The 339,501-nt window shown below is 65.5% G+C and carries 292 protein-coding genes, 5 tRNA genes, 23 pseudogenes and 1 riboswitch (1 of these 321 cut by a window edge); of the genes and pseudogenes, 222 read left to right on the top strand and 98 right to left on the bottom strand.

The features are described 5' to 3' along the window. The 8 genes and pseudogenes from infB to truB form a co-directional block, all read left to right on the top strand. Positions 1-2,019: translation initiation factor IF-2 (gene infB, locus W823_RS46885; protein ID WP_023959758.1), on the top strand; the 2,019-nt coding region annotated here is incomplete at its 5' end. 88 nt (positions 2,020-2,107) lie between these two features. After that, positions 2,108-2,401: a DUF503 domain-containing protein gene (locus tag W823_RS46880; protein WP_023959756.1), complete on the top strand. Its 294-nt coding sequence runs from the start codon at positions 2,108-2,110 to the stop codon at positions 2,399-2,401. Between the two features lie 76 nt (positions 2,402-2,477). Then, positions 2,478-2,966 carry a 30S ribosome-binding factor RbfA gene (gene rbfA, locus W823_RS46875; RefSeq protein WP_023959754.1) on the top strand — a complete coding sequence of 163 codons (489 nt, stop codon included), beginning with the start codon at positions 2,478-2,480 and terminating at the stop codon, positions 2,964-2,966. Continuing rightward, a pseudogene (locus W823_RS58925) lies at positions 2,963-3,936 on the top strand (bifunctional oligoribonuclease/PAP phosphatase NrnA). Before rbfA ends, W823_RS58925 begins: the two are co-directional and overlap by 4 nt. After that, positions 3,933-5,366, top strand: a complete 1,434-nt coding sequence (locus W823_RS46865) for an MATE family efflux transporter (protein WP_023959752.1) — start codon at positions 3,933-3,935, stop codon at positions 5,364-5,366. Before W823_RS58925 ends, W823_RS46865 begins: the two are co-directional and overlap by 4 nt. A 53-nt stretch (positions 5,367-5,419) precedes the next feature. Further along, positions 5,420-6,412, top strand: coding sequence for a metallophosphoesterase (locus W823_RS46860; protein ID WP_023959750.1), 993 nt, complete (start codon positions 5,420-5,422; stop codon positions 6,410-6,412). Further along, positions 6,409-7,062, top strand: a complete 654-nt coding sequence (locus W823_RS46855) for a 4'-phosphopantetheinyl transferase (protein ID WP_023959749.1) — start codon at positions 6,409-6,411, stop codon at positions 7,060-7,062. The genes W823_RS46860 and W823_RS46855 overlap by 4 nt, the downstream gene beginning before the upstream one ends. A 10-nt stretch (positions 7,063-7,072) precedes the next feature. Next, positions 7,073-7,996, top strand: a complete 924-nt coding sequence (truB, locus tag W823_RS46850; protein WP_023959747.1) for a tRNA pseudouridine(55) synthase TruB — start codon at positions 7,073-7,075, stop codon at positions 7,994-7,996. A gap of 33 nt (positions 7,997-8,029) precedes the next feature. Here truB and W823_RS46845 read toward each other — a convergent pair. Continuing rightward, positions 8,030-8,691, bottom strand: a pseudogene (locus W823_RS46845) (metal-dependent transcriptional regulator). 158 nt (positions 8,692-8,849) lie between these two features. On the opposite strand from W823_RS46845, the gene W823_RS46840 reads away from it, so the two are divergent. From W823_RS46840 to W823_RS46820, 5 genes are all read left to right on the top strand, one after another. Continuing rightward, positions 8,850-9,827 carry a bifunctional riboflavin kinase/FAD synthetase gene (locus W823_RS46840; protein WP_081729808.1) on the top strand — a complete coding sequence of 326 codons (978 nt, stop codon included), beginning with the start codon at positions 8,850-8,852 and terminating at the stop codon, positions 9,825-9,827. Between the two features lie 182 nt (positions 9,828-10,009). Further along, positions 10,010-10,279: a 30S ribosomal protein S15 gene (rpsO, locus tag W823_RS46835; RefSeq protein ID WP_023959738.1), complete on the top strand. Its 270-nt coding sequence runs from the start codon at positions 10,010-10,012 to the stop codon at positions 10,277-10,279. A gap of 366 nt (positions 10,280-10,645) precedes the next feature. After that, positions 10,646-12,928, top strand: a complete 2,283-nt coding sequence (locus W823_RS46830) for a polyribonucleotide nucleotidyltransferase (protein ID WP_023959736.1) — start codon at positions 10,646-10,648, stop codon at positions 12,926-12,928. 14 nt (positions 12,929-12,942) lie between these two features. Continuing rightward, positions 12,943-14,265 (top strand): pitrilysin family protein, encoded by a 1,323-nt coding sequence (locus W823_RS46825; protein ID WP_051406567.1) that lies wholly within the window; start codon positions 12,943-12,945, stop codon positions 14,263-14,265. A 28-nt stretch (positions 14,266-14,293) separates the two neighbouring features. Next, positions 14,294-16,147 carry a putative nucleotidyltransferase substrate binding domain-containing protein gene (locus tag W823_RS46820; protein ID WP_023959733.1) on the top strand — a complete coding sequence of 618 codons (1,854 nt, stop codon included), beginning with the start codon at positions 14,294-14,296 and terminating at the stop codon, positions 16,145-16,147. Here W823_RS46820 and ald read toward each other — a convergent pair. After that, entirely contained in the window at positions 16,108-17,262 is a 1,155-nt protein-coding gene (gene ald, locus W823_RS46815; protein WP_023959731.1) for an alanine dehydrogenase, read from the bottom strand. The genes W823_RS46820 and ald overlap by 40 nt on opposite strands. Positions 17,263-17,386: 124 nt before the next feature. Here ald and W823_RS46810 point away from each other — a divergent pair, with 124 nt between their 5' ends. Then, complete coding sequence (locus W823_RS46810; RefSeq protein ID WP_051406566.1) at positions 17,387-17,875, top strand: Lrp/AsnC family transcriptional regulator; 489 nt, start codon at positions 17,387-17,389, stop codon at positions 17,873-17,875. Here W823_RS46810 and W823_RS46805 read toward each other — a convergent pair. Together W823_RS46805 and W823_RS46800 are read right to left on the bottom strand one after the other, a co-directional pair. After that, positions 17,831-19,075, bottom strand: coding sequence for an NAD(P)/FAD-dependent oxidoreductase (locus tag W823_RS46805; protein WP_023959729.1), 1,245 nt, complete (start codon positions 19,073-19,075; stop codon positions 17,831-17,833). The two genes, W823_RS46810 and W823_RS46805, sit on opposite strands and share 45 nt — an antisense overlap. Next, the gene (locus W823_RS46800) at positions 19,072-19,422 is read right to left on the bottom strand and encodes a bifunctional 3-phenylpropionate/cinnamic acid dioxygenase ferredoxin subunit (RefSeq protein WP_051406579.1); all 351 of its coding nucleotides are present in this window, start codon (positions 19,420-19,422) and stop codon (positions 19,072-19,074) included. The genes W823_RS46805 and W823_RS46800 overlap by 4 nt, the downstream gene beginning before the upstream one ends. Positions 19,423-19,582: 160 nt before the next feature. On the opposite strand from W823_RS46800, the gene W823_RS46795 reads away from it, so the two are divergent. The 19 genes and pseudogenes from W823_RS46795 to W823_RS46705 all read left to right on the top strand — a co-directional run bounded on the left by W823_RS46795 (position 19,583) and on the right by W823_RS46705 (position 43,062). After that, complete coding sequence (locus tag W823_RS46795) at positions 19,583-20,362, top strand: IclR family transcriptional regulator (protein ID WP_023959727.1); 780 nt, start codon at positions 19,583-19,585, stop codon at positions 20,360-20,362. A gap of 131 nt (positions 20,363-20,493) precedes the next feature. After that, positions 20,494-22,962 (top strand): FAD-dependent oxidoreductase, encoded by a 2,469-nt coding sequence (locus W823_RS46790; protein ID WP_031332617.1) that lies wholly within the window; start codon positions 20,494-20,496, stop codon positions 22,960-22,962. A 50-nt stretch (positions 22,963-23,012) separates the two neighbouring features. Then, positions 23,013-24,108: pseudogene (solA, locus tag W823_RS46785) on the top strand (N-methyl-L-tryptophan oxidase). Beyond that, positions 24,105-25,286 (top strand): aromatic ring-hydroxylating dioxygenase subunit alpha, encoded by a 1,182-nt coding sequence (locus W823_RS46780; protein WP_023959724.1) that lies wholly within the window; start codon positions 24,105-24,107, stop codon positions 25,284-25,286. The pseudogene solA and the gene W823_RS46780 overlap by 4 nt, the downstream one beginning before the upstream one ends. A gap of 59 nt (positions 25,287-25,345) precedes the next feature. Continuing rightward, positions 25,346-26,824: an aldehyde dehydrogenase family protein gene (locus W823_RS46775; protein WP_023959722.1), complete on the top strand. Its 1,479-nt coding sequence runs from the start codon at positions 25,346-25,348 to the stop codon at positions 26,822-26,824. 96 nt (positions 26,825-26,920) lie between these two features. Further along, positions 26,921-28,406, top strand: a pseudogene (locus W823_RS46770) (APC family permease). 6 nt (positions 28,407-28,412) lie between these two features. After that, entirely contained in the window at positions 28,413-29,963 is a 1,551-nt protein-coding gene (locus W823_RS46765) for a GMC family oxidoreductase (RefSeq protein WP_023959720.1), read from the top strand. Between the two features lie 58 nt (positions 29,964-30,021). Further along, complete coding sequence (dapB, locus tag W823_RS46760; protein ID WP_023959718.1) at positions 30,022-30,774, top strand: 4-hydroxy-tetrahydrodipicolinate reductase; 753 nt, start codon at positions 30,022-30,024, stop codon at positions 30,772-30,774. 9 nt (positions 30,775-30,783) lie between these two features. Further along, the gene (locus W823_RS46755; RefSeq protein WP_023959716.1) at positions 30,784-31,278 is read left to right on the top strand and encodes a hypothetical protein; all 495 of its coding nucleotides are present in this window, start codon (positions 30,784-30,786) and stop codon (positions 31,276-31,278) included. Continuing rightward, complete coding sequence (locus W823_RS46750) at positions 31,271-31,726, top strand: flavodoxin family protein (RefSeq protein ID WP_031332615.1); 456 nt, start codon at positions 31,271-31,273, stop codon at positions 31,724-31,726. The genes W823_RS46755 and W823_RS46750 overlap by 8 nt, the downstream gene beginning before the upstream one ends. Before the next feature lie 96 nt (positions 31,727-31,822). Continuing rightward, the gene (locus tag W823_RS46745; RefSeq protein WP_023959712.1) at positions 31,823-32,635 is read left to right on the top strand and encodes a thymidylate synthase; all 813 of its coding nucleotides are present in this window, start codon (positions 31,823-31,825) and stop codon (positions 32,633-32,635) included. A 7-nt stretch (positions 32,636-32,642) separates the two neighbouring features. Then, positions 32,643-33,143: a dihydrofolate reductase gene (locus W823_RS46740; RefSeq protein WP_023959710.1), complete on the top strand. Its 501-nt coding sequence runs from the start codon at positions 32,643-32,645 to the stop codon at positions 33,141-33,143. Then, positions 33,140-34,384 carry a winged helix-turn-helix domain-containing protein gene (locus W823_RS46735; RefSeq protein WP_023959708.1) on the top strand — a complete coding sequence of 415 codons (1,245 nt, stop codon included), beginning with the start codon at positions 33,140-33,142 and terminating at the stop codon, positions 34,382-34,384. Before W823_RS46740 ends, W823_RS46735 begins: the two co-directional genes overlap by 4 nt. A gap of 79 nt (positions 34,385-34,463) precedes the next feature. Beyond that, on the top strand, positions 34,464-35,216 hold the full coding sequence (thyX, locus tag W823_RS46730; protein WP_023959706.1) for an FAD-dependent thymidylate synthase: 753 nt from the start codon (positions 34,464-34,466) through the stop codon (positions 35,214-35,216). A gap of 80 nt (positions 35,217-35,296) precedes the next feature. Beyond that, a complete protein-coding gene (gene dapA, locus W823_RS46725) occupies positions 35,297-36,202 on the top strand; it encodes a 4-hydroxy-tetrahydrodipicolinate synthase (RefSeq protein WP_023959704.1) in 906 nt (301 codons plus the stop codon). Beyond that, the gene (locus tag W823_RS46720; protein WP_023959702.1) at positions 36,199-38,211 is read left to right on the top strand and encodes a ribonuclease J; all 2,013 of its coding nucleotides are present in this window, start codon (positions 36,199-36,201) and stop codon (positions 38,209-38,211) included. Before dapA ends, W823_RS46720 begins: the two co-directional genes overlap by 4 nt. A 27-nt stretch (positions 38,212-38,238) precedes the next feature. Continuing rightward, positions 38,239-38,859 carry a TIGR03085 family metal-binding protein gene (locus W823_RS46715; RefSeq protein ID WP_023959700.1) on the top strand — a complete coding sequence of 207 codons (621 nt, stop codon included), beginning with the start codon at positions 38,239-38,241 and terminating at the stop codon, positions 38,857-38,859. A 79-nt stretch (positions 38,860-38,938) separates the two neighbouring features. After that, positions 38,939-41,758: a DNA translocase FtsK gene (locus tag W823_RS46710; protein ID WP_023959698.1), complete on the top strand. Its 2,820-nt coding sequence runs from the start codon at positions 38,939-38,941 to the stop codon at positions 41,756-41,758. A 282-nt stretch (positions 41,759-42,040) separates the two neighbouring features. After that, positions 42,041-43,062, top strand: a pseudogene (locus tag W823_RS46705) (TerC family protein). Here W823_RS46705 and W823_RS46700 read toward each other — a convergent pair. Together W823_RS46700 and W823_RS46695 are read right to left on the bottom strand one after the other, a co-directional pair. Continuing rightward, positions 43,034-43,318: a YciI family protein gene (locus W823_RS46700; protein WP_023959696.1), complete on the bottom strand. Its 285-nt coding sequence runs from the start codon at positions 43,316-43,318 to the stop codon at positions 43,034-43,036. The pseudogene W823_RS46705 and the gene W823_RS46700 sit on opposite strands and share 29 nt — an antisense overlap. An 11-nt stretch (positions 43,319-43,329) precedes the next feature. Continuing rightward, positions 43,330-43,914: an amino-acid N-acetyltransferase gene (locus tag W823_RS46695; RefSeq protein ID WP_023959694.1), complete on the bottom strand. Its 585-nt coding sequence runs from the start codon at positions 43,912-43,914 to the stop codon at positions 43,330-43,332. 147 nt (positions 43,915-44,061) lie between these two features. Between W823_RS46695 and pgsA (W823_RS46690) the strand changes: the two genes are divergently transcribed. The 8 genes from pgsA (W823_RS46690) to W823_RS0129735 all read left to right on the top strand — a co-directional run bounded on the left by pgsA (W823_RS46690) (position 44,062) and on the right by W823_RS0129735 (position 49,825). Next, positions 44,062-44,724, top strand: coding sequence for a CDP-diacylglycerol--glycerol-3-phosphate 3-phosphatidyltransferase (gene pgsA, locus W823_RS46690; protein ID WP_031332612.1), 663 nt, complete (start codon positions 44,062-44,064; stop codon positions 44,722-44,724). A 272-nt stretch (positions 44,725-44,996) separates the two neighbouring features. Next, positions 44,997-45,326 (top strand): helix-turn-helix domain-containing protein, encoded by a 330-nt coding sequence (locus W823_RS46685; RefSeq protein WP_023959688.1) that lies wholly within the window; start codon positions 44,997-44,999, stop codon positions 45,324-45,326. Positions 45,327-45,410: 84 nt separating this feature from the next. Then, positions 45,411-46,214: a phage shock protein PspA gene (gene pspA, locus W823_RS46680; protein WP_023959686.1), complete on the top strand. Its 804-nt coding sequence runs from the start codon at positions 45,411-45,413 to the stop codon at positions 46,212-46,214. A 112-nt stretch (positions 46,215-46,326) separates the two neighbouring features. Continuing rightward, positions 46,327-46,500 (top strand): hypothetical protein, encoded by a 174-nt coding sequence (locus tag W823_RS58455; protein ID WP_023959684.1) that lies wholly within the window; start codon positions 46,327-46,329, stop codon positions 46,498-46,500. A gap of 21 nt (positions 46,501-46,521) precedes the next feature. Continuing rightward, positions 46,522-47,685 carry a glycosyltransferase gene (locus tag W823_RS46675; RefSeq protein ID WP_023959682.1) on the top strand — a complete coding sequence of 388 codons (1,164 nt, stop codon included), beginning with the start codon at positions 46,522-46,524 and terminating at the stop codon, positions 47,683-47,685. Between the two features lie 22 nt (positions 47,686-47,707). Further along, positions 47,708-47,902, top strand: a complete 195-nt coding sequence (locus W823_RS46670) for a DUF3046 domain-containing protein (RefSeq protein WP_023959680.1) — start codon at positions 47,708-47,710, stop codon at positions 47,900-47,902. 239 nt (positions 47,903-48,141) lie between these two features. Continuing rightward, positions 48,142-49,182 carry a recombinase RecA gene (recA, locus tag W823_RS46665; RefSeq protein ID WP_030163447.1) on the top strand — a complete coding sequence of 347 codons (1,041 nt, stop codon included), beginning with the start codon at positions 48,142-48,144 and terminating at the stop codon, positions 49,180-49,182. A 13-nt stretch (positions 49,183-49,195) separates the two neighbouring features. Further along, positions 49,196-49,825 carry a regulatory protein RecX gene (locus W823_RS0129735; RefSeq protein WP_023959677.1) on the top strand — a complete coding sequence of 210 codons (630 nt, stop codon included), beginning with the start codon at positions 49,196-49,198 and terminating at the stop codon, positions 49,823-49,825. A gap of 3 nt (positions 49,826-49,828) precedes the next feature. Here the strand turns inward: W823_RS0129735 and W823_RS0129730 are convergent, their stop codons facing one another. From W823_RS0129730 to W823_RS46655, 4 genes are read right to left on the bottom strand one after another with little or no spacing between them, the layout of a single operon-like run. Then, positions 49,829-50,695 (bottom strand): amino acid ABC transporter permease, encoded by an 867-nt coding sequence (locus W823_RS0129730; RefSeq protein ID WP_031332610.1) that lies wholly within the window; start codon positions 50,693-50,695, stop codon positions 49,829-49,831. Next, on the bottom strand, positions 50,692-51,375 hold the full coding sequence (locus tag W823_RS0129725) for an amino acid ABC transporter permease (RefSeq protein WP_031332608.1): 684 nt from the start codon (positions 51,373-51,375) through the stop codon (positions 50,692-50,694). Before W823_RS0129725 ends, W823_RS0129730 begins: the two co-directional genes overlap by 4 nt. Continuing rightward, positions 51,372-52,385, bottom strand: coding sequence for a glutamate ABC transporter substrate-binding protein (locus W823_RS46660; RefSeq protein ID WP_023959673.1), 1,014 nt, complete (start codon positions 52,383-52,385; stop codon positions 51,372-51,374). Before W823_RS46660 ends, W823_RS0129725 begins: the two co-directional genes overlap by 4 nt. Before the next feature lie 26 nt (positions 52,386-52,411). Further along, positions 52,412-53,140, bottom strand: coding sequence for an amino acid ABC transporter ATP-binding protein (locus W823_RS46655; RefSeq protein ID WP_023959672.1), 729 nt, complete (start codon positions 53,138-53,140; stop codon positions 52,412-52,414). Between the two features lie 215 nt (positions 53,141-53,355). On the opposite strand from W823_RS46655, the gene miaB reads away from it, so the two are divergent. Both miaB and W823_RS46645 read left to right on the top strand, forming a co-directional pair. Next, positions 53,356-54,879, top strand: a complete 1,524-nt coding sequence (gene miaB / locus W823_RS46650; RefSeq protein WP_023959671.1) for a tRNA (N6-isopentenyl adenosine(37)-C2)-methylthiotransferase MiaB — start codon at positions 53,356-53,358, stop codon at positions 54,877-54,879. Further along, on the top strand, positions 54,879-55,514 hold the full coding sequence (locus W823_RS46645) for a hypothetical protein (RefSeq protein ID WP_031332606.1): 636 nt from the start codon (positions 54,879-54,881) through the stop codon (positions 55,512-55,514). The genes miaB and W823_RS46645 overlap by 1 nt, the downstream gene beginning before the upstream one ends. 55 nt (positions 55,515-55,569) lie before the next feature. Here W823_RS46645 and W823_RS46640 read toward each other — a convergent pair whose 3' ends face one another. Continuing rightward, entirely contained in the window at positions 55,570-56,799 is a 1,230-nt protein-coding gene (locus tag W823_RS46640) for a DUF349 domain-containing protein (protein WP_023959669.1), read from the bottom strand. 341 nt (positions 56,800-57,140) lie between these two features. Between W823_RS46640 and W823_RS46635 the strand changes: the two genes are divergently transcribed. The 5 genes and pseudogenes from W823_RS46635 to W823_RS46615 all read left to right on the top strand — a co-directional run bounded on the left by W823_RS46635 (position 57,141) and on the right by W823_RS46615 (position 62,387). Continuing rightward, complete coding sequence (locus W823_RS46635) at positions 57,141-57,851, top strand: hypothetical protein (RefSeq protein WP_031332602.1); 711 nt, start codon at positions 57,141-57,143, stop codon at positions 57,849-57,851. Then, positions 57,848-58,759: a tRNA (adenosine(37)-N6)-dimethylallyltransferase MiaA gene (gene miaA, locus W823_RS46630; protein WP_031332600.1), complete on the top strand. Its 912-nt coding sequence runs from the start codon at positions 57,848-57,850 to the stop codon at positions 58,757-58,759. Before W823_RS46635 ends, miaA begins: the two co-directional genes overlap by 4 nt. Before the next feature lie 27 nt (positions 58,760-58,786). Beyond that, positions 58,787-59,676 (top strand): annotated as a pseudogene (dapF, locus tag W823_RS46625) (diaminopimelate epimerase). A gap of 45 nt (positions 59,677-59,721) precedes the next feature. Next, complete coding sequence (gene hflX / locus W823_RS46620; RefSeq protein WP_023959666.1) at positions 59,722-61,158, top strand: GTPase HflX; 1,437 nt, start codon at positions 59,722-59,724, stop codon at positions 61,156-61,158. 86 nt (positions 61,159-61,244) lie between these two features. Then, entirely contained in the window at positions 61,245-62,387 is a 1,143-nt protein-coding gene (locus tag W823_RS46615) for an acyl-CoA dehydrogenase family protein (protein ID WP_023959665.1), read from the top strand. A gap of 105 nt (positions 62,388-62,492) precedes the next feature. Here the strand turns inward: W823_RS46615 and lexA are convergent, their stop codons facing one another. Further along, on the bottom strand, positions 62,493-63,212 hold the full coding sequence (lexA, locus tag W823_RS46610; RefSeq protein ID WP_023959664.1) for a transcriptional repressor LexA: 720 nt from the start codon (positions 63,210-63,212) through the stop codon (positions 62,493-62,495). A 222-nt stretch (positions 63,213-63,434) separates the two neighbouring features. Between lexA and W823_RS56680 the strand changes: the two genes are divergently transcribed. Beyond that, positions 63,435-63,956 carry a LysM peptidoglycan-binding domain-containing protein gene (locus W823_RS56680; protein ID WP_023959663.1) on the top strand — a complete coding sequence of 174 codons (522 nt, stop codon included), beginning with the start codon at positions 63,435-63,437 and terminating at the stop codon, positions 63,954-63,956. A 95-nt stretch (positions 63,957-64,051) separates the two neighbouring features. Next, positions 64,052-64,501, top strand: coding sequence for a transcriptional regulator NrdR (gene nrdR / locus W823_RS46605; RefSeq protein ID WP_023959662.1), 450 nt, complete (start codon positions 64,052-64,054; stop codon positions 64,499-64,501). 30 nt (positions 64,502-64,531) lie between these two features. Here nrdR and hrpA read toward each other — a convergent pair. Beyond that, positions 64,532-68,379 (bottom strand): annotated as a pseudogene (hrpA, locus tag W823_RS46600) (ATP-dependent RNA helicase HrpA). A gap of 143 nt (positions 68,380-68,522) precedes the next feature. Here hrpA and W823_RS46595 point away from each other — a divergent pair. Then, the gene (locus W823_RS46595; protein WP_023959661.1) at positions 68,523-69,761 is read left to right on the top strand and encodes an aspartate aminotransferase family protein; all 1,239 of its coding nucleotides are present in this window, start codon (positions 68,523-68,525) and stop codon (positions 69,759-69,761) included. A 90-nt stretch (positions 69,762-69,851) separates the two neighbouring features. Here W823_RS46595 and W823_RS46590 read toward each other — a convergent pair whose 3' ends face one another. Together W823_RS46590 and W823_RS46585 are read right to left on the bottom strand one after the other, a co-directional pair. Next, complete coding sequence (locus W823_RS46590) at positions 69,852-70,382, bottom strand: alkyl hydroperoxide reductase (protein ID WP_023959660.1); 531 nt, start codon at positions 70,380-70,382, stop codon at positions 69,852-69,854. 26 nt (positions 70,383-70,408) lie between these two features. Then, positions 70,409-70,996, bottom strand: coding sequence for a peroxiredoxin (locus tag W823_RS46585; RefSeq protein WP_023959659.1), 588 nt, complete (start codon positions 70,994-70,996; stop codon positions 70,409-70,411). A 135-nt stretch (positions 70,997-71,131) separates the two neighbouring features. Here W823_RS46585 and W823_RS46580 point away from each other — a divergent pair, with 135 nt between their 5' ends. Beyond that, the gene (locus W823_RS46580; protein WP_023959658.1) at positions 71,132-72,064 is read left to right on the top strand and encodes a hydrogen peroxide-inducible genes activator; all 933 of its coding nucleotides are present in this window, start codon (positions 71,132-71,134) and stop codon (positions 72,062-72,064) included. A 24-nt stretch (positions 72,065-72,088) separates the two neighbouring features. Here W823_RS46580 and W823_RS46575 read toward each other — a convergent pair whose 3' ends face one another. From W823_RS46575 to W823_RS46560, 4 genes and pseudogenes are all read right to left on the bottom strand, one after another. Further along, positions 72,089-72,544 (bottom strand): MarR family winged helix-turn-helix transcriptional regulator, encoded by a 456-nt coding sequence (locus W823_RS46575; RefSeq protein ID WP_023959657.1) that lies wholly within the window; start codon positions 72,542-72,544, stop codon positions 72,089-72,091. After that, positions 72,541-73,155, bottom strand: a pseudogene (locus W823_RS46570) (DJ-1/PfpI family protein); the annotation flags it as partial. The gene W823_RS46575 and the pseudogene W823_RS46570, both read right to left, overlap by 4 nt. A gap of 66 nt (positions 73,156-73,221) precedes the next feature. Continuing rightward, positions 73,222-75,726 carry an RNA helicase gene (locus tag W823_RS46565; protein ID WP_023959655.1) on the bottom strand — a complete coding sequence of 835 codons (2,505 nt, stop codon included), beginning with the start codon at positions 75,724-75,726 and terminating at the stop codon, positions 73,222-73,224. A 27-nt stretch (positions 75,727-75,753) separates the two neighbouring features. Beyond that, positions 75,754-76,731, bottom strand: a complete 978-nt coding sequence (locus W823_RS46560; RefSeq protein ID WP_023959654.1) for a proteasome assembly chaperone family protein — start codon at positions 76,729-76,731, stop codon at positions 75,754-75,756. Positions 76,732-76,990: 259 nt separating this feature from the next. On the opposite strand from W823_RS46560, the pseudogene W823_RS46555 reads away from it, so the two are divergent. Both W823_RS46555 and W823_RS46550 read left to right on the top strand, forming a co-directional pair. Next, positions 76,991-78,078: pseudogene (locus W823_RS46555) on the top strand (S-(hydroxymethyl)mycothiol dehydrogenase). Next, positions 78,075-78,701: an MBL fold metallo-hydrolase gene (locus W823_RS46550; protein WP_023959653.1), complete on the top strand. Its 627-nt coding sequence runs from the start codon at positions 78,075-78,077 to the stop codon at positions 78,699-78,701. Before W823_RS46555 ends, W823_RS46550 begins: the two are co-directional and overlap by 4 nt. A gap of 12 nt (positions 78,702-78,713) precedes the next feature. On the opposite strand, the gene W823_RS46545 is transcribed toward W823_RS46550, so the two are convergent. The 3 genes from W823_RS46545 to W823_RS46535 are packed head-to-tail and all read right to left on the bottom strand — an operon-like array spanning position 78,714 to position 81,638. Beyond that, on the bottom strand, positions 78,714-79,190 hold the full coding sequence (locus tag W823_RS46545; RefSeq protein ID WP_023959652.1) for a hypothetical protein: 477 nt from the start codon (positions 79,188-79,190) through the stop codon (positions 78,714-78,716). Between the two features lie 22 nt (positions 79,191-79,212). Beyond that, positions 79,213-80,487 carry a hypothetical protein gene (locus W823_RS46540; RefSeq protein ID WP_023959650.1) on the bottom strand — a complete coding sequence of 425 codons (1,275 nt, stop codon included), beginning with the start codon at positions 80,485-80,487 and terminating at the stop codon, positions 79,213-79,215. Positions 80,488-80,489: 2 nt separating this feature from the next. Beyond that, the gene (locus W823_RS46535) at positions 80,490-81,638 is read right to left on the bottom strand and encodes an SPFH domain-containing protein (RefSeq protein ID WP_023959648.1); all 1,149 of its coding nucleotides are present in this window, start codon (positions 81,636-81,638) and stop codon (positions 80,490-80,492) included. Positions 81,639-81,806: 168 nt separating this feature from the next. Between W823_RS46535 and W823_RS46530 the strand changes: the two genes are divergently transcribed. Together W823_RS46530 and W823_RS56675 are read left to right on the top strand one after the other, a co-directional pair. After that, positions 81,807-82,508, top strand: coding sequence for a hypothetical protein (locus W823_RS46530; RefSeq protein WP_152538093.1), 702 nt, complete (start codon positions 81,807-81,809; stop codon positions 82,506-82,508). 96 nt (positions 82,509-82,604) lie between these two features. Next, positions 82,605-83,903 (top strand): DUF4192 domain-containing protein, encoded by a 1,299-nt coding sequence (locus W823_RS56675; RefSeq protein ID WP_023959642.1) that lies wholly within the window; start codon positions 82,605-82,607, stop codon positions 83,901-83,903. Positions 83,904-83,912: 9 nt separating this feature from the next. On the opposite strand, the gene galE is transcribed toward W823_RS56675, so the two are convergent. Continuing rightward, entirely contained in the window at positions 83,913-84,905 is a 993-nt protein-coding gene (gene galE, locus W823_RS46525) for a UDP-glucose 4-epimerase GalE (protein ID WP_023959640.1), read from the bottom strand. A 10-nt stretch (positions 84,906-84,915) separates the two neighbouring features. Beyond that, on the bottom strand, positions 84,916-85,599 hold the full coding sequence (locus W823_RS46520) for a metal-dependent transcriptional regulator (RefSeq protein ID WP_030163376.1): 684 nt from the start codon (positions 85,597-85,599) through the stop codon (positions 84,916-84,918). A 153-nt stretch (positions 85,600-85,752) separates the two neighbouring features. On the opposite strand from W823_RS46520, the gene W823_RS46515 reads away from it, so the two are divergent. Both W823_RS46515 and W823_RS46510 read left to right on the top strand, forming a co-directional pair. Beyond that, a complete protein-coding gene (locus W823_RS46515; protein WP_023959636.1) occupies positions 85,753-87,033 on the top strand; it encodes an acetoin utilization protein AcuC in 1,281 nt (426 codons plus the stop codon). After that, entirely contained in the window at positions 86,939-89,707 is a 2,769-nt protein-coding gene (locus W823_RS46510) for a GNAT family N-acetyltransferase (protein WP_369792633.1), read from the top strand. The genes W823_RS46515 and W823_RS46510 overlap by 95 nt, the downstream gene beginning before the upstream one ends. 78 nt (positions 89,708-89,785) lie before the next feature. On the opposite strand, the gene W823_RS46505 is transcribed toward W823_RS46510, so the two are convergent. From W823_RS46505 to W823_RS46495, 3 genes are all read right to left on the bottom strand, one after another. After that, complete coding sequence (locus tag W823_RS46505; RefSeq protein ID WP_051406577.1) at positions 89,786-90,754, bottom strand: sigma-70 family RNA polymerase sigma factor; 969 nt, start codon at positions 90,752-90,754, stop codon at positions 89,786-89,788. Positions 90,755-90,914: 160 nt separating this feature from the next. Beyond that, entirely contained in the window at positions 90,915-92,417 is a 1,503-nt protein-coding gene (locus W823_RS46500) for a methyltransferase (protein WP_023959630.1), read from the bottom strand. Further along, the gene (locus tag W823_RS46495; RefSeq protein ID WP_081729804.1) at positions 92,414-92,797 is read right to left on the bottom strand and encodes a DUF3099 domain-containing protein; all 384 of its coding nucleotides are present in this window, start codon (positions 92,795-92,797) and stop codon (positions 92,414-92,416) included. The genes W823_RS46500 and W823_RS46495 overlap by 4 nt, the downstream gene beginning before the upstream one ends. A 65-nt stretch (positions 92,798-92,862) precedes the next feature. Between W823_RS46495 and W823_RS46490 the strand changes: the two are divergent. Beyond that, positions 92,863-93,095: pseudogene (locus W823_RS46490) on the top strand (DUF3039 domain-containing protein). Here the strand turns inward: W823_RS46490 and W823_RS46485 are convergent. Further along, a complete protein-coding gene (locus W823_RS46485) occupies positions 93,096-94,241 on the bottom strand; it encodes a YihY/virulence factor BrkB family protein (protein ID WP_023959626.1) in 1,146 nt (381 codons plus the stop codon). It lies immediately after the preceding pseudogene. Positions 94,242-94,448: 207 nt separating this feature from the next. Between W823_RS46485 and W823_RS46480 the strand changes: the two genes are divergently transcribed. Next, complete coding sequence (locus W823_RS46480; protein WP_031332583.1) at positions 94,449-96,179, top strand: DEAD/DEAH box helicase; 1,731 nt, start codon at positions 94,449-94,451, stop codon at positions 96,177-96,179. A 96-nt stretch (positions 96,180-96,275) separates the two neighbouring features. Here the strand turns inward: W823_RS46480 and W823_RS0129685 are convergent, their stop codons facing one another. Continuing rightward, positions 96,276-96,482 carry a hypothetical protein gene (locus W823_RS0129685; RefSeq protein ID WP_030163359.1) on the bottom strand — a complete coding sequence of 69 codons (207 nt, stop codon included), beginning with the start codon at positions 96,480-96,482 and terminating at the stop codon, positions 96,276-96,278. Positions 96,483-96,736: 254 nt separating this feature from the next. Between W823_RS0129685 and W823_RS46475 the strand changes: the two genes are divergently transcribed. Beyond that, on the top strand, positions 96,737-97,696 hold the full coding sequence (locus tag W823_RS46475) for a DMT family transporter (protein WP_023959622.1): 960 nt from the start codon (positions 96,737-96,739) through the stop codon (positions 97,694-97,696). Positions 97,697-97,714: 18 nt separating this feature from the next. Then, complete coding sequence (locus W823_RS46470; protein WP_023959620.1) at positions 97,715-98,068, top strand: DUF952 domain-containing protein; 354 nt, start codon at positions 97,715-97,717, stop codon at positions 98,066-98,068. A gap of 18 nt (positions 98,069-98,086) precedes the next feature. On the opposite strand, the gene W823_RS46465 is transcribed toward W823_RS46470, so the two are convergent. Both W823_RS46465 and W823_RS46460 read right to left on the bottom strand, forming a co-directional pair. After that, the gene (locus tag W823_RS46465) at positions 98,087-98,764 is read right to left on the bottom strand and encodes a response regulator transcription factor (protein ID WP_023959618.1); all 678 of its coding nucleotides are present in this window, start codon (positions 98,762-98,764) and stop codon (positions 98,087-98,089) included. After that, positions 98,761-99,969 (bottom strand): sensor histidine kinase, encoded by a 1,209-nt coding sequence (locus tag W823_RS46460; protein WP_023959616.1) that lies wholly within the window; start codon positions 99,967-99,969, stop codon positions 98,761-98,763. The genes W823_RS46465 and W823_RS46460 overlap by 4 nt, the downstream gene beginning before the upstream one ends. 127 nt (positions 99,970-100,096) lie before the next feature. On the opposite strand from W823_RS46460, the gene W823_RS46455 reads away from it, so the two are divergent. Continuing rightward, on the top strand, positions 100,097-100,639 hold the full coding sequence (locus tag W823_RS46455) for a hypothetical protein (protein ID WP_023959614.1): 543 nt from the start codon (positions 100,097-100,099) through the stop codon (positions 100,637-100,639). Here W823_RS46455 and W823_RS46450 read toward each other — a convergent pair whose 3' ends face one another. Next, positions 100,640-101,701, bottom strand: a complete 1,062-nt coding sequence (locus tag W823_RS46450; RefSeq protein ID WP_023959612.1) for a DUF5685 family protein — start codon at positions 101,699-101,701, stop codon at positions 100,640-100,642. A 127-nt stretch (positions 101,702-101,828) separates the two neighbouring features. Here W823_RS46450 and W823_RS46445 point away from each other — a divergent pair, with 127 nt between their 5' ends. Continuing rightward, positions 101,829-102,698, top strand: a complete 870-nt coding sequence (locus tag W823_RS46445) for an alpha/beta hydrolase (protein WP_023959610.1) — start codon at positions 101,829-101,831, stop codon at positions 102,696-102,698. Here W823_RS46445 and W823_RS46440 read toward each other — a convergent pair. Continuing rightward, positions 102,695-104,092 carry an RNA polymerase sigma factor gene (locus W823_RS46440; RefSeq protein ID WP_023959608.1) on the bottom strand — a complete coding sequence of 466 codons (1,398 nt, stop codon included), beginning with the start codon at positions 104,090-104,092 and terminating at the stop codon, positions 102,695-102,697. The genes W823_RS46445 and W823_RS46440 overlap by 4 nt on opposite strands. A gap of 143 nt (positions 104,093-104,235) precedes the next feature. Further along, entirely contained in the window at positions 104,236-105,030 is a 795-nt protein-coding gene (ppgK, locus tag W823_RS46435) for a polyphosphate--glucose phosphotransferase (protein ID WP_023959606.1), read from the bottom strand. Between the two features lie 163 nt (positions 105,031-105,193). Between ppgK and W823_RS46430 the strand changes: the two are divergent. Next, a pseudogene (locus W823_RS46430) lies at positions 105,194-106,053 on the top strand (inositol monophosphatase family protein). Positions 106,054-106,088: 35 nt separating this feature from the next. On the opposite strand, the gene cei reads toward W823_RS46430, so the two are convergent. Then, positions 106,089-106,769 (bottom strand): envelope integrity protein Cei, encoded by a 681-nt coding sequence (gene cei / locus W823_RS46425; RefSeq protein ID WP_023959604.1) that lies wholly within the window; start codon positions 106,767-106,769, stop codon positions 106,089-106,091. Positions 106,770-107,187: 418 nt separating this feature from the next. On the opposite strand from cei, the gene W823_RS46420 reads away from it, so the two are divergent. Beyond that, positions 107,188-107,487 carry a DUF4193 domain-containing protein gene (locus W823_RS46420; RefSeq protein ID WP_030163338.1) on the top strand — a complete coding sequence of 100 codons (300 nt, stop codon included), beginning with the start codon at positions 107,188-107,190 and terminating at the stop codon, positions 107,485-107,487. A 57-nt stretch (positions 107,488-107,544) separates the two neighbouring features. Here W823_RS46420 and W823_RS46415 read toward each other — a convergent pair whose 3' ends face one another. Further along, positions 107,545-108,081, bottom strand: a complete 537-nt coding sequence (locus W823_RS46415; protein ID WP_235189574.1) for a DUF3093 domain-containing protein — start codon at positions 108,079-108,081, stop codon at positions 107,545-107,547. Positions 108,082-108,103: 22 nt separating this feature from the next. Between W823_RS46415 and dut the strand changes: the two genes are divergently transcribed. Continuing rightward, positions 108,104-108,607 (top strand): dUTP diphosphatase, encoded by a 504-nt coding sequence (gene dut, locus W823_RS46410; protein ID WP_023959598.1) that lies wholly within the window; start codon positions 108,104-108,106, stop codon positions 108,605-108,607. Between the two features lie 3 nt (positions 108,608-108,610). Continuing rightward, the gene (locus W823_RS46405) at positions 108,611-109,447 is read left to right on the top strand and encodes a DUF3710 domain-containing protein (protein WP_023959596.1); all 837 of its coding nucleotides are present in this window, start codon (positions 108,611-108,613) and stop codon (positions 109,445-109,447) included. On the opposite strand, the gene W823_RS46400 is transcribed toward W823_RS46405, so the two are convergent. After that, entirely contained in the window at positions 109,444-110,172 is a 729-nt protein-coding gene (locus W823_RS46400; protein ID WP_031332581.1) for an alpha/beta fold hydrolase, read from the bottom strand. The two genes, W823_RS46405 and W823_RS46400, sit on opposite strands and share 4 nt — an antisense overlap. Before the next feature lie 110 nt (positions 110,173-110,282). Between W823_RS46400 and W823_RS46395 the strand changes: the two genes are divergently transcribed. Beyond that, on the top strand, positions 110,283-110,654 hold the full coding sequence (locus W823_RS46395; protein ID WP_023959592.1) for an OB-fold nucleic acid binding domain-containing protein: 372 nt from the start codon (positions 110,283-110,285) through the stop codon (positions 110,652-110,654). A 109-nt stretch (positions 110,655-110,763) separates the two neighbouring features. Further along, on the top strand, positions 110,764-111,474 hold the full coding sequence (locus W823_RS0129675) for a DUF3159 domain-containing protein (protein ID WP_152538096.1): 711 nt from the start codon (positions 110,764-110,766) through the stop codon (positions 111,472-111,474). Here W823_RS0129675 and W823_RS46390 read toward each other — a convergent pair. Then, complete coding sequence (locus W823_RS46390; RefSeq protein WP_023959588.1) at positions 111,446-112,120, bottom strand: TrkA family potassium uptake protein; 675 nt, start codon at positions 112,118-112,120, stop codon at positions 111,446-111,448. The genes W823_RS0129675 and W823_RS46390 overlap by 29 nt on opposite strands. A 65-nt stretch (positions 112,121-112,185) precedes the next feature. Next, positions 112,186-112,854, bottom strand: coding sequence for a TrkA family potassium uptake protein (locus tag W823_RS46385; RefSeq protein ID WP_023959586.1), 669 nt, complete (start codon positions 112,852-112,854; stop codon positions 112,186-112,188). Positions 112,855-112,984: 130 nt separating this feature from the next. Here W823_RS46385 and W823_RS46380 point away from each other — a divergent pair, with 130 nt between their 5' ends. The 3 genes from W823_RS46380 (at position 112,985) to dxs (ending at position 118,468) form a co-directional block, all read left to right on the top strand. Beyond that, entirely contained in the window at positions 112,985-115,012 is a 2,028-nt protein-coding gene (locus W823_RS46380) for an APC family permease (RefSeq protein ID WP_031332579.1), read from the top strand. After that, positions 115,009-116,397 carry a class I SAM-dependent RNA methyltransferase gene (locus W823_RS46375; RefSeq protein WP_023959582.1) on the top strand — a complete coding sequence of 463 codons (1,389 nt, stop codon included), beginning with the start codon at positions 115,009-115,011 and terminating at the stop codon, positions 116,395-116,397. Before W823_RS46380 ends, W823_RS46375 begins: the two co-directional genes overlap by 4 nt. Positions 116,398-116,485: 88 nt before the next feature. Then, a complete protein-coding gene (dxs, locus tag W823_RS46370; protein ID WP_023959580.1) occupies positions 116,486-118,468 on the top strand; it encodes a 1-deoxy-D-xylulose-5-phosphate synthase in 1,983 nt (660 codons plus the stop codon). Between the two features lie 11 nt (positions 118,469-118,479). On the opposite strand, the gene W823_RS46365 is transcribed toward dxs, so the two are convergent. Beyond that, positions 118,480-119,829 (bottom strand): ribonuclease D, encoded by a 1,350-nt coding sequence (locus W823_RS46365; protein ID WP_023959578.1) that lies wholly within the window; start codon positions 119,827-119,829, stop codon positions 118,480-118,482. Between the two features lie 12 nt (positions 119,830-119,841). Further along, positions 119,842-120,431 (bottom strand): annotated as a pseudogene (locus W823_RS46360) (DUF3000 domain-containing protein). A 98-nt stretch (positions 120,432-120,529) separates the two neighbouring features. Between W823_RS46360 and hemE the strand changes: the two are divergent. The 3 genes and pseudogenes from hemE to hemQ all read left to right on the top strand — a co-directional run bounded on the left by hemE (position 120,530) and on the right by hemQ (position 123,709). Then, positions 120,530-121,596 (top strand): annotated as a pseudogene (gene hemE / locus W823_RS46355) (uroporphyrinogen decarboxylase). Further along, positions 121,593-122,978, top strand: a complete 1,386-nt coding sequence (hemG, locus tag W823_RS46350; protein ID WP_023959576.1) for a protoporphyrinogen oxidase — start codon at positions 121,593-121,595, stop codon at positions 122,976-122,978. The pseudogene hemE and the gene hemG overlap by 4 nt, the downstream one beginning before the upstream one ends. Positions 122,979-123,013: 35 nt before the next feature. After that, a complete protein-coding gene (gene hemQ, locus W823_RS46345) occupies positions 123,014-123,709 on the top strand; it encodes a hydrogen peroxide-dependent heme synthase (RefSeq protein ID WP_023959574.1) in 696 nt (231 codons plus the stop codon). 66 nt (positions 123,710-123,775) lie between these two features. Here the strand turns inward: hemQ and W823_RS46340 are convergent, their stop codons facing one another. The 3 genes from W823_RS46340 to W823_RS46330 all read right to left on the bottom strand — a co-directional run bounded on the left by W823_RS46340 (position 123,776) and on the right by W823_RS46330 (position 127,595). Next, positions 123,776-124,999: a glycosyltransferase family 87 protein gene (locus tag W823_RS46340; protein WP_023959571.1), complete on the bottom strand. Its 1,224-nt coding sequence runs from the start codon at positions 124,997-124,999 to the stop codon at positions 123,776-123,778. A gap of 179 nt (positions 125,000-125,178) precedes the next feature. Continuing rightward, complete coding sequence (locus W823_RS46335) at positions 125,179-126,837, bottom strand: alpha/beta hydrolase (protein ID WP_023959569.1); 1,659 nt, start codon at positions 126,835-126,837, stop codon at positions 125,179-125,181. Continuing rightward, positions 126,837-127,595, bottom strand: coding sequence for a dihydrofolate reductase family protein (locus W823_RS46330; protein ID WP_023959567.1), 759 nt, complete (start codon positions 127,593-127,595; stop codon positions 126,837-126,839). The genes W823_RS46335 and W823_RS46330 overlap by 1 nt, the downstream gene beginning before the upstream one ends. Positions 127,596-127,629: 34 nt before the next feature. Here W823_RS46330 and zapE point away from each other — a divergent pair, with 34 nt between their 5' ends. Then, the gene (gene zapE, locus W823_RS46325) at positions 127,630-128,643 is read left to right on the top strand and encodes a cell division protein ZapE (protein WP_023959565.1); all 1,014 of its coding nucleotides are present in this window, start codon (positions 127,630-127,632) and stop codon (positions 128,641-128,643) included. Positions 128,644-128,652: 9 nt separating this feature from the next. Here zapE and W823_RS46320 read toward each other — a convergent pair whose 3' ends face one another. The 5 genes from W823_RS46320 to W823_RS46300 all read right to left on the bottom strand — a co-directional run bounded on the left by W823_RS46320 (position 128,653) and on the right by W823_RS46300 (position 129,847). Beyond that, positions 128,653-129,231, bottom strand: coding sequence for a GNAT family N-acetyltransferase (locus tag W823_RS46320; RefSeq protein ID WP_023959563.1), 579 nt, complete (start codon positions 129,229-129,231; stop codon positions 128,653-128,655). A gap of 44 nt (positions 129,232-129,275) precedes the next feature. Next, positions 129,276-129,485 (bottom strand): hypothetical protein, encoded by a 210-nt coding sequence (locus tag W823_RS46315; protein ID WP_023959561.1) that lies wholly within the window; start codon positions 129,483-129,485, stop codon positions 129,276-129,278. A 90-nt stretch (positions 129,486-129,575) separates the two neighbouring features. After that, positions 129,576-129,650: transfer RNA gene (locus tag W823_RS46310), tRNA-Val, on the bottom strand. Between the two features lie 28 nt (positions 129,651-129,678). Beyond that, positions 129,679-129,752, bottom strand: a tRNA-Cys gene (locus W823_RS46305). Positions 129,753-129,774: 22 nt separating this feature from the next. Beyond that, positions 129,775-129,847, bottom strand: a tRNA-Gly gene (locus W823_RS46300). Positions 129,848-130,070: 223 nt separating this feature from the next. Between W823_RS46300 and W823_RS46295 the strand changes: the two genes are divergently transcribed. The 25 genes and pseudogenes from W823_RS46295 (at position 130,071) to W823_RS46175 (ending at position 154,335) form a co-directional block, all read left to right on the top strand. Beyond that, positions 130,071-130,142 (top strand) — tRNA-Val (locus W823_RS46295). Between the two features lie 122 nt (positions 130,143-130,264). Further along, positions 130,265-130,711, top strand: a complete 447-nt coding sequence (locus W823_RS46290; RefSeq protein ID WP_023959559.1) for a TIGR02611 family protein — start codon at positions 130,265-130,267, stop codon at positions 130,709-130,711. Between the two features lie 122 nt (positions 130,712-130,833). Beyond that, positions 130,834-132,906 carry a threonine--tRNA ligase gene (gene thrS, locus W823_RS46285; protein WP_023959557.1) on the top strand — a complete coding sequence of 691 codons (2,073 nt, stop codon included), beginning with the start codon at positions 130,834-130,836 and terminating at the stop codon, positions 132,904-132,906. After that, on the top strand, positions 132,903-133,496 hold the full coding sequence (locus tag W823_RS46280) for an HIT domain-containing protein (protein WP_023959555.1): 594 nt from the start codon (positions 132,903-132,905) through the stop codon (positions 133,494-133,496). Before thrS ends, W823_RS46280 begins: the two co-directional genes overlap by 4 nt. Positions 133,497-133,518: 22 nt before the next feature. Next, the gene (pgsA, locus tag W823_RS46275; RefSeq protein WP_023959553.1) at positions 133,519-134,193 is read left to right on the top strand and encodes a phosphatidylinositol phosphate synthase; all 675 of its coding nucleotides are present in this window, start codon (positions 133,519-133,521) and stop codon (positions 134,191-134,193) included. Further along, positions 134,190-135,143: a phosphatidylinositol mannoside acyltransferase gene (locus W823_RS46270; RefSeq protein WP_023959551.1), complete on the top strand. Its 954-nt coding sequence runs from the start codon at positions 134,190-134,192 to the stop codon at positions 135,141-135,143. The genes pgsA (W823_RS46275) and W823_RS46270 overlap by 4 nt, the downstream gene beginning before the upstream one ends. Then, complete coding sequence (locus W823_RS46265; protein ID WP_023959549.1) at positions 135,140-136,264, top strand: glycosyltransferase family 4 protein; 1,125 nt, start codon at positions 135,140-135,142, stop codon at positions 136,262-136,264. The genes W823_RS46270 and W823_RS46265 overlap by 4 nt, the downstream gene beginning before the upstream one ends. A gap of 19 nt (positions 136,265-136,283) precedes the next feature. Beyond that, positions 136,284-136,772: pseudogene (locus W823_RS46260) on the top strand (exopolyphosphatase); the annotation flags it as partial. A gap of 121 nt (positions 136,773-136,893) precedes the next feature. Further along, positions 136,894-137,820 (top strand): pyridoxal 5'-phosphate synthase lyase subunit PdxS, encoded by a 927-nt coding sequence (gene pdxS / locus W823_RS46255; RefSeq protein ID WP_030163259.1) that lies wholly within the window; start codon positions 136,894-136,896, stop codon positions 137,818-137,820. A 32-nt stretch (positions 137,821-137,852) separates the two neighbouring features. Beyond that, positions 137,853-138,872: an RDD family protein gene (locus tag W823_RS46250; RefSeq protein ID WP_023959543.1), complete on the top strand. Its 1,020-nt coding sequence runs from the start codon at positions 137,853-137,855 to the stop codon at positions 138,870-138,872. After that, positions 138,869-139,822, top strand: coding sequence for a PP2C family serine/threonine-protein phosphatase (locus W823_RS46245; RefSeq protein ID WP_023959541.1), 954 nt, complete (start codon positions 138,869-138,871; stop codon positions 139,820-139,822). Before W823_RS46250 ends, W823_RS46245 begins: the two co-directional genes overlap by 4 nt. A gap of 7 nt (positions 139,823-139,829) precedes the next feature. Further along, a complete protein-coding gene (locus tag W823_RS46240) occupies positions 139,830-140,600 on the top strand; it encodes a hypothetical protein (protein ID WP_023959539.1) in 771 nt (256 codons plus the stop codon). A 213-nt stretch (positions 140,601-140,813) separates the two neighbouring features. Then, complete coding sequence (locus W823_RS46235) at positions 140,814-141,293, top strand: response regulator transcription factor (protein ID WP_023959537.1); 480 nt, start codon at positions 140,814-140,816, stop codon at positions 141,291-141,293. 75 nt (positions 141,294-141,368) lie between these two features. Next, positions 141,369-142,220 carry an acyl-CoA thioesterase II gene (tesB, locus tag W823_RS46230; RefSeq protein ID WP_023959535.1) on the top strand — a complete coding sequence of 284 codons (852 nt, stop codon included), beginning with the start codon at positions 141,369-141,371 and terminating at the stop codon, positions 142,218-142,220. Further along, positions 142,217-142,834, top strand: a complete 618-nt coding sequence (gene pdxT / locus W823_RS46225; protein ID WP_031332570.1) for a pyridoxal 5'-phosphate synthase glutaminase subunit PdxT — start codon at positions 142,217-142,219, stop codon at positions 142,832-142,834. Before tesB ends, pdxT begins: the two co-directional genes overlap by 4 nt. A gap of 88 nt (positions 142,835-142,922) precedes the next feature. Then, on the top strand, positions 142,923-143,678 hold the full coding sequence (locus W823_RS46220) for a YebC/PmpR family DNA-binding transcriptional regulator (protein ID WP_023959531.1): 756 nt from the start codon (positions 142,923-142,925) through the stop codon (positions 143,676-143,678). 109 nt (positions 143,679-143,787) lie between these two features. Further along, positions 143,788-144,357: a crossover junction endodeoxyribonuclease RuvC gene (gene ruvC, locus W823_RS46215; protein ID WP_023959529.1), complete on the top strand. Its 570-nt coding sequence runs from the start codon at positions 143,788-143,790 to the stop codon at positions 144,355-144,357. After that, entirely contained in the window at positions 144,354-144,950 is a 597-nt protein-coding gene (gene ruvA, locus W823_RS46210; RefSeq protein WP_023959527.1) for a Holliday junction branch migration protein RuvA, read from the top strand. Before ruvC ends, ruvA begins: the two co-directional genes overlap by 4 nt. After that, positions 144,947-146,103, top strand: a pseudogene (gene ruvB, locus W823_RS46205) (Holliday junction branch migration DNA helicase RuvB). Before ruvA ends, ruvB begins: the two are co-directional and overlap by 4 nt. A 121-nt stretch (positions 146,104-146,224) precedes the next feature. Continuing rightward, entirely contained in the window at positions 146,225-146,638 is a 414-nt protein-coding gene (gene yajC / locus W823_RS46200) for a preprotein translocase subunit YajC (RefSeq protein WP_023959525.1), read from the top strand. A 165-nt stretch (positions 146,639-146,803) separates the two neighbouring features. Next, on the top strand, positions 146,804-148,345 hold the full coding sequence (gene secD, locus W823_RS46195; protein ID WP_023959523.1) for a protein translocase subunit SecD: 1,542 nt from the start codon (positions 146,804-146,806) through the stop codon (positions 148,343-148,345). After that, complete coding sequence (secF, locus tag W823_RS46190) at positions 148,338-149,525, top strand: protein translocase subunit SecF (protein ID WP_023959521.1); 1,188 nt, start codon at positions 148,338-148,340, stop codon at positions 149,523-149,525. The genes secD and secF overlap by 8 nt, the downstream gene beginning before the upstream one ends. An 11-nt stretch (positions 149,526-149,536) precedes the next feature. Further along, complete coding sequence (locus tag W823_RS46185; protein WP_031332568.1) at positions 149,537-151,246, top strand: ABC transporter substrate-binding protein; 1,710 nt, start codon at positions 149,537-149,539, stop codon at positions 151,244-151,246. 80 nt (positions 151,247-151,326) lie between these two features. Then, the gene (locus tag W823_RS46180) at positions 151,327-151,905 is read left to right on the top strand and encodes an adenine phosphoribosyltransferase (RefSeq protein ID WP_023959517.1); all 579 of its coding nucleotides are present in this window, start codon (positions 151,327-151,329) and stop codon (positions 151,903-151,905) included. A gap of 66 nt (positions 151,906-151,971) precedes the next feature. Beyond that, positions 151,972-154,335 (top strand): bifunctional (p)ppGpp synthetase/guanosine-3',5'-bis(diphosphate) 3'-pyrophosphohydrolase, encoded by a 2,364-nt coding sequence (locus tag W823_RS46175; RefSeq protein WP_023959516.1) that lies wholly within the window; start codon positions 151,972-151,974, stop codon positions 154,333-154,335. A gap of 45 nt (positions 154,336-154,380) precedes the next feature. Here W823_RS46175 and W823_RS46170 read toward each other — a convergent pair whose 3' ends face one another. Further along, positions 154,381-155,331, bottom strand: a complete 951-nt coding sequence (locus W823_RS46170) for a peptidylprolyl isomerase (RefSeq protein WP_023959514.1) — start codon at positions 155,329-155,331, stop codon at positions 154,381-154,383. Between the two features lie 200 nt (positions 155,332-155,531). Between W823_RS46170 and W823_RS46165 the strand changes: the two genes are divergently transcribed. The 3 genes from W823_RS46165 to W823_RS46155 are packed head-to-tail and all read left to right on the top strand — an operon-like array spanning position 155,532 to position 157,704. Continuing rightward, positions 155,532-156,257 (top strand): MBL fold metallo-hydrolase, encoded by a 726-nt coding sequence (locus W823_RS46165; RefSeq protein ID WP_030163211.1) that lies wholly within the window; start codon positions 155,532-155,534, stop codon positions 156,255-156,257. Then, positions 156,254-157,528 carry a histidine--tRNA ligase gene (hisS, locus tag W823_RS46160; RefSeq protein ID WP_023959510.1) on the top strand — a complete coding sequence of 425 codons (1,275 nt, stop codon included), beginning with the start codon at positions 156,254-156,256 and terminating at the stop codon, positions 157,526-157,528. Before W823_RS46165 ends, hisS begins: the two co-directional genes overlap by 4 nt. After that, positions 157,525-157,704 carry a hypothetical protein gene (locus tag W823_RS46155; RefSeq protein ID WP_023959508.1) on the top strand — a complete coding sequence of 60 codons (180 nt, stop codon included), beginning with the start codon at positions 157,525-157,527 and terminating at the stop codon, positions 157,702-157,704. The genes hisS and W823_RS46155 overlap by 4 nt, the downstream gene beginning before the upstream one ends. A gap of 285 nt (positions 157,705-157,989) precedes the next feature. On the opposite strand, the gene W823_RS46150 is transcribed toward W823_RS46155, so the two are convergent. Both W823_RS46150 and W823_RS0129650 read right to left on the bottom strand, forming a co-directional pair. Next, on the bottom strand, positions 157,990-159,651 hold the full coding sequence (locus W823_RS46150; protein WP_023959506.1) for a DUF885 domain-containing protein: 1,662 nt from the start codon (positions 159,649-159,651) through the stop codon (positions 157,990-157,992). Continuing rightward, positions 159,621-160,481: a neutral zinc metallopeptidase gene (locus W823_RS0129650; protein ID WP_031332566.1), complete on the bottom strand. Its 861-nt coding sequence runs from the start codon at positions 160,479-160,481 to the stop codon at positions 159,621-159,623. Before W823_RS0129650 ends, W823_RS46150 begins: the two co-directional genes overlap by 31 nt. A gap of 116 nt (positions 160,482-160,597) precedes the next feature. Here W823_RS0129650 and aspS point away from each other — a divergent pair, with 116 nt between their 5' ends. The 8 genes from aspS to ruvX all read left to right on the top strand — a co-directional run bounded on the left by aspS (position 160,598) and on the right by ruvX (position 173,045). Then, positions 160,598-162,406 carry an aspartate--tRNA ligase gene (gene aspS / locus W823_RS0129645; RefSeq protein ID WP_031332564.1) on the top strand — a complete coding sequence of 603 codons (1,809 nt, stop codon included), beginning with the start codon at positions 160,598-160,600 and terminating at the stop codon, positions 162,404-162,406. Positions 162,407-162,419: 13 nt separating this feature from the next. After that, on the top strand, positions 162,420-163,382 hold the full coding sequence (locus tag W823_RS46145; RefSeq protein WP_023959504.1) for a DUF389 domain-containing protein: 963 nt from the start codon (positions 162,420-162,422) through the stop codon (positions 163,380-163,382). Between the two features lie 96 nt (positions 163,383-163,478). Continuing rightward, positions 163,479-166,238, top strand: a complete 2,760-nt coding sequence (locus W823_RS46140) for a circularly permuted type 2 ATP-grasp protein (protein WP_023959502.1) — start codon at positions 163,479-163,481, stop codon at positions 166,236-166,238. 77 nt (positions 166,239-166,315) lie between these two features. Then, positions 166,316-167,176 carry a transglutaminase family protein gene (locus W823_RS46135; protein WP_031332563.1) on the top strand — a complete coding sequence of 287 codons (861 nt, stop codon included), beginning with the start codon at positions 166,316-166,318 and terminating at the stop codon, positions 167,174-167,176. A gap of 53 nt (positions 167,177-167,229) precedes the next feature. After that, entirely contained in the window at positions 167,230-168,381 is a 1,152-nt protein-coding gene (locus tag W823_RS46130) for a hypothetical protein (protein ID WP_023959498.1), read from the top strand. Positions 168,382-168,418: 37 nt separating this feature from the next. Then, positions 168,419-169,819 carry a replication-associated recombination protein A gene (locus W823_RS46125; RefSeq protein WP_023959496.1) on the top strand — a complete coding sequence of 467 codons (1,401 nt, stop codon included), beginning with the start codon at positions 168,419-168,421 and terminating at the stop codon, positions 169,817-169,819. Between the two features lie 86 nt (positions 169,820-169,905). Further along, a complete protein-coding gene (gene alaS, locus W823_RS46120) occupies positions 169,906-172,572 on the top strand; it encodes an alanine--tRNA ligase (RefSeq protein ID WP_023959494.1) in 2,667 nt (888 codons plus the stop codon). Continuing rightward, positions 172,569-173,045: a Holliday junction resolvase RuvX gene (gene ruvX / locus W823_RS46115; protein WP_023959491.1), complete on the top strand. Its 477-nt coding sequence runs from the start codon at positions 172,569-172,571 to the stop codon at positions 173,043-173,045. The genes alaS and ruvX overlap by 4 nt, the downstream gene beginning before the upstream one ends. Here ruvX and W823_RS57815 read toward each other — a convergent pair. After that, the gene (locus W823_RS57815) at positions 173,027-173,215 is read right to left on the bottom strand and encodes a hypothetical protein (RefSeq protein ID WP_152538091.1); all 189 of its coding nucleotides are present in this window, start codon (positions 173,213-173,215) and stop codon (positions 173,027-173,029) included. The genes ruvX and W823_RS57815 overlap by 19 nt on opposite strands. A gap of 243 nt (positions 173,216-173,458) precedes the next feature. Here W823_RS57815 and mltG point away from each other — a divergent pair, with 243 nt between their 5' ends. The 6 genes from mltG to aroB are packed head-to-tail and all read left to right on the top strand — an operon-like array spanning position 173,459 to position 178,941. Next, on the top strand, positions 173,459-174,805 hold the full coding sequence (mltG, locus tag W823_RS46110) for an endolytic transglycosylase MltG (protein WP_051406561.1): 1,347 nt from the start codon (positions 173,459-173,461) through the stop codon (positions 174,803-174,805). Between the two features lie 28 nt (positions 174,806-174,833). Further along, a complete protein-coding gene (locus tag W823_RS46105) occupies positions 174,834-175,613 on the top strand; it encodes a shikimate dehydrogenase (RefSeq protein WP_369792631.1) in 780 nt (259 codons plus the stop codon). A 57-nt stretch (positions 175,614-175,670) separates the two neighbouring features. Further along, on the top strand, positions 175,671-176,084 hold the full coding sequence (locus W823_RS46100; RefSeq protein WP_152538089.1) for an A24 family peptidase: 414 nt from the start codon (positions 175,671-175,673) through the stop codon (positions 176,082-176,084). A gap of 18 nt (positions 176,085-176,102) precedes the next feature. Beyond that, positions 176,103-177,311 carry a chorismate synthase gene (gene aroC / locus W823_RS46095; RefSeq protein WP_023959483.1) on the top strand — a complete coding sequence of 403 codons (1,209 nt, stop codon included), beginning with the start codon at positions 176,103-176,105 and terminating at the stop codon, positions 177,309-177,311. 32 nt (positions 177,312-177,343) lie between these two features. Continuing rightward, a complete protein-coding gene (locus tag W823_RS46090; RefSeq protein ID WP_081729814.1) occupies positions 177,344-177,829 on the top strand; it encodes a shikimate kinase in 486 nt (161 codons plus the stop codon). Next, on the top strand, positions 177,826-178,941 hold the full coding sequence (aroB, locus tag W823_RS46085; RefSeq protein ID WP_023959479.1) for a 3-dehydroquinate synthase: 1,116 nt from the start codon (positions 177,826-177,828) through the stop codon (positions 178,939-178,941). The genes W823_RS46090 and aroB overlap by 4 nt, the downstream gene beginning before the upstream one ends. Positions 178,942-179,008: 67 nt before the next feature. On the opposite strand, the gene W823_RS46080 is transcribed toward aroB, so the two are convergent. Continuing rightward, a complete protein-coding gene (locus tag W823_RS46080) occupies positions 179,009-179,545 on the bottom strand; it encodes a B-4DMT family transporter (protein ID WP_031332559.1) in 537 nt (178 codons plus the stop codon). Positions 179,546-179,678: 133 nt separating this feature from the next. Here W823_RS46080 and W823_RS46075 point away from each other — a divergent pair, with 133 nt between their 5' ends. The 10 genes from W823_RS46075 to pyrF all read left to right on the top strand — a co-directional run bounded on the left by W823_RS46075 (position 179,679) and on the right by pyrF (position 190,780). Further along, the gene (locus W823_RS46075; RefSeq protein ID WP_023959475.1) at positions 179,679-180,830 is read left to right on the top strand and encodes a Xaa-Pro peptidase family protein; all 1,152 of its coding nucleotides are present in this window, start codon (positions 179,679-179,681) and stop codon (positions 180,828-180,830) included. Between the two features lie 69 nt (positions 180,831-180,899). Beyond that, complete coding sequence (gene efp / locus W823_RS46070; protein WP_023959473.1) at positions 180,900-181,463, top strand: elongation factor P; 564 nt, start codon at positions 180,900-180,902, stop codon at positions 181,461-181,463. Beyond that, complete coding sequence (gene nusB, locus W823_RS46065) at positions 181,460-181,936, top strand: transcription antitermination factor NusB (protein ID WP_023959471.1); 477 nt, start codon at positions 181,460-181,462, stop codon at positions 181,934-181,936. Before efp ends, nusB begins: the two co-directional genes overlap by 4 nt. 155 nt (positions 181,937-182,091) lie before the next feature. Beyond that, positions 182,092-182,670, top strand: a complete 579-nt coding sequence (pyrR, locus tag W823_RS46060; RefSeq protein ID WP_023959469.1) for a bifunctional pyr operon transcriptional regulator/uracil phosphoribosyltransferase PyrR — start codon at positions 182,092-182,094, stop codon at positions 182,668-182,670. Further along, a complete protein-coding gene (locus W823_RS46055; protein WP_023959467.1) occupies positions 182,670-183,614 on the top strand; it encodes an aspartate carbamoyltransferase catalytic subunit in 945 nt (314 codons plus the stop codon). The genes pyrR and W823_RS46055 overlap by 1 nt, the downstream gene beginning before the upstream one ends. Next, positions 183,611-184,912, top strand: a complete 1,302-nt coding sequence (locus W823_RS46050) for a dihydroorotase (RefSeq protein WP_023959465.1) — start codon at positions 183,611-183,613, stop codon at positions 184,910-184,912. Before W823_RS46055 ends, W823_RS46050 begins: the two co-directional genes overlap by 4 nt. Next, positions 184,909-185,412: a hypothetical protein gene (locus W823_RS46045; protein ID WP_023959463.1), complete on the top strand. Its 504-nt coding sequence runs from the start codon at positions 184,909-184,911 to the stop codon at positions 185,410-185,412. Before W823_RS46050 ends, W823_RS46045 begins: the two co-directional genes overlap by 4 nt. After that, positions 185,409-186,584, top strand: coding sequence for a glutamine-hydrolyzing carbamoyl-phosphate synthase small subunit (gene carA / locus W823_RS46040; RefSeq protein WP_023959461.1), 1,176 nt, complete (start codon positions 185,409-185,411; stop codon positions 186,582-186,584). Before W823_RS46045 ends, carA begins: the two co-directional genes overlap by 4 nt. Then, positions 186,584-189,919: a carbamoyl-phosphate synthase large subunit gene (gene carB / locus W823_RS46035; protein ID WP_023959459.1), complete on the top strand. Its 3,336-nt coding sequence runs from the start codon at positions 186,584-186,586 to the stop codon at positions 189,917-189,919. Before carA ends, carB begins: the two co-directional genes overlap by 1 nt. Next, positions 189,920-190,780 (top strand): orotidine-5'-phosphate decarboxylase, encoded by an 861-nt coding sequence (gene pyrF, locus W823_RS46030; RefSeq protein WP_023959457.1) that lies wholly within the window; start codon positions 189,920-189,922, stop codon positions 190,778-190,780. Here pyrF and W823_RS46025 read toward each other — a convergent pair. After that, positions 190,777-191,970 (bottom strand): alpha/beta hydrolase, encoded by a 1,194-nt coding sequence (locus W823_RS46025; protein ID WP_023959455.1) that lies wholly within the window; start codon positions 191,968-191,970, stop codon positions 190,777-190,779. The genes pyrF and W823_RS46025 overlap by 4 nt on opposite strands. A gap of 496 nt (positions 191,971-192,466) precedes the next feature. On the opposite strand from W823_RS46025, the gene mihF reads away from it, so the two are divergent. From mihF to ppc, 23 genes and pseudogenes are all read left to right on the top strand, one after another. After that, a complete protein-coding gene (mihF, locus tag W823_RS46020; protein ID WP_023959453.1) occupies positions 192,467-192,784 on the top strand; it encodes an integration host factor, actinobacterial type in 318 nt (105 codons plus the stop codon). 10 nt (positions 192,785-192,794) lie between these two features. Next, a complete protein-coding gene (gene gmk, locus W823_RS46015; protein WP_031332553.1) occupies positions 192,795-193,385 on the top strand; it encodes a guanylate kinase in 591 nt (196 codons plus the stop codon). Next, on the top strand, positions 193,378-193,695 hold the full coding sequence (rpoZ, locus tag W823_RS46010; RefSeq protein WP_369792635.1) for a DNA-directed RNA polymerase subunit omega: 318 nt from the start codon (positions 193,378-193,380) through the stop codon (positions 193,693-193,695). Before gmk ends, rpoZ begins: the two co-directional genes overlap by 8 nt. 32 nt (positions 193,696-193,727) lie before the next feature. Further along, positions 193,728-195,005: a bifunctional phosphopantothenoylcysteine decarboxylase/phosphopantothenate--cysteine ligase CoaBC gene (coaBC, locus tag W823_RS46005; protein ID WP_023959447.1), complete on the top strand. Its 1,278-nt coding sequence runs from the start codon at positions 193,728-193,730 to the stop codon at positions 195,003-195,005. 85 nt (positions 195,006-195,090) lie between these two features. Beyond that, complete coding sequence (gene metK / locus W823_RS46000; protein ID WP_023959445.1) at positions 195,091-196,299, top strand: methionine adenosyltransferase; 1,209 nt, start codon at positions 195,091-195,093, stop codon at positions 196,297-196,299. Positions 196,300-196,349: 50 nt separating this feature from the next. After that, on the top strand, positions 196,350-198,332 hold the full coding sequence (locus tag W823_RS45995) for a primosomal protein N' (protein ID WP_031332552.1): 1,983 nt from the start codon (positions 196,350-196,352) through the stop codon (positions 198,330-198,332). A gap of 69 nt (positions 198,333-198,401) precedes the next feature. After that, the gene (fmt, locus tag W823_RS45990) at positions 198,402-199,337 is read left to right on the top strand and encodes a methionyl-tRNA formyltransferase (protein WP_023959441.1); all 936 of its coding nucleotides are present in this window, start codon (positions 198,402-198,404) and stop codon (positions 199,335-199,337) included. Then, positions 199,334-200,701, top strand: a complete 1,368-nt coding sequence (locus W823_RS45985) for an RsmB/NOP family class I SAM-dependent RNA methyltransferase (protein ID WP_023959439.1) — start codon at positions 199,334-199,336, stop codon at positions 200,699-200,701. The genes fmt and W823_RS45985 overlap by 4 nt, the downstream gene beginning before the upstream one ends. Positions 200,702-200,792: 91 nt before the next feature. After that, positions 200,793-201,461: a ribulose-phosphate 3-epimerase gene (gene rpe, locus W823_RS45980; RefSeq protein WP_023959437.1), complete on the top strand. Its 669-nt coding sequence runs from the start codon at positions 200,793-200,795 to the stop codon at positions 201,459-201,461. Between the two features lie 41 nt (positions 201,462-201,502). Continuing rightward, a complete protein-coding gene (gene ribD / locus W823_RS45975; protein WP_369792634.1) occupies positions 201,503-202,489 on the top strand; it encodes a bifunctional diaminohydroxyphosphoribosylaminopyrimidine deaminase/5-amino-6-(5-phosphoribosylamino)uracil reductase RibD in 987 nt (328 codons plus the stop codon). A 62-nt stretch (positions 202,490-202,551) separates the two neighbouring features. Then, positions 202,552-202,710, top strand: a riboswitch (FMN riboswitch). Between the two features lie 69 nt (positions 202,711-202,779). Continuing rightward, positions 202,780-203,382: a riboflavin synthase gene (locus W823_RS45970; RefSeq protein ID WP_023959433.1), complete on the top strand. Its 603-nt coding sequence runs from the start codon at positions 202,780-202,782 to the stop codon at positions 203,380-203,382. Continuing rightward, positions 203,379-204,692, top strand: coding sequence for a bifunctional 3,4-dihydroxy-2-butanone-4-phosphate synthase/GTP cyclohydrolase II (locus W823_RS45965; protein ID WP_023959431.1), 1,314 nt, complete (start codon positions 203,379-203,381; stop codon positions 204,690-204,692). Before W823_RS45970 ends, W823_RS45965 begins: the two co-directional genes overlap by 4 nt. Next, positions 204,689-205,186: a 6,7-dimethyl-8-ribityllumazine synthase gene (gene ribH, locus W823_RS45960; protein WP_023959429.1), complete on the top strand. Its 498-nt coding sequence runs from the start codon at positions 204,689-204,691 to the stop codon at positions 205,184-205,186. The genes W823_RS45965 and ribH overlap by 4 nt, the downstream gene beginning before the upstream one ends. 14 nt (positions 205,187-205,200) lie before the next feature. Then, entirely contained in the window at positions 205,201-205,680 is a 480-nt protein-coding gene (locus W823_RS45955; protein WP_235189572.1) for a PH domain-containing protein, read from the top strand. Between the two features lie 77 nt (positions 205,681-205,757). Continuing rightward, complete coding sequence (uvrC, locus tag W823_RS45950) at positions 205,758-207,815, top strand: excinuclease ABC subunit UvrC (protein WP_023959425.1); 2,058 nt, start codon at positions 205,758-205,760, stop codon at positions 207,813-207,815. Beyond that, positions 207,803-208,726: an RNase adapter RapZ gene (gene rapZ, locus W823_RS45945; RefSeq protein ID WP_051406560.1), complete on the top strand. Its 924-nt coding sequence runs from the start codon at positions 207,803-207,805 to the stop codon at positions 208,724-208,726. The genes uvrC and rapZ overlap by 13 nt, the downstream gene beginning before the upstream one ends. Then, a complete protein-coding gene (gene yvcK / locus W823_RS45940; RefSeq protein ID WP_023959421.1) occupies positions 208,723-209,775 on the top strand; it encodes a uridine diphosphate-N-acetylglucosamine-binding protein YvcK in 1,053 nt (350 codons plus the stop codon). The genes rapZ and yvcK overlap by 4 nt, the downstream gene beginning before the upstream one ends. Continuing rightward, positions 209,766-210,749: a DNA-binding protein WhiA gene (gene whiA, locus W823_RS45935; protein ID WP_023959419.1), complete on the top strand. Its 984-nt coding sequence runs from the start codon at positions 209,766-209,768 to the stop codon at positions 210,747-210,749. The genes yvcK and whiA overlap by 10 nt, the downstream gene beginning before the upstream one ends. 147 nt (positions 210,750-210,896) lie before the next feature. Continuing rightward, on the top strand, positions 210,897-211,916 hold the full coding sequence (gap, locus tag W823_RS45930) for a type I glyceraldehyde-3-phosphate dehydrogenase (RefSeq protein ID WP_023959417.1): 1,020 nt from the start codon (positions 210,897-210,899) through the stop codon (positions 211,914-211,916). A 118-nt stretch (positions 211,917-212,034) separates the two neighbouring features. Further along, positions 212,035-213,170 (top strand): annotated as a pseudogene (gene pgk / locus W823_RS45925) (phosphoglycerate kinase). Position 213,171: 1 nt separating this feature from the next. Next, a complete protein-coding gene (gene tpiA, locus W823_RS45920) occupies positions 213,172-213,960 on the top strand; it encodes a triose-phosphate isomerase (RefSeq protein ID WP_023959415.1) in 789 nt (262 codons plus the stop codon). A gap of 136 nt (positions 213,961-214,096) precedes the next feature. Continuing rightward, on the top strand, positions 214,097-214,330 hold the full coding sequence (secG, locus tag W823_RS45915) for a preprotein translocase subunit SecG (RefSeq protein ID WP_023959413.1): 234 nt from the start codon (positions 214,097-214,099) through the stop codon (positions 214,328-214,330). Between the two features lie 63 nt (positions 214,331-214,393). Further along, a pseudogene (ppc, locus tag W823_RS45910) lies at positions 214,394-217,197 on the top strand (phosphoenolpyruvate carboxylase). A gap of 36 nt (positions 217,198-217,233) precedes the next feature. On the opposite strand, the gene W823_RS45905 reads toward ppc, so the two are convergent. Together W823_RS45905 and W823_RS45900 are read right to left on the bottom strand one after the other, a co-directional pair. Then, positions 217,234-218,379, bottom strand: a complete 1,146-nt coding sequence (locus W823_RS45905) for an RNA polymerase sigma factor (RefSeq protein ID WP_023959411.1) — start codon at positions 218,377-218,379, stop codon at positions 217,234-217,236. Positions 218,380-218,385: 6 nt separating this feature from the next. After that, the gene (locus W823_RS45900) at positions 218,386-218,793 is read right to left on the bottom strand and encodes a YciI family protein (protein ID WP_030163110.1); all 408 of its coding nucleotides are present in this window, start codon (positions 218,791-218,793) and stop codon (positions 218,386-218,388) included. A gap of 166 nt (positions 218,794-218,959) precedes the next feature. Between W823_RS45900 and W823_RS45895 the strand changes: the two genes are divergently transcribed. Next, entirely contained in the window at positions 218,960-220,231 is a 1,272-nt protein-coding gene (locus tag W823_RS45895) for an oxygenase MpaB family protein (RefSeq protein ID WP_023959407.1), read from the top strand. Here W823_RS45895 and pgl read toward each other — a convergent pair whose 3' ends face one another. From pgl to tkt, 5 genes are all read right to left on the bottom strand, one after another. Continuing rightward, complete coding sequence (gene pgl / locus W823_RS45890; protein ID WP_023959405.1) at positions 220,232-220,978, bottom strand: 6-phosphogluconolactonase; 747 nt, start codon at positions 220,976-220,978, stop codon at positions 220,232-220,234. Further along, entirely contained in the window at positions 220,975-221,898 is a 924-nt protein-coding gene (locus W823_RS45885; RefSeq protein ID WP_023959403.1) for a glucose-6-phosphate dehydrogenase assembly protein OpcA, read from the bottom strand. The genes pgl and W823_RS45885 overlap by 4 nt, the downstream gene beginning before the upstream one ends. 79 nt (positions 221,899-221,977) lie before the next feature. Then, positions 221,978-223,519: a glucose-6-phosphate dehydrogenase gene (gene zwf / locus W823_RS45880; protein WP_023959401.1), complete on the bottom strand. Its 1,542-nt coding sequence runs from the start codon at positions 223,517-223,519 to the stop codon at positions 221,978-221,980. Positions 223,520-223,523: 4 nt separating this feature from the next. Continuing rightward, positions 223,524-224,648, bottom strand: coding sequence for a transaldolase (gene tal, locus W823_RS45875; RefSeq protein ID WP_023959399.1), 1,125 nt, complete (start codon positions 224,646-224,648; stop codon positions 223,524-223,526). A 30-nt stretch (positions 224,649-224,678) separates the two neighbouring features. Next, the gene (tkt, locus tag W823_RS45870) at positions 224,679-226,766 is read right to left on the bottom strand and encodes a transketolase (RefSeq protein ID WP_023959397.1); all 2,088 of its coding nucleotides are present in this window, start codon (positions 226,764-226,766) and stop codon (positions 224,679-224,681) included. Positions 226,767-227,070: 304 nt separating this feature from the next. Between tkt and W823_RS45865 the strand changes: the two genes are divergently transcribed. Both W823_RS45865 and W823_RS56670 read left to right on the top strand, forming a co-directional pair. Then, positions 227,071-227,991 (top strand): heme o synthase, encoded by a 921-nt coding sequence (locus W823_RS45865; protein ID WP_023959395.1) that lies wholly within the window; start codon positions 227,071-227,073, stop codon positions 227,989-227,991. Between the two features lie 46 nt (positions 227,992-228,037). Continuing rightward, positions 228,038-229,237, top strand: a complete 1,200-nt coding sequence (locus W823_RS56670) for a proline-rich domain-containing protein (RefSeq protein WP_023959392.1) — start codon at positions 228,038-228,040, stop codon at positions 229,235-229,237. 12 nt (positions 229,238-229,249) lie between these two features. On the opposite strand, the gene W823_RS45855 is transcribed toward W823_RS56670, so the two are convergent. Next, positions 229,250-230,224, bottom strand: coding sequence for a quinone oxidoreductase (locus tag W823_RS45855; RefSeq protein ID WP_023959390.1), 975 nt, complete (start codon positions 230,222-230,224; stop codon positions 229,250-229,252). Between the two features lie 73 nt (positions 230,225-230,297). Between W823_RS45855 and W823_RS45850 the strand changes: the two genes are divergently transcribed. After that, positions 230,298-230,591 (top strand): hypothetical protein, encoded by a 294-nt coding sequence (locus W823_RS45850; protein ID WP_023959388.1) that lies wholly within the window; start codon positions 230,298-230,300, stop codon positions 230,589-230,591. A 28-nt stretch (positions 230,592-230,619) separates the two neighbouring features. Here W823_RS45850 and W823_RS45845 read toward each other — a convergent pair whose 3' ends face one another. From W823_RS45845 to mptB, 4 genes are all read right to left on the bottom strand, one after another. Next, a complete protein-coding gene (locus W823_RS45845) occupies positions 230,620-231,603 on the bottom strand; it encodes a heme A synthase (RefSeq protein ID WP_023959386.1) in 984 nt (327 codons plus the stop codon). 51 nt (positions 231,604-231,654) lie between these two features. Next, the gene (locus W823_RS45840; protein WP_023959384.1) at positions 231,655-232,434 is read right to left on the bottom strand and encodes an ABC transporter permease; all 780 of its coding nucleotides are present in this window, start codon (positions 232,432-232,434) and stop codon (positions 231,655-231,657) included. Further along, positions 232,431-233,396, bottom strand: a complete 966-nt coding sequence (locus W823_RS45835) for an ABC transporter ATP-binding protein (protein ID WP_023959382.1) — start codon at positions 233,394-233,396, stop codon at positions 232,431-232,433. Before W823_RS45835 ends, W823_RS45840 begins: the two co-directional genes overlap by 4 nt. A gap of 69 nt (positions 233,397-233,465) precedes the next feature. Then, on the bottom strand, positions 233,466-235,247 hold the full coding sequence (gene mptB, locus W823_RS45830) for a polyprenol phosphomannose-dependent alpha 1,6 mannosyltransferase MptB (protein ID WP_051406573.1): 1,782 nt from the start codon (positions 235,245-235,247) through the stop codon (positions 233,466-233,468). A gap of 225 nt (positions 235,248-235,472) precedes the next feature. On the opposite strand from mptB, the gene W823_RS45825 reads away from it, so the two are divergent. From W823_RS45825 to W823_RS45780, 10 genes are read left to right on the top strand one after another with little or no spacing between them, the layout of a single operon-like run. After that, positions 235,473-236,279 (top strand): metalloregulator ArsR/SmtB family transcription factor, encoded by an 807-nt coding sequence (locus tag W823_RS45825; RefSeq protein ID WP_023959378.1) that lies wholly within the window; start codon positions 235,473-235,475, stop codon positions 236,277-236,279. After that, positions 236,276-237,733, top strand: coding sequence for a Fe-S cluster assembly protein SufB (sufB, locus tag W823_RS45820; protein ID WP_023959376.1), 1,458 nt, complete (start codon positions 236,276-236,278; stop codon positions 237,731-237,733). Before W823_RS45825 ends, sufB begins: the two co-directional genes overlap by 4 nt. Next, a complete protein-coding gene (gene sufD, locus W823_RS45815) occupies positions 237,730-238,920 on the top strand; it encodes a Fe-S cluster assembly protein SufD (RefSeq protein WP_023959374.1) in 1,191 nt (396 codons plus the stop codon). The genes sufB and sufD overlap by 4 nt, the downstream gene beginning before the upstream one ends. A 56-nt stretch (positions 238,921-238,976) precedes the next feature. Beyond that, positions 238,977-239,747 (top strand): Fe-S cluster assembly ATPase SufC, encoded by a 771-nt coding sequence (gene sufC, locus W823_RS45810; RefSeq protein WP_023959372.1) that lies wholly within the window; start codon positions 238,977-238,979, stop codon positions 239,745-239,747. 25 nt (positions 239,748-239,772) lie between these two features. Beyond that, the gene (locus W823_RS45805) at positions 239,773-241,074 is read left to right on the top strand and encodes a SufS family cysteine desulfurase (RefSeq protein ID WP_023959370.1); all 1,302 of its coding nucleotides are present in this window, start codon (positions 239,773-239,775) and stop codon (positions 241,072-241,074) included. Next, on the top strand, positions 241,074-241,562 hold the full coding sequence (gene sufU, locus W823_RS45800) for a Fe-S cluster assembly sulfur transfer protein SufU (RefSeq protein ID WP_023959368.1): 489 nt from the start codon (positions 241,074-241,076) through the stop codon (positions 241,560-241,562). Before W823_RS45805 ends, sufU begins: the two co-directional genes overlap by 1 nt. Further along, on the top strand, positions 241,559-241,930 hold the full coding sequence (locus W823_RS45795; RefSeq protein ID WP_023959366.1) for a metal-sulfur cluster assembly factor: 372 nt from the start codon (positions 241,559-241,561) through the stop codon (positions 241,928-241,930). The genes sufU and W823_RS45795 overlap by 4 nt, the downstream gene beginning before the upstream one ends. 13 nt (positions 241,931-241,943) lie before the next feature. Beyond that, positions 241,944-242,342, top strand: coding sequence for a DUF1992 domain-containing protein (locus W823_RS45790; protein WP_023959364.1), 399 nt, complete (start codon positions 241,944-241,946; stop codon positions 242,340-242,342). A 60-nt stretch (positions 242,343-242,402) separates the two neighbouring features. Next, positions 242,403-243,764 carry a 3' terminal RNA ribose 2'-O-methyltransferase Hen1 gene (locus W823_RS45785; RefSeq protein ID WP_031332547.1) on the top strand — a complete coding sequence of 454 codons (1,362 nt, stop codon included), beginning with the start codon at positions 242,403-242,405 and terminating at the stop codon, positions 243,762-243,764. Next, complete coding sequence (locus W823_RS45780) at positions 243,761-246,313, top strand: polynucleotide kinase-phosphatase (RefSeq protein WP_023959359.1); 2,553 nt, start codon at positions 243,761-243,763, stop codon at positions 246,311-246,313. The genes W823_RS45785 and W823_RS45780 overlap by 4 nt, the downstream gene beginning before the upstream one ends. Positions 246,314-246,315: 2 nt before the next feature. On the opposite strand, the gene W823_RS45775 is transcribed toward W823_RS45780, so the two are convergent. Further along, the gene (locus tag W823_RS45775) at positions 246,316-246,777 is read right to left on the bottom strand and encodes a hypothetical protein (protein WP_023959357.1); all 462 of its coding nucleotides are present in this window, start codon (positions 246,775-246,777) and stop codon (positions 246,316-246,318) included. Further along, a complete protein-coding gene (locus tag W823_RS45770; protein ID WP_023959355.1) occupies positions 246,755-247,402 on the bottom strand; it encodes an RNA polymerase sigma factor in 648 nt (215 codons plus the stop codon). The genes W823_RS45775 and W823_RS45770 overlap by 23 nt, the downstream gene beginning before the upstream one ends. A 117-nt stretch (positions 247,403-247,519) precedes the next feature. Between W823_RS45770 and W823_RS45765 the strand changes: the two genes are divergently transcribed. The 5 genes from W823_RS45765 to W823_RS45750 are packed head-to-tail and all read left to right on the top strand — an operon-like array spanning position 247,520 to position 250,087. Continuing rightward, complete coding sequence (locus W823_RS45765; protein ID WP_023959353.1) at positions 247,520-248,008, top strand: Asp23/Gls24 family envelope stress response protein; 489 nt, start codon at positions 247,520-247,522, stop codon at positions 248,006-248,008. Beyond that, complete coding sequence (locus W823_RS45760) at positions 248,005-248,352, top strand: hypothetical protein (RefSeq protein WP_023959351.1); 348 nt, start codon at positions 248,005-248,007, stop codon at positions 248,350-248,352. Before W823_RS45765 ends, W823_RS45760 begins: the two co-directional genes overlap by 4 nt. Then, positions 248,349-248,528 carry a DUF2273 domain-containing protein gene (locus tag W823_RS45755; protein WP_023959349.1) on the top strand — a complete coding sequence of 60 codons (180 nt, stop codon included), beginning with the start codon at positions 248,349-248,351 and terminating at the stop codon, positions 248,526-248,528. Before W823_RS45760 ends, W823_RS45755 begins: the two co-directional genes overlap by 4 nt. Beyond that, positions 248,521-249,552: a DUF6286 domain-containing Asp23/Gls24 family envelope stress response protein gene (locus W823_RS56665; protein ID WP_023959347.1), complete on the top strand. Its 1,032-nt coding sequence runs from the start codon at positions 248,521-248,523 to the stop codon at positions 249,550-249,552. Before W823_RS45755 ends, W823_RS56665 begins: the two co-directional genes overlap by 8 nt. After that, the gene (locus tag W823_RS45750; protein ID WP_023959345.1) at positions 249,527-250,087 is read left to right on the top strand and encodes a hypothetical protein; all 561 of its coding nucleotides are present in this window, start codon (positions 249,527-249,529) and stop codon (positions 250,085-250,087) included. The genes W823_RS56665 and W823_RS45750 overlap by 26 nt, the downstream gene beginning before the upstream one ends. Positions 250,088-250,112: 25 nt before the next feature. On the opposite strand, the gene W823_RS45745 is transcribed toward W823_RS45750, so the two are convergent. Continuing rightward, positions 250,113-251,267 (bottom strand): lycopene cyclase family protein, encoded by a 1,155-nt coding sequence (locus W823_RS45745; protein ID WP_023959341.1) that lies wholly within the window; start codon positions 251,265-251,267, stop codon positions 250,113-250,115. A gap of 37 nt (positions 251,268-251,304) precedes the next feature. Here W823_RS45745 and W823_RS45740 point away from each other — a divergent pair. Next, positions 251,305-252,935, top strand: a pseudogene (locus W823_RS45740) (ABC-F family ATP-binding cassette domain-containing protein). An 81-nt stretch (positions 252,936-253,016) separates the two neighbouring features. On the opposite strand, the pseudogene W823_RS45735 reads toward W823_RS45740, so the two are convergent. The 3 genes and pseudogenes from W823_RS45735 to acnA all read right to left on the bottom strand — a co-directional run bounded on the left by W823_RS45735 (position 253,017) and on the right by acnA (position 258,157). After that, positions 253,017-254,545: pseudogene (locus W823_RS45735) on the bottom strand (AMP-binding protein). A 200-nt stretch (positions 254,546-254,745) separates the two neighbouring features. Continuing rightward, the gene (locus W823_RS45730; RefSeq protein WP_023959339.1) at positions 254,746-255,312 is read right to left on the bottom strand and encodes a TetR/AcrR family transcriptional regulator; all 567 of its coding nucleotides are present in this window, start codon (positions 255,310-255,312) and stop codon (positions 254,746-254,748) included. Positions 255,313-255,328: 16 nt separating this feature from the next. Beyond that, positions 255,329-258,157 (bottom strand): aconitate hydratase AcnA, encoded by a 2,829-nt coding sequence (gene acnA, locus W823_RS45725; RefSeq protein WP_023959337.1) that lies wholly within the window; start codon positions 258,155-258,157, stop codon positions 255,329-255,331. Between the two features lie 291 nt (positions 258,158-258,448). Between acnA and W823_RS45720 the strand changes: the two genes are divergently transcribed. From W823_RS45720 to W823_RS45685, 8 genes are all read left to right on the top strand, one after another. Further along, positions 258,449-259,021: a DUF6676 family protein gene (locus W823_RS45720; protein ID WP_023959335.1), complete on the top strand. Its 573-nt coding sequence runs from the start codon at positions 258,449-258,451 to the stop codon at positions 259,019-259,021. A 341-nt stretch (positions 259,022-259,362) separates the two neighbouring features. Next, entirely contained in the window at positions 259,363-260,775 is a 1,413-nt protein-coding gene (locus W823_RS45715) for an NlpC/P60 family protein (RefSeq protein ID WP_023959333.1), read from the top strand. A 42-nt stretch (positions 260,776-260,817) separates the two neighbouring features. After that, positions 260,818-262,077 (top strand): AAA family ATPase, encoded by a 1,260-nt coding sequence (locus W823_RS45710; RefSeq protein WP_369792629.1) that lies wholly within the window; start codon positions 260,818-260,820, stop codon positions 262,075-262,077. Beyond that, positions 262,067-263,008, top strand: coding sequence for a DUF58 domain-containing protein (locus W823_RS45705; RefSeq protein ID WP_023959329.1), 942 nt, complete (start codon positions 262,067-262,069; stop codon positions 263,006-263,008). Before W823_RS45710 ends, W823_RS45705 begins: the two co-directional genes overlap by 11 nt. Continuing rightward, entirely contained in the window at positions 263,005-263,985 is a 981-nt protein-coding gene (locus W823_RS45700) for a VWA domain-containing protein (protein WP_023959327.1), read from the top strand. The genes W823_RS45705 and W823_RS45700 overlap by 4 nt, the downstream gene beginning before the upstream one ends. 48 nt (positions 263,986-264,033) lie before the next feature. Further along, a complete protein-coding gene (gene fabG1 / locus W823_RS45695) occupies positions 264,034-264,759 on the top strand; it encodes a 3-oxoacyl-ACP reductase FabG1 (protein ID WP_023959325.1) in 726 nt (241 codons plus the stop codon). A 44-nt stretch (positions 264,760-264,803) separates the two neighbouring features. Next, a complete protein-coding gene (inhA, locus tag W823_RS45690; protein WP_023959324.1) occupies positions 264,804-265,628 on the top strand; it encodes an NADH-dependent enoyl-ACP reductase InhA in 825 nt (274 codons plus the stop codon). A gap of 8 nt (positions 265,629-265,636) precedes the next feature. Continuing rightward, a complete protein-coding gene (locus tag W823_RS45685; protein ID WP_023959321.1) occupies positions 265,637-266,677 on the top strand; it encodes a ferrochelatase in 1,041 nt (346 codons plus the stop codon). Between the two features lie 2 nt (positions 266,678-266,679). Here W823_RS45685 and W823_RS45680 read toward each other — a convergent pair whose 3' ends face one another. Continuing rightward, positions 266,680-267,507 (bottom strand): hypothetical protein, encoded by an 828-nt coding sequence (locus tag W823_RS45680; RefSeq protein WP_023959319.1) that lies wholly within the window; start codon positions 267,505-267,507, stop codon positions 266,680-266,682. Between the two features lie 118 nt (positions 267,508-267,625). On the opposite strand from W823_RS45680, the gene W823_RS45675 reads away from it, so the two are divergent. The 3 genes from W823_RS45675 to W823_RS45665 are packed head-to-tail and all read left to right on the top strand — an operon-like array spanning position 267,626 to position 270,159. Continuing rightward, positions 267,626-268,483 (top strand): DUF3097 domain-containing protein, encoded by an 858-nt coding sequence (locus W823_RS45675; RefSeq protein ID WP_031332540.1) that lies wholly within the window; start codon positions 267,626-267,628, stop codon positions 268,481-268,483. Between the two features lie 39 nt (positions 268,484-268,522). Continuing rightward, positions 268,523-268,951, top strand: coding sequence for an NfeD family protein (locus tag W823_RS45670; RefSeq protein ID WP_023959315.1), 429 nt, complete (start codon positions 268,523-268,525; stop codon positions 268,949-268,951). Further along, positions 268,948-270,159, top strand: coding sequence for an SPFH domain-containing protein (locus W823_RS45665; RefSeq protein ID WP_023959313.1), 1,212 nt, complete (start codon positions 268,948-268,950; stop codon positions 270,157-270,159). Before W823_RS45670 ends, W823_RS45665 begins: the two co-directional genes overlap by 4 nt. Before the next feature lie 9 nt (positions 270,160-270,168). Here the strand turns inward: W823_RS45665 and W823_RS45660 are convergent, their stop codons facing one another. From W823_RS45660 to W823_RS59660, 3 genes are all read right to left on the bottom strand, one after another. Then, the gene (locus W823_RS45660) at positions 270,169-270,741 is read right to left on the bottom strand and encodes a hypothetical protein (protein WP_023959311.1); all 573 of its coding nucleotides are present in this window, start codon (positions 270,739-270,741) and stop codon (positions 270,169-270,171) included. Beyond that, entirely contained in the window at positions 270,738-271,319 is a 582-nt protein-coding gene (locus W823_RS45655; protein WP_023959309.1) for a hypothetical protein, read from the bottom strand. Before W823_RS45655 ends, W823_RS45660 begins: the two co-directional genes overlap by 4 nt. A gap of 141 nt (positions 271,320-271,460) precedes the next feature. Next, positions 271,461-271,889 carry a TVP38/TMEM64 family protein gene (locus tag W823_RS59660; RefSeq protein ID WP_369792628.1) on the bottom strand — a complete coding sequence of 143 codons (429 nt, stop codon included), beginning with the start codon at positions 271,887-271,889 and terminating at the stop codon, positions 271,461-271,463. A 460-nt stretch (positions 271,890-272,349) separates the two neighbouring features. Between W823_RS59660 and W823_RS45645 the strand changes: the two genes are divergently transcribed. Genes W823_RS45645 through meaB form a run of 3 tightly spaced genes read left to right on the top strand, consistent with a single transcriptional unit; the run spans position 272,350 to position 277,511 of the window. Then, positions 272,350-274,233 carry a methylmalonyl-CoA mutase subunit beta gene (locus W823_RS45645; RefSeq protein WP_023959307.1) on the top strand — a complete coding sequence of 628 codons (1,884 nt, stop codon included), beginning with the start codon at positions 272,350-272,352 and terminating at the stop codon, positions 274,231-274,233. Between the two features lies 1 nt (position 274,234). Beyond that, the gene (scpA, locus tag W823_RS45640) at positions 274,235-276,511 is read left to right on the top strand and encodes a methylmalonyl-CoA mutase (RefSeq protein ID WP_023959305.1); all 2,277 of its coding nucleotides are present in this window, start codon (positions 274,235-274,237) and stop codon (positions 276,509-276,511) included. A gap of 13 nt (positions 276,512-276,524) precedes the next feature. After that, on the top strand, positions 276,525-277,511 hold the full coding sequence (gene meaB, locus W823_RS45635) for a methylmalonyl Co-A mutase-associated GTPase MeaB (RefSeq protein WP_031332539.1): 987 nt from the start codon (positions 276,525-276,527) through the stop codon (positions 277,509-277,511). Here the strand turns inward: meaB and W823_RS45630 are convergent. Next, positions 277,508-278,548 (bottom strand): nucleoside hydrolase, encoded by a 1,041-nt coding sequence (locus W823_RS45630; protein ID WP_023959301.1) that lies wholly within the window; start codon positions 278,546-278,548, stop codon positions 277,508-277,510. The genes meaB and W823_RS45630 overlap by 4 nt on opposite strands. A gap of 113 nt (positions 278,549-278,661) precedes the next feature. On the opposite strand from W823_RS45630, the pseudogene W823_RS45625 reads away from it, so the two are divergent. Next, positions 278,662-279,668, top strand: a pseudogene (locus W823_RS45625) (oxygenase MpaB family protein). Here W823_RS45625 and W823_RS45620 read toward each other — a convergent pair. From W823_RS45620 to W823_RS45605, 4 genes are all read right to left on the bottom strand, one after another. Next, positions 279,659-280,066, bottom strand: a complete 408-nt coding sequence (locus W823_RS45620; RefSeq protein WP_038253602.1) for a DinB family protein — start codon at positions 280,064-280,066, stop codon at positions 279,659-279,661. The pseudogene W823_RS45625 and the gene W823_RS45620 overlap by 10 nt on opposite strands. Positions 280,067-280,140: 74 nt before the next feature. After that, positions 280,141-281,568 carry an SDR family oxidoreductase gene (locus W823_RS45615; protein ID WP_023959297.1) on the bottom strand — a complete coding sequence of 476 codons (1,428 nt, stop codon included), beginning with the start codon at positions 281,566-281,568 and terminating at the stop codon, positions 280,141-280,143. 75 nt (positions 281,569-281,643) lie between these two features. Further along, positions 281,644-282,210 (bottom strand): hypothetical protein, encoded by a 567-nt coding sequence (locus W823_RS45610; protein ID WP_200866389.1) that lies wholly within the window; start codon positions 282,208-282,210, stop codon positions 281,644-281,646. Positions 282,211-282,298: 88 nt separating this feature from the next. After that, positions 282,299-282,384 (bottom strand) — tRNA-Leu (locus W823_RS45605). Between the two features lie 137 nt (positions 282,385-282,521). Here W823_RS45605 and W823_RS45600 point away from each other — a divergent pair. The 3 genes and pseudogenes from W823_RS45600 to W823_RS45590 all read left to right on the top strand — a co-directional run bounded on the left by W823_RS45600 (position 282,522) and on the right by W823_RS45590 (position 285,345). Beyond that, positions 282,522-283,346: an MBL fold metallo-hydrolase gene (locus tag W823_RS45600; RefSeq protein WP_023959293.1), complete on the top strand. Its 825-nt coding sequence runs from the start codon at positions 282,522-282,524 to the stop codon at positions 283,344-283,346. Positions 283,347-283,411: 65 nt separating this feature from the next. Next, positions 283,412-284,754 (top strand): annotated as a pseudogene (locus W823_RS45595) (M20/M25/M40 family metallo-hydrolase). A 48-nt stretch (positions 284,755-284,802) separates the two neighbouring features. Further along, positions 284,803-285,345: a YbhB/YbcL family Raf kinase inhibitor-like protein gene (locus tag W823_RS45590; RefSeq protein ID WP_023959291.1), complete on the top strand. Its 543-nt coding sequence runs from the start codon at positions 284,803-284,805 to the stop codon at positions 285,343-285,345. Here the strand turns inward: W823_RS45590 and W823_RS45585 are convergent. The 3 genes from W823_RS45585 to W823_RS45575 are packed head-to-tail and all read right to left on the bottom strand — an operon-like array spanning position 285,342 to position 287,749. Continuing rightward, positions 285,342-286,427, bottom strand: coding sequence for a quinone-dependent dihydroorotate dehydrogenase (locus W823_RS45585; RefSeq protein ID WP_031332536.1), 1,086 nt, complete (start codon positions 286,425-286,427; stop codon positions 285,342-285,344). The two genes, W823_RS45590 and W823_RS45585, sit on opposite strands and share 4 nt — an antisense overlap. 20 nt (positions 286,428-286,447) lie before the next feature. Then, positions 286,448-286,663: a DUF5703 family protein gene (locus W823_RS45580; RefSeq protein WP_051406572.1), complete on the bottom strand. Its 216-nt coding sequence runs from the start codon at positions 286,661-286,663 to the stop codon at positions 286,448-286,450. A 54-nt stretch (positions 286,664-286,717) separates the two neighbouring features. Further along, positions 286,718-287,749, bottom strand: a complete 1,032-nt coding sequence (locus W823_RS45575) for a YncE family protein (protein ID WP_235189571.1) — start codon at positions 287,747-287,749, stop codon at positions 286,718-286,720. Positions 287,750-287,840: 91 nt separating this feature from the next. Here W823_RS45575 and W823_RS45570 point away from each other — a divergent pair, with 91 nt between their 5' ends. The 6 genes from W823_RS45570 to W823_RS45545 all read left to right on the top strand — a co-directional run bounded on the left by W823_RS45570 (position 287,841) and on the right by W823_RS45545 (position 292,793). After that, positions 287,841-288,683, top strand: a complete 843-nt coding sequence (locus W823_RS45570; protein WP_031332534.1) for an undecaprenyl-diphosphate phosphatase — start codon at positions 287,841-287,843, stop codon at positions 288,681-288,683. Positions 288,684-288,764: 81 nt separating this feature from the next. Next, entirely contained in the window at positions 288,765-289,484 is a 720-nt protein-coding gene (locus W823_RS45565; protein ID WP_023959278.1) for a histidine phosphatase family protein, read from the top strand. A 95-nt stretch (positions 289,485-289,579) separates the two neighbouring features. Next, complete coding sequence (locus tag W823_RS45560) at positions 289,580-290,245, top strand: DUF3090 domain-containing protein (protein WP_023959276.1); 666 nt, start codon at positions 289,580-289,582, stop codon at positions 290,243-290,245. 6 nt (positions 290,246-290,251) lie between these two features. After that, on the top strand, positions 290,252-291,082 hold the full coding sequence (locus tag W823_RS45555) for an SCO1664 family protein (RefSeq protein ID WP_023959274.1): 831 nt from the start codon (positions 290,252-290,254) through the stop codon (positions 291,080-291,082). A gap of 87 nt (positions 291,083-291,169) precedes the next feature. Beyond that, positions 291,170-292,462, top strand: coding sequence for a cysteine--1-D-myo-inosityl 2-amino-2-deoxy-alpha-D-glucopyranoside ligase (mshC, locus tag W823_RS45550; RefSeq protein WP_023959272.1), 1,293 nt, complete (start codon positions 291,170-291,172; stop codon positions 292,460-292,462). Between the two features lie 22 nt (positions 292,463-292,484). Continuing rightward, the gene (locus W823_RS45545; RefSeq protein WP_023959270.1) at positions 292,485-292,793 is read left to right on the top strand and encodes a hypothetical protein; all 309 of its coding nucleotides are present in this window, start codon (positions 292,485-292,487) and stop codon (positions 292,791-292,793) included. A 101-nt stretch (positions 292,794-292,894) separates the two neighbouring features. Here the strand turns inward: W823_RS45545 and W823_RS45540 are convergent, their stop codons facing one another. The 4 genes from W823_RS45540 to W823_RS45525 form a co-directional block, all read right to left on the bottom strand. Beyond that, entirely contained in the window at positions 292,895-293,212 is a 318-nt protein-coding gene (locus tag W823_RS45540; protein WP_031332532.1) for a Rieske (2Fe-2S) protein, read from the bottom strand. Next, on the bottom strand, positions 293,209-295,683 hold the full coding sequence (gene nirB / locus W823_RS45535; RefSeq protein WP_023959266.1) for a nitrite reductase large subunit NirB: 2,475 nt from the start codon (positions 295,681-295,683) through the stop codon (positions 293,209-293,211). The genes W823_RS45540 and nirB overlap by 4 nt, the downstream gene beginning before the upstream one ends. After that, positions 295,683-296,030 (bottom strand): hypothetical protein, encoded by a 348-nt coding sequence (locus W823_RS45530; protein ID WP_023959264.1) that lies wholly within the window; start codon positions 296,028-296,030, stop codon positions 295,683-295,685. Before W823_RS45530 ends, nirB begins: the two co-directional genes overlap by 1 nt. Before the next feature lie 114 nt (positions 296,031-296,144). Beyond that, positions 296,145-297,026, bottom strand: coding sequence for a PAC2 family protein (locus tag W823_RS45525; protein WP_023959262.1), 882 nt, complete (start codon positions 297,024-297,026; stop codon positions 296,145-296,147). A 51-nt stretch (positions 297,027-297,077) separates the two neighbouring features. On the opposite strand from W823_RS45525, the gene metH reads away from it, so the two are divergent. From metH to hisG, 5 genes are all read left to right on the top strand, one after another. After that, positions 297,078-300,656, top strand: a complete 3,579-nt coding sequence (metH, locus tag W823_RS45520) for a methionine synthase (protein ID WP_023959258.1) — start codon at positions 297,078-297,080, stop codon at positions 300,654-300,656. Positions 300,657-300,742: 86 nt separating this feature from the next. Beyond that, on the top strand, positions 300,743-301,954 hold the full coding sequence (locus W823_RS45515; RefSeq protein ID WP_023959256.1) for an acyl-CoA dehydrogenase family protein: 1,212 nt from the start codon (positions 300,743-300,745) through the stop codon (positions 301,952-301,954). 49 nt (positions 301,955-302,003) lie between these two features. Then, positions 302,004-302,696, top strand: a complete 693-nt coding sequence (locus tag W823_RS45510; RefSeq protein ID WP_255326213.1) for an HAD family phosphatase — start codon at positions 302,004-302,006, stop codon at positions 302,694-302,696. Next, positions 302,680-302,943 carry a phosphoribosyl-ATP diphosphatase gene (locus W823_RS45505; protein ID WP_030162968.1) on the top strand — a complete coding sequence of 88 codons (264 nt, stop codon included), beginning with the start codon at positions 302,680-302,682 and terminating at the stop codon, positions 302,941-302,943. The genes W823_RS45510 and W823_RS45505 overlap by 17 nt, the downstream gene beginning before the upstream one ends. Before the next feature lie 52 nt (positions 302,944-302,995). Continuing rightward, on the top strand, positions 302,996-303,841 hold the full coding sequence (gene hisG, locus W823_RS45500) for an ATP phosphoribosyltransferase (protein ID WP_023959250.1): 846 nt from the start codon (positions 302,996-302,998) through the stop codon (positions 303,839-303,841). Between the two features lie 8 nt (positions 303,842-303,849). On the opposite strand, the gene W823_RS45495 is transcribed toward hisG, so the two are convergent. Both W823_RS45495 and W823_RS45490 read right to left on the bottom strand, forming a co-directional pair. After that, complete coding sequence (locus W823_RS45495; RefSeq protein WP_235189570.1) at positions 303,850-304,683, bottom strand: thioesterase family protein; 834 nt, start codon at positions 304,681-304,683, stop codon at positions 303,850-303,852. A gap of 18 nt (positions 304,684-304,701) precedes the next feature. Beyond that, complete coding sequence (locus W823_RS45490; protein WP_023959246.1) at positions 304,702-305,643, bottom strand: RecB family exonuclease; 942 nt, start codon at positions 305,641-305,643, stop codon at positions 304,702-304,704. Between the two features lie 108 nt (positions 305,644-305,751). On the opposite strand from W823_RS45490, the gene W823_RS45485 reads away from it, so the two are divergent. The 3 genes from W823_RS45485 to W823_RS45475 all read left to right on the top strand — a co-directional run bounded on the left by W823_RS45485 (position 305,752) and on the right by W823_RS45475 (position 311,152). After that, a complete protein-coding gene (locus tag W823_RS45485) occupies positions 305,752-306,582 on the top strand; it encodes a tRNA (adenine-N1)-methyltransferase (protein WP_023959244.1) in 831 nt (276 codons plus the stop codon). 178 nt (positions 306,583-306,760) lie between these two features. Then, positions 306,761-308,545 (top strand): proteasome ATPase, encoded by a 1,785-nt coding sequence (arc, locus tag W823_RS45480; RefSeq protein ID WP_023959242.1) that lies wholly within the window; start codon positions 306,761-306,763, stop codon positions 308,543-308,545. A gap of 138 nt (positions 308,546-308,683) precedes the next feature. After that, on the top strand, positions 308,684-311,152 hold the full coding sequence (locus W823_RS45475) for an FHA domain-containing protein (protein WP_023959240.1): 2,469 nt from the start codon (positions 308,684-308,686) through the stop codon (positions 311,150-311,152). A 36-nt stretch (positions 311,153-311,188) separates the two neighbouring features. On the opposite strand, the pseudogene glgP reads toward W823_RS45475, so the two are convergent. Continuing rightward, a pseudogene (gene glgP, locus W823_RS45470) lies at positions 311,189-313,775 on the bottom strand (alpha-glucan family phosphorylase). 135 nt (positions 313,776-313,910) lie between these two features. Here glgP and dop point away from each other — a divergent pair. From dop to W823_RS58450, 11 genes and pseudogenes are all read left to right on the top strand, one after another. Beyond that, positions 313,911-315,409 (top strand): annotated as a pseudogene (dop, locus tag W823_RS45465) (depupylase/deamidase Dop). A gap of 100 nt (positions 315,410-315,509) precedes the next feature. Further along, positions 315,510-315,704, top strand: coding sequence for a ubiquitin-like protein Pup (locus W823_RS45460; RefSeq protein WP_023959236.1), 195 nt, complete (start codon positions 315,510-315,512; stop codon positions 315,702-315,704). Continuing rightward, positions 315,701-316,519, top strand: a complete 819-nt coding sequence (prcB, locus tag W823_RS45455; protein WP_023959234.1) for a proteasome subunit beta — start codon at positions 315,701-315,703, stop codon at positions 316,517-316,519. Before W823_RS45460 ends, prcB begins: the two co-directional genes overlap by 4 nt. Further along, positions 316,516-317,328, top strand: coding sequence for a proteasome subunit alpha (prcA, locus tag W823_RS45450; protein WP_023959232.1), 813 nt, complete (start codon positions 316,516-316,518; stop codon positions 317,326-317,328). The genes prcB and prcA overlap by 4 nt, the downstream gene beginning before the upstream one ends. Before the next feature lie 40 nt (positions 317,329-317,368). Then, on the top strand, positions 317,369-318,727 hold the full coding sequence (gene pafA / locus W823_RS45445; protein WP_081729813.1) for a Pup--protein ligase: 1,359 nt from the start codon (positions 317,369-317,371) through the stop codon (positions 318,725-318,727). Positions 318,728-318,751: 24 nt separating this feature from the next. Further along, positions 318,752-319,747, top strand: coding sequence for a YafY family protein (locus W823_RS45440; RefSeq protein ID WP_023959228.1), 996 nt, complete (start codon positions 318,752-318,754; stop codon positions 319,745-319,747). Continuing rightward, the gene (locus W823_RS45435) at positions 319,744-320,709 is read left to right on the top strand and encodes a YafY family protein (RefSeq protein ID WP_023959226.1); all 966 of its coding nucleotides are present in this window, start codon (positions 319,744-319,746) and stop codon (positions 320,707-320,709) included. The genes W823_RS45440 and W823_RS45435 overlap by 4 nt, the downstream gene beginning before the upstream one ends. 89 nt (positions 320,710-320,798) lie before the next feature. After that, entirely contained in the window at positions 320,799-321,065 is a 267-nt protein-coding gene (gene tatA / locus W823_RS45430) for a Sec-independent protein translocase subunit TatA (protein WP_023959224.1), read from the top strand. 117 nt (positions 321,066-321,182) lie between these two features. Further along, positions 321,183-322,154: a twin-arginine translocase subunit TatC gene (gene tatC / locus W823_RS45425; RefSeq protein ID WP_023959222.1), complete on the top strand. Its 972-nt coding sequence runs from the start codon at positions 321,183-321,185 to the stop codon at positions 322,152-322,154. Further along, the gene (locus tag W823_RS45420) at positions 322,141-324,933 is read left to right on the top strand and encodes an RNA helicase (RefSeq protein ID WP_023959220.1); all 2,793 of its coding nucleotides are present in this window, start codon (positions 322,141-322,143) and stop codon (positions 324,931-324,933) included. The genes tatC and W823_RS45420 overlap by 14 nt, the downstream gene beginning before the upstream one ends. Positions 324,934-325,068: 135 nt before the next feature. Further along, entirely contained in the window at positions 325,069-325,782 is a 714-nt protein-coding gene (locus tag W823_RS58450) for a DUF4333 domain-containing protein (protein ID WP_031332529.1), read from the top strand. Between the two features lie 30 nt (positions 325,783-325,812). On the opposite strand, the gene W823_RS45410 is transcribed toward W823_RS58450, so the two are convergent. Together W823_RS45410 and W823_RS45405 are read right to left on the bottom strand one after the other, a co-directional pair. Beyond that, positions 325,813-326,745, bottom strand: a complete 933-nt coding sequence (locus W823_RS45410; RefSeq protein ID WP_031332528.1) for a 5'-3' exonuclease — start codon at positions 326,743-326,745, stop codon at positions 325,813-325,815. Between the two features lie 111 nt (positions 326,746-326,856). Further along, on the bottom strand, positions 326,857-327,903 hold the full coding sequence (locus W823_RS45405; protein WP_023959214.1) for an alpha/beta fold hydrolase: 1,047 nt from the start codon (positions 327,901-327,903) through the stop codon (positions 326,857-326,859). Positions 327,904-327,996: 93 nt separating this feature from the next. Between W823_RS45405 and W823_RS45400 the strand changes: the two genes are divergently transcribed. Next, on the top strand, positions 327,997-329,115 hold the full coding sequence (locus W823_RS45400; RefSeq protein ID WP_023959212.1) for a Xaa-Pro peptidase family protein: 1,119 nt from the start codon (positions 327,997-327,999) through the stop codon (positions 329,113-329,115). Positions 329,116-329,516: 401 nt separating this feature from the next. Further along, a complete protein-coding gene (locus tag W823_RS0129560; protein WP_081729796.1) occupies positions 329,517-331,085 on the top strand; it encodes an HNH endonuclease signature motif containing protein in 1,569 nt (522 codons plus the stop codon). Positions 331,086-331,116: 31 nt separating this feature from the next. Here W823_RS0129560 and W823_RS0129555 read toward each other — a convergent pair whose 3' ends face one another. After that, a complete protein-coding gene (locus W823_RS0129555) occupies positions 331,117-331,527 on the bottom strand; it encodes a PPOX class F420-dependent oxidoreductase (RefSeq protein WP_031332526.1) in 411 nt (136 codons plus the stop codon). A 114-nt stretch (positions 331,528-331,641) separates the two neighbouring features. Here W823_RS0129555 and W823_RS45395 point away from each other — a divergent pair, with 114 nt between their 5' ends. Genes W823_RS45395 through W823_RS45375 form a run of 5 tightly spaced genes read left to right on the top strand, consistent with a single transcriptional unit; the run spans position 331,642 to position 337,145 of the window. Further along, positions 331,642-333,621, top strand: coding sequence for a TerD family protein (locus W823_RS45395; RefSeq protein WP_023959210.1), 1,980 nt, complete (start codon positions 331,642-331,644; stop codon positions 333,619-333,621). A gap of 38 nt (positions 333,622-333,659) precedes the next feature. Further along, positions 333,660-334,418, top strand: coding sequence for an SDR family NAD(P)-dependent oxidoreductase (locus W823_RS45390; RefSeq protein WP_031332524.1), 759 nt, complete (start codon positions 333,660-333,662; stop codon positions 334,416-334,418). Beyond that, positions 334,415-335,626, top strand: coding sequence for a bifunctional cobalt-precorrin-7 (C(5))-methyltransferase/cobalt-precorrin-6B (C(15))-methyltransferase (locus tag W823_RS45385; RefSeq protein ID WP_023959207.1), 1,212 nt, complete (start codon positions 334,415-334,417; stop codon positions 335,624-335,626). The genes W823_RS45390 and W823_RS45385 overlap by 4 nt, the downstream gene beginning before the upstream one ends. After that, positions 335,623-336,390 (top strand): precorrin-4 C(11)-methyltransferase, encoded by a 768-nt coding sequence (gene cobM / locus W823_RS45380; RefSeq protein WP_023959206.1) that lies wholly within the window; start codon positions 335,623-335,625, stop codon positions 336,388-336,390. The genes W823_RS45385 and cobM overlap by 4 nt, the downstream gene beginning before the upstream one ends. Continuing rightward, positions 336,387-337,145, top strand: coding sequence for a cobalt-precorrin-6A reductase (locus W823_RS45375; protein ID WP_023959204.1), 759 nt, complete (start codon positions 336,387-336,389; stop codon positions 337,143-337,145). The genes cobM and W823_RS45375 overlap by 4 nt, the downstream gene beginning before the upstream one ends. On the opposite strand, the gene W823_RS45370 is transcribed toward W823_RS45375, so the two are convergent. The 3 genes in view from W823_RS45370 to cobG are tightly spaced (at most 25 nt apart) and all read right to left on the bottom strand, a layout consistent with a single transcriptional unit that may run on beyond the window. After that, entirely contained in the window at positions 337,127-338,626 is a 1,500-nt protein-coding gene (locus tag W823_RS45370) for a precorrin-2 C(20)-methyltransferase (RefSeq protein ID WP_023959202.1), read from the bottom strand. The two genes, W823_RS45375 and W823_RS45370, sit on opposite strands and share 19 nt — an antisense overlap. 1 nt (position 338,627) lies before the next feature. After that, positions 338,628-339,251, bottom strand: a complete 624-nt coding sequence (locus W823_RS45365; RefSeq protein ID WP_031332523.1) for a precorrin-8X methylmutase — start codon at positions 339,249-339,251, stop codon at positions 338,628-338,630. Between the two features lie 25 nt (positions 339,252-339,276). Then, positions 339,277-339,501: the 3' end of a precorrin-3B synthase gene (gene cobG, locus W823_RS45360; RefSeq protein WP_031332522.1), read on the bottom strand. Its footprint extends 900 nt past the window's final position; only the last 225 of its 1,125 coding nucleotides appear in the window; its start codon lies beyond the right edge, outside the window; its stop codon occupies positions 339,277-339,279.

The raw sequence follows: 339,501 nt of genomic DNA, 5'->3' as shown, positions 1-339,501 counted from the left end.
CCCGGCGGCGGTGGCGGCGGAGCCCCGACAGGTGCTCCCGGTGGTCCTCCCGGTGGGTTCCGCGGACGCCCAGGTGGTGGCGGTCGTGGACGAGGTGGCGGCGCAGCCGGTGCCTTCGGTCGCCCCGGCGGTGCAGTCCGTCGTGGTCGCAAGTCGAAGCGGGCGAAACGCGCCGAGTACGAGAGCATGCAGGCTCCCGCAGTCGGCGGCGTGCGGTTGCCACGTGGCAACGGCGAGACCATTCGCCTTGCTCGCGGTGCATCGCTGTCCGACTTCGCCGACAAGATCGACGCGAACCCGGCAGCACTGGTGCAGGCGCTCTTCAATCTCGGTGAGATGGTCACGGCCACCGAATCGGTGAACGACGAGACGCTCGAGCTGCTCGGCGGCGAGATGAACTACGTCGTGCAGGTCGTCAGTCCTGAAGACGAAGATCGCGAGCTGCTCGACTCCTTCGACCTCACCTACGGCGAAGATGCCGGTGGCGAGGACGACCTAGAGCAACGTCCGCCGGTGGTGACCGTCATGGGTCACGTCGACCACGGTAAGACGCGACTGCTCGACACGATCCGTAACGAGAAGGTCCGCGAAGGCGAGGCCGGTGGCATCACCCAGCACATCGGTGCCTACCAGGTCCTCACCGAACTGGACGGCAACGAGCGTCTGGTCACCTTCATCGACACCCCGGGTCACGAGGCGTTCACCGCCATGCGTGCCCGTGGTGCCAAGGCCACCGACATCGCGATCCTCGTGGTCGCGGCCGACGACGGTGTCATGCCGCAGACGGTCGAGGCGATCAACCACGCACAGGCGGCCGACGTGCCGATCGTCGTGGCGGTCAACAAGATCGACAAGGAAGGTGCTGATCCGCAGAAGATCCGCGCTCAGCTCACCGAATACGGTCTGGTTGCCGAGGACTTCGGCGGCGACACCATGTTCGTCGACATCTCCGCCAAGCAGGGCACCAACATCGACGCGCTGCTCGAAGCAGTTCTGTTGACCGCGGATGCCTCACTCGACCTGAGGGCGAACCCGGACATGGACGCGCAGGGTGTGGCCATCGAGGCCCACCTCGACCGCGGCCGCGGCCCGGTGGCAACCGTGCTCGTGCAGCGCGGAACGCTCAAGGTCGGCGACTCGATCGTCGCCGGAGACGCCTACGGACGTGTCCGACGGATGGTCGACGAGCACGGCGCCGATGTCACGGCGGCTCTGCCGTCGCGCCCGGTCCAGGTCATCGGTTTCACCTCGGTGCCCGGTGCAGGCGACAACCTGTTGGTCGTCGACGAAGACCGCATCGCCCGCCAGATCGCCGATCGCCGCAATGCGCGCAAGCGCAATGCGCTGGCCGCACGCAGCCGTAAGCGGATCAGCCTGGAAGATCTTGATTCGGCTCTGAAGGAGACTTCGCAGCTGAACCTGATCCTCAAGGGCGACAACTCGGGAACCGTGGAAGCGCTCGAAGAAGCGCTGCTCGGTATCGAGATCGACGACGAGGTGCAGTTGCGGGTCATCGACCGCGGTGTTGGTGGCGTCACCGAGACCAACGTGAACCTGGCGTCGGCATCGAACGCGATCATCATCGGGTTCAACGTCCGTGCCGAGGGCAAGGCAACCGAACTCGCGAACCGCGAGGGTGTCGACATCCGGTACTACTCGGTGATCTACCAGGCCATCGACGAGATCCAGAGCGCGCTCAAGGGCATGCTCAAGCCGATCTACGAAGAGGTCGAACTGGGTCGGGCCGACATCCGTGCGATCTTCCGTTCGTCGAAGGTCGGCAACATCGCGGGTTGTCTGGTCACATCGGGCATCATGCGCCGGAACGCCAAGGCCCGTCTGCTGCGCGACAACGTCGTGATCGCCGAGAACCTCACCATCTCCTCACTCAAGCGCGAGAAGGACGATGTCACCGAGGTCCGCGACGGCTACGAATGCGGTCTCACGATCACGTACAACGACATCAAGGTCGACGACGTCATCGAGACGTACGAGTTGCGGGAGAAGGCACGCGAATGACAACGGCGACGGACATCAAGGTCGACGACGTCATCGAGACCTACGAGTTGCGGGAGAAGGCCCGGGAGTAATCCCGGACCAGGACGTCATGTTTGTCGGCTCCCTGGAGATCGACCTACTGCTCGGAGACGTCCGGTCCCTGAAGCAGAAGCGCTCAGTGGTGCGGCCCATCGTCGCATCACTGGCGCGTCTGCGGGTTTCGGTCGCCGAGGTCGACGACCACGATCTGCACCGCAGGGCGCGGATCGGGGTCGCGGCAGTTGCCACCGATTCCCGGCACATCGGTGAAATACTCGATGCCAGTGAAGATCTGGTCATGCAGCGGCCCGAGGTCGAAGTGTTGTCCGTCCGGCGCAGAATTCGCAGCAGCGAGGACGACTGAGCTCACTGCAGCACAATTACTCGAAAAGAATTTTCGGCTCACGGGCCGGTCTGAGAACAAAAAGGAGTGAGGTCCCATGGCAGACCCCGCACGGGCACAGCGGTTGGCGAAGCGGATCTCATCGATTGTCGCCACGGCCATCGCCAAGGAGATCAAGGATCCCCGGCTGGCCTACATCACCGTCACGGACGCGAAGGTGACCGGCGATCTACACGATGCAACAATTTTCTACACGGTGATGGGTCCGTCGCTCGACGAAGAACCCGATTACGCGGCGGCGGCAGCCGGTCTGGCCAAGGCGACCGGCATCCTGCGGTCGAAGGTCGGAGCCGGAACAGGCGTCCGCTTCACCCCGACACTGAGCTTTGTGTTGGACAAGGTGCCCGACACCGCCCGTGATCTCGAAGAACTACTGGAGCGCGCTCGCCAGCAGGACGAGGAAGTCGCCCGGCTGGCCCGCGATGCCGCCCCGGCCGGCGATCCGGATCCCTACAAAGAACCGGCTCGGGCCGATGGTGATCCCGGCGACGAAGGTGCGGGTACTGCGGGTGCCGGCGAAAGGTGAACACCACCGAAACGGCGGCCACCTCCGCGCTGCGGTCGATCGTCGACGTGCTGGCAGCTGCCGAGCACGTCACCGTCCTCTGTCATACGCGACCTGACGCCGACACCATCGGCAGCGGCCTTGCCATAGCCGGAGCACTGCGACGCCGAGGCACCGTGTGGAGGTGAGCTTCCCCGATTCGACGACGCTACCTGCGGCGCTGGCCGAATTGCCCGGCGCGGACACGCTTGTCGAGCCGGGCGAGGTGGTCGGCCACCCCGTCGTGGTGACCGTGGACTGCGCCAGCATTCATCGTCTGGAATCGCTGGCCGCCGTCGTGGAGGCGGCGCAGTCATCGGTGGTGATCGACCACCACGCGTCCAACGACGGCTTCGGCACCATCAACTTCGTTGATCCCACTGCCGACTGCACGGCCGAACTCGTTCTCGAGATCATCGATGCGCTCGAGGTGCCGCTCGACGTCGAGGTCGCCACCTGTCTCTATGCCGGCGTGGTCACCGACACCGGGTCGTTCAAGTGGGCGAGCCCCCGATCACACAGGATCGCCGCTCGGTTGCTCGAATTGGGCGTCGACGGCCGGAGATGGACTCGGCGACTTCTCGACACCCACCGGTTCGCGTGGCTGACGATGGTTGCCGCCGCCCTCGACTCGGCGGAGCTGGTTCCCCACGCGTTTGCCGGACGCGGTCTGGTGTACGCCGTGGTCGACCACGAGTCGACCGCAGCGCTCGGCTGGGAGGAGAGCGAGAGTGTGGTGGACATCGTGCGCACCACCTCCGAAGCCGAGGTCGCGGTTGTGTTCAAAGAGGCCTCGCCGGGTCAGTGGACGGTGTCGATGCGTGCCAAGTCGGACGTCGACCTCGTCCCGCTGGCTCTGATACACGGCGGCGGCGGTCATCGGCTCGCAGCGGGATACGGCGCCACCGGAACGGCCGGGGAGGTCGTCGGGCAGTTGTTGCGCTCGGTGTGACCGAAGCGCCCGTCGGAGAGTTCACTCCCACCAACAGCCGAATTCTGCGGTTGTCGGCCTCGGCCCTGGTTGTTCTCGTGGCCGAGCCGTTGTACCTGATGCTCGATCTGGCCGTTGTCGGCAGGCTCGGTGGTCTCGACCTCGCGGCGCTCGGTGTCGGGGTGCTGGTCTTGTCTGTTGTCAGTACCCAGCTCACGTTCCTGTCGTACGGCACGACGGCCCGGGCTGCGCAGAAGTTCGGCGCCGGCGACCGGGCAGGCGCGGTGGGCGAGGGGTTGCAGGCCACGTGGATCGCGCTGGCAGTGGGTGCGATCATCGTGGCGGTCATGCAGGTGGCCGCGCCCTGGATCCTCGAAGTGCTCACCGGCGGTGGTGACGTGGCCGCCGAGGCCGTCGACTGGCTACGCATCGCGGTCTGTGGGGTGCCATTGATCCTGCTGTCGATGGCCGGTAACGGCTGGATGCGCGGCGTGCAGGACACCCGGCGCCCCATTCTGTACGTGGTTGCCGGACTGGGACTTTCGGCAATCCTGTGTCCGATTCTGGTGCACGGACTGCTCGGTGCGCCGCACCTGGGGCTCGTGGGCAGCGCGATCGCCAACGTCATCGGTCAGAGTCTGGCCGGGCTGTTGTTCGCGATCCGCGTACTCCGCGAGTTCAGTGCGGTCACTCGCCGGAAGCCGGTGGGCGCCGGTCCCGGTGATCGATCGACAGTGTCCAGGCGTCCTCAGTGGACGGTCATCGCAGCGCAGCTGACCCTTGGCCGCGACCTGATCATGCGCAGCCTCGCCTTTCAGGTGTGTTTCCTGTCCGCAGCCGCCGTTGCGAGCCGGTTCGGCGTCGCAGCGGTCGCGTCCCATCAGCTCGTCCTGCAGCTCTGGAACTTCGTCGCCCTCGTCCTCGACTCGTTTGCCATAGCGGCCCAGGCCCTGGTCGGTGCCGCACTGGGAGCTGGTGCGGTTCCGGCAGCATGGAGAGTCGCGCGCCGCGTGATCGCTTGGTCGCTGGGTGTGTCGGTCCTTCTGGCCGCGATGTTCGCCGCGGGCAACGCTGTTTTCCCGCGAGTGTTCACCTCCGACGCCGCGGTACTCGCAGAACTGTCCACGCCGTGGTGGTTCTTCGTCGCGATGCTCCCGATCGCGGGAATCGTTTTCGCCCTCGACGGCATCCTCCTCGGAAGCGCAGACGCGGCCTTCCTGCGCACCTCGACGCTGCTGTCGGCAATCATCGGATTCTTGCCGCTCATCTGGTTGTCCCTGGCGTTCGACTGGGGTCTGGCCGGTATCTGGACCGGCCTTGTCGTGTTCATGGTGCTGCGGCTGATCACCGGTGCATGGCGAGTGCGCGGTGGCCGTTGGACCGAGGTGTCATCCGGGCGACTCCAGCGCCCTGAACCGGGTCCACCCGAACCTTCGACTACCCTCGCGTGACGGGGCGGAAGACGAGACGGGCAGATCTGTGAACATCGGCGAAAGGACGCGACATGGCGACACTGTGGGCGATCAGTGACCTGCATGTCGCGCACCGCGGGAACGAATCGATCATCGATCGGATCCGGCCCGAGAACGACGGCGACTGGCTGATCGTCGCCGGTGACGTCAGCGAACGTACCGACGACATCTCCGACACCCTGCGCCGCCTCAAAGCGCGGTTCGAGACCGTGATCTGGACCCCGGGCAACCACGAGCTTTACACCACCGCCAAGGATCCCATGCAGATCTTCGGCGTCGCACGCTACGACTACCTGGTGCAGATGTGCCGCGATCTGGGCGTCGTCACACCCGAGGACATCTACCCCCTGTTCGACCCCGGTGACGGGACCGCGCCGGTTCGCGTGGTGCCGATGTTCCTGTTGTACGACTACACCTTTCGACCCAAGGGAACCGTCAACAAGTTGCAGGCCCTGGCTGTGGCTCGGGAGAACAACGTGGTGGCCACGGACGAGTTCCTGTTGTCGCCCGAGCCGTTTCAGACGCGCGACGCCTGGAGTCGGGCCCGCATCGAACAGACTCGCCGCCGGCTCGACCGACTCGACCCCACCGAGCGCACAGTGCTGATCAACCACTGGCCGCTGCGACGAGAGCCCACCGACGCATTGATGTACCCCGAGTTCGCCCTGTGGTGCGGCAGTGAACTCACCGACGACTGGCATCTGCGGTACAACGCGATGTGCAGCGTGTACGGACACCTGCACATTCCCCGCACCACCTGGTACGACGGGGTGCGGTTCGAAGAGGTGTCGGTCGGCTACCCGCGCGAATGGGGCCGCCGAGGCCTGCCGGATCCCTTGCTGCGCAAGATCGTTCCCGATGACGGGTTGCAGCCCGAGCACCTGCCCGAACACGGCGCCCGGTTCGAGCTGCCCCCGGACTACAAGGAACGCGCCGAGGAGTTCGCCCAGCAGCTGGCCAAGAAACGTGAGGACGTGAAGGTGCGCCGCGCCGAGCGTGAACAGAAGCGAGACGAGACACCATGATCGAAAAGCTGTTTCCCTCAGGGGTCGCAGTGGCAGAGTCGTTCGGCGAGATGGCCGACGCCGAGCCGATGGCCGCCGAGGCCTCGTTGATCGCCCGTGCCGTGGACAAACGTCGTCGCGAGTTCGTCACCACCCGCAACTGCGCACGCGAGGCGTTGAGCCGACTGGGTGTCGAGCCGGTGCCCATCCTGCGTGGTGACAACGGTGAACCGCTGTGGCCCCGTCAGATCGTGGGCAGCCTGACCCACTGCGACGGGTACCGGGCGGCGGTCGCGGGCTATGCGATGCAGGTCCGTTCGCTGGGCATCGATGCCGAACCGCACGAGCCCCTCCCCGAGGGAGTTCTCGAGCACGTCAGCATCGAGCCCGAGCGAGAAGTGTTGGCGGTCCGGGACTCGGACGTGCACTGGGACCGACTGCTGTTCTGCGCAAAGGAAGCCACCTACAAGGCATGGTTCCCGTTGGCCAAACGTTGGCTCGGTTTCGAGGATGCGCACATCACGTTCGAGCAGACCGCAGAGGGCACGGGCACTTTCCGTACCGAACTCCTCGTGGACGGTGCCACCGTGGACGGGGGCCGGCCCTTGCTCGGGTTCGATGGGCGCTGGTTGGTCCAGGACGGTCTCATCGTCACCGCGATCGTGCATTGAGGAGTCGACCGTGAGTTCTCGACCACCACATTCAGGCCTTGACGGTGCGGGCCTGATGATCATCGACAAGTCCGCCGGCGTCACCAGCCACGACGTCGTCGCCTCGTGCCGCAAGCTGCTCAAGACACGGCGCGTCGGGCACGCCGGAACACTCGATCCCATGGCCACAGGCGTACTGGTCATCGGGGTGGAGCGCGCGACCAAGATGCTCGGCCTCCTGTCGCTGACCACCAAGGCGTACGACGCGACGATCCGGCTCGGGGCCACCACCGACACCGACGACGCCGAAGGCAGCGTTCTCACCCGCACCGACACGAGCGACCTCGACCACGCGCGCATCCACACCGAGGTCAAACCGCTGACGGGGGAGATCAGCCAGATCCCGGCCCGCGTCAGTGCCATCAAGGTCGACGGTCAGCGCGCACATGCGCTGGTCCGTGAAGGCGCCGACTTCGAACTCAAGGCCAGGCAGGTGACGGTGTCGCGATTCGATGTCGTCGACATCGAGACCGTCCAGGACGGCGACGCGGTCTACACCGACGTGCGTGTCCAGGTCGAGTGCTCGGCGGGGACCTACATCCGGTCGCTGGCACGGGACCTCGGGGCCGAACTCGGCGTGGGTGGCCACCTCACGGCACTGCGGCGCACGAGGGTCGGTCCGTTCGGGCTCGATGTGGCGCGCACGATCGCCGAATTGGCCGACGACCCGACGGTGTCACTCGACATCGATGCAGCAGCGCAATTCGCCTTTGCCCATCGCAACATCACCGCGGAGGAAGCCGAGTCGATCAGTCAGGGGCGCTGGCTCGAGCCGATCGGGATGGAGGGGGTCTACGCGGCCATCGACCCTGAGGGCCACACCATCGCGCTGCTGCAGGAAAAGGGCCGCAGAGCCAGCTCGGTGATGGTGGTCCGGCCGGCGACGTTGCGCTGAGAACCGTCCCGGCCGAGTTCAGCTCGACTCACTTCAGTCGGCGAGCCAAATAGCCCGTGCAGCAATGTCTCCGAGATCTATCGGGGTTCCGCCGTCGATACAGATCTCGATGGTGCCGGCAAACGGGCGACGTTCTCGGACGGCGATGGTGCGGTCGAGCGCGATGCCCACCGAGTCGAAGTAGCGCAGCATCTCAGGGTCGGTGTCGGCGATGCGAGCGATCCGTCCGGCGGTGCCCACGTCCACATCGGCGAGCACCCGGGCCGATGGCGACGGCACCGACCGTCCACCTGCGGTATCGGGTCACCGTGGGGATCTCGGGTGGGGAAGTCGAGTTTCGCGTCCAGCCTCGACAAGAAGCGATCGGACACGGCGTGCTCGAGTACCTCGGCCTCGTCGTGCACTTCGTCCCATCCGTAGCCGAGTTCGCGGACGAGGAATGTCTCCAGCAGACGATGCCGCCGGACCATCAGCACCGCGGCCGTTCTGCCGGCCTCGGTGAGCGTGATCGATCCGTAGCGCTCGTGCACCACGAGATCTTGATCGGCGAGCTTGCGGATCGCCTCGGACGCGGTGGACGGTGACACGCCGAGGCGTTCGGCCAACATCTTGGTGGTGATCTTCTCCGGTCGCCATTCCTGGCCGGTCCAGATCACTTTCAGGTAGTCCTGCGTCACCGAGGACAGTTCGGACACGCCCCGCTGGTCGGCGGAGTCGGTGAGATCCTTCCCTGTTTCTTCGGGAGCATCAGATGGAGGCACCTGTCGAGCTTAGGACGCGACAACACGAGATGTCAGATCGCCAGGGGGAGTTCGGTGTCGCGATCCCGCGGGCGGGGTCGTAGGCTTGTGCCGTGTTGCGCTGGCGAGGGCTTGAGGATATCCCCGCGGACTGGGGCAGATGTGTGGTGACGATCGGCGTCTTCGACGGCGTGCACCGAGGTCACGCGCAGTTGATCACGACCGCGACCAAGGCCGCCGAGGAACGTGGAGTGCCCGCGGTACTGATGACGTTCGATCCCCATCCCGCCGAAGTGGTGCGCCCGGGCAGTCACCCTCCCCAGTTGTCCACCCTCACCAGACGGGCAGAGCTCGCCGAAGAGTTAGGCATAGACGTGTTCTGCGTCATGCCGTTCACTCCCGTGCTCGCCGCCCAGTCCCCGAAGGACTTCGCGCATGAAGTGCTGGTGGAACGCCTGCACGCGCAAGAGGTCGTGGTCGGCGACAACTTCACGTTCGGGAAGAAGGCTGCGGGCAACGTCGAGGTACTCAGGACATTCGGCGAGAAGTTCGGATTCGGTGTGCAAGCGGTGTCCCTGCTGGGTGAGCATGCGGTGACGTTCTCCTCGACGTACATCCGTTCGTGTGTCGACGCCGGGGACGTCGCGGCGGCGGCCGAGGCCCTCGGCCGGCCCCATCGGGTGGAAGGCGTGGTCGTCCGTGGTGACGGACGTGGCCGCGAACTGGGTTTCCCCACTGCCAATGTGGCACCGCCGATGTACTCGGCCATTCCCGCCGACGGTGTGTATGCCGCCTGGTTCACCGTTCTCGGAGCAGGTCCGGTTGTCGGACAGGTGGAACCAGGGGAGAGTTACCAGGCGGCCGTGTCGGTCGGGACCAACCCGACGTTCTCCGGACGTACGCGCACCGTCGAGGCGTTTGTTCTCGACACCAAGGCCGACCTCTATGGCCAGCACGTCGCAGTCGACTTCGTCGGACGTATTCGCGGGCAGGTCAAGTACGAGTCGGTGCAGTCGCTGATCGACCAGATCGCAGCCGATGTCGAAGAGACCCGTGTGGTGCTGGCAGCCGGGCCCAATCCAGGGGACTGAGTCGCATCGGCCCACTCGAGGGTCCAGGCCTCGATTTGGCCTGGTGACCGCCGCGCCGGTACAGTGACCAGTCGGTGTGTGCTGCGGTTCGCGGTGGCTGCACCAAGATCTTCGACGGTGGTGGGTCAAAACCACCCGGAGTTCTCCCATCAACGCGCGGACAGCATTCTCAGGAGTTTCCAGTGGCATTGACCGTTGAACAGAAGAAGACCATTCTCGCCGAGTACGGCTTGCACGAGACCGATACCGGTTCTCCCGAGGCTCAGGTCGCGATGCTGACCAAGCGCATCACCGACCTCACCGAGCACCTCAAAGAGCACAAGCACGACCACCACAGCCGCCGCGGACTCCTGCTGCTCGTCGGCCGTCGCCGTCGTCTGCTCAAGTACGTCGCCAAGGTCGATGTGCAGCGCTACCGCTCGCTCATCGAGCGTCTGGGCCTGCGCCGCTAGTACGGCCCCACCCGGCCTGCGGGGAGGTGCCGAAAGGCGCCCGCCAGGTCACTGCACCACCGAGAGTGCGAACGCCGAGGATATCGAGTGATATCCTCGGCGTTGGCTTTTGTACCAAGAAGATCACGGCCGTTTGCGCGGCAGTACCCGGTCGGCATCTGCGGCCCGGACACACTGCAGTAGGTGAGCGGTCCTCGGTAGTGGCTCCCGGAGACACGATTCTCCGGCGGCTTCGATCGATGGCCGTCACGCGACGTGCAATTGCCTCCTCTTGGTTCAGGGCCTACTCGCGTGTGTTCGCCCGCGAGTCGACCGACCGTAAGCAGGTCGTCATCTCTGACGCCTGACGAGAGGAACCATCAACACATGACTGACGTCACCATCACAGACACCGTCGACTACGACGACGAGATCACCGAAGCCACCGCTGTCATCGACAACGGCACCTTCGGCACCCGCACCATCCGTTTCGAGACCGGCCGGCTCGCGCAGCAGGCCGCAGGCGCGGTTGTCGCCTACCTCGATGACGAGACGATGCTGCTGTCGGCCACCAGTGCCGGCAAGCACCCCAAGGACCATTTCGACTTCTTCCCGCTGACGGTCGATGTCGAAGAGCGAATGTATGCGGCCGGCCGCATCCCCGGGTCGTTCTTCCGTCGCGAAGGCCGTCCGTCCACCGACGCGATCCTGACCTGCCGCCTGATCGACCGTCCGCTGCGCCCGTCGTTCGTCGACGGTCTCCGCAACGAGATCCAGGTCGTCGTCACCATCATGAGCCTTGATCCCAAGGACCTGTACGACGTGGTGGCCATCAACGCCGCCTCGGCGTCCACCCAGATCGCGGGCCTTCCGTTCTCCGGGCCGGTCGGTGGCGTGCGGGTTGCGCTCATCCCGACCGACGAGAACAAGGCCGGCCAGTGGGTTGCCTTCCCGACCGTCGAGCAGCTCGAAGGCGCCGTCTTCGACATGGTCGTAGCAGGCCGAATCGTCTCCGGCGAGGGTGACTCCGCCGATGTCGCGATCATGATGGTCGAGGCCGAGGCCACCGACAACGTGATCGAACTGATCGAGGGCGGCGCGCAGGCGCCCACCGAAGCCATCGTGGCCGAGGGACTCGAGGCCGCCAAGCCGTTCATCGCTCGTCTGTGTGAGGCACAGCAGAAACTCGCCGCCGAGGCAGCCAAGCCCACCGGCGACTTCCCGCTGTTCCCGCCGTACGGGGACGACGTCTTCGCTGCTGTCGAGGCCGCAGGCTCGGCCAAGCTCTCCGAGATCCTGACCATCGCGGCCAAGGCCGAGCGCGACGACAAGACCGATGAACTCAAGAGTGAGATCCTCGAGCAGCTCGCCGGACAGTTCGAAGGCCGCGAGAAGGAAATCGGCGGCGCATACCGGTCGCTGACCAAGAAGCTGGTACGAGGACGCATCCTCACCGACCACTTCCGGATCGACGGTCGCGGTGTCACCGACATCCGCTCGCTGTCTGCCGAGGTCGCCATCATTCCTCGCGCACACGGCAGTGCCCTGTTCGAGCGTGGCGAAACCCAGATCATGGGCGTCACCACCCTCGACATGGTGAAGATGGCGCAGCAGGTCGACTCCCTCGGGCCCGAGACCAGCAAGCGATACATGCACCACTACAACTTCCCGCCGTACTCGACCGGTGAGACCGGCCGGGTGGGTTCACCCAAGCGTCGCGAGATCGGCCACGGCGCACTCGCCGAGCGCGCCCTGATGCCGGTTTTGCCGAGCGTCGCCGAGTTCCCGTACGCGATCCGTCAGGTGTCTGAGGCCTTGAGCTCCAACGGCTCTACGTCGATGGGCTCGGTGTGCGCCTCCACGATGTCGCTGCTCAACGCCGGCGTGCCCCTGCGTGCTCCGGTTGCCGGCATTGCGATGGGCCTGGTGTCGGACGAGATCGACGGCCAGACCCGCTACGTCGCCCTGACCGACATCCTGGGAGCCGAGGACGCCTTCGGCGACATGGACTTCAAGGTTGCAGGCACCAAGGACTTCGTGACCGCACTGCAGCTCGACACCAAACTCGACGGCATCCCGTCGAAGGTTCTGGCATCAGCGCTCGCCCAGGCCAAGGACGCCCGCATCACCATCCTCGACGTGATGGCCGAGGCCATCGACGAGCCGGATGAGATGAGCCCGTACGCGCCCCGCGTGACCACGGTCAAGGTGCCCGTCGACAAGATCGGCGAGGTCATCGGGCCCAAGGGCAAGATGATCAACTCGATCACCGAGCAGACCGGTGCGAACATCTCCATCGAGGACGACGGCACCGTGTTCGTCGGCGCCACCGATGGTCCGTCTGCGCAGGCCGCGATCGACATGATCAACGCCATCGCCAACCCGCAGCTGCCCAAGGTGGGCGAGCGGTTCCTCGGAACCGTGGTCAAGACCACCACCTTCGGTGCCTTCGTGTCGCTGCTCCCGGGCCGCGACGGTCTGGTGCACATCTCGAAGCTGGGCAAGGGCAAGCGCATCGGCAAGGTCGAGGACGTGGTCAACGTGGGCGAGAAGCTCCGCGTGGAGATCGCCGACATCGATGACCGCGGCAAGATCAGCCTCGTCCCCGTCGACGACGACGCGGCTTCGGCCCCGGCTGAGGCGGAGCCCGTCTCGGAGGCGAACGCCTGAGCAACGCAACAGGTTTGACCTCCTCGCGGCCGAAGTCCGCGTCGACCGCAAGCCACCGGGCAGTACGGAGATCCGTGCTGCCCGGCGGGCTGCGGGTGGTCACCGAACACATTCCGGGGGTCAGGTCCGCATCGGTCGGCCTCTGGGTGGCGGTCGGTTCGCGTGACGAGAAGCCGTCGGTTGCCGGCGCTGCACACTTTCTCGAGCATCTGCTGTTCAAGTCGACGCCCACACGAACGGCAGCGAGTACGGCGCAGCAGATCGATGCCATCGGGGGTGAACTCAACGCCTTCACCGGCAAAGAGCACACCTGCTACTACGCGCACGTACTCGACGAGCACCTGGCCACGGCCATCGACATCGTCGGTGACGTCGTGCTGCGCGGTCGTTGCCGCGCCGAGGACGTCGAGGTGGAGAGGACCGTTGTGCTCGAGGAGATCTCGATGCGCGACGACGATCCCGAAGACCTGCTCGCCGATCTGTTCATGACGGCGATGTACGGGGACCATCCGATCGGACGGCCGGTGATCGGGTCGGCGGAATCGATCACCGACATGACCAGAACGCAGATCAAGTCGTTTCACGGTCGTCGGTACACACCCGACAAGATGGTGCTGTCGGTCGCCGGGAACGTTTCACACGCCGACGTTCTCGCCGCAGTTCGGTCCACCTTCGCCGGTCATCTCGGCGGCGACGCCGCGCCCGCCCCGATTCGTGTGGGAAGCAAGACGATCGGTGGCCTGCCATCGCTCGAGTTGTCCTATCGCGACACCGAACAGGTACACATCCTCCTCGGTGTTCGCGCGCCCGGCAGGGGCAATCCGGATCGATGGGCACTGTCCGTGCTCAACACCGCGCTCGGGGGCGGGCTGAGTTCTCGGCTGTTCCAGGAGATCCGGGAGTCGCGAGGTCTGGCGTACTCGGTCTACTCGTCGGTTGATTCATTTGCCGACATCGGAGCGTTCTCCGTCTATGCCGGTTGTTCTCCCGACCATCTGGCCGAGGTCGTCACCGTCACCGGAGAGATCCTGTCCCAGGTTCCCCGCGAGGGCATCACCGAGGAAGAACTGGTGCGCGCCAAGGGTTCGTTGATCGGCGGCATGGTGCTGGGGCTCGAGGACTCTCAGTCCCGGATGCATCGAAACGGACGCGGCGAGATCAACTACGGCAAACAGCTCTCCGTCGAACAAACGCTTCGCAAGATCGAACGGGTCACCGTGGCCGACACGAGCCGGGTGGCAGGCGAGTTGCTGAGCCGGCCCATGGGGGCCGCGGTGGTGGGCCCATACCGCTCCCGTCGGCAGTTGCCGAAGTCACTGACCGGTCTGATCTGCTGATCGGGTCCCGGCCTGGCACGATGAGTCAATGGTCCAGATCGCGGAGTTCCTTGCCGCCTACCCGCCGTTCGACTCACTCGACGAGTCGGAGATCGCACGGATCGCTGCGTCGTCGCGGCTCGAGCACCACGAGTCCGGTAGCCAGATCATGGACGGATTCAGCCGGCCGGTCGAGGAACTCGCCGTTGTCGTAGCCGGCCAGGTGGAACTGTGGAACTCGCCCGATCACAAACCCGATGGCCCGGACGAGATCCTCGGGCCGGGCGGGGTGTTCGGCTACTCGGCGATGTTGACCGGATCGTCGATCGGGCCACTCGCCATCGCGGCCGGCCCGGTCCAGGTCTGTCGCGTCCCCAATCATGCTGTGCGTGCGGTCTTCTCGTCCCTGGCGGGCGCCGAGTTCCTCGCCCGTAAGCTCACCGTCGCGCAACGCACCGACTCGTTGTCGATCAACGACTATGGCACCGTGGACGAGCTGATCCGCACGGCCCCGGTGGTCGGCTCCGGATCGATGACGGTGCGAGAGGCCGCATCCGTCATCACCGAGCATCGCAGCGGGTACATTGTGATCCCCTGTAGCGACGGTCGTTTCGGTGTGCTGACCGACCGCGACATCCGCGCCCGTGTGGTCGCCACCGGAGCAGATCTGCGGACCCCGGTGCACGAGGTCATGACCTTTCCCGCGATCACCGCGGTGACCAATGCGCCCGCTTCCGACGTACTCGTCAACATTCTGGAGCACGATCTGACCTGTGTCCCGGTGGTCGATCCGGGCGGTAAGCTCCGGGGAGTTGTTCTGCCCGGTGACTTCGTCAATGCCCCTGCGGGTATCAGTGTTGATCTGCGAGAACAGATCACGCGTGCCGACTCGATCGACACCCTGCAGGACCGTGGCAAGCGGATGCGATACCTGGTGGCTGATCTGCTGCGACGTGGTCGGCCGTCCTTCGAGGTCACCGCCGTTCTGTCGGTGGTCACCGATGCCGTGGTGCGCCGTGCCCTCGAGATCGTCTTGGGTGAGCATCCAGAATTGGACCCCGCCGCCCTCACCTGGCTGTCGCTCGGCAGCAATGCGCGCCGGGAACCAGTTCTCAGTTCTGACGTGGACAGTGCGGTCTCGTTCGCCGAATCGGTGAACGACCCGGAGTCGAAAGCCGCGTATCGCGCAGCGTTCGCCGAGGTCGGCGAGGTCTTGCGCGGCTGCGGGCTCAGCATCGACAGCAACGGCGCATCGGCAGAGATGCCACTGTTCTCCCGCACCCACAGTCAGTGGCAGGAGGCGGCCCAGCAGTGGCTGGTATCGCCCCTGGACAACAAAGGCATGATCCTGGCCTCCCTACTGCTCGATGGCCGGCCCATCTGGGGTGATCCGGGTGTCACCGCCGTGTCCGAGGTGTTCGGCAACGTGCGGTCGCATCCTGGCACCATGCGACTGCTGCTTGCCGAATCGCTGTCGTACCGAGCGAAACTCCGCTCGATGCGCGACGTGTTGTCGCGGCGCGGTGGAACATTCGACATCAAGTCCCACGCCCTGATCCCCGTGATCAACATCGCCCGGTGGGCTGCGTTGAGCGTGCAGAGTCCGGAGTTGGGTACGCGCGCACGGTTGGGCGCCGCCGCAGGTAGTCCGATGCTCACCGAGGACAACGCCAACACACTCATCGAGGTGTTCGAGGTCTTGCAGAAGATCCGGCTGACCTACCAGGTAGCCCAACTCGACAGAGGGGAGAGGGCCACGGACGTGCTCACCATGTCCAGACTGTCACCGCTGGACCGCAGTCTTGTCGGACAGGCCGTGCGAGAGGTGTCGGCGGTCCAGCGGCGGATGGAGAACATGTCGCACTACTTGTCTGTCCGGGAGTTCGTCGACCCGCCCGCGTGAGCGGAATCGTCGAGGGGCGACGTGCCCAGCGGGATCTCGAGATCGGCCGCCACGTGCGGGCACAGCATCTCACCGCGGTGGGTGCTCAAGCCCTTGGCGAGTGCGGTGTCGCGACGCAGCGCCTCGGTCCATCCGAGGTCGGCAAGCTTCAGTACGTACGGCAAGGTGGCGCCTGTGAGCGCCATCGTCGAGGTCCGGGCGACCGAGCCCGGCATGTTGGCCACGCAGTAGAACACCGAGCCGTGCACCATGAACGTCGGGTCGTCGTGCGTGGTCGGTCGTGAGTCCTCGAAGCATCCACCCTGGTCGATGGCGATGTCGACGAGGACCGATCCTTCTCTCATCTCCGACACCAGCGTATTGGAGACCAGCACAGGGGCTTTCGCGCCTGGGACCAGAACCGCGCCGATCACGAGATCGGCGTTCTTGACCGCCTCACCGAGCGCGAGCGCGGTGCTGTACCGGGTGTGTACCCGACCGGAGAAACGGGCGTCGATCGCTCGGAGCTTGGCGATGTCGAGGTCGAAAACGGTCACCGTCGCCCCCATACCCATCGCGATGGTTGCGGCGTTCACGCCACTGACCCCGCCTCCGATCACCACGACGTCGGCGGGGGCGGTACCCGGGACCCCGCCCATCAACACACCACGTCCGCCGGCCGACCGCATCAGGTGATACGCGCCGACTTGCGGGGCCAGCCGACCGGCGACCTCGCTCATCGGTGCCAGCAGGGGGAGCGAACCGTCCGCGGCCTGCACGGTCTCGTAGGCGATGGCAGTGGTACCGGATTGGAGCAGGGCGTCGGTGCACGCCCTGCTCGCCGCGAGGTGCAGGTAGGTGAAGAGCACCTGACCTTCTCGCATCAGCTCGTATTCGGGTGCGATGGGTTCTTTTACCTTGAGCAGGAGTTCGGCCTGCTCCCATACGGCTTGTGCGGTGCCCAATATCTGCGCGCCGGCCTCTTTGAAATCGGTGTCGGAGATGGCCGAACCGGAGCCGGCGTTCTGCTCGATGATGACCTCGTGGCCCCGCCGAGTCAGTTCGGCCACTCCTGCCGGGGTCACCGCGACCCGGTACTCGTTGTTCTTGATCTCGCGTGGGATTCCGACACGCATGACGTTCTCCTTGTGATTGGGTTAGGTCCAAGCGTGAAACTTGTTCGATTCCTGCGCAATATATGTGACGATAATTCTCTGGAATCCGGCTTGGACCGACAATTCTTCGATCTTGGAGGTTCGCGTGACACCTGAGCCGAATATTGTTCGACCGCGGACGGCCGGGTTGGATGACGTCGATCGCAAGATCTTGGCGTTGCTGCAAACCGATGCGCGTATGTCCAACAGTGCGCTGGCTGCCGAGGTGGGCATCGCCGCTTCGACCTGCCACGGCCGGATTCGCCGGCTCATCGACATAGGTGTGGTGCGCGGGTTCTTTGCTGACATCGATCCAGCTGCGGTGGGGCGACCGCTGCGGGCGATGGTGGCGGTGAGTCTGCAATCGGACGCGCGCGGCCAGATCCGTCGCTTCGTGGCGGAGATCGGTGGACACGACGAGGTGATCGACGTTTTCTTCCTCGCGGGTACGGACGACTACTTGCTCCATGTGGCCACAGCCGACACCGAGACGCTTCGTCAGTTCGTGGAGATGCTCAACTCGCGTCCCGAGGTGGCCGGGACGACAACGTCATTGGTGTTCGAGCACCTGCGCGGTTCGGCGCCGATCTTCTGAACGGTCGATGTGTTTGCGTAGTCGGGTGAAAGTGCGGCCACCGCCTGCCGCGACCACTGCGACGGGCTCGTCGACGTCGCCGTACACCGCCACGAAGCGATCCGACTCCAGATTGCCTTCGACGATGCTGGGCGATTGCCCTGCGGGTACGGTCCCGCACACCTGAAGTCTCAGATCATACTGATCCGACCAGAAGTACGGCGCCGTGTACTTCGGTGGAGGCAAGCGCAGCAGCGATCGCGCCGCTCGTCGTGCGTGGTCGAGCGCCGCCGCCCAATGTTCCTGTCGCACATGGGCAGCCGTGATGGGGTTGTACACGCGGGCGCAATCGCCGACCGCGTATACGCCGGCCACCGCGGTGGCGCACTGTTCGTCGGTGAGGAAGCCGCGGTCGATCGCCATCCCGGATGCGGCAGCCCACTCGGTGTTGGGGAGGGCTCCGATTCCGATCACCACGGTGTCTGCCGGTAGTTCGGTGCCGTCGGCGAGCGTCACCGACTCCACCCGGGCGGTTCCGTTGATCGTCTCGATCGCTGTCCCGGTACGCAAGGTCACCCCGTGCCTGGCGTGCACGCTGTGTAGCCAGTGCGCCAGTCGCGCACCGAGCAGGGCCGCACCGGGGGCCTCGGACGCCTCGACGATGGTCACCGACATGCCTGCTGCTGTTGCACTCGACGCCACTTCACATCCGACGAAACCGGCGCCGATCACAACCATGTGACCGCCGCGCCGCATGGATTCGCGGAGCTCGAGAGCATCGTCAAGGGTTCTGAGGGTGTGTACGCCGGCCATGTCTGCGCCGATCAGGGTGCGCGGCCGAGCGCCGGTCGCCACCACCACGGTCGCTACGGTGATCGAAGTGCCGTCGTCGAGCAGTACATCGTGCCCGGCTTTGTGATGGTCGATGCCGATCGCCGACGACCCCAGGCGCCACCGGAACTCGGTCAGGTCCTCGTCGTCGGTCAGGCCGATGGGTGCGCTGGTCACGTCCTGGCACAGAACAGCTTTCGACAGCGGCGGCCTGTCATAGGGCAGATGGCCCTCCGCCCCGATGAGGGTGATCTCGCCGGTGTGCCCGAGTGCGCGTAGTTCGCGGGCGGTCGACAGACCGGCAAGCGAGGCCCCGACGATCGCCACGGAGGCGGTGGACGGGTCTGTAAGCGATGGTTCGGCCGTGGTGTCCGACGGGGTCGCGCTCACGCGGCGTCGTGCCCGGAGAGCTGCAGGTAGATCCGGCCGTCCTCGACCAGGGTCTGATGAGTGCGGACCGCGATCTTCGCCGGGGGTCCCGACGGCAGTCCGGTCCGGAGGTCGAAGCAGGCTTCGTGCAGCGGGCACTCCACCGCGCAGCCTTCCACCCAGCCGTCGGCCAGCGACGTCTCCTGGTGGGTGCAGGTGTCGTCGATCGCGAACACCCCGTCTTCGGTGTGGAACACGGCGATGGGTGGTTGACCCGGGGGAGTGACACGTGCGACCTCCCCTGCCGGCAGGGCGTCGAGAGTGGACACCAGATAGTGATGAACGGCCTGGTCAGGAGTGATTGTCATGGCAGCCTCGATGAAGTCGGTGTACAACTCACGACATTGAGTTGCGTCAGTTGCAACTAAGTTCGGTATGCGCAACAGCGTCGCATCCGGTGGAGCGTCAGTCAAGCCGACCGGCCGGTTCCGGCGGTGTCCCGGGAGCACCGCATTAGGCTGAGCGACGATGACTGAAGCCGAGAGTGAAACCCGTCCCGCATCGATCCAGTCGGTGGACCGCGCCCTCCAGGTGTTGGAGATCCTTGCCCGCCAGGGTCAGGGCGGGGTGTCGGATATCGCCGACACCCTCGGAGTCCACAAGTCGACGGTGTCCCGGATCGTCTCGGTCCTCGAGGCGCGGGGGTTCGTCGAGCAATTGTCTGATCGTGGCAAGTACCGGCTCGGCTTCACGATCGTGCGGTTGGCCGGGGCGACGATGGCGACCCGCGATCTGGGCAAAGAGAGTCGCGAAATCTGTGAGGCACTTGCCGACGAGGCCGGGGAGACGGTGAATCTGGCGATCCTGGAAGGTGATCGGGCCATCAACATCACCGAGGCGAGCGGCCCGCTCGGGATCGCGCTGCGAACCTGGGTCGGGCAGAGTTCGCCCGCGCACGCGACATCCAGCGGCAAAGTCCTCCTCGCCGCCGTGCCGGAAGGGCGGTTGGGGCAGACCCTCGGTGACGAACTCCAGCGGTTCACCCCTCGCACCGTCACCGACCTGACCGAGTTGCGCGAGCAGCTGCAACTGATCTCCGCGCGCGGGTGGTCCTGCGCGGTCGAAGAGCTCGAGGACGGCCTCAATGCGATCGCTGCGCCGGTTCGTGACCACACCGGCGATGTGATTGCGGCGCTGAGTATCTCCGGACCCAGCTTTCGGCTCACACCTGAGGCGATGGATGCGTTCTCGCCGCGGTTGTGTGGAGCGGCGCTGGACGTGAGCCGGAGACTCGGCTTCCCGGGCTGAGTTGCCCGATTGGGCTGTCCGCTTGACACACGCTTGGCGCGGCTTCACCATTTGTTGCGTAGGGCACGAACGCGTTGCGTAATGCGCAACGCTCGGGCCGTCTCGCCGCAAACGTTTGGAGTCCCTGGGTGGTGCAACCGCGATTTCTGATCATCGGTGCGGGTGTGGTCGGATCGGCCTTGGCCGATGAGCTGACAGCGCTGGGATACACGGAGGTGACCGTCCTCGACCGCGGACCACTCGCCCCTGGTCAGACGCCGATGACAGGTGGGTCCAGTTCGCACGCACCCGGATTGGTGTTCCAGACCAACCCGTCGCGGACCATGGCGGAGTTCGCGCACTACACGGCCACCAAACTCAGGTCGCTGAACACGGCGGACAGCCTCTGTTTCAACACTGTCGGCGGGCTCGAGGTTGCCACCACGCCCGAGCGACTGGCCGACCTGCACCGGAAGGCGGGCTGGGCGCAGGTCGAGGGAATCGAAGCCGCGGTCGTCGATGTCGACGAGTGCGTGCGGCTCCATCCGCTGATCGACCGAGACATCGTTCTGGGCGGCCTGCACACACCCGCCGATGGCCTGGCCGGTGCGCCGGCCGCGATCGGGATGCAGATGCGGCGGGCAATCGACCGGGGCGCAACGTTCTTCGGCGGTCAGCAAGTGATCGAGATCAACCAACGGGCTGGTGTGGTGACCGGTGTCCGCACCACCGAGCGCACGTTCGAGGCCGACGTCGTGGTCTCGTGTGCCGGGTTCTGGGGCGCCGAACTCGGCAACCTCGTCGGACTGCGGGTACCCCTGGTCCCTATGGGGCACCAGTACGCGAAAACCGCCGCACTGCCTGTTCTTCGGGATCACCGTGATCAAGCGCGAGGCCACGCCGACGCGAGGCTGCCCATTCTGCGGCATCAGGACGCCGACCTCTACTATCGCCAGCACGGCGAGGCGATGGGCATCGGCTACTACGGGCATCGGCCGATGCCGGTGGACATGACCTCTCTCGACGAATTGACCGCGTCCCAGCCGATGCCCTCGATGTTGCCCTTCACCGATACCGACTTCGCTCCTGCCTGGACCGAGTCGATGCATCTTCTGCCTGCGCTTGCCGACGTCGGCGTGGTCGAGGGGTTCAACGGCATCTTCTCGTTCACCCCGGACGGGGGCCCGATGATGGGCGAACATCCCGCGCTGTCCGGATTCTGGGTGGCGGAGGCGGTGTGGGTCACGCATTCGGCCGGTGTGGCCAGGACCATGGCGCGGTGGATCACAGACGGAACCCCCGACCTTGATCTCCATGGTTGTGACCTCGCCCGGTTCACCACTCCGCAGCTTTCGGTCGATTACGTGGCCGACACGAGTGCACAGGCTTTTGTCGAGGTGTACGACATCATTCATCCCCGCGACCAACGCTCGGTGCAGCGAGGCCTCGCCAGGAGCCCGTTCCATGCGAGACACGTGGACGCGGGCGCGGTGTTCCACACCGGCCGCGAGTGGGAACGGCCGGCCTGGTTCGAGAGCAACGCGGGCATGGTCGACTGTGACGTCACATACCCCCACGACGGGTGGGCCGGCCGGAACTGGTCGCCGATCGTGCCGGCCGAAGCTCTCGCAACCCGCCGCCGGGTGGGCTTGTACGACATGACGTCGCTCATGCGGATCGAGGTCACGGGTGCCGACGCCACGAACTTCCTCGACAGGATGCTGACCCGCACGGTGCGGCGACCGATCGGGACGGTGATCTACGCGCTGCTCCTGGACGAGTCCGGCGGTGTCCGCAGTGATGTGACGGTTGCCAGGCTGGGCGAGAACACCTTTCAACTCGGTATCAACGGACCGATGGACATCGACTGGCTGCAACGGCATCGAGCCGATGCCGACGTCACCGTAACCGACATCACCGCCGCCACCTGTTGCGTGGGTGTATGGGGGCCGCTGGCCCGCGAACTGGTGGCGCCTCTGTGCTCGATCGATCTGTACGACACCACACTCGGCTACTACCAGGCTGCCCGCGCGATCATCGGCGGCATTCCGGTGACCATGATGCGTATCTCCTACGTCGGTGAGCTGGGTTGGGAGATATACGCCGACGCTGCCCACGGCGAATTGTTGTGGGACACATTGGCAGACGCGGGAGAACCACTAGGTGCGGTGTGGGCGGGGCGCGGGGCGCTGGACGTGTTGCGCCTGGAAAAGGGTTACCGCGCCTGGGGCACCGACGTGGATGCCGAGATGTCTCCCGAGGAAGCAGGGTTGTCCTTCGCGGTGGGAAAGAAGCACGACTTCCTCGGCAGGCACGCGCTCGAGGCGAGGGTGGTGCGCTCGAAGCTCCACACCCTCGTCGCTCGAGACCCACAGGCGATCGTCATGGGCGGCGAGCCGGTGACCGCGACCGGTCAGGTGGTCGGCTTCGTCACCTCGGCTGCATTCTCCGCCTTGGTGGGCCGGACGATCTGCTATGCCCGACTGGCGCCGCACCTGTCTGTCGGAGACACCGTCGCCGTGGAGTACTTCGGGGAGCTCCTCGACTTCGACATCACCGAACCGGTGCTGGTCGACCCAGAGGGAGCACGTGTCAAAGGTCTGATCGGAGTGAACAATTGAGTGACTGCAGCGCGGGGAGCTACGACGTCATCGTCCTGGGTCTGGGTGGGATGGGCTCATCGGCCGCTATCACCTGGCGCGCGAGGTATGCGGGTCCTCGGGCTCGAGCGGTTCGCGCCTGCGCACGACAAGGGGTCCAGCCATGGCGGATCGAGGATCATCCGGCAGTCGTATTTCGAAGACCCCGCGTATGTGCCACTGCTGCTGCGGTCGTACGAGCTGTGGGAGGAGCTCAAGCAGAACAGCGGTGTCGACGTCTACTCGATCACCGGTGGTCTGTTCATCGGCCCACCCGACTCGACGACCTTCTCCGGTTCACTGCGGGCATCGGAGCAGTGGGGTCTGGACCACGAGGTGCTGACCGATCGTGAGGTGCATCAACGCTTTCCGGCCTTTGAGCCGCCCGCGGGACAGTACGCACTCTATGAGCGTATGGCGGGTTTCGCACGACCGGAGTTCACCGTCCGGGCCCACATCGGGCTGGCAGAGCAGGCGGGTGCCGACCTCCACTTCGGAGAACCGGCGCTGTCGTGGACCGATGACGTCAACGGGGTGACCGTGCACACCGCGGCCGGTACATATCAGGCCTCGCAGCTCGTTGTGTGCCCGGGCGCCTGGGCGCCGAAAATACTGTCCGACATCGGGATTCGGATCAAGATCGAGCGACAGGTGATGTACTGGATCGATCACTCGCCGGGGTCACCGTCGACGGAAGGCGGCCCGATCTACATCCAGGAGAACAACAACGTCGAGCAGATCTACGGGTTCCCGCCGATCGACGGTCCTGCAGGCGGAGCCAAGGTGGCGTTCTTTCGCAAGGGAACCGAATGCACACCGGACACGATCGACCGGGAAGTTCACCCGGAGGAGCGCAGGGACATGCTGGACCGGGTCTCGCAGCTGCTTCCAGGGTTGAGCGGTCCGGTTCTGGACACGGCCACATGCATGTACTCGACGACTCCGGACGAGAATTTTGTCATCGCCCGCCACCCGCTGCACACCAACGTCTCGGTCGCCTGCGGATTCTCGGGCCACGGGTTCAAGTTCGTGCCAGTGGTCGGGGAGATACTCGCCGATCTGGTCGAGCATGGCACCACCGACCATCCCATCGCCCTGTTCGATCCGGCCAGACTGGCAAGCGCATGACCGTCACCGAGCCGGCGGATCCGCCGGCGTCCGGGCGGGATGCCTCCAGCCCCGATTCTGCGCCTTCGGAACCGGCGTTGATTCCCACGCTGGCAGGCGAGGCGTACACCGATCCGGGCTTCTTCGCGGCCGAACAGGAACGGATCTTCGAGCAGATGTGGTTCTGTGCCGTGCTTGCCGCCGATGTGCCCACTGCCGGTGCGTTCCGCACAGTTGTCATCGGCCGAGAGAGCGTGTTGATCGTCCGGGGTCGCGACGGGACGTTACGTGCGTTCCTCAACAGTTGCCGCCACCGCGGTGCACTCATCTGTGACCAGCCCGAGGGGCAGGTGCGGCGCAACCTGCAATGCCCGTATCACGCCTGGACCTACGGGCTGGACGGAAAACTCGTCGCCGCACCCAACCTGGCCGATCTCGGCGACATCGACCGGGCCGCTTACGGTCTGATCCCCGTCGCCGCCACCGAGTGGCTCGGCTACCTGTGGGTCTGTCTGGCCGACACCCCGCCGTCGTTTGCCGACGAGGTCGTCGGCGCCGTGACGGACAGGCTCGGGAGCACGGAGTCGATCGAGCGATACGAGGTCGATCAGTTGGTACTGGGCCGACGTGAGCGGTACGAGGTCGCCGCGAACTGGAAGCTCATCATCGAGAACTTCATGGAGTGCTATCACTGCGCCACCATCCACCCGGAGTTGACCGAGGTGCTGCCGGAGTTCGCCGACGGTCTGGCGGCCCAGTACTACGTGGGCCACGGCGCACTGTTCGGCGAGGATGTCGAAGGATTCACCGTCGACGGTTCACCCGGCCACGCGACGTTGCCGGCGTTGTCGGATGCGCAGGATCGCCGGTACTACGCGATCACGGTACGGCCGCAGGTGTTCATCAACCTGGTCCCCGACCATGTGATCGTGCACCGGATGTACCCGGTGGCGGTCGACGCCACGGTTGTCGAATGCGACTGGCTCTATCGGCGAGAAGTGGTGGATTCAGGTGCGGACCTGGATAAGTCGGTCGAGTTGTTCCATCGGGTCAACCTCCAGGACTTCGCCGCGTGTGAGCGCACTCAGCCGGGCATGTCCTCTCGTGCCTACCGCCGCGGCGGCGTACTGGTTCCCGCCGAGCACCACATCGGCGAGTTTCATGATTGGGTACGTGCGGAGGTCGATCCGGCGTCATAGTTGTTCCACGACACACCCGGCCGCGCGAGATCGGCCCAGGGCGAGAGGAGTCCGACCGCGTGGCAGATCTGTTGATCGGAGGCAAGTGGGTCGCCTCGTCCTCGGGCGAGCGACGCGATTGCATCAATCCCGCAGACGGTTCGGTGGTGGCGACGGTCGACGAGGCGAGTGCCGATGATGCTCGTGCTGCCGTCGACGCGGCCCGCGCCGCCTTCCCGGTATGGTCCGCCACCGCTGTCGCCGAGCGTGCCGCTGCTCTCGACAGCATCGCGGACCTCCTCGGCCGCGACCGCGAGCAGCTGGCCCGTGTCGAGACCCTCGACACGGGGAAGACCCTGGCAGAGAGCCACATCGACATCGACGATGTGATCTCGGTGTTCCGGTACTACGCGAATCTGGCACGCACCCAGGCCGACCGGGTCGTCGATGTCGGCAACCCGGAGGTGATCTCGCGGGTGGTGGCCGAGCCCGCAGGTGTCTGCGTCATGATCGCCCCGTGGAACTACCCGCTGCTGCAGATCTCGTGGAAGGTGGCTCCGGCGCTGGCTGCAGGTTGCACCATGGTGCTCAAACCCAGTGAGGTGACCCCCCTTTCGACCATCGAGTTCGCAAAGCTGATGTCGGAGGCAGGTGTCCCGGACGGGGTGGTGAACCTGGTCCAGGGGAGCGGCGCTGCGGTCGGCGGGGCGCTCACCGACAACCCCGACGTCGATCTCATCTCGTTCACCGGTGGACTCGCCACCGGTCAGAAGATCTCCGAGGTGGCGGCCAAGCACGTCACCAGGGTTCTCGTCGAACTGGGCGGGAAGAACCCGCACATCGTTTTCGCCGATGCGCTTGCGGACGACCAGGCGTTCGCCAATTCGGTGGACCAGGTGCTCACAGGTGTATTCCTTCATTCCGGCCAGGTGTGCTCGGCCGGAACCCGATTGATCATCGAAGAGTCGGTGGCCGATGACTTCGTCGACGCGCTGGTCACCGCGGCCGAGCAGATCGTGATGGGTCCGGGCCTCGACCCGGCGAGCAGAACCGGCCCCCTGGTGTCCGAAGCGCAGCTGCGCAAGATGCAGGAGTTCGTCCGGGTGGGTGTCGAGGAGGGAGCCGCCCTCGTCGCCGGCGGACGACAGCCCGATGACGAGGAACTCGCGTCCGGGTTCTTCTTCCTGCCGACCATCTTCGACCACTGCGATCGGAGCATGCGGCTCATCCGGGAGGAGACGTTCGGTCCGATCCTCACCGTCGAGCGATTCAGCTCCGAGGCCGAGGCGCTCGAACTCGGCAACGACACGGAGTACGGTCTCGCTGCAGGTGTCCGCACCTTCGATGCCGCCAAGGCCGAGCGCATGGCCCGGGGGCTGCGTCACGGCACCGTGTGGGTCAACGATTTCGGCTACTACACCCCGGCCGCGGAATGGGGTGGTTTCGGGCGATCCGGTAACGGACGCGAACTCGGACCGACAGGGCTGTCGGAATACCAAGAGCTCAAACATATTTGGAACAACACCGCGGCGCCCGCCGCGGGATGGTTTTCCGGCTAGGCGAGGCGTCCTTCGAAAGGTTACGGCCCAATGACCACAACGCAACCCGGGGGCGCGCCCCCGCCCGGATCCACATCTTCGTCCGCCGACACCGGGATGGAGCATTTCGGTTACAAGCCCAGCCTCGATCGCAGTATCGGCAAGTTCGCCAGTTTCGCGGCCGGCGTGTCCTACATCTCGATCCTGACCGGCACCTTCCAGTTGTTCTACTTCGGTTTCGGTACCGCCGGTCCGGCGTACCTGTGGTCCTGGCCGCTGGTGTTCATCGGGCAGATGGCTGTTGCTCTGTGTTTCATGGAACTGGCCGCGAAGTACCCTGTCGCGGGCTCGGTCTACAACTGGTCAAAACTGTTGGGCAGCAGGATCGTCGGATGGTCATCGGGCTGGCTGATGCTCACGGCGTCGATCGTCACGCTCGCGGCCGTGGTACTCGCACTGCAACTCAACCTGCCCCGTCTGTGGAGTGGCTTCCAGATCATCGGTGATGGCACCCGGAGAGTACGACTACGCGGGCAACGCAGTCATCCTCGGCACGATACTGATCATCATCACCACGGTCATCAATGCGCTCGGCGTGAAGCTGATGGCGATGATCAACAGCGCGGGTGTGTTCATCGAACTCATCGCGGCTGTCCTGATCGCGATCATCCTGGCGGCCAACATCGAACGTGGCCCTGATGTGTTCTTCTCCACGAACGGCTACGGCACGGGAGAGAGCGGTGGCTACCTCGGTGCGTTCTTGATCGCCTCGCTTGCCTCGGGATATGTGATGTACGGATTCGACACGGCCAGCTCACTCGGCGAGGAGACGATGGAGCCGCGGCGCACGGCGCCCAAGGCCATCTTCCGGGCGATCCTGGCGTCCTTTGTCATCGGCGGCGCCATCCTCGTGTTCGCGGTCATGGCCGCGCCCGACCTCGACGATCCGGCGCTCGGCGAGCAATCAGGCAGCTTGCAGGGCATCGTTGAGGCGGTGATGTGGGGACCGCTCGGCGACATCTTCCTGGTGTGCATCGTGATCGCGGTCATCGTGTGTTCGCTTGCGGTGCACACTGCGGCGATCCGACTCACGTTCGCGATGGCGCGCGACAATGCTTTGCCGTTCGGCAATGCCCTCGCCCGCGTTCATCCCAAGACCCAGACACCGGTGGTGCCGGCCATCGTGATCGGCGTGTTGGCCGTGCTGATCCTGGTCATCAACATCAACCAGCCGAAGATCTTCACGGTCCTGACCTCGATCGCCATCATCATGATCTATCTCGCGTACCTCATGGTGACCGCTCCGTTGCTCAAGAAGCGTCTGCAGGGGCAGTGGCCGCCGAAGGACCTCAAGGAGGACGGTTACTTCACCATGGGACGGTGGGGGATGTTCGTCAACATCGTTGCCGTCGTCTGGGGGGCCGCGATGGCGCTGAACCTCGCCTGGCCGCGGGAAGCCGTCTACGGCACCCCTTGGTACAACACCTGGGGCGCGTTCGTGTACATCGGCATCATCCTGGCCGCCGGGTTGCTGTGGTACGGACTCAAAGGACGTCATCACATCGGGGTGCTCCGGTCTCACGCATCGTCCACCAAGGAGTGAATCCTCTTGCCGCAGCAGCAGTTCGACTACGTGATCGCCGGGGGAGGCACAGCGGGATGTGTGCTCGCGGCCCGGCTGAGTGAGGATCCGTCGGTGACGGTGTGCCTGGTGGAGGCCGGGCCCACCGATGTCGACAACAAGGACATCCTGGAACTCGCGGCGTGGATGCACCTGCTCGACTCGGGCTATGACTGGGACTACCCGGTCGAACCGCAAGAGATCGGCAACTCGTTCCTGCGACATGCCCGCGCAAAGGTGTTGGGCGGATGCTCCTCCCACAATTCCTGTATCGCGTTCTGGCCGCCGGCCGAGGGGTTGGCGGAGTGGGAGGCGTCGGGGCTGACGGGATGGGGTCCCGATTCGATCTGGCCTCTGGTGCGCAAGCTCGAACGAAACGATGCCGAGGGCACACACGGACACGACGGCCCGGTCCGGTTGAGGGACGTGCCACCGGGTGACCCTTGTGGCGCCGCCGTTCTCGAGGCGGCCGCTCAGATCGGCCTGCCCACCGTGGGATTCAACCGCGGTGAGACCGTGCTGAACGGCGCCGGGTGGTTCCAGATCAACGCCGACGAAGACGGCACCAGGATGAGTACCTCGCACGCCTATCTGCATCCCATTCTGGGATCGCGGCCGAACCTCGAGGTGCGCACCGGGTGTTTCGTCAGTGAGGTGGTCTTCGAAGGCACCGCCGCCGTCGGGGTGCGCTACCAGCGGCCGGACCTGACCGGATACGACGTGGTGTCCGCGACGCGCGAGGTGATCGTGACCGCCGGGGCCATCGACACCCCGAAACTGCTCATGCTCTCGGGGATCGGTCCGGCAGAGCACCTACGGGAGATGGGCATCGAGGTTCGCGTCGACGCGCCCGGTGTGGGTGCAAACCTCGACGATCATGTCGAGGGACTGGTGTTCTGGGAATCCTCGCGCCCGATGGTCACCAGGTCGAGCCAGTGGTGGGAGATCGGATTGTTCGCCACCACCGAGCCGGATCTTGTGCTGCCGGACCTGATGATGCACTACGGGAGTGTGCCGTTCGACATGAACACCCTTCGGTGGGGTTATCCGACCACCGACAACGGTTTCTGTCTGACTCCCAATGTCACACAGGGTCTTTCGCGCGGAACCGTGCGGCTGCGCAGTCGCGACTTCCGTGACCGCGCGAAGGTGGACCCGCGGTACTTCACCGATCCGGACGGCCACGACGACCGCGTTATGCTGGCCGGTGTGAAGCTCGCACGCACCATTGCCGAGCAATCACCGCTCAAGCAGTGGATCGCGCGCGAGTTGGCCCCGGGGCCCGACGCCGTCACCGATGACGATCTCCTCGACTACATCCACAAGACGCACAACACGGTCTATCACCCGGCGGCCACCGCGCGGATGGGTCCCGACGGCGACCCGATGGCCGTGCTCGATCCGCAGTTGCGCGTACGCGGCACCCAGCGGTTGCGGGTCGTGGACGCGTCGGCAATGCCCAAGCTCCCCGCGGTGAACCCGAACATCACCGTGATGGCCATGGGAGAGAAGTGTGCCGAGCTGATCAAGGCAACGTGAACAGCCTGCGCAACCGTCGGGCCCACTGACCAGATGCTCACTGACTAGACTCGGCCGGGTGAATGACCAGATCAATGTCGGCGTACTCGGTTCCGGCGGCAAAGTCGGGCAGGCCATCGTCGATGCGGTCGAGGCCGCCTCGGACCTGAGGTTCAGCGCCGGCGTCGACAAGGACGACCCGTTGACGCGGTTCGTCGAGACCGGTACGTCGGTGGTGGTCGATTTCACCCACCCCGACGTGGTGATGGACAACCTCGAGTTCCTGATTCACAGCGGCATCCATGCCGTGGTCGGGACAACGGGTTTCGACGACAACCGGCTCGACACCGTTCGCGGCTGGCTGGCGAAGAAGCCGGACGTCGGCGTGCTCATCGCACCCAACTTCGCGATCGGCGCCGTGCTGAGCATGCGGTTCGCCCAACAGGCTGCCCGTTTCTTCGACTCCGTCGAGGTCGTCGAACTACATCACCCGCACAAGGCAGATGCCCCGTCCGGGACCGCGTACCGGACCGCACGACTGATCGCCGAAGCCCGCGCGGCGGCGGGCGTCCCGGTCAGCCCGGATGCCACCAGCACCGAACTCGAAGGCGCACGTGGGGCCGACGTCGAAGGTGTTCGTGTCCACTCGGTTCGTCTGGCGGGCTTGGTCGCCCACCAGGAGGTGCTCCTCGGGACGCAGGGGGAGACGTTGACCATCAGGCATGACTCGATCGACCGGACATCGTTTGCGCCCGGAGTGCTGCTCGGCGTCCGCCAGATAGCATCTCGGCCCGGCCTCACCGTGGGTCTCGACGAGTTGATGGACCTGTGAGCAACGCCGGTGAGTGACAAGCGCGCAGATGCCCGGCCCATCGTCCTCGCAATCGCGGCCCTGGTTCTGGTGCTCTGCTTCTACTTCGTGCTGCTGGGCACTCGGGGTGTCGATCTGCTGACCAGTGGCGAGGCCGTCGGAGTCGGTCTCGGAATCGGAGTGCTCATCCTGCCGTTGCTGGGTGTCTGGATGGTGGTCGCAACACTGCGGGCCGGGCTCGCCCATCAGCGGCTCGCCAGACGAATGGCAGAAGAGGGCACCGAGCTGGACGTCTCCGCGTTGCCCAGGCGCCCGTCCGGCCGAATCGAACGCGAGGCGGCGGACGAGTTGTTCGCGCAGGTCAAGGCCGAATGGGAAGCAGACCCCAGCGATTGGCGCGCCACCTACCGCATCGCCCGGGCCTATGACTATGCCGGTGACCGTTCACGTGCCCGCGAGATGATGAAACGCGCTGTCGCGCAAGAGAAGGAATCGAGTACCGCCGACGGCCGTGCTGATGGCTGACGCGCGGACATTGCTCGTGGTGCACCACACGCCTTCGCCGCCGACCCGTGAGCTGTTGGAGAAGGTGCTCGAAGGCACGGCCGACCCGGAGATCTCCGGTGTGCGGGTGCGGCCCGTCGCGGCGCTTGCGGCCACCGTGCCCGACGTGCTGGCCGCCGACGGCTTCCTGTTCGGCACCCCGGCCAACTTCGGGTACATGTCGGGCGCGCTGAAGCACTTCTTCGACACCGTCTACTACCCGGTGCTCGGATCGGTGACCGGTAAGCCGTACGGCTTGTGGGTGCATGGCAACAACGACACCGCGGGGGCGGTGGCTTCCGTTCAGCGCCTTGCCACGGGGTTGGAACTCGAGCCTGCGGCCGCGCCGCTCGAGATCACGGCAATCGACCCGTCCACGCGGGAGGCGTGTTACGAGCTGGGCGCAGTGCTGGCGGCCACAATCGCTTGAGCCACCGTCCTGCTCGAGGGTGTGCGAAGACTGGATGGTTCGCCGCGGCGACACGCGAAAACGCTGCCGAGTCCGACGCACCCTAGACTTGACCCCGTGACGGACGCGGCCAAGATCCCAACCCCGTACGAGGACCTGCTTCGGCTTGTGCTCGACACGGGAACGCCCAAAGCCGACCGCACCGGTACCGGCACCCGGAGCCTGTTCGGTCATCAGCTCCGATACGACCTCGCCGAGGGTTTCCCCCTGATCACCACCAAGCGGGTGCACCTGAAGTCGATCGTCTACGAGCTCCTGTGGTTCCTCCGTGGCGATTCGAACGTGCGGTGGTTGCAGGACCGCGGCGTGACCATCTGGGACGAGTGGGCCGATGCCGATGGCGAGCTCGGACCGGTTTACGGCGTGCAGTGGCGCAGCTGGCCGACCCCGTCCGGCGAACACATCGACCAGATCTCCGCCGCGCTCGAACTGCTGCGCAGCGACCCCGACTCCCGGCGCAACATCGTCTCCGCGTGGAACGTGGGCGAGATACCGCAGATGGCTCTGCCTCCCTGCCACGCGTTCTTTCAGTTCTATGTCGCCGACGGCAAACTCTCGTGCCAGCTCTATCAGCGCAGCGCTGACCTGTTTCTCGGGGTGCCGTTCAACATCGCGTCGTATGCGCTGCTGACCCACATGATGGCCGAGCAGGCGGGCCTCGGTGTCGGCGAGTTCGTCTGGACCGGTGGCGACTGCCACATCTACGACAATCATGTCGAGCAGGTCACCACCCAACTCCAGCGCGACCCGTATCCCTACCCACGCTTGTCGCTGGCGCGGCGGGACTCCATCTTCGACTACGAATACTCCGATATCGAGGTCCTGGACTACCGCTACCACCCGGGCATCAAGGCGCCGGTGGCGGTCTAGTTCGCCGATGACAATCGCACTCATCTGGGCTCAGGCTGCCGACGGGGCAATCGGTCGTGGTGGCGACATACCGTGGCATCTGCCCGAGGACCAACGGTACTTTCGGAAGATCACCGGTGGGCACCCGGTGGTGATGGGGCGGCGTACCTGGGATTCGCTCCCGGCTCGATTCCGCCCTCTGCCGGGTAGGGCCAATCTTGTTGTCACCCGCAATGGTCAATGGTCCGCAGACGGGGCGCAGACCCACGCGAACGTGCGTGACGCCCTCGACGCCGGACTCCACCTCGACGACACGGTCTTTGTCATGGGCGGTGGTGAGATCTACGGCGCAGCAATGGAATCTGCCCACGAGGCGTATGTCACCGAGATCGACCTCGAGGTGTCTGATGCCGACACCTGGGCGCCTGCACTCGATCCCGGCCGATGGTCGCTGGAATCGGACGGAGGCTGGCTCGAATCGCCCACCGGTGTCCGCTATCGATTCCTTCGGTACTCGGCGTCACCGTGACAACCGTTCGACGAGTCCGGGCCGAATCGCTGTCGGCTACGCAGGCCCGCAGAATCGCCCTCGCCGCACAGGGTTTCACAGACCGCCGGCCCACGGGTCCGGTGACCCGGCGTCACCTGCAGCGCGTCCTGGAACGAGTCCGCCTGTTTCAGATGGACTCGGTCAGCGTGGCCGTACGGGCTCATTACATGCCGCTGTACAGCCGGCTCGGTTTCTACGATCGCGGTCTCCTCGAACAGGCCGCGTGGGAACCCACCGCCCGTCGTCCCGCGCTCTTGGCCGAGTACTGGGCGCACGAAGCCGCACTGATTCCCATCGAGCATTGGCCGCTCTTCCGTTGGCGGATGGACGATTTCCAGCACGGGCGCTACGAGGAAGCAGTCGGTGACCCACAAGCCGCCGCGATGCGCACACAGATCCGCGAAGCGGTCGCCGAGTTGGGGCCCTGTACGAGCGGGATGCTCGAAGATCATCTCGGCCACGAGAAGCGGACGCGCAAAGGCACGTGGTGGGACCGCAGCCACGTGAAGTACCTGTGCGAGGTGATGTTCGCTGCGGGTGAGCTGGCTGCGGTGCGACGCAGCGGTTTCGCCAGGTATTACGACCTCACCGAGAACATCGTCGGGGAGAACGCCGAGGTCACCGTTCCCCGGGACGAGGCGATCCGCGAATTGGTCGCCGGTTCGTTGACCGCGCTCGGTGTCGGCACCGAGGTCGACATCCGCGACTACTACCGTCTCAAGCCGCAGGCGGCCCGCGAGGCACTGGATGATCTCGTCGCCGCCGGGCGTGTTCAGCAGGTGGAGGTCGAGGGCTGGGCGAAGCCGGCATTCCTCGACCCCGCCGCGCGACTACCGCGAAAAGTCGAACGCACGGCCCTGCTCAGCCCGTTCGATTCGTTGGTGTTCTTCAGGCCCCGTACCGAGCGGCTGTTCGATTTCCACTACCGGATCGAGATCTACGTTCCCGAGGCCAAGCGCGTGCACGGCTATTACGTCTTCCCGTATCTGATGAGCGAGCGGCTCGTGGCCCGGGTGGACCTCAAGACCGACCGGTCAGGTGATCAGTTGCTGGTCCTCGGTGCGTTCTGTGAGAGCCGGGCCGATCCGTTGGAGGTGGCCACCGCGTTGGCCGCGGACCTGCTGGACATGGCACAGTGGCTCGGCGTCAGCAGGGTCGAGGTCGGTTCGCGGGGCGATCTGGCAGCCCCTCTCACCGCCGCCGTTCACGCTCAACTCTGAACCCGTCCTCGGCCCGACCATCGGGTCCGGGGCGGTGAAGGGGACAATCGGTGCTCCAACACGAAGAAAGAGGAATGCGGTGTCCGAACTGGTGCCATTGAAGGTGCAACTGGTGGCGAAGTCGTCGTTCGACCCGCCGACCGATGTGCCGTGGACCACAGATGCGGACGGGGGTGAAGCCCTCGTCGAGTTCGCCGGGCGCGCCTGTTACCAGAGTTGGGACAAGCCCAATCCGCGGACCGCGACCAACGCCGGATATCTGCGTCACATCCTCGAAGTCGGGCATCTGTCACTGCTCGAACACGCCACGGTCACGTTCTACATCTCGGGGATCTCCCGGTCGTGCACCCACGAGCTGATCCGCCACCGACATTTCTCCTATTCGCAGCTGTCGCAACGCTTTGTGCCCGAACATGATTCGAATGTCGTCTGCCCTCCGGCGATCCGGGGCGACGCCGAACTCGAAGCCCTGTTCGTCTCGGCCACCGATGCCAGCCGCGAGGCCTACGCCGAACTGCTGACGGCACTCGAAGAGAAGTTCTCCGATGTGCCCAACAACATCCTGCGGCGTAAGCAGGCCCGTCAGGCCGCACGTGCGGTCCTGCCGAACGCCACGGAGACCAAGATCGTGGTCACCGGCAACTACCGCGCCTGGCGGCACTTCATCGGTATGCGGGCCACCGAGCACGCCGACGTGGAGATCCGTCAGCTGGCCATCGAGTGCCTGCGTCAGCTGCTCGACATCGCCCCAACGGTGTTCGGGGACTTCGAGATCGGGCGGCTCTCCGATGGGTCGGAGGTGGCGACGTCCCCGTTCGTCCTGGAGGGGTGAGAGTCGGGCCGGGACCGGCCGACCTCTGACGGCGCCGCGGATGCGGGATCGGCGCAGGGCCTCCGGTAACCTTAGCCACCATGACCACCGGTGAGACGCAACCGCAGAGCTTCCCTTTCGGGACTGTCAGTGTTGCCATGGTTACCCCGTTCACCGTCGATGGAAAGCTCGACCTGGACCGGGCCGGCGAACTCGCCGTGAAGCTCGTGGACGGCGGGTGTGACGGGCTGGTGGTCTCCGGGACCACCGGCGAGTCGCCGACGACGACGCCCGCGGAGAAACTCGATCTGCTCAAGACCGTGCTCGCCGCGGTCGGTGACCGCGCCCGCATCGTGCAGGGCGCCGGGAGTTACGACACGCGGGAGAGCGTCTGGTTCGCGAAAGAGGCCGCAGCGCTCGGCGCGCATGGCCTCCTCGTGGTGACCCCGTACTACTCGAGGCCTCCGCAGACCGGTCTGCTCGCACACTTCACAGCGGTCGCCGATGCCACCGACCTACCGGTGATGCTCTACGACATCCCGCCGCGCTCGGTGGTGCCGATCGAACACCGCACACTGCTCGAACTCTCACGCCACCCGAACATTGTCGCTGTCAAGGATGCCAAGGGCGATCTGAACTCGGCGGCGTCGCTGATGACCGACACCGGGCTGCAGTACCTGTCCGGTGAAGACGCGCTGAACCTGCCCTGGCTCTCGATCGGCGCGGCGGGGTACGTCAGCGTCATCGGGCACCTGGTACCCGATCGGCTGCGCGACATGCTCGACGCGGTGAACAAAGGCGACCTGGTTCGCGCCCGCGAACTGAATGCGTCGATGATCCCGCTCGTCAATGCGATGGGCCGACTCGGCGGCGTCACGATGGTCAAGGCCGCGCTGCGCATCCTCGGTCTCGACGTCGGAGACCCGAGGCTGCCGCAGGTGCCGGCCACCGGCCCCCAGATCGAAGCCCTGATCGCCGATCTGCGCGTAGCAAAGGTGCTGTCATGACCACAAACGAGCCCGGCCGTCGCCGGGGACGAGTCATTCGAAAGGCCGGACCGCCGGCAGAACCCCCCGTAGAGAAAAACGAGTCGAAACCCCCAGTGGCCAAAGCCCAAGAACCCGTCACCACCCCAGAGCCCGTCGCTGCCGCGGCATCCGGCACCTCGGCGCCCGCTGCCGCCCGAGCACCGAAGTCGGGCAACTCGGGTTCCTCCGGCTCGAGTTCGTCTGGGTCCAAACGAAACTCGCGTGATCGCCGGGGTGGTGCAGCTCGCAAGGCCGCGGCAGAAAAGAACGCCGAGTCGAAGCAGGTCGATCCGACCGAAAAACTCGGTGCACCGCGACGGCTGCCCGCCGGCGGCCTGCGCGTGGTCGCCCTCGGTGGCATCGGCGAAATCGGCAGGAACATGACCGTATTCGAGTACGACGGTCGTCTGCTCATCGTCGACTGCGGTGTGCTCTTCCCCGAGGACGCCCAGCCCGGTGTCGACCTGATCCTCCCGGACTTCCGGTACATCGAAGACCGCATCGACGACGTCGAGGCGATCATCCTCACGCACGGCCACGAGGACCACATCGGTGCGGTCCCGTTCCTGTTGCGACTGCGTCCGCAGATCCCGGTCATCGGGTCGAAGTTCACCCTCGCCCTGCTCGCTGCCAAGTGCCGCGAACACCGCCAGCGTCCGAAACTGGTCGAGGTCGTCGAGGGCGAGAAGACCACACACGGACCTTTCGAATGCGAGTATTTCGCGGTCAACCACTCGATCCCCGATGCTCTCGCGGTGGCGATCCGGACCGGCGCAGGCGTTGTCCTGCACACCGGTGACATCAAGCTCGACCAGTTGCCGCTCGACGGCAGGCTCACCGACCTCGCCGGGTTCAGCCGCCTCGGCGACGAGGGCGTCGACCTGTTCCTCGTCGACTCGACCAACGCCGAGGTACCCGGGTTCGTCACGCCGGAGCGCCAGATCGGTGGCGTGCTTGACCAGGTGATCGGCAAGGCCCGTCAGCGCGTGATCGTCGCCTCGTTCGCCAGCCATGTGCACCGCATCCAGCAGGTCGTCGACGTGGCCCACACGCACGGACGCCGGGTGACATTCGTAGGACGCTCGATGGTTCGCAACATGCAGATCGCCCAGGAACTCGGCTACCTGCGGGTGCCCGACGGCGTCGTGGTCGATCTCGATACGGCCGCAACACTTCCCGACCACAAGCTGGTCCTGATCTCCACCGGATCGCAGGGCGAACCGCTGTCGGCTCTGTCACGGATGGCTCGCGGTGAGCATCGGCAGATCAACATCCGCGCGGATGACCTGGTCGTCTTGGCGTCCTCGCTCATCCCGGGCAACGAGAACTCGGTGTTCGCGGTGGTCAACGGCTTGGCGCGACGGGGGGCGACCGTGGTCACCCAACAGAGCGCCAAGGTGCACGTGTCGGGTCACGCATCGGCCGGTGAGCTGCTCTACCTCTACAACGCCGTCCGGCCCTCCAATGTGATGCCCGTGCACGGTGAGTGGCGGCATCTTCGCGCCAACGCAGCACTGGCTGTTGCCACCGGCGTCAAGCCGGAGGCCGTTGTCCTCGCCGAGGACGGTGTGGTGGTGGATCTGATCGACGGTCGCGCCCAGATCTCCGGCCGTGTCCCTGTGGGCTACGTCTACGTCGACGGACTCTCGGTGGGAGACGTGGGGGAGTCGACGCTCTCGGAACGTCTGGTGCTCGGCGAGGGCGGCTTCATCGCGATCGCCGTGGTGATCGACGCCGACACCGGCCGGGCGATCAATCCGGCCGAGGTGTCCGGAAGAGGATTCTCGGATGATCCGACCGCGCTGAAAGAGGCGGGCGACCTGGTCGATCAGGCGTTGGCACAGATGGCGGTCGAACGCGTCACGGACACTCATCGGATTGCCCAGACGATCCGTCGTGTGGTGGGTCGCTGGGTCGCCGACAAGTACCGGCGGCGCCCCATGATCGTGCCGACCGTGATGACCGTCAGCGAGTCTTCGGCGGACTGACGACGCCGCACCTCATAGGGTGTGTGCATGACCATTGCCCGAGATGAACGCGCCGCGCTGGTGTCCACCCTGCGCAGTGTCGGCCCCGATGCCCCGACGCTGTGCGAAGGGTGGACCACCCGAGACCTGACCGCTCACATGATCATCCGCGAGTACCGGCTCGACGCGATGCCAGGCATCCTCGTCCCGGCCTTGGCGGGCCGGACCCAAACGGCCCAGGACCAGGCCGCGCGCGACGACTGGGACGCGATGCTCGCCAAGTTCGCGGCGGGTCCTCCGCTGTACTCGCCGCTCAAGCTGGTGGACCGCTTCGCCAACGTGACCGAGATGTTCGTCCACCACGAGGACGTCCGGCGTGCGGGCGGACCATGGGAACCGAGAGACCTCGACCCGGCCACCGAGAAAGCGATTCGGGTACCGCTCAAGGCTATGGGGAAGCGCGCGATCGCAAAGTCGCCCGCCACCGTCGAGATGATCACCACCGACGGACAGAGAGTGGCCACCGGCGGCCGGGGACCGCAGGTCACGGTGACCGGTGATCCCCTCGAACTGCTCATGTTCGCGTTCGGGCGTCACGAGACATTGGTCGAATACGCCGGCGACGCCGATGCTGTCGCTGCGGTCAAATCGGCCAAACGCGGACTCTAGCGTTTCGATTTCAACACATAGCCCGATACGCGTGTTGCAGATGAGGTAGCTGTGACAGTTGCCGACTAGGCTGTCAGCCATGGCAACCAAGTCCACCGCCCGTCGTTCCGGTGCGTCGGGTCGTAGTCCCGCGCGCTCCGGCGCCGCCCCGGCCAAGAAGGCCGGTGCCACCAAGGCTGCACCCCGAAAGGCCTCTCCCAAGAAGGGGTCGTCGGCGAGCGCCGGAAGCCGCAAAGCGCCGGCGAAGAAGGCTGCGAGCCGGCCGTCCACCCGCACGTCGGCTGGGACGAAACGCGCCTCCACCACGCGTTCCGGCGCAACATCCCGTGCCTCGGCCCGCCCACGCAAGTCCGTGGTGAAGTCCGTTGGCAGCGGCGTCGGCGCCGGGTGGGGTCTGCTCGCCAAGGGTGTCGGCGCGATGGCGCGCGCCGGCTCACGCAGTGGCGATCCCGACTACGACGAGCGCGTGTACGGAGCCGACGACGGATGGGACGAGGGCGGGGACGCGGACGGATCGTTCTCTCCGCGACCTGAGCACCCCCACACACAGGGACGCGACGGTGTTGCGCTCGTGATGATCGCGCTGTCGATCGTCGTGGTCGCGTCGGTGTGGTTCAGCGCGGGCGGCCCGGTGGGTGCCTTCGTCGATTCGGCGACTCGCGCGCTGATCGGGTCGGCTGCGGTACTTCTCCCGATCGTCCTCTTGGTGGGCGGGTTCATCTTGATGCGTCATGGACCCGATCCCGCGGGTCGCGCTCGGCGCATCGGGGCAGGCCTGCTCATCGCGTTGCCCATCGTCGGGCTGTGGCACATCTTTGCCGGTGCACCCACAGAATTCTCCGAGCGACAGCACGCCGGCGGATTCTTCGGAATGGCCGCAGGTGGTCCGCTGACCGACGGCCTGACGGCCTGGTTGTCGGTGCCGATCCTGCTGCTGTGCCTGGCCTTCGGGCTCTTGCTCCTGTCCGGTCTCACGGTGCGTGAACTGGTCGACGTAACCCGCGCATACCTCGGGCTCGGTGTCGACGACCACTGGGACGACGAGGACGTGGACAACGACGAAGACGGTGGATACGCAGACACAGCCTTCGGCGATCCGTACGACAACTACCCGCCCGACGACAACGCGACCCGGGCGACCGAAACTCTGCGACGCCCGGCGCGTCGACGCCAGTCCACTGCGGTGACGGCGGGGGAGGCACTGACCGAACCCATCATCGAAGACGAGCCGACGCCTGCTGCCGTGACCGAGGCACTGAGCACACCGCCGGTCGGCGCCCAGCCGGTCCGCAAGCGCGCGGTGCCCAAACCCGCGCCGAAACCGGTGCGGCCCGAGCCCGAGCCCGAACGTGATCTCGACTCCGGCAGCGGCCACGATGCACTGGTCGTGGACAAGGCCGTGGAAGGCGACTACCGCCTTCCGCCGGCCAGCCTGCTGATCGAGGGTGACCCGCCCAAGCTCGGCAGCGCGGCCAACGACGAGATGATCGACCGCATCTCGGCGGTCCTGGAGCAGTTCAAGATCGACGCGGCCGTCACGGGATTCACTCGGGGGCCGACGGTCACGCGGTACGAGGTGGAACTCGGACCAGGTGTGAAGGTGGAGAAGATCACCGCCCTGCAACGCAACATCTCGTACGCTGCGGCAACCGACAACGTGCGGCTGCTGGCACCCATCCCGGGTAAGTCCGCGGTGGGGATCGAGGTCCCCAACAGCGACCGCGAGATGGTGCGGCTTGCTGACGTCCTGACCGCCGGCTCGACGCGCAAGGACAAGCACCCGCTGGTCATCGGTCTGGGTAAAGACATCGAAGGTGATTTCGTCACCGCCAACCTCGCGAAGATGCCGCACTTGCTCGTGGCCGGTTCCACCGGTTCCGGTAAGTCGAGCTTCGTCAACTCGATGCTGGTCTCACTGTTGACCCGGGCCACTCCCGACGAGGTACGGATGATCCTCATCGACCCCAAGATGGTCGAGCTCACCCCTTACGAGGGCATCCCGCACCTGATCACCCCGATCATCACGCAGCCGAAGAAGGCTGCCGCGGCACTCGCGTGGCTCGTGGAGGAGATGGAGCAGCGCTACCAGGACATGAAGTCCTCGCGCGTTCGTCACATCGACGACTTCAACAGCAAGGTGCGTTCGGGAGAGATCTCCACACCGCTGGGATCGGAGCGGGTCTACAAGCCGTATCCGTACATCCTCGCCATCGTGGACGAGCTCGCCGATTTGATGATGACCGCTCCGCGTGATGTGGAGGACGCCATCGTCCGGATCACCCAGAAGGCGCGTGCGGCAGGTATCCACCTCGTGCTGGCCACGCAGCGACCGTCCGTCGACGTGGTGACCGGTCTGATCAAGACCAACGTCCCGTCGCGGCTGGCCTTCGCCACGTCGTCGCTCACCGATTCCCGGGTCATCCTGGATCAACCGGGCGCCGAGAAGTTGATCGGTATGGGCGACGGACTCTTCCTCCCGATGGGCGCGAGCAAACCCGTCCGTATGCAGGGTGCGTTCATCACCGACGAAGAGATCCAGGCCGTCGTCGACTTCGCCAAGGACCAGAGCGAACCGGATTACACCGAGGGAGTGACGGCTCAAAAGGTCTCGGACAAGAAGGACATCGACTCCGATATCGGCGGCGATCTCGACGACCTGCTACAGGCCATCGAACTGGTCGTGTCCAGTCAGTTCGGCTCGACGTCCATGCTGCAACGCAAACTGCGCGTCGGATTCGCCAAGGCCGGACGGCTGATGGATCTGATGGAGACCAGGGGAGTGGTCGGGCCGTCCGAGGGTTCGAAGGCACGCGATGTACTGGTCAAACCCGAAGACCTGGCCGGGGTGATCGCGTCGATCACCGGCGGCGGTGACACGTCGGACGACGCGGACGACTAGCCCTACCCGTTTCGTGGCGGTGGCCGTGTTGTGTGTTGCCAAAGTCTCACCAGCGAAAAAGTCTGACCGGGTGATGTCACGGGGGTCGCAGCGTATCTGCGCAGTGACCGCCGGAACATCCTCTGCTGCAGGAGAATCAGAGACGTAGCCGATCACGCCTCGGGTCTGGTCCACATCTGCACCGCGATGGGCGGGGCGCGCGACGGTATTCGCGCGTCCGTGGCCGGTCCGATCCTTCGGTAAAGTGGTCTTTACTTTTCCGAAACTGCTGCTGGAGGCTGCGTGGACGTATCACCACTCGTGTGGATTATCACCTGTCTGGTGATCCTGGGACTCTTCATATTCGACTTCTTCGCCCACGTGAGAACCCCACACGCTCCCTCGTTGAAAGAATCCGGCTTCTGGTCGGCCGTCTACATCACCATCGCCCTGATCTTCGGTGGCTTCGTGTGGTGGAAATGGGGTGGTACCTCGGGCACCGAGTACTACGCCGGATTCATCACGGAAAAGGCGTTGTCGGTCGACAACCTCTTCGTTTTTGTCATCATCATGCGAAGTTCGCCGTGCCGCGTGAATACCAGCAGAAAGTTCTGCTCCTGGGCATCGTGATGGCCCTGGTGATGCGCGGTGCTTTCATCGCCGTCGGTGCGGCCGCGATCAATGCTTACTCGTGGGTCTTCTACCTCTTCGGTGCATTCCTCATCTACACCGCGGTGAAGTTGCTGCGTGAGTCCGGACACGAGGAAGAGGTCGAAGAGGAGCGAGAAAGCCGGATCCAGCGGTTTGTGAAGAAGGCGCTGCGAACCACCGACAACTACGACCGCGACAAGCTGTTCACCAAGGAGAACGGCAAGCGCCTCGCGACCCCGATGCTCATGGTCCTGATCGTCATCGGGTTCACCGACGTCCTGTTCGCCCTGGATTCGATCCCGGCCATCTACGGCCTCACGGAGGAGCCGTACATCGTCTTCACCGCCAACGCCTTTGCGCTGATGGGTCTACGCCAGCTGTACTTCCTGCTCGGCGGATTGCTCGACAAGCTGGTTTACCTGTCGTTCGGCCTGTCGTTCATCCTCGGCTTCATCGGCATCAAGCTGGTGTTGCACGCTCTGCACGAGAACACGCTGTCGTTCATCAACGGCGGCGAACACATCAAGGTGCCGGAGATCTCGACCCCGCTATCGCTCGGCGTGATCGTCGGAACCCTCGTGATCACCACCATCGCCAGCCTGGCGAAGACACGATTCGACGAGGGGCGCGCCGACAAACAGGCGGTCAGTCAGAAAACGGACCAAAAACACTGACCCACTTGTTGATCCGGACCTCACCGACGTAGCCGGCAACCGCGAACGGGTCGGCGGCCAAGATGTCCTTGGCCGCCTGCTCGTCGGCGCAGTCGAGCAGGATCAGCGCGCCGCTTCCATCGGCGTACGGCCCGGCCATCCGCACAACACCTTCGCTGTTCAGCTTCGACAGCCAGGCGCGGTGGTCGGGCCGAGTGGTGTCGCGACCGTCGGCGAACTCGACGGGGTAGGTGTATTCGACGCTGAACAGCGGCATTGTTCGACCTTTCAGAGGTTGGCGAGCATTCGGGTGTTGCCGAGTGTGTTGGGTTTGACGTAACTGAGGTCCAGGAACTCCGCGACGCCGGCGTCGTAGGAACGGCACATCTCCTCGTACACCTCGGCGGTCACCGGTGTGCCCGCGATCTCGGAGAAGCCGTGTTTGGCGAAGAAGCTGGTCTCGAAGGTGAGGACGAACACCCGGGAAAGCTGCAACTCCCGGGCCATGCCCATCAGTCGGCTGACGATCTGATGGCCGATACCGCGCCCCGCGTAGGACTTGTCGACCGCGACCGTGCGGACCTCACCGAGGTCTGCCCACAAGACGTGGAGTGCGCCGCAGCCGACCACCGTGCCATCGATCTCGGCGACCCAGAACTCCTGGACGGCCTCATAAAGGGTCACGAGATTCTTCTCGAGCAAAATTCGTCCGGCGTACTGATCGATCAGTTCCTTGATGCGGGGTACGTCAGATGTGCGGGCACGGCGCACGCTCACGTCGCCTCGCGAAACGGGGGAATCGTGGTGACCGGATAGCTCGGCCGGTTCAGATGTCGCGGCATGCTCGTGTGCCGAGCTGTCGTGAGGTGCCATGGATGAACAGTAATACGCGGGCACACCGGGGCCGGTGGGCCGCCGTCCGGACCGGGCCGATACCCACGGCCCTGGGTGGCGGGGCCTCCGCCTATCCTGTGGTCGTGGGCATTGGGCAATTCTTATCACCGGAACCAGGTGCAGCCCGTGGCTGATCGTTTACGGCGGCAGGTGAACGAGCCGGAGCCCGACCCGATCTCCGATCCGGTCAGCACTGATGTGCCCGTGCTGAACCTCGCCAATGTGCTGACGATGTTCCGCATCGTGCTCGTCCCCGTATTCGTCGTAGTTCTGTTCATCGACGACGGCGACAACTCGTGGTGGCGGACGATGGCGTGGGGCGTGTTCGCCCTCGCCGCCGTGACCGATCACTACGACGGTCGTATCGCCCGTCAACGGGGCCTGATCACCGATTTCGGCAAGCTGGCCGACCCGATCGCGGACAAGGCGCTGATCGGTTCGGCACTGATCGGGTTGTCTGTGCTCGGTGAGCTCCCGTGGTGGGTTACCATCGTCATCCTCGCCAGGGAACTGGGCATTACCGTGCTCCGTTTCTGGGTGCTGCAACATGGCGTGATCCCGGCGAGCCGGGGCGGAAAGCTCAAGACGCTGCTCCAGGCCATCGCAATCGGACTGTTCATCCTGCCGCTGCCCGGGCCGCTGCACTGGCTGGCGATCGCCGTGATGGCCGCCGCGCTGGTGGCGACCGTTGTCACCGGGGTCGACTATGTCTGGCAGGCGCTGGCGAAGCGGGCACAGCGTCGCCGTGACGCAGCCGCCGCGCGCCGGACTGACCGAACCGGAAGGTGAACCGCGGGTTCGTCGTCGATCCGGCCCATGGTGCATCTCGCTGATCTCCCGGGGCTGGGACGATCGTCGATGTGGCCGGGTGGGAATGGCTCGTTCGGCATCGGGGTTCTACCGGTGTCGCTACGCGGCGATCGCCGGGATCTTCGTCTAGTCTCGACCACACGGTCGACGGACGAAGCGCTCGGGAGGATCTGCTGCACAGCGCTCGGCGGTTCGGGAACGGATTCGGCCCGTGCGGCGTTGGACTGACTGACGTGTTGAGGAGGACTCATATGGCACTGCTCCTGCGGGAAGCACTCGGTGGCAGCCTACGGCGGGTCCGGATGGATCAAGGCCGTACGTTGCGTGAGGTATCAACCAGTGCCCGGGTCAGCCTGGGTTATCTGTCGGAAGTCGAACGCGGCCAGAAGGAAGCGTCCAGCGAACTGCTCGCTGCCATCTGCGATGCGCTGGAAGTAGAGATCGCCGACGTGTTGCTCGATGTCCGCGATACCCTCCGCACCGGCCACGACCAGCCCACGACCCCGCCCACGCACACGACGATCGCCACCGAGACCAAGGTGGTCATCCCGCAGCCGGCATCGGCTCTGGCGGCTGCGTGATCGGTGTCTTGTGCCACCGGGCCGGGCCAGACGATAGATTAGATCGAGACTGCTCGGATTCGGACTTCAAGACAAGGCGGGGCAATGGCTAACCCATTCGTGAAGGCGTGGAAGTACCTGATGGCGTTCGGCAACGCCAAGATCGACGAGAACGCCGACCCGAAGATTCAGATCCAGCAGGCGATCGAGGACGCGCAGCGTCAGCACCAGGCGTTGTCGCAGCAGGCTGCGGCGGTCATCGGCAATCAGCGCCAGTTGGAGATGAAGCTGAACCGTCAGCTCGAGGACATCGAACGCCTGCAGGCGAACACCCGTCAGGCGTTGACGCTGGCCGACAAGGCCGCCGCCTCCGGTGACGCCGCCAAGGCAACCGAATACACCAACGCCGCAGAGGCTTTCGCCGCGCAGCTGGTCACCGCGGAACAGAGCGTCGAGGACCTCAAGGCGCTGCACGACCAGTCGCTGCAGGCGGCTGAACAGGCCAAGCGTGCGGTGGAACAGAACTCGATGACGCTGCAGCAGAAACTCTCCGAGCGCACCAAGCTGCTCAGTCAGCTCGAGCAGGCCAAGATGCAAGAGCAGGTCTCGGCATCGCTCAACCAGATGAGTGAACTCTCCGCCCCCGGCAACACACCGAGCCTCGACCAGGTACGGGACAAGATCGAGCGGCGCTACGCGAATGCCCTGGGATCGGCCGAGTTGTCGCGCAATTCGGTTCAGGGCCGGATGCTCGAAGTGCAACAGGCCAGCGTGCAGATGGCAGGACACTCACGACTCGAGCAAATCCGCGCGTCCATGGCGGGCGAATCACTGGCTGCCGGAGACTCAGCCGCGACGCCGGCCGTCGACCAGGCGAAGACGAACATCGAGAAGCCGCAAGCCAACTGACGTCTCCGGGGTCAGGGTAGTCCCTGAACTTCCCCCCATCTTGGTCGTTTTTCGACTGACATCGGGACCGAGCACTGGCACCGTTGAGGTCACTCGGACGACAGGAGATGTCATGTGGTGGAAAGTTCTGCTGGCGATACTTGTGGTGTGGCTGGCCTTCGGGCTGATCATGGCCGTGGTGAAGGGTCTGCTCACGGTGCTCGTGATCGGGCTCGTCGTGATCGGAATCGTCGCGGTGATCAAGTGGGCAGCTTCTGACAAGAGTTCGACCGAGATCGGGTCATGATCGGCGGTACGGGGGACACGCGTGCGCGCAGCTCTGGTGGCAGGCTCTGACGCCGGTCATGCCTTTCCCGTGTTCGCGCTCGCGGAGTTGTTGCAGGACAACAACATCGAAGCGGTGGTGTACACGGGTTCGCAGTGGATCGAGAAGGCAACCGCTCGCGGCCTCGACGTCCGAGAACTCCCCGGTCTGACGGCGTCGGCTGCTGACGACGACACCGATGCGGGTGACAAACTCAGTGCACGCGCGGCGCGGATGAGCAAACAACTGGCGCCGGTGCTCGCCGAACTCGAACCCGATCTGGTGGTCGGCGATGTCATCACCGTGTGTGGCGGCTGGGCCGCCGAGACGATCGGTGCCCCATGGGTGGAATTGTCGCCCCATCCGCTGTACCAACCCTCGGTGGGGCTTCCCCCTGTCGGCAGTGGCCTGGAACCTGGCACTGGCCTGTCCGGCAGGGTGCGTGATGCGCTGATGCGCGCGGCTACCGGCCGATCCATTCGAGTGGGACAACAACAGCGTGCGGCCGCCCGGGTGGGCATCGGGCTCGATCCCGCGCAGCCGCATCCGGGAGCGCGGCTGATCGCGACCCTTCCGGCGCTGGAGGTGCCCCGCCCGGACTGGCCCGACGGAGCCGAGGTGGTCGGCCCCCTGCTGTGGGAACCCACCGACGCCGTCTTCGCACGTCCCCCCGGTGACGCCCCGTTGGTTGTCATCGCGCCGTCCACCGCGGTGACCGGTTCGGCAGGTCTGGTGGAGGCGGCGCTGGCTGCGCTCGACCCGCGCGTATTGGGACGCCCGGTGCGGGCGGTGGTCTCAGGGCTCGATCCCGAGGTAGGTGATCTACCGTCGTGGGCTGTGGCCGGACACGGCAGGCAAGACGAGCTCCTCCATGACGCATCGCTCGTCATCTGCGGTGGAGGACACGGAATGCTGGCGAAGTCCATGCTGGCCGGCGTACCTCAGGTGCTCGTTCCCGGCGGCGGAGATCAGTGGGAATTGGCCCAGCGTGCCCGCCGATGGGGCAGTGCAGCGGTGGTCAGGCCCACCACCGTCGAGTCGTTGGCCGCGGCGTGCCGAAAGGTGCTGGACAACAAGTCATTCACCGAAGCCGCTCGACGCGGCGCCCGGACCGGTGCCGACGTTGTCGACCCGGTCGCGGTATGTGTCGGCGCAGCGCGGTCCTGAAGGTTTCGCTACGCTTGGTCACGTGCGATTGACCGAATTCTCCGAACTCATCAGCACCGAGTTCGGGTCCACCACTGCGAATTCGATGCTTGTCGACCACGTCCTCACCGACCTCGGTGGCCGGACGGCTGCCGAAGCGCTTGATGCCGGCATCGATCCCAGAGATGTGTGGACAGCGCTGTGCCGGGACTTCGACGTCCCGCGGGAACGCTGGTAGCAGTACTTCATCTGCCCCGGCGTGTCGGATGTCCGGGTGGTTGACTCGAACAAGCGTTCGCCTAGAGTGGGTGGTGTTCGACGCGAGGACGGGAACGTCGAGATCCGGGATTGTCAGAGGGCTGATCTAGCGTGACGTCAGTGCGCAAAGAGATGCCGAATACGCGAAAGAAAGCCCGATCCCGCCAGACCGGCGGCACCACCACCGCCGACAACTCGGCGCAAACACTAGGGGAAACCATGGCAGCCCAACCAGACCGCGAAAAGGCCCTCGACCTGGCATTGGCCCAGATCGACAAGAACTACGGCAAGGGTTCGGTGATGCGTCTCGGCGAGAACGCCCGCCAGCCGATCGCCACCATCCCGACCGGCTCGATCGCGCTTGATGTCGCTCTCGGCATCGGAGGTCTCCCGCGAGGCCGCGTGGTGGAGATCTACGGGCCGGAATCGTCGGGTAAGACCACCGTTGCGCTGCACGCGGTCGCCAATGCACAAGCCGCCGGTGGCATCGCGGCGTTCATCGATGCCGAGCACGCCCTCGACCCGGACTACGCACAGCGACTGGGAGTCGACACCGACGCGTTGCTGGTGTCACAGCCGGACACCGGTGAGCAGGCACTCGAGATCGCTGACATGTTGATCCGGTCGGGCGCTCTCGACATCCTGGTTATCGACTCGGTCGCGGCGCTCGTGCCGCGTGCGGAGATCGAGGGCGAGATGGGCGACAGCCACGTCGGTCTGCAGGCGCGGTTGATGAGCCAGGCACTGCGGAAAATGACCGGTGCCATGAGCAATTCGGGCACCACCGCGATCTTCATCAACCAGCTGCGCGAGAAGATCGGCGTGATGTTCGGGTCTCCCGAGACCACCACCGGTGGTAAGGCGCTGAAATTCTACGCATCGGTCCGTCTGGATGTGCGCCGGATCGAGACCCTCAAGGACGGTACCGAGGCAGTCGGTAACCGCACTCGCGTCAAGGTCGTCAAGAACAAGGTTGCCCCTCCGTTCAAGCAGGCCGAGTTCGACATCCTGTACGGCCATGGCATCAGCAAAGAGGGTTCGCTCATCGACATGGGCGTGTTGCACGGCTTTGTCCGCAAGTCCGGTTCCTGGTTCACCTATGAAGGTGAACAGCTGGGCCAGGGCAAGGAGAATGCTCGTAAGTTCTTGCTCGAGAACACCGAGGTGCGTGACGAGATCGAGAAGAAGATCAAGGAAAAGCTCGGGATCGGCGCTGTCCTGACCGAAGATGCCGTCGCGCCGGCGCCGGTCGAGTTCTAGGACGCCGATTCAGGTGAACAGGCCTGCGGGAGAGGACGTCCACGAGAGCACCGCCGAGCTGCGGTCCGCGATCGCAGACATCCTCTCCCGCAGGTCTGTCCCGGTCAGTCCGTCTGCGACGCCGCCTGCTCCAGAGAGTTCCGGCGACCGCACCGCTACCACCGCATCGGCTTATGACGCCGCATTGCGGTTGCTCGGCGTCCGCGCACGAAGTCAGGCAGAACTGCGCAAACGGTTGCACGACAAAGATTTTGCGCCCACCGAGATCGAATCGGTGATGACTCGGCTCGCCGCGGCCGGTCTGCTCGACGATGTCGATTTCGCCGAGCAATGGGTGCATTCCCGACACCGCCACAGCGGCAAGGGACGCACTGCTCTGCGGCACGAGCTCCGGCAGAAGGGCGTTGCCGACACCGTGATCGAGCACGCACTCGATCAGATCGACGATGACGCCGAACGCGAACGGGCAGCAGACCTGTTGCGTCGCAAGGCGACTCGCCTGACGGCCGAAGACATCTCTGACCGGGTCCAGCGGGACAAACACGTTCGGCGACTGGTCGCGATGCTGGCCAGACGTGGGTACGCACCGTCTCTGGCCATGAGTCTGGTGAACGAGGAACTGAACCAGCTCACTGCCGAATGAAGATCAGACAGCAGCGGCCTGCTCGTCCACTTTCACATCTGCGACCGGTCCGCGATTCTTGCCTTCCCTCAATCTCCGCTCGATGACGGTGGCCAACGTCGAGAGCCCGAAGTTCAGCAGGATCATCACGGCCGCGACCACCACGAGGGCCGGCAGATAGTTGCCGTAGAAAGATGCCGACTGGATGCCGGACCTCACCACCTCGACATAACCGATCGCGTATCCGAGTGCACTGTCCTTCAGAGCGATGACCATCTGCGATATCAGCGCAGGCAACATGGCAGTCACCGCCTGCGGGAGCAACACCAGTCGCATGGTCTGTGATTTTCGCAGACCGAGTGAGTTCGCCGCCTCGAGCTGGCCGCTCGGTAGCGATGTGATGCCTGCCCGCAGGATCTCTGCGATGACAGAGCCGTTGTACAGCGTCAGTCCGGTCACCACGGCAGCGAAGGCCAGGTCCTCGGCTGGGAAAACGGCGTATTCGGCAAACAGGTAGTAGGCGAAGATCATCAGGATGAGCACGGGTATGGCCCGGAAGAACTCGACCACCGCTCCGCTGAGTCCGCGAATCGCTCGGTGGTCGGACAATCGGCCGATGCCGAGAACCGCGCCGAGCAGTAGAGCCAACACGATCGACAGAACCGCGGCGGAGAGTGTTCCCCACAAACCGGGCAGCAGGTAGGTGGTCCACGTGTCCGGTTCCAGGAACGGCTTCCACTTCTCGCTGGTCAGCTGCCCGTTGCCGGCCAGTGCCACGACCACGTAGATCGCGATGGCGAGTAGCACCACCGCGAATCCGACAGCGATGAGCTGATTGCGACGCCGTGCCCTGGGCCCCGGAGCGTCGTAGAGAACTGTTGCACTGCTCATCGCTTGACCGCCAGACGCTTTGCGAGGAAACCGAAGACATATCCCTCGGTGAGGGTGATCACCATGAACCCGATGGCGATGATGACGAAGATCCCCACCACCTGATCGGCGTGATTCTCGATCTGTTCTTTCATCAGCAACGAGGCCTCGGCCACACCGATCGCCGAAGCAATCGTGGTGTTCTTGGTCAGCGCGATCAGCACGCTGCCCATCGGACCGATCACCGATCTGACCGCCTGGGGAAGCACGATGATCCCGAACACCTTGCTGAACGGCAGGCCGAGCGAGCGAGCTGCTTCGGCCTGTCCGAGTGGCACGGTGTTGAACCCCGACCGCAGCGTCTCGCATACGAACGTGGACGTGTAGAGCACAAAGGCCAGGACGGCGAGCCAGAAATTGTTGTTGGTGATGAACTCGTCGTTCTCCTGGGCCAGCTTCAGCCCGAGGTTTTGGTACAGGCCGACCGAGGCAAAGATGACGATGAGCGTCAGCGGAGTGTTGCGGACGATGTTGACGTACCAGGTTCCGAACACCCGCATCACGGGGACAGGAGAGACCCGCATGCCGGCCAGAACGGTGCCCCAGATGAGGGCTCCGATGGCGGAGTAGAAGGTGAGTTTGAGCGTGACCCAGTAGGCAGGCCACAGCTGCGGTCCGATGTCGGACCAGAGTTCACTCATGACAGCTCCGCCGGGCATGGGGTGGATGTCGACTCGAGGAAGCCGAGGTCTCCTGGCACCGGGGTGAACTGGTACTTGGAATCGGGACCCTGCGCACGCTCGATCATCGAATCGACTTCGCCGTCGCCGATTTCGTCACGCAAGGCGATCTCCCAGGCCGACTCGCCGCCGTCGGCAGGCTTTGTCAGCATCGACACGAGTGCCTCGTTCACCGCCGTCACGGATTCGGGATAGTCCTTGGGCATCCCGATGCCATATCGCTCGGTCGAGAACGGGGTGCCGGCCTTCTTGAGCGATTTCTTCCCGCTCGAGGTCACACACGCGTCCTTGGGGTACGTCATGTCGACGATCTTGAACTCATCGGGGAAGAAGTCGGAGAACCCGGCGAGGATGGCCTCGTCGGTGGTGAGGGCGTCAACCTTGTTGCGGCGCAGAGCCTCCACGCAGGACGAGTACGAGTCGTACTCCTGCAGCTGAATTTTCGGCAACTGGTTCTTCACGTTCTGGGCCGAGGTGGAGCCTGTCACCGAACACAGCTTCTTGCCTTTGTTCAGATCCGTGAGCGTGGTGATACTGTCGTCGTCCTCGCGGACCAGCAGCCCCTGGTAGTTGATCAGATAAGGACCGGCGAAACTCACCTTCTTCGAGCGGGCCGCGTTGATCGAGTAGGTGGCGGCGATCATATCGACCTCACCGTTGTCGATGAGCGTCTCGCGTTGCGCCGATGGGGTTTCCCGCCATGTGATCTTCGGCTTCTTCCATCCATTGTTCTGCGCGATGGTGTTGACCACGTACTCGGACACCGCGACATCGAATCCGGTGAACGACTTGTCGGGGTGTCGCAGACCCAGGCCGGGCTGATCGAACTTTGTGCCGAGGATGACCGAGCCGCTCTCGATCGATTCCATGAGGTTGCGCGGGCTGGTGTTACCGCATGCGGTGAGTGCTGTGCAGAGCACCACGATGGCCACGGCCGGTAGCAGGATCCAGTGTTTCGAGTTCTCACGCATGGTGCGCTTCCTCGTTGGCGCCGTGTTCAATGGCCGAGGATCTTGCCGAGGAAGTCACGGGCGCGCCCGGACTCGGGCCGGGTGAAGAACGACTCGGGATCGGTGTCCTCCACGATGGCGCCGTCGGCCATGAAGACCACTCGGTCGGCCGCCTTGCGGGCAAACCCCATCTCGTGGGTGACGACCAGCATCGTCATGCCCTCTTTTGCGAGTGAGACCATCACGTCGAGGACCTCGTTGACCATTTCCGGGTCCAGAGCGGATGTCGGCTCGTCGAACAGCATGACCTTGGGATCCATCGCCAGTGATCGTGCGATGGCAACGCGCTGCTGCTGTCCGCCGGAGAGTTGCGCCGGGTACTTGTCCTTCTGGCTCGCGATGCCGACTCGCTCCAGCAGTTCCATCCCGCGCTTGTTCGCCGCAGCCTTGTCCTTGCCACGCACCTTGATCGGGGCCAGCGTCACATTGTCGAGGATTGTCTTGTGCGCGAACAGGTTGAACGACTGGAAGACCATTCCGACGTCGGCGTGCAGGGCGGCGAGCGCCTTGCCTTCGGCGGGCAACAACTTGCCGTCGATACGAATCTCGCCGCTGTCGATCGGCTCGAGCCGGTTGATCGTGCGGCACAGGGTGGACTTGCCCGATCCCGACGGACCGAGGATGACCACGACCTGACCGGCGGGCACCTCGAGGTCGATGTCCTTGAGCACGTGGAGGTCGCCGAAGTGCTTCTGCACGTCGCACAGAGCGATCATCGGTGGGGCGGTCTGTGTGGCGGCCGGCCCGTCGGGGTGAGGCGCGGACGAGCCCGCTCGAGGTGCTGTCATAACTGTCGACCTTAAGGTGCCGGTGTCGGCGAGCAGCGGGGGACCGGGAACATCGCGCGGCTGGAGGGGTGGATCGCCGCAGCTCAGCCGCCAATTTCACCTGGTCTGATGGGCCAAGTACCCTGGTAGGAGTGACAATCTCGATGACGGATCCGCAGACCGGGCACCCCGACACCATGGGGCGCTCCTACCAGGTCCGCACCTACGGCTGTCAGATGAATGTCCACGACTCCGAGCGTATTTCCGGTCTCCTCGAAGAGGCCGGTTATGTCCGCGCATCCGACGATGGTGATGCCGACCTGGTGGTCTTCAACACCTGCGCCGTCCGGGAGAACGCCGACAACAAGCTGTACGGCAACCTCTCGCATCTGGCACCGGTCAAGGCGAGTCGTCCCGGAATGCAGATCGCTGTCGGCGGCTGTCTTGCCCAGAAGGATCGCGGCACCGTCCTGGAGAAGGCCCCGTGGGTCGACGTCGTGTTCGGAACACACAACCTCGGATCTCTGCCGGTGCTGCTCGAACGCGCTCGCCACAATGCGCAGGCCCAGGTCGAGATCATCGATGCACTGGAAGCCTTTCCGTCCACGTTGCCCGCCAAACGCGAGTCCGCGTATTCGGGGTGGGTGTCGATCTCGGTCGGTTGCAACAACACCTGCACGTTCTGCATCGTTCCGGCTCTTCGCGGCAAGGAGGTCGACCGCCGGCCCGGAGACGTCCTCGCCGAGGTGCAGGCGCTGGTGAACGAAGGGGTTGTCGAGGTCACCTTGCTCGGCCAGAACGTGAATGCCTACGGAATGTCGTTCGCCGATCCGGATCTGGGACGCGATCGGGGAGCATTCGCCGCGCTGCTGCGTGCCTGCGGTGACATCGAGGGTCTCGAACGTGTGCGGTTCACGTCGCCGCACCCCGCAGAGTTCACCGACGACGTGATCGAGGCGATGGCGCAGACCCCGAACGTCTGTCCCCAACTGCACATGCCATTGCAGTCGGGTTCTGACCGGATCCTCAAGGCGATGCGCCGCAGCTACCGCAGTACAAAGTTCCTGGGGATCATCGAGCGGGTGCGGGCGGCGATGCCGCACGCATCCGTCACCACCGACATCATCGTCGGATTCCCCGGTGAGACCGAAGAGGATTTCCAGGCGACCCTCGACGTGGTCGCCGCGGCCAGATTCACCAGCGCGTACACCTTCCAGTATTCGCCCAGGCCGGGGACACCGGCGGCCGACATGGCCGACCAGGTACCCAAACATGTGGTGAGTGAGCGCTATATGCGGCTGACGGACCTGCAGGACCGGATCTGCCTGGAGGAGAACCAGAAGCTCATCGGGGCGCCGGTGGAGGTCCTGGTGACCGCCGACGGCCGGAAAGATCAGGGCCGGATGACCGGCCGTGCGCGCGACGGCCGGCTCGTCCATTTCGTCACCGAGGGCGACACCATCCGTCCTGGCGATCTGGTGGACACGGTCGTGACCGGTGCGGCACCGCACTATCTGCTGGCCGATGACGGTATCCGCGGTCATCGGCGTACCCGGGCCGGCGACGCGCACGCGGCCGGTACCACCCCCCAAACCCCGCCGATCGGAGTCGGACTCGGTCTGCCGCCGATCGGGAAGCCTGTCGAAGCGCCGGTTGAATCTGCCTGTGGCGCAGGATGCGAGCTCTGATGACCGAGAAGAACAACGGACCGGACCCAGCGGGTTTCGATCAGTTCAAGGGCGATCTGCGCAAGGCCGAACGCAAGGTCGCCGGCGAGATCGACCCCGGGGCCCGCGCCGTGGTGGTGGCGGTTGCGGTGCTGGTGGCGATTCTGTCCTTCGTCCTGCCCCACACCGGGTCCGTGACCGGCATCGACGTGATCACGTTCAGCTCGGACGCGGCGGCCGAACGGGTGACCATCACCTCGCGCGTGTTTGTGATCCTGCAGCTGGTCTTCGGGATCGGTTTCTCGGCGCTCGCGCTGCTCACCCGCCGATGGGTCTTCGCCTGGATCGCCCTGTGTGGCAGTGCGGTGTCATGTTTCGCGGGTCTGCTGGCATGGTGGTCGCGCAACACTCCGGGAGTGTCCGGAGAAGAGCCGCCCAGCGGCGTCGGCATCGGCTTGATCATCGGATGGGTGGCGATGTTCGTGATCACCTTCCACTGGTCGCGCGTGGTGTGGGCCCGTACCAACTACCAATTGGCTCTCGAGGCGCAGCGTCGCGACGAGGCCGCGGCCGAGGAAGAGCGGGCGCTCGCGCTACAGCGGCGAACATCCGAACGCCGGCGTGAAAGCCGTCGCTCAGAGGGCGACGACCTCTAGCAAGCCGCCGGCATCCGTCGGGCCCGCCGGCATCCGTGAGGATGCCAGGTCGACGTCAGTCCCCGATGGCGCCTTCGGCAGCACGCGCCCATTCGCGCCACTGTTCGGCCTGTTCGCGTAGCTTGCGTGCATCCTTGCTCTTGCCGTTGGCTTCCGCCTTGGCAGCCTGATCCTCGAGCTGGGCCACGCGGTCGGCGAATTGCTGTGCACGCGCCTTCACTGCGGGATCGGTGCGCTGCCACTGAGCGGACTCGGCGTCGCGAATCCGCTTCTCCACAGCCTTGATCCGTGCCTCGAGGGAGTGCATCTGTTCGCGCGGCACCTTGCCGATCTCGTCCCACTGGTCCCGGATGGTGCGGAACTCGCGACGAGCCGCCTCGAGATCTGCTTGCGGATCGATGGACTTCTCGGCCCGCGCAAGTAGTTCGAGCTTTGCCTTCGCGTTGGTCTCGAACTCGGCATCGCGTTGTGACGACGCGGCGTTGCGGGCGCTGAAGAAGACATCCTGGGCGGCCTTGAACCGCGCCCACAATGCGTCGTCCTGGTCGCGTGGTGCGCGTCCGGCGGCCTTCCACTGGGTCAGCAGGTCGCGGAACTTCGCTGCGGTGTCGGCCCATTCGGTCGACGACGACAAGGCCTCGGCCTCGACGATCAGCTCTTCCTTGCGTGAACGGGCGCCGGCGCGTTCGCGGTCCATCTCGGCGAAATGTGCACCGCGACGGCGGTTGAACGTGTCACGGGCCTTGGAGTAGCGCTTCCACAGCTGGTCGTCGGTCTTGCGGTCGACGCCTTTGATGGTCTTCCACTCTTCGAGGATGACCCGCATGCGGTCGCCGGCGACTTTCCATTGGGTCGACTCCGACCCGATCTGCTCTGCTTCGGCGGCGAGTTCTTCTTTGCGGGCGACGGCCTTTGCACGGGCTTCGTCCCGGTCGTGTTTGACCTTCTCGGCAGCGCCGTCCGCGCCGTCGATGATCAGCTTCAGTCGCGATGCGACGGCATCGACGTCTCCGATGACCGCTGCCGTGGGCAACGTGTCGAGCAGTGCGGCCGCTGCGGTCTTGGTCTTGCGGGGATCACCGGTACCGGCGTCGAGGCGCTCCTCGAGCAGCTCGACTTCGACCACGAGGTCGTCGAATCGCCGACCGAAGTGCGCCAGGCCTTCGGCGGCTGTGCCCGCCTGCCACGAGGCGATCTGGTGCTCGCCCTCTGAGGTTTTGAGCCACACGGCGCCGTCATCGTCGATACGCCCGAACTTCGAGGGATCCGACGCGGGACGTATCACCTCCGCAGGTGCGGGGTGGACCTTTGCCGGGGGGTGCTGACCGGGGCGCGGGCCCGGTCGCGGGCCGGGCCGGGGACCAGGCTTGGGTCCCGGGGCGGGCGCGGTGTCTCTGGTGCGGCCGGTGCGGGCGTGTGCTGCTCGGTCATCTCAGTACCTAGTTCCTGCCGCGCGACACGGCTGCCAGTTGCGTTTGTCTACCGGCGGTGAACGGTCTCCACACCCGGGTGGCGGCGCACCGCCTCTATCATTGAAGCAGGTCACCGGCTTGTGTGTGGACACTCGTGGACAATCGGCCGGTCGGGCGCATTCTGGGTTCACGCGCGTCGGCTAGCGTGGCGCAGGTGTTGGTTGCCGCTGCATTTGTCCCGGGCGCGCCGGTATTGGTGCCAGAACTGTCCGGGCCGGCGCTCTCGGAGGTCGCACCGGTGCGGGCCGCGGCATTCGACGTCTGTGGACAACTCGCCGAAATGTGCAGTCGCTGGGTACTTGTCGGTGCCGGAGACCCTCGACGTGAGATGTCTGCGCGGGGAACCCTGGCGGGTTTCGGTGTCGATGTGGCAGTGGAATTGGTCCCGGGTTCTGATGAGCCGACTGATGCCGGCATGCCCACCACAGTGTTGATCGGGGGATGGCTCCGGACCCGGACGGCTCCACATGTTGCTCTCACGGTGGAGGTCGTCGACCCGGCTGCGCCCGCGCAGTCGTGTCTACGGCAAGGGTCCGACCTAAGGTCGCGGCTCGCGTCGGCCCCGGAGCCTGTCGGTCTGCTCGTGGTGGCCGACGGTGCAACAACGATCACCGAGAAGTCGCCCGGTGGGCTGAAGCGCGGTGCGGTCGAGTTCCAGGACATGATCGACGACGCGCTCGCAGCGGCCGACCACAACACCATCTCGGGGCTCGACGAATCGCGGTGTGCCGAGTTCGGCGTCGAGGGCAGGGCAGCGTGGCAGGTGGCATCTGGAGCCTTTGCCGGACCATCTCTGGCGTCCGAGGTCCGCTACGCGGGGGCGCCGTTCGGCGTGGGTTACACGGTGGCCTGGTGGAACACGTGACCGCCGGGACGAAGCCCATCGCGGTGATCGGGCCCACGGCCAGTGGCAAGTCCGACCTCGCGCTCGATCTGGCGGTCGAGCTGGGCGGGGACATCGTGAACGTCGACGCGATGCAGCAGTACCGGGGGATGGACATCGGTACGGCCAAGGTTCCCGTGCACGAGCGTCGCGGGATCACTCATCATCAGATCGACGTCCTCGACGTCACCGAGACGGCGACCGTCGCCAGGTATCAGCAGGCCGCCCGCGAGGACATCGAGCGTCTCCTGGCGCAGGGGCGAACGCCGGTGGTGGTGGGTGGATCGATGATGTACATCCAGGCACTCCTCGACGACTGGAACTTCCCGGCCACTGATCCGGCCGTCCGACGGCGCCACGAAGACGAACTGGAGCGGATCGGGACACGAGCAATGCATGACCGGCTGGCGCAGGTGGATCCGGAAGCCGCCCGGCAGATCCTGGACACCGATGGTCGCCGGATCGTCCGGGCGTTGGAAGTGGTGGAGCTGACGGGTCAGCCCTTCGCCGCGTCGGCTCCGACGATCGGTGACCCCAGGTGGGACACGACGGTGATCGCACTCGATCGCGACACCGCAGAGCTCGACGAGCGGATCGAGCGACGCACGAGTGCGATGTTCGGTTCGGGCTTCGTCGACGAGGTGGAGACACTGCTGGCGGCCGGCCTCCGGGATGGTGTCACCGCTGCTCGCGCCATCGGATACGCACAGGTGATGGCGGCCATCGACGGCGAATACGACGTGGCGCGCGCGCAGGAGCTGACCTTCATCGGTACGCGGCGTTACGTACGCAGGCAGCGGTCCTGGTTCCGCCGTGACCCTCGCATCCACTGGCTCGACGCCTCGTCGCCGGACCTCACCGGTCAGGCGCTGCGCGCGGCAGGCAGATGAGGAGGTCGGGCGCGTATCGTTGACAGAATGTTCGCACGCGTCGATTTCGTCAAAGGGCACGGCACACAGAACGATTTTGTGCTGTTGCCCGACCCCGGCGTGCAGTTGGACCTCACCCCGGAGTTCGTGTCGGCGCTGTGTGATCGTCACCGTGGCATCGGGGCGGACGGGGTCCTCCGGGTCGCCACAGCCGGGGCACTCCGCGACGCGGGTGTGCTCACAGCGCTCGGCGCCGGCATAGCCGACGACGATTGGTTCATGGACTACCGCAACGGCGACGGCTCGATCGCGGAGATGTGTGGCAACGGTGTCCGGGTGTTCGCGCATTTCCTTGCCGCGCACGAGCTCGTGTCCGAACGCTCCTTCACCGTCGGGTCGCGCGCAGGTGCGCGGCCGGTGACGGTGCACGCTGTGACGGGTTCGTCGGCCGACGTCACCGTGAACATGGGCCCAGCCCGTCTCGGCGTCGACAGCAAAGCCAGATCGACGGCCGGCGGTACGCCGGGGTGTCGGTGGATGTCGGCAATCCCCATCTGGCGTGCGTGGTCGACGGGTTGACGCCGCAGGATCTGGCGGACATCGATCTGTGCGGGTCGATCACGTTCGACAACACAGTCTTTCCCGATGGTGTGAACATCGAGCTGATCACCGCACCGTCGGCAGGCGCTGCGGACGCCGTGGACGCCGAGATCACGATGCGGGTCCACGAACGCGGAGTCGGTGAAACCCGCAGCTGCGGTACCGGAGTCGTCGCCGCCGGCGCAGCTGCTCTGCGGTTCATGGGAAGGTCCGAGGGGACGGTACTCGTCAACGTTCCCGGGGGCCAGATCACGGTGACGGTCGATGACGAGAACACAACGCTGCGCGGCCCGTCGGTACTCGTCGGCGCCGGAGTGCTCAACGAGGGATGGCTCTAAAATCGGTATGCACCACACCTACCCGAGTGTCACCATGGTGATCTCATGACCGAAATCAACAAGACCGGCAACGATCAGCGCGACGCGCCGACGATCGGCGAACTCCAGCTCGACGAACGCAGTTCGCTGCAGCGCGTCGCCGGATTGTCCACAGAACTCACCGACGTCACCGAGGTCGAGTACCGCCAGCTGCGACTCGAACGGGTTGTCCTGGTGGGGGTCTGGACGCAGGGCAGCACCACTGCGCAAGCAAATTCCAGTCTCGCCGAGCTCAAGGCCCTCGCCGAGACGGCAGGGTCGGAAGTTCTCGAAGGTCTCATCCAGCGTCGTGAAAAGCCCGACCCGGCAACCTATATCGGGTCCGGCAAAGCTCATGAGCTGCGTGAGATCGTCTTGGCCACCGGCGCCGACACCGTCATCTGCGACGGCGAGCTGACCCCCGCTCAGCTGACCGCTCTGGAAAAAGTGGTCAAGGTCAAGGTTGTCGATCGAACTGCGCTGATCCTCGACATCTTCGCCCAGCACGCGACGTCGAGAGAAGGCAAGGCGCAGGTCGCCCTGGCCCAGATGGAGTACATGCTCCCGCGGCTTCGTGGCTGGGGTGAATCCATGTCCCGGCAGGCGGGTGGCCGTGCCGGCAGCAATGGCGGCGTCGGACTGCGCGGACCCGGTGAGACCAAGATCGAGACCGACCGTCGACGGATCCGCGAACGCACCGCGAAACTGCGGCGCGAGATCCGCGAGATGAAGACGTCACGAACCACTAAGCGCGCCAAGCGAAAGCAGGCTGCCGCGTCAGCGGTGACCATCGTCGGGTACACGAACGCCGGCAAATCGAGTTTGATCAACGCGTTGACCGGATCGGGCGTGCTGGTCCAGAACGCCTTGTTCGCAACCCTCGATCCGACAACCCGTCAGATGTCCCTCGAGGATGGCCGTGAACTGGTCATCACCGACACCGTCGGATTTGTCCGGCATCTGCCCACCCAGCTGGTCGAGGCCTTCCGTTCGACCCTCGAAGAAGTCGCCGACGCCGATCTGCTCCTGCACATCGTTGATGGTTCGGATCCGGTTCCGACCGACCAGATCATGGCGGTGCGGAAGGTGATCGAATCCGTGCTCGAGGAGGAGAAGGCAACAGCTCCGCCCGAACTGCTCGTGATCAACAAGATCGATGCGGCCGACCCGCTGGTACTGGCGCAGCTCAAAGGGCTGTTCCCGACAGCCGTGTTCATCTCGGCGGCCACCGGCGAGGGCATCGACGTACTCCTCGACCGCATCCGGGAGTCGGTGGCCAGGAACGACGTGCACGTCAGTGTCCGGGTGCCGTATGAGCGTGGCGACCTCGTGTCCCGGATCCATGCCGAGGGTGACGTATTGACCGAACGTCACGAACCGGACGGGACTGCGATCACCGCCACGGTGCCTGCCGCGCTGTCGCGCCAGCTGGCATCTCTGGCCATTCCCGAGGCGGCCGAATAGCGCTTCGAACTGCAGCTTTGGGACAGATGTAGAATCCGGTTACAGTTGGATATCCAACCAATGCCACCTGTAACGGAGACCTGACGATGGAACGCACCCTTTTCGAGCCCGAGCACCTTCTCTTCCGTGATTCGTACCGGAGCTTCCTCGAACAGCACGTGGCGCCGAACCACGAACGCTGGGAAGAGCAGAACCTGGTGGACCGGGATGTCTGGGTCGAAGCAGGAAAGAACGGATTCCTCGCGGTGGAGGCGCCCGAGGAGTTCGGTGGCGGGGGAGTCGACGACTTCCGTTACAACACCATCATCGACGAAGAGACCGTCCGCGGCGGCTATAGCGGTATCGGATTCGCGCTGCACAACGACGTGGTGGCGCCGTACCTGCTCGACCTCTGCAATGACGAGCAGAAGGCACGCTGGCTGCCCGGCTTCGTGTCCGGTGAGCTGATCACCGCGATCGCGATGACCGAGCCCGGCACCGGGTCCGATCTCCAGGGCATCAAGACCAACGCCAAGAAAGACGGCGACAACTGGGTGCTGAACGGTTCCAAGACGTTCATCACCAACGGTATCAACGCGGACCTCGTCATCGTGGTGGCCCGCACCGACCCCGAGGCCGGTGCGAAGGGGTTCAGCCTGCTGGTGGTCGAGCGCGGTATGGAGGGATTCGAACGCGGCCGCAATCTTGACAAGGTCGGGATGAAGGCGCAGGACACCGCCGAGCTGAGCTTCGACAACGTCAAGGTGCCCGCCGAGAACCTGCTGGGCGAGGAGGGGATGGGCTTCATCTACCTGATGCAGAACCTCCCGCGGGAGCGCCTGTCGATCGCTGTTGTGGCGGCCGGTGCGATGGAGTCGGTTCTCGAGACGACAATCCAGTACACGAAGGACCGCAAGGCATTTGGCCGCCCGATCGGTAGCTTCCAGAACTCGCGGTTCCTGCTCGCCGAACTGGCGACGTCCACCGCTACCACCCGTGTGTTCGTCGATCGGTGTATCGAACTGCTGAACGAGAAGAAGCTCACCGTTCCGGACGCGGCGATGGCGAAGTACTACGCCACCGAGAACCAGGTCCACCTCATCGATCGTTGCCTGCAACTGCACGGTGGCTACGGCTACATGCGTGAGTACTCGGTGGCCAAGGCCTTCCTCGATTCGCGCGTTCAGACCATCTACGGCGGCACCACCGAGATCATGAAGGAAGTCATCGGCCGAAGCCTCGGGGTCTGAGTACGAGTTTCATAACTACGCGAAGTGGGGTGCACCGGAAGGTGCACCCCACTCGTGTCTGCGTAGTCCCCGCGTCCCCGGTTACCGAGGATGTTGCCGGACGCCTCAGAGGCGCCGCATCACCGTGACGACTTTGCCCAACACAACGGCGTTGTCGCCGGGGATGGGGTCGAACACCGGGTTGTGCGGCATCAGCCACACCGCATCCTTGGTGCGTTTGAACGTCTTGACGGTCGCCTCTCCGTCGATCATGGCCGCGACGATGTCGCCGTTGTCTGCGACATTCTGCTGTCTGACGACCACCCAGTCGCCGTCACAGATGGCGGCATCGATCATCGACTCGCCGACCACCCGCAGGAGGAACAGAGACCCTTCCCCGACAAGCTCTTTCGGTAGCGGGAACACGTCTTCGACGGCTTCCTCGGCCAGGATCGGCCCGCCGGCCGCGATGCGGCCGAGGACCGGAACGAACGTCGGTGTCGGCAGTGATTCGTCGGGTACCTGGACCTGGCCGGCCGCCGTGGCCGGGTTGAGGTCGGTGTCCTGGATGTTGACCGCCCGGGGACGGTTGTTCTCGCGCTGGAGGAATCCTTTGCGCTCGAGGGTGCGGAGCTGATGAGCGACCGACGACGTGGAGGTGAGGCCGACGGCATCACCGATCTCGCGGATGGACGGGGGATAGCCGCGTTCGCGGACCGACGCCCGGATCACCTCCAGCACGGCTTTCTGGCGCGGGGTCAGAGACCCCTCGGCCAGCGGTTCGGAAGTGACCACCGTCGCGGCCGCCGCGTCCGGCGGCGTCCGGGTGTCTGTCGTATCGGCCATCAGGTCCTCCAGTTCGTACGGTGTCCGGCCAAGGTGTCGTAGCTGTCGAGAGAAGAAAACGCACACGTTGTTCGTTGGATTATGGGGATCACGCTAATGCAATCAGTCACAACTCTCAAACATTTGTTCGATTGGGCGTGGCGTGTGTCGGACCCCCGTGATACAACTCGAACATTCGTTCAATCGAACGAGTGATCGAACTGTTGACCCGAGGATCGAACAATGACTGCAGCCACCACCATCAGCCGCCCGGCCGCTGAGCGGCCCCGTCGCCGCCTCGCCCGAGTCGGTGGGCCCGTCGCCTCCGATCAGTACACCCGCACGGCGCGAGCGCGTGTCGACAGTACTCGCCGACCGGCCGACCGCAGGCTCGCCGCAGACCGCCGTGTTGTGGTGGGCTGCTCCGAGCCGGGCAGTTCCGCACCGTCGGTTGCCGTCGAGCGCGATGTGTATTTCCGCCGACGTGCCTGGGCCGGAGCCGCCGTGGTCGGAATCGGCCTGATGATGCTCGTGCTGTTCCTCATGTTCTTCGGCCGGGTTGTCGAGAGCGGTGCCGCTCCGGCGAACACCGGGACGGCGGTCGTCCACGTGCAGTCGGGAGAATCGTTGGGCGACATCGCCTCTCGAATCGCACCCGAGATGCCGACCGAAGCGGTGGTGGAGAAGATCATGGACCTCAACGCGATGAGCAATTCAGCGTTGTCGCCCGGGCAATCCCTGGTGACGCCGATCTACGCGCGGTAGCTGCAGTGCTGGGGCAAGCAATCGGCCGGGCGGTATCCTCTACAACAGAGTGTCCGGTCATTCCGACGGGGCCGCTGACGTCCGAGGAACCCTGCATGCACTGCCCGTTTTGCAAGAACGAGGACACGCGGGTCGTCGACTCACGGGTGGCCGACGAGGGCCAGGCGATTCGTCGTCGGCGGGCCTGCTCGCAATGCGGACGGCGGTTCACCACCGTGGAGAGCGCAGTCCTCGCGGTCGTCAAACGCAACGGTGTCACCGAACCTTTCAGCCGCGAGAAGGTGATGAGGGGCGTGAGGCGCGCCTGCCAGGGCCGCGCGGTCGACGATGACCGTCTGCACCTGCTCGCGCAGCAGGTCGAAGAGGCCGTTCGAGCCTCAGGATCGGCCGAAGTTCCCAGCAACGAAGTGGGCCTGGCGATCCTGGGCCCGTTACGAGATCTCGACGAGGTCGCTTACCTTCGCTTTGCGTCGGTGTATCGCTCGTTCGACTCAGTCGAAGACTTCCAGAAAGAGATCGACGATCTGCGAGCGGCCAAACCCTGACCGCTTTCGTCCGGCAGTGGTGCTGCCGGATCAGCGCAGTTCCCGGATGGCCTTGATCGCCCGTTTCTCCGACACGGGATACGCAGTACGCAGGTGCTGTGCGAACAGTCCAACTCTCAGCTCTTCGACGATCCATCCAGCTTGGTCGTTGACCGCGTCCCGGCGACCGGGCGGCACGTGTCGCAGGTGATCAGTCCACGCCGACACCACCCGGTCGATGGCAGCCATCGACTGGGCATCGCGAGCGGCGCCTGCCGGGAGCTGTTCGAGCCTCGACCTCGCAGCATCGAGGTAGCGGGGGATCTCCGAGAGGTGTTCGTCGCGTGTCGCAGAGACGAATCCGTCGAACAGCAGCTCGTCCAGCTGGTCCCGCACGTCGTCTGCGGCGATCGATCTGGCGCCCGCGGTGATCGCCGTTCGTAGGGGCGCCACGCGGGTCAGGATCGTCGCCACCCTGCGTAGTTTGTCCGTTGCCCTCCCGGTTGCCTGGCGGGCCACATTTTCCCGAAGTGCAGCGAATTCGCTTGTCGTCCAGACATTCGGCGGGTTGGGTACAAGGTCCACCACGGCAGCCCGAACGCAATCGGCCAGAAGAGCAGCGGTGTCCGGGTAGGGGCTCTGACTGAGGGCGAGTCGCTCGGCGGTGCTCAGTGTCGATGTCACCGACGGTCGTAGTGGCGGAACGCTGGAGACGATCATCTCGACAACAGCGTCGTACATGTTCGCAGCCTGCTCGGCCTGGGTGGGTACGGCGACCACCGTGAAACCACTGCCTCGGCGGGTCAGGGCGGGATAGCTTGTGATGTCTTGCCCGGCAACAGAACTGCGCAATGTGCGGCTGATGTCTCCGAAGGTGTCAGCGGTCCACGTGGTGGCCACAGGTCGGGATGCGGTGCCGGCCTCACTCTCCAGGGCAGCGCGAGATCTACCGGCCAGTCGATCCTGCAGTTCGCGCAGCGACTTGGAACGTCCGAGAACTTCGCCGTCGGTGGTGACCGCAGTGAAGGTCATACGCAGGTGGCCGGGGAGTGCGGCAAGTCGTAAATCTGATGCTGCTACGTCGACACCCGTGCGCGCACGGATCTCGGCGGCCACCGCCTCGGTGAGAGGCTTGCTCCTCGGTGTCACCGACTCCAGTATTTGCCCGGCCAGGTCGGGGGCCGGTCCCACTTGCCGCCGTAGGGATTTCGGCAGGGTGCGGATCAGCTCGGTGATCAGCTCCAAGCGCATGCCGGGGACCAGCCAGTCGAATCCAGAGGGCCGGGCACGCACGAGCAGCGACAACGGGATGAGCACACTTACGCCGTCATCGACGGTGCCGGGCTCGAACCGGTAACTCAAGGCATAACTTGTGTCTCCCTGACGCCAGTGGTCGGGAAACCCGGCCGGGTCGGTGGCGGCAGCGTCGGCCACGAGGTCGGCGGGATCCAGATCCAGCAAGGTGGGGTCAGCTTTGCGTGCGGTCTTCCACCACGTGTCGAAGTGTCTGCCCGACACCACTTCTTCGCCGATGTGACGGTCGTAGAAGGCGAAGAGCTGGTCGTCGTCGACGATGACGTCGGTGCGCCTCACCCGGTGAACCGACTCCTCGGCGTCCTCGAGCAACGCGCGATTGCGGTGAAAAAACGGGTGTTGTGTACGCCAGTCACCCTCCACGAGCGCGTGGCGGATGAACAACTCGCGAGCAACGGCGGGATCGATCGAGCCGTAGTTCACGCGTCGTTTGGTGACCAGCGGGACGCCGTAGAGGGTGACCCGCTCGTAGGCCATGGCCGCTGAGTGTTTCCCGGACCAATGAGGCTCGCTGTACTGCCGTTTGACGAGGTGCCCGGCCAGGCGCTCGGCCCATTCCGGTTCGATGCGTGCGGCGGTACGCGCCCAGAGCCGAGAGGTCTCCACGATCTCGGCCGCCATCACGAACCGTGGTGGTTTCGACGAGAGATGAGATCCCGGGAAGATCATGAACTTCGTGCCGCGAGCGCCCAGGAACTCCTTGGCGTCTCCCTCGCGGACGCGATCTGGCTGAGCAGACCGGACAGGATGGATTGATGAATCGACGCCGCCGATGGCGATTCATGGTCTGGTGCGGTCACCGTCGCAGGAACCGACCACCCGAGGTCCTTGGCGATCCGGACCAGCTGCGCGTGCAGGTCTCGCCATTCGCGGATTCGCAAGCTGTGCAGATACTCTCGACCGCACCGCTTCCGGAACTGGTTCGACGACAACTCCGAGCGTAGTTCGTCCAGGTAGGTCCACAGATTCAGCAGGGTCAGGAACTCCGACCCCGGAGCGGCGAAGCGCGCATGCGAGGCATCGGCCGCCTGGCGGTGTTCGGCCGGCCGCTCGCGTACGTCCGGAATCGACAGTGCGGCCGCCAACACGAGCATCGGGCCGACCACGCCCTGTTTGTCGGCCTCGACCAGCATGCGCGCCAGCCGCGGATCGACAGGTATGCGAGCGAGCGACCGTCCGATCGGGGTGAGTCGGCGCACGGGGTTGTCGGCCGAGGCAGGTTCGAGCGCCCCGAGTTCGTCCAGTAGTTGCTGGCCGTCTCGGATCGCCCGCTGATCCGGCGGCTGTACGAACGGGAACCGGCCGACGTCGCCGAGCCCCAGAGAGGTCATCGTGAGGATCACCGACGCGAGGTTGGTGCGCAGGATCTCGGGCTCGGTGTACTCGGGCCTGCTCTCGAAGTCCTCTTCGCTGTAGAGCCGGATGCACACACCTGCGGCCACGCGGCCACACCGCCCCGCCCGCTGCCGTGCGCTGGCCTGCGAAATCGGCTCGATCGGCAGCCGCTGCACCTTGGTGCGCGTGGAGTAGCGCGACATCCGGGCGGTGCCGGCGTCGATGACGTAGTGGATTCCCGGCACGGTCAACGATGTCTCGGCAACGTTGGTGGACAACACGATTCGCCGACCTCGGTGACTGGAGAACACCTTGTGCTGGTCTGCCGCGGACAGCCGGGCGAACAGCGGGACGATCTCGATGCCACGGGATTCAAGGTGTGCAAGCGATTTCGCGGTATCGGTGATCTCGCGTTCGGTGGGCAGGAACACCAGGATGTCGCCTGGGCCGTGAGAGCACAGCTCGTCGACGGCGGCCCCGATGGCCTGTAGCTGATCGAGGTCGGCTTCGTCCTCGTCGTCGACCACGAGTGGGCGATAGCGGATCTCCACCGGATAGGTGCGGCCGGACACCTCGATGATCGGCACCGGCGCGTCATCGGTCGCGAAGTGGTCGGCGAACCGGCCGGGTTCGATGGTTGCCGAGGTGATGATGATCTTCAGGTCGGGGCGGCGTGGCAGCAGTTGCTTGAGGTAGCCGAGGATGAAGTCGATGTTGAGGCTTCGCTCGTGGGCCTCATCGATGATCAGGGTGTCGTACTCACGGAGCATCCGGTCCTGGGACAATTCACGCAGCAGTATGCCGTCGGTCATCACCTTGACCAGCGTGTCGTCGCCTGCCTTGTCGGTGAAGCGCACGGAATATCCGATGACGCCGCCGAGTTCGGTCCCGGTTTCCTCGGCGATCCGTTCGGCAACCGACCGCGCAGCGAGTCGGCGAGGCTGAGTGTGACCGATCTTGCCGGCCAGTCCGCGCCCCAGCTCGAGACAGATCTTGGGAAGCTGTGTGGTCTTACCGGAACCGGTTTCACCGGCGACGACAACAACTTGATGCTCCGAGATCGCCTCGGCGATGGCATCGCGGGCCTCGGACACCGGCAGTTGCGGCGGGTAACTGATCGTGGGGACGAGCGCGCGTCGGCGCTCGATCACAGCCGGATCCGGCCGGTCGGTGCGGGTGGAGCGGTTGGTCGGACGTCGTCGCCGTTTACGCCGGGCGGACTGTTCCGGCTGGTTGGACGAAGTCGACATAACTGATCTAGCCTACCTGAGCGGCGGATCCGGCAATGTCCGGCGGACCCGTGTCCCCGCTCCCGGCGCGCCCGAACACGGATTGACACGAGAGTGGCTGCGGCCCCGGAGGAAACCAGGGGGACACCAGGCATGATGTTCACATGACAGTCTCAACTTCTGCCGGTCTCTGGCACGGATTCGCCGACATGGGCGCAGTGAGCACCACGGGACCCTTTGTGGTCACCAAGGGTGAAGGCGTCCACATCTGGGACGACAAGGGGAACAAGTATCTCGATGCCACAGCAGGCCTGTGGTTCACCAACGTCGGGCACGGACGCACGCAGATCGCCGACGCGGTGGCGAATCAGTTGAGCACGCTGGCGCACTACTCCGGCTTCGGTGACATCACCTCCGACGTCACGGCGGCGTTGGCCGACCGTCTGTCCGGCCTCGCTCCGGTACCGGGGAGCAAGGTGTTCTTCACCTCGGGCGGCAGCGATTCCATCGACTCGGCCGTCAAACTGGCGCGCCGCTACTGGCATGAGATGGGCAGGCCCGACAAGAAGATCGTGGTCGGCCGCACGAAGGCGTATCACGGTATGCACGTCGGCGGCACCGCGCTGTCCGGGCTGCCCCCGAACCGCGAGAACTACGGCGATCTCATGGCCGATGCGGCCACTGTCGACTGGGATGACGCCAAAGGGCTGCTGGGGTTGATCGAGCGGGTCGGTGCCGAGAACATCGCCGCGTTCTTCTGTGAACCGATCATCGGGGCGGGCGGGATCTACCTCCCGCCGGAGGGTTACCTCGCCGAGGTGCGCCAGATCTGCCGCGACCACGATGTGTTGTTCGTCGCCGACGAGGTGGTCACCGGCTTCGGCCGGATCGGCGGATCATGGTTCGCCTCGAGCCGATTCGACCTGCAACCCGACATGATCGCCACCGCGAAGGGATTGACGTCGGGGTACGTGCCGATGGGAGCGGTGTTCATCGCCCCGAACATCGCCGAACCGTTCTATTCCGGCGGTGTCTGGTGGCGCCATGGTTACACCTACGGAGGTCACGCCGGGGCCGCCGCAGCAGCCATGGCGAACCTCGACATCATCGAGACCGAAGGTCTGCTCGAAGATGCTGCCCGTTTGGAGTCCGATCTGCATGTGGCGCTTGCGCCGCTTGCTGATCTGGACGCGGTCAGCGAGGTCCGCAGCGGGCTAGGCGCGGTGAGCGCCGTCCAGCTCGAGGAGCCTTCGCGGGCACCTGCTGCCGTGGCAGCTCTGCGCGCTCACGGCGTCAGCGGACGGGCGGCAGGCCAAGGCGCACTACAGATCTCGCCGGCTTTTGTGATGACAGGCGCGCAGGTGGCCGAGCTCGCCGAGCGGATCTCCGACGCCCTGAGCTAGTCACTCGACAACAGAACCCACCGGTTTCGGTGAGCCGGCCGACAACGGCGACCGGCTTCGATCGGAACGGGTGGGTTCTGTGTGTTGGGTCTATCCGACGAGTACGTCGGCGGTGCTCAGTGCGGCTGCCACGCCGGCGACGATGGAAGCCACCTTGAGTGCCTCGAGAATGGCCTCGCGGTCGATGCCGGCCTCGCGCAGCGTGTTCTCGTGAGCTGCCACACAGTGACCGCACCCGTTGATGGACGACACCGCGAACGACCACAGCTCGAAATTGGCCTTGTCGACGCCGGGATTGCCGATGATGTTCATCCGCAGCCCGGCTCGCAGGTCGTCGTACTTGCCGTCGAGGAAGCCCCGTCCCCGGTAGAACACGTTGTTCATGCCCATGATCGACGCGGCGCCCAGTGCGGCGTTGTACGCCTCTGCCGAAAGCGTGTCGGCCGCTTCGTCGGCGATCTCCTTGAGCACCACGGCGTTCTTGGTAGCGGCTGCGGTGGACAGGAGGGTGCCCCACAATTGCTCGTCTTTGAGAACCGTTGTGCGAGCGATCGACCCGAGATTGAGCTTGAGGTCTTTCGCGTACTCGGGCAGCGCGTTCTTCAGGTTGTCGATACTCATGTCTCACCCAATCCTTGTTGCGAGCGTCAGACGCTTGCGGTCAGCAGCTCACCAGCGTTGATGGTCGGATCGCCCTTCTTCCAGTTGCAGGCGCACAACTCGTCGGACTGAAGTGCATCCAGCACCCGCAGAACCTCGTCGACGTTGCGACCGACGGAACCGGCCGTCACCGAGACGAACTGGATTTCGTTGTTCGGGTCCACGATGAACGTCGCACGATCGGCGACACCGTCGGCGTTGAGCACGCCGGCTGCCGATGCGAGTTCACGCTTGAGGTCCGAAAGCATCGGGAAGGGAAGGGTTTTCAGATCTTCGTGCTGCGCACGCCACTGGAAGTGCACGAACTCGTTGTCGACGGACGCTCCGAGGACCTGGGCGTCGCGGTCTGCGAACTCTTCGTTCAACTTGCCGAAGGCGGCGATCTCCGTGGGGCACACGAAGGTGAAGTCCTTGGGCCAGAAGAACACGATGCGCCACTTGCCCGGGTGGTCGTCGCTGCTGATGGTGGTGAAGTAGTCATCGGGCTGCTGGGCGTCGACCTTCGAGAGGTCGCCGCCGATCACGGCCGTCAGGTTGTAGGAAGGAAATTGGTCGCCGATGGTCAGCAAAGCCATGGTGCTCCTTGGTATTCGACTAGAGATGCGAGATTTTCAGATCTTCGTGTGTGCGGACGCGTCAGTGCGCACTGAACCATCGTGCCCAAGTACGGGCGAAAAGGAAACGTGATGAGTAGCACTAAGGTGATAGGTATGGCCGATCAAAGTTATCAACCGACCATCGCCGGGCTCAAGGCCTTTGCGGCCGTCGCCGAGAAACGCCATTTCGGCTCTGCGGCAACCAGTCTCGGCATCAGTCAGCCGTCGCTGTCCCAAGCCCTCGCAGCCCTGGAGGCCGGACTGGGGGTCAAACTTGTCGAGAGGTCGACCCGACGTGTCTTCTTGACGAACGAGGGAAATACCTTGCTGCCCAGGGCGATGTCCGCCATCGATGCCGTTGACTCGTTCACCCACGCCGCTGCGGGAGTCACCCAGCCGATGACAGGTACTCTTCGACTGGGTCTGATCCCGACTGTCGCGCCGTATGTCTTGCCGACTGTGTTGCGCGGACTGGGTGAACATGTTCCTGCTCTGACGGTGAGGGTGGTCGAAGACCGGACGGGCCCGTTGCTCGAAGCCCTGCGCCACAATTCGATCGACGCGGCGATGATCGCGTTGCCGTCCGACGTGCCGGGGATGATGGAGATCCCGATGTACGACGAGGATTTTGTCCTCGCTCTGCCGGCGGGCCATCCACTCGCCGGTGCACGTGAGGTCAATCCGGCTGCGCTGGCTGATCTTCCGCTGTTGTTGCTGGACGAAGGGCACTGCCTGCGCGAACAGGCCCTGGAGGTCTGCCGCCTCGCGGGGGTACGTCCGGATATGGGCCCCACACGGGCGGCGTCGCTCGCCACGGCTGTGCAGTGCGTAGAAGGTGGGTTGGGGGTCACGTTGATACCCGCGACGGCCGAACGCACCGAAACTGCCCGGGGTTCACTGGCAACGGTGCAGTTCGATTCGCCGCGCCCGGGGCGTCGCATCGGTCTGGTGTGGCGCGTGACAAGCGGACGAGAAGCCGAATATCGCACGCTTGCAACTCTGATTGCCGACCTGGTCACCCAGTCCGGTGCTGCGCGCCCCGTGTAGTTGCTGCGTGCCGTTCGAGTCTGTTCACCTCGGCGGCTTCGCCGACGCCAGCGACTCCAGCGCGGCGGACAGGTCCCGCAGACCGGCAAGCGCGGCCTCCCACCGTTCGACACCCAGGTGGCCACACAACTTCGTGGCGAGGGCTGCATGCCCCGGGTTGATCCGACGCACGGCATCGCGCCCGGCATCGGTGGCCTCCACGAGCTTGGCCCGACGGTGGGCCGGGTTGTCGTGGTAGGCGACGAACCCCTGTGCAGCAAGAACATCGGCGGTGCGTTGCACACTCTGTCGCGTGATACCCATAGTCCGTGCGATGTCGGAGACCGTCAACGGCTCACCGAGGATGGCGCCGAGCACTTGCCAACGGGTTGCGGTCAGCCCGGCAGGCTCGGCCAATTGTTCTGCCACGGACATGAACTGACCGTTGAGCCGAAAGGTGGTGAGGGCCGAATCGCTCAGGAGGTCCTGAGGATCTGTCATGCCTGAAGGGCCATCAGGTCGTGATAGCCGGCGGGGTCGCCGCTGTAGAGCCGGAACCAGGCCGCAAGGACCTCGGGGGTGTAGAGGTCGAGCTCGGCGAAGATCTCGCGGGCGAACGCCACCGGCTGCATGGCGGCGGCGGTGATGAGGTGGCCGGGCGTGCTGGTGTCGGTGACCGCTGGTTCGTCGACGTAGTCGACTGCACCCGCGTACCCGGTCCACGACAACGCCTCGGAGGCATTGCTGGTGTGGCGCCGACCGTCGAGCAACCCGGCTCGGGCCAGCCCGACGGTTGCGCCGCAGATCGCGGCGACGGGAACGCCCGCGGCCAAGAACGCGGCCGCGGCGTTCGTGAAGTCGCCGAGGTCGCCGGTCATCCACGCGCCCGCTCCGGGGAGGATCAGCATTGCACTGTCATCGGGATCCAGGTCACCGATCGCGAGGTCGGGCACGATGCGCACGCCGCCCGCAGTGGTCACCGAGTCGGTGGTGGGGCCCACCGTACGAATCCGGTAGCGACCGGGTCTCTTCTGATACTCCGGGTCGTTGATGTGCGCGACAGCGTAGCCGGCTTCCCAGTCGGCGAGTGTGTTGTAGACGGCGAGGTGGACGACGGAGGTTGCGGGGTCTTAGGACATGACAACATACTGTCAATATGACAGCTTGCTGTCAATGACTCATCCGGCCTGGATGTGCAGGTCGAGCAACTCGGGTTCGTCCTCGGCGGTGTCGGGCCTGCTATACCTGGCAACGATCGACCATCCGTGGTCACCGTCGGAGTCGTCGAGGACCTGGCGGGCAACCCACTCGTCACCGTCGGCTTCCACCGAGAACAAGGCCGGGCTCCTGGCTGCCGGCCCTGCGCCCGGAGTGCCGTACTCGTCGAAGAATTCCGCGGTCTCGTCGAACCAGTCGAGATCGGGGTAGGCGGCATGCAGTGCGGTCCAATTCCGGTTGGCCAACAGGTTGACGAACCGGAACATGTTGTTGCGCAATTCGACTCGGGTAGCTCGATTGTTCGGCGCCCGGCCCGGTGGCGTCACGGACGCCAGCGGGTCGGCGATCGCCTGGTCGGGGTGTGTCAGCTGCTCCCATTCGTCCAGCAGGCTCGAGTCCACCCGGCGAACCAGCTCGCCCAGCCATTCGATCACGTCGTCGAGTTCGTCTGTCCGTGCCGAATTGGGAACACTCTGCCGCAGGGTGCGATAAGCGTCCGTCAAATACCGCAGCACCACGCCCTCGCTGCGGGCGAGTGCATAGCGCGAGATGAGGTCGCCCCAGTCCATCCCTTGTTCGATCATGTCGCGGAGTATCGACTTGGGGCGCGGGGGGGTGTCGATCACCCACGGGTGACCCTGCTGGTAGGTGCCGAACGCCTCAAAGATGAAGTCGCGCAGCGGTCGTGGCCACGTCACCTCGGTGAGGAGCTCCATCCGCTCCTCGTACTCGACCCCGTCGGCCTTCATCTGCGCGATGGCCGCGTCCCTCGCGACCTTCTGTTGGCCCATCAACACCGGACGCGGATCTTCCAGTGTCGCCTCGACAATCGAGATCAGATCGAGGGTGTAGGTGTCGGAGTCGGTGTCCAGCAGCTCGAATGCCGCCAGGGAGAACGGCGACAACGGGTTGTTCAGGGCAAAATTGTTCGGCAGGTCGACAGCCAGAACGGCGTAGCGGCCCAGGTCGTCGGGTTCGTCGAGTCGCAGGACCACGCCGCTGTTGACCAGGGATCGATACAGCGACAAGGCCCGAAGGATGTGCCAGCGTTGACGGGCCCGGGTCTCGTGGTTGTCCTCGAGTAGGTGACGCATGGCCGTGAAGCAGTTGCCCGGGCGGGCAATCACTTCCAGCAACATGGACGTGCTGACACCGAACCGGGATCGCAGGGGTTCGGGCGGAGCGTCGATGAGCTTGTCGAATGTTGCCTCACCCCAGGAGACGAACCCCTCCGGCGCCTTCTTGCGCTGGATCTTCTTCAGCTTCTTCGGATCGTCACCGGCCTTGGCGACCAGCCGGGCGTTCTCGACGTCGTGATCGGGCGCTTGGGCGACCACAAAACCGCGGACGTCGTACCCGGCCCGGCCCGCCCTCCCGGCGATCTGATGGAACTCGCGGGCACGCAGATGGCGCTGACGCACGCCGTCGTACTTGGTCAGCCCGGTCAGCAGGACGGTGCGGATCGGCACGTTGATGCCGACACCCAGGGTGTCCGTCCCGCACACCACGCGCAGAAGTCCTTGCTGGGCAAGACGTTCGACAAGGCGTCGATAGCGCGGCAACATGCCGGCATGATGCACGCCGATTCCTGCGCGGACCGTCTTCGACAGGGTTTTGCCGAAGCCCGTGCTGAAGCGGAAATCACCGATCTCCGCTGCGATCGCATCGCGTTCGGACCGGCTGCAGATGTTGGCGCTGAGCAGCGACTGTGCGCGTTCCATCGCGGAGACCTGGGTGAAGTGCACCACGTAGACCGGCGCCCGGTCTTTGGCGATCAGTTCCTCGATGGTCTCGTGCACGGGCCGGGTGGAGTACGAATACTCCAGCGGCACCGGGCGAGTGGTGCCGGTGATGTCGGCGGTGTCACGTCCGGTGCGACGCCGTAGATCTTCGATGAAGAAGTCGACATTGCCCAGTGTCGCCGACATCAGGACGAACTGGCTCTGCGTCAGCTCGATCAGGGGGACCTGCCACGCCCAGCCACGGTCGGGCTCGGAGTAGTAGTGGAACTCGTCCATCACCACGATGCCGATGGAGGCGTCAGCGCCTTCTCGCAGGGCAATGTTCGCCAGCACCTCGGCCGTGGCGCAGATGATGGGGGCACCGGCGTTGACCGAGGCATCCCCGGTCAGCATGCCCACGTTCTCGGCGCCGAACTGGGCGCAGAGGTCGAAGAACTTCTCGCTGACCAGCGCTTTGATCGGCGCCGTGTAGAAGGCGCGACGGCCCTGTGCGGCAGCGAAGTAGAGTCCGCCGCTGGCGATGAGCGATTTACCCGAGCCGGTGGGGGTGGAGACGATCACGTTCGACCCGGCGGCGAGTTCGAGGAGTGCTTCGTCCTGGTGGGGGTACACCTCGATCCCGCGCGCAGCCCACCAGTCGACGAACGCGGTGTACAGGCCGTCGGGGTCCGCGTCCCCGGGATTCGGGAAGGCGAGCGGCCGAGCCTCTGCGGACTGTGTCACCAATGCAGGTTAGGCCACCGTCGGCGATCAGCCGGCAGTGCCGCCGCCCGCCTGGCCCGAATCATCGTCTGAGTTGCGGTCGCTGCCGGCATCCCCGGTCTGGGTGGCGAGGAACCGTTCCAACTCGGCCCCGAGCTCGTCGCCGGTGGGCAGATCACCCTCGGCGGCCAACAGCGATGCCTTCTCCTGTTGCGCCTGGTTGAAGGTGTCGTACTGCGTTTCGAGCGCGGCGACCACAGACTCGACCTCCTGGTTGCCCGACACCTCGGCGTCGACCTGGCTACGGACCTTCTCCGCCGCGTTGGCCAGTGCGGCCGTCGGCAGATCCAATCCGGTGATCTCGCCGAGCGACTCAAGCAACTTGTGCGACGCGGCAGGGTATTCCGCCTGCGAGAGATAGTGCGGCACATGGACGGAGAGTCCGGCAGTTGTCAGACCGTGCTGTCCCAGACGGAGTTCGAGCAGCATCGATGCGCTGGCGGGAACCTTCAGCTCCGAGCCCCATCGGGGCAGCGAAGCGATCAGGTCCTTGTCGTTCGCGTGCGCCGTGATGGTGGACGGCCGGGTGTGCGGTATCCCCATCGGGATGGCGTTAAGACCGATCACTGTGGACACCCCGAACCGATCCGACAATCCCTGGATGGCGGCGACGAACCGTTCCCAGCGCAGGTCCGGCTCGGCGCCGGAGAGCAGCAGGAACGGCGTGCCGTTGTTGTCGCGCACGGCATGCAACGTCAGCTCGGGCATCGCCACGTCGGTGAACTGGTCACCGGTGAACGTCATCAAAGGGCGGCGCGATCGGTAGTCCATCAGTTCGTCGGTGGAGAACGTCGCCACCAATTCCGATTCCAGACTCTGCCGCAAGTGGTCCGACGCGAGTTTGATCGCGTGGCCTGCGTCGGCGAAACCCTCCAGCGCGTGGACCAACACCGGTCCGTCACCCTCGTCGCCGGTCACCTGTGGCGCTGGAAACTCGAGCTCGTAGAGCGTGGACTTGTCGTCCATGGCGAACCTCCTCGCTGCCCAGTCCTGCTGTCGTGTGGATAAGTGTTCTCCATTGTCGCCCATGATCGGCCGTTCGAACCAATCCCTGGCCGAGAGTCAGCCCTGACCACGGGCTCAATGGCGACTAGTGTTCTCAACGGAGTTCGAACGGTGTCAATTCCCCAGCGAGTTCGCCGTGAGCGAAAACCAAGCAAACATTAGGGTGAAGACCGCGGCGGTCAGACCGCCCCAAACACGGTCAGTGCAGCGAAAGGCAATCATGGCAGAGCAGGTGCGTGGTGTGGTCTCGGCAGGAAAAGGGGCCCCGACCACGATCGAGACGATCACGATCCCCGATCCAGGCCCCCGCGACGTGGTGGTGCGCATCCTTGCCTGCGGCGTGTGCCACACCGACCTCGCCTACCGCGAGGGCGGTATCAACGACGACTACCCGTTCCTGCTGGGACACGAGGCCTCCGGCATCGTTGAGACCATCGGTGATCAGGTCACCCATGTCGAACCCGGCGATTTTGTCGTACTGAACTGGCGCGCGTGTGTGGTGTGTGCCGAGCCTGCAAGCGTGGTCGCCCCTGGTACTGCTTCGACACGTTCAACGCGAGCAAACCGATGACTCTGCAGGACGGCACCGAGCTGACGCCCGCACTCGGTATCGGCGCGTTCGCGGACAAGACGCTCGTTCACGAAGGTCAGTGCACCAAGGTCGCCCCCGATGCCGATCCGGCCGTGGTCGGGTTGCTGGGTTGCGGTGTCATGGCCGGCATCGGAGCGGCGATGAACACCGGTGGCGTCGGCCGCGGCGACAGCGTCGCTGTGATCGGATGCGGTGGAGTGGGCGATGCCGCCATCGCGGGCGCCAGGCTTGCCGGCGCGACCAAGATCATCGCGGTCGACCGCGATGCCCGCAAACTCGAGTGGGCGACCTCTCTCGGCGCCACCCACACCATCGATGGTTCTGTGACCGACGATGTCGTCACCGCGATCCAGGACATCACCGACGGCAACGGTGCCGACGTGGTGATCGATGCGGTCGGTCGGCCCGAGACGTACAAGACCGCGTTCTATGCGCGCGATCTGGCCGGTGTCGTTGTGCTCGTCGGTGTGCCGACACCCGAGATGACCCTGGAGATGCCACTGGTCGACTTCTTCTCTCGCGGCGGTGCCCTCAAGTCGTCTTGGTACGGCGATTGTCTGCCCGAGCGTGACTTCCCGATGCTTGTCGACCTGTACCAGCAGGGCAGGTTGCCACTCGAGCTGTTCGTCACCGAGCGTGTCGGACTGGACGACGTGGAAGCCGCGTTCAGCAAGATGGAGGCCGGCGAGGTCCTGCGTTCGGTGGTGATCCTGTGACCGTTCGCGTCGATCACGTCGTCACCTCGGGCACGTTCAGTCTCGACGGCGGTACGTGGGATGTCGACAACAACATCTGGCTCGTCGGTGACGATTCCGAGGTTGTCATCATCGACGCCGCACATTCGTCGGCGCCGATCATCGAGGCGGTCGCCGGACGTACGGTCAAGGCCGTGCTGCTCACCCACGGCCACAACGACCACATCACGGTGGCCCCCGAATTGTCGCGCACGCTCGATGCCCCGATGAAGATGCACCCGGGTGACCGGATGCTGTGGGACCAGACGCACGCCGATGTCGCTCCGGAGGAACTGGCCGATGGTCAGAAGATCAGTGTCGCGGGCACCGACCTCGTCGTGATCAACACCCCGGGTCACTCGCCTGGTTCGTCGTGCATCTACGCACCAGAACTAGGGGTGCTGTTCAGCGGCGACACACTGTTCTCGGGCGGACCCGGCGCAACCGGTCGCTCGTTCTCGGACTTCCCGACGATCATCGAGTCGATTCGGACCAAGATCTTCACGTTGGATCCTGGGACGAAAGTGCACACCGGACACGGTGATTCCACTGCGGTGGGTACCGAGTCGCCACACCTCGAAGAGTGGATCAAACGCGGGAGCTGACCTCGCGGGAGGTCAAGCATCCAGTGCAGGCGGCGAGCTGATCCTGGTGATCAGCTCGTCGACCCGATCGTGCTGCACTGTTGCCCCACCGGACAATGCGGCCGCCACGTTCTCCAACTCGGTGACCGCGGAGTCGGCGTGAGCAAGCGCGGTTTCCCGCAGTCGCGGGGGAGTCTTGGACACCGCTATCAGCCAATTGTCGAGATCTGTTGCGGCCAGCTCGATCCGGACCCTGGCGTCGATACGTTCGCCGTCGTACTCGAGCTTTGGGTCGGCGCGGAGGAGGGCCAGCGCGTCGCGGATGCGCCGGTGCAGCCGCGCTTCCGGGTCGTGCGAACCTGCCCAGGACGCGGGCGCATTGGTGGGCTGGCCGGGGATGATCTCGTTCGAGCGCACCGCGCTGTCCCGGATCCGGCGGGTCATGAGGAAGACACCCACCGCCGCGGCAACGCATGCGACGAGGACAACGACCACGATCGCGGTGGTCATGACGGCCTCTCGGTGGATGCGGTCATCGCAGCGCCGCCCACGTGGCGACCACTGCGATGATGACGATCAGGGCCGCGAGCACGGCGAACGCGATCTTCACCTTGCTCCACGGACGTTGGCCCTGCACCTCGCCGGTCACCCCGTTGATGAAGACCTGGAAAGGATTACCTGCGTAGACCACGGTGAGCAGCCAGATCGGCAGCAGGACGTGCTTGAACGTGAGCGCGTTGTACCTGGTGTCCTTGCTGTTGATCCGCTGGTGGTCACCGCCGATGTCGCGACGGATCGCGTGGTCGATCCCGGCGTCGATCCGTGCCTGGGCCACCGGAAAACACTGGTCCGCGTCGTGATCGTAGGTGCGGCACAGATGGCCTGCGACGAACTCGGGTGTGTACGGCGTTGCCTGAGCCGTCGGCCAGGGTTCGAGTTCATGCACCTTGTCGGTGTCGAATCCCGTGTTCGCCAGAACCGCCACGTCGTCGAAGTCGACCCCCACGACACCGGAACGGTGACTCCACCGCGTGCGGGTCTCGGTGCGGCGATTGTCGCCGCTGCCGACCGTCACCGTGTAGTTGTCGCCGCGCATTCCGGTGTACGACGTCGTAGTGTCGGCGTCATAGGTGAAGTAGGCGGCATACACGCTGCTGAACGCGCCCACCTCGCGGTACTTCTTGAACTCGGTGGGCGCGAACCAGCGACTGTTGATCCACTTCTCGATCACCTCGCGGCCCTGCTTGTCATCGACCTGGAACGGCAGGATGCCGTCGACAGGAAGTCGCGTGGGGGCGTCGTGGATGTCGTCACGCTGGATCGGGGTGGCACAGTACGGACACCGGGTGGCGGTCAGGGTGCCGCTGAAGGTTGTTCTGCCGCCACAACTCTGGCAGACGATCTCGCGCTCGCTCACTGTCTGACCCGACGAGTTCTCGGCGATCAGCCCGCGCAGCTGGGTCATCGTGGAGGCCAGGTCGTGTTCGACCACCCGCCGGTTCGGATCCAGCACGATCTGATGGGAACGACCGCAACTCGGGCAGAGCAACTGCTGTGACGCCGGGTCGAACACCAACTGTGCCCCGCAGGTGTCGCAGGGATAGGTACGCGTCCGCTCGGTGACCTGGAACTGGGCTCGCTCGGGGTCGGATGGTCCGGGTAGCGGTTGCTGTGGCGAGGCCGGTCGCGGGTCATGCGTCGGTAATGGTGGCGGGTCGAAGGACGACGGCGCGGCGTATCCCGAAGGCGAGGCGTCCGGCTGAGCATGACCGGGCAGTGGCGGCGGTCCGAAATTGTCGTCGTTCATGGCTATACCGATGGTGTGGTCGTCGGGATGGGTGGCGGGGTCGCGAACAAGCCTGCAAGAGCGGGAACGGTCGCCGCCTGCGCCCATCCGGGCATGCCCTGGGTCCACACCAGAGTCGCCCCGGTGAACTGACCCGACGCGACCGCACCCTGCAGCTGGGCGACGGTATAGGGACCCGCCGGCTGACCGCCGTTGTCGATGTGGAACGTGACGGCCCCGGGCAACGGTGGAGGCCCTTGTGGCGCAGTGGCATTCGCCTGCTGCGCCTGCCCGCCGAACTGGCCGGCCATCTGACTGCCCAACGCCACGCCCATCCCGGCCGACATCATGTCGCCCATTGCACCCCCGCCGGGGTTCTGGGCTGCGGCGAGCATGGCGTCGGCGGCTCTGCCCTGTTGATAGCGGCCCAGGTCGCCGACGTTGTTCAAGAAGCCGCCCTCCTCGACGCCGCGGGCGACACCACGCGTCATCGCCGAGGTGATCTCGTCGGGCAGCGAGATGTTCATCGTGATGGAGTCGATCGACAGCCCGAACTCGTCGTCGACACGCTCGGCGACGAAGTCCCGGAGTTTCTGCGACAACTCGACCTGGCGCCCCTGGAGGTCGATCACGCCGAGACGGGTTTCCATGATCATGTCCGAGAACGCCAGTGTGATGACACGCCTCAACAGCTCGGAGATCTCTTCCACGTCCACCTCGCTGTCGGTGCCGATCACCTCGCGAAGAAATATGTCGGGTTCAGCCACCCGAACGACACACAAACCGTTGGCCCTCACCTGGACCATGGTGAAATCCGGGTCGCGCACGGTGACCGGATTGGCGGTGCCCCAGCGAAGGTCGGTGACCGGCCGGGTGTTGATGAAGTACACCTCGGACCGGAAGGGGCTGGTGAACCCGTGCTTCCAGCCCTGCAGGGTGCTCAGGAGGGGGAGGTTCTCGGTGGTGAGCTGGTAGTGGCCCGGACCGAACCGATCGGCGAGCTGCCCGCGGTAGACGAAAACAGCCTGCTGACCTTCCCGGACGATGAGTTCGGCGCCGTTCTTGATCTCGTTGTTATAGCGAGGAAACCGCCAGGCCAACGTGGAGCGTGAATCATCGATCCATTCGATGATGTCGACGAGTTCACCCTTGATCTTGCCGATGATCCCCATAACCGTTGTTCTCCTCGCGGCGTCGCCTGATCGCTGTCTTCGGTGATGTTCGCGCAGCAGTCGCCCCGGCGGCTGTCACTAGTGGGCAGTCTAATCGTGTCGCGCGCCCCGATGGCCTGCTCGCGGTGGCACAGTGGGTCCGGTGAGTTGGGTGTCGGGGTGAGCCGGGTGACAGGTTTTCGTGCGGGGCGACGGGGGTTGTCCTTGCTGGCGATGGTCGCTGTCATCGCGGTCGCCGGGTGCACGTCGGCGGTCGACGGTGAGCCGACGGCAGCACCGACGGGGTCGGCGGAGCCGCAGAATTCGAGTTCGGGCCTCGACCTCGCGTCTCGATCCGTCACCGCTGCAGACTTTCCGGCCGGCTACTCGCCGACAGAAGTGACCGGAGACCAGTTGCGCGCCGTGCTCGCCGATACGGCCGGAGTTCCCACCGGCGGCGGTGTGAACCCACCGAACTGCGCCCCGAGACCGTTGCCCAGTGGCGGTGGGCAGGCAACGGCATGGGTGGCAACCGGCGCAGGGCCCAATGCGGGAACCCTCAGCGCCGTGTCGGTTCTGGTGAACTCGCCGCTGGCCGACCTACAGACCCAGATCCAGAACTGCCCGTCATACACAACTGACGCATTCGGCGCGACAGCCACCGTGACCACCACGATCCTGCCTCCTTCGCCCGCGGAATCCGACGAGTCGATGGCGTTCCGTCGGGTCACGGTCTCGGGGGCCATGACTCAGACGATGACCGCGCTGGTAGCCCAGAACGACGGGGTACGCGTATACGTCACCTCCCTCATCGCAGGTCCGCGGCCCGGATCGGATGGGTTGGCACTCGACGAGTTGTACACCAAGGCGGTCTCTCGCTCGCGTGGATGAGTCGGCCGCTGTGGACAACCCGGAATCGGTGGACAACCCGGCCGAATCGGTCCTCGTGCCATCACCTCTGTTGTCGGGTGCCCCGAACATCGGTGCATGACATCTGACAGCTACGCCACATCGGTTTCCGGCCCGGGGGCGTTGATCACCGCCATCCCGGCCCTCCTCGGCTTCATCCCGGAGCGTTCCTTGGTCCTCATCACCCTCGACGGGGAGGGTGACGAGATCGGCACCACCATGCGACACGATCTTGTGCTCGACGACAGGGGTCGTCCTACCTCGGAAATGCTTGCGCTCATCGAGCACCTCGCGCACGTGTGCGAGTCGTATGACGCACAGCTTGTGATGGGGGTCGTGATCGACGGCGCCCATCCGGCCGACAGCCCCCACTATCGCCGCCTGTTCGCGATCATCGATCGGCATCTGGCCGCGGTCGGCGGACTGTACGGCGGTTTCGTGACGCCTGCCATCACCGCAGGTTCTCACTGGAAGACGATGTGGGACAACAGGTCCGACGCACAACAGGGGAGCGGTCCGGCCACGGGTGTGGTGGGTGACCCGACGATCAGCCCGGTGGCCATCGCACGCGCCGTCAAGAACGGCAGGCGAGTACTGATGACCCGCGACGAGATGGTGAACAGTTTGTCAGCCCTTCCGCACTGTGCGGATCCGGCCTGTGACGCCCACGCCGTGGCCGCCGACGATGACAGGGCGTACTGGCGGATCCACGACGAACGCGCGGAGAGTGCGCTGTTCGGCTCAGGGGAGGACGAGGACCTGGACCCACAGGACTCTGGTCGAGTGGACGACACCGCGCACTGGGTGAATCGGGTCCCGCAGTCGCTGGACCAGACGACAGTCGCTCCCTCGACACTGCGACGGTGGGCCGAGTCGGCGGCGCCGCAGCGAATTGCGTTGCCGGCCCTGGTCGATGACCTTCGCCGCCTCCAGGAGAGGCTCGACCTCGAGAGCGTCCTGGACGTGCTCGAGGACGGTCGTGAACTGACGTGTGCCGATCTCCGGTTCTTCGACAAGGCCCTTCGTGAGTTCTACGTGCGCGACTCGCTGCTGGCGCTGGCGGTCACCGACCGATGGATGGACGCCGAGCGCGCGTGGACGCAGGCTGCTCGTCGGCTCCGCGGTCGCGGACAGGCATCTGCGGCCACGTTGCTCGGATTCATCTACTACGTACACGGCAACGGGGCGATGGCAGGCACCGCGTTCGACGTCGCGTTGCGTGCCTGCCCGGACTACTCGATGGCAGTGTTGTACAGCGATGCCCTCGTGCGGGGGATCCCACCCCACAGGATCAGCGAATGCGCCGAGTCAGGATTCATCGTCGCGCGGTCACTGGGCGTGACACTTCCGGAACCCTTGATGCGGCCGGCGGCCTGAGAACAGACGTCAACGAGCGGCGGCTGCCGCCGAGTGGGCCCGATCACCGAGGGTCCGTGTGAACTCCCAGGCGTCGCGGACGATGACCGGCAGGTCTGTCTTCTCCGGATACCACCCGAGGTCGGCGATGGCCTTGTCGCTCGAGGCGATCAGGACGGCGGGGTCGCCGGCGCGACGCGGTGCATCGACGACGGGGATGTCGAGACCCGTCACCTCGGCACACGCCGAGATGACCTGCCGCACAGAGAATCCCGTGCCACTGCCCAGGTTGTAGATCGCGTGACGACCGGCTATTGCCGATTCGAGCGCCAGCACATGTGCCTGCGCCAGGTCGTACACGTGGATGTAGTCGCGTATCGCCGTGCCGTCATCGGTGTGGTAATCGGTACCGAAGACCTTGATGTGGTCCCGATGTCCGAGGGCGACCTGAAGGATCAGCGGGATCAGATGCGTCTCGACCTGACGATTCTCGCCCGCGCCGGCATGTGCGCCCGCAACGTTGAAGTACCGCAAGCTCATCGCGGCCAGCCCGTGGGCCGCCGCGTAGGACGTGATGGCGTGGTCGATGGCGAGTTTTGTTGCGCCATAAGGGTTCGTCGGTCGAGTCGGTGAGGACTCGAGAATCGGCACCGACTCAGGTTCTCCGTAGGTGGCGGCGGTGGAGGAGAACACCAGTCGCGGGGTTCCCGAACGCCGAACGGCCTCGAGGAGGGCCAACGACTCGACCACGTTGCCGTACCAGTACTTTTCGGGGGACTCGACCGATTCGCCCACCAACGACTGCGCTGCGAAGTGGAGCACGCCATCGAATGAGTCGGAGCCGAGTACACGCGGCGCGACCTCGCTCACGTTGCCCTGGATGAACGCGGCGTGATCGGGCAGGGCATCGACGTTGCCGGTGGAGAGATTGTCGATGATCGTGACGTCGTGGCCGTGTTCGATCAGCACACGAGCGCAGACGCTACCCACATAACCGGCTCCGCCGGTGACCAGAAGCTTCATCGCGGTGCGGTCAGACCTTCTCGACCTGCAGCGAGTGGGCCATCTCCTCGGACAGTGTCAGACCTTCGTGCCCCGGGGTGATGATGACGATCGCGCCGGGCTTCACCGACACGGTCACCCGCGCGTTGGGCACCACACCGGCCTCACGGAGCTGACTGATCAATTCGATGTCCGACTGAGCATGCTCGGACAACCGCCGGACGATCACGGCAACCGGTTCGCCCTGCGGGAGTTCGGAGATGCGTGTCATCGGTCCGGGAGGTGCCATGTCCTCATAGCCCAGCAAGTCCAGGCCCGGGATCGGGTTCCCGTACGGCGAGGTGGTCGGGTGGTCGAGGACCTCCAGCAAACGGCGCTCGACGTTCTCGCTCATCACGTGTTCCCAGCGGCATGCCTCGGCGTGCACGTCTTCCCACGGCATGCCGATCACGTCGACCAGCAGCCGCTCGGCGAGCCGGTGCTTGCGCATCACCGACACGGCGAGGCTGCGGCCTTTGTCGGTCAGCTCGAGGTGGCGGTCGCCCGCAACCATCACCAGTCCGTCGCGTTCCATCCGTGCGACGGTTTGTGACACCGTCGGACCGCTCTGTTCCAGCCGCTCTGCAATACGCGCCCGCAGCGGGACGATGCCTTCTTCCTCGAGGTCGTAAATCGTCCGGAGATACATCTCGGTGGTGTCGATCAGTTCGTTCACGATCCCCATCCCTTTCGTCCTCTAGTAAGGTTACCTGTACGAGTGGGTTGTAGCGGTAGCGCGGGGCGACGGGGCGCGATACGCCTGTGCCTCCGTCCGGGTGATCCAGGCCGACAGGGCCCCACTGCGCATCAGTCGAACTAGGCTCGCAGTATGAACAATGCAGTCGACCGACCCGGCGCGGAGCCGGCCGCGGTGATCTGGAGCGACGACTTCCTGGGATACCGATGGACGGCGGCGCATCCGATGAACCCGGTGCGACTGGCCCTGACGATGTCTCTGTCGCGGTCACTCGGGGTGCTCGACGGTGTCGAGACCACGCCGCCGATGAACGTCGACGACCGGCTGCTGCAGACCGTGCACACCTCCGCTTACCTCGATGCGGTGCGCAGCGCCTCCGCGGTCGACGACTATGTCGGCGGCGCAACACATTTGCTGGAGAGACTGTTCGGGCTGGGTAGCACGGACAACCCGATCTTCGAGGGAATGCACAGTGCCGCCAGCGTTCTCGTCGGCGGCACCATGGCGGCCGCCGCGGCAATCGCGTCCGGCTCGGTACGTCGAGCGGTGAACATCGGTGGGGGCATGCACCACGCGATGCCGGGTCACGCGGCAGGTTTCTGCATCTACAACGACTGCGCTGTCGCGATCAGGTGGCTGCTGGAGCAGGGGTATGACCGCATCGCCTACATCGACATCGACGCGCACCACGGTGACGGCGTGCAAAAGGTCTTCGCCGCGGACCCCCGCGTTCTGACGGTGTCGTTGCACCAGCATCCGGCGACGCTCTGGCCGGGCAGCGGGTGGCCGGAAGAGGTGGGGGAGCAGGACGGCAGGGGCACCGCGGTCAACATCGCGCTGATGCCCGAGACCACGGACAAGCTGTGGCTGCGCGCATTCCACGCCATCGTGCCCGGGATGCTCGAGAGTTTCCGTCCGCAGATCATCGTCAGCCAGTGCGGAGTGGACAGCCACCGGCGCGATCCGCTCACCGACCTGTCGCTGACGATCGACGGTCAGCGCGCCGCGGTCCTCGCGATGCGTGACCTGGCCGACACCTACGCCGAAGGGCGTTGGCTGGCGGTCGGTGGTGGTGGGTACGGCATCGTGGACGTGGTTCCGCGCAGCTGGACCCACCTCATCGCGGCGGTCACCGGACACGACCTCGACCCGGTGACCACCATCGATGAAAGCTGGTGCCGCGCAGCGACAGAGGAGGCACAATCGCTCGACGAAACGCTGCGCGGCGATCCCGTCAACAGCATGAGCGACGGGGGCGACATCGACTACCTCCCGTGGGACGGTGATGGTGGTGGACCGCTGATGGCGGGTGTCACCGATGCCGCCCAAACCCGAACAGACGCCACCATCATGGCCACCCGCCGAGCGGTGTACCCGCTGTGCGGACTCGATCCGGAGGACCCCCGTGACTGACACCGTGCCACCCGATCAGCGGGGCCCCCACGACTATCCGCGTCACTGGATCGCCGACGTTCTCGCCAGCGACGGCGGCGTGGTCCATCTGCGCCCGATCGTGCCCGAGGACGCCGACCGTCTCGTCCGCTTCCACTCACGGCTGTCCGAGCGCACCCGCTACCTGCGTTACTTCGGTCCGTTCCCGCAGATCCCGCCCCGCGAACTCGCGCGGATGACCACCGTGGACCACTACAGCCGCGTCGCGTTCGTCGGCATGCTCGGCGGCGAGATCATCGCCATCGGCATCTACGAGAGCCTGGCCGGCGACGGCAAACCCGGGACGGCGGAGGTCGCGTTCGTGGTGGCCGACGAGCACCAGGGAAGGGGACTGGGCCCGATCCTGCTCGAACACCTCGCAGGTGCCGCTGCGGAATGCGGATTCGAGAAGTTCGAAGCCGAGGTGCTGGCCGAGAACCCCAACATGGTCGCGGTGTTCCGAGACGCGGGATATCAGCTGCGACGTAGCTTCGACGGCAGCACCATCCACGTCGAGTTCACCATCGACCCGACCGAAGCCCTGTTGTCGGTGCGCAACGCGCGCGAGCGCGGATCAGAGGCCCGCAGTGTGGCAAACCTGTTGCGGCCGACGTCGGTTGCGGTCATCGGCGCTTCCGTCGACAGATTGAAGGTCGGCAATGCGGTGCTGGCGAACGTGATCGCCGCGGGGTTCACCGGGCCGGTGTATCCGGTCAATTCCGAGCACCGGGCGGTGCGCGGCATCCGCGCCTATCCGACGGTGCGCGACATCCCGGATCCTGTGGACCTGGCCATCGTCGCGGTTCCGGCCGACGCGGTCGAGGACGTCCTCGACGACTGTCTGTCCAAGGGTGTCAAGACGTTGCTCGTGCTGTCCTCCGGATTCAGTGAGACCAGCGATTCCGGGCTCGAATCCGAGCGTCGTCTGGTCGAGTCCGTCCGTGAGCACGGTATGCGACTGGTGGGGCCCAACGCCCTCGGTGTGGCGAACACCGATCCGGCTGTCGGTCTCAATGCCACACTGGCGCCGTTGGTTCCAGGGCGAGGCGCGGTGGGCTTCTTCTGCCAGTCGGGCGCCCTCGGCATCGCGATCCTGGACGCCGCCGCCCGACGGCAACTGGGTCTGTCGACGTTTGTGTCGGCAGGCAACCGCGCGGACGTATCCGGTAATGACCTGCTGCAGTACTGGGACAGCGATCCGGACACCGAGGTGGTGCTGCTCTATCTGGAGAGCTTCGGTAACCCCAGGAAGTTCACCCGCCTCGCCCGGCGGGTGGCAAGCGGCAAACCGGTTGTCGCGGTCAAGTCCGGCCGCGGTGCCGTGCCACCCGCGATGGCCGCCGCCGACCATTCGCTCGACGACGAGAGCACCCGGGCCATCCTCGCCCAGTCCGGCGTCATCCAGGTGGGCACCATATCGGCACTGTTCGACTGCGCGACGGTCTTTGCGTATCAACCCCTTCCGCGTGGTCCCCGGGTCAGCATCGTCGGCAACTCGACGGCGCTGGGAGTGCTGGCACAGGAAGCCGGTAGCCACTTCGGCCTCGAAGCGGTTCAGCGGGTCGATCTCGGACCAGGTGCCTCCCCGGAAGAGTTCGAGGCCGCCGTTCGGACGGCAGCCGCCGATGACGGGGTGGATGCATTGATAGCCGTGTTCGTCCCACCGGTGGCGGTGAGCGTGGACCGGTACGCCCAGGCGTTGATGACCGGGATGGCCGACTCCGACAAACCAGTGGTGACCACGTTCCTCGCGGTGGAAGGCATCCCGCAGAACCTCACCGTCCTCGGACCACACGGAACACCTGCACGCGGATCGATCCCGTCCTATCCAGGGCCCGAGCGGGCCGCCGAAGCACTCGGATATTCGTGGCGATACTCGCAGTGGCGGTCGCGGCCACCGTCCCAGGTCCGCCGGCCTGCCGATGTGGACCCCGACACCGCTCGCCGTCTCGTCCGGGAGGCCGTCGACGCACAGGGCGGGGATGTCACCGAGCTCGACGACGCGGCAACCGCCGAGGTGCTCGCCTGCTACGGCATCCACATCGTCCCCTTCCGGGAGATCAACAGCGTCGAGGAGAGCGTCGCGGCTGCGGACGAACTCGGATATCCCGTTGCCGTCAAAGCATTCTCGGAAGAATGGCGAGGCCGGGCCGACCGCGAGGGTGTGCGCCTGGACCTACCCGACCAGCATGCGGTCCGGCTCGCGGTGGTGGAACTGGGTGAGGTGACCGGCGAATCCCGTCTGCACGTCCAGCAGATGGCACCCAAGGGGATCAGCACGGTCATCAGGGTGCGCGACGACCCGTCGTTCGGGTCGCTCATGTCGTTCGGATTGGCCGGCGTGACAAGTGATCTGCTGGGGGACAGGGCGTATCGGGCCTTGCCCCTCACCGAGAGCGACGCCGCCGACCTGATCGAGGCGCCGCGGTCGGCGCCACTGCTCTCGGGCTATGGCGGTTCGGAGCCGGTGAACAAGGATGCACTCATCGACCTGGTCACCCGTATCTCGGCACTGGTCGACGACATCCCCGAGGCACGCGAGGTGGTGTGCGACCCGATCCATGCCACGCCGGCTGGGGTGGCCGTGCTCGCGGCACGCATGCACGTGGGGCCCGTTCCCACCAAACACGATTCAGGGCCCCGCCGTCTGGGGTGATACGGGATCCATGACGAGAAAAGCCGCCACCGACGAATCGGTGGCGGCTTTCCGCTCGAGTGAAGACGTACGGCGCGATCAGCTCGCGTAGGCGCGAAGCCGCTCGGCGCGTTCGCCCTGGCGCAGCTTCGACATCACTTCGCGCTCGATCTGGCGAACACGTTCACGCGACAGGCCGAACATCCGCCCGATCTGATCGAGGGTGCGGGGCTGGCCGTCGTCGAGTCCGAAGCGCAGGCGGATGACCTGCTGCTCACGCTCGTCGAGGGTGGAGAGCACGGTGCGCACGTCGGTGTGCAGGAGACCGGCGATAACGGCATTTTCGGCGGAGGTGGCCTCCGCATCCTCTATGAAATCGCCCAGGGGAGCTTCTTCATCGCTGCCGACCGGCATGTCCAGGCTCACCGGGTCGCGGCTGTGGTCGAGCAGATCGGCGATCTTCTCGGCCGGGATACCAGACTCCGACGACAGCTCCTCGTCGGTGGCCTCACGGCCGAGCTGCTGATGGAGTTCACGTTTGATGCGGGCCAGCTTGTTGACCTGCTCCACCAGGTGGACAGGGAGCCGGATCGTGCGGCTCTGGTCGGCCATACCGCGGGTGATGGCCTGACGGATCCACCAGGTGGCGTAGGTCGAGAACTTGAAACCCTTCGCGTAGTCGAACTTCTCCATCGCTCGGATCAGACCCAGGTTGCCTTCCTGGATCAGGTCCAGGAGCGGCATGCCGCGGCCGGTGTAACGCTTGGCCAGCGAGACCACCAGGCGGAGGTTGGCTTCGAGCAGATGCGAGCGAGCCGACTCACCTTCACGGACCAGTTGGGCCAGATCGCGCTTCTTGACTGCGGACAGACGCTTGCGGGTGGCCAGGACATGCTTGGCGTAGAGGCCGACCTCGATCTGCTTCGCCAGTTCGACTTCCTGCTCGGCGTTCAGGAGGGCGGTGCGGCCGATACCGTTCAAATAGACGCGGACCAGGTCCGCGGCCGGGCTCTGTGCATCCAGGTCCTGTTCGGTCATTGCCGGACGGATGGTGGTGGGGCTGGACATGTCGGCCTCCTCGAGTGCGATTGTCTTCACAGAGTTCAACGGCTGAGCCTCACCAGATAGTTCCGCGAGGTGTTCCCGCGCAGGATGCGCTGACCTGCGTCTTTGGGAAGACGGTCTGAGAAGTTACTGAGAGTGAACTGAGCTTTCCCGGCAGGGACCGCTACATCCCCGCGGGGACGACGATTCCGTGACGCACCAGGCCCTCGATCATCGCGTGCACATCACCCGGATCCAGGGGGTCGGACCCGGTGGCCATGGCGAGCAGCTCGGCCACCTCATCGAGGCACAACCCGTCGGGCCGCAGCCCAGCCAGCAGGGATCGACCGAGTGCATCGATCTCGTGGCTCCACCGGGGTCCGTCTCCGCGGTGGATGCGGGTGACGACGTCCTCCCAGCCGTCGTCGCCGGTCAGGGTCGCGACCCGTTCGAGCGCGGTGCCCCCACGCACGCTGAAGCGTTCCTCGCCCAGATTGTGGTCGCGTAACCACGCGACCCGACGCAGATACTCGGCCGCCTCGGGACCCAGTGGGTCGTCGAACGCCTGACTCATCTCTTCGGCCAGCAGGTCGGTGGGCTCATCGGTGCGGCGCAGGAAGACGAAGCCGAAACCGATGCCCCGCACCCCGGCATCGTCCAGATGGCTCAGCCATCGGTCCGCCAACTCCGCGGCCGCAGGATCGCGCAGGTCATGCCCGGCGTCGCGCAGCCACGTGCCGACGTAGAGCGCCGGATCGGCGACGTCGCGCTGGACCACCCATGCGTCCACACCGTGGTCCGGGATCCACTGCGCAACCCTTTCGCGCCAGTCGTCGCCGCGGATCGTCCACGAAGCCAACATCGACGCAGTGCCGCCCTCTGCAAGGAAGTCCGGTGCTGTTCGGCACATCAATTCGCTGGCCCCGTCGAGGTCGAGGCCGGAGTCGCGGTACGTGTGCGTCACGGACGGGAGGCCCACCACAAACGGCGGGTTCGCCACGATGTGGTCGAAACGCGATCCCCCGACCGGTCCGAACCAGGCACCACGCGCCACTGTGACCCGTTCAGGCGCGATGTCGTTGATGGCCACGCCGGCGCGGGTCATCGCCAGTGATCGTCCGGTGATGTCGGTGGCGGTGATGTGGCGAGCGAAGTCGGCAGCGTGGATCGCCTGCACACCGCAGCCCGTCCCGATGTCGAGAAGTGTGCCGACCGGCTCGGTTGCTGTTGCCCTGAGCAGTGACAGCGATGCCTGCCCGACTCCGAGGACATGATCGTCGGTGATGGCGATCCGGCGCATGCTGCCGTCGAGGTCGGAGAACAGCCAGCGCGACCCCGTCCCGAAATCCACGGGCCGGACATCGATCGCGGCTCGGACACCGTGATCGTCGTGATCGAGCATCCCCACGCGCACCGCATCGTCGACTGGCACGGGCTTCAGGGCAGCGGCTACGTCACCCTCCGGGCAAGTGTCTCCCAACAGGAGCAGCCGGATGAGGACGCCGAGCTCGCCCCCGTCGGCGCAAGCACGCCGTACCGGTACGGGTTCGCCGCGACCGAGCGCATCATGCGCGTCGGTTCCCAGTAGGTTCAGGATCCCGTCGGCGGTGTAGTCGGTACGGAGGAACGCCGAACGCAGACCGGCCGCAATGGACGCCAGGTCCTCGACGGATCGACCGGTGCTCACTCGCGTCGTCGGTCGAGCCCGTTGAAGGTGGCCCCGTCGGTGAGCTGGCGATGATTGTCCGGGCCGTACTTGTACTGGGGCACCTCGCCCTTGGCCCGAGGCGGTCGATCATTGGCGATCAGGACCGCCACCCACGGGATGGGAATGGACAGGACGATGATGCCGAGTGCCAGCAGACCGTTCTGGGTGGCGCCATAGACGAGCCCCGCGATGACAAGCGCCGGAACGCGAAACGCCATCAGCGTCAGGTATTTGCGTACTCGAGTACGGTGCTGCTCCTCCAGGGACGTCTGCGCCTGGGTGATCAGATATGTCTCGGTCGCGTGCTCTTTCGGACCCACGGCTCCACTATCCACCTTTCCTGGCCGGACAGCCACCATGCGCGGTGTGACCCCTACGGCACGCCCATTGGCCGACACCGCCGCAGCGATGCAGAATTGGACCCATGGATACGCAGACCGTCGAACGCCCCGATGTCACCACCGATGAGACCACCGAAGACGACACCCCGAAGTTCTTCCACTATGTGAAAAAAGACAAGATCGTCGAGAGCGCTGTCATGGGGAACATCGTTGTCGCGCTGTGCGGCGAGACCTTTCCCGTCACCAAGTCGGCGAAGCCGGGTCCCCCGTGTGCCCGAAATGCAAGAAGATCTACGCCCGCATGAAAAAGGATTGATCACCGCTCATCCTCGAGGGGACGGTCCGGGCTGCGTCGTGGAGGCGACTGCGGCGGTTCGACCGCCTCGAGATCCGGTTTACGGATCGGGCCCGTCGGCAGTCTCTTCGGAACGGTTTTGAGTTGGTCGGTGATGTCGCTGGTCTGCGCCGAGACCCAGTCGCGGACCTGGTCGATCTTGCTCGGATTGGCGGGCCACGTCTCCTGCACGATGGAGTTGAACTCCGCGCCGATGACGATGGCGAATCCCAGGAAAAACGTGAACAGCAGGAACGCGATCGGCGTCGCCAGCGCCCCGTAGCTGTACCCGGTCTGGGTGATGATCGACAGGTACCAGCGCAGCACCGCGCTGGCGAGCCAGAACACCGCGCCGGCCAGCAGCGCACCGCACAGCAGCCGGTGCCACGGCAGTGGATTGGCCAGGGCTACCCGGTAGAGCGTGGTCAGTCCGATCAAGAGCAGGACGGCCACCGCCGGGAAGTAGCCGTAGTCGACCAATTGTGACCCGGTCTCGCGCCACGCATCGGGTACCACCTCACGTACGTACGTGGGGCCAAGGGCGACCAGGGGCAGAGTGAACACCGACAGGACGAGGAAGCAGACGTAGAGCCAAAGCGCGAACAGCCGCTGTGTCACCGCGTGCCGCACGTTGTGTTGACCGTGGGCGACCACGATGGAATCGACAAAGCTGGACATCGCCGAGGACCCGGCCCACAGCGACAGCAGGAAGCCGAGCGAGATGACCTCTGCGCGACCGCTGACGAGCACGTTGTCGACGGTGGGGGTGATGATCTCGTCGACGACGTTCTGGCTGAACGTGCGGTCCGCGAAGCCGATGATCCGGTCGGAGATGATCTGTTCGGTGTTCGGGCCGAACCAGCCCGCGATGTAGCCGAGACTGCCGAGAATGCCCAGGAGGAGTGGGGGCAAGGACAACGTCTGCCAGAACGCGGCCTGCGCGGACATCGCGAAAATCGAGTCGTCCCACGACTTCGTGATCGTGCGCCAGAGGAGCCGGGGAATAGTTCTGAGGACCGGCGGTCGCGACGTCGGGGCGTCGAGGGGATCTGCGTGCGCGCCGCGCGCCGGCTTCTTCGGGGCGGGTTCGGATTGGGGATCGGTTGGAGGAGCGATGGTGTCCAGCATTGCCGAAGTTCGGATGCGATGCGTGATGCCGCGCCGCCGCCGCGGTCGCTCGGACGTCTGCGGGCGCGGTAACATTTTGCCGGTGCCCGACGGACCCGTGCAGTGGCCGATCTGCCCCTCGGCAAGGCACCGACCGTCCGACCAGCTCGGACGGGTGGAATCCGATCTCATCGCAGCTAGGAGTTGTGCCCTGTCGTGACCCGACCTATTGCCGCCACCGGATCACAGGTCACGTCCGACCCAGCGCCCGCGCCCGCCGCGTCGTCGCTGCGTACCTGGCAGCGACGCGCGCTGACAAAATATCTGTCCGCGGCACCGAAGGACTTCCTGGCGGTCGCGACCCCAGGTGCAGGCAAGACGACGTTCGGTCTGCGGATCGCCACCGAATTGCTGACCGACCGCACCGTGGATCAGGTCACCGTCGTCGCGCCCACCGAGCACCTCAAGCACCAGTGGGCCGCAGCGGCCGCACGCGCGGGAATCGCCCTCGATTCACGATTCAGCAACAGCACCGGCCAGACCAGTTCGGACTTCCAGGGTGTCGTCGTGACATACGCGCAGGTCGCGGCGCATCCGGCTCGACACCGGGTGCGAACCGAGAACCGCCGCACCCTGGTGATCCTCGATGAGATCCACCACGGAGGCGACGCGAAGAGTTGGGGAGATGCGATCCGGGAGGCGTTCTCCGACGCGACCCGGCGTCTGGCGTTGACGGGAACCCCGTTCCGGTCCGACGACAGCCCCATCCCGTTCATCAACTACGAACCCGAGCCGGGCGGTGGAGCCCGTTCGGTCGCCGACTACGTGTACGGGTATTCCGATGCCCTTGCGGACGGCGTGGTTCGGCCGGTTGTCTTCCTCGCGTACTCGGGGGAGGCAAGCTGGCGAAACAACGCGGGGGAGGAGTTCACTGCCCGCCTGGGTGAGCCGCTGTCGGCCGAGCACACCGCACGCGCCTGGCGGACCGCCCTTGACCCACACGGAGACTGGATCCCCGCTGTGCTGCAGGCCGCGCACACCCGGCTGCGGCAGCTCCGAAAATCAGGGATGCCCGATGCCGGTGGGCTGGTGATCGCCAGCGATCAGACCGTCGCACGCGACTACGCCGAACTCCTGCAGGCCATCACGGGTAAGGCCCCGGCGCTCGTCTTGTCCGACGACCCCAAGTCGTCGATGAGGATCGCGGAATTCGGTGACTCCGACGACGAGTGGATGGTCGCGGTCCGCATGGTGTCGGAGGGCGTCGACGTGCCGCGCCTGGCAGTCGGCGTCTACGCCACCAGTGCGTCGACCCCGTTGTATTTCGCTCAGGCGATCGGCCGGTTCGTGCGGTCGCGGCGGCCGGGAGAGAACGCGAGTGTTTTCCTTCCCTCGGTGCCCGTGCTGCTCCAACTGGCCAGCCAGCTCGAAGCCCAACGCGACCACGTGCTCGGCAAACCCCACCGCGAGTCCGACGGACTCGACGACGCGCTGCTGAACGACGCCAACAAGACGAAGGACGAGAAGGACGACGAACGGGGATTCGAGTCCCTGCACGCCGACGCCGAGTTGGACCAGGTGATCTTCGACGGGTCCTCGTTCGGTACGGCGACGTTCTCCGGCAGTGACGAGGAGGCCGACTATCTCGGCCTTCCGGGGCTGCTCGATGCCGACCAGGTGCGGGACCTGTTGCAGAAGCGGCAGTCCGATCAGATCGAGGCCCGCAGTGCCGGTCCTGCAGCTGCGCCGGCCACACCGCGCGAACCCACCGTGGGCAATCAGCTCAGTGCGTTGCGCCGGGAGCTGAACAGCCTTGTCGCGATGCACCACCACCGGACCGGTAAACCGCACGGACTGGTCCACAACGAGCTGCGTGCGAAGCTCGGGGGACCGCCCACAGCGATGGCCACGGCAGAACAACTGCAGGCCCGGATCGAGGCGCTGCGCACCTGGCGTTAGGACTTGCGAGAAGGTCCTGCGCCCAGGTCGGCCGCACAAACGACTCCGCCGCGGTTCACAGTGAGTGAACCGCGGCGGTGTTGTGTTGTCGGCGTGTCAGACGAGCTCTTCCTCGTTCGTGATCACGGTGGCGCCCATGTCCACCAGCCGGGCTTCGTGCTCGTTGAAGTGGTGGCGGCAGAACAGCAACTCGCCACCTGTGGAGAGAACAGCGCGTACACGGGCTGCTGCACCACATCGATCACAGCGGTCGGCAGTGGTCAACGGCATGGAGATCGGGGGCGTGGTGATGGTCTCTGACATTTTTTCCTCCGTCCCGGGCCTGCGCTGGCGCGGTCCCTTCGCGAGCTAACACACCGGGGTGGTGCATCCACTCTCACTCTTTCAGACGATCAGGGATTCGGCTTTGTTCCCGGGTGCCTCGGCGTGTGTCGTCACTCACCCGTAATAGCAGGCTTTCGATCGGCAACATCTGTGTATCGCGGGCCTATGAAATGCATCCCAGTACAGCCACCTCGCCGGGTCATCACCGCGGTCGTCATGCCTACAGTGAGCCCATGAGCAGCCGTGTCGATCCCTCTCGGTCGGAACGGATCTCCGCCAATCTACCTCTGCTCTTCATCATCGGGGCGGTGTGCCAGTACGTCGGCGCATCGGTTGCGGTGCCGCTGTTCTCCCAGCTCAACCCGGCAGCAGTGGCCTGGCTTCGGGCCACCGCCGCCGGGCTCGTGCTGTTGGCTCTGTGGTGGCCGATCGCAGGGCGGCGATGGCCGAGGGGGCAGGGCTCCTATCCACCTCGCCGACTCGCGATCGCAGCTGCTTTCGGGCTGATCACCATGGGTATGAACATGGCCTTCTACCTGGCGATCGACCATATCGACCTGGGGGTGGCCGTCGCGATCGAGTTCCTCGGGCCGATCGTCGTGGCAGCAGCGGGTTCGCGGAAGATGTCGGACGGGCTTGCGGTGGTGTCGGTGCTGGTGGGCGTCGTCCTGCTCAGCGGGGCGAGTTTCTCCGGTGCTCCGCTCGGGGTGCTGTTCGCCCTGGTGGCCGCCGGATTGTGGGCCGGCTACATCGTGGTCGGCAAGATGGTGTCGACGGGGAACGTACATGCCGAGTCTGCGCCGGCCGGCCCGGCGTGGCGCAACGGGATCGACGACCTGGCCATCGGTCTCAGCGTCGCCGGGGCCATCTGCGCCCCGGTGGTGATAGGCATCACGACGACCATCTCGCCCGGAGAACTCTGGAGCTGGCGGGTCCTGGCGCTCGGCGTCGCGGTCGGCGTGTTGTCGAGCGCCGTGCCGTATCTACTCGACCAGGTGGTGCTCGCCCGGCTCGGACGGTCCCAGTTCGCCTTGCTGCTCGCACTGCTGCCGCTGACCGCGACGGTGGTGGGCGCCATCGCATTGGCGCAGGTGCCTTCGTGGCCCGAGATGTGCGGAATGGTGCTGGTGGTCGCCGCGATCGTCTTCACGGCGCGATCGTCCGAAATTGACTCTGGCGCAGGTACCGGGTGATGCGGCAGGCTGGTAAGGGTGAGTGACGGCGTCCACCTGGTTCATCTGTGCTCGATATCCGACTGGCTCGAGGCGCGTTCGAGTGGCGTCCTGGAACCGGAGTCGCTGACGCAGCAGGGGTTCGTGCACCTCTCCGAACGCACCCAAGTCCACATCCCGGCCAATCTGCTCTACCGCGATCATTCCGACCTTGTTCTGTTGAGCATCGATCCACAACGCGTGGGTGGCGAGATCGTGTGGGAAGACGGCGACCCGCCGAGTGATGACGGAACGCAGTTCCCGCACCTCTACGACTCTCTGCCGACAAGCGCGGTCGTCGGCGTGGAACGGTACGAAATGGATGACTCCGGCCGATATCCACAACTCAACTGACTGCCAGGTCTGGAGTGGTCAACCCGTGCCGTCGGGTCTGACGACACCATGTTCGCGGGCGATGATCGCGGCCTGCACACGGGACTGGAGCCCGAGTTTGGTCAGTACCCGTGACACGTGAGTCTTGACGGTCGTCTCCCCGATGAACAACTCCGAGGCGATCTGCGCGTTCGACAGTCCGCGTCCCAGTGCCGCCAACACGTCGCGTTCGCGTTCGGTCAGCTCGGCCAGCCCGCGTGCCACGAGACGATCGGGTTCGGACGCCGGCCGCGGCGACGGGTGGTCGGTGAACCGTTCGATGACCCGGCGAGTCACTTCGGGGGCAAGGGCAGCGTCTCCGCGCGCCACCGCCGTCACGGCCGACACCAGTTCTGTTGCGGTAGCGGTCTTGAGCATGAACCCGGCCGCTCCGGCGCGCAGCGCCGCGAAGAGATAGTCGTCGATGTCGAAGGTGGTGAGGATCAGCACGTTGGCGTCGTGGGTGGCGCCGATGAGAGCGGTGGCCGCGATCCCGTCGGTGCCCGGCATGCGGATGTCCATCAGCACCACGTCTGGATGGAGTTCTGCGACGAGCCGGACGGCGTCATCTCCGTCGACGGCCTCGCCGACGACCTCGATGTCGTTCACGCCGTCAAGCATGAGGCGGAGCCCCGCGCGGATGGCGGCATGGTCGTCCGCGATCACGACCCGGATCATCGGGACCCTGCCGACGTGGTCGATACGCTGGCGGTGGTGTCGAGGACAATGGTCGGCAACTGCGCGGACACTCGCCATCGTCCTTGTGAGACAGACACTTCGAGCACGCCGCCCACCGACGACGCGCGCATCCTCATGTTCGTGATGCCGTGGCCGGCGTCCGGCAGGGCTGCCGTGGTTCCGTCTGGTACCGGGTTCGTCACCGCAATCGTCAGAGACGAATCATCTTGCTGCACATCGATCTCGATGGCGCTGCCGGGACTGTGGACCGTTGCGTTGGTGATGGCCTGTTGGATGATGCGGAAGGCGGCGATGTCGGTGGCCGGGGCCAGGCGTGAGTGGACGATCGTCGCCCGCACGGGAGAGCCGGCGGCCCGTGCGGCGTCGATCAACCGGTCCACCCGGGCCAAGGTCGCGGTGGCCGGAGGATCGACATCGTCGCTCCCGGAAAGCAATTCGATCATCGTGCGCATCTCGCCGAGCGCGTCGACGCTGCTTGCGCGCACGGTACGCAGCACTGTCTCGCGGGTTGCCGGGTCGGTGGTCTCCAGGGCCGCTGCAGTCTGTAGTGCGATGCCCGACAAATGGCCCGCGATCACGTCGTGGAGATCGCGCGCCAGCTGCCGGCGTTCCTGGGCGATCGCGGCCTCCTGTTCCCGGACGGCCAGTTCCTCGGTCGCCTGAGCCCTGGCGCGTTCGCTGTCGGCTGCGATCTGATGTTGCCTGATCGCGTGGCCGTAGGAGGCGGGGGAGGCGATCAGTGCGGTCACCAGCAGCATGACCATCAAGGCGATCCGCCAGTCACCGGAACCCGCGATCGCCGTGGTCAGGGCGACCGCGGCGATCAGCCAGTTCGCCAGCAACATGGCCCGCCGGGTCTGGGCGGAACCGTACCTCGCGACGGAGTAGACGACATCGGAGTACACGATCCACACCGCGATCGTGGGGCCGGCGAACGCATCGACCACCATGACGGCCAGGCATCCGCCGAGAGCGATGTCCGGGCGGGTCGACCGCAGCGATTGGAAAGCGCACGCAAGGGCGAGTGCGACGTATGGGACCCACTCCGGGACGACAGAGACAAGTGGCTCACCGCCGAAGAAGTAGCGCAGGTCGCCGACGTAGAGCGCGATGCCCAGAACGAAAAATGCCACGGCCACTGCGACATCGCGCCGGCGGTCCGGGTCGATGGTGAGCTTTGTCATCGCGGCGCCTCCTTGCACCCCACCATGACAACACATCGGCTGACCGCGGTCGTCGTCCCAAGTGATGACTCTTTCTCGATCTCGTGGCCGATGTGTCGGTTGCGGCCACCGACCGAGACTCGTCGGTATGGAATCGCCTGTTCTCGGTGTGATCGTCGGTTGTGAAGTCGGTTTCTGGGTGGTCGTCTTCGGTGCACTGGCGGTTCGATATCTCCTGCACCGACAACGTGCCTCGATCATCGTGCTGGCTCTGCTGCCCCTGCTCGACGTGGTTCTGCTCGGTGCGGTCGCAGTGGACTTGCAGCGGGGGAGCGAGGTCGAGACGGTGCATCGCCTTGCCGGTATATACCTGGGGGTGACCGTAGCGTTCGCCCATTACCTGATCGGGTGGGCCGATGTCAGGTTCGCGCACTGGTTTGCCGACGGGCCGCCGCCTCTGGCCCGACAATCAAAGGGCAGGAACGCCTTTCGGCACGAGGTGGAGATGTTCGGACGGTGGATCTGTGCTGCCGCCGTGTCTATCGCCGCGGTTCTCCTGCTGGCCTGGACCGTAGCGGACGGCGATCAGGCACGTGGCTTGTACGGCGTCTTCCCCACCCTGGGGGTGATCACGGTTGTCTGGCTACTTGTCGGACCGCTCTGGTCGTTGGCCGATGTCCGGGCCGGTTGATCAGCAGTCGCAGCAATCACAGACGTTGCAGCAGTCGCACCCGTTGCATGCGGCTTGGTGCCGGCGTCCGTTGCACGGATTGGTGTGGTCCGCGCAGCAGGCGTAGCCGGTGCAGTACACGCCCATCCACGGCAGGACCCGCTTGTAGAACGGCGGCAGTTGCGGCTGACGACGCTGTCCGGGGCTGGTGAACACGGCATCGGGACCAGGACCGAAGACGCGTACCAGCGCACGGTTCAATCCACCGATCAACAACATCCGCAGCAACCGGTCATCGCGCAACCGCACCCCGTCAAGCGCCACCCTGATCGCATCCACCAACCGCACGCACTCTGTGCGCGCGAACTCCACAGTGGTTCCCGTTGCGATCAACGGATTGAAGTCCCCACCTGCTCGATCACGCTCGAGATCCTCCACCGCATCCAGCAAATGAGCACACCGTCCGAAATCGCGACCGATGCCCGCCAACACCTCCCGGTTGCCCGGCACTCCCGCCAATTCCGCCGTCGCTGCGAAGACTGCGGCACCAGCGGACGCTGCATTCTCGGTGATCTCCCCCAACGACACCGACACCGACTCCACCTGCGCCTGAGCACCCAGCTGCGTCAACAACTCCCCACCACCCATCGCAGCCGAGACCGGCGCATCCGCCAATGCCCGAGACCGCAGCCGCGGCTCCGCCCACCGTGCACCCTCGGCCCGCACCGCGGATGGCGACGCCACCCCCGCCGCCCGCTCCGCCACCACATCAGCAGCTTTGGCCGAGGCTAACGTCAGCGACGCCGTCGCCCCCAACCGCACACTGACATCACTCGCCGAGACCACCTGCGCCCCACGCATACCCCGCAACGCACACCGACCTGCCGACACCAGCTCCGGCGCCGACTCACGCTGCGCATCAACAAGAACCGACACCACCACCGCATCGGTATTGGTTGTCAACCGTGACAACTGTCCGTGAGTAGACCTCAACGTCAAACACACACCACACAAGTGCGCACGCCACTGCGCGCCCAACTCTTCATCCAAATGCGCCACGCATGGGCTCAACACACCGAACATGCGGATATGGAAGCACAGCAGAGGGCGCCGGGCCTCGCAGAAACCCGGATTTACCCCCGATGATCATTCAGACTGCTGACGTGCGCTCTCGACGCGAGCGCAGAAAACCCGGCCGGAAGGATCCGAGATGCCGTCTGAATTCGTTGTCGAATCGGTCCACGGCGCAGTGTTGTCCGGCTCGCGGTGGGAGCCTGACGGAAAGCCGGTGGCGACCGTGTTGCTGGTACACGGCATGGGTGAGCACGTTCGCCGGTACGAGGACACCGCCCACGCCTTGACCGCTGACGGCTTCGCCGTGGTCGGCTACGACCATCGCGGGCACGGTTCGTCGGTACTTCCCGGCCGCCTCCCCGGCGATCTCGGACCAGACGGCTGGAATGCCCTGGTGGCCGACGTGGGGCGACTGATCGATGTGGCGAAGAACGAGATTCCGGAGTTGCCTCTGGTGGTGATCGCTCACAGCATGGGGTCATTCGCCACGCAGCAGTACCTACTCGAGCACAGCGACGACGTGGACGCCGTGGTACTGAGCGGGACAGCGGCCCTGGACGCCCTCGAACCCGCACTCGACTTCGACAGCGAATTGGACCTGTCGATGTTCAACGCACCCTTCGCCCCGGCACGAACCGACTTCGACTGGCTGTCGAGGGACACCGACATCGTCGATGACTACGTCGCCGACCCGCTGTGCGGTTTCGGCATCGATGCAACGGCAACCCGTGAGATGTTCACCGGGGCCCGCAGACTTGCCGATCCCGCGCTCGTCCGAATGATGCGCCGCGACCTACCGATCCTGATCGCGGTGGGTGATCAGGATCCGGTCGGTGGCGGGGGAGCACTGGTCGATCAGCTGGCAGCTCATTACCGGTCTGCCGGGCTCATCGACGTCACCGTCCGGGTGTTCCCCGGCGCCCGACACGAGATCCTCAACGAGACCAACCGAACGCAAGTCCGCAATGAACTCATCGCATGGATGATGCGGGCGATCGGTCCCTAATCGAGGTAGTCGCGCAGGACCTGCGACCGTGACGGGTGGCGTAGCTTCGACATGGTCTTCGACTCGATCTGGCGGATGCGCTCGCGGGTGACCCCGTAGACCTGGCCGATCTCGTCCAGGGTGCGTGGCTGCCCGTCGGTCAGGCCGAATCGCAGGCGGACAACACCGGCTTCGCGCTCGGACAGTGTCTCGAGCACCGATTGGAGCTGGTCCTGCAGCAAGGTGAACGACACGGCGTCCACGGCCACGACTGCTTCGGAATCCTCGATGAAGTCACCGAGCTGGCTGTCTCCTTCGTCGCCGATGGTCTGATCGAGCGAGATGGGCTCGCGCGCGTACTGCTGGATCTCCAGCACCTTCTCGGGCGTGATGTCCATCTCCTTGGCGAGCTCTTCAGGAGTGGGTTCACGACCCAGGTCCTGCAGGAGTTCGCGCTGGATGCGCCCGAGCTTGTTGATGACCTCGACCATGTGCACCGGGATGCGGATGGTGCGCGCCTGGTCGGCCATGGCCCGGGTGATCGCCTGACGGATCCACCACGTGGCGTACGTCGAGAACTTGTAGCCCTTGGTGTAGTCGAACTTCTCCACCGCACGGATGAGGCCGAGGTTGCCCTCCTGGATCAGGTCCAGGAATGCCATTCCGCGGCCTGTGTACCGCTTGGCCAGCGAGACGACGAGACGGAGGTTGGCCTCGAGCAGGTGGTTCTTGGCGCGGCCACCGTCGCGTGAGATCCACGACAGATCGCGACGCTGGGCGACGGTGAGTTTTTCTCCGGACTCGGTGATCCGCCGCATGCGTTCGGTGGCGAACAGGCCGGCCTCGATGCGCTTGGCGAGTTCGACCTCCTCTTCGGCGTTAAGGAGAGCAACCTTGCCGATCTGCTTGAGGTACGCGCGGACCGAGTCGGCGGACGCGGTGAGCTCGGCGTCCTTGCGGGCCTGCCGCAATGCCTCGGACTCGTCTTCGTCCCACACGAAGTCACCGGAGGCCTTGTCGGTCTCGGACGGTTCTTCGACATCCTCGTCGGCCTTCTTGGCCTTGCCCTTACCCGGTGCGACGACTCCGGCCTCGACAGTGTCGTCGTCGACCACGACCACGACATCGTCGTCGGTCAGTTCGCCCTCGGGTACGTCGATGTCATCGATCGAGGGATCCGGTTCGAGACCGTCGCCTTCGATGATGTCGCCATCAGGCGCGCCGTCGACCTTCTTGGTCGCGCGTTTTGCGCCTGCCTTCTTGGCCGGGGCTTTTTTCGCCGGGGCCTTCTTGGCGGCTGTCTTCTTGGCGGCTGCTTTCTTTGCGGGTGCCTTGCGCGCCCGCGACGCGGTCACCGACTCCGATTCCGACTGCTCGGTATCCGGTTCGGTTTGGCGGGTTTTCGTGGCTGCCACGTACGACCTTTCGGGCTATCTCCGTGACACCGAAACCGGTGGGTTTCGCCGCGGAGACGGTGTCCCGCCGAGATGTCACTCGGCGAAGCTGGGGGCTTGGGGGGAACCGGCGTACAGCCAGTCGAATGCCATTGTAACGGCACCTAGGGTCGCAACCCCGCCTCCACCGCCATAGCGGCGCCCACAATCCCGGCGGTGTTCTGCAAAGTGGCCGGTACAACGGGTGTCTGGTTGGTCAAATGAGGAATCCATTTGTGCGCCTTTCGGCTGATCCCGCCGCCCGCGATGAAGACCTCGGGCCAGAACAGTGCCTCGTACGCCGACAGCACGACGGACACCTCCTCGGCCCACTTGGAGTAGGACAGGTCGTTGTCTTCCTTCACCTTCGACGACGCCCGGTGTTCGGCCTCTTTGCCACCGACCTCCATGTGGCCGAGTTCGGTGTTCGGGATGAGCGTGCCGCCGAACATGATCGCCGAGCCGATGCCGGTACCGAACGTCAACAGCATCACCACGCCCTTGTAGTCCTTGCCCGCGCCGTACCGGTCTTCGGCCATGCCGGCCGCGTCGGCGTCGTTGAGCACCGACAGCTGTCGGTCACCCAGTTTGGCGCCGAGCAGCTTGTAGACGTCCGTGCCGATCCAGCCCTTGTCGACGTTGGCGGCGGTGCGTGCGACGCCTCCGGTGATGACGCAGGGCAGGGTGACGCCGACGGGGCCCTTCCAATCGAAGTGCCCGACGACTTCGCGGATGCCGCCGGCAACGGCCTCAGGGGTGGCCGGCTGCGGGGTCAGGACCTTGAATCGATCGCCGACCAGCTGTCCGGTGGTCAGATCGACGATCCCGCCCTTGATCCCTGATCCGCCGACATCGACGCCGAACCCCAGCTTGTTCGACTCTGGTAACGACTCGGTGGACACCCCGGGTTCACTGGACACGAGAACGGCTCCTTCGGCTCGACACGGCGGTGACACCAACCGGCCCGCCGTTGTTCAGGCTAGTCAGCACGCAAGGGTTCTGCGCGACGTCGGGCGGATCTGTTCGCGTTCGGTTCACCGGGTCGCCCCGTCGTTTCGGCCAGGGGTGTGCTCACATGTAGCAATGGCGGAACTCGAGCCGGCCGACCTGACCGCGGTGGCGATCCAGGTTGCCGAACAGGCAGCACAGCACGTGCGCACCCGAAGGCCCGAGGTCTTCGGGTCTGGTGTCACGAAAACCGATGCACCGCAATCGGTGTCGACAAAGAGTACTGACACCGATCCGGTCACGATCGTCGACACCGAGTCCGAGAGCCTGGTCCGCGGGCTGCTCGCGTCGCTGCGTCCGGGCGATGCCGTGCTCGGTGAAGAAGAGGGTGGCTCGGTCGAGGTTCCTTCCGGTGTCCGGTGGGTCATCGACCCCATCGACGGCACGGTCAACTTCCTCTACGGCATTCCCGCGTACTCGGTCTCGGTGGGCGCTCAGGTGAACGGGCGCACGGTCGCCGGAGCTGTTGTCGACGTCGTCCGCGGCACCACCTACTCCGCCACTCGTGGCGAGGGCGCGTATTCGGACGATGGCTCGGGTCCGGTCCGGCTCCGGACGAACCCCATCGACAAGGTCGGGCTCGCTCTGGTGGCCACCGGTTTCGGCTACGGATCGGCGCGTAGACGGGTCCAGGGCGAGTTGATCTCCGCATTGCTGCCACACATCCGCGACGTCCGCAGGATCGGTTCGGCCGCACTCGATCTCTGCATGGTGGCCAGCGGGGCGGTGGACGCACATTTCGAACACGGCCTGAGCCCGTGGGATTGGGCGGCCGGGTCGCTGATCGCCGAAGAGGCGGGCGCGTGGTGACGATCCCCGACGCCACCTCACGGAGCGCAGCGGGCAACGTCACCCTGGCCATGGCTCCGGGTATCGCCGACGAATTGGGCGGATTGTTGGCGCGGCTGGGTGCCCTGGAGCCGATCCCGGACTAGATCCGGTCTACGGGCCAACAGCGGGCGGTCGGTGATCAGCAGGGGGAGTCGTGCACCGCTGCCACCACTGCAGGGTCGGCTCCGGTGTTCGGGTCCGAGGGATTGGCCACCCGCAGCGTGTCGAGGACGGCGAGCGCGTCCTGGTTCTGTTCACTCTCGCCGTAGTGGTTGCCGAGTGCGAGGTCGACGTCGGTTCCTGGGCGTCCGTCGTTGATCAACTGCGTGCACGGCGCTGCGATCCACAGTGCCGCAGCGGCGGCCTTGCCGCCTTCGCCGAACCGGATCTGCCCGAAACAATCGAGATTGCGATCCGGATAGAGGGGATCGTCTCCGTAGGCATTTTCCGGCGCGGCCTGGAATCCGAGGGCGGTGAGGTCGTCGAGGATGGTCTGCGCCATGCCCTGTTCGTCCGTCGCGTTGAGGACCCGGATCTGAAAACTGCTCAACGCGGCGGGCGGAACCTGCAGCATCTCGTCGGTGGCGGCCGGTGTACCCACCACGGGTGTGGGCCCCTCGGGAGCGGCCGACGGGGACTGAGGTTGCGGACAATCGGTCGGGGTCGCCTGCGTGTCGGACGAGGACAGCGCACCGGCCCACACCACCGCAGCGATGAGTGCAAGCACCACCGCGGCGATGATTGCCGGGAGGTAGCGGCGTCGCCGGAAGGGACGACCGCGATCGTCGGTGGGGTAGCCGTAGGTGATCTGGGAAACCACGGGTTCTCAGGTGCCTTCCGCGCGCAGTTGTGGGGCGAGTCAACTGTAGTCGGTACACACCGTGACGCCGCGCAGCTGGACACGCAGGCGATCTGGGCCGCGTCGCGCATCGTGCGCGGCACGCGGCTTTCGACGGGAATGTTCTCGCGCGGCCGTTGTTGTTGACTCTGAGCAACGGCTGGGCTAGGCTTCGGCCGCCTCGGTTGGACAGCCCAAAAAGAGACTATCCACCAACTGTGGCGAAAATCACAGAAATCATGCTCCTGTTCGGCAACGAATACTGATCGATGGCTCGTTGTCCAAGGGGCATCGTCGCGGAACTTTGCAGATGGGGAAGTACGCGGCTTGTTGGGACTTTTGGAACCTGCACACATCGGGAACCTGAAAGTCGCAGGCGCTTCTATTTTAAGGCGGAATGATGGCAACTGATTACGATGCGCCGAGGCGCACTGAATCCGACGAGGTATCCGAGGACTCCCTCGAAGAACTGAAAGCGCGGCGGAGCGAGGCGCAAGCCGCCTCCGTCGACATCGACGAAGGCGACACCGCCGAGTCGTTCGAACTCCCCGGGGCCGACCTGTCGGGTGAAGAACTCTCGGTGCGGGTCATCCCGAAGCAGGCGGACGAGTTCACCTGCACCAGCTGCTTCCTCGTGTACCACCGCAGCCGACTCGCGACCGAGAACGGTAACTCGCGTATCTGCGTCGACTGCGCTTGACACAACGCCGTCCGCGACCACGGTGTGGCGGACGGCGATGATCGCCGGCGGGTTCGACTACCCCGGGTCCGAGGCTTCGGTGGCCGCGTCTGGTAATCCCAGCGCGGCCACCAGCTTTTCGGGGTGTCGCGTACTGACGAGCCAGTAGGGCGTGGGGTCGTCGGGGTCGTCGAGAACCAACAAGACCATCGTCTTCACCCAGAACTTGTGAACCAGAAATGCGGCCGGATCGAGCTGCCGGCCCAGTGCGGCACTCTTCGCAGCGGCGGGAATCACGGCGGCCCGGTCGATCACCTCGATCGGCAGATGGGCATTGTGGGCCCACAATTCACCGTCGGCCACCCGGACGCGCGTGCGGCCCATCGACCACAGACCCCAGAAGACCAGCGGGGTGAGGACCGCGTACGCGATCCAGCTCAGCGAGCTCTGATGCAAGGCCAGTTGCACCTCGTACCCGAGTAATGCGATCAACGCGACGCCCAACAGCCACCACCAGGCAGGTACGCGCAGCCGCTCGTCATGGGTGCCCTCGGATGGGGTCGGGCGGGTGCCGGCAGCGTCACCGGCAGGGTCGGGTGATGGAAGAGGTGGCACGTCCCCAGCGTAGTCTTCCGGTGTGGCAACCAACGCTGGCAGCACCCCCGCCGACGCACCGTTCGTCGCCGTCAGGCGTCTCGATCCGGGCATCGATCTACCCACGCGGGCCCATCCGGGTGATGCCGGTGTGGACCTGTCGAGCACGATCGACGTGGTGCTCGAACCCGGTCATCGGGCCTTGGTGCCGACCGGCATCTCGATAGCGTTGCCGATGGGCACGGTGGGACTGATCCACCCGCGCTCGGGCCTGGCCGCCCGCGCGGGACTGTCGATCGTCAACACACCGGGAACTGTCGACTCGGGATATCGCGGTGAGATCAAGGTGTGCCTGATCAATCTGGATCCGCACGATGCGATCACGATCGCCAGGGGCGACCGGATCGCCCAGCTGCTGGTCCAGAAGGTCGAGCTGCTCCACTTCGTGGAGGTCGACGAACTGGACGAGACAAGCCGGGGCGCAGGCGGATACGGATCGAGTGGGGGCCACGCGATGTTGGGGGCCTCGCAGCCGAAGGGAGTCTGAACCATGGCACGGGACAAGGGAATCGGGCGTGGCCGCCGCGCCCGCGGTGCGGCATCTGAGCCCGATGTCGAACCGAAGGTCATCGGTAGCGGTGAAGGCCCTTACGACATAGGCGATCTGGCCGCAGATGCCGGCTTCGAGAACTCGCATCTCGATCTGGGCTCGGTACTCGTGCCCGTGGTCGAGGGCGGTCAGGTCACCGTGGAGATGACCGCCGACCATCAGCCCCAGGCCGTGTATCTGGTGACGCCCCACGGGCGGATCACCGTGGCAGCCTTCGCCGCGCCGAAATCGAGCGGGCAGTGGCGCGAGGTCGTCGGCGAGCTGACCGAGTCCCTGCGTGCCGAGGGAGCAGAGACCAGCATCGAGACCGGATTCTGGGGGCGTGAGGTGGTTGCCACCGTGCCCGGCGGCATTCATCGTTTCATCGGCGTGGACGGTCCGCGCTGGATGATCCGCTGTGTTGCCAGTGCGCCGACCGCCAGTGCGGAAAGCCTGTCGAAGGTGGCCCGGGCTGTGGTCAGTGAAACGGTCGTCCGCCGCGGCGACGAACCACATCCACCCCGAACCCCGCTGGCGATCGTGCTGCCACCCGTGCTGGCCGAGCAGGTCGCGGCCGCACAGCAGCAGATGGCGGCCGGTCAGCAGAATGTTCCGGGTGCCGTACCCGACACGGGGGCCCAGGCCCAGTCTGCGCAGGCGAACGTGATGGTGCAGGGCGGCGCCGAAGCCGTTGCCGCCGAATCGGAGCCGCCCGCACCGGCCGAACCGGAGGTCGAACCGGGTCCGGTGTCTCGCGGTTCGGCCATGCAGCAGCTCCGCAATCAGCCCAAGCGCTAGCCGGGCGCGGCCGTGAGGTCGCGCCAGCCGTGGATCGCGAGGCGGCCCAGGAGCGCCGGGTCCGCACCCCAACGGGCCATCGAGATCTCGGTCGACACCGAGCTGTCGGCGGCGTCGTGCCACGCCTTCGCAACGTCTGCCGGGTGCACCGGGTCGTCGGACACCGCAACGATCGACAGTGGAACCCGCAGTCCCGCAATCATTTCCGCGGTCGGGGCAACATAGTTGGCGGCCTCGTCCAGTTGTGACACCAGATGCGGACCGGCGGCCCGCCAGGATCTGTCCAACTCGGCAGAGAGCCAGGCCGGACTGCCTGCGGACATCTGTCGGATCGTCTCCTCCAACCCGTGGGTGCGGATCAACGCTGCGGTCCAGGCTGCGCTGTGCGCAGCAGGCGCCGTGCGCGGTGAACCGATCCACGGGGGCAGGGCCGCGAGCACCCCGGCGCACGCGGCCGGATGCGACAACGCCCACTGCACCGCAACGCACGCACCGATGGAGATACCCGCCGCAATCACCTGGGTGTGAACTGCGGCGGCACGATCCAGCGCGCGCTCGTAGCCCCGGACCAGCCCGGTCCCGTCCGGATCCACCGCGACGACCGGCAGTCCCGTGGACCCGAACGCACGTCTGGCGTAGTCGGCATCCGACCCCGTCCCGGGCAGCGCCACGACCACCGGATCGGCACTTGTAGGGGCCGTTCGCGACCCCTCTGAACTGCGCATCTGTTGATCTTCCCGTGGAGGGTGGAAGTCGGGTGTGCGGGGGTCTACTCTGGCGGAAGCACAGCCCCGTGCCCACCAGCCCGATTGTCCCCGAAGGGTGCATAAGCGCAATGACCGCAGGCGGATATCTCAAACGCCTCACCCGCAGGCTCACCGAAGACATCGATCAACTCGATGCCGAGGACATCTCGCAGCAGTCGCAACAAGCAGGTGCACAGCGCGCCTGCGATTGTTCGGCAGGCGACGAGGTGACCATGCAAGGTGAGCTGCGCTCCGTCCAGACCTGCTCGAAGGCCATGAAGACCGGAATCGTCGCCGAGTTCTTCGACGGAACCGACGTGGTGACCCTGAAGTTCATCGGCCGCAATCGCATCCCCGGCATCGAACCCGGACGGACGTTGACGGTGCGCGGCCGAATCGGTGAGCACGACGGCAACAAGGTGATGTTCAACCCGTACTACGAGTTGCTCGGTGAGAGCTGACGGCAGCGCTCATCGGCAGCAGCCAGATGGCGATGAGCGGGTGTCGCCCGACGACATCCCGGGTGCCGCCGACAAGGCCGACGCTCCCACGCTGACGCTGCTGGAGCAGATGGGCGGCGTCTCGGGGCTGATCTACTCGTCGGTGCCGATCCTCGTGTTCGTCCCGGCAAATTCGCTGTGGAATCTGACGGTGGCCATTTACGCTGCCCTGGCCACGGCGCTGGTCATCTTCCTGGTCCGGTTGGTGCGGCGTGAACCCATTCAGCCGGCCATCTCCGGTGTGATCGGCGTGGCGGTGTGCGCGTTCATCGCCCACCGCACGGGCAATGCGAAGGGCTTCTTCCTCTTCGGCATCTGGACGACACTGCTCTACGCCGGTGTCTTCGTGGTCTCCATCATCGTCCGGTGGCCCCTGGTCGGCGTGATCTGGAACACGTTGAACGGCAACGGAACCGACTGGCGTCGTCATCGGCGCACGTTGATCGCCTACGACATCGCGACCGCCATCTGGGCAGCCCTCTTCGGTGTGCGCTACCTGGTGCAGTCATTCCTCTACGACCACGACGAAACCGGCGCTCTCGCGATCGCACGGATCGGGATGGGGTGGCCGCTGACAGCGGCTGCGGTTGTTGCCACGTTCTTCTTGGTCCGGTGGGCACACAAGGAAGAGTCTGTGGATCAGGACGCCGTCGCAGCCGGACCGGGCCCGGATGAAGCCACTTCCCGTGGCAACGGCACGCGCGTCGTCGACGGTGTGTCCGAGGACAACACCCCGGAGCAGCCGGACGGGGCTAGCGGGCAGGCCCCGCCGGCTCGATGATTGCTGCGTGCAACTGACCTTCGGCCTCGGCGGGCACGATGAAGATCAGCTCGTCGCCGCCTTCCACGGCGTCGTCGGCGAGCGGCACGATCACACGTCCGCCCCGCAGGATCGTGACCAGAGCGGCGTCGCGGGGGAGTCGCAGCTTTTTCACGGGCTTGCCCGCCAAGGGTGTGTTGTCGGGAAGCGTCATCTCGACGAGATTGGCCTGCCCTTGCCGGAAGGTCATGAGCCGGACCAGATCACCCACCGATACCGCTTCCTCGACCAGTGAGGCGAGCATCCGCGGTGTGGAGACGGCCACATCCACGCCCCAGTCCTCGTCGAACAACCACTCGTTGCGGGGATCGTTGACCCGGGCAACCACACGGTGGACCGCGAACTCGGTTTTTGCGAGCAGGCTGACCACCAGGTTGGCCTTGTCATCTCCGGTGGCCGCGATCACCACGTCGAACCGGTGCAGCTGAACCCGCTCGAGGTTGTCCAACTCACACGCATCGCCGCCGACCCACTGCGCCCCCGGTACCGATTCCTCGTCGATGTGCTCAGGATTGCGCTCGAGCAACGTGACGTCGTGGGCGTTGGCGATCAGCTCCCGTGCGATGGAACGGCCTACCGCGCCGGCTCCGGCGATCGCGACCTTCATGATTTCTCCTACGGGCTGTGGTCGAAAGACCTCGTTCGTGACTGGGTGGGTGATGCGGGCAGAACTCAGTCGAACTCCGGGGCCACGCCGGCGGCAACTGTGCGCACTGCCTCGAGGTTGTCGGTGAGGGCCGCGACGAACACCTGATCATCCTGCTGGAGAACCGATTTCGCGCTGGGTAACACGGGCCTGCCCAGTCGGTTGATGAAGCTGACCCGGGACCCGGTGTTCTCCTGGAACAGGGTCACCGAAGTTCCCACCCACGATTCATGCACGGTGAGCTGGACGATCGCGACCTCGCCCGACGGTTCGGTCCAGGCGACATCGTCAGCACTGCCACTGCCCAGCGCGGAGATGAACCGGTCAGTGGTCCACGGCACCGTCGCCACGGTGGGAATGCCCAGCCGTTCGTAGACCGCGGCGCGCTTGGCGTCGTAGATCCGGGCGACGACCTTGGGCACATTGAAGGTCTCGCGGGCGACGCGTGCGGCGATGATGTTCGAGTTGTCACCGGAGGAGACCGCCGCGAAGGCGTCGGCTTCGGCGATTCCTGCGCGGCGCAACACTTCCTGATCGAATCCGACGCCCTTGACCTTGGTTCCGCCGAAATCCTCGGGAAGTCGCCGGAACGCTGTGGCGTCGCGGTCGATGATCGACACATCGTGCCCGGAACCTTGCAGTTCCTGGGCAATGGACGCGCCCACGCGACCGCATCCCATCACCACAACATGCATGAGAACTCCTCGCTCACATCACCTGAGTGAACTGTTGCTCCGAACTCGGCTCGGCCGCGTCCACTCACTCTCCCGAACGCTACCGTGACCGACGTAGCTATACGGCAGCACAGGCCCTATTGTTTGCTTGGTGTCCACGGTGTCGAAGACCTCCACCGCAGCCAAACGGCTGCTGCTGGGACGTCCTTTCAGGAGCGACAAACTCGGGCACACCTTGCTGCCCAAGCGGATCGCCCTTCCGGTCTTCGCCTCCGATGCCATGTCATCGGTGGCCTATGCCCCGCAGGAGATCTTCCTCGTCCTCTCGGTCGCGGGTCTGTCGGCTTATACGTACACACCCTGGATCGGTCTCGCCGTCGCCTTGGTGATGGTCGTGGTTGTCGCCAGCTACCGGCAGAACGTCCACGCCTATCCCTCCGGCGGCGGCGACTACGAGGTGGCGACGACCAACCTCGGCCCCACTGCCGGTCTGACGGTCGGTAGCGCACTGCTGGTCGACTATGTCTTGACGGTGGCCGTGTCCATCGCATCGGCGGCCGAGAACATCGGTTCGGCCATCCCACTGGTCCAGGACCACAAGGTGTGGTTCTGCGTGGTGGCGATCGTTCTGCTGACGTCGATCAACCTGCGCGGACTCCGAGAATCGGGCACTGCGTTCGCAATTCCCACCTACGCCTTCATCTTCGGGATGGTGGCGATGCTCGGCTGGGGTTTCCTGCGGGTCCTCGTGTTCGGTGATGACCTCACCGCCGAGACCGCAGGCTTCGAGATCAAGGCCGAGCAGAGTCACCTCGTCGGTATCGCGTTCGTGTTCCTCATCGCCAGGGCGTTCTCGTCGGGCTGTGCGGCGCTGACCGGGGTGGAGGCGATCAGCAACGGGGTACCCGCGTTCAAGAAGCCGAAGTCTCGCAATGCGGCCACCACCCTGCTGCTGCTCGGCGGCATCTCCATCGTCCTGTTGATGGGCATGATCCTGCTGGCCAAGCAGATCGGTGTGAAGTACGTATCGGATCCGGCGAAAGACCTCATCGGCGCCCCCGAGGGATACGAGCAGAAGTCCTTGATCGCCCAGATCGGACACGCCGTGTTCGGCGGGTTCACGCCCGGCTTCTACTTCGTGACCATCGTCACCGCTCTGATCCTGGTACTCGCAGCGAACACGGCGTTCAACGGTTTCCCGGTTCTCGGTTCGGTTCTGGCACAGGATCGCTACCTCCCGCGGCAGCTCCACACCCGTGGTGACCGGCTTGCCTTCTCGAACGGAATCCTCTTTCTCGCTGCTGCCGCGATCGCGTTTGTCGTCGCCTTCGGCGCTGAGGTGACCGCATTGATCCAGCTCTACATCGTCGGGGTGTTCGTGTCGTTCACCCTCAGCCAGATCGGCATGGTCCGGCACTGGACGCGGCACCTCAAGACAGAGAAGGATCCCAGCGCAAGGTCGCGGATGCTGCGCTCGCGGGTGATCAACAGCATCGGTCTGGTGATGACCGGCTCGGTCCTGATGATCGTGCTGGTGACGAAATTCCTTGCCGGAGCATGGATCGCCATCGTGGCGATGGTCGCGATCTTCGGTCTGATGAAGCTGATCCACCGGCACTACGCCTCGGTGCAGGCCGAATTGGACAATTCCGACTACGAGGCGGTGTTGCCGAGCCGCACCCATTCGATCGTGCTCGTGTCCACGCTGCACCTGCCGACCCGCCGGGCGATAGCGTTTGCCAGGGCCACCCGTCCGGACACCCTCGAAGCCGTCACCGTCAACGTCGACGACCGCGACACCCGGAAACTAGTGGCGCAGTGGGAAGACAGCGACATCACCGTGCCGCTGAAGGTGATCGCCTCGCCGTATCGAGAGGTCACCCGGCCGGTCATCGAGTATGTGCGCCGACTGCGGCGTGAGTCACCGCGCGATGTGGTGACGGTGTTCATCCCGGAGTACGTGGTGGGACATTGGTGGGAGCAGATCTTGCACAACCAGTCGGCACTGCGCCTGAAGGGTCGTCTGCTGTTCGAGCCGGGTGTGATGGTGACGTCGGTTCCGTGGCAGCTCAGCTCGTCCGACCGCCGTAAACGCGACCGGGTCTACATTGCCCCGGGCGACACGCGGCGCGGCGTCGGCTCCACACCCGGAGAACGCACCGGGCGGGGACCCGAGTGAGCGGCCCCGAGAGCAGAGAAGGCCACGACACCGGTTGGCTGGGAACAGAATTCGACATCACCGTTGACCGGCTGGGTCACGGCGGCGTCTGTGTCGGCCGCCATGAGGGCAGGGTTGTCTTCGTCCGGCATGCGCTGCCGGGAGAACGGTTGCGGGTCCAGGTCACCGAGGATCGTGGCAAAGGTTTCTGTCGCGCCGAGGTGGTGGACATCCTCACCCCGTCCGATCACCGCATCGATCCTGCCTGCCCGGCGGGAGCCCCCGGTGGTGGCGCCGGATGCTGTGATCTGTCCCATACCACCGGAAGCCATGCGCGCGAGCTGAAGTCGTCTGTCCTCACCGAATTGCTGTCAAGGATGGGCGGGGTCACCTGGGAAGGCGAGGTCACCTCGCTCGACCCGCATGCCGGATCCGAACCGGAGACAGGATGGCGAATCAGGCAACGGCTGTTCGTCGCCGACGACGGCAGGCCCGGCCTGGCGGCCTTCGGATCGCATGCGGTGGTCCCGCGACTGGACTGTGCGCAGCCGGTCACCGGCATGCTCGGTGGGCTCGACGAGTACACCGGCCTGACACCAGGGGCCGAGCTGGTCATCACGATCGGTGACGACGAACAGCGGCACATCTCGCAGATCGCGCCACCGGAGGCAGAACGCGGTCGACCCGCGAAGCGGCGGACCCGGGCAAACGATCGACGCGGTCAGGCGCAGCGGTCACGCTCGAAACGTGCCGCGCCGCGGATCGAGGAAATCGTCTCGGGCACCGAATCGGTTCAGCGCACGGTCGGGAACCGGACGTGGCTCTTGCCGGTGTCTGGCTTCTGGCAGGCCCACCGGCTGGCGGCAGCCGGGTACGCGAACACGGTCCGAGAGCTGCTCCGGCAGGCCGACCTGGGTCCGTCCGTGGTCGCCTGGGATCTGTACGGGGGAGCCGGAACACTGGCCGGCGCGATCCTCGACGAGTGCGACAGCACCCGTGCGGTGGTGACCGTCCATGTCGTGGAGACCGACTCACAGGCGGTCGCTGCGGGATCCGAGACGTTCGCCGACGACCCGCGCGTGCACTTCCACCACTCCAGCGTGACCCGGACCGTGGCGGATCTGCCCGCCCCGACCGTTGTCGTCGCCGACCCGCCACGCGCGGGCGCGGGCAGGGAAGTGGTGGACAAGATCGTCGCCGCAGCGCCCTCGGCGATCATCGCTGTCGGATGCGATCCGGCCACCTTCGCCCGTGACCTGGCGGACTATCGACGCGGCGGCTACGAGGTGCACTGGTTGCGTGGTTTCGACGCGTTCCCGCTGACCCACCACATCGAAGCGATCGCGCTACTGCGGTCCTCGCCACAGTCGGCTGCGGTACGAGCCCGCAGCGGCATACGTCCGTAGACTGGGTGACCACGCGCCGCCACAGCCCGGCGGCGCAGCGACGGTATCGAACATCTCGCCGTTGCCCATTGCCATGAAAGGACCTGGGATGAGCGTGCTGGATTCGGTCAATTCACCCGCCGACCTGCGCGAGCTCTCCTTGGAGCAGACCCAGGAACTGGCTCAGGACATCCGGCAGTTCCTCATCGCGAAGGTGTCGGCGACCGGCGGCCACCTCGGACCGAATCTCGGAGTCGTCGAGCTGACCTTGGCTCTGCACCGGGTGTTCGACTCGCCCCAGGACGCACTGCTCTTCGACACCGGTCATCAGTGTTACGTGCACAAGATCGTCACCGGTCGCAAAGGTGCCTTCGACTCCCTGCGTCAGCGGGGCGGGCTGACCGGTTACCAGGAGCGAGCCGAGAGCGAGCACGACTGGATCGAGTCATCGCACGCGTCCGCGGCATTGTCGTACGCAGACGGGCTGTCCAAGGCGTTTGCCCTGACCGGTCAGGACCGGCACGTCGTGCCGATCGTCGGAGATGGTGCGCTCACCGGGGGGATGTGCTGGGAAGCACTGAACAACATCGCCGCCGGCGATCGCAAGATGGTGATCATCGTCAACGACAACGGTCGTTCGTACGCGCCAACCATCGGCGGATTCGCCCAACATCTGTCCGGACTGCGGCTACAGCCCGCATACGAGCGGGTCCTCGACGAAGGCCGGCGCGCGGTGTTGCGTCTGCCGCTTTTCGGGCAACTCGCGTACTCCGCTCTGCACGGTCTCAAGACCGGTATCAAAGATGCGCTCACGCCCCAGGCCATGTTCACCGATCTCGGCCTCAAATACGTCGGGCCGGTCGACGGCCATGACCAGGACGCGCTCGAAAACGCTCTGCGCCAGGCGAAGGCGTTCGGCGGACCGGTCATCGTCCACACCGTGACCCGCAAGGGCATGGGTTATCACCACGCCGAGAACGACATCGCGGACCAGATGCACTCCACCGGGATCATCGATCCGGCCACCGGCAAGGCGACCTCGGTGTCGGCCCCGGACTGGACGTCGGTCTTTTCGGCTGCCCTGGTCGAGGCCGGGGGTCAGCGTCGCGACATCGTCGCCATCACCGCGGCGATGGCCGGGCCCACCGGGCTCGCCGCTTTCGGTGAGCGTTTCCCGGACCGGATGTTCGACGTGGGCATCGCCGAACAGCATGCCCTCACCTCGGCGGCGGGACTTGCGCTCGGTGGCATGCACCCGGTTGTTGCCATCTACTCCACGTTTCTCAACCGCGCGTTCGACCAGTTGCTGATGGACGTTGCCCTGCTCGGACAGCCGGTGACACTCGTGCTCGACCGCGCCGGCGTCACCGGTCCCGATGGCCCCAGCCACAACGGGATGTGGGACCTGTCCCTGATGTCCATCGTGCCGGGCATGAGGGTCGCAGCGCCCCGCGATTCGGTGCGGCTGCGTGAGGAACTCGCCGAAGCGCTGGACATCAACGACGGCCCCACGGCGCTGCGTTTTCCGAAAGGTGCAGTGCCCGAGGACATCCGGGCGATCGACCGACTCGCCGACGGCACCGATGTGCTGCACCGACCGGGTCGCGGTGAGTCCGAAGACGTCCTGATCGTAGCGGTGGGTCCGTTCGCCTCGTTGGCCATGGACACTGCGGCCAGGCTGGCGCAGCAGGGGATCGGTACCACTGTGGTCGACCCTCGCTGGGTACTGCCGGTGCCGGAGTCTATTTCCGAACTCGCCGTCGCGCACCGTCTGGTGATCACCGTGGAAGACGGTGGAGTGCATGGTGGTGTCGGGTCATCGGTCTCGGAAAACCTTCGGGCCAAGGGGATCTCGACGCCGGTCCGTGATGTCGGTATCGCTCAGGAGTTCCTGACGCCTGCCTCGCGCGGGCAACTGCTCGATGAGCTCGGACTCACGGCTCAGGACGTTGCCCGGGCGATCACCGCCATCGTCTCTCGGATGCAGCCACAGCTGTCGTCGTCGGACGAGAACGATCTCGACTCCGGCTTCGCGGGCACCGACGACGTACGTCCCGAGAACAGTTCACGCACACGCGAATCCGGCCGGTGACGGGCTAGCCGTCAATCGTTGTCGGTCGACGGCCCGTCGGCATCCTCGTCCTCGAGGGGCCGACCCAGTGCTTCGCTGATCACCGGTGCCGTCAACTCGATCTGCCATGGACGTGCGCCACCCGCGGCCAGCCGTTGCTCGACGGCCTGCACGGTGGGCGGATCGATTCCCTCCCAGGACACATGGCGAACCAGCTCGGGGAGCAGCAGGTTCTCCACGGGTACCGAGAACTGTTCGGAGAGGTCGGTGAGGCCGGCTCGAATCCCTGCCAACCGGGCAGCAGCCTCGGGATCCTTGCCCTCCCATCGATTGACAGGCGGTAGACCCACCGCTGCCGGCCGACGCGACGGCAGTTCCTTGTCGGTCAGTCGACGCGCGGCATCCAACGCCGACAGCCAGCGGGCGGCCTGGCGACGTTGGCGAGGGCCGCCGAACACCGGCACTTTGTACAGTTCGTCGAGTGACTTCGGGTCTGCGGTGGCAGCGGCGATGATGGCCGAGTCGGGAAGGATGCGTCCGGGAGCCACATCGCGACGCCGGGCGATCTCTTCGCGGGCATTCCAGAGCTGCTGGACGGCTGCGAGGATGCGCGGCGACTTGATGGTGTGGATACGCGAAACGCGTCGCCACCTGTCGGTACGGGGCGGTGGATCCGGTCGGGCCAGTACGGCGGCGAACTCTTGTTCGGCCCAGGTCTCCTTGCCTGCATCGACGAGAGCGGCTTGAACCGCGTCACGCAGTTCGATCAGGACCTCGACGTCGAGAGCGGCATAGTTGAGCCAGTCAGCCGGCAGAGGACGCCTCGACCAGTCGGCCGCTCCGTGTCCCTTCACCAGGCCCAGCCCCAAGAAGTGCTCGACCATTGCCGCGAGGTTGACCCGGGCGATCCCGAGCAACCGGCCGGCCAGTTCGGTGTCGAAGAGCCGGGCACATCGGAATCCGAGCTCGCGCAGGCATGGCAGGTCCTGATCGGCTGCGTGGAGGATCCACTCGGGGCCGTCGAGTGCGTCGACCACCGGGGTCAGCGCCTCAGGATGATCGATGGGATCGATGAGGAAGGATCCGCTACCGGTTCGTTTGATCTGGATGAGGTATGCCCGCCCCGAGTAGCGGAAGCCGGAGGCGCGTTCGGTGTCGAGTGCCACCGGACCCGTGCCATCGGACAGCAGTCGGCCGGCCTCGGCGAACTCGGCTGGGGTGGACAGGACGGGCGGAACGCCATCCGCCGGTTCTGTCAGCGGAATCGGTTCGGGACGGTCTGGCTCGTCCGTGGTGCCGCCGTCCACCACCTCTGGGTCGCCGGATGACTGATCGCCCGGGCCGGTGTGGGCCGTCGGGTCAGTACTCGTGGGATCGGTCATCTACGTCGCAGCTCACGCTTTGGTGAAGCCGAGCTGCGTGACGCCTGTCGGCGGCAGCCCGGCCGCGAGCGACAACACCTCGCAGAAAGCCTCGACGTGCCCGTCGAGGTCACTGTTGGTCGCGGTCCAGGAGGCGCGGAGTTCCAGTTGATGAGCGCGCGGTGGTCCGGAGATGTCGCCGTACCGCACCGATGAGGTGGAGGTGACCGTGCCGCCGAGGGCTGTGATCTCGATGGTGGGTTGCGCCAGGGCCTCGGTGAGCCAGCTCCACGCGACTTCCGGGAGCAATGGGTCGGCGGCGAGGACGGCTTCGACCTCTGCCTGGATGAATGCCACCAACCGCATGGTGCCGTTCCAGGCTCGTGGCCGTCGGGATCGTAGAGCAGGATCAGCCGGCCGAAAGCGCTGCCGTCGGAGTCCGTGGCGATCTCGCCGTCGTCGGGCTGGGTCACCTCGGCGCCCACTGCATAGCTGAAGGGCGCCAGCCGCTGAGGTGGGCGAATGCTGCCGAGCTCGATCTCCGACCGCACCTTGGCCGCATGCATCGATTCGATGGCGCTGCGGAAAACTGCAGGCTCGCTCGAGGCTTCGGATGTGGTCACCCGTCGACCGTAGGTCCAAGCCGGGCGGACCGACGGTAGGCGCGCCGATGGCTTGATCGGCCCCTATTCGGTAGTCCTTGGAGTCCTGGGCGCAGTGCATGGCAGCATGTCAGGTGATGACTCAACAACATGCCCGCGCCCTTTCGCCGCTGGTCGCGGCCGCTCGTGGGCAACAGCCCGGCCGCCGACCGGTGTGGTTCATGCGGCAGGCCGGCCGCTCACTGCCCGAGTACCGGGAGATCAGGGTCGGGCGGGGGATGCTCGAATCCTGCTTCGACCCCGAACTGGTCTGTGAGATCACCATGCAGCCGGTTCGCAGGCACGGTGTCGACGCGGCAATCCTGTTCTCCGACATCGTGGTTCCGCTCAAGGCGGCCGGGGTCGACCTCGACATCGTCTCCGGGGTGGGTCCGGTGATCGCGCACCCCATCCGCACGCACGCCGATGTCCGCGCCCTTCCCTTGCTGACACCCGACGCGGTCGGTGCGGTCTCGGCCGCGGTGAAACTGTTGAAGGCCGAGCTCGGCGAAACCGCACTGATCGGTTTTGCCGGCGCCCCGTTCACCTTGGCGTCGTACCTGATCGAAGGCGGCCCCAGCCGCAACTACGAGAACACCAAGGCCCTGATGTACGGGCAGCCGGCCATCTGGCACGAACTGGTCGGCAAGCTCGCCGACATCACGATCGCTTTCCTGAAGGTCCAGCTCGATGCCGGAGTGGACGCCTTCCAGTTGTTCGATTCGTGGGCAGGCGCGCTCTCGGTGGCCGACTACAACGCCTTTGCCCGACCCCATTCGGCGCGCGTCTTCGCCGAACTGGCGTCGTACGACGTTCCCCGCATCCATTTCGGGGTGGGCACCGGCGAGTTGCTCCACGACATGGGAACCGCCGGCGCGACGTGGTCGGGGTCGACTGGCGGATCCCGCTCGACGATGCAGCGCGGCGGATCGGACCCGGCCGGGCCCTTCAGGGAAACCTCGATCCGGCCGTACTGTTCGCGCCGTGGCCGGTGGTGGAGCAAGAGGTCCGCCGCATCGCCGCCGAAGCTGATCGAGCGGTGGCAGCGGGGGCTCTGGGCCACATCTTCAACCTCGGTCACGGGGTTCTGCCCGCCACCGACCCGACCGTGTTGACCCGGGTGGTGGAGTTGGTGCACTCGCTGTGACCCGTGTCGCGGTGCTCGGTGGCGGTATCTCGGGACTGACCGCGGCGTACCGATTGCGGACGCTACTCGGGCCAGACGCGGTGATCGATCTCTTCGAAGCATCGCCCGTGCTCGGTGGCACGCTGCGGACAGCCGAACTCGATGGACACTATGTGGATGTCGGTGCCGAGGCATTCCTGGTTCGCCGCCCGGAAGTCGCCGCTCTGGTGGACGAACTCGGCTTGACCCCGTCACTCGTCCATCCCGGTGTTCTCGGCCCCAATGTCCTCAGCGGTTCCACCCTCAAGGCAATGGCCCGTCCGACGGTGATGGGAATCCCCGGTGGTCCGGACGCCGTACGCCACCTTGCCGAGGCGGACGACCTTGCGCGCATGGCCGATGAGCCGCAGCGAGCCCTCGACTGGCAAGCAGGACAAGACATGTCGATCGGGGCCCTGATAGGGGACCGATTCGGCCGGTCGATCGTGGACCGCAGTGTCGACCCGATGCTCGGCGGTGTGTACTCGGCGCGCGCCGACGACCTGGGAGTGCGGGCCGTGGTCCCCGCCCTGGCGGCGCGACTCGACGCCGGTGCTCCCAGCCTGACCGCGGCGGTGACCGACCTCTTGGCCGCATCAGGTGGTTCTGGTCCGGTGTTCGGCGCCTTGGCCGGGGGATACCGCCAGCTGGTCGACGAACTCGGCCATCGCTGTGCCGCAGGCATCCATACCGGCGCGGCAATTCGACAGCTGATCCGGGCGGGCTCCGGCTGGATGGTCGACGACACCCGCTACGACGGTGTGGTGGCTGCGTTGCCGGCCCCCGTCCTGGCCCGCGTGTGCGCAACCGTTCCCGAGGTCGCCGAGCCGCTGGCGCGGGTCGACCTGTCGGGGTCGGCGGTGGTGTCGCTGGCGCTCGAGGCGGGTGTCGACCTGCCGCAGCTCTCGGGGGTGCTCGTGGCCAGTGACGAATCACTGGTGCACGCAAAGGCTTTCACCTTCAGTACGCGCAAGTGGAATCACCTCGCCGCAGACGCGGTGTTGGTGAGGGTGTCGTTCGGTCGTTACGGCACCGATCTCGAGAGGATTGAGGACGACCAGCTGATCGACTGGGCTGTGGCGGATCTCGCAACGGTCATCGCTCTGGCCGGCGGGGGAGAAGTGCGTGTCGGACCGCGGGACGCCGTGGTCCAGCGGTGGCCCGGCGGACTTCCTCGATACGCGCCCGGGCACGCGTCCGTGGTCGCAGAGGTCGACCGCAGTCGTCCGCCGGGTCTCGTGCTCGCCGGGGCCACTTTCGACGGTGTGGGGGTACCCGCATGTGTCGGTCGTGCAGACAGGGCGGCCCGGCAACTCGTCGCCGATCTGGCTGTTGATGGGCCGTGGAGCACGCACCTGCGCTGACATCGCGTTGTCCCGGCAATGGCAGGATGGGGGCCATGACGCGCCTGGACTATGCAGAACTCAACGCCACTGTTCGTTACCTCATGTTCTCGGTCTTCTCGGTTCGGCCGGGCGAGCTGGGCGACGATCGGGACGAGGCGATCAGCGACGCCCGCCAGTTCTTCGACTCGCTCGAGGCCAAAGGTGTTGTGGTTCGCGGTTTGTACGACGTCTCGGGTCTGCGGGCCGACGCAGACTTCATGATCTGGTGGCATTCGGAAGAGGTCGAGCAGATCCAGGCCGCCTACGCCGATTTCCGCCGGACCACCATCCTCGGCCGTGCCAGCAACGCAGTGTGGAGCAACGTGGCGCTGCACAGGCCCGCCGAGTTCAACAAGAGCCACATCCCGGCGTTCCTCGCGGGTGAGGAACCGGGCAAGTACATCTGCGTGTACCCGTTTGTCCGCTCGTACGAGTGGTACCTGCTGCCCGATGCCGAACGACGCACCATGCTCGCCGATCACGGCAAGCAGGCACGCGGATACAAGGACGTGCGGGCGAACACCGTGTCGTCGTTTGCCCTCGGCGACTACGAGTGGTTGCTGGCGTTCGAGGCGCCCGAGCTGCATCGGATCGTCGACCTGATGCGCGACCTACGCGCTACCGAGGCACGGATGCACGTGCGCGAGGAGACCCCGTTCTTCACCGGCCCGCGCGTCGACGTCGACAAGCTCATCACCGCGCTGCCCTGAGCAGCCACTGCCCTCGAGCAGTCGATCGGTCAAGCGCTGTCCGTTGCGTCGATTTCCGGGTTCAGTTCATGCGCTGACGGTGGCCGCGGGCCGCGTTCTGGTTCCGGTGATCTCGTGATCCCCGGATTTGCGAAGGTCCAGATACCGGAACAGCAGCGCGCAGAACACCGCGATCATCAGCAGTGACCAGCCCCAGGTCACCTTGTTGTACTCGATCGCCCGCCCGAACGCCTCCCAGCGATCCGAGTAGAAGCCGTCGAATGTGAAGCACCCGTAGACACCGAGCCAGGCCGGCCAACTCCGGATGGCCGAGCCCCGCATGAACACCGTCATCAGCAGCGGGAACAGCAACATCGAGTAGTAACCCTGGCCCAGCGAGCCGACCAGCCACGACGTGCACAGCAGCACACCGGCCGAAGTGCTCATCCACAGCAGTTCGTCGGTGGTGCGGTAGTAGCGGTACAGGAACCACAGGCTGAAGGCGGCCATCAGGACAAAGGCGATCCGCAACAGCACCACGAGCCAGGTCTGCACGCCGAAGTAGGCGGCATTGCCGACGATCGAACTGTTGTAGTAGTCGCGCGCCTCGAACAGATACGGCGCGGTGCGGCTCACGAAAGACCGGGGGTCGGCGGACAGCGGCCACGCGAGCGCGGTCAGCAGCAGCGGGACCCCGATCGCACCCACGAACACCTTCCACTGACGGTTGAGTAGCGGGAGCAACAGAAGCACGGCAAGAACCGGTTTGACCGCGAGGGTCAGACCGAGAGGGACACCCGCCCACAGGTCTTTCCGTTTGAGCGCCAACATCATGAACAACAGCTCACCGAGCAACACGAAGGCGTTGAAGTTCACGAAGATCAAAGTGTGCGACACCGTCTCGGACAGGAAGAAGACGAACAGCACAACGGGCATCACCCACGACCGGACCGAGTACCCGAACATGCGGGTGATCAGATACGCGCACAGCACGAGCACGGCGGCGGAGACGAAGATGAACAGCCATCGAGCTCGCTCGGGGTCGATGTAACCCAGCGGAGACATCAGCAGCGTTCCCGACGGCGGGTACAGGTAGTGAGGGTCGACCGTGTTGTAGTTCTCGGTGTAGATCGGCTCGTTGCGCAGGAACGCCAACGCGGCGCGATACACCGGCGAGAAGTCGTCCGTCCGGTCGCCGTCCACGCCCAGGATCACCGTGCGCTGGAACACCATGAGGATCGCCACGGGCCAGAGCACCATCGAGATGATGCGGCTTACGTCGACACCCGGGAACAGGACGCGTTCGGCCATTCCCGTGCGGTTGACCAGGCCGTACCCGGGTCGTTTCCCGTGCTCCCGGCCGACGTCAGCGGAAGTTTTCTGGTGGTCTCCGGTGGAAGGGTCATTGATCGACACTGCCGCACCGTACTACGGCAACGGCCCTGCGCCGTGCCCGACACCACGAACCGATGCCGGTCCCGCTGATCCGGTCAGGCCGGACAAGCACCGGGAGCGGGTGGTTCACCAGAGCGGGCGTAGGAGATGGCCGCTTCCCCGGCACAGTCCGAGTGCGCAAGCACCGAGTAGCCGAGGCCTTCCCACGAGAGAATCGATGACGTGGCACCGGCGCCGATCAGGGCGCCGTTGATGCCGTCGGACGCGGTGGCTCCGTTGATGGTGTCGCCTGAGCCGGTGAACATCAGCACCGGCACCGGGATCTCGCCGATGGTCGGCGGGGCGGCACCGGCGGGGAAGCCGTTGCACCGCAGGAGGCCCAGTGCCGTGCCGGCACCGGTCAGTGGGTATTGGCGTCCCCATTCGGCGATCAACCCGTCGATCTGGTTGCGTCCGACGGGTTCGAAGGTGTCGTTGCACTGTGACAACAGCTGACCGTCGGTGCCACGCAGGGCCCGGGCCTGACCTATCGCCGTGCGCAGTGGGCCGAGAGCGCCGCCGTCGGCCGCACTGAGCATGTCGGCGGCTGTGGTGATGACGGTGGCCCGGTCGCCGGGCGCGAGCGCGATGGTGGTGGTCAGTGCGGCGAGGACGTCGGTATCGGCGATCCCGTCGAGGCCGCCGGTACGCGCCCGATCGAGCAGGCCTGCGATGACGACGCCGGGGTCGGCGCCGAGGGAGCAGCTGATGGCCCGGCACTGATCGGCGAACAAGCCGAGTGCCGCGCCGGTGCCCTCGGCGATCTGTTGCCCGGTGGTCTGGGCGTTGGTCGAGTACGGCGCCGGCGTGTCGAGGATGAGCCGGGCCAGGTGGTCGGTGTAGAGCCCTGCGTAGGCGAGTGCCACAGCTGCGCCTTCCCCGACGCCTGCGATACCGATCCGGTCCACCTGCCACACCGTGCGCAGCTTCTCGAGATCGGCTGCCGCATTGTTGGCGGTGAACTGCACCTGGTGCGGGCTCAGGATTTCCGTACAACCGTCCGACGCCGACGTCCCCGCGGCGGCCAGTCGCTCCACGCGCGCCGGGTAGTCAGCGGATGAGGTGCTGAAGCCGTTGTTCAGGAGCGTGTTTCGTTCCAGGTTCGTCATACAGTCGAGCGGCGTCGACGCGCCGGTCCCGCGCCGGTCGACAGCGACCACGGGATGCGCCGACAACAGATTGCGACCGCCACCCTGGGCCAGGCTGAGCAGTGTGCGGGTGGACGGTATGTCGGTGCCGGAGGTCAGCACCAGCGGAGCAGCGTCGGCGGGCGTGTCGGCCGACCGTGCTCGGACAGCCGAGACCGTCACGGTGTCGATGCTCTGGGTGCCCGGTGTCACCGAGTTCTCGAAATTTCCGCACTCGAACGTGACGCCCGGTGCAAGAGCGGTCCCTGGAAACCGCTCCTGGAGATCGTCGCCGCACTCTCGCCACGCCAGATCCTGTTTGGGGACTTCGAGGCTCGGTGGCGGCGGCGTGGTCGTCGGGGCCTGGCCTCCGCCGTTGTTCTCTTCGATGACCAGATCCGGCCCGGGATCGGGGCCGGCGGTACATCCGGTGAGGATGCCCACCGCCACCATCGCTGCCGCCAGCAAGCGCAGCGAGCGGCGACGGGCTGAACGATCCGGGCGGCTGAGCGACCACATCCGGCCGGTGCGGTCGTCTGTGGTCACAAGAGCGCGCTGCATATCGGCGAGGGTACTGGCGAACGACATCACTCCTGATCGCGCACCCAGCGCAGGTACAGGTAGTCCTCGTCGTCGGCGAGGACGTGGGCGCGTCGCATTCCACGTACCGCGTCCGAACCGGCCGTCATGTGTTTGCCACTACCCGCAGTGACCCTGGGACTGACAGTCACGCAGAGCTCGTCGACCAGATCACTGTCGAGCAGCGAACCGAGCAGGGCCGGCCCACCCTCGCACAAGATCTGCGTCATGCCGCTGTCGGCAAGGTAGCCGATCGCCTGTGCCGGATCGACTTCCTCGTCGCCGCAGTCGACGACGGTCGCCCCGGCGTCGCGGAGCCGAGCGCGAGCGCCTGCGGGGGCCGAACGACAGGTGAGGACAATGGTGCTCGGTGCGAGAGTGAAATCACCCTCTCCGGGAACCGGGATGGTGAGTGTGTTGCTCACCAGGGCGAGCGCCGCGGCCGCCGGCCGGCCCTCGGCCGTTCGCAGCTCGCCGAGCAAGGGATGTGGCCGAACCGGCCCGTATCCCTCGGTGACAGCGGTGCGGGCACCCACCACGATGACGTCGGCCAGTGCCCGCAGAACCGAGAACAACCGCTGGTCACCCGACGACCCCAGGGCGCCGGATCGCCCTGCGACCGTTGCCATCCCGTCGATCGACGCGATCATGTTGGCGCGAACCCGCGCGACGCCCGTCTGACCTTCCGGATAGGCGTAGAGGGCGGCGAGCGCCTTCTCGTCGAGGTCACCGGTTGTGAGCTGGGTCGCTTTGCGCAGTGGGTACACACAGCCATTCTCGTCACGTCGCTAGGCTCGGCGCATGCCAGCACGTTTGAGTGACCGCACTCCGCAGGTCGCGCCCGAGGCCCTCGTCGATGAGATGGTGCCCCCCTCGATGTTCGACGAGGTCAGTTTCGACTCGTATATTCCCGACCCAGACGAGCCGAGCCAGGCCGAGGCGGTCAAGGCCGCGCGCAGCTTCGTCGAACGCGCGACCAAGGCAAAAGGCGGCAAGCGTGGCCTCTTCGGGCGCAAGTCCGCGCCCCAGCAGGGGCTGGGCCTCTATCTTGACGGTGGCTTCGGCGTCGGCAAGACCCACCTCCTCGCGTCGATCTATCACGCGATGCCGGGGCCCAAGGCGTTCGCGACCTTCGTGGAGGTCACCCACGTCGTCGGAGCTCTCGGCTTCGCCAATGCCCTCGACCGGCTCTCGGACCACTCCGTGCTGTGTATCGACGAGTTCGAGCTCGACGACCCGGGCGACACCATGCTGGTGTCGCGACTGCTGACCGAACTGTCGGCCAAGGGCGTCTCCATCGTCGCGACGTCTAACACACTGCCGGGGCAACTCGGCGAGGGTCGTTTCGCCGCGCAGGACTTCTTGCGAGAGATCAAGAAGTTGGCGGCGGTGTTCGAGGCCATCCGCGTCGACGGCCCCGACTACCGGCACCGCGACCTGCCGCCGGCCCCGCCACCCCACAGCGACGCAGAGCTCGAGAACCTGGCCGAGAGCACTCCCGGTGCCACCTTGGACAACTTCGACGAACTCTGCGCACACCTGGCCAAGCTGCATCCCTCCAAGTACAAGGCGCTCGTGGAGGGCGTCACCCTGGCGTGCGTGGAAGGTGTGCACCCCGCGGCGGATCAGACGGTCGCGTTGCGTCTCGTGGTGCTGGCCGACCGCCTCTACGACGCCGGAACCCCGCTCATGGTCTCGGGTTCGAAGCTGGACGAGATCTTCACCGAGGAGATGCTCGCCGGTGGCTACCGCAAGAAGTACCTCCGTGCTACATCGCGTCTGCTCGCCCTGTCACGGTTCGCGGAATCGGCGTAGCCGTCAGGGTCAATGCAGATCCGACGTCGGCGGGGGAGTGCGCGCGAGCACGTAGTCGCTGCAGCGCTTGCCGCCGACGACAAATGACTTGCGCCCCACGATGGTGAAACCCATCTTCTCGTAGAACCGTTGTGCTCGGCGGTTCTGCTCGTTCACGCCGAGCCAGATGCGGGCGCTGCCCTGCTCGGTGGCGTGCGTGAGCGCTGCCGACATCAACGCCGCGGACACCGCACCGCCGTGAAAGCCGGGTAGCACGTACAACTTCGACACCATCGTCAGCGGGCGTTCCGGAATGGCCGCCAGGACGTCGGTGTCGTCGGGTTCGGAGTCGATGAGGAGCGCGTACCCCACGATGGCACCGGAGGCGCTGTCCGTTGCCTTCAGGACGTGATGATCGGGCTCGCTGAGATACCTGCGGAAGTGCTGACCCGACAATGTGGTCGCGATGAAGTGCGCGACGTCGTCGGCGCTCAGATCCGGAGGGCAGGCCAGGGGGAAGGTCGCGGCCGCGACCTCCGCCAATTGGTCGGCGTCGGTGGGATCGTCGGTGAATTTGACCAGTATCTCGGGACCGCTCACGACGATCATCTCAACACGGGCATCACGCGGGCCGCTCAGCAGCGTGAGGTCTCTCAGCGTGAGCTGGTGGCCAGCTCGGCCTGGCCGGACACGAGTTGCTGTGCAGCGGCGTGCAGGGCCCGTTCCCGTTCCTCGATGTTGCTGTACTCGCGGCTGATCGGCAGCAACTCGATCAAGATCTGGCTTCCGCTGACCGAGTACCCGTTGGTGCTCGCCCAGTTCAGGGTGTACTGCAAGACGTCGCGGTCGAGAGTGTCGTTCATGGAATTCCTGTGACTCGATGTGATGAACAATCCGTCCGTACCCGTCACATGAGAATGACCCGGGGTCGCCGGGTCATTCTGTGGTGCAGGTGGTGCGCGATACAGGGATTGAACCTGTGACCTCTTCCGTGTCAGGGAAGCGCTCTCCCGCTGAGCTAATCGCGCGAGATTGTGTTCAGTTGTCGAACTGATCTGGAGGCGGCGACGGGAATCGAACCCGTGTGCACGGCTTTGCAGGCCGTTGCCTCACCACTCGGCCACACCGCCACGGTGGAAATATCGTGCTCCGAGCGGATGACGGGATTCGAACCCGCGACCCTCACCTTGGCAAGGTGATGCGCTACCAGCTGCGCTACATCCGCATGCACCCTGAAAACTGCTGCTCTGGGTGCGAACGTGAACATTATCGGACGTACCCGCAAAGCAACAAATCCGCTGGTCAAACGGTCGGTTGCAGAACGATCCCCAGGTCACGGGCCGCGGCGACACCCGGGGTGAATCGAGTCGATGTGATTTGGGTTCCGGCGGGGTGTGCGTGTTAATGTCTTTCGGTCGCAGACCCCGGTTCGGCCGGGGTAGACGTCAGGTCCCGTGGCTCAGTGGAAGAGCGTCCCGTTCACACCGGGAAGGTCGCTGGTTCGATCCCAGCCGGGACCACTTCATCTCCCGTTCAATCGACTGACGTTCGTGCGCAGTCCTGTTGCATCTCCCGTGTTGCCGAGTTCCGTAGAGTTGCCGGAAAAGGTTTGCAAACGGTCAATTTCGGACAAAGGAACGTCATGCCTGATGACGCGAAAGTCGATGCCGACGAAGAACGGTCCCAGGGCGGGATACTCTCCGCGATCGGCAACAAGCGTGACCAGATTCGGGAGCAACGCCGCCTGAATCTCATCTACCGCTGTTGTGTCGGTGTGGTCGGAACGGGCGTCCTTCTCGTGGGTATCGCGGCGATCCCTTACCCCGGTCCCGGATGGCTGATCGTCTTCGCCGGTCTGGGCATCCTCGCGTCCGAGTTCGACTGGGCGCGCCGCCTGCTCCATTTCGCGCGCAGCAAGTACGACGCATGGATGGACTGGATCAAGAAGCAACACTGGACGGTCCAGGCAGCATTCGCCATCCTGACCTGCGCCATCGTGCTCCTGACGCTCTGGCTGCTCGGCGCGCTCGAGATGGCGGCCGGCTGGATTGGTCTCGATTGGTCGTGGCTGAAGAGCCCGATTCTGTAACCGGGCCCGAACTTCTCGGCGACCGGTAGGGGGTAGTGGGTCCGACGGGCACTACGATCATGGACTGATACGCCAGCTCGGCCGTGCCGGTCGAGTGGTCTGCCTCTACAAGGAGTTTCCTGGTGCCCGAGAACGCCGCCGCCACGCCCCCAGCCACGATCACGGTGGCGGCCGGGACTACTGCGGGGGCGGCGCTGCGCGACAGCGGTCATCCCAACAAGGGGCCCGAGGCGATCGTCGTGGTCCGCGACGCGGAAGGCGCGCTTCGCGACCTGTCGTGGTCGCCCACGAGCGATGCCGTGGTCGAGCCCGTTGCGGCCAACACCGAAGACGGACGCAGCGTCATCAGGCACTCGGCTGCACATGTGCTGGCACAGGCGGTTCAGGATCTGGACCCCAAGGCCAAACTCGGGATCGGACCGCCGATCGAGAACGGTTTCTACTACGACTTCGATGTCGAGGACCCGTTCACGCCCGACGATCTGACCGCGCTCGAGAAGAAGATGAAGCAGATCATCAAGTCCGGTCAGCGCTTCTCCAGGCGCGTGTACGAGTCGGTCGACGCGGCGAAGGCCGAACTGGCCGGGGAACCGTACAAGCTCGAATTGGTCGACGACAAGGGTTCGGCCGACGACCCCGAGGTGATGGAGGTCGGGGGTGGCGAACTCACCGCCTACGACAACCTCAATCCTCGTACCGGCGAACGGATCTGGGGCGATCTCTGCCGGGGTCCGCACGTGCCCACCACCAAGTACATCACCGCGTTCAAGCTGACCCGCAGTTCGGCGGCATACTGGCGCGGAGACCAGGACAACGCGGACCTGCAGCGCATCTACGGCACGGCCTGGGAATCGGCCGAGGCGATGGACGCCTACCTCGAGTTGCTGGCCGAGGCCGAACGCCGCGACCACCGAAAGCTCGGTGCCGAACTCGATCTGTTCAGCTTCCCCGACGCGCTGGGCTCGGGTCTGCCGGTGTTCCATCCCAAGGGCGGCATCATCCGCAAGGAACTCGAGGACTACTCGCGCCAGCGGCACATCGCCGAGGGCTACGAGTTCGTGAACACCCCGCACATCACCAAGAGTAACCTGTACGAGATCTCCGGTCACCTCGACTGGTACCGCGATGGCATGTTCCCGGCCATGCACCTCGACGCCGAACTCGGCGACGACGGCGAGGTGCGCAAGCCCGGCCAGGACTACTACCTCAAGCCGATGAACTGCCCGATGCACAACCTGATCTTCAACGCACGGGGCCGCTCCTACCGGGAGTTGCCACTGCGGCTCTTCGAGTTCGGGTCGGTGTACCGGTACGAGAAGTCGGGAGTCATCCACGGCCTCACCAGGGTTCGGGGAATGACTCAGGACGACGCGCACATCTACTGCACGCGCGAACAGATGCGGGCCGAGCTCACCACCACCCTGAACTTCGTACTCGGACTGCTCAAGGACTACGGCCTCGACGATTTCTATCTCGAACTGTCGACCAGGGATCCGAAGAAGTCCGTGGGTTCGGACGAGGTCTGGGAAGAGGCGACAGCCACCCTCGCCGAGGTCGGCGAGGCATCCGGTCTGCGGTTGGTGCCCGATCCCGGTGGGGCCGCGTTCTACGGTCCCAAGATCTCGGTGCAGGTCAAGGACGCGCTGGGCCGAAACTGGCAGATGTCGACCATTCAGCTCGACTTCAATCTGCCGGAGCGATTCGAGATGGAGTACACCGGTGCCGACGGGTCCAAGCACCGGCCGGTGATGATCCACCGAGCGTTGTTCGGATCCATCGAGCGGTTCTTCGGTGTGCTCACCGAGCACTACGCCGGCGCCTTCCCGGCGTGGCTGTCCCCGGTGCAGGTTGTGGGCATCCCGGTCGCGGACGCGTTCGTTCCCCATCTCGACGGCGTTGTGGCACAGCTGAGGTCACTCGGCGTCCGTGCCGAGGTCGATGGTTCGGACGACCGGATGCAGAAGAAGATCCGCAATCACACAACCGGCAAGGTGCCGTTCATGTTGCTGGCCGGCGAACGTGACGTGGAGGCCGGCGCCGTCAGTTTCCGTTTCCGTGACGGCACACAGGTCAACGGGGTTCCGTTCGCAGACGCGGTCACCCTGGTCGCCGACTGGGTCGCCCAGCGTCGCAACGAATCCCCGACCGCCGAACTGGTCGCGACGCCTGCCGACGCTGCCGGGGAGGCCCGGTGACCCACACCGACAACCCCGGCGTCATCCGCGACCAGGGGCCGGGCGACCCGGACCGGCTTCAGCGGCTGTGGAGCCCGCACCGGATGTCGTACATCACGGCTGCCCCGCGATCGGGTGTGGACCCGGACGGGGACGACACCACCTCCGCGAAGTCCGTCCACCCATTCCTCGACATCCCACGGATGTCGGACGAGGCCGGGCTGATGGTCGCACGAGGTGAATCGGTGTACGCGGTGCTCAACCTCTATCCATACAACCCCGGGCACACGATGATCGTGCCGTACCGGCAGGTCGCCGACCTCGAAGACCTCACAGAGGTCGAGAGCCGTGAACTGATGGTGTTCACGCAGAAGATGATTCGCGCGATCAAAGCGGTCTCCAATCCGGACGCGTTCAACGTCGGACTCAATCTCGGTGCCGCAGCCGGTGGTTCGCTGGCCGAACACCTGCACCAGCATGTGGTTCCGCGGTGGGGTGGAGACGCCAACTTCATCACGGTGGTCGGGGAGACGAAGGTGATGCCGCAGCTGCTGCGCGACACCAGGACTCTGCTTGCCGACGCCTGGCGACAACTCGAGGACGGAACATGACCAAGCAGAGCGTGAACGATCCATGCTGAGCGTCCTGGGTCGCGCCTCGGTGTCCAAGGTCACCCTGCCCCTGGGGCGGGCCCTGATCAAGACGGGCCTGACGCCCGACGCGATGACCGTCATCGGAACGGTGGCGACCATCGCGGCAGCGGTGACGCTGTACCCGATGGGTTACCTGTTCGTCGGCACCCTGGTCATCTGGCTGTTCGTGATGTTCGACATGCTCGACGGCGCGATGGCGCGGGCACGCGGCGGCGGCACCAAGTTCGGTGCGGTGCTCGATTCGACGTGTGATCGGCTCGCCGACGGCGCGATCTTCGCCGGCCTCGGCTGGTGGTGCCTGGTGGAGAAGCCGCACCAGTGGCTGTTCGTCGCGACCATGATCTGCCTGGTCACCTCGCAGGTCATCTCGTACGCGAAGGCACGTGCCGAGGCCAGCGGACTCAACGGTGACGGCGGCCTCATCGAACGCCCGGACCGCCTCGTCATCGTCCTCGTCGGCGCCGGTCTCACCGGTATCGGACTGCCGTGGGCCATCCACATCGCGATGTGGCTTCTCGCCGTCGGCAGCATCATCACGGTGTTCCAGCGGATGTGGTCGGTCTACAAGTCGCCCGGAGCCACCGATCTGCAGCCGATCGCCGCTCCCTCCGCCGCCGGTGGGGCGACCCAGGGCGAGGACGGACCGGAGTCGTGACGACGGCCGGCGAGCGTATTGCCGACCTGGGGTATGCGGCGGGGTGGTCGCTTGTGCGGCGCCTGCCCGAGGGTGTCGCGCGCACGGTGTTCGACAGCGCGGGAGGCTACGTCGGCGGCCGGGGTGGCGGACCGGCCCAGCTGCGCAAGAACCTCGCCAGGGTGGTCGGCTGTGCACCGGCGGAGGTACCCGATGACCTCATGCGGGATGCCATGCGGTCCTACGCCCGCTATTGGCGCGAGGCATTTCGGCTGCCCGCCATGGATTTTCAGGTGGCCGCGTCGCGGGTCGACCTCCCCCCGCCGGATCGACGACTGCTGGACACAGCCCTTGCGAAGGGCAAGGGCGTGGTGTTCGCGTTGCCCCACAGCGGCAACTGGGACATGGCCGGGGTCTGGCTCGTCCAGAACATCGGGGACTTCTCCACCGTGGCGGAGCGACTGAAACCCGATTCGCTCTTCGAACGTTTTGTCCGATACCGCGAGACCCTCGGATTCGAGATCTTCCCGCTCAGCGGTGGCGAACAACCCCCCTACGGACAGCTGGCCAACCGGCTGCGCAGCGGCGGGGTGGTGTGTCTCCTCGGCGAACGAGACCTGGCCAGACACGGTGTCCCCGTTCAGTTCTTCGGCGAGCCGACGCGGATGCCCGCGGGCCCGGCGAAACTCGCCATCGACACCGGCGCCGCCCTCGTCGGGGTTCACCATTGGTACACCGGCCCGGACACCTCGCAGATATCGCTCACCGGACCGATCGACACGTCCGGGGGAGTGGAGGCGGCAACCCAGGCGCTGGCAACGGTGTTCGAGACGAACATCGCCGCCCATCCGCAGGACTGGCACATGCTGCAACCGCTCTGGGAGGCCGATTGGTCCGACGAGCGCCGTGAGCGCATCAAGGGGGCCGACACCTCTCGGAGCAACGAGGATGTCGAGGGCGCCGCGGGATGAAGATCGGCATGATCTGCCCGTACTCGTTCGACATCCCGGGCGGTGTGCAGGCCCACGTCATGGAACTGGCGCAGGTCTTCATCGATCGGGGACACACGGTGAGCGTTCTCGCGCCCGCCGGACACGACAAGAAATTGCCCGGCTATGTGGTGTCGGTGGGAGAGGCCCTCGCCATTCCGTACAACGGATCGGTTGCCCGGATCGCGTTCGGCCCCAAGGCCTATCACAAACTGCGATCCTGGCTTCGGGACGAGAAGTTCGACGTCCTCCATGTGCACGAGCCGAACTCGCCGAGTATCTCGATGTTGTCGCTGATGGTCGCTCAGGGCCCGATCGTCACCACTTTTCACACATCCACGACGAAGTCGTTGATACTCAGCATCTTTCAGGGAATCCTCCGTCCCTACCACGAGCGCATCGCCGGTAAGATCGCCGTCTCCGAACTCGCCCGACGTTGGCAGATGGAATCTCTGGGTTCGGATGCGGTCGAGATCCCGAACGGGGTGCACACGGACATGTTCGCCGGAGCCCAACCGCTCGACGGGTATCCGCACCCCGGCAGAACCGTGCTGTTCCTCGGTCGCTTCGATGAACCACGCAAGGGTGTTGACGTGCTGATCAAGGCACTGCCCGCTGTGGTGGCGCGCTTCCCGGACGTGCGTGTCCTGATCGTCGGCGGGGGTCACCAGCGAACGTTGCGGGGCAAGGCCGGCGACCTGGCCGACCACCTCGTATTTCTCGGCCAGGTCGATGACGACGTCAAAGCCCGTGCCCTCCGTTCCGCGGACGTGTACTGCGCTCCCAACCTCGGCGGCGAGAGTTTCGGCATCGTGCTCGTGGAAGCCATGGCCGCCGGTACCGCCGTGGTCGCGAGCAAGCTGGACGCGTTCCGGCGGGTGCTCGACGACGGGCAGGCCGGTGTCCTGGTCGAGGTGGGGGACGCCGACCAACTCGCCCAGGGGATCATCTCCGTTCTCGGTGATGACGACGGCCGGGCCGCGATGGTTCGCCGTGCACGCGATCGCGCCGCCCGCTACGACTGGTCCGAGGTCGCCGACCAGATCCTGCGTGTGTACGACACGGTCGTCGTCGGGGCCGGCAAGGTCGTCGTCTCCGATTGACCCCTTCTGAGAGGACTTCATGACCATCTCCGCCCTGACCGTCCTGATCCTGGGCGTCATCACGGTGTTGGTGTTGCTCGGTCTGGGCTGGGCCTACAAAACCGCCAACCGGCTCGACCGACTCCACGTGCGGGTGGACCTGTGCTGGCAGGCGCTCGACGCCGCGCTTGCCCGCCGGGCGGTGGTGGCCCGATCCATCGGGGCCGGCCTCGGTCCGGAGGGCCGGGAGCTGATCATCGCCGCCGACCGAGCGGAGGGTTCGGCGCGGCCGGATCGTGAATCCGCTGAGAACGTCGTGTCGGCGGCGCTGGCCCAGATCGACCTCTCGTCGCTGCGATCGCAGCTGGTCACCGAGCTTGCCGACGCCGAGACCCGCGTGATGATCGCCCGCCGGTTCCACAACGATGCCGTTCGCGACACCCTGGCCCTTCGCAATCGGCGACCGGTGCGATGGCTGCACCTGGGTGGCACCGCACCGACCCCGCTCTACTTCGAGATCGTCGAGCGAGCGCCCGTCTGACCTGCCCGCCCGACGTCGAAAAGGGGCGTGTGATGCCGCCGGACCACGCGGCGCCGAGAAAGCCTAGACTGGAAGCTCAGCAATCGACTAGACCACAGGAGCTATAGACGTGAGCAGTGCCCCAGATCCAGGTTCATCGGTGCCAGCGGAAAGTGCCGGCACCGGTACCGCGCGGGTCAAGCGTGGCATGGCCGAGATGCTCAAGGGCGGCGTGATCATGGACGTCGTGACAGCCGAGCAGGCCAAGATCGCCGAGGACGCGGGCGCTGTCGCAGTCATGGCCCTCGAGCGGGTACCGGCCGACATCCGTGCACAGGGCGGGGTCTCGCGGATGAGCGACCCCGACATGATCGACGGGATCATCTCGGCAGTGTCCATCCCGGTGATGGCCAAGGCTCGCATCGGACATTTTGTCGAAGCCCAGATCCTCCAGAGCCTCGGTGTCGACTACATCGACGAGTCAGAGGTGCTGACCCCGGCCGACTACGCCAACCACATCGACAAGTGGCAGTTCACCGTGCCGTTCGTGTGCGGCGCAACCAACCTGGGCGAAGCGCTCCGCAGGCTCACCGAGGGCGCCGGGATGATCCGGTCCAAGGGTGAGGCGGGCACGGGCGACGTCTCGAACGCCACCACGCACATGCGCAAGATCCGCGACGAGATCCGGCGGCTGACCTCACTGCCCAAGGACGAACTGTTCGTCGCCGCCAAGGAGCTGCAGGCGCCGTACGACCTGGTCGTCGAAGTTGCCGAGCTGGGCAAATTGCCCGTCACGCTGTTCACCGCCGGCGGCATCGCCACCCCCGCGGACGCGGCGATGATGATGCAGTTGGGCGCCGAGGGCGTCTTCGTGGGATCGGGAATCTTCAAGTCCGGCAATCCCGCAGAGCGTGCTGCCGCGATCGTGCAGGCGACTACGTTCTACGACGATCCCGACGTGCTCGCGAAGGTGTCGCGTGGACTGGGTGAGGCGATGGTCGGTATCAATGTCGACGACATCCCACAACCCCATCGACTTGCCGAGCGCGGCTGGTGAATTGACGTGGACGCGGGGGCGGGGAATCGGAGATGACCAGCGCGTCCGCTGATTTCGAAGCGATTCCGCTCGGCTGCGGCCGCTGCGGAACCCAGATCCCGTCCGCGTCCGCCCGCTGTCCCGAATGTGGACAGCAGATGTTCGTCACCAGAGGTGGCGCAGTACCGAGGTCGCCGCGTGAGGCCCTGGTGGCGGGTCGAATCCCCGCCTCCAACGGTTCGCGGGTGGCCGCTTATCTGGTTGATGTCGCCATCCTGCTGACTGCGGTTGCAGCTCTGCTCGCCGCCGGTCTGATCTTCGGCCTCGACGCGGCCTCGGTAGTGTGCGTGGCGGTGCCCGTTGCGTGCTGGATCTCGTCGGCACTCGCGCGGGCCAACGGCATCCGTACCCCGGGCCAGGTGTTGGCGAGAACCACGATCACCACAGGCCGGTCGGGCCGTCCGATCGGTTTCTGGCGGCATCTGACCCGCACCGCCGTACTTCACCTGAGCAACGTCCTGTTGTTCGCCGGAGCGATGTCGGTATTGATCGACAGGGGCCGTCCCCGTCGCGGTTGTCACGAGAAGCTCTCCGGCACAACGACTGCGAGCAGTGTGGGTTCGGCAGGGTACGAGGTGATCACGGCGCCCAGCGCACACGTGGCCGAGCCCGGCGAGGAAGCGGCAGATTCGGTCACCGAGCGCATCGATCCCAGCACAGGCGCCCGCACCCTGCCGTTGCGCCGGGCCGGCGCCGGTTTGCGGCTTCGACTCGACGACGGCAGCTACACCGGTCTGTCCGGTGCCGGATACCTCGGTGTGCCGGCCGTCGAGTGGTCGCACGGTCGCGCACAGATCGTGGTCACCCCCATCGAGGCGCCGACTTCGGACGACACGCAGGTCCAGTTCAGCGTGGCGGACGGGAAATTGTGGATGATCAGTACGGGCCCAGACGTCCGATCGGTTCTCGACACCGGCGAGTCGGTGACCGCGATGCGACCCGGACATCCGTACGAGGTGGGTCCGGGCACCGTGGTGCATCTCGGACAGTGCAGTTTCGAGGTTGCGAGATGAGCCAGGATGCGGAGCTCGACCGTGAATCGGAGACGAAGCCGAAGGCGGAGCTCGACCGTGAATCGGAGACGGAGCCGAAGGCGGAGCTCGACCGTGAAACAGACGCGGTACTCGATCCTGGGCGTGAGCGCGGAGGGCACATGACGATGGAAGCGACCGGGACCGTCCGGGACGAGACACGCAGCGGGGTGGGCGAGTTCGGTCAGGTCGAGGTGAGCTGGGCTGTGGTCAGCGACGTCGGCCTGCTGCGTGAGACCAATGAGGACGCAGCTCTGGTCGGCCCTGGGATGATCTTGGTGGCCGACGGCATGGGCGGTCATGATTGCGGCGAGCTCGCCAGTGAGGCGGCGCTGTCGGCGTTGTCGGACGCAACGGTGACAGGGGTGAACCGCACACGCGATTCGGTGGTGGACCTGTTGGGGGAGGCGCGCCGCCAGATCGAGAACATCGACTCCGACTCGGGCCGCCGTGCCGGCACCACCGTCACCGGCGCGATGCTCGTCGACAGCGACGGGCGACCCCATTGGCTGGTGCTGAACATCGGGGATTCGCGGACGTACCGTTTTGCCCACTCCAAGCTCGAGCAGGTGACCGTCGACCACTCTCAGGTGCAGGAGCTTGTGGATGCGGGATTCCTGACCGCAGCACAGGCCCGTGTCGACCCACGCCGCAACGTGATCACCCGGGCACTCGGTGCCGGGATGGAGCAGGAGGCCGACTTCTTCACGTTCCCGGTGGAGCGAGATGACCGGATCCTGGTGTGCTCCGATGGTCTCACCGGTGAGTTGGCCGACGACGCGATCGCCGCGATCCTGGCCGGCTTCGACGATCCGACAGCGGCTGCGCAGGCGCTGGTATCGGCCGCCTTGGAGGCCGGTGGCCGTGACAATGTCACCGTGGCGATCGCCGACGTGAAGGCGGTTCCGGACGTCTCCGACCCCGCGTCGTGATCCGGCTATGACGATCACCGATCCGGCGGGCGAACCCGGTCAGCCTGAAGGCGTCAAACGCCCGATCGCCGAGACGTTCGTGGAGTTCTGCGGGGAGCGGGTGGCGGTCAGTCCGGACGAGCCGTTCCACATCGGCCGCGACGCCGATCTCGATATCGACGACAACCCTTATCTGCATCGCAGATTCCTCATGCTGCACCACGAAGACGGGTTGTGGTGGCTGTCCAATGTGGGGTCGCATCTGTCCGCAGGGGTCGTGGCGGGTGACGCCGGATTCCAGGCGACGCTGGCTCCCGGCGCTCGGGTGCCTCTGGTGTTCGGCGTGACCGCTGTGGTGTTCTCGGCGGGCCCCACGACGTATGAGCTCGAAATCCATTCAGGCGCAATGCCGTTGAATCTTGCACCGGTAGAGGAGCCGGCACGAAGCGGCGAAACCACCATCGGGGTGGTGTCCCTGACGGAGAGTCAGAAGCTACTGATAGTTGTCTTGGCCGAAGAGGTGTTGCGGCGCAACGGAACCGGTGCGAGTTCGATCCCGTCGTCGGCGCAGGCCGCGGCCAGGCTCGGCTGGTCGTTGACGAAGTTCAACCGCAAACTCGACAACGTGTGTGACAAGTTCGACCAGATCGGGGTGTCCGGTGTCCGCGGCGGCTCGGGGCGGCTCGCCAGCAATCGGCGGGTCAAGCTGGTCGAATATGCGGTGGCCGCCCGATTGGTGACACGCGATGATCTGGTGCTCATCGATGCCGAGGCGCGCCGCAACGGCGTGATCGGCTGATCGAGAGCTGGGCCGCTGCCTGGCGGCCGGTGGGCGGATCCGCGGCGGCCTCTGTGGTGAGTTGATGGTCAGTCTGCCGCAAAACCCCCTCTGAGCTGGGCTCATGTGGTGGGTAGTTCTACCCATCGACATGTCCGGTGTGCCGGTTTTAGTGTTTAGACACTTCGACAGAGGGCAGGAGAAAACCGGCCCCCCAGACCAGGAGAATCACCGATGACCGTACTGCACAACACCTTTGGCGCTCCCAGTCGCACGCGGGTCGGTTACCGGCCGACGACCCCGGTCCGGATGACCAGGGAGGAAGCGCTGGCTCGGCTCAAGCAGCGCACGATGCCTCTGCCCGGTCGCGCGGCGCCGCATTCGCAGCCCGGGGTCATCTGTGCGACTCCTGCGGTTCCCATGTCGGGTCACGGTCGCAGCGGGCGGCCAGAGGGGGCTGCCGACACCGGCACAACCACCGCTTACCGCGCGCCCAAACTGTCGCAACGCGAGATCGAGGTACTGCGTGCGTGGCTGAACCTCGATTCCAAGTCGGCGGTGGCCCAATCGCTGTTCATCTCACTGGGCACCGTCAACACCCATCTCGCCCGGATCCGGGTCAAGTACAACGAGGTCGGTCGGCCTGCCCCGACCAAAGCCGCACTCGTGGCCCGCGCGATCCAGGACGGGATCGTGTCGATCGACGACCTCTGACCGCCGGCGGGGGAGCCGTGATGGGCCTGCGCCCTCGGTGAGCCATAATCGTCGTCGGAAAGGTGGTGCCACCTCATGGCGACGATCGAAGAGATTCTGCAGCTCGAAACGATAGAAAAAGACATCTATCGTGGGCACGCCCACCCGAGTCACCTGCAGCGCACCTTCGGTGGGCAGGTCGCCGGGCAGGCCCTGGTGTCGGCGACGAAGACGGTCGACGCTCGTTTTGTGGTCCATTCGTTGCACGGTTACTTCCTGCGCGGCGGGAACCCCGAAGAGCCGACCGTATACCTGGTCGACCGCATCCGCGACGGCCGTTCGTTCTGCACCCGGCGGGTGACAGCGGTGCAGGACGGTATGGCGATCTTCACGATGTCCGCGTCATTTCACGTTCAGGACCAGGGATTCGAGCATCAGGACAAGATGCCGTCGGTGCCCGATCCGGAGGATCTGGTCGACGTTCTCACCGCCCAGGACCGCAAGGCGATGTCACCTTTTCGCGAGTGGGAGAACTTCGACGTCCGGATCGTCCCGGGCGACCAGCTCGTCCGCAGCCGCGATCTGGCCGCTCAGCAACGTGTCTGGTTCCGGTACCGCCATCAGCTCCCCGATGAGCCCGTGTTCCACATCTGCACACTCGCCTACATGAGCGATATGACGTTGCTGGGTTCGGCGAAGGTAGCCCACCCCGACGAGGACGCCCAAGCCGCCTCGCTTGATCACGCGATGTGGTTTCTCCGGCCGTTCCGCGCCGACGAGTGGCTCTTGTACGACCAGACGTCGCCGTCGGCGGGGGGTGGCCGGGCCCTCACCCAGGGCCGGATCTATGACCGCAACGGGGTCATGGTGGCGGCGGTGACCCAGGAGGGTCTCGCGCGGACCGGACGAAAGTTGCCCGCAGACCAGCACGCGAAGAGGGAGAGTTGAGCACGCCGGTGCGGATCGGCATCCTCGCGCTGCAAGGCGATGTCCGCGAACACCACGCCGCCCTCACCGAGATCGGCGTCGAGCCCGTGTCGATCCGCCGGGCCTCCGAACTCGACTCCATCGACGGGATCATCGTCCCGGGTGGTGAATCCACGACGATGAGCCGGCTGCTCGTGGTGCTGGGCCTGCTCGAACCGCTCCGCGAGGCCCTCGCCGATGGACTGCCCGCCTACGGATCGTGTGCGGGGATGATCATGCTCGCGCGCGACATCCTGGACACACGACCGGACGCGCAGCATCTCGACGCCCTCGACATCACGGTGCGGCGCAACGCATTCGGTCGCCAGGTCGCGTCGTTCGAGACCGACCTCGACATCGAGGGGATCGATGGCGGACCGATGCGCGCTGTCTTCATCAGGGCTCCCTGGGTCGAGTCTTCCGGCGAATCGGTCCAGATTCTGGGCACGGTTCCCGAGGGCCCGGCCGCGGGCCGTGTCGTCGCTGTCCGGCAGGGCGATGTGCTCGCGACGTCCTTTCATCCAGAGGTCACCGGGGACCGGCGGGTCCACGAGTATTTCGTCGAGATGGTCAGGGCGGCGCAAGGAAAGCGGTGAGGCTCGTCGCCGCACCGCCGGTGGCGAGTAGGATCGGTCCGCAGTTCTCGACGCCACACACCCGAGCAGTACGAAAGGGGCTTGCTGAATGAGCGGCCACTCAAAATGGGCCACCACCAAGCACAAGAAGGCGGTGGTCGATGCCAAGCGCGGCAAGATGTTTGCCAAGCTGGTCAAGAATATCGAGGTCGCCGCGCGCACGGGTGGCGGAGATCCGAGTGGTAACCCCACGTTGTACGACGCCATTCAGAAGGCCAAGAAGTCGTCGGTACCCAACGACAACATCGAGCGCGCCCGCAAACGTGGTGGCGGCGAAGAAGCAGGCGGCGCCGATTGGCAGAACATCACCTACGAGGGATACGGCCCCAACGGCGTCGCGATCCTGATCGAGTGTCTCACCGACAACCGGAACCGCGCCGCCACCGAGGTGCGCACCGCCATGACCCGCAACGGCGGCAACATGGCCGATCCCGGCTCGGTCTCGTACCTGTTCGCGCGCAAGGGTGTCGTCACCCTGGAGAAGAACGGCCAGAGCGAGGACGACATCCTGATGGCGGTCCTCGAAGCGGGCGCAGAAGAGGTGACCGACCTGGGCGACACCTTCGAGATCGTGAGTGAACCCACCGATCTGGTCGCGGTCCGGACGGCGCTGCAGGATGCGGGCATCGACTACGAATCCGCCGAGGCCAGCTTCCGTGCGTCGGTGGAGGTACCGGTCGACGCCGATGGCGCCCGCAAGGTGTTCAAGCTGATCGACGCACTCGAGGATTCCGACGACGTGCAAGAGGTCTACTCAAACGTCGACATCAGCGACGAGGTGCTCGCCGAGCTCGAATCGGAGTGACATCACCGGTGCCGCGTGTTGATGCCTGAGACCGTCGTGACCGCCGGTTACGATATCGAACAACTGTTCGTGCCGAGCAGATTCGAGTCGTAGCCGAAAGCGGGTTTGCATGCGGGTGATGGGTGTGGACCCCGGGCTGACCAGGTGCGGTATCGCGCTCATCCAGTCGGGCACGGGCCGCTCGGTGACCGCGCTCGATGTCGACGTCATCCGTACCCCACCCGACATGGCACTGGAGAAGCGCTTGCTCGCCATTCACACCGCTGCCGAGCACTGGCTCGACACCCACCGGCCCGATGTCGTGGCGATCGAGCGTGTGTTCGCCCAGCACCAGGTCAGCACCGCGATGGGCACCGCTCAGGCCGGTGGCGTGATCGCCCTGGCCGCGGCCCAGCGCGGGGTACCCGTTCGATTTCACACACCAAGCGAGGTGAAGGCCGCGGTGACGGGAAGCGGACGGGCCGACAAGGCCCAGGTGACGGCGATGGTCACCCGCATCCTCGGCATGCAGCAGGCACCCCGGCCCGCTGATGCCGCGGACGCACTTGCCCTTGCGATCTGCCACTGCTGGCGTGGGCCGATCCAGGAACGGATGGAGCAGGCCCAAGCGGTCGCGCTGGCGCAGCAGAAGGCGTATCGCGATCGGGTCGCCCTGGCCAAGAAGGCGGCGGGACGGTGATCGCGTCGGTACGGGGACCCGTGGTCGACGTGGCGCTCGATCACGTCGTGATCGACTGCGCAGGCGTCGGATATCAGGTTCTCGTCACCCCCAGCACAGCCGGTTCGGTCCGGCGTGGCTCGGAGGCGACGCTGCTCACCACCATGATCGTGCGCGAGGACTCGATGACCCTGTACGGGTTCACAGAGCCCGATGCCCGTTCGCTGTTCACGCTTCTGCAAACCGTGACCGGCGTCGGACCACGTCTGGCAATGGCCACACTGGCCGTGCTCGAGCCCGACGCCCTGCGTGAGGCTCTGGCCGGCGGCGACACCAGGTCATTGATCACCGTCCCAGGCATCGGCAAGCGTGTCGCCGAGCGACTGGTGGTCGAACTGCGGGACAAAGTCGACCGACCGCACACAACCGGGGGTGACGCGTCGAGCCTGCCGAGTTCGTCTGTGCGCGACCAGGTCGCCGAAGCGCTTGTGGGCCTTGGCTTTGCGGCTCCCGTCGCCGAGAAGACGGTGATCGCAGTGCTGGCGGACCAGCCGAACGCCGACTCCGCGACAGTCCTGCGTGCCTCGCTTGCGTCCTTGGGTAAGACCCGATGACTCCCGACGGCATCGACGACTTCGACAGTATCGGCGAGTCGGATTACCCGATCGCCGACGCCGAACCGGTCAACCGAACCGTCAACGCCGGCCGGATCACGGCAGACGGCGACCTCGACAACAGCCTTCGCCCGAAGTCGCTCGGCGACTTCATCGGTCAGCCGAGGGTGTGCGAACAGCTGGAGCTGGTGCTGCAGGCGGCGCGCGGCCGTGGTGGCACCCCCGACCACATTCTGCTGTCGGGTCCACCGGGGCTGGGCAAGACCTCGTTGGCGATGATCATCGCGGGGGAGATGGGTGCCGCGTTGCGGGTCACGTCCGGCCCCGCGCTCGAGCGGGCCGGGGACCTCGCCGCGATGTTGTCGAACCTGGTCGAGGGAGATGTCCTCTTCATCGACGAGATCCACCGCATCGCCCGGCCCGCCGAGGAGATGCTGTACCTCGCGATGGAGGATTTCCGCGTTGACGTGGTGGTGGGCAAGGGGCCGGGTGCCACGTCCATCCCGCTGGATGTCGCACCGTTCACCTTGGTCGGCGCCACCACGCGTTCGGGCGCTCTGACGGGCCCACTGCGGGACAGATTCGGTTTCACCGCACACATGGAGTTCTACGAGGAAAGTGAACTCGAGCGTGTCCTGAGCCGGTCGGCAGGCATCCTGGGGATCACGATGGAGCCGGACGCCGCGCCGAGATCGCGTCCCGTTCCCGCGGTACCCCCCGGATCGCCAACCGTCTCCTGCGGCGGGTGCGCGACTACGCGGAAGTAAGGGCGGACGGCGTCGTCGACCTCGCGGTGGCGCGGGCTGCCCTGACCGTCTACGACGTCGACGAACTCGGATTCGATCGGCTCGACCGGGCTGTTCTCGGTGCACTGGTCCGTGGCTTCGGCGGCGGGCCGGTAGGAGTGTCCACCTTGGCCGTCGCGGTCGGGGAGGAGCCGGCCACGGTGGAAGAGGTGTGCGAACCATTTCTCGTGCGTGCCGGGATGATCGCCCGCACCCCGCGGGGGAGGGTCGCGACCGCCGCTGCGTGGCACCACCTCGGTCTCACGCCGCCTGCCGGCGCCCTGAACGGTTCGTTCGGGGTGCGCGTGCGCGAGGACGGGTCCGCCATGATGTCGCTGTTCGGTGACGACGATCCGGCCGCGATCTGACATTTCTCAGCCGGAGCTCAGCGGCGAATTCGGGTCCGGCACGCCCGGGATGGCACACTGGGTGTGATGGCGAGCGCTGCTCGTGTGCACGAATGACAAATCAAGGACTGAACACACCACCATGGAATTGATATTTCCTATCCTGCTGGTCTTCTTGGTCGGCTTCATGATCCTGTCCGTTCGTCGCCAGAAGAAGGCGATGTCCGCGGCTCAGGAGATGCAAGACTCGCTCCAGATCGGCGCACGTATCCAGACCACCTCGGGCGTCTACGGCACTGTTGCCGGGCTGGCCGACGGAACCGTTGACCTCGAGATCGCCGATGGCGTTGTCACTCGCTGGAACCGGTTGGCCATCCGTGAGGTCGTCCATGCCGACGACCTCGCCGACAGCTACCCCGGCGTCGGGCTGATCGACAACACCGATTCCGACGACGACGACTTCGGCTTCGCCGACCACGGCAACGCGGACAGTTATGCCGATCACGACGACTCGATCACTCTCGAGAAGTCTCGCGGAGACCAAGACAAGTCATAGAACTCTCCCGGCCGAGGGGGCGTCACACGGGCGTGCGCGACATCGTCGATGTCGGAGCACGTACCGTGACGGACGCCCCTGCGGTCTGTACGGGGTTCGTAGGACAACTGAGGAGACGTAGGCAGCGTGGCATCGTCGTCAAACCGTGAAGTACCTCCGTCACGGATGTTGATCGTCTTTTTCCTGTTGATGATCGTGGTGTACGGGCTGGTGTTCTTCACCGGCAGCAGAGAAGCGACCCCGAAACTCGGTATCGACCTCCAGGGCGGGACGCGGGTCACCCTCACCGCACGTACCCCTGACGGCAGCGCACCGAGCCGGGACCAGCTCGACAAGGCCAAACAAATCATCGAGCAGCGGGTCAACGGCCTCGGCGTCTCCGGGTCCGAGGTGATCATCGACGGTGACAATCTGGTGATCACGGTTCCCGGTGACGACGGCAAACAGGCCCGCACCCTCGGACAGACTGCATTGCTCTATGTGCGCCCGGTCGCCGATGTACAGGCGGCCACCCCCCAGCCCAACGCTCCGCCCGCTCCCGAGGGACAGACGTCCGAACAGGCGATCGCAGAGGCCAAAGCACTGCGGCAGGCGCCCAAGGACGCGAACACGGACGCCCTCAGAGCGCAGATGGCAAAGATGAATTGCGATCCCTCTGCGCCGGATCCGTTGCAGGGCAACGACGATCCCGAGCAGTACCTGGTGACCTGTTCCGAGGACGGCACGCAGGTGTATCTGCTCGAACCGCAGATCATCAAGGGCAGCGACATCGACAAGGCCGAGGCCGGGACCACCCAGGGTGCAGGCGCATGGATCGTGCGGTTGGACTACAAGGGTGGCGCCCGCGATTTCTGGTCGAGCTACACCGCCCAGAACATCGGCAAGGCAACAGCATTCACCCTGGACTCCAAGGTGGTCAGCGCCCCGCAGATCAACGGCGCCATCAACGGCACCACCGAGGTGAGTGGCGACTTCACCCAGACCGAGGCCAAGGATCTTGCCAACGTCCTCAAGTACGGGTCTCTGCCCCTGTCGTTCAAGGCATCTGACGCCCAGACGGTGTCCGCGACCCTCGGCTGGTCGTCGCTCAAGGCCGGTCTGATCGCAGGCCTGATCGGTCTGATCGCGGTCTTCATCTACGCCTTGGCGTACTACCGGATGCTCGGGATCCTGACGGTTCTGTCGCTGACCCTGTCGGGGATCATGGTCTACGGGATCATGGTCCTGCTCGGCAGGTACATCAACTTCACCCTCGATCTCGCCGGCATCGCCGGTCTGATCATCGGTATCGGCATGACTGCGGACTCCTTTGTCGTCTACTTCGAGCGCATCAAGGACGAGATGCGTGAAGGCAGGAGCTTCCGCTCGGCTGTTCCACGCGGCTGGGCGCGAGCCAAGCGCACCATTTGGTCGGGCAACGCGGTCAGCCTGATCTCGGCCGGTGTGCTGTACTTCCTCGCCGTCGGTGACGTGAAGGGATTCGCGTTCACCTTGGGATTGACGACCATTCTGGACGTCGCGGTGGTCTTCCTCGTGACCTATCCCTTGGTGGTCTACGCATCCCGGTCGAACTTCCTGTCCAAGCCGAGCGTGAACGGTCTCGGTGGGGTCACCCAGGTGGCGAAGGAGCGGCGCCAGGCGGCAGCCGAGCGTCCCACGACGACAATGACCACGAGCAGGACTTCGGGAGGAGTGCGCAATGGCTGACACCGACCGCCGGGCACCCACCAGCGACGCCGACTTCACCGCCGCGACCAACCGGTCGCTGCTGTCCCGCCTCTACACGGGTACCGGCGCCTTCGAGATCGTCGGCCGCCGGCGCATGTGGTTCATGATCACCACCGCGCTTGTGCTCATCTCGCTCGCGAGTATCGGGATCCGCGGATTCACCCTCGGGATCGAGTTCGAGGGCGGAACCCAGATCTCGTTCCCCAAGACCGGTGAGGTGTCGACGAGCGAGGTCGAGTCGACCTACTCCGATGCCATGGGCGAGGATCCGCAGTCGGTCCAGACCGCGGGGTCGGGGGCAAGCCAGACCGTGCAGATCCGGACGGAGACCCTCGACGCTCAGCAGCTGATCAAGGTCACCGATGCGTTGTCGGACGAGTTCGGGCTCGCTCCCAACGATGTGAGCTCGTCGGACGTCAGTTCCACCTGGGGCGGTGAGATCACCGAGAAGGCGCTGATCGCGCTGGCTGTCTTCCTGGTGCTGGTGACGATCTACATCGCCATCCGTTTCGACAAGGAGATGGCGGTGGCGGCGATTGCTGCGCTGTTCTTCGACATCGCCACCACGGCGGGCATCTACTCTCTTGTCGGCTTCGAGGTGACACCGGCGACGGTGATCGGTTTCCTGGCGATCCTGGGCTTCTCTCTCTACGACACCGTCGTGGTCTTCGACAAGGTGGAAGAGAACGTCCGTGGTGTGCTGCACACCACCCGGCGTACCTATGCCGAGCAGGCCAATCTCGCGGTGAACCAGACCCTGATGCGATCGATCAACACCACTGTCATCTCGGTACTCCCGGTGCTGTCCCTGATGGTCATCGCGGTGTGGGTGTTGGGAGTGGGCACCCTCAAGGACCTCGGTCTGGTCCAGATGGTCGGTGTCGTCACCGGCACGTTCTCGTCGATCTTCTTGGCGACCCCGCTGCTCGCCACCCTCAAGGAACGGCGTAAGGACATCGGCTCGCACACCCGGAAGGTGCTTGCCCGTCGGAGCGAGCGTGAGGGTCGATCGGTACCGGCGACCGATGGCGTCGCACCCGCAGCCGGTGGCACCACCACGTTGACCAAAACCGCCCCCGCGCCGGTTCGAGCGCAGCGGTCGGGAAGCGCCCCACATGCAGGGGCGCGTCCGTCGGGTAAGCGGCGCCGCAAACGCTAACCTGTGCGGTGATGAGATCCCGCGCACTGCTTGCCGCATCGCTGGCGATGGTGTGTGGGACGGCAGTGGTCGTCGCGGGTTGCTCAGAAGACGCCGAATTCTCGGTGAACTACCTGATCGACGGTGCGGTGACCACATACAACACCGAGACGTTGAACGGTGGCATCGGTGGAGGGCAGATGGCTCTGGCGCGGGTGCTACCCGGATTCAGCTACCTCGGGCCCGACGGGCGCGTCATCGCGGACACCGACATCGGAACCGCGACACCACAGCCGGTCGACCCTTCCCGTTTGACGGTGAACTACCAGATCAATCCCCGGGCCGTGTATTCCGACGGGGTACCGCTGACCTGCGATGCGATGACGTTGGCGTGGGCTGCCCACAGCGGGCGTTTCTCCGGATTCGAACCCGTCACCACCGCGGGCTATCGCGACATCGAACGCGTCGAGTGCACCCCCGGCGCCAAGACGGCGACCGTCACCTTCCGGCCCGGCCGCGCCTACCGGGACTGGAAAGGGCTGTTCGGGGCGGGGACGCTGATCCCTCCTCAGGTGGTTGCCCGTGCCTCGGGGGTGCCGGATGTCGTCGGACCCATCAGCCGAGGTGACCGCCGCGTTCTGGGACAGATGGCGCGGATCTGGAACACGGGTCTGTCAATGACACCCGGCGAATTCGAATCCGCAGATTTCCCGGCACTGGGCCCTTATCGGGTGCAGGACTACACCCGAGACGGCGGACTGGTGCTGTCCGCCAACGACCGATGGTGGGGCCAACCCGCCGGTGAACAACAGCTGACGCTGTGGCCGCGGTCCACTGCGATGAGCGACGATTTCGCCGACGGCAAAGGTGACTCGAAGGTCGACGTGCTCGACATCGGGGCCGGAACCTACAGTGCCGTCGACCCGGCGCCGCGCCGACAGTCCAGCACCACAGCGGCGCCACCCGCGGGGCCGATGCCACCGGCCTCGTTGGGGGTCGAGCGGATCGTCATGGCCGGTCGCGGTGTGTTCGCCACCTCGGCCGCGCGTCGCGCGTTCGCCGCGTGCGTACCCCGTGACGGTCTCGCCCGTGAGTTCGGCCGCGGGGCCCCCATCGCCAGCAACCATCTGCTCGGGCCCGGTGATCTTCTCACGGGTGCACTCGATGCCGAGTTCGGTCGCGACTACCTGAGGGCCGATCCCGAACGTGCCGCACGCGAAGCGCGCGAGTCAGGGGCAGGCGCTGCCATGACCGTCCGCATCGGTTATCTCGGACCGGACATGCGCAGAGGTCAGATGGTGGCCGCCATCACGGCCAGCTGCCAGCGTGCCGGCATCACCGTGGTCGACGCCGCCTCCGACACCATCGGTCCGGCAAGTCTCGGCGCCGACGTTGATGCCTTGATCACTGCTTCCGGCAACGGATTCGCCGCAACGGGCGCCGCCGATCCCATCCGGGATTCCTACGCTTTCCATCGAAGCGATCCGAGCAACATCGGCAGGTACTCGAATGCAAGGGTCTCGGCCCTGATCGATCAGCTCGCGGTCACCGTCCGCCCCGCGGGTCAGCTCCCGCTCCTACGCGAGATCGAGTTGTTGCTGTGGCAGGACATGCCGGCACTCCCGTTGTTCGTCGAGCCGCGGACGCGGCATTCGGGAGACAATGTGGACAACGTGGTGCCCGGGAACGCTCGCGTCGGTACGGGATGGAACATTGATCGCTGGATGCTGTCGGACACCTGACCCGCGTTCTGCGACCATGCAGGCCCACCGAGGCGCACGACGTCGAACGGTGGTAATCGAACAGATGAGGACTTGAGAAGATGGACAGCCCCACCCAGACCGGCCGTGAGGCACACACCGCTCGCGAGGCCTCGTCGGCAATCGAGCGGCTCACTCGCAAGGTGGCCGATTTTCCGTCGCCGGGAGTCCAGTTCAAAGATCTGTCACCCGTACTGGCCGATCCGGCCGGGCTGCGTGCGGTGATCGCCGGACTCGCCGACTGCGACGCCGGTCAGATCGACCTGGTGGCGGGAATCGACGCGCGGGGATTTCTGTTGGGTTCAGGTGTGGCGCTAGAGCTCGGCACCGGAGTGCTGGCGGTCCGCAAGGCCGGAAAGCTGCCCCCGCCGGTGCTGATGCAGGAGTACACCCTCGAGTACGGATCCGCCTGCCTGGAGATCCCGGCTGACGGCCTCGACCTCACAGGGATGCGGGTACTGATCGTCGACGACGTGCTAGCGACAGGAGGGACGGTCATCGCCGCGATCAAGCTGCTGCGCCAAGCCGGGGCGATACCGGTCGCGGTGGCCGTGGTGATGGAACTCGGCGCACTCGGTGGCCGCGCGGCAGTCAGCGAGGCGGTCGGTGACATCGGGCTGTCTGCCCTGACTCCGGGCTGAGGTCTAGGGTTGATGGACACGATCTGACTGGTAGTTTTCGATCCTTCACATCACAGGAGGTGACCGATGGCCGAAGAGACACCTGGTGCTCTGACGCAGGCCCCGACCGGCGACAGCGTCGCCCCGGTGGCGCCCCCGGCTGCGGACGTCGCCCCGGTCAAAGGGTCGAACGGTGCTGTCTCGACATCGGCCTCCCGCCGTGTCAGGGCTCGCCTGGCCCGACGGATGACCGCGACCAAGAGCTCTATCCGGCCGGTGCTCGAGCCCCTCGTCGCCCTTCACCGCGACGGCTACCCCAAAGCCGACGTCACCGTTCTCCAACGCGCCTATGACACCGCGGAGGCCAAGCACAGCGGGCAGTTCCGCAAGTCCGGCGACCCGTACATCACGCACCCGCTCGCGGTGGCCACCATTCTCGCCGACCTCGGAATGGACACCACCACGCTGGTGGCGGCGTTGCTGCACGACACCGTCGAGGACACGGGGTACTCCCTGGAACAGCTGTCCGAGGACTTCGGGCAAGAGGTCGCCCACCTCGTCGACGGTGTGACCAAACTCGACAAGGTCGCTCTGGGCAACGCCGCCGAGGCCGAGACCATCCGCAAGATGATCATCGCGATGGCCCGTGATCCGCGGGTCCTGGTGATCAAGGTCGCCGACCGCCTCCACAACATGCGCACCATGCGCTTCCTGCCACCGGAGAAGCAGGCGCGCAAAGCCCGCGAGACCCTGGAAGTCATTGCCCCGCTTGCTCATCGACTGGGCATGGCGACTGTCAAGTGGGAACTAGAAGATCTCGCCTTCGCCATCCTGCATCCCAAGCGTTACGAGGAGATCGTCCGTCTCGTCGCCGACCGGGCCCCCTCCAGAGACACCTACCTGGCCAGGGTTCGCGCCGACATCATCAACGCGCTCACCGGATCTCGCATCACGGCGACCGTCGAGGGTCGCCCCAAGCACTACTGGTCGATCTATCAGAAGATGATTGTCAAGGGGCGCGAGTTCGACGACATCCACGACCTCGTGGGCATGCGCATCCTGTGCGACGACCTGCGGGACTGCTATGCCGCTGTGGGCGTGGTGCATTCACTCTGGCAACCGATGGCCGGCCGCTTCAAGGACTACATCGCCCAGCCTCGATTCGGGGTGTACCAGTCGCTACACACCACCGTGATCGGTCCTGAGGGCAAGCCCCTCGAGGTGCAGATCCGCACCCGCGACATGCACCGCACAGCGGAGTTCGGGATCGCGGCCCACTGGCGATACAAGGAGACGAAGGGCAAGCACGGCTCCGACTCCGCCGAGATCGACGACATGGCGTGGATGCGGCAGTTGCTCGATTGGCAGCGAGAGGCTGCCGATCCCGGTGAGTTCCTCGAATCGCTGCGGTACGACCTCGCAGTCAAGGAGATCTTCGTCTTCACACCCAAGGGCGACGTGATCACCCTTCCCACCGGATCGACGCCGGTGGACTTCGCCTACGCGGTCCACACCGAGGTCGGCCACCGCTGTATCGGGGCGCGGGTCAACGGTCGACTCGTCGCGCTCGAACGCACACTCGAGAACGGGGAAGTCGTAGAGGTCTTCACCTCGAAAGCTGCCACCGCGGGGCCATCGCGGGACTGGCAGTCGTTTGTGGTCAGTCCACGCGCCAAGGCGAAGATCCGGCAGTGGTTCGCCAAGGAACGCCGGGAGGAAGCTCTCGAATCCGGCAAAGATGCCATCGCCAAAGAGGTTCGGCGAGGCGGACTTCCGATTCAGAGGCTGCTGAACAGCGATTCCATGGGCGCGATTGCCCATGAGCTGCGTTTCACGGATGTGTCGGCGCTCTACGCCGCTGTCGGTGAGGGACATGTCTCCGCGCGCCACGTGGTCAGTCGTCTGGTGGCCCAGCTCGGTGGACTCGAAGACGCCGAAGAAGAGCTCGCCGAACGGTCCACCCCGTCGACGATGCCGTCCCCGGCCCGTCAGACGGGTGATGCCGGTGTGGTGGTCCCTGGCGCGGACGGCGTCCTGGCCAAGCTGGCGAAGTGCTGCACTCCCGTTCCGGGCGACGAGATCATGGGATTCGTGACCCGCGGTGGGGGAGTGAGCGTGCATCGCACCGATTGCACCAACGCCGGAGCACTGCGCGAGCAGTCCGAACGAATCATCGAGGTCAAATGGGCGCCGTCACCGTCGTCGGTGTTCCTCGTCGCCATCCAGGTCGAGGCCCTCGACCGGTCGCGTCTTCTGTCGGACGTCACCCGCGTCCTCGCGGACGAGCGCGTGAACATCTTGTCGGCGTCGGTGACCACATCACGTGATCGCGTGGCCATCAGCAAGTTCACGTTCGAGATGGGCGACCCGAAGCATCTCGGCCACGTCCTCAACGTGGTCCGCAATGTCGAAGGTGTCTACGACGTCTACCGGGTCACCTCGGCCGCGTAGTCGAACCCTGGTCGCTCACCGGGGTCGAGACGGCCGAGGTGGCTCTCAGCTTCCGATCGTGGCGGTGGTGATGTCCACCGGGAGAACGGGTTTGCCGTCTGACGGGTTCTCGTCGAGCGACCCGGTGGACTGGTTCGGACGTAAGCCGGGCACGATGCCGCCGGCAAGCACTTTGTCCAGCACCTGCAGGCCGGGCTCTTCGACCTTGCCGATCACCGTGTAATCGGCAGGCAGTACGCCGTCCTGGATCACCATGAAGAACTGACTTCCGCCGGTTCCGGCGCCGGTTTCCTGGTTGGTGCCGCTGTTGGCCACCGCGATGGTGCCGCGGGGATACGTCACCGGTTGCGCTCCGGTGGTCGGGTCGGCCTCGCCGGCCGGCGCGAAGCCCGTCGGCAATTCGTCAGGACTCTGCCAGCCGGGCCCACCACGACCGGTGGCAGTGGGGTCTCCGCACTGGAGCACCTTGAGTTGATCGCTGGTCAGCCGGTGGCAGGAGGTGTCGTTGAAGTAATTTTCTTTGATGAGGCTCTCGAACGCGCCGACGTTGCAGGGGGCGTCCTTTCGGTTCAGCTGAACCGGGATTGCGCCCTGGCTGGTGTCGAATACGACGTCGACCGAGCCTTCCTTGAGTTGCTTGTCGCCGGGCATGGGCGCTTTACGCTGTTTGGCGGCACCGGCTTTGAGCTCACCGAGGAACTGCTGGAACTTGGGCTGCTGGTCAGCCGGGACCTCTGCCGGCACGGTGTCCGGTAGACCTTCGAACGGGTCGGCGGTGTCCTCGACGTAGCTGCACGCGGTCCAGCGGGCCTTCTCGTTGTCGTCGGCGACCTTTTTCACGATGAGCGTGGTGGCCACAGCGGCGACCGCAACGACCAATACCACGGACGTCGATACGATGATGATCTTGCGCTTGCGCGCGGCCTGCTGCTGCCGCTCCAACCGCCGCTCCAGCTTGCGTTTCGCCGCCTGCCGTCGTTGCTCGTTGCTCGACACCGCAGAGATCCTCCGTATAAATCGTCCGTCTCGCTGCACCCCGGGCGCGGGGCATCCGGTGCGAGTCTGCCAGCAAATGCTGAGAGCACGTTATATGGGTGCGGCGTTGGCGCGCCGACTTCGGCACGTGGCCGGGGCGACCACGTTTTGCCGTGCTGGGATGATGAAGGAACACCTTCCCCGACCCAGGAGTGCAGACCATGCTGATCACGGGCTTCCCCGCGGGCATGTTCGCCACCAACTGCTATGTGGTGGCGCCCGCCCCCGGTAGCGAGGCGATCATCATCGACCCAGGTCAGGACTCCGCTCCAGGAGTGCGTAAATTACTGGCCGAGCATTCACTGACCCCGGTGGCAGTGCTGCTGACCCACGGGCACCTCGACCACACCTGGAACGCCACCGAGTTGTGCGACGAATACGCCATTCCGGCATTCATCCATCCGGCTGACAGACACATGCTCGCCGACCCGGCGGCCGGAATCGGACGGGCACTCGGAGCGATGATCGGCGACACCGTCTTCCGGGAGCCGGAGAAGGTGATCGATCTCGCCGATCGCGAAGATCTGGACGTCGCGGGATTGTCCTTCTCGGTAGACCTCGCGCCGGGTCACACGCAGGGTTCGGTGCTGTTCGGTATCGACGTGGACACCCCGGAGGGGACTGTTCCGGTCTGTTTCGCGGGCGACGTGCTGTTTGCCGGTTCTATCGGTCGCACGGACCTGCCGGGCGGAGACCACCAGCAGCTGCTCGATTCCATCGCCGACCGGATGCTGGGGCTGCCGGACGAGACGTTGGTACTGCCAGGGCACGGCGAGCAGACGACCATCGGTCGCGAACGTGCCGGCAATCCATTTTTGGCCGATCTGTCCCACCCCGGGCAGGATGGACCGGCCACCAACCGATCGAAGGGACGTCACGGACTGTGAATGCCGGATTCCAGGCGCCGCGGGGCGTACCAGACTACGTTCCGCCGTCATCGGCCCAGTTCGTCGCCGTCCGCGACGCATTGACCAGGGCGGCGCGACTGGCCGGATACTCACACATCGAGCTGCCCATCTTCGAGGACACCGCCTTGTTCGCCCGGGGCGTCGGAGAATCCACCGACGTCGTCTCGAAAGAGATGTACACGTTCGCCGATCGTGGTGACCGGTCGGTGACGTTGCGTCCGGAAGGAACCGCGGGCGTGATGCGGGCGGTGATCCAGCACGGCCTCGATCGGGGTCAACTCCCGGTGAAGCTGTCCTACGCAGGGCCGTTCTTCCGTTACGAGAAGCCTCAGACGGGCCGGTACCGCCAGTTGCAGCAGGTGGGTGTCGAGGCGATCGGGATCGACGACCCGGCTCTCGACGCGGAGGTCATCGCGATCGCAGACGAGGGCTTCCGCGCCCTGGGGCTGAGCGGCTTTCGCCTCGAGATCACCTCGCTCGGCGATGACACCTGCCGGCCTCAGTATCGGGAAGCCTTGCAGCAGTTTCTCTTCGGACTCGATCTGGACGAAGAGACGCGGCGCCGAGCGGAGATCAACCCGTTGCGAGTGCTCGACGACAAGAGGCCGCATATCCGTGAGGCGACGGCGGGTGCGCCTCTGATGATCGATTACCTGTCGGACTCGGCTCGGGAACACTTCGATGCGGTGATCGGGCACCTGGACCGGCTCGGCGTGGCATATGAGAAGAACCCGAGGTTGGTCCGCGGCCTGGACTACTACACGAAGACCACCTTCGAGTTCGTTCACGACGGGCTCGGTGCGCAGTCGGGCATCGGTGGCGGCGGTCGCTACGACGGCTTGATGAAGCAGTTGGGCGGCAAGCAGGAGCTGTCCGGTATCGGTTATGGGCTCGGCGTGGACCGCACCGTTCTGGCGTTGGAGGCCGAAGGGATCGCCGCTGCAACGGACGCACGGTGCGAGGTGTTCGGGGTACCACTCGGTGACGCCGCCAAAGACGCCCTCGTCGAGGTTGCCGGTCGGCTCCGGGCGGCCGGGGTCAGGGTCGACATCGCCTACGGAGGTCGCGGACTCAAGGGAGCGATGAAGGCGGCGGACCGATCGGGCGCGCGGTTCGCACTGGTTCTCGGCGAGAACGAACTGGCTTCCGGTGAGGTCGAGCTCAAGGACCTGAGCAACGGGAACCAGCAGCGCCTGGCGCTCGATGATGTTGTGCAGCAACTGAGTTCGCAGCTGGCCGCAGGCCGATGAGCCGCCGGGTCCGGCTCTGGTGTGCGGCCGGGCTGACCGCACTGGTCATGACCGGGTCGGTCGCCTGCACCTTCACGGTGAGCGGAGACCCCGAACCCGCACCGTTCACCGGACGCACGTGGGGGAGCCAGGCCCACACCCCCAGTCTGCCGGTAGCAGAGAACCCGCCCGAGTAACCCGCCGAGCGGGCCGTTACACACGTCGAGCGTGCCCTCACGCACGTTGAGTGGGCCGTTACGTACGTTGAGCGGGCCCTTGCACACGTTCAGCGTGCCGTTCGCAAGACGTCACGACTCCAACGAACCCGCTCGAGCAAAACAAGGGCCCGCTCGATGGCCACAAGGGCCCGGTCGATGGCCACAAGGGCCCGCTCGACGGCAACGAGGGCCCGGTCGACGGCAACGAGGGCCCGGTCGACGGCGACAAGGGCCCGGTCGGCGGAGGTGGGCGCCCGATCGTTGTCAGGTCAGTTCGGACCGCAGGACATCCAGGCTGACCCCGCCGAGCGCCAGCGCCTTGCGGTGGAAGTCCTTGAGTGAGCCGCCGGGGTTGAGGTGCAAGTAGTTGTCGCGGGCCTGCTGCCACACCCGTTGCCCGAGCGCGTACGACGGCGCCTGGCCGGGCCAGCCGAGGTAACGGTCCAATTCGAACCGTAGGACGGTGCGGTCCATCGCGACGGCCGAGGTGAGGAACGTCCACGCGTTGTCGGCATCCCATGTCCCTCCACCCACCGACTCCGGTGCGGTGAGCCCGCAGTGCACCCCGATGTCCACGACAACCCGGGCGGCGCGAAGTCGCTGCGAGTCGAGCATCCCCATCCGGTCACCCGGATCCTCGAGCCAGCCGAGTTCCCCCATCAATCGTTCTGCGTAGAGGGCCCAGCCCTCACCATGACCGGAGGTGAACGACGCCAGTTTGCGCCACCGGTTGAGGTCGGGACTGACCATCGCCGAACCGAGCTGCAGGTGATGTCCTGGGACGCCCTCGTGGAAGACGGTGGTGGTCTCCTGCCACGTGTGAAAGATCTTCTGCTGCGGCGGAACCGACCACCACATGCGCCCCGGCCTGCTGAGGTCTTCGCTCGGTGTCGTGTAGTAGATGATCCCGGTGGCCGCCGGTGCCAGGCGACATTCCAGTGCGGTGAGATCGGCAGGGATGTCGAAGTGTTCGCGGCCCACCTCGGCGGTGGCCCGGTCCGACAACTCCTGCATCCAGGCAACGAACGCATCCCGATCGGTCATCTGGTACCGCGGATCGGCGTTGAGGGCCTCGAGCGCACCGTTTACACCAGCTCCCGGCGCGATCACCTCGGCCAGCGTCTGTTGTTCGGCAACAATGGAATCGAGCAGGTCCACGCCCCACGCGTACGCATCGTCGACGTCGATGTCGGCACCGACGAACTCCGCTGAGTGCAGGCGGTAGCGATCGCGGCCCACGCCATCGGCGTCGGTGGTGCGGGGCAGCACGTCGTCGCGTAGAACGGCCGCCAGCCGTGTCATCACTGCACCCACTCGTCCGCGCAGGTCGTCGAGCAGATCGACGCGGTCTGTGGACTCGATCGCCGTCGCATTGCTGAAGATCGACGAGGTGGCGGTATCGGCTTGAGCCGCAACCAATTCAACCTGACGTCTGGTCAGGGCGGGTCCGGACGACAGGCGGGCCCGGATCCCTTCGATGATGGTCTCCACGCAGCTCGGGACCTGATCCAGCCGGGCCAAGAACACGTCCTGGTCGGCGGGGGAGTCGGTGGACATCAGGTCGAAGACGTCGCGGACCGCCTGCAACGGCGATTCGATGACGTTCACCTCACCGATTCGCAGTCCGGCATCGTCGACGGCCAGCGACCGGCTCAACTGGTCGGTCATGGTCGCCACGGTCACCCGGTCGACATCATCGGCGAGCGCCTCGGCCGCGAGTGCCGCGATGGTGTCCCGCCTGGCGATGGCCCGCTCTTCCTCACCGGCAGGCGAGAAGTCGGTGAGCCTGTGATCGTGGCCGACGACACCGAGATGCGTTGCCTCGATGGGATTGAGTGCGCACGACCGTTCCAGGAATCCCTCCGCGATCCGGTCGATCCCGGTGGCCTCCCGGGTCACAGGCTGCCCGCCGCGAAGGTGTCGCATGCCGCTGCGTCGCCGCGGTCATATCCCACGTTGAACCATCGCACCCGCTGATCCGATGAACCGTGTGTCCATCCCTCCGGATTGGAACTGTCGCCCGAGATGGCGTCGTCTCCGATGGCCTTCGCCGTCTGGATCACGTCGGAGATCTGCTGCTGGGTGAGCGGCGCCAGCATCGCGTCCGGACCCTTGTCTGCGTTGAACGCCCACACGCCGGCCAGGCAATCGGCCTGCAGCTCGATCCGCACCGATCCCGACGTCGGGCCGGCGGCCCCCATGCGCTGACCCTTCTCCAGAGCGCCGGTGAGGTACTCGATGTGGTGGCCGTACTCATGGGCGACCACGTATTCCTGTGCCAGCGGGCCGTCGCTGCCGCCGAGCTGATCGCTCAGCACGTCAAAGAAGGTCGGGTCGAAATAGGCGGTCTGATCACCCGGGCAGTAGAACGGTCCGACGTCGGAGGTGGCCGGCCCGCAAGCGGTGTCGACGCTGCCGGAGAAGATCTTCGTCTGCGGCGGCTCGTATCCCGGCATGATGTTGCTCCACACGCGGTCGAGACTGTTGGTTGTCGCAACGATTCGGCACACCGTGTCGACGTTGGCCTTCTCGATAGTGCAGCTTTGGATGTGCTCGTCGATCGCCGACTGCTGCGAGGAGGTACTCGAACCGGTCTCGTCACCACCGAGGCCGATCGCGTTCGGATCGATCCCGAGCAGAGCGGCCACGACGATGACGATCAGTCCTGCCCCGCCGCCGAGGGCCAGCCGGCCACGACCTCCGCCGCCGCCGGAGACGTTGCCTGTGTCGAGTGGACCGCCACCTTGGAAAGTCATTCGCCAAGCATGGCACGAGCAGGTGCGTTCTCTCTCGAATGCGGCGCCCGTAGGATGTTGCACGATACAAAACCCTTCAGCCACCGAAGTGTTTGACCGCAATCGAGAGGAACACTGTGCTGCGCACCCATTTCGCCGGATCGTTACGGGCCGAGAATGCCGGACAGACCGTGACGTTGACCGGTTGGGTGGCGCGACGCCGCGACCACGGCGGGGTCATCTTCATCGATCTGCGCGACAGCTCCGGGCTCGCACAGGTGGTTTTCCGTGACGATGCGGTGGCCACGCCGGCGCACCGGCTCCGCGCAGAATATTGCGTGCAGGTCACTGGACTCGTCGAGCAGCGACCCGAAGGCAGTGAGAACCCGAACCTGGAGTCGGGCGCGATCGAGATCAATGCCACCGAACTCGTTGTGCTCAACGAATCCGCGCCCCTGCCGTTCCAACTCGACGAGAGCCCCGGCGAGGAAGCGCGTCTGAAGTACCGGTATCTGGACCTCCGCCGCGAAGGCCCGGGCGCAGCCCTGCGGCTCCGGTCGAAGGTGAACAACGCCGCGCGTACTGTCCTGCTCGATCAGGACTTCGTGGAGATCGAGACCCCGACGCTGACCCGATCCACACCCGAAGGCGCCCGCGACTTCCTGGTGCCGGCACGGTTGCAGCCCGGCACCTTCTATGCGCTGCCACAGAGTCCCCAGCTCTTCAAGCAGCTGCTGATGGTCGCCGGGATGGAGCGGTACTTCCAGATCGCCCGCTGCTACCGCGACGAGGATTTCCGCGCCGACCGCCAGCCCGAGTTCACCCAGCTCGACGTCGAGATGAGCTTCGTCGAGCAGGACGACGTGATCGCCGTGGCAGAGCAGATCCTCGTCGCGCTGTGGAAGCTGATCGGTTATGACCTCCCGACGCCGATCCCGCGGATCACCTACGCCGAGGCGATGCGCCGATTCGGCAGCGACAAACCGGACCTGCGATTCGGGCTCGAGCTGGTGGAGTGCACCGACTACTTCAAGGACACTCCGTTCCGGGTGTTCCAGGCTCCCTACGTGGGTGCCGTTGTCATGCCGGGTGGCGCAAGCCAGCCACGCCGACAGCTCGACGCCTGGCAGGAGTGGGCGAAGCAGCGCGGCGCCAAAGGGTTGGCGTATGTGCTTGTCCAAGAAGACGGTTCGCTCGGTGGGCCGGTGGCCAAGAACCTGTCCGAGAACGAGCGGGCCGGTCTGGTCGCCCACGTCGGCGCGACCCCCGGTGACTGTGTGTTCTTCGCCGCCGGGCCCGCCAAAGCACAGCGCGCCCTACTCGGTGCAGCGCGCGGCGAGATCGCCCAACGTCTCGGCCTGATCAAGGACGGCGACTGGGCGTTCACGTGGGTGGTGGACGCGCCACTGTTCGAGCCGGCCGACGATGCCACCGCCAGCGGTGACGTGGCCGTCGGCTCGGGCGCATGGACCGCTGTGCACCACGCCTTCACCTCTCCGAAGCCCGAATCGCTCGGGGTGCTCGAATCCGACCCCGGATCCGCGTTGGCGTACGCCTACGACATCGTCTGCAACGGCAATGAGATCGGTGGCGGATCGATACGTATCCACCGGCGCGAGGTCCAGGAACTCGTCTTCAAGATCATGGGCATCGGTGCCGAGGAAGCGCAGGAGAAGTTCGGGTTCCTGCTGGACGCCTTCGCATACGGAGCCCCGCCTCACGGCGGCATCGCTTTCGGATGGGACCGGATCACGGCGCTGCTCGCCGGGCAACCGTCGATCCGCGACGTCATCGCGTTCCCGAAGTCCGGGGGAGGCATCGATCCGCTCACCGACGCGCCCGCCGCGATCACGCCGGCCCAACGCAAGGAGTCGGGAATCGACGCGAAGCCTCCGGCGCCCAAGGACAAACAGGCCGTGACGTCACCGACACCCGCCGAGTCCTGAACGCAGCCGGCCCGTGCTCCACATCCGGATCGTCAGCCCGCACGAGCGATCTGATGCCGTCGTGGAGACCTTGCGCGACTACGTCGGGGTCGCTCACGTGGTCCGGATTCCCGGCGTCGCAGTGGAGCCGGCCGGGGACCTGATCGAAGCCGACGTCACCCGTGAGGCCGCAAACGAACTGCTCAAAGAGCTCAGGGCACTGGAACTTCGGACCGAAGGTGCCATCACCGTCGAACTGCTCGACATGGTGCTGTCCGAGGCCGCCGATCGGGCTGAGCACGACGCCCCGGGAGATCCCGGGGACGCGGTGGTGTGGGACGAACTACTCGAGCGCACCAATGAGGACTCGACGCTGAGCGGGACGTTCCTGGCTTTCCTCTGCCTGGCCTGTCTGCTCGCGGCTGTCGGGGTGGTGACCGATTCCCCCGTCACGGTTGTCGGTGGGATGGTCGTCGGGCCCGAGTTCGGTCCACTCGGGGGCATCGCCGTGGCGATCGTGCGCCGTCGATACGCCCTGGCCCGACGATCGGTGGTGGCCTTGGCGGTGGGTTTTCCGCTCGCCATGGTGGTGACCGGGCTCGGAGCGCTGGCCGCGCAGAGCCTCGGCTGGATGACGATGCGCGACGTGACCACAGCCGACCAGCTCGACTTCATCTATCAGGTCGGACCGTTCTCGCTGGTGGTCGCACTGCTGGCCGGCGCCGCAGGCATGTTGTCACTGGTGTCCTCGAAGTCCGCGGCGCTGGTCGGCGTCTTCATCTCGGTCACGACGGTGCCCGCTGCCGGGTATGCGGTGGTCGCCGCCACCTTGGGGCAGTGGCGGGTCGCCGCCGAATCCACCGCGCAGCTGGTGATCAACCTGATCGGGATCGTGGTTGCCGGAGTCGCGGTGCTCCTCATCCATCGGGCCCACAGCCGACGGCGCGGAAAGTCGGCCCTCGTGCGCAAGTCCGCGCGCAGCGGTGAGACACAGTAGCGGGGCCACTCGTCGCCCACGATCGCGGGCAACGGCAAAGACCGGCCCGGGCGTACCGATGATCCCCGACCTGGGTCGCACACGTACAGTTCTGCGGTGACATCGCCCAAGGCCGGACCCACCGGAGTCCTGGACCGATATCGGTCTGACCGGTTCGGATTGTTCGATCTCGCTCGGATCCCCGGAGCTTCGTCCCCAGGCCCGTACGACGAGCTGCTCGATGCCTCGGGGACCGTGCGCAGGCAGTGGGAACCGCTCGTCGACGGCTATTCGCGCCTTGGCCGATCGGGACTGCACCGGGCCGAACAGCGCGTGCGCACACTGGTCGACGACGACGGCATCACCTACAACGCCCCGGACGGTGATTCCACCCGGCGGCGGCGCTGGGAGCTGGATTGTGTGCCGCTGCTCATCGACGGCGCGCAGTGGGCCGAACTCGACCGAAAGATCGCTCAGCGTTCCAGGGTTCTCGACGCCCTGCTCGCCGACATCTATTCGGGCCAACGGGTGATCACGGACGGGATCGTGCCACCGGAGATGGTCTATGGACACCCGGGGTATATCCGCAAGGCTGCAGGATTCCCGCAGGCCGGGCCGCACTCATTGTTCCTGCACGCCTGCGACGTCGGGCGGGGCCCGGGTGGGGCGCACACCGTGTATGCCGACCGCGCCGGCGCCCCCTCTGGCGTCGGATACGCGCTTGCCGATCGACGACTGATGTCGAGGGCATTCCCGCGGTTGTTCCAGCGATGTGTACCCCGGCCCCTGACAGCGTTCTCGGCGACCCTTCGCCTGTCGCTGTTCGAGTACGCGCCGCAGGGGACCGAGGACCCGACGGTGGCGGTACTGACACCGGGCTCGTTGTCCGAGACCGCATTCGACCAGGCCTACCTGGCTTCCGCACTGGGCTTCCCGCTTGTGGAAGCAGCCGACCTCGTCGTTCGCGGCGGCAGTGTGTACATGCGTTCGCTCGGCAAGTTCAAACGACTCGACGTGATCCTCCGGCGCGTCGACGCGGCCTATTGCGATCCGCTCGATCTGCGCACCGATTCGCGGCTCGGGGTTCCCGGGCTCGTGGAGGCCGTGTCGCGCGGGACGGTCTCGGTGGTGAACCACCTGGGCGCGGGGGTCCTCGAGAACCCGGCGTTGCACACCGTGTTGCACGCTGTCAGCCGACACCTGCTCGACGAGGACCTGCTTCTCGATTCTGTCGAGACATATTGGGCGGGAACAGATCTCGACCGGTCCAAGATGGTCGCCGACGTAGCCTACCTGCAGTTCTCCAATTTCCGCACCGGAGAAGAGATCTCGGGGCCAGGTCTGACCGCCGCTGCGCGCGATGGACTGATCGCCCGGATCGAAGCCGAGCCCTGGCCGTGGGCGGGGCGTCGGCTCGAGGACTATTCGGTGGCGCCGTCAGCCACCCCGGCCGCTACGCAATCCGGCTCCGGCGGGGCGGGCCTGCGTCCGGCGCCGGTGGGCCTTCGTGTGTTCAGCGTTGCCCAGGGGGCGGGTTATGCCGTGATGCCGGGCGGTCTGGGCCACGTGCTCGCCGATGGAACTGCCGGAGCCTCCTGGGATTCCATTGCCGGAAAGGATGTTTGGGTCACCACCACGGAGCCGGCCGGGCCCACCGCCCGTGTCCCCGAGTCGTCCGACCACCACGACCGAGTGGCAACCGTCATGACGGCGGACGACGAGCAGGTGGGCCGCCGATCCCCTCGCGCCCATCGACCGGTGACCGACAGTGCCGTCGTGGGCTCTCCGAGGGTGCTGTCGGATCTGTTCTGGTTTGGCCGATACGGAGAACGAGCAGAACTGACCACCCGAATGGTCAAGGTGGCCAGGGAACGTTACGAGGACTATCGCTACCGGCCGTGGATGTCGGGGACGGCGTCCATTCCGTTGTTCCTGTCCGCGATCGCAGCAGCCACCGGCAGCGAGGCCGCCCTCGAGGACACCGACGGTATCGCCGACTTCGATAGCAGCCGGCCACCCGAGCCCGATGAGGTGATGGCGGCCACGGCGCGTATGCACTCGATGACCAGCTCGCGCAGGTCATCGGGTTCGGTTGCCTTTGCCGTCGAACGCCTGCAACAACTCGCGCGGGCGGTGCGGGATCAGATGTCCACCAGCACATGGATGGTGCTCGGCGCGATCGACAGAGCGATCGCCGAGTTGGGCAGTCCGCCGGCCGTCTTGTCCGGTTCGGGCGCCGAGACGCACGAAGAACTGGACGTTGATGGGTCCGAACTCGGCCGTGCGCACGAGGAGATCCTGCACGGGCTCCTGGCGCTGGCCGGTCTGCAGGCCGAATCGATGGTCCACGACGCGGGCTGGCTGTTCATGGACATCGGGCGGCGCATCGAACGAGCTCAGATGCTGGCCGCGCTCACATCCGCTGTTCTGGTCCAGCAGCACGACGCCGACACCGAACAGGGTCTGCTCGAGGCCTACCTCGTTGCCAACGAATCCGCGATCATCTACCGTCGCCGCAACCGCGGCATCGTCAGGCTGGGCCCGGTCGCGGGTCTTCTGCTCTTCGACGAGGGCAACCCCAGGGCGATGATCTACCAATTGGACACTCTGCGTGCCGATCTGACGGCGCTGCCCACCGACGTACGGTCCGCCGCGGCCGAGCGCCTGGTCGAAGACCTCGTCGCCGAGTTGCGCAGAGTCGACCCCGCGGATCTCGCCGCGATCGGTGCCGGTGGCCGCCGAGTCGAACTCGCCGAACTGATGAGCACTCTCGGCGCCGGATTGCGTGAGATATCCGACGTCCTCGGCCGGACCCGCTTTGCCTACCCGGTCGAGATGCAGCCGCTCTGGGGCGCCGGATCGGAGGACCAACTGTGAACCGGCCGGGCGAGTTCGAGCCACCAGCCCCGGCGGGGGAGAGCTCCGCGAGCGCCTCGCCGAGTCGGCGGTACGCCGTGCTGCACCGTACCCGTTACGACTACGACGACGTGGTCACCAGTTCATACGGACGAGGACACCTGCAACCCCGTGACATGCCCGGGCAGCGGGTGCTCTCGAGCGAGGTCGAGATCGACCCCGAACCGGCCGACCGGTCCACCGGTGTCGACGCATACGGCAACCACGACTGCTATTTCCATGTCCGCACTCCACATCGGCGGCTCGAGGTCACCGGCCGTTCGATTGTCGAAGTGGATCCGATCGACGACGATGTGCTGCAATCGCCTGCCGCGCAGGCCCCCTGGGAATCAGCCCGCCCGACCGGGATGGTCGGCGCCAGGGCTGCGGAGTTCCGACTCGATCTCGATCCTCCCGAGATCTCGCCCGCGGTGAGGGATTACGCGTCGGCGATCTTCACTCCCGGCAGACCACTCCTCGAAGCCGTGACCTCCCTCACCACGCGCATTTTCCAGGACTTCACCTACCGTTCGGGGTCCACGGCCATCTCCACCCGTGTCAGCACTGTCATGGAGCGCCGCGAAGGCGTGTGCCAGGACTTCGCGCGGGTCGCGATCGCATGCCTGCGGTCCCAGGGTCTGGCTGCCCGGTATGTGTCGGGTTACCTCGCCACCGACCCGCCACCAGGAAAAGAACGGATCTTCGGTGCCGATGCCTCGCACGCATGGGCCGCGGTCTGGCTGCCCGGGGACTCGTGGATCGCATTCGACCCCACCAACGACAAATTGGTCGACGAACGTCACGTCACCGTGGCCTGGGGCAGGGACTACGACGACGTGCCGCCCCTACGCGGGGTCATCTACACCGAATCGCGCAAGAGCAGGATCGAGGTCTCCGTCGATGTGTCGCCACAAATCTGACTTGTCTCGTCGGGTGGGCCCGGGTAAGGCGACCATTGGGTAAGTTGGAGGCGATGACTGTTCTTGCCGATAGCCAGATCACCGGCGCGGTGCAGGCAGCCGAGCGTATTCTCGCAGCTCGGGCCGGCTCCGCGGTGTCCTTAGCCGATCCTGAGGACCTCGGTGGCAGCGGTCGTACCGAGGTGGTGCGGGTCCGGGTCGCCCAGAATCCGTTCTCCGGCGACCGCACCCTGGTGATCAAGGTCTTGGGCGACGGAGACGACGCCGAGTCCAGCGAAGCATTCATTCGCGAGGTTGCATCGTACAAATACGCGACCGCGCTGCCCCTAGAGTCGCGTCCGGGTCCTCAACTGATCGCATTCGACCTCTCCGCTCGTGTTCTGGTGTTGAGCGACCTCGGAGATGGACGATCCATGACCGAGCTGCTGGGCAGTGACGACCGCGCCGCCACGAGCAACGCGGTGAGCGCGTGGGGTCAGGCTCTCGGCCGCATGCACGCTGCCACCGTGGGCGGCGAAGGTGACTTTGCCGCGCTGCTCCGCCAAGGTGCAGCGGGGATCGCGGTGGATGCCCTCCGGGCGCAGTTCGAGGCGGCGGTCAGCGCCGCACCGCGGGTGATCGCGGACACTTTCGGGCTGACGGTGGACCCTGAAGTGCTGGATGCTCTGGGCAAAGCCCGAGCGCTGTTCGGCGAAGGTGAACACCGCGCATTCAGCCCTTCTGACGTCGGTCCGGAGAACATCCTCATCAACGATGAGGGCGTCCAGTTCATGGACTACGAATGGGGCGGTTTCCGCGACGCCTCGCTCGACATCGCCTATGCGCTGGTGACGTTCCGGCCGTGGCTCGCCGCCGACAATGCCGCGCGCATAGTCGAACTCGAGACCGCAATGCTGGACGCGTGGCGCTCGGAAGTGCAGGGCATCTGGCCCAGCCTGGGTTCCGACCGCGAGCTGGCCCGCAAGGCCGTGCTCGCGCGGCTGGCGTGGGTATGGCTTTCCACCGTCTGGATGTTGCCTGCCGACGAGACAGACGTCGGTGCTTCCGACGAGCCGCACGGGCTCGCGATCAGCACATCCGACCCGCGGGTGATCGTCGACCGCTGGGCCGGCCTCGCCGACGCCGCTCGCCGGGCGGAGGCACCGAATCTTGCCCAGTTCGCCGACACGGTCGGTCAGGCGCTGGACTCGTCCTGGCTGCACTGACGGGGCCGCACGAGATGACCGACATCCGGCCTTGGCCATGACCGACGAACAGGGTGGGCTCTTCGCCGCACCCGAGGCACCGCCCGACACGATCACCAAGGGTCTGCCCGGCGCCTCCGCGGGATCACCCCTGGCCGTGCGGATGCGACCGCAGACACTGGAAGAGATTGTCGGACAGGAACATCTGCTGGAGAGCGGGTCTCCGTTGCGCCGGCTGATCGATGGTTCGGGGGCCGCATCGGTACTGCTATTCGGCCCACCCGGCACCGGCAAGACGACGATGGCCTCGCTCATCTCCACTGCAGCAGGCGGACGGTTCGAAGCACTGTCGGCCCTGTCGTCGGGGGTCAAGGAAGTCCGCGCGGTGATCGACGCGGCGCGCCGCCGCCTGATCGCGGGCACTCAAACCGTGCTCTTCATCGACGAGGTCCATCGCTTCTCCAAGACGCAGCAGGATGCCTTGCTCGATGCGGTGGAGAACCGAATCGTGCTACTCGTTGCGGCCACCACCGAGAATCCGTCGTTCTCCGTGGTGGCACCGTTGCTGTCGCGGTCCCTGGTGCTGCAACTGCGGTCCCTGGAAGGGCCGGACATCCGGAAGCTGCTACAGCGAGCTGCATCGGACCCACGCGGTTATGACGGGGCGGTCACGATCGACGACGACGCCCTCGACCACCTGGAGAAGATCTCGGCGGGCGACGCGCGTCGCGGCCTCACGGCACTGGAGGCGGCAGCCGATGCGGCACTTGCCGATTCGATGGCCGACGGCGGTACCTCCCGCGCGACGACAAAGGTCACCCTCGCGCATGTCGAGTCAGCAGTCGATCGCGCTGCCGTTCGATACGACCGTGATGGCGACCAGCACTACGACGTGATCAGCGCGTTCATCAAATCGATCCGCGGATCGGATGTGGATGCCGCACTGCACTACCTGGCCCGCATGATCACGGCAGGCGAGGACCCACGGTTCATCGCACGCAGGTTGGTCGTGCACGCCAGTGAGGACATCGGGATGGCCGACCCCACGGCGCTGCAGACAGCCACCGCTGCGGCGCAGGCGGTTCAACTCATCGGTATGCCCGAGGCGCGGCTCGCCTTGGCGCAGGCGACGATTCACCTGGCGACGGCCCCCAAATCCCCAGGTGTGGTGGCGGCCATCGGCGCAGCGATCGCCGATGTGGAGGGCGGCCGGGCAGGCGCGGTGCCCGCACACCTGCGTGACGGGCACTATGCCGGCGCGGCGAAACTCGGCAATGCCGTGGGTTACCGCTACCCCCACGACGCACCCGGCGGCGTCGTCGGGCAGCAGTACCCGCCGGACGAACTGGTCGGCGTCGACTACTACGAGCCCACCGATCACGGCTACGAGCGCGAGATCGGCCCCCGTCTCGGACGGCTCCGCAACATCATTCGCGGCCGTGGCCGCTCCAACACCTGATTCCGGGGCCGACACCGGTAGTGTGAACACGGCCGTTTGCCGGCGACACGCCGAGCGGCACGCCCCGATGAGTAAGGACTGAACCAGTGCAGACGCATGAGATCAGGAAGCGCTTCCTGGATCACTTCATCAAGGCCGGGCACACCGAGGTACCCAGCGCGTCACTGATCCTCGACGACCCCAACCTGCTCTTCGTGAACGCCGGTATGGTGCCGTTCAAGCCTTACTTCCTCGGCGAGCAGAATCCGTCGTACACCCGGGCCACCAGCATTCAGAAGTGCGTCCGGACACTCGACATCGAAGAAGTGGGCATCACCACCCGCCACAACACCTTCTTCCAGATGGCGGGCAACTTCTCGTTCGGCGATTACTTCAAGCGCGAGGCCATCACCTTCGCGTGGACGTTGCTCACCAACCCGGTGGCAGACGGTGGGTTCGGGATCGACCCGGTCCGGCTGTGGCCGACGGTGTACCTCGACGACGACGAGGCCGAGGCCATCTGGCGCGACGAGATCGGCGTACCCGCCGAACGTATCCAGCGCCGCGGGATGAAAGACAACTACTGGTCGATGGGTGTCCCGGGGCCCTGCGGGCCCTGTTCGGAGATCTTCTATGACCGTGGGCCCGCCTACGGAGTCGAAGGTGGACCCGAAGCCGACGAGGACCGGTACATCGAGATCTGGAACCTGGTGTTCATGCAGAACCAGCGTGGACCTGGTGGCGGCAAGGACGGCTACGAGATCCTCGGGCCACTGCCGAAGCAGAACATCGACACGGGCATGGGCATCGAGCGTGTAGCGTGCCTGCTGCAAGGGGTGGAGAATGTCTACGAGACCGACCTGCTCGCCCCCGTCATCGGGATCGCGCAGCAACTGACCGGCCGCACCTACGGCGCAGGCAACCACGAAGACGATGTCAGATTCCGGGTGATCGCCGACCACGCGCGCACCGCGGTGATGCTCATCGCCGACGGCATCACACCCGGTAACGACGGCCGCGGGTACGTGCTGCGCCGCCTCCTGCGTCGCATCGTGCGATCGGCCCGTCTCCTGGGTGCCGGCGGCGCCACGGTCGGAAGATTCACCGAGGCAGTCATCGATACGATGTCGACGTCGTATCCCGAACTGGCCGAACAGCGTTCGCGCATCGTGTCCCTGGCTGTCGGTGAAGAGGACGCGTTCCTCAAGACCCTGACCGCCGGCTCCAAGTTGTTCGATGACGCCGCGGCGACGACAAAGGCTTCCGGCGTCACCCGGATCAGCGGACGAGATGCATTCGCGCTGCACGACACTTACGGCTTCCCGATCGACCTCACCTTGGAGATGGCCGCCGAAGCCGGACTGTCGGTGGACGAACAGGGCTTCACCGAACTTATGGCAGAACAGCGTCAGCGCGCCAAAGCCGATGCCACCGCCCGTAAGTCGGGTCACGCCGACCTCAGTGTCTATCGGGAGTTCATCGACCGCGGACCCACCGTCTTCACCGGTTTCGATGAACTGGTTTCTGAGGCAACGGTGTTGGGACTCGTGGCCGACGGAGGCAAGGTTCGCAGTGCCTCGGCGGGCCAAGAGGTCGAGGTCATTCTCGACCGCAGCCCCCTCTATGCCGAATCCGGTGGCCAGATCGCCGACATCGGCAGCATCACGACATCGTCCGGACTCCGGATCAAGGTCAAGGACGTCCAGAAGCTCGGTAAGACGGTGTGGCTGCACCGGGCGGTGGTCGAAGAAGGCGAGGTCGCCGAAGGCGATGTGGTGCTCGCCCAGGTGGACACCGCCTGGCGTCACGGCGCCACCCAGGGACATTCCGGAACCCACCTCGTGCACGCAGCGCTCCGGCAGGTCCTGGGGCCCACCGCGACTCAGGCCGGTTCCCTGAACCGACCGGGTTATCTCCGTTTCGACTTCAGTGCGCAGGGCCCGGTCACCGAGGCCCAGCGCGGGGAGATAGAGGAGATCACCAACGCCGCGGTCGAAGCCAATTACCCGGTGAACACCTTCGAGACCAACCTGCCCGAGGCCAAGGCGATGGGCGCCATGGCACTTTTCGGCGAGAACTACGGCGACGTGGTGCGAGTGGTGGAGATCGGCGGGCCGTTCTCGATGGAACTGTGCGGCGGCACCCACGTCGGTGCGTCAGCTCAGGTCGGCCCGGTCACGTTGCTGGGGGAGTCCTCGGTGGGGTCGGGTGTGCGGCGGATCGAGGCCTACGTCGGTCTGGATTCCTACCGCTACCTCGCCAAGGAGCGGGCGTTGTTGGCCGGTCTGGCCTCGAGCCTCAAGGTGCCGTCGGATCAGGTCCCAGCCAGGGTCGAGACCTTGGTCGGCAAACTGCGCGACGCGGAGAAGCAGATCGAGAAGATGCGCGCCGACGCCGCGAAGGCCTCGGTTGGTTCGCTCATCGACGACGCAGTCCGGGTCGGTGACGTGCTGGTGGTCTCCGGCAAACTCGACGGGATGAACGCCGGTGACTTGCGGACGCTCGCCGGCGACCTGCGTGGCCGTGTCGGCTCGGACACTGCGGTCGTCGCCCTCTTCTCCGTGTCGGACGACAAGGTCCCCTTCGCGATCGCCACCACCGCTGCAGCCCGTGACGCGGGTATCAAGGCCGGCGACCTGGTGAAGGATCTGGCGCCGCTGGTCTCCGGTCGCGGCGGCGGAAAGCCGGATCTCGCCCAGGGGTCGGGTACCGACGCCGCCGGCATCGATGCCGCATTGTCTCGGCTGCGCGACCTGGTCGGCGCGAATCGATGACGCTCACGCCGCGGGGGCGGCGCGTGGCCATCGACGTCGGGAGTGTCCGGATCGGGGTCGCGTCCTGCGACCCCGATGGCATCCTCGCGACTCCCGTGGAGACCGTGGCGCGAACTGCCGGCGGCGACGGGGACCTTCGTCGGCTGGAAGAGATCATCGCCGAGTACGAGGCGGTCGCGGTCATCGTGGGGCTACCGAAAACCCTGCGTGACGAGCACGGCCACGCAGCGAAACTGGCGACCGAGTTCGGAAACGCGCTGGCAGACCGGATCTCACCCATCCCGGTGCTCTACAGCGACGAACGCCTCTCGACGGTCACCGCGCAGCAGGCCCTTCGCAGCTCGGGTGTGCGGGCGAAGGCGCAGAAATCGGTTGTCGACCAGGCGGCCGCCACAGCGATCTTGCAGGGATGGTTGGATTTACAGGCGAACCGTCAAGACATGCAGGCGGGCCGTCAGGAAGGACGCGGGTGAGCGACGATCGATCCGATGAACGGGCCACCGGCCGCGGTCACGGCGACCGCCGGGAACAGCATCAGCCTCCCGGTCACCGTCGCAGCCGTTCGGCACAGGACTACGACCCGGAACGGCTGAAGTACTTCACCCGCGGTGGGGACGGTGGTGGCTCTCGTTCTGGTCGTCACGGGCCGAGAGCCATCCCTCCGGGCGGTGCCGACGGGGTGCCGACTGGTCAGCAGCTACCCGGCCGTGGATCCTCGCCCGATCCGTCGTGGGCCCCACCGGAGTCGACCCGTCGACCGGTCCCGCCTCCCGCTGGACCCGCGCCGGGAAGTGGCCCTCGGATGGACACGCCATTCGATCCGCCGCCACCGGGCACGGTTCCGCCCGAACCACGTGGCTCTCGCCACCCCCGTGCGTACGACCCCATGGCATCGCACGATGCGACCGGTCCATATGTGGACCCCGGTCGTGAGGATTTCGACAGGCGTCAACGCGCCGACCGCGACGGCGTGACCGCTGCAGGCGTGGATCCGGCATCCGCGCCGTCGCGACGACGCCCGGATCCCAGATCGGCATTGCCCACCCGAGACCGCTCGCCCAAACGTAGTGCGGCAGCCGAACGGCGCCGCAAACGCAAGAGGGTCGTGATCGCCGCGGCGGTGGCGTTCATGGTGCTTCTCGTCGGTGGGATCGGCTACGCCGGACTCCGGCTGGCCGGACAGTTCGGCGGACCCGACAACTCGGACTTCTCGAACACCGCGGGCACGTCTGATGTGGTGGTACAGATCCCGCCCGACTCGTCGCTCACCGCGTTCGGCGAGATCTTGAAGGATAACAAGGTGGTGGCCAGCGTGGCCGCCTTCACCACCGCGGCCGACGGCAAGCCGATCTCGGCGGGCTTCTACAAGCTGCGCACCGAGATCCCGGCCAGCACAGCGGTTTCCATGCTCACCGACGACAACCGGGTGGGCCGGGTGGTCATCCCTGAAGGCCTGCAGCTCGACACCAAAGAAGGCATCGACGGCAAGACGACGCCCGGAGTCTTCGCTCGCGTCGCCGAGGCCACCAAAATCACCCTGAACGGACAGGAGAGCGGGGTCACCGTCGAGGACCTGGCGCAGGCGGCAGCCACCGCGACACCGCAGGAACTGGGGGTCCCGGCGTGGGCGACCGACGCGGTCACCGCGCTGGCCGGCGACCACCGCAGGATCGAAGGGCTCATCGCGCCGACGCTGTGGGAAGCCATCGATCCGAATCTGAGCCCGGTCCAGATGTTGAACTACCTGATCTCGCGCAGCGCATCCCTGTTCGCGCAGTGGGGCCTGCCGGAATCGGGCACCACGTCGAGCAAGATGACTCCGTACCAGACGCTCGTCACCGCCTCGATCGTCGAACGCGAGGTCAACCGGGCCGACGACTACCCCAAGGTCGCTCGGGTCGTGGTGAACCGGCTCGACGACAATCAGGCATTGCAGATGGACTCCACGGTGAACCACACCTCGGCGATCCAGAACATCGATGTCGCCGGCGACGACTTCACCGCGGACACCAAGTGGAACACCTACCAGCAGAAGGGGCTGCCGCCCACACCGATCGGTGCGGTCGGTCAGCCGGCACTCGAGGCGTCGCTGAACCCGCCGGTGGGCAATTGGCTCTACTTCGTGTCCATCGATCAGCAGGGGACAACCCTGTTCACCGACGATTTCGAGCAGCACAAGCGCAATCGGCAGCAGGCCTGCGACAACGGCGTGCTGCAGACGAACTGTGGTTAGTCGGGCCGCCGCGATCCTCGGGTCGCCGGTGAGCCATTCACGTTCGCCCGACCTCCATCTGGCGGCGTACCGGGCCCTGGGCCTGCGCGACTGGACGTACGAACGTATCGAGTGCACGGCCGAACAGCTACCCGCTCTGGTGGGCGGGCTCGACGATCGGTACATCGGTCTGTCGGTGACCATGCCCGGCAAACGGGCCGCCCTGGACGCGGCGCAGACCCGGACCGAGCGGGCCGCGAAGGTCGGTTCGGCGAACACCCTGGTGAGGACCGATGGTGGCTGGCGGGCCGATTGCACCGACATCGATGGGGCGGCGGCAGCGTTGACAGAACTCGGTGTCGGCGACCTCGGCGGCGCGTCTGCCGTGGTCCTCGGCGCCGGCGGCACCGCTGCGCCCGTTCTCGCAGCACTCGCGGGAGTCCGCGTGGGACACGTGACGGTGGTAGCACGCAGCGCCGCGCGGGCCGAGGAAGCCATTGCTGTCGCAGATGCGTTCGGCCTGCGCACCGAGGTGATCGCTTTTGAACCCGGCCCGGAACTGGCAAGGCGTTCGCGCGAGTGCGCGGTGCTGGTCAACACTGTCCCTGCGGCAGCCGCCGAGCCCCTCGTCGAAGTCGCTGCCGTCGCGCCCCGCCTCTTCGACGTGATCTACAGTCCGTGGCCCACCCCACTGGCAACCGCTGTCGCCGAACGGGGTGGCGCAGTTGTCGGTGGCCTGGTGATGCTGTTGAACCAGGCATACGGCCAAGTCGAACAATTCACAGGCAGACCGGCGCCCAGAGAGGCGATGGCCGCGGTACTGGCCTGATCTGTCCACAGAAGCGCAGCCGTCCACAGCCCTGGCTCATCGGAGCCCTCGCGGCCGGTGACACCGTCCATTGTTGGCGTTGTGCAGATGCTGATGCCCGTGCTGGCGATCTGGTTCGTGGCCTTGTCCGTGTCCGATCTTCGAACCCGCCGGCTACCGAACGTATTGACGGTGCCCGCTGCAGTCGCCTCCCTCGTGGCGGTCGCGATTCACCCCGCCGCCACACCGGGTCTGGTCGTCGCCGTCGGCATCTACCTCGTGGCCTTCTCGCTGCGCGCCTGCGGGGGCGGGGACGTGAAGCTCGCCATCACCGTGGGCGCCCTGGCCGGCTCCGTCGCAGCTGCACTGGCCGTGATCGTCCTGGCCCACATCCTCACCGTGGTGCCTGCGGTGGTCACCGGAGATCGACGGCCGCAGCCCCACGGCCCGGCGTTGTGCGCGGCCACGGCGCTCGTCTGTGGGATCTGGTGAGGGCCTGGCGGGCGACGCGTGGAACAATTGACCACTGTGTTGCGCTGGAGTACTGCCGGAGAATCCCACGGGCCCGCATTGGTTGCCGTTCTGGAAGGAATGGTGGCCGGTGTCGAGGTGACGTCGTCCGAGATCGCCGACCAACTGGCTCGTCGCCGCCTCGGTTACGGACGTGGTGCGCGGATGAAGTTCGAGGCCGACAAGGTCACCATGATCGGCGGTGTGCGCCACGGCGTGACCATGGGTGGACCCGTCGCCATCGAGGTTGCCAACTCCGAGTGGCCCAAGTGGGAGTCGGTCATGTCTGCCGACCCGGTGCCTGCCGAGGAACTCGAGGGGATCGCCCGCAACGAGCCGCTCACACGCCCGCGTCCGGGCCATGCCGACTACGCGGGCATGCTCAAGTACGGATTCGCCGACGCGCGGCCGGTGCTGGAACGGGCCAGTGCACGTGAGACAGCGGCCCGGGTCGCGATCGGCACCGTTGCCCGCAACTTCCTGCGTCAGGTGCTCGGCATCGAGGTGCTCTCGCACGTCATCTCCATCGGCGCCTCCGATCCGTACATCGGGGCAGCCCCCACCCACGCCGATCTCGCGCAGATCGACGCCAGCCCCGTGCGGTCGTACTCCACCGATGCCGAGGCCGCGATGATCGCCGAGATCGAGGCCGCGAAGCGAGACGGCGACACCCTGGGCGGCGTCGTCGAGGTGGTCGCCACCGGGGTCCCGATCGGCCTTGGCTCACACGTCAGCGGAGACCGCAGACTCGATTCCCGTCTGGCCGGCGCACTCATGGGCATCCAGGCAATCAAGGGTGTCGAGGTGGGTGACGGGTTCGAAACCGCCCGTCGCCGGGGGAGTGCGGCTCACGACGAGATGGTGCCCGGACCCCATGGTGCCGTCCGGTCGACCAACCGGGCCGGCGGCCTCGAGGGCGGCATGAGCAACGGCGAGTTCATCCGGGTGCGGGCGGCGATGAAGCCGATCTCGACGGTGCCTCGGGCGCTGTCCACCATGGATATGACCACCGGCGAGCAGGCCACCGCGATACACCAGCGGTCGGATGTGTGTGCTGTTCCCGCAGCAGGAGTGGTTGCGGAGTCGATGGTCGCACTGGTCCTCGCTCAGGCGGCGCTGGAGAAGTTCGGTGGCGACTCGGCTCACGAGACCGCTGACAACCTGGCGGGCTACCTCAAACGCGTCGCCGCGCATCTACCGCAGCCGTGACGTCCGGGCCACGGGCCGTGCTGATCGGCTTCATGGGATCCGGCAAGACAACGGTCGGTCAGCAGCTGGCCCGCTTGCTCGGTGTCGACTGGATCGACAGTGACGGCGAGATCGAACGGCGAAGTGGCAGAACGATTCCCGAGATCTTTTCGGTAGACGGCGAGCCCGCGTTCCGGGCTCTGGAAGAAGATGTGGTGGCGGACCTGCTCGCCGCTGAGCAGGGCGTCGTGTCGCTGGGCGGGGGCGCGGTGCTCTCCGAATCGACACGGCAACGGCTCGCCGGCCAGAACGTCATCTACCTCCACGTGACGGCGGCGCAGGGCTTCGCCCGCGTCTCGGGATCCAAGCGTCCACTGCTACAGGCTCCTGACCCGGCCCAGGTTTATGCCGATCTGCTCGCCGAACGAGACCCGGTCTACCGAGACATCGCAACGATCGTCGTGGACGCACAGCCCCATCAACGGCTCGTGGCCGACGAGATCATCAGTCAACTCACCACGCAGGAAGCGAGACAATGACCGCGGACTCCACACCGATCCGGGTACCGGTGAACAGCGAGAGCCCTTACGAGGTGATCATCGGAAAGGGCCTGCTCGGCGAACTCGTCGAGTCGGTCGCCGGTGCCGATTCGGTGGCCATCCTGTACCAGCCGACGCTCGCCGAGACCGCTGAAGTGATCCGAAAGACGTTGGCAGAAAACGAATTCGACGCACACCGGGTCGAGATTCCCGATGCAGAGGACGGCAAGGACCTTTCCGTCGCCGCGTTCTGCTGGGAAGTGTTCGGCCGGATCGGCATGAAGCGCAACGACGTCGTGATCAGCCTCGGTGGTGGAGCGGCCACCGACCTCGCCGGCTTTGTCGCCGCCACCTGGATGCGGGGCATTCCCGTCGTTCATGTGCCCACCACGTTGCTGGCGATGGTCGACGCCGCGGTCGGCGGCAAGACCGGGATCAACACCGACGCCGGTAAGAACCTGGTCGGCTCCTTTCACGAACCGCGGGCGGTTCTGATCGACACGGCAACCCTGGAAACCGTGCCGCACAACGAAATCGTGGCCGGCATGGCAGAGGTGATCAAAACCGGGTTCATCGCCGACCCGGTGATTCTCGACCTGATCGAGGCAGATCCCCAGGCCGCGCTCGACCCCGCGGGGCCGATCCTGACCGAGCTGATCGAGCGATCGGTGCGGGTCAAGGCAGAGGTCGTCGCGGCCGATCTGCGAGAGTCCGCGCTGCGGGAGATCCTCAACTACGGTCACACGCTGGGACACGCCATCGAACGCCGGGAGCGGTACCGGTGGCGCCACGGTGCCGCGGTGTCGGTCGGACTCGTCTTCGCTGCGGAACTCGGCCGACTGGCCGGACGACTCGACGACGCGACCGCAGACCGGCACAAGGCGATTCTGGAAAGTGTGGGATTGCCGGTCGCCTACGACCCGGACGCGCTTCCCGATCTGCTCGAAGGCATGGCGGGGGACAAGAAGAACCGGTCCGGAATGCTGCGTTTCGTGGTGCTCGACGGTCTGGCGAAACCAGGCCGTCTGGAAGCGCCCGACCCGGCACTGCTCGCCGCCGCGTACTCGACCGTCGCCAAGGACGAACCGGCCGGCGGGGCGATCTTCATCTAGGCGACCGATCGACCGGCCGGCCTTCGCGGCGGGCCGGTCGGCCGACGCCGGGTACCTGCTAGACCGGCTACTTGTTCAGGCCGACGGGCTGGGTGCGCTGGTATGCGGCATCGTCGTCATCCGCGTACCGCTGGTCGCGGCGGTTGTCGTCCTGACGCTCGCGGTTCGCCTCGTTCTTGCGATGCTGGCGACGCGTGAGGTACCGGCCCAGCGCGGCGCCGACAAGAGCGGGCACGAAGATCAGAAGCGTGGTGAACGCGCCGCCTGCGAAGATCTCGATCGCCAGCGAGTTCTGGCCCATTCCGGCCAACACCCAATTGCCGAGTACCCAGCCGACGATGGCGGCGATCAGCCCCGCGAGCAGGCCGGCCTTGAGCCAGCGCATGGTCAGGTCGTCGTAATCGTCAGGGTCAGCGTGCGCGCGGCCGTCGAGCAGGCCGTCGATTCCGCCCCAGATGAGTGCCACGAGGACCACGGACGCGATGGCGATGGTCTTCCAATAGGTGGCTTCCAGTGGCCACTGCACGATCGCCAAAGCAAGCAGAACCCGGGCACCGATGTGCACCGCCGACATCACCAAGCCACGAAGCAACCACGCAATCATGTGAGCAGCGTACCGATGCGCCACGTCTTTTTGTGGCAGGGCCCACAAAACCGATGTTTTCGGATGTCGGCGCCCCGGTCGCGGGGGTGCATTGACCATCCCCGGAGAGCGAAGTCGCACTAGCCTGGACGTCATGAGCGCTACATCCGACACCTCGGCGCAGACCGCCGCCCCCATCAGTCGAGTGGCCGCAGATCCCGCGAACGCGGCCCACGCAGGGCGGCGGGACCGCCTTCGAGCGGGACTCAGTGCGGCCGGCGTCGATGCGATTCTTGTCACGGACCTGGTCAATGTTCGCTATCTGTCCGGATTCACCGGGTCCAATGCCGCTCTTGTGGTGACTGCATCCGGTGATGACCGGATCAGCACCGACGGGCGGTATCTCACCCAAGTCGCCGAACAGGCCCCCGACCTCACCGCGATCATCGCCCGCGATTGCCCTTCCGCGCTCACCGAGTACCTGGTGGGGTCCGGCGCCCGGATCGGGTTCGAGAAACACGTGGTGACCGTCGAAACACATCAGCGGCTGCTGCCGATCCTCACCGGCGCCGAGACGCTGAAGCCGGTGGGGGCGCTGGTCGAGGACCTCAGGATGGTCAAGGACGACGACGAGATCGAACAGATCCGGACCGCCTGTCAGACGGCCGACCTGGCCCTCGCCGACATCCTCGGTGACGGCCTCGTGGTTCCGGGTAAAACCGAACGTCAGGTCGCGAGGGCACTCGAATGGGCGATGTTCGAGCGCGGTGCCGAGGCCGTGTCGTTCGAGACGATCGTGGCGACCGGGGCGAACTCCGCCGTTCCTCACCACCGGCCGACCGATGCCGTGCTCGGGGCGGGCGACCTGCTCAAGGTCGACTTCGGCGCGGTGGTCGGTGGCTACCACTCCGACATGACCCGCACGTACGTCTTGGAGAGAGCCGAGTCCTGGCAACGAGAGATCTACGACCTGGTCGCACAGGCACAGCAGGCTGGCCGCGAGGCGCTGGCACCCGGCGTCGACGCCGGCGTGGTGGATGCGGCAGCCCGATCGATCATCGACGCGGCGGGGTTCGGTGAGCAGTATGTGCACGGTCTCGGACACGGCGTCGGCCTCCAGATACACGAAGCGCCGTCCATCGGGAAGCTGAGCACGGGTACACTACCTTGCGGTGCAGCGGTGACCGTAGAACCCGGTGTCTATCTGCCGGGCCGAGGTGGCGTTCGGATCGAGGACACCCTCGTGATCCGCGACGGCGAACCCGATCTGCTCACCACCACCGACAAGACATTCACCGTCATCTGACCGTGCGCCCCGGCGCGAGCAGGACGTCGCGCAACAAGATGCCCGGGGCGGGTGAGAGGAAGAACAGACGTGGCCAACACTTCGGATTTCAAAAACGGCTTGGTGCTCAACATGGAGGGTCAGCTCTGGCAGATCCTCGAGTTCCAGCATGTCAAGCCCGGTAAGGGTCCTGCCTTCGTGCGGACCAAGATCAAGAACGTGCTCTCGGGGAAGACCGTCGACAAGACGTTCAACGCCGGGGTCAAGGTGGAGACGGCGACGGTCGACCGCCGCGACATGACGTACCTGTACAACGACGGCAGCGACTACGTGTTCATGGACGGGCAGACCTTCGAGCAGTTGAACGTCAACCCGGAGACCGTGGGCGACGGAGCCAAATTCATGCTCGAGAACATGACCGTGCAGGTGGCCACGCACGAAGGCGTGCCGCTGTACATCGAACTCCCGGTCACCGTCGAACTACTGGTGTCCCAGACCGATCCCGGCGTCCAGGGCGACCGTTCCACCGGTGGCACCAAGCCCGCGACTCTGGAGACCGGTGCCGAGATCCAGGTGCCGTTGTTCATCAACACCGGCGACAAGCTGAAGGTCGATTCGCGCGACGGCAGCTACCTCGGCCGCGTCAACTCGTGACATTGGTCAAGAAATCCGGCACCCGCCACAAGGCCCGCAAACGCGCGGTCGACCTGCTCTTCGAGGCCGAGGTCAAGAACGAGTCACCGATCGAGCTGATCGCCCAGCGGCGTGAGATCGCGCTCGGTGACGAAAGTATGGGCAAGATCCACGACTACACCGCTCAGATCATCGAGGGTGTCGCGGGCGATGCCCGCCAGATCGATTCGGTGATCGAGTCGCATCTGCGTGAGTGGACGCTGCCGCGGCTCCCCGCCGTGGACCGCGCGATCCTGCGGCTCGCCACCTGGGAGTTGTTCAACACCACCGACGTTCCGACCGCCGTTGTCGTCGACGAGGCCGTCGAATTGGCCAAGGAACTCTCGACCGACGATTCCCCTGGATTCGTCAACGGTGTGCTCGGTCGCATCGTGCTCCTCGCGCCGCAGGTACGTGCGTCGTTGGGGAAGCAGTCACCGTCCGAGGACGCGTGAGACCGGCCGGTGCCGTCGCGGTGCGGCGGCCCCGGCCTGATAGCCTGATGCACGAACTGTTCCGGACGAAGGCATTGTGATGTCGGTGTCCATGGCAGTGACCGACATCCTTTAACGATCCGTCCAGAGAGGCGGAGAAGGAGGTCCCGATTACTGTGCCGACTCCCGAGGGCGACGGTACCGACACGGGTCGCGAGCTACTCGACGACGCCGATGTCGGACGGACCATAGCGCGCATAGCGCATCAGATCATCGAGAAGACCGCATTGGACGACGCCGATGCGCCTCGAGTGGTCATCATCGGAATCCCCACCCGCGGTATCTTTCTCGCCCGCCGGCTCGCTGAGAACATCGCCGAGTTCGCCGGCGTCCAGGTGCCGGTCGGGTACCTCGACATCACGCTTTACCGCGACGATCTCCGTGCCAAACCGCACCGCGCCCTGGAACCGACCGCGGTTCCGGCCGGCGGCGTTGACGGCGCCCTGGTTGTCCTCGTGGACGACGTCCTCTACTCGGGTCGTACGGTGCGCGCCGCGCTCGATGCCCTGCGCGATCTCGGCCGACCTGCCGCGGTGCAACTGGCGGTGCTCGTGGACCGCGGGCATCGGGAGCTGCCCCTGCGTGCGGACTACGTGGGCAAGAACATCCCGACCGCCCGTACCGAAGACGTGCAGGTCCATCTGCGCGAGCACGACGGTGTGGACCGCGTGATCCTGCGAACCGGGAACATCTGATGCGGCATCTGCTGTCGGTGTCCGACCTGACCCGCGAGTCGGCCACCGAACTCCTCGACGAGGCCGAACGGTTCGAGCAGGCCCTGGTGGGCCGCGAGATCAAGAAGCTGCCGACGTTGCGCGGCCGGACCATCATGACCGTGTTCTACGAGAACTCCACCCGCACCCGCGTGTCCTTCGAGGTTGCGGGCAAGTGGATGAGCGCCGACGTGATCAACGTCAGCGCGTCGAGTTCCTCGGCGAACAAGGGGGAGTCGTTGCGCGACACGGCCAAGACCCTCCGTGCCGCCGGAGCGGACGCGTTGATCGTCCGACATCCCGCATCGGGTGCGGCCCATCAGATCGCGCAGTGGACTTGGGAAGAGGGCACCGGACCATCGGTGATCAACGCCGGTGACGGAACCCACGAACACCCGACCCAGGCACTGCTCGACGCTTTGACGCTGCGGCAGCGGCTCGGCTCGCTCGAAGGCCGCAGGATCGCGATCGTCGGCGACGTGCTGCACTCGCGGGTGGCCCGCTCCAACGCGCACCTCCTGGCCATGCTCGGGGCGCAGGTGGTTCTCGTCGCTCCGCCCACGCTGCTGCCCGTGGGTGTCGAGGCGTGGCCCGTCGAGGTGTCACACAGTCTCGATGCCGAACTCGCCGCCGTCGACGCGGTCATGCTGCTGCGCGTTCAGGCCGAGCGGATGAACGGTGGTTTCTTCCCGTCTGCGCGCGAGTACTCCATCCGGTACGGGCTCAGCGACCGTCGGTCGGCGTTGCTCGCCGACCACGCCGTGGTGCTGCACCCGGGACCGATGCTGCGTGGCATGGAGATCGGGTTCTCGGTGGCGGACTCACCCAAAGCAACTGTGCTGCAACAGGTCTCGAACGGAGTGCATATGCGGATGGCCGTGCTGTTCACGTTGCTGGTCGGAACCGAGAGCGAGGGCGTGGCATGAGTGCGCAGCTCCTGATCCGCAATGTACGGCCATACGGCGACGACGCCGTGGACATCCTGATCGACGGTGGCGAGATCGTCGAGATCGCCGCCTCGATCGATCCTGATGCGGCAGACGATGTGCTCGACGGAGCGGGCGCTGTGCTGCTGCCCGGTTTCGTCGACATGCACACCCACCTTCGTGAACCCGGCCGGGAAGACACCGAGACCATCGAGACAGGTTCGGCGGCAGCGGCTTTGGGTGGCTACACCGCGGTGTTCGCGATGGCCAACACCGACCCGGTCGCCGACAGTGCCGTCATCACCGATTTCGTCTGGCGCCGCGGCCAAGAGGTGGGCCTCGTGGATGTGCATCCGGTGGGCGCCGTCACGGTCGGGCTCGGGGGCACCCAGCTCGCCGAGATGGGCGCGATGGCCGCCGGCGTCGGCGGGGTGCGGATGTTCAGCGACGACGGCAAGTGTGTCTTCGATCCGCTGATCATGCGCCGTGCGCTCGAGTACGCGAAGGGTCTCGGCGTACTCATCGCCCAGCACGCCGAGGAACCGCGGCTCACCGAGGGAGCCATCGCCCACGAAGGCGCCGTCGCGGCCAGGCTCGGACTCACCGGCTGGCCACGGGCGGCCGAGGAGTCGATCGTCGCGCGCGACGCGCTGCTCGCCCGCGACGCAGGCGCACGGGTGCACATCTGCCACGCGTCGACCGAGGGTACGGTCGAACTGCTCAAATGGGCTCGTGGACAGGGCATTTCGATCACCGCCGAGGTCACGCCACATCACTTGCTCCTCGACGACAGCCGCCTGGAGACCTACGACCCCGTCAACAAGGTCAATCCACCCCTTCGTGAGGGCCGCGACAAGGCAGCCCTCAGGCAGGCTCTCGCCGACGGGATCATCGACTGTGTGGCCACGGACCACGCGCCCCACGCCGCGCAGGAGAAGTGCTGCGAGTTCGCCAACGCGAGACCGGGCATGCTCGGACTGCAGACCGCCTTCTCGATCGTCGTGCAGACGATGGTCGAACCCGGTCTGCTCGACTGGCGCGGGGTCGCCAAGGTGATGAGCGAACGGCCCGCAGAGATCACCGGGCTGTCCGACCACGGCCGCCCGATCGCGGTCGGTGAACCGGCGAACCTGGCCCTGGTCGATCCGGATACGGAATGGACAGTGGAATCCGGTGCGTTGGCCAGCCTCTCGGAGAACTCACCGTTCGACGGTCTCACCCTGCCCGGCGTTGTGGTCGCGACGGTGTTGCGCGGTGAGGTGACCAACCACGGCGGCAAGGTCCGGGCGCCCCGATGACCGGTGTTGTGGTGATCCTGATCGTCATTCTCGCCTGGGGCGGCATAGTCGGCCTGATGCTGCTCGGCTGGCGAGGCCGTGGCCGCCGACAAGAGTTGCTCCTCGGTGCGTTCCCCGAAGTGCCCGCCACTCTCGGACCGCGTCGGCTGGGCCCGCACACGGGGTTATATGTCGGATCGACCATCGCGCCCAGCTGGCAGGACCGGGTGGCCGTGGGTGACTACGGGGACCGTGCCGTTGCGGAGATCAGCCGCTTCGACACCGGGATCCTCATCGACCGCACCGGTGCCAACCCGATCTGGATACCGGACGACCAGATCACCGCGATCCGCACCGAAAGGGGCCTGGCAGGCAAGGTGATGACCGCGGACGGCGTCCTCGTCATCCGCTGGCTCCTCCCGTCGGGAACCGAGATCGATTCGGGCATTCGCGCCGACGACAAGACCATCTACCCAGAATGGGTCAAACCTCTCGAGCAGGACGGAAAGAAGAAGCAGTGACACAGCAACAACCGGCCACCACCGCGGTGCTGGTACTCGAGAACGGTGAACGTTACGTCGGGACGAGCTTCGGAGCGCTCGGCCAGACTCTCGGAGAAGCCGTCTTCTGCACGGCGATGACCGGATATCAGGAGACACTCACCGACCCCAGCTACCACCGGCAGATCGTGGTGGCCACCGCGCCGCAGATCGGCAACACCGGATGGAACACCGAGGACGGCGAAAGTCGTTACGGCGCGGACGATCCCAGCGCCACCCACGACGACACCGGCAAGATCTGGGTGAGTGGGTACGCCGTGCGCAACCCGAGCCGACGAGTGTCGAGTTGGCGCGCCACGGGCAGCCTGGAAGACGAGTTGATCAACCAGGGCATCGTCGGCATCGCCGGCATCGACACCCGTACTGTTGTACGCACCCTGCGCGACCACGGGTCGATGCGGGCCGGGATCTTCTCCGGAGATGCGCTCGCCGGGTCGGACGAACTGCTCCGGCGGGTGGTCGAGGCGCCTGAGATGTCCGGTGCCGATCTGGCCGGTGAGGTGTCGACCAGCAACGGGTACGTCGTCGAACCCGAAGGCGAAGCCCGGTTCACGGTGGCGGCGCTCGACCTGGGGATCAAGACCAACACCCCGCGCATGTTCGCCCAGCACGGAGTGCGGGTGCACGTCCTGCCGGCGGGCACCTCGTACGACGCCATCGCCGACATCAAACCGGACGGCGTGTTCCTGTCCAACGGACCCGGCGACCCCGCGACCGCCGACCACCCGGTGGCCTTCACCCGCAGCGTGCTCGGTGACGGGATCCCGCTGTTCGGCATCTGCTTCGGGAACCAGATCCTGGGCCGCGCACTCGGCCGGGGTACCTACAAGATGAAGTTCGGCCACCGCGGAATCAACATCCCGGTGGTCGACCATACGACCGGAGCCGTGTCGATCACCGCCCAGAATCACGGGTTCGCCCTGGAGGGTGAAGCCGGCGAAGAGTTCGACAGCGACTTCGGTCGTGCCCGGATCAGCCACACCTGCGCCAACGACGGCACGGTGGAAGGCATCGAACTCATCGGCGGCCGAGCGTTTTCCGTCCAATATCACCCCGAGGCCGCGGCAGGACCCCACGACGCCGCGTACCTCTTCGAGAAGTTCGTCTCTCTGCTGCAAGGAGCGCGTGCCTGATGCCCCGCCGTACCGACCTCAAGCACGTCCTGGTCATCGGATCCGGACCGATCGTCATCGGTCAGGCCTCCGAGTTCGACTATTCGGGCACACAGGCCTGCCGGGTCCTCAAGGCCGAAGGCCTGCGGGTGAGCCTGGTCAATTCCAATCCCGCGACGATCATGACCGATCCGGAGTTCGCCGACGCGACCTACGTCGAGCCCATCACCGCCGCCTACGTGGAGAAGGTGATCGAGGCCGAGCGTGATGCCGGATATCCCATCGACGCCGTGCTGGCGACGCTGGGCGGGCAGACCGCACTCAACACCGCAGTGGATCTGCATGACCAGGGCATTCTCGCCAAGTACGACATCGAGCTCATCGGCGCCGACTTCGAGGCCATCCAGCGCGGCGAGGACCGGCAGAAGTTCAAGGACATCGTTGCCAAGGTCGGCGGCGAAAGCGCCCGTTCCCGAGTGTGTTTCACCATGGAGGAGGTCCACGATACGGTGGCCGACCTCGGTTACCCGGTGGTGGTTCGCCCCTCGTTCACCATGGGTGGGCTCGGTTCGGGGATGGCCTATGACGCCGACGACCTCAACCGGATTGCCGGTGGCGGGCTGGCGGCGTCGCCGAGCGCCAACGTCCTGATCGAGGAGTCGATCTTGGGCTGGAAGGAATACGAGCTCGAGCTGATGCGTGACAACCGCGACAACGTCGTGGTGGTCTGTTCCATCGAGAACGTCGATCCCGTCGGTGTCCACACCGGTGACTCGGTCACGGTGGCGCCTGCGATGACGTTGACCGACCGCGAGTACCAGAAGATGCGCGACCTCTCCATCGAGATCATCCGTGAGGTCGGTGTCGCCACGGGCGGCTGCAACATCCAGTTCGCGATGGATCCCGCCGACGGCCGGATGGTGGTCATCGAGATGAATCCCCGGGTGTCCCGGTCGTCGGCGCTCGCGTCGAAGGCGACCGGGTTCCCGATTGCCAAGATCGCGGCCAAGCTGGCGGTCGGCTACAGCCTCGACGAGATCCTCAACGACATCACCAAGAAGACCCCGGCGTGCTTCGAACCCACCCTCGACTACGTCGTGGTGAAGGCGCCTCGGTTTGCGTTCGAGAAGTTCCCCGGCGCCGACGACACCCTCACCACCACGATGAAGTCGGTGGGTGAGGCAATGTCGCTGGGCCGATCGTTCGCCGAGGCACTCGGAAAGGTGATGCGTTCGCTGGAGACCAAGGCCGCCGGGTTCTGGACCGAACCCGATACCGACGAACCGGCTCCGTTGCTCCCCGAACTGCTCGAACGGCTCCGCACGCCCAAGGACGGCCGGTTGTACGGCCTGATGCAGGCATTCGGCATGGGCGCGACCGTGGAGCAACTGTTCGAGTCGACCGCCATCGATCCCTGGTTCCTCGCCGAGATCGAAGCCGTCCACCAACTCGGTCAGCGGGTCCGCGAGGCGGAGACCCTGGACGAGAACCTGCTCCGCGAGGCGAAGAGCAACGGTCTGTCCGACCGGCAGATCGCCGCGCTGCGCGACGACGTGGAGGACGAGACCGTGATCCGCGACCTCCGGCACTCGCTGGGCGTGCGTCCGGTCTACAAGACGGTCGACACCTGTGCCGCCGAGTTCGAGGCGGTCACGCCGTACCACTATTCGACCTATGAGCTCGACCCCGCCGCGCAGAGTGAGGTCGCGCCGCAACGCGAGCGGCCGAAGGTGCTGATCCTCGGGTCGGGCCCCAACCGGATCGGTCAGGGCATCGAGTTCGACTACTCGTGTGTGCACGCCGCCATGACGCTGTCGGAGGCGGGTTACGAGACGGTCATGGTCAACTGCAACCCGGAGACCGTGTCCACCGACTACGACACCGCCGACCGGCTGTACTTCGAGCCGTTGACCTTCGAAGACGTGCTGGAGGTGTTCCACTCCGAATCGGAGTCAGGCACCGTCAAGGGCGTCATCGTGCAGCTCGGCGGGCAGACCCCGCTGGGTCTGGCCCATCGGCTCGAAGCTGCGGGTGTTCCGATCGTGGGCACCAGCCCGGCGGCGATCGATCTCGCCGAGGATCGCGGTGAGTTCGGCAACGTGCTCAGCGAGGCGGGTCTGCCCGCTGCGAAGTACGGCATGGCGACCACGTTCGATCAGGCCAAGGCCATCGCCGGTGACATCGGATACCCGGTGCTGGTGAGGCCCTCGTACGTGCTCGGCGGGCGGGGTATGGAGATCGTGTACGACGAGGATTCCCTCGCCAGTTACATCTCCCGGGCCACCGAGATCACGCCCGAGCATCCCGTTCTCGTCGACCGATTCCTGGAGGACGCGATCGAGATCGACGTCGACGCGCTCTACGACGGCACCGACTGCTACATCGGCGGGGTCATGGAACACATCGAAGAGGCAGGCATCCACTCGGGTGACTCCGCATGTGCGTTGCCGCCCATCACACTCGGCCGCTCGGACCTGGAGAACGTCCGCAAGTCCACCGAGGCGCTGGCCAAGGGCATCGGTGTCCGTGGTCTGCTCAACGTCCAGTACGCGCTGAAGGACGACATCCTGTACGTCCTCGAGGCCAATCCGCGGGCCAGCCGTACGGTTCCGTTCGTGTCCAAGGCCACCGCGGTCCAGTTGGCCAAGGCCTGTGCGCGGGTGATGCTGGGCGCCACCATCGCCGAGCTGCGTGCCAACGGCATGTTGCCGGCCGAAGGGGACGGCTCCGAACTGCCCGACACCTCGCCGGTGTCGGTGAAGGAAGCCGTACTGCCCTTCAACCGGTTCCGCCGAGCCGACGGCACCGGTGTCGACTCTCTGCTCAGCCCGGAGATGAAATCGACCGGTGAGGTGATGGGTATCGACGCGGACTTCGGCCGTGCCTTCGCCAAATCGCAGACGGCCGCCTACGGTTCACTCCCTGTGTCCGGCAAGGTGTTCGTGTCCGTCGCCAACAAGGACAAGCGCGCTCTGGTGTTCCCGGTCAAGCGGCTCGCTGATCTGGGGTTCGACATCCTGGCCACCGAGGGCACCGCGCATGTGTTGCGGCGCAACGGAATCAAGTGCACCCAGGTGTACAAGCACTCTGACAGCGATCTGCCCGAGGGCGAGGTCAGCGTGGTCGAGCGGATCCGGGCCGGGGAGATCGGCATGGTGATCAACACTCCCTACGGCAACTCCGGTCCGCGTATCGACGGTTACGAGATCCGTAGTGCCGCTGTGTCGGTGAACATCCCGTGTATCACCACGGTGCAGGGCGCGAGCGCGGCGATCCAGGGCATCGAAGCCGCGTTGGGCGGGGCTATGGGTGTGCAGTCGCTGCAGAAGCGGCACCGGACGATGCTGGGCGCATAGGTGGACGCGAGATCGGGTGCGGTCGGCGACACATCGTTTGCCGACCGCTACCGGGCGGCGGTCACCGACCGCGGCCGGTTGTGCGCGGGGATCGACCCTCATCCGGAACTGCTCGAGGCGTGGGGTCTGTCGGTCGACGCTGCGGGCGTCCGTGCGTTCGGTGACATCTGTGTCGAGGCCTTTGCCGGGTCCGTCGCGGTGATCAAGCCCCAGGTGGCGTTTTTCGAGACGTTCGGTTCGGCAGGCTTCGCGGCTCTGGAGTCGGTGATCAGCGGTTGTCAGGCCGGTGGCGCGCTGGTCATCGCCGACGGGAAACGCGGCGACATCGGTTCGACGATGGCCGCGTACGCGCGGGCTTGGCTCGATCCGGCATCACCGCTGTGCGCCGATGCCCTGACCGTCTCGCCTTACCTCGGCTTCGGGTCACTGAGCCCCGCCATCGAACTCGCGCGCTCGGAGGGACGGGCCGTGTTCGCGCTGGCCCGCACCTCCAACACTGAGGGGGAGTCGCTCCAGCTGGCCCGGGGCGACGGTGGCGTGGCGGTGGCCCAGAGCATCGTTGATGCGGCTGCAGCGGAGAACTCGGATGGTCGCGCGACTGTCGGACTGGTGGTCGGGGCGACCCGGCACCACGGACTGCAGCTGGCGGAACTCGGCGCGCCGATCCTGGCCCCGGGCCTTGGTGCCCAAGGAGCCGCGGCGAGCGATCTGCCCGCTGTGTTCGCCGATGCCGATCAGCGGTGGGTGCTGCCGGCCAGCTCCCGGTCGGTGCTGCGCCACGGTCCCGATGTGACAGCACTGCGCGATGCCGCGCGCCGCACCCGGGACGAGATCGAGGCGGCCTTCGGGGATCAGGCCTAGCCCGAGACCTCTTGTTCCAGTACCTCGGACCGGTCGTCGCCGTGAGGTGTGGACTCTTCTGCCGGTGCGGAGTCCACCGGCAACGACTCCAGAAATGCATCGATGCGAGGCCACGTGCCGGAGATGGCGTCGGGTCCGGCGATCAGTCCCAGATGGCTTGTCTCTACGGTGTCGAAATGCACTTGTGGTGATCCCTCGAGCAGGTCGACACCGTGCCGGGCAGCTGCCCACGGCACGATGGCGTCACGATGGCTCCCGAACAGCTGGACCGGGACCCCGATGCTCGTGAGATCGATGCGGCGCCCTCCGAGGTCGAGCACACCGGTCGCCAGTTCACCCCGATAGATGAAGCACTCCCACATCTGTTCGGCCAGGCGGCCCGGGTAGCCGGGGAACTCACGCTGGAAGCGATTGACGATCTCCATCCGTGCGAGCTTCTCGGTGTCACCGAGATTGGACAGGATGAAACCAGGCTTCTTCAGTTCGCGTTGCCATGCTGTGCCTCGGTAGCCGATCTGCACCAGTGGCGCAGGGATCCCGCCGAGTAGCCGGAGAATGCCGGTGACCGCCAGCCCCTTGGTCGGCCGGGTCAACTGCCGTACGAGGGGATAGGGGGGCACCAGCGCGTAGTCCAGGGGAGTGCCCACGGCCGTGACCGATCGGACGGGCAGGGCGGGATCTGCGGCCACGGTGAGCAGGCTGATCGTTCCGCCGAGACTCCATGCGACCAGGTCCACCTGGCCGGGGCCACCGGTGCGGCTCGAGATGTCCTGATCCGAGGTATAGAAGTCACTCTGCGCGCGGGTGATTGCCTGCGGGACGATGTCGTCGAAGAAGTCCTCGAAACCGAGGTGTCGGTCGCTTCTCCGGATCTCGCCGATGTCGAGCACGTACGGGATTCGTCCGGTCTGGAGCAGATGCTTGACCAACGAGTGATCCGGGTCGAGGTCGTAGCAACTCGCGGGTGCGGCAATCGGCGGAACGAGCACCACCGGCGGGTGCCCGGCGAGGCGGGCGGCACGCAGTTGCCCGGTGTTCCCGAATCGGCGCAGACGGCGGTGTGGTTCGTCGTGCAGCACCACGTTCTCGGTCGACACCTCATCCCGGATCCCGTCACCGAGAGTCAGTGCGTAAAGGTTCCGGAGCCGATCGGGAAGCAGACCCTCTCGTGGAGTCTGTTGGTTGGTCACGATGATGAAACCCCGTCCCGGATGAGAATTGTCAGTGTGTGCGATCCACTTCTAACACGAGGCGCTGAACGCGGTTCACGAGGCCATCAAGGCGGTCGGGTGGGCATTCGCACAGGTCACGCGGTCCTCCGACACGCGCGCACGGGCAAAAAACTTCGAAAAATCCCGGCGCGGAACACCCGTCACAGCAGCACCACGGATGTGACCTACGTCATGCAGCGCCACATTTCCGTTGATGGTCTCGAATTCCGTTGTCGGGCAACGGCATTCGCCGCATCAATCAGATACTAGGCAGATTTAACTGCTACTGATGGGCGAGCGCGGGGAAGCTCGTTCGAAAGGCTTACAACACCCGTTTTAGTGGGGAATGCCGGGGTGGGGGTCGCAAAAGGCGACGTGCGTGGGTACGGTCGCTTTCGCTGCCTCCCCACAGAGGCGGCCGCCCTGACGCCACCGGCGCGGGGCAGAGAATCACACAGACGAAATCGGAGGAACCGTGGCCCTTCCCCAGTTGACCGATGAGCAGCGCGCCGCTGCATTGGAGAAGGCAGCTGCCGCTCGCCGGGCCCGTGCCGAGCTCAAGGAACGCCTGAAGCGAGGCGGCACCGATCTCCAGCAGGTTCTCAAGGATGCCGAGAACGACGAGATCCTGGGCAAGATGAAGGTGTCGGCACTGCTCGAGGCGTTGCCCAAGGTGGGCAAGGTCAAGGCGCAGGAAATCATGACCGAGCTCGAGATCGCTCCTACCCGCCGTCTGCGCGGGCTGGGTGATCGCCAGAAGAAGGCGCTGCTGGCCAAGTTCGACTTTGCCTGATTGCTGCTCAGTGAGCCCAGAACAACGACAGAGGGGCCGGCTTCTCGTTTTGGCCGGCCCTTCTGCTGTCGGAAAGTCGAGCGTGGTCCGGCGGCTGCGCGAACTGCTGCCCGACCTAATGTTCAGCGTCTCTGCGACCACCCGCGCCCCGCGCGCCGGTGAGGTCGACGGACGCGACTACTTTTTTGTCACCCCGGGTGAGTTCGATCGGTTGATCGCCGACGGCGAACTGCTGGAGTGGGCCGAGATCCACGGGGGACTGCAACGTTCGGGCACACCCTCGCGGCCGGTGTTCGAAGCGATGGAGCAGGGTAGGCCCACGCTCGTCGAGGTCGATCTGGCCGGAGCCCGCAACATCAGGGCAGCGGTACCCGAGGCCGTGACAGTGTTCCTCGCGCCGCCGAGCTGGGACGAACTGGTGTCCCGGCTACGCGGCCGCGGGACCGAATCCGACGAGGTGATCGAGCGGCGACTGCAGACCGCGAGGGCCGAATTGGACAGTGCCGACGAGTTCGACCACGTCGTGGTGAACGACGAAGTCGACTCGGTGGCCAAGCACTTGGTATCCTTGCTGGTTGAATCCCATTTGAATAATTCGTAGGAGCAATGTGAGCAGCTTGACCACCCCAGACGAGTTCATCGGCGAGGTCGACGCAACCGCGTACGACACACCCCTGGGCATCACGAACCCGCCGATCGACGAGCTGCTGGAACGCGCTTCTTCGAAGTACGCGCTGGTCATCTACGCCGCCAAGCGTGCGCGTCAGATCAACGACTACTACAACCAGCTCGGTGACGGCATCCTCGAGTACGTCGGTCCCCTCGTCGAGCCGGGCCTCCAGGAGAAGCCTCTCTCCATCGCCATGCGCGAGATCCACGCGGACCTTCTCGAGCACACCGAAGGCGAATAGCTTCCCTTTACCCGGTCCGGAGGCGAGAGTTCGTGGGCGAGAACGTCGGTACGACGCGTAAGAACATCGTCATCGGGGTCGGTGGCGGCATAGCCGCGTACAAGGTCGGCTCGGTGGTGCGTCACTTCACCGAGGCCGGCCATCACGTGCGTGTCATCCCCACCGAATCGGCGTTGAAGTTCGTCGGTGCGGCAACATTCGAGGCGCTCAGCGGCAACCCCGTCAGCACCGAGGTGTTCGCCGATGTGCCGCGCGTGCCTCACGTCCGTCTCGGTCAGGAAGCGGACCTGGTGTTGATCGCGCCGGCGACCGCCGATCTGATGGCTCGCGCTGCGAGTGGGCGCGCCGACGATCTGTTGACGTCGACGTTGTTGACCGCGCGATGCCCGGTCCTGTTCGTCCCGGCGATGCACACCGAGATGTGGGAGCACCCGGCCACGCAGGCGAATGTGAGCACCCTCCGGGAGCACGGCGCCACCGTGATGACTCCCGCATCGGGCCGTTTGACCGGTGTCGACACCGGGGCCGGACGTTTGCCCGATCCGCAGGAGATATCGCTGCTGGGTGAGCTGCTGCTCGATCGCCCCGACGCCCTCCCGTACGACCTCGCCGGGGTCAAATTCCTGATCAGTGCCGGCGGCACGCGCGAACCCCTCGATCCCGTCCGCTACCTCGGTAATCGCAGCTCCGGGAAGCAGGGGTACGCCCTCGCCCGTGCCGCTGCCCAGCGGGGGGCTCAGGTGACCATGGTCGCCGGTGCCACCTCCAACCTGCCCGATCCCGCGGGAGTGGAGATCATCCGCATCGCCACCGCAGCGCAGCTGGCCGACGAGATTGGAAAGCGAGCCCCCGAGACCGACGTGGTGATCATGGCCGCGGCCGTCGCCGATTTTCGGCCCGTGCAGGTCTCCGACGCCAAGATCAAGAAGTCGGACAGCGGACCGGCCCCCATCGAATTGACCACCAATCCGGACATCCTCGCCGGTCTGGTCGCCGCTCGCCGCAGTGGCTCGGTCCCACGGTCGACGGCCATCGTCGGCTTCGCTGCCGAAACCGGCGACCTCCAGCACGGGGTTCTCGACCACGGCCGGGCAAAACTGGCCCGCAAAGGATGCGACCTCTTGGTCGTCAACGCGGTGGGCGAGGGCAAGGCATTCGGCATGGACCACAACACCGGTTGGATCCTGGCCGCAGGGGGCGAAGAAACTGCCCTGCCACTCGGGTCGAAAACACTCATGGCGACCCGAATACTTGACGCGATCAACGCTGTACGCACAGATGGTGTTGGCGCAGAAGGTCGATGTCCGTAGCTCGACCCACGTGTGTAATTTGAGGTCCGCGGGTAGTCGCGCACCGTACCGAACTCTTCAGGACCACCGCCTCCGAGAGGAAAACATGACCGATACCCGTTTGTTCACCAGCGAGTCCGTCACCGAGGGTCATCCCGACAAGATCTGTGACGCGATCAGCGACTCGATCCTCGACGCCCTGCTGACCGAGGATCCGCGTGCCCGGGTTGCGGTGGAGACTTTGGTCACCACCGGTCAGGTCCATGTGGCGGGTGAGGTGAACACGACGGCGTACGCCGACATCCCCAAAATCGTGCGCGAGAAGGTCCTGGAGATCGGCTACGACTCGTCGGCCAAGGGATTCGATGGCAACTCCTGCGGTGTCAACGTCGCCATCGGCGCGCAGTCCCCGGAGATCGCCCAGGGTGTCGACAACGCGTACGAGTCGCGCGTGGAAGGCATCACCGAGGACGAGATCGCTCGCCAGGGTGCCGGCGACCAGGGCCTGATGTTCGGATACGCGACCAATGAGACCCCTGAGTTCATGCCGGTTCCGATCGCGCTTGCTCACCGTCTCGCCCGTCGCCTCACCGAGGTACGTAAAGAAGGTGTGCTGCCGTACCTGCGGCCGGACGGTAAGACCCAGGTCACCATCGAATACAACGGTGACAAGCCGGTCCGCCTCGACACCGTGGTGGTCTCCACGCAGCACGCCGCCGACATCGACCTCGAGAACCTCCTCACCCCCGACATCCGCAGCAAGGTCTTGGATTCGGTGTTCGCCGATCTCGATCTGCCGTTCCTCAACACCGATGATGTCCGCCTGCTGGTCAACCCGACCGGCAAGTTCGTCCTCGGCGGGCCCATGGGCGACGCCGGACTCACCGGGCGCAAGATCATCGTCGACACCTACGGCGGCATGGCCCGTCACGGCGGCGGCGCCTTCTCGGGCAAGGACCCGTCGAAGGTCGACCGCAGTGCTGCATACGCCATGCGCTGGGTCGCCAAGAACGCAATCGCGGCAGGTCTGGCCGGTCGCATCGAGGTTCAGGTCGCCTACGCCATCGGCAAGGCTGCCCCCGTGGGCTTGTTCGTCGAGACCTTCGGCACAGAGACCGTCGACCCTGCCAAGATCCAGTCGGCCATCTCCGAGGTCTTCGACCTGCGTCCGGGCGCGATCATCCGCGACCTCGACCTGCTTCGGCCGATCTACGCCCCGACGGCCGCCTACGGACATTTCGGTCGCACCGACATCGATCTGCCGTGGGAGCACACCGACCGGGCAGACAAGCTGAAGGCTGCTGCCGGCGCGTGAAACCAGAGCGGCAGCTCGCACCTGAACTGCCGGTCGCGCGTGTTCTGCCGATGCTCGGGCTGGCCCATCTGGACCGGCCGTTCGATTACCAGGTACAAGATGCCCAGCACCTGGACGCCCAGCCGGGTGTCCGGGTGCGGGTGCGTTTTTCCGGCCGTCTGGTCGACGGGTACATACTCGACCGCATCGAGGCCAGCGACCATCCCGGCAAGCTCGGGTGGCTCGAGAGGGTGGTCTCGCCGGAACCGGTCCTGACCCCGGAGTTGGCCACGCTGGCGCGGGCGGTCGCCGATCGGTACGCGGGCACCATGACAGATGTCCTGCGGCTGGCCATCCCGCCCCGCCATGCGCGCACCGAGCAGACCGTGGGTGCCCCGCCAGGCACCCCCAGGCCCCCGACCGTCGATGTAGACGGATGGAAACCATACGAGCATGCAGAGTCGTACCTTGCTGCTGTCGCTGACGGCAAAGCCGCGCGGGCGGCATGGCAGGCGGTGCCCGGGGAGGACTGGCCCCGGCGACTGGCCGAACTCGCGTGCCACACGGTGGTCGCCGGCCGCAGCGCCATCATCGTGGTGCCCGACCAGCGCGATCTGGTACGGCTCGAAGCAGCGTGCGAGCCGATCTTGGGTGACCGGGTGGTGTCCTTGTCCGCGGGGTTGGGCCCTTCGGCGCGGTATCGGCGGTGGTTGCGAGCACTGCGCGGGCAGGCCTCGGTGGTGATCGGCACCCGGAGCGCAGTGTTCACGCCGATTCCCGACCTCGGACTGATCTGTGTGTGGGACGACGGGGACGACAGCCTGTGCGATCCCCGTGCGCCGTACCCACATACCCGCGAAGTGGCGGTCCTGCGGTCGCACAGCGACAAATGCGCACTGGTCCTCGGTGGTGTCGCTCGTACGGCCGAGACCCAAGCCCTCGTCGATGCCGGCTGGGCTCACGACCTCACCGCGTCACGTTCGGTGGTCCGTGAACGATCCCCTCGCATCTCGGCGCTCTCCGACGAGGACAACCGGGTGGCCCGTGATCCGCTTGCTCGCTCGGCCCGAATCCCGGCCGTCGCGTTCGATGCAGCCCGCGCCGCCGTGGCCGCAGACGCCCCCGTGCTCTTCAGCGTGCCCAGGCGGGGTTATCTACCGTCGCTGGCCTGTGAACGGTGCCGTTCGCACGTACGTTGCCGTCGGTGCCACGGACCGATGCAGGCAGACGGCCCGGTGCCGACCGATGGTGCCGGGCCCGACAGCAACTCGGTGGGTTTGTTGAGCTGCCGGTGGTGTGGTCATCCCGACGCCGACTTCCGCTGCACCGAATGCGGTTTCACCAAGGTGAGGGCGCTGACGACGGGGGCTCGCCGGACGGCCGAGGAGCTGGGCCGCGCATTCCCGGGGGTTCCCGTCCTGACCTCGGGCGGCGACAAGATCGTCGACAGCATCGGCAGCGGTCCCCGTGTTGTGGTCAGTACCCCGGGCGCCGAGCCCGTTGCCGAAGACGGTTACGGCGCCGCCATCCTGCTGGACACGTGGGCGCAGCTCGATCGCACCGAACTGCGAGCCGGCGAAGAGGCGGTTCGCCGCTGGCTGTCCGCCGCCATGCTCGTACGTCCCCACGGACGTGGGGGAGCAGTGGTGATCGTCGCCGACGCGGGTCTCGGCCCGGTGCAGTCGGTGATCCGTTGGGACCCCGTCGGCTTCGCCGAGAACGAGGTGGCGCAGCGGACCGAACTCGGGTTCCCGCCCGCGGTCACGATGGCCTCGATCGACGGCGCCGGTCCGGCCATCGTCGCCTTTGCCGAAACCGTCCACCTCCCGCCGGGTGGTGAGGTGCTGGGTCCGGTGGAACTACCCGCCGGCGTGCGGTTGCCGTCTGGCCTCAATCGCGAAGAGATCTCCGACCCGCAGCGAATACTGCTGCGGTGTAAGAGATCTCAAGGTCGGGAACTGGCTGCGGCGCTCCATGCAGCGCAGGTCGGCCGGAATGCACAACACGATTCACAGCCGATCAGGGTGCAGATGGATCCGCCCACCATCGGCTGAGGCTTCTGGGTGGCTAGGCTGTTAATCGGCCGCGAACACGCGGACAGAACTCGGAGATTGGGGTACTACATGCGGGTGGTGTTCGCAGGCACGCCCGAACCCGCGGTTGCGTCTCTCGAGGCGTTGATCGAGTCGCCCCGCCATGAGGTCGTGGGCGTGATCAGTCGGCCCGACGCAGCAGCGGGCCGGGGACGGAAGATCACGCGGTCACCGGTGGCTGCCCTCGCCGACGAGCACGCCATCCCCGTGATCACTCCGAGAAGGCTCAAAGATCCCGACGCTGTCGAGCAATTACGAGAGTGGGCGCCCGAGTGCGCCCCGGTGGTGGCCTACGGCGGACTGGTACCGCCGGAGCTGCTGGATCTTCCCACCCACGGCTGGGTCAATCTGCATTTCTCGTTGTTGCCGTCATGGCGCGGCGCTGCACCGGTGCAGGCGGCGATCGCTGCGGGTGACGAGATGACCGGCGCCAGTACCTTCCGGCTCGAAGCAGGTCTCGACACCGGCCCGGTCTTCGGCGTGGTGACCGAACGGATCCGCGACACCGATACCGCCGGCGACCTGCTGGGCCGGCTGTCCGAGACAGGGGCGCACCTGCTGGTGACCACCCTCGACGGCATCGAGGACGGCTACCTGGAAGCCAAACCGCAACCGGCCGACGGCATCAGCACGGCTCCGAAGATCACCATCGACGACGCACGCATTCGCTGGGACCTACCGGCGCACCTGATCGATCGGCACATCCGGGCGATGACACCCCACCCGGGTGCCTGGACCACGCTGGATGATCTGCGGGTCAAGGTGTTACGTGCGTCGATGGTCACCGACCCGGTCGATGTGACGCCGGCTCCGGGCGAGCTGGCCGTGGCGAAGAAGGCCCTGTACGTCGGTACCAAGACGGTGCCGATTCGACTCGATTCAGTTCAGCCGCAAGGCAAAAAAGCAATGGCCGGTCCCGACTGGGCGCGCGGGGCCAGGCTCACCGATGGACAGGCACTCACATGAACCGCCCCGTTGACGATCAGGAACCCACCCCGATAGATCCGGCCCGGCAGGCTGCCGTGGAGGTGCTGGCCGCTGTGCGTGAGCGCGACGCCTACGCCAACCTGGTACTGCCGAAGATGTTGCGGGACCGCAAGATCACCGGCCGCGACGCTGCCCTGGCCACCGAACTGACCTACGGCACCAGCCGTGCGGTGGGGTTGCTCGACCAGATCATCTCCGACGTCGCGAAAAGGCCCGTCGAGGAGATCGACGGGGCGGTCCTCGATGTGCTGCGGTTGGGTGCATACCAACTGTTGCGGACGCGGATCGGCGCGCATGCCGCCGTCTCGACGTCGGTGGACCTCGTCCGGTCCCGCGCCGGTCACGGACCTGTAGGTTTCGCAAACGCAGTGTTGCGCAAGATCTCTCAGCGCACCGAAGAGTTGTGGGTGGACGCGCTCGCACCGTCGATCAGTGAAGACCTAGTCGGTCATCTGGCATTTCAGTACGCTCATCCGCGCTGGATCGCCGAGGTGTTCGACAACGCGCTCGGTGGTTCGGCGGGTGCTCTGCAGGCTGCACTGGCTGCGGACGACGAACGCCCGTCGACCCATCTGGTCGCCCGGCCGGGCATGATCACCGCCGACGAACTCGCCGCCGCCACCGGAGGTGACGTGGGCCGCTACTCGCCCTACTGCGTGTACCTCGACAGCGGCGATCCCGGCGACATCGAACCGGTCCGTGAAGGTCTGGCCGGCGTCCAGGACGAAGGCAGTCAACTGGTGGCCCGCGCACTGGCGATCGCTCCACTCGACGGCGACGACGCCGGTCGATGGCTCGACCTGTGCGCCGGTCCTGGTGGCAAGGCGGCCCTGCTCGGCGCTCTAGCCGACATTGACGGTGCGCGGGTCACCGCGGTCGAGAAAGCCCCGCACCGCGCCGAATTGATCCGTAAGGCGACGCGGGAGCTTCCCGTCGACGTGATCGTCGGCGACGGGCGTGACCCAGGCCTGGAGCCCGGGTTCGACCGTGTCCTGGTGGACGCCCCGTGTACCGGCCTCGGTGCCCTCCGGCGCCGGCCAGAGGCCCGGTGGCGACGCAACCCAGGTGACGTTCCCGATCTCGTCGCGCTGCAGAAGCAGTTGCTCGCGTCGGCGGTGGACCAGCTCCGGGTGGGTGGCGTGGTGGTCTACTCCACGTGCTCACCACACCCGGCCGAAACCCGCGAGGTGGCGGATTGGGCGATCGCCGAGTTGCCGGTGACCGCACTGGACACCCGTGACCTGGTACCCGTGGACGATCTGACCGGAGGGCCGTATGTGCAGCTCTGGCCTCACCTGCACGGCACCGACGCCATGTTCTTCGCGGCGCTCCGCAAGAACTGATCGGCGGCGGGATACGACACGCCAAAACGCGTGTGCAGCAGTCCGGACCGGTCCGTTGGGTTGGGTTTAGGCCCGACATTAGGATGACTGCATGTCGAATCAGCCGATGATCGCGCCGTCCATCCTGTCCGCCGACTTCGCCAGGCTCGGAGCCGAAGCAGATGCGGTCACCGGTGCCGATTGGCTACACGTCGATGTGATGGACGGTCACTTCGTCCCGAACCTCACTCTCGGCCTACCGGTGGTGCAAAGCCTGCTCAAGAGCACGGATATCCCGATCGACTGCCACCTGATGATCGAGGACCCGAAGCGGTGGGCCCCGGGTTATGCCGAGGCGGGGGCACACAACGTCACGTTTCACGCGGAGGCCACCGACGATCCCGTGGCCGTGGGGCGCGACATCCGGGCCGCCGGCGCGAAGGCGGGTCTGAGTATCAAACCCGGCACGTCCCTCGACCCGTACCTCGAGATCCTCAGAGAGTTCGACACGTTGCTGGTGATGAGTGTGGAACCCGGTTTCGGCGGGCAGTCGTTCATCCCTGACGTGCTCGACAAGGTCCGGCGCATCCGCAAGCTCGTCGATTCCGGTGAATTGCGTGTACTCGTCGAGATCGACGGGGGCATCAACGCGGACACCATCGAACAAGCGGCCGCGGCCGGTGTCGATTGTTTTGTTGCGGGGTCGGCGGTCTACGGGGCCGATGACCCCGCGCAAGCCGTCGAATCGCTTCGCGCACAGGCGCTCAGCGCTCGACAGTGACGAGTGCCGCGACTCCTGTGACCGGACCTGTCTCGGCGGCGATGCACCGCGCGATGAGCGAATCGATCGGTGCGCGCGGACTGAGCACTCCGAATCCGCCGGTCGGCGCGGTGATCCTGGACGCCGACGGAAACGTCGCCGGGGTCGGACACACCAGGGAGGCCGGGGGCCCGCACGCCGAGGTGGTCGCGCTCGGGCAGGCAGGAGGCAGAGCTGCGGGTGGGACCGCAGTGGTGACTCTTGAGCCGTGCAACCACACCGGGCGAACCGGGCCGTGTTCTGAGGCACTGATCGCCGCCGGGATCAGAGTTGTCCATTACGCGGTCGCCGACCCCAATCCCGTTGCCACGGGAGGACATCAGCGACTCGAGGCTGCGGGACTCGAGGTACACGGCGGCGTGTGCGCCGACACGGTTGCCGCCGGCCCACTTCGCGAATGGTTGTTCCGTCAGGAGCACGGCCGTCCGATGGTGACCGCCAAGTTCGCCGCATCCGTCGACGGACGGGTCGCTGCCCCCGACGGCTCGAGCCAGTGGATCACGGGTCCGGCCGCACGTGAGCGTGTGCACGACGAACGTGCGCAGATCGACGCGATCGTCGTCGGCACGGGCACCGTACTGGCCGACGACCCGAGCCTCACCGCGAGGTACCCCGACGGCTCACTCCGGGAACACCAGCCACTGCGAGTTGTCGTCGGATCGTCGGCCATCCCGCCGGAGGCCAAGGTGTTCGACGGTCGAGCGCGCACCATCCGCATTCGTGAGCACGAACCGGCAGCCGTGGTGGAGGCCCTGGCCGAGCTGAGCAATGTGCAGATCGAGGGCGGATCACGATTGCTCGGTGCGTTCTTCGCGGCGGGTCTGGTCGACCGGGTGCAGGCGTATGTCGCCCCGCTGGTGATCGGCGGGGGACTCGCGGCGATCACGGACGACACGGTCACCACCTTGCAGCAGGCGAGGCGATTTTCGACCGATCGTGTGGAGACACTCGGTGACGACGTTCTGCTCACCCTGACCGCAACCCGCTGACCGGCCATTTCACGGCCTTCTCGCTGGTCAGCGGGATCGATGGATGTGCTAACTTTGTAAGTGGAAGTTCTCGGGGCGGGGTGCAATTCCCCACCGGCGGTAATCGTGGGCGACAGTTCGTCCGCGGAGCCCGCGAGCGCCCGCATCACCCGATGCGGGGTCAGCAGATTCCGGTGAGATTCCGGAGCCGACGGTGATAGTCCGGATGAAAGAGAACACCACGGCCGGTCCGACGGATCGGCGCGTGCGACGCCGCCCTGAGATCGCAGCAGCGATGTGAGGAGTTGGCGATGTTCACCGGAATCGTCGAAGAACGCGGCAGTATCGTCGCGCGTGAGGACCTGTCCGACGCGGCGCGGTTCACCGTCCGTGGGCCGCTGGTCACCAGCGATGCCGGTCACGGTGACTCGATCGCCGTCAACGGCGTCTGCCTGACCGTGGTGGAACTGCGGCCCGGCGGTGAGTTCACCGTCGACGTGATGGCCGAGACCCTCACCCGCAGCTCACTGGCCACCGTCAGTCCCGGCAGCCCGGTCAACCTCGAGCGTGCGATGCCCGCCGGTGGCCGTTTCGGCGGACACATCGTGCAGGGGCATGTCGACGGTGTCGGCACCGTCCAGACCGTGAACCAGGCGGAGAACTGGACCGTCGTGCGGATCGGTACCACGACAGCGGTTGCGCGCTACATCGTCGAGAAGGGCTCGATCACCGTCGACGGTGTGTCACTGACCGTTTCGGCCATCGGACCCGATTGGTTCGAGATCTCGCTCATCCCAACCACTCTCGATCTGACGACGCTGGGTGCGGCCGTCCCGGGCGTGGTCGTTAACCTGGAGGTCGACGTGATCGCCAAATACGTCGAACGGCTAGCCGCGATCGGAGTACAGCGATGAACAGTCCAACGGACGAGGTCGACGGCCTGCGCCAGACCACCAGGTTCGACACGGTGGAGCGGGCCATCGCCGACATCGCTGCCGGAAAAGCCGTTGTCGTCGTGGACGACGAGGACCGGGAGAACGAGGGCGACCTGATCTTCGCGGCCGAGAAGGCCACCCCTGAACTCGTGGCCTTCATGGTCCGCTACACCTCGGGATACCTGTGTGTGCCACTCGACGGTGCCGACTGTGACCGCCTCGGGCTTCCGCCGATGTACTCGATGAACCAGGACAAGCACGGCACCGCCTACACCGTGACGGTTGATGCCCGCGAGGGAATCGGAACAGGCATCAGCGCATCGGATCGCGCCGCCACCATGCGCCTGCTGGCCGACCCGGCGAGCACGGCGGGGGACTTCACCAGGCCCGGCCACGTCGTTCCACTGCGCGCCAAGGAGGGCGGTGTACTTCGCCGCCCCGGCCACACCGAGGCCGCGGTCGATCTGGCTCGGATGGCCGATCTGTCGCCTGCCGGGGTCATCTGCGAGATCGTCAGCCAGAAGGACGAGGGCGCGATGGCCCAGACCCCGGAACTGCGGGTGTTCGCCGACGAACACGACCTCGCGCTGATCTCCATCGCCGACCTGATCGCCTGGCGACGTCGCCATGAGAAGCATGTGGTGCGGGTGGCCGATGCCAGGATCCCGACGGCGCACGGCACGTTCCGGGCTGTCGGTTACACCAGCATCTACGACGATGTCGAACACGTCGCGCTGGTATTGGGCGACATCGCCGGCGCAGACGGCGAGGGCAACGACGTGCTGGTTCGCGTCCACTCCGAGTGTCTGACCGGCGATGTCTTCGGGTCGCTGCGTTGTGATTGTGGTCCCCAGCTCGACGCCGCCCTGGAGATGGTGGCCGACGAAGGCCGCGGGATCGTCCTCTACATGCGGGGCCACGAGGGCCGCGGCATCGGCCTGCTGCACAAGCTGCAGGCCTATCAGCTGCAGGATGCCGGGTCGGACACGGTCGACGCCAACCTGGAGCTGGGTCTGCCTGCCGACTCCCGCGACTACGGTCTGGGGGCACAGATCCTCGTCGATCTGGGTGTGTCGTCGATGCGGTTGCTGACTAACAATCCGGCCAAGCGGGTGGGCCTCGACGGTTACGGCCTGCACGTCACCGAACGAGTGCCGATGCCCGTGCGTCCCAACGCCGAGAACCTGCGTTATCTGCGGACCAAGCGCGACCGGATGGGCCACGACCTGGTCGGACTCGAAGACGACCCGGGCCATCCCTTCAACGTGAGCGGAGGCAACCCCGCATGAGCGGCGCCGGAGAACCCGAACTCGAGCTCGGTGACGCGAGCAGTCTGCGACTGGCGATCGTTGCCTCGCAATGGCATTCGACCATTTGCGAATCGCTGCTGCGCGGCGCCACCACCGCCGCGGCCAAGGCCGGGATCGATGCGCCTACGGTGATCCGCGTGGCCGGTGCCATCGAACTGCCCGTCATCGTGCAGGCGCTGGCCCGGACCCATGACGCCGTCGTGGCCCTCGGAGTGGTGATCAAGGGCGAGACGCCTCACTTCGAATACGTCTGCGATGCGGTCACCGCAGGTCTGACCCGGGTGTCGCTCGACGAGTCGACCCCCGTCGGCAACGGGGTGCTGACCACGCTGGACGAACAGCAGGCGCTCGACCGTGCCGGACTTCCCGAGTCGAAAGAAGACAAGGGCGCCCAGGCTGCCACCGCGGCGATCGCGTCGGCGCTGACCTTGCGGACACTCGCCCGAGACGACAACCCGGCCGAGGTCCGATGAGGCTGCGTTCGACCGTGACCACGAACACCTCCGGCAGCCGGGACGAGGACCGATGGCAGCTGGTGTACAAACCACGGAAGTCGCCGCGCTATGCGATCGTCGCAGGGGCGGCCATCATCATCGTCTTCATCGTGATCGCAGCGCTGTTGCGCGTCTCGGACACCGGCGCGTACTTCCGCACCTCGGACCAGGTCGCCATGGCACTGATCGGGTGCCTGATCGGTGGGTCGCTCCTCACCCTCACCCGCGCCCGCATCAGGGTCGGGGCGGAGGGCGTCGCGGTCCGGAACCTGTTGCAGGAGCGCATTTTCGACTGGAGCATCGTGCGTGGGCTCAGGTATCCGGACAGCGCGAACTGGGCGCGCCTGGAACTCCCGGACGACGAACACGTCCCGGTACTGGCCATCCAGGCGAACGACGGCGAGAGGGCGATCGCGGCCATGAACGAGTTCCGCGCCCTGCGCGACCGATACACCCACGACCCTGAACGCTGACCTGAGCATCGCGAGTCCTCACCGGGGGCGGCGGCCGCGTGTGCGGCCTTGTCGGCGCGGGGTACTAGCCTGGAATCGTGCCTGACCCGTCTACGTACCGCCCGGCTCCGGGGAGCATTCCCACCGAGCCCGGTGTGTACAAATTCAGGGACATCCACCATCGGGTGATCTACGTGGGCAAGGCGAAAAGTCTTCGTTCGCGGCTGACCTCTTACTTCGCGGACCTGTCCTCGCTGCACCCCCGTACGCGCCAGATGGTGACCACGGCGGCATCCGTCGAGTGGACCGTGGTGTCCACCGAAGTCGAGGCCCTGCAACTCGAATACAACTGGATCAAAGAGTTCGATCCGCGTTTCAACGTCCGCTACCGCGACGACAAGAGCTACCCGATGCTCGCCGTCACGATGGCCGAGGAATACCCGCGGTTGTTCGTCTACCGCGGACCACGTCGCAAGGGGGTCCGCTACTTCGGGCCCTATTCGCATGCCTGGGCGATTCGCGAGACCCTCGATCTGCTCACCCGGGTGTTTCCCGCTCGCACGTGTTCCTCCGGAGTGTTCAAGCGGCACAAGCAGATCGACCGACCGTGTCTGCTGGGTTACATCGACAAGTGCGCGGCCCCGTGCATCGGGCGCGTCAGCGCAGAAGAACACCGGACCATCGTCGAGGACTTCTGCGACTTCCTCGCCGGGCGCACCGATCGCATGATCAACAACCTCCAGGGCCAGATGGAACGCGCATCGGCAGAGCTGGACTTCGAGCGCGCGGCCCGGCTGCGCGACGACATCGGGGCCCTGCGGCGGGCACTCGAACGGCAGGCCGTGGTACTCGGAGACGGCACCGACGCCGATCTCGTGGCCATGGACGGCGACCAGCTCGAGGTGTCGGTGCAGGTCTTCCATGTCCGCGGCGGCCGCGTCCGTGGTCAACGTGGGTGGATCGTGGAGAAGTCCGGCGACGACCAGATGGCCGAGCAGGTCGGGCAGTTCCTCACGCAGTTCTACGGCGAGCAAGTCGATCAAGCCGACTCGATCGACGTGGAGGATGGCCACGCGAAGGCCGACCCGGTACCCCGGGAGGTACTGGTCCAGACGCTGCCCCCGAACGTCGACGAAGTCCGCGAATGGCTCTCGAGCCTGCGGGGAAGCAACGTGGACCTGCGCATCCCTCAACGCGGTGACAAACGGGCGTTGATGGAGACCCTGGCGCGCAACGCCGCCGACGCCCTCAACCAGCACAAGCTCAAGCGTGCGGGCGACCTGACGACCCGGTCGGCCGCCCTCACCGAGATCCAGGACACCCTCGGCCTCGACACCGCGCCGCTGCGGATCGAATGTATCGACATCTCGCACGTGCAGGGCACGGACGTGGTTGCATCGTTGGTGGTGTTCGAAGACGGCCTGCCACGCAAGTCCGACTACCGGCACTACGCGATCCGTGAGGCCGCCGGGGACGGCCGGTCCGACGATGTCGCCTCGATCGCCGAGGTCACACGCCGCAGGTTCCTGCGCCACCGTGCCGATGTCGCGGCCGCAGCTCCGGTGACAACCGCGGCGATCGGTGGGGGCATAGCGGCTGACGGCGTCGCCGAGGTAGATCCGAACGGGGGAGACATGGCGCCGGAAGCGGCGATCGACCCGAAGACGGGGCGTCCGCGCAAGTTCGCCTACCCACCGAATCTCTTTGTCGTGGACGGCGGCGCGCCACAGGTGCATGCGGCGGCGGCGGTCCTGGACGAGTTGAACATCACCGATGTCGCGGTGATCGGTCTGGCCAAACGACTCGAAGAGGTGTGGGTGCCCGGCGACGATGATCCGGTCATCTTCCCCCGGACCAGCGAAGCGCTCTTCCTCCTGCAGCGGGTACGCGATGAGGCGCACCGGTTCGCGATCAGCTTCCATCGCAGCAAGCGCAGCAAACGGATGACCGCCTCGGCACTCGACGGCGTGCCCGGGTTGGGAGCAACCCGGCGTGCGGCTCTTGTCGCGCACTTCGGGTCGGTGGCCAATCTGCGGCAGGCCACCATCGAACAGATCTCCGAGGTACCCGGGATCGGCCAGACCACCGCTCGGGCGGTGCAAGAGGCACTTGTCGAACATAATCAGGGTAGTGAACAGACAGGATCCGCCAGGTGAGTGAATCGCAGGCCGGCACCACAACCGGCGCCCCAGGGCTGACCGAGGTGTTGCTGGTCACCGGACTGTCCGGTGCCGGCAGCAGCACCGTTGCGAACCTGCTCGAAGACGCCGGCTGGTACGTGGTGGACAACGTCCCGCACACGTTGATCAGGTCGATGGTGGACGTGGCGCGCCGCGACGACTCCGCCATCTCCCGGATGGCGATCGTGATGCGTATCCAGATCGACTCCTACGCCTCGGCCCTCGATGCCTTGCGCTCCGAACTGGCCCTGACCGGTGTCGATCCCAAGGTGGTGTTCATCGAGGCGTCGGACCAGGTGCTGGTGCAGCGGTTCGAGCAGGTACGTCGCCGACATCCGTTGCAGGGCAACGGCACTCTGATCTCGGCCATCGCGACCGAGCGGGCGATGCTGGCTGCGGTGAAGGAACGGGCGGATCTTGTCATCGACACCTCGAATCTGTCGGTGGCCAGGTTGCGGGTGATCATCGAGGGCGCATATGCGAACGCGTCGGTCGCTGACGTGAGCGTGGTGGTCGAATCGTTCGGGTTCAAGTACGGGCTGCCGATCGACGCGGACATGGTGGCCGACGTTCGTTTCCTGCCCAATCCACACTGGGTGCCGGAGCTCCGCGACCACAACGGTCTCGAGGAGCCGGTGCGTGACTACGTGCTGGGTCAGGAGGGCGCCGATGAGTTCCTGGAGAAATACGAGCAGATCTTGAGACTGGTCGGTGCGGGATACCGGCGCGAGGGCAAGAGGTACATGACGGTTGCCATCGGGTGCACCGGTGGAAAACACCGAAGCGTCGCGATGAGCGAGGCCATCGCCGCCCGATTGTCGTGCCCGGCCGATGGCGCGGCCGCTTTTGCGGTACGGGTGGCCCATCGGGATCTGGGTCGCGAATGACCGGCCGCGACCCCTCGATCGTCGCGCTGGGTGGGGGGCATGGTCTGTACGCCACCCTCACCGCCATGCGCCGGTTGAGCAACAACGTCACCGCCGTGGTGACGGTCGCGGACGACGGCGGATCGTCCGGACGTCTGCGGTCCGAACTCGGCGTCCTGCCGCCCGGTGACCTCCGGATGGCCATTGCCGCCTTGCTCGCTGCCACCGAACCAGAGAACCGGGATGTCTCCGGGGTCACCGGTGCACGGCCACCCGAGGAGTGGGCCGCGCTGTTGCAGCACCGTTTCGGCGGGCGCGGAGCCCTGGCAGGCCATCCGGTCGGAAATCTGCTGCTCGCCGGGCTCACCGAGGTCACCGGCGACGCGGTCAAGGCGCTGGAGATGATCACCACATTGTTCGGTGTGCAGGGCAGGGTGTTGCCGATGTCGGCCACCGCCCTCGACATCGAAGCCGATGTGTCCGGGCTCGAAGCCGACCCGCGGATCAGCCATTCGATCCGTGGTCAGGTCGCGGTCGCGACCACGCCGGGCAAGGTGCGCCGGGTCCGGTTGCTGCCGCACCAGCCGCCGGCGTGCCCGGAGGCTGTCGACGCCATCGACGGAGCCGACGTGGTGGTCCTCGGCCCGGGGTCCTGGTTCTCGAGCGTGATCCCGCATGTGTTGGTACCCGAGCAGCTCGCCGCCCTGAAACGGACGGCGGCGCGCAAGATCCTCATCGTCAACCTCGCCCCCGAACCCGGTGAGACAGCCGGTTTTTCGGTTGAACGGCACCTGCACGTCCTGCTCGCCCACGCCGACGATTTCCGGGTCGACCACGTGGTCGTCGACTCGGCGTCGGTGCCGTTCGGACGCGAACGCGAGCATGTGGAACGAGCTGCCGCGAAGTTCGGTGCCACCCTGCACGACGGCGAACTGGCAGTCCCTGGCACCCACACCCACGACCCCGCTCGCGTGGCGGCTCTCATCGCCGGCCTGTGCGATAGTGAAGCCGCCAGTTACAGATCGATAGTTCCAACAACCACAGAGGGAGACGGCGTCCGGTGGCGATGACATCCGCGGTCAAAGACGAACTGAGTCGTCTGGCGGTCACGCAGGTGAGCAGCCGCAAGGCCGAGGTCTCGGCTCTACTGCGTTTCGCGGGCGGACTCCACATCGTCGCGGGACGTGTGGTGGTGGAGGCCGAGGTCGACCTCGGCAACGTCGCGCGGCGGCTGCGCCAGGCGATCTTCGACCTCTACGGGTACAACTCCGAGTTCCACGTCCTCAGTGCCGGCGGCATCCGCAAGAGTGCCCGGTACATCGTCCGCGTCACCAAGGATGGCGAGGCATTGGCCCGTCAGACCGGCCTGCTGGACATGCGAGGCAGACCCGTGCGTGGCCTACCGGCCCAGGTGGTCGGCGGCACCATCGGTGATGCCGAAGCTGCCTGGCGTGGAGCATTTCTCGCGCACGGATCGCTCACCGAGCCCGGCCGTTCCTCGGCCCTGGAGGTCAGTTGCCCCGGGCCGGAGGCCGCGCTGGCCCTGGTGGGTGCAGCTCGGCGGCTCGGTGTCACCGCCAAGGCCCGTGAGGTCCGCGGCGCCGACCGCGTGGTGATCCGCGACGGCGAGGCCATCGGCGCGTTGCTGACCCGCATGGGAGCGCAGGACACCCGGCTCACCTGGGAAGAGCGTCGGATGCGTCGCGAGGTGCGTGCCACCGCCAACCGCCTGGCGAACTTCGACGACGCCAACCTGCGTCGATCGGCGCGTGCCGCTGTTGCGGCTGCGGCCCGGGTGGAGCGCGCGCTCGAGATCCTCGGCGACCAGGTGCCGGATCACCTGATCTCGGCGGGACAGCTCCGGATCACCCACCGGCAGGCATCGCTGGAGGAGTTGGGCCAGCTCGCCGATCCGCCGATGACGAAAGACGCTGTGGCGGGCCGTATCCGGCGTCTGCTGTCGATGGCCGACAAAAAGGCGCGGACCGAAGGCATCCCCGACACCGAGTCGGCGGTCACCGCCGACCTGCTCGACGACGACTGACGAGCGCGGCCGGACGCTTCGGCGTCCCACCACGCCCGGTGCCAGGACCGGGCGTGCCTGGCTGTTCGGGGCCGACTAGGCTGATCACTGCCGCAGAGGCGGGAGCCACACAATGGCCCAGCACACCGCATAGCTAAGGAGCTCACAGTGACCGTTCGGGTAGGCGTCAACGGATTCGGCCGGATCGGCCGCAACTTCTTCCGTGCCGTGGAAGCACAAAAGGCGTTGGGCACCACCGACGTCGAGATCGTCGCCGTCAACGACCTCACCGACAACGCGAGCCTGGCTCATCTGCTCAAGTACGACTCCATCCTGGGCCGCCTGCCGCAGGACGTCTCGCTCGAAGGTGACGACACCATCGTCGTCGGCGATCAGAAGATCAAGGCGCTGTCGCTGCGCGAAGGCCCGTCGGCGCTGCCGTGGGGCGACCTCGGTGTCGACGTCGTCGTCGAGTCCACCGGAATCTTCACCGATGCTGCCAAGGCGAAGGGCCACCTGGACGCCGGCGCCAAGAAGGTCATCATCTCCGCGCCCGCAAAGGGCGAGGACATCACCATCGTGATGGGCGTCAACGACGACAAGTACGACGGCAGCCAGAACATCATCTCCAACGCTTCGTGCACCACCAACTGCCTCGGCCCCATCGCCAAGGTCCTCGACGACGAGTTCGGCATCGTCAAGGGTCTGATGACCACGATCCACGCCTACACGCAGGACCAGAACCTCCAGGACGGACCGCATAGTGACCTCCGTCGTGCGCGCGCTGCCGCTCTGAACGTGGTCCCGACCGGCACCGGTGCCGCCAAGGCGATCGGGCTCGTGCTCCCGCAGCTGCTCGGCAAGCTCGATGGTTACGCACTCCGCGTGCCGATCCCGACCGGCTCGGTCACCGACCTCACCGCGAACCTCAAGAAGTCGGCAAGCGTCGACGAGATCAACGCCGCGATGAAGGCTGCCGCCGAGGGCCCCCTCAAGGGCATCCTGAAGTACAGCACCGACCCGATCGTGTCCTCCGACATCGTCACCGACCCGCACTCGAGCATCTTCGACGCGCCGCTGACCAAGGTGATCGAGGACCAGGTCAAGATCGTGTCGTGGTACGACAACGAGTGGGGCTACTCCAACCGCCTCGTCGACCTCATCGGCCTGGTCGGCAAGTCACTGTAATCCGGTCCTTCCAGCGCCAGGAGACGACGTACCCGTGACCACCTCGGTTCCCACCCTCGCCGATTTGCTCGAGACCGGAGTGGAAGGAAGGACCGTGTTGGTCCGTTCCGACCTCAACGTGCCTCTCGACGGCGGCAAGATCACCGACGCCGGACGCATCGTTGCGTCGGCGCCGACCATCAAGGCTCTGTCCGACGCAGGTGCCAAGGTCATCGTGACCGCACACCTGGGCCGTCCGAAGGGGGCGCCCGACCCGGCGTTCTCCCTCGCGCCGGTCGCCGAGCGTCTCGGCACCGAGCTGGGCCGTAACGTCCAGCTCGCCGGTGACGTGGTCGGCGGGGACGCACTGGCCCGCTCGGAAGGTCTGACCGACGGCGACGTGCTGTTGGTCGAAAAAAACGTGCGGTTCGATCCGCGCGAGACCTCCAAGGACGCGACCGAGCGCGAGAAGCTCGCCAAGGCGCTGGTGGAGTTGACCGGTGATGAGGGCGCGTTCGTCTCCGACGGATTCGGTGTGGTGCACCGGGAGCAGGCATCGGTGTACGACGTGGCAAAGCTGTTGCCGCACTACGCAGGTGGCCTGGTCGCAGCCGAGGTCGAGGTTCTGGCCAAGCTGACCACCGACACCGCCCGGCCTTACGCGGTGGTGCTCGGCGGCTCCAAGGTGTCGGACAAGATCGGCGTCATCGAGGCCCTGGCGCCCAAGGTCGACACCCTGGTGATCGGCGGCGGTATGGCGTTCACCTTCCTCGCCGCACGTGGCTGTCGGTCGGTTCGTCGTTGCTGCAGGAAGACCAGATCGAGGTCTGCAAGTCCTTGCTCGAGCGGTTCGGGGACGTCATCCACCTTCCCGTGGACGTGGTCGTGGCGGACAAGTTCGCGGCCGACGCCGAGGCCAAAACCGTGTCGGCAGAAGAGATCCCGGACGGCTGGATGGGATTGGACATCGGTCCCGAGTCGGTCAAGCGCTTCGCGGCGGTGTTGCACGAGGCCAAGACCGTGTTCTGGAACGGCCCGGCCGGTGTCTTCGAGTTCGAGAAGTTCGCCGCCGGCACCAAGGGCCTGGCCCAGGCGATCATCGAAGCCACCAGCGGGGGAGCGTTCTCCGTGGTCGGCGGCGGCGACAGCGCGGCGGCGGTCCGAACCCTCGGTCTCCCCGAGGACGGGTTCTCGCACATCTCGACCGGCGGCGGTGCGTCTCTGGAGTATCTCGAAGGCAAAGAGTTGCCCGGACTGAAGGTGTTGGAGAACTAGGATGGCCAATCGTAAGCCGCTGATCGCCGGCAACTGGAAGATGAACCTCAACCACCTCGAGGCCATCGGTCTGGTGCAGAAGATCGCATTCGCGTTGCCCGCCAAGTACTTCGACAAGGTCGACGTGACGGTGATCCCCCCGTTCACAGACATCCGAAGCGTGCAGACCGTCGTCGACGGCGACAAGTTGCTGTTGACCTATGGCGCGCAGGACCTCTCGGCGCACGATTCGGGTGCGTACACCGGTGAGATCAGCGGCGCATTCCTGGCCAAGCTCGGGTGCACATTCGTCGTGGTCGGGCATTCCGAGCGGCGCACCATGCACGCGGAGACCGACGACGTGGTGCTGGCGAAGACCAAGGCAGCGCTCAAGTACGAGCTGACCCCCATCGTCTGTCTCGGCGAAGGCCTCGAGGTGCGCGAGGCAGGCAACCACGTCGACTACAACATCGCGCAGCTCAAGGGATCGCTTGCGGGTCTGTCCGCCGACGAGATCAGCAAGGTTGTCATCGCCTACGAACCCGTGTGGGCCATCGGCACCGGCCGCGTTGCCAGTGCCGCCGACGCCCAGGAGGTGTGCGCGGCGCTACGTGCCACGATCGCCGAACTGGCCGACGCCAAGGTCGCCGACTCTGTGCGCATCCTCTACGGCGGATCTGTGAATGCCAAGAACGTCGGCGAGATAGTGGGACAGACCGACGTCGACGGTGCCCTGGTGGGTGGCGCGTCGCTCAAGTCCGACGAGTTCGCCACCCTGTCGGCGATCGCCGCCGGGGGACCGCTGCCCTGACCAACCGATTTTGTGCCCTTTTGGCGGTGCTGACCTGCGGGTTTGTTCGCCAAAAGGGCACAATTCTGGGATGGGGGACGCGGCCGGTACAGTTGAAGATCGGCCGTCAGTACAACTCTCTGATAGGAAACGACACGTGAAGCTTGCCCTGGACATCGGACTGGTGGTCACCAGCGTCTTGTTGATCGTGTTGGTCCTGCTGCACCGCGGCAAGGGCGGCGGACTCTCGTCGCTGTTCGGCGGCGGTGTGCAGTCGAGTTTGTCCGGCTCCAGTGTTGTGGAGCGAAATCTCGACCGCCTCACCGTGTTCGTCGGCGTCATCTGGCTGATCTTCATCCTCGGCATCGGTCTGGACATCAAACTCTCGTAACTTCCGCGGACACGGGCCATGTCCGAGATGCGCGAGCATGGACCGGCCAGAGATACTTGACCGGTGACTGACAAGCGCCCCATCGTGCCCCGTCCGGAAGCCGGCAGTACCGACCGTGAGCTCACCGAGCCACTCCGCGAGGACATCCGGTTGCTCGGCGGGATCCTCGGGCAGATCGTGCGCAAACACGCCGGAGAAGAAACCTTCGAACTGGTCGAGAAGGCGCGCGTCGAGTCGTTCCGGATCCGCCGCGACGAAATCGACCGCACCGAACTCGAAGAGCTCTTCCGCGACATCGACGTCCAGGACGCGATCTCGGTCATCCGGGCGTTCAGCCACTTCGCCTTGCTCGCCAACCTCGCCGAAGACATTCATCGCGAGCGTCGCCGCGCCATCCACGTGCGCGCCGGCGACCCTCCGCAGGCTCTAGTCTCGCCGCCACATATTCCAAGCTGTCTGCCGCCGGTCTGACCGACGAACAGGTGGGCTCTGCGTTGGCAGATGCGACCGTGGTGCCCGTGATCACCGCCCACCCCACCGAGACCCGACGTCGCACGGTCTTCGAGGTGCAGCGCCGCATCACCGACCTGATGCGCTTCGCCGGACGTACGGAACTGACACCCGCTGAACGCGACGACGTGCACACCGCGTTGAAGCGGCAAATCCTCACGCTGTGGGAAACCGCGTTGATCCGACTCGAGCGTCTCCAGATCCAGGATGAGATCGAGGTTGGTCTGCGGTATTACGATGCCGGGTTCTTCGAGGTCATTCCGCGGGTCAATGCCGAGCTACGGGCGTGGCTCCAAGAGCACTATCCATCTGCGGGCATCGCCGACGATCCGATCCTCCGGATGGGTTCATGGATCGGTGGAGACCGCGACGGCAATCCGTTTGTCACCGGTGAGATCGTGGGCATGGCGACCCGGCGTGCCGCGGAAACCGCTGTGGCGCATCATCTGTCCGAATTGACCGTCCTGGCACAGGAATTGAGCCTGACGTCGCGGCTGACCGAGGTCGACGACGAGGTGTTCGCGCTCGGTGGCGTGGAGCGCGGCACCCCCGACGCAGACGAACCTTATCGCCAGGCATTACGGGCCGTTCGGCGTCGATTGGCTGCAACCGCCGGTTCGTTGTTCGACGATCGTTTTGTGGCCGTCAACGACGGGGGCTTCCCCAAAGACGGGGCCGAGACGTACGCCGATGCCGAGCAGTTGCTGGCGGACCTCGACGTCATCGATGCGTCACTGCGCGCGAACGGCGACGACGAACTCGCCGATGACCGATTGCTGACTCTCCGCGAAGCCGTGCGCGCGTTCGGATTCCACCTTTCCGGCCTCGATATGCGGCAGAACTCGGATATGCACGAAGAGGTGGTGGCCGAACTGCTCGCCTGGGCCGGAGTCCATCACGACTACACGTCGTTGTCCGAGCACGAGCGGGTCGAGTTGCTGACGGCGGAACTGAGCAACCGTCGACCACTGGTCGGACCCGGCGCCACACTGTCGGAGCTCGCCGAGAAGGAACTGGCGATCGTTCGAGCCGCCGCCTCGGCGGTCGCCGCGTTCGGTCCACAGGCCGTTCCGAACTACGTCATCAGCATGTGCACATCGGTCAGCGATCTGTTCGAGGCGATCGTGCTGCTCAAGGAAGCAGGCCTGTTCGACCCCGGTGACGCGAAGACTCCTCCGACGTCGACCGTCAGGGTCGTCCCTCTCTTCGAGACCATCGAGGATCTGCAGCAAGGCGCGGCCACTCTTCTTGCAGCACTAGATGTTCCGTTGTACCGCGCGTTGGTTGAACAGCAGGAGGGCATGCAGGAGATCATGCTCGGGTACTCGGACTCCAACAAGGACGGAGGGTATCTCGCCGCGAACTGGGCGCTCTACCGTGCCGAACTCGACCTCGTCGAAGCTGCCAAGAAGGCCGGAATCCGGTTGCGGCTCTTCCACGGCCGGGGCGGTACCGTCGGCCGCGGGGGTGGGCCGAGTTACGACGCGATCCTGGCTCAGCCGCCGGGCGCCGTCCAGGGGTCGCTGCGCATCACCGAGCAGGGTGAGGTGATCGCGGCCAAATACGCCGAACCCGTTGTCGCCCGGCGCAATCTCGAGACGTTGCTGGCCGCGACCATCGAGTCGTCGCTCCTGGACACCGAGGGCCTCGGAGACGAAGCGGAAGCGGCGTACGCGGTGCTTGATGAACTCGCTGCGCTGGCTCGCCGGACCTACAGCGAGCTGGTTCACGAGACACCTGGATTCGTAGAGTATTTCGTGAACTCGACACCCCTGTCGGAGATCGGGTCGCTGAACATCGGCAGCCGTCCGGCCTCTCGCAAACAGACCGAGAAGATCTCCGACCTCCGCGCCATCCCGTGGGTCCTGTCGTGGTCGCAGGCGCGCGTGATGCTGCCCGGCTGGTACGGCACGGGTTCGGCGTTCGAGCAGTGGGTGGGGAACGACAGCAGCCGGCTGGAGACGTTGTCGGACTATTACGAGCGCTGGCCGTTCTTCCGAACGGTGATGTCGAACATGGCGCAGGTGATGGCCAAGTCGGATCTCGGTCTGGCCGAACGTTATTCGCGACTCGTCCCCGATGAGGACCTGCGTGTCAAGGTCTTCGGGATGATATCTACAGAGCATGAACGCACAACGGCCATGTACTTCAAGATCACCAAGACCGACGACCTCCTGGCCGACAACCCAGCGCTCAAACGGTCTGTCTTCAACCGTTTTCCGTACCTCGAGCCGCTGAATCACCTCCAGGTGGAGCTTCTGCGGCGTTACCGCGGCGGGGACGACTCCGAGCTGGTCCGCCGCGGCATCCAGCTCACGATGAACGGTCTCGCAACCGCTCTGCGCAACAGCGGCTGACGGCTCGCCTGGCCGGTCCGGCCGGCCAGGCGTCCCTCACTCGCGCAGGGCCGCGTTCAATCGTGCCGCCTGACGCGTGAGGTGGTCACGTTCGGGCACGCTGGGCGCTGATCGGGCGGCGTCGGCATACAGGCGCGCCGCGGTCTGGATGTCGCCGTCGCGTTCGTGCAGGTAGGCGCAGACGGCCGTGTACCGGGGCAGTGCGGTGTCGAGCCCGGCCAAGGCGGCCAGTCCGGCTCGCGGGCCGTCGGCCTCACCGACCGCCACAGCGCGATTGAGCCGAACGACCGGGCTGTCGGTGAGTCGCATCAGTTCGTCGTACCACTCCACGATCTGTACCCAGTCGGTTTCCGAGGCCGATCGGGCGTCGGCGTGCAGGGCAGCGATGGCGGCCTGCGCCTGGAACTCACCGAGGTTGTCGCGGGCGAGTGCGTTCTGGAGTACGTCGACTCCCTCGGCGATCATGCCGGTGTCCCAAAGGCTCCGGTCCTGATCGGCGAGTGGCACCAGGCCGCCGTCGGGGCCTATCCGTGCCGGTCGCCGGGCGTGATGGAGCAACATGAGTGCGAGTAGGCCGGAGACCTCCTCCTGCCGCACCATCGCATCGAGCTGACGGGTCAGTCGAATGGCCTCGCCGGCCAGGTCGATGTCGCCGGAATATCCTTCGTTGAACACCAGATAGAGCACCCGGAGTACCGTCGCGAGATCACCAGGCTGGTCGAAGCGGACGTCTGACACGGTTCGTTTGGATCTGCTGATCCGCTGGGCCATCGTTGCCTCGGGGACGAGATAGGCCTGCGCGATCTGCCGGGTACTCAGGCCGCCGACCGCCCGCAGGGTGAGCGCGACGGCCGACGCCGGCGTGAGAGATGGGTGGGCGCAGAGGAAGTACAGGTGGAGTGTGTCGTCGGCAACCTGGCCAGGGCCGGGCGGCGGCTCGTTCTCCGCACGGACCTCACGGTCACGCCGAGCGTTTTCCGACCGCACCGAGTCGAGGAACTTGCGCCATGAGACAGTGATCAGCCAGCCTTTCGGATCCCGTGGAGAATCAGTCGGCCACAGCTTCATCGCCTCCACCAGTGCGTCCTGCACGGCGTCCTCGGCCGTCGCGAAGTCCACTCCGCGACGTACGAGGACTCCGATCACAGCAGGCGTGAGGTTCCGTAAGAGAGCCTCATCCACCGCGTGTCACTCCGTGATCGCGGTGGGTGCGGTGAGGAAGGGGCGCACCTCCAGCCACTCGCGAAGAGGTTCACCGCCCGCACCGGGCGCCGCAGACAGTTCGGCAGCGAGCTCGAGAGCACGGTCATAGCTGTCGACATCGATTGCCATCCAGCCTGCGATCAGGTCTTTGGTCTCCGCGAACGGGCCGTCGGTGACCGGCGGGCGACCCTCACCGTCGTATCGCACGAACGTTCCCTCCATTGACAGCGCCTGGCCGTCCACGAACTCGCCGTTGCGTTGCAGGCGGGTGGCGAAGTCCTCCATGAACTGCATGTGGGCGGACACCTCCTCGGGCTTCCACTGGTCCATCGGCGTGTCGAACAGGGGTGCCGGGCCACCCCGGTAGTGCTTGAGCAACAGGTACTTGGCCATCATCTTCTCCTTGGTGGGTACGGCCCATTGTGGCCGTTTCACTACGGGGACGGAGTCGCTCGGTGCTTCTCGACATCGGCTTGTCCATGAATCCAGAAAAAGTGCCGGATGATGTGAGACGATTACGCAAAACAGTCTCAACCTTTTCTATACCCGAGGAGAACCTGTGTCCGCGACACTGCCAGACCAGCGTGTGCCCGTCCCCGGTTTCCCGACGGCCGTCAAGTACAGCGCGGCTCAGGACAACCGGTGGCTCAGGACTGTCCGTCGGGCAGCTGTCAAGACAACTGGTCGCGACCTCTTTCCCACGGATGAACAAATCCGGACATTCGCCGAAGACATGTTCCGCAGTGACGCCGTGGCCGAACGATTTGTCGACGAGGTGTACGGCGAGCTGGGAGCGCCCACTGCCCGCGCTCTTCTCGACAAGGCCTTGACGGAGGGGCTCGATTCCATCGAGGACCCTCCCGCAGCGATGAAGGCGCTGTTCGAGGAGTTCGAAACCGTCCCCGACTGGGTGGATCCGGCGATGATCGCCGAAGGAGAGGCCATCTGGCGTCGATGGGGCACCTCGTTGTTCAGCGTGGCGGGCGGCATCACCCTGGAGATGTATACCGAGGCGGCTGTGGCCACACCGCTGTCGCTGGCGGGCGGTTACGCGGGGGACAACGCCCTGCGTAGGTTCCTCGAGACGGCCCGTTTCTGGATCGACGTGTCCGAGCCGGACGCGTTGTTGACACCTGGATCGGCCGGCCGTGCCACAGCCATGCGGGTTCGCGTGATGCACGTGTGGGTGCGCCGAAAGGTCGCCGAGCATCCCGAATGGGACACCGAGCGGTGGGGTGTTCCCATCAGCCAGTCGTACCAGTTGCTGACGCTGCTCGGTGGCAGCGTCGTCCCGGCGATGGCTCTCTGGCTGGTGGGGGTGCAGACCTCGCTCCGGGAGATCCGGGTGCTGTTGCATTACCAGCGCTACCTCGGTCATCTCTTGGGCGTCCGGATGCAGTGGTATCCCGAATCGATCGCCGACTCGCTTCGGCTCCTGGCGTTCGTCAATTCCACCCGCAGTTACGACGCGGGCGATCACGGCGCCGAACTCATCGAATCGTTCCCAGCCGCATTTGCGCCTCGCGATGGTCACACGGGTGTTCGCCGCTTGCGTGAAAAGTACAACGCTACAATGTATTCCGCCTATTCGGCGGTTTTCATGATGCCGTGGACGCGCCACCGGTACAACATGCCGAGTGCGGCGCCCGGGATTGCCTGGATCATCGCGCGACTGCCTGCGGTGGTCCTGATCGAGACCGTCCGCCGGATCTGCCCTCCGTTCGCCCGGATCCACGAGACGATCATGCGCAAACACCGGGAGAATTGGCACGACGCCCAGATGGAGGGGCGATCGGCCGAGTTCGACGCCAGCGGGGGATTGCGGCGCTGATCAGGTGAGCTGCGACGCCGCGTCCGGGTCGACGAACCACACGGTTGCGTCCGTGCCGTGCGCCCCGGCACACGGCCAGTCCAGAGGATCGGCCCCACCGACTCCGGCGGCCACCGCCTCGGCCTTCTCGGCACCGGACACCAGGAACCAGACCTCGCGGGCCCGGGCGACAGCCGGGAACGTCAGCGTGATCCGCTGGGGCGGTGGCTTGGGTGAGTCGGTGACGGCAACCACGGTGGCGTCGGCTTCGGCAGTCGCCGCACTGTGGGGGAACAGAGAGTTGATGTGCCCCTCACCGCCCATCCCGACCAGGTGGACGTCGAACTCCGGTACCAGGTGGCCGTCGCCGGCTTTCGACGACAAAGTCGCCGCGTAATCGGCCGCTGCCGCTTCGATGTCGTCGCCGAACCCGCCATCGGATGCAGCCATGACGAACACCCGATCCGGTTGCACCGGAACGTGATTCAGTAGCGCGCCGTAAGCCTGCCCGGCGTTCCGTTCGGGGTCGTCGGCGGTGACGAACCGTTCGTCACCCCAGTAGATATCCACCGCGGACCAGTCGATGTCGCCGGAGTCCTTGGCCAGAGCTTCCAGCAGGGCGATTCCATTACTACCCCCGGTCAGTACCACCGAGGCGCTGCCGCGTGCCGCCTGCGCCGAGGTGACCGTGGCGATGAAACGCGCGGCCACCGACTCGACGAGCGCGGACTTGTCCGCGCAGTGGATCACCTGCGCATCGGCGTTCATGCGTGCACCTTGTCTTTCGCTCGGGTCAGCCCGTCGACGCCCTGCAGGGCGAGGTGGTAGATCTCGTCCGGATCGAGTCGCCGCAGCTCTTCGGCGAGGCAGTCGCGGATGTCACGACCAGGTAGGGCCACCTTGCCGTCGGGCTTGCCCGGAATGGAGATGATGGCCTGGTTGCTCATACCGACGCACAGCACCAGCGGTCCGGCCTCACGTTCGAGGGTCACCTTGAAGCTGCCGACCGATCGGGTCACCGGCACCTTCAGAACGGCATGCAACCAACCGGCGAGCAGATCGACCGCGGGAGATCCCGCAGGGCCTTCCACCTCGGCGGACACCGCTGCACTGTGCGGCGGTTGATCGAGCGCCGAGGTGAGCAAGGCGCGCCAAGGTGTGATCTGGGACCACGCGATGTCCGAGTCGCCGGGGGAGTACGTCCTCAGTCGGTCGGCGAGGGCTGCGGGCACATCGGATGCCTTGTTGGTGTCGGTGATACGGCGTCTTCCGAGCTGCCCCATCGGATCGGCGGCAGGATTCTCGGGTGGCCGGCCCGGCCACCACGTCACCACCGGTGTGTCCGGCAGCATGAACGGGATGACCACGCTCTCGCCGTGATTAGCCAATTCGCCGTAGAGATGCAGAACCACCACCTCCGACGCGCCTGCGTCGCCGCCGACCCGGATCTGTGCGTCCAGTCGCGACTTCATCCGACGGTCGCCGCACGACACCACGATCACCCGGCAAGGATGCTCACGGCTGGCTTCGTTGGCCGCGTCGATCGCGCCTTCGGTGGGTTCGCCCTCGTCCGAGCAGACGAGCAGGGTCAGCACCCGGCCCGACGTGAAAGCACCGCCGGCATCACGGATCTTGATGAGTTCCTTGCTGATCGCGGTGGTGCTGGTATCGGGCAGTTCGACAATCACGACTGGAACTCCTTCGTCGGCATGACTACAACTCCTTGGTCGCCCTCGCAGCGCTGCTGCTCCATCTGCCCGACACCGATCACGGACGTCGCCAGGTCCTTCCGTGCCGGGCCAGCATCTCCTCGGCCGATTTCGGACCCCAGGTGCCCGATTCATAACCGTCGGGCTTCCCGTTCGCTGCCCAGTGTTCGAGCACCGGGTCGAGGATCTTCCAGGACAGTTCGACCTCGGCATTGACCGGGAACAGCGATGGCTCGCCGAGCAGCACATCGAGGATCAGACGCTCGTACGCCTCGGGGGACGACTCGGTGAAGGCCTGTCCGTAACTGAAGTCCATGTTGACGTCCCGGACCTCCATGGACGACCCCGGCACCTTCGACCCGAAACGCAACGTGATGCCCTCGTCCGGCTGTACCCGGATGACCAGTGCGTTCTGGCTGAGCTCTTCGGTCATCGTCTGATCGAACGGCAGGTGCGGCGCGCGCTTGAACACCAGTGCGATCTCGGTGACCCTGCGGCCCAAGCGCTTTCCCGTCCGTAGGTAGAAAGGCACCCCCGCCCACCGCCTGCTGTCGACCTCGAGTGCGATGGCGGCGAAGGTCTCGGTGGTCGAGTCCGCGGCAAAGCCCTTCTCGTCCTTGAGCCCCGGCACCTCTTCGCTGCCCTGCCAGCCGGCTTCGTACTGTCCGCGTGCGGTGTTCTCGTCGAGCGGCAGGATGTTGCGTGTTGCGGAGAGGACCTTGATCTTCTCGGTCTGCAGTTCGTGCGGTTCGAACGAGATGGGTTCTTCCATCGCGATCAGGGCCATCAGCTGGATCAGGTGGTTCTGGATCACATCGCGGGCGGCGCCGATGCCGTCGTAGTAGCCGGCCCGGCCTCCGAGTCCGATGTCCTCGGCCATCGTGATCTGCACGTGGTCCACATAGTGCGAGCTCCAGACCGGATCGAACAGCTGGTTGGCAAAGCGCAGCGCCAAGATGTTCTGGACGGTCTCTTTGCCGAGGTAGTGGTCGATGCGGAACACCGAGTGCTCGGGGAAGACGGTGTTCACCACCGAGTTCAGCTCTTTTGCGCTCTCCAGGTCGTGACCGAACGGCTTCTCGATGACCACGCGCCGCCAATGGTCGTCGGACTGCTCGGCCAGCCCCGACTTCGACAGCTGCTCGCACACCACCGGGAAGGCCGCCGGCGGGATCGACAGGTAGAAGGCGTGGTTGCCCTCGGTTCCGCGCTTCTCGTCGAGTTCCCCGAGGGTGTCCCGGAGCTTCTCGAAGGCCGTGTCGTCGTCGAACGTGCCTTGGACGAACCGGAAGCCCTCGCTGAGCCGCTCCCAGACGTCCTCGCGGAACGGCGTACGGGAATGAGCGCGCACGGCGTCGTGCACCACCTCGGAGAAATCCTCGTGGTCCCAGTCCCGGCGGGCGAATCCGACCAGCGCGAAACCGGGGGGAAGAAGCCCCCGGTTCGCGAGGTCGTACACCGCGGGCATCAACTTGCGCTTCGCGAGGTCGCCGGTCACGCCGAAGATGACAAGACTGCTGGGCCCGGCGATGCGGGGCAGACGCTTGTCACGGTCGTCGCGCAGCGGATTCGTCCACTGCCCGGCTGCGTCCTTGGCCAAGGGATCAGGCCTTCGAGCCGGCTGCCAACTGCTCGGCGGTGGCGTCGATCAGTTCCTGCCACGCCACCTCGAACTTCTCCACGCCCTCGTTCTCGAGCGCCAGGAAGACGTCGGTGAGGTCGATCCCGATCGCGGAGAGCTTGTCGAACACCTCCTGCGACGCCGGACCCTGACCGATGATCGAGTTGGGGTTGACCTTCCCGTGGTCGGCGAAGGCATCCATCGTCTTCTCGGGCATGGTGTTCACCGTTCCGGGGGCCACCAGCTCGCCGACGTAGAGGGTGTCCGGCAGGCTCGGGTCCTTGACGCCCGTGGAGGCCCACAGTGGGCGTTGGGCGTTGGCACCCGCGGCGGCCAGTGCGCGGAAGCGCGGCTGCTCCTCGAACACCTTCTGGTAGGCGACGTAGGCGAGACGGGCGTTGGCCAGGCCGGCCTTTCCCTTGAGTGCCTTCGCCTCGTCGCTGCCGATGGCATCGAGTCGCTTGTCGATCTCGGTGTCCACGCGAGAGACGAAGAACGATGCGACCGAATGGATCTTGGACAGATCGTGTCCGGCTGCCGATGCCTTCTCCAGACCCTCGATGTAGGCGCCCATGACCAGTTCATAACGTTCGACCGAGAAGATCAGCGTCACGTTCACGCTGATGCCCTCGGCGATGACCTTGGTGATGGCCGGGATGCCCGCTTCGGTAGCCGGGATCTTGATCAGCAGGTTGGGACGATCGACGATCTTCCACAGCTCGACCGCTTGTGCGACCGTCTGGTCGGAATCGTGGGCGAGACGCGGGTCGACCTCGATCGAGACCCGCCCGTCGACACCCTTGGATGCCTCGTACTGCGGGGCGAGCACGTCGCACGCGTTGCGCACGTCGTCCGTGGTGACCGTGCGGATAGTGGCATCCACATCGGCGCCGCGGGCGGCCAGCTCGTTGACCTGATCGTCGTAGGCGTTGCCCTTGGACAATGCCGCCTGGAAAATCGACGGGTTGGTGGTGACACCCACCACCGACTTGGTGGCGATCAGTTCGGCGAGATTGCCGGACTGGATGCGGGTGCGAGAGAGATCGTCGAGCCAGACCGAGACGCCGGCCTGGGACAGTGCGGCAAGATTGGCGTTCTGTTCGCTCATTTTGCGCTCCAATTCAAGTGTTGTGCAGATTCAGTTGGTTTTTGCGACCGAACGCTCGGCGGCGGCGATGACGGCCTCTGCGGTGATACCGAACTTCTCGTAGAGCACCTTGTAGTCGGCAGAGGCGCCATAGTGCTCGATGGACACAATCTCACCGGCGTCGCCGACGATGCGGTACCACGGCATCGCGATACCCGCTTCCACGACCACTCGGGCCTTCACCGTGGGCGGCAGCACCGAATCGCGGTAGCTGCTGTCCTGCTCGTCGAACCACTCCACGCATGGCATCGACACGACGCGGGCATTGATTCCTTTGTCCTTCAGGGCCTTTTGCGCCTCGACGGCGAGGTACACCTCGGACCCGGTGCCGATCAGGATGACCTGAGGATCTCCCTCGGGCTCTGACAGGACGTATCCGCCCTTCGCCACACCCTCGGCCGACGTTCCCTCCAGGATCGGGATGTTCTGCCGGGTGAGCGCCAGCCCGACCGGATTGTGCCGCCGGGTCATGATTGCCTGCCAGGCGTAGGCCGTCTCGTTGGCGTCGCCGGGGCGCACCACGTCGAGATCGGGGATCGCGCGCAGCGCCGCCAGGTGCTCGATCGGTTGGTGGGTGGGTCCGTCTTCGCCAAGTCCGATCGAGTCGTGGGTCCACACATAGATGGGATCGGTCTTCATCAGCGCGGCCAGTCGTACGGCCGGCCGCATGTAGTCGGCGAACTGGAGGAACGTTCCGCCGTATGCGCGGGTCGGTCCGTGCCGGACGATGCCCGACAAGATCGCACCCATCGCGTGTTCACGGATACCGAAGTGCAGCGTGCGCCCGTACGGGTTCGCGCTCCAGTTCTTGGTGCTGATCCCGGTGGGGCCGAAGGACGCGGCCCCGTCCATGGTGGTGTTGTTGCTGCCCGCGAGGTCAGCCGAGCCACCCCATAATTCGGGCAGAACGGGTCCGAGAGCGGAGAGCACCTTGCCCGACGCCGATCGGGTGGCCACATCCTTGTCGCCGACCTCCCACTTGGGGAGCGCATCGGTCCAGCCGTCGGGCAGGCCGTTCACCACGAGGCGGTCGAGTAGAGCCTTGCGGTCCGGGTTGGCCTCGGCCCACTCGTCGAACGACTTCTCCCAGGCCTTGCGCCGTTCGGCGCCCCGGTCCACGAGCTGCCGGGTGTGCGCGATGACCTCGTCGGCAACCTCGAACGTCTGGTCGGGGTCGAAGCCCAGCAGCTTCTTGGTCTCGGCGACCTCATCATCGCCGAGCGCGCTGCCGTGGGCGCTGCCGGTGTTCATCTTGTTGGGCGCGGGGTAGCCGATGATGGTGCGCAAGACGATGATCGACGGCTTGTCGATCACGGCCTTGGCCTTCTCGACGGCCTCTTCGATCGCGGTGACGTTCTCGCCGCCTTCGACGTGCTGAACGTGCCAGCCGTATGCCTCATAGCGAGCGGCGACGTCCTCTGACAGCGCGATGTCGGTGTCGTCCTCGATCGAGATGTGGTTCTTGTCGTAGAACACGATGAGGTTGCCCAGCTGCTGGGTGCCTGCCAGTGAGCTTGCCTCCGAGGTGACGCCCTCTTCGATGTCACCGTCGGAAGCGATCACGTAGATGTAGTGGTCGAACGCGCTCTGGCCGACCGGTGCGTCCGGATCGAACAGTCCACGCTCGTAGCGTGCGGCCATGGCCATCCCGACCGACGAGGCCAGTCCCTGACCGAGTGGCCCGGTGGTCATCTCGACGCCGCGCGTATGGCGGTACTCAGGATGGCCGGGCGTCTTGGACTCGTAGGTGCGCAGCGCCTTGAGATCGTCGAGTTCGAGGCCGAATCCGCCGAGGTAGAGCTGGATGTACAGCGTCAGGCTCGAGTGTCCGCAGGACAGAATGAAGCGGTCGCGGCCCATCCAGTCCGTATCCGTGGGGTCATGCCGCATCACTCGCTGGAACAGCGTGTAGGCCAGCGGCGCCAAGCTCATGGCTGTGCCGGGGTGTCCACTGCCGCATTTCTGAACCGCGTCTGCGGCCAGAACCCGCACTGTGTCAACGGCTTTGGTGTCCACCTCGCTCCAGTCAGCAGGGTGTGAGGGCTGTGTTAGCGCGCGAATCTCATCTGTTGCTGACACGATCGTGTGAACTCCTCCAAGCTCGACTTTCAGTACATGGCAGGCTGCGAACAGCCCACGTCAAGCCTAGACGTCTCCCGGTCCCATGGCGCGATACGGGACTGAATAACTCTCTGGTTCACCTCCGGGGACCTGACCGGCGAGGTCAGGCGCCGGATCGGACCTCGATTGCCGTTCTGGGGTACCGGCCGTCTACCATTCCCTGTAGTAGGTGAGCGAGTCAGGAGATCTAGTGCGGATTGGGGAACGTGTGAGCGGACACGGTTTCGCCTCCTCCCCAGCGTCAGGTGGTGAGGCTCCGCCCATGCAGCGCCCCACCAGCATGCGCGGGAGGATCTCGGGAACGGCCTTGGCCTATCTCGCTCTCACCAAGCCGCGGGTCATCGAGTTGCTCCTCGTGGCGACCATCCCCGTGATGCTGCTGGCCGACCGCGGTCGGGTGGACCTGGCCCTGATGGCCTGGACCCTGCTGGGCGGCTGGCTCGGCGCGGCGAGCGCCAACACGCTCAACATGGTGGTCGACGCCGACATCGACCAGAAGATGAAGCGCACCGAACGCCGGCCCCTGGCCCGCCACGCGGTGTCCACCAGAAGTGCACTCATCTTCGGGATCGTGCTGGGCGCGGCATCGTTCGCGGTGTTGTCGACGCTGGCAAACCTGCTCAGCGCCCTGTTGGTGATGGCGACGATCGCGTTCTACGTCTTCGTCTACACGATGGTGCTCAAACGCCGTACGTGGCAGAACGTGGTGTGGGGCGGAGCGGCCGGCTGTATGCCGACCCTCGTCGGCTGGGCTGCCGTCACCGGAAGTCTGAGCTGGCAGCCTGTTGTGCTGTTCATGGTGATCTTCTTCTGGACGCCACCGCACACCTGGGCGCTCGCGATGCGTTACAAAGAGGACTACCGCGCGGCGGGTGTGCCCATGCTCCCCGTCATCGCCACCGAGATCCAGGTCACCCGGCAGATGCTCTTTTACACGTGGGCGACGGTGCTCAGCACGCTGGTGTTGTGTCTGGCCACGGGCTGGATCTACACGGCCGTGGCCCTCGCCGCAGGTGGCTGGTTCATCTTCGTGGTCCACAAGCTCTACCGCGCCACCCTGCGCGGTGAGGAAGTCACCCCGCTCAAGGTCTTCTTGCAGTCCAACGAATATCTCGCGATAGTCTTCTGCGGACTGGCGATCGATTCGGTGATCGGGTTGCCGACGCTGACAAGCCTGTTCTGACAGGCACCACCGGCCGCTGGCCGGTGCGAGGTGATTTGGGGGAAACATGTCGTACCCACCTGGGCAGGGTCAGGGGCCCGGAAATAACGACTGGCGGCCGTATTCGGAGCCGACCCAGGTCGGCCAACCCCAGTTCGGCCCATCGCAGTACGGTCAGCAGCAGCCGCCGCCCGACAACGGTCAGGGCGGCCAGTTCTACGGCCAGCCCGATCCGGGCTACAACCCCTATCAGCCCTACCCGGCTGCCGGCGGACAGTGGGGCCCGCCTCAGCCCCGCAAATCGCGCACGCCGCTGATCATCGGTCTCGTCGCGGTCGCAGTGCTCGTTGTCGTGGCTGTTGTGGTTGCACTTGTCGTCGCTCTCGGCGGGGGAGGCGCGAGCAGCGATCCGGAGTCGGCTGTGGAGGGGTATCTCACTGCGTTGTCCGACGGCGATGCCGCCAAGGCGCTGGACCTGTCCAAGTCGCCCGCGTCCGAACTCCTGCTGACCGACGACATCCTGAAACAACAGCAGGAGATCGCCAAGATCTCGAACATCTCGATCGTGGATGTCCAGAAGATGGGCGAGATGGCCACGGTCCAGGCCACCTACCAATTCGGAGACCGCAAGGCCGACGAGAGTTTTGTCCTGCACAAGACCGGGGATTCCTGGCGGCTGGACGAGGGCGTCGTCGCAGTGGACATCAGCAGCCTCGGAGGCATTCCAGGGCTCACCGCCTTCGGTGTCCCTGTCGACGGCGAGGCCAAGGTGTATGTGTTCCCCGGGCCCGTGAAGTGGGGCAGTGCCGACGAGAACTTCGCAGTCGTGAACGGCAAAGAAAAGGACTTTCCTGTCGCGGGGACGAGCTACGGGTCGTTCCCGGACCTGACTGCTGAACTCAGCGGCAAAGGACAGAACGCGGTGAACACGGCGGTCCAGGCCCACCTGGACGAGTGTGCGTTGTCGGTCCAGGTCGACGCTGCAACGGACAAGCCGGACTGTGGCCAGCGGACGTACGCCTACAACGCCGAACCGGGCTCGGCGAAATGGACTGCGCCGGCGCAATTGCCCGCCCTCGACTACCGCCTGGGATACGACAACCCCGAGGAAGTGTCGGTCGACGGCGAGATGGAGTGGTCGGTGACCTTCCGCACGACCGCGTCGAGTTCACGACCGGCCGAGACCAAGACGGAGACCGTCACGGACTACCTGTACGGCACCGTCGACCTGGCCCAGAATCCGCCGGTGTTCACACCCGGAGGATGACCGGCCTGCGCCTCAGGACGACTGCGGCGTGAGGACAACCGACCCGGTGGTCGCGCGGGCGGCCAGATCGATGTGCGCCTGCCTCGCCTCGGCGAGTGGATACGCGTGGGCGACCCGAACGGTGACGCTGCCGTCGGCGATCCCGCTCATCACCTCACCGGCGCGCCACGCCAACTCTTCGGGGTCGGAGATGAAGTGTTTGAGGGTCGGTCGGGTGACCGAGAGAGAGCCCGCGGCGTTGAGTCGTTGTAGGTCGAAGGGTGGGACCGGTCCGCTGGCCGCGCCGAAGAGAACAACGATTCCCCGGACCGCGGTCGCGGCGAGACTCTGCTCGAACGTGTCTGCGCCCACGCCGTCGTAGGCGACGGACACGCCCGCGCCACCGGTGAGGGCGCGCACCTGTTCGGCCACCTGGTCCCCGTATCGCAGCACTTCATCGGCCCCGGCCCGCCGGGACAGGTCTTCCTTCGCGTCGTTCGACACGGTGGTGATGACCCGCAGTCCTCTGGCCTTGGCCATCTGGGTGAGCACCAGGCCGACGCCGCCTGCGCCGGCATGGACGAGGACGGTGTCGCCCGGGCGCGGGTGGGCGGCACCATCGAGCAGGTAGTGCGCAGTGATCCCCTGCAGCAGAGCGGACGCCGCGACGTCGTCGGCAATGGTGTCGGGTACGGCCACGGCGCGCGCTGCCGGCACCACGACGAGTTCGGCGTAGCTCGAGGGTGCATCGCACCACGCGACCCGCTGGCCGACCGAAATCGACTCGACATCAGGGCCGACCGCCACGACCTCACCGGCGCCTTCACTGCCCGGGATGAACGGCAGCGTCATCGGATACATGCCGGACCGCTGGTACGTGTCGATGAAGTTCACACCGATCGCCGCGACGCGCGCGAGGACCTCACCAGCACCGGGTTCGGGGTCCGCGGTCTCGACCACATCCATCACTTCGGGCCCACCGTGCTGACTGACCTGGATCGCATGCATGACTCCAGTTGTACCGAGCCCATCAGAGTGTCCGGTGATCGGCCCCGCCGCGGTGCGCAATATGCTGTGACACATGAGCGACCACAAGGGTGTCATCTCGGCCATTTCGAAGTTCGTGGCCCGCGAGGGTGGTTCGGCCACCGCGGTCCTGCAGGGGATCGGCGCCTCGGGCGTCCGTATCACGCTGGTGGGCGGGGCGGGCGGAATCCTGGGCGATCAGGTGGTCCGGGACATGGAGACCGCAAGGCAGATCGTGGAACAGGTCGACGGGGTCGAGATCGGCGAGTGGGATCGCGACCTCACGTCGGCGGTCGATGTCCGTCCCGGGCACTACCGCAAGATGGCCGGCTGGGTGGCCAACACCTAGACGTAAGCCGCCCCTTCCCGGAGGGGCGTCAGACCGTTGCGGCCGTTCGTGGCTCGGCCGGCGACGCCGTCAGTGGATTCCCGATTGATCGGGGACGCATTCCCACCCAGAGCGCTGCTGTTGCGGCAACGCACGCTCCTGCTCCGGCGACGTGCATGACCACCAGCGCCGCGGGGATGTCGGTGAGGTACTGAGTGATCCCGATGACCGCCTGCGCTGCGACCACAGCCACCACCACGTAGAGCCGGCGTTTGAGCCTGCTCGGAGCGCCGACCGCGAACAGCGCGAATCCGATCGCCAGGAGCAGCGACAGGTAGGCGATCAGGAGATCGGCGTGCAGGTGAACCAGGGTGGTCACCTCGATCTTCAGACGGGGAACCGGCTTGTCGATGCTCTTGTCACCGGCGTGCGGGCCGGCTCCGGTCACCATCGTTCCGGCGATCAGAACTCCGGTCATCACCACAGCCGACAGGACGGTGAGCCACCGGAGGGCAGCCGGGACCACCGGGACGGCTTGCACGTCATCTGGTTCGCGGACCTTCTCGAGCAGGAGTACGGACAGCCACACCATGGCCATCGACAGCAGAAGGTGGATGGCGACCGTCCACCACAGCAGTCCGGTGAGCACGGTGATGCCGCCGACAACGGCCTGGACCACGGTGGACGCCGGCATCAGCCAGGCGTACACACGAACCTCGTACCTGCGTCGTGCCCTGGTGACCGCGATGACGATCAACGCGGCGGTGAGCACCACTGCAAACGTCAGGAGCCGGTTGCCGAACTCGACGGCCTGATGGATCGCGGCGACTTCGGGGTGCGCGGTGGGTGTGAAGCTGCCCGGGAAACACTGGGGCCACGTCGGGCAACCCAGACCTGAGGACGTCACGCGAACCACCGATCCGGTGACCGCGATTCCCGCCTGGGTGAGCACCACCGCCAACGCCAGCAGGGTCTGGACGCGGAGCGAGGGGAGGGGGAGCCGGTCGACTAGCCGGACAAACAGGCGGTACACGCCTTCGATGGTAGGGGCAGGACGAATGTGACCTGGGTCCAGGTGAGGCAATCAGGTGAAGCGGAAATACCGGACGGCGGCGATGCCTGCCGCGGCGCCCCAGATCGCCAGGACGGCGAGTCCGAACACATCGACAGAGCCCGCGGTGGCCTGGTGTAGCGCTTCGCTGAGGGCTCCGGACGGAGTGCATCGCGCAAACCATTCGACGAGGTCGGGAACGCGGTCCCCGATCACCACGATGGATCCGATGCCGATGAACGCGAACCACAGCAGATTGGCCAGGGCCAGCACCACTTCGGCTTTGAGTGTGCCTCCGAGGAGCAGTCCCATCGCGGAGAACGCCAGCGTGCCGATCGCGATCGCGATGATGCCGAGCAACAGCCCGCCGATCGACGGTCGCCAGCCCAGTGCTGCACCGATCAAACCGAGCACGACGGCCTGTCCGCTGACCACGATGGCCACCGCGACGGATTTGCCGACAATGACACCCCATCGTGGGAGGGGTGTGGCGCCCAATCGTTTCAGTGCGCCGTACCGGCGGTCGAATCCGACGGCGATCGCCTGGCCGGTGAATGCGGTGGACATCACGGCCACGGTCATGATGGCGGGAACGAAGGTGTCCGTGCGAGATTCGTCGAAGTCACCGATCGGCAGGAGGCACAGCCCGATCAGCAATGTGATCGGGATGAACATCGTGAGGAGTTGCTGCTCGCCGTTGCGCAGCAGCAACATCAGCTCGATCCGGGACTGCGCCACGATCATCTGACGGATGGGGGCGGGTCTCGGACGTGGACTGAAAGTGCCGGCGGCGAAACGGTTCGGCGTGCTCATCCGCGCATGCCCCGGCCGGTCAGCTCGAGGAAGACATCTTCCAGGCTCCTGGTCTCGACCCGCAGGTCGGTGGCGAGGACATTGATCTTGGCGCACCACGACGTCACGGTGACCAGCACTTGCGGCGTCACCTGGCCGGTCACCAGGTAACCGCCGGGGGTCACCTCGGTGCACGAATACTCTTCGGGCAGAACAGTTCTGAGCAAAGTAAGGTCCAGTCCCCGTGGTGCTTGGAATCGCAGCTCGTTCTCGGCCCCGCGGCTGGTCAGTTCGGCGGGTGTGCCTTTGGCCACCTCGACACCGTGGTCGATGATGAGCACCTGGTCGGCCAGTTCCTCGGCTTCGTCCATCAGGTGTGTGGTGATCAGCACCGAGACCCCGTCGGTCCGCAGACGGTCGATCAGCTCCCACACCATGATCCGGGCGTGGGCGTCCATGCCGGCAGTCGGTTCGTCGAGGAACACCACTTCGGGACGACCCACCAGCGCGCAGGCCAGTGCGAGTCGTTGTTGCTGCCCACCGGATAGCCGCCGGTAGGAGGTGCGCTGGGCGTCGACGAGTCCGAGGTTCTCCAGGAGCCAGTCCGTGTCGATGGGGTCAGCGGAGTACGACGCGCACAGGCGCAGCATCTCGCCGGCCCGGGCGCCCGGATACGCTCCGCCACCTTGGAGCATCACACCGATTCGGCTTCGCACTTGATCGTTGTCGGCGAGTGGGTCCAGACCGAGGAGACTAACCTCGCCCTCGTCCGGGGCCTGAAAACCCTCGCAGATCTCGACGGTGGTGGTCTTACCCGCTCCGTTCGGACCGAGAATTGCCAGGATCTCGCCGCGCTGCAGTTCGAGGTCGAGTCCGCCCACGGCAGTGGTGTCACCAAAGCGTTTGACGAGTCCCTTGACCGACAGCGCGGGTCCATCGACGCCGACGCCGGCGATACCGGGGGCGGACGACGGGCTGCTCACAACCACCAAGAGTAAGCGCCCGTTTGCCCGGCTCGGTACACGGGTGAGGCGAAACCGGCGGCGCCGCGGTCAGTTGTCGACCCCGGCCGGTGCCGCCTGGGCGACTTTGGCGCGCCGCCGGCGCTGCCAGGGCATCTCCTCGAAGAACAGGGCTGTGAGAACGGCCACCAACAGGACCGCGGCGACGATTGCCTCGGCCAGCTGGAAGCCGCGGGTGCCCGCCCCGGTGGGCAACACCACGACGGAGATGATCGCCGAGATCGACACCGAGATGATCCGGAACCACCGCCCTGTCGCCCATGCGGCGAGCGGGATGATGGCCCACAGCAGGTACCACGGCTGCACGAAGGGAAAGAACAGCACGACGGTTCCCATCGCCAATCCCAATGCGCCGACCGGGTGCAATCGGCCGGCCAGGGCCGCCAGGAGCCAGCGCACCACGAGGACTGCAGCAACCGCCTGCGCGGCCGGGCGCGCGACATCGAGCATCGCCTGGGTGTGGTCGCCCAGGCCGAGCAAGACCCCGATCCGTCCGGTCGTCACCGACAAGAACGTGGGCATGGACATCCAGGAGCGCACCACGTCGCCGGTGGAAAGGGTTTTGGTCCATCCGAAGCCGAGACCGGTGCCGACACAGATCGCCACCATCACCGCGACCAGGATGACGCCGAGGAACGCGGCCGACGCCGACAACGCTCCGAGACTGCGTCTGGACCGCTGCCAGTACTCGCGGGGAGGCGCGTGCCGCAGTGCCGGAAGGGTCGCTCCCCACCGACGGGCCAGGGCGATGCCGACAAATCCGAAGGCCAGGATGGACGCGATCTTGATCATGCAGGAGGCGGCGATCACGACGGCGCCCGCGATCAGCAGCAGCCCGGCCCGGCTGGGCCACACCGAACCGGGTCTTCGGAGCCGTTCGGGTGAGTCGAGTCCCCGGAAGCACAATTCCATACCCGCGAGCATCAGCCCGAGCATCAGGGCTTCGTTGTGGATGCCGCCCACCAGATGCAGGATGAGCAGGGGATTCATCGCTCCCAGCCACAGCGCGGCCACCGGCGACACGCCGCACCGCTTCGCCAGTCGCGGCAGGGCCCACACGATCAGGCCCACGCCGAACAGGGCAAGCGCCCGATGCGCCACCAGCGCCGCGGGGATGTATTCGCCGGTGACGTGGGTGATGTTGTCGCCGAGCCACAGGAACAGCGGCCCGTAGGGCGCAGGCGTCTCGCGCCACAGGTTGGGGACCGATCTGGTGAAGACGTGGTCGATGCCCAGTCCGGCGGCGGGACTGACGACGTAGGGATCGAGGCCGCGGGCGGCGATCTCGCTCTGCGCGAGGTAGGAGTAGACGTCCTTGCTGAGCATCGGCGGGGCCACGACGAAGGGCATCAGCCAGACCAGCAACGTGCGGTCGGCTTGCCTGCGGGTCATCCGTCTCGGCGGGGCATGCCCTTTCATGACGTCGCCGCCCACTCGGCCGACCGCGAATCGGCCGAGGAGAAGCCACGCGAGGACGAGGATCACCGTGCCCGCGAGAGAGAAGGTCAGCGCTGTGGGCCACATTCGCGACGGCAGCGACAGCACGCGAGCACCGGCAAGTGGGTTCTGCAGCACCGGCAGTGCACCGGTCCCCAGTGACCCGACCAGAACCAGAACCGCGCCGGTTGCGCCGAACAGACGAATCCGCAGCAGTCGTTTGGACTCCTCGCGGTTGAGTGGACCCACCTCGCCCTCGTCGCCGTGCAGTCGCGCAACGGTGAGCCCGTAGTCGCCGGTGGCGTCGCGGTCAGGCGGGCCGTCCCCGTTCCGAAGCCCCAGGTAATCGAGGGATCGGCGGAAACCGGTACGCACAGGGGTCGATCGGGCCGGCGCCGACGCCTTCGGCTCGGGTTCGGTGACTGTGGTTTCCGGCACAGCAGAGACTGTAGTGGTAGCTCATGGGCAGCGGCCCGGGCCTGCTTGTTCGTTGATCATCGCCGCCTGGGTGGTCGGAGAAAGTGGCCCTGAAAGGGTCGGCCCGACCAGGCAAGGGCACCCTTGGTGGAAATCGTCTCGTAATTCGGTAACACTTGTGTTGTGAAAACGGCTCACGAAATCTCGCATGCCTCGGACGTGGCATCGATCGACGCTGCGCCGGCAATCCACATCGCGGACGACGTGCACAGCCCGGTCCCGGTCACCCACGACGGACAGACCCGGTCCGCGGTGGTCACCCTCATCCTCGAGCAGGGCCCGGTGACCGCGGGTCACATCTCAGAAGCTCTCGGGATCACTCCCACCGCGGTCCGCCGCCATCTCGACGCCATGATCGCCTCGGGCGACGTCGTCGCGACCGCAGCCCCCCGCTACGCCCAACGGGGTCGGGGTCGTCCCGCCAAGCACTTCCAGCTCACCGCCGCAGGTCGCGGTCGTCTCAAGCACGCCTACGACGACCTCGCAGGCGCGGTGATGCGGCGTCTGCGGCGGATCGGTGGCGACGCAGCAGTCGAGGACTTTGCGCTCGAGCGTGCCGAGCAGATCGTGGCCAATGTGCCGGTGGCAGGGGATTCGGCCGCCGATCGGGAGGGCACCGCGCAAGAAATCGCCGAAGCTTTGACCGAAGCGGGATTTTCTGCGACCACCCGGCGCGTTGGTAATGGTGTGCAGATCTGCCAGCACCACTGCCCGGTCGCACACGTGGCAGCGGAGTTCCCTGAGTTCTGCGAGGCCGAAACAGCGGTCTTCACCAAAGTCCTCGGTACACACGTGCAGCGTCTGGCGACCATCGCCAACGGCGACTGCGCATGCACCACTCATGTGCCGCTTGCGAATCCGCAGGTGGCAAATCAGGTCGACGCCCAGCCCGCGTCGGCACCGGCAGCCTCCGGAAGGAGTCACTCATGACGGTCACAGACCCGACACCCACACAGGCAACTGCCGCTGCGGCAGTGCTGACGCAGGAAGAGACGATCGATTCGTTCGGCGCGTACGGGTACGGCTGGGCGGATTCCGACGTCGCGGGCGCCAGCGCCAAGCGCGGCATCTCCGAAGCCGTGGTCGCCGACATCTCGGCGAAGAAGAGCGAGCCCGAATGGATGCTCGCCGCACGTCTGAAGGCGTTGTCCATCTTCGAGCGCAAGCCCATGCCGAACTGGGGCTCAAACCTCGACGGCATCGACTTCGAGAACATCAAGTACTTCGTCCGCTCCAGCGAGAAGCAGGCAGCCACCTGGGACGACCTGCCCGCGGACATCAAGAACACCTACGACAAGCTCGGCATCCCCGAGGCCGAGAAGCAGCGTCTGGTGTCGGGTGTGGCAGCGCAGTACGAGTCCGAGGTCGTCTACCACTCGATCCGCGAGGATCTCGAGGCCCAGGGTGTGCTGTTCCTCGACACCGACACGGCCCTGCGTGAGCAGCCCGAACTGTTCCAGGAGTACTTCGGAACGGTCATCCCGGCCGGCGACAACAAGTTCTCCGCGTTGAACACCGCCGTCTGGTCCGGTGGATCCTTCATCTACGTCCCCCCGGGTGTGCACGTCGACATCCCGCTGCAGGCCTACTTCCGGATCAACACCGAGAACATGGGCCAGTTCGAGCGCACCCTGATCATCGTCGACGAAGGTGCATACGTGCACTACGTCGAGGGTTGCACCGCGCCGATCTACAAGACCGACTCGCTGCACTCGGCCGTGGTCGAGATTATCGTCAAGAAGGGTGGTCGCTGCCGGTACACCACCATTCAGAACTGGTCGAACAACGTCTACAACCTGGTCACCAAGCGGGCCAAGGCCGAGGCGGGCGCCACCATGGAGTGGGTCGACGGGAACATCGGCTCGAAGGTCACCATGAAGTACCCGGCCGTGTGGATGACCGGCGAGCACGCCAAGGGCGAGGTTCTGTCCGTGGCATTCGCCGGACCGGGCCAGCATCAGGACACCGGTTCCAAGATGGTGCACCTCGCGCCGAACACTTCGTCGAACATCGTCAGCAAGTCGGTTGCCCGTGGCGGTGGCCGGGCCTCCTACCGTGGGCTGGTCCAGATCAACAAGGGCGCGCACGGCAGCCGGTCGACCGTGAAATGCGATGCGTTGCTGGTCGACCAGATCTCGCGCAGTGACACCTACCCGTATGTCGACATCCGCGAGGACGACGTCACGATGGGTCACGAGGCGACCGTCTCGAAGGTCAGCGACGATCAGCTGTTCTACCTGATGAGCCGCGGCCTCACCGAGGACGAGGCCATGGCCATGGTGGTCCGTGGGTTCGTCGAGCCCATCGCCAAGGAATTGCCGATGGAGTACGCCCTCGAGCTGAACCGCCTGATCGAGCTGCAGATGGAGGGTTCGGTCGGATGAGTTCTCCCACTGGTGTGGTCGGCGCTGTCTCCGGCGAGAATCAGGGCCCGGCGGTCAACAAGGGTGAGCAGTTCACCTCGTTCGACGTCAACGCATTCGAGATCCCGCGTTCGAAGGACGAGGCCTGGCGCTTCACGCCTTTCCGGCGCCTTCGTGGGCTGCACGACGGCTCGGCGCAGCCGACCGGACAGGCCACGGTCACCGTGGACGGTCTGGTGGAGGGAGCTCGCGTCGAGACCGTAGGGCGCGACGACGCTCGGCTGGGACAGGGTGGCGTTCCCTTCGATCGCATTGCTGCGCAGGCGTATTCGTCGTTCACCGAAGCCACGGTCGTAACCGTGGACAAGGAGACCGAGATCGCCTCACCGATCACGGTCACCATGGATGGCCCCGGCGAGGGCGAGACCGCGTTCGGTCATGTCCAGGTCAGGCTCGGTGCCTTCGCCAAGGCGGTGGTGGTCATCGACCAGCGCGGTAGCGGCACGTACGCCGAGAACATCGAGTTCGTGATCGGTGACAGCGCGCACCTGACTGTGGTGAACATCCACGACTGGGCCGACGACATGGTGCATGTCGCAGCCCACCATTCCCGGCTCGGACGTGACGCGGTGCTCCGGCACTTCGCGATCAGCCTCGGCGGAGATTTCATCCGGTTGAGCCCGGTGGTGCATTACGACGGTCCCGGCGGCGACGCCGAATTGTGGGGCCTGTACTTCGCCGACGCCGGACAGCATCTCGAACAACACCTGCTGGTGGACCACTCCCAGCCGCACTGCCGGTCGAACGTCGTCTACAAGGGCGCTTTGCAGGGTGTGGCAGGGGACCGCAGCCGCGAAGCCCATACCGTGTGGGTCGGCGACGTGCTCATCCGCGCCGAAGCCGAGGGCACCGACACCTTCGAACTCAATCGCAATCTGATCCTCACCGATGGCGCCCGCGCCGACTCCGTCCCCAACCTGGAGATCGAGACCGGCGAGATCGTCGGAGCCGGACACGCAAGTGCCACCGGCCGATTCGACGACGAGCAACTGTTCTACCTCCAGGCTCGTGGCATTCCCGAGGACCAGGCCCGCCGACTGGTGGTCCGTGGGTTCTTCGGTGAGGTCATCGCCAAGATCGGTGTGCCGGAACTGCGCGAGCGTCTCGAGGCGGCTGTGGAAGCCGAACTCGAGGTCGCAGGCGCCTGAGCCGCACCCACACCCCCTCAATACTTCAGCCCATACCAGCAAGGAATTCGATAACCGTGGCCACTTTGGAAATCCGCGATCTGCACGTCAACGTGAAGCAGACCGACACCGATGCCGAACCGATCGTCATCCTCAAGGGCGTCGACCTGACCGTCGAGTCGGGCAAGACCCACGCCATCATGGGCCCCAACGGGTCGGGCAAGTCGACGCTCTCCTACGCGATCGCCGGTCACCCGAAGTACGAGGTCACCCAGGGTTCGATCACCCTCGACGGTGAGGACGTGCTCGAGATGACCGTCGACGAGCGCGCCCGGGCCGGTCTTTTCCTCGCGATGCAGTACCCGGTCGAGGTTCCCGGTGTGTCGATGTCGAACTTCCTCCGGACCGCTGCCACCGCCGTGCGCGGTGAGGCACCCAAGTTGCGTCACTGGGTCAAAGAGACCAAAGAGGCCATGACCGAACTCGAGATCGATCCGTCGTTCGGCGAGCGCAGCGTGAACGAAGGCTTCTCCGGTGGCGAGAAGAAGCGCCACGAGATCCTGCAGCTCGGGCTGCTGAAGCCGAAGATCGCCATCCTGGACGAGACCGACTCAGGCCTCGACGTCGATGCATTGCGCGTGGTCTCCGAGGGCGTGAACCGCTTCAAGGCGAACGAGAACGGTGGCGTGCTCCTGATCACCCACTACACCCGGATTTTGCGCTACATCCAGCCCGACCACGTGCATGTGTTCGTCGGTGGCCGGATCGTCGAATCCGGTGGACCCGAGCTCGCCGACGAGCTCGAAGAAAACGGATACATCCGATTCACCCAGGCTGCGAACGCCTGAGGTTCGAACTTCCAGGAGGCCAGACGTGACGAGCATCGATCAGGCTGTAGCCCCGACATCGCATGAGGTCACCGCGCTGGACGTGACCGCGGTCCGTGCCGACTTCCCGATCTTGGGACGGACCGTGCGGGACGACAAGCCGCTCGTCTACCTCGACTCGGGGGCCACCAGCCAGCGACCGGTACAGGTCCTCGACGGCGAGCGCGAGTTCTTGGTGACCCGTAACGCTGCGGTTCACCGCGGCGCACACCAGCTGGCCGAAGAGGCCACCGACGCGTACGAGAACGCACGCGCGATCATCGCCGAGTTCGTCGGTGCCCAGTTCGACGAGTTGGTCTTCACCAAGAACGCCACCGAGTCGTTGAATCTGGTGACGTACACCTTGGGTGACGAGCGGAGCGCGGGCGTCCTGGGCGGCAAACCACTCGGACCCGGCGACACCGTGGTGATCACCGAACTCGAACACCACGCGAACCTCGTTCCGTGGCAAGAACTCTGCCGCCGGACCGGGGCAACGCTGCGCTGGTACGGCGTCACCGACGACGGCCGGATCGACCTCGACTCACTGGTGCTCGACGATTCGGTCAAGGTCGTCTCGTTCACCCATCAGTCGAACGTCACCGGCGCCATCGCCGACGTCCCGGAATTGGTTCGTCGCGCTCGCGCTGTCGGTGCCCTCGTGGTTCTCGATGCCTGCCAGTCGGTTCCCCACATGGTGGTGGACTTCACCGAGCTCGACGTGGACTTCGCTGCCTTCTCCGGCCACAAGATGTTCGGTCCCTCCGGTGTCGGTGTGCTGTTCGGCAAGCGTGCGTTGCTCGCCGAGCTACCGCCCTTCATCACGGGCGGCTCCATGATCGAGACCGTCACCATGGAGGTCTCCACCTACGCGCCGGCGCCCCAACGGTTCGAGGCCGGCGTTCCGATGACCTCTCAGGTCATCGGTTTGGGCGCCGCTGTGCGCTACCTGCAGGGTCTGGGTATGGCGGCCGTTGCGGCACACGAACATTCGCTGACCGAAGCAGCCTTGAAGGCGCTGGCGGAGATCGACGGAGTACGCATCATCGGGCCGGCCACCGCAGATCGGCGCGGAGGTGCGGTGTCCTTTGTGGTCGACGGCATCCACGCGCACGATCTCGGGCAGATCCTCGATGACGAGGGTGTCGCCATCCGAGTTGGTCACCATTGCGCGTGGCCGTTGCACAAGCGATTCGGGGTCGCCGCGACAGCGCGCGCTTCGTTCGCCGCGTACAACACCCTCGACGAGGTCGAGGCGCTCGCCAAGGCGATCGTCCGTGCCAAGGAGTTCTTCGGGGTCGGTGCCTGATGCGGATGGAGCAGATGTATCAGGAAGTGATCCTCGATCACTACAAACACCCGCAGGGGCGAGGTCTTCGTGACCCGTTCGGTGCCGAGGTCCACCACGTCAACCCGACGTGCGGGGACGAGGTCACCTTGCGTGTACAGCTCTCCGACGACGGAGACAAGATCACCGATGTCTCGTACGACGGCCAGGGATGTTCGATCTCTCAGGCGTCCACGTCGGTGCTCTTCGAGCAGCTGGTAGGCCAGAATGTCCAGGAAGCCTTGGCGACCGTCGACGCGTTCAACCAGATGATGACGTCGCGGGGCACTGTCGACGGTGACGAAGAGGTCATCGGCGACGGAATCGCCTTCGCCGGAGTGAGCAAGTACCCGGCGCGCGTCAAGTGCGCGCTCCTGGGATGGATGGCATTCAAAGACGCGTTGGCACAGACGGTGGTCAACAGAGAAGCACCGGCCGACAACAACAATTCCGCTAGGGAGTCAGCATGAGCGATCAAGCCCCGCCGACAGAGATCAAGGCGCCTGAGGAAGTTCAGACCTCGCTGCCGAAGATCGAGGACATCGAGGAGGCCATGCGCGATGTGGTCGACCCCGAACTCGGTATCAATGTCGTCGACCTCGGCCTGGTCTACGGACTCGACGTCACCAATGATGCGGTCGCCAAGATCGACATGACACTGACCTCGGCGGCCTGCCCGTTGACCGACGTGATCGAGGATCAGACCCGGTCGGTCCTGGTGACATCCGGGCTGTGCACCGACATCGAACTGAACTGGGTGTGGCTGCCGCCGTGGGGCCCGGACAAGATCACCGACGACGGCCGCGAACAGCTGCGCGCGCTCGGCTTCACCGTCTGACCCTTCTGGGGCAGTGGCAGAGACGTTCGAGACCCGGATCGATCGGCTGATCCGGGAAGCACAAGAACGCGGTGAGTTCGACAACCTGCGTGGTGCCGGCCGCCCTCTTGATCTCAGCGATGCCGACGACCCCGAATGGTGGGCGAAGCGCAAGATCAAGGAAGAGAATCTTGACAGCTCGGCGTTGTTGCCTCCGACGCTTCAGTTACGCCGGGAGGCCCAAGGGTTTCCGGAATCGCTTACCTCCTTCCGTGAGGAGTCGGCGGTACGTCATGTCCTCGAAGATTTCAATCGCCGGGTCCGGCGTGATCGACTCGCGCCGAGTCTCGGGCCGACGTCCTATGTGATCGCCCGCACCGTGGATGTCGAGGCGATGGTGGAGCGATGGCACGAACTCCGCCGACGCAGATGACGTCGATCGCCGAGTCCGGATCGTCGTAAATCGGTTGTGGTCACCGATACTGTTCTCAGAGTGTTGCTGACCATCGAAACGACCGGATCATCGTCTGATCACCGCATTCCTGCGACCGATCTCGGGTTCCTGCTGCACAAGCACCCCGACCGGGTCCAGCAATTCGCCACCTCCAGTGGAACCGCAACCGTTTTCTACCCGGTCGCGGACACCTCGCGATGCCGCGCGGTTCTTCACGTCGGGGGTGAAGACCCGTCACGGTCCACGCTGGGGACTGCTGACCGTTACGTGAACACGCTGCCGTACGCGGGATCGTCACGACTGATGGTCGCGATGGCCAAGGTGATGTCGGATGCGCTCGGCGGCCGCTGCGCACACCGCCCTGACCTGGTCGACACGGTGTGGCAGCTGCAGGTGACGGTGAGCTCGGTGCCCACCACCGGCGGCGCCGATCTCACCCACGACTTCTTCGAACCGCTTGGCTGGGCGGTGCTTTCCACTGCCACCGTGCTGCAGCCGACTGAGTGGGGCCCGTCCCGGTTTGTGCAGTTGCAGATGAGTGGCGAGTTCACGCTGCGCGATGCGCTGTCACACATATACGTGCTGATCCCGTCGCTCGCATCGGACAAGCACTACTTCATCGGTGACGAGGAGGTCGACAAACTGTTGCGCCTGAGTTCGCGCTGGCTGTCGAACCATCCTGCGCGCGAACAGATCACAAGGCGGTACCTGAAGGGATTGCATTCGCTCACCAACGACGCGCTGGCACGACTGATACCCGACACCGCGTCACACGAACCACCGCCGAAACGCCGCACATCGATGCAGGAGCTGCGCCGTACCGCAGTGGTCGACGCGGTTCGTATGGTCGGCGCGCGGTCGGTCCTCGACGCGGGATGCGGTGAAGGAAGCCTCTTGCGGGAGCTTGTCACCGAGCCGGGTATCGGCCGACTGGCTGGAGTGGATGTATCGGTTGCCGCTCTCGGCCGGGCCAGTGACTCGTTGTCCAGGTTCGCAGCGGTAGAACTGTGGCAGTCATCGCTGATGTACTCGGACAACCGGTGCCGAGGATTTGATGCCGTCGTGCTGATGGAGGTGATCGAGCACGTCGAGCCCGATCGCCTCGACACAGTCGAGTCGTCCGTGTTCGAAACCATGGCTCCGTCATCGGTGATCGTCACGACTCCCAACCGCGACTACAACGCTCTCTATGGGCTGAGCAGCAACGAGTTCCGCCATCCTGATCACCGGTTCGAGTTCAGCCGCGCCGAGTTCGAGCATTGGTGTGAACGCGTGGCCGACGATTACCGGTATTCGGTGACGGTGAGCGCGATCGGAGAGATGGACATGGATGTGGGCTCATCGAGTCAGCTGGCAGTCTTCCGACGGGTCGACGCAGAGGCACCGGAGGCCCAGCGATGACGGCACTCGAGATCCCCGAACTGTCTCTCGTGGTGCTCATCGGTGTCACCGGCGCAGGTAAGTCGACGTTCGCGGCCAACAACTTTCGTGAGACAGAGGTGTTGTCGTCCGATCGGTTCCGAGGCCTGGTCGCCGATGACCCCACGTCACAGGAGGCGACCGGCGACGCGTTCGAGGTGCTCGAGTTGGTTGCGGGCAAACGATTGGCGGCCGGGCGCCTCACCGTGATCGATGCGACCAGCGTCCGCGTCGAGGACCGCAAGCGGCTTGTCGCGCTGGCCAGGGCCCATGACGTCTTACCTGTCGCCATCGTCCTGGACGTCCCTCCGGACGAGTTACGCAAGCGGGCCCACGATCGGACAGACATCACGGTCGGTGTTGTCGAACGTCAGTACGCACACCTGCAGCGCAATCGAAAGGGCCTGCGCAAAGAAGGGTTTCGACACGTCCACCAGCTCGATGGTGTCGCGGACATCGATGCCGCGACCATCGTGCGTACCCCTTTGTTCAGCAACCTCAACGATCGACACGGCCCGTTCGACATCATCGGTGACGTCCACGGTTGCTTCACCGAGTTGATCACGCTGCTCGGCAAGGTCGGGTGGGGACTGCAGACCGACACGGACGGCATCGTTGTCGGGGCCGTACCACCCGAGCCGGGGCGAACCGCGATCTTCGTCGGGGATCTGGTGGACCGTGGCCCGGACACTCCGGCTGTCCTGCGACTGGTCATGTCGATGGTCCGCCAGGGCAGTGCGTTCTGCGTGCGCGGAAATCACGAGGACAAGTTGCTCCGCGTCCTTCGTCAGCGCAGCGGTCGCGCCCGAGACGCGCAGCCGATTGCGCTGACCCACGGTCTTGCGGAGTCCGTGACGCAACTCGACGCGCAGCCACCCGAGTTCACCCGGGAGGTTGTCGACTTCCTCGATTCCCTTGTGTCGCACTACGTGTTCGACGACGGCCGGCTCGTCGTCGCCCACGCCGGGCTGGCAGAGAAGTACCACGGGCGGGCATCGGGCCGCGTCCGCGACAAGGCGATGTACGGCGAGACGACCGGGGAGACCGATCGTTGGGGTTTCCCGGTGCGGCTCGATTGGGCAGCGGACTATCGAGGATCGGCACGGGTGGTCTACGGCCACACCCCGGTCCCGGACGCGGCATGGATCAACAACACGATGTGTCTGGACACCGGGTGCGTGTTCGGGGGTCGATTGACGGCGCTGCACTACCCGGAGATGGTCTTGTCGGCCGTCCCTGCCGAGCAGACCTACTTCGACCCCGGCCGACCGATGGGTTTCGGGACGACACGCGCGGACGTCCGCGTGCGAACCACACTGAACCTGTCGGACGTGGTGGGTAAGCGGATCATCGACACCGGATTCGGGCCACCGATCACCGTCCGGGAGGACAACGCCGCCACCGCATTGGAGGTGATGTCGCGGTACGCGGTTGATCCACGCTGGATCCGGTACCTGCCGCCGACGATGGCCCCGGTTTCTCCCGGGCGGGCCGATCTGCTGGAGGACCCCCGTGCGGCGTTCGAGTCGTACGGACAACGCGGTGTCTCACAGGTTGTCTGCGAGGAAAAGCACATGGGTTCCCGAGCGATCATCGTGGTCGCGAAGGACGACTCAGCAGCAGCGCGGGCATTCGGCGTCACACAGGGCAGTGGCGCGATCTACACCCGGACAGGCCGCAGCTTCTTCGATCCATCGGTCACCGAGCAACTGATCGTACGAATTCGTCAAGCATGCGCTGAGTTGTTCGGTCAGCTCGACTCCGACTGGCTGATCCTCGATGCCGAGTTACTGCCATGGAACGTCAAGGGGGAAGGCCTGATCCGCGACCAGTTCGCCTCTGTCTCGGCAGCGGCGGGCCCCGAGCTGCATGCACTCGGCGCCGAACTGGCGAGGGCCGCAGACCGGGGTCTGGATGTCCAGACCATGATCGACGCGAACGCGAAACGGCGTGCGGATGTGGAGGCGTACACCGATGCGTATCTTCGCTACGTCGATGTCGACGCGCGGCCGGCCACTGTGTCGCTCGCGCCGTTCGAGGTACTGGCGAGTGCCGCAAGCGAATACGGCGGGTCGTCGCACGGTTGGCACCTCGAGGTGGCCGCGCGGCTCGCTGCGGCCGACCCTGTTCTCTTCCGGCCGACGCGGCACATCGTGGTCGACACCGGCTCGGAGACCTCGTGTCTCGAAGGAGCTCGGTGGTGGGAGGAGCTGACCGCGGCCGGATCCGAAGGGATGGTCGTCAAACCGGCCGGGAACCTCACCCGTGTCGGCGGCAAGCTGATCGATCCTGGTGTGAAGGTTCGCGGTCGCGAGTACCTGCGGATGGTCTACGGTCCCAGCTACCTCGATGATCTGCCGACCCTCCGGTCACGCGACCTGCGGCACAAGCGGTCCATGTCGATGCGCGAGTATCAACTGGGACGGGAGGCCCTCGCCCGCCAGGCACGCTCTGAGCCACTCTGGCGCATCCACGAATGTGTCTTCGCGATCCTGGCGCTGGAGAGTGAGCCGGTGGATCCACGACTCTGACGTCACCCGGGGATGGAGTGCGGCTGATCTGCCGGGCTCGCAGGGTCAACCGGTTGGACGTCCACCCACATGACGTCGACGCAGTCGGCCACCGTGATCCGTAGTGACCCGAGCCGTCCGCGGACGGCCTCACGGACCTGCTCGCTCATCGCGCCGATCTGATCGCCGTACCGGGCGACCATCTCCACGCGAATCCTGCGGACGGATCCGTGGTCGGTGGTGATGTGGATCGCGGCGACGTCGCGTCGACATCTTCGGTCGATCGCGCGGGCAATCAGCTGGCGGATCGCGCGCTCGTTGATCTCGATGCCGGGATCGTCGGTGGCGATCGGGACACCCAACCGCGTGGCCGACCGAAGCCTGGGTCCGAGCCGTTCCAGGACCACTCCCTCGTCGCCGTGCTCGAGGTGGGCGGCGGCATCGCTGATCCAGGTATCCGCTTCATCGGGGCGCTGGACTGTCATCTCGCCTTCCTTCCGTCGTCGGTCGCGGGATCTGATGCCGGATGCGTCCGGGTGATCGGGCCTCGCGAACATCGGAGCCGTCGGGTCCCCACGCGGCGAGTCGTACAGCCAACTGTGATCGTGCACGCTGCAGATGTCCACGCACCGAGCCGCGCGAGATGGTGAGCGCCGTGGCGATCTCATCGTGCGACAGGCCTTCGACCTCCCGTAGCCACCAGCATGCGCGCGCCTGGTAACCGAGCCTGCCGAGCTCGGTCTGGAGTGCGACGAGAAACGAGTGTTCAACCGTGCGAGCAGCTGGGCCGGGGGTCCTCACTTCCATCGCCTCGAAGGTGCTCTCGGAAATCACGAGCGCGCTCTGCCGTCGCTGGAAATCGACCGTCTTGCGCGAGGCGATGGTGAACAGCCATGTGCGGAACCTCGACCGGAAACCGAACCGTTCCAATCCGCGCCACGCGGCGAGGAACGTCTCCTGAGTGATGTCCTCCGCTGTTGTCGGAGATCCGGTCAGTCGGGTCGTGTATCGAAGGACGGGCGTCAGATGACAACGCATCAGCTGGTCGAACGCCTGGCGATCGCCCAGGGCAGCCGCGCGAATCAATGATTCTTCAGCGGGCGCATCCATTTGTTCAGCGTGCCAGAAAGTCGTGCGTGCAACATGCGGTTCTCAACCCGTCAAAGGGGTGGGAGAGCAGATCGCCCGGTCTGCCATCCGGATACCGAACCGACGAGGGAGCACCTTATGACCACCGCGACGTCCAGGCAGGATGACGAGCCGACCACCGCCAGGGATGAACTCAGTCACACCGACGACGGCCGTGGTCCCGATCAGAGCGATGCGGGAGGCAAGACGTCGATCGCCGATGTCGTGGTGGCCAAGATCGCCGGGATCGCGACGCGTGAGATAGACGGCGTCTACGACCTCGGCGGTGGCGCAGCGCGTGCGGTCGGCAAACTACGCGAAAGTCTGCCGGGGACCGCTGCCGACGTCACCCAGGGCGTGTCGGTGGAAGTCGGCGAGAAGCAGGCCGCAGTCGATGTCGGATTGGTTGCCTACTACGGCGTGGCGATCCACCAGCTTGCCGAATCCATCCGGACCAACGTGATCGAAGCGATCGAGAAGATGACGGGTCTGGAGGTCACCGAGGTGAACGTGACCGTGCACGACGTTCACCTCGACACCGACGATCCGACCACCTCGCTCGACGGCCAGACACCGCGGGTCCAGTGACAGTCACAGCGGCCTCCGCAGTGCTCATCCGTGAACGGGTGCTGTCTGTCGACGGCGTGGCAGACCTGCACGCGGGCACCTTCGGGGAGATCGCCACACATCTGCCCGGCCGGCGGGTGAACGGTGTGCGAGTCGGCCGTTCGGGCGTCGAAATCCATGTGGTCACCTACCTCGATGTCGACGTCGCGGGGGTGGCCCGCAACGTCCGTGCGGCCGCGGTGTCAGCCGCGCCGGGAGCGATCGGCTACACCGTCGTCGTCGAAGATGTTGTTGCGCGCCAGGACTTTCGAGTCGCAGTTGCAGATAGCGGCCGGGGTACATTCACAGAAACGAGTCAATTATGAACAATTCCGTGATCGGGCTGTTCGTCGGCCTGCTGTTCGCCTTGGCGGTCACCACCGGAGGTTTCTCCGGTCTGATGGTCGCGGTGGTGTTCGCGGCCATCGGCGTGGCCGTCGGCGCCCATCGTGACGGCCGCATCGACCTCGGTGCACTGTTAGGGAGCAAAGGCCGTGGCTGAGGCGGCAACTGCCGAGCGCGTCGGCGGTTCCCACCTAGCGGCCCCCGAGCACCGAGGCTCCCTGCAGATCGAATCGCGCGTGATCTCTCAGATCGCCCGTCAGGCGGCGCTCGAGGTCGACGGCGTGGTGCCGTACGCGGTGACGTTGGGGTCACTCACAGGTCGCAATCTCCCTCGCGCCCTTGCTGATTCCGATCCGCGCCATCCGGCGATCACCGTGGAGATCGCGGTGAGCTGGCCGATGCCGGCAGTTGATGTCGCCGAGCGGGTTCAGCAACACGTCATCGAGGTTGTCACCCGGTTGACCGGACGCCGGCCGGCGCGAGTGGATGTCGAGGTCACCGAGGTTGCCCAATCGAGGATGTTGCTGGGGGAGGAGCTGGCCCGAGTGTCCGCTGCCGAACCCGGCCCGGACACGGGTACAGAGGCGGCGCCGACGCACAGCCGCACCACGGCCGAGGGTCGGCCGCCGCGGAGCTTTCCGACTGCGGGATGGCTGGCGCCTGTGCTGGGGCTCGGACTACTTGCACTCGCCGTTGTCGCCGGACGGGAGTATGCCGTTGTCCAAGGCCACTACCGGTCCGAGGCCTGGATCGAACACTCCGCACGCTGGGTGTCCGGAACCGAGTGGAGACCGTGGATGGTCGTGGTCTCCGTCGTGTGCGTGCTGGTGGGGCTCTACTTCGTGTATGCCGCCGTACGGCCGCGGCGTCGCACCCACCGACCGCTACGGGCCACCGGTGTCTGGACGCGCGACACTGACGTCGCCCGCCGGCTCAGCGCCATCGCGCTCGACGACGACAACACAGTGTCGGCCACCACCAAGGTGACGTCTGGCCGCGCCCATGTACGTGTGTTCGTCACCACCCCGACGGAGAGCGACCTACCAGACCGTCTCGAGGCATCGACGGCAACGCTGGCCCGACCGCCCCGCGTGAGCGTGGATCTTCGTGGCGTCTCCCACCCGAACATGACCGTGATCGACGAGAGGGAGCCTGATGCGGCGCACCCTGAACGCCCTTGACCGCCTCGCGGTGGGCCTGGTCGGCGTGCTTCTCGCCGCGGCCGGCCTGGTCGCACTGCTCCGCTGGGCGGGCGTGGGACCGGTGACCGATGCGGTCGGCAACGTCGACACCGCTCAGATCTACTCCGCGCCGGGACAATCGTGGTGGGATTGGGCCCTGCTGGCCGCAACCGTTCTGCTGGGGATCTGTGGTGCGTGGCTGTTGTTGGCGAACATTTCGCCGAATCGCCTGCGGTCGGTGACCCTGCAACCGCAGGGTGAACCGTTTGTCGGCGAGATCGACATCGCCGTGGCCGACGTGGCCCGGGCGGCGGCCAGGTCTCTCGAACGACATCGTCATGTTCGCTCCTCGGCAGTCCGGTCTTATGTCGACGGCGTAACCCCTGTCGTCGAGATCACGGTGACGGCTTCTCCGACCGCCGACGACCACGATCTGGGCGCCGCCGTGAGCGGGGTGAGGGAGCTGCTCCAGTCGTCACTCCGGGGCAGCGACGTCCGGATACGCATGCTGCTGCACCGCGAACCCAACCACTGAGAGTCGCTCCCGCCCGTGAAAGCTGTCAGGTCCGCGAAATCACAGCACCCCGCATGATGCGCAGGGCGAGGGTGCGGTCGGTGAGCCCGATCATGCGACTCATCGACAAGGCCACCCCGGCGAGGTCGTCGCGCGAACTGAGATATGTCCGCTGGCGTTCGAGCGACATCTCGAAGAACCCGTCGAAGAACCTGACCACTTCGGTGGGAGCCAATCCGAGGAGTGAGGACAGTCCGCGACGTCGCAACCGATGGACGGCGCGGGCCTGAGCGGTCCACAGTGCGGCCTTCGGATCACGTTCGTTTGCCATGGCGTCGACCACTGCGTCGGCCGCCGACAACGATGCCGCCACGCTGTATCCGGTCGCCGGATGGATCATTCCGCCCGCCGCGCCGAACAGGAGCGGATCGGACCGCCATGGCGGCATTGAGTCGTGGCCGCACAACGCGAAGTACACCCGCTCGGTCGGCGCGGTGTCGACGGCCGGCCCGGTGATCCCCACGTGTTCGAGGCGGCACCGTAGCCGATCCTGGAGTTCTGCCAGTGGCACCGGCGGGGCGCCGGCGAGACAGGTCTCCTCCAGCAGCACCCGACCATCGGCCACGGGGATCGCGTAGAGAAACGAGGGGGCTCGACCGGGCTCGACCGCTCGCCAGTCCATCAGCACAGCGTTGTCCGAGCCGAGATAGGACGCTGCGATCTCGCCGTCGACAAAGATCCCGAACGCCGACTGCGCCGGCGCGTGTGGAGCCCGCAAACCGCGCGCATCGATGACTGTGCGTGCCGTCACTTTTCGGCCATCTTGCAGGCTGACGTTGTCGGAGCCCACGGATGTGGCGGTGTCTGCGAAGGTCGTCACAGCCGAGATGTCGAGGCTCTGCTGCAGCGCACGGGTGTCCAGAGTGACGTACGCGCGCTCGATCAAGTGGCGGCCCGGGGTGAACACGGCGACCGTGTCCGACTGTGCAGCAATGACTTTCGTGCCGACCCAGCTGGGGAGTTCGTCGGACCACGCCCCGTAGGTGACGTGCCAGGCCCGGTCCGGTGCCGGATCGACCAATGCGGTGTCGAGGCCCGCGGCCGCCGATCGTGCGGCGACCGCCCGACCGGCCGGACCCGCACCGACGACTGCCACGTCATATGTACGACCTTCGTGGTGGTCGTCGCCCGCCTCGCTCATAAGGGCACGGTATCGTTTTGGCGTACACTGGCGCGTCGTGATCACGGCAACCGACCTCGAGGTACGCGCGGGCGTACGCACCCTACTGAGCGCCCCTGGTCCGGCGCTACGGGTGCAACCCGGTGACCGCATCGGATTGGTCGGTCGAAACGGCGCCGGCAAGACCACGACGATGCGAATACTGGCCGGCGAAGGCGAACCCTACGCCGGTTCGGTGACCAACAGCGGCGAGATCGGATATCTCCCTCAGGATCCCCGCGAAGGTGACCTGGAGGTCATCGCCAAGGACCGTGTGCTCTCCGCGCGAGGTCTGGACACGCTGTTGCGCGACCTGGAGAAACAGCAGGCACTGATGGCCGAGGCCGTCGACGACAAGGTGCTCGACAAAGCTGTGAATCGGTACGGACAGCTCGAAGACCGTTTCTCGGCGCTCGGCGGGTACGTCGCAGAATCCGAGGCGGCCCGCATCTGCAACAGCCTCGGCCTTCCCGACCGGGTGCTGGCGCAGCCCCTGAAAACGTTGTCCGGTGGTCAACGGCGAAGGATCGAGTTGGCTCGCATCCTGTTTGCCGCCTCGGACGGCAGCGGCGGCAAATCGGGCACCACCCTGTTGCTCGACGAACCGACCAACCACCTCGACGCCGACTCGATCGGCTGGCTGCGCGGTTTCCTGCAGAACCACGACGGTGGACTCATCGTGATCAGTCACGATGTGGAATTGCTTGCCGACGTGGTGAACCGGGTGTGGTTCCTCGACGCGGTACGCGGCGAGCCCGACATCTACAACATGGGATGGAAGAAGTACCTCGACGCGCGGGCGACCGACGAACAGCGCCGCAAGCGTGAACGTGCAAACGCCGAGAAGAAGGCGGGCGCGCTGCGGGTGCAGGCGGCCAAGATGGGCGCCAAGGCAACCAAAGCCGTTGCGGCCCAGAACATGCTCAAGCGCGCCGAACGCATGCTGGACAACCTGGATGAGGAGCGGGTCGCCGACCGGACCGCGAAGATCCGGTTCCCCGAGCCGGCACCCTGCGGCAAGACGCCGCTGATGGCGTCGGGCCTGACGAAGATGTACGGATCGCTGGAGATCTTCGCCGGTGTGGACCTCGCGATCGACCGCGGAAGCCGGGTGGTGGTGCTCGGGCTCAACGGCGCAGGCAAGACCACGTTGCTGCGTTTGCTGGCGGGCACCGAGAAGGCCGAGCACGGCACACTCGAACCCGGCCACGGACTCAAGATCGGCTATTTCGCGCAGGAGCACGACACCCTCGACGACAACGCGAGCGTGTGGGACAACATCCGTCATGCGGCGCCCGACGCGGGCGAGCAAGATCTACGAGGCCTGCTCGGCGCGTTCATGTTCACCGGGCCCCAGCTCGATCAGCCCGCGGGGACACTCTCCGGCGGTGAGAAGACCAGGTTGGCACTCGCCGGGCTCGTCTCGTCGGCGGCGAATGTCCTGCTGCTCGACGAACCGACGAACAACCTCGACCCGATCTCGCGGGAACAGGTGCTCGACGCGCTGCGGAGCTACAAGGGCGCGGTGGTGCTGGTCACCCACGACCCGGGTGCAGCGGCAGCGCTCGACCCGCAACGGGTGATCCTGCTGCCCGACGTACCGAGGACCATTGGTCCGCCGAGTACCAGGAGCTCATCGAACTCGCCTGACCCAAACCCCGAAAGTGGTGGGTTCGGGCGCGCATGTGCGCAGGTCGCGCCCGCACAAACCCACCACTTCCCGGTCCTTGGTCAGACGTAGTTCTTCTGCAGTTCTCGCTTCACCAGTTTTCCGGTGGGCGTGCGGGGGAGTTCGTCGACAAAGTCGACCGACTTGGGTGCCTTGTAGTGCGCAAGGCGCTCCCGCACGAAGTCGATCATCTCCTGAGCCAGCTCAGAGGACGGGTTCACGCCCGGCTCGAGCTGGACGCATGCCTTGGCGACCTCACCCAGATCTGGGTCGGGCACCCCGATCACGCCGACGTCGAAGACGTCAGGGTGCCCGATGAGGACGTTCTCGGCTTCCTGCGGGTAGATGTTCACTCCGCCGGAGATGATCATGAACGATTTACGGTCGGTGAGGTACAGGAAACCCTCCGCGTCGACGTAACCGACATCGCCGCTTGTCGTCCAGGCCGGGTGGTCGGGGTGCTGCGCAGACTTCGTCTTCTCCGGATCGTTGTGATACTCGAACGGCAGTTCGTCGCGTTCCCAGAAGACCGTGCCGATCTCGCCGGTGGGCAGTTCGTTGCCGTCGTCGTCGCAGATGCGCACCACACCCAGCAGGGGTTTGCCCACCGAACCGGGGTGGGTGAGGGCTTCCTCGCTGTTGATGAACGTGGCGCCGGCGCCTCGGTGGAGGCGTAGTACTCGTGGATCACCGGGCCCCACCACTTGATCATGGCCTGCTTGACCTCGGGAGGACACGGCGCGGCCGCGTGGATTGCGATCTTCATGCTGCTGACGTCGTATTTGGCGCGGACATCCTCGGGCAGTTTGAGCATGCGGATGAACATCGTGGGCACCCACTGGCTGTGGGTGACCCGGTACTCGTCGATCAGGCCGAGCGCACCTTCGGCGTCGAACTTGTCCATCAGCACGATTGTGCCCCCGACGGAGTTGACCATGCCGCAATAACGCAGCGGCGCAGCGTGATACAGCGGAGCGGGGCACAGGTACACACATTCCTGGTCGAACCCGTACAGCAGGGAGAACACCGCCGTGTACGGGTCGGGGATCTCGTTCACCTGCCCGTCCTGCAGCGGTACCTTGATGCCCTTGGGCCTGCCGGTGGTACCGGACGAATACAGCATGTCCTGGCCGCGGGGCTGGTCGGTCAGGGGCTCGTCGGAGGCGTTGGCGAGGATCTCGTCGAACGACTCGAAGCCCGGTATGTCGCCACCCCAGGCGATTCGGTGCGTCACTCCTGGCACCTGATCCGCGGCGCTGACCGCATCGGCCACCTCGGAGGAGGCGAACAGGGCGACCGCGCTGCAGTCGCCGAGGATGTAGTTGACCTCGTCGGGTGTGAGGTGATTGTTGATCGCGGTGACGTACATCCCCGAACGCACTGCCGCCCAATAGATCACGAGCACTCGGATGTCGTTGTTGGAGACGATGGAAACGTTGTCGCCGCGGCCGAGGCCGAGGTCGTCACGCAGGTAGTGGGCGACTTGGGTCGATAGCCTGTCGAGCTCGGCGTAGGTGATCGACTCACCGGTCGCCGGTCGCACGACGGCGACCTTGTCAGGGGTGGTGGCGACAAAATTGCCCGGGAACATCAACGACCTCCGGCTCAGCGAATCCACGAGCGGCCCGAACGGCCGCGATATGTTAACCAGAACTATCACATTCCTCGCGGTTGCCGAGGAGTTATCCGGAGGAGTCATGAGCCGGCGTAACAGATGTCGTGGACGCGGCACGCAAAAGCCCCCGTCCACCGCGCCAGGGGCACGATGGACGGGGGCCAGGGTCGGCGCCGTCAGCGGGTACGGCGGACCGATTCCTCCACGAGATCCAGAACCGCGTGCAGATCGTCGGTCGCGGCACCCGATGCCAGCCGGGTGGTGAGCCCGTCGAGGATGAGGTCGAGATAGGCCACCAGAACGCGTGTGGGCAGATCGTCGCGCAACCGTCCGGCCGTCCGCTGCCGCTCGAGGCGAGCCAGTGTGGCCGACTCGAGCTCGGCGGAACGTTCCTTCCAACCAGAACGAAATGCCGCGTCGGTGCGCAACTTACGGGCGATCTCCAGACGTGTTCCCAGCCAATCGAACTCCTCGGGATGGTTGAGCATGTCGCGCATCACCTGGACAAGACCTTCGTTCGCGGCCACGTCGGCCATTCGCTCGGCGTCCTCGTGCGCCAGCGCGAGGAACAGCGCCTCCTTGTCACGGAAGTGATGGAAAATCGCTCCCCGGGACAAGGAGGTTGCCTCCTCGAGCCGACGCACGGTGGCGCCGTCGTAACCGAACTCGGCAAAACAACGGCGCGCACCGTCGAGGATCTGACGTCGCCGGGCTTCCAGGTGGTCTTGGCTTACCTTGGGCACCCGCGGAGTCCTCTGGTCAGCTCTTGAGCATGCTGCGCAGGACGTACTGCAGGATGCCGCCGTTACGGTAGTACTCCGCCTCACCCGGCGTGTCGATGCGAACCTTGGCATCGAACTCGATGGTGCTGCCGTCGTCCTTGGTGGCCGTCACCTTCACCGTCTGCGGAACGCTGCCGTTGTTGAGCTCTTCGATGCCGCTGATGTCGTACACCTCGGTGCCGTCGAGGCCGAGCGAGCCGTGTGACTCGCCCTCGGGGAACTGCAGCGGGATGACGCCCATACCAATGAGATTCGACCGGTGGATACGTTCGAAGCTCTCGGTGATGACTGCGCGCACACCGAGCAGCGAGGTGCCCTTTGCCGCCCAGTCACGAGACGATCCGGTGCCGTATTCCTTGCCACCGAGCACCACCAGAGGGGTTTTCTGTGCCGCGTAGTTCTGCGCAGCGTCGTAGATGAACGACTGCGGCGCACCGTCCTGGGTGAAGTCCCGGGTGTAGCCGCCGGAGACACCGTCGAGCAGCTGATTCTGCAACCGGATGTTGCCGAACGTCGACCGGATCATCACCTCGTGGTTGCCGCGTCGGGCACCAAGCGAGTTGTAGTCCTTGCGCTCAACACCTTTGGAGTCCAGGTACTGGGCGGCAGGAGTGCCCGGCTTGATGGTGGATGCAGGCGAGATGTGGTCGGTGGTGACCGAATCGCCCAGCTTCGCCAATACACGTGCACCCTTGATGTCGGTGACGGGCTCGGGATCTCGCTGCATGCCCTCGAAGTACGGAGGCTTACGCACGTAGGTGGAGTCCTCGTCCCACTCGAACGTCTTGCCGTCCGGGGTGGGCAGGTTCTGCCAGCGCTCGTCGCCCTTGAAGACATCTGCGTAGTCCGACGCGTACTGCTCGGGCGAGATCGAGTCCGTGATGGTCTGCTCGATCTCCTCACCCGAGGGCCAGATGTCCCTGAGGTAGACGGGGTTTCCGTCGGTGTCGTTGCCGAGGGAATCGGACTCGAAGTCGAAGTCCATCGTGCCTGCAAGCGCGTAGGCGATGACCAACGGCGGCGAGGCCAGGTAGTTCATCTTCACATCGGGGTTGATGCGACCCTCGAAGTTGCGGTTACCCGACAACACCGCGGTGGCGGTCAGGTCGTTCTCGTTGATGGCCTTGGAGATCGCCTCGGGCAGCGGGCCGGAGTTACCGATACACGTGGTGCAGCCGTAGCCGACCAGGAAGAAGCCGAGTTTCTCCAGGTATGGCCACAGGCCGGCCTTCTCGTAGTACCCGGTGACGACCTGCGAACCCGGGGCCATCGACGTCTTCACCCACGGCTTGGACGTCAGACCCTTTTCCACGGCGTTGCGGGCCAGGAGGCCGGCACCGAGCATCACCGAGGGGTTCGAGGTGTTCGTGCAGCTGGTGATCGAGGCGATCGACACGATGCCGTGGTCGAGGACCATCTTGCCGTTCTCGGTTTCCACCTCGACAGGCTTGGTCGGCCGTCCCTCTGCCCCCTTGGCCGCAGAGAGGATCTCCTGTTGGCTGCGCGGCAGATCGGCGCCATCGTCGGCGAACTGCAGAGTGGCCGGGTCAGAAGCCGGGAAGCTCTCTTCCACCGTCTCGTCGAGCTGGGTGTGATGCGCCGAATCACCGTTCTCGACGTAGTTGTAGATGTCCTTGCGGAATGCGGTCTTGGCATCCCACAGACCGATCCGGTCCTGCGGACGCTTCGGTCCCGCAATCGAGGGGACCACCTCGTTGAGGTCGAGTTCGAGGTATTCGGAGAAGACCGGTTCGGTATCCGCGTCGAGCCACATGCCCTGTTCTTTGGCGTAGGCCTCGACGAGCGCGAGCTGCTCCTCGCTGCGGCCGGTGAGCCGCAGGTACTTCATGGTCTCTTCATCGATCGGGAACATCGCGCACGTGGAGCCGAACTCTGGGCTCATGTTGCCGATGGTGGCGCGGTTGGCCAGCGGAACCGCCGAGACACCCTTGCCGTAGAACTCGACGAACTTGCCGACCACGCCGTGCTTGCGCAGCATCTCGGTGATGGTGAGCACCACGTCGGTGGCGGTCACGCCCGGCTTCGTCTCGCCGGTCAGCTTGAAGCCGACCACGCGGGGGATGAGCATCGAGATGGGCTGGCCGAGCATGGCTGCCTCTGCCTCGATGCCACCGACGCCCCAGCCGAGAACGCCGAGGCCGTTCTCCATGGTGGTGTGCGAGTCGGTGCCGACACAGGTGTCGGGGTAGGCCTGCTGTACGCCGTCGGCGTTCGGCCGGACCATGATCGAGCGTGCGAGGTGCTCGATGTTGACCTGGTGCACGATGCCGGTGCCGGGCGGGACGACCTTGAAGTCGTCGAAGGCACCCTGGCCCCAGCGCAGGAACTGGTAGCGCTCGCCGTTGCGCTGGTATTCGATGTCCACGTTGCGCTCGAAGGCCTGGGCGTTGCCGAAGGCCTCGATGATCACCGAGTGGTCGATCACCATCTCCGCAGGAGCGAGCGGGTTCACCTTGTTCGGGTCGCCGCCGAGCTCCTTGACCGCCTCACGCATGGTGGCGAGGTCGACGATGCACGGCACGCCGGTGAAGTCCTGCATGATCACGCGCGCAGGCGTGAACTGGATCTCGATGCTGGGGTCGGCGGTGGCGTCCCAGTTCGCGATCGCGGTGATGTGGTCTTTGGTGATGTTCGCGCCGTCTTCGGTGCGAAGCAGGTTCTCGGCGAGAACTTTGAGGGAGTAGGGGAGTTTGTCGGTTCCCTCGACAGCGTTCAGACGGAAGATCTCGTACGAGTTCTCACCGACCGTCAGCGTGCCGCGGGCGCCAAAGGAATCGATACTCATCGCTTTACGTCAGCTCCACTCTTCGTGTTGTCGGCCGGCGGGGGCTGTGCCGGTCCGGGTAGTTGTCGGCAACTTCACCGATCTGGACGCAAGCAGTGGGCTGCACCGCATGCGCTCTACCGACGATTCTAGCAGTACGAGCGTACTGGTAAAGCCGGCGGGTCGGTTCCGGGCATGTCCGGTGTGTCGGACAGGCGCGGTGATGCTGGGACTCCCCAATTGTGTCGTAATGTGCAGCCGTAGGTTGGCTTCTGCCAGCAATGCCCCCCGATCCACAGATTCGGAGAACACGTGGCACCCACGCCGAGCTTGACCATCATCCCGCCGGACGTGAACCTGCCCGAGCTGCAGGCCGGACTGGCCGATGACGGAGTCGTGGCGCCACCGGAGATGACCCCGCGAATCCTGCAGGTTGTCGCCGAGGCCAAGGACAAGGGTTACGACGTGCATTTCGCGGTGACGGACAAGGTGTATCCCCGGATCACCTACTACCGCGACATCGCCACCGAATTGCAGCAGGACACAGGCGGCACCGTCATCGTTCTCGGCGGCAATTACGTCGGTTCGGCAAGTGACGAGTTCAGCCGAGTGCAATTGGAACAGGCCACAGACAATCTGACGATTTCCAATCCGCCCGTCGCAGCCGAGCAGATGTTGGACCGGATGACCGAGCAGACCCAGGTTCCCTGGACCGTTGTCACGCTCGTGCTGATCGCCGTGGTCGCCGTGGGTGCGGTGGTGGCCCGCAAGCTGCAGTTGCGCAAGGGAACTCCCACCGAGACCGATCCGGCGTCGGTGCACACCGCCCCCGAATCGCGGGCCACGCCGCGCGCCGGCGGCGGCTCTTCTGCCACCGCCGTCTGAATTGACGCCGGAACTACACAATTGTAGTTCTGCGATATCCAATTCGTGACCTTCGGCATTGTCCGAGTTCACGGCGTTTCCGCAGGTAATGACGCTAATGTAATTTGTGACTGCTGTTTCCTTCGGGGTTCTTGTGGCGTACGGTTCCGTATGTCATCGGTGGTGCTAATGGGGAAGTTGATCACCATCGTGGCGATGGCCAGGTATGCCGCTGATTCGGCGGCGACCGGCGCAATGTCAGATCTGCGAGGGAGTTCTTTGTGAGGCGACGCACTGCATTCGGCATACGCCGTCGACCTTTTTCCGTGTCCACCCGACAGCATGGTGGTGCCCGAACATCGGTGGCAGTCGCGTTTGTCGCGGCGGTCGCGGTGGGTTTCGGGCAGTTGTCCGCAGGGACAGCGGTCGCCGAACCACCCAGCAGTGCTGACAAGATCGCCACACTGATCAATCAGATCGCCGATACAAATCAGAACCTGGTCAACCTGGACGGCGACGTCGCGGTGAAACGCGAAGCGGTCAACCGCGCTCTCGTCGACCTCCAGAACGCCAGGGAAGCGCAGCGACTGGCGGCCATCGCCGTGCGTGGTGCCCAAGAGGCGCTACAGGGCGCTGCCGGCGCAATTGCGCTCGCGGAGACCGACTTCGATGGGTTCATCCGGAGTCTGTACACCCAGGGCAACAGCCAGGGATCGATGGCGGCCTATCTTTCGGGTGATCCCGGTGCGGTCCTCGATCGGGCCTCGGTCATCGATCAGCTGAGCAAAGATCAGCAGGAGACGATCACCCGGCTGCAGCAGGCCCGCAACGAAGAGGCCAACCGCGCGGCCACCGCGCAGGCCACCGAACAGCAGGCCTCGTTCGCCGCCACCACCGCCGAGAACCGCCAGGCCGACGCGCAGAGCGCGATCACCGAGGCGATCGAGGCAGTCAAAGCCGAGAACGCCCGACGCCAGAAGCTGCAAGCCGATCGTGACGAGGCGCAGCGGCAGCTCGAGGCGCTCCGAGGACAGCCGACGCCTGTCACCTCACCGGGTGCGCCGGGATCGATCCTGCCCGATCAACAGGCCGCGATCGAGGACCAGGCGCACCAGGCCGCGTTGCGTGCTGCGGCCGATGCGGCAGGCAAGCTGGCGCTGAACACCAGCCAGCAGATGCTCGCTGCGCTGGTCGGATCGCTGACCCCGCCGCACACCGACATCGATGAGCCGACGACCCCGACCACTCCGGTCGACCCGACCGATCCGACCACACCGGTCGACCCGACCACCCCGACCGAGCCCACCACGCCGACGACCCCGTCACCGGGGACGGTCGACCCGGGAGCCGAAGGCCCCGCTGCGGTGGAGATCGTGGTCAACCGCGCGATGTCGCAGCTGGGTGTGAGTTATTCGTGGGGTGGTGGTGACGCGAACGGTCCCACCCTCGGTATCCGCGACGGTGGCGTGGCCGACTCGTACGGCGACTACAACAAGGTGGGCTTCGACTGCTCCGGGCTGATGATCTACGCGTTCGCCGGCATCGGGATCTCGCTACCGCACTACACGGGTTACCAGTACACGTCGGGTCCGCAGTTCCCGCTCTCGGAGATGCAGCGCGGCGACATGATCTTCTACGGGCCCAACGCGAGCCAGCACGTCGCCCTCTACCTCGGGGACAACACGATGATCGAGGCCCCGCAGTCGGGTGACGTCGTGAAGATCTCGCCGTTGCGGACCAGCGGAGCGATGCCCTACGTGGTGCGGCTCGCCTGATCTGATCGATCCAGCCCGGGGCCCTATGTCGACCCGCCGCAGATGCCGGACGTGGCTGGCTCCACCGGCGGCCCAGTACCCTCGGTGCAGTCAGTACAACGATCGAACAGACCCCGGAGGGTATCGGTGACCTCAGCGCAGGACGACAGCAAGACCTCGGCAGAGGAATTCAAGCTCACGCAGTCCGACGTCGCCTTGCTCGAGAAGGCGATGTTCGAGGTCAAGAGGGTCATCGTCGGGCAGGACCGACTGGTCGAACGCATCCTGGTCGGTCTCCTGGCCCGCGGTCACATCTTGCTCGAAGGTGTGCCGGGCGTGGCAAAGACCCTTGCGGTCGAGACGTATGCGACCGTCATCGGTGGCAGCTTCTCGCGAGTGCAGTTCACCCCCGACCTGGTGCCCACCGACCTCATCGGTACGCGTATCTATCGGCAGGGTCGTGAGGAGTTCGACACCGAACTCGGACCCGTGGTGGCCAACTTCCTTCTCGCCGACGAGATCAACCGTGCACCCGCGAAGGTGCAGTCGGCGCTCTTGGAGGTGATGGCCGAGCGGCATGTCTCCATCGGCGGCACCACCTATCCGATGCCCGACCCGTTCTTGGTCATGGCGACGCAGAACCCCATCGAGAACGAGGGCGTGTACCCGCTGCCCGAGGCGCAGCGTGACCGGTTCCTGTTCAAGATCCTGGTCGACTACCCGGCGGTGGAGGAAGAACGCGAGATCGTCTACCGGATGGGTAACGTCCCGCCCAAGGCATCCCGCGTTCTCGACGCGGAGACGATGGTCCGCCTGCAGAACACCGCAGCGAATGTCTTCGTGCATCACGCCCTCGTCGACTATGTGGTCCGAGTGATCAACGCGACCCGGCGACCGGCCGAGCTCGGCATGCACGATGTCGCGGGATGGCTGGCATACGGCGCCTCCCCACGCGCCACGCTGGGCATCGTCGCGGCTTCGCGCGCGCTCGCGCTGGTTCGTGGCCGCGACTACGTGATTCCCCAGGACGTCGTCGAGCTCATTCCCGACGTGCTCCGCCACCGGTTGGTACTCAGTTACGACGCGCTGGCCGACGAGGTGGATGCCGATGCCGTCATCACCCGGGTGTTGCAGACGGTCGGTCTGCCCCAGGTCAGCGCACAGCCGCTGGCCACCCCGCCCACCGTGGGTGGACAGGCCCCGCCGCAGCAGTCGCCACAGCAAGGCCAGCCGGCGTATTCGCAGGGGCCCGGTCCTCTGACCAAACCTGCTGCCGCGCAAGCCAACCCGGCGCAGGGCAACCAGTCGCACTATGGCGGATAACAGCACGCTCCCGTCGTTCGGCGCCGGTACCCTCGAAGACCCCAAGCTGACCGCAGCACTCAAGACCCTGGAGATCGTGGTTCGCCGCAAGCTCGACGGGGTGCTGCAGGGTGAACACCTCGGGCTCATCCCGGGACCGGGAACCGAGCCGGGGGAGGCCCGCGAGTACCAGCCCGGCGATGACGTCCGCCGGATGGATTGGTCGGTGACGGCCCGCACGACCCATGCTCACGTCCGGCAGATGGTGGCCGATCGCGAACTCGAGACCTGGCTCGTCGTCGACATGTCGGCGAGTCTGGACTTCGGCACGGTCAACACCACCAAACGTGATCTGGCGGTGGCGGCGTGCGCGGCCATCGCCCACCTCACTCTGGGCGGAGGTAACCGGTTGGGTGCGGTGGTGTGCACCGGCGATCAGGTGGTGCGAATCCCTGCCCGCGGTGGCCGGGCACACGCTTTGAGCACCCTCAAGACCATTGCCACCACCACCCGTGCGAACGACGGTGTGCGCGGCGACCTGTTCGCCGGCATCGACGCCCTGCGCAGGCCCGAGCGACGCCGGGGTCTGGCCGTGGTGGTCAGCGACTTCCTCGGGCCGATCAACTGGGACCGCCCTTTGCGGGCCGTGTCCGGTCACCACGATGTCCTCGGTGTCGAGATCCTCGATCCGCGCGATATGGAATTGCCTGCGGTGGGTGAGGTGGTGCTGCGCGATGCCGAATCGGGGCAGATCCGCGAACTGACGATCACCGACAAGGTGCGGGCTGATTTCGCCAGAGCCGCCGAAGACCACCGGATGGCGGTGCAGCGCGCGTTGAGGCAGTGTGGTGCACCGACTTTGGCGCTTCGCACCGACCGCGACTGGATCGCCGATGTGGTGCGATTCATCGCGCAGCGGAGGCGGGGAATGAACGCGGGGGCCACCCGATGAGCTGGTTCGACTTCGCGTCCCCCTGGTGGTTGCTGATCATCCTCGTCGTGGCCGCCTTGGTGGCCGGGTACATCTACATGCAGCGGCGACGGCAGAACCGTGCCCTGAAGTTCGCCAATCTGGACCTGCTGAATACGGTTGCCCCACAGACCCGCAGCCGGACTCAGCACATTCCGATCGTGCTGATGGTGATCGCTCTGCTGGTGCTGACGGTGGCGATGGCCGGTCCTCAGGCCGACCGAAAAGTGCCGCGCAACAAGGCCACCGTGATGCTTGTCATCGACGTGTCCCGATCGATGGACGCGACCGACGTGGCCCCGTCACGGCTCAAGGCTGCTCAAGAGGCCGGTAAGAAGTTCGCGGACGAACTCACCGAGGGCATCAACCTGGGGTTGATCTCGTACGCCGGAACGGCGACCACTCTGGTGTCGCCGACACCCGACCGTGCCGCCACCAAGGACGCGATCGACAAATTGCGCCTCGACGACAAGACCGCGACCGGTGAGGGCATCCTCGCCGCGGTCACGCAGATCAAGACCCTCAATGCCGTGCTCGGTGGCGACAAGGGTGCTCCGCCCGCGCAGGTGGTGTTGCTCTCGGACGGCAAGGAAACGGTGCCCGACGACCCCGACGACCCCCGCGGAGCTTTTACCGCGGCCCGTAAGGCGAAAGAGGACCGGATTCCGGTCAACACCATTTCGTTCGGAACCCGCGGCGGCACAGTCGAACTGGAAGGTGACCGGATCCCGGTGCCTGTCGACGACGATTCGCTCCGCAAGATCGCGCAGTTGTCGGAGGGTAAGTTCTTCACCGCCTCGAGCCTCGATGAACTCAACCAGGTCTACGGCAATCTCCAGGATCAGATCGGTTACGAGACCCGGCGCGGCGACGCGTCCCGCCCGTGGCTGATCGCCGGCACGCTGCTGGTACTCCTCGCGGTCGGCAGCGCCGTGGCGATCAACCGGCGCCTGCCCTGATGGGACCACGTACACCTCCACCGACAACTAGGCGATAGGTTGACCGTCATGGCTGACAGCAACGAACAGGTGTCCCGGTCGGTTCTGGTGACCGGGGGCAACCGTGGAATCGGATTGGCGATCGCGCAACGGCTGGCCGCGGACGGGCACAAAGTGGCCGTCACACATCGTGGTTCGGGCGCGCCCGAGGGTTTGTTCGGCGTCGAATGCGACGTCACCGACACCGAATCGATCACCCGGGCCTTCGCGGCGATCGAAGAACACCAGGGCCCGGTGGAGGTGCTGGTCTCCAATGCCGGCGTCACCGACGACACCCTGCTGATGCGGATGACCGAGGAGCAGTTCGAGAGGGTCGTGGACGCCAACCTCACCGGTTCGTTCCGCGTCGCCAAGGCCGCCTGCCGGTCCATGCTGCGCAAGCGATTCGGCCGCTTCATCTTCCTGGGGTCCGCGGTGGCGATGATGGGGACCCCCGGCCAGATCAACTACGCATCCTCCAAGGCGGGACTGATCGGAATGGCTCGATCGCTCACTCGCGAACTCGGATCTCGATCGATCACCGCCAATGTCGTGGCGCCCGGACTGATCGACACCGACATGACCGCCGAACTGCCGGACGAATACAAGGAACAGGCCGTGAAGCTGATCCCCGCGGCGCGCGTCGGCAGGCCTGAAGAAGTGGCCGCCGTGGTGAGCTGGCTGGCGTCCGACGATTCGGCATACGTGTCCGGCGCCGTGATCCCTGTCGACGGCGGTCTGGGCATGGGCCACTGACCGTCTGACCTGTAACAGCCCACATCCAAAGCAAGGGAGCACCAGTGAGCGGACTTCTCGACGGCAAGACCATCCTGATCACCGGGATCATCACCGATTCCTCGATCGCGTTCCACGCGGCCGCAATGGCGCAGGAGCAGGGCGCGCGGGTCATCATCACCGGATTCGACCGCCTGCGACTGATCGACCGGATCGCTCAGCGACTCCCCAAGGAGGTCCCTCCCGCCGTCGAGCTCGACATCACCGACGAGGAGCACCTGGCCACGCTGGCCGACCGGCTCAAAGAGCTTGCGCCCGAGGGTATCGACGGTGTACTGCACTCGATCGCCTTCGCGCCCAGGACCCTGATGGGCCCAGATGCCAAGCCGTTCCTGGAAGGTCCCGGACCCGATGCGGCGCAATCCTTCCAGGTGTCGGCCTGGAGTTATGCCGCACTTGCGCGAGCAGTTTTGCCTGCGATGAACGAGGGTGGCTCGATCGTGGGGATGGACTTCGATCCGCGCACGGCGATGCCTTACTACAATTGGATGGGCGTGGCCAAGGCCGCCCTCGAATCGGTCAATCGGTATGTGGCGCGTGAGGTGGGCGAGGCCAAGCGGATCCGGTCCAACCTGGTGGCCGCAGGCCCCATCAAAACCCTTGCCGCCAAGGCGATCGCGGGTACCGCCACCGGCGACGCGAAGAAGCTCAACCAGCTCAACGAGTACTGGGATGGTGCGTCCCCGATCGGCTGGGACGTCGATGACGCAACCGTTGTGGCGAAGTCGATCTGCGCGCTGCTGTCGGACTGGCTGCCGGGCACGACCGGGTCGATCGTTTACGTCGACGGCGGGGCCAGCCACAACACCTGGCTCCCGGAAGGCATGTAGGTCCCCGGATGAGCGCTGAGTTCGATGCTGTTCTGGTGTTGTCCTTCGGCGGGCCCGACAAGCCCGCCGACGTACGGCCGTTCCTCGAGAACGTCACGCGCGGCAGGGGTGTGCCACCGGAACGGCTCGACGAGGTCGCCGAGCACTACTACCACTTCGGTGGTGTCTCGCCGATCAACGCGCTCAACCGCGACCTGATCGCCTCGTTGGAGGCCGAACTCGCACAGTCGGGCATCGATCTGCCCGTGTATTTCGGCAACCGCAACTGGCACCCGATGATCGAGGACACGCTCGCGCGCATCCACTCGGACGGGCACCGTCGGGTGCTGGTGTTCCCGACGTCGGCGTGGGGTGGATATTCGGGCTGCCGACAGTACGACGAGGACATCGCCCGTGCCCTGGACTCGTTGGGACCGGCTGCGGATTCGATGGTGTTGCGCAAATTGCCACACTTCTGGAATCACCCGGCGATGACAGCTGCTTGCGCCGACGCGATCCGCGTTGCTCTCGGACGTCTACCGGAAGACGAACGTGATGACGTACGGCTGATCTTCACCGCCCACTCGATCCCCGACTCAGCCGACAAGGCGGCCGGGCCGCCCGAGGACGGGGGAAGGCTCTACAGCAAGCAGGTTGCCCAGGCGTCCCGATTGGCCGCGGCCGCTGCGGGTTTCGACGTTTTCGACCAGGTCTGGCAGTCGCGCTCGGGACCACCGCAGATCCCGTGGCTGGATCCCGATATCTGCGACCATCTCGAAGACGTTGCCGCCCAGGGTGTTCCATCGGTGATCGTATGCCCGATCGGGTTTGTGTCAGATCATCTCGAAGTGCTCTGGGATCTGGACAACGAGGGCAAGGACAAAGCCGACGAACTCGGGCTGACATACGAGCGAGCCGCCACCGTCGGCACCGATTCGCGGTTCATCTCCATGATCGTCTCGCTGATCAGCGAGCAGCTTGCCGGCGAAGTGCCGTTCCGACCGGGGATGACCGAGAACGGGTCTCCCTGTGCGCAAGGATGTTGCGCGCCGGTGCAACGGCCGGCCTGACCTCAGACCCGGTTGTTCGACAACAACTCTGAGATCACTGCATTGGTCGCACTCATCCGGGCCACCCGGACGGTGCGGGCGAGATCACGGAGGGCTGAATCGCCGGTGTGCTGTTCGCCGACGCTGTAGCCGAAATCCGGGGCCGCCTGCTGCGCCACGGAGAGAATGGCCGCCACGTGTGCCGCCTGTTCAAGGATGCGTTCGGCGCGCGCGTTGACCCCTGGAGGCAACTGCTGAGCTGCCAACCGGGTCAGTTCTGCGACCTTCTTGCGGGGGTCGGTCAATGAATCCGTTGCTGTGGATCGCGGCATCCGCAAGCCGTCCAGAAGGTCGGCTGCAGAGCGGATACCCTCCCGTAGGTCGTATTCGACGGCGCCGAGGGAATGGATGACGGGGATCATCGCCGTCTCGACGGTGTGCACACCCCAGCCGATCGTGTACCGGTCGAGCCGGCGCGGGACGAGGGCGTACCTTCCGGGGACGACAAGGAGTTCACCCGACTCGAGTGCTGCGTTGGTGATCGGTCCGCGAGGCGGCAAGCCGAGCATGTCGCCGGGAGCCACGAGCAGTACCGCCAGTCCCTGCGCCGAGCTACCACCTCGAACGAGCCTCAGCAGGGCGTCGCTCTCCTCACCTCGGGGGCTGAGCGAAAGCGATTGCGCCGCAATGGCATCAGCAGCCAGTACACGATGTCGCGCGCTCCACCAGCCGAGGACATCGAGCACGTCGTCGGGGGAGCATCGGCCGGCCTGCCAGGCTGCACCCCACGCACCCAGAGCGCTGGCCACGCCCTGCGTGTCGGTCGGGTAGTCGAAATCCGCGTCAGTCATCGTGCTTCCTGGTTGCTGTTCTGCGAGCCACGCTCAGCTCGTTCACCCGGCCACTTTAGCGCCGAAAACGGGTACGCGGCGTGCCTGGCGGAATGCACCCGGAACGGGCCCTAACGTGATGGCGGTGAACAGCACTGGACCACATCACCGAGTCCCGGATCGTTACGGTCGCGATGTACTCTCCGAGCCCCGGCGGCCCACTCGCCCGGCGATTCCCGAGGTGACCGCCGAACGGGACCTGGTCGTCGAGGACGCCGCCAGCGGATTCTGCGGCGCGGTGGTCGGTTTCGAACGCAGTTACGACGGGGAGTTCGTGCGGTTGGAAGATCGGCGAGGATCCACCCGGATCTTTGCATTGCGCCCCGCGGCATTCCTCATCGATGGGTCACCGGTGACCCTGGTCAAACCCGTTCGAAAAGCGCCTGGGGCGCCGGCCCGCACGGCCTCGGGTTCCGTTGCCCCGGTCAGCAGGAGAGCCCGGGTGGCCCGCGCCAGCAGGTTGTTCGTCGAAGGTGTGCACGACGCTGCGTTGATGGAACGCATCTGGGGCGACGACCTGCGGGTGGAAGGTGTGGTGGTCGCCAGCCTCGACGGCCTCGACAATCTAGATGAAGCCCTCGCCGAGTTCGAGCCCGGGCCGACTCGGCGGGCGGGCGTCCTGGTCGACCACCTCGTCGCCGGGTCGAAGGAATCGCGGCTCACCGAACGTGTCGGTCCGCATGTGCTGGTCTGCGGGCATCCCTACATCGATGTGTGGGAGGCAGTGAAACCGGCAGCGGTCGGCATCAATGCGTGGCCGAAGATCCCGCGCGGGATCGACTGGAAGACAGGGGTGTGCAACGAACTGGGGTGGGGTTCGCCACGTGACGGCTGGCGGAAGGTGAACAGCTCGGTGTCGAGTTTTCGGGACGTCGAGGTGCCGCTCATCCGCGCGGTGGAAGAGCTGATCGATTTCGTCACCGCCATCGAATCCTAGAGCCGTACCGACCGGTCGTGAGCATGGCAGACTGAGGAAATGGGCGCACTCCTGTGGTTGGTCGCCGGATTGATCCTGATCGGCGCCGAGACCCTCAGCGGTGATCTGATCTTGCTCATGCTCGCCGGTGGTGCGCTCTCGGCGGCGGGTGTCAGCGCAGTGTTCGACCCCCCGCTATGGGTGGACGGGGTTGTGTTCGCAGTGGTGTCCTTGCTCCTGCTCTTCGCCGTACGCCCGGTCGCACGCAGGCACATGTTCACCCGCCCCCGCCTTGCCACCAACACCGAAGCACTCGTGGGTCGACAAGCCCTGGTGATCACACCGGTGGACGAACGTGGTGGACAGGTCAAGTTCGGCGGCGAGGTCTGGTCGGCCCGCGCAGCCACTCCAGGTGACCACTTCGCCGAGGGCGAATCGGTGACGGTACTCGAGATCGACGGTCCGACCGCCGTCGTGTGGAAAGGATGAACGCCGTGATCGTCGGACTCATCATCATCGCCGTCCTCGTGCTGGTGGTCGGGGTGATCCTCGTCAAGTCCATCGCGCTCATCCCTCAGGCCGAGGCGGCGGTGATCGAACGCCTTGGCCGCTACACCAAGACGGTGTCCGGACAGCTGACATTGCTGGTGCCGTTCGTCGACCGCATCCGTGCTCGGATCGATCTGCGAGAACGCGTGGTGTCGTTTGCCCCACAACCCGTCATCACCGAGGACAACCTGACCGTTCTGATCGACACCGTCGTGTATTTCCAGGTCACCGTGCCGCAGGCGGCGGTATACGAGATCAACGACTACATCGTCGGCGTCGAACAGTTGGCCACCACGACGCTGCGCAACGTCGTCGGTGGGATGACGCTCGAAGAGACCCTGACCTCACGTGACTCCATCAACGCTCAGCTGCGTGGGGTACTCGACGAGGCCACCAGTCGATGGGGCCTGCGCGTCGCCCGGGTCGAACTCAAGAGCATCCTCCCGCCGCCGTCCATCCAGGAGTCGATGGAAAAGCAGATGAAGGCAGATCGTGAGAAGCGGGCAACGATCCTGACCGCGGAAGGTCAGCGGGAATCGGCGATCAAGACCGCCGAGGGCAACAAACAGAGTCAGATCCTCTACGCCGAAGGCGCCAAGGCGGCGGCGATCCTGACCGCGGAGGGCGAACGGCAGTCACGGATCCTGCAGGCGCAAGGCGATCGCGCCGCCACGTACCTCCGTGCCGAAGGTGAAGCCAAGTCGATCCAGAAGGTCTTTGCCGCGATCAAAGCCGCAAAACCGACACCGGAACTGCTGGCCTACCAGTATCTCCAGCAACTACCGGAGATGGCCAAGGGCGAAGCCAGCAAGGTGTGGGTGGTCCCGAGTGACTTCGGCTCGGCGCTACAGGGATTCGCGAGATCATTCGGTGTCCAGTCCGATGACGGGGTGTTCCGGTACGAGCCGGCCGCCGACGACGGCAGCGCCCAGCCGGACGACACAGACATGTCCAGCTGGTTCGAAACCGCAGCCGATCCCAAGGTGGCCCAGGCCGTGGCCGAGGCTGAGGCAGTGGCCCGCAAGCCGGTCGATGACGATCCGCTGCTGGCCCGTCCGCGCACGGATCCGGGCATCGATCAGGCCGGGTCCTCGGACCAACCCGGCTGGCAGACGCCGGCAATCGACCCCGGCAGGGTTGAGCAATAGTTCAAGATCTCAGTGCAACAGTAGATATCCGGTGCCGGCCACCGCAGCAGCCCACAGCACCGATGCCAACGTCCCGATGATGAACTGTTCGGCGGCGCCCGGTTCGCGGAGTTCCGGGTAGCGACCGAGTCCCTTGACCGCCAGCACTATTGCTATCGCCTCGGGCCATCGCAGACCTAGTGCTGCCACCACCGCGATCCGCTCCAGGTATCCGATGACGCGGCCTCCTCGCAGTGGCGTCGGCGCTGGTGGTTCCGGTACATCTCCGGAGCCGGCCGTCTCCGGTTCCGGTGGCCGGGTGTCCAGTTGCCACGGTTCTATGCCCCCGAGCAGCAAGGCACCGCGAACCAGCAAGGTGCCGCCGGTGACCGCGGCCAGAACGGTGAGGCAGTGGGTGATCACCGCGGCCGCGCCCGAGGCCCGGTCCGCAAGCAGGGCGAGCACCGCCACCCCACCGAGAGCCAGGGGCGTGGCCACCGCGGCGATGAGGTTCGGACCGGTCCGATGTCCGATCGGCGCTGCAGCAAGGATCAGTGGCAGCACAGCGGTGACCCCGAGTAGGACAAGCGCAGCGACGATCATGAATGTGCCGACTGCAGTAGATGTATGGCCAGCAAACGCGTCTCCTCCTCGATGTACCAGTCCGCGGCACGCAATCGCTGCGACAGCGCCTGCGGGGTGATCCCGAGTGTGGCAGCAGCCACCGACTGAGTCTGTCCCGAGCGCATCTGGCGAGCCGCGGCGTGTCCAGCATCTGACCGTCCGGCGATCGTGCGGACCAGCAACCGAAGCCCGGTCTGGGCGTATGTGCAGGGCATCGGGTCCGGCCCCATGACGGCGACGCTGTAAGGATTGGTCTTCGCGGCGTTGACCGCATCGCGTGCGCGTTCGAACGCGGGCCCCCGCCCGGCGCGAGTGATGGATGGCAACGGGAGTTCCACGGTGCCGATCCCGACCCCGATACTCCACCCACCTTCTTCGGCGAGGGTGAGCACTGTGTCGATGACTGCGGCGGGGTCGTCGAGTACCGCCTGGAACTCATCTCCCGCGGTTCGATCGAATGGGCGGATGACCGGGATGTGGGTCAGCGATTGCAGCGCGTGGGGTACCCGGTCGGCTTCTCGTCGGCTGTGCCGTTGGTCGATGGTGACGACGTACATCGGTCATCCCGTCCGTTATCAAGTACATAACCTTGATCTGAGGGTATCAAGTCAGCAGCCTTTACTTCAAGGAATTCCGCTCTCAGGCTTGTCGGTCGGCACCCTCGGTGGATTCACTCGTGACGCCGGCGCAGCCTTCGCTCAGCCAGCACGGTTCGAGAGTTCATCTGCAGGCTTGTCGGTGTTCTCCATATCGCCATCGGTGGGTTCCCTCACCGACAGCCTCGTGTCGAGGATCAGACCGAAGACGCCGAGGCTGAACAGGCCCGCCGACAACGCCAGCATGACCGGATCGCCGTCTCCTGCGAGAGCATTGCCGAGGATGACCACGGCTGCTGTTCCCGGTGCGACACCGATCACCGTGGCGAGCGCATACGGCGCGAACTTGATGGCAGACAGAGCTGCGACGTAGTTGGTGACAGAGAACGGAAACGCGGCGATCAGCCGGAGTGACCCGACCGCAAGCCATCCCCGGCGTTCCATGCGCAGCTCCACCGAACGCGCAACCGGGTGGCGTAGATAAGGCCGGATACGTTCTCGTCCCAGGCGCCTGACCAGCACAAAAGCCATCAAAGCCGCGTATGGTGGCCAGCATCGCACCGACGAAACCCACCAGCGGACCGAACAGCAAACCGGATGCTGCGGTGAACGCCGAGCGCGGTACGGGCCCGATTGCGATGACGGCATAGCCGATGAAAAAGATCCAGACGAAGTTCGGCCCGAACGAGTCGGCCCAGTCCCGCAGCCTGCCCACCGAGGGCAAGGGGATCAGGTAGGCGCCGAGCAGGACGGCGATCACCACCACCAATCCGCCGAGCGCCCGGATCACCGCGGTTCGCCCGGTGAGCCGACCACTGAATTTCACGGTCTCAAGGATACGGGCGAAAAAAAGTCGCAAAGATGTGCGCGACGCCACTGCTCGGGCATCGACTCCCCGTACCGGGCCGAGCGTTCGATCGGATAGTGTCGATTCACCTCAAGATGCGATAGAGATCACGACGTCACAAGCAGATCGAAGGGCTCACGCCGAATGCCGGATACCCGACCTGACCTCCACGACCTGGAGTCCAGTTACCAGCAATGGTCCGACTCCGCCGCACAGGTGCTCGCGAAGTCCAAGCGCGTCGACGTCGCCGATCTGCGCGACACCCCAGAGACGCTCTTGTCGACCACCACCCCGGATGCGTTGACCATCAAGCCGCTCTACACGCGGCGCGACGAACTCGACGAGCCCGGGTTGCCCGGGTCCTACCCGTTCGTCCGAGGCAGCGACCGCGTGCGGGACGTCAACATGGGGTGGCGTGTCACTGAGCGCTTCGGCGACCCGGTCGGCGAGCCCCAGGATCCGGCGGCCCTGAACCAGGCAATTCTGGAGGCACTGAACAACGGGGCCAGCGGGCTGTGGCTGACGGTCGGTCACTCTGCCATCGCCCCGAAGGATCTCGCCGCCGTTCTCGACGGCGTCTACCTCGATCTGGTTCCGGTCACACTCGACGCCGGTGCCGCGGGCATCGAGGCCGCGCAGGTCCTCCAGCCACTCCTCCCGGACTCCGCGACGGTCGGCACGGTCAGCTCCTATGGCCTCGCGCCTCTGACCGCCGCGTTCTCCGGGCGTCCGGCGGTTGCACTCGCCGATGCGATCGAGGTGGCGGCATCGGCCGGCGCGGCCGTGCGGTCCATCCGTGTGGACGGCACCGACTTCGCCCTCGGTGGCGCCACCGACGTGCAGGAACTGGCCTTGGTCACCGCCGCCGGCGTCGAGTACCTGAGGGCCCTCACCGCGGCCGGACTGGCTGTCGACAAGGCACTCAACCAGCTGACGTTCGCACTGTCGGCCACCGACGACCAGTTCGGAACGGTGGCCAAGTTCCGCGCGATCCGCCGCCTCTGGGGACGGGTCGCCGAGGTCAGTGGAGCACCTGAGGCCGGGGGAGCGGTGACCCACGGGGTGACCGCGCTGAGCATGATGAGTCAGCGTGATCCCTGGGTCAACATGCTCCGGGTGACCACAGCCACCTTCGGCGCGGGGGTCGGCGGTGCCGATCAGATCACGGTGCTGCCCTTCGACGTGGCGCTGCCACCGGCAGACCGGACCACCAGCCCGAGCTTCTCCCGCCGGATGGCACGCAACACCCAGCTGCTCCTCATCGAGGAGTCGAACGTGGCCAAGGTGCTCGACCCCGCGGGTGGTGCATGGTTCGTCGAGTCACTCACCGACGACCTCGCTGCATCGGCGTGGGCACTGTTCCAGGAGATCGAGGCCAAGGGCGGGTACCAGAAGGCCCTCGACGACGGATGGATCGGCGAGCAGGTCTCCATCTCCCTGGCCGCCCGAGACGAGGCCGTCGCCCACCGGACCACCTCGCTCACCGGCATCAACGAATTCCCCAACCTGGCCGAGAAGCCGCTCACCACACCGGGTTCGGCCGACTTCGTCGACTTGCCGACCGCAGCGCCGAATCTGGCCCGCACTGCCCGGCCGTTCGAGCGTCTGCGTGATCGTTCCGATGCGTTTCTCGCATCCCACGGAAAACGGCCGATCGCGATGTTGCTCCCACTCGGGTCGGTCGCCGAACACAACGCCCGTACGACGTTCATCGCGAACCTGCTGGCGGCCGGCGGCATCGAGTCGGTCAATCCGGGACCGCTGACCGCCGACGCCATCGCCGCCGCGAGGGCGACGTCCGGAGATCCGGTTGTCGCGGTCCTGTGCGCGGCCAACCCGCGCTACGAGAGCGACGGCGCAGGCGCCCTCGCAGCCGCTCGCGAGGCCGGATTCCACACCGTCCTGCTCGCCGGGCCGGCCAAGGCGTGGACTGATGAGCAGAACGCGCCGGACGGGTACCTGCAGATCGGGATCGACGCGATCTCGACGCTGACAGAACTGCTGGACACGATCGAGGCGGAGAGCTGACATGACCAGTACTCAGAACAAGTCGACCACCGCTCCGTCCGGGCAGTCGGTGCCGAACAGTTTCGCCGACGTCCAATTGACGGGGGAGGCCGTGGCCGCCGCACCGGGAGACAGCGATCAACTCGTGGCCGATCTCGCTCAGGCACACGGCTATTCGACCGAGCAGGTCACGTGGACCACCCCCGAGCAGATCGACGTCCGCCCGTTGTACACCCGCTCGGACCGTGATGCCATCACCACCGACGGCGAGCATCCCTATCCGCTGGACACCGTCCCCGGCGCCGTTCCGTATCTTCGCGGGCCGTACCCGACGATGTATGTGAACCAGCCGTGGACCATCCGGCAGTACGCGGGATTCTCGACCGCCGCAGAGTCCAATGCCTTCTACCGCCGCAACCTCGCTGCCGGCCAGAAGGGTCTGTCGGTCGCCTTCGACCTGGCCACCCACCGCGGTTACGACTCCGACCACCCACGTGTGGCCGGTGATGTCGGGATGGCGGGCGTCGCGATCGACTCCATCCTCGACATGCGTCAATTGTTCGACGGTATCGATCTGGGGTCGGTGTCGGTGTCGATGACCATGAACGGCGCCGTCCTCCCGATCCTGGCGCTGTACGTGGTGGCCGCGGAGGAACAGGGTGTGCCCCCGGAGAAGCTGGCCGGGACCATCCAGAACGACATCCTCAAAGAGTTCATGGTGCGCAACACCTACATCTATCCGCCGAAACCGTCGATGCGCATCATCTCGAACATCTTCGAGTACACCAGCACCAAGATGCCGCGCTTCAACTCGATCTCCATTTCCGGCTACCACATCCAGGAGGCCGGGGCCACAGCCGATCTCGAGCTGGCATACACCCTCGCCGACGGTGTCGAGTACATCCGGGCGGGCATGGAAGCCGGCCTCGACGTGGACAAGTTCGCACCCCGCCTGTCCTTCTTCTGGGGCATCGGCATGAACTTCTTCATGGAGGTCGCCAAACTCCGGGCCGCCCGGCTGATCTGGAGTGAGCTGGTCGCGAAGTTCGATCCGAAGAACGCCAAATCGCTGTCGCTGCGCACGCATTCGCAGACCTCGGGCTGGTCGCTGACGGCACAGGACGCGTTCAACAACGTGGCCAGGACGTGTATCGAGGCAATGGCCGCCACGCAGGGTCACACCCAGTCCCTGCACACCAACGCCCTCGACGAGGCCCTCGCGCTGCCCACGGACTTCTCGGCCCGCATCGCGCGTAACACTCAGCTGCTGCTGCAGCAGGAGTCGGGTACCACCCGACCGATCGACCCATGGGCGGGCTCGAATTACGTGGAATGGCTCACGCATGAGCTGGCCAACAAGGCCCGCGCGCACATCGCCGAGGTCGAAGAGGCAGGCGGGATGGCCCAGGCCATCAACGAGGGCATCCCGAAGCTCCGGATCGAGGAGGCGGCCGCCCGCACCCAGGCGCGGATCGATTCGGGTCAGCAGCCCGTCATCGGCATCAACAAATACCAGGTCGACGAGGACCAGGAGGTCGAGGTCCTCAAGGTCGAGAACTCCAAGGTGCGCGGAGAACAACTCGAGAAGCTGAAGACGCTTCGCGCGAACCGGGATTCCGACGCGGTCGAGGCTGCGCTGGCAAACCTCACCCGCGCCGCCGCCGACGACAAGGGCGGCATGGACAACAACTTGATGGCGCTGGCGATCGAGGCGGCGCGGCATCAGGCGACCGTGGGTGAGATCTCCGAAGCGCTCGAGAAGGTCTACGGCCGCCACCAAGCAGAGATCCGCACGATCAGTGGGGTGTACCGACATGAGGCCGGACAGGTGAGCAACATCGACGCGGCGATCGACATCGTCGAGAAGTTCGCCGAGGCCGAGGGACGCCGTCCCCGCGTGCTGGTGGCGAAAATGGGGCAGGACGGCCACGACCGAGGCCAGAAGGTCATCGCCACCGCATTTGCCGACCTCGGATTCGACGTCGACGTGGGCCCTCTGTTCCAGACCCCCGACGAGGTCGCCCAGCAGGCGGCCGACAACGACGTTCACGTCGTGGGGGTCTCGTCGCTGGCCGCGGGTCACCTGACCCTCGTGCCGGCACTGCGCGATGCGCTGGCCAAGGTCGGGCGCGGCGACATCATGATCGTGGTCGGTGGAGTGATCCCGCCGGGAGATTTCCAGGAGCTCTATGACGCAGGCGCCGCTGCCATCTTCCCGCCGGGAACGGTCATCGCAGACTCGGCGGTCGAGCTGATCACGAAGCTGGCCGCCGAACTGGGGCATGAGCTGGCGTCTTGAGGCACTCATAGGTATGGCCAGACCACCACTGGATCTGGCGCAGTTGGCTGACGCCATCCGCGCAGACAAACGGCCCGATCTTGCTCGAGCCATCACTCTGGTCGAGTCGACGAGGGCCGATCACCGGGCGCACGCACAAGAGTTGCTCCTGGCGCTGGGCCCCGACTCCGGCGATTCGTATCGTGTCGGCATCACCGGCGTGCCGGGAGTCGGCAAGTCCACCACGATCGAAGCGCTCGGCATGCACCTCATCGAGCAGGGCCACAAGGTTGCGGTCCTGGCGGTCGACCCGTCGTCGACACGCACGGGCGGGTCGATTCTCGGCGACAAGACGAGGATGGGTCGGCTGTCGGTGAACCCGAACGCCTACATCCGGCCGTCACCGACATCGGGAACGCTCGGCGGTGTCGCCAAGGCCACTCGCGAGACCATCGTGCTGCTCGAGGCCGCGGGCTTCGATGTGGTCCTGGTGGAGACCGTCGGTGTCGGACAGTCAGAGGTGACCGTCGCGAACATGGTCGACGTCTTCTGCTTCCTCACCCTCGCCCGCACGGGAGATTCGTTGCAGGGCATCAAGAAAGGCGTGCTCGAACTCGCCGACATCGTGGTGGTGAACAAGGCCGACGGCAAGCATCAACGCGAGGCGCGCAGTGCCGCAAAAGAACTCCAGGGTGCGCTCCGACTGCTGTCGCCACATGACGCCCTCTGGCGGCCTCCGGTGCTCACCATGAGTGCGATGGAGAATGTCGGGGTCCGGGAGTTCTGGGAGACGGTCCTCAAGCACAAGGACGTGCTCGAGCAAGCGGGGGAGTTCCAGGCTCGGCGCAACAAACAGCAGGTGAACTGGATGTGGTCGATGGTCACCGACCAGTTGCTCCGCCGATTGGACTCGAGCGAGGCGGTTCGGGGGATCCGCGGCCGTATCGAGGAGGAGGTACGGGCAGGCACCCTGACGCCGGCGCTGGCCGCGACCAGGATCGTCGAGGCGTTCGACGGCTAGTCGTGTAGTTGCTGCACCGTCACCGCAAACGCCGCCACGCGTTCGATGAGCGCGTCGAAGAACAGTTCGGGATCGGTTGCGTCGGCGATGTCCGCATTGTTCTCCCGACCCCAGAACTGCCGTTCGTCGGCAATGGTCGTCCCACGTGTGAGAGCACCCGCCGTCTCCACGTCCACGCACGCAGGCCGGGTACGCGCGACAGCTGGATCGAGCGCAACAGCGGCCGCGAACGGGTCGTGCATGTGGCAGATGTATCCCTCGGCGTGGGCCTCGTGGAACTCGAAGTAGAACCGGACGGCGTCGACCAGATGCCGGATGACGACATTGCTCGCAACCGACCGGACCCCCTGTTCATCATCTGGTCCTGGCTGTTCGACGGGACTGGACTCGGCAAGCGCGGCCAGACGGCCCAGGTGGTCCGGCGTCATCCGGATCGTCTCCGTGAGATCGAGTGGGCAGATGATCGGCCGTGGGGCACCATCAACACCGAACGCCGCGAACACCTCCTTGGCTGCCTCCGGATCCACGGCGATGTTCCATTCGGACGTGGGCGTTGTGTTGCCGGGGTGATGGAACGTCCCACCCATGATGACCAGCCTCCGCAGTCGGGTCGGCAGGGCCGGGTCGCGTCGGATGGCCAGCGCGAGGTTTGTCAAAGGCCCGGTGACGAGTCCGACGAGCTCGCCCGAATGTTCTTCGCTGAGTTCGATCCAGGCGTCGGCCGCATCGCGGTGGGAGGGCGTCGACGTGGGCGCCGGCAACTGCGCGTAACCGACCCCGAGCGGCCCGTGGGTGTCCTCGGTGGTCATCGGTGAGCCGGTGAGTGGGCCTGACGCTCCGAGACACACCTCGATGTCGTCCCGGCCGCACAGTTCGAGCCACGCCAGGTTGTTCCCGCACACCACATCCGTCGGTACATTGCCCCCGGTCGAGAGGACAGCCCGCAGATCTGCGGCCGGATGGGCGAGCAGGTAGAGCAAGGCCAGCGAGTCGTCGATACCCGTGTCGCAATCGAAGATCAGGGGGACTGTAACCACCTGATGACCCTAGTGGATGGCCGGGATGGTCCGGAGAAAGTGCTCCGGAACTGTCACGTGTTCTCGTTTAGGTGCTAATCTGATCACGAGCGTTTCCCGATGGAAGGTTTACGATGACGATTGCCGAGTCCGTTTCGACCAACACTGCCGCGCCGGCCCGTCCCCGGATCGCTGCGCCCGGTGAGGGCGAAGATTCCCTGATCAACAACATCGACGGCGACATCGAGCTGATCCCGCCGGACTCGATCACTGCAGAGTTGACCGGACATTTCACGTTCCTGCCGGTCAACGGGGCGGCTTTCGTGATGCAGGTGATGCTTCCGGTGATCGGCGATGTGGTGGACAAGTATTCGGTGTTCCGCACCGACCCGGCCGGGCGTGCCATCCGGTCGGTGGATTCCGTTCTCCGCTGGATCTATGGCGGACAGGAGGCGATCGAAGAAGGCAAAAGACTGCGCCGGATGCACCAGCCGCTGCAGATGAAGAACTCGCAGGGCAAACACATCAGCGCGCTCAATCCCGAGGCGTATCAATGGGTCATCGCCACCGCGTATCCCACGACCATCAAGGCCGGACCACTTCTGATCGGCCGGGAGTTCAACGCCGAGGAGAAGCAGGAGATCTTCCGCGACAATCGTCGCATCGCCAAGATCGTGCAGGTGCCGATGAAGGGTTACCCGACCACGATCGAGGAGTTCGGCGAGTACTACGAAGCTTCGTCAACAACAAGCTGGTCGCGCACAAGGTCGCGCTGGAGCTGATCGGTCAGATGCGCGAAGCGCCCCCGATTCCCGACTCCGTTCCGGCTGCACTGCGCCCGGCGGCGAAGAAGGCCGCCAAGTTCGCCATGTCACCGGTTCAGAACCTCAACTACCTGACCACGGTCGGGGTGATGGATCCCCGCGTTCGCGAGATTCTCGGCCTCACGTGGAGTGACCGCGAGCAGCGGGACCTCGAGCGGATGCACACCGTGATCCGTGGTTCGTACAAGGTTCTGCCCGAGCGACTGACCTACTTCCCGCTGGCGTACCACGCCCGCCGCCACCATGCCGCAATCCAGGCGATGAAAAAGCGCGAAACCGGCGGTGCCGCATACAAAGTGGGAAAGAGTCACGCCTGACGAAGGACGTCGCGTGTGAGTTCGAGCTGGCCGAGGTGCTGGGCCAGCTCGCGCACCACGTGTGTCAACACCCACTCCGGGGTGGCGGTTGCGACCTCCGGACGGGTGGAACCGGTGACGGTTCGATCGCGAATCCCTTCGCGTAGTGCGACATCCACCCACTCGGGCAGACGCGCACGAACATCATTGACCCGTGTGATCAGGTCATCGACCCGCCCGGTGGCAGTGAACTCGGCGGCGCGGTCCCGCGGAATCTTCAGGCCGGCGATCACCGAGCCCGCCCAGTGCTCGATCACGCCGACGCAGTGGAACACGATGGCGTAGGGACTGTTGGCGCCCGGCAGATCCGGCCTGGTGTTGGCCAGCTCGTCTCCCAGGCCCTTCAGGATGTCCGTCATCGACGACAGGCTCTCGCCGATGATCGTCAAAGTGGCTACAGCCACACGGCTTTCGGCGTCGTCGTGCCGCGGCGTCACCACGGGTACGGCTCGAAGTCTTTGAGAAAACAGCCGTACAGGTCGATACCGGCTTCGCCCTGCACCACCGGGTCGTACACCCGGGCCGCTCCGTCGACGAGGTCGAGGGGAGCACGGAAGCCCTCCTCTGCCAGTCGGATCTTGCTGGTGTGCGGCCGTTCGTCGGTGATCCACCCGGTGTCGACGGCGGTCACCAGGATCCCGTCCTCGTAGAGGTCGCCGGCACTCGTGCGCGTCAACATGTTCAGCGCCGCCTTCGCCATGTTGGTGTGAGGATGACCGGGCCCCTTGTATCCACGCGAGAAGATGCCCTCCATCGCCGACACGTTCACCACATACTTGCGTCGCGCCGTCGATGCCCGGAGGGCCGGGGTGAGCCGTGACAGCAGGATGAATGGAGCCACGCTGTTGCAGAGCTGGACTTCCAGCAACTCCAGCGGGTCCACCTGGTCGACGGTCTCCACCCAGCTGTTGCTGTCGACCAGGTCGGGTAGCAATCCGCCCGCGTCGATGGCAGTTCCGTCGGCGATGCGTGCGGGAGCCGCAGACCCCGCAGTCATGGCCAGGGAGGCGAGCGCCTTGGCCGCCGAGTCCGAATCGCCCCCTGAGGCGAGCGATTGTGGATGCAGCTCACTGCTGTCTCCCATGGTCAGCACCGGTACCGCCGCCGCGGGGCCGGTGAGCGGTGCTCGTTCGGCGTCGGCGAGCGAACTGTAGGCGCCGGCGGTGCGCCGGACCGTCTGTGCGGCGTTGTTGATGAGGATGTCGAGAGGTCCTTGTGCCGCAACCGAATCCGCCAGCGCTGTCACCTGTGCAGGATCGCGGAGGTCGATACCGACGATGCTCAGGCGATGCAGCCATTGGTCGGCGTCCGGCTGCCGGGCGAATCGCCGGGCCGCATCCTTGGGGAACCGGGTGGTGATGGTGAGGTCGGCACCGTCGCGGAGCAGCATCAGCGCGATGTACATGCCGATCTTCGCCCTGCCGCCGGTGAGAAGCGCGCGGCGGCCGCTCAGGTCGGTGTGCTGGTTGCGTTTGTCGCGGTTGGCGGCCGCGCATCGTGGACAGAGTTGATGGTGGAACGCGTCGACCCGGGTGTAGTCCTGCTTGCAGATGTAGCACGGCTGGGGGCGGATGAGCGTTCCGGCGGTGCTGCCGGGCGCGCCCGTCAGTGGTAGGCCCGCGGTCTCGTCGTCGATGCGGTCCGGCGAACCGGTCGCGGTGGCCGCCAGCACCTTCCGGTCGGCGTCGAGACGGGTCTGATGAGCCTGCTTCTTGCGGCGCCGTTTGGCCCGCTTGAACATCAAGGCCACGGCCCGCTGCACCGTGACCGAATCAGGATGATCTGCGTCGAGTTCGGTCACCTGGTCCAGGACACGGTGGAAGACCGCCAAGTCGGCGGGATCGATGAGGTGGGCGTGCACCCGAGTATTGTAGTGCGCCCGGTCGACCACCCTGACCGCGCGATACGGTCCTCCGCTTGCGACCGAGCGTCGCAGTCAGCGCCGGGTTTGGGCGGCTCCGGGGACAGTGGTGCCGGTGGGGCCCGCCTCTGCGGCACCGTCGTCGGCCGCCGGCGCCCGTGGAGGCGTCATCGAGACGAACCAGGCTTCCTGGACACCCAGGACCACGATGATCGACAGCAGCAGTCCTTCGGCCTCGATGGGGGACAGGCTCAGGTTCATCGCACCGACCACGTCGGGGAACAGGGCGACGACAAACACCAAGACGTACAGCGGCACACCCGCACACCCGAGCACCAAAGGCATCACCTTTGCATCGGTGTGCGTGCGGAACTGCACCGCGAGCATCGCGATGCCGATTGCACCGATGAGTCCGGCGATCGAGAACCCGGTGCGCCACACAGCAGTGATCTCGGGGGCCACCTGCGCGAACAACGAGACCGCGGCGGCGACAACAAATTGCAGTGAGACGAGATAGGCCATGTTGCTGCCGCGGCCGTCTCGGCCGGTGAGATCGTCCCGGTCTTTGACCGCGACCCACCAGAGGCCCAGCAGGGTGAAATTGGTGGCCGCAACGACGCCATAAAACGCGGATTGATCCATGTCCAGCACAGTAGGCCGTGCGCGGGTGCGCCGACAGGTGCTTTTCGATCGACAACCAGGTGCAGCATCGCGCTGTACCGGCAAAGTGTGTCCGAGGGGGGACTTGAACCCCCACGCCCGTTAATAGGGCACTAGCACCTCAAGCTAGCGCGTCTGCCATTCCGCCACTCGGACCAGTCACGCCGGCAGTCAACCTGCCAGCGCCGGATAACATTAGCCGACTGCCGGCCTGCAACCCAAATCCCCAGGACAAGGCCATCTCGAGACGATTCTCGTCTGCCGATGCGGGCAAGGTGCTAACAATCTGTCTCATGGACCTGGACACGGTGATCTGCCGTACCTGCGCCGTGGAGCACGGCAGCGGGCGACCACAGACATGCCGGATCTGTGGCGACGAGCGCCAATATGTACCGCCAGGCGGGCAACAGTGGGCCTCTCTCGCCGAGTTGACGGCGGACGGTCATCACGTCGAGATCGATGAACTCGAACCCGGGCTCCACGAGCTGCGCGCCGTACCGGGAGTCGGGATCGGTCAGCGGAGCAAGTTGCTGTGCACCCAGGCCGGAAACCTGTTGTGGGACCCCCTCGGTTTCATCGATGAGCGGTCGATTGCCGCGGTACGTGATCGGGGAGATGTGGTGGCCATCGTGGCCAGTCATCCGCACATGTTCGGTGTCCAGGTGGAGTGGAGCCATGCACTGGGGCGGGTACCGGTCCTGGTGGCCGACGCCGATCTCGAGTGGTTGGCCCGGACGGATCCGGTCATCGAATCGTGGAGCGGTGACCTCGAAGTCCTGCCGGGTGTCACACTTGCGCAACCGGGCGGGCACTTTCCGGGCAGCGCCGTGGCGCATTGGGGCGCCGGAGCGCAGGGGCGCGGTGTGCTCCTTTCCGGAGACACCGTCCTGCCCAATCCCGACCGGGCCACGGTGTCCTTCATGCGCAGCTATCCGAACCGCATCCCATTGTCGGCGGCGGTGGTGGACCGGTTGGCCCGAGACATCGGGAGGTTCCGATTCGATCGCCTGTACGGCAACTTCGCCGAGTTCATCGCCGCGGACGCCGCAGCTGCGGTCCAGCACTCGGCTCAACGCCACATCGGTTGGGTGCGGGGTGATTTCGACCATCTGACCTGACGCTGGAATCGTGGACTCCGCCGAGCGCCCGGTCCGAACGTCGTCAGGATGATAGGAATGAGCAGGTGAGCCCCGACACCGACACTCCCTCCGCAACCGATGAAGTTGTCGGCCTGGTCAGCAGGCTGATCCGCTTCGACACCAGCAACACCGGTGAGCTCGAGACCACCAAGGGCGAGGAAGAATGTGCCCGTTGGGTGCAGCAGCAACTCGAGGACGTGGGCTACCGGACCGAGTATGTCGAATCCGGCCAGCCCGGCCGGGGCAACGTCTTCGCAACCCTGCCAGGTAGCGACTCCACCCGAGGCAAGTTGTTGCTGCACACCCACCTTGATGTCGTGCCGGCAGAGCCCGCCGACTGGAGCGTCCATCCGTTCTCCGGATCTGTCGAGGACGGTTACATCTGGGGCAGGGGCGCGGTCGACATGAAGGACATGGCGGGAATGGCGTTGGCCCTTGCCCGGCAGTTCAAACGCGACGGCACCGTTCCTCCTCGCGACATCGTGTTCGCCTTTCTCGCCGACGAAGAGGCCGGCGGCAAGTGGGGGTCGCACTGGCTCGTGGAACACCGGCCCGATCTCTTCGAAGGGGTCACCGAAGCTGTCGGTGAGGTCGGCGGTTTCTCTCTCACCGTCGACCGGCCCGACGGCGGACAAAAACGCCTGTATCTCGTCGAGACTGCGGAAAAGGGCATCGCCTGGATGCGGCTGACGGCAACCGCAACAGCCGGCCACGGATCGTTTCTGCACGACGACAACGCCGTGACAATCTTGTCCGAAGCTGTTGCGCGGTTGGGCAGGCACACGTTCCCGTTGGTGATGACCGAGTCGGTCTCGGAGTTCTTGGCCGCGGTGTCGGAGGAGTCCGGGCTCGAACTGCACCCGGACACACCGGATCTGGAAACCGCCCTGTTCAAGATCGGCTCGATCGCCCGGATCATTGGAGCCACCCTGCGGGACACGGCCAACCCCACGATGCTCAATGCCGGGTACAAGGCAAACGTCATTCCGCAGAAAGCCACCGCCGTGGTGGACTGCCGGGTGTTGCCTGGACGTCAGGCTGCCTTCGAAGCCGAGGTCGACGCCCTCATCGGGCCACAGGTCACCAGGGAATGGGTCACGAAACTCGACTCGTACGAGACCACGTTTGACGGCGACCTGGTCGATGCGATGAATGACGCGATCTTGGCCCACGACCCCGAAGGCCGCACCGTGCCGTACATGCTGTCCGGCGGCACCGACGCCAAAGCCTTTGCACGCCTGGGCATTCGGTGCTTCGGCTTCGCTCCGCTGAAACTGCGACCGACCTCGATTTCGCCGCGCTGTTTCATGGAATCGACGAGCGGGTACCGGTGGAGTCGGTTCTGTTCGGTACCGATGTGCTCGAGCACTTCTTGCTCCACAGCTGATGGCCGCACGCTTCAAGGATTGACCCCTACGGAAAGGACGCGAACGACATGTCGAGTTACAACCCGTACGACGCACTACCTCACCTGCCCGGTTTCACCCTGACATCCGAGAGCATCACCGACGGCGCACCGCTCGGCAAGGCTCAGGTCTCCGGGATCATGGGAGCCGGCGGCGAGGACGTCTCGCCTCAGCTCAGCTGGTCCGGCTTCCCAGAGGACACCAAGAGCTTCGCGGTCACCGTCTACGACCCGGATGCTCCCACCGCCTCGGGATTCTGGCATTGGGCAGTCGCGGACATCCCGGCGTCGGTCACGTCGCTCGACGCCGGCGTCGGTGATGGCGCCGACGGGTCACTTCCGTCCGGAGCCGTGACCCTCGACAACGACGCCTCGGCGCCGCGGTTCATCGGCGCCGCCCCGCCACCCGGGCATGGCCCGCACCGGTACTTCGTCGTGGTGCACGCGGTGGATGTCGAGAGTCTTGGGCTGCCCGATGGTGCGACGCCGGCCTACCTCGGATTCAATCTGTTCAGCCATGCGATCGGACGTGCCGTGATCCACGGCACGTACGAGCAGCCGGCCGGAGACTAGTCGGACAAGGGTGCCGCGCTGCCGACCGCCTCGGTGATCGAGGTATACCCGGCAGCGCGCACCCTGCCGGCCAGTCCCTGATGAATGTGCTTGGCCCACAACGGACCGCCGTAGATGAAACCGGTGTAACCCTGGATCAGCGAGGCGCCGGCCCTGATGCGCTCCCAGGCCTGATCGGCGGTCTCGATGCCGCCGACGCTGACCAGCGTCAACTTGCCGCCCACCCGAGCGTGAAGTCGGCGTAGGACCTCGAGCGAGCGGTCTGCGAGCGGGGCGCCCGACAACCCGCCTGCGCCCATCGCCTCGACCTCATGCGCAGGGGTGGCCAACCCGTCCCGGCTGATGGTGGTGTTGGTGCAGACGATGCCCGCCAGCCCCAATTCGACTGCCAGGTCCGCGATTTCGTCGATGTCGTCGTCGGCGAGGTCGGGAGCGATCTTCACCAGTACCGGAATGTCCACCGACTCCTGTACCGCGGCAAGCAACGGACGCAGGGAGGCCACGGCCTGAAGATCCCTCAGGCCCGGCGTGTTCGGCGAACTGACGTTCACGACGAGGAAGTCCGCCAGCGGTCCGAGTAGTCGAGCGCTGATCAGGTAGTCCTCGACCGCATCTTTGGCTGCGACAACCTTGGTCTTGCCGATGTTGGCACCGATGGGCACCATCGTCGTTGTCGTCTTACGCTGTCTGAGCAGGTTGGCTGCCGCGCCCGCCCCATGATTGTTGAAGCCCATCCTGTTGATGAGCGCACGGTCGGCAGGCAGACGGAACAGCCGCGGTCCGGGGTTTCCGGGCTGCGCGGCACCGGTGACCGTACCGATCTCGGCGAACCCGAAACCGAGTGCGCCCCAGGCGTCGATCGCCTGCGCGTTCTTGTCGAATCCCGCGGCCAGTCCGAGTGGCGCGGGGAAGTCGATCCCGAAGACGCGCGACCGCAGTACCGGATCGTGGGTCACCAAGACGCGGCCGGCAAGGAGGCGAAGCGGCTTGACCCGGCCCACCAAGTTGATGATCGCCGCTGCGACGCGGTGGATCCGCTCTGCCGGTACACGGAACATCAGTGCCAGGAGCAGCGGATACAGCCGCCGATAGAGCGACTCGATCACGCGCTCAACCCGGTGTCGGGAAGGTCGGTCGGCGCCAGCCGTGGCCTGCGCCTACGCAGCAGGACCTTGCGACTACCGTCCGAATACAACCGCACCCGCGACAGCTCCCACCCCCCGAACTCCGCCTGGATCGACAGCCGCATCGATGCCGTCACCCGCGTCACGTCGGGCGGGAGGCGCAGGGGGACGTATTCGTAGTCGTCTGCCGACATATCCCATTCCCGCGGAAACCCGCGGTTGCGCTTACCTGCCAATCGAAAGTCACCTCACTGCTGGTCGGGGTCGATGATCTGCAGACCCTCACCACGGGCCGAGAGCAGATACACCGTTCCCGTCTTCGGGTCCACCACCATCGAGTTCGCCTGCCCGACTGTCTGGAACTGGCGTTGCTGAACCGGTGTCCCGGTGGACAACTCGTAGGCGGTGACCTTGTTGTTTCCGGTGGTGCTCACCCACGCCAAGTTGTGGGTGTCGTCGTAGTCTACGGCGTACGGTCCGAAGGCCACCGGATAGCGGAACTTGTTGACCAACGGGTCCCCGTTGAACGCCAGCAACTCGCCACCACGGGTGTCGGTGGTGAGGAACCGCCCGAAGTGATCCACCGTGAGATTTGTCGCACCGTCGCCCGCACGGATAGCGACCCCGAGGTCGTCATCCGCCAAGTCGAGTTCGGTCACCGACGACTGCGCACGGTCGAGAACAACCACCTGGCCGTTGTGTTCGGCGAGCGCATCCGCCCGGACGAGTCCGTCGATCGTCCCCGTGACCGCGCCTTGGGCGTCCACCCGCAGAATCTCACCACCGTCGGTACCGATGAAGGTCTCACCGGTCGAGCTCAGCAACGACGACACCGGGGTTCCCGGCACGTCGGTGGTCGTGATCGCGCCGTCTGCCGAATCGACGGTCAACATCGCGTCGGAGACAAGCACCTGCAGCTTCCCACCACTGAACGTCCCGAACCCGGATGCCCTGTCGGGCAACGTGACTGCGCGAGCAGGCACACTCCCGGCTGCCAGACCGGCGGTGGGGTAGAAGAGAACCGTCCGCCCGTCGTCGGACAGCAGCGCGAGCAGGTAAGTGCTCGGGCAGAACGCCAGTGCAGTCCCGGCTCCGGGCACCGGTACGACAACACCGGCGGGCCGTTCGGACCCATCTGCCGCGGGTGCGGCGATCGGGGTCTGCGGGGTGATCGTCGGGACGTCCGGGGTCTCTTCCGAATCCGAGCAACCCGCCACCACGAGTGCCGCGACCATCATTGCCACGATCAGGCCTCTGCCGCGCACATTCATGGGAACCATCTTGCTCGTTGACGACCGGGGCATGGACGGCCGGGGGGAGTGCGCGTCGCTCGACAGGGGTGGGGCCGCACGTCCCGTAGCATCGGCTGCCGTGACCGACTCGATGAGCTGGGCCCAGTCGATCGTCCTGGGTGCCGTGCAAGGCCTGACCGAATTTCTGCCCGTATCGTCCTCCGGCCACCTGCGCATCGTCTCGGAGGTGTGGTTCGGCGACGATGCCGGCGCGTCGTTCACCGCGGTGACCCAGCTCGGCACCGAGGCCGCGGTGCTGGTCTATTTCGCCCGGGACATCGTCCGCATCATCGCGGCGTGGTTCCGCGGCCTGCGCCGCCCCGAAGCCCGGGATCTCGACTACCGGATCGGCTGGTATGTGATCATCGCCACCATTCCGATCGGCGTCCTCGGCTTCCTGTTCAAAGACCAGATCCGCACCGGCGCACGCAACCTGTGGCTGATCGCCACCATGCTCATCGTCTTCTCCCTGGTGATCTTTCTGGCCGAACGGTACGGCGCCAAGAAACGACCGATCGAACAACTCACCCGGCGCGACGGTCTTGTCATGGGATTCGCGCAGTGCCTGGCGCTGATCCCCGGTGTCTCGCGTTCCGGTGCCACCTCGAGCGCCGGACTGTTCCTGGGCCTCGAGCGGGAAGCCGCGGTGCGCTTCTCCTTCCTGCTGGCCATCCCGGCCGTGACCGCGTCGGGGCTGTTCAGCCTGCCGGATGCATTCAGCCCGAGCGGCGACGGCATGCAGGCGAGTGGCCCACAGCTGCTGGTCGCCACCCTCGTTGCCTTCGTCATCGGCTTCGCCTCGATCGCCTGGCTGCTGAAGTTCGTCGCCAACCACTCCCTGAACTGGTTCGTCGCCTACCGGATCGTCCTCGGATTGGTCGTCATGGGCCTGCTCGCCGGTGGGGCGATCAGTGCCACCTGAGTCATCTGAACAGAATCCGTTCCTGTTCGGCGCTGCGTCCACAACCGGGCGCAGTGCCCACGTCCGCCTAAGCTGATTCGTGTGACGGTCATTCTGCTTCGCCATGGTCGATCGACGGCCAACACATCCGGGGTCCTGGCCGGTCGTACCGAAGGTGTGAACCTCGACGACCACGGCCGCACCCAGGCCGCCGCACTGATCGAACGATTGGGCGGGCTCAGCGGACTCGCCGCCGTCGTCCGATCACCCCTGCAGCGTTGTGAACAGACGGTGGCGCCACTCGTCGAGCACTTCGGCTGTCCCGAGATCGTCGAGGACAGGCTCGTGGAGGTCGACTACGGCCAGTGGTCGGGGCGGCCGATCAAGGAACTCTTGTCCGAACCGCTGTGGCGCGTGGTCCAGCAACAACCGTCCGCGGCCATCTTCCCGGGCGGGGAGGGGCTCGCGCAGGTGCAGTCACGCGCGGTGGCGGCAGTTCGCGAACTGGACGCCGGATTCGCCGGAGAGGACGGCGCCGGTGTGTGGATCGCATGCACGCACGGCGACGTCATCAAAGCGGTGCTGGCCGACGCGATGGGCATGCATCTCGACGCATTCCAGCGGATCGTGGTCGAACCCGCGTCGGTGAGTGTGATCCGGTACAGCCTCGCCAGGCCGTACGTACACGCGGTGAACTGCACTTCTACGCTGCCGTCGATCCCGAGCGCGCCGAAACCGAGCGAAGCCGCGGAACAGAAACCCTCCGACTCCGGCGAACCACAGTCCGATGAGGCGGTGGTGGGTGGCTCGACGGGCACCTGACCGCCACGGCGCGTGGGCCGCATCCAACAGCGACCTCGTGTCGTGGGCGAACCGCCATCAAATGGGGATAATCGAACTCGGAAAAGGGAGGTGCCATGGCCAGAGCGATACACGTCTTCCGTAGTCCCGACCGTTTCATCGCCGGAACGGTGGGCCAACCGGGCGACCGGACCTTCTATTTACAGGCTGTCCACGAGACACGCGTGATCAGCGTGATGCTCGAGAAGCAGCAGGTCCAGATACTCGCCGACCGGATCGGCGCGTTGCTCGAAGAAGTGCACCGCCGCTTCGGCACGCCGCTGCCCGCGGAATTGTCCCGGGTCGAAGACCTCAGCCCCCTTGTCATGCCGGTCGATGCCGAATTCCGGGTCGGCACGATGGGACTCGGCTGGGACTCGGAATCCGAGGCCGTGGTGGTCGAGCTCCTGGCCATCACCGAGGGTGAGTTCGACGAGAGTGTGGTGCTCGACGACACCGAGGACGGGCCCGATGCCGTCCGCGTGTTCCTCAGCACGGGCGCCGCGCGTGAGTTCGCGACCCGCTCGAGCCGCGTCATTTCTGCCGGCCGCGAACCCTGCCCGCTCTGTGGCGAACCGCTCGACAACGCCGGACACATCTGCGTCCGCACCAACGGGTACCGCCGGGACACCGAGTTCGGCCCCTCGCTCGAGTTCATCGATCCAGACCTCCTCGAGGGCATCGAGGACGACGAACCCGGCGACGAACCCGGGCCCGCCTCCGGCGACGAGCCGAGTCGGTAGTCCACGGTGGCAGCACCCAGTGAGAAACCCGTCGATGTGGCAGAGGTGCTCGCCGAGGGCGACCTCGAACTGATCGGGCAGATCCGGTCCGCCAGCAACGCCACCCTCGTGTGCGACGCAGTGGTCGGGGAGACCTCGGTCCGCTGCGTCTACAAGCCGGTGCGGGGCGAACAACCGCTGTGGGACTTCCCCGACGGCACGCTGGCCGGCCGCGAGGTCGCGTCGTATCTGGTGTCCGAGGCGTTGGGATGGTCGGTGATCCCGGTGACGCTGCTGCGCGACGGACCCTTCGGCCCCGGGATGGTGCAGCGCTGGATCGACACCCCCGAGCCCAGCGACGGACTGCCCACGCGGCTCGACGTGGTCGACCTCTGCTCGCCGGATCTGGTGCCAGAGGGCTGGAAAGTGATCCTGTCGGCCATCGATGCCCGGGGTGAGGACGTGGTGCTCGTGCATGCCGACGACCCGCGCCTGCAACGGATGGCCGTACTCGACGTGCTGATCAACAACGCCGACCGCAAGGGCGGGCACGTCCTCGAGGGCCTCGACGGTCAGGTGTACGGCGTCGATCACGGCATCTGCCTGCACAGCGACGACAAACTCCGCACGGTCCTGTGGGGCTGGGCAGGCGAGAATATCCCGGCGCACCTCCTCGAGGACGTCGGCGGCCTGCTCGACGCGCTGCGAGAGGAAACCTCACCGCTTCGGGACAAGCTCAGCGGGCTCATCACCGCCGCCGAGATCGAGGCCCTCGCCATGCGTGCGACCATCATGCTCGGTGACCCGGTGATGCCTGACGCGAACAGATCCAGACCGATTCCCTGGCCGGCGTTCTGAGCGCCGTCGCCGCGCCGAGACCGCTCCGCCCGAGCGGAAGTTCGGCCCTGAAATCGGGTTCCCCCATCCCCGCCCTAAGGTGTTCTCATGCAGTCGTGGTCTGACACCGCCGTTCCGCCAGTACCCGGTAGAGGGCCGGCTCTACGGCTCTATGACACCTCGGACCGTCAGGTGCGGCCGGTGACCCCAGGCCCCACGGCGACCATGTATGTGTGCGGCATCACACCTTATGACGCAACACATCTGGGTCACGCAGCCACCTACCTGACCTTCGATCTCGTCAACCGCGTCTGGCGCGACCTCGGTCATGATGTCCACTACGTCCAGAACATCACCGACGTGGACGACCCCCTGTTCGAACGAGCGAACCGCGACGGGATCGACTGGGTGGACCTCGGTCAACGCGAGATCAACCTGTTCCGAGAAGACATGGCCGCGTTGCGGGTGCTTCCTCCTCGCGACTACATCGGTGCGGTGGAGTCCGTCGGCGAGGTGGTCGAGGTGGTCGAAAAGCTGTTGGCCTCAGGCGCCGCCTACATCGTCGACGACCCGCAATACCCGGACATCTACTTCCGGACCGACGCCACAGAGCAATTCGGGTACGAATCGGGCTACGACCACGAGACGATGCAACGGTTCTTCGCCGAACGTGGCGGTGACCCCGCTCGTCCGGGCAAGCGCGACCCCCTTGACGCCCTGGTGTGGCGTGCCGCCCGCGAATCCGAGCCGTCGTGGGACTCACCGCATGGCCGAGGCCGTCCGGGTTGGCACATCGAATGTGCTGCAATAGCTTTGAACCGGATCGGTGCCGAGTTTGATGTGCAGGGTGGGGGCAACGACCTGATCTTCCCGCACCACGAGTTCTCCGCGGCGCACGCCGAGGCATTGACCGGTGTCCGCCGATTCGCCAAACACTATGTGCACACGGGAATGATCGGCCTCGACGGCGAGAAGATGTCGAAGTCGCGGGGCAACCTCGTTTTCGTGTCCAAACTGCGGGCGGCACAAGTCGATCCGGCCGCGATCAGGCTGGGCCTGCTCGCCGGGCACTACCGCACAGACCGGGCCTGGACCGACGACGTGCTCGCGGAGGCGACGTCGCGCCTGGACCGGTGGCGTCGTGCCGTGCAGCGTGGCGCTGGACCGGATGCCGCCCCGACGATCGAGCGACTACGTCAGCACCTCGCAGACGACCTCGACACCCCCAAGGCCCTCGCGGCAATCGATGCCTGGGCGGCCGACAGTCTCGATGGTCTGGGCAGTGTCGCCTCCGCGCCTGCGGATCTCGGTGCCGCCGTCGACGCCCTCCTCGGGGTCCCACTCACCGACACCGGGGCCGAAGGGTCGCCAATCGTTCTCACCGACAGCGAATCCCACTGACGGCTTCGGTAAGGTTCCTCTCGTGGCCAACGTTCGAGAGATCGATCCCAGCACCGACAATGGCGTCTGGACCGTGGTGACCCGCACGTCGACCTATCTGCTGGACTTCGGTGAGATGACCCTGCTACGAGCTCCCGGCGTCGGTGGCACCGACGACGAGGACTGGGCCGTCAGTCGATTGCGCCGCGACTCCGAGGACATCCCTCTCCTGGGTGTGAAGTCGTGCCGGGTGGGGGAGTCGGCGCAATTCTGGGTGCGCGCCGCGGACGACCCCGATGTGCGCACCTGGCGTATCACCACACCGGTTGTCTCGATCGAGCGGATCTCCTGACCCGCCCGGACGCCACCCCGACCGTGCCCGGAACCCCTCGACGGTACCGTCAGCGCTGACGACCGCGCCTTCGTCCGCACGAGAGGCCCGATCGACGACCATCAGACCCAGACGTGGATCATCCCGTCTCGGACCTCGGCTCGGTAGTGCGGTAGCGCTTGGATGTCGTCGCTGTTTGTGCATCTGCCGTCCTCGAACGAAAAGGTGTACTGGTGCAACGGGCACATCACCTTCGTCGAGTCGGTCTGGCCGTCGGCGATCGGCCCGCCGCGGTGCGGACAGACCGCGCCCAACGCCCGCACAGTGCCGTCCGACATCCGGAAGACCGCCACCTGGCTGCCGTCCACCACGTACGCGCGGCCCTCTCCGACCGTGAGGTCGCTCAAGGGGCCCACCGCCGTGGATGCGGGCGCGCTCATCGGACCGGCACCAGAGGGAGCTTTATGAGCGGCAGGGCCGGAGTGAACTGTGCCGGCGACTTCGGTGCCAACCGCTCCTTCCACGGATCGCTGTAGGCCGCGATGGACATGCCGATACGTTCGAGCAACCCGTCGACGATGCCGTCACGATCGTCGATCAGGATCGCCCGCAGTTCGTCTATGCCGATTCGGGGCACCCAGGAGTAGGTCCGTTCGAGCCATTTGGCCGTCTCGCGGTAGTACTGGATGAAAACACCGCAGATGCGGATGACCTCCTCGGCGCCGTTCGCGGTCGCGAGCAGATCACCTTTACGGATGTGGGCACCGGCGGCCCCGCCGACATAGATCTCCCATCGGCCGTCACCGACAGCCACCACACCGAAGTCCTTACACAGGGCTTCGGCACAGTTACGTGGGCACCCCGTGACCGCCAGTTTGAGCTTGGCGGGCGACTCGAGCCCTTGGTAGCGCTCCTCGATCGCAATCCCGAGGCCGGTGGAATCGTCGAGACCGAATCGGCAAAAGTCGGTTCCCACACAGGTTTTGACCGTCCGGAAGCTCTTCCCGTAGGCGTATCCCGAGGGCATGTCGAGGTCTTCCCAGACCTTGGGCAGGTCTTCTTTGCGAATACCGAGCAGGTCGATCCGCTGACCACCGGTCACCTTGATCATGGGGATGTCGTACTTGTCGGCCACATCGGCGATCTTGCGCAGCTGCGTGGGGTTGGTGACGCCGCCCTTCATCTGGGGCACAACCGAGAAGGTGCCGTCGCGCTGGATGTTGGCATGCACGCGGTCATTGATGAACAGCGCGCCGCGTTCGTCCTCCCACTCGTTGCCCCAGATGATCCGGAGCAGAGATGCCAGTGGCATCTTGGCTGTGACGTCTTCGCCGTCGGGTGCGAGTTCGGCGAGAATCGCCGACACCGATCGCAGATTGCGTTTTCGGATCTGTTCGATCAGCTCGGGCTTGCTCAACGGAATGGCGGGTACGTACCAGTCCGCAGACGGGTCTTCGGCCAGCGCTCCGCCCGCGGCACAGGCGACGACATCGGCGACCAGGCCTTTGCACGAGCCGCAACCCTTTCCGGCGCGTGTCTTCGCAACGACTTCGCCGACCGATTTCGCCCCGGCGTGCACGCACGCCACGATGTCGCCTTTGGTGACGCCGTTGCAGTTGCACACCTGCACTTCGTCCGCCAGTTCGGCTGCACCTGTCGCGGCGCTGGGTGTGCCCATGTCGAAGAGCATGCTGATGCGCTCATCGGGTAGCGGCACCTTCTCGTCGAAGGCCTGGGTGAGGAAGCTGACCTTGCTGATGTCGCCGAGCAACATCGCGCCGATCAGCTTGTTGTCTCGCACCACCACGGATTTGTATGTGCCGCTGCGAGGTTCGTAGAACTGGACGAACTCGTCCGTGTCGCGTTCGGGACCCTTCACACCCATGGCCGCGACATCGACTCCGGCCACCTTCAGCTTGGTCGTCAAACGCGAACCGTGGTAAGCCGCTTTGGGATCGGCCCCGGTCAGTACGTCTGCGAGCACACCCGCCTGCTCCCACAGTGGTGCGACCAGACCATAGACCTCGCCGCGGTGCTGACAGCATTCGCCGACCGCGTAGATGGAACCTTCGTCCTCACAACGCATCTGGTCGTCGACGACGATTCCGCGCTCGACCACCAGCCCGCCGAGGCGAGCGAACTCGACGTTGGGTCTGATGCCGGCAGTCACCACGATCATGTCGGCCGGCAGCGAGGTGTCGTCGTTGAAGCCGACTCCGGTCACCCTGCCCTCGTCGTCGCGCAGCACAGCGGTGGTGCGCTTGGACGTGTAGACGCCGACACCGAGCTCTTCGATCTTGTTGCGCAGTACCCGGCCGCCGCGTTCGTCCAATTGCTGGTTCATCAGGTGACCGGGGGAATGCACCACGTCGACGTCGATGCCCTGTGTCCGCAGTCCGTAGGCCGCCTCGAGGCCGAGGAGTCCGCCGCCGATCACCACTGCCCGCATGTCGTCCCTGGACAACGCCATCTGCAACATGCCGTTGGTGTCCTCGATGGTGCGGAACCCGAACACGCCGCGGGCTAGGTGCCCGTCGGGTGCCCGGAGGCCGTCCATGTTCGGGAAGAAGGTGTTGCTGCCGGTCGCGATCACCAGGGTGTCGTAGTCGATTTCGCGGCCGCTCTCGCAGGTGACGGTCTTGGCGAAGCGATCGAGTGCCACCGCGCGGTCCCCGGCGTAGAGCTTGACGTCGTTCTCGCGGTACCAAGCCATCGGGTTGAGCATCAGATCGTCGTCGTCGATGGAACTCTCACCGGCGAGTACGTGCGAGAGCATGATCCGGTTGTAGTTGCCGTATGGTTCGTCGCCGATCATCGTGATCTCGAATCGCGTCCCCCCACCCCGCTCGAGTATCTCTTCCACGGTTCGCGCGCCGGCCATCCCGTTGCCGACCACCACCAGGCGTTCCATCAGAACTCCACGAAGCCGAAGTCGACGACGATTTCGCCGGTGCACCCCTCGGGCGCGGCGAAGACGAGCTCGAGCAAGCTGTCCGGATCCACGTCCTCCACCACGCGCAACGGAACGTTCACCGATGCCCTCGCTCCCATCGGGAACCATCTCATCGGCTGCTGGTCACGGTGCAATGCCACGTAGACGAGTTCCGAACTGCTGTTCCCTCCCCGGAAATACAGCGGTTGAACGGTCATCCCGGCCGGCACCTGATACGTCAAGGAAGGATCCAACGGCGCTGCCTTGGTCAATCCGGTACCGGTGAACGAGAAGACACCTTGCAAGAACTTCGGAGTACTGGACATGGGGGTCACTAAACGTGAACTCGATGAACCACTACTTGCAGCCGCGTTACATCTCGATTGTCGAGAACTCACCGCATCGCCCGGCGGGCGGTGATCAAGGTCGGTTCTGCGCCCTCAGGCGCCGAAACTGCCGCCTGGACCTCGCCTGCGGAGATAGCGTTCGAACTCGGCGGCCAGCGCATCGCCGTCGATCTTCGACAGTGTCTCGTCCACGCTGACCTCGGCGTCGCCGCGCTCTTCGAGGCCGCGGACGTAATCGGCGATCTCCTCGTCGTCCTCGGTCATCTCGGTGACCGCGCGCTCCCATTCCTCTGCCTGTTCCGGCAGTTCGCCGAGTGGGACCTCGACGTCGAGCACTTCCTCGAGCTGACTGAGCAGTGCTGCCGATGCTTTGGGATTGGGTGGGGTGGACACATAGTGCGGAACGGCGGCCCAGAAGGAGATGGCCGGGATCCCCGCCTTCACACATTCGTCCTGCAGCACACCGGTGATGCCGGTAGGCCCTTCATACCGACTTTCCTCGAGCTTGAACTGCTTGGCCGATTCACTGCTGTAGGCCGCGCCGGTGACCGGGACCGGACGGGTGTGCGGGGTATCGGCGAGCAGTGCCGCCAGGATGACCACGGTGTCCACCTCGAGGTTGCGGGCGATGTCGAGGATCTCGGCGCAGAACCCTCGCCAGCGCATGTTCGGCTCGATACCGCGCAGCAGAACGATGTCCCGGTCCGATCCCGGCGGCGTACAGTACGAGATCGATGTTGTCGGCCAATCGATTCGCCGGGTCACCCCGTCGATCTGTTTGATGGTCGGCCTGTTGACCTGGAAGTCGTAGTAGTCGTCGGAATCGATGTCGGCGAGCGGAACAGCATCCCAGACGAGTTCGAGATGTTCGACCGCTCCGCTGGCCGCATCACCGGCGTCATTCCACCCTTCGAAGGCAGCAACCAGCGTGGGGCGGCGCAATCGTGGAAGGTTTGCGCTCTGCTCAGCGTTCACTGATCCAGCCTACGACCGAACACCGATGGAGAGCGAACTACCCTGTTAACCATGTCTGCCGCAACTTCAGCATCATTCGATACCGAATTGCTCGCCGCGATGAACAAACGCGTCCTGATCGGTGACGGTGCCATGGGAACAATGTTGCAGGCAGCGGACCTGACATTGGACGATTTCCTGGGACTCGAGGGCTGCAACGAGATCCTCAACGACACCCGCCCGGACGTCCTGCGGGAGATCCACCGAGCCTATTTCGAGGCAGGCGCGGATGCGGTCGAGACCAACACGTTCGGTTGCAACCTCTCGAACCTCGGCGACTACGACATCGCGGACCGCATCCGGGAGTTGGCCTTCAAGGGCACCAAGCTCGCCCGGGAGGTCGCCGACGAGGTCGGACCGAGCGCCGACGGCATCCCTCGCTTTGTTCTCGGTTCGATCGGGCCGGGTACCAAACTCCCCACTCTGGGCCACACCACCTTCGCGGCGATCCGCGATGCATACCAGGAATGCGCGCTGGGAATGGTCGAGGGCGGTGCCGACGCCATCCTGATCGAGACCTCGCAGGACCTCCTGCAGGTGAAGGCCGCCGTTCTCGGTTCCCAGCAGGCGATGAACGAGCTCGGCCGCCGGATCCCGATCATCACCCACGTCACCGTGGAGACCACCGGCACCATGCTGCTGGGCTCTGAGATCGGGGCCGCACTCACCTCGCTGGAGCCTCTGGGCATCGACATGATCGGTCTGAACTGCGCCACCGGCCCCGCCGAGATGAGCGAACACCTCCGGTATCTCACCCGGCATGCCAGGGTGCCCGTGTCCGTGATGCCCAACGCCGGACTGCCGACCCTGGGCAAAGACGGTGCCGAGTACCCGCTCACGCCGGAAGAACTCGCCGAGGCACTCAAAGGTTTCGTCGAGGAGTACGGACTGTCGTTCGTCGGTGGGTGCTGTGGCACCACACCCGAGCACATCCGTCAGGTCGCCGAAGCGGTACGCGGCGCCGACAAGGCCGAACGGCATCCGGAACATGCCGCCGAGATCTCGTCGTTGTACAGCTCGGTGCCGTTCCACCAGGACGCCAGCATCCTGATGATCGGTGAGCGCACCAACTCCAACGGGTCGAAGGCGTTCCGCGACGCGATGCTCGCCGGTGACTACCAGAAGTGCCTGGACATCGCCAAGGATCAGACGCGCGACGGTGCACACATGCTCGACCTCAACGTCGACTACGTCGGCCGCGACGGTGCCGCCGACATGTCCGCGCTCGCCAGCAGACTGGCCACCTCCTCGACGTTGCCGATCATGCTCGACTCCACCGAGCCCGAGGTGCTCGAGGCCGGGCTGGAGCACCTGGGTGGACGCTGCGCGGTGAACTCGGTGAACTACGAGGACGGCGACGGCCCCGAATCGCGGTTCACCCGCACGATGAAGCTGGTCAAGAAGCACGGCGCCGCGGTTGTTGCGCTGACCATCGACGAAGAGGGCCAGGCCCGAACCGCCGATTGGAAGGTGAAGGTCGCCGAGCGCCTCATCACCGACATCACCGAGAACTGGGGTCTGAACGAAGAGGACATCATCATCGATGCCCTCACGTTCCCCATCTCGACAGGTCAAGAAGAGGTCCGACGCGACGGCATCGAAACGATCGAGGCGATCCGCCGGCTGAAGGCGAGTCATCCCGACGTCCACTTCACCCTCGGCATCTCGAACGTGTCCTTCGGACTCAACGCCGCCGCCCGTCAGGTGCTCAACTCGGTGTTCCTGCACGAGTGTGTGGAGGCAGGTCTCGACACGGCCATCGTCCACGCCTCCAAGATCCTGCCGATGGCCCGGATCCCCGACGACCACCGGGAGATCGCCCTCGACCTGGTCTACGACCGGCGCAGGGAAGGCTACGACCCGCTGCAGAAGCTCATGCAGCTGTTCGAGGGCGTCTCGGCGGCGTCGGCGCGGGAGAGCCGCGCGCAGGAACTGGCAAAGCTTCCGCTCTTCGAGCGTCTCGAACGCCGGATCGTCGACGGCGAACGAGCCGGCCTCACCGACGATCTCGACGAAGCCATGACGCAGGTGCCGCCGCTCGAGATCATCAACGAGACATTGCTCTCCGGCATGAAGACGGTCGGTGAGCTCTTCGGGTCCGGGCAAATGCAGTTGCCGTTTGTCCTCCAGAGTGCCGAGGTCATGAAAATGGCTGTGGCGCATCTGGAGCCACACATGGAGGCCACGGGAGAAGACGGCAAGGGCCGCATCGTGCTGGCCACGGTCAAGGGCGATGTGCACGACATCGGGAAGAATCTCGTTGACATCATCTTGTCGAACAACGGCTACGAAGTGGTGAACATCGGTATCAAACAGCCGATCGCGAACATCATCGAGGCCGCCGAGGACAAGAACGCCGACGTGATCGGGATGTCCGGCCTGCTGGTGAAGTCCACGGTGGTGATGAAGGACAACCTCAAGGAACTCAACAGCCGGGGTCTGGCCGAGAAGTTCCCGGTACTGCTCGGCGGTGCGGCTCTGACCCGCTCCTATGTGGAGAACGATCTCAGCGAGACCTATGAGGGCGACGTGCACTACGCGCGAGACGCTTTCGAGGGCCTGCGGCTGATGGACGACATCATGCTGACCAAGCGTGGCGGTGCTCCGGCACCTGACAGTCCCGAGGCTCTGGCAGCGGCGGAGAAGACCGCCGAACGCAAGAAGCGCCACGACCGGTCCAAGCGCATCGCCGAAAAGCGTAAGGCCGAGGCAGAACCGGTGGTGGTGCCCGAGCGTTCGGACGTCGCCGCGGGGCTTCCGGTACCCACGCCTCCGTTCTGGGGGTCACGCATCGTCAAGGGTGTGCCGGTGGCTCAGTACCTGTCGTTGCTCGACGAGCGTGCTCTGTTTCTGGGGCAGTGGGGTTTGCGCGGTGCCCGGGCCGGTGAGGGGCCGAGTTACGAAGACCTGGTGGAGACCGACGGGCGTCCTCGTCTGCGGTACTGGATAGACCGGCTGGCGACGGAGAACATCCTGCAGCATGCCGCCGTGGTCTACGGTTTCTACCCGGCCGTCAGCGAAGGCGACGTGGTGCACGTGCTCACCGAGCCGCGCCCGGACGCGCCGATCCGGCACAGCTTCGAGTTCCCGCGGCAGCAGCGAGGGCGTTTTCTCTGCATCGCAGATTTCATCCGGTCGCGCGCCGACGCGATCGAGACCGGCGAGGTGGACGTTCTGCCGTTCCAGCTGGTCACCATGGGGCAGCCGATCGCCGACTTCGCCAACAAGCTGTTCGCCGAGGATGCCTACCGCGACTACCTCGAGGTGCACGGCATCGGTGTGCAGCTGACCGAGGCGCTTGCCGAGTTCTGGCACCAACGGGTGCGCGAGGAACTGCGTTTCGGTGACACCGCCATGGCCGAGGAGGATCCGGACAACCCGCAGGACTTCTTCGATCTCAAGTACCGGGGCGCGCGCTTCTCGTTCGGTTACGGCGCCTGCCCGAATCTGGAGGATCGGGCCAAGATGATGGACCTGCTCGACCCGGGCCGCATCGGCGTCGAATTGTCGGACGAGTTGCAGCTCCATCCGGAGCAGTCCACGGATGCCTTTGTGCTGCATCACCCCGAAGCGAAGTACTTCAACACGTAGGCGGCAACTCGTCAGGTGGGCGCCAGTTCGATTCAGCGTGAGTCGAACTGGTGCTTCTGGCGCGGTCGTGGCCAACACTTCATGCCATGACATCAACTGTTGCTGCTGCCGGAGCCTTCACCGACACCGAACTCGACGATCGTTTTCGTCCGGCCTTCGAAAGCATCGCCGCCGGTGCGACCGAGCGCGAGGTGGACCGAAAGTTGGCATACGAGGAGGTCGGCCGGTTACGTGAACTGGGTTTCGGAGCACTGCGGGTACCCGCCCAGTTCGGCGGGCTCGGGGCCACTGTGCGCCAACAGTTCCGACTTCTCATCGACCTCGCCGCAGCGGAATCGAATCTCCCACAGGCGTTGCGTGTCCACTTCAGTTTCGTCGAGGATCAGCGGCTCGCCGAGGTGAGCGATGCGCGTGACACCTGGCTTCGTGCGACTGCCGGGGGTGTTCTCGTCGGCAACGCGATCACCGAACCGGGTGTCGGTGCCGTGGACCGGTATCAGACCCGCCTGACCCGTGACGGCGACCAGTGGGTGCTCAACGGCACGAAGTACTACAGCACCGGGTCGCTGTATTCAGACCACATCTTGGTCGCCGCAGACCAGGACGGCGAACGTGTGTCGGTGCTCGTCGACGCACACGCCGACGGCGTCACCCAGCATGACGATTGGGATGGCTTCGGACAAAGGCTGACGGCCAGCGGCACAACGGAATTCAACAATGTCGTGGTGAGCCCAGACCGTATCCTGGGACCGGGATACGGCGACGCAGGAAAGACCTATGCCACGTCGTATCTGCAGCTGGTGCAGTTGGCCGTATTGGCGGGCATCGCCCAGCGCGCCACCGACGACGCCGCAGCGTGGGTTCGCGATCGGACTCGCTCGTACACCCATGCCGCCGCGGATCTGCCCAGGGAGGATCCGTTGGTGCAGCAGGTCATCGGAAAGCTGTCGAGTGCCGCGTTCACTGCGCGGGCGGCGGTGCTGGCAGTGGCCGACGTCCTCGACGAGGTACTTGTCGACAGTTCGACTGCTCAGGATCCGGAGTTGCTCGATCGCGCCGAACTCGCTGCGGCACAGGCACAATTGACCGTCATCGATCTGGTCCTGGCCGCGACGACACAGCTCTTCGAGGTCGGCGGGGCTTCCGTCACCTCCGAGAGCCTGCGACTGGATCGACACTGGCGCAATGCGCGGACGATCTCCACACACAATCCAACGATCTTCAAGTCGCAGGCGGTCGGGGCGTACGTCCTCAACGGCACCGAGCTGCCCTATGCGTGGAGTGCCGGCAAGCGCTAGTGACAGGCCGCGATTTTCTTCCTGAGCCGGCGTCGGCAAGGATGACGTGGTGAGCGATCTACCCGACGCCGTCTTCTGGGACATGGACGGCACACTGCTCGACTCGGAAAAGCTGTGGGACGTCGCGATGGCCGACCTCGCTGCCGACCTGGGCATCGAGATGGACCATGCACTGCGGCAATCGACGCTCGGCAATTCGATGACCGACGCGTTGACCAAGGTGTTCGTGGCCGCGGGTGTGGCCGACGGCGAACGCGACTATCCCGGCCGGGCCGCGTGGCTCCGCGCGCGGGTGTCGGCGTTGTTCAAGCTCGGGATTCCCTGGATGCCCGGAGCTCGCGAGGCCCTCGACCTCATCGGTGAGCAGGGCATCGCGATGGCGTTGGTGACCAACACCGAGCGCGAATTGACCGACGAAGCGCTCGAGACGATCGGGAGACACCGGTTCGAGGCGACAGTGTGTGGCGACGAGGTACCGCTCGGCAAGCCCCAACCTGACCCCTACCTGAAGGCGGCACGGCTGCTCGGCGTCGACCCGTCGCACTGCCTGGCCATGGAGGATTCGCCGACCGGGTCACAGGCGGCCACCGCTGCCGGCTGCGCAGTGATCGTCATCCCGTCGGAGGCGCCGGTTCCCGGTGGTCCGCGTCGCACATTGCGTGAGAGCCTCGTCGGACTGACCCTCGACGACCTCGCCGCGGCGTCCAATGGAACACTTGAGCACCGTGAAGACCTTCGATGAGCTGTTCGCCGAGTTGACCGATCGGGCCGCCACCCGTCCCGAGGGAAGCGGAACGGTTGCCGCTCTCGACAAGGGAGTGCACGCCCTCGGCAAGAAGATCATCGAGGAGGCCGGCGAGGTGTGGCTCGCTGCCGAGCATGAGAGTGCGGAGGCGACCGCCGAAGAGATATCTCAGTTGCTCTATTGGCTTCAGGTGATGATGATCAAACGCGGCCTGACTCTCGACGACGTCTACAAACACCTGTGAGACGGCCCTGCGGCCGTCTTCCCGAATCGCCCGTTCCCCGATAGGACCACCCATGCTGCGCGTTGCCGTTCCCAACAAGGGGGCGCTTTCCGAGTCCGCCGCCGAGATCCTCAGTGAGGCCGGCTACCGGCGCCGCTCGGATGCCAAAGACCTCACCGTTCTCGATCCGGCGAACGAGGTGGAGTTCTTCTTCCTGCGGCCCAAGGACATCGCGATCTACGTCGGGTCGGGGGAGCTGGACCTCGGTCTCACCGGACGGGATCTGGCACTCGACTCCGGTGCGGACGTCGAGGAACGCCTTGCTCTCGGCATCGGTTCGTCGACGTTCCGCTACGCGGCGCCGACCGAGCAGCAGTGGTCGGTCGCCGACCTTGCGGGCAAGCGCATTGCCACCTCGTATCCCAACCTCGTTCGCGGTGACCTCGCGTCGAAGGGCATCGAGGCCACCATCATCCGGCTCGACGGCGCTGTCGAGATCTCTATCCAGCTGGGCGTTGCCGACGCCATCGCGGACGTGGTGGGGTCCGGTCGCACTCTCCGCCAGCACGATCTGACCGCGTTCGGTGAGTCACTCTGCGACTCCGAGGGAGTGCTGGTGCAACGGGCGGGCGCCGACCGCTCCAAGGCCGCCGACCGCTTCATCGCCCGCGTGCAGGGCGTTGTGTTCGGCCAGCGATACGTCATGCTCGACTACGACTGCCCGAAAAGTCTGCTCGACTCGGCGATCAAGATCACGCCTGGACTCGAATCGCCCACGGTTGCACCCATGGCCGACGACAAGTGGGTGGCCGTCCGGTCGCTGGTACCACGCAAACAGCACCAAAACCTGATGGACGAGCTGTCCGAACTGGGTGCCAAGGCGATCCTCGCCTCCGACATCCGGTCCTGCCGCTTCTGAGCGACGCCCTACACCGGGCGGATGAGTACGGTCTGCGCAGATCGCCCGACCGGCCCAGCGGTGTCGTGGAGATCGGCGAACGTCGCGCCATAGCCGTTCGGGCCCACAGCCATCTCGGCGGAGATACCCGTCCAGTCTCCGACCGGCTCGCGGTGGAGGTGGACTGTGGTGTCGGTGTTCATGAACGTCCAATCGCCGATCGCCAGTCGCGATCCGACGCCGTTCGCGACGTCGAGCACGGTGAAGAACTTCTCGAGGTCGGTTGTCTCCTCGCCGGCGACAAGCGGCAGGGTCGGACGGACCCAGGCGCGACTCGGGCCGTGTGCTGCTCGGTCGATCAGACGGTGTTCCAGCGTGCCCACGAACCCGACAGAACCCCAGTCCGCGGCATCGAGTGGCCCTACGCCTGCCAGGCCGATCGACCCTTCGAGCTCGTCCGGAAGCGGCGTCAGTGCCGGCGTGACGGCATGCTCCACCGTGGCGGTGCCGGCCGTGGCAAGGCGCCATCCGGTGGCTCGCGCGGCAATCCGAAAGCTGCCGTCGGGTTGTTTCACCGACAGTTCTGACGCGAGCAGACTGATCTGTCTACCCGGCCGCAGCACGGTCGTCGACACCCGGTTCTCGGTCATCCCGACCGGACCGAGGATGTCGATTGCTATGCGTGTGAAGGAATGTGACGCGTCCGGCTCGTGACGCAGCAGTGCTCGAGTCAGCAATCCGGTCGGTGGGCCGCCGTGTTGCAGATCGGCACCCCACACGCTGACCGTGTGTTCGGTGGGTTCGAAATGATCGAATTCGCCGTCATGGCCCAGAGGGATGAAGTAGGCGGGTTGCGCAGACACAAGGGGTGATTCAACCACCTACTCCGACACGGCCTCCGCATGGCTCGTCTCACCCGGCGACGACGGCCATCCGGGGTAGGGAAGCAGCGTCCCGCCGAACTCCGGGCAGTGGGCCTTGTGGTCGCACCACTGACACATCCGACTGCGCTTCGGTGGGAAGTCCCCTGTTGCACCGGCTTTCAGGATGGCCTTCCAGATCGCCGTGAGCGTCTTGGCGAATCGATCGAGCTCGGCCTTCTCGGGTGTGTAGATCAGGCTCTGGCCATCCGCGAGGTAAAGCAGTTGGAGGCGGGCCGGAACAATCCCGCGGAGCCGGTAGATCGCCAGCGCGTAGAACTTCATCTGGAACAGCGCACGTGATTCGAAACTCTCGCCGGGGGAGCGCCCGGTCTTGTAGTCGACCACTCGTACGCGGCCGTCGGGTGCGACGTCGATCCGGTCGACGAAGCCGCGCAACAACACCCGATCGGGGTCGTCGTCGTCCTCGGTCAGGTCCACCTCCACCCGCAATTCACACGATTCCGGGGTGAAGGCGGTTGGATTCTCCAACGTGTAGTAGGTGGAGATGAGTTTGTGCGCGTCGGCAAGGAACCGGTCGACCTGGTCATCGGGAACCAGGTCGCGTAGTTCGGGCGTCTCCTCGCACAGGGCACCCCACGCGCCGTCCACGAGTAGCTCGGCTGACTCGGGCACCCGCAGCCCAGCCGGCATGTCGAACAGGTTCTCCAGAGCCGCATGCACCACGGTGCCCTTGACCTGGGCCTGGGTCGGGCTCTCCGGAAGTCGGTCGATCGCCCGGTACCGATAGAGCAACGGACACTGCTTGTAGTCACCTGCACGGCTGGGCGAGAGCGCCGGGGCCCGGACCGCCTTGGCAGTGGTGCCGACGGGCGTGGGCGCTCCTCGCTGAGGCCGGCCGGCTGCACTCGTGTCGGGGCACAATTCGGTACTGAGACTCACACCTGGCAGGGTATGCCTGACCAACGACAACAACGATCATTTCGAGTCCGTGGGTATCCGATGCCGCTCAGGTTCAGATCCGCGCATCGAGGGAAGGCTCACCGCCCCATGTCAACAACAGGTCCGTTTGCCGTCGGCGACCGCGTGCAGCTCTCCGACGCCAAGGGCCGGAAGTTCACCGTCCGGCTCGAAGCCGGCAAGAGCTTCCACACTCACAAGGGCGCCATCGCGCATGACGACCTCATCGGGTCGGACGAGGGAATCGTCGTCAAGTCCACATCGCAGACCCCGTACCTTGCGCTGCGCCCGTTGCTCATCGATTACGTGTTGTCGATGCCTCGTGGTGCCCAGGTCATCTACCCCAAGGACGCGGCACAGATCGTGATGGAGGGCGACGTCCATCCCGGATGCACCGTTCTCGAGGCGGGTGCGGGGTCGGGCGCCCTGACCTGCTCGCTGCTACGCGCTGTCGGCGAGCACGGCCGGGTCCTGTCCTACGAGGTGCGCGAGGACCACGCCGAGCATGCGGTCCGCAATGTCAACGAGTTCTTCGGCGGACCACCGCCGAACTGGGATCTGACCCTGGCCGACCTGTCCGACCACCCCGGGACTGCCGACGTCGACCGCGTGGTCCTGGACATGCTGGCCCCGTGGGAACCGCTCGACACGGTGCGTCGAGCCCTGAAGCCGGGCGGGGTGCTGACCGTTTATGTGGCGACGGTGACCCAATTGTCCCGAGTCGTCGAGGCGATCCGTGAGCAACAGTGCTGGACCGAACCGCGCGCCTGGGAATCACTGGTACGCGACTGGAACGTGGTCGGTCTGGCCGTCCGCCCCGGACACAAAATGCAAGGTCACACCGCATTTCTGGTGACCACCCGACGCCTGGCGGAGGGTACCGCACCGCCCAGGCCTCATCGGCGTCCCAGCAAGGGCTGACCTGCTTGGTGTAGCGTCGGAAAACCTTGCGGCGACACACTATTAACACATCTACAACACCACGTGCCGCGGGGCGTGAGGCAAGCCGGTCGATTCGCCGGTAACCTCGGGTAACGAGTCGATCGCTAAAACACCACGTGGTGGTGGCGCAGAGTCGACTCGGGGAGAGGAGTCAGAAATGACGGATTCCAGCAACGACGAGCCTCGGCAGAGTCGCGGTCCACAAGGTTCGGCCGCGACCGATGCCGAGTGGGGATCGTCTTCGCGCCCTGCCACCGGGGCCGGTCCCACACCGGGAGGCGGCTCGTACGGCAAAGTCGGAGACGACGACATGCAGGCACGTGTCGACACGCTCACGACGCGCAACGCCAAGCTGCTCGAGACCCTCAAAGAGGCCCGGGCACAGCTCATCGCCTTGCGCGAAGAGGTGGATCGGCTCGGCCAACCGCCCAGTGGCTACGGCGTCCTCCTCGAGATCTTCGAGGACTCGACGGTGGACGTCTTCACCTCGGGCCGCAAGATGCGACTGACGTGCTCTCCCAACATCGATCTCGACACGCTTCGTCGCGGCCAGACCGTGCGTCTGAACGAGGCCCTCACGATCGTCGAGGCCGGGTCCTACGACTCGGTGGGTGAGATCAGCACCCTGCGCGAGGTCCTCGAGGACGGTCAGCGGGCGCTTGTCGTCGGACATGCCGACGAGGAACGGGTGGTGTGGCTGGCCGAACCGCTGAGCGAGAGTGTGCTCTCGGAGGTCGAGGGCAATCGCAAACTGCGCCCCGGCGACTCCCTGCTCATCGACACCAAAGCCGGCTTCGCTTTCGAGCGGGTTCCCAAGGCCGAGGTCGAGGACCTGGTTCTGGAAGAGGTGCCCGATGTCGGATACGAGGACATCGGTGGGCTCGGCCGCCAGATCGAGCAGATCCGCGACGCCGTCGAACTGCCGTTCCTGCACAAAGACCTGTTCCGCGAGTACTCGCTGCGGCCACCGAAGGGCGTGCTGCTCTACGGCCCTCCCGGTTGCGGCAAGACCCTCATCGCCAAGGCTGTTGCCAACTCGCTGGCCAAGAAGATCGCGCTGGCGCGTGGTGATGATGCCAAAGAGGCGAAGTCGTACTTCCTGAACATCAAGGGTCCCGAGCTTCTCAACAAGTTCGTCGGCGAGACCGAACGCCACATCCGCCTGATCTTTCAGCGGGCTCGCGAGAAGGCGTCCGAGGGCACCCCGGTCATCGTCTTCTTCGACGAGATGGACTCGATCTTCCGTACCCGCGGTTCCGGCGTCTCCTCTGATGTCGAGACCACAGTCGTGCCTCAGCTGCTCAGTGAGATCGACGGTGTGGAGGGGCTCGAGAACGTCATCGTCATCGGTGCCTCCAACCGCGAGGACATGATCGATCCGGCCATCCTGCGTCCGGGTCGCCTCGATGTGAAGATCAAGATCGAGCGTCCCGATGCCGAATCGGCGATAGACATCTTCTCCAAGTACCTGGTCCCGACACTGCCCGTGCACCCCGACGACATCAACGAGTTCGGCGGGGACCGTGCGGCGTGCGTGAAGGCGATGATCGAGCGTGTCGTCGAGAGAATGTACGCAGAGAGTGACGACAACCGCTTCCTGGAGGTCACCTACGCCAACGGCGACAAAGAGATCATGTACTTCAAGGACTTCAACTCCGGGGCCATGATCCAGAACGTGGTGGACCGCGCCAAGAAGTACGCCATCAAGTCGCAGTTGGAGACGGGCCAGGGAGGCCTTCGGATCCAGCACTTGTTCGATTCCATCCTCGACGAGTTCGCTGAGAACGAAGACCTGCCGAACACCACCAACCCCGACGACTGGGCGAGGATCTCGGGCAAGAAGGGTGAGCGGATCGTCTACATCCGCACACTGGTCACGGGCAAGAGCTCGGGTGCGAGCCGGGCGATCGACACCGAGACCAACACCGGTCAGTACCTGTAGCACCTCACGCAGAGCCAGGAGCGGTGGGGACGAAGTCGAGACTTCGTCTCCACCGCTCTTCTGTCTCCGGACGGCGGATGCTCGTTTGCCTGCACGAACCGCGTCGACGCGGTCGGGGCCGTCTACAGTGATGCGTTAATGAACGCATCGCCTACGCCGCTCCGCATTTGGGTAGACGGCACCGAGCAGCGCCTGAGACAGGCCGGACGCTTCACCATCGGGCGCACCCCGGACAATGACATACCGATCGTCCACCCCATGGTCTCGCGCCACCATCTGGCCATCGAGTGGGCGGGCGACGCCTGGCGAATGGTCGATGTGGGCAGCACCAACGGTTTCTACGCGGACGGCGTGCGGCTCACCGGCATGATGCTGTCGGGCAACCATCGAATTCGCGTGGGCGACAACGTGGCCGGGCCTCTGGTCGACATCGCGGTGATGCAGCCGGCTTCCGGCGGACATGCTGGGCCTGCCCAGTACCGGTCGGCCCCGATTCCACACCGCGGTGCCCAGCCACCCCCTCGAGCGAATCCGTCGCCCATGCGATCGGCACCCCCAGGATTCAGTGGGGCCTCAGCGGCGCCACACCTGCAGGCACTGCATCAGAACATGTCGGCGGTCTACCAGATCAGTCCGGACGGCCACATCAGCCCTCAGGCCGGCTCCGGGCGGCGAGAGGCCATCGACATCGGGGCTTCGGCACGAATGAGTATCGGCCGCACCCCGGACAACGACATCGTCGTCAGTGACGTTCTCGCTTCGCGTCGCCATGCCCAATTGACCGCGACGCCGCAGGGCCTGGTCATCGAGGACCTCCGATCGGTGAACGGCACCTACGTCGACGGCCGGCGGATCAGCAGGCAGCTGCTCACCGAGGGCAGCGTGGTCACCATCGGGAACAGCGACTTCGTGGTCCACGGCGGCACGATTGTCCGGGGACAGTCACAGGCCGCGGTCGCGGACGGTCTCCACGTGCAGGCGATCGGGCTGAACATCGACGGCAAACAATTGCTCCACGAAGTCGAGTTCGCGGCCGGGCCGGGGAGCCTCACCGCCGTCATCGGACCTTCTGGGGCGGGTAAGTCGACGGTGTCGAAGATAGTCGCCGGCGGGGCGAACCCGTCCACCGGAACCGTCACCTTCGAAGGCCGCAGTGTGCACGCCGAATACGAGGCGCTGCGCACGCGCATCGGAATGGTGCCACAGGACGATGTGCTGCATCGACGGCTCACCCTGCGACAGGCGCTGCGCTACGCAGCTGAACTCAGATTGCCACCGGACATGAGCACGGCCGACCGCGACAACGTCATTCACGGCGTACTGGCCGAACTGCAGCTCATCGAGCACCTCGACACCAGGGTGGACAAGCTGTCGGGCGGGCAACGGAAACGGGCGTCGGTGGCGATGGAGTTGCTCACCGGCCCCTCTCTGCTCATCCTCGACGAGCCGACCTCTGGGCTCGACCCCGCGCTGGACCGTCAGGTCATGTCGACTCTTCGCCGACTGGCCGACGCCGGACGTGTCGTGATCGTGGTGACCCACTCGTTGACGTACCTGTCGATGTGTGACCAAGTGCTGTTGCTCGCTCCGGGCGGCAAGACCGCCTATTGCGGCAGTCCTGGGGCAGTCGGCCCGGCGATGGGCACCGAGGACTGGGCTGAGATCTTCGCGTACGTCGCAGAGCAACCGGACGCCGCTCACGAGCGCTATCGGGCCCGGAATCGACGCCCGCCGGCCAGACCACCGAGTCGGCGGGTCGGGTCGCCGATACGCCCGCCCCAGACCAGTGTCACGCGCCAGACGTCGACGGTCTCGCGACGACAAGTTCGGCTGATCCTGGCAGACACCGGTTACCTGGTGTTCTTGGCGCTGCTGCCGATCGTGCTCGGGCTCCTGTCGCTGGTGATCCCAGGCACCGCGGGCTTCGATGTGAACAGCAGTACGAGTCTTGGTGAGACAGTCCAGATCCTGGTCGTGCTGGTGGTCGGGGCGAGCTTCATGGGCGCGGCTCTGACCGTGCGTGACCTGGTCGGGGAGCGGGCCATCTTTGTCCGGGAACGGGCAGTGGGCCTTCGCCCCGGCGCCTACCTGTTGGCCAAAGTCGTGGTCTTCTTTGCCGTCTCCGTGCTGCAGTGTGCGGTGATGGTCGCAATCACGTACGCGGGCAAGGGAACTCCGGGGCCTGGCCTGTTCACCGCCGGTGCCCTCGAATTGTTCGTCGCCATCGCCTTCTTGGGATGCGTCAGCACACTGATCGGACTCGCCATCTCGGCGGCGGTCCGGTCGAGTGAACAGACGATGCCACCACTCGTGGTGGTCGTGATGGTGCAACTCGTCTTCTGCGGCGGGTTGTTCCCTCTCGCCGGGCGGGTCGGCCTCGAGCAGTTGTCGTGGATCTTCCCGGCCCGGTGGGGGTACGTCGCTGCCGCGAATGCCGTTGACCTGCGCGCTGTCTCACCGTCCTCGCCGTCCACACAAAAAGAGACCATCTGGGACCAGACGGTTGCCAACGCCGCCCTCGCCTATGGCGCGATGACGGTGATCGCGTTGATCCTCGCCTGGTTCACCTACCGCCGCCTGGTCTTGAAGAAGAAGTCTCTGTCTTGAAGAAGTAGCCTCTCCGGCCGACGGCGGCCTTGCGGCCTAATTGGCGAAGGCGACCTTCGCGAGTTCGGCAGTGTTGGTCAGCAAGGGATGGGTGGGCATCACTCGCACGGTGTATCCCACCGGTCCGGTCATCGGAAGCGGTACGGCGACCTCAAAGATCGTCGAATCGTCGGACAGATTGCCACCGGAGCTCACCGACATCGTCGTGGTGACGACCTGCGACAAGTTCTCCTCCTCATCGACCCGACCCACCACGGCCTGTACCAGCACCTGTTCCGGACTCAGACCGGCGAGGTCGACATGAGCGCTGATCGTCATGGTCGAGCCGAGCAGGGGAGTGTCGGGCAAACCGGCTGTGTCGACGTGGCGCACCCTCACCGAAGGCCAGGCCTCGTCCACCTGCGCACGGAATCCGGACAGTTCGCGGGCTCCGGCGAAGTCGTTGTCCGACACCGCGTGGCCAGAGATGGCCGCCGGCGCGTAGAACTGCTCGGCGTAGTCGCGGACCATTCGCGAGGCCAGGACCTGTGGCCCGAGGGTATGCAACGTGTGGCGAACCATCTCCACCCAGCGGGTGGGGACCCCGTCTGGCCCCACGTCATAGAACTTGGGCACCACCACGTTCTCGAGCAACTCGTACAGTGCGGCTGCCTCGAGATCGTCGCGCCGGACTTCGTCTGTAACGCCGTCCGCTGTCGGGATGGCCCATCCGTTCTCGTTGTCGGACATCTCATCCCACCATCCGTCGAGGATGGACAGGTTCAACCCACCGTTGAGTGCCGACTTCATGCCAGAGGTACCGCACGCTTCCATCGGCCGGAGCGGATTGTTCAGCCACACATCGCATCCGCCGTACAGGTATCGAGCCATCGACATGTCGTAGTCAGGCAGGAACACGATCCGGTGCCGCACATCGTTGGCGTCGGCGAAGCGAACGATCTTCTGGATGAGTGCCTTGCCGCCCTCGTCGGCCGGATGGGCCTTGCCCGCCACCACGAGTTGCACCGGACGCTCTTTGTCGAGCAACAGCGCTTTGAGGCGATCGGTGTCGCGCAGCATCAGGGTGAGCCGCTTGTATGTCGCCGCCCGTCGCGCGAAACCGATGGTCAGCACTCGAGCGGAGAACACGCCGGCAGTCCAGCCCAGCTCGGCGGCCGAGTAGCCGCGCTCGAGGCCCGACTTGCGCAGGCGCCTGCGGACCTCGGCGATCAACTCGGTGCGCAGTTCATTTCTGGTCTTCCAGATCTGCTCTGCCGGAGCATCTTTCATCGCGGTAAGCGCGTCGGTCTCGGTGAGACCGCCTGACTCACCGTCAGTGGCCAATTCCGCCCAACGCCGCGACGACCACGTGGGTGCGTGCACTCCGTTGGTCACCGATCCGATGGGTACCTGGGCCGCGTCGAAGCCTGGCCACAGTGGACCGAACATCTCGCGACTGACCGCCCCGTGGAGTTTGGACACACCGTTGGTGCGCTGGCCCAGCCGTAAACCCATGTGCGCCATGTTGAACACGGTCGGGTCCTTCTCCCGGCCGAGTTCGAGGATCCTCGCCAGTTCGATCCCGGGCAGCAACGTCGACTGCCCGCCGTCGTCGCCGAAGTAGCGGCGCACCATGTCGATCGGGAACCGGTCGATTCCGGCCGGAACCGGTGTGTGCGTGGTGAACACGGTCGATGCCCGCACCGCGGTGAGGGCCGTGTCGAAGTCGAGCCCGGCGCCGGCCGGACTCACCAGCTCGCGAATCCGCTCGGCGCCCAGGAAACCCGCGTGCCCCTCGTTCATGTGGAAGACGTCGGGGTCGGGCAGGGCGTTGATCCGGGTGTACTCCCGTACCGCGCGCACTCCACCGACACCGGCGAGGATCTCCTGGTTGATCCGGTGTTCCTGATCGCCTCCGTAGAGCCGGTCGGTGATCATCCGGAGATCTGTGTCGTTGTCGGGGATGTCGGAATCCAGGAGCAGTAGGGGGATTCGACCCACGTCGGCAATCCAGACCTTGGCGTGCAACACGCGGTTGTCGGGCATCAGAACCCGCACTGTCACCGGATTGCCCTCGGCGTCGAGCACCGCTCGCACAGGTAGGCCTTGGGGATCGAGATTCGGGTAGCGCTCGGTCTGCCATCCGTCCGACGTCAGCGACTGACGGAAATATCCGTAGCGGTAGAGCAGTCCTACCCCGATCAGCGGCAAGCCCAGGTCAGAGGCGGCTTTGAGGTGGTCGCCCGCGAGGATGCCGAGACCACCGGAGTAGATCGGCAGCACTTCCGACACACCGAACTCCATCGAGAAGTAGGCGATCGAGCGGGGGAAGCGATTGCCCGAGGCCACCTGCTCCTGGAACCAGCGCGGTCGGTTCAGATAGTTCTGCAGATCGGACGCCAACTCGTCGAGGCGACGAAGAAAGCCGTCGTCGGCGGCAAGTGCGGACAGCCGCTGCGGTCCGACATCGGCGAGCAGCCGCACGGGATCTTTGCCCGGTCGCCCACAGATCCGCATCGATCGATGCGAACAGATCTTGGGTGGCCGGGTGCCACGACCAACGAAGATTGGTCGACAATTCGGCGAGGGCTGAAAGGGGCTCTGGGAGGTGGGCGCGGACGGTGAAGTGGCGCAGTGCTTTCACCGAGCAAACCCTACCCACGCGACAGCGGGTTCGCGACCCCCGAGAACTTGTGTACACCAGCTCGTCATCAGACGGCCGGACAATTCGACGGGAGCGCTCGGTATGGGCCCGGCGACCCCCGGCTACGCTCGGGGAATGCAGCGAATTATCGGAACCGAAGTCGAGTACGGAATCTCGGCTCCGAACGATCCCGGTGCCAACCCGATCATGACGTCGACGCAGGCGGTCCTCGCCTATGCAGCGGCCGCCGGGGTGCCCCGCGCCAAGCGCACTCGCTGGGACTACGAGGTGGAGTCGCCGCTGCGCGATGCACGCGGCTTCGACCTCGGTCGCAGTTCGGGCCCGGCACCCATCATCGACGCGACGAGGTCGGCGCGGCGAACATGATCTTGACCAACGGCGCCCGGCTCTACGTCGACCACGCCCATCCGGAGTACTCGGCGCCCGAGGTGACCGACCCACTCGACGCCGTTATCTGGGACAAGGCGGGGGAGCGCGTGATGGAAGCGGCCGCGCGGCATGTCGCCAGCGTTCCAGGGGCGCCGAGACTACAGCTCTACAAGAACAACATCGACGGAAAGGGTGCCTCTTACGGCACCCATGAGAACTACCTGATGGCCCGGTCCACGCCGTTCACCTCGGTGATCACCGGACTCACCCCGTTCTTCGCCTCCCGGCAGGTGATCACCGGATCCGGCCGCGTCGGTATCGGCCAGTCCGGTGACGATGCCGGGTTCCAGCTGAGCCAGCGCGCCGACTACATCGAGGTCGAGGTGGGTCTGGAAACGACCCTCAAGCGCGGCATCATCAACACCCGCGACGAGCCACACGCCGACCCTGAGCGTTATCGCCGGCTGCACGTCATCATCGGCGACGCGAACCTGGCCGAGACCGCGACGTACCTCAAGGTGGGCACTGCCTCACTCGTGCTGGATCTGATCGAGGCCGGTGTCGAATTGAGTGACCTCGAACTGGCCCGCCCCGTCCACGCCGTACACGTCATCAGCCACGACCCAACGCTGCAGACCACCGTTGCGCTGGCCGATGGGCGAGAGATGACCGCGCTGGCGATCCAGCGGATCTATCACGAGCGCTGTGTCGCCTTCCACGACAAAAACAACAGCGATGACCTCAGGGCCAAGGACGTTCTCGACACGTGGGCCGACGTCCTGGACAAGCTCGAACGCGATCCGATGGAGTGCGCAAACCTGCTCGATTGGCCGGCGAAACTGCGCCTGCTGGAGGGTTTCCGCAACCGTGAGGGTCTGGCCTGGTCGGCACCCCGGTTGCAGCTGGTCGATCTGCAGTACTCCGACGTCCGTCTCGACAAAGGCCTCTACAACCGACTAGTGGCGCGCGGTTCGATGAAGCGGCTGACCACCGAGCAACAGGTGATGGACGCCGTCGGCAATCCACCCGAGAACACCCGCGCGTACTTCCGCGGCGAATGTCTCAGGCGGTTCGGAGCCGACATAGCCGCCGCCAGCTGGGATTCGGTCATCTTCGATCTGGGCGGCGAGTCCCTGGTCCGTATCCCGACCCTGGAGCCGCTACGAGGCAGCCGCGCGCACGTCGGGGAACTGCTCGATTCGGTGAACTCGGCCGCCGAACTCGTGGAGCAGCTCACGAATTGAGGATCTGGCACGACTCGTATATCCCGAGCGGTGTCGGCTTTGAACGGTAGTGTGAATATACGGACGGCCCCGGCGGGGCCGTGTTCTGAAGGAGGCAGCGATGGCGCAGGAGCAAACCAAGCGTTCAGGCGGTAACGACGACGACAACGATGCCGGTTCGGATTCGGGCGCGGGTCAAGAGCGTCGCGAGAAGCTGGCCGACGACACCGACGACCTGCTCGACGAGATCGATGACGTGCTCGAGGAGAACGCCGAAGACTTTGTGCGCGCCTATGTCCAGAAGGGCGGCCAGTGACCGATCGAATCCAGTCACTTGGTCAGGACATCTCGTCGTTCTCCGACTACCTGCGTAACCACGCGCCAGACCTGTTGCCGGTCAACCGGTTTCCCGAGGGGGTAACTGCGAACATCCCGCACGGAACCACCATCGTCGCCATCGCGTATCCGGGTGGCGTGGTGTTGGCCGGCGACCGCCGAGCCACCGCGGGCAACATGATCGCCAGTCGCGACATGCGCAAGGTATTCATCACCGACGACTACTCGGCGGCAGGCATCGCCGGCACAGCGGGTGTCGCCGTGGAGATGATCCGGCTCTTCGCCGTCGAACTCGAGCACTACGAGAAGATCGAGGGCGTCTCGCTCACCCTCGACGGCAAGGTCAATCGACTTGCCTCGATGGTCCGCTCCAACCTCCAGGCGGCCATGGCCGGACTCGCAGCCATCCCTCTGCTCGTCGGTTACGACTCCGATGCGATCGACCCACAGCGGCCGGGTCGCATCTTCTCGTTCGACGTCGCCGGGGACCGCCACGAGGAACACGGCGGGTTCCAGGCGATCGGGTCGGGCTCGGTATTCGCGAAGTCGGCCATCAAGAAGCTGTATCGGCATGACCTGACCGCCTCCCAAGCTCTCGAGATCGCTGTCGAATCGCTGTACGACGCGGCCGACGACGACTCCGCCACCGGTGGTCCCGACATGGTCCGGGGGCTGTACCCGACTGCCGCGGTGGTGACCGCCGAAGGTGCAGCTGAGGTGTCCGCCGCCCAGATCGAAGAGGCGGCCCGATCGGTGATCACCCGTCGCTCCGCCGTCGAAGGGACGCAGTCATGACGTTCCCGTATTACGCCAGCGCCGAACAGATCATGCGTGACCGGTCAGAGCTGGCACGCAAGGGTATTGCCCGGGGCCGCAGCGTCATCGCTTTGACCTACGCCGACGGAGTGCTCTTCGTCGCCGAGAACCCCTCCAACACGCTGCGCAAGGTCAGCGAGATCTATGACCGGATCGGGTTTGCCGCGGTCGGCAAGTACAACGAGTTCGAGAGCCTGCGCAAGGCCGGTATCCAGCACGCCGATATGCGCGGCTACAACTACGACCGTGCCGACGTGAGTGGGTTGTCGCTCGCCAACGCCTACGCCAACACACTCGGTTCGGTGTTCACCGAGCAGCCGAAACCGTTTGAGGTCGAGCTGTGTGTGGCCGAGGTGAGCCGGCCCGGAAAGCCGGGCCCGTCCCAGCTGTACCGGATCACCTATGACGGCTCCATCGTCGACGAGACGCGGTTCCTGGTCATGGGTGGCGCCACCGAGGCGATCTCGGCGTCCATGAAGGACGCCTACGACGGGAACGCCGATCTACGAGGCGCGTTGGCCTCGGCGATCAAGGCGCTCGAAACCCCGCCTGCGCCCAACGGTTCGAGCACCGGATCGGGCTCGAGCACCTCAGTCGCCGCCGAACCGCGCAAGCTCGAACCGGGCGACCTCGAGGTGGCAATTCTGGATCACGGACGGCCTCGACGAGCGTTCCGACGGCTGACCGGAACCGCCTTGGTGGACCTGTTGCCAGAACGTCCTTCCACCGACTCCGATGGCGCCGACGGCGCGACCGGTGCCGGTGGCTCCAATGGAACCGAAAGCTGAATCCGTACCCACTCGGACACTCGGCGGTAGGGTTGAAATCGTGCAGCGACGAATTATGGGTATCGAAACCGAATTCGGTGTCACATGTACTTTTCATGGGCACCGCCGGCTCAGTCCCGATGAAGTCGCTCGGTATCTGTTCCGCCGGGTGGTGTCGTGGGGCCGTTCATCGAACGTGTTCCTGCAGAACGGGGCACGGCTCTACCTCGACGTCGGTTCGCACCCCGAGTACGCCACTGCCGAGTGCGACAACCTGCAACAACTGATCGAGCACGACCGTGCGGGCGAGCTCGTACTCGAAGATCTGCTCATCGACGCCGAACGCCGATTGGCTGACGAGGGTATCGGTGGGGACATCTACCTGTTCAAGAACAACACCGACTCCGCAGGCAACTCGTACGGTTGCCACGAGAATTATCTGGTGGTGCGTGCCGGTGAGTTCTCGAAGATCTCGGACGTCCTGCTCCCGTTCCTGGTCACCCGGCAATTGATCTGCGGCGCAGGCAAAGTCTTGCAAACGCCCAAGGCGGCCACATTTTGTCTGTCGCAGCGCGCCGAGCACATCTGGGAGGGCGTGTCATCGGCCACCACCCGCAGCCGGCCGATCATCAACACCCGCGACGAACCGCACGCCGACGCCGAGAAGTATCGCCGACTGCACGTGATCGTCGGCGATTCGAACATGGCCGAGACCACCACGATGCTCAAAGTGGGGTCGGCGGCTCTGGTCCTCGAGATGATCGAGGCCGGCGTCGCCTTCCGTGACTTCGCCTTGGACAACCCGATTCGGGCGATTCGCGAGGTATCCCACGACCTCACGGGACGTCGCCCGGTTCGCCTGGCCGGCGGCCGCCAGGCCAGTGCCCTCGACATCCAGCGGGAGTACCACGCGAGAGCCGTCGAGCACCTGCGCACCCGTAAGCCAGATCAGCAGATGACCCAGGTCGTCGATCTGTGGGGCCGGATGCTCGACGCGGTGGAGCAGCAGGACTACGCCAAGGTGGACACCGAGGTCGACTGGGTCATCAAGCGCAAGCTGTTCCAGCGCTACCAGGACCGCTACTCGATGGATCTGTCCGATCCCAAGATCTCGCAGCTGGACCTGGCGTACCACGACATCAAACGAGGTCGCGGCGTCTTCGATCTGCTTCAGCGCAAGGGCCTGGCCGCGCGCGTCACCACCGACGAGGCCATCGCCGCGGCGGTGGACACCCCGCCCCAGACCACGCGTGCCAAGCTTCGTGGCGACTTCATCGCGGCCGCGCAGAAGGCCGGCCGCGACTTCACCGTCGACTGGGTGCATCTGAAACTGAACGACCAAGCGCAGCGGACGGTGCTCTGCAAGGACCCGTTCCGCAATGTCGATGAGCGCGTCGATCGCCTGATTGCCTCCATGTAGCGAGGCCGACACTAAGCTGTCCGGGTGGCGATCAATAAGGTTGAACGATTGATGAACCTGGTCATCTGTCTGCTGGCCACCCGGCAATACCTCTCGGCCGACCAGATCCGCAGTAGTGTCGCCGGATACCAGGACTCCAAATCCGACGAGGCATTCAATCGGATGTTCGAGCGGGACAAGACCGAGTTGCGTGATCTCGGCATCCCGCTGGAGACGGGACGTAGTTCTGGGTTCTCGCCGGTCGACGGGTACCGAATCAACCGCGAATCCTACGAGCTACCCGACATCGACCTCGACACCGATGAGGCCGCCGCTGTTGCGCTGGCCGCCGCACTGTGGGACACCCCGGAATTGGCGGCCACCAGCAACAGCGCGCTGATGAAGTTGCGGGCCGCAGGTGTGCAGATGGATTCCGAATCCGCGTTCGACGCCGGTGCCACCGCAATTCACTCGAGTGCCCCTCGTGGGATCGGGTCGCCAGAAGTCCTCGGAACGTTGCTGGCCGCTCTCGAGGAGAGCCGGCCGGTGCGGTTCGAACATCGCTCATCGCGTACCGCGCCCTACGTCACCCGCACGGTCGAACCGTGGGGAGTGGTCACCCATCAGGGTCGGTGGTATCTCGTGGGCCACGACCGCGACCGCGGACAGACCCGCACGTTCCGGTTGACCCGTATCGCAACGGTCTCCCCGTTCGGTAAACCCGGCGACTTCGCACGGCCCGGAGATGTGGATCTGCGAGCCATCGTGGGCGCGGCCGTCGACCGTTCGGGTCCTGCGGTCACGGCCCACGTGTGGGTCGCCGCGGAGCGAGCCGCCGGGCTGCGGCGGATGGCCAAAGGCGAGGAGCCCGGCGATCACAACGGCCGACAGGGGTCCGTCCTCCAGATCGAGATGAGGTCGGTGGACGGATTGACCCGCCAGGTTCTCGCAGCGGAAACCGACGCGGTGGTGATCGATCCCCCCGAACTACGCAACACCGTGGTCGACGGTCTGAAAAGCCTTGCGGGAGTGAGCTCATGAGCTCGGGGACCAGCCGGCTCACCCGCCTGCTCGTGATGGTGCCGTACTTCTTGGCAAACCCTGGGGTCAGCGCTGCGGAAGCGGCTCGCGACCTCGGTACGACGCCGAAGCAGGTGATGGACGACCTCAATCAACTGTGGATGTGCGGACTGCCGGGGTACTCGCCCGGCGACCTCATCGATCTGTCGTTCACCGAGGACAGCGTCGAGGTGACCTTCTCCGCGGGCATCGACCGACCGCTCAAGCTCACCGCCGCCGAAGCCGCACCACTGCTGGTGGCCCTGCGCTCGCTGATCGACGCATCGGGGGTGGTGGATGCTGCTGCTGCGCGGCGGGCGATCGCCAAGATCGAGAACGCGATGGGCACCCCGATAGGGGAAGCCGTCACCGAGACACCGACCTCTGACTCCGATCCTGCCGAGTCACCTGCGGTGATCGCCGTGCGGGATGCAGTACGTCAGCGTCATGCGGTTCGGCTGCGGTACTACTCCGCATCTCGCGACGAGGTCACCGAGCGGGTCGTCGACCCCATCCGTATCCAGGCGGTGGACGGTCGCGGATACCTGGAGGGCTGGTGCCGTTCGAGCGGCGGTATCCGGTTGTTCCGTTTCGACCGGATCGACGAGGCATCGGTACTCGATGAAGTGGCACGACCACCGGCGAACGCCGAGTCGGACCAGACGCTTGCGCTCTTTGAATCCGACCCCACGTTGCCGCAGGCGGTGATCGAGATCGATCCGGAGGTGGTCTGGGTTCTCGACTATTACCTCATCGAGCCGGTCGATCCTGACGGGATCGCCGGTTCGGATCAGCCGGTGCTGGCAACGATGACGTACGGGTCAGCCGAATGGCTCACCCGGTTCGTTCTCGGTTTCGGTGGCAAGATCAAGGTGCTCAATGCCGACGAGATGGCCGCGGACATCCAGGCCAGGGCAGCTGCAACGCTGGCGATGTACAGCTGAGCAACCGCCGAGCGTCGGCACTCACACGTCGACTGCCCGGTTTCCGGGTAGCATCGCAGACATACTCGATTGGGAGAGGTAACCGCACCATGAACGCATTACAGCCTTGGCACATCATCCTGGTGGTGGTCGTTTTTCTGATCCTTTTCGGATCAAAGAAGCTTCCTGACGCCGCGCGCGGACTGGGCAGGTCGATGCGCATCTTCAAGAGCGAGGTCAAGGAGATGCAGAACGACGGCAAGTCGGACACGGAGACACCCCCGACGACCGCTGCGACGCCGGACCCACGACAGATCACCACGGGAACGGACGCCGCTTCGGCCACCAGCACCGAATCCGAACGCAGATCTGCCTGAGCGTTTCCACCGCCGTACGGCCGGCACAGGACGACGACCTCTTCATGGACCACACTGCGGACCGGAGAGGTCGCTTTCTGTTCGGCGCACCTCTCACTGACCTGAATAGTTCACACCGTGCGCATTCCTCTTGACCCTCGGCGCCGCAAGCGCAAGGTGAACCCCGACGGAACGATGTCGTTGGTGGACCACCTGCGTGAATTGCGGACCCGGCTGCTGATCTCGGTGGCCGCGATAGCACTCACCACGATCCTCGGTTTCGTGTGGTACTCCCATGGCTTCCTGGGTATCGACTCCCTCGGCGATCTCCTGCGTGAGCCCTATTGCAATTTGCCGGAATCGTCACGCGCCAACCTCACCGGCGACGATGCCTGCCGTCTTCTCGCGACCGGCCCGTTCGACCAGTTCATGCTGCGATTGAAGGTGGCGTTGACCGCCGGGTTCGTGATGGCGTGCCCGATCTGGTTCTACCAACTGTGGGAGTTCATCACCCCAGGCATGCACGACAAGGAACGCAAGTACGCGGTCTCGTTCGTCAGCTGCGCGGCCCTGCTGTTCCTCGCCGGAACCGTGCTTGCCTACCTGGTGATGACCAAGGCTTTCGAGGTCCTGCTGACCATCGGTGACAACGTGCAGATCACGGCGCTCGCCGGCGACCAGTACTTCAACTTCCTGCTGCATCTGCTGATCATCTTCGGGGTGAGTTTTGAACTGCCGTTGTTGATCGTGGCCCTGAACATGATCGGCGTGCTCAGCTACGAGCGACTCAAGGCCTGGCGTCGCGGACTGATCTTCGGCATGTTCGTGTTCGCCGCGTTCTTCACACCGGGCTCTGATCCGTTCACGATGCTCGCCCTGGCGGGTGCGTTGACGATCCTGCTCGAGATGGCCATCCAGATCGCGCATCTCCACGACTACCGCAAGGCCAAACGTCAGGAAGCCGAATGGGGAGACGTCAGTGATGACGAGGCCTCGCCGATCGGCGGCCCGACGGGATCAGTACCCGCTTCCGGCCCGGTCGAGCGCCCCGCGCCGGTGTCGACGGCCCCTTCGATGAGCGGAGCCGATCACTTCGATGACACTCTCTGAGGCGCAACTCGAGCTGGACACGTTTGCGGGGCGTCAGCCATTTGCCCTCGATCCGTTCCAGCGTGATGCCTGCTCGGCGCTCGCCAACGGACATGGCGTCCTGGTGTGCGCGCCCACCGGCGCAGGTAAGACGATCGTCGGCGAGTTCGCCGTGCATCTCGCCCTGGCCGCCGGCACCAAGTGCTTCTACACCACCCCCATCAAGGCGCTGAGCAACCAGAAGTATGCGGATCTGGTCCGGGCACACGGTGCGGAGTCCATCGGTCTGCTCACCGGCGATTCGTCGATCAATTCCTCGGCACCCGTGGTGGTCATGACCACCGAGGTGTTGCGGAACATGATCTACGCCAATTCGCCCGCGCTCGACCGTCTTTCGCATGTGGTGATGGATGAGGTCCACTTCTTGGCCGACCGCTTTCGTGGCGCGGTCTGGGAGGAGGTCATCCTGCATCTCGCTCCCTCGGTTCGCGTGGTGAGCCTGTCGGCGACGGTCAGCAACGCCGAAGAGTTCGGTGCGTGGATCCAGACCGTCCGTGGGGACACCACGGTGATCGTCGACGAACATCGGCCCGTGCCGCTCAGTCAGCACATGCTGGTCGGCAACCGACTCTTCGACCTGTTCGATCACCGTGATGCCGCTGCACCGAACAAGAAGCCGGCGGTCAATCCTGAACTCACCCGCTACATCCGGCACCGCGAACTCGCGGCGCGCCGCGACGACGACTTTCCCCCACGCGGACGCGGTCGGCGCGGACCTCAACGTGGTGAGGGGCGCCGCGGGGGCGTTCCGAGACCGGTTTCCCGACCCGACCTCATCGCGCGTCTCGATCGTGAAGGTCTGCTGCCCGCAATCAGTTTCATCTTCTCGCGAGCAGGATGCGAGGGTGCACTGAGCCAGTGCCTGCGTTCGGGCCTCCGGTTGCTCGAGCCCGACCAGGCCAAGCAGGTCGACATCATCGTCGACAAATACGTCGCCGAACTCTCGGCAGCGGACCAGGACATCCTCGGCGTTCACGCGTGGCGCGAAGGTCTCACGCGAGGGTTCGCCGCCCACCACGCCGGACTGCTGCCCGCGTTTCGGCACGCCGTCGAAGAATTGTTCGTCAAAGGTCTCGTCAAAGCCGTGTTCGCCACCGAGACACTGGCTTTGGGCATCAACATGCCGGCACGATCGGTCGTCTTGGAACGGTTGATCAAGTTCAACGGCGAGGCGCACGTCGACCTGACGCCGGGGGAGTACACCCAGCTGACCGGTCGAGCGGGGCGTCGAGGGATCGACATCGAGGGCCACGCAGTGGTCGTGTGGACCGACGATCTCGAACCGACGCGCGTCGCAGGCCTGGCTGGTGCCCGCACGTTCCCGTTGCGCAGTTCTTTTGCGCCTGAATACAACATGGCCGTCAACCTGATCGGGCGGCTGGGCTTGGCCGGTGCACGAAATCTGTTGGATCGATCGTTCGCACAGTTCCAGGCGGACAAGTCGGTGGTCGGTCAGGCCCGGCAGATCGACACCGCGCGCCGTCAACTGCGCAAGATCGAGGTCGAACTGGAAGGCCGCGCCGAGGGCCGCGGCCTCGACGAAGGCATCGACGGGTTCCTGGGTTACACCAGGTTGCGCGAGCAGATCCGGTCGCGAGAGCGCTCGCTCAAGTTCGAGTCACGGATGGCCTCGCAACAGAGCACGGTCGAAGATCTGTCCGCACTCAAGCGTGGTCAGGTCATCGGCCTGCACGGTGGCCGGCACCGAGGGCTCGCGGTGGTTCTCGAACCGGCGACAGACATTCGCGATCCCAAGCCGCTTGTGATCTGCGAGGACGCCTGGTGTGGCAGGGTCGGTCCCCGCGACTTCCTGAACCCGCCCCAGGTGCTCGGCAACATGCGGCTCGCCAAGCAGATCGACAGGCGTACGGGGCGCGGTCGACGAGACCTCGCGTCCGCGTTGCGGTCGTCGGGCATCGACATGCCCCGCGGTAAACAGGCGAAGCGCGCCCGCGCGGCAGATGATCGTGAATTGAGTCGTTTACGGAGCGAACTGCGCAATCACCCCGCACATCAGATACCTCAAGACGACGAACTCTTTCGGTTGGCCGAACGACGAAACCGGGTTGCGCGTGAGATCTCGGCGCTCGAAGAGTCGGTTGCCCAGCGGACCTCGACGTTGTCGATCAACTTCAACCGCATCGTGGCGGTGCTCATCGAATTGGGGTACCTCGAGAAGGCGGAGTCGGAGGGCGAGCTGAACATCACGTCGGCAGGCGACACCCTGAGCCGCGTGTACAGCGAAAGCGACCTGCTGATCTGTCAGAGCATCAGAGATGGGTTGTGGGATGACCTGGGTCCGTCCGAACTCGCGGCTGTCGCATCGTCGGTGGTCTACGAATCCCGGCGCGACTCGTACGGTGGCGCCGAACTCGTGACCGGAGTGGTCAGCGTGCGCGACGCACTGCATCGGACCCACTCGGCCTGGCACGACCTGACCCGCCTGGAGATGAAGCATCTCGTGGAACCCACCCGGGAGCCGGACGCCGGGTTCGCCACGGCAATTTATCTGTGGGCATCGGGGCGAGGCCTCACCGAGGTGCTCGCGGCGGCCGGGGAGCGCGGCACTTCACTTCCGGCCGGTGATTTCGTCCGATGGAGCCGCCAGGTCATCGACCTGCTCGAACAGATCAGAACCGCCGCAAGCCTGCAGACATCCGGGCAGTCGCGTCTGACCCGTTCCGCTTCTGCGGCCATTGCCAGCATCCGAAAAGGCGTGGTGGCCGTCGAACTCGGCTGAACCGTACGCTCCGGCCGGTCTACCTCTGCGTTTGCCGGTCGCGTCTGCTGAACCGTTCGATGGGTGTGCGGTATGTTCGGGGTCGGTAATTCTGGCACCGCGAGTTTCCACGGTGCGGACAAGCGGAGGGAACACATGAGCGGGCCCAACGACCCCAATAACCCCGGATCGCCTGAACAGTGGCAGCAGGGTCAGCAACCGGGCCCGTGGGGTCAACCGACACAGGGCCCGCCACCGGGGCAGGGGTGGGGTCAGCAACCGCAGCAGCAGTACCCGCCTCAGCAGAACCCGGGTCAGCAGGGGCCGGGCCAGTATCAGCCGCCCAACTACCCGCAGCAGGGCGGCCACTACGGCCAGCCGCAGGGACAGCCGGGCAATTACGGCCAGCCTCAAGGTCAGCAACCCGGTTACGGCCAGCCTCAGGGCCAGTACGGACAATCCGGTCCGTACGGGCAGCCCGGGCAGTACGGACAGCCGGGACCCGGCGGCTCGGACCAGTTCTCGGCGATGGCTCAGCCGAAGTCGGGAAAGAAGCTGCCCCTCATCATCGGGGCGTCCGTGGTGGCGTTGCTCGCAGTGATCTTGGCCGTCACAGCGTTCCTCGCACCCGGATTCGCCGTCACGAAGGTACTCAGCCAGGAGGCGGCCCAGGAGGGTGTCAAAACCGTTCTGGAGAACGACTATCAGGCAGAGGGCGTCGAAAACGTCAAGTGTCCGAAGGACAAAGAGATCAAGAAGGGCGACAGCTTCACCTGCACGGTGACGGTGAGCGGCGCCAATCAACAGGTCAAGATCACGTTCCTCGACGATGACGGCAAGTACGAGGTGGGTCAGCCGACCGCCGGCTGATGCCTGCGGTCGCTCGCCTGTTGTTACTGATCAGGGGAACTGCCAACCCAGCGCTTTCCCGAGTCGGGAGACCGCGGAGCCGATGCCGAGTTCTTCGATCAGATCGGCCAGCGCAGCCGGATCTGCCGGCTCGCTGGGCAACCGGTCGTCCCCGCTGCTGATTATCTCTGCGTCGGTTCGGACGAACACCACCGTGCGAGCGGCGCTTAAATAGTCGGCGGCAGCTTTGAGGGATGTGCGTTGGCGGGCGGAGATCCGCTTGTCGGCGGTCGTGGTAGCGACACGCTCCAGTTCGTCCAGAGTCCCGAACGCCTGCAACAGTTTTGACGCCGTTTTCTCCCCGATTCCGGCCACCCCGGGCAGTCCGTCGGATGGGTCGCCCCGGAGGATCGCCATCTCGGCATACGCCGAACCCGGATCGGAAGTCGGCACGTCATATCGTTCGGCGACTTCGGCAGGCCCGTACATCTCGGCCTTCGCGAGCCCGCGTCCCACATACAGAACCCGGACCGGAACCGGGTCGTCTGCCACCACTTGTAGGAGGTCTCGGTCTCCACTGACCACCACCACCGGGTCTACGGCTTCGGTGTGGGCAAGGGTCCCGATCACGTCATCGGCCTCGCAGCCTTCTGCCCCGGCGGTCGAGATCCCGGCTGCCGCGAGAACGTTCATGATCATGTCGACTTGGGGTGTCAGTGTGTCGGGCACCTCTTCCGATCCGTCTCCCGCGGCGTCGGCGACACGGTGCGCCTTGTACGACGGGATGAGGTCCGTGCGAAATGTGGGTCGCCACGAGAGGTCCAGACACACAACCAATCGATGGGGATGCTCTCGGGTGACCAGGGCGGCGATCATGTCGAGGAATCCGCGGACGGCGTTGACCGGACGTCCGTCAGGAGCGGTCATCTTCTCCGGCAGAGCGTGAAAAGCCCGGAACCACAGACTCGCACCGTCTAGCAGCATCACTGGTTGGTTCATGGCGTAAACCATGCCAGATCCACCGACGGGTGAATGCTTGTCCCGGTGATCCGAGTCGATCCGAACGATGCCCGCGGACGACGGTCGGCGGCAGTTCTACGTCGCGCTCCGTTCGTCGCTGTCTATCGCCTCGAGGACTGCGACTCGTGTATGAGGATCACCCGTCAGCGGCCTGGGCGGGGGACCTTGTCGCAGCGCCACTTTCACGTCGTTGCGAGTAATCGACGCAGGCTTTGTGGCAGAGACGAATCGGAGGAAGAGATCGACGAACCGGTCGGGCTCGTCGCGGAACGGAAAATGGCCTGACTTCTCGAATATCTCGAGCTGCGAGTCCGGCATCGCACTGTGCAGCATATGGGCGTGGCCCACCGGGATCACCTGGTCGTCGGACCCCCACACGATCAAAGTCGGGATGGCAGCGCTGAGGTAACAGCGGTCGAGCATGGTGACCACTTGGCCGCGCCAGTCGACAGCCGATCGTAGAGTCCGCGCGAACACCTCGGCCGAACCCTTCTCCGGCATGCGCTCGAGAACACGGACCACCTCGGTGTTGTCGCGGAACATCGCCATGGGCAACAGGTTCTGCATCATCCGGGCAACCGTCGAGAAGGTCGGGAACACTCCGGGTACAGAGATCACGCCCAAGGCGAGTTCGGCGAGGGGCAGCGACAGCGCTCGGAGAGCTGGGTTGACACCCTTGGTGACGCCACCGGTGCCGATGAGAACCAGCCGTTCCACCATCTCGGGGTATTGATAGGCGAATTGGCCGGCCACGCCCCCGCCCAGCGAGTGTCCGACCACGGTGACGCGTTCGATATCGAGGTACGTGAGCAGATCACGCATCCCGTTCGCGAATGCCGAGACCGAGTAGTCGGCTCGGGGCCGGTCAGACAGTCCATGACCCAGGAGATCGGGAGCTATCACCGTGTATTTCTCGCTCAGCTGCTCGAACACCGGCTCCCAGGCGAGCGAGTTGTCACCGATTCCGTGCAGCAACAAGACGGCCGGACCGCTCCCTGCCATACGAAATGCGCGCTTGTAACCGTGCAGAGTCGCGAACTGCGGGTCGATTTGCGCGCTCGGAACAGCACGGAGTCTGCGCGGCTCGCGTCCACGGTTCACGGTGCCGTCCTTCGATCCCATCTGTACATCTTCCGTCGAACCGGCCGTTTTCGCCCGTTCAGCGACCGCTCACCGGGAGGACGGCCTCTTCGAGGGCCCGTTAGCCTGGGGGACATGGCTCACGAGCGATTCTCAGCAGAGGTGTATCGGTCCCGACTGCAGCGTGCGCAGCAGTTGACGGGCTCAGCCGGATTGTCTGCTCTGTTCATCACGCCCGGACCCGATCTGCGCTACCTGACCGGTTCCCGCGCCAGTACGTTCGAACGTCTCACTGCGCTGGTGATCAGTCCCGATAGGGATCCGCAGGTCGTGGTTCCGAGGCTGGAACTCGCGGCCCTGCGGGAGTCTGCGGTCGGCGAGCTGGGCCTGGTTGTCCACGACTGGGTCGACGGTCAGGACCCGTATGCCATCGCCGTCGAAGCAGCAGGTGTGAGTGCAGGTCGATATGCCGTCTCTGATGCGGCACCCGCACTTCACACCGTTCCGTTGGCAGCCCGGTTCGGTTCGAGCCCCGAACTGGCCACCGGCGTTCTACGTCAATTACGGATGATCAAAGACGACGCGGAGATCGACGCTTTGCGCCGAGCGGGTGCTGCGATCGATCGTGTTCATGCTCGCGTCGGCGAATGGCTCTCGGCGGGAAGGACAGAACGCGAGGTCGCCACCGACATCGAGGCCGCGATAGTCGCCGAGGGTCATACAGGCGCCGAGTTCATCATCGTCGGCTCCGGCCCCAACGGCGCCGATCCCCACCACGAGGTGTCTGACCGGGTGATCGAAGACGGCGATGTGGTGGTCGTCGATATCGGCGGCCCTGTCGAGCCCGGGTACAACTCGGATTGCACCCGAACCTATTGTGTCGGAGAACCTTCCGCGGAGATATCCCGTCAGTACCGGATACTGGTAGAGGCACAGCGTGCAGCGGTGGCGGCAGTACGGCCGGGTGCCAGTGCCCAACAGATCGATGCAGCGGCCCGCGACGTGCTGGCCGAGGCCGGACTGGCCGACAAGTTCGTCCATCGGACCGGTCACGGAATCGGCCTGTCAGTCCACGAAGAGCCCTACATCGTTGAGGGAAACGACATCGAACTGCAGGTCGGAATGGCCTTCAGTGTCGAACCCGGGATTTACTTCCCAGGTGGATGGGGTGCACGAATCGAAGACATCGTCGTGGTCACGGCCGACGGATGCGAATCACTCAATCAGCGGCCTCACGAGCTGAAGTCGGTCTGACGGCGCACTTTCTACCCACTGTGCAGCCAAAGGCTGCAGGAGCGACGACGCCGATCAGCAGGGCCGGGGCCGGCGGCAGCAGCGACTGCCCCATCGCTGCGGAGAAGCCGCCCCGAACCGACTCGGGTATCCGTCCGACCTGATCCATCGACGATCACCCGAACGAGGGAACCTCTGCGGCGAGGCGGTCCGCATCAGGGCCGCCTACCTCTTTGGTCGTTTGTGTATGAATCACAGTTTGTCGCAATCTGATTCGCACATTGTTGTCCCCACCATCGGCCACCGACGCCTCGTTCGATCGGTGTTGTCGCCCCTCCTCCTGACATCGAACATCTGTTCGACATTGTCGGATTCTATTGGTAGACTTGGTGAAAGGGATTCGAGGGCTGGGGGGCTTGTCGATGAGTGATTCGGTGACGGTGGATCCACCGCCAATGCCGGTGTTGGTGGGGTTGTATCGCGATCTCGATGCGCTGCTGCAGCAGATTGCTGGTGCGTCAGCAGCTGATGTTGATGATGTGCAGGTTGCCGAGTTGGTGCGCGTCAACGAGAAAGTTGTCCGGACACTTACCTTTCAGGGCCTCAAGCGGTTGCAGGAGGTGAATGATCGGGGCCTGTTTCGCAAGGCTGGTCATTCGACATTGCATCGGTTTGTGATGAGTGAACTGCGAGTCACTCGCGGTGATGCCTCCTCACGGTTGAAAGCACTCGATGCTGCCGGCGAATTGTTGTCGATGCAGGGTGAGGCGCTGCCCCCGAAATGCCCGGCCGCTGCGGAAGCGTTAGCCGAGGGTGCGATTGGGTTGGCGCACATGGATGTGATGCTCAAAGTCCGCGACAAAATCCCGCACAAGTCAGCGCCGGAAGTGTATGACGTGGTCGATGCGTGGATGACCGACAACGCCCGCACACTGACTCCGACTGAGCTTGAGGTGTGTGGTCGGGAAGTGTTGGCCCGGGTCGATCCGGATGGATCGCTGACCGATGACGCTGACCGCAAACGCAATCGTGGCTTGTCCGACGGTGCGCAAGGGTTGGACATGATGGCCAAAATTACCGGCAATTTGGACCCGGCGACGTTGGCGCTGTTTCGAACGGTGATGGATGTATGGGCCGCACCGGGAATGAACAACCCCGATGACCCGAACTCGCCCACCGGCGCCGCAGACGACCCGACCATGGACCCAGCGATCATCGAAGCCGCGGCCGGCCGTGACACCCGTTCCCGCGCCCAACGTCAACACGATGCTTTCAAGGCGATCTTGAAAACCATTCTCGAGTACAAACTGCTCGGTACCTCCCACCGTGGCCTGCCGGTTCAGGTCATCATCACCATGACCAAACAACAGCTTGATGAGGCCGCGGGTATTGCCCGCACCGCCTCCGGTGTTGATCTGCCGGTCAAGGACGCTCTCGAGTTGGCGGCTCGCTCGGAGTGGTCGTTGGCCGTGTTCGCCAACCATTCCGCCGACGTCCTGTACTTCGCGCGCGCGAAACGCACTGCCCAGCAAGGTCAGCGGATGGCGTTGTTCGCCAAAGACCGAGGCTGCACCAGTCCGGGCTGTCGTAACCCGATCTCCTGGACCGAAATCCATCACACCACCGCCTGGGCCGACGGCGGACACACCGACATCGACGAGCTGGCCCCGGCGTGCATTCCGCATCACGCGATGATCGGACCCGGCGAGGACCAGTGGCAAACCATCATGCTCCACGAGGGCCCCGACGCCGGCCGAGTCGCGTGGGTCCCACCGAAATACATCGACCCCGACCAGCAGCCGCGGATCAACCGGGCCCACCACACCGACCACACCATCGAAAAGGCCTGGCAAAACATCATCGCGGAACGCCAACAAGCACTCAACGAGCGCGAAGAACGCATGCAGCTCCAACAACAAAGTACTGACGAGCCGATGGCCAACGGGGACGACGATCTTGAGAAATCGGTCCGCCAGACTGATACGTATTGACAGCCAATGTGTTCCGGCTGTGCGCTACGAACTAGTCAACGATTCCGAGGAGGGTTCGGGACCCGAGTACGCGCTTGACTTCGATTTGAACAACGACGCGTCGCGGGTTGACCTTTGGTTGCTTGTAGCGGTTCGCGTAGCGACGTTCACCTTCGGCGACAGCATCGGGGTCGCGGTGCACCGACGCCGGGCCCTCGAGGGTCAGCCAGCGCGGACCATCCACCTGGAAGACCGCCGCGTACCCCGCACGCTCTACGTTGAGTACCTTCTGGCTTCCTTCAAAGGTGATCACGCGGACGAGCTCGGCTTCTTCGTCGTAGGTGAAGCCGACCGCAACAACGTGGGGCGTCCCGGCCTGCCGCACGGTGGTCAGGCTGCCCAGATGGCGGGCGCTCAGAAACTCGAGCGCATCAGGGGTGAGGTCGGCTGCTGTTTTGGACATCTACAGAGAATAGTCAACTTAACCAGCATGCCGCCGGCCACCTGCTCGGACAGGCCTCTGGCAAATTGAACGCAAACGACGGCTACGGTCGCATGTCCATGGAATAGTTCAACGATGGCCAGCCCTACTGTGGAACTTGTTCGCGGACAGAATGTTTCCCTCGAAGACATTAACAACGGTAACGACCGCCTGGCGATTACGGTCCGCAGCCGTTTTCCGACCGAGTCAGGCGTGCGCCCGGACGTGAGCATCCTGCTACTCGCTGCTGACGGGAAGGTCAGGAGCAATTCTGACTTCGTGTTCTACAACCAGCAGGAAGCGGCCGGAGGTTCCGTCCGTATCTCTGAAGCTTCCGCGCAAGAGGAAGAGGCAACGGGAACTGCGTCCAGTGACGTGCTCCTTGTAGATCTCGCGTCCCTTCCTGAGGACATCGCGCGTGTTGTCGTGAGCGCGAGTCTCGACCAGGATTCCGCTACCACCTTCGCGGTGGCCGAGGAACTCGAAATCGTCGTCACGCAGAATGATTCTGCAGGGCCCTCAGCCCTGTTCCGCATATCCATAGACGAGCCCGTTCTGGCACTGTTGTTCGGCGAGGTGTACCGGCGCGGGTTGGAGTGGAAGTTCCGCGCAATCGGTCAGGGCTTTGCAGATGGGTTGGGCGCTCTGGCAACAGAATTCGGCGTGGAAGTCGATCCGCGAGGTGACGAAATGCCAGGCGACGAGGTCGCGGACATGCAACATGAATCGGCTCCGACGACGCAGAACGACCACCCAGCCGACGCCGTGGCATCCAGCAAACAGATGACTATCCGCAAAGTCCTACGACCGCCGAAATTGCCGGATTGGTCGATTTCCGAGCCGGTCGACAAGGGCGAGTGGGACCGCGCTCGCCTGTTCTCTGTTTCCGCCATCGGCTCTGGCGATGAGCGAGAGCGGCGAGCAGTGTCTGCGGTTCTCTCGGTAATGAGTGGAGTGCGTGAGTTCGGAAGAGAGATGGTACGGCGAAGCGGTGGTCCAGTAGGAGCCATAGAAACCTTCATCGAGCCGGAGTTCGACTGGCAAGAAAAGAGATACAGACCAGACGGGCTGCTACGCGTCACTCGTGGGCTGAAGACCTGGACAGCTCTGATCGAAGCGAAGTCATCGACAGCGAAGTTGACGGCAGAACAAGTTCAGATTTATGTCGACATTGCGCGGTCGCTCGGCTTCGACGCGGTCATCACGATCAGCAATCAACTCCCAGGTGCCGACGATGAGCACCCGGTCAAGGTCGACCGGAGGAAACTCAAGAAGGTTGCCCTGCATCACCTCTCGTGGGACGAGATACGTTCCGTGGCGATCTCGATGTCAATGCACAAGCAGGTCGAGGATTCGTCGCAGGGGTGGGTGCTGAGAGAATTCGTCAGATACCTTCAGCACCCGAAATCGGGTCTACACGGCTTCACCGACATGGGGCCTCAATGGGGCCAGATCCGCGAGGCTGTGAAGACAAAGACCCTCAATGCCGACAGCAAGGGCGCGGCCGAGGTCTGCCATATGTTCGATCAGCTGGTTCGCCATATCGGACATGACCTGTCGTGCTTACTCAGTGTCGACGTCCGACCTATTTTTCCCCGCAATCGCGCGGACAGCACGAGCCGGGCACAGCAACTCGCTGACTCAGGCGTCATGTTCGGCTCACTGCGAGTACCCGGCGCTGCTGGGCCCCTCACACTGTCGGTTGACCTCCGATCTGAGCGCGTCGAGTGTTCAATGACCGTGGATTCGCCCAGAGAGGGGAGACCGCTGACCCGGGTGAACTGGCTGACCAAACAACTCGCCGCGGCTCACAAGGACACTCTGGTCGAGGCGGTGTTTGCTGGACGAAACGCGGCGCCGGTCGGTGCATTGCTGGGGACGGTGCGAGAGAAACCGGAAGCGCTACTTCCTGCTGATGGCAAACCTCCGAAGCAGTTCAAGATAACGCGCGGCAACAGCTTGGAACGAAACCGCGGAAACGTTGTCGCTTCAGCCAACAAACTCGTCGAGGAGTTCTACCGCAACGTCGTCCAGGTGACACGTCCGCCCAGGGTATCCAAGCCCTCAGAGGCCTGACCCACAAGAGCCCGCGTCCGGTTTGGGATACTCGACCGGTGAGCAATCGTCGAGTGGTGGTTCTGTTCGGAGGACGTAGCGAGATCGGTGTCGAGGTCGCTGCCCGTCTCGCCGGGGGAGCGACAGTGATCCTGGCCGCGCGTCGTTCCGATGACTTGGCTGATCAGCGCGAACGGATGCTCGGCGAGAACGCCGCTGAGGTACACACCATCGAGTTCGATGCGAATGACACGGCGCAGCACGACGAGCTGATCAGGAAAATAGTCGCCGAGTTCGGCAAGATCGACGTGGCGATCATCGCCTTCGGCATCCTCGGCGACCAGGCCCGCGCCGAGGTTGACACCCAGCACGCCCTGCAGATCGCCCACACCGACTACCTGGCGCACATCAGCGTGATGACCCCCTTGGCCGCAGCCATGAAGAAGCAGGGAAACGGCGACCTCATCGTCTTCTCCTCGGTCGCCGGTGTACGGGTTCGTCGCGCGAACTACGTCTACGGATCGACCAAGGCAGGACTGGACGGGTTCGCTTCCGGTCTCTCGGACGCGTTGCACGGCACGGGTGTTCGTCTGCTGCTGGCACGCCCTGGATTCGTCATCGGGAACATGACCAAAGAACTGATGGCGTCGGGCGTCAAACCCGCACCGATGTCGAAGACAGCTCCTCAGGTAGCAGACGCAGTGGTCAAAGCTCTGCATGCCGGCAAAACAGAGGTATGGATACCGGCTGCACTGCGCCCCATGTTCTTCATCATGCGCTTGCTGCCTCGGGCCATCTGGCGTCGGATGCCACGATGACCGACCCGCGGTTTGTCGTGGTGGGGATCGGAGCCGATGGTTGGGACGGTCTCACCGTGGCAGCCCAGCGGGAATTGCAGTCCGCCCACGTCATCTACGGATCAGCCCGCCAGATCGACCTTCTCGCACCCGTCCAGGCTGAATTGCGTCCGTGGACCAGCCCCATGTCCAGGCATCTTCGCGATGTCCTGGCCGGGGCAGAGCCGAAACCGGTCCACATCCTCGCTTCAGGCGACCCGATGTTTCACGGCGTCGGCGCATCTATCGTCAAACAAGTTGGCGCGCAACATGTCCGAATCATTCCGGCGGTGTCCAGCGCCAGTCTCGCCGCCGCAAGACTGGGCTGGGACCTGTCCACCACATCGATACGCAGCATCGTCGACCGCCCATTGGACTCGATCCTCTCGGCGGTCACCGACAACGTACGATTGCTCATCCTGAGTCGCGACGAGACATCGCCGGCACACATCGCAGAACTGCTGACCACGCACGGATTCGGCTGGTCGCAGGTCACGGTGCTCGAGCAACTCGGATCAGACCGCGAACGGCATGTCACCGGAATCGCCCGAACGTGGGGAGCACCGGTCGTTGACCGACTCAACCTGGTGGCAGTGCACTGTGTGGGACCTGCGGTGAGCAGTCAGGCAGGACTTCCCGACACCGATTTCTCCAACGATGGACAGCTCACCAAACAGGCCGTTCGTGCCCTGACTGTCACCGCACTACGGCCGGCCCCACGCCAGTTGATGTGGGATGTGGGCGCAGGTGCGGGCAGCATCGCCATCGAGTGGTTGCGCACCGATCCCAGTTGCACAGCGATAGCGTTCGAATCCGACCCGGTGCGGCGCGAGCGAATCGCCCGGAACGCGGCAGACATGGGGGTCAGCGGCAATCTCACCGTACTCGGCAGAGCGCCCGACGATTTCCAACATGCGCCCGACCCGGACACGATCTTCATCGGCGGGGGAGTCACGGCACCAGGCATCATCGATGGCTGCTGGGAAGCCCTTCTCGACGGCGGCCGCATGGTCGCCAACGCCGTGACCATCGAATCAGAGGCAGTGCTCTTGAAACAGCGATCTCTCGTGGGCGGAACGTTACGACGTTTCCACATCGACCATGCTGAAGCACTCGGCACGATGACAACATGGCGTCCCACTTTGCCTGTGACGCAGTGGATCGCAGACAAACCCAGGAGCATCGAGTGACCGTCTACTTCATCGGCGCGGGACCAGGAGCCGCCGATCTCATCACCCTGCGTGGTGCGACACTCCTATCGCAATGCAGCACATGCCTTTACGCGGGCTCACTCGTCCCGGCAGAGATGCTGGAGCACTGCCCGCCCGACGCCACCCTGATCAACACCGCGAAGCTGCCGTTGTCCCAGATCATCGAGCGCATCGTGTCGGCGGACAGGTCCGGTCACGATGTAGCACGCTTGCACAGCGGCGACCCCAGCTTGTATTCGGCTGTCGCAGAACAAGTGCGACTACTCGAGCAGCACGGCGTTGCCTACCAGATCGTTCCCGGCGTACCGGCGTTCTCCGCGGCGGCCGCCGCACTGGGTCAGGAACTGACGGTGCCAGGCGTCGGACAATCTCTGTTGATCACACGCGTGTCGACACTCTCGACGGACATGCCGAAGGGCGAACAACTGGCGGAACTGGCGCGAACAGGTGTCACGATGGCCCTTCACCTGGCAGCGCATCAAGCCGAACAGATCACGGATGCGCTTGGGCCGCACTACGGGTTCGACTGCCCCGTCGCAGTGGTTGCTTATGCCAGCCGCGACAATCAACAGATCATCCGATGCGCTCTACGCGAACTTCCTGGTCGCCTCGCACAGGCGGACATCCGGCGTACCGCAGTGATCTTTGTGGGCAGAGTACTTGCTGCTGAACACTTTCCGGATAGCTACCTGTACTCGTCGGCTCGTATGACCAAGCTCCGTGACGACGACGTGTCGTCGTGAGCGGCCCCGTTCTCATCCTCGGGGGCACCGCGGAAGCACGTGCTCTGGCAGAGATACTCGATCGGGACGGCATCCCGATCATCACCTCGCTGGCAGGCCGCGTCCAGAACCCGGCGCTGCCCAGAGGTGAGGTGCGAATCGGCGGCTTCGGGGGTGTGAACGGGCTACTGACCTGGTTGCGCGAGCAGCAGTGCAAAGGCGTGGTGGATGCCACGCATCCATTTGCCCGGAAGATCTCCGCCAGCGCAGCGGCAGCGACGATGTCGGCGGGACTGCCGTTGCTGTCGCTTCGTCGGCCCCCATGGCAACCGCAGGCCGGGGACCATTGGCTGGACGTTCCGAACATCGCCGGTGCGGCCACGAAAGTCGCCGAGCACGCCGACCGCCAGCCGGGTCTCCGGGTCTTCCTCACCACAGGTCGACAGGATGTTGATGTGTTCGCCCACATCGAGAACGCCTGGTTCTTGATCCGTCTTGTCGACCCACCCGAGCGCGAGACTCCGCCGCAGAACTTGATCTTGCGCAACCGCGGGCCGTACACGCTCGAAGGTGAGCGCAAGCTTCTGCGCGAGCACCGTATCGATGTGATCGTCACCAAGAACAGCGGCGGAGATCTGGTTCGGGCGAAACTGGACGCGGCTCGTGAGCTCGAACTGCCGGTCGTCATGGTGCAGCGACCAGTCACCCTCACCGGCACGGCTGTGGAAACGCCTGAGGACGCGGCCCGCTGGGTCCGTCAGCGGGTGCTGTCGTAACGCCGGTTGGTGAACACCGCCGGACCACCGGCCCGCTCGATCACCCTGGTGGTGGACGACCCCACGATGAGCAGCGTCCGCATGTCGACAGCCGCCGGATCGAAATCGGCGACCGTGCTGATGACAACAGATTGCTCGGGTCCGCCCACGTCTCGCCCCAGAATGACGGGCGTCGAGGGCGCTTTGTGTTCCAGCAGAATGCCTTTGAGCTCGGCTACTTGCCAGTTCCGGCTGGCCGAACCGGGGTTGTAGATGGCGATCACCAGATCGGCACGTAGCGCTGCCCGCACTCGCTCGACGATGACGTCCCACCCTTTGAGCCTGTCCGACAACGAGATCACCGCATAGTCATGGCCCAATGGTGCACCGGCGAGACTCGCCACGGCATTGGCTGCGGTGACCCCTGGAACCACTCGGACCGGCACATCGCGCCACTGGTCGTCGGCGGACTCCTCGACAACCGCGGCCGCCATGGCGAACACACCGGGATCGCCCGATGACACCACAACAACGCGCGCGCCGTTCTTGGCCAAATCCAGTGCCAGGCAGGCCCGCTCGGATTCGACTCGGTTGTCGCTGGCATGCATTCGCTGGCCGGGCCGTGGGTTGATGCGGTTCAGGTAGGTCTTGTACCCCACCAGATCGGTGGCCTTTGCGAGCTCCGCCCGAACCTCTGGCGTGGTCCAGCGCGCCGCGCCGGGCCCCAGGCCGACAACCACCACCTCCCCGCGGACGGCCGGTTCTGCCAGGGGTGGGCTGTTGAGCCGCCCTGGTATCACCACCATGGAGAAGTAGGGGACAGACGTGATGTCCACATCAGATATGGGCAGGACCTTCTGTGTACCCGTCGAAGCACGTTCCACGTACCAGGCGTGATCGATACGGCCGGACTCCTCAAGGGCCGCAACGACATCGGGGAAGGTGCGCCCGAGTTTCATGATCGCGACGGCGTCACTGTCCTCGAGGCGCCGCACCAATTCGTCCTTCGGCAGCGTCCCGGGCAACACCGTCAACGTCTCGTCGGCCTCCACGAGCGGCAACCCGGTGGCCGCCGCCGATGCGCTGACCGACGTGACACCGGGGATGATCTCGGTCTCGAACCGGCTAGCCAACCGTTTGTGCATGTGCATGTACGAGCTGTAGAAGAGCGGGTCTCCTTCGGCCAGCAGTGCCACCGAGCGACCGGCCGACAGGTGCTGCGCGAGAACATCAGCCGCTTCGGTGTAGAAGTCGTCGAGCGCCCCTCGGTACCCACCCGGATGATCGGTCGTCTCCGTGGTCACCGGATACATCAGCTTTTCTTCGAGCTGGGCTGAGCGCAGATATGGTTCGGCCACCGATCGTGCGATCGACCTGCCGTGTCGAGCGCAGTGGTAGGCGACAACGTCTGCTTCACCGATGATGCGGGCTGCTTTCACCGTGACGAGTTCGCTGTCACCCGGGCCGATCCCGACGCCCCAGAGTTTTCCCTGTACTGCCATGTCACTCCACCGTCGATGCCAACGCGTTGATGGCCGCAGCTGTGATGGCGGAGCCGCCGCGGCGGCCGAGCACGGTCAAGAATTCGATGTCGTCGCGCTCGGCCAGTGCTGCACACGACTCGGCGGCGCCGATGAAGCCCACCGGAGCCCCGATCACGGCGGCAGGTCGAGGCCCGCCGGCATCGATCAATTCGAGCAGGGCGAACAAGGCCGTGGGCGCGTTCCCGATGGCCACGACCGCCCCTTCCAGTCGAGGCCGCCACAATTCCACCGCCGCAGCGGTTCTGGTGGTCTGCAGGTCCGCCGCCAACTGCGGCGTGGTCGGATCGGTCAACAGGCAGAGCACATCGTTGTCGGCAGGCAGACGTTTGCGGGTGACCCCGGACGCAACCATGTTCGCGTCGCACAGCACGGGAGCGCCTCGGTTCAGCGCGCCGCGCGCCGCCGTGACGAGCCCCGGGGATGCGCGCACATCGTCGGTGAGGTCCACCTGACCGCAGGCATGAATCATCCGCACGACGACCTGGGACAGATCGTCATCGAACTCGGCCAGATCGGCCTCGGCGCGGATGGTCGCAAACGACTGACGGTAGATCTCCGCGCCGTCACGGATGTAGGTGTACATGGTGAAAGCCACCATAGTTGGTCGATCAGAACGCTCGGCGTTCGTACCCCACCGGGGTCGCCTGCACCCGGATGTGAGCAGCGTGCGGCGATCCACAGCCGCGTTCGCAGCCCACCCAGTGCTCGCGGCTGCCAACGGACTGGTCGCCGATCGCCAGATATTGCTCGAGATCCCCGCGCACATCGGCATGCGATTTGTCGCATCCCGGCAATCCAGAGCAGGCGCTCACCCGCGTCCACGGCGACGTTGC

The organism is Williamsia sp. D3, assembly GCF_000506245.1.
GTDB lineage: Bacteria > Actinomycetota > Actinomycetes > Mycobacteriales > Mycobacteriaceae > Williamsia > Williamsia muralis.
Note: the sequence above shows the minus strand (reverse complement) of the source record. Positions and strands in the feature narration are given on the sequence as shown.

Coding starts and splice junctions, on each gene's coding strand:
- W823_RS56680 (WP_023959663.1), top strand. CDS start 63,435: ATGACTGCAGCCACCACCATCAGCCGCCCGGCCGCTGAGCGGCCCCGT.
- W823_RS46150 (WP_023959506.1), bottom strand. CDS start 159,651: ATGCGACACCTTCGCGGCGGGCAGCCTGTGACCCGGGAGGCCACCGGG.
- W823_RS46265 (WP_023959549.1), top strand. CDS start 135,140: ATGAAGATCGGCATGATCTGCCCGTACTCGTTCGACATCCCGGGCGGT.
- zapE (WP_023959565.1), top strand. CDS start 127,630: ATGCCAGCACGTTTGAGTGACCGCACTCCGCAGGTCGCGCCCGAGGCC.
- W823_RS56670 (WP_023959392.1), top strand. CDS start 228,038: ATGTCGTACCCACCTGGGCAGGGTCAGGGGCCCGGAAATAACGACTGG.
- W823_RS0129675 (WP_152538096.1), top strand. CDS start 110,764: ATGGGCGGCGTCTCGGGGCTGATCTACTCGTCGGTGCCGATCCTCGTG.
- W823_RS46585 (WP_023959659.1), bottom strand. CDS start 70,996: ATGGCTTTGCTGACCATCGGCGACCAATTTCCTTCCTACAACCTGACG.
- W823_RS46475 (WP_023959622.1), top strand. CDS start 96,737: ATGAGCAGCCGTGTCGATCCCTCTCGGTCGGAACGGATCTCCGCCAAT.
- rbfA (WP_023959754.1), top strand. CDS start 2,478: ATGGCAGACCCCGCACGGGCACAGCGGTTGGCGAAGCGGATCTCATCG.
- yajC (WP_023959525.1), top strand. CDS start 146,225: ATGGAATTGATATTTCCTATCCTGCTGGTCTTCTTGGTCGGCTTCATG.
- W823_RS46315 (WP_023959561.1), bottom strand. CDS start 129,485: ATGAACGACACTCTCGACCGCGACGTCTTGCAGTACACCCTGAACTGG.
- W823_RS45680 (WP_023959319.1), bottom strand. CDS start 267,507: ATGACTGACGCGGATTTCGACTACCCGACCGACACGCAGGGCGTGGCC.
- nrdR (WP_023959662.1), top strand. CDS start 64,052: ATGCACTGCCCGTTTTGCAAGAACGAGGACACGCGGGTCGTCGACTCA.
- W823_RS0129725 (WP_031332608.1), bottom strand. CDS start 51,375: ATGAGTGAACTCTGGTCCGACATCGGACCGCAGCTGTGGCCTGCCTAC.
- metH (WP_023959258.1), top strand. CDS start 297,078: ATGTCTGCCGCAACTTCAGCATCATTCGATACCGAATTGCTCGCCGCG.
- hflX (WP_023959666.1), top strand. CDS start 59,722: ATGACCGAAATCAACAAGACCGGCAACGATCAGCGCGACGCGCCGACG.
- W823_RS46795 (WP_023959727.1), top strand. CDS start 19,583: ATGACTGAAGCCGAGAGTGAAACCCGTCCCGCATCGATCCAGTCGGTG.
- W823_RS46595 (WP_023959661.1), top strand. CDS start 68,523: ATGACAGTCTCAACTTCTGCCGGTCTCTGGCACGGATTCGCCGACATG.
- ruvX (WP_023959491.1), top strand. CDS start 172,569: ATGACGCTCACGCCGCGGGGGCGGCGCGTGGCCATCGACGTCGGGAGT.
- W823_RS45610 (WP_200866389.1), bottom strand. CDS start 282,210: ATGGATCAATCCGCGTTTTATGGCGTCGTTGCGGCCACCAATTTCACC.
- sufU (WP_023959368.1), top strand. CDS start 241,074: ATGCGGATGGAGCAGATGTATCAGGAAGTGATCCTCGATCACTACAAA.
- W823_RS45515 (WP_023959256.1), top strand. CDS start 300,743: ATGACATCAACTGTTGCTGCTGCCGGAGCCTTCACCGACACCGAACTC.
- W823_RS45765 (WP_023959353.1), top strand. CDS start 247,520: ATGACCACCGCGACGTCCAGGCAGGATGACGAGCCGACCACCGCCAGG.
- W823_RS46165 (WP_030163211.1), top strand. CDS start 155,532: ATGCTGATCACGGGCTTCCCCGCGGGCATGTTCGCCACCAACTGCTAT.
- W823_RS45645 (WP_023959307.1), top strand. CDS start 272,350: ATGCCGGATACCCGACCTGACCTCCACGACCTGGAGTCCAGTTACCAG.
- W823_RS46710 (WP_023959698.1), top strand. CDS start 38,939: ATGGCAACCAAGTCCACCGCCCGTCGTTCCGGTGCGTCGGGTCGTAGT.
- W823_RS56675 (WP_023959642.1), top strand. CDS start 82,605: ATGACATCTGACAGCTACGCCACATCGGTTTCCGGCCCGGGGGCGTTG.
- W823_RS0129555 (WP_031332526.1), bottom strand. CDS start 331,527: ATGTCCAAAACAGCAGCCGACCTCACCCCTGATGCGCTCGAGTTTCTG.
- W823_RS46055 (WP_023959467.1), top strand. CDS start 182,670: ATGCGGCATCTGCTGTCGGTGTCCGACCTGACCCGCGAGTCGGCCACC.
- W823_RS45435 (WP_023959226.1), top strand. CDS start 319,744: ATGAGCTCGGGGACCAGCCGGCTCACCCGCCTGCTCGTGATGGTGCCG.
- mshC (WP_023959272.1), top strand. CDS start 291,170: ATGCAGTCGTGGTCTGACACCGCCGTTCCGCCAGTACCCGGTAGAGGG.
- W823_RS46235 (WP_023959537.1), top strand. CDS start 140,814: ATGACCGTACTGCACAACACCTTTGGCGCTCCCAGTCGCACGCGGGTC.
- W823_RS45865 (WP_023959395.1), top strand. CDS start 227,071: ATGCAGCGCCCCACCAGCATGCGCGGGAGGATCTCGGGAACGGCCTTG.
- W823_RS45900 (WP_030163110.1), bottom strand. CDS start 218,793: ATGGCCAAGTACCTGTTGCTCAAGCACTACCGGGGTGGCCCGGCACCC.
- tesB (WP_023959535.1), top strand. CDS start 141,369: ATGGCGACGATCGAAGAGATTCTGCAGCTCGAAACGATAGAAAAAGAC.
- W823_RS45685 (WP_023959321.1), top strand. CDS start 265,637: ATGAGCGCTGAGTTCGATGCTGTTCTGGTGTTGTCCTTCGGCGGGCCC.
- W823_RS45795 (WP_023959366.1), top strand. CDS start 241,559: ATGAGCGATCAAGCCCCGCCGACAGAGATCAAGGCGCCTGAGGAAGTT.
- W823_RS45770 (WP_023959355.1), bottom strand. CDS start 247,402: ATGGATGCGCCCGCTGAAGAATCATTGATTCGCGCGGCTGCCCTGGGC.
- W823_RS46180 (WP_023959517.1), top strand. CDS start 151,327: ATGGACAGCCCCACCCAGACCGGCCGTGAGGCACACACCGCTCGCGAG.
- W823_RS45745 (WP_023959341.1), bottom strand. CDS start 251,267: ATGAGCGAGGCGGGCGACGACCACCACGAAGGTCGTACATATGACGTG.
- W823_RS45580 (WP_051406572.1), bottom strand. CDS start 286,663: ATGTCGGCAGACGACTACGAATACGTCCCCCTGCGCCTCCCGCCCGAC.
- W823_RS46335 (WP_023959569.1), bottom strand. CDS start 126,837: ATGTCGTTCGCCAGTACCCTCGCCGATATGCAGCGCGCTCTTGTGACC.
- W823_RS46560 (WP_023959654.1), bottom strand. CDS start 76,731: ATGGACGACAAGTCCACGCTCTACGAGCTCGAGTTTCCAGCGCCACAG.
- W823_RS45660 (WP_023959311.1), bottom strand. CDS start 270,741: ATGATCGTCGCTGCGCTTGTCCTACTCGGGGTCACCGCTGTGCTGCCA.
- ruvC (WP_023959529.1), top strand. CDS start 143,788: ATGCGGGTGATGGGTGTGGACCCCGGGCTGACCAGGTGCGGTATCGCG.
- W823_RS45540 (WP_031332532.1), bottom strand. CDS start 293,212: ATGAGCGCGCCCGCATCCACGGCGGTGGGCCCCTTGAGCGACCTCACG.
- W823_RS58450 (WP_031332529.1), top strand. CDS start 325,069: ATGAGCGGGCCCAACGACCCCAATAACCCCGGATCGCCTGAACAGTGG.
- W823_RS46320 (WP_023959563.1), bottom strand. CDS start 129,231: ATGATCGTCGTGAGCGGTCCCGAGATACTGGTCAAATTCACCGACGAT.
- W823_RS45410 (WP_031332528.1), bottom strand. CDS start 326,745: ATGCTGCTAGACGGTGCGAGTCTGTGGTTCCGGGCTTTTCACGCTCTG.
- W823_RS45365 (WP_031332523.1), bottom strand. CDS start 339,251: ATGTACACCTACATCCGTGACGGCGCGGAGATCTACCGTCAGTCGTTT.
- W823_RS46855 (WP_023959749.1), top strand. CDS start 6,409: ATGATCGAAAAGCTGTTTCCCTCAGGGGTCGCAGTGGCAGAGTCGTTC.
- W823_RS45460 (WP_023959236.1), top strand. CDS start 315,510: ATGGCGCAGGAGCAAACCAAGCGTTCAGGCGGTAACGACGACGACAAC.
- W823_RS46695 (WP_023959694.1), bottom strand. CDS start 43,914: ATGGCACCTCACGACAGCTCGGCACACGAGCATGCCGCGACATCTGAA.
- aroB (WP_023959479.1), top strand. CDS start 177,826: ATGACCGCGGACTCCACACCGATCCGGGTACCGGTGAACAGCGAGAGC.
- W823_RS45385 (WP_023959207.1), top strand. CDS start 334,415: ATGACCGACCCGCGGTTTGTCGTGGTGGGGATCGGAGCCGATGGTTGG.
- W823_RS46220 (WP_023959531.1), top strand. CDS start 142,923: ATGAGCGGCCACTCAAAATGGGCCACCACCAAGCACAAGAAGGCGGTG.
- recA (WP_030163447.1), top strand. CDS start 48,142: ATGGCAGCCCAACCAGACCGCGAAAAGGCCCTCGACCTGGCATTGGCC.
- W823_RS45590 (WP_023959291.1), top strand. CDS start 284,803: ATGTCGAGTTACAACCCGTACGACGCACTACCTCACCTGCCCGGTTTC.
- fmt (WP_023959441.1), top strand. CDS start 198,402: ATGCGGGTGGTGTTCGCAGGCACGCCCGAACCCGCGGTTGCGTCTCTC.
- W823_RS45370 (WP_023959202.1), bottom strand. CDS start 338,626: ATGGCAGTACAGGGAAAACTCTGGGGCGTCGGGATCGGCCCGGGTGAC.
- meaB (WP_031332539.1), top strand. CDS start 276,525: ATGGCCAGACCACCACTGGATCTGGCGCAGTTGGCTGACGCCATCCGC.
- W823_RS46505 (WP_051406577.1), bottom strand. CDS start 90,754: ATGTCCAGCCCCACCACCATCCGTCCGGCAATGACCGAACAGGACCTG.
- W823_RS46390 (WP_023959588.1), bottom strand. CDS start 112,120: ATGAAGGTCGCGATCGCCGGAGCCGGCGCGGTAGGCCGTTCCATCGCA.
- W823_RS0129560 (WP_081729796.1), top strand. CDS start 329,517: ATGAGTGATTCGGTGACGGTGGATCCACCGCCAATGCCGGTGTTGGTG.
- dapA (WP_023959704.1), top strand. CDS start 35,297: ATGACCACCGGTGAGACGCAACCGCAGAGCTTCCCTTTCGGGACTGTC.
- pgl (WP_023959405.1), bottom strand. CDS start 220,978: ATGAACGCCGATGCGCAGGTGATCCACTGCGCGGACAAGTCCGCGCTC.
- W823_RS46185 (WP_031332568.1), top strand. CDS start 149,537: ATGAGATCCCGCGCACTGCTTGCCGCATCGCTGGCGATGGTGTGTGGG.
- W823_RS46655 (WP_023959672.1), bottom strand. CDS start 53,140: ATGATCGCTCTGTGCGACGTGCAGAAGCACTTCGGCGACCTCCACGTG.
- tatA (WP_023959224.1), top strand. CDS start 320,799: ATGAACGCATTACAGCCTTGGCACATCATCCTGGTGGTGGTCGTTTTT.
- prcA (WP_023959232.1), top strand. CDS start 316,516: ATGACGTTCCCGTATTACGCCAGCGCCGAACAGATCATGCGTGACCGG.
- W823_RS46720 (WP_023959702.1), top strand. CDS start 36,199: ATGACCACAAACGAGCCCGGCCGTCGCCGGGGACGAGTCATTCGAAAG.
- W823_RS45675 (WP_031332540.1), top strand. CDS start 267,626: ATGGCGGTGAACAGCACTGGACCACATCACCGAGTCCCGGATCGTTAC.
- ribD (WP_369792634.1), top strand. CDS start 201,503: ATGCACCGCGCGATGAGCGAATCGATCGGTGCGCGCGGACTGAGCACT.
- W823_RS46460 (WP_023959616.1), bottom strand. CDS start 99,969: ATGACAAAGCTCACCATCGACCCGGACCGCCGGCGCGATGTCGCAGTG.
- W823_RS46660 (WP_023959673.1), bottom strand. CDS start 52,385: ATGCGTGAGAACTCGAAACACTGGATCCTGCTACCGGCCGTGGCCATC.
- W823_RS46050 (WP_023959465.1), top strand. CDS start 183,611: ATGAGTGCGCAGCTCCTGATCCGCAATGTACGGCCATACGGCGACGAC.
- carB (WP_023959459.1), top strand. CDS start 186,584: ATGCCCCGCCGTACCGACCTCAAGCACGTCCTGGTCATCGGATCCGGA.
- W823_RS46860 (WP_023959750.1), top strand. CDS start 5,420: ATGGCGACACTGTGGGCGATCAGTGACCTGCATGTCGCGCACCGCGGG.
- tpiA (WP_023959415.1), top strand. CDS start 213,172: ATGGCCAATCGTAAGCCGCTGATCGCCGGCAACTGGAAGATGAACCTC.
- W823_RS45405 (WP_023959214.1), bottom strand. CDS start 327,903: ATGGGATCGAAGGACGGCACCGTGAACCGTGGACGCGAGCCGCGCAGA.
- W823_RS46575 (WP_023959657.1), bottom strand. CDS start 72,544: ATGACAGATCCTCAGGACCTCCTGAGCGATTCGGCCCTCACCACCTTT.
- W823_RS45775 (WP_023959357.1), bottom strand. CDS start 246,777: ATGACAGTCCAGCGCCCCGATGAAGCGGATACCTGGATCAGCGATGCC.
- W823_RS45840 (WP_023959384.1), bottom strand. CDS start 232,434: ATGAGCACGCCGAACCGTTTCGCCGCCGGCACTTTCAGTCCACGTCCG.
- tal (WP_023959399.1), bottom strand. CDS start 224,648: ATGAGCGAACAGAACGCCAATCTTGCCGCACTGTCCCAGGCCGGCGTC.
- W823_RS45670 (WP_023959315.1), top strand. CDS start 268,523: ATGGGCGCACTCCTGTGGTTGGTCGCCGGATTGATCCTGATCGGCGCC.
- pgsA (WP_023959553.1), top strand. CDS start 133,519: ATGCTGAGCGTCCTGGGTCGCGCCTCGGTGTCCAAGGTCACCCTGCCC.
- W823_RS0129650 (WP_031332566.1), bottom strand. CDS start 160,481: ATGACTTTCCAAGGTGGCGGTCCACTCGACACAGGCAACGTCTCCGGC.
- W823_RS46400 (WP_031332581.1), bottom strand. CDS start 110,172: ATGCGCAGTTCAGAGGGGTCGCGAACGGCCCCTACAAGTGCCGATCCG.
- W823_RS46090 (WP_081729814.1), top strand. CDS start 177,344: ATGGGATCCGGCAAGACAACGGTCGGTCAGCAGCTGGCCCGCTTGCTC.
- W823_RS46485 (WP_023959626.1), bottom strand. CDS start 94,241: ATGCTGGACACCATCGCTCCTCCAACCGATCCCCAATCCGAACCCGCC.
- W823_RS46715 (WP_023959700.1), top strand. CDS start 38,239: ATGACCATTGCCCGAGATGAACGCGCCGCGCTGGTGTCCACCCTGCGC.
- W823_RS46365 (WP_023959578.1), bottom strand. CDS start 119,829: ATGACCGATCCCACGAGTACTGACCCGACGGCCCACACCGGCCCGGGC.
- ald (WP_023959731.1), bottom strand. CDS start 17,262: ATGCGTGTCGGAATCCCACGCGAGATCAAGAACAACGAGTACCGGGTC.
- W823_RS46495 (WP_081729804.1), bottom strand. CDS start 92,797: ATGGTGGCTGTCCGGCCAGGAAAGGTGGATAGTGGAGCCGTGGGTCCG.
- secF (WP_023959521.1), top strand. CDS start 148,338: ATGGCTGACACCGACCGCCGGGCACCCACCAGCGACGCCGACTTCACC.
- W823_RS46075 (WP_023959475.1), top strand. CDS start 179,679: ATGAGCGCTACATCCGACACCTCGGCGCAGACCGCCGCCCCCATCAGT.
- dxs (WP_023959580.1), top strand. CDS start 116,486: ATGAGCGTGCTGGATTCGGTCAATTCACCCGCCGACCTGCGCGAGCTC.
- W823_RS46580 (WP_023959658.1), top strand. CDS start 71,132: ATGGCCGATCAAAGTTATCAACCGACCATCGCCGGGCTCAAGGCCTTT.
- W823_RS46590 (WP_023959660.1), bottom strand. CDS start 70,382: ATGAGTATCGACAACCTGAAGAACGCGCTGCCCGAGTACGCGAAAGAC.
- W823_RS45485 (WP_023959244.1), top strand. CDS start 305,752: ATGTCAACAACAGGTCCGTTTGCCGTCGGCGACCGCGTGCAGCTCTCC.
- W823_RS46045 (WP_023959463.1), top strand. CDS start 184,909: ATGACCGGTGTTGTGGTGATCCTGATCGTCATTCTCGCCTGGGGCGGC.
- W823_RS46385 (WP_023959586.1), bottom strand. CDS start 112,854: ATGCATGTTGTGGTGATGGGATGCGGTCGCGTGGGCGCGTCCATTGCC.
- ribH (WP_023959429.1), top strand. CDS start 204,689: ATGAGCGGCGCCGGAGAACCCGAACTCGAGCTCGGTGACGCGAGCAGT.
- W823_RS45710 (WP_369792629.1), top strand. CDS start 260,818: ATGCCGGACGTGGCTGGCTCCACCGGCGGCCCAGTACCCTCGGTGCAG.
- metK (WP_023959445.1), top strand. CDS start 195,091: ATGACCGATACCCGTTTGTTCACCAGCGAGTCCGTCACCGAGGGTCAT.
- W823_RS46880 (WP_023959756.1), top strand. CDS start 2,108: ATGTTTGTCGGCTCCCTGGAGATCGACCTACTGCTCGGAGACGTCCGG.
- W823_RS46290 (WP_023959559.1), top strand. CDS start 130,265: ATGCCTGATGACGCGAAAGTCGATGCCGACGAAGAACGGTCCCAGGGC.
- W823_RS46700 (WP_023959696.1), bottom strand. CDS start 43,318: ATGCCGCTGTTCAGCGTCGAATACACCTACCCCGTCGAGTTCGCCGAC.
- hisG (WP_023959250.1), top strand. CDS start 302,996: ATGCTGCGCGTTGCCGTTCCCAACAAGGGGGCGCTTTCCGAGTCCGCC.
- W823_RS45750 (WP_023959345.1), top strand. CDS start 249,527: ATGCGGCGCACCCTGAACGCCCTTGACCGCCTCGCGGTGGGCCTGGTC.
- W823_RS46615 (WP_023959665.1), top strand. CDS start 61,245: ATGGAACGCACCCTTTTCGAGCCCGAGCACCTTCTCTTCCGTGATTCG.
- W823_RS45855 (WP_023959390.1), bottom strand. CDS start 230,224: ATGCATGCGATCCAGGTCAGTCAGCACGGTGGGCCCGAAGTGATGGAT.
- W823_RS45850 (WP_023959388.1), top strand. CDS start 230,298: ATGAGCGACCACAAGGGTGTCATCTCGGCCATTTCGAAGTTCGTGGCC.
- lexA (WP_023959664.1), bottom strand. CDS start 63,212: ATGGCCGATACGACAGACACCCGGACGCCGCCGGACGCGGCGGCCGCG.
- W823_RS46080 (WP_031332559.1), bottom strand. CDS start 179,545: ATGATTGCGTGGTTGCTTCGTGGCTTGGTGATGTCGGCGGTGCACATC.
- yvcK (WP_023959421.1), top strand. CDS start 208,723: ATGACCGGCCGCGACCCCTCGATCGTCGCGCTGGGTGGGGGGCATGGT.
- W823_RS46405 (WP_023959596.1), top strand. CDS start 108,611: ATGGCACGGGACAAGGGAATCGGGCGTGGCCGCCGCGCCCGCGGTGCG.
- W823_RS45965 (WP_023959431.1), top strand. CDS start 203,379: ATGAACAGTCCAACGGACGAGGTCGACGGCCTGCGCCAGACCACCAGG.
- W823_RS46250 (WP_023959543.1), top strand. CDS start 137,853: ATGACCAGCGCGTCCGCTGATTTCGAAGCGATTCCGCTCGGCTGCGGC.
- hemQ (WP_023959574.1), top strand. CDS start 123,014: ATGACGCGCCTGGACTATGCAGAACTCAACGCCACTGTTCGTTACCTC.
- W823_RS45400 (WP_023959212.1), top strand. CDS start 327,997: ATGGCTCACGAGCGATTCTCAGCAGAGGTGTATCGGTCCCGACTGCAG.
- W823_RS45530 (WP_023959264.1), bottom strand. CDS start 296,030: ATGTCCAGTACTCCGAAGTTCTTGCAAGGTGTCTTCTCGTTCACCGGT.
- W823_RS46780 (WP_023959724.1), top strand. CDS start 24,105: ATGACCGTCACCGAGCCGGCGGATCCGCCGGCGTCCGGGCGGGATGCC.
- W823_RS45705 (WP_023959329.1), top strand. CDS start 262,067: ATGGCGGATAACAGCACGCTCCCGTCGTTCGGCGCCGGTACCCTCGAA.
- W823_RS46800 (WP_051406579.1), bottom strand. CDS start 19,422: ATGACAATCACTCCTGACCAGGCCGTTCATCACTATCTGGTGTCCACT.
- W823_RS46125 (WP_023959496.1), top strand. CDS start 168,419: ATGACCGACGAACAGGGTGGGCTCTTCGCCGCACCCGAGGCACCGCCC.
- W823_RS46340 (WP_023959571.1), bottom strand. CDS start 124,999: ATGGCCGAACGCGTCCTGTTCCCGGGTGTCGACGTAAGCCGCATCATC.
- W823_RS46750 (WP_031332615.1), top strand. CDS start 31,271: ATGGCTGACGCGCGGACATTGCTCGTGGTGCACCACACGCCTTCGCCG.
- galE (WP_023959640.1), bottom strand. CDS start 84,905: ATGAAGCTTCTGGTCACCGGCGGAGCCGGTTATGTGGGTAGCGTCTGC.
- W823_RS46540 (WP_023959650.1), bottom strand. CDS start 80,487: ATGAACGACGACAATTTCGGACCGCCGCCACTGCCCGGTCATGCTCAG.
- W823_RS45985 (WP_023959439.1), top strand. CDS start 199,334: ATGAACCGCCCCGTTGACGATCAGGAACCCACCCCGATAGATCCGGCC.
- W823_RS59660 (WP_369792628.1), bottom strand. CDS start 271,889: ATGGCTTTTGTGCTGGTCAGGCGCCTGGGACGAGAACGTATCCGGCCT.
- W823_RS46645 (WP_031332606.1), top strand. CDS start 54,879: ATGACCGAGAAGAACAACGGACCGGACCCAGCGGGTTTCGATCAGTTC.
- pspA (WP_023959686.1), top strand. CDS start 45,411: ATGGCTAACCCATTCGTGAAGGCGTGGAAGTACCTGATGGCGTTCGGC.
- miaB (WP_023959671.1), top strand. CDS start 53,356: ATGACGGATCCGCAGACCGGGCACCCCGACACCATGGGGCGCTCCTAC.
- rpe (WP_023959437.1), top strand. CDS start 200,793: ATGTCGAATCAGCCGATGATCGCGCCGTCCATCCTGTCCGCCGACTTC.
- W823_RS45620 (WP_038253602.1), bottom strand. CDS start 280,066: ATGACGGACATCCTGAAGGGCCTGGGAGACGAGCTGGCCAACACCAGG.
- acnA (WP_023959337.1), bottom strand. CDS start 258,157: ATGAGTATCGATTCCTTTGGCGCCCGCGGCACGCTGACGGTCGGTGAG.
- W823_RS46395 (WP_023959592.1), top strand. CDS start 110,283: ATGACCGCAGGCGGATATCTCAAACGCCTCACCCGCAGGCTCACCGAA.
- W823_RS45560 (WP_023959276.1), top strand. CDS start 289,580: ATGGCCAGAGCGATACACGTCTTCCGTAGTCCCGACCGTTTCATCGCC.
- W823_RS46465 (WP_023959618.1), bottom strand. CDS start 98,764: ATGATCCGGGTCGTGATCGCGGACGACCATGCCGCCATCCGCGCGGGG.
- W823_RS46535 (WP_023959648.1), bottom strand. CDS start 81,638: ATGGGGATCATCGGCAAGATCAAGGGTGAACTCGTCGACATCATCGAA.
- W823_RS46830 (WP_023959736.1), top strand. CDS start 10,646: ATGACTGACGTCACCATCACAGACACCGTCGACTACGACGACGAGATC.
- W823_RS46445 (WP_023959610.1), top strand. CDS start 101,829: ATGCCGTCTGAATTCGTTGTCGAATCGGTCCACGGCGCAGTGTTGTCC.
- scpA (WP_023959305.1), top strand. CDS start 274,235: ATGACCAGTACTCAGAACAAGTCGACCACCGCTCCGTCCGGGCAGTCG.
- W823_RS46740 (WP_023959710.1), top strand. CDS start 32,643: ATGACAATCGCACTCATCTGGGCTCAGGCTGCCGACGGGGCAATCGGT.
- W823_RS45420 (WP_023959220.1), top strand. CDS start 322,141: ATGACACTCTCTGAGGCGCAACTCGAGCTGGACACGTTTGCGGGGCGT.
- W823_RS45755 (WP_023959349.1), top strand. CDS start 248,349: ATGAACAATTCCGTGATCGGGCTGTTCGTCGGCCTGCTGTTCGCCTTG.
- W823_RS45575 (WP_235189571.1), bottom strand. CDS start 287,749: ATGGTTCCCATGAATGTGCGCGGCAGAGGCCTGATCGTGGCAATGATG.
- W823_RS45395 (WP_023959210.1), top strand. CDS start 331,642: ATGGCCAGCCCTACTGTGGAACTTGTTCGCGGACAGAATGTTTCCCTC.
- W823_RS46510 (WP_369792633.1), top strand. CDS start 86,939: ATGCCGCCCAAACCCGAACAGACGCCACCATCATGGCCACCCGCCGAG.
- W823_RS46545 (WP_023959652.1), bottom strand. CDS start 79,190: ATGACCACCGCGATCGTGGTCGTTGTCCTCGTCGCATGCGTTGCCGCG.
- sufB (WP_023959376.1), top strand. CDS start 236,276: ATGACGGTCACAGACCCGACACCCACACAGGCAACTGCCGCTGCGGCA.
- W823_RS45995 (WP_031332552.1), top strand. CDS start 196,350: ATGCTCGGGCTGGCCCATCTGGACCGGCCGTTCGATTACCAGGTACAA.
- mltG (WP_051406561.1), top strand. CDS start 173,459: ATGGCATCGCACGATGCGACCGGTCCATATGTGGACCCCGGTCGTGAG.
- W823_RS46450 (WP_023959612.1), bottom strand. CDS start 101,701: ATGTTCGGTGTGTTGAGCCCATGCGTGGCGCATTTGGATGAAGAGTTG.
- W823_RS46685 (WP_023959688.1), top strand. CDS start 44,997: ATGGCACTGCTCCTGCGGGAAGCACTCGGTGGCAGCCTACGGCGGGTC.
- arc (WP_023959242.1), top strand. CDS start 306,761: ATGACGGATTCCAGCAACGACGAGCCTCGGCAGAGTCGCGGTCCACAA.
- W823_RS46130 (WP_023959498.1), top strand. CDS start 167,230: ATGACTGTTCTTGCCGATAGCCAGATCACCGGCGCGGTGCAGGCAGCC.
- W823_RS45655 (WP_023959309.1), bottom strand. CDS start 271,319: ATGTACGTCGTCACCATCGACCAACGGCACAGCCGACGAGAAGCCGAC.
- W823_RS46245 (WP_023959541.1), top strand. CDS start 138,869: ATGAGCCAGGATGCGGAGCTCGACCGTGAATCGGAGACGAAGCCGAAG.
- W823_RS0129685 (WP_030163359.1), bottom strand. CDS start 96,482: ATGTCAGAGACCATCACCACGCCCCCGATCTCCATGCCGTTGACCACT.
- W823_RS46155 (WP_023959508.1), top strand. CDS start 157,525: ATGAGCCGCCGGGTCCGGCTCTGGTGTGCGGCCGGGCTGACCGCACTG.
- nirB (WP_023959266.1), bottom strand. CDS start 295,683: ATGGAACGCCTGGTGGTGGTCGGCAACGGGATGGCCGGCGCGCGAACC.
- W823_RS46455 (WP_023959614.1), top strand. CDS start 100,097: ATGGAATCGCCTGTTCTCGGTGTGATCGTCGGTTGTGAAGTCGGTTTC.
- W823_RS45475 (WP_023959240.1), top strand. CDS start 308,684: ATGAACGCATCGCCTACGCCGCTCCGCATTTGGGTAGACGGCACCGAG.
- W823_RS0129730 (WP_031332610.1), bottom strand. CDS start 50,695: ATGAGCAGTGCAACAGTTCTCTACGACGCTCCGGGGCCCAGGGCACGG.
- W823_RS46175 (WP_023959516.1), top strand. CDS start 151,972: ATGGCCGAAGAGACACCTGGTGCTCTGACGCAGGCCCCGACCGGCGAC.
- W823_RS46240 (WP_023959539.1), top strand. CDS start 139,830: ATGACGATCACCGATCCGGCGGGCGAACCCGGTCAGCCTGAAGGCGTC.
- sufD (WP_023959374.1), top strand. CDS start 237,730: ATGAGTTCTCCCACTGGTGTGGTCGGCGCTGTCTCCGGCGAGAATCAG.
- W823_RS46515 (WP_023959636.1), top strand. CDS start 85,753: ATGAACAATGCAGTCGACCGACCCGGCGCGGAGCCGGCCGCGGTGATC.
- W823_RS45780 (WP_023959359.1), top strand. CDS start 243,761: ATGACGGCACTCGAGATCCCCGAACTGTCTCTCGTGGTGCTCATCGGT.
- W823_RS46420 (WP_030163338.1), top strand. CDS start 107,188: ATGGCAACTGATTACGATGCGCCGAGGCGCACTGAATCCGACGAGGTA.
- W823_RS45700 (WP_023959327.1), top strand. CDS start 263,005: ATGAGCTGGTTCGACTTCGCGTCCCCCTGGTGGTTGCTGATCATCCTC.
- W823_RS45665 (WP_023959313.1), top strand. CDS start 268,948: ATGAACGCCGTGATCGTCGGACTCATCATCATCGCCGTCCTCGTGCTG.
- W823_RS58455 (WP_023959684.1), top strand. CDS start 46,327: ATGTGGTGGAAAGTTCTGCTGGCGATACTTGTGGTGTGGCTGGCCTTC.
- fabG1 (WP_023959325.1), top strand. CDS start 264,034: ATGGCTGACAGCAACGAACAGGTGTCCCGGTCGGTTCTGGTGACCGGG.
- W823_RS45970 (WP_023959433.1), top strand. CDS start 202,780: ATGTTCACCGGAATCGTCGAAGAACGCGGCAGTATCGTCGCGCGTGAG.
- secD (WP_023959523.1), top strand. CDS start 146,804: ATGTTGATCGTCTTTTTCCTGTTGATGATCGTGGTGTACGGGCTGGTG.
- W823_RS45600 (WP_023959293.1), top strand. CDS start 282,522: ATGGACCTGGACACGGTGATCTGCCGTACCTGCGCCGTGGAGCACGGC.
- W823_RS46820 (WP_023959733.1), top strand. CDS start 14,294: ATGGTCCAGATCGCGGAGTTCCTTGCCGCCTACCCGCCGTTCGACTCA.